This is a genomic window from Microbacterium binotii (genome assembly GCF_021398715.1).
In the GTDB taxonomy this organism is placed as follows: Bacteria; Actinomycetota; Actinomycetes; order Actinomycetales; family Microbacteriaceae; genus Microbacterium; species Microbacterium binotii_A.
On the sequence record NZ_CP090347.1, the window covers coordinates 1512137 to 1968943 of the forward strand.

The following is a 456807-nucleotide window of genomic DNA, read 5'->3' on the forward strand; positions in this document are numbered from 1 at the left end:
ATCGTGCCTCGTGGCAGATCGCCGCGGCGCCCACACTCTTCTGAGACCGCGCCGACCCGGACCGCAGCCGTAGAATGGACGCACCATGGATGACGATGTCTTCGAAGACTACGACCGCGAACTCGAGCTCGCTCTCTACCGGGAGTACCGCGACGTCGTCTCGCAGTTCCAGTACGTGATCGAGACCGAACGCCGCTTCTACCTCGCCAACGACGTCAATGTCGTGCGTCGCGACACCGAGCACGATTTCTACTTCGAGATCTCGATGACCGACGTGTGGGTGTGGGACATCTACCGCGCCGACCGCTTCGTGAAGGCCGTTCGCGTGCTGACGTTCAAGGACGTGAACGTCGAGGAGCTCTCGCGTCGCGACTTCCAGCTTCCCGAGGAGCTCTCGCTCGACAACTGAGCGGCTCTCCTCACCCCGCGGGATGCGGCGGGTTCTCCCCGATGCGAGACTCGGCATGAACGCTGGTCGCGCCCGGTCGACACGCTGGGGCGATGGCAGCGAAAGACGACCTGGGGCGAGACGGTGAGGACCGTGCCGCATCCTTCCTGACCGACCGCGGATACCGGATCCTCGACCGGAACTGGCGGTGTCCTCTGGGCGAAGTCGACATCGTCGCGCTGGAAGCGGGCGAGATCGTCGTCGTCGAGGTGAAGACGCGCACGAGTGAGCGCTTCGGGCACCCGCTCGAGGCCATCGACGCACGAAAGCGGGCCAGACTGTGGCGCCTCGCCGTGGCCTGGTGCATCGCGCATCCCGACGAGGCTCGAGGTCGTGCCGTGCGCATCGACGCCGTGTCGGTGCTGGGGATGGATGCCGGCACCGGACACGTCGAGCATCTGCGAGACGTGCGATGACCGTCGCGCGTACGTGGTCGATCGCGCTCAACGGGCTCGAGGGCGCCCTCGTCGAGGTCGAGGCCGATGTCAGCCAGCAGACCCCCGAGTTCCGCATCATCGGACTCGGCGACCGCGCGCTCGGCGAGGCTGTGCAGCGTGTGCACAACGCGTGTGCGAACTCAGGCCTCCCGTTGCCACGTCGCCGCCTCACGGTCAACCTCTCGCCGGCGAGCCTGCCCAAACATGGATCCGGCTTCGACGTCGCGATCGCGATCGCCGCGCTCTCCGCGGACGGCGGAATGGATGCGGCGTCGGTCGCCGCCACGGTGCATATCGGTGAGCTGGGGCTGGACGGACGGTTACGACCCGTTGCGGGAGTGCTCCCCGCCGTGGTCGCCGCGGCGCGTGCCGGACGCCGCAGGGTCATCGTGCCCGCGGCGAACGGCGAGGAGGCACAGCTCGTGACGGGCATCGAGGTGCTCCCGGCCGCGACGCTGGCGGAAGTCGCCGCGCGGCACGGCGCAGACGTGGTCGTTCCCGACGTAGCCCCGCCGATGCGCGCCGCGACGGCGGAGGAGGAGCATGAACGACTGGACCTGTCGGACGTCATCGGTCAGCGCGAGGCAGTCGAGGCACTCGTCGTGGCCGCGGCGGGTGGGCATCACCTGCTGATGAGCGGGCCGCCCGGAGCCGGCAAGACGATGCTCGCGCGGCGCCTGCCGGGCATCCTGCCTCCGCTCGACCGCGATGCGGCGCTCGCTGTGGCATCGATCCGGTCGTTGTCCGGCGAGGCCGTGACCGCGCTCACCCGCATCCCGCCACTGGAGGCGCCGCACCATACAGCCAGCGTCGCGGCGCTCGTCGGGGGAGGGTCCCGCGTCATCCGGCCCGGTGCGATCGCCCGTGCCAGCGAAGGCGTGCTGTTCCTCGATGAGGCGGGAGAGTTTCCCGCGAGCGTCCTCGACGCACTGCGACAGCCGCTCGAGCGGGGCGACATCCATATTCACCGTTCGGGGGTGAGCGTGCGTTATCCCGCGCGATTCCAGCTCGTTCTCGCCACCAACCCCTGTCCTTGCGGCAACTACGGGGTGCGGGGAGCGACGTGCGAGTGCCCGCCGGCCGCGATCCGCCGCTACCTCGGGCGGCTGTCGGGTCCGCTGCTGGATCGTGTGGACATCGATCTTCCGATGCGCCGCGTCGTGGCGGTGGGCGCCGACGCCGCGGTCGGGCGCGTCTCGACAGCGGATGCGGCGAGACGGGTGGCGGATGCGCGTGCGCGCACCGTGGAGCGATTGGCGCGGACGCCCTGGCGGCGCAACGTCGACGTGCCGGGCCGTTGGCTCCGCGAAGGGCCCTCTGCGCCACCCACCGCGGTGCGGGCGCCGCTCGACGCGGCGCTCGAACGCGGCCAGCTGACCCTGCGCGGCTACGACCGCGTCCTACGGCTCGCGTGGACATTGGCTGATCTCGGGCAGCGTTCCGTTCCGACGCAGGAGGACATCGGCCGAGCCCTCTTCATGAAGCGCGGCATCGCCGCATGAACGTCCACGCCGTGGTGGAGAGCATGCTCCCGATGCTGGGGGAGCGGGCCACGCCGGAGCTGGCCGCCCGCGTCTTCTGGAGCGGCGTGGCAGAACCCGGCGACGCGCTGGCGGGAGCGCTGCTGGCGCGGGTGCCGGCGGAGACCGCGCTGCGCGTCGCCTCGCACGCCGCGGAGATCCAGCGCATCACCGGTGCCGGGGCGCGTGCGGCCGCGGATGCGGCGGCACGCTGGCGTCCTCGGCTGCGGGACGACCTCCTGACCGACCCCCTCGAGCGGGCCGAACGCTCGCGGGTGACGATCCTCGTCCCGACGGACCCGGAGTGGCCCGAGGCGCTCGACGATCTGGGCGATCACGCTCCGATCGCCTTGTGGGTCCGCGGCGCCCCTGATGCGCTCCGTGCGCCGTCCATCGCCCTCGTCGGCGCGCGGGCGGCGACCGCCTACGGCGAGCACGTGGCGGCCGAACTCGCTGCGGGAGTCGTCGCGGCAGGCGTCTCGGTCGTCTCTGGCGCCGCCTACGGCATCGACGGCGCGGCCCATCGCAGCGCTCTGGCCACCCGTTCCGGCTCGACCGTCGCGGTCCTCGCCGGCGGCTGTGATCGCTCCTATCCTGCCGGGCATGAACGGATGTTGGAGCGGATCGCCGCCACAGCGGCGGTGGTCGCCGAGGTGCCCTGTGGTGCGGCGCCGACCAAGTGGCGGTTCCTCGCGCGGAATCGCCTCATCGCGGCCCTGTCGCTCGCGACGATCGTCGTCGAGGCGGGCGCGCGAAGCGGTTCGTTGAACACGGCTGGGCACGCGGCGTCGCTAGGTCGCCCCCTGGGCGCCGTGCCCGGGCCGGTCACGAGCGCGGCCTCGATCGGATGCCACCGGCTCCTCCGCGAGTTCGACGCGGTCTGCGTCACGGATGCGGCCGAGGCTCGGGAGCTCGCCGGCCTCGGGATGGCGCGGCCGCTCGTGGTGCCCGGTGCGCGAACGGACGAGCGGACGCGCATTCGAGACGCGCTGAGCCCGCGAGTGGGGCGCGATGCGGCCGAGCTCGCGGCGCGGTCGGGGCTCGCGACCGCGGAGGTCGAGGCGATCCTGGGCGTCATGCTTCTGGAAGGGTCCGTCGTGGGCGTCGACGGCGGGTGGCGACGCCGCGCCGGACGTTGACTGGCAAGCTGGCGGCATGATGTTGGCCGCTGCGATCGAGGCATGGTGCGATCACCTCGCGGACGTACGTCGCCTTTCGCCGGCGACCGTACGGGCGTACGGGGCGGACCTGCGTGACTTCGCCGCGCTGTCCGGGGTCGAACAGGTCGAGAGTGCGGATCTGGAGGAGCTGCGAGAGTGGCTCTGGAAGGCGACGAACCGCGGTGACAGCCGCGCCACGATCGCCCGGCGCACCGCATCCGCCCGGGGCTTCTTCGGCTGGGCGCGCGAGCAGGGGATCATCACCGTGGACCCGAGCCTGCGTCTCATCGCGCCCAAGCGCGGCCGCACACTTCCCGCAGTCGCGAGCGCGCCCGCGCTGGGCGAGATGCTCGGCGCGATGGCGCGCGACAGCGCTGATGGCGACCCTGTCGTGTTGCGGGACCGGGCCGTGCTCGAACTGCTCTACGGCGCCGCTCTGCGCGTGTCGGAGCTGTGCGCACTGCGGAGCCGGGATCTCGACCGCGAGCGTCGCACCGTGCGCGTGACCGGCAAAGGAAACAAGGAACGCGTCGTCCCCTACGGGGCGCCGGCGGACGAGGCGGTCGCCGCCTATCTCGTCCGTGCGCGACCCGTCCTCTCGGCCCGTGCCGGTGATGATCGGTCGGATGCTCTTTTCCTCGGTGTGAGAGGGCGCGCTCTGGGCCCACGCAGTGTGTACGACCTCGTCGCGCGTACCGTCGGTCCCGTCATCGGAAGGGCCGCGGGCCCCCACGCCCTGCGGCACTCTGCCGCGACGCATCTGCTGGACGGCGGAGCCGATCTGCGCGCCGTCCAGGAGATGCTCGGGCATGCGAACCTCGGCACCACGCAGATCTACACGCACGTCTCGCATGAGCGACTCGCGGCGACCTACCGACAAGCCCATCCACGGGCATGACGCAGAACCCGCACGGCGCGTACCGTGAAGGCATGACACCGCGCCGACTGGGCCAGATCGCGATCCTCGTCGCCGCCGCGGCGGTACTGACCGGATGCGGTGTCGTCGCCGGCCCCCGACAGACGGTTCTTCCGGAGCCGCCGAACACAGCGCCGTCGGCTTCGTCCGCACCCGCTGGCTCGCCGACGTCCTCGCCGTCGGCGCCGTCACCGGGAGCGGACGGGCAGCAGGTGCTCTGCGGCAGTGGGACGACGGAGATCTCCGGAGCCGACCGGGACGTCGCGCTGACCGGCGAGTGCGTGAGTGTGATGATCGGGGGAACCGGGCTGCGCGTGGACGCGACTCAGGCGGCACTCGGCGTCGTCCAGCTCTCCGGTGATCGCAACGACCTGCGCGCATCGGACATCTCAGACCTCTCCGTGGGAGGGCAGGACAACGTCGTCGATGCGGGAACGCTGTCGACGGTGTCGCTCAACGGAGACCGCAACGCGCTCACGGCAGCGGGCTTCGGCGCGCTGGTCGTGTCCGGGAACGACAACACGGTGCACGCTGACAGTCAGGGGGCGGTGACCGACAACGGTCAGCGCAACACGGTCACCGGTCGCTGAGCTCAGCAGCACGGCAGCAGCACCGCGCGCGGCACTCCGCCCAGCAGGAGCAGCGGGTTGACGTACACGCCGTCTCGGCGCGCGCCGAGATGGAGAGCACCGTGTGCGGCGTGCCCGCCGTCGGCGAGCGTACCCACGACGTCGCCGGCGCTCAGCCTCGTTCCCGGCGCCAGAGAAGTGGCGACGGGCTCGAGCGTGCTCACCAGGCCGTCGCCGTGGTCGATCGTGACGATGGGGCGATCGACCACGACTCCGGCGAACAGGATCACACCGTCGCCGGGGGCGACGACGGTGTCGGTGCCGGCCTCGATGTCGATCCCACGATGGCCGGCCGCGTAGTCGTGGGCGGGTTGCCGGTAGGGCTCGACCACGCGCCCCAGGACGGGCCAGGTCCACGAGTGCGCCGTGTCCGCAGCGCCCGCGCCGGCTGAGGTGCCAGGAGACCACGTCGCCACGGCAGACGGTGTCGCCAGCGCGGCGACGGCGATGGCGACGGCGGCGGAGCGGCGGATGCGGGTGAGGACGGACATGCCTTCACCGTGCCCGGGAACGGGACGCGCGTGGGTCGCGGAGCCGCTGGTGGGGACGGCTCACCCGGGTGCGAGATCGGGGGAGGAGACATCGGTCGGCCGCATCATGTGGTGGGCCGGCGGCTGATACACTTGAGGCGCACCTCGCATGTCGAGGTGACTCCGCGTGCCCAGAGCGGCTTCATCCGCGGCACATCCACCCGACGGTCCCGTCTTCGGACGGGCGGGTGCGTGCCGGGCACCAGGCTCGTCGACCGATCGGTTCGACGCGAACAACCGCAACAGAAGGAGAACGGCCATGGCCGTCGTCACCATTCGCCAGCTGCTCGACAGCGGCGTCCACTTCGGACACCAGACCCGCCGGTGGAACCCGAAGGTCAAGCGCTTCATCCTCACGGAGCGCTCCGGCATCCACATCATCGACCTCCAGCAGTCCCTGTCGTACATCGACAAGGCGTACGAGTTCGTCAAGGAGACCGTCGCCCACGGTGGTACGGTCCTGTTCGTCGGCACCAAGAAGCAGGCGCAGGAAGTCATCGCCGAGCAGGCGACGCGCGTGGGTCAGCCCTACGTGAACCAGCGCTGGCTCGGTGGTCTGCTGACCAACTTCTCGACCGTCAGCAAGCGTCTTGCCCGCATGAAGGAGCTCGAGGAGCTCGACTTCGAGGACCCGGCGGCCAGCGGCTTCACCAAGAAGGAGCTGCTGCTCAAGAAGCGCGAGCTCGACAAGCTGCACAAGTCGCTCGGTGGTATCCGCAACCTCACCAAGACGCCGTCGGCCATCTGGATCGTCGACGCCAAGCGCGAGCACCTCGCCGTCGATGAGGCCACCAAGCTGGGCATCCCTGTCATCGGCATCCTCGACACGAACGCCGACCCGGACGAGTTCCAGTTCCCGATCCCCGGCAACGACGACGCGATCCGCTCCGTCTCGCTGCTGACCCGCATCATCGCGGACGCGGCCGCCGAGGGCCTGCAGCAGAAGCACAACCCCGAGTCCGGCGCCGAAGAGCCCCTGGCCGAGTGGGAGCGCGAGCTGCTCGAGCAGGGTGCCCCCGTCGCCGAGGGTGCGGACGCGGTCGTCGCATCGACCGAGTCCGCCGCGGACGCGGCAGGCGCCGAGGAGCAGGTCGAGGCCGTCGCCGCCGCTTCGGGCGAGAGCGTCGAGGCCGTCGCCGAGGCCGAGGCCACCGACAAGTAATCAGCGCGTCCCCTGGACCCGCTACGATCGGCGCGGCCGCGAACCGGCCGCGCCGATCGGCATCCGCGAGAACTCTCCCTACAGAAGGAGCCGCCACTCATGGCAAACTTCACCATCGCCGACATCAAGGCTCTGCGCGAGCAGCTCGGCACGGGCATGGTCGACACCAAGAAGGCGCTCGAGGAAGCCGACGGCGACCTCGAGAAGGCCGTCGAGATCCTCCGCCTCAAGGGCGCGAAGGGCAACGCGAAGCGTGCGGACCGTTCGACCAGCGAGGGCCTCGTGGCCGCGCGCGAGGTCGACGGCAAGGTCACGCTCATCGAGCTGAACACCGAGACCGACTTCGTCGCCAAGAACGAGCGCTTCATCGCTCTGGCCGACAAGGTCGTCGAGGCCGCCGCCGCCGTCTCCGCCGACTCCGTCGAGGCTGCGCTGGCCGCACCGGTGGACGGCAAGACCGTCGAGCAGCTCATCTCCGATGAGGCCGCGATCATCGGCGAGAAGGTCGAACTGCGTCGTGTGCGCACCCTCTCGGGCGACCACGCCGAGGTCTACCTGCACAAGACCAGCAAGGACCTGCCGCCGCAGGTCGGCGTCGTCCTGATCTACTCGGGTGACGACGCGGAGACCGCTCGCAGCATTGCGCAGCACATCTCGTTCGCCAACCCCTCCTACCTGTCCCGCGACGACGTGCCCGAGGCCGACGTCGAGAAGGAGCGCGAGATCGTCACCGAGATCTCCCGCAACGAGGGCAAGCCCGAGGCCGCGCTGCCGAAGATCGTCGAGGGCCGCGTGAACGCGTTCTTCAAGCAGGTCGCCCTGCTCGACCAGGACTACGCGCGCGACAACAAGCTGTCCGTCGCGAAGGTCGCCTCCGACGCGGGGCTGACCCTCACGGACTTCGCCCGCTTCAAGGTCGGCGCGTAAGTCGCTCGAAAGGCCCGCATCGTCGTCGGTGCGGGCCTTTCGCATGCCGTAGTTTTGACCAGACGAGAAGAGGACGCACACATGGACGAATCGACCGGGCGCCGTCGCGTCCTTCTGAAGCTCTCCGGGGAGGCCTTCGGGGCCGGCTCTCTGGGGGTCAACCCCGACATCGTGAGCCAGATCGCTCGGGAGATCGCCGCGGCGGTCGACGAGGTCGAGATCGCGATCGTCGTCGGTGGCGGCAACTTCTTCCGAGGCGCCGAGCTCAGCCAGCGCGGCATGGACCGCGGTCGAGCGGACTACATGGGCATGCTCGGCACCGTCATGAACGCGCTCGCCCTGCAGGATTTCCTGGAGCAGGCGGGCGCCGCGACCCGCGTCCAATCCGCGATCGAGATGACGCAGGTCGCGGAGCCGTACATCCCGCGTCGCGCCCAGCGTCACATGGCCAAGGGAAGGGTCGTGATCTTCGGTGCGGGAGCCGGGCTCCCATACTTCTCCACCGACACCGTCGCGGCCCAGCGTGCCCTCGAAATCGGTGCCGACGAGGTTCTCGTCGCGAAGAACGGTGTGGACGGGGTCTACACCGCCGACCCCAACAAGGACTCGTCGGCGGTCAAGCTCGACCGGATCACCTACAACGACGCGCTGGTGCAGGGACTCAAGGTGGTCGACTCCACGGCCTTCAGCCTCTGCATGGACAACCGCATCGACATGCGTGTGTTCGGGATGGAGCCGGCGGGCAACGTCACCCGCGCGCTGCGCGGCGACGAGATCGGCACGCTCGTCACGGCGTGACCTCCGCGTGCGGGGCCCACCCCGCCACTAGACTCGAAAACTGCTGGATATGAGGGAGTTACCGTGATCGCCGATGTGCTGACCGAAACCGCCGGACGTATGGAACGGGCCGTGGAAGCGGCCAAGGAAGACTTCTCGACCGTCCGAACCGGGCGCGCCAACCCGCAGCTGTTCCAGAAGCTGAGCGTGGAGTACTACGGCACCCCGACGCCGCTCGCGCAGCTGGCATCGCTCAACAACCCGGAGGCGCGCACGATCATCGTGACGCCCTACGACAAGTCGGCGCTGAAGGCGATCGAGCAGGCGATCCGCGACATGCCCAACCTCGGAGCCAACCCGACGAACGACGGCAACATCATCCGCGTCACGATGCCCGAGCTCACGCAGGATCGCCGCAAGGAGTACGTCAAGCTCGTGCGCAGCAAGGGCGAGGACGCGAAGGTGCATGTGCGCGGCATCCGTCGCAAGGCGAAGGACGAGCTCGACGCGCTCAAGTCCGAGGTCGGCGAGGACGAACTCGTGCGCGCGGAAAAGGACCTCGACGCCCTGACGCGTTCGCACGTCGACGCGATCGACGAGGCGCTCAAGCGTAAAGAAGCCGAGCTCCTCGAGGTCTGACAAGGCATGTCCGACGCATCCGATGCCGCCGGGGTCGCACCAGAGAGTGCGACACCGGGGCAAGGAGTGCCGCCGGGGCGTGATCGCGCCGGGGCGCAACGCCAGACGTCGCCCATCCGGGCGCGACGGAACGACTTCGAGCTGCAGGTCGCGCACGCGCGAGCGGAATTCGAAGAGGCGAACGAGCGCATCAAACAGCGCACCGGCCGAGACCTGATCCTTGCCATCGTGATCGGCGTCGCGATCGGCGCCGTGGTGTTGGTGGCGCTCGTCTTCGTGAAGTGGCCGTTCCTGATCTTCGGCGCGGGCGTCGCTCTGCTGGGCACGTTCGAGTTCGCCCGAGCGCTGCAGGCCTCGGGGCGCAAGATCGACGTCGTTCCGCAGCTGGCGGGCGGGTTGATGATCCTGCTGTCGGCGTATTTCCTCGATCTCTGGCTCCACTGGGTGTCGCTGTTCGTCGCGGTGGTCCTCATCGTGGTGTGGCGTCTGCTCGGACAGATGATCGCGCGGGACGGGCGACGCTACGCGGCCGTCGTCGACGACGTGCTGGCCGGCGCGCTCCTCCCCGTCTACGTGTCGTTCCTCGCGAGCCTCGCGCTGGTGCTGCTGCGCCAGGAACACGGCGAGTGGTGGGTCATGGCCTTCCTCATCGTGGCGATCGCGTCCGACACAGGCGCCTACGTGACCGGCCTCACACTCGGGCGGCATCCCATGGCACCGCGCATCAGTCCCAAGAAGACCTGGGAGGGATTCGCCGGCGCCGCCCTCGCCGCGGTGATCGCGGGCGTGCTGCTCTCGTGGTTGATGCTCGCGCTGCCCTGGTGGACCGGCATCATCTTCGGCCTCGTGATCCTGGGCACGGCGACCGCGGGCGACCTCGGAGAGTCCATGCTCAAGCGTGACCTGGGCATCAAAGACATGAGTTCCTGGCTTCCTGGGCACGGCGGCGTGCTCGACCGGCTCGACTCGATCCTTCCGTCCGCTCCCGCAGCTCTCGCGCTGTTCTACCTGCTGACACCTCTGGCGGTCTCATGACAGTTCACGAAGAATCCGCGCTCGAGCAGCGCAGCGAAGCCACGGCGATCTCCACCGCATCCCGTCACAACGCTTTCCCGCGTGTGCAAGGGCGGGCGAAGGGCTACGATCCTGCCGCTGTGGACGCCTTCCTCGCGCGTGCGCGCGAGGCCTTCGAATCCGACGCCCCAGGAGACGCCTCGGTCGGCGCTTCCGACGTGCGGGACGTGTCGTTCGCGCTGGTGCGCGGCGGGTACGCGATCGCACCGGTGGATGCCGCACTCGGTCGTGTGGAGGACGCGTTCGCCGCGCAGGAGCGTCAGCAGACGATCGCCCGCATGGGCGCACGTGCCTGGGTTCAGCAGCAGCGTGAAGACGCGCAGGTGGTGCTCGACCGATTGGGGCGCGATCGTCGACACCGTTTCGACCGCGTCTCGTTCGTCCACTACGGATACCGGGTGGAGGAAGTCGATCTCGTGGCCGATCGGATCGCCGGTTATCTGACGGACGGCACGGGCCTGACCGTCGAACAGGTGCGGTCTGTCGCCTTCCGGATGCAGCGCGGGGGATACCGCGAGACTCAGGTGGATGCGGTGCTCGACGCCGTCGTCGAGATCATGCTGGCGGTCGGCTGAGAGACGCGGCGCGATGCTCGCATGGCGTTCTCAGGACCGAATCGTTACAATCGGGACATCGTGACTTCCGGAGATGACACCCGAAACCCGGCGCCGTTGACCCGACGGTCGGCTCGTGCGTTGGTTGCTCCGGCCTCGGCACCCGCTTCGAAGGCCGCGACGAGCGCGCGCTGGTCGCGGCGTCGTGGGGTCGTCGGGGTGTTCGCCGGCGTCGCCGCATTGGCTTTCGCTGCCGCATCCGTCGGTCCCGCAGCATTCGCGCTCACGGATGCGGCGCCCACGCAGTCCGAGACCGAAACGGTCTACTCGAGCACGATCGACGACGCGCAGAGCCTCGTCGTGGCCTCCGGGGCCGTCGTGTCGCTCGATCGGGATTCATACAGTGCCTTCGAGAAGCCCAAGCCGCCGCCGGAGCCGGAGCCGAAGGTCGCAGCGGCGTCTCCGGCGACTCCCTTCTACTCCGGTGGCGGAGCGCCTTCGGAGTGGATGGCCGCCGCGGGCCTCGCCGAGAGCGACTGGGGCTACGTCGACTACATCGTCTCCAAGGAGAGTGGCTGGAACCCCAACGCCACGAACCGCAGCTCAGGCGCGTGCGGCCTCGTGCAGGCGCTGCCGTGCAGCAAGGTTCCCGGCAATGGCTACGACCCCGTCGACAACCTGCGTTGGGCCAACGGCTACGCTGTGGGGCGCTACGGCAGTTGGGCGGGCGCCTACAACTTCTGGATCAACAACAACTGGTGGTGACCGTGGCGCGATCGCGTCGACGCCGCCCCGAGCACTCCGGCTCCGAAGAGTCGTTCCAGCGCCTCCTGGCGGGCTTCAAACGCACGGAGATGCGCGGCGGCCGCGAGTGGACGGTGCAGCCGATCTCGGCCATGCAGGCCGTGAAGGATTACACCTGTCCCGGCTGTCACCACGTCGTCCCGGCCGGAACGGCCCACCTCGTGGTGTGGCGTGCCGACGGCGTCATGGGCGACGCCGCCGATCTCGCGGCTCGTCGGCACTGGCATTCTCACTGTTGGAAGGTGGCGTGATGACCGAGATCCGTGGGGCGAGTGTGCTTCCAGCGCGGCGCGAAGACATCGTTCTGCGCACGGCGGATGGGCTCGAACTGGTGGGGGAGTTGGCGCTTCCGCTCGAGAAGGACCCGGTCGCCACTCTCGTGACGCTTCATCCGCTGCCCACCCACGGCGGGTTCATGGATTCGCACATCCTCCGCAAGGCGGCCGCCCGCCTTCCGGCTCTCGCGGACCTCGCCGTGCTCCGGTTCAACACCAGAGGCACCTCGTCGCCGCGCGGACGGAGCGACGGTCACTTCGAGGAAGGCATCGGCGAGCAAGCCGACGTCGCGGCCGCCATGGACCTCGTCGCGGAGCGCGCGCTGCCGCATCCGTGGATCGTCGGCTGGTCCTTCGGCACCGAGCTCGCACTCAAATACGGCCGGGAACACCCCGTCGACGGGGCCATCCTCCTCTCGCCTCCGCTTCACCGCGCCAGTGAGACCGAGATCGCCGCCTGGCGGGGCGATCATCGGCGATTGATCGCTCTCATTCCGGAGTTCGACGACTACCTGCGCCCCGAAGAGGCGCGTCAGCGGTTCGCAGCGGTCCCCGAGATGACACTGATCCCCGTGGAGGGCGGCAAGCATTTGTGGGTGGGGGAGGCGCAGACCCGCCGCGTGCTGGACGAGATCGTCGAGGTCGTCAACCCCGCGGCCGCGCCCCTGCCGACGGAATGGGACGGGCCGCAGAGCTGATCAGCGCTCGTTCATGCGCGGGACGATCACCTGACGGTAGATGATGAGGATGCTCGCGGCGACCGGGATCGCCACGAGTGCGCCGAGAAGTCCGAGCAGTGATCCGCCGGCGAGAGCGGCGATCACGACCACTGCTCCGGGGACTGCGACGGCGCGACTCATGATGCGCGGCGAAACCAGGTAGGCCTCGAGCTGCATGTAGATGACGTACCAGATGGCGGCGGTGAGCGCGGTCGTCGGAGACCCCAGGCCAGGGATGAGGCAGGTCAACACGATGATGACCGAGCCCGTCAGGGTGCCGACCAGCGGGATGAGTGAGAAGAAGAACGCGATCACGGCCAGGACGGCGGGGAACGGCGCCTGAATGATGGTCAGGAAGATCGCGCTCAACACGCCGTTGATCACGCCGAGGCTGACCTGCCCCATGACGTAGTAGCCGACCGAGTCGGTGATCTGCTCGGACAACTCGATGAATCGCGGACGGCGCGAAGCGGGGACGAGACTGTAGACGGCGGCCTTGAGGTTCGGCGTCGACGCGGTGAAGTAGATCGTGAGGATCAGGACGATGAAGGCGCCCGTCAGCCCGCCCAGGAAGGCGAGGCTCGCGTTGATGACGCCGCCGGTGATGTTCCCCCAGTTCGAGATCGCCCAATCCTGGACGTTCGACACGGTGTCGTCGATGGTGCTGTCCTGGATTCCCGGGAACACCGAATGGATCCAGTTCTTGACGTCCTGCCACGACGTGCTCTGCAGGAAGCGCGTGACCTCCTCGACGAGCTGGCTGACCTGACTCACGATGATCGGCACGACCATCCAGACGATCCCCGCGAAGATGGCGAGGACGCCGAGGACGGTGACGAGGACCGCGGACCAGCGAGGCAACCGCCTTCTCGTCAACCAGGCCACCACGGGTTCGAGACCGAGCGAGAGGAAGAGAGCCGTGCCGATGTAGAGGAGGATCGTCGACAGCGTCTGCACGCTGCCGATGAGCAGAAGCCCCAGGCCGACACCGAGCGTGCCGATGAAGGCGATGCGGAACGGGTTGTGAAGCTTCACAGTGCCTCCTCGGCGAGTGGAACGTGCTGCACACACGATACGGGTGACGCGTCCGTGGAGGCGGGAGCGACCCCCTCTCGCGCAACACACAGGCGTCTCGGCTAGTCTCGAATGTCGGATCGTTCCGCTCCGCGGGCATGGGAGGAAGATTTCGTGCGTTTCGTCTGGGCCGTCGCGGCCTTCGTACTGGCCGCTCTGCTCATCGGGGCAGGCATCGCTCAACGGACCGTTTTCTACGGTCCGTCCACCCAGAGCGCCGAGATCCCCGCTGCCGACGGAGCGGCGTACACGATGGTCGACGGTGCCGTCCTCACCTCTCTCCCCGGCACGCAGACCCTTCGCGTCTCCTCCTCCGACGGCGTCTTCGTCGCCTACGGCCGCACCGCTGACATGCGCGCATGGCTCTCCGACCAGACGTACAACGACGTCACCGTGGGGCAGGACGGCGTTCTCAACGCGGCGGTCATCGAGCCCGAGGTCTCCCAGGCGAGTGCACCCGCCGATGCAGCCGCGGAAGGCGACGAGTCTGCGACCGCGCCTGCGACGACGGAGAGCCGCGATCCCGCGCAGTCCGACCTCTGGCTCGCCCAGTACAGCGACGACCGTGCCGTCAGCGTCCCCCTGCAATTGCCCGACTCGATGAGCGTGCTGATCGCCTCGGACGGGACGAAGCCCGCTCCCGCCGAGGCCAGCATCACCTGGAACATCGCGCAGACGACGCCCTGGGCGGGACCCCTGATGCTTCTGGGCGGCGTGGCCCTCGTTGCGGGGATCGTGCTGTACGTCCTGGCCATCCGACACGACCGGCGCTCGCGCGGACCGCGCCGCAAGGCGCCGCCGCCCCTGCCGGAGACCCAGCCGATCGATCTCGCCGTGGAGCCAGGGGCGAAGGGCGTGATCAGCGCCAGCCCGTCGAGACGCTCCTCGCGTCGTCCCTTCCTCGCCATCCCGTTGGTCGTGGCGGGTGCGCTCGTCTTCACCGGCTGCTCGCCCGATGCGTGGCCTGATCTGGCACCGACGCCGACGCCTTCAGGGACGGCGTCGATCGTCGACTCCGCCGACCAGCAGGCGCCTGCGGTGACCGAGGCGCAGGCGCAGGCGATCCTGCAGCGCATCTCGACGACGGTCGCCTCCGCCGACGAGGCACGCGACGCGAACCTCGCGGCCACCCGACTCGATGGAGCCGCGCTGGCCGAGCGCAACACCAATTACGTGCTGCGCGGCGCTCTCGCGGACGAGGCGGCGTTGCCCCCGATTCCGGCCGAGCCGACGCAGATCATCCTGCCGCAGGCGTTCGACGAGTGGCCGCGCACCGTGATGGCCGTCGTGCAGAAAGAAGGTGCTCAGGGGCCTGTCTCCACGATCATGTTCCTGACGCAGGCCGACCAGTGGGCCGACTACAAGCTGTCCTACATCGGGGATCTGCTCGGGTCGGTCGAGATGCCCGACCTCGCCCCCGCCTACATCGGCGCTTCCCAGGTGCCGCCGGATTCGTCGTTCCTGACGGTCGCGCCGGACAAGCTGGCCGAGGCCTACGCGGACGTGCTCAACAACGGCAAGGACAGCACGTCCATCGGGCTGTTCGACGAGCAGACCGACCTGTTCAGCCAGAACGTCGCCGCGAACCGCCAGGAGCGGCGCGACAAGTTCAATGAGACGGGAGCCTCGACCGGCACGATCGAGTTCGCGGCCCAGGCGGGCAGCCAGACGCCGCTCGCCCTCGCGACGCTCGAGAGCGGCGCGATCGTCGCCGTCTCGGTCAACGAGGTCGACACGGTCACGCCGAACAGCGGCGACGTCGTCATCAAGCTGACCGACAATCCGACCGTGCAAGCACTGACCGGTGTGTCGGAGTCCGCGACAGGAGTGAGTTCGACCTTCGCCGACCAGCTGTTCTTCTACGTGCCGGCGCAGGGCTCCTCAGAGAAGATCCGACTCCTCGGTTACACCTCCAACATCCTGGAAGCGAAGGTTCTGTGATGTCCGATCAGGCCCCTGGCGCCGTTCTGCGTGGCGCCGTCGATCTCTCCGCTCTGCGCAACCGGCCCGCGCCGGGCGCGAATGCTGCAGCGTCCGCTCCGGCGTCCGGCTCTCTCGTGCGAGACGTGACCGACGCGACGTTCGGCCAGATCCTCGAACTCTCTCGCACGGTCCCGGTCGTCGTGGATCTCTGGGCCGAGTGGTGCGGGCCCTGTAAGCAGCTCAGCCCCATCCTCGAGAAGGTCGTCGAGGAGCTGGCGGGTCGTCTCGTCCTGGCCAAGGTGGATGTGGACGCGAACCCGCAGATCGCGCAGGGCTTCCGCGCGCAGTCCATCCCGTTGGTCGTCGCTCTGGTCGGCGGCCAGCCGGTGCCGCTGTTCACCGGCGCTGTGCCGGAGGAGCAGGTCCGCGAGGTCTTCTCACAGCTCCTGCAGCTCGCCGCGCAGAACGGGGTCACGGGGACGGTCGACGCCGGCGCCGAGAGCACCGCGGACGCTCCCGAGGAGCCCCCGTTGCCGCCCCTGCACGCGGAGGCCTTCGCCGCGATCGAAGAGGGCGACTACGCGCGAGCGGCGTCCGCCTACGAGCGTGCGCTCGCAGAGAACCCGCGCGACGCCGATGCCCACGCCGGGCTCGGACAGGTGCGTCTGCTTCAGCGGGTGCAGGGCGCGGATCTGCAGCAGGCCCGCGCGGCGGCCGCTGCCGCGCCCACCGATGTCGACGCGCAACTCCTCGTGGCCGACCTCGACATCTCGGGCGGGCACGTGGACGACGCCTTCGGGCGTCTGCTCGATCTGTTCGCCGCGCTCCCGGCAGACGACCGGGCTCCGGTCCGGGCACGTCTGCTCGAGCTGTTCGGCCTCGTCGGCGACGCGGATCCCCGCGTCATCCGCGCGCGCGGACGACTCGCCTCGCTTCTGTTCTGAGGCCGAGCCGTCCGCAACCCGTTCTGTCAGTCCGTGGGGGAGAGCCAGAGCGCTCCGAGCGGCGGCAGCGTCATCCGTGCGCGCCCGGATGCGTCGGCGGTCACTGCTCCGAGGTTGCCGACCCCGGAACCTCCGAAGGCGGATGCGTCCGAGTTGAGCAGCTCCCGCCAGACGCCTGCGAGGGGCAGATCCAGCTCGTAGTCGTGCAGCGGTGCGCCCGAGAAGTTGAAGATCGCCACGAGAGGCCGACCGTCGGCATCCCATCGCACGAACGCCGAGACGTTGGGGTTCCACGTCGGTCCGCCGATGCGGGAGAACGCAGAGCCGTCAGCGTCCCGCTGCCACAGCGCCGGGGTGTCACGGTAAGTGGCGTTGAGGGCGGCGACGAAGTCGCCGAGCTCCCGGTGGGCGGGCTGGTCGAGCAGCCACCACTCGAGCGAGCGCGACTCGGACCACTCGGCGATCTGCCCGAACTCCTGACCCATGAACAGCAGCTGCTTGCCGGGGTGGGCCCACATGTAGGAGAGGAAGAGGCGCATTCCGGCGAGCTTCTGCCAGTGGTCGCCGGGCATCCGCGCGAACAGGGAGCCCTTGCCGTGCACCACCTCATCGTGGCTGATCGGAAGGACGTAGTTCTCGCTGAACGCGTACACGAACGAGAAGGACAGCTCGCCTTCGTGGTGTGCGCGATAGAGCGGATCGCGCGAGATGTAGACGAGCGAGTCGTTCATCCATCCCATGTTCCACTTGAAGCCGAATCCGAGACCGCCGGCGCTCGTCGGGGCGGTGACGCCCGGATAGCTTGTCGACTCCTCGGCGATCATGGCGATGCCGGGGAACTTCTTGTAGACGGTCGCGTTGGTCTCCTGGAGGAATTGGATCGCCTCCAGGTTCTCGCGGCCGCCGTAGATGTTGGGCTCCCACTCGCCGGCCTCACGGGAGTAATCGAGGTACAGCATGGAGGCGACCGCATCCACACGCAGACCGTCGACGTGGAACTCCTCGAACCAGTACAGCGCGTTGGCGACGAGGAAGTTGCGCACCTCGGCCCGGCCGTAGTCGAAGATCAGGGTTCCCCAGTCCTTGTGCTCGCCGCGTCGGGGATCCGGGTGCTCATAGAGGGCCTCGCCGTCGAAACGAGCGAGCGCGAACTCGTCACGGGGGAAATGGCCCGGAACCCAGTCCATGATCACGCCGATACCGGCGCCGTGCAGCCGGTCGATGAGGTAGCGGAGGTCGTCGGGCGAGCCGAATCGGCTCGTCGGCGCGTAATAACCGCTCACCTGGTATCCCCATGAACCGCCGAAGGGATGCTCCGCGAGCGGGAGGAACTCGACGTGCGTGAACCCCTGTGCGCTCACGTACTCGATGAGCGGGTCTGCGGCGTCGCGATAGCCCAGACCCGGCCGCCAGGAGCCGAGATGCAGCTCGTAGACCGACATCGGGCGCTCGAGTGGCTGGGCGGCAGCCCGCCCGGCGATCCACGCGTCGTCGCTCCATTCATAGCTCGAGGCGGTCACGACGGAGGCCGTCGCCGGCGGCAGCTCGGCCCGCCGCGCCATCGGATCCGCCTTGAGGATCCACCGGCCGTCGCGCGTGAGCAGCTCGTACTTGTAGGTGCTGTCCGCGCCGATGCCCGGGACGAAGAGCTCCCAGACGCCGCTCGCGCCCATGGATCTCATGCTGTGCGCCTGGCCGTCCCAGCCGTTGAAGTCCGCGGCGACGCGGACCGCCTGCGCGTGCGGCGCCCAGACGGCGAAGGACGTCCCCGTCGCTCCCTCGTGGTTGCGCACGTGGGAGCCCAGGACTTGCCACAGCTGCTCGTGGCGTCCCTCGCGGATCAGATGAAGGTCGAGCTCGCCGATCGTCGGTGAGAACCGGTAGGGGTCGTCAGCGGTGTACGGGGCCGAACCCTCGTACGTCGCCGTGAGCCGGTACGGACCCGCCTCACCGCGGTACGCACCCTCCCAGATGCCCGCGCGGACGTGTTCGAGCGCCACCTCACGACCGTCGGCGAAGACGGCTGTGACGGATGTGGCCAGTGGCCGCCGGGCACGGATCACTCCGCCAGCGGGGCCGTCGGGGTGCAGACCCAGCACGTCGTGCGGGGCGTAGTAGGAGCCGGTGGCGACGGTGTCGAGCACCCGGGATTCGATGACGCTCATGCAAGGCCCTTCACGTGCAGGATGTGTGCGGGCTCGCGGAACGCGTCCAGGCGCACATAATTGTGGTCGGTCCAGGTCCAGGTGCTACCCGTCACGAGGTCTTCGACGACGTACGGCGTTCCCGCCGGGATGCCCCACGCCTCGGTGTCCAGATGCACGGTCGTCTCGCGGGCCGAGTGCGGGTCGACGTTCACGACCACGATGATCGTGTCGTTCTCACCGCTCTCGCTGAGAGCGCCCGCGAGGTGCTTGGAGTACACCAGGATCGCGTCGTCGTCGCTGTGCTGGATCTGGAGATTGCGCAGCTGGCGCAGTGCGGGATGCGCGCGGCGGATGCGGTTGAGGAAGGTGAGGTACGGCGCGAGGGAGTCGCCGTCGGCTTCGGCCCGGTTCCAGTCGCGGAGCTTGTACTCGTACTTCTCGTTGTCGATGTTCTCCTCGCTGCCCGGGCGCGCGACGTTCTCGAACAGTTCGTACCCGGCGTAGACGCCGTAGGTCGGGGCCGCCGTCGCCGCGATCGTCGCTCGGATGCGATAGGCCGCGCGTCCTCCGTACTGGAGGTACTCGGTCAGGATGTCGGGGGTGTTGACGAAGAGGTTCGGGCGCAGGTAGTCGTCGGTCTCGTGGGCGAGAGAGTCGAGGAACTCTTCGAGCTCAGCCTTCGAATTGCGCCACGTGAAGTACGTGTAGCTCTGCTGGAATCCCGCCTGCGCGAGCCCGCGCAGGGGCGTCGGCCTGGTGAAGGCCTCCGCGAGGAAGACGACGTCGGGCGCCTCGTCGCGGACGGTGCGGATGAGCCACTCCCAGAACTGCAGGGGCTTGGTGTGGGGATTGTCGACGCGGAAGATCCTCACTCCCTGGGCGATCCAGTGGCGTACGATCCGCAGCACCTCGGCGCGGATGCCCGCGGGGTCGTTGTCGAAGTTGACGGGATAGATGTCCTGATACTTCTTCGGTGGGTTCTCCGCATAGGCGATCGTTCCGTCGGGCAGGGTCGTGAACCACTCCGGGTGCTCCTTCACCCACGGGTGGTCGGGTGAGGCCTGCAACGCAAGATCGAGCGCGATCTCGATGCCGGCGGATGCGGCGGCGGCCACGAAGGCGCGGAAGTCGGACAGTGAGCCGAGCTCGGGGTGGACGGCATCATGGCCGCCCTCCGGCGCACCGATCGCCCACGGCGAACCGGGGTCGGCGGGGCCCGCGTTCAGCGTGTTGTTGGGGCCCTTGCGGTGCGTGCGGCCGATCGGATGGATCGGCGGCAGGTAGAGCACATCGAACCCCATCGCCGCGACGCCGGTGAGCCGCTCCACGGCCGTGCGGAAGGTGCCCGGCTCGATGGTTCCGTCCGCTCGCCGCGTCGCTCCCTCGGATCGAGGGAAGAACTCGTACCACGCGCCGACTCCGGCCCGTTCGCGCTCCACGAGGAGATCATGCGTCGCGCCGACGGTCCAGAGCTCACCGAGCGGCCGAGTGGTGAAGGCGTCGGCGATGCGATCGTCGTGGACGACTGCGAGGGAAGCCTCCTCGTCCGTATCGCTCGCGCGCAATCTCGCCGCCTGGTCGGTCAACAGACGCCGTTCCGCGGCGGGGCGGTCCTTCTCCGCGGCGGCGTCGTCGAACAGGCGCGCTCCGATCTCGCGCATCAGCGCCACGTCCACGCCAGCGGGAATCTTCAGCTCGGCCGCGTGCCGCCAGGTGGCGTAGCGGTCGGCGAACGCCTCGAAGCGGAAGGACCACGTCCCCTGGGCGAGCAGCGTGACCAGGACGCCCCACGTATCCAAGCCGTCCTCGTGCGCAGCGAGCCGGTGCAGAGACTCACTGCCGTCGGGGGCGGTCAGCCGCAGCTGCACGCCGATCAGGTCGTGTCCCTCTCGGAACGCGCGCACGCGGAAAGGGACGACCTCGCCGGAGAAGGCGGAAGGGTCGAAGCGCGGGTCGGGCGTCGACGGTCGTTCCGCACTGAGCGGGATGCGGCCGGTCAGCGTGTCGGCGGGCGCGGGCGCTGCGACCGTGCGCAGCGGGATCTCGGCGCCGCTTCGTTGGGTGCGGGCGGGGAGGGATCGTGTCGGAGTGGCCACACAGCGAACCTATCGCGGGCGGGTGCGGCACGACAGGCGTGACGCGGGCGGTGGGAACGTGCTATTCGGCGCGGAACAGATGCATCGAGGTCGGGGGAGTGGGAACGACGTCGCCGGGCGCGAGGACGGGCATCTCCAGCGAAGGCGACTCCTCCGCACTGGACCAGAGCGACACGTAGCGGCTGACGCCGTCGATGACGGGTAGCCGCACATCCACCGGGGTCTCGTTGCCGTGCACGATGAGCAGGATGCGGTTGAACTCCTCGAACTCGGGGGTCGATGCCGCGACGTACTGGAGCGTGCGGTGAGCGGGATCGTTCCATCGCTCGCCCGACATGGTCTCGCCGCGCTCGTCGTACCACTCCATGACCGACGCAGACGGCGTCTCCTCGTCGAGGCGTGCGAAGCGGATGGGCCGCAGCGCCGGGTTCTCGGCGCGCAGTTCGATCAGACGCCGCACGTGCGCGAAGAGCTCCTGCTGCCAGGGGCGGTGCTCCCAGGACAGCCAGGTGAGAGCGGAGTCGTGGCAGTACGCGTTGTTGTTCCCTCGCTGGGTCCTGCCGAACTCGTCGCCGGCCGTGATCATCGGGATCCCCGCCGACAGCAGGAGCGTGCCCATGAGGTTGCGCATCGCCTTGCGGCGGGTGGCGAGGATCCGCTCGTCGTCGGTCGCTCCTTCGGCCCCGTGGTTGAAGGAGCGGTTCGTGTCGGCGCCGTCGCGGTTGTGCTCGCCGTTGCCGAGGTTGTGCTTCACGTCGTACGAGACGAGGTCGTTGAGTGTGAAGCCGTCGTGGGCGGTCACGAAATTGATGGACGCCAGCGGACCCCGCTCGGCGCTGAACGTGTTGGAGGAGCCCGCGAGCCGCGTGGCGAACCCGCCGATCCCCACGGGCGCCGTGGAGGCGCGGCGGGCGTAGTCGACGTCGGAGAGCCAGAAGTTGCGCACGCGGTCCCGGTACCGGTCGTTCCACTCGTGCCAGCCGTCGCCGAAGTTGCCCGTCTGCCATCCGCCCATGCCCACGTCCCACGGCTCGGCGATCCTCTTCGTGTCCGCGAGCTCCGGGTCCTCGGCGATGGCTCGCAGGAGGGGATGGTCCGGCGTGAATCGGTGCTGATCGTCGCGACCGAGAGTCGTGGCGAGATCGAACCGGAATCCGTCGATCTGCACGTCGCGCGCCCAGTAGCGCAGGGAATCCAGCACGAGACGTGCCCCCGCATCCGTCGCGGTGTTGACGGAGTTGCCGCATCCGGTCACGTCGACGTACGTGCCGTCCTCCTGTTGCCGGTAGTAGGCGCGGTTGTCGAGTCCGCGCAGGCTCGAGCGCGGCCCGCCGATGCCTTCCTCCGCGGTGTGGTTGTAGACGACGTCCAGGACCACCTCGAGGCCGGCCTGGTGCAGGAGCTTCACCATGCCCTTGACCTCGCGGAGTACCGCATCCGGCCCCTCCCGGCGTGCCTGATCGGTCGCGTAGGCGGCGTGCGGTGCGAAGAATCCGAGGGTGTTGTAGCCCCAGTAGTTGTCGAGTCCCAGCTGCAGCAGGCGCGGTTCGGAGGCGAACGCGTGGATGGGGAGCAGCTCGATCGTCGTGACGCCGAGCTCGAGGAAATACTCGATCATGGCGGGATGCGCGAGTCCTGCGTACGTGCCGTGCAGCGCTGCGGGGACACCGGGATGCCGCTTGGTCATGCCCTTGACGTGCGCCTCGTAGATGACCGTGCGATCCAGGGGGACGGCCGGTTTGCGGACCTCGCCCCAGTCGAAGCCGCGGTCGACGACGACCGAACGCCAGTCGCCGAAGCCGCCGCTCACGATGCCGCGGGCGTAGGGATCGAGCAGCAGAGTCTGCGGATTGAAGATGTTGCCGGCCCCGAAGGGACCCGCGGCGCGCAGTGCGTAGCGTGCGCCGGCGACCAGGAGCTCGGATGTGATTTCCCAGACGCCGCGTTCGCGGCGCTGCATCGGCAGGATCGCCGTCGCCCAGTCGAGATCGTCGGCGTCGAAGATCACCACGTCGAGGGAGTCGGCCGCCTGCGAGAAGACGCGCAGAGTGCCGCCGTTCTCGTGCAGGCGCACACCGAGGTCCTCGAGAGCGGGGTCGAGGACCTGCGAGAGCGCGGGAACGGAGGTCGTTGTCGGGCTGACCATGCCCACAACCCTAGCCATCGGCGCATGACGAACTGATGACGCCCGGTGACGCCGCGCGTGCGACAGTGGACGGGTGCACATCTATCTGGACCATGCGGCGTCGAGTCCGCTGCGTCCCGAGGCGCGCGAAGCCTGGCTCGAGGCGGCGGCCACGACGGGGAACGCCTCCTCCGTGCACGGCGGCGGCCAGGCGGCACGGCGCGTCCTGGAAGACGCGCGAGAACGACTCGCGGCGGTCATCGATGCCGATCCCATCGAGGTGGTGTTCACCTCCGGCGGCACGGAGGCCGTGAACCTCGCGGTCAAGGGCATGTGGGCGACCCGCGCCGCGGGCGCGGAGGCGATCGTGCTCCCGGACGGGGAGCACCACGCGACGATCGATTCGGTCGCAACCCTCGTCGACGCCCAGCATGCCGAGGTGCGGCCTGTGCGACTGAGCTCGCGCGGCGCGATCGACCTTGATGCCTTCGCATCGGCGGTGGACGGCGCCGCGTTCGCCACCGCGCTGGTCGCCAACAACGAGGTCGGCACCCTCTCGGATGCGGCGGCGATGGCCGCGAGCGCCGCGTCGGCCGAGGTGCCGCTGCATCTGGACGCCGTCGCCGCGTTCGGCCAGGTGCCCGTGGACTTCCGCCGGTGGCGAGGCGATGCTCCGGCGGGTGCGGGCCTGGTCGCGATGAGTCTGTCGGCGCACAAGGTCGGCGGCCCGGTGGGCACGGGTGCTCTGATCACTGCTCGTTCCGCGCGGATCGGCGCTCAGATGCACGGGGGTGCGCAGCAGCGAGGGCTGCGGGCCGGGACGCAGGACATCGCGGGCGCTGCCGCTTTCGCCGTGGCGGCGGAACTCGCCGCGGCCGAGCGGGATGCGGAGGCCGCGCGTCTCGGCGCGTTGCGAGATCGCCTGGTGAGCCAGGCGTGCGCGACCGTTCCGGGACTCGAACTGCTCGGCGACCCCGAGAACCGCATCCCCGGCAACGCGCACCTGCTGGTGCCGGGCGCGCTGGGGGAGACGCTCCTGTTCCTCCTCGACACCCGCGGCATCGCTGTCTCGACGGGGTCCGCCTGTCAAGCGGGGATCCCCGAGCCCTCGCACGTCGTGCGCGCGCTCGGCCGCGACGAGGATGCCGCGCGCTCGGTGCTGCGGATCACTCTCGGCCGCACGACGACCCCGGACGACGTCGACGCGTTCCTCGACGCCCTGCCCTGGGCCGTGGAGCGTGCGCGCGCTGCCGGAGCCCGTACAGCGTCGCCCTCGTAGACTGGGACGATGCGAATTCTGGCGGCGATGAGCGGTGGCGTCGATTCGGCTGTCGCCGCGGCACGCGCCGTCGACGCCGGGCACGAGGTCGTCGGCGTCCACCTCGCCCTGTCGCGGGCGGGGGGGACACTGCGTACCGGCAGCCGCGGCTGCTGCACGATCGAGGATGCGATGGACGCCCGTCGCGCCGCGGACAAGCTGGGCATCCCCTTCTACGTCTGGGACTTCTCGGAGCGCTTCCGCGATGACGTGATCGAGGACTTCGTCTCGGAGTACCGCGCAGGGCGCACACCGAACCCGTGCATGCGCTGCAACGAGCGGATCAAGTTCGCGGCATTGCTGGAGCGCGCTCTCGAGCTCGGCTTCGACGCCGTCTGCACCGGGCACTACGCGCTGCTCGTCGACGGCCCGGAGGGGCGGGAGCTGCACCGGGCGAGCGACCAGGCCAAGGACCAGTCGTACGTACTCGGCGTCCTGACCGCCGAGCAGCTCGCGCACACCTACTTCCCGCTGGGCGACACCCCCTCGAAGGCCCTCGTGCGTGCTGAGGCCGCCCAGCGCGGGCTGACGGTCGCCCAGAAGCCGGACAGCCACGACATCTGCTTCATCCCGGATGGCGACACCCGGGGCTGGCTCGCCGAGCGCGTGGGCGCCGAGCGGGGCGACATCCTCGATCGCGAGGGCGCGGTCGTCGGGCGTCACGACGGGGCCCATGCATTCACCGTGGGACAGCGTCGCGGACTGCAGCTGGGCGTCCCCGCATCCGACGGCAAGCCGCGTTTCGTGCTCGAGGTGCGTCCGGTGAGCAACACCGTCGTGGTGGGGCCGAAGGAGGCGCTGGCGACGGCGGAGATCGCCGGCGCACGTGTCAGCTGGGCGGGCGCCGCTCCGAGCGAGGCCGCGTTCTCCTGCGAGGTGCAGATCCGTGCCCACGCCGATCCGGTGGCGGCCCATGCGGACGTCTCCGACGACGGCGTCGTGGTGCGTCCGGCAGAGCCGTTCGACGGCGTGGCGCCCGGACAGACGGCCGTGCTCTATCTCGGCACGCGCGTGCTCGGCCAGTTCACGGTCGACCGCACGGTCTCGGCCGTACCTGTCGGCTCCGTCACCGCATCCTAGGCGCGGCGCCGGTGCTGCGCACCGCCCTGGCGGTGTCTGAGGGCGGACCTAGACTCGATGCGTGACGCAAGCCGGTGACTCGATCGACGATGACACGACCCTCGCGGAGGCTCGTGCGGAAGCGGCGGAGCTGACGGAGCGCATCCTCCGCGCCCGTGACGCCTACTACGGCGAAGACGCCGAGCTCGTCGACGACGCCACCTACGACGGCTGGATCCGCCGGCTGGAAGAGCTGGAGCGGCTGCATCCGGAGGTGCAGACCCAGGATTCGCCCACGCTCAGCGTCGGCGCGGCATCCACCACGATGTTCGCGCCCGTCGAGCACGCCGAGCGGATGCTCAGCCTCGACAACGTGTTCAGCCCGGACGAGCTGCGGGACTGGTGCGTCAAGACCCAGGCCTCCGCGGGGCGTCCGGTGCGGTGGCTGACCGAGCTGAAGATCGACGGGCTCGCGATCAGTCTCCGCTACGAGAACGGTGTGCTCACCTCCGCTGCCACGCGCGGCGACGGGCGCATCGGTGAGGACGTCACCGTCAACGCGCTGCGCGTTCACGGCATCCCCGAACGCCTGGGCGGCACGGGCCACCCCGCTCTCGTCGAGGTGCGCGGTGAGGTCTTCATCCCGGTCGCGGCCTTCGAGGAGCTCAACGCCCTCCAGGCCCGGATGCGGGAACGCGTCATCGAGCAGGCGCGTGAGCGCGGCAACCTCACCGAGGAGCGTGCGCGGCTCAGCGCCGACCGTCGATTCCCGGCGTTCGCGAATCCGCGCAACGCCGCCAGCGGCGGACTGCGTCAGCAACTCGACAAGAAGGACGGTCTCGAGCTCGAGGCCGGGCGGGCTCGTCTCGCGTCTCTGCGGCTGTTCGTGCACGGCATCGGCGCCTGGACGGCGCCGCCCGTGGCCTCCCAGAGCGAGGTCTACGACCTCCTCGCGGAGTGGGGGCTGCCGACGAGCCCCTACTACAAGACCTTCGACGACATCGACGGCGTCCTCGATTTCGTGGCGCACTACGGCGAGCATCGTCACGATGTGGAGCATGAACTCGACGGAATCGTCGTCAAGGTGGACGAGCTCGCGCTGCACGACGAGCTGGGCGCGACGAGCCGGGCGCCGCGTTGGGCGATCGCCTACAAGTACCCTCCCGAGCAGGTGAACACCCGCCTTCTCGACATCGTCGTCTCGGTCGGGCGTACGGGCCGTGCGACCCCGTTCGCGGTCATGGCACCGGCGCGCGTCGCGGGCTCGGTCGTGCGGCAGGCGACGCTGCACAACCAGGACGTCGTCAAGGTCAAGGGCGTGCTCATCGGAGACATGGTCGTGCTCCGCAAAGCGGGCGATGTGATCCCCGAGGTCCTCGGTCCCGTGGTGGAGCTCCGCGACGGCTCCGAGCGCGCGTTCGTGATGCCGAGAGACTGTCCCGTCTGCGGCACTCCGCTCGCACCCGCGAAGGAGGGCGACGTCGATCTGCGCTGCCCGAACGCCCGCTCGTGCCCCGCGCAGGTGCGGGGTCGGGTCGAGCACATCGGTTCGCGTGGCGCACTCGACATCGAGGCGCTCGGCGAGGTGACCGCGGCGGCGCTGACACAGGCGGACGGGGGCGCACGTGCGCCGCTGGACACGGAGGCAGGGCTGTTCGATCTGACTCTCGACGAACTGGTCCCGATCGAGGTCGTCGTCCGGGATGCGGAGACCGGTGAACCGAAGCTCGACGACGCCACCGGCGAGCCGGTGCGTCGCGCCCCGTTCCGTCGCAACCCGACGCCCGCCGAGCGCAAGTCCGGACTGCTGACGCCGCAGCCGTCCGCGCAGGCACTCACGCTGCTCGACGAGCTCGAGAAGGCGAAGACGAAGGAGCTGTGGCGTTTCCTCGTCGCCCTCAACGTCCGCCATGTCGGACCCGTTGCGGCCCGGGCGCTGGCGCAGTGGTTCGGATCCGTCTCGGCGATCCGCTCGGCGAGCCGCGAGGAGCTCGCGGCGGTCGAGGGAGTGGGCGGGATCATCGCGGATGCGGTCATCGCGTGGTTCGAGATCGACTGGCACCGCGAGATCGTCGAGCGCTGGGAGGCGGCGGGAGCGCAGCTGTCCACGCCCGGACACCCCGGTCCCGGCGCCGCCGTCGTCGAGGGCGGCGTGCTCGAGGGACTCACGGTCGTGGCGACCGGCACCCTCGAGGGCTACACGCGAGAGGGCGCGCAGGAGGCGATCCTCGCGGCCGGCGGGAAGGCAGGCTCCAGCGTCTCGAAGAAGACCGACTTCGTGGCGGCGGGGCCGGGCGCCGGATCCAAGCTGGCGAAGGCAGAACAGCTCGGGGTGCGCATCATCGACGCCGCGCAGTTCCGCATCCTCGTGGAGCAGGGACCGGCGGCACTCGACGCCTTGGCGCCGGATGCGGGCTGAGTCCGCTCAGCGCGCCGTCTCGGCGAGCAGGTGTTCGCGCACCTGCTTTCGCAGCACCTTCCCGATGAGCGACTTCGGCAGTTCCTCGACGATGAACAAGCGCCGCGGCACCTTGTACGGCGTCAGGATCCCGCGGGCGTAGCTGCGGATCGCCTCGGTGTCGACCTCGGCGCCGGGAGCGACCACGATGGCCGCGACGACCTCCTCGCCGGCATGCTCGTCGGGGAGGCCGACGACGGCCACATCCTCCACCTGGGGGTGTTGACGCAGAACGTTCTCCACCTCGGTCGGGGCGACGTTGAAGCCGCCCGTGATGATGAGCTCCTTGATCCGGTCCACGATGCGGACGAACCCCGCCTCGTCGATCGTGACGATGTCGCCCGTGCGGAACCACCCGTCGACGAAGACCTCCTCCGTGGCCTCCGGCTTGCCGTAGTAGCCCGAGAAGACCTGCGGTCCGCGCACGAGCAGCTCGCCCGCGGAGCCGGGGGCGACGTCGACACGGGGGTTCTCCGGGTCGACGACCCGGCACTCGGTGCCGGGCAGCGGAAGCCCCACGGTGCCGGGCACCCGATTCTCGGCGACGGGATTCGCCATGAGCACCGGCGAGCACTCGCTGAGCCCGTACCCCTCGACCAGGTAGCCTCCCGTCGCCTCCTCGAAGGGCACGACGAGCTCATGCGGGAGTGCCATGGCGCCGGAGATCGCGATCCGCGTTCCCGCGAGCGAGATGCCCTTCGCCTGAGCCGCCTGCAGCAGGCGGTCGGCGATGGGCGGCACGAGCGGCAGGAAGGTCGCGGGGTGCTTCTTGGTCACGGCGAGGACCATGTCGGGGTCGAAGCGCGGGAACAGCACGAGCCGCGCGCCCATCGACATGGCGAAGGTGAGACAGAGGGTGAGGCCGTAGGCGTGGAACATCGGCAGCACGGCGTAGACGACGCATCCCTCACCACGGTGGATCGAGGGCACCCATGCCCGCGACTGCGCCGCGTTGGCGAGCAGATTCCGGTGCGTCAGTTTGGCCCCCTTGGGAGTGCCGGTGGTGCCGCTCGTGTACTGGATGATGGCGAGGTCGTCCGCGGTCGGAGCGGGATGCGACGCCGGGAGCGGCTCGCTGCGCAGCAGCTGATCCCAGTCGATGCCGCCGCGGACCTTCGCGTGCAGCGCGGCGCGGGACTCGCGCGCCTTGGCGATCGGCAGGCGCAATGCGGCGCGGGTCGTGAAGGGCATCGCGCGCGTCAGATCCACCGTCACGAGCGTCGAGACGCGCACATCCTTGGGGAAGGTCTGCACGGTTGCCGCGACTTTGCTCCAGACGATGGCGTGCTTGGCCCCGTGGTCCTCGAACTGCTTGCGCAGCTCGCGCGCCGTGTAGAGCGGGTTGTGCTCGACGACGACGGCGCCGAGGCGCAGGACGGCATAGAAGGCGACAATGTGCTGCGGGCAGTTGGGCAGGACGATGGCCACGGGGTCGCCTCGGCGCACGCCCTGCGCGTGAAGCCCGGCCGCTGCGCGCGCGATGGTGCGGTCGAGCTCGCGATACGTCGTCTCACGCCCGAAGAACTGCAGCGCGACGGCATCCGGATACTCGCGTGCCGAGGCCTGCACGATATCCAGGAGAGAACCCGACACCGGTTCGAGGTCGTCGGGCACTCCGGCGGCGTAGCTGCGGACCCAGGGACGGGGAGGATCGAAGGTCGTCACCCGGCACAGCCTACGGGCGCCCGGCGGTCGGGCGGGGCCGAACTAGACTGTCGGGGTGTCGGAAATCACCCCAGATCTCGTGCGCCATCTCGGCGTCCTCGCCCGGATCCAATTGAGCGACGAGGAGGTCGGGCGCCTCACCGGTCAGCTCGACGCGATCGTCGACAACATCGCGAAGGTGTCGGAGGTCGCGACCCCGGATGTCGTCGCGACGAGCCACCCGATCCCGCTGCAGAACGTCTTCCGCGATGACGAGCACAGCGAGGCACTGTCTCTCGCCGAGGTTCTGCAGAACGCGCCGGATGCGGCGGAGGACCGCTTCCGCGTGACGGCGATCCTGGGGGAGGAGCAGTGAGCGACATCATCCGTCTCAGTGCGGCGGATCTCGCCGCCAAGCTCGCCGCGGGCGAGGTGTCCAGCGTCGAGGCGACGCAGGCGCATCTGGACCGCATCGCCGCGGTGGATCGTGACGTCCACGCGTTCCTGCACGTCAACGCGGGCGCGCTGGCCGCCGCCGAGGACGTCGACCGCCGCCGTGCGAGCGGCGAGGTGCTGGGCGAGCTGGCGGGTGTGCCGCTGGCCATCAAGGACGTCCTCGTCACCACCGACATGCCCTCTACGAGCGGATCCAAGATCCTCGAGGGCTACATGTCGCCCTACGACGCAACGGTCGTGGCGCGGGCTCGTGCCGCCGGCCTCGTGCCCCTGGGCAAGACCAACATGGACGAGTTCGCGATGGGCTCCTCCACCGAGCACTCCGCATACGGTCCCACCCGTAACCCGTGGGACCTCGACCGGATCCCGGGAGGATCGGGCGGCGGCTCGGCGGCCGCTGTCGCCGCCTTCGAAGCCCCTCTCGCGCTGGGCTCGGACACGGGTGGTTCCATCCGTCAGCCCGCGCACGTGACGGGCACGGTCGGCGTGAAGCCGACCTACGGGGGTGTCAGCCGCTACGGGGCCATCGCGCTCGCCTCGAGCCTCGACCAGGTCGGGCCGGTCACGCGCACGGTTCTCGACTCGGCGCTGCTGCACGACGTGATCGCCGGTCACGACCCTCACGACTCGACCTCGCTCACCGACGTCTGGCCGTCGTTCGCTGCCGCGGCGCGCGAAGGCGCCACGGGCGAGAGCCTCAAAGGCCTCAAGGTCGGCGTCATCCGTGAGCTCGACGACCGCGGCTTCCAGCAGGGGGTCTCGGACTCGTTCCGTGCGGCGCTCGCGGCCATGCAGGCGCAGGGAGCGGAGATCGTGGAGGTCAGTGCCCCGCACTTCGAGTACGGTGTGGCGGCCTACTACCTGATCCTGCCCGCCGAGGCATCGAGCAACCTCGCCAAGTTCGACTCCGTCCGGTTCGGGATGCGGGTGAGCCCGCACGCCGCAGCCACGGTCGAGGACGTGATGGCCGCGACCCGGGAGGCCGGCTTCGGCGACGAAGTGAAGCGTCGCATCATCCTGGGCACGTACGCGCTCTCCGCGGGCTACTACGACGCCTACTACGGCAGTGCCCAGAAGGTGCGCACCCTCATCCAGCGCGACTTCGACGAGGCCTTCGCGAAGGTGGATGTCATCGCGACGCCCTCCGCGCCCACGACGGCGTTCCGCCTGGGCGAGAAGATCGACGACCCGCTGCAGATGTATCTCAACGACGTGACCACCATCCCGGCGAACCTGGCGGGTGTCCCGGGGATCTCCGTACCGTCGGGCGTCGCGGCCGAGGACGGACTGCCGGTCGGCATCCAGTTCCTCGCGCCCGCGCGTGAGGACGCGCGTCTGTACCGCGTGGGGGCGGCGCTCGAGGCGCTGCTCGTCGATTCGTGGGGCGGGCCGCTGCTCGATCGCGCCCCGGTGCTGGGAGGGACCCGCTGATGGCCAAAGACAAGCTGATGGACTTCGACAAGGCTCTCGAGCTGTTCGAGCCCGTGCTCGGCTTCGAGGTCCACGTGGAGCTCAACACGCGCACGAAGATGTTCTCGGCCGCGCCGAACCCCGCCCACCCGGACAACCACGACGCCGCGCCGAACACGCTGGTCGCGCCCGTGGACATGGGGCTGCCCGGCGCGCTGCCGGTCGTCAACGCCACGGCGATCCGCTCCTCGATCAGTTTGGGGCTCGCCCTCGGCTGCTCGATCGCGCCGTCGAGCCGGTTCGCGCGCAAGAACTACTTCTATCCGGATCTCGGCAAGAACTACCAGATCTCGCAGTACGACGAACCGATCGCGTTCGACGGTCAGGTCGAGATCGAGCTCGCCGACGGGACGCTCGTCACGGTTCCGATCGAGCGCGCCCACATGGAGGAGGACGCCGGCAAGCTCACCCACGTCGGCGGCGCCACCGGCCGTATCCAGGGCGCCGAGTACTCGCTCGTCGACTACAACCGCGCCGGTGTCCCTCTCGTGGAGATCGTCACGCGCCCCATCTTCGGTGCCGAGCACCGCGCTCCGGAGATCGCGAAGGCGTATGTTGCGGCCATCCGTGACATCGTCCTCTCTCTGGGCATCTCGGAGGCCCGCCTCGAGCGCGGCAACCTGCGCTGCGACGCGAACGTGTCGCTGCGTCCGCGCGGGGCGGAGAAGCTCGGCACACGCACCGAAACGAAGAACGTCAACTCGATGCGCTCCGTCGAGCGTGCCGTGCGCTACGAGATCCAGCGTCAGGCGGCGATCCTCGCCGCGGGCGGCACGATCACGCAGGAGACGCGGCACTGGCACGAGGACACGGGGACGACGTCGCCGGGTCGTCCGAAGTCGGATGCCGACGACTACCGGTACTTCCCGGAGCCCGATCTGCTGCCCGTGGTCCCCGCCCCTGAGCTGATCGAGGAGCTGCGTGCCGCGCTTCCCGAACCGCCGGCGGCTCGTCGCCGTCGGTTGAAGGCCGAGTGGGGTTTCACCGACCTCGAGTTCCAGGACGTCGCCAACGGGGGACTCCTGGTCGAGGTCGAGGCGACGATCGCCGCCGGTGCAAGCCCTGCCGCCGCGCGCAAATGGTGGACCGGTGAGATCACCCGCGTCGCGAACGCTCAGGAGCGGGAAGCGGCAGACCTCGTCACCCCGGCCGACGTCGCCGCCCTGCAGGCGCTCGTGGATGCCGGCACACTGACCGACAAGCTCGCCCGCCAGGTGCTCGAGGGCGTCATCGCCGGCGAGGGCTCGCCGCAGGAGGTCGTCGACGCCCGTGGGCTCGCGGTGGTCTCCGACGACGGTGCGCTGATCGCGGCGATCGACGACGCCCTTGCCGCGCAGCCCGACGTGCTGGCGAAGATCCGCGACGGCAAGGTCCAGGCGGCGGGTGCCGTCATCGGTGCGGTCATGAAGGCGATGAAGGGGCAGGCCGACGCCGCCCGCGTCCGCGAGCTGGTGCTGGAGCGCGCCGCACAGTGACCGCGCCCTCCCGCGGGCCGCGATGTCGGCGGTCCGCGGGAGAATGATCGTATGGGACGCGGCGACGGATCAGGGCGCATCGTGTCGCCGGCCGATGCCGACGACACCGGCGCCGGCATCCTGCACGTCGACATGGATGCGTTCTACGCCGCGGTGGCCGTGCTCGACGATCCGTCGTTGGCGGGAAAGCCGCTCATCATCGGATCGCCCGAGGCGCGAAGCGTGGTCTCCAGCGCGTCGTACGAGGCGCGTCGCTACGGCGTGCGATCCGCGATGCCGGTGTCGCAGGCCATGCGTCTGTGCCCGACGGCCGTGATCGTGCCCCCGCGCTTCGACCGTTACACAGCGCTCTCGGCCCAGGTCATGGACATCTTCCGCGAGTTCACCCCGCTGGTCGAACCCCTGTCGATCGACGAGGCCTTCCTCGATGTGCGCGGTTCGCGCCGTCTCTGGGGGAGCCCAGGCACGATCGCGCGACTCCTGCGCGCCCGGGTGCGCGAGCGCACCGGTCTCGTGTGCAGCGTGGGCGCGGCGGCGACGAAGCACGTCGCGAAGATGGCGTCGACGCTCAGCAAGCCCGACGGGCTGCTCATCATCGCAGCGGCCGATACCTCGGCGTTTCTCGCGCCCCGACCGGTTCGTGCGATGTGGGGCGTGGGGCCGCGGTCCGCAGAGGTCCTCGAAGCCCGCGGCATCCGCACGATCGGCGACGTCCTGCAGACGCCTCGGCCGGTGCTCGAGAAAGTGCTCGGTCCTGCCATGGGGGAGCGCGTCTGGCGTCTGGCGCGCGGGGAGGACGCGCGTGAGGTGTCCGTCGAGAGGGTCGACAAGAGCATCGGGCACGAGGAGACCTTCCACGAGGACGTCGACGACGACGCGGTGCTCCGCGCCGAGGTGCGGCGTCTCGCCGACCGGGTGGGCGCGCGACTTCGGGCGCACGATGTCGAGGCAGCGACGGTGGCGATCAAGGTCCGTTTCGCGGACTTCCGCACCCTGTCCCGGTCGGTGACGCTGCCCGAGCCCACCGCCGTGGGGCAGCGGATCGGCGACGCCGCGCTGCGCCTGCTTGCGGGAATCGACCGGTCGCTCCCTGTGCGGCTCATCGGGGTGCGGGGCGAGAACCTGCGCTCGTCGGGCACGATGGCGACCCTCTGGGATGACGACGCCGAGTGGCGACGCGTCGAAGAAGCCCTCGATGACGCGTCGAGCCGCTTCGGTCGCGGAGCGGTCACCCGCGCGGCGCTGCTCGGTGCGCCGCGCGCAGGCGGATCGCTGCCCTCGCATCCCCGTCCACCCCGTTCCGACTGAGTCAAGGCGTAGGTGTCATGCGTTTCTGCCGTTAGCGTGGGGGCATGGCCAACTTCGTTCTCGATCTCGGTAAGCAGTCCGCATCCCTCGGCGTCACCTCCGTGTACGGCGAACAGCAGGACGTCGACGGCGTGCGCTTCATCCCGGTCGCGCTGTCGTGGCACGGCTTCGGGGGCGGCTCCGACGACAGCGGCAACGAAGGCGGTGGCGGCGGTGGCTACACGGTTCCGCTGGGCGCCTACATCCGCAAGGGCGACGACCTGCGCTTCGAGCCGAACCTGGTGTCGCTGCTCGCGGTGGCGATTCCGTTCGTCTTCGTCGCCGGTCGCGCGCTGAGCCGCGTGATCCGCGCCCTCAAGAAGTAGCGTGCCGCAGGGCGGCGCCTCGCTCGTCGACATCGCGTCATCCCTCGACGTGTGCGGGCCGACGCGTCTCGTGGTCATCGACGGCCGCTCCGGGGCGGGCAAGACGACACTCGCGCGCGAGCTCCAGGCGGCGCGGCCCGCGTACACCGTCCTCTCGCTCGACCAGCTCTATCCCGGATGGGATGGATTGCGCCGGGGCGCGGATGCCGCGATCACCGGCGTGCTGGAGCCGCTGACGCAGGGACGGGTCGGCCGCTGGCAGGGCTGGGACTGGGAGTCCGACCGCCCGGCAGCTTGGCACGAGGTCGCGTCGGGAACGCCCCTGATCGTCGAGGGCGCGGGCGTCCTGACGCCGGTGGCGGCTGCGCTGGCGCCGGTGCGCGTCTGGGTGGAGGCGGACGACGCTGTGAGACGGGAGCGGGCACTGCGACGTGACGGTGCGACGTACGAGCCGCATTGGGATCGCTGGGCTGCTCAGGAGCGAGATCATCTGAGCGAGAACGACCCGCGCTCCCTGGCGACGCACGTCGTCAACGTCTGACTCACGGGTCTTCGGTGGCACCGATCAACAGCTCGAGCCGATAGCCGAGCCACTCGTACACGCCGAAGCGGGGATCGTCCGCCGGGTGATCGTCCTCGTCGTCTATGCCCAGCCGTGCGGCCAGGACGAGCCGGACGGCATTGAGTGTCCGCATCCATGCCGCCACCTGGCGCGGCTCGAGCGTGATATCCATCTGTGCGAGCGCCTCGTCGAAGGCGTCGTCGTCGGACGGGTCCAGTTCTCCCGCGCTTGCGAGATCCGCGAGGACGGTGCCCGCCTCGGCACTCCGACGGCGCAGGAGGTCAGCGCGGGTCGCGGCGTGGAACTGATCCGCCGACGCCGCGTCCTCGGGATAGGCCGAGGGAGTCAGGCGCGCCACAGCCGGGTCGGATGCGGCATCCGCGTCCGCGAGCAGATCGACGAACTGTCCGACGAGACCCCGGAGGTGGACGGCCTCGACGCGCGTGAAGGAGAGAGTGACCGTGTCGCTCATGCGCCGGGCGCCCGTCGGACGGTGGCCCAGAGTCCGTAGTCGTGCATCGCCTGCGCGTGCAGTTCCATCTGCTCCCGCATCCCCTCCGCCACGACCGCGTGCCCGTCGTTGTGTACCGCCATCATGCGCCGGGTGGCCTCCTCCCGGGAGAAGCCGAAGTACTCGCGGAAGACGCGGACGACGTAGCTCATCAGGTTGACGGGGTCGTTCCACACGACGGTCTGCCAGTGCGGGTCGAGGGCGTCGACCGTGCCGAGATCGACCCGTTCGTCGATGTCGGGACTCGCGAGCGCGGCCATCATGCCCATCCCAGCTCGTGCAGGCGCGCGTCATCGATGCCGTAGAAGTGCGCGATCTCATGGACGAGCGTCGTGTGCACCTCGTCGCGGAGTTCCTGTTCGTCGGCGCAGGCGTTCAGGTGGGGTTCGCGGTACACCACGATCCGATCCGGAAGCTCGCCGACGCCATAGCGATCGCGCTCAGTGAGTGCCCACCCGTCATACAGACCGAACAGCTCGCCCTGATCGTCGTCCGAGCGGTCTTCGACCACGAACACGACATTGTCGAGACCGTCGACCATGTCGTCGGGGAGGCGATCGAGTTCGTCGACGACGAGGCGTTCGAAGCTCTCGTGATCCATCTCAAGCATCAGGCGACCCTGCCTCGCAACGGAGGGAAGAAGTGGGGTGGCTAACGGGGCTTGAACCCGCGACCCCCGCGACCACAACGCGGTGCTCTACCAACTGAGCTATAGCCACCATGTCTCCCGCTCGCGCGGGCAACCAAACGATTCTCTCACACCTCGGGGGCAAATGATGACACGACGTTCGCTGCGACGGACTTCGCGTCGTCGCTGGACGGACCGGGCTGCGACACGAACACGGCTTCGCGGTAATAGGCCAGCTCGCGGATGGATTCGCGGATGTCGGCGAGGGCCCGGTGGCCGCCGTTCTTGGCGGGTGCGTTGAAGTAGACCCGCGGATACCAGCGGCGCGAGAGCTCCTTGATGCTCGAGACGTCGACGTTGCGGTAGTGCAGCCACCGGTCGAGTCGGGGCATGTAGCGGGCGAGGAAGGCGCGGTCCGTGCCGATCGTGTTGCCCGCCAGCGGCGCCTTGCCCTCGATCGGCGCGAAGCGCTGCACGTACTCGAGCGCCTGGAACTCGGCCTCGGCGACGCTCACACCGGAGGGGATCTCCTCGAGAAGTCCGGACGAGCGGTGCATCTCGGTGACGAAATCGTTCATGTTCGCCAGTGCGGAGGCATCCGGACGGATGACGATCTGGAAACCCTCGTCGAGGACGTTCAGCTCGAAGTCCGTCACGACGATCGCGATCTCGACGAGCTCGTCGATCTGCGGATCGAGACCCGTCATCTCGCAGTCGATCCACACCAGCCGGTCGCCATCGGTCGTACTCACGTGCACATCCTCCTCGTGTGTTCCGACGCGGACGAGTCGGAGACGGTGGTCCCCCCGGCAGGAATCGAACCTGCGACCAAGAGATTAGAAGGCTCCTGCTCTATCCGCTGAGCTACGGGGGGCCGCACCGTCCAGCGTAGCGCGATGGGCCTGGTGCCCGACCGTCGGACGGCGTAGCGTCGGCCGCACACGGACGAGGAGGTTCGGCATGAGCACGACCGAAGCGCTATGGGTGGCCTACGGGAGCACCGGTGTGGTGGGCAGCATTCGCAAGGACGCCGGGGAGTATGTCGTCACGATGAGCGGTGCGGACGACCATCTCGGAAGCTATCCGAGCATGGAGATCGCGAAGGGCGCGCTGCGCGCGCAACTCAAGCCCGGCTCGGCGTGGCCGGAGTTCCGTCAGCACTGATCGGCGAGTGCGTCACGCGGGGTCGTCGCGCCAGCAGCGGCAGGGCGCGGTGCACGAGCGGTCCGATGAGGAGCGCGAACGCGACGGTTCCGACGCCCACGGAGCCGCCGAGCAGCCAGCCGCCAGCGAGGACCGTCAGCTCGATGCTGCCGCGCGCGATCCAGATGGGGATGCCGAAGCGGGTGTGGAGCCCTGTCATCAGTCCGTCGCGCGGGCCGGGTCCGAGCCCGGCGCTGATGTAGAGGCCGGTGGCGAAGGCGACCAGGACGATGCCGCCGAGGAGCACCAGGATCTGGGCGGGGATCCCGTCGGCGTCGGGAACGACATCCAGCACCACCTGCATGCTCGTCCCCAGCAGGAGGATGTTGGCCAGAGTTCCGACGCCGGGTCGTTGGCGCAGCGGGATCCAGGCCAGCATCACGGCCACCCCCAGGAGATTCACGATCCAGCCGATGCCCCACCCGGTGTGCAGCGAGATGCCCTGGGCGAGGACGGTCCAGGGATCCACGCCGAGTCCTGCGCGAACGATGAGCGCCTCGCCGGCGCCGTAGATCGCCAAGCCGACGACGAGGCGGATCAGTCGTGTGGTCATGCCAGTCAGCACACCGCAGAATTGGATCGAGGCAAAGAGGCCAATCTGAGTAGACTGGCTTGCATGGACTCCCGAGTGAGCGCGCGTGCGCTGACAGCCCGACTGGGTGGATGGCGCACGAGCGAACCCGCGTATGAAGCCCTCGCGGACGGGATCCGCCTCCTCTGTCTCGACAACAGGCTCCCCGCCGGGACCGCGCTGCCGGCGGAACGGGAACTCGCCGCCGTGCTCGGTGTCAGCCGTACGACGGTTGCCGCCGCCTACCGGAGTCTGCGCGACAGCGGCCACATCCGCAGCCTGCGCGGTTCGGGAAGCGTCACGCAGGGCGCTCCGCAGCGCGCGGCCACCAGAACGGTCTCCGACCCTCGCGCCATCGACCTCCAGCAGGCGAGCCCCGCGGCGTGGCCCGGTCTCGCCGGCGTGTTCGCCGAGGCCGCCACGCAGGCGCCGGCGCTCCTGGCGCGCCCCGGCTACGACGTGGTCGGACGCGAAGAACTGCGCGCCGCCTTGGCCGACCGGTACACGCGACGTGGCATCCCGACCACGTCGGCCCAGATCCTCATCACGAGCGGGGCGCAGAGCGCCCTCCACCTGTTGGCGACCGTGCTCGTGCGCCGCGGTGATCGAGCGCTCATCGAGAGTCCGACGTATCCGCACGCCGCCGAGGCGCTGCGTTCTGCCGGCGCGAGACTGGTGAGCGTTCCGGTCACCCCGGATGAGGGGTGGGATCTGGATCGCGCCGAGCAGGTGTTCGCTCGTGTACGCCCCACACTCGCGTACCTGATGCCGGACTTCCAGAATCCGACCGGGCGCTCGATGACCGGGGGCGAACGCGAGCTGTTCGCGACGATGGCGGAGCGTGTGGGAACGACACTCATCATCGACGAGACGACGGCCGATCTCGACATCGACCGGGCGATCGACCCGCCGCCGTTCGGGGCGGAGCGCCAGGACGATCAGATCGTGCGTGTCGGTTCGTTCGGGAAGACGGTCTGGGGCGGTCTGCGCGTCGGATGGGTTCGGGCCGAGGAACAGCTCATCCGTCGGCTCATCGCTGCCCGCTTTCCGATCGAACTCGGCACCCCCGACTGGGAACAGCACGTCGCGACGCTTCTCCTGCCGCATCTTCCCCAGGTGATCGCGCAGCGGGCGCACCTTCTGCGGACGGGACGTGACGCGGTCGGCGCGGCGCTGGCGGCGCAGTTGCCCGAGTGGAACGTCCCCGCGGTCGACGGCGGAGTGGCGCTCTGGGTGGAGCTCGATCGACCGTTCAGCAGCGCGCTCGTGCTCGCCGCGCGTGCGGAGGGCGTCCTCCTGTCCGCGGGGCCCCGGTTCGGGGTGGATGGGGGATTCGAGAAGAACCTGCGCATCCCCTTCACGGCATCCGCGTCCGATCTCGAGCGCGCCGTCGACGGGATCGCTCGTGCGTGGCGGCGGACCACCGAGGGAGCGACAGCGCTCAGAGAGGGTGCGCTGGACGCGGTCGTGTGACGGCTCAGCCGCGTCGGAGCACCGCGACCGCGTCATCACGTCGCCAGAACTCTCCGACGTCGACAAAGGTCCGTGAGGACCACCGATAACGACGGGCGCGGTAGCACGTCCCCTCCGGGCGCAACAACGCGTCGACGACGCCGATCACGACCCCCGCGCCATCGAGCACGCGCCACCGATCCATTCCGAGGGCGACCAGAGATGGTGCGGTCGCCGCTCTCGTCCGTGCGTTCATCGCTCATCCCTCCCGTCGTTCCGACGCTATCGACGACCACCGACACCGCACCTTCGTTCCTCCCCAGCGAGAGGCGGGCGGCGGTTCCGCCTCATCAAAGCCCGCGAGGGCCTTCCCGCCCGGATCGAACGGGCACAGTGGTCTCCGCTGCGGCGCCCGTCGGGCACCCGGGCGCCGCAGCGTCGTCCCACGTGCCCGGTCGAGAGGAGACACATCATGAAGGAACGCATCACGATCGTCGGGAACGTTGCCGCGACCCCCGAGCTGCGGCGCATGCCCTCCGGCGACGCGGTCGTCAGCTTCCGCGTCGGCGTGACGGAGCGTCGTCAGGACAGGCAGACCTCGCAGTGGGTCGACGGGAAGACGAGCTGGTATCGCGTGAGCGCCTACCGGGGACTGGCGGAGAACGTCCACCGCTCGATCGGATCGGGCGAGAGGGTCTTCGTGAGCGGTCGCTTCTCGTTGCAGGAATGGGAGACCGACACGAAGAAGGGTGTCTCGGCGGAGATCGAGGCGGAGGCGGTGGGCCATGACCTGCGCTGGGGCACGACCGTCTACACGCGTACCGCCGCGCGGTCGGAGGACTCGGCCGGGCACGACGCAAGCCACCCCGCGGGCCCGGTCGACGACGACGGATGGGCCGCGCCCGGTGCAGTCGGCGAAGAGGCGCGCGTCGGAGCGACGCCGTTCTGATGCCTAAACTGGCCACGTGACCCCGCCCCGCGCCGTCCGACTGTCCGCTCTCGTCCTCGTGGCCGCGGCCGGCTCCGTGGTGCTGGCGGCGTGCACGCCGTCACCCGAACCGAGCCCGACCGTCTCGGTGTCGACACCCATCGCCACGACGCCGGCTCCGAGCCCGGCGCCGACACTTGTCCCGGAGGGTTCGGCCGAGGACAACCTGCCGCTGTTCACGAGCGTGGTGGATGCGGTGTGGGCCGGCCCCGATCAGGTCGCGGGGCGCGCCTACATCGATGCGCTCACGGCGGCGGGCTTCGACAAGGCAGCGATGCAGGTCACCCCTGATCAGTCCACGGTGAACAACCCCGCCGAGAGCATCCAGTTCTCGGTGCGATGGGGCGACGAGTGCTTGATCGGGCAGGTGGGACCTGCCACGCGTGAGGCTGTCACCGTTGTGGAGCCGATCCTTTCCGACGGCACGTGTCTGATCGGTCGCACCCGCGCCATCGACTGGTAGTCCGGCGGCGGGGCGGGTGAGCGCCGTCTAGACTGGAGCGGATATGGCCGAATACATCTACTCCATGGTCCGTGCCCGCAAGGCGGTCGGCGAGAAGCTCATCCTCGACGACGTCACGATGGCGTTCCTCCCCGGTGCGAAGATCGGCATGGTGGGTCCGAACGGCGCCGGTAAGTCGACGATCCTCAAGATCATGGCCGGTCTCGACCAGCCCTCCAATGGTGAGGCGAAGCTGAGCCCGGGCTACAGCGTCGGCATTCTGATGCAGGAGCCCGAGCTCGACGAGACGAAGACCGTGTTGGAGAACATCCAGGACGGCGTCGCGATCAAGGCCAAGCTCGACCGCTTCAACGAGATCTCGGGCCTCATGGCCGATCCCGACGCGGACTTCGACGCGCTGCTGGCGGAGATGGGCGTGCTGCAGGAGGAGATCGACGCGGCCGACGGCTGGGACCTCGACTCACAGCTCGAGCAGGCGATGGATGCACTGCGCACCCCGCCCGGTGACGCCGCGATCGGCCCGCTCTCCGGCGGTGAGCGTCGCCGGGTCGCGCTGGCGAAGCTTCTTCTCCAGAAGCCCGACCTGCTCCTGCTCGACGAGCCCACCAACCACCTGGACGCGGAAAGCGTGCTCTGGCTCGAGCAGCACCTGCAGTCGTACAAGGGCGCCGTCATCGCGATCACCCACGATCGCTACTTCCTCGACAACGTCGCGGAGTGGATCGCCGAGGTCGATCGTGGTCGCCTGATCGGCTACGAGGGCAACTACTCGACGTATCTCGAGAAGAAGGCCGAGCGTCTCGACGTCCAAGGCAAGAAGGACGCCAAGCTCGCCAAGCGTCTCAAGGACGAACTCGAGTGGGTGCGTTCGAGCGCGAAGGGACGCCAGACCAAGTCGAAGGCGCGTCTCGCGCGCTACGAGGAGATGGCGGCGGAGGCGGAGCGCACGCGGAAGCTTGACTTCGAGGAAATCCAGATCCCCGCCGGGCCCCGCCTCGGAAACGTCGTCATCGAAGCGAAGAAGCTATACAAGGGCTTCGGTGATCGCGTCCTCATCGACGGCCTCAGCTTCAGTCTTCCGCCGAACGGCATCGTCGGTGTCATCGGCCCGAACGGTGTCGGCAAGACCACACTCTTCAAGACGATCGTCGGGCTGGAGCCGCTCGACGGCGGCGACCTGAAGGTCGGCGAGACAGTGAAGATCAGCTACGTCGACCAGTCGCGCGCGAACATCGATCCCAACAAGACCCTGTGGGAGGTCGTCTCCGACGGACTCGACATCATCACGGTCGGCAAGACCGAGATCCCCTCGCGCGCCTACGTCTCCAAGTTCGGGTTCAAAGGCCCGGACCAGCAGAAGAAGGCCGGCGTCCTCTCCGGTGGCGAGCGCAACCGCCTGAACCTGGCGCTGACGCTCAAGGAGGGCGGCAACCTGCTGCTGCTCGACGAGCCGACCAACGACCTGGACGTCGAGACCCTGAGCTCGCTCGAGAACGCGTTGCTGGAGTTCCCCGGCTGTGCCGTCGTCATCACGCACGACCGGTGGTTCCTCGACCGCATCGCGACCCACATCCTCGCCTACGAGGGGACGGACGAAAACCCCGCTCAGTGGTACTGGTTCGAGGGCAACTTCGAGGCGTACGAGCAGAACAAGATCGAGCGCCTCGGTCCGGATGCGGCCAACCCGCACCGTTCGACGCACCGCAAGCTGACGCGCGACTGATGCAGGATGCGGATCGCCCCTCACGGGGCGATCCGCATCCTGCATTCGAGCAGTGGGAGAGACCATGACCGAGGGCGAGCTGCGACTTCACGTGCCCATCCACCTGCGATGGGGGGACCTCGACGCGTTCAATCACGTCAACAACACCTCGATGCTCAAGCTCCTGGAGGAGGCGCGCGTGCGCGCCTTCTGGGCGGCGGATGACGGCGAGCCGCAGTATCCGACCGCGGTCGTCCCGGCCGGCGCCACGGCCGGAGTGCTCACGCTCATCGCGCGCCAGGAGATCGAATACCTGCATCCCGTGCCGTACCAGCGTGCACCGCTCGACGTGCAGTTGTGGTTCGGGAGCCTCGGCGGATCCAGCATGGAGGTCTGCTACGAGGTGTTCAGCCCACTGACGGGGGAGGATCCTCAGACCCTCTACGCCCGCTCGTCCGCCGTCGTCGTCACGGTCGACGCCGCCACGGGACGGCCGATGCGGCTGACCGAGCGGATGCGTGAGGCCTGGGAACCGTACCTGGGCGCGCCGATCGCCTACGCACGACGACGTTAGGACGCCTCACCCGACGCGGGAACACGCACCATGATCTCCTGCGCGACGCTGGCGACGAGTTCGCCGGCACGCGTGTAGATGCGGCCGGTCGCGAGCCCGCGCCCGCCACGTGCACTGGGGGAGTCCTGTGTGTACAGCAGCCAGTCGTCGACGGCGGCGGGACGGTGCCACCACATCGCGTGATCGAGGCTGGCCACATTGAGTCGCGGCGTGCGCCACGTGAGGCCGTGCGCGCGCAGGATCGACTCCTGAATGGTCATGTCCGAGAGATACGCCAGCATCGCACGGTGCAGCAGAGGATCTGCCGGCAAGGGGCGGCGTAACCGCATCCACACGCTCTGATGCGGCTCCGGGGTCACCGCTTCGCTTTCGAACAGCGTTCCCGGGACGTGGCGGACCTCGACCGGCAACTCGCTGATGCTGCGCATGGACAGAGGATGCAGCTGGTCCGACTCCTGTGGCACGAGCGCCTCGGGTTGCGGCACGTCCGGCATCGGCTCGGCATGGTCGAGGCCGGCATCGTCTGTCTGGAACGAGGCGATCATCGAGAAGATCGGCACGCCCTCCTGGTACGCCTGCGTGCGGCGCGCCGAGAAGGACCGGCCATCACGCAGGCGGTCCACCGAGAACGTCAGCCCCCGGGACGAGTCGCCGGGGCGCAGGAAGTATCCGTGCATGGAGTGGATCGGACGGTCGTCTGCCACCGTGCGGGAGGCGGCGACCACCGACTGCCCGAGCACCTGCCCGCCGTAGATGCGTCCGAGGGGCATCGCGTGCGAGTCGCCCGTGAAGATGTCCTCGGTCGTGCGCGCCTCGCTCGATGCGATCGAGAGGACCTCGATGAGGGAGCCGACCGGGTCGCTCGGGTTGTCCGTGCGTCCGCCGGTGGGTTCATCGCTGGTCGTCATTGGTTCTCCTCGGCTCGCCGCATGCACGCGTTGCTAGTTTAGGTGGGGTGTCCGCTCGTCTTCTGTTCCCCGATCCCGAGGCCGCCGCGGATGCTCTGACGTTCGCCGGGCGGGCTGGTGCGCTCGATCGTGAAGCGGCCGTCCACCTCCGCGGAGCCGGCGGCGTGCTGACGATGACCACCGCGGTGCTGGCCTCGCGGGGCCTGCTCGACGCGACGCCCACGGTACTGGCGATGCGCGTCCTCCCCGTCGATCCGGAGCTCGAGTGCGATCTCAGCGTGCCCTCGTCGCAATTGATCGCCGCGTCGGACACTGCGATCGAGCTGGGTGAGACGGCCGTCCGGCCCGCGTGGGCGGGCGTGTCCCCGCCGCGATCCGGATGGGAGTCGTCGGGCCGGATCGCATCGGAGCTCCTGGCCGCGCGGGCGCAGTGGGGGATGGCGGCCGTCGCCGATGCGCTGCCGAGCGACCCCGGCGAGGAGATCGTGCGCGCGGCCAGGCTCCGGGTGTGGGGAGAGCCGGACGAGGCCCTGGGCTCCCAGCTGCGCGCCGTCGCTTTCGGCGCGGTCGCGATGGGCTTCGTGCTCGGCGAGGAGTACGGTCGCGTGTTCTCCGCGCCCGGTTGGACGCGCGTCTCGCTCTCGCGGGGGCACATCCTCGTGCGTGTGCCGATGCGATCCGGGATGACCGCGGTGCGGGTGACGGGTAAGTGAAGACTCAGACGGCGCGCGCGGCCGCCCGTCCTGCGGCGCGCCCGGAGAAGAGGCAGCCGCCGAGGAACGTCCCCTCCAGCGCTCGGTAGCCGTGCACGCCGCCGCCCCCGAAGCCGGCGGCCTCACCGGCGGCGTAGAGTCCCGGGATCGCCTCACCTTGCGCATCGAGCGCCGTCGAGTCGAGGTCGGTCAGGATGCCACCGAGAGACTTGCGCGTCAGCACGTGCAGCTTGACCGCGATCAGACCGCCGCCCGCGCGGTCGAGGATGCGGTGCGGCCGGGCTGTGCGCACCAGCCGATCGCCGCGGAACGCCCGCGCGGAGCGCAGCATCGCCACCTGGGCATCCTTCGTGAACGGGTTGTCCATCTCACGATCGCGCGCCTCGATCTCCCGCCGAGCCGTGTCGGTATCGAGAGCATCGCCGCCGGGGAGGTCGCGCATGCCGGCGAGCAGATCCTCGAGTCGGTCCGCGCGCACGAAGTCTGCGCCGTGCTCGAGGAAAGCGCGCACCGGAGCCGATGCGCCCTTTCCGAGCCGCGAGCGCACGAGCAGAGCGACGTCCTTATCGGTCAGATCCGGGTTCTGCTCGCTGCCGGAGAGGGTGAACTCCTTCTCGGCGATGCGTTCGGAGAGGACGAACCAGGAATGGTCGTGTCCGGTGGCGCGGAGATGGGCCAGGGTTCCGAGGGTGTCGAAGCCGGGGAACAAGGGGACGGGCAGTCGCTTGCCGGTCGCATCCAGCCAGACGGAGGAGGGGCCGGGAAGGATGCGGATCCCGTGCTGCGGCCAGATCGGGTCCCAGTTCTGAAGGCCCTCGACGTAGTGCCACATCCGGTCGCCGCCGATGAGCCTGGCTCCTGCCTGCTCCGCGACCGAGAGCATCGCGCCGTCGACATAGGCGGGGACGCCGGCGACCATGGTCGCCGGCGGGGTTCCCAGACGCTCCGGCCAGCGCTCGCGGACCAGCGCATGGTTGCCGCCGATGCCGCCGCTGGTGACGATGGTCGCGCCCGCCTGGACGGAGAAGACGCCGACCACGTCATGCGGAGTCGCCCTTCCGCGGTCGGTATCTGCGGGGATGAGAACGTCGCCACGGGCCCCCGTGACCGCACCGCCGGTCGTCTCGAGCCCGGTCACGCGATGACGCGCGAGAATGCGCACGCGTCCCGCGGCCTCCCCCTCCTCGATCTCCGCCGCGAAAGGAGCGACCAGGCCGGGGCCGGTGCCCCACGTGATGTGGAAGCGCGGAACGGAGTTGCCGGGACCGGTCGCGGTGTAGCCGCCGCGTTCCGCCCAGCCCACGACGGGGAAGAACGACACACCGCGCTGGCGCAGCCACGAGCGCTTCTCCCCGTGCGCGAAATCGAGGTACGCGCGCGCCCATCGCGCGGGCCACTCGTCCTCCTCCCGGTCGAAGCCGGCGGTTGCGAACCAGTCCTGCTCGGCGAGCTCAGGTGAATCCCTGATGCCCATCCGGCGTTGCTCGGGGGAGTCGATCAGGAACAGCCCCCCGAACGACCACCACGCCTGCCCGCCGAGGTCGACGCGCGGCTGCTGGTCGACGATCGTCACCGACCTGCCGGCGCGCAGCGCCTCGCAGGCGGCCACGAGTCCCGCCAGGCCCCATCCCACGACGAGAACATCGGTGCGGTGGGATGCGGTCACGGTCACTCCTTCGTGGTCGCCGCAGGATCGACCGGGAGCGAGGCGCGCGTCCCCGCCGCAGGTCCGATGCCTGACGGCTCGAACGTGTTCACCATGGCATAGGCCGCGCGCTGCAGGTAGTCCCACAGGGTCGCCTCGAGAATCGGGGGCAGCTCGCAGGCATCGACCGCGCGTCGCATGTGCGAGAGCCACCGGTCACGGGCATCCGGATCGACGTGGAACGCTGCGTGACGCATACGCAGTCGCGGATGACCTCGCTGCTCGCTGTAGGCGGTGGGTCCGCCCCAGTACTGCTCGAGGAAGGTCTGCATGCGCACCTTGGCGGGGCCGAGATCGGCCTCCGGGTACATCGGTCGCAGAACCTCGTCGCCGGCGATGCCCTCGTAGAACGCATCCACGAGCTTCGTGAAGAACGCGTGGCCACCGACCTGATCGTAAAAACTGATCGGCTGCTCACTCATGCGGACTCCTCGGGTGGGGTGCGGGGCTTGCGGGGCTTCCGCGGCGCCGCCGAATGCGTGTCATCGCTCGTTGGCCTCCCGTCTCCGGCGGGGGCGAGCGCCTCGCCCTCTCCGGCGGCTTCCGTGGCGGCGCGGGCGCCCCTCCCCGTGCGCTTCGGGCGCCACACCGGGCGTTCGTCTGCAGCGACGGGGATGGGCTTGGTGCGGGGAGGGTTCGCCCCGCGCACGCGACCCGCCGCCTCGAGTCCGCTCAGCATGATCGAGTTCAGCAACGGCAGCTGGATGCCCATGGCGTCCATCGCACGCTTCAGGCGCACCCGGAGCTCTCGCGCGACGTCGTCCTTGGCGTTGGAGCGGGTCTTCATGACGAGCCGGATCACGAGAGCATCCCCGGATATCGACTCCAACCCCCAGATCTCGGGCTGTTCGATGATCCTGGTGCGCCACTTGGGATCCTTCGCGAGCTGCTTCGCCGCGTCGAGCATCGCCTTCTCCACCGCGTCCAGGTCGGCGTCGACGGGGACGGAGAGGTCGATGATGACCCGTGACCACCCCTGCGACATGTTGCCGATGCGGGTGATCTCGCCGTTGCGCACGTACCAAAGCGTCCCGTTGACGTCGCGTACGTGCGTGACGCGCACGCTGACGTACTCGACGACGCCGGTGGCGAGACCGAGGTCGACGACGTCGCCGATCCCCACTTGATCCTCGGCGACGATGAAGATGCCGTTGAGCACGTCCTTCACGATGTTCTGCGCACCGAAGCCGAGTCCCGCGCCGATCGCCGCGGTGAGCAGCGCGAAGGAGCCGAGGATGCCGGAGTCGATCGTGTTGACGATCAGGATGATGCCGATGATCACGATCGTCACGTTGACGATGTTCTGCAGGATCGAACCCAGGGTGCGGGTGCGTTGGACCAGACGGACCGCGGCGAGCGGAGAGCGATCGAGCGCCTGGGTGTCGGTGACCTGAGCTTTGCTCTTCGCGCCAGAGACGATGCGCTCCACGACCCGGTGGATCACTCCGCGGAGGATCCAGGAGACGACGATGGCGCCGATGATGATGGCGAGCACCCCGAGCGCCTTGAACCCGGCGGTGGTGAAGAACGACCCGATGTTCGGCCAGAACGCCGGGTCGTTGGGGTCGAAGACGAAGGTGTGCGTCACGTTGTCGATGCTACTGATCGCCGCTCTCAGCGAGCTGGACGCCGCCGCCGTCGACGAGTCCTGCGCGATGGGCGATCACGACCGCCTGTACGCGGTCTCGCGCGCCGAGTTTGGCGAGGATGCGGCCGACGTGCGTCTTCACGGTCGACTCGCCCAGGAACAGGGCCGCGGCGATCTCGGCGTTCGTGGCGCCTTGCGCCATTGCGAGGAACACCTCGCGCTCCCTCTCGGTGAGGATATCGGTCGGGTCGGGGGCCGCGGAGCGCACCGGCGGTGTGCCGAGGAGCTCGATCATGCGGCGCGTCACGCGCGGTGAGAGGGTGGCGTCGCCCCGGTGCACGGCGTGGATCGCCGAGATGAGTTCGTGGCGTTGCGCGTCCTTCAGCAGGAACCCGCTCGCGCCCGCGCGTAGTGCGGCGAACGCGTACTCGTCGAGATCGAAGGTGGTCAGGACGAGGACGCGGGCGTCGGGGTGGGCGGCGACGATGCGTTCCGTCGCGGCGATGCCGTCGACGCCCGGCATCCGCACGTCCATGAGGACGACGTGGGGCTCGAGAGCCGCCACGGCCGCGACGGCGGATTCCCCGTCCGCGGCTTCGCCGACGACCCGTAGGTCGTCTTCGGCGTCCAGCACCATGCGGAAGCCGAGCCGGATGAGCTCCTGGTCGTCGACGAGCAGGATGCGGATCGGGTCATTCATCGGGTGTTCTCCTCCGTCGGCAGCCAGACGTCGAGGGTCCAGGTGCCGTCGCCGCGTCGGGTGCGCAGAGTGCCCCCGGCGTGGGCGACGCGCTCGGTCAGTCCGCGCAGACCGAAGCCGGCGGTCTCGTCGTCATGTTCTCCGGCGACGCCGTCGTTCATGATCCTGATGCGCACCGCATCCGGATCCTCGCGGATCTCGACGACGGCCTCCGTCGCGCGAGGTGCGTGCCGCATCGCGTTCGTCATCCCCTCCTGCACGACGCGGCCGATCGCCAGCTCCGTGGTCGGCGCATGCGTGCTCGTGCGTCCGGAGGTCCGCAGCACGACCGGGTAGCCCGCGCCCTGCGCGATGGCGACGACCTCCCGCGGCGAGGGGGCACTGAGGGGCGCCAGGGGAGCGGTGCCCGCATCATCCGTTCGCAGCACGCCCAGCATCGCCCGCATCTCGGTCAGGGCGCCACGGGCGGTGTCGGCCGCGGTGCGGGCGGCGGAGCGGGCGCGTTCGGCGTCGGTCGTCGCGGCGGCACCCTCTGACAGCGCCACGATCACCGTCAGCGAGTGCGACACGATGTCGTGCATCTCCCGTGCGATGCGGGTGCGCTCGGCGGCCGTGGCGAGCTGTGCCTGCTGGTCGCGCTCGATCGTCAGTTGACGGGAGCGTTCGATGAGGGCTTCGACGTAGCGCTTGCGGCCGCCGACGTTCGCGCCGATGAGCGCCCCGATCAGGAGCATGACCATGGTCGCGATCGTCGCGCCGATCGCCGTGGACCACCCCTCGCCGAGCCCCACGCGTACAAGGCCGGAGATCACGAGGGCGCCGCTGAGGATTCCGGCGCCCGCCCACGCCGCGCGGCTGGAACGGTACACCGACAGCGAGTAGACGGCGATCGCGAGCGCGATGCCGCTCGGCAGCATGGGGTACGGCGCGAAGGGGTAGGGGAGGGCTGCGACCAAGAAGACCGTGATCGGGAAGCGTCGGCGCCAGAGGAGCGCGATCGCGGTGCTCGCGGGAACGGTGATCGACACGATCACGCCCAAGGGAGCCCAGGCGGGATCCATCGGAGTCGCGGCGATCAGGCCCGGCCCGGAGAGGACGAAGGCGAAGAAGGCGACGAGTGCGTCGGCGAAACGCGGATGCCGCGACCAGTACCGGCGGATGGCCCCCGGAGGTCGCGGCAGCAGCAGGCCGTCGTCGGGGGGAGTGCTCTCCGCCCCGGCGACGGCCCGACCGCGCTTGCTCATCCGCTCGACTCTACGCGTCGCGGCTCTTCAGGACGGCGCTCGCGCCCACGAGGCCGACGACGACCCAGACGGCGAGCGTGAGGCTCGCGGCCCAGGGCTCGAGCTGGTTGCTTCCGCCCGAGGTGCCCATCAGAAGCTGCCCCGCGTTCGAGGGCAGGAACCGGGCGGCATCCTGTACCCAGCCCCATCCGGGCAGCGCGGCGAAGAAAGCGGGGACGATGGGCAGGACGAACACGAGTCCCACACCGAGGGCGATCGCTCCCGGACCGTTGCGGAGGATGTAGCCCGTTGCGACGCCGATGATCGCGATGACGGCCATGGTGAGGGCGCCGGCCAGCAGCGGCAGCACGGAGACCTCCGGATTCGAGAAGTCGAGTCCGAGGTCCTTGCGCGCCATGATCGGTGCGGTCGCCGCGGCGGCGATGGCGAAGATGATGACGCTGGACACGAACACGAATCCGGCGACGACCACCGTCTTGGCCAGAAGCGACCCTAGTCGTCCGGGCGCAGCCGTCAGGGTGGAGCGCATCATCCCGGTCGAGTACTCACCGGTGACCTGGATCGCACCCAGGATCACGGCGAGCAGCATCGTGAAAGTCGTCGGAGCGAGGATCACCATCGTGGCCAACGAACCGTCGTCGCCCTGCGGGCCGCCGTCGAAGCTCGTGATCGCCCACGCCATCAGCAGTGAGAAACCGATCGAAAGGACGGCGACGATCGCGATCGACCACCAGGGGGAGCGCAGCGTCAGGAGCTTGAGCGTCTCGCTGCGCACGAGTCGGGGGAAGGAGAGGCGGTACGAAGCCTCCGTCGCGGTGACGCGACGCGCGGGGGTGGTTGTGGTGGCGCTCATGCGATTTCCTTGCTCTTGTACTCGACGGATTCGCCGGTGAGGGCGAGGTAGGCGTCTTCGAGCGAGCCGCTCTGCGGGCTCAGCTCGTGAAGGGGGATGCCGGCAGCCGCCGCGGCGTCGCCGACGGCTTCGGGCAGCGCGCCGACGACGTCGGCGGTTCCGGGCTCGGTCTGCGTGATCTCGACGCCTGCTCCCGAGATGAGGGGGATCAGCTCCGCGAGCCGAGGACTGCGCAGGCGGATGCGGGTGCTCGTCCACTCCGAGACCAGCTGCGAGACGGGCGCGTCCGCAAGCACCCGACCCTTGCCCAGGACGATGATGTGGTCGGCGGTGATCGCCATCTCGCTCATGAGGTGGCTGGAGAGCAGGACCGTGCGCCCTTCGCTCGCGTAGTGACGCACGAACTGTCGCACCCAGCGCACCCCCTCGGGGTCGAGGCCGTTCACCGGCTCGTCGAGGATCAGCGTCTGCGGGTCGCCCAGCAGTGCTGCGGCGATGCCGAGGCGCTGGCCCATACCGAGCGAGAAACCGCCCGCGCGCTTCTTGGCGACCGACTCGAGGCCCGTCAGCGCAATGACCTCGTCGACCCGGGAGGTGGGGATGCCGTGCGTGGCCGCGAGTGCGCGCAGATGGTTGCGTGCCGAGCGGCCGGTGTGCACGGCCTTGGCGTCGAGGAGTACGCCGACCCGGGTGAGGGGGGAACGCATCTTGCGGTAGTCCTCGCCGTCGACGGTCACGTTGCCGTGGGTCGGTCGGTCGAGTCCCACGATCATGCGCATCGTGGTGGACTTTCCGGCGCCGTTGGGTCCGAGGAAGCCGGTGACCTTGCCGGGCTGGACGGTGAAGCTGACATCGGAGACGGCGTGCTTGTCCCCGAACTGCTTGGTGAGGTTCTCTGCGACGATCATGGCTCCACGCTACGAGCCGGCGCCTCGCCGCCGCGTCCCCCTGTGGTACCGATCTGTTCCGGTACGCCTCGTCCCAGAGGCGGAGACGAACGGAACGCCCCGTCGACCGGTGGTCGACGGGGCGTTCCGGATCGGTCGATCAGGCGTCCGCCTCCTGGACGGAGAGGGCGCGCTCCACTCCGGCGAGATTCTCTGCGACCAGACGGCGCAGTGCCGCCGGCGCGTCGCGGTTCTCGATGAGCCAGGTACGCGTCGCGTCGCGCAGCGCGACATCCGCGAGAGGCGCCGGGTACAGGCCGACGATGAGGTAGTTCGCGATCTGGTAGCTGCGCGATTCCCAGACCGGCAGCAGCATGTCGAAGTAGGTCGACACGAACGGGACCAGCAGGTCGCGACCTGCCGGGTGGGTGAAGCCGGCGGCGGCCGAGCGGACGACGGTGTTGGGAAGGTCGTCGGAACCGACCAGCGCGTCCCACGCGGCCCGCTTGGCCTCTGCCGTGGGCAGTGCCGCCTTCGCCTGGGCGGCGAACTCTCCGCCCTTGGCCGTGTTGTCCGCCGCGAGGGCGGCGTCGATGTCCGTCGTGGTGACGAGTCCGCCCGCTGCGAGCGAGACGAGCAGCGCCCAGGACAGGTCGGCGTCGATCTCCAGACCGTCGAGGACGAGCTCGCGCTCGCGGAGGCTCCGCACGCGCGCGAAGTGCTCCGGGGTCGTCGCGGCGGACGCGAACGCGGTCACGAACTGCAGCTGGCTGTCGCTTCCCGCGGCGGCGCCCTGCGCGAGGTCCCAGAGGCCGTCGGCGACGGCGGCACGCGTGGCATCGCGCTTGGCGGGGTCGACATAGGCGTTCGCGGTCAGCTGCAGCTGCGCGAGCGTCGTGCGCACGGTCGTGGACTCGGTCTCGGCGGCGATGTTGCCGAGGACCAGCTGGACGTACTCCGAGGCGGAGGCCTCCGCATCCCGCGTCTGATCCCAGGCGGCGCCCCATACGAGGGAACGGGCGAGCGGGTCGCTGATCTTCGACAGGTGAGCGACGGCTGTGGCCAACGACCGGTCGTCGAGCCGGATCTTCGCGTACGCGAGGTCGTCGTCGTTCAGGAGGATGAGGTCGGGGCGACGGTGGCCCACGAGCTCGGCGACGTCGGTGCGGTCGCCGTCGACGTCGAGCTCGATGTGGTGCACGCGCACGAGGGCGTCGCCCTGCAGGTCGTAGAAGCCGATGCCGAGACGGTGCGGACGGATGGTGGGGTAGTCCGCCGGAGCCGTCTGGATGATGGAGAACTTGCTGATGGTGCCGTCCACGGACTCGTCCACCGCAGGGGTGAGCGTGTTGACGCCGGCCGTCTCCAGCCACTTCTTCGACCAGCCCGACAGATCGCGGCCGCTCGTGGTCTCGAGCTCCGTCAGCAGATCGGGCAGCTCGGTGTTGCCCCACGCGTGCTTCTGGAAGTACGCGGACACGCCGGCGAAGAAGGCCTCGACGCCGACCCACGCGGCGAGCTGCTTCAGGACGGAGCCGCCCTTGGCGTAGGTGATGCCGTCGAAGTTGACCTGGACATCCTCCAGGTCGTTGATCTCCGCGACGACGGGGTGCGTCGAGGGCAGCTGGTCCTGGCGGTAGGCCCAGGACTTCTCCATCGCGTTGAACGTCGTCCATGCCTCGGTCCACTCGGTGGCCTCGGCGGTGGCGATGGTGGATGCCCACTCGGCGAACGACTCGTTCAGCCAGAGGTCGTTCCACCACTTCATGGTGACGAGATCGCCGAACCACATGTGGGCCAGCTCGTGGAGGATCGTGACGACACGACGCTCCTTCACCGCATCCGTGACCTTGCTGCGGAACACGTACGTCTCCGTGAACGTCACGGCGCCCGCGTTCTCCATCGCACCCGCGTTGAACTCCGGCACGAAGAGCTGGTCGTACTTCGCGAACGGATAGGCGACGCCGAACTTCTCCTCGAAGTACGCGAATCCCTGACGGGTCTTCTCGAAGACGTAGTCGGCGTCGAGGTACTGCCACAGGCTCTTGCGCGCGAACACACCCAGCGGGATGACGCGGCCGGACGAGCTGGTGAGCTCGGAGCGGGTGACCTCATAGGGCCCCGCGATGAGCGCCGTGATGTACGACGAGATGCGCGGAGTGGGCTCGAACGTCCACGTCGCGATGCCGTCGCCCGTGGGCGCGGGCTCGGGCGTGGGGGAGTTGGAGACGACCTGCCAGGAGGCGGGAGCGGTGATCGTGAACTGGAAGGTCGCCTTCAGATCGGGCTGCTCGAACACGGCGAACACGCGCCGCGAATCGGGTACCTCGAACTGCGAGTAGAGGTAGACCTCGCCGTCGACCGGGTCGACGAACCGGTGCAGGCCCTCGCCGCTGTTGGTGTACCGCGCGTCGGCGTCGACGGTCAGCACGTTGTGGGCGGCGAGGTTCTCCAGCTGGATGCGGGAGTCCGCGAAGGCGGAGGGGTCGATGTCGACGCCGTTGAGCGTGATCCGGTGCACACGCTCGGCGATGAGGTCGACGAAGGTCGAAGCGCCCTCGGTGGCGGCGAATCGGATGGTGCTGGTCGAGCGGAACAGCTCCGCTCCCGTGGTCAGATCCAGCGCGATCTCGTACGACTCGGTGTCGACGACCGCGCGGCGCTCCTGCGCCTCGATCCGGGTGAGGTTCTCTCCAGGCACTGCGTTTGCTCCCATGGGGTGAGGGTGTGAAAGGCGCGGCATCGCTGCTGGCGACACGGGCGAGACCTCCAGCCTACGGTTTTGCTGCGCATCGGCGGTATCGCTCCGGCTCGATCCGTGCACGGTGCGAGGATGTTGGCGTGACTTCCCCTGAACAGACCCCTCTTCAGACCGAGACGCCCGGCACCCCTGTGCCCTTCGCATCGGCACACGCCGCGAGCGGTCCGCCCTGGGTCGAGCAGCCCACCGCCTACGACGCCGTCCTGCTCGCCGGGTTCGGGGGGCCCGAGGGGCAGGACGACGTCATCCCGTTCCTGCGCAACGTCACCCGCGGGCGCGGTATCCCGGACGAACGTCTGGAGGAGGTGGCGCACCACTATCGCCACTTCGGCGGCGTGAGCCCCATCAACGCGCAGAACCGCGCGCTGAAGGCCGCGCTCGAGGCCGAGATCGCCCGCCGTGGTCTCGCCCTGCCGGTCTACTGGGGAAACCGCAACTGGGGCCCGTACCTGGAGGATGCCGTGCAGGAGGCGGCGGAGGCCGGTCACACGACCCTGCTGGCGGTCGCGACGAGCGCCTACAGCTCGTTCTCCAGCTGTCGCCAGTACCGCGAGGACTTCGCCCGCGTCCTGGACGCGACGAACCTGGGCGGGCAGGTGACGATCGACAAGGTGCGTCAGTTCTTCGACCACCCGGGATTCGTGTCGACGTTCATCGAGGGCGTCAGCGAGGCCGTTTCGGGCTTCCTCGCCGAGGGCGTGCCGGCCGAGCAGATCCGCGTGCTGTTCTCGACGCACTCCATTCCGACCGCCGACGCGCAGCGCTCCGGTCCGCGCGACCGCGACTTCGGCCCCGGCGGCGCCTACGAGGCCCAGCACCTGGCGGTCGCGGAGGTCGTCATGGCGCAGTCGGCACCGGAGATCGGGTGGAAGCTCGTTTACCAGTCGCGTTCGGGTCCCGCATCCCAGCCCTGGCTCGAGCCCGACATCAACGACGAGATCACGGAACTCGCGGCGGCCGGGGTCACGGCCGTGGCGATCGTGCCCCTCGGCTTCGTGAGCGACCACATGGAGGTTCTGTGGGACCTCGACACGGAGGCCATGGAGACGGCGGAGGAGGTCGGCATCCGTGCCGTCCGCACACCGACGCCCGGCATCGATCCCGCATACGTGTCGGGACTCGTGGATCTGATCGAGGAGCGACTCGCCGGTACTCCGGCCGATCAGCGTCCGCACCGGACGTCGCTCGGTCCATGGTTCGACGTGTGCCGCCCCGGTTGCTGCGAGAACATCAGGGCGGGCTTCAAGCCCGCAGCCGCCGGCATCGCCCCGTGAGTGCGGGGCGGGTCCGCGCGTCCCTAGGATGAGCATCATGCGCATCCACATCGCCACGGATCACGCCGGCCTCGAGTTCTCGACGCGCCTGCAGCACCATCTCGCCGAAGCCGGTCACGACGTCGTCGACCACGGGCCCCTGGAATACGACCCGGTCGACGACTATCCGGCGTTCTGCATCCGTGCCGCTCAGGCGGTCGTTCGCGATCAGGCGGCCGGCATCGACACGCTGGGCATCGTGTTCGGCGGCTCCGGCAACGGCGAGCAGATCGCGGCGAACAAGGTCGCGGGAATCCGGGCGGCGCTGGTGTGGAACATCGCGACGGCCGAGCTCGCGCGCGAGCACAACGACGCGAACGTCATCGCGATCGGCGCGCGTCAGCACACGTTCGAGGAGGCGACGACCTTCATCGACCGCTTCATCGCCACGCCGTTCTCGAACGAGGAGCGCCACGTGCGCCGCATCGCGCAGATCGCGGATTTCGAGCGTGACGGGTCCCTTCTTCCCGACCCGCGTGCGGGTGTCGCGCGCCCCGATGTGCTCGACGACGCGTCCAGCAGCTTCGACCCGGAAGCGGGCTGATGCCCGAAGGCCATTCCGTCCATCGGATCGCCCGGCAGTTCGATCGCAACATCGTCGGACACCGGGTCCTCGCGTCGAGCCCGCAGGGTCGCTTCGCGGAAGGGGCGGCGCTGCTGGACAGTCGCGAGGCGCTGTCGGTGCGAGCCGTCGGCAAGCAGATGTTCCTCGAGTTCGAGGGGGATCTGTGGCTGCGGGTGCATCTCGGGATGTACGGTGCCTGGGACTTCTCGGGTGAGATCCTCGTCGACCCGACGATCGCCTCCGCCAACGGTCGGATGGGACAGACCAACCAGCGGGGGACCGATGCGGAGCGCATCGTGGATGCCGCCGGCGAGAACTCGCTGAGCTCGATCGGTGCGCCTCGAAAGGCGCGCGGACACGTGCGCATGTCGGAGCAGACGTCGGGACTCGACGACACCGACGCGACGTGGCCGCCCCCGATCGTCGGTCAGGTGCGGCTGCGGCTGCTGACCGAGGCCACGTGCGCCGACCTGCGCGGGCCCACCGCATGCGAGGTGCTGACGCCCGATCAGGTGCAGGCGGTCATCGCGAAGCTGGGTCCGGATCCCCTCGTCGACGACCTGGCCGAGGGGGAGGAGCGCTTCACCCGCGTCGTCCGGCGCAAGCCCACCCCGATCGGTCTCCTGCTGATGGACCAGAGTGTCGTCAGCGGGATCGGCAACGTCTACCGAGCCGAGCTCCTGTTCCGCGCCCGCCTCGATCCGCACACCCCCGGGCGCGACGTGCCCGAAGAGGTCGTCCGCGGCCTGTGGCGGGACTGGGTGAAGCTGCTGCGCATCGGGGTCGAGACCGGCCAGATGATGACGATGGACGACCTCACCCCCGACGCGTGGCGCCGGGCGATGGCCCATCGCGACGACCGGCACTGGGTCTACCACCGTGCGGGGCTTCCCTGTCGTATCAGCGGCACGTCGATCGTGCTGGAGGAGATGGGCGCACGGAAGCTGTACTGGTGCCCGGTGTGCCAGAAGTGAGGATGCGGTGAGACAGAATCCGAGCTTCGCGATGACCGACGTCGCGGAGATCCGGCGGCTCATCGAGCACAATCCGTGGGCGACCTTCGTCAGCGCGGGGCCCGACGGTCTCGTCGCGTCGCACTACGCGGTGCTGCTCGATGACACGAGGGACGACCTGAGCATCGTGGCGCATGTCGGCAAGCCCGACGACGCCATCCACGCTCTGGGGGAGCGCGAGCTCCTCGTCGTGGTGCAGGGCCCGCACGGCTACGTGTCGCCCGGCTGGTACGGCGACGTGCCGGCGGTGCCCACGTGGAACTTCGTGGCCGCGCATCTGAGCGGCGTTCCCGAGTTGCTCGGCACCGAGGAGAACTTACGGGTGCTCGACCGTCTCGTCGACCGCTTCGAGTCGCCGATGCCGACCCCGCGCCGGATGTGGGATCGTCCGAACGACGCCGAGTTCGTGCGCCGTCTCGAGCGCGGCACGGTCGGTTTCCGGCTCACCCCGAGCGCGGTCGTCGCCAAGCGGAAGCTGAGCCAGAACCGGCCGGCGGAGGTGGTCGATCACATCGTCGACATGCTGCGCGCCGACGGGCCTCACATGAACCCGGCGCTGGCCGACGAGATGGCCCGCGCCCGGCGCGCGCGGCGCGAGGCATGACCCGGCCACGCATCGATGCGGTCGCGGACGTGCGGATCGCGGGACCGGGTGCCGAGCTCCTGCCGGGCGCGGAGGTGTACGACATCGTCCTGCGTGACGGGCGCATCGCCGACATCGCGCCGGCCGGGGCGCTCCGTCTGGGAGGCGCCGTGCATCGCGCGGACGGCGCCTTCGTCATCCCGGGTCTCTGGGATCATCACGTGCACGTGACGCAGTGGGCCTTGGCCGCATTGCGCGAGCCGCTCGGCGACGCGGTCTCGGCGACGGATGCGGCGACCCGGATGGGACGGGTGGCCCCGGGCGTGGACGGTCGGCGCGTGGGCACCGGATTCCGTGACGCGTTCTGGCTCGACGCACCCTCGCTCGAGGTCCTCGACGCGGCGACGGGAGACATCCCGACCTACCTCATCAACGCCGATGTGCACAGCGTTTGGCTCAATTCCGCAGCACTCGCCCGCGAAGGCGTCGCGGCCGACGACGGGGTCCTGCGCGAGGGTCCGGCTTTCGAGATGTCGCGGCGTCTCAATGAGCTCCCCGACGAGATCTCGGATGCTGCGGTGGCGACCATGGCCGCCGCCGCAGCGGCGCGCGGCGTCGTGGGTGTCGTGGACCTCGACATGGTGTGGAACGAGTCCTCATGGCAGCGACGACGTTCGGCAGGGTTCGACCAGCTGCGCGTGGAGTTCGGCGTCTACCCCGACCTCCTCGATCGCGCCATCGCTGCGGGTCTGCGCAGCGGCGACGCGCTGCGCGGCGACGATGACGGTCTCATCACGGTCGGTCCGCTCAAGGCGATCACGGACGGGTCACTCGGCACCCGCACGGCGGCCTGCTCGGTCGCATACGCCGACGGGCCGCATCCGCACGGGCTGCTCACCATTGCACCGGACGATCTGCGGGAGGTCATGACGCGGGCCACGGCGGCGGGCTTCGACTGCGCGATCCACGCGATCGGCGACGACGCACTGCGTCATGCTCTCGACGCGTACGCGGCGACCGGTGCGCACGGCACCATCGAGCATGCGCAGCTCGTGGCTGCCGCCGACATGCCGCGCATGGCTCGACTCGGCGTGACGGCCAGCGTGCAGCCGGAGCACGCCCTCGACGACCGCGATCTGACCGACAGCATCTGGGCGACCCAGACGGCGCGTGCGTATCCGTTGCGCTCACTGTGGGCCGCGGGAGTCGATCTCCGCTTCGGATCGGACGCCCCGGTCTCGCCGCTCGACCCGTGGCGTCAGATCGCTGCTGCCGCCTCCCGCACGCGTGGCGGGCGCGAGCCGTGGGCGCCCGAGGAGACCGTCTCCGTCGACGTCGCCCTCGCCGCATCCACTCATCGCGGCTCCGCGGATCCCGACATGATCGCCGTCGGTCAGCGCGCGGATCTCGCGCTGCTCGCCGCGGACCCGCGGATGGGGGAGCCGACGGCCCTGCGGGACATGGAGGTCGTGGGCACGATCGTCGACGCCCGCGTGACCCACGTGGTCTGAGCGCGATTACGCTCGGGACATGCTCGTCCTGCTCGCCGTCCTCCTGCTCGTCAACGCGGTCTACAACGTCGTGGTCTGGCCGCGCTTCTACGGCCGCGTGGCGAAGGATGCGCGGGCGCGCGACGCCGCGGGACGCCCGACGCGGTTCCTCATCGTCCATGCGGTGCTGATCGGCACCGCCCTCGTCCTGGCCGTCGTGTCGGCGGGCGCCGCGGTGTGGGCGCTCGTGGCGGGCTGAGCGCCTACGCTGTCTCGGTGGCCATCTCGAAGATCCTGCTGTACTACCGGTTCACCCCGATCGTCGATCCCGAGGCCGTGCGTCTGTGGCAGCGCGATCTTTGTGAGCTGCTCGGGCTGCGCGGCCGCATCCTCATCTCGCGGCACGGCATCAACGGCACGGTCGGCGGAGAGCTCGGCGCGGTCAAGACCTACGCGCGCAAGACGCGACAGTACGAGCCCTTCCGCGGACTCGACCTGAAGTGGTCGGAGGGCACCGGGCTGGACCACGAGGGGCGGAGCCTCGACTTCCCGAAGCTCTCGGTGAAGGTGCGCGACGAGATCGTCACCTTCGGCGCTCCCGACGAACTGCGCGTCGACACGGACGGCGTGGTCGGCACCGGTACGCACCTGACACCCGGCGCCGTGCACAGGCTCGTCGAGGAACGCGGCGAGGATGTCGTCTTCTTCGACGGCCGCAACGGGTTCGAGGCCGAGATCGGACGTTTCCGCGGCGCCGTGGTGCCCGACGTCTCCACGACGCGGGAGTTCATCGCGGAACTCGACTCCGGACGATACGACCACCTGAAGGAGAAGCCGATCGTCACGTACTGCACCGGCGGCATCCGGTGCGAGGTGCTCTCGAGCCTGATGACGGCGCGCGGCTTCCAGGAGGTCTACCAGCTCGACGGCGGCATCGTCCGGTACGGCGAGACCTTCGGCAACACCGGGCTCTGGGAAGGGTCGCTCTACGTCTTCGACGGAAGGCAGGCGATGACCTTCGGCGCCGACGCCGAGCACATCGGCCGTTGCACGGGATGCGGCGCACCCACCTCCCGGATGATCGACTGCGCGGTCGTCGGATGCCCCGATCGCGTGGTGCGCTGCGAAGCGTGCGAGGGCAGCACGGCGTGCAGCCATCATCCGGAGCTCGTGGCGGGCTGAACAGAACGCCTGAGAAGATGGAGGGATGTCCTCCACTGACGCCACGCCCTCCCGTTACACCGTTGCGACAGACGGGGCCTGCAAGGGCAACCCGGGGCCGGCGGGCTGGGCGTGGGTGGGTGAGGACGGCCAGTGGGCCGCGGGCTCGCTTCCGAGCGGCACGAACAACATCGGCGAGCTGCTGGGCCTGCTCTACGCGATCCGGGATCACTTCGAGGTGCCCGAGCTCATCGTGCAGGCGGATTCGATGTACGCGATCGACACCTACACGAAGTGGATGGACGGTCATGCGCGTCGCGGTTGGGTGACCTCGGCGAAGAAGCCCACGGCCAACCGCGACATCCTCGAACAACTCATCGAGGTGCGCGACGCGCGGCGCGCGGCCGGACTCCCCGACGTCGTCCTCGAACACGTCCGTGGACACCGAGGACATCGCCTCAACAGCTGGGCGGACGAGCGCGCCGTCCGCGCGTCTCACCACGCTGCGAAGGGCGAGGAGCTCGTGTGGACGTCGCTGCGTGGGCTGGAGCCGCTGGACGTCAGTGTGGACCCGCCACGCAGCGCGGGCGACCGCGCCCGCTGAGCACCCCTCTCGCAGATCCGGCCGACCCGCGCCAGGATGGGACGGTGCACACCGTCGACAACCCGCTGATCGTCGTGGACGCCGTGGCATGGCGCGCGTGGCTCGACGAGCACGAGTACGACGACGAGGGAGTGTGGCTCGTGCTCGCCAAGAAGGGCACGACAGAGCCGACGACCCTCGGCTACGACGGTGCTCTCGACGAGGCGCTGTGCAGCGGGTGGATCGACGGTCAGAAGCGCGGGCGCGATGACGCCACGTTCCTGCAGCGTTACACCCCTCGGCGTCGCGCATCGCTCTGGTCGCAGCGCAACATCACTCTGGTGGCCGCCTTGATCGAGTCCGGACGGATGCGGCCGCGCGGGCAGGCGGAGATCGACCGCGCCAAACACGACGGGCGATGGGAACGCGCGTACGCGGGCTCGGCCACGATCGAGGTGCCCGATGACCTCCTGGCCGCTCTCGCCGCCCAGCCCGCGGCGGCGGAGCTGTTCGCGCGCCTGGACGCGACGAACCGCTACGCGATCCTGCACCGGGTGGTGACGGCGACGCCGTCGGCGCGGGCGGGGCGGGTCGCGCGGCTCGTGGGGATGCTCGCCGAGGGGAAGACGCCGCATCCGCTCGGGGAGCCGCGTGGCTCCCGGCTCACGTAGGCTCGGATCATGCTCGCAACCGTCATCCACGCCGCCCGTGACATCCGCGTCGAAGAGGTCCCGCGACCGCAGCTGTCCACGGGGCGCGATGCGATCGTCCGCGTCGTCGCCGCATGCGTGTGCGGTTCGGATCTGTGGCCCTACCGAGGCGTGACGCCCACGGAGCGTCCCCACCGCATCGGTCATGAGTTCGTCGGTGTCGTCGAGGAGGTCGGTGACGCCGTCGAGAACGTCCGCGCCGGCGACTTCGTCATCGCGCCCTTCTACGTGTGCGACGGTACCTGCGTCAACTGCCGCAACGGCGTCAGTACCTCCTGCCTCAACGGCGGATGGTGGGGCAGCGATGTGCGCGAGGACGGCTTCGCCGATGGCGGTCAGGGCGAGTTCGTGCGCGTGCCCCTCGCCGACGGCACCCTCGCCGTGGTTCCGGGTCCGGTGGAGCCCGACGAGATCCCGGGGCTGTTGACGCTGAGCGATGTCATGGGCACGGGCCACCACGCCGCGGTGTCGGCAGGAGTCGGCGCCGGCGACAGCGTGGCCGTCGTCGGCGACGGAGCCGTCGGCCTGTGTGCGGTCATCGCCGCGAAGCGACTGGGCGCCACGACGATCATCGCGATGTCGCGCCACCCCGAACGGCAGGCGCTGGCCCGCGAGTTCGGCGCGACGCACATCGTGGCCGAGCGCGGCGAGGAGGGCATCGAGAAGGTGCGCGAACTGACCGGCGGCATCGGCGCCGATCGCGTCCTCGAGTGCGTCGGCACGAAGGAGTCGATGGACCAGGCCCTGCGCTCGACACGCCCGGGCGGGATGGTCGGCTACGTGGGTGTCCCGAACGGCGGACCCGAGCTGCCCGTACGCACCATGTTCGGGTCGAACGTGGGTGTCAACGGCGGTGTGGCACCGGTGCGCGGTTACATCGAGGAGCTACTGCCCGACGTCCGGTCGGGCGCGATCCGACCCGGCCTCGTGTTCGATCTCGAACTCCCGCTTCGTGAGGCGGCCGATGCCTATGCCGCCATGGACGAGCGCCGGGCGACGAAGGTGCTGCTGCGTCCGTGAGCCGACGCGTGGTGCGCCCGGTGGGCGGGGGAGTGAGCGAGTCGGTGGCGACAGGAGACGAGACGATGGCTCAAGCAGAGGCGACGACCTGGCTTCTCATCGACGGCGAGAACATCGATGCCACCCTGGGCGGCTCGATCCTGGGTCGCCGCCCGCAGCCCGACGAGCGTCCGCGCTGGGACCGCCTCCTGGCCTTCGTCGAGCGCACCTGGGGAGGGCACGCGCGCGGGCTCTTCTTCCTGAACGCGTCGACGAACCTGCCGATGACCTTCGTCCAGGCTCTGACGGCGCTCGGCTTCGAGCCGATCCCGCTGTCGGGCCCTGCGGACGCGAAGGTCGTCGACATCGCGATCCAGCGCACGCTGCGGGCGCTGCGTGGGCGCGACGACGACGTGGTGCTCGTCAGCCACGATGGCGACTTCGTGGAGGATCTCGCACCTCTCGCCGACGGAGGGCGGCGAGTGGGAGTGCTCGCATTCAACGAGTTCCGCAACACCGGTTACGCGGCGATCGGCGGAATCACCTTCTTCGACATCGAGTACGACGCGCAGGCGTTCGACGCGCCCCTGCCCCGCATCCGCGTGATTCCGATCGACGAGTTCGACCCCACGCAGTTCCTGCGCTAGTGAAGATCGCGTCGGGTCAGAGCGACAGCTGGTAGTGGATGAACCCGCTGCGCGTCGCGACCTGGTCGTACAGTGCCCGCGCGCGGACGTTGGTCTCCGCCGTCAGCCAGTAGACCTTGGTGCAGCCCGCATCCTTCGCCCAGTTCCGAACGTGGCCGATGAGCGATCGGCCCGCGCCGGAGCCGCGTGCGTCAGGGGAGACGAAGAGGTCCTCGAGGTAGCAGTAATCGTCCCTGGACCAGGTCGCCTGATGCGTCAGCCAATGCACGAGTCCGACCGCGCGACCGTCCTGCCAGGCGATCGCGCCGTCGAGCCCGGATGAGGGATCGATGATGCGATCGAAGGCGTATTGGGTGACGTCGTCGGTGAGTTCGGTCTCGTAGAACGACAGGTATCCCTGCCAGAGCTCGAGCCAGGCGGCGAGGTCTTCGGTGCGGACGGCGCGGATCTCCAGCATCCGACCAGCCTAGAGCCGGCCCGGCGGAACGACGCGTTCATCGGACCGCGCGCGTCCGCCTGGCCGACATATGTCAGAGAGCATCTTGCCCGTCAACGAATGTTCTCGCTAACATGCAGGCGTCGCCCACCGGACAAACGTCGTTCGGTCCCGCGGCCCCCGCGGCGGGGCCTGGGTACGGCGGCTGATCACGGCGCCCGGACGGCGACGCGATGCGGCGCGATGATGCGCGGAAGGGGAGACATCCAGTGACGATCATGAACCCGAGAAAGCATGCAGGACGCCTCCTGACCCGAGCGGCAGCACTGACCGCCGCTGTCGCGACCACCGTGTCCGGCGCGGTCGTGAGCACGGCGGCGAGAGCCGCGGATGACGACCCCTGGTCGGGCCAGGGGAAGAGCTTCACGTCGACTCAGACCACGGAGAGCACGTTCACGAACGCCATCATCGGATCCGATGTCCCCGACGTCGCAACGATCCGTGTGCCCGCCGGCACCGCAGGCGCCAGCCGGGACACGTACTACATGATCTCGACGACCATGGAGCTCACCCCCGGCGCCCCCATTCTGCGTTCCTACGATCTCGTGAACTGGGAGATCGTCAACTACGTCTACGACGTGATGGAGATCACCGACACCAACGCGTTGCGCAACGGCTACAGCGCGTACGGCCAGGGTCAATGGGCCAGCACTCTGCGCTATCACGACGGGACGTTCTATGCGCTGATGAACAGCAACAACAACGGTCATGCGTACCTCTTCACGACCACCGACATCGAGAAGGGGCAGTGGGAGAAGCACAGCTACAACCGCAGCTTCCACGATCCGAACATCTTCTTCGACGGCGACACCCCGTACATCGTCTATGGGAGCTCGTCGATGCAGATCGCCCAGATGAGTCCGGATCTGCACAGCGTCATCAGCGACAGCGTCGCGGCGACCACGACCACCGCCATCAACAACACTGGTCTGAGCACCTCGGAGGCCATGGGCGGCGGTTGGGAGGGGAACCAGGTCGAGTACATCAACGGGTACTACTACGTCCTCGGCATCGCCTGGGGAAAGTACGGACGCCAGGCCATCGTGCTGCGTTCGAAGAGCCTGCTCGGCGCGGCGGCCTCCGATCCGTACGAGGTGCGTGTCGCCGTCGGCTCCAACCTCGTCGCGCAGGGCGGGTTCATCGGCACGGGCGACTCCGCCACGCCACAGTGGGCGTTGCTCTTCGGCGATGACTACCCGACCGGCCGCGTTCCTGTCCTCGTGCCTGTCGCGTGGGATACCGCCGACAAGGATGCGTGGCCTGTGTTCGGAACCGGCGTCTACGGAAGCTCCCAGGTGCCGCTGCCCGGCACGCAGCCGATGCCGGTCACCCTGAGCGCCCCAGAGCGGCGCAAGGCCGAGTCTGCGAGCGTCGTGACCTCCGATCGCTTCGAGAACGACGCCCCGTCTCGAGACTTCGGCAACCCCAACGTCCCGGCGCCCGAGGTCGTTGTGCCGGAGTCCCGTGGCGAGCACATCTCGAACGGGACGATCGAGGGTGGTACGACGGCGTGGCAGTCGCTGGGCGGGACGACGCTCGGGCTCGGCTACTCGACGCGCCATCAGGGGGCGATGTCGCTGAAGGTGAACGGTCGCGCGACGGATGCTGCCGGCGCGTCGCAGACGGTGACGACTCTCCAGCGCGGGGCCACATACGCGGTCTCCGCGTGGGTGCACTATCGCGACGCCGGTGTGGATCCGGCGAACTTCGCGCTCACTCTCAGCGACACGAACGGCCACTCCTATGTGATGGCGCAGGCCAGTGTGCCGAAAGGCTCGGCCTCGGCCGCGACGACCTTCGTGCAGGTCTCCGGTGAGTTCACCATTCCCGCGGAGCTGGACGTCGCCGACGCGAAGGTCTCGATCGTGACCGTCGACTCGGCCACCGTGCCCGATATCTTCTTCGTCGACGATGTCTCGATGGTCGGAGCGCGAGCGGTCCCTGATCACTACACGGCCGAAGAGGGCGCCGACAACGGCTCCCACCTGGCACTCCCCTGGCAGTGGGGGCACAACGCAGACAACAGGTACTGGTCGCTGACCGATCGCGACGGCTGGTTGCGTCTCACGAACGGACGCGTCCTGACCGGCAAGGCGAACAAGCAGTATCAACTGACGTACTTCGAGGAGGCGCGCAACACCCTCTCGCAGCGCACGTTCGCCCCGGCCTCGTCCGCGCAGACCCGGCTCGATTTCGGTGCGCTCAACGATGGAGACGTCTCGGGGCTCGCCGTCTACAACCGGCAGGTGAGCTACATCGGGGTGACCAAGGAGAACGGGCAGTTCACGCTCGGCGTCGTCAACCGACCGGTGCGCGACTACACCGACCAGGAGTCGATCGCGACAGCGGAGGACTTCGTCGCCAGTGTGGCCGTTCCGGCCGGAACGAGCACGGTGCTGTTGAAGGCCGACCTGAACATGCGGAAGTCCGGTGCGGATCGCAACACCGTCCGGTTCCTCTACAGCTGGGACGGCGTCACCTGGAACACCCTCGGGGGAGCTCAACCGAAGCGCGCGTCGTGGGAGTCCAAGCACTTCAAGGGTCAGCGCTTCGGCCTGTTCAGCTACGCGAAGCAGACGACCGGCGGGCATGCCGACTTCGACTACTTCTACCTCTCCGACGTGTTGAGCGCCGACGGAGTCGCCGTGGACACGAGCGACCTCGACTGGCTCATCCGGGAGGCGTCCGGTTTGGACCGCCGCGACTACACCGATGCATCGTGGGCGAGCATGGCGGCGGCGCTCACGTGGGCCACGTCCGTCGCGAGCCCGACGACGCAGAACGAGGTCGATGCTCCGGCTCAGGCCCTGAATCGCGCGATCGCCGATCTCGAGGAGTTGCCCGCGGTGGTCCCGGTCGTCTCGGCGGACGTGACATCGGACGCCGCTCAGGTCTCGGGCTGGTATCCCGCGGCGGTGTCGGTCGCCCTGGCGCTCAACGAGCGGGCGAAGGCCGACATCCAGTACCGGATCGACGGCGGCAGCTGGTCGGACTACCAGGACGAGGTGGTGGTCTCCGAGTCCGGAGCCCACACCGTCGACTACCGCGCCAGCGTTGCGGGCGAGCCGGTCGCGGAGTCGGGAGGCGCCGCATCCTTCTCCATCGACGTCGACGCTCCTGTCACGACGGCCTCCGTGGACACCGAGGCGCGCACTGTGCGTCTGACCGCCGTCGACGCGCACGCGGGAATCGACCGGATCGAGTATCGGATCGGTGACGCGGGGGCGTGGTCGCGTCTGGACGGCGTGGTCACGGTCGGCGACGGCGAGAGCGACGTCGGATATCGAGCGGTGGACATCGTCGGAAACATCGAGACCGCACGGACGGCGAGAGTGCCCGCCGTGCAGGAACCGTCCCCGAGCCCGTCGCCGACCTCGACGCGACCCACCGCCCAGACGGGTGTCGTCGCTCCGTCTGCCGACGACCTGACCGCGGAGCGACGGGGCGCGGTCACCGGCCCGGCGACAGTGCGACGGGGCGAGACGCTGACGTTGACGCTCGGGGATGTTCAGCCTGGCACCGAGGTTCATGTCTGGCTGTTCTCGACACCGACCTACCTCGGGAAGGCGACGGTGGGCGCGGCGAGGACAGTCACGGTCAGCGTGCCCGGAGCGGTGAGCCTAGGAGCGCATCGCGCGGCTGTCGCCGGCGCCGACGGTTCCGTCATCGGCTGGACGCCCGTCACCGTGACGGCATCGGACGGCTCCCTCGCCGTGACCGGGCGAGATGCGGCCGGAGCTGCGGCGATCCTGCTCACCGCCGTCGTCCTGTTCGCGATCGGCGCTGTTCTCGTGTGGCGTCGTCGGCGGACCGGGCGCACGACCCCGTCGTCGTAGCGGCCGACCTTCCCCCTGTCGCGAAGAAGGGGGCCCCGCTATGCAGCAGGGGATGCCGTCCACAGGGCGGCGTCCCCTGCGCGTTCGGTGCCGGGGCCGCGTACGGGCCGCCTGGGGTGACGTCTCCTCGGCTCAGGGGCGCGAAATGCGTCGGAAGGTCAGGTGCGTGACACCGTCCGGCGCCGATTCGCTCGTCGCCTCGTAGTCCGCCTCCCAGCCGCGAAGGTCGTCCCAGAGGCGGATGCCGTCGCCGAGGATGATGGGGGAGATGCCCACGTGGAGGTCATCGACGAGCCCCGCGCGCAGGAATTGCCGTGCTGTCCTGGCACCCCCGCCGATCCGCACGTCCGCACCGCCCGCGGCCTCGATCGCCCGGGCGAGGACCGCTGCCGGCGAATCGCGGACGAAGTGGAAGACCGTGCCGTTCGCCATCTCGATCGTCGGGCGCTCGCGATGCGTGAGCACGAAGACGGGAACCTCGAAGGGCGGTTCGTCCTCCCACCAACCGCGCCACTCCGGGTCGTCGCCATGTAGATGAAGGCCGAACATCCCCGCGCCCATGATCTCGGCGCCGATGCCCTCGAAGTAGCGCGCGGCGTACGCGTCGTCGACACCCGAGGTCCCCGCTCCGCTCTCATCGTGCAGCACGCGGCGTCGGAACGTCCGCGTCGCGACGTAGGCGGCGGTGAGTCGTCCCCAGTCCTCGCCGAAGGGGTTCTCCTCCGTCTGGTCGGTCGTGGTGGCGAATCCGTCGAGGGAGATGTTGAGGTCGAGGCGTACGCGGGTCACACTCGAGGATCCGGCCCACCGGGGGCGAGTGTCAACATCCGGCGCGGCGACGGGTGTCGGCCCGAGCGGGTGCGCGTGCTTGCCGGTCGAGCGGATGCGGGGCACGATGATTCCGGCGGCGCGCGTACGCCGGAGGGGGTGCAGCATGGTGCGTCGGGTGCGCGGAGCGTTCCGACGCGCCTTCAGCACGTGCGCGGATGCGGTCTCCGGTGGTGCTTTCCTGACGCGGTGGAGCGCGCTTCTGTCCTTCATCGTGGCCAGCACGGTCAGCGTTCCGACGATCGCCGATGCGACGTTGAAGGGCTACATCGCCGCCGTGCTGGTCGGTGCTCTGGGCTGGGTCGTGCTCTCGATCATCGTGTTGCCTGCGGCTGCCGCCGAGCGTCGGCTGACTTCTCCTCGCGCGCGGGCGTTGGTGGTTCTGACGGCATTGATCGTCGCCGCGATCGTGCGCACACCCGTCAACAACACCGTGAGTGTGTTGCTGTGGAACACGTCTACAGCGGGGGCATGGGGTCCGCGAACTCTCACCAACGTCGTCACGACCCTCGTGGTCTTCGGCATCGTGGGAGTCGCGACGACGCAGTTCGCGCGACGCCGTCTTGTCGCACAGCGGTTGGCGGCCGTGCTGGAGCTGATGCGTCGCCGCCTGGAGCGTGCTCAGGAACGCGCGACCCAGAGCCACGATCTCCTCGTCGAGACGGTGAGCGAGCTTCGCGCCCGGCGGAACGCGATGCTGGCGGGTGGCGTCGATTTCGACACCGTGCGGGCTTACGCGATGCAGGTGCGGGACGCGAGCCATCGATTGGCCCAGCTGGCTGAGGACGAGGGGCCCGCCCCGGACCCGCTCGCCACCGACAGCAACGCCGTCCCCGCGGGCCGGTCGCCGTTGGCGCTGATTCCCACACCGTGGCTCATCGTCGCGCTCGTCTACAACATCGCGTCCCTCCCGTTTGCGTTCACGGCTGGACCGCCTACGGTGGTCGGCATCGGCTACCTCGGCGTGTGCCTGCTCGACATCGTCGCGGGAGCGGTGACCCGTGTCCCGCGTCTGCGCGGGACGACACCCGGATCCGTGCGGCCTGGCGTGTTCATCGTGACGTGGCTGCTGGCCGGGATCGGCGTCGCGCTCCTGACGTTCACTCTCTTTCCCGACGTCAGAATGCTCAGCGTGGTCGGCGTCGTGGCCATTCCCGCCGCAGCGCTGACGTTGTCGCTGTGCGTGGACGCGATGCGTCGGGTGCGCTCCGCCGAATACCGCTCGGCCCGGGTGCTGGCGCGCGTGGCGCAGCGCGTGGCGGCGAGCGACGCCCGGACGAGCGAGCGGCTCTCCCGCGCGTCGAACCTGCTCCATGGCCGTGTGCAGGGCAGGTGCGTGATCCTCGCGGCCCAGGCCGACGACGGGTCGCCGCTCACGGAGGAGACGAGGGTGTTCCGTGACCAGACCGACGAGGCCTTCGACGCGATCCTCGACCCCCGGCCGAACCCTGACGGTGCGCCGACGCCGGGGATCGCCGGATCCGTCGAGGGCCTCCTGTCCGCCTGGAGCGGTGTCGTCACGACCGTGCTCGAGGTCGATGCCGCGGGGAGGCTCGCCCTGACCGATCGCGCGACGGCGGAGCGAGCGATCGACGCGGTCAACGAGGCCCTTGTGAACGCCGTGAAGCACTCGTCGGCACGCGTCGCCGCCGTCGCGATCTCCGGGATGGCCGACGGCCGGGTGCATGTCCGGGTCTCGTCGCGTGGTGCTCTCGCCGCATCCGCTCGACGTTCCGCCGGGCTCGGGACGAGAGCGGCGGGGATCGCCATCAGCCAGCAGGGCGAGGACGTCGTGCTGGAGTCGATCCTGCCCGCCGCAGGCTGACCGCGCCGCCTGTTCTCCCACGTCCTCCCGTCGAGGGAGTAGTCCTTCACCGAGAGAGCACCCGATGGCATGCTCGCTCGGTGAAAGGATGCTCGTTCGACGGTCGCCGGCGCGCAGGAGCGGGTGCTCAGGCCGGAATCGAGGACTTCCAGCCCAGCGCGGGCGCGACGTACTTCGCGAACGATTCGACGACGCGCAGGTTGAACTCCACGCCGAGTTGGCTCGGGATGGTGAGCATCAACGTGTCGGCGGACTGGATCGCCGCGTCCTGAAGCAGCTGCTCCACGAGCACGTCGGGCTCAGCGGCGTACGTCTTGCCGAACGTCGAGCGCATGCCGTCGATGATGCCGATCTGATCGCCGCCCTGCGAACCGCCGAAGTACATGGCGTCCTCGGCCGTGGTGATCGGGAAGATGCTGCGGCTGACCGAGACCCGCGGCGTGCCCGCATGACCCGCCTCGCGCCACGCGGCCCGGAACGCGTCGATCTGCTGTGCCTGCAGAAGATCGAAGGGCGTGCCGTCGGCCTCGGTGAGCAGCGTCGAGGACATGAGGTTGACACCGACGCGTCCCGCCCACTCGGCGGTGTCGCGGTTGCCGGCCCCCCACCACACCCGGGAGCGGAGCCCGGGGGAGTGCGGTTCGATCGCCTGCATCCCGGTCCCGCCGCCGAAGGGACTGTTCGCGTCGCGCTCGGCGAGTGGCTCGCCGTCGATCGCACGCAGGAACAGCTCGAAGTGACGGCGCGCGATGTCGGCGCCCCGGGGATCTTCGGATCCCGTGTAGCCGAACGTCTCGTAGCCGCGCACCACCGACTCGGGTGAGCCGCGGCTGACGCCGAGCGCGAGTCGGCCGTCGCTCATCAGGTCGACAGCCGCGGCCTCCTCGGCCAGGTAGAGAGGGTTCTCGTAGCGCATGTCGATCACGCCGGTCCCCATCTCGATGCGGGAGGTGCGTGCGGCGATCGCGGCGAGAAGCGGCATGGGCGAGGCCTGCTGACGCGCGAAGTGGTGCACCCGGAAGTAGACGCCGTCGACGCCGAGCTCATCCATGCCCACCGCGAGATCGATCGCCTGCAGCATCGAGTCGCGTGCGGTGAGGATGCGTCCGCCGCCGAGAGGGCCGTAGTGCCCGAAGGACAGTGTTCCGAAGCGTTCCATATCGTCCACAACCATACGGAACGAGAAAGCATTCCGATGAATCGATCTCGTTCCTCTCAGCGGTCATCACCCGGCTGTCTCGTGCGGGGACACGGCCCCGCATCGACGTAGGCAGGTTCTGCGCCGCGGTCGTACGCCAGCCGACTGAGCACGTTCCGCGGGCGGTGCCCGGTGGCTACGCTGGCGCCATGACAACCCTCGTGCTCACCGTCGTCGGCGTCGATCGCGCGGGCATCGTGTCCGCCGTCGCCGAGGTGATCAGCGCGCACGGCGGCAACTGGGAGAACAGCGAGCTCGCGGAACTGGCAGGTACCTTCGCCGGCGTCGTCCAGGTCGACGTCGCTCCATCCCGTGCCGACGCGTTGCGAAACGCGCTGGGCGCACTGGACGGGTTGGCGAGCATCGTGGTCGTCACGCCCGGCAGCCCTCTCACAGCGCGCAGCCAACTCGCCATCCGCGTCATCGGCAACGACCGTGTCGGAATCGTGCGCGAGGTGAGCAGCGCGCTGGGCGAGCGTGGCGTCAACGTCGTCCGGATGACGACGCACACGCAGGACGCCGCGATGTCCGGCGGTCGACTGTTCCAGGCGGAGATCCTGGCTGCAGCCCCGGTCGATACGCCCGCCGCAGAGATCGTGGCGGCTCTCGAGTCGATCGCCGCGGACATCCAGGTGGAGGCGACGGTCATCCAGGCCGGATGACGGCGGCTCAGTCGCCCTGAATCGCCTCGGACGACTGATCGGGAGCGAGGACACCGGATGTCGGCTGCTCCGACTCCTCCGTGGGCGGTGTCGGGGTCGGTGTCGGCGTCGTCGTCGGTTCGGGCGACGGTGTGGGGTCGGTCGTCGGCGACGGCGAAGGCTCCGGAGTCGGCGCGGGGGCTGCCGGCGGCACCGGAGCAGGAGCCGGGACGGGAGCGGGCTGCGGAACACGCCCGACAACGGGTGGGGTGCCGCGCTCGCGCCGGGGCTGTGTCGGGGCCGCGTCGTCCTGTGCGGGAGGCTCTGAGACCGTGGTCGGCTCCGTGCCGATCGCGGCCTCCAGGGACGCGGGAGCGTTCAATGCGACCGGGGGCAGCCCACGGTCGGTGCTGGCCGCGCGCGGCGAGGTCGCGGCGTCGGCGCCGGTGAGAGCGAACGCGCTCAGGCATGAGAGCACGAGCGCACCTGCCGACGCGACCATCGCGGTCACGAGCGGTCGGGGCGCGGGCATAGAAGAGGTCCTTCGGTGGATCTACCGGTGTTCGGGGTCCTTCCATCATTCTCCGGACGTGAGGAGACGTCAACGCGTGGCGACGTGACGGTGGGAGCCGCGACAGCCGGATGGCCCGGTCACCCGTCGAAAACATCGATGCGGTATATCGCTCGATCGTGCAAGCCCGGCCCGCATGTCGCGTTCGCTTCGTACGCTGGACACATGGCAGAACATCACGCAGATCACCGCGCCGAAGCGAAGCGAGAGAACGCGGGTCGTATCCCCTCGATCGCCCTCAACTCGGGACACGACATCCCCCAGCTCGGATACGGCGTCTTCAAAGTCGACCCCGCCCAGACGGAGAGATTCGTCTCCGAAGCCCTCGAGCTCGGGTATCGGCACATCGACACCGCCGCGATCTACGGCAATGAAGAAGGTGTCGGACGAGCTATCGCGGCCAGCGGCATCCCCCGTGACGAGCTGTTCATCACGACGAAGCTCTGGAACGACCGGCAGGCAGGCTCCCAGCCGAAGCAGGCTCTCGAGGAGAGTCTCACCAAGCTCGGACTCGACCATGTCGATCTGTACCTGGTGCACTGGCCTGCGCCGGCGAACGACAACTATGTGCACGCCTGGGAGCAGCTCGTCTCGTTCAACGAAGCCGGCCTCGCCCGTTCCGTCGGCGTCTCCAACCATCTCGTCGAGCACCTCGAACGGCTCGTCGCGGCGACCGGCAAGGTGCCCGCCGTCAATCAGATCGAGCTGCACCCGGCGTACCAGCAGCGCGAGGTCGTCGCCTGGGCGAAGGAGAACGGTGTGCACATCGAGGCATGGGGACCGCTCGGGCAGGGCAAGTACGACCTGTTCGGCACCCCTGCGATCCATGATGCCGCCGCCTCTCATGGCAAGACGCCCGCTCAGGTCGTCCTGCGCTGGCACCTGCAGGTCGGCAACATCGTGTTCCCCAAGACGGTCAATCGTGACCGGATGGCGGAGAACCTCGATCTGTTCGACTTCGAGCTCTCCGCCGACGAGGTCGCCGCGATCACCGATCTCGACCCGGGTGACGGGTCCGGTCGTGTCGGGACGCATCCGAACGACCTGAACTGACGCGGACGAGAGGGATGGGCATGCTCGATGCCTGTCCCTCTCCCGTGCCGGCAGCAAGGGATGCGGCGGGCGTGTGCGCGCCGCATCCGCCCGCATCAGGCCTGCGTCGTGGCGCTCTCGCGACGCGGGAGCACCCAGCCCCGACGAGGGAAGTGACAGGTGTAGCCGTTCGGGATGCGCTGCAGGTAGTCCTGGTGCTCAGGCTCCGCCTCCCAGAACGGGCCCGCCGGCTCGATCGTCGTCACGGCCTTGCCCGGCCACAGCCCCGAAGCGTCCACATCCGCGATGGTGTCGCGGGCCATCTCCTCCTGCTGCTCGCTGAGGGGGAAGATGGCCGAGCGGTAGCTCGTGCCGATGTCGTTGCCCTGACGGTTCAGGGTCGACGGGTCGTGGATCTGGAAGAAGAACGCGAGGATGTCGCGATAGGTGGTCTTGGTGGGGTCGAAGACGATCTCGACGGCCTCGGCGTGACCCGGGTGGTTGCGGTAGGTCGCGTGATCGTTCTGCCCGCCCGTGTAGCCCACGCGCGTGTCGAGAACGCCGGGCTGACGACGGATGAGGTCCTCCATACCCCAGAAGCACCCGCCCGCGAGCACGGCGGTCTCGGTGCCGGGGATCTGCGTGATGGTTCCGTTGTCGGTGGTCATGCTGACTGCTCCTTGTCGGACGGATCGTCGCCGCGTGATGGCTTTCACGAGTGTAGATCCGCCTGTCTGCGATGCGGCCGGTCGGCGGCATCTACGGATACAACAACGCACCCCGCGGTTTTGGTCCCGCACCCGGCATCCGCCTCAGCGGCGGCGTGAGCGCAGCAGTCGCCCCCGCGTGCGCGTGGGAACGATGGGGATCGGACGCGTGACGATCGCGTCGACGACCATGGAGCCGCTGGTCGGGCCGACGACGGGGATGGGCGTGGTCTCGGGGGAGACGTGGTCCACGCGGGAGATCGGATCGTGGGCGAGACGGCGGTGGGCGCGCACATAGGCCGGGATCAGGACGACCACGGCTCCGAGCCATGCGAGCGGGTTGCTGAAGGCGACGCCGGCGAACCCGAATGCCGCCCCCAGCGCGATCGCGGCGCCCACCCGCATCACGAGTTCGATCACCCCTGTGACAGTGGGGATGACGGTGTGGCTCAGGCCCTGGAGTGCACCGCGGAGCACGAACAGGATCCCGAGGAAGGCGTAGCTCGCGCCGTTGATGACGAGGTTGAGCGCGGCGAGATCGACGACCTGCGGCGCGGTGTCTCCGACGAAGAGGCGCACGATGGGGGCGCCGAACGCGATGAGCAGGGCGCCCAGCGCGACGGCCCCGGCGATGGCGAGCCAAGACGCCTGGCGCACGCCGGCGCGGATGCGGTCGGGACGGCCGCCGCCGAAGTTCTGCGCGACGAACATGGACACGGCCAGGCCGAGGGATTGCAGCAGCGCGACGGCGAGGCCGTCGACGCGCGCCGCCGCGGTGTACGCGGCGACCGCATCCGAGCCGAGCTCGTTCAGACGCACCTGAACCGCCAGCGTCCCGATGGCGATGATCGATGCCTGGAATCCCATCGGCAGCCCGAGTCGGAGGTGCAGCGAGATGTCGGCGCGGGTGATCCGCCAGTCGGCCCGGCTCAGGTGCAGGATAGGCACGCGTCGGCGTACGTACGCGAGACACAGCAGCACCGAAACGGCCTGCGAGACGACCGTCGCGACCGCTGCCCCCGCGACGCCCCAGCCGAGGGGGCCCACCATGAGCACGACGAGCCCGGCGTTCAGGAGGCACGCGACCGTCAGAAAGACCAGGGGGGTCCGTGCGTCGCCGATCGCGCGGATGGTGGCCGCGAGGTAGTTGAAGAACATCGTCGCGGCCGCACCGAGGAAGCTCACCTGCGCGAAGACGGTCGCGTTGCCGAGGAGCTCCGGCGGAGTCTGCAGCAGCTGGAGCAGGGGGCGGGATACGAGGGGTGCGCCGATGGTGAGGACGGCGCTGGTCGCGGCGGTCAGGAGCGTGCCGGTGGCGACGGAACGCCGGACCGCGGCTGCATCGCCGGCGCCGAACGCCTGTGCCGTGGGAATGGCGAACCCCGAGGTCAGGCCCCACGCGAATCCGATGAGCAGGAACAGCAGGCTGCCCGTCGCGCCGACGGCCGCGAGCGCCTCCACGCCCAGCTCGCGTCCGACCACGATCGCGTCGACGACCTGGTAGAGCTGCTGCACCACGTTGCCGATGAGCAGGGGGACCGAGAAGAGGAGGATGACGCGCCACGGGCTGCCCGTGGTCAGTGAGGTGGACATGCGAAGAGCTCTCGAGATCGTGCGGGAATGACGGCGGTTCACCGACCGCATCGGCCAGGATATCGAATCGATTCGAGGACACGCCAGTGGCGTGCGCGTCGCGGATGCGCGAGTGCTGGGCCCCCGGTTCGATCGGCCCCGTCGTGAGGAGCGTGCTCTAGCGTGAGGGCATGACCACCGATACTTCGTCGTTGACCACTGCCGAGCGGGCGACGCGGCTGCGCGAGCTGCACGCCGCATCCGAGATCCTGCGTGTCGTGAACGTGTGGGACGTCGTCTCGGCGCGTGCGGTCCTCGCCCTGCCCGAGACGCGCGCGATCGCCACGGCCGGCCATTCGATCGCGGCGAGCTTCGGCTACGACGACGGCACCATCCCGTTGGAGACGACGCTCGACATGGTTTCGCGGATCGTTCGGGTGGCGGGCGAGGTCCCCGTGAGCGCAGACCTCGACGACGGTTACCAGGATCCGGGAGACGCCGTCCGTCGCGCCATCGGCGTGGGTGTCGTGGGGGCCAACGTCGAGGACCGGCTGCGCCCGCTCGACGAGGCCGTCGCGCGGGTCGCTGCGATCACCGCGGCGGCGGATGCGGAAGGGGTGCCGTTCGCTCTGAACGCCCGCACCGATGCGTTCGTCCGGGCGGGTGCGCGTCCCGTCGAGGAGTCCATCGCCGATGCGATCGAGCGCGGCCGCGCCTACCTCGACGCAGGTGCCGATGTTGTCTTCGTTCCCGGCATCCTGGACGCCGCGGTCACCCGCCGACTCGTCGAGGGGATCGGGGAGCGGAAGGTGAGCGTCATTGGACTTCCCGGTGCGCTCACCGCGGCCGAGTACGAGGCGCTCGGCGTCGCGCGGATCTCCTACGGACCCACCACGCAACGCGTCGCGCTCACTGCGCTGCAGGATGTCGCGAAAGACCTGTACGCGGACGGGTCCATCCCCGGCTCTATCCGCGCGCTGAACTGAGGAGCGCGCCGATCAGCGCCATGGGCGGGGCGAACGGGAGAGAAGGCGCGCGAGCCGAACTCGCCGCCCTCGCGCGCGACGCGAGGGGCTTCCGGGTCGCGGAGCTGCCCGCGCCGGCACCGACGGATCGGGCGGCGGCGGTCCTCATGCTGTTCGGCGTGCTCGATGCGCTTCCGGCGGCCCGCGTCGCGGCCGATGACGCCGTGCCGGTCGATCTCGATGTCCTGCTGCTGTCACGGGCGGCGACGCTGCGCGCCCATCCCGGTCAGGTGGCGTTCCCCGGAGGGCGCCTCGATGCCGGCGACGACGGCCCGGTCGCCGCGGCACTGCGCGAGGCGCAGGAGGAGACCGGTCTGGACCCCGCGGGCGTCGAGGTCCTCGGTGTCCTTCCCGCCGTGCCGCTCGCGTTCTCGCAACACGTCGTCACGCCCGTTCTGGCCTGGTGGCAGAGGCCGTCACCGGTCGGCGTCGTGGACGTCGCCGAGTCGGCGGCGGTCTTCCGCGCGCCGGTGGCGGATCTTCTCGACCCCGCTCGCCGCGGCGTCACCGTCGTCCGACGCGACGGGCGAGAGTGGCGCGGACCCGCCTTCGTCGTGGACGACGCCGCGGGGGAGTTCCTCGTCTGGGGTTTCACCGCCCTGCTGCTGGACGCCGTCTTCGATCGCCTCGGATGGACGGAGCCGTGGGATCGGTCGCGCGAGATCGCGCTGCCGACGTGATGCATCAGACTCGAGGCATGTCGCTACCTCTTGACCTGCCCGACGGCGCTCAGCTGCGCGTCGCGCGCCCGGGTGACGAACCCGGGATTCTCGCTCGGATCCACGAGCTCGCGCGGTACGAGAGAGAACCGGATGCGGTGGCGAACACCGAGGAGGCGCTCAGGGAGGCGCTCTTCGGAACCGAGCCGCGCGTCTCGGCGCACGTCGTGGAACGTGACGGCGACATCGTCGGCATCGCGATCTGGTTCCTGACCTACTCGACGTGGACGGGCCGGCACGGGATCTGGCTGGAAGACCTCGTCGTCGCCGGATCGGAGCGCGGGCGCGGGCTCGGACGGGCGTTGATCGGGTCGTTGGCGGCGCTGTGCGTCGACCGCGGGTACACGCGTCTGGAGTGGACGGTGCTGGACTGGAACGAGCCGGCGATCGCGTTCTACCGATCGCCGGATGCGGCGCCGATGGAGGAGTGGACGACGCAGCGCCTCTCGGGGGAAGCGCTGCGCCGTCTGGGCGAGGGGTGATCCGAGTCAGGCGGCGCCGCGCACATCGCGCAGGAAAGCCGTGACGTTCTCGCGGAGAGCGGCGATGCGTCGCTCTCGCGCCGCCTCCCTGTCGAAGCCGAGGTAGGCGGAGGGCGGCAGGCGACGGACGTTGCGCGAGCACTCGAAGCCGGCGCAGACGAGGGTTCCCACCGTGTCGCCTCGGCGACCGGCGTCGCCCGCCCGGCGGGCGACGAACAGCACGACGTCGTTCGGCAGCTCGACGTCGTTGCACCACGCGCATTGCGCCCGCGTGCGAGGTCGACTGTCGGCCTCGCGCAGGATCACGCCGACAGGCCGGCCTTCGACCTCGGCGACGGCGTAGCCCATCTTCGGCTGCTTGGGGTCGCGCCACCCGAGGTAGTCGAGGTCGTCCCACGACACGGGGTCGAGAGCCGGCGGCAGAACGGCTTTGCGTTCACGCAGGGATGCGTTGACGAAACTTGCCCGGATGCGGGCGTCGTCCAAAGGGGTCATGAAGGTGCCTTCGTGTGCGTGCCGCCGAAGCGGCGGGTGGACGTCGACTGCTGGCCGACGCAGATGCAGAGGAGCCCGGGGCTCGACCCTCATCTGTCGCCGGCGCGATGCGCGCCGGGGACCTCCTGACGCCCTGCGGGCTGCATGTCACGAATCACGCGGACCACTGTACGCCGTCGCCGGTGCGCGGGCGCCGTACGCTGAAGACGTGCTCAGCCGTGCTCGTGGACGCATCCTCGTCGCCGTCGTCGCGGACGTCGTGCTCGTGCTCGTGTTCTGTGCCATCGGTCGCGCGAGTCACGATGAGACGCCGCTGCCTGGCCTCCTTGTCACGGCGTGGCCGTTCCTCGCCGCACTCGCCGTCGGCTGGGGGATCTCGCTGGCCTGGCGCCGGCCGTTCGCCGTGCTGCGCACGGGGGTACCGGTCTGGGGTGTGACCGTCGCCGGGGGAATGCTCCTGCGGACGCTGGCAGACCAGGGCACGGCGCCGGCCTTCGTGGTGGTTGCGTCGATCACCCTCGGCGCGTTGCTGGTCGGCTGGCGCGCGGTGGTGGTCACGGTGCTGCGCAGGTCGGGCCGATCCGCGAGGGCCGTCGCGGATGAGAACATGAAGGCATGACCGAGAACATCGCCCGATACGTCGACCACACGTTGCTCAAGCCCGAAGCCACCACGGCGGATGTCGCGGCGACGATCGCGGAGGCTGCGGCGCTCGGCGCCTACAGTGTGTGCCTGTCTCCCTCGGTGCTTCCGGTCGGCATCCCGGAAGGACTGAAGCTGGCGGTGGTGGTCGGTTTCCCGAGCGGTAAGCACCACTCGCAGATCAAGGCGGCGGAAGCGGCGCTGGCGGCGTCCGAGGGTGCGGACGAGATCGACATGGTGATCGATGTGGGGGCGGCGATCGAGGGGCGCTACGACGCTGTGGAGTCCGACATCCGCGCGGTCCGCGAGGCCGCCCCGGCTCCGGTCGTGCTCAAGGTCATCATCGAGTCGGCTGCTCTGAGCGATGAGGCCATCGTGGCCGTCTCGCAAGCCGCGGAACGGGCCGGGGCCGACTTCGTGAAGACGTCGACGGGCTTCCATCCCTCGGGGGGAGCCACCGTGCACGCGGTCGAGCTGATGAAGCAGACCGTGGGGGACCGCTTGGAGGTCAAGGCCTCGGGCGGGATCCGCACGCGCGAGGACGCCGAGGCGATGATCGCCGCCGGTGCCACGCGTCTCGGCCTCTCGAGCACGCGCGCCGTGGTCGAGGGCACGGTCGCATCGGGCTCGTACTGACCGCCGCCGGTCGATGACGCGGCATGACGGCGCTCTTCGGGGCGCTGGATCGCGGTGCCCGGCTCTGATAGCCTTGATTGTCACTCGTGTGGCGCGCCCGATGGTGCGCGCAGGGTGACGAGAAACCAGACAATCCGCTTCGACGGCCGCATACGCGTGCGCTCGAAGCCTGAGACCCCAATCCAACAAGGACTACCCACTACATGACTACCGCAACGACCGCCCCGGCCACCAAGCAGGTCGCGATCAACGACATCGGATCTGCCGAGGACTTCCTGGCCGCGGTCGAGAAGACCCTGAAGTTCTTCAACGACGGCGACCTCATCGAGGGCACCGTGGTGAAGATCGACCGCGACGAGGTCCTCCTCGACGTCGGGTACAAGACCGAGGGCGTCATCCCCTCGCGTGAGCTCTCCATCAAGCACGACGTGGACCCCAACGAGGTCGTCAACGTCGGCGACCACGTCGAGGCGCTGGTTCTCCAGAAGGAGGACAAGGAAGGTCGCCTCATCCTGTCCAAGAAGCGGGCGCAGTACGAGCGCGCGTGGGGCGACGTGGAGAAGATCAAGGAGAACGACGGCGTGGTCACCGGTCAGGTGATCGAGGTCGTCAAGGGTGGCCTCATCGTCGACATCGGCCTGCGTGGCTTCCTGCCCGCATCGCTCATCGAGCTGCGCCGCGTCCGCGACCTCACCCCGTACCTCGGTCAGGAGCTCGAGGCCAAGATCCTCGAACTCGACAAGAACCGCAACAACGTGGTCCTGTCGCGCCGCGCTCTGCTCGAGCAGACGCAGTCGGAGTCGCGCTCCAACTTCCTCAACAACCTCCACAAGGGTCAGGTCCGCAAGGGCACGGTCTCGTCGATCGTCAACTTCGGTGCATTCGTCGACCTGGGCGGCGTGGACGGCCTCGTGCACGTCTCCGAGCTCTCCTGGAAGCACATCGAGCACGCCTCCGAGGTCGTCGAGGTCGGCCAGGAGGTCACCGTCGAGATCCTCGAGGTCGACCTCGACCGCGAGCGCGTCTCGCTGTCGCTGAAGGCGACCCAGGAGGACCCGTGGCAGGTCTTCGCGCGTACCCACGCCATCGGCCAGGTCACGCCCGGTAAGGTCACCAAGCTCGTTCCGTTCGGTGCGTTCGTCCGCGTCGCAGACGGCATCGAGGGCCTCGTGCACATCTCCGAGCTGTCGGGCAAGCACGTCGAGCTGGCCGAGCAGGTCGTGTCGGTGGGCGAAGAGGTCTTCGTCAAGGTCATCGACATCGATCTCGAGCGTCGTCGTATCTCGCTCTCGCTCAAGCAGGCGAACGAGTCGGTCGACCCGTACGGCACCGAGTTCGACCCGGCTCTCTACGGCATGGTCACCGAGTACGACGAGAACGGCGAGTACAAGTACCCCGAGGGCTTCGACCCCGAGACCAACGCCTGGAAGGAAGGCTTCGACGCTCAGCGCGAGGCCTGGGAGCAGGAGTACGCCGCTGCTCAGGGTCGCTGGGAAGCTCACAAGGCCGCCGTCATCAAGGCTCAGGAGGCGGAGGCCAACAACGTCGGCACCGTCGAGGCCAGCGGATCGTCCTCCTACTCGAGCGAGTCGGGCCCCGCGGGCACCCTCGCCGACGACGAGGCGCTCGCTGCTCTGCGCGAGAAGCTGTCGGGTCGTTGATCGACTGACATCCTCATGAGAGAGGGCCGGGATCTTCGGATCCCGGCCTCTTCTCTGTCCAGAGACGCCGATAGGGTGGGCCCATGGCGGCGGAGCGAACGTTGGGCGTCGACGAGAGCAGGGGGGTGCCGCCCCGCCCCGGTCTGGTGCTCGCCGCTCTCGTCCTCGCGGCTCTGGTGTGCAACCTCAATCTCGCTGCCGCGAACATCGCCTTGCCGGAGATCGGCGACGACTTCGCTGCCGGCCAGACCGGTCTGAACCTCGTCGCGCTCGGGTGCTCCCTCGGTCTCGCGATGTCCGTCTTGTACCTCGGTGCACTCGCGGACCGGTACGGTCGCAAGCAGATGCTTCTGCTGGGGCTCGCCCTCACCGTGCTCGCCAGCTTCGCGGCGGCTGCTGCTCCCTCGCTCGATTGGCTCATCGCGGCTCGTGTGTTCACCGGCGTCGCCGCGGGCATGGCCTACCCGACCACGCTGTCGTTGATCACTGCGCTCTGGTCGCGCGGACCGGCCCGCACCGGCGCTATCGCCCTGTGGTCCTCCGTCAGCGCGATGTCGGGAGTGCTCGGCGCGGTTGCAGCCGGTCTCGTGCTCGAGGTCTTCCACTGGCAGGCGGCCTTCCTGTTGGCCGCCCCCATCGCCGCCGTGGGGTTCGTCCTCGTCCTCGCCGTCGTCCCTTCCCACATCCGGGAGTCGACGGAACCCGTCGATCACGTCGGCGGCGTCTTGTCCGTGTTGGGGGTGGCCGCTCTCGTCGTCGGCGTCGGAATCGTCGCCGCACCAGAACAACGCCTCGCGGGCGGCGTCAGTCTTGCATTGGCCATCGTTCTGCTCGTCTGCTTCGTGTGGCGGCAACGCGCGGCCGCGTCCCCTCTGTACGATCTCGCCATCGCCCGCCGTCGGATGTTCTGGGTTCCCGCGGTCGCGGGAATGGTCGTCTTCGGATCGCTGATGGGGGCGATGTTCGTGGGCCAGCAGTTCCTTCAGAACATCCTGGGCTACGACACCCTCGAGGCGGGTCTTGCGGTCGTGCCGGCCGCGGCCGGACTGCTGATCGCGGCGCCGGTATCTGCGCGGATGGTCACGACACGCGGCTCGAGGACGACCATGCTGGTCGGTTACGCCTTCGTGTTCGCAGGCTTCCTCACGACGCTGCTCTGGCGGGAGCACACGCCCTACTGGTTGATCGGCGTCGGCTTCTTCACGATCGGGGTCGGGGCGGGGTTCGCCATGACCCCCGCATCCCGCGCGCTCACCGACGCCACGCCGGTGCGGCGCGTGGGAATGGCATCCGCCACCTCGGACCTCCAACGCGACCTCGGGGGTTCGATCATGCAGGCGCTGCTCGGAGCCATTCTGGCGACCGGATTCGCCGGAGCGTTCGCTCGGGCCATCGCGGCCTCGCCGTCCGCCTCGCAGGCGTCCGGCGAGGTTCAGGCGGCGCTGCAGGCGTCTTTCGCCTCTGCGCTGCACGTCGCGGATCAGTTTCCGCAGTACCGCTCCGAGATCGTCTCAGCCGCCACCCGGAGCTTGGTCGACGGCGCTCTGTGGGCATATGCGGTGGGCGGGGTCGCCATCGTCGCCGGGGCCGTCCTCGTGCGTGTTCTCCTGCCGTCGCACAGCGGCGAGCACATTCTCATCGCGGAGTACGTGGCGGCCGACACGGCCGATGACGCGTCGTCGTCAGCCCCCGCCGATCGGTGACGCTCCGTCGCTCAGATCGTCCAGGGGGCGCGCAGGCGGTGGGAGGTCGGCGTCGGACGCCGGGGCGCGATAACGTCGGACTCATGAGCAACAGCGACGCCGGCGACGCGTACCCCGTTGCCGAGCGTGTCGTCGACTCGCGGCGCATTCTGCGATGGATTCGCGGGTTCGGTCGTCATTTCGCGCTGCCGCCCTTCCTCGACACGGGTCGCGCGCGGACGACGGCGACGCTGCAGCTCAGTCTCGCCGCGGTCGTCCTCGTCTACGTCGTGATCGCGGTGCCCTGGGGTTACGCGGGCGATCTCGGTCTCTTCTGGTTGGGGGCCATCGTCGTGCTCGGCGCGGGCGGCGTCGCCCTGCTCGTTCCATGGGCGAGGGTGTCCGCCTGGTGGATCATGGCCGTTCCGATCATCGATCTCCTGGGGATCGCCCTGCTGCGCCAGTCGCTGCCCTCCGGCGGGTTCGGTGTGCTCTTCTTCATCCCCGCCATCTGGCTCGCCATCTACTTCGGCATCGGCGGATATCTGGTCGGCGTCATCGTCGCGCCCACCGTGCTGGTGACCACCGCGATCGTCGACCCGCGGCAGGAAGTCGGCTACGTCACCTTCAGCCTGCCGCTGATGATCGTCGTCGTGGCGACCATCAGCCTCGCCCTCGGACGGCAGATGACGGCGCAGCGGCTGCTCTTCACCCGTCAGACCCGCACCATGGCCCGTACTCTGCGCCGCGCGCAGAAGCAGGAAGAGCTGTTGGCCGAGGTGCTGGACACGATCGACTTCGGAGTCATCCGGCTCGCCGCCGACGGCTCGACGACGGTCGCGAACGAGGCGCACGCGAGGCTGCAGCGCGCGGCACGTTCCGCGGAGGCCGGCTCGGGCGGCGGTCACGCCGCCTTCGCGGCCGACGGCGTCACGCCCGTGGATCGACACGACACCCCGTTCGCGCGAGCGGCGCGCGGAGAGGTCTTCGACAACCAGATCGTGTGGTTCGGAGGCGACGGCCCGCGTCGGCGAGCCCTCAGCGTGACGGCGCGGCGAACGCGCGCCGTGGACGGCTCGGACAACGGCGCGGTGATCGTCTCGCGCGACGTCACGGCCGAGCTCACGGCGCTGCGCGCGCGGGACTCGCTGGTCTCGTCGGTCTCGCACGAGCTCCGCACCCCGCTCACGTCGATCATCGGATATCTCGAACTGGCCGTCGACGACCCGGAAGTGCCCGAACGTGCGCGCGGCTACCTCGATGTGGCGGAGCGGAACGTCTCGCGCTTGTTGGAGATCGTGTCCGACATCCTCACGGCGTCGAGCACGTCGGAGATGTCCGCGGACCTGACGATCTCACAGCAGGACGTGGACATCGCGGACGTGGTGCGCGCGAGCGGCGAGTCCTGGGCGCCCGCAGCAGCGGAGCGCGCGATCGCGATCGACATGACGGGTGTGCGCCCTGCGCCCGCCTACGCCGATCCACTGCGGATGCGGCAGGTCATCGACAACCTCGTCAGCAACGCGGTCAAGTACAACCGCGACGGCGGGCGCGTGAACCTCAGCACGACCTCGGACGGGATCACGACGATGATCACGGTCACCGATACCGGTGTCGGGGTGTCCGAGAGCGACGTCGGCAGACTTTTCGAGCGCTTCTTCCGGGTCGCCGACACGTCGACGGGAACGGGACTGGGTCTGTCGATCAGCCGCGAGCTCGTGCGTGCGCACGGTGGCGACATCATCGTCAGCAGCACGGCCGGCGTCGGTTCCACGTTCAGCGTGCAGCTTCCCGCCAGCGCCGAGTCCCTTGATGATCCCGACGCGATCGTCACGATCACCGGAACCGGTGCGTCGCGGCGCGAGGGGGACCAGGTCACATGACGCTCGATCCCATCACCGCGGGTATCTTTACCGCGACCGCGGTGGTCACCATCGCGGTGACCTACATCGCCACCACGCTCTCGCGGCGCTACAGCGGCGGGGCGCAGCTGTGGGGAATCGGCTTCCTGCTGCAGATCATCGCCGTCGTGTGCACCGTCGTGATCGGCCTGTTCGATGCCTCGGAATGGACGAGCGTGTGGGCGTTGGCCCTGGGCAACGCCGCCGCGGTCGGCGCAGCGGGCTGCGTCCTGATGGGGTTCCGTTCCTACAACGGCGAGGAGGTCGCCGGTCCCTCGCTCATGGTCGTCTCCCTCGCCTTCCTCGTCGCGGCGGTCACGGTGGTCGAGAGACCCGCTGCGGGCGGGTACACGAGCGTCCTCTGGTACAGCCTCGCGATCGCAGGACTCTGCGTCGGCGCGATCATCCATGCCGTCGGTCCCAGGACGAGACCTCGCGTCGCGACCTGGGTCTTCGTGGGATCGACCACGCTCTTCGGCGCCTATCACGTGATGCGCGCGGTGGTCGTCATCACCGCGGGGGAGGACAGCGCCGTCTTCGCTGCGTGGTTCGGCCCGATCTCGCTCACCCTCGTCGTGCTGGTGCTCGGCACCGTGTCGTCCTTGACGCTCTTCATGCTCCGCGCCGTGCTGGTCAGCGACCAGCCCCCGGGGGGCTTCGCCGCCGTGGACGAGGTGCTCGCGGCATCCGCGTTCCTCGCGATGCTGCGGCGAATCCTCCGCCGAGCCGCGCATCGCACCGAACTCGTCGTGGTCATCGCCGTGATCGTCGAGGACGTGGGGGCGATCACCGCGTCGTTCGGGCAAGAGGTCGCCGAGGCCACCACTCGTGTGCTGCGGTCGGCAGTGCGTGAGTTCGCGTCGCCCGTGGCGGCCGTAGGTGCCACAGACGATCGGACCATCATCCTCGTCGCCACGACGGCGTCCAGCCCTTCCGATGCGCGGCGTCAGGCGGGTCTCATCTACCGCGGCGTGATCGAACGCTTCGTGGATGCGCGCGGCATCGTGGTGCCGGGGGTGGGGGTCGGCGTCGCCCTGAGCCAGACGCTGGGCTACGGACCCGAGGTGCTCGTGGAGGCGGCCACGATCGCCGCCGTCGAGGCATCCGAGAGCGACGAGACCTCCGTGGTCTTCGCGCAGGCTCGGGGCCTGGGCGCTCCTGCGTTCCCCGCGGAGCCGACGGAGCGATAGTGTCCACGATATGCACAGCGATGCTGCTCCCGCCCGAGGGAGAGGCGTACGCGGACTCCTGCACACGAGCCTCGCCGCACCGCGGGGTTCTCGTGTGTCCGCAGTCCGGGGGCGCACTGCCGTCCTGAACCAGCTCGTGCTGTGCGCACTCGTGCTGATCGTGGCCACGATCGGGGTCGTGTCATCGACGCTGCGCAATCAAAGCCTGTTCCTGGTCGGGGTCGTGATCATCTTCGGGGTCGGCATGGCGACCCTGGCCGTACCGTGGACCCGCATCCCGCGTGTGGCGCTCTATCTTCTGCCTGTCGCCGACATCGCGGGCATCGCTGTGATCCGTGTCGCCGAGCCCATGAGCGGGCTCGGACTGATGTGGGTCTTTCCCGCGATGTGGCTCGCCTCTCTGGGCGTCGTCGGCTTCGTCATCCAGTTCGTGATCATCACGGGCGCGTACACGGTGATCGTCGTCTCCGGGGGCACGACCGTCTGGGGATACACGACGTTCCTGCTCCCCGCCGCCGTTCTCGCGGTCGCGACGACCACGTTCATCTCCTCGCGTCGTCAGCGCGCGCAGGCGCACCTGCTCGAGAAGCAGGCAGCGCTGCTCAGCGGTGCGCTGCAGCGCGCACAGCGCCAGGAGGAGCTCGTCATCGATGTTCTCGACGCCGTGGACTTCGGAGTGCTGCGCATCGCCCCCGACGGAACCGTGTCCGTGGTGAACGAGGCGCTGGGTCGGTTTCAGAACACGATCCCCGGATTCGGCTCCCGCAGCAAGGAGATCGAGAACGCGTATCGTGCCGACGGCGCGACCCCCTTACCTCGCGCGGAACGCCCGCTGCTCCGCGCGCTGGCGGGCGAGGTGTTCGATAATCAGGTGGTCTGGTTCGGCCATCCGGACGAACGCCGTCACGCCATGAGCATCACCGTGCGGCGCATGCACGACGCCGACGGCGGGGATGCGGGTGCTGTGCTGATCGCGCGGGACGTCACCCCCGAGATGACGGCGATGCGCGCTCGCGACCGGCTCGTCGCCTCCGTCTCGCACGAGCTGCGAACGCCCCTCACATCCGTGCTCGGTTATCTGGATCTCGCGCTGGACACGCTCGATGATCCGGAACAGGCGCGCCATTCGCTCGAGATCGCGGCGCGAAACGGTGAACGACTTCTGGAGATCGTCGCCGACATCCTCGCCGCGTCCAGCGCGTCGCGCCTGTCCATCGACATGACGATCTCACCCGAACCGATCGACGTCGCAGAGCTGGTGGCGGCGACGGCCGAAGCCTGGCGCCCGCGGGCGGCTGAGCGCGCGGTGACGATCGACACGTCCGGGATCGAGCCTGCCCGCGCGTTCGCCGATCCGCTGCGGCTCAGGCAGGTCATGGACAACCTCGTCAGCAATGCCGTCAAATACAACCGCGACGGCGGCGCCATCTTCCTCGGCTGCACCACCGACGGGGACTCGACGTGGATCCTCGTGCGCGACACCGGAACGGGCATCGCGGAGGCCGATCTCGGTCGACTGTTCGAACGATACTTCCGTGCGCGGACGGACGTCGAGGGAACCGGCCTGGGGCTGTCCATCAGCCGCGACATCGCGCGCGCCCACGGGGGTGACATCACGGTTCAGACGAGTCGCGGCCTGGGATCAACCTTCATGGTGCAGCTTCCCGCGGACGAGCGCCCGACGACTGCGGTCGTGGTGCCCGGCGACGAGACGGGTCATCGAGGATGAACGTCGATCTGTTCACCGCATCGTTGTTCACCGCACTGGTGGGCAACGTCGCCGGGGCCGTGTTCATCATCGACACGATCCTGCGCCGTGACCACGGTCCGGGCCGTATCTGGGCGATCGCCTTCCTGTGCGGGATGATCACGACCATCGCGTACAGCATGTGGGCGGCGGGTATCAGCGAGATGCTCACGATCGCGGTGGGAAACGCGCTCTTCGTGACGACGACGGCGGTGATGTGGCTCGGCTCTCGCAGCTTCAACCAGCGCCGGATCGGCTCGGCGACGGCGGTGACGTTGCTGGGTGCGCTGATCGTGGCAGGTGCCGTCGTGGTGGAAGGCCCCGATGGGGGCGACTGGGCGGGGTGGCTGACGATGGGGATCGGCCTGGTCGTGTTCTCGACCCTCGCCGCCTTCGAGACGCTCCGTGCACCGATGCGACGCTTCGGAACCGCTGCGGTGCTCGCCACCGTCTTCCTGGTGACGGCCGCGTTCTATCTCGCGCGCTGCGTGGTCTTCGTCGTCGCGGGCCCCGGAAGCTCCCTCTTCCTCGAGGTACTCGGTTCGGCTGTGGCCAACTTCTTCACCGTCGGGCTGACCGTCGTCGCGGTCGTCGTCCTTTCGGTGCTGAGGGCGGCGCAGGTCGAGCTTCGCTCCTTCGCGTGGATGAGCAGCAGGGGCGTCAACTCCGACGGCATCCTGCTGGCGGCGACGCTGCGCACAGCGATGGCAGACGTCATCCAGCGCGCCCAATGGCGTGGTGAGCTGGTGTCGACCGTCGCCGTGCGGGTTGCGGATCTCTCGGAGATCCGCACGGCGTTCGGCGCAGACGTCGCGGGCGATGTACTGCAGCACTGGCGCCAGAGCGTGCGTCGGTACGCGCCGTCGTTCGCCCTCGTCGGCGAGGACGGAGCGGACGCGCTGATCGTCGTCACGCGCGCGGCGACCGCGGCGGAGGCGCGGCGACAGGCCGCCGTGATCTATCGCGGTGTCCTGGAGGCGCTCGGCGCCGTGAGCCGGGCGGTCATCCCCTCCGTCGGCGTCGGGGTCGCGCTGACGGAGACCGTCGGCTATCGAACGGAGGTCCTGGTGCAGTCTGCACGCCTGGCGGCTGATCAGTCCGCGACGAGCGTCGAGTCGTCCGTACTGTTCGGCGGTCTGTCGGAGGCGGAGCAGAATCCGGAGTGACGTCGTGGCATGCTCGAGGAATGCCTCTCATCGCACTCACCGGCGGGATCGCGTCCGGAAAATCGACCATCGCGCGTCGTCTCGCCGAGCGCGGCGCGGTCGTCGTCGATGCCGATGCCATCGTGCGTGAGGTGCAGACGGCGGGTTCCCCGGTGCTGGAGCGGATCGCGGCCGAGTTCGGGCCCGCGGTCATCCTGGGCGACGGTTCGCTGGATCGTGCCGCACTGGGCGCCATCGTCTTCTCCGATGAGGCGGCGAGGGAACGTCTGAACGCCATCGTGCATCCTGCGGTGCGACGAGCCTCGTCCGAACGATTCGCGCGCGCCTTCGCGGACGACCCCGATGCGGTGGTCGTCTACGACGTGCCGCTCTTGGTGGAGGCGCGTGTCGACGATCCGTGGGAGTCGATCGTCGTCGCCCACGCGCCGGCCTCGGTGCGTGAGCGCCGGCTCGTGGAGCTGCGCGGCGCGAGCGAGCGTGACGCCCGGGCGCGGATCGACGCCCAGGTCTCGGACGAGGAGCGCCTCGCGGTCGCCGATGTGGTGATCGACACGTCGGGTTCGCTCGCGGACACGCTCGCCCAGACCGACGAGCTGTGGGAGCGGCTGCGAGGCTGACCGCCCCGATGTCGGTGGGCCCGCCTACGCTGGAATGGTGCAGACCACACGATCCGTTCGCCCCTTCGAGGTCGTCAGCGAGTATGTCCCCTCCGGCGACCAGCCCGCAGCGATCGCCGACCTCGCCGCCCGTATCAACGCCGGCGAGACCGACGTGGTGCTGCTGGGCGCCACAGGCACGGGAAAGTCAGCCACGACCGCCTGGCTGATCGAGCAGGTGCAGCGTCCGACTCTCGTTCTCGCCCACAACAAGACGCTCGCCGCCCAGCTCGCCAACGAGTTCCGCGAGCTCATGCCGCACAACGCCGTCGAGTACTTCGTGTCGTACTACGACTACTACCAGCCTGAGGCGTACGTCCCGCAGACCGATACGTTCATCGAGAAGGACTCCTCGATCAACGCCGAGGTGGAGCGTCTGCGTCACTCCACCACGAACTCCCTGCTCAGCAGACGGGACGTCGTGGTGGTCTCCACGGTCTCGTGCATCTACGGTCTCGGTGCACCCGAGGAGTATCTGCGCGCCATGGTGGCACTCCAGGTGGGGGAGCGCTACGACCGCGACGCCCTCATCCGGCAGTTCATCGCGATGCAGTACAACCGCAACGACGTCGACTTCTCACGCGGCAACTTCCGCGTCCGCGGTGACACGATCGAGATCATCCCGGTCTACGAGGAGTACGCCATCCGCATCGAGCTCTTCGGCGACGAGATCGAGGCGCTGTACACCCTGCACCCGCTGACGGGCGAGATCGTCGAGCGGATGGACTCTGTGCCGATCTTCCCCGCGTCGCATTACGTCGCGGGGACGGATGTGGTGCAGCGCGCGATCGGCACGATCGAGACCGAGCTGGCCGAGCGGTTGAAGGAGTTCGAGTCGCAGGGCAAGCTGCTGGAGGCCCAGAGGCTGCGCATGCGCACGACTTTCGACCTCGAGATGCTGCAGCAGCTCGGGTTCTGCTCCGGCATCGAGAACTACTCGCGGCACATGGACGGCCGCGCCCCGGGGGAGCCGCCGCACACGCTGCTCGACTTCTTCCCGGACGACTTCCTCCTCGTGATCGACGAGTCCCACGTGACGGTGCCGCAGATCGGAGCGATGTACGAGGGCGATGCGTCGCGCAAGCGCACACTCGTGGAGCACGGTTTCCGGCTGCCTTCGGCGATGGACAACCGTCCGCTGCGGTGGGACGAGTTCAAGAACCGCGTCGGCCAGACGGTCTACCTGTCGGCGACACCCGGTCGGTACGAGATGGGTATCGCCGACGGCGTGGTGGAGCAGATCATCCGCCCCACCGGCCTCGTCGACCCCGAGATCGTGGTCAAGCCTTCCAAGGGGCAGATCGACGACCTGCTGGAAGAGATCCGGCTCCGGGTGGAGCGTGACGAACGCGTGCTGGTGACGACGCTGACCAAGAAGATGGCGGAGGAGCTCACCGACTTCCTCGGCGAGCACGGCGTCCGCGTGAGGTATCTGCACTCCGACGTCGACACGCTGCGACGTGTGGAGCTGCTCAGCGAGTTGCGGGCTGGCGTGTACGACGTGCTCGTGGGTATCAACCTGCTGCGCGAGGGTCTCGACCTGCCTGAGGTCTCGCTGGTATCGATCCTCGACGCCGACAAGGAGGGGTTCCTGCGCAGCGGAACATCATTGATCCAGACGATCGGCCGCGCCGCGCGCAACGTGTCCGGCCAGGTGCACATGTACGCCGACAAGATCACCGATTCGATGCGGAACGCGATCGATGAGACCGAGCGGCGCCGCGAGAAGCAGATCGCGTACAACACGGCGAATGGCATCGACCCGCAGCCCCTGCGCAAGAAGATCGCCGACATCACCGACGCGCTGATCCGTGAGGGCGCCGATACGAAGGCGATGCTCTCTCGCGATCCCAAGGGCAAGGGCAAGTCGCCCACGCCGAATCTGCGCCGTGAGGGTATCGCGGCCGAAGGCGCTGCGCAGCTAGAAGCGACGATCTCCGACCTGTCCGATCAGATGCTCGCGGCGGCCTCGGAACTGAAGTTCGAACTCGCCGCACGACTGCGTGACGAGGTCCAGGATCTGAAGAAGGAGCTCCGCGCAATGGAGCGCGCCGGTCACGCGTGATCGGGGCGTGCTGCGGGCTGCGTGTATCGACGCGCTGCGGGCCGATCAGGTGGCGCGAGGGGCGCCGGTCGTTCAGGGGCAGTGCATGATCGGCTTCGGCCCGGAGCGGTCGAACGTGTGCGTCGACATCGGCGCGCCGCACAGCGGGCACGGGCGTTCGGTGCGCACCGGCTCGGGGGCCGTCTCGTAGGGACCCACGGATGCCGGACCCGCCGCACGGATCAGGGTGCGATTGATCCAGGCGTACCAGCCGCCTGCCTCGCGCACGCGCTCTCGCAGTGGCGGACGAGGTTTGTTGTGTGCCATAACCATTAGTGTACTAATGAATCTGTAAGATGGAGCGATGACCGACGATCTGCTCCGGCTCGAGAACCAGCTCTGCTTCGCCCTGGTGACCGCGGCGCGCAACGTCGTCGCCATCTACCGGCCCGTGCTGGAACCGCTCGGTCTCACGCACCCGCAGTACCTCGTGCTGCTCGCCCTGTGGGAGCGATCGCCGCGCACTCTGGGGGAGTTGGCCGATGAGCTGGCGATGGAGCCGGCGACGCTCTCGCCGCTGCTGAAGCGCCTCGAGGCGCAGGGGAGGGTCACCCGCGCGCGTCGCGCCGACGACGAGCGCGTACTGGAGATCGGTCTCACCGACGGCGGCCGCGAACTCCGCGACGCCGCGGTCCGGGTGCCGAAGCAGATCATGGCGCGCGTGGGCATGGATGCCGCGCAGCTGGCGGCGCTGCGCGACGCACTCGCCCCCTTCGCCGGCCGACGGCCCGAGCTCTGAGCGCGCGTCCGTACACGATCGTGCGCTCTCGGCGAAGCTCGGAGCCCGTGTCCGTGGCCCTGCCTAGACTTGCGTGGTGCCCATTTCGCCTGTCTCCGAACTCGCCCACGACGCCGGAACTCTCAGTGTCCGTGGCGCCCGGGTCCACAACCTGCGCGGCGTCGACCTCGACATCCCCCGCGACTGCCTCGTCGTCTTCACGGGCCTTTCCGGGTCCGGCAAGTCGAGTCTCGCGTTCGACACGATCTTCGCCGAGGGGCAGCGTCGTTACGTCGAATCGCTGAGTTCGTACGCGCGTCAGTTCCTGGGACAGGTGGATCGCCCCGACGTCGACTTCATCGAGGGGTTGAGTCCCGCGGTGTCGATCGATCAGAAGTCCACCAACCGCAACCCCCGCTCGACGGTCGGCACGATCACCGAGATCCACGACTACATGCGCCTGCTCTGGGCGCGTATCGGTGTCCCGCACTGTCCCGAGTGCGGCGAGGTCATCCAGCGTCAGACGGTCCAGCAGATCGCGGACCAGCTGATGACGCTGCCCGAGCGCACGCGGTACCAGATCGTGGCGCCCGTGGTCACGCAGAAGAAGGGGGAGTTCGTCGACCTCTTCAAGGAGCTGAGTGCGAAGGGGTACGCGCGGGCCGTCGTCGACGGCGAGCTCGTCCAGCTCTCCGAGCCGCCCACGCTGAAGAAGAGCTACAAGCACGACATCGCGGTCGTCGTCGACCGGCTCGTCGCCAGCGCCGACATCCTCTCGCGCGTCACGGACTCGGTCGAGACGGCTCTCGGTCTCGCGGGTGGCGTGATGCAGGTGAACTTCGTCGACGAAGAGGGCGACGACGCATGGCAGAACTTCAGCGAGAAGCTCGCGTGCCCGAACGGTCACCCGCTGCAGCTCACCGAGATCGAGCCGCGGACGTTCTCGTTCAACGCTCCGTTCGGCGCGTGCCCGACCTGCTCGGGTCTCGGCACGCGGATGTCGGTCGACGTCGAGCTCATGCTCGGCGACGAAGACCTCTCCATCCGCGAGGGTGTGCTCGTGCCGTGGACGACCCAGGGCAAGGGGCTGTTCCAGTACTACGAACGCCTGCTCGAAGGGCTCTCGTCCGACCTCGGATTCTCGCTCGACACGCCCTGGCGCAAGCTCCCGCAGGACGTCAAGGATGCGGTGCTGCACGGCGACAACTTCAAGGTGTCCGTCAAGTGGAAGAACCGCTACGGCCGCGAGATGCGCTACACCTCGGGGTTCGAGGGCGTGGTTCCCTATATCGAGCGTCAGTACCAGCAGGCGGAGTCCGACAGCGCGCGTCAGCGGTGGGGCGAGTACCTCCGCGAGGTTCCGTGCCCGGTCTGCGACGGCACGCGCTTGAAGCCCGAGGTGCTCGCGGTCAAGGTGCACGGCCACTCGATCGCCGACGCCTCCAGCCTCAGCCTCATCGATGCGCAGGGCTTCTTCGACGGCCTCGAGCTGACGGATCGAGAGGCGAAGATCGCCGCCGCCGTGCTGCGCGAGATCCGTGCCCGTCTGAACTTCCTCATTCAGGTCGGGCTCACGTACCTGAGTCTGTCCCGCGCGGCGGGCTCCCTCTCCGGCGGTGAGGCACAACGCATCCGGCTCGCGACGCAGATCGGCTCCGGCCTCACGGGCGTGCTCTACGTGCTCGACGAGCCCTCGATCGGCCTTCATCAGCGTGACAACCGTCGACTCATCGAGACGCTGCTGGCGCTCAAGAACCTCGGTAACACGCTCATCGTCGTCGAGCACGACGAGGAGACCATTCAGGCTGCGGACTGGATCGTCGACATCGGCCCGCGCGCGGGCGTCGAGGGCGGACGCGTGGTGCACTCCGGCACGTACCCGCAGCTCCTCGAGGAACCCGAGTCGCTCACCGCTGCCTACCTCTCCGGTCGACGCTCCATCGCCGTGCCGACCAAGCGTCGCAAGATCGACAAGAAGCGCCAGATCTCGGTCGTGGGCGCGCGCGAGAACAACCTCAAGAACGTCACGGCGACATTCCCCCTGGGCGTGCTGACCGCCGTCACCGGCGTCAGCGGCTCCGGCAAGTCGTCGCTTGTCAACGGAATCCTCTACGAGGTGCTCGCGTCGCGGCTCAACGGGGCGCGCCGCGTTCCCGGCAAGCACACGCGGGTGACCGGTCTGGAGAACCTGGACAAGGTCGTGCACGTCGATCAGGCCCCGATCGGTCGTACGCCGCGGTCGAACCCGGCCACCTACACGGGCGTGTTCGACCGCATCCGGACGCTGTTCGCGGAGACCCTCGAAGCCAAGGCGCGCGGCTATCAGGCCGGACGCTTCAGCTTCAACGTCAAGGGAGGGCGCTGTGAGGCGTGCTCCGGTGACGGAACGATCAAGATCGAGATGAACTTCCTTCCCGACGTGTACGTCGACTGCGAGGTGTGCCACGGTCAGCGCTACAACCGCGACACGCTCACGGTGCACTACAAGGGCAAGAACATCGCCGAGGTCCTGCAGATGCCGATCGCCGAGGCGGCGGAGTTCTTCGAGCCGATCCAGGCCATCCATCGCTATCTCAAGACGCTCGTCGATGTGGGACTCGGATACGTCCGTCTCGGGCAGTCCGCCACGACGCTGTCGGGCGGTGAGGCGCAGCGGGTGAAGCTCGCGACCGAGCTTCAGCGCCGCTCGAACGGGCGCAGCATCTACGTGCTCGACGAGCCGACGACGGGACTGCACTTCGAAGATGTGAGTCGACTCCTCGAGGTGCTGAACAGCCTCGTCGACAAGGGCAACACCGTCATCGTGATCGAGCACAACCTCGACGTGATCAAGTCGGCCGACTGGGTGATCGACCTCGGCCCCGAGGGGGGCTCCGGCGGGGGGACGATCGTTGCGACCGGCACGCCGGAGCAGGTCGCCCAGGTGACCGAGAGCCACACCGGCGCGTTCCTCGCGGAGGTGCTGGGCGTCGCCGAGCAGCGCAAGGCCGGCTGAGCGTGCTGCCCTATCGCCCCAAGCAGGGGGAGATCCCCACGAGTCCGGGGGTCTATCGCTTCCGTGACGCCGAGGGCCGCATCCTCTACGTCGGCAAGGCGAAGAACCTGCGCGCGCGGCTGTCGAACTACTTCGCTCCACTGCACACCCTGCACGAGCGCACGCGCCGCATGGTCACGACCGCGACATCGGTCGAGTGGACCGTCGTCGGCAGCGACGTCGAGGCGTTGCAGCTGGAGTACATGTGGATCCAGGAGTTCTCGCCGACGTTCAACGTGCGTTACAAGGACGACAAGTCCTACCCGTACATGGCGATCACCCTGGCGGATGAGGCGCCACGGGTCATCGTCACGCGCAACCGTCGGATCAAGGGCGCCAAGTACTTCGGGCCGTATCCGAAGGTCTGGGCCGTCCACGACGTGATCGACCTGATGATCAAGGTCTTCCCGATCCGGACGTGTTCGGATGCGTCGTACAAGAAGGCGATGGCGACGGGACGCCCCTGCTTCCCCGGGCAGATCGGCCGCTGCGGCGGTCCGTGCTCCATGAAGGTCACGATCGAGGAGCATCGCGCGATCGTCGACGACTTCATCGCCTTCATGGCCGGCGGAGATCAGCGCTTCGCTCGGGCCCTGACCGCCCGGATGCGCGAGGCCGCCGCAGCGATGGACTACGAGGCTGCCGCCGGGTACCGCGACAAACTGCAAGCGATCGAGGCCGTGCTGGGCAAGAGCGCGTTGGTGCTCTCCGACGACACGGATGCCGATCTCTTCGGCATCGCCGAGGACGAGTTGGCCGCCGCGGTGCAGCATTTCGTCGTCCGGGGTGGACGCGTGCGCGGTGTGCGCGCGACCACGATCGAGAAGGAGATCGATATCTCCGGCGCCGAGCTCGTGGACCAGGTTCTCCAGCGGACGTACGGGGATGCGGCCGCCACCGACATCCCGAAGCAGGTGCTCGTGCCGGCCCTTCCGGACGACGTGGCCGAACTCGAGCAGTGGTTGCGGGACAAGCGCGGCAAGAACGTCACGATCCAAGTCGCCCAGCGCGGCGGCAAAGCCGATCTTATGCGCACCGCGACCCTCAACGCGCAGCAGGCGCTCATGCTCCACAAGACCCGGCGCACGAGCGACTACGTCGCCCGGACGCAGGCGTTGACCGACCTCCAGGAGGCGCTGGGGCTCGCGACGGCGCCGTTGCGCATCGAGTGCTTCGACGTCTCGCATCTTGCCGGCACCAACGTGGTGGCGTCCATGGTCGTGTTCGAGGACGGCTTGCCGCGCAAGGACCAGTACCGGTCTTTCTCGGTCGCGGAGACGACGGACGACACGGACTCGCTGTACCAGGTCCTGACCCGCCGCCTCGCCCACCTCGATCGGCCCGAGGACGCCGACGACATCGAGATCGCCGCCGCGGCGATCGATGCCGAACAGGCATCCGCCGACGGCGAAGTCGCGACCGTGCGCAAGCGTCCGAGGTTCGCCTACCCGCCCCAACTGCTGATCGTGGACGGCGGCCAGCCCCAGGTCGCGGCCGCTGCACGGGCGCTCGAGGAGTCCGGTCACACCGAGATCGCGCTGTGCGGCATCGCCAAGCGACTGGAGGAGATCTGGCTGCCCGGGGAGGAGTATCCCGTCATCCTGCCCCGTACCTCCGAGGCGCTCTATCTCGTTCAGCGCCTTCGCGACGAGGCGCACCGGTTCGCGATCACGCACCAGCGCAAACGCCGTCGCCGGGACATCTCCAGTGTGCTGGAGGAGGTGCCCGGTCTCGGTGCCGCGCGCATCCGGGCCCTGCTTCGTCACTTCGGCTCGGTCACGGCACTGCGCGGAGCGACCGTGGAGCAGATCGCCGAACTCCCCGGCATCGGGCCGAAGCTCGCGACGGCCGTGCATGAGCACCTGACGAGTCGATAGTCTGGGCGAGGCGAACAGGGGAGACGGATGACGGACCCGGACACGGCGAACACCGGCGAGGTGCTGATCGTCACCGGCATGTCGGGCGCGGGGCGCTCGACCGTCGCGAACGCTCTTGAAGACCTCGATTGGTACGTGGTCGACAACCTCCCGCCCCAGATGCTGCGTCCGTTGCTCGAGCTGTCAGAGCTGGCCGGGGGCGCGGTTCCACGAGTCGCCGTGGTCGTGGACGTACGCGGGCGGGAGCTGTTCGGGCGCGTGCCCGAGATCGCCGACGCTCTTCGCGCGCATCGACGGCTGCGCATCGTCTTCCTCGACGCCAGCGACGAGGTGCTGGTGCGGAGGTTCGAGGCCGTGCGGCGGCCGCATCCGCTGCAGAGCACGGGGACGATCGTCGATGGGATCCACCGCGAGCGTCAGCGCCTGGCGCCGTTGCGCGAGAGCGCCGATCTGATCATCGACACCTCGTCGTACAACATCCACCAGCTCACCACGCGAGTGGCCGAGCTGTTCTCCGCCGAGGGAAGTCCGTTGCACACCGTTTCGGTCATGAGCTTCGGGTTCAAGTACGGCCTTCCGGTGGATGCGGATCTCGTCGCCGATATGCGCTTCCTGCCCAATCCGTACTGGACCGACGAGCTGCGCTCGCTCACCGGCGAGGACGAGGCTGTGCGCGACTTCGTGCTCTCGCAGCCCGGAGCGCGCGAGTTCCTGGACGCGTACACGGCGGCGTTGGCTCCCGTCATCGCCGGGTATCAGCGGGAGAACAAGCGGCACTCGATCATCGCGATCGGCTGCACGGGCGGCAAGCACCGGTCCGTCGTCATGGCGCGGGAGATCGCTGCACGATTGTCCGAGATGCCGGATGTGGCCGTCGGCGTCACACATCGGGACCTGGGGCGAGAGTAGGCTGGAACGTCGTCCCGTTCCCCATTCCCACAAGGAGTACCGTGCCGCTGACCGCCGATGTGAAGGCCGAACTGATCGCCGGTCGCGATCCGCGTCCGAGTGCCCGAGTGGCCGAGTTGACCGCCATCCTGCGGTTCGCCGGTGGGCTTCACGCGATCGCGGGTCGCGTCGCCGTCGAGGCGGAGGTCGATTCCGAGGCCCTCGCGCGACGTGTGGCCCGCGAATTGGTCGACCTGTACGGTGTGCGGCCCGAGCTCGCACACGTGCAGGGGACTTCCGGACGTCCGGGGACCACGTATGCGGTGCGTGTGATCGACGGCGGTGAGACCCTCGCCCGTCAGACGGGTCTGCTCGACCAGCGCCGCCGCCAGGTGCGCGGGTTGCCGAACCGCCTCACCACGGGTGCTCGCCACGACCTCGCGGCGATCTGGCGGGGTGCGTTCCTCGCGGCGGGGAGCCTCAGCGACCCCGGCCGCTCCGCGGCGCTCGAGATCGCGTGTCCGTCCGGTGAGGCCGCGATGGCCCTGGTGGGCGCCGCCCACCGCATCGGGATCGCCGCCAAAGCGCGCGAGGTGCGCGGCCTCCCGCGCGTGGTCGTTCGCGAAGGCGATGCGATCCGCGCCGTGCTGCACGAGATGGGCGCGCGTCGTGCCGCTCAGGAGTGGGAGCAGTTGCGGCAGCGTCGCGAGGTGCGTGCGGGGGTCAACCGCCTCGTGAACTTCGACGACGCCAACCTGCGCCGCTCCGCTCAGGCCGCCGTAGCCGCGTGCGCGCGCGTCGAGCGCGCGCTCGAGATCCTCGGGGACACCGTGCCCGAGCATCTGCGCGCGGCCGGCGAGCTCCGTCTCGCGCACCGCGATGCGAGCCTGGACGAGCTCGGCCACCACGCCGACCCGCCGTTGACCAAGGATGCCGTCGCCGGCCGCATCCGCCGTCTGCTCGCGATGGCCGACAAGAAGGCCGAGACCGAGGGACTGCCGGACACCGAGTCCGCCGTGCCCGCCGCCGCCAAGGACTGATCAGTCCCACGCGCAGTCGTCATCCAAGGAATCAACCCCTGCCTGGCGCGGTTCTCCCTCAGTAGGATGAAGGCGTCATCCCCGCATCGCCGAGGCGTTCGGCGCTGCGCCCGACAGGAGGAAGAGAACATGGCGAAGTACACGCTGCCCGAGCTCCCTTACGACTATGCCGCGCTTGAGCCGAGCATCAGCGCGACGATCATGGAGCTGCACCACAGCAAGCATCACCAGGCCTACGTCACCGGCGCGAACACCGCGCTGGAGCAGCTGGCGGAGGCCCGCGACAGCGGAAACCTCGCGAACGTGAACAAGCTCGAGAAGGACCTCGCGTTCAACCTCGGCGGTCACACCAACCACTCGATCTTCTGGACGAACCTCTCGCCCAACGGCGGCGACAAGCCGACCGGCGAGCTCGAGGCCGCCATCGACGACCACTTCGGGTCGTTCGACAAGTTCCAGGCCCACTTCACGGCGGCGGCTCTCGGCGTGCAGGGCTCGGGCTGGGCGGGTCTGTTCTGGGATTCGATCGGTGAGAACCTCATCATCCAGCAGTTCTTCGACCAGCAGTCGCAGTTCGCCGCGGGCAGCGTTCCGCTCCTGCTGCTGGACGTCTGGGAGCACGCGTACTACCTCGATTACAAGAACGTCCGCGCCGACTACGTGAAGGCGTTCTGGAACATCGCCGACTGGTCCAACGTCCAGTCCCGCTTTGTTACGGCGCGAGAGAAGACGGCAGGCCTGCTGGTAGGGTCATGATCAGGTGAGGATGCCTCGGAGCCCTCGCCGTGCGGGGGCTCCGGCATCCCCCTCTCCGAGTCGATGCGCACCCACGCATGGCTCACCCCGGGAGGACAACCCGGGATGGAAAAGGCGCTGCGGCGCGACGAGAAAACGGGAGACACCGTGTCTGTCAAGATCGGCATCAACGGCTTCGGCCGCATCGGACGCAACTACCTGCGCGCAGCGCTCGCGCAGGGTGCGGACCTGGACATCGTGGCGGTGAACGACCTCACCGACAACAAGACTCTGGCTCACCTGCTCAAGTACGACTCCATCACGGGTCGTCTGGACGCAGAGGTCACGTACGACGAAGACTCGATCACCGTCGGTGGTCACAAGATCAAGGTGCTCGCTGAGCGCGACCCCGCCAACCTCCCCTGGGGCGAGCTGGGTGTCGACATCGTCATCGAGTCCACCGGCCGCTTCACCAAGGCGGAAGACGCCAAGAAGCACATCGCCGGCGGCGCGAAGAAGGTTCTCATCTCGGCCCCCGCGACCGGTGACGACGTCACCATCGTCATGGGCGTCAACGAGGGCGACTACAACCCCGAGACCGACGTCATCATCTCGAACGCGTCGTGCACCACGAACTGCCTCGCCCCGCTGGCGAAGGTGTTCAACGACAACTTCGGTATCGAGCGCGGTCTCATGACCACGGTCCACGCCTACACGGCCGACCAGAACCTGCAGGACGGCCCCCACAGCGACCTGCGTCGCGCGCGCGCCGCCGCGATCAACATCGTCCCGACCTCCACGGGCGCCGCGAAGGCCATCGGCCTGGTGCTGCCCGAGCTCAAGGGCAAGCTCGACGGGTTCGCGCTGCGCGTGCCCGTGCCCACCGGGTCCATCACCGACCTCACGGTCGAGGCGTCGCGCGAGGTCACGGTCGACGAGATCAAGGCCGCGTACAAGGCCGCGGCCGAGGGTCCCCTCAAGGGCATCCTCAAGTACACCGAGGACGAGATCGTCTCGAGCGACATCGTCACCGACCCGCACTCGTCGATCTTCGACGCCGGCCTGCTGCGCGTCATCGGCAACCAGGTGAAGCTCTCGAGCTGGTACGACAACGAGTGGGGTTACTCCAACCGTCTCGTCGACCTGACCGAGTACGTCGCCGAGCGTCTCTGATCCACACCATGGCACTGCGCACCCTCGATTCGCTGGGGTCGCTCGCAGGCCGCCGCGTCGTCGTCCGTGCTGACCTCAACGTTCCTCTCAAGGACGGGGTCATCACGGACGACGGTCGCGTGCGGGCTACGCTGCCGACCCTCAACGCCCTGATCAATCAGGGCGCCCGTGTCGTCGTCTGCTCCCATCTGGGGCGTCCTGACGGCGAACCCAACCCGAAGTACAGCCTCGAGCCGGTCGCGCAGCGCCTGTCCGAGCTTCTCGGAAAGCCCGTCGCCTTCGCACGCGACACCGTCGGCGTCTCGGCGCAGGAGGCGGTTGCCTCGCTCGCCGACGGCGACGTCGCCATCATCGAGAACCTCCGCTTCAACCCCGGAGAGACCTCGAAGGATGCGGGTGAGCGTCGCGCCTTCGCGCAGGAGCTCGCCGCGCTCGGTGACGCTCTCGTCTCCGACGGGTTCGGTGTCGTGCACCGCAAGCAGGCCAGCGTCTACGAGCTCGCGGAGCTCCTGCCCTCGGCTGCGGGCCTGCTGATCGAGAAGGAGGTCGACGTCCTCGACCGCCTGACCGAGAACCCCGAGCGGCCGTACGCGGTCGTGCTCGGCGGGTCGAAGGTGAGCGACAAGCTCGGCGTCATCGAGCATCTCCTGCCCCGCGTGGATACGCTGCTCGTCGGCGGAGGCATGATGTTCACCTTCCTCGCGGCCCTCGGCCACAAGGTGGGTGCGAGCCTGCTCGAGAAGGACCAGATCGACACGGTCAAGGGCTACCTGGCCGCTGCCGAGGAGCGTGGCGTGAAGATCGTCCTTCCGGTGGATGCTGTCGTGGCGGCATCCTTCTCGGCCGATGCGGATCACGTGGTGGCCGCGGTCGACGCCCTGGAAGACACCCCGTTCGGCGCCTCCGGTCTGGGCCTGGACATCGGACCGGAGACGGCGAAGACGTTTGCGGCGGTGATCGCTGCGAGCAAGACCGTGTTCTGGAACGGGCCGATGGGCGTGTTCGAGATGGCGGCGTTCGCCGACGGCACCCGCGCGGTCGCGAAGGCGCTGACGGAGGTCGACGGACTGTCGGTCGTGGGCGGGGGAGACTCCGCCGCGGCGGTCCGCCAGCTCGGCTTCCGTGACGATCAGTTCGGCCACATCTCCACCGGCGGTGGCGCCAGCCTCGAGTTCCTCGAGGGCAAGAAGCTTCCCGGACTGGAGGTCCTCGGATGGCAGTGACACGTACCCCGCTCATCGCGGGCAACTGGAAGATGAATCTCGACCACCTGCAGGCGGTCGCGCTCGTTCAGAAGCTCTACTGGACTCTGAAGGACGCGAAGCACGAGCAGGACAGCGTCGAGGTCGCCGTCTTCCCGCCGTTCACGGATCTGCGCACGGTGCAGACGCTGATCGACGCCGACAAGATCCCGTTCGCCCTCGGCGCGCAGGACCTGTCGACGCACGACTCGGGCGCCTACACGGGCGAGATCTCCGGTGCCTTCCTGGCCAAGCTCGACGCGAAGTACGTGATCATCGGTCACTCCGAGCGTCGTGAGTACCACAACGAAACGGACGAGGTCGTCGCCGCCAAGGTGCAGGCGGCCCTCCGCCACGGACTGAGCCCGGTCATCTGCGTCGGCGAGACGGCGGAGGACCTGGAGAAGTTCGGCGCGAGCGCCGTGCCGGTCGGGCAGCTGCGGGTCGCTCTCGAGGGCATTTCGGCCGATGCCGACGTGGTCGTCGCGTACGAGCCCGTCTGGGCCATCGGCTCCGGCCAGGCTGCTACGCCCGAGCAGGCGCAGGATGTGTGCGCGACGCTCCGCGGTGTCGTGGCCGAGGTACTGGGCGAGGAGGCCGGTCGGCGCACCCGTGTCCTGTACGGCGGCTCCGTGAAGTCCAGCAACATCGCCACGTTCATGCGTCAGCCCGACGTGGACGGCGCGCTCGTGGGTGGTGCCAGCCTGGTCGCCGAAGAGTTCGCGGCGATCATCCGCTACCAGAAGCACGTCGGGGTCTGATCTCGGCCGTGAGACGGGGCGCGGCCCCGTCTCACGGCTCAGGTCGGCCCGATGGCTATACTTGTACCTTGTGCGATCTCGGGATCGCCAAGAAGGGTGACGAACACAGTGCAGATCCTCGAGTTCGTGCTCCAGGTGCTTCTCGGCATCACGAGCCTGCTGCTGACGCTGCTGATCCTGCTCCACAAGGGGCGCGGTGGCGGACTGTCCGACATGTTCGGAGGCGGTATGAGTTCATCCCTGGGCTCCTCGGGCCTCGCCGAGCGCAATCTGAACCGCTTCACGATCGTTCTCGCGCTCGTCTGGTTCATCTCGATCGTGGCCCTCGGCCTGGTCACCAAGTTCACCGGACTGGTCTGATCATGGCGACCGGGGGAAACGCGATCCGGGGTACCCGCGTGGGCGCGGGACCTATGGGTGAGCAGGACCATGGCTATCACGCCGACCGCGTGGCCGTGTCGTACTGGGATGCCCTCGGAAACGAGACGGTGCGCTACTTCGCCGCCGGCATCGCCGAGGAGGAGATCCCGGACACGATCGACTCGCCGCATTCGGGTCTTCCGGCCGGCCGCGACCAGGCGAACCCGCCCGCCCTGGCCAAGCCCGAGCCCTACAAGACACACCTCGCCTACGTGAAGGAGCGTCGCACGGACGACGAGGCCGAACAGCTCCTCGATGAGGCGCTTCACAAGCTGCGCGAGCGCCGCGGCCAGGACTGATCCACCGCTGACATGAGAGGAGCCCCGGTCATCGACCGAGGCTCCTCTCATGTCGTCAGTAGTCGCTGTCGATCAGCTCGGGCGGCACCTTCGCTGCGGCAGCCTCATCGACGAAGAAGACGGTGCGCTTGCGTCCCTTCGCACCGGCAGCGGGAACGCTCTGATAACTGGCGCCCGCAAGAGCGAGGCCGAGGACGGACGCCTTGTCGGGGCCGACGAGAACCAGCCACACGCGCTTGGCGGAGTTGATCACCGGCCGGGTCACGGTGATCCGCTCTGGAGGAGGCTTCGGCGCATCGCGGACGGCCAGCGCCGCGCGATCGGTCACCTGGATCTCGCCACGATCGGGGAAGAGCGAAGCGATGTGCGCGTCCGGACCGACCCCGAGGAAGCAGACGTCGAACGACGGCCATGCGCCGACGGTCGGATCCGCGAACCGGGCGAGCTCGGCCTCGTAGGCCGCAGCCGCATCCTCGATACTGAGACCGTCGTCGCTCGCGGCCATGGTGTGCACGTTCTCCGCCGGGACCGGGATGCGATCGAGCAGAGCGACGAACGCCTCGGCGTCGTTGCGGTCCTCGGATCCGCGCGGGACGAAACGCTCATCACTCCACCAGAAGTGGACGAGAGACCAGTCGACTTCGTGGCACCGCGGGTTCTCGGCGACAGCCGCGAGAACGCGCCCCCCCATCGACCCGCCGGTCAACGAGATGTGGGCCGGCTTCCCTTCCATGACACGCTTCGCGATCCGACTGAGGAGGCGACGGGCCACAGCGCGCGCGATCCGATCGGGGTCCGAGCGGACGACGACCTGCTTCTCGGTGACCTCGGGCATCATGCTCCTCGTATCAGTGCTCGATGAGGGCACTGCCCTCGGTGACGACGCGACCGTACAACAGGTCGGCATCCAGTCGTCGCAGCTCCTCGGCCAGGCATTCGCGCAGGGACCGCCGTGGGAAGGCCAACTCGTGACTGGGCTGTCCCGGCTGCGTCAGTACTGCCGTCAGCGCATCGGGGCGTTCGAGCACGATGTCTCCACTGGCACGCGTGAGCCGCACGGACTTGATGCCGCTTGCCCATTCGTCGCTGTCCAGATAGCGCCAGGTCACGTCGACCTTCAGCTGAAGACGGAGCCAGGCCGCCAGGAGGGGAGTGGAAGGCGAGTCGCCGCCTCCCAGGACTTCCACGGCGGTGATCGGCTCGTAGGGAGGCTGGTCCAACACCGCCGCGAGCTGCTCACGCCAGCGGGTGAGGCGGGTCCAGGCGAGATCGGTGTCGCCGGGTGCATAGTGTCCGCCGAGGTTCAGCACCCACTCGTGCGGGTCGCTCTGCATCGCCGCGTCGGTGATGCGGCGCTGCGCGATCTTGCCGATATCGGAGCGGGAGGGGACCTCAGGAGTATCCGCGGGCCACCACGCGACGACGGGGGCGTCGGGAAGGAGGAGACCGGTCACCAGGCTCTCGGCGTTCGAGCCCGCGGGCCCGTGCGCGTGCAGGAGGATGACCTCGCTCGCACCGGCGTCGCCGCCGACACGGATCTCCGCATCCAAGCGCGGCTCCGCCTTCGGGTTGTCGAGCATCAGCACGATGACCCGCATGGGGTGCTCGCGGGACGCGTCGTTCGCCGCTTCGATCGCCTCCTCCTCGATGCCGCGGCGCGTCGCGATGATGAGCGTCAGGACGCGGCCGAGTGCGACCGCCCCGCCCTCTTCGCGGACGTTGACCAGGGCGCGGGAGATCTTGCTGACGGTGGTGTCGGGCAGATCGATGATCACGGGCGCCTCCAGGTGCGACCATCGCGGGCGAGCAGATCGTCCGCGGACTGCGGTCCCCATGAACCGGGGGAGTACTGTTCGAGCGGGCCGGACTGCTCCGACCAGAATTTCTCGATCGGGTCGAGGATCTTCCAGCTGAGCTCCACCTCTTCATGGCGGGGGAACAACGGCGGATCGCCCAGGAGCACGTCGAGGATGAGACGCTCATAGGCTTCGGGGCTCGCTTCGGTGAAAGCGTGGCCGTAGCCGAAGTCCATCGTCACGTCGCGCACCTGCATGTCGGCACCCGGAACCTTGGATCCGAAACGGATGGTGACGCCCTCATCGGGCTGCACCCGGATCACCAGCGCGTTCTGGCCGAGGCCATCGGTCTGGCTGCGACCGAACAGATGCTCGGGGGCACGCTTGAAGACGACGGCGATCTCGGTCACCCGGCGACCGAGGCGCTTCCCGGCACGCAGATAGAACGGGACACCTGCCCACCGGCGCGTGTTGATGTCGAGCTTGATGGCGGCATAGGTCTCGGTCGTCGAGTCGGCGGCCATGCCGTCTTCCTCGAGGAAGCCGAGCACCTTCTCGCCGCCCTGCCAGCCACCGGCGTACTGTCCGCGCGCGGTGGCCGTGGACAGATCATCGGGCAGCGTCACCGCTGCGAGCACCTTCTCCTTCTCGGCGCGCAGCTGCGCAGCGTCGAAGGTGATGGGCTCTTCCATGGCCGTGAGCGCGAGGAGCTGGAGCAGGTGGTTCTGAATGACGTCGCGCGCGGCGCCGATCCCGTCGTAGTAGCCGGCTCGCCCGCCCACTCCGATGTCTTCAGCCATCGTGATCTGAACGTGATCGACGTAGTTGCGGTTCCAGATGGGCTCGTAGAGCTCGTTCGCGAAGCGCAGCGCCAGGATGTTCTGGACCGTCTCCTTACCCAGGTAGTGGTCGATGCGGAAGATCGAATCGGCGGGGAAGGCGGAGCGCACGACGTCGTTCAGTTCACGAGCCGACTCGAGGTCGTGGCCGAAGGGCTTCTCGATCACCACTCGGCGCCAGCGGTCCGCGCCGTCGGCGGTGTCGTCGACGAGGCCGGACGCCTTGAGCTGTTCCGCGACGATCGGGAAGTCGCGCGGCGGGATCGACAGGTAGTACGCGTGGTTGCCCATCGTGCCGCGTTCCACATCGAGCTTCTCGACGGTCTCGCGAAGGCGACGGAACGCATCCAGGTCGTCGAACTGACCCTGCACGAAGCGGATGCCCTGTAGCAGCTGCTCCCATGTCTCGTCCCGGAACTCGGTGCGCGCGTACTGCTTCACCGCGTCGCGGACGACCTCGGCGAAGTCCTCGTCCTCCCAGTCGCGGCGAGCGAATCCGACCAGTCCGAACCCGGGCGGCAGCAGACCGCGGTTGGCGAGGTCGTATACGGCCGGCATGAGCTTCTTGCGGGACAGGTCGCCTGTCACGCCGAAGATCACGAGGGCGCTGGGGCCAGCGATCCGACTGAGGCGTCGGTCATCCGGGTCGCGGAGGGGGTTGTGCCCCCGCGAGATCTCGGCAGTCATCGAGAATGTTCTCCTACTGGGCGGCATCGAACAGCGCGAGCACATCGGCTTGCGCGTCGACGAGGGTGAGCGTGACGACCGGGCGCGCGTGCTCGTCGGACAGCACGGATGCATCGCCGGCGGCCTGCGCGGCGATCAGTTCGCCGAAGGTGAAGGGACGGCCGGGGATGGCCAGATCGGTGCGGGGATGCTGCAAGATCTGCAGGAACACACCGTTGGCGGGACCGCCCTTGTGGTACTGACCGGTGGAGTGCAAGAACCGTGGACCCCACCCGAAGGTCGTGGGGCGCGCGGAGTCGGCAGCGACGAGCTCACGAAGCCCCTCGATCGGCGCGAGGTCTCGCCGGTCGACGTATGCCTGCAGCGCCACGTATCCGTTCTCGGGAATACGGGCCCAGAGGGCATCGAGGACTCCGCTCAACGTGCCGCTGGCCGCGAGCGACGGGTCGGACACTCGGACCTCGATGCCGTCCTGCTCGAAGACGGCGGGGGTGGGCTCGGGGCGGTTGTCCAAGAGGGCGCGAGCGGCCACCTTCGCGGCTTCCACATCCGGCTGATCGAAGGGATTGATGCTCAGCATCCGCCCGGCGATCGCCGTCGCGTACTCCCACACGACGAACTGCGCGCCGAGGGACCCGGCGACGAGGATCTCACCGCGGTGGTGCTCGAACAGGTGATCATGGCGCACGTCGTCGACGAGGCGCAGCAGCCGCAGGTCGGCGGGGGTGTCCTCGACCTCGGGGGAGACCGGGAGCAGGACGACGGGCAGGATGCCGGTGCCGTTCTTACCGGTCGATTCCGCGACGAGCTGCTCGATCCACCCCGGCAGGCCCACGATATGGGTGCCGTCGGTGATCAGGCCCAGCTTGTCCTTGCGCGCAGCACCGCCACCGGCGATGGCCGCCGCGAGGACGAGCGCGGGATTGCGAGGATCGTCGATGGCGACCTCGAGAAGCGTCGCCTCGGCCTCGTTGAGCAGCTCGTCGATGTCCACACCGGCGAGACCCGCAGGTACGAGCCCGAATGCGGTCAGCGCCGAATAGCGCCCGCCGACGGTGGGGTCTGCGGTGAAAAGACGGTAGCCGTCGGCATCAGCGGACTCGGCGAGCGGCGAACCGGGGTCCGTGACGACGACGATGCGGCTCGCCGGGTCGATTCCCGCTGCGCGGTAGGCCGCCTCGAACGCGCGCTTGGCGGAGTCCGTCTCGATCGTGGAGCCGGACTTCGACGACACGACGAGAGCGGTCTGCGCGAGACCGCCGGCCTCGGCGTCGCCGCCGATGGCGGCCGCGACCTCACCGGGGGCGGTGGAGTCCAGGACGACAAGGGGGACACCCGCCGTGGCGGCGATCACTTCTGGAGCGAGGGACGAGCCGCCCATTCCGGCCAGCACGATACGGGTGACACCGTCGGCGCGCAGAACCTCGCGAAGCGTCACGATCTCCTCGACCAGCGGCCGGGACACGGTGACGGCCTGCACCCAGCCGAGTCGCCCGGCGGCATCCGCGGCGGCGCCCGGACCCCAGAGGTCCGGGTCGCCGGCCGTGATGCCGGAGGCGATCAGAGAGTCGACGAGCGCGGGGAGCTCCGCCTCGACCACGTCGCGGACGTCGCCGCTGACGTGGATGTCGAAGCTCATCGCGCGGCCTTGAGCGCCGTCTCCACCGTCTCCTGCAGCTCGTGCCAGGACACGATGAACTTCTCGACGCCCTCGTCCTCGAGCGTCTGGGTGACGTCGGCGAAGTCGACGCCCACCGCGGCGAGCTGGTCGAAGAAGGTGTGAGCCGCGTCGATGTTGCCCGTGATGGTGTCGCCCTCGATGACGCCGTGGTCGAACGTGGCCTCGAGCGTCTTCTCGGGCATGGTGTTGACCGTGCCGGCTGCGACGAGTTCGGTCACATACAGCGTGTCGGGCAGGGCGGGATCCTTGACTCCCGTCGAGGCCCAGAGCGGGCGCTGCAGATTCGCGCCGGCCTCGAGCAGGGCCTGCGCACGGGGAGATCCGAACTCTCGCTCGAACAGCTCGTACGCGAGGCGCGCGTTGGCGAGACCCGCTTGCGACAGAAGCGCGGTCGCCTCGTCGGTGCCGATGGCCTTCAGGCGCTTGTCCACCTCGGTGTCCACACGCGAGACGAAGAACGACGCCACCGACTGCAGGCCGGAGATGTCGATGCCCGCGTCACGCGCCTTCTCGAGCCCGGACAGGTACGCGTCGATGACAGCGGCGTAGCGCTCCAGGCTGAAGATGAGCGTGACGTTGACCGAGATGCCTGCGCCGATGACCTCGGTGATCGCCGGCAGCCCCGCCTTGGTCGCGGGGATCTTGATCAGCGCGTTGGGGCGGTCGACCTTGGCCCACAGTTCCTTGGCCTGGGCCACGGTCGCAGCGGTGTCGTGGGCGAGGTCGGGGGAGACCTCGATCGACACGCGCCCATCGACACCATTCGTGGCGTCGTACACGGGGCGGAAGATGTCCGACGCTGCCTGCACGTCGTCCGTCGTGATCTCGAAGATCGCCGTGTCGACGTCCGCACCGGCAGCGGCGAGGGTGGCGACCTGCTCGGCGTACGCCTCGCCCTTCGAGAGAGCGCCGGCGAAGATCGTCGGGTTGGTGGTCACACCGGAGACCGTGCGGTCAGAGATCAGCGCGCTGAGGTTGCCCGTGGTGATGCGCTCACGCGAGAGGTCGTCGAGCCAGATGCTGACGCCCGCCGCAGCGAGCTGTTCGGTAGGGGTGCTCATTTTGTTGCTTCTCCTCGTACTTACTCGGCTGCCGCGGCGATGGACTCGCGGGCGGCGGTGACGACGGCTTCGGTGGTGATCCCGAACTTCTGGAACAGCGTCTTGTAGTCAGCGGAGGCACCGAAGTGCTCGATGGCCACCGAGCGACCGGCGTCGCCCACGATTCCCTGCCAGGTGAGTGCGGAGCCGGCCTCGACCGACACGCGCGCCTTCACAGAAGACGGCAGGACGGATTCACGGTACTCGGCGTCCTGCTCGGCGAACCACTCGAGCGAAGGCACCGAGACGACACGCGCCGAGACGCCCTCCTGGGCGAGAGTCGCGCGGGCCTCGACGGCCAGCTGCACTTCCGAACCGGTGGCGATCAGCAGCACGTCGGGGGTGCCGCCGGGAGCCTCGGCCAGAACGTAGGCGCCCTTGACGGCGTTGTCCGCCGAGGCGAAGACATCGCCGGATGCGGCACCGTCACCGCGCTCGAACACCGGGATGTTCTGGCGGGTCAGCGCGATACCCGAGGGGCCCGCCGTGCGGCGCAGCATCTCGAGCCAGACGACGGCGGTCTCGTTAGCGTCGGCGGGGCGGACCATCGAGAAGTTCGGGATGGCGCGCAGCGTCGCCAGCTGCTCGATCGGCTGGTGGGTGGGTCCGTCCTCGCCGAGGGCGACCGAGTCGTGCGTCCAGACGAAGACCGTCGGGATGTTCATCAGCGCGGCCAGCCGCACGGGCGGGCGCATGTAGTCACTGAAGATCAAGAACGTACCGCCGAACGGACGCGTCGGTCCGTGCAGCACGATGCCGTTGAGGATCGCACCCATGGCGTGCTCGCGGATGCCGAAGTGCAGGACGCGGCCGTAGGGCGAGCCGGTCCACTCGTGCGTCGACCACTCCTTCGGGATGAACGAGCGCGCATCCTTGATCGTGGTGAGGTTCGACTCGGCCAGGTCGGCCGAACCGCCCCAGAGTTCGGGCAGCTTCGCGGCGAGGGCGTTGATGACCTGGCCGCTGGCGGCGCGGGTGGAGACGTCCTTGCCCGCTTCGAAGATCGGGAGGGCGTCGGCGATGTCGGCGGGGAGCTCCCGTGCCTCGAGGCGGTCGAGAAGCGCCTTGCGCTCAGGGTTGGCGGCGGCCCAGGCGTCGAACGCCTGCTGCCACTCGGCCTTCGCCTCCTCACCGCGCTTCACGAGCTCGCGCGTGTGGGCGATGACGTCGTCGGCCACGGCGAAGTTCTCCTCCGGATCGAACCCGAGGACCTTCTTGGTGGCGGCCAGCTCATCGGCACCCAGCGCTGCGCCGTGGATCTTGCCGCTGTTCTGCTTGCCGGGCGAGGGCCAGCCGATGATCGTCTTGAGGATGATCAGCGACGGCTTGTCGGTCTCGCCCTTCGCGCGCTCGATGGCGGCGTAGAGCTCGGCGACGTCCTCGACGTACTGGCCCGTCTTCTTCCAGTCCACGGTCTGGACCTGCCACCCGTAGGCCTCGTAGCGCGCGGCGACGTCCTCTGTGAAGGCGACGTTGGTGTCGTCCTCGATGGAGATCTGGTTGGAGTCGTAGATCACGACGAGGTTGCCGAGCTGCTGGTGTCCGGCGAGTGAGGAAGCCTCGCTCGTCACGCCTTCCTGCAGGTCTCCGTCTCCGGCGATCACATAGACGAAGTGGTCGAAGGGAGAGGTGCCTGCCGGTGCCTCGGGGTCGAACAGGCCGCGCTCGTAACGGGCGGCGTAGGCGAAGCCGACGGAGGACGCGAGACCCTGACCCAGCGGGCCCGTCGTGATCTCGACGCCCTTGGTGTGGCCGTACTCCGGGTGCCCCGGAGTCAACGATCCCCACGTGCGCAGCGACTCGAGGTCGTTCAGCTCGAGACCGAATCCGCCGAGGTACAGCTGCACGTACTGCGTGAGCGAGGAGTGCCCCACGGAGAGGATGAAACGGTCGCGGCCGATCCAGTGCGGGTCGGCGGGATCGTGGCGCAGCACCCGCTGGTAGAGCAGGTAGGCGGCGGGGGCGAGGCTCATCGCGGTGCCGGGATGACCGTTGCCCACCTTCTCCACTGCATCCGCCGCGAGGATGCGGGCCGTGTCCACGGCGCGTGCATCAATCTCATCCCAACGCAAATCGGCCACGGGACCGCCTTTCACAAAGAGGAGTGCGCCGCAGAGGGCCGATGAGTCCGGCCCGGGAGGGCCACGACCACGGCAGGCGCGCGTGTGGTTTCAGCATAGACTGGTCTGGAGCTTGACGAGGGGCGACAACGCAGCAGATGGACATCATGACGACGAGCCAGGGCGAGCCCGCATCCGCCGTCCGTCCTTCGATGGGTCGGACGGTGCGCGCCTACATCACCTTGACGAAGCCGCGCGTGCTCGAGCTCCTGCTCGTGACGACCGTGCCGGTGATGATCCTGGCGCAGGATGGACTGCCGAATCTCTGGCTGGTCCTGGCGACGGTCATCGGCGGATCGCTGAGCGCGGGTTCCGCGGCAGCGTTCAACATGTACCTCGATCGGGACATCGACGCGCACATGCAGCGTACGGTCAATCGGCCTCTCGTGACCGGCGAGGTCTCGCCGCGCGGCGCGCTGATCTTCGCCTGGACCCTGGCGGTCGTGTCGACCGTCTGGCTGCTTCTGACCACGAACTGGCTCGCCGCCGCGTTGTCGGCGGGCGCCATCTTCTTCTACGTCGTCATCTACACGATCCTGCTCAAGCGGCGAACGGAGCAGAACATCGTGTGGGGAGGCATCGCGGGCTGCTTCCCGGTCGTCATCGGCTGGTCCGCCGTCACGGGTTCCCTGTCGTGGACCCCGCTCATCCTCTTCGTCCTGATCTTCCTGTGGACCCCGCCGCACTACTGGCCGCTGTCGATGAAGTACAAGGACCAGTACGAGAACGTCGACGTGCCGATGCTCGGGGCCACCCGGTCCGGCTCCCAGGTCGGGCTGCAGGTGATCCTCTATGCCTGGGCGACCGTGGCCTGTTCGCTGCTGCTGATCCCGGTCGCGTCGATGGGCATGGTCTACTCGGTGTCCGCGCTCGTCTTCGGTGGCTGGTTCCTCTACGAATCGCACCGTCTCTATGCGCGCGCGGTGCGCGGCACCGAACCGCGCCCGATGCGGGTGTTCCACGCATCCATCTCCTATCTGACGCTGCTCTTCGTCGCCATCGCGGTCGATCCCTTGCTGCCGTTCTGATCGCGTCCTGACACGCGAGAACCCCTCGGCCCGCAAGAAGGGGCCGGGGGGTTCTCGTTGCGCGTGAGCGTCGCCGGATCAGCGAGTGATCGGCTGCTCCGCGGATGCCGGGACGTCGCTCTGCGGCTCGGATGACGCAGCGGGGTCTGCGGGGACGTCGGATGCCGTCTCGGCATCCGACGGCTCTGCCTCGTCCTGCCACGTGATGGTCTCGACGACGTCGACCTTCGGGGCGACGAGACTGCGTGCCGCGCCGAGCGCCAGAGCGGCGACGAGGCCGACGAGGCCCGCGCCGGCGATGACGGCACCGAACAGGGCCCACGCCTGGCCGGCGTACACCTCGACGCCGGTCGCACTGCCGTCGGTGAGGGTGGAGGTCATGATCGAGATCTTGTCGATCGTGAGCCAGGCACCGAAGCCGACGGCGGCGGCGGAGCCTGCGATGAGCCCCCAGAACGGGATGCTGCGGGACAGGCGGGGACGGGTCGTCATGTGGATCACTCCTCGAACGCGCGGCAACGGTTGCCGCGACCTGGCCACCCTCGCGGGTGAATCGAGGTGCGCCCGATGACGCGCCTATGCGTCTGCTGAGGAATCCTCCTGTGCGACCGGCCTCTTCAGGTGAAGGACGACGACCGTGTAGGCAGCCGCGGAGAGTGAGGCGAGGACCATGTGGATGCCTACGAGGAGCTCGGGGAGTCCCTCGCGCGCCTGCCACACTCCGACGGTCACCTGCACGGCGATGGCGATGACGAGCACGAGGAGCCAGCGCCGCGGGGGGAGCCGCAGCACCCAGGCGCTGATCGTGAGCGCGAGTACGAGCGCCGCGAGAACGTAGCCGGGCCAGGCGTGGATGTGGGCGAGGATCGTCGCGTCGAATCCGTCGCGGATCACGTTGGCGTCGCCCGAGTGGGGTCCCGAGCCCGTGGTGAGCACGCCGAAGAGGATCGTCACGGCCAGCACCAACCCGGTTGCGTGCGTTCCCATCTGGAACCACCGGGGCACGACGCGCTCGCGCGGGCCCGCGGTCGCGTCGAGTCGCACCAGGTACGCCGCAGCGACGCACACCAACAGCAAGGAGCACGTGTAGTGGAACCCCACGAGGAAGGGGTTCAGATCGGTGAGCACCGCGAACCCGCCCACGACGGCCTGCGCCATCACTCCCGCCAGAACGATCCATGCGAGCGTCGAGAGGTCTCGACGTCGAGGAAGTCGTCGCCCGGCGTCGATCGCCGCGGCGATGACGGCGACCAGGAGCGCACCCGAGGCGAAACCGAAGGCCGGCAGGTCAAGTGCTGCCGCCAGCGCGTAGGCGGGGACCGCGAGGAGGATCCCTCCGCCGGCGAACGCGAGTGCGCGCATCACGGCGGGGCGACCCGCGATCGCGAAGAGCGTCAGCAGGACCACGGCCACCGCGACGATTCCCACGACACCCGTCATGGTCCGGTTGCCGAACTCGATGACGCCATGGATGCCCTGCTCGGGCAGGGGGACGAGGGAGTCCGGTGTGCACAGCGGCCACTCCGAGCACCCCAGCCCCGACCCGGTCAGCCGCACCGCTCCGCCGGTCCCGATGATGATGACCTCAGTCAGGAACGAGAGCCACGCAAGGGCGCGCAGTGGTCGTCGCACCACGATCCCGGACCCCCCCGAGACGCGATCGGATGTGGGCAGAACGGTGCGAGCGGGCATGTGTCCTCCGGCCCGTTCCGGACCCCGGACGCGGCCCGGAAGTCAGGGGGAACCTGTAGAATCGTGGTTGTTGCGATGCCGCGCTTCGCGCAGGGTGCATCGACAACAGTTTAGGCGCCACGTGAGCGCCCATGATGAGGGCCCGAGAGCGGCGTTCGTCCCCGCAGACTCGACGGGGCGGCGGATGCCGGGGCGGATGACACCGTTGCGGTCCAATAAGGAGAGTGTGATGTCGGATGTGCTGATCGACCGCCCGGAGCTCGAAGGTCTGGGGGTGTACGAGTTCGGATGGCATGACCCCGACGCCGCGGGCGCGAGCGCGAAGCGCGGCCTCACCGAAGCCGTGGTGCGCGACATCTCGGCGCTCAAGGCCGAGCCCGAATGGATGCTGAAGACCCGTCTGAAGGGCTTCCAGCTGTTCGGCCGCAAGCCGATGCCGACCTGGGGCGCGGACCTCAGCGACATCGACTTCGAGAACATCAAGTACTTCGTGCGTTCCACGGAGAAGCAGGCGCAGTCCTGGGAGGACCTCCCGGAGGACATCCGCAACACCTACGAGAAGCTCGGCATCCCCGAGGCGGAGCGCTCGCGGCTCGTCGCAGGGGTTGCGGCGCAGTACGAGTCCGAGGTCGTCTACCACCAGATCCAGGAGGATCTGGAAGCCCAGGGTGTGATCTTCATGGACACCGACACGGCGTTGAAGGAGCACCCGGAGTTCTTCGAGGAGTACTTCGGCACCGTCATCCCCGCCGGCGACAACAAGTTCGCGGCGCTCAACACGGCCGTGTGGTCGGGTGGATCGTTCGTCTACGTTCCCAAGGGCGTGCACGTGGAGATCCCGCTGCAGGCGTACTTCCGTATCAACACGGAGAACATGGGCCAGTTCGAGCGGACGCTGATCATCGCCGATGAGGGGTCGTACGTCCACTACATCGAGGGTTGCACGGCGCCCATCTACAAGAGCGATTCGCTGCATTCGGCCGTCGTCGAGATCATCGTGAAGAAGAACGCCCGTGTGCGCTACACCACGATCCAGAACTGGTCGAACAACGTCTACAACCTGGTGACCAAGCGCGCCGTCGCCCATGAGGGCGCCACCATGGAATGGGTCGACGGCAACATCGGCTCGAAGGTCACGATGAAGTACCCCTCGATCTACCTCATGGGGGAGCACGCGAAGGGCGAGACCCTCTCGGTGGCGTTCGCCGGGCCCGGCCAGCACCAGGACGCCGGCGCCAAGATGATCCACATGGCGCCGTACACGCAGTCCTCGATCGTCTCGAAGTCGATCGCGCGCGGCGGCGGGCGTGCCGGCTACCGCGGCGAGGTACGCGTGGACGCGAACGCCCACCACTCGGCCAACACGGTGCGTTGCGACGCGCTCCTAGTCGACACGATCTCGCGCTCTGACACCTACCCGGCCATCGACATCCGCGTCGACGATGTCCAGCTGGGGCACGAGGCGACGGTCTCGAAGGTCAGTGAGGAGCAGCTCTTCTACCTGATGAGCCGGGGGCTCGCGGAAGACGAGGCCATGGCCATGATCGTGCGCGGGTTCATCGAGCCCATCGCGCGAGAGCTGCCGATGGAGTACGCACTGGAGTTGAACAAGCTCATCGAGATGGGCATGGAAGGCAGCGTCGGATGAGCCCCCAGGCCGAAGCCCCCGTGGTCGAGACCGCGAAGGGGCACATCGACCCTGCCGCTGCGTTCGTGCCGGTGCAGACCCGCTCGGAGCGCCCCCGAGCGAACGAGGTGTCGTTCTTCGAGGCTCCGACCGGCCGTGAGGTGAACTGGAAGCACACCCCGATCGACCGCATCCGTGGTCTTCTCGAAGATGTCGCGGGCGACGCCGGTGCGGTGGCGGTCTCCGTGACCGGGCCGCTGGCTGCGGCGGGTCTGTCCGCAGGCCAGGCGCCGCGCGGCGAGGTGTTCACCGCGGAGGATCTCAGTGCGGCGATCGCCTGGGAGCGTTCCGCCGAGGCGCTGTATCTCAGCATCCCCGCGGGCACGGAACTGAGTGAGCCCGTTGTCGTGGACCTCCGCGGTGCCGGCGGCCGCGCGCACACGCATCTCGTGATCGAGGCGCAGCCCAACGCGCGCGGCACGGTTCTCCTGCGCCATGCGGGTGTCGCACAGCTCGCCGAGAACGTGGAGATCATCGTTCGAGACGGAGCCGGCCTCACGCTCGTGACGCTTCAGGAGTGGGACGACGAAGCGGTGCACGTGGCGGCGCATCAGGCACGTGTCGATCGGGACGCGAGCCTGCGTCATGTCGTGGTCTCGTTCGGCGGCGGCGTGGTCCGCGTCAACCCGAACGTGGAGCTCGCCGGCACAGGCGCGCGCGGCGAGCTGTACGGTCTTTCCTTCGCGGACGCCGGCCAGCATCTCGAGAGCCAGGTGTACCTGCACCACAAGGGTGCGCAGACCGTCGGCGACGTGCTCTACAAGGGCGCACTGCAGGGCGATACCGCCCACTCCGTCTGGATCGGCGATGTGCTGATCGGGCCGGATGCGGTCGGCACCGACTCCTACGAGGCCAATCGCAACCTGGTGCTCACCGATGGAGCCAGGGCCGATTCCATCCCGAACCTCGAGATCGAGACGGGCGACATCCGCGGGGCGGGACACGCGAGCGCGACCGGTCGTTTCGACGACGAGCAGTTGTTCTACCTGCAGGCGCGCGGCATCGACGCGGAGCAGGCGCGGCGGCTGGTCGTGCTCGGCTTCCTCATGGAGATCGTGCAGAAGATCGGTATCGCGGAGCTCGAGGAACGTCTCGTCGGTGCGATCGAGTCCGAGCTCGCGGGGGAGAAGCGGTGAGCGCGACACGCGTGTGCGCTCTGAGCGAGCTGCAGCAGGACGAAGCCCGTCGCGTCGAGATCGACGGTGTACCCATGGCGGTCGTGCTCGACGGCAACGGCGAGGTGCACGCGATCGGCGACACCTGCACGCACGGTGACATCTCGCTCTCGGACGGATTCGTGGAGGGGGACACGCTGGAGTGCTGGGCGCACGGATCCGCGTTCTCGCTGCGTACCGGAAAGCCCCTGAACCTGCCGGCCTACGAGCCGGTGCCCGTATACGAAGTCACGATCGAGGGAGACGATGTTCTGATCGATCCCGCCGTGACCAAGAACGTCGACTGACGAAGGAACTGACATGTCTGTGCTCGAGATCCGCGACCTCCACGTGACGGTCGAGACCGATGAGGGGACCACCCCCATCCTGAACGGCGTCACCCTGACGATCCGCACCGGTGAGACCCACGCCATCATGGGGCCGAACGGGTCGGGCAAGTCGACGCTCGCCTACACGATCGCCGGACACCCGAAGTACACCGTGACCGGTGGCTCGATCACCCTCGACGGCGAGGACGTCCTCGAGATGAGCGTCGACGAGCGCGCACGCGCGGGCCTGTTCCTCGCGATGCAGTATCCCGTCGAGGTCCCGGGGATCACCGTGACCAACTTCCTGCGGACGGCCAAGACCGCGATCGACGGCGAGGCTCCCGCCATCCGCACGTGGACCAAGGACGTCAAGGCGGCCATGAGCAACCTGCGCATGGACGCGAAGTTCGCCCAGCGCAACGTCAACGAGGGCTTCTCGGGCGGCGAGAAGAAGCGTCACGAGATCCTCCAGCTCGAGCTGCTCAAGCCGAAGGTCGCGATCCTCGACGAGACCGACTCCGGCCTCGACGTCGACGCGCTGAAGATCGTCTCCGAGGGTGTGAACCGCGCGAAGGCGGAGACCGACCTCGGTGTTCTGCTCATCACGCACTACACCCGCATCCTCAACTACATCCGCCCCGACTTCGTGCACGTGCTCGTCAACGGCCGCGTCGCGGAAGAGGGCGGTCCCGAGCTCGCCGAGCGCCTCGAGAACGAGGGTTACGACCGGTTCCTCGAGCCCGGTGTGCAGGCCGGCGCGTAGGATTCGACTATGACCGCGACGATCACCCCGGAGAAGTACGACGAGGTCACCGAGGCTCTGAAGGACGTCATGGACCCCGAACTGGGTGTCAACGTCGTCGATCTGGGTCTCATCTACGACCTCGCGTGGGATGACGAGAACGATGCTCTCGTCATCCACATGACACTGACCTCTGCGGGGTGCCCGCTGACGGACGTGCTCGAGGAGCAGACAGCGCAGGCGCTGGACTCGGTCGTCGAGCGGTTCCGGATCAACTGGGTCTGGATGCCGCCGTGGGGTCCGGAGCGGATCACCGACGATGGCCGCGACATGATGCGGGCTCTCGGCTTCGCGATCTGACGACCGTCGATAGGCTCGTGCTGTGACGATCGAGCCCCTTCGCGCACTGCCTCTCGACGAGCTTCGCACGCGCCGGAGTGCGAAGTGGCGGTCGTACCCGGACGATGTGATCCCGCTGTTCGTCGCAGAGACGGACTATCCGCTGGCGCCCGCGATCAGCGGGGCGCTGCACGACGCCGTCTCGCGCGGAGACACCGGCTACACGCCTGCGGATCCGGGTGTGACCGCCGTGTACGCCGCCTTCGCCGCGCGGCGGCTCGGATGGGTTCCGGATCCCGAGCGGATGCGGATCACGGGCGACGTCATCATGGGCGTCGTCGAGATCCTCCGCCGAGTCATCGCGCCGGGCGATCGTGTCGTGATCACCCCGCCCGTGTATCCGCCCTTCTTCGAGGCCGTGCCCGAAGCCGGCGGGGTCGCGCAGTCCGTGCCGTTGCGAGACACGGGACAGGGCTGGGAGCTGGACCTCGAGGGGATCGAGGCCGCGTTCCGCGACGGCGCGCGTGGCATCCTCCTGTGCAACCCGCAGAACCCCACCGGGACGATTCATCCTCCGGGGACATTGGCCGCGCTGGCGGAGCTCGCAGTGCGCTATGGGGCCGTCGTCGTCAGCGACGAGATCCACGCGCCCCTGCCGCGCGCCGGGAACGTCGTCACGCCGTTCCTCTCCGTCTCGGATGCGGCGGCGCAATGCGGGTACGCCGTCGTCTCCGCGAGCAAGGCTTTCAACCTGGCCGGTCTGAAGTGCGCGATCATGGTCGCCGCGGACGACCGGACCCATTCCGTCCTTCGCTCCCTCCCGGACGAGGTCTCGTGGCGCACCGGGCTCTTCGGCGCCGTCGCTACGGTGGCCGCTCTGTCGGTCGAGTCCGACGCCTGGTTGGATGCGCAAGCGCTCGCGATCGATGGGAACGTCGATCTGCTGCGTGGGTTGCTCGAGGCGCATCTGCCGGATGCGGGCTTTCGTCCGCCCGATGCCGGTTACCTCGGGTGGGTCGATCTCTCTCGCCGCGGGTGGGGGGATGCACCGGCACGGCGGATCCTCCGCGAGGCGCGTGTGGCCGTCCACTCGGGCCCCGCATTCGGCATGGGAGGAGCGGGGCACATCCGTCTGACGCTCGGCTGCGCGCCGGAGGTGCTCACGGAGGCGATCGAGCGGATCGCCCTTCTTCGCTGAATCCGCTTGGGCATCTGCGAAGGTAAGGATAGCCTTATCAGGTGACAGCCCTCGTGACTCGACCGTCCTACCGCCCGTACATCGCGCACGTCTCGCGGGTCGTGCGGCTGTCGCCGCACTTCGTCCGCCTCACGTTCTCCTGCCCGGACTTCGAGAACTTCGGCACCGCCGGGCGGGACCAGCGGCTGAAGGTCCTGTTCCCCGGCCCGGACGGCCGCGTGTGCGACGTGGGTCAGCACGACGAGGAGGCGATCGCAAGGGGCGACTGGTACACCCGCTGGCGCGGACTGTCGCCCTCGGAGCGCACGCCCTTCCGCACATATACGGTGCGCCGCGTCGACCCCGAGAACTGCGAGGTCGACATCGACTTCGTGCTCCACCATGATCCCGGTCCGGCGGGCGCGTGGGCTGAGGCCGCCGTCGCCGGCGACGAGCTCGTGATCGTCGGACCGGATCAGCGCAGTCCGGACTCTCATCTGGGCATCGATTGGCATCCCGGCAGCGCACGCAGGCTTCTGCTCGCCGGTGACGAGACCGCCGCACCCGCCATCGCCGGCATCCTCGAGTCGCTGCCCGCCGACACCGACGTCGACGCGTTCATCGAGGTGCCCTCGCGGCAGGATGCCCTCCCGATCGCGACGCATGCGCGTGTGACGTGGCTCGCTCGCGACGACCGCGCCCACGGCGAGGCACTCATCGCGGCGGTGACCTCCTGGACGCACGCCGCCGACGACGTACTCGCGCGTGCCGCCGCGCCCCGTCCGCAGCAGCTCGAGGACGTGGACGTCGACCGTGAGCTCCTCTGGGACAGCCCGGAAGACTCGGAGGGCGAGTTCTACGCCTGGATGGCCGGTGAGTCACAGACGGTGAAGACCCTGCGACGACTGCTCGTCCAGGGCAACGGTGTCGACCGCAAGCGCGTGGCCTTCATGGGCTACTGGCGACGAGGTGTCTCGGAACGCATCGAGTAGACCGCAGGCGCGTCAGGCGGGTGCGTCCGCGTCCGTGATCGTGTGGTGACGACCGAGCGGAATGACCATGGGGCGGCCCGTCAGAGGGTCCGGCATGATCCTGCTCTCCAGGCCGAAGACCGTGCGCACCACATCCGTCGTCAGAACGTTTTCCGGCTCTCCCGCGGCGAGGATGCGGCCGTCGACCATGGCGACGAGATGGTCGGCGTAGCGCGCCGCCAGGTTGAGGTCGTGCAGCACCATCACGATGGTCGTGCCACGGTCCCGGTTGAGATCGGTCAGCAGGTCCAGCACGTCGATCTGATGGCTGATGTCGAGGAACGTCGTCGGCTCGTCGAGCAGGAGCAGATCCGTCTGCTGCGCCAGGGCCATCGCGATCCAGACGCGCTGGCGCTGACCACCGCTGAGCTCGTCGACGGACCGGTCGGACAGATGCGCGGTGCCGGTCGCTTCGAGTGCGCCCGCGATCGCCGCGTCATCGGCGGCGCTCCACCGTGCCAGCGGGCCCTGGTGCGGATGCCGGCCCCGGCTGACGAGATCGGACACCGCGATGCCGTCGGGAGCGATGGGGGATTGCGGAAGCAGCCCGAGCACGCGCGCGACCTGGCGCGTGGGCAGCCGATGGATGCTCTTCCCGTCGAGCAGCACACTCCCGGCCTCTGGCGACAGCAGGCGCGCCATCGACTTCAGTAGCGTGGACTTCCCGCACGCGTTGGCGCCCACGATCGTCGTGATCCTGCCCGCGGGGACGGAGAGATCCAGTGCGTCGACGATCACCCTGTCCCCGTAGGCGAGGGTGAGGGCGTCGGCGACGAGGGTGTGTTCGGCGGTCATATCGAGGTTCCTCCGGCCCGACTGCTGCGGATGAGCAGATAGACGAGATAGGGCGCGCCCAGCACGCCGGTCACGACGCCGACGGGCAGGCGCGTGCCGAGCGCGTACTGTGCGATGAAGTCGGACACCAGCACGAGGACGGCGCCCACGAGCCCGGCGGGTATGACGGGGGAGCCGACGGGCCCGAGGATCCGCACGGCGATGGGCCCGGCGAGGAAGGCCACGAACGAGATGGGTCCGGCGGCCGCTGTCGCGAACGCCAGCAGGCACACGGCGGCCACGATGAGAAGCAGGCGGCTGCGTTCCACGCGCACTCCGAGAGCGGATGCGGCCTCGTCGCCGACCCGCAGCAGCTCGAGATCGCGGGACAGGAAGAGCAGCGCGGGCACGACCAGAATCATCACCGCGGCGAGGGGGAGGACCTTCGCCCAACTGGCGTCATTGAGATTCCCCGTGATCCAGCGCATGGCGGTCTGGAGATCCCACTCCGCGGCGCGCGAGATGACGTACGAGATCACGCTGTTGCAGATGGCCGCCACGCCGATGCCGATCAGGATCAGCCGGGCGCCGGAGCCGCCGCGCTTGTAGGCGAGGAGATAGATGAGCAGGGCAGCGGTCAACGCAGCGCCGGTCGCCAGGAACGAGACGGACGTCTCGCCGAGGCCGAGGACGACGATCCCTGTGACAGCGGCGGCGCTCGCGCCTGAGCTGATGCCGATGACATCCGGACTCGCGAGGGGATTGCGCAGCATCGTCTGGAAGACGACGCCGCCCATCCCGAAGCAGAGGCCGGTCAGCAGCGCCGTCGTGGCGCGGGGAAGTCGCAGCTCTCCCACGGTGAAGGACGCACCCGGAACGCGTTGCCCGGTCAGCACGCCCCAGACCTCCGACGGGGAGTAGAGAGTCTGCCCCAGCATGAGGGAGAGGGCGTAGACGATGATCGCGATCGCGGCGAGCGCGGACGTGACGACGATCCACCGTCGACGACGTCGGCGACGCCCCGCGCGTACAAGGGAGAGCGCGTCCACGGCTTCGGCGGCGACGGTCACAGCGCCTTCACCTTCTGCCGCCGCACGATGGCGATGAAGAACGGCGCGCCGACGAGCGCGGTGATGATCCCCACTTCGATCTCCTCCGGGCGGGCGATGACTCTTCCGATGACGTCCGCGCCCGTGAGGAGCACGGCTCCTGCGACCGCGCTGAAGGGCAGGAGCCACCGATGATCCACGCCGATCAACAACCGGCAGATGTGCGGGACGACCAAGCCCACGAATCCGATGGGTCCGGCGACCGCCGTGGCGGCACCGCACAAGAGCACCGCACCGAGGGTGGACACCAGGCGTGCGGTGCGCACGCGCTCCCCGAGCCCGGCGGCGAGCTCGTCTCCCAGCGCCAGCGTGTTCAGTGCGGGGCTGCACGCCACGCACACGAGGAGACCGACCACGAGGAACGGCGCGACCTGCAGGATGGTGGCGATCGTCGCACCCCCGACACCGCCGACCTGCCAGAAGCGGAACTGGCTCATCACGTCGACCCGGGGCAGCAGGATCGCGCTCGTCAACGACGAGAAGGCGACGGCCGTCACCGCACCTGCAAGAGCGAGCTTGAGCGGTGTCGCGCCTCCTCGGCCCAGTGCGCCGATCCCGTACACGAACACGGCGGCGACGGCAGCTCCCACCAACGCCGTCCAGATGTACGCGGTCGGCGTCGCGAGACCCAGGAACGCGATGCCGCAGACCACGGCCAGGGCGGCCCCGCCGTTGATCCCCAGGATCTGCGGGTCGGCGAGCGGATTACGGGTCGCGCCCTGGAGGACCGCGCCCGCGACGCCGAGCGCCGCGCCGACCATGATCGCCAGGACGGTGCGAGGAATGCGTTTGTTCACTGCGGCGGCCCCCGCCGTGTCGACCGCCCCGCCGAGCCCGGCCCAGATGTCGTGCCATCCGACCGCGCGTGCACCGAAGGTCACCGACAGGAACGAGATCGCCAGCAACGCGGCGAGCAGTACGACGAGCCACAACGCCCGACGCCGCCCCCAGCGCCGTCGCGTTGACGGCGTGGAGGCGGCAGTGTCGGGGGTGCGGGCGACGCTCATCGCCGCCCGCACCCGCGGACGATCGGTCGGATCATGATGCCTTGGCGGCGGCCTCTCCGACGAGCTTGATGTAGTCGTCGCCGTAGCTGGTGCCGATCGACAGGGGCGAAGGCGTGATGGCGGAGGAGAGCGTCGAGTCCGAGGTGATGACCGCGACGGCGCCGTTGGCGACCGCGGGGATGCGAGAGAGGAGCGGGTCGGCCTGCCACTGGGAGAGGGTCTCATCCGTGCCGTACGTGACGATCACCTGGACGTCCTCGAAGCTCTCGATCTGTTCGGTGCTGGTGACGATCCAGAATTGGTCGGATGCGGCGGACTGCTCCTTGACGTAGGCGGAGGGGGCGAATCCCATCTCCTCGAGGTAGCCCACACGCGGGTCCGACCGACTGTAGAAACCGAGGTTGCTCAGGTCGGTGGGGTCGAAGTAGGAGAGAAGCGTCGTCTTCCCGGCGATGGCGGGATACTCCGCGGCCGTGTCGGCCACGTGCTTCTCGAGCGAAGAGACGAGCTCCTGCGCCTCATCCGCCATGCCCAGGGCCGTCCCGTCGAGGATGGTCATGTCCTGCCATGAGGTTCCCCACGCCATGTCCTGGTAGGTGACGACAGGCGCGATCTTGCTCAGGGTGTCGTATTGCTCCTGGGTCATCCCGGAGTACGCGGCAAGGATGACGTCGGGCGCGGCATCGGCGATGGCCTCGTAGTCGTACCCATCCGTCTCGTCCATCAGTACGGGGGTCTCCGCACCCAGCTCGTCGAGCTTGTCCTTCACCCAGGGCAGGAGCCCGTCGCCGTCCTCGTCGCCGTAGGTCACCTTCGGCATGGCCACCGGAACGATTCCCAATGCCAGTGCGACATCCTGGTTGCCCCAGTCGACGGTGACGACGCGCTGCGGTTTGGCGTCGATCGTCGTGGTCCCGAAGGCGTTCTCGATCGAGAGCGGGAATGCGCCGTCCTGCTCCGCGCCGCCGTCGGTGGCCGCGGGGGTCGCCGCGCCCGAGCTGCAGGCGGTGAGAGCGGCGAGAGAGACGGTGGCGACCGCGAGAGCGGTCCAACGCTTGAGCTGCATGACGAGGAGGGCCTTTCTGGAGGGGTGCTAGGCGAGGCTACCCTAACTCGTGGATGATTCTCGACCCGAATCCACACGGGTGTTCGGCCGGACGACGGTCGCGGTGCGCGCCGGTAGACTGAACGGTGGCCTACTTCGGCCGCCTTCCCACCCGAACAGAACGGACGTACGCCGTGCTCGCCGTGCATGACCTCGAGATCCGCGTCGGCGCGCGCGTTCTCATGTCCGAGGTCGCCTTCCGCGTTTCCCGAGGCGACAAGATCGGCCTGGTCGGTCGTAACGGTGCGGGCAAGACGACGCTCACGAAGGTCCTCGCCGGCGATCTGCTGCCTTCGGCGGGAGAGGTGCAGCGTGGAGGGGAGCTCGGCTACCTGCCGCAGGACCCTCGTTCCGGCGACCCCGAGATGCTGGCACGCACGCGCATCCTCGACGCGCGCGGGCTGGGAACGCTCGCGCTCGGCATGCAGGAGGCCTCGCTCGCGATGGCGGACGACGACCCCGATGTCGCGGCCAAGGCGATGCGACGGTACGGCAGCCTCACGGAGCGCTTCGAGTCGCTCGGCGGCTATGCGGCTGAGGCGGAGGCGGCGTCGATCGCCCACAACCTGTCGTTGCCCGATCGCATCCTCGATCAGCCGCTGAAGACGCTCTCCGGTGGTCAGCGCCGACGCATCGAGCTCGCCCGCATCCTGTTCTCGGATGCGGACACGATGATCCTCGACGAGCCGACCAACCACCTCGATGCCGACAGCGTGGTCTGGCTCCGCGAGTTCCTCAAGAACTACAAGGGCGGACTCATCGTCATCAGCCACGATGTGGAGCTGGTCGGCGAGACCGTCAACCGCGTGTTCTACCTCGACGCCAACCGCCAGGTCATCGACATCTACAACATGAACTGGAAGAACTACCAGCGTCAGCGGGTGGCGGACGAGGAACGCCGTAAGAAGGAGCGCGTCAACGTCGAGAAGAAGGCGACCGCACTGCAGCTGCAGGCGGCGCGCTTCGGTGCCAAGGCATCGAAGGCCGCGGCCGCGCACCAGATGGTGGCGCGCGCGGAGAAGATGCTGTCCGGTCTCGATGAGGTGCGCCAGGAGGATCGCGTCGCGAAGCTCCGGTTCCCGAAGCCCGCCCCCTGTGGCAAGACGCCGCTGATGGCGCGCGGCCTGTCGAAGTCGTATGGCTCGCTGGAGATCTTCGCCGACGTGGATCTCGCGATCGATCGCGGATCCAAGGTCGTCGTACTCGGCCTCAACGGCGCGGGAAAGACGACTCTGCTGCGGATGCTCGCGGGTGTGGACGCCCCCGACACCGGAACCATCGAGCCCGGGCACGGACTGAAGGTCGGCTACTACGCCCAGGAGCACGAGAACCTCGACGTGTCGCGGTCGGTTCTGGAGAACATGATGTCGGCGGCGCCGGACATCACGGCGACGGAGGCCCGCAAGGTGCTGGGGTCGTTCCTGTTCACGGGCGACGACGTGCTCAAGCCCGCCGGGGTGCTCTCAGGTGGCGAGAAGACGCGGCTGTCGTTGGCGACCCTGGTCGTCTCGAGCGCCAACATGCTGCTCCTCGACGAGCCGACGAACAACCTCGACCCCGCCTCTCGCGAGGAGATCCTCGGTGCGCTCGCGCACTACGAGGGTGCTGTGGTGCTCGTCTCGCACGATGCGGGAGCCGTCGAGGCCCTCAATCCGGAGCGCGTCCTCATCCTGCCCGACGGGGTCGAGGACATCTGGGGTCGCGACTACGTCGACCTGATCACCCTGGCCTGATCCTTCACGCGTCCGCGCGGTCGAGGATCGCGTCCTCCTGCTCGGCGTCGCGATCCACACGCTTGCGGGCTCGGGTGACACGAGACACGGCCGGGCGATCATCGTCTTCCTGATCCTCGGTGCGCTTCCGACGTTCGGTGCGGATGATGTATCCGATGAAGACGAACCCCATCACGGCGAACAGGATCCACTGGATGGCGTATGACAGATGCGGCCCGGGATCCTCCGACGGAGCTGCCAGCGCGTACGGCATATCGGAGACCGGGGGATCCTCGCTCACGAGCACCCCGTAGGCGGAAGTCAGGGTCGCCGAACCGGTGGTTTCCGCGACGAGCGGCAGATTGATCGTCGGTACCTGCCCCGCAGGCGCGGTTCGGCCCGAGTTCGGGAGTGGCTCGGGGGCGCGGAGGCGTACGACGACGCTCACCGTGCCCGACGGTGGTGCGGGGATGAGTGCGGGCCCGTCGCCGCTTTCCGCCGGCGGGATCCATCCGCGGTCGACGATGAGCACGCGCCCGTCGGACGTGCGCAGGGGCGTCAGGACCTCGAAGGCGCTCGTGCCGCCGTGCGGGCGATTGCGGACCACCAGCTGCTGCTCCGAAACGTACTCGCCGGTGACGACGACGGGATGCCATTCCGACTCCGGATCGAGCTGGTCGTCGGGGAGGAGATCATCCAGCGGGACCGCGGCCGCGTCGTAGTTCCGGTCGACGAGGGCCAGCTGCGCGGCGCGCTCGTCGTTGCGCGCGAACTGCCAATTCGAGAGGAAGACACAGGCGATGGCGAACGCGACGGCGACCCCCACGTAGGCCGTCCATCGCAGCGCCGTGTCCCGTCGGATGCTCACGATGCGTCCTCTCTCGCAAAAGGCTCCACCGCGACCGGGAACGAACGAGTGGCGAGGAAGTCTCGGAGATATGCGACGTGAGCGTCGCAGGCCAGCCAGACCTTCCGCCGGTCCGTGTCATGTATCCGCGGATTACGCCACAGCACCCGCCAGAGGGCGCCGTCGCGACATCCCGCTCGCGAACAGATCGCCTCTTCACTCATGCGTCGTGCGGGTTCGGGGGTGTCTCGGAGATGGTGATCACCTGGCTGTGCGGAGTCGGGGACGGCTCGTCTTGTCGCGGCTCGAGAGCGGGCAGCGTCACGGTCTCGGCGGGCGCGGCACGCGACTCCTGGCCTACGTTCGCCACGACGACGGCGATGTAGGGGAGGAAGACCGCTCCCGCCGCGAACAGCCACGTGTACCAGCCGTAGGGGGTGACGAGGATCATCGCGACGAAGCAGGCCACCCGTACGCCCATCATGATGACGTACTTGAGCATGCGAGCACTCGACTCGTCACGCGGCGCGTGGGGGAGCGAGGTCGCCGACTGTGGTGGGGAGGGCTGCTTCACGGTGCTTCCAGAGTACGCCGGAGGCACCGCTCGCGGGGTCGGTCAGGAGGAGTAGCTGTAGTCGTAGTACGCGCCGTTCGAAAGGTTCACGATCCAGACGATCCAGAGGACGATGAGCACCGTGATGATCGCATAGAGCACCAAGCCCGCGTAACCGGTGATCGTGCCGGCCAGCCCCAGCCCGCGACCGCCCTCCTCGCGCTCGCGGATCTGCTTGAGCGAGATGTGGCCGGTGATGATGCCGACGATGGAGCCGATGAACGGGATGAGGACGATCCCGACGATCGAGGACACCAAGGACACGACGGCGAGGCTGTTCGTCTTCGGACCCGCCGGGTACGGCGTATACACCGGCGGGGCACCGTAGGCCGGTGCGCCCTGGTAGGACGGAGGGTACCCGGGCGACGCGGGCGGGACGTTGTACGCCGGATAGGGCGCCGGGCTCGCCGGAGGCGCGCTGTACCCCGGATATCCGGCAGGCGGCGCGGGGGAGGGGGCCGGCGACGACGGGGCGGGGTAAGACGGCGGGGCGTACGCCGGCGCCTGGTGGTCGGGTGAGGCCGGGGCCGCCGCGGTGGGTTCCGCGGGGACGGGCTGAGCGTCGGGGGCGATGCCCTCTCCCGCTGATTCGGGGGCGGGGAAGTCGTTGTTCTGATCGCTCATCTGGAAGCCTTTCCGTCTGTGAGGGAAGCCTTCCAGTCACCGCCGGGCGGTGTCAAACGAGCCTGTCGATAGGCTGGAGGCTCTGCCCGATCTGACGAGGAGAACCATGTCGAGCGACCGTGTCGTGCTCATCACCGGAGGCAACCGCGGCATCGGCCGCGCGATCGCCGAACGCTTCGTGTCCGACGGCTACCGCGTCGCGGTGACCGCTCGTTCGGGCGAGGGGCCGGAAGGTACGCTCACGGTGCGGGCCGACGTCACGGACGCGGCCGCGCTGGACGCCGCCTACACCGAGGTCGAGGAGAAGCTCGGTCCGGTGACCATCCTCGTCGCCAACGCGGGAATCACCCGCGACATGCTGCTTCTGCGCATGAGCGAGGACGACTTCGACGATGTCATCGACACGAACCTGGGCGGCACATTCCGTGTGGTCAAGCGCGCTGCCAAGGGACTCGTCCGGGCACGATGGGGTCGCGTCATCCTCATCTCCAGTGTCGTGGGCCTCTACGGGTCGGCGGGCCAGATCAACTACGCCAGTTCGAAGAGCGCTCTCGTCGGATTCGCCCGCTCGCTGACCCGCGAGCTCGGGGCACGCGGCATCACGACGAATGTCGTCGCGCCGGGATTCATCGAGACCGACATGACGGCGGAGTTGCCCGCCGAAACGCAGGCGGAGTACAAGAAGGCGATTCCCGCCGGTCGCTACGGCACCGCTTCGGAGGTCGCCGCGGTCGTGGCGTGGCTCGCCTCCGACGACGCCGCCTACATCTCCGGCGCGGTCATCCCGGTGGATGGCGGCCTGGGCATGGGGCACTGACCGTCAGCGTTCGACCGCTCGGACGATGAGCGCTCCCAGCCGCTGGGGCTGGGAGAACTGCGGCCAGTGGCCCGAACCGATCGGTACGACCTCACGGTCGACGATGGCGTGCCACTCGTCGCGATAGGTCGGCCACTGCGTCAACTGGGCGTCGAGCTCCTCGGCGTCGGCGCCGCCGGAGAGGACGGTGACGGGGATGCCGTATCGGCGCCGGTCGTGCAGATGCAGTGGGTCGGTCGGAACGGCTGCGGGGACGGGAACCGCCGCCGCCGCGACCCGGTCGCGCGTTGCGTCATCGAGGTCAGCGATGTCCGGTGCGTCGAATGTCGACCAACCGGGGAAGGGGACGACGCCGTCCACCACCGGAAAGGCGGCGATGTCGGCGCCGTCGGGCACCGGCACGGTGTCGACGAGGACCACACGCGCGACCGCCTCCGGGCGTGCGTCGGCGGCGCCCCAGGCCACGTTGCCGCCGCCGCTGTGCCCCACGAGCACCACGGGTCCTGCTGCCGCGTCGATCCGGGTGACGACGGCGGCGACCCAATCCGCGAGGTGCGCGTCTGCCGACGACGGGAGCGTGAGGGGCACGGCGTCGAAGCCTGCGTCGTCGATCGTGGGCACCACGTCGTGCCACGAACCGGCATCCAGCCACAGGCCGGGAATGAGGATGAGCTGCATCCTCGGACTCTACGCCCGGCTCCGGACGCCGTCAGGGCAGAAGCGGGATGACCTCGCGCAGATCCACGGGGCCGATGACGAGGTCTGCAGCTGCGCGCACGGCGGGCTTGGCGTTGAAGGCGAGGCCGAGAGCCGCCGCACGCATCATCGGCAGGTCGTTCGCACCGTCGCCGATGGCGACGGTGCGGCGCGGATCGACCTCGTACCGAGCGGCCCACTCGCGTAGCTGCGACGCCTTGGCCTCGCCGTCGACGATCTCTCCCGACACGGCGCCCGTCAGTGCGCCGGAGTCGACCTGGAGACGGTTCGCGCGCCAGAGATCGACTCCGAGTGCGGGCGCGACCTCGTCGAGGATCTCGTGGAACCCGCCGGAGACCACACCGACGATGCCGTTGCGGGCATGCACCGCATCGATCAGTTCGCGCACGCCCGGCGTCGGTTCGATGCGCGATCTCACGCGTGCGAAGGATGCGGTGGGCACACCGCGCAGTTGCGCGACGCGGGAGCGCAGACTCGTGGCGAAATCGACGTCTCCCCGCATTGCGGCCTCCGTCGCCGTCGCCACCTCGGCACCCCGTCCGGCCTCGTCCGCGATCAACTCGATGACCTCGTTGCGGATGAGAGTGGAGTCGGCGTCGAGGACGACGAGGAGACGACGAGGGCGGTTCTCACGCATCCGTCCACGCTAGCGCGCGCGGCCCCGGGCGGCTGACAGGGGCCGCGGCTGTCACGGCTCGACGCGGACGTTCTTGCCGACGACGGTGATCCCGGAGTCGGTGACCGTGAATCCCCGTGCCAGGTCGCGTTCGCGATCGACGCCCACCGTCGCGCCGTCGGCCAGGACGACGTTCTTGTCGAGGATCGCTCGATGGATGCGTGCGCCGGCCCCCACACGAACGCGGTCGAAGAGCACCGAGTCGGTGATGGTCGATCCGCCCCCGGCCAAGGTCCAGGGGCCCACGACGCTGCGCTCCAGGTGCGTCCCCGACAGCACGGAGCCGAGTGAGACGACGGAGTCGATGGCGTTGCCGATACGCCCCACCGCATCCCGCACGAACTTCGCGGGCGGCGAGTTCACCAGCTGGGAGTGGATGGGCCACTGCGTGTTGTACAGGTTGAAGATCGGAAGCGTGGAGATCAGATCGAGGTGCGCGTCGTAGAAGGAGTCGATCGTGCCGACATCGCGCCAGTAGGCGCGGTCTCGGTCGGTCGAGCCGGGCACCTCGTTGCGGATGAAGTCGTAGACACCGGCCTCCCCGCGGTCGACGAAGTACGGCACGATGTCGCCACCCATGTCGTGATTCGACGTGGGAAGCTCGCCATCCGCCTCGACGGCTTCGATGAGCGCGTCGGTGTTGAAGATGTAGTTGCCCATCGAGGCCAGCACCTCGTGCGGGCTGTCGACGAGCCCTGCCGGATTTTGCGGCTTCTCGAGGAATTCGCGGATGCGGGTCGGGTCGTCCGGCTCGACGTCGATCACGCCGAACTGGTTGGCCAGGCCGATCGGCTGGCGGATGCCGGCGACCGTCGCGCGCGCTCCGGACGAGATGTGCGCGTCCAGCATCTGCTGGAAGTCCATTCGGTACACGTGATCCGCGCCGACCACGACGACGATGTCGGGCTGCTCGTCATTGATGAGGTTCAGACTCTGCAGGATCGCGTCGGCGGAACCAGAGAACCACCGCTTGCCGAGGCGCTGCTGGGCCGGCACCGACGTCACGTAGGAGTCGAGAAGCGCCGACATGCGCCAGGTCTGGGAGACGTGGCGATCGAGGCTGTGCGACTTGTACTGCGTCAGCACGACGATCTGTCGCAGCCCGGAGTTGATGAGGTTCGAGATGGCGAAGTCGATGAGTCGGTACTGGCCGCCGAACGGCACCGCCGGCTTAGCCCGGTCGGCCGTCAACGGCATGAGTCGCTTACCTTCGCCACCCGCGAGGATGATTCCGAAGACCTTGGGTGCCGGCATGGCACCAGACTATGCCGCACGCACCCCCTGTACTAGCGTCCATGACATGCGCGTCGACATCGTTTCCAAGGAATACCCGCCCGAGATCTATGGCGGGGCCGGAGTCCATGTCGCCGAGCTCGTCCGCGCCCTGCGCGAGCGCATCGAGGTCCAGGTTCGCGCGTTCGGAGAAGCGCGCGACGAAGCGGATACGACGTCGTATGCCACGCCTGCGGAACTCGCGCACGCGAACCCCGCGGTGAAGACGCTCGGCACCGATCTCGAGATCGTCGGCGACGTCGCCGGGGCCGACATCGTGCACAGCCACACCTGGTACGCGAACTTCGCGAGCCACCTCGCATCCCTCCTGCACGGCATCCCGCACGTCGTCACCGCGCACTCGCTCGAACCGCTGCGGCCCTGGAAGGCCGAACAGCTCGGGGGCGGTTATGCGGTGTCGAGCTGGGTCGAACGCACGGCCTACGAGTCCGCGGCGGCGATCGTCGCGGTCAGCGAGGGCATGCGGGCCGACATCCTGCGCGCGTACCCGCAGGTGGATCCGGCTCGTGTGCGCGTCATCTACAACGGCATCGACGCCGAAGCGTGGCAGCCGACCCGCGACGAGGATCTCCTCCGCGCTCTCGGCATCGACGCGACGAGGCCATCCGTGGTCTTCGTCGGGCGCATCACACGGCAGAAGGGCCTGCCGTACCTGCTCCGTGCAGCGCGGCTGCTGCCCGCCGATGTTCAGCTGGTGCTCTGCGCGGGCGCTCCGGACACGCCCGAGATCATGGCGGAGGTCGAAGCGCTGGTGCGCGAGCTGCAGGAGACGCGCGACGGGGTGGTCTGGATCGACCGGCACCTGCCGCGCCCCGAGCTGTCCGCCATCCTGACCGCCGCGACCACGTTCGTCTGTCCCTCGATCTACGAGCCGCTCGGGATCGTGAACCTGGAGGCGATGGCGTGCGGTGCGGCCGTCGTCGGAACCGCCACCGGCGGCATCCCCGAGGTCGTGGTCGACGGTGAGACGGGGCGCCTCGTGCCGATCGCGCAGGTCCAGGACGGCACGGGGACGCCGCTCGACCCCGACCGCTTCGTCGAAGATCTCGCCCGCGTGCTCACCGAGGTCGTCTCGGATCCCGAGCAGGCCGCACGCTACGGTGCCGCCGGCCGCCGTCGCGCGGTCGAGGACTTCAGCTGGACGCGCATCGCCGCCGAGACCGAGCAGCTCTATCGCGAAGTCCTCGAGACCCGTTGATCCGGCTCGGCCGCAACCGCCGGCCCGGTAGGCTGGACGGCATGCCGCAGGTGCTGGATTTCTCCGACGTCGTCGTCCGCCGCAACGCCAAGGACATCGTCTCCCATCTGGACTGGCAGGTGGACGGCGACCAGCGTTGGGTGGTCCTCGGCGCCAATGGCGCAGGCAAGACCACGATCCTTCAGCTCGCCGCGACCCTCGATCACCCGACCTCCGGCGCGGTGACCATCCTGGGCGAGCGTCTCGGACGCACCGATGTGTTCGAGCTGCGTCCCCGCATCGGGTTCGCCTCCAGCGCGATGGCCAAGCGCATCCCCGCTGAAGAGACGGTTCTGAACGTCGTGCTGACCGCGGCGTTCTCCGTGCTCGGACGCTGGAACGAGCAGTACGACCGCATCGACGAGCGCCGCGCACTGCGTGTGCTGGCCGAGTGGAAGCTCGACCACCTCGCCGATCGCACCTTCGGAACGTTGTCGGACGGGGAGCAGAAGCGTGTCCAGATCGCCCGCGCCGTCATGACCGATCCCGAGCTGCTGCTTCTCGATGAGCCGACCGCGAGCCTCGACCTGGGCGCGCGAGAGGAGCTCCTCGAACTGCTGAGCGGCTACGCCCAAGCGCCCACGACGCCGGCGATGGTCATGGTCACGCACCATGTCGAAGAGATTCCGGTCGGATTCACCCACGTGCTGCTGCTGCGTGCGGGCGCCGTCGTCGCCTCGGGGCCGATCGCCGAGACGCTCACCGCGCAGAACCTCTCCGAGACGTTCGGGATGCCGATCGTTGTCACCGAAGCCGACGGCCGCTACGCCGCACGCGCGGCGCGCTGAGCGCCGGATGCGGCGAAGCGCCGCTCCTCCTGTTAGACTCGTCTTTTGGTGCTTCCGGCACCGCAGACTTTCCTCCGAAGCACTCCCGCAAGGAACATCCATGAAGACTGACATCCACCCCGACTACCGCGACGTCGTTTTCCGCGACCTCGGCTCGGGCGAGACCTTCCTCACCCGCTCGACGGTCTCGAGCGACAAGACGATCGAGCTCGACGGCGTCGAGTACCCCGTCGTCGACGTCGAGATCTCGTCCGCCTCGCACCCGTTCTACACGGGCAAGCAGCGCATCATGGACTCGGCCGGCCGCGTCGAGAAGTTCAACCAGCGCTTCAAGAACTTCGGCGCCAAGTAAGACGCCACCACGCACGAAGGGCCCCGCGTCATCGCGGGGCCCTTCGTGCGTCACCGGATCGGCCAGCGTCCGTCCACGGGATCGAGCGGATCGATGCGACCGATGCGGACGAAGTACTCGGTCAGGCTCTCAGCCTGCGACCTCGCCCAGGCGACCTGGTTGGTGTGCAGCTGGGCCACGGCCGCCGGCAGCAGATCGCCGTAGCGTTCGCAGAGGGCGAGCGCGACCCGTCCCGCGGCGACCGCATCCGCCGCGGCTTCGTGCGCGCCGTCGAGGATGACGCGATAGTGCTCGGCGACGACGCTCAGCGTGCGCTTGCCGCGACGATAGGCGTCGAACGCCTTGTCGAGCACGAGCGGATCGATCACGGGGGACGGGTTCTCGATCGGCGACACGCGGTGACGCGCGGCTTCGTATCGAAGAAGTGAGAAGTCGTACGGAGCGTTGTACGCGACGACCGGCGTGCCCGCAGCGAAGATATCCGAGAGCGCTCCGACGACCTCCTCGACGACCTCGCGCGCGGGACGCCCGTACGCGCGAGCGTGGGCCGTGGAGATGCCGTGCACCGCTGTCGCACCTTCGGGGATCGCGATGCCCGGGTCCGCGAGCCACGAGCGCGCTTCGACCACGGAGCCGGTCTCGTCCAGCACGCCGACATGCGCGGTGACGATGCGGTCGCGGGTCACATCGACGCCGGTCGTCTCGAGATCGAAGACGCCGATGCGTCTGGCCCACGCCGGAGGGCCGAGGGGCGGGAACGTCTCGAGGTCGAACAGCGCTTCGGGCGCGCCAGCGGCGCCGGGGTCCTCGGGCATGCGATCACGCTACGCGAGACCACCCCCACGCCCGGATGACCACGCCGGGCGCGACGTAGACTCGAACGGTGACAGCGCCGCATCCCTACGCCGACAAGCTCGCGCCCATTCCGGTCCTGCGGCGAAGTGTCGAGGTGATGGGGAGCGAGACCGTCTATTGGGAGTACGGCGAGGAAGACGCCCACACGACCCTCCTGCTCGTGCACGGCTTCCGCGGCGACCACCACGGGCTCGAGCCGGTCGTTGCGAACCTTCCGGGCTTCCGCGTCATCGCCCCCGATCTGCCGGGCTTCGGCGAGACGGCGCCGATCCCGCACCGTGTCCACGATCTGGAGCTGTACGCGCAGTGGCTGGACGGCTTCGCGGCGGCGGTGGCGCCGGGAGCGCCGGTCCTCGGTCACTCTTTCGGATCGATCGTGGCCTCCGCGGCCGTGGCCGGGGGGCTCCCGACGGATCGCCTCGTGCTCGTGAACCCCATCGGTGCGCCCGCACTGGAGGGGCCACGCGGGTTCCTCACTCGACTCGCGGTCCTCTACTACCGTGCTGCGGCGCGCCTGCCCGCGCCCGTGGGCGACGCGCTGCTGCGCAACCGCCTGATCGTGCGGGGGATGAGCGTCGCCATGGTCAAGACGCGTCAGCCGCTGCTGCGACGGTTCGTGCACGATCAGCACGATCGCTATTTCTCGCGGTTCGCGGACCGCGACGTCCTCCTGCAAGCATTCGTGGCGTCCGTTTCGCACGACGTGCGGGAGTTCGCGCCGCGCATCTCGCAGCCCACGCTGCTCGTTGCGGCTCAACTCGATGACATCACGCCGATCGAAGCGGAACGCGCCCTGCGCGGGCTGTTCCGCGACGCGGAGCTCGTCGAGATCGCCGGTGTCGGTCATCTGATCCACTACGAGACGCCCGAGCCGGCGGCGGCGGCGATCAGTCGCTTTCTTGCGCCTTCCGCTGACGGTACGCGTTGACGTTCATCCGGTTGCCGCAGTTGCCGGTGTCGCAATAGCGCTTCGAGCCGTTACGGGAGAAGTCGACGTACACCGCACCGCAATCGTCGGCCGAGCACACCCGGATCCGCTCGTACGCATCGGCGCGGATCACGTCCACGAACGCCATCGCGGCTTCGATGAGGATCCGGTCGGCCAGCGGTCCGTCATCGGGTGTGGCGTGGATGTGCCAGTCATACGCATCGTGGCGGACGAGACGCGGCACGGCGTTGCTATCGTGGAGCATCGCGTTGACGACGGGCACCGCGGAATCGCGATCGAGCGCCCAGAGCTCTCGCAGCCGGGGCCTGATGCGGCGGATCGCGTCGAGTTCATCGGCATCGAGACGGATCGATCCCGAATAAGGGTGAACCCGCAGGTAGGCGGCCAGATCGTCGAGATCGACGAGACCGTCCGCGTCCGGTGACGCCGTTCCCGGCAGCGTGTTGACCATGTCCGCGGTCATGACGAGAGACGAACGCGTGTCAGGGGTGAAAATCAAGTTGACTCCTGACTCCAGGGGGGATAACGTCACCAGCGTTCCTCCAGTTTACTCCTGACAGTCGGAGATGCCGATGGTCGCCCAGACCTCCTCCCTCGCCGTGGTCGAGCCTCTGCCCGTGCCGAGTCGCCGCGTCGCCGGGCTTGCCGTCGGGCTCGCGTCCGCGCTGGCTTTCTCCTCCAGCGGTCCGGTCGTGAAGCCGCTCATCGAGGCGGGGTGGACGCTCGGAGCCGCGCTCCTGGTGAGGATGTCGCTCGCGGCGCTCATCCTGTCGCCGGCTCTGATCCGCGCGGTGCGCCGCCGGCCGGGGCTCCTAGGCCGGCAATGGCCGCTGATCGTCGGATTCGGGCTGACGGGCGTCGCGGGTTGTCAGATCTTCTACTTCGCCGCGATGCAGCGGATGCCAGTGGCCGTTGCGCTCCTCGTGCAGTATCTCGCGCCGGTGCTGCTCGTCCTGCTCGCGTGGGTGCGCACACGTCGCGCTCCGTCCCGACTGGTGCTCACCGGCTCCGCGGTCGCGATCCTGGGTCTCGTGCTGGTCGTGGACATCGCGGGGGCGCGCTTCGACCTCCTCGGCACGATCTTCGCGCTCGGCGCCGCGGTCTGCGTGGGTGCGTACTTCCTGCTGTCCGAACGCACCGGCGAAGAACTGCCGCCCCTGGCGCTCGCGGCCGGGGGACTGATCGTGGGCGCCGCCCTCATGGCCGCCCTCTGCTCGACGGGTCTGTTGCCGTTCTCCGCCCCCGATGTGTCCGTCGTGCTGGCGGGATTCGAGCTCCCGGCGTGGGTCGCCATCGGTTGGGTCGGCGCCGTGGCCACGACGCTCGGCTACTCCCTCGGGGTGATCGCCGTGCCGATGCTCGGCTCGCGGGTGGCATCCTTCATCGGGCTTTCGGAGGTTCTCTTCGCGCTGTTGTTCGCGTGGCTCCTCCTGGGCGAAGCCCCCGGCCCGGTGCAGATCGTGGGCGGTGCGGTCCTGATCGTCGGCGTCGTGCTGGTGCGGATGGACGCCTCGGCGCCTTCGGCGCAGGCCACCGGGACTAGCGCTGCGGCTGCGCCATCGCCATGAGAGGCGTCACCCGGTAGGGGATCACTTCGTCCATGACGAGGGAGGTCTCGGTGCGCTCCACCCCGCTGATCGCGAGGATGCGGGCATCCGTGTCGAACAGGTGCTGCGCGTCTCGGCAGGCGACACGGACGAGCAGATCGACCGAGCCCGCGAGGCCGTGCGCCTGCAGCACCTCCGGAACCTCCGCCAGCTGTTCCCGGATCCGTGGGAGTTCGTGCTGTCGTACGGTGACGCTGACGTAGGCCTCGATGGGGAACCCGAGGGCACTCGTCGAGAGAGCGCGCTGGTAGCTGAGGAACGCTCCCGTGCGGTCCAGACGCGCGAGCCGTGCCTGGACCGTGTTCCGGGACAGCTGAAGGCGCTCGGCGAGTGCGACGACCGTTGCGCGATGGTCGTCAGCGAGGGCGCGGAGCAGCTCGATGTCGATACGGTCCAAGGCGGGCATGATGCGCAACGCTAGCAGCAGTCGACAGTGTCGTTTGCGCATATTGCGCGGCGGGGGTCACGAAGCGGTGGGGCTCGGAGAGGCACCTTGCGTCGTGAACAGACCCAGTCCGTGCTCCTTCAGGATGTTGTACGCGTCGGCGTAGGTCTCCGGTTCCGGAGCATCGCTCGGGCCGTAGCGCTCCAGGAGGAGGCCGAGCAGCCCCTTCGCGGGCGATGTCAGCGGCTTGTCGGAGTTGCGGATCTCTTCCAGCTCGTCCTCCTGCAGCAGAGGCGGCACATAGGCGGGGTTCACGGTCGGCCAGGTGGACGGGTCGCGCGGCTCGGTCAGATTCGTCGCGCCGAACAGGGTGGGAGCGCCGCGGTCGCGATCGGTCAGCGGTTCGAGACCGTGCAGCTGGCAGAGGGTCGCGATGACGGCCGCGTGATGGATCTCCTCATTGATGACCGTTCCGGCTCGTGTGTACGCCGAGACGGCGATCGCGGGCACCCGCAGTCCGAGTCGATCGAAACGGAAGCCCATCTCGCCCTCCGCCGCCTCGGGGTCGGGAGGAGTGGCCCTGGGCGGTACGACGTGGTCGTACGTGCCGCCGTGCTCGTCGAACGTGATGAGCAGGAGGGTGTTCAGCGCGTGGGAGCCTTCGCTGCTGTCGGAGGTGCGGATCGCGTCGTAGACGCTCGCCACGAGGGCTTCGCCGGCGCGGACGTCCGACACCGCCGAGTCGAACACGGGGGAGCCGTCGACCTCGCTTCCGCGCACGACGCCGAAGGGTGGGTGGAAGTCGTTGTGGTTGTAGACCATCCGCGGCTCGATGAACGCGTAGTCGGGAAGCGTTCCGGCCTTCGCGTCCGCGAAGAACCGGTCCATGTACGCGAAATGGTCGGTACGCCAGTACTTCTCGAGCACGGGCGCGTGCATGACACCCGTGAGGGAGACGAGCTGCTGTTCGTCGAAGTAGATGCGCCAGCTGCGACCCGCCTCCTCCAGGCGGTTGAAGATCGTCGGCGCCGGAGCCGCATCGAGCCACTTGCTGTAGCCGCCGCCACCGCGATTGGTGACGAAACCGTGTGACGTCGACGCATGGAAGAAGGAACGGTTGCAGTACGTCTGGCTGGGCACGGCGCAGTGCCAATGGTCGTACACCGCGAACCCTTGAGCGAGCGTGGAGAGCACCGGCAGCATCGCGGGGGAGAATCCGCCCATGATGACGTCGGTGTCCGCCGGGGATGGTTCTCTGCCCTTGCTCGTGCGTCGATAGTTCGCCACGTAGTCGCGCACGAAGCCCTGCATCGTCGGAGTGCTGTCTGCGGAGGGGGCGTTCCACGGAGCGCGAAGCGGCCGGTGCCAGGAGGTCTCGTTGGATGCGGGGTCGACGGTGCCGAAGATCTGGGTGTTCACGTGAGGGTACGTCTCGCCCGGATCCGGGTCGGGCGAGCACATGATGTCATCGGTGCTGCCCGTGTACACGTGCGCAGGCACCGTCCGCCCGTCGGGCGCGGGGTTCGAATAGTCGCCGAACGTGAGACCGTCGAACCGCGCACCGGTGGGCAGCGTCTCGGGTGTGTAGAGGTGGCCGAGAAGGTTGTCGAACGACCGGTTCTCGCCCATGAGGACCACGACGTGGGCGAACGCGGGCTCGTTCGCGGCGCGTGACGGACGCGTCGAGGCCTGCACGGTCGCCGCCCCCGCTCCGGCGGCTCCTCCCAGGGCCAGTCCGCCGAGGGCCAGCCCACCCACCCGAAGGAAGTCGCGCCGGGAGGCTGCTCCGGCATCCGGGTGCGGATCGTTCCTCGGTCGGCGGCTCATCGTGGAGACAGGCTACGGCATCGCACTCGAGGTATCGCGGCGGCTCAGACGGAGGAGTAGGAGAGCAGCCGCAGCACACCGTGCTCCCACGAGAATTCCTGCGCCGATCCGTTGCCGAGCCGATCGCCGTCGGCGGGAAGCTGCTCGTCGGTCGCGAAGGCGAGCACTTCGCGGATCAGGGCGCCGTGAGCGACGGCGACCACGGCGGGCGGCTCGCCCTCCGTCGATGCGTCGTCGATGACCCGCGCCACGGCACGCAGGGCGCGCTCTCGCAGCTGCTCACGCGTCTCGGCGCCCGGCACCTGCGCATCCGGCCCGCGTCCCCAGCGCGCGGCGAGCTCATCGATGGACACTCCCTCGGCCTCGCCGTACGAGCGCTCGCGCAGCTCCGGATAACGGGCGGTCACGGGCCGCTCCAGGATCGCCCCGATGATGTCCGCCGTCTCGGCTGCGCGCTGCAGGTCGCTCGAGACGAGCACGAGCGACATGGCCGTGTCGAGGCGGTCGCGCAGCGCGAGGCCGGCCTCGCGCGCCTGCGCGCGTCCGGTGTCGTTGAGGGGGATGTCTGTCGCGCCCTGGATGAGGCGCGCGCGGTTCCAGTCGGTTTCGCCGTGGCGGATCAGGATGAGGTGGGTCACAGGCCTGTCAGAGTGTCGAAGCGGAGTCAGCGTCGGCGGGGAAGAGCCTCGGCCAGAGCGGTGAGCACCTCACTCGTCCCGGCGTCGACCTTGACCGTCGCCCGAGCATCGGCCCGGGTCTGTCCGCGGTTGACGATGACCACCGGAAGCCTACGTCGCCGAGCGCGCTCGACCAATCTGATGCCCGAGTTCACGACGAGGGAGGAGCCCGCCACCAGAAGCGCATCGGCGGTGCGCACCAGCTGTTCGGCTTCGCGGAACCGCTCAGCAGGGATGAACTCGCCGAAGAAGACGACGTCCGGCTTGAGCACGCCTCCGCACACACTGCATTCGGGGATGCGGAAACCTTCCACCTCGGCCCCCGCGACGTCGCCGTCCGGACCGAGCGGCAGCTCTTCCGTCGCGCTCAGCCAGGGATTGTCCGCTTCGACCCGTGCGGCGAGATCCCGCCGATCGAAAACCTGCCCGCACTGGAGGCAGCCCACGCGTCGCATCGTGCCGTGCAGCTCGACTACGCGACGAGAGCCGGCACGCACGTGAAGCCCGTCGACGTTCTGCGTGATGACACCGCTCGTGATGTCCTCGCCCTCGAGCTGGGCGAGGGCTCGGTGGCCCTCGTTGGGCTGGGCCGCGGCGAAGCGCCGCCAGCCGAGGTGGCTGCCCACCCAGTAGCGCCGTCTGGCGCTCTCCTCAGCGAGGAACTGCTCGACGCTCATGGGCTTGCGCACCGGTGCGCCCTGTCCGCGATAATCCGGGATGCCGGAGTCCGTCGACACACCGGCGCCGGTGAGGACGGCGACCCGGCGGCCGGCCAGCGCGTCGATCGCGCGCTCCAGCTGAGCGAGGGCGGTCGGATCGGGTTCCGTCACGAGTGGCACAGTACCTCCTGCTGCCGAGCCTACGCCTGCCGGTTTGCGGGCATGTTTCGTCGCCCGTGTCCGGGCTGGTTAGCTGGCGGGGGAGGACCCATGCACCTGGAACAGATCACCGACGCCGACGATGCGCGCCTGCACGACTACCGCAGCCTCACCGACGTCGCACTGCGGCGCGTGTCGGAGCCGGTGGAGGGGCTGTACATCGCGGAATCCGCCAAGGTGATCGCGCGGGCGCTCGCGGCGGGCCATCGACCGCGGTCGGTGCTCGTGCAGCAGAAGTGGGTCGACGAGGTGTCAGGGCTCCTGGCGCACACGGACACGCCGGTATACGTCGTCCCGGCCGAGGTCGCCGAGTCGGTCACCGGGTACAGCGTGCACCGCGGCGCCCTCGCGGCGATGCACCGGCCGACGCTGCCGGATGTGGCCGACCTCCTGCGGGGTGCCCGCACGGTGCTCGTCCTCGAGGACATCGTCGATCACACGAACGTCGGCGCGGCCCTCCGCGCGGCCGCGGGGATGGGAGCGGATGCGGTCCTCGTGACCGAGCGATGCGCGGACCCGCTCTACCGCCGCAGTGTGCGGGTCAGCATGGGCACCGTCTTCCAGGTGCCGTGGACCCGCCTCCCGGCGTGGCCCGAGGCGCGGGGGCTCTTCGACGAGGCGGGGTTCCACCTGGCCGCTCTCGCGCTGGCGGACGACGCCGTCGCGCTCGAGTCGTTCGCGGCGTCGAGACCCGAGCGGGTGGCGCTGCTGCTCGGGGCGGAGGGCGACGGCCTGAGCCGCGGTGCGCTGCGGGCAGCCGACACGGTCGTGACGATCCCTATGGCGGGCGGGGTCGACTCCCTGAATGTGGCGTCTGCGGGCGCCGTGGCGCTCTGGGCGCTCGCTCACCCGCCCGCGGCGGGGTCCTGATCCTCGATACGCGCCACGCGCGACGCCTCAGGACGCTTCGCCGTCACGTGGTCGCCGGACGATTGGTGCCGCAGGCGCCGAAGCACCCAGGGCACGAGGTAGGTCCGCGCCCAGACCAGATCGTCGGCCCGGGCCGCACGCCAGTTCCGCACCGCGATCGGCGCAGGCTGCATCGGGGTCAGGTCGTTGGGGACGTTGAGGGCCCTCAGCACCATCCGCGCGACCTCGTGATGCCCGAGGGTGTTCAGATGCAGGCGGTCGTCCGCGAAGAAGCGGGTGTCCTGGATCTCCTTCAGGCCCCACTGGTCCGCGACGATGCAGTCGTACCGGTCGGCGATCGCGCGCAGATTCTCGTTGTAGATCGCGACCTTCCCGCGGAAGCCGCGGAACACGGGCGAGAAGTTCGTGTCGATGCCCGTGAACACGACGACGGTGGCGCCGGTCGATGAGAGCCGGATGACCGCATCCTCGAACTGCTGCGAGATCTCATCCGGATCGGTGCCGGGGCGGATGACGTCGTTGCCGCCCGCGCAGAAGCTGATGAGGTCGGGGGAGAGAGCGAGGGCGGGCTCGATCTGCTCGGCGACGATCTGGCCGATCAGACGACCGCGCACCGCGAGATTCGCGTACGCGAAGTCATCGACACCGGCGCCCAGCACCTCGGCGACGCGGTCGGCCCAACCGCGGTTGCCGCCCGGCGAGTCGGGCGAGGGATCACCGAGGCCTTCGGTGAAGGAGTCGCCGATGGCGACGAAACGCCGCCACGGATGTACCTGATCGTTGGCAACGTAGGGCGTGCGGTGCGGCAGAGCCGATTCGGTCGTCATCGTTCCTCCTGACCTCTCAGCGTAGCCCCGCGTCCTGAGCGCAGGTCGAGGCCGGGTGTCCGCGATCTCGCCTATCGTGGATTCTCGCGTTCGAGAAGGGAGGTGCGATGGACGACGAGCGGGAGGCCACCATCGACGCCGATCGGATCGACGAGCACGGAGCCGAACACATCGGCAGTTTCGCCGCCGAGCACCTCTCCCCGACGTATCCGCAACGAGCGCCGTGGGGAACCGCGCAGCGGCTGCGTGCCTGGCAGGCGGAGGCTCTCGACCAGTACTTCTCGCTGGACGGTCCCGACGGCGTAGGAAAGGGGCCTCGTGACTTCCTGGCCGCGGCCACGCCCGGGGCCGGCAAGACGACGTTCGCGCTGCGTCTCGCGAGTGAGCTGCTGCGCCGTGGGGTCGTCGACCGCATCATCGTGGTCGCACCGACGGAGCACCTCAAGACGCAGTGGGCCGATGCGGCGGCGCGGGTGGGCATCCGACTCGATCCCCACTTCAGCAATCGGCACACCGTTCCCGCCCGGCAGTATCACGGCGTCGCCGTGACGTACGCGCAGGTCGCCGTGAAGGCGTCCGTCCACCAGTACCTGACGATCGAGAAGCGCAGTCTCGTGGTCCTCGACGAGGTGCACCACGGCGGCGACGCCCTCAGCTGGGGCGATGCACTGCGTGAGGCGTACGGCCGCGCCACTCGCCGGCTGCTGCTGTCCGGCACGCCCTTCCGCTCGGATACCGCCCCCATCCCGTTCGTCGAGTACCACCCCGACGCCAAGGGCAACCGCATCTCCCGCACCGACTACGCGTACGGCTATCGTCGCGCGCTCGAGGACGGCGTCGTGCGACCCGTGCTGTTCATGGTCTATGCCGGGCACATGCGCTGGCGCACCAAGACGGGCGACGAGATGGAGGCGCAGCTCGGGCAGGACAACACGAAGGACATCACCTCCCAGGCGTGGCGCACCGCGCTCGCGCCGGAGGGGGAGTGGATCTCCGCTGTCCTTCGCTCCGCCGATCGGCGCCTCTCCGAGGTGCGGGAGCAGGTCCCCGACGCGGGCGGCCTCGTGATCGCGACCGACCAGACGGCGGCGCGCGCGTACGCGGACATCCTGCAGCAGATCTCCGGGGAACCCGTCACCGTCGTCCTCTCCGACGAGGCCGAAGCGTCCTCTCGCATCGAAACGTTCTCCGCCTCGGATTCGCGCTGGATGGTGGCGGTGCGGATGGTGTCCGAAGGCGTGGACGTGCCGCGCCTCGCGGTCGGCGTGTACGCGACCTCTGCGTCGACCCCGCTGTTCTTCGCGCAGGCGATCGGTCGCTTCGTGCGTGCGCGGCGTCGCGGTGAGACCGCGAGCGTGTTCCTCCCCAACGTCCCGCAGCTCCTGACACTCGCCAACGAGATGGAGCGCCAGCGCGACCACGCGCTCGACCGCGAGAGCGATGCGGAGGACATGTGGGACGCCGAAGAGGACATGATGAATGCGGCGGAGCGTGAAGACTCCGCATCCGACGCCCTCACCGAAGAGTTCGCGTACCAGGCTCTCGGTGCGAACGCCCACTTCGACCGTGTTCTCTTCGACGGCAAGGAGTTCGGTCAGCTCGCCGTGCCCGGCACGCCGGAGGAAGAGGAGTTCCTGGGTATCCCCGGGCTCCTCGAGCCGGAGCACGTGCACGAACTCCTGATGCAGCGCCAAGCCCGTCAGGGACGCCATCGCTCCGCACGGGAAGCGCGCGAGGCGGCAGGGGACCAGGAGCCGCCGAGCGACATCCCCGCGCCCCTTCACCGCACGCTCAAGGAACAGCGTCAGCTGCTCAACAGCCTCGTGGGACTGTACGCGCGGCAGAGCGGCGAGCCGCACGGCGCGGTACACACCGAACTGCGTCGACTGTGCGGGGGGCCCGCGGTGTCCCACGCGACCGTCGCTCAGTTGCAGGCCCGGATCGAACTGCTGCGCAAGCGCGTCCACAGCTGAGGGGCTGTGGGCAACGGTCCGCCTCGCACACAAAGAAGAAGAGGGCCCCTTCCGGGACCCTCTTCTGTCACTGTGCGCGAGGGGGGACTTGAACCCCCACGCCCTATACGGGCACTAGCACCTCAAGCTAGCGCGTCTACCTATTCCGCCACCCGCGCAGTGTTTTCGTCGCTTTCGCAACGAGGAGCAACGTTACCACGTCCCGTGTCCGGTCGTTAATCCGGCGCGGCCCGCGTGTGTCGCGCGTCATGGGATGGACACACGGAGCCGGTAGCCTGAACACCATGACGGACGCGACTGCCGGGGGCGCGCCCGATCTGCCCGAGGTCGCGCGGATCGCGCGGGACCTCATCCGGATCGACACGACGAACTACGGCGGTGGCCGGGCCGTCGGCGAACGCGAGGCCGCCGAGTACGTCGGCGCCTACCTGGAGCATCTCGGTCTCCAGGCGCAGTACTACGAGCCGGTCGCGCGCCGCACGAACGTCTTCGCCCGCGTGCCCGGGCGAGACCGCAGCCGCCCGGCCCTGGTCGTCCACGGCCACCTCGACGTCGTCCCCGCGGTGGCGGAGGATTGGAGCGTCGATCCGTTCGCGGGCGTCGTGCGTGACGGGATGCTGTGGGGACGCGGCGCAGTGGACATGAAGAACATGGACGCCATGATCCTCACGTCGGTCGCGGAGCTCGTGCGCGCAGGCGAACAGCCCGAACGCGATCTCGTGCTGGCTTTCTTCGCCGATGAGGAGAACGGCGGTGTCGAAGGCTCCTCGCTGGTCGTCGAACATCGACCCGAGATCTTCGCCGGCGCGACGGAGGCCGTCAGCGAGGTCGGTGGCTTCTCCGTCGACGTCGGTTCTCGACGGGCCTATCTCCTGCAGGTGGGGGAGAAGGCGCTTCTCTGGTTGCGGCTGGTCGCGCGCGGCGCAGCCGGCCACGGCAGCAGGTTCCATCCGGACAACGCGGTGGTCCGCCTGGCCGAGGCCGTCGCGGCCCTCGGGCGCACCGAGTGGCCCCTGCGTCTCACCGACACGACCGAACGTTTCCTCGCGGAGATGTCCCGCCTCACGGGGATCGACACCTCCGACCCCGATGCGTTGGCCGACGCGGCCGGACCCGCATCCGCGTTCCTCCGGGCGAGTCTGCGCACGACGGCGAACGCGACAGGACTCGCCGCCGGCTACAAGCACAATGTGATCCCCGATCGCGCAGAGGCGCTGATCGATGTCCGTGTGCTGCCGGGAACCGAGGATGCGGCACTCGCCGACATCCGACGCATCGTCGGCGAGGGGATCGAGATCGAGACCGTCGTGCGCGACGTGGGCCTGGAGACGGCGTTCGAGGGCGATCTCGTCGACCGCATGGTCGACGCCCTCGCGCACCACGATCCCGATGCGCCCGTCATCCCGTATCTGCTCGGTGCCGGCACCGACAACAAGGCCCTGTCCCGTCTGGGCATCGCCGGCTACGGGTTCGCGCCGTTGCGCCTTCCGCCGGGCATGGATTTCACCGGTATGTTCCACGGTGTCGATGAGCGCGTCCCGATCGATTCGCTCGTGTTCGGGCAGCGCGTGCTGACCGACTTCCTCGGCACCTGCTGACCCGTCATCCGATCAGGCGAAAGGCCGTCGATGCAGAATTTCCTCGAAGCGCTCCTCCTGGGCCTCGTTCAAGGCCTCACCGAGTTCCTCCCGGTCTCCTCGAGCGCACATCTCGCGATCCTGGGCGCGTTCCTGCCCTCCGCTCAGGATCCGGGCGCGGCGTTCACGGCGATCACCCAGATCGGCACCGAAGCAGCGGTGGTGATCTTCTTCTGGAAGGACATCGTCCGCATCATCTCGCACTGGTTCGGCTCCTTCACCGGCCGCGTGCCGCGGAACGATCCCGATGCGCGGATGGGCTGGTTGATCATCATCGGGTCGGTGCCGATCGTCGCACTGGGGCTCTTCTTCCAGGACCAGATCGAGGGCGTGTTCCGCTCGCTCTGGCTGGTGGCGGGCATGCTCATCTTCTTCGGCGTGCTCCTCGGCATCGCCGATGCGGTCGGGGCGCACCGCCGCAAGCTCAAGGACCTCACGATCGGCCACGGCGTCGTCTTCGGCCTGGCGCAGTCGCTCGCCCTCGTGCCGGGCGTGTCGCGTTCCGGTGGCACCATCACCGCAGGTCTCTTCCTCGGCTACGAGCGTGCGGCGGCCGCGCGGTACGCGTTCCTGCTCGCCATCCCGGCGGTGTTCGGCAGCGGCTTCTACCAGTTGTTCAAGGTGCTCCGCGAACCCGAGGTCGACCCCGCCTTCAACCTGTGGGAGACGGGGGCCGCGACCGTCGTCGCGTTCTTCGTCGCACTCGTGGTCATCAAGTACTTCATGGCGTGGATCTCGAAGCGCAGCTTCCTGCCGTTCGTGATCTACCGTGTCGCGTTGGGCGCCTTCGTGATGGTGATGCTCGCCACCGGTGTCATCGCGGCCTGACGGCGACCCCGCGTCAGCGACGCGGCTCGTCGCGTTCGGGTTTGCCCGGTCCGTCGCCGCGGCGGCGCAGATACTGCTCGAACTCGCGGGCGATGGCGTCACCGGACGCATCCGGGGAGTCCCACGTGTCGCGCGTGCGTTCGAGTCCGCGGATGTACTCGGTCATCTCCTCGTCGTCGGCCGCTGCCGCGTCGATGGACGCCTCCCACGCGGCAGCCTGCGTCGACAGTTCGCCGCGGGGCACCTTGGCTCCGGTGAGGTCTTCGAGACGGTCGAGCAGCGCCAGCGTGGCTTTCGGAGACGGCGTGTGACCCGCGACGTAGTGCGGGACGCTGGCCCAGAGCGACGCAGCAGGGATGCCGGCTTGTTCCGCGACATGGGCGAGGACGCTCAGAATGCCGACGGGTCCTTCGTAGGAGCTTCTCTCGAGGCCCAGACCGGTGCGCAGCGCATCGCTGTCACTGCCCGCGAAGATCGAGATCGGACGGGTGTGCGGCACGTCCGCCATCATCGAGCCGAGCGCGACGAAGCCCGTGATGTCCTCGGCGAGTGCGAAGTCGACGAGCTCGGAGGCGAACGCCTTCCAGGCCCGTGCCGGTTCGACCCCCGTCAGCAGCCAGAGCTGCGTCCCGCGGGTCTGCTGCGACGGGCGCAGCAGCGTGGTCTCCGGCCAGGAGAGCGCGCGATTGCCCTCCGCATCCAGGCTCACCGTGGGGCGGGTGTACTGGTAGTCGAAGTACAGTTCGGGATCGACCGAGTACACGGGCTCGTAGTCGCCCTCGGCGCGCAGCAGAGCCAGCGCCGCGGATGCCGCCTCACCCGCATCGTTCCAGCCGTCGAAGGCGGCGACCAGAACGCGCCGACCGAGTCCCTCCACCGTCACTCCCTCTCTTCCGCAGCAGCCGTGTGCCGCGGGGATCGTTCCAGGATAGGCGCAGCGGCGCCGCGTGGCGCGGGGCCGGTCGGGGCGCCTCGTAGCATGGGACGGTGAACCCCCAGCTTCCCGACGCCGTCCTGTGGGACATGGACGGCACACTCGTCGACACCGAGCCCTACTGGATGGCGGCCGAGGGCCCCCTCGTCGCTGCGTACGGCGGTGTCTGGACCCATGAACAGGCGCTGGGGATGGTCGGGCTCGGGCTCGACGACGCGGCACGTCTCCTTCAGGACGCGGGCGTGCGTCTTCCCGAGCATCAGATCATCGATACCCTGACCGGTCGTGTCATGCAGTCGCTGCGGGAGGACGGCGTGCCCTTCCGGCCCGGGGCCCGGGAGCTGTTGGCCAGTCTCCGTGCGGCGGGCGTACGCACGGCTCTGGTGACCATGTCCCTGCGTCGGATGGCGGATGCGGTGGTCGAGCTCATCGACTTCGACGCCTTCGATCTCGTGATCGCCGGAGACGAGACCACCCGTCCGAAGCCGTTCCCGGACCCGTACCTCCAGGCCTGTGCGTCGCTCGGCGTGGATCCGGCTCGCACCGTGGCGATCGAGGACTCGCCCAACGGACTGCGCTCCGCGATCGCGGCCGGAACCGTCGCCCTCGGCGTTCCCCATATGGTCTCGCTCGAGGGCGTCGGTGCTGCCGCGCTGTGGCCGACACTCGCCGACACCGGCGCCGACGACATCGCACGTCTGTTCACCGCACATCACGAATTCGAGGACGTCGCACGATGACCATTCCCGCCTCCGCACCCCGCGGCCCTTTCCGTTTCGGCGACCGCATCCAGTTGACCGGACCCAAGGGCCGGCTGCACACGATCACGCTGAAGGACGGCGGCGAGCTGCACACGCATCACGGCGTGCTGCGTCATCGCGATCTCGAAGGGCTGCCGGACGGCTCCGTCGTCGCCAACAGCGGCGGTCACGAGTATCTCGCCCTGCGCCCGCTGCTGCGCGACTTCGTCATGTCCATGCCGCGCGGCGCGGCGATCGTGTACCCGAAGGATGCGGCGCAGATCGTCGCGCAGGCCGACATCTTCCCCGGCGCGGTCGTCGTCGAAGCGGGTGTCGGATCGGGTGCGCTCGCGCTCTGGCTCCTGCGCGGAGTCGGAGCGACGGGGCGGCTCACGTCGTTCGAGCGGCGGGAGGACTTCGCCGAGGTGGCGCGCGCGAATGTCGAGACCTTCCTCGGGTCCGTGCCCGAGAACTGGACTCTCGAGGTGGGGGATCTCGTCGAGCGCCTGCCCGACGCGGTCGAACCGGCATCCGTCGACCGCGTCGTTCTCGACATGCTGGCGCCGTGGGAATGCATCGATGTGGTCGCCGACGCCCTCGCGCCCGGCGGTGTGGTGATCTGCTACGTCGCCACCGCCACGCAGCTCAGCCGGGTCGCGGAGTACATCCGTCACACCGAGCTCTTCACGGACCCGGAGGCGAGCGAGACGCTCGTGCGCGGTTGGCATGTCGAGGGACTCGCGGTGCGCCCGGATCACCGCATGGTCGCGCACACCGGGTTCCTGCTGACGGCGCGCCGTCTCGCTCCCGGCGCTGTGCTTCCCGAGCAGAAGCGGCGCGCCTCCAAGTCGAGCTACAGCGACGAGGATGTGGAGCTGTGGACGCCGGGCGCTGTGGGGGAGCGGCAGATCACCGACAAGAACCTCCGCAAGCGGGTGCGTGAGGCTCAGCGCGCGGCCGCAGGCGCCCGCCAGGCGGCGGCGGAGGACGACACCGACGAGCACGTAGACTGATCCGGTGCGCAGACTTCCCGCCGCGGCCGCCGCAGTCGGCCTGATGACCCTGGCCCTCGTCGGATGCTCGTCATCGACGGCCTCGGGCTGTGATCGCCCCGGCTCTCTCGGCGCGATCGGCTCGCTCGTCACCGTGTCCGGTGACGACAGCAGCGTCGCACCCACCGTGCAGGTGTCCTCGCCGATCAAGATCGACGGCGTGCAGTACGACGATCTCGTCACCGGCGATGGCAGCGCCATCGTCTCCGACAATCAGGTCGTGGACGTGGGCTTCACCCTCGCCGATGCGACGAGCGGCGAGGTCCTCGCCGCGGAGGGATACGACCAGCCGCTGTATCTGCCGCTGACAGGTCTCACGCAGGCCATGCCGGGCATCAAGAGCGCGCTGGAGTGCGCGACCGGCGGTTCGCGGATCGTCGTGGGTCTCGCCGGCGATCAGGTCGATGCCGGCTTCCTCGAGCAGCTGCGGCTCGCCGAGGGCACCCCTCTCGTCGCGGTCCTGGACCTCCGGTCCGTCATGCTCTCGGCAGCCGACGGTGCTCCGCAGTACAACGACGCACACGGCATGCCCTCCGTCGTGCTCACCGACGACGGCCACCCCGGACTCGTGGTCCCCGACGGTTCCGCTCCGACCGAGCGGACGGTGGAGGTTCTGAAGAAGGGCGATCACGACGTGCCCGCCGACGGGTCCACCGTCGTCGTCAACGTGCTGCAGGTCGACTGGAAGAGCAAGCGCGTCACGAAGACCACCTGGGACGACAAGCCCGACGCCGTCGCCCTCGGCGGCGACTCCGTCGTCTCGCAGACGATCGCGGGACTCCCGGTCGGTTCGCAGGTGCTGGTCGTCGAGCCGCCCGCGGACGCCTCCGGCAGCGCGTCGATCTACGTGATCGACATCCTCGGCACGCTGGGCTGAGCCCCGTCCGCACCGCGCCGGCGGGCAGTGGCGCGCCTAGGATATGGGAGTGCCCATGAACGAAACGAGCTCCGTGGCGCCCGAGGAGCGCCTGGTGAACCTCGCCGTCGCTCTCATGGCCACGGAGCAGGGGCTCACCAAGGACACCATCCTCCGCTCGGTGTCGGGCTACCGGGAACAGGCGGAGTCGGGAGCATCGAAGACCGCTCTCGAGAAGATGTTCGAGCGCGACAAGGAGAACCTGCGCGCGCTCGGCGTTCCCATCGAGACGATCGGCGACCACGCCGACCCCGACGACCTTCGTGAGGCCCGCTATCGAGTGCCGACGGCGGAGTACGCGCTGCCCGAGGACATCACGTTCACGCCGGCGGAGATCGCCCTGCTGAATCTCGCGGGCTCGGTCTGGAGCGAGAACAGCATGTCGCTGCCGGCGCGGAGCGGGCTGCGCAAGATCCGTGCGCTGGGCAACGAGGTCGACGCGGAGATCGTCGGCTATGCGCCGCGCATCAGCGTGCGCGACACGGCGTTCGCCCCGCTGCAGCGCGCCATCGAGCAGGCGCGCGTCGTCTCGTTCACCTATGTGCGCCCGGGGGAGTCGACGGCTCGGCGTCGCCGGGTGCGACCGCTCGCCCTCGTCGAGTACGAAGCCCGTTGGCATGTCTACGGCACGGACGTCACGCTCGGTGCGGAGCGCACGTTCCTCCTCTCCCGCATCACCGACGCGGTGCAGGTTACGAAGGAGGGCTTCGATCCCTCCCTGCGCGCGGGTGCGGGCGAGCGTGCCGTGCGCGAACTCCAGGAGCTGGCGGCACGACAGGAGGCCCTGATCGAAGTGCACCCCGGGACCGAGGCCGCGCTCCGGCTCTCGCGCCGGGGGCGCTCCGCCGCTCAAGGTATCCTGGTGCCCTACGTCGACGCGCACATCCTCGCCGACGAGCTCGCCTCTTACGGCCCGGAAGCGCGCGTGGTGCACCCGCCGCAGCTTCGCGAGCTCGTGATCGAGCGACTGCGCGCCGTGATCGCGCTGCATGGAGAACGCTCATGAGCGCCTCGCGTCCGCTGGTCGCCACCGAGCGCGCCGCGTTGATCATGCAGCTCGTGCCCTACCTCCTCGAGCGCGGCGATGTGTCGCTGGACGAGGCGGCGCGGGACTTCGAGGTGAGTCCCGCCCAGATGCGGGGGATGGTCGAGAAGCTGACGGTCATCGGCCGTCCCGGGGAGGGCGGCTTCTGGTCGCTGCCGGGTGACCTGTTCGACATCGACTGGGATCTGCTCGACACGCAGGACCGGATCGCCCTCACCCACACGGTCGGCCTCGAGCGCACGCCTCGTCTGACGGCCCGTGAGGCCGCGGCGCTGCTCGCCGGACTCCAGCTCACCGGCTCGCTGCCCGGGGTGAGCGAGTCCGCCCTTCTCGAAGGCCTTCTCGCGAAGCTCGCGCGCGGGTCGGCGACGGCTCCGGCCGATGTCATCGTCGCCCCCGCCCCCGTCGACCAGGTGCGTGAGCGCGTCGACGAGGCACTCCGTCGAGGGCGTGCCGTCTCTTTCTCCTACAAGACCCCGGATGCGGCCGCGACGACCCGCACGGTCGACCCGGTGAAGGTCCACATCGCCGACGGGCAGTGGTATCTGCAGGGCTGGTGCCATCTGCGGCAGGCGACGCGCACGTTCCACCTCGACCGCGTCGCCGACGTCGAGGTGACGGACATCCCGGTGACCCACGGCGCCGATCCGTTGCCCGCGCTGTTCGACACGCTGCAGGGAGAGATCGTTGCGCGTCTGCGTTTTCCCGAAGCCGTCGCACCGCTGCTGGGGGAGTTCCTGACGCACGCCGAGATCGAGATCTCGGGCGGTATGGCGACCGCCACCGTGCGATTGGCGGATGAGGGCGTGCTGCGGCGGCTCGCCGCCCGTCGCGCCGGCGATGTCGAGATCCTGGCGCCGGAGGCGGCCCGCCGCGCCGCCGCATCCTGGGCGCACGCGGGCCTGGCCCAGTACGAACACTCCGACTGAGCCCCGCCCCGGTCGCAGATGCGCGGGTTACACTGGGGAGACCTCGAACTTTTGGAGATCTCCATGGGCGCTTTCGGTTGGCCGCACCTGCTGGTCATCCTCGCGGTGATTCTGCTCCTCTTCGGCGCTGCCAAGCTGCCGGCTCTGGCGAAGAGCGTGGGACAGTCCGCCCGGGTGTTCCGCGGCGAGATGAAGGCCATGAAGGAAGACGACGCCGCGGCGCCGTCCACCGCGACGACCGTGGCACCGGCTCCGACGCCGGCGGAGTCCGCGCCGAAGGCCCCCGACACGGGGACTTCGCCCGATACTCGCGCCTGACCCGTCGTGACGGCCCCGGCCTCGCCCATCACGGGAGCTGAAGAACCGCGCCGCGAGAAGCGCATGTCCTTGGGACAGCACCTCATCGAGTTGCGGCGCCGACTGATGATCGCGGCCATCGCGCTCGTCGCGGCGATGATCGTGGCCTTCTTCGTGACGGACCCGATCCTCGATTGGCTGACGGGACCGATTCGCATCGTCGCGGAGCAGCGCGGTGACAACTTCGCGGCTTTGAACTTTCCCACGGTGACCTCGGCTTTCGAGATGCGGATGCGGATCGCGGTGACGATCGGCATCTTCCTGTCCGCACCCGTCTGGCTGTGGCAGATCTGGGCGTTCGTCATGCCCGGGCTCACCCGCAAGGAGATCCGGTACACGATCGGTTTCGTCGCTGCGGCGATTCCACTTTTCTTCGCCGGCTGCTATGTCGCGGTGCTCGTCATGCCGCACGTCATCGAGGTCATGTGGAGCTTCACGCCGGAGGGCGCCGTGAACTTCTACTCCGCGTCCGAGTACTACGACTTCATCTTCAAGCTGATGATCGTCATCGGAATCTCCTTCGTCCTGCCGGTCTTCCTCGTCGCGCTGAATCTCGCCGGCATCATGTCGGGCATGGCGATTCTGAAGGGCTGGCGCGTCGCGGTGCTTCTGGCGACGGTCTTCGCCGCGATCGCCACGCCCGCGGCGGATGTGGTCAGCATGTTGCTGCTCGGCGCCATCCTGATCGTGTTGTTCTTCGCGGCCGCCGGCCTATCCATGATCTTCGACCGCCGGCGCAGGAAGCGTGAGGCGGCGTTGCTGGATACGACGCTGTGACGGAGCTCTCCGCCGCCGAGAGGTTCGCCGCGGCCCAGTCGCGTGCGTCGCACCCTCTCACCGCAGCGTTCGCTGCGTCGCAGCGCTTCGAACTGGACCCCTTCCAGATCGAGGGGTGCGCGTCCCTAGAGGAAGGTCGAAGCGTCCTGGTGGCCGCGCCCACGGGTGCCGGGAAGACGATCGTCGGCGAGTTCGCGATTCATCTCGCCATGCTCACTTCGCGCGACAAGGCGTTCTACACGACGCCGATGAAGGCGCTGTCGAACCAGAAGTTCCGCGAACTGACCGAGGTCTACGGGCCGGAGAACGTCGGGCTCCTGACGGGCGATACCAACATCAACGGCAACGCGCGCATCGTCGTGATGACGACCGAGGTGCTGCGCAACATGCTCTACGCGGGCTCGTCCGCCCTACGCGATCTCCGCTTCGTCGTGATGGACGAGGTCCACTACCTGGCCGATCGATTCCGCGGCGCCGTCTGGGAAGAGGTCATCATCCACCTCCCGGAGAGCGTGCGGCTGGTCTCCCTCTCGGCGACCGTGTCGAACGCCGAAGAGTTCGGCGACTGGCTGGACACGGTGCGCGGCGAGACGGACATCATCGTCTCCGAGACCCGTCCGGTGCCTCTCGAACAGCATGTGCTCGTGCGGGGCGACCTGCTTCCGCTGTTCGACGATCGCGCCGGGGTCGCCGCGGCACAGGTGAATCAGGAGCTGCTCCGCATCCGCTCGGGCGGGGGACCGGGGCACGACCGCAAGCGCTACGGTCAGCAGGCACGACGGGATGCGGACGCGCACCGCCGTCCGCATCGGCACGGGACCAAGCAGCTGCGCTCCGGCAACACCCGGCGACTCGAGCGCATCGACCGGCCCGAGGTCGTCGATCTGCTGGGGCGTGCGAACCTCCTCCCCGCGATCTTCTTCATCTTCTCGCGCGCGGGTTGCGATGGGGCCGTTCAGCAGGTGCGACGTTCGGGACTTCGTCTCACGGACGCCGACGAACGGCGTGCGATCAGAGAGATCGTCGAGGAGCGCACGCGCAATCTGCCGGATGAGGATCTCGCCGTTCTCGGCTTCTGGGAGTGGCGCGAGAATCTCGAACGGGGCGTCGCAGCCCACCACGCCGGGCTTCTGCCCGCGTTCAAGGAGATCGTCGAGGAGCTCTTTCGCCGCAAGCTCGTGAAGGTCGTCTTCGCCACGGAGACGTTGGCACTGGGCATCAACATGCCCGCCCGCACGGTCGTGCTCGAGAAGCTCGAGAAGTTCAACGGCGAGGCGCGCGTCGCCATCACCTCGGGGGAGTACACCCAGCTGACCGGCCGGGCCGGGCGTCGTGGCATCGACGTCGAGGGGCACGCGGTGGTGCAGTGGAGCGAGTCGATGGACCCCCAGGCGGTCGCGGCGCTCGCGTCGCGACGCACCTACCCGCTGAACTCGAGCTTCCGGCCCACATACAACATGGCGGTCAACCTCATCGACCAGTTCGGCCGCGCCAGGGCCCGGGAGATCCTCGAATCCTCGTTCGCGCAGTTCCAGGCCGACCGCTCCGTCGTGGGGCTTGCCCGGGAGGTGCGGGCGGCAGAGGAGTCCCTCGCGGGCTACCGCGAAGCGATGACCTGCGATCGTGGCGACTACGCGGAGTACGCGCAGTTGCGCGAGGAGGTCTCAGAGCTGGAGAAGCTCGGGCGCAAGGACGCCAACGCCTCGCGCGCGACCCGTGACGAGCGCACGCGCCGCATCCAATCGCTTCGCCGCCGGCTCCAGCATCACCCGTGTCACTCCTGTCCGGAGCGCGAGTCCCACGCGCGGTGGGCGGAGCGGTACCTCAAGCTGAACAAGCGCGTCGAACGCATGCGCGGCCAGATCTCCTCACGCACCGGAACCGTCGCGCGCGTCTTCGACCGCGTCGTGGACGTCCTGAGCGAGCTCGACTATGTCGCTCGCGACGACGACGAGCGCACCATCCTCACCGCATCGGGTCGACGGATGCGGCGCATCTACGGAGAGCGCGACCTTCTGGTCGCGGAATCCCTGCGCACCGGCATCTGGGACCGACTGGACGCGCCGTCGCTGGCCGCGCTGGTGTGCGCTCTCGTCTACGAGCCCCGCCGGGACGAGGCGGGAGTGGGGGAGCGGGGCCTGCCCCGCGGCGCCTTCCGCACCGCCCTCACCGCCACGGAGGATCTGTGGCAGCGGCTCGACGACCTCGAGCGCGACCACCACCTTCCCGGATCCACACCGCCGGCGGCAGGGCTGTCGCAGGCCATGTACTCGTGGGCGCGAGGCTCGATCCTCGATCGCGTGCTCACGGAGGCCGATATGGCGGCCGGCGACTTCGTGCGGTGGTCGAAGCAGACGATCGACCTGCTCGATCAGCTGTCGCTCGTGGCCGATGCGCCACTGGCCACGACCGCGCGCACCGCGCTCGACGCGGTCCGGCGCGGTATCGTCGCGTACGCTGGCGTCTGACGGCAGACGCCCGTTCGACTCGGCTTAGGCTGGATCTCGTGCCGAGACCGCGTGCCCCCCTTCCCCTGTGGGCCGCCGTGCTCGCATCCGTCCTGGGCGGACTCGTCCTGACGACGGCGTTCCCGTCGCTGAGCTGGTGGCCGATGGTGTTCGTCGCGGTCCCGCTCGCACTCGTCTCGCTCATCGGCCGCAGCGCGGGCGGAGCGTTCCTCGCCGGAACGGCATACGGAGCGGCGTTCTTCCTCGTCAACGTCTCTTTCACCGCTCGCTATCTGGGACCGGTACCGTGGCTCGCGCTGTCGGTGCTCGAGGCGGTCCTGACCGGTGCTGCTGCCATCCTCATCACATGGGCGTATCGGTGGGTTCCGCGGGCGCTGCGGGGGGTCTGGCCTCGCCTCATCGTGCTCCCTCTCATCGTCGCGGGCCTGTGGGTACTGCGCGAACAATGGGTCGGCACATTCCCGTACGGCGGCTTCCCGTGGGGGAGGGTGGGGGTGACGCAGGTGAACGGCCCGTTCGCCCCACTCCTGTCGTGGATCGGGATGTCGGGTGTCGGCTTCGTCGTCGTCCTGCTGTGCGCCGCGGCGATCGAGTACGTGCGGGCACACAGCTTCAAGGATGTCCGCACGGCCCTTCCGATTGTGGTCGTCGCCGTGATCGCCTTCGCCCTGCCGGCGTACGGGACCGCCGCCGCCGGTACGCTGCGTATTGGGTCGGTGCAGGGTAACGGTCCGGCGGGTTACTTCGACCAGCGCTCGCGGGGCGCGCTCCTCGACGCCCAGCTGAAGGCCACCGAGGCGATCGCGGATGATCGTATGGACCTGCTCGTCTGGCCCGAAGGCGGCATCGATTCCGATCCGACGGCCAACCGCACCACGGCCGCCACGCTGGACACGCTGTCGAATCGCATCGGCGCGCCGCTCCTCGTGAACGCTGCCACGGCTCGCGGCGATCGGTACTTCAACACGTCGATGCTGTGGGAGTCGGGGAAGGGTGTGGTCGCGTCCTACGACAAGATCCATCCTGTGCCGTTCGGCGAGTACGTCCCGGACCGGCCCTTCTTCGCCGCGTTGGCGCCGGATCTCATCAACCTCATCCAGCGGGAGTACACCCCCGGCACGGCCGAGCCGGTCGTCGAGCTCGGAGACACCCCGATCGGCCTCGCCATCTGCTTCGACGTGATCTACGACGACGTCGTCTGGGCGGCCTCCGACGGCGGCGCCCAGGTGTACGTCTACCAGACGAACAATGCGGACTTCCGCGGGACCGATGAGAATCTTCAGCAGCTGGCGTTCGCGCGCGCTCGGGCGATCGAGACGGGACGGGCTGTCGTGAACATCTCCACCGTGGGGACGAGCCAGGTGATCGCGCCCTCCGGCGAAGTCATCGATGGGATCGCCGCCGACACCGCCGGCGCGATGGTGACCGAGGTTCCGCTGCGCACCGGCACGACCGCCGCGATGGTGCTCGGCCCGGCTCTGCACGCCGTGTTCGCGTGGGGCAGCCTGGTCGGGCTCTTCGGAGCGGGGCTCGCGGCGCGGCTGCGCGCACCACGCCGGAAGCGCGCATAACGAAGAAGGCGCCGCACCCCGAGGGTGCGGCGCCTTCCGAAAAGAATGCGGTCAGGCCGTCTTCTTGGTGACGTCGTCACCGGCGCCGCGGCGGGCACGCACGAAGGCGAGACGCTCTTCGAGCAGCTCCTCGAGTTCCGGGATCGTGCGGCGCTCGAGCAGCATGTCCCAGTGGGTGCGGGCGGCCTTGTCGTCGCTGTGGTCGACGGAGACGGTCTGCTCGCCCACGCGCAGCAGCGCTTCTCCGCCGCACGCGCGGCATTCCCAGGTCTGCGGCGGCTCAGCGTCTGCCGCGAAAGTCAGTGTGGTCTCTTTCGAACACACGCTGCAGATGTACGTCTGCTGTGCGCGCTCATGAAAAACGACGCCCTCTTCGCTCTGTAGGCTCTGGGCGCCGAGTCGGATGCCGCGAAGACTGCGGTCTGCCATTGTGTGGTCCTCTCGTCGCGTGGTGCTTACCCGGTATAACGCGTCGAGTTGGGAGGATCATCCGAGGCGGCTATGACGGAGCACAACTCACAGTCTATCTTCAGCGATCAGGGCCGAAAATCCGCAGCGCGAGATCGGCACGGTCGGTCACGATGCCGTCGACCCCCATCCCGATCAGCCGACGCATGTCCGCCTCGTCGTTGACGGTCCACACGTGGACTTCCACGCCCGCACGGTGTACCGCATCGAGGAAGCGCGGGGTCACGACACGGATGCGGTTCTGATACTCCGGAACCTGGAGGGCGTCGATACCCGCCAGCGTGCGGCGCACGAGCCGGTGGGAGCCGGTGACGGCTGCCGCGGCGACACGCGCAACCAAGGTCGCTCCGGCGGACGTGGCGGGCAGGAGGGTCGGCCGAGCGCGTGCCGCCGCCGCGAGGGCCGTTCGGCGGCGGCGCTCCGAGAAGCTCGTCAGCAGGACGCGCTCCGCCGCGCCCGCGGCGAGTCGCCCGGCGGGTTCGGCGGCCGCATCCGCCTTGACGTCGATATTGAAGCGCACGTCGGGAAAGCTCTGCAGGGCCTGTTCGAAGCTCGCGAGTCCGCCGCGATCGGCCATGAGATCTTCCAGCTCGCGCAGCGTCACATCGCGGACCAGGCGGGGATCGCCGGCTACCCTCGACAGGTCGTCGTCGTGGAAGAGGACGACCGCGCCGTCGCGTGTGAGATGACAGTCCGACTCCACGTAGGCAGCGCCGGCCGCATGAGCGGCGGCGATCGCTGCGAAGGAGTTCTCGACCATCTCAGGACTTCCCAGGGGCACGAGTCCTCGATGAGCGAGGACCCGGGGCAGAGGTGTGCCACTCAGGTACGGATGCGTCACGGCGCCCACGTTATCGCGCGCGACGCGGAGCGGGGATTGGTAGGGTCGGGTGTCGCCTCGATGCGCCGTTTCGGCGCACGGTGATGCCCCTTCGCGCAAGATTCAGGAGTGCCCGTGACCGATTCGCTCACCCCCCTCGCCGCCGGTTCCCTCGCCGGCAAGACCGCCCTTGTGACCGGATCGTCGCGCGGTATCGGAGCCGACACCGTGCGGTACTTCGCGCAGGCCGGCGCGAACGTGGTCATCAACTTCCGCAACAAGGCGCCACGTGCCGAGAAACTCGCCGCACAGCTGCGTGAGCTCGGCGTGCAGGTGCTCGTCGTCGGAGCCGATCTGACGGACGCGGAGTCCGTCCAGGCGATGTTCTCCGAGGTGGAGCGCACGTTCGGCTCGCTCGACATCCTCGTGCTCAACGCTTCGGGCGGCATGGAGGGCGGCATGGCCGCGGACTACGCCCTGCAGCTGAACCGGGACGCCCAGGTGCGCGTGCTCGAGACGGCACTGCCTCTGCTGGGTTCGGGTTCGCGCGTCGTCTTCGTCACGAGCCACCAGGCGCACTTCATCCACACGACGCCCACCATGCCCGAGTACGAGCCGGTCGCGCTCTCCAAGCGCGCCGGTGAGGATGCGCTCCGTGAGCGGATCCCGGCGCTCTCCGAGCGCGGCATCGAGTTCGTCGTCGTCTCGGGCGACATGATCGAGGGCACCATCACGGCGACGCTCCTGGAGCGCGCGAACCCCGGCGCCATCGCCTTGCGCCGAGAGGATGCCGGCAAACTCTACAACGTGTCCGAGTTCGCGGCAGAAGTCGCCCTCGCGGCGGTGGACCCGGTGCCCGCGGACAACACGCGCCTCGTGGGGGAGACCAGCTCCTTCGTCGCCGAGTGAGCATGCAGAACGCCCCCGGATCCTTCGATCCGGGGGCGTTCTCGCGTTGTCAGGCGCGGCCGAAGGAGAAGGCGCGCACGATCTGGATGATGCCCAGAATCACGAGCGAGGCGCCGACGAACAGCCACAGCAGCGCCACATAGAGCGGCGAGAACACGAGGATGACGCCCGCGATCAGGCTCATCACCGCGAAGAAGATGGTCCAGCCCCGCGACGCGCTGTTTCCCAGCGTCGTCAAGGCGACGATGCCCTCCACGATCCAGGTGATGCCGATGAACACCCCGACGAAGATCGCCAGGAACACCGTGGTGTCGCCGAGGTTCGCGAGCGCGATGATTCCCGCTGCGACGAACAGCAGACCGAGAACGATGTGACCCACGCGGGACCATCCGCCGAGGGTCTTCGAGAAGATGCCGAGACCGGCGTACACCAGGCCGGATGCGATGGCGTAGACGGCAATGATCGCGGTTCCCACCGCGGCCGTCTTCAGCGGCCACACGAGGATGAGGATGCCGACGATCAGGGCGATCGCGCCGCCGATGCCGAAGGCGGTGCGGATGCCGTTGACGAAGGTCTTGTCGGCGCTGGGAGTGACGGTCTCGGACATGTCCTACTCTTTCTGAGAAGAAGCTGAGTGTATGTGTCCACCGTAGCGCGGCGCGGCGGCGCAGGGGAGTGGTGTGCGACTCAGTCCGTCACAGCAGGAGCACGATCCCCAACAGGACGGGCACGCTGCCGACGGTCGTCAGGAAGATCGTGTCGCGCGCGACGGTCTCGCCCACGGCATAGCGCTGGGCGTAGTTGAACACGTTCTGCGCCGTCGGCAGAGCCGCGAGCACTGTGACGATGACGACCTCGTGCGCAGAGAGCCCGAAGAGCGTCGCCAGGGTCCACGCGGCCGCCGGCATCGCGAACAGTTTGAGCGCGCTCGCGATCAGCACCTCACCGCGGCGGCCGGCATCCGACAGGACGCGTTGACCGTGGAGCGAGATGCCGTAGCTGATCAGCAGAATGGGGACGCACGCGTTCGCAATCAGCAGTGCAGGCTCCAGCACGATGGGCGGAAGCGCGATGCCCGAGACCGACACGAGCGTACCGAGCGCCGAACCGATCACGATGGGATTGCGAGCCGTCCGGCGCAGCATGCGCCAGAAGGATCGCGTGCCGGTCGTGGCGGCATCCAGGATCGCGAGCGCGATGGGCGTCAACAGGAGCAGTTGCATCAGGATGACCGGCGCCGGATAGGCGGCACTGCCCAGCAGATACAACGACAGGGGTATCCCGATGTTGTTGGAATTGACCTGACCGGCTGACAGCGCTGAGATCGTCGCATCCGCGACGCTTCGTCGCCACACGAAGCGCGAGAGGAGCCATTGCAGCCCGATGATCACCACAGCGGCGATGGTCGACACCGGAAGCAGTGCGGAGAACAACGTCGTGATGTCCGCCTGGCTGAGCACGGTGAACAAGAGGAACGGTGAGAGCACGTAGAACGTGAGCCGACTCAGCACATGCCGTGCGTGCGGGCCAAGCAGATCGACGCGCCCGATGACGTAGCCGACGATGATGGCGGTGCCGACGACGGCGAATCCGGTCAACGTCTCCAGCACGCCTTCAGCCTATGGTGCGCCTGCACGCGATCCGGTGCGCTCCCGCGCGCCGACTGCGTTCCCGCGAACTCGGTGTACTTACCGATAATGCACATTATGTCATTACACGAATCGGATGCTCCCACGCGATCCGCTCTCCGAAAGCCCGGCTGCGTGAGCTGAGCCGCTGTTCAGTGGGATCCGCTGAGGTCCACGCCCATCTGCACGCGGGGCCCGAAGCGGTCGAGCCCGAGCCGTTCCTCCGTCTCGACGAGCATGCGGTGGAAGTCGTCGTCCGGCTCCTCGATCGCGAATCCCGCGGATGCGTAGAACGGCGCGTTCCATGGCACGTCGGCGAACGTCCGCAGCGTCAGCCTGTCGTATCCGGCGTCGCGCGCCGCGACCTTCGCCGCTTCGACGAGCGCGCGTCCGATGCCGCGACCGCCAAACGCCGGGAGAACGGACACCTGCTCCAGATGCGCGCCGCCGTCGAACTCGAGAACGTGCACGAAGCCGACGACAGAGCCGTCCTCCTCCACGGCCACCAGGATCATGCCTCCGTCGGCGAGCCGCTCGGCATCCGTCGGGGCCGGGTGCCACTGATCTGGTTCGAGAAGCTCCACGAGGAGCGCGTCGGCCTCGTTCTCGACCCGCTCGAGGTGCGGAAGGTCGGCCGCGACGGCGGGGCGGATCTGCACGGGCATCCCCTCATCGTACGACGGTGACGCAGCCGACTACGCTCGAGCACATGCCCTCCGACCCCACGCCCGACACCCGACGGGTCGAGTTCGACCTGCGCAAGCCGCGCTTCGCCTTCTACGCCGTGCGACCGACCGTCGTGATCGGCGGCCGCGGGCAGCCGGCGCAGTGGGGCCGCGGCACCTGGCAGGTGTCTTCGACGCAGTCCGAGCGCATCGGCGTGTTCCTGTTCAACCGGGTCTGGCGCTTCGGCTCGGCCGTCATCGATCTCGAACCCGCCTCGCGGGCGTTGCTTGTCTACCGCGCGCCAGTCCTGCCGTTCGGTCGGGGACGGCTCTCCACGACGGCCACTCCCCCGCGCTGACGACGTCCCGCGCCGAGGGGGTATCAGAAGCACGAACGGATGTCGGATGCCGCGCATACGGTGGCGCCATGGTCCGCTACGTCTACTGCACCGCATCCACTCTCGACGGCTTCCTCGCCGATGACGCGGACAGCCTCGACTGGCTGCTCACCGTGCCCGGCGCCGACGGAGCCACCGCCTTCGCCGCATTCCTCGATGGCGTGGGCGCGCTCGTGATGGGATCGACGACCTTCGACTGGGTGCACCGCCATGAGCGCCTCGACGAGAACCCCGAGCGCTGGCGCGACGCCTATGCAGAGCGCCCCGCGTTCGTCTTCAGCTCGCGCGAGGTCGCACCGGTTGCCGGTGCCGATATACGCCACGTCCGCGGAACCGTCTCGTCGCATCTCGTCGAGATCGACGCGGCGGCCTCGGGGCGGGACGTCTGGATCGTCGGCGGTGGCGACCTCGCAGGTCAGTTCGCTGACATCGGCCGTCTGGACCGCATCATCGTGACGTACGCTCCGGCGACCCTCGGATCGGGACGCCCCCTGCTGCCGCGACGGCTGGACTCCGCGCGATTGCGCGTCGAGGAAACCGCCATGGACGGACCTTTCGCGCAGATCACGCTGTCGGTGTCACCGTGACCCAGTCCCCGAACTTCGGCACGCGGCCGTCACCTGACGAGCGGCCCGTGAGGCGGCGCTGAACCCAGGGCCCCACATGTGTGCGGTAGTACGCCACGCCGGAGCTCGCGCGTGCGGCGGACTCGGCGGGAAGCGACCACCACGTGGGATCCGGCGTCTCTCCGAGAGCGTCCAGCACGCGTGCAGCGACGCGGTGGTGGCCGCGTGCGCTCATGTGCAGGCGATCGTCCGACCAGTAGCCCCGTGACGACAGCTCGGTGTCTGGCCAGTTCAGCGCCTGGACAACGTCCGGCCGGTTCTCGATGCGCGAGACGACCGCGGCCGACAGCTCGTCACCGCGGCGCTGGATGAGGCGACCCATCGGCAGATGCGGCGCGGGATTCGCGCCGCTCAGCACGATGAGGGTCACTCCCTCCTCATCGCACCGGCGCAGCACCTGATCGAAGGCATCCGCCAGGTGCGAGATCGCGGTACGCGGTCGCAGCATGTCGTTACCGCCGCCGTTGAAGGAGAGATGCGTCGGCCCCAGCGCGAGCGCGGCCTCCAGCTGCTCCGCGACGATCGGCCAGATCAGCTTTCCGCGGATCGCGAGGTTCGCATAGGAGATGTCGTGACCGAGCGAGTTCGCCCAGCCCTGGGCGGTGAGGTCCGCCCAGCCGCGCACACGACCGTCCGGAAGTTCGTCCCCCACTCCCTCGGTGAAGGAATCGCCGATCGCGACGTACCGGATCTCGGGCACGCTTCCCCCTGTTCCGTCGGCTCCCTGCGCCGCACCTGTCGAGCCTACTCGCCGGTCTCGGCCAGCAACTCACGTACCCGCGGGGCCACCTTGGTGCCGTAGAGCTCGATCGAGTGCAGCATCTTCTCGTGTGCGAGGGTGCCGTTCGAGAACTTCAGGTCGAACCGGTCGATTCCGAGGGTCCGCACGGTCGCGGCGAGCTTGCGAGCCACTGTCTCGGGCGAGCCGGCGTAGACGGCGCCGTCGGGTCCGACATCGTTCTGGAACTGCGCGCGGCTGTACGGGGGCCAACCGCGTTCGCGGCCGATGGCGTTGCGGTTGGCTTCCATCGCGGGGTACATCTCGTCCCACGCCTGCTCGTCCGTGTCGGCGATGTGGCCCGGCGAGTGCACGCCGATGGGCAGACGTGGGGAACCCATCGCGTCACGCGTGCGGTGGAACAGGTCGACGTACGGACGGAATCGTGCTGCCGCTCCCCCGATGATCGCGAGCATCAGCGCGTACCCCCGGTGCGCGGCGCGTACGACGGACTCCGGCGAGCCGCCCACGCCCACCCACGCACGGAAGCCGTTCTCCGTCTTGGGGAACACGTCGGCGTTGTTCAGAGCGGCGCGGGTCCTTCCCTGCCACGTGACGGGCGTCTCTTCGCGCAGCCTGCTGAACAGATCGAGACGCTCGTCGAAGAGCACCTCGTAGTCGGCGAGGTCGAATCCGAAGAGCGGGAACGACTCGATGAACGACCCACGCCCGAGGATGACCTCGGCGCGTCCGTTCGAGACCGCATCCAGTGTCGCGAAGCGCTCGTACACGCGCACCGGGTCGTCTGAGGAGAGAACCGTCACTGCGGTGCCGAGATGGATGTCGCGCGTCCGGGCCGCCGCGGCAGCCAGAACGATCTCCGGGCTCGAGACGGCGAACTCCTTGCGATGGTGCTCCCCCACGCCGAAGAACGCCAGCCCGACCTCGTCGGCCCGCACCGCCTGCTCGACCACATTGCGGATCGTCTGAGCGTCCGTCAGGGGCACACCCTGCTCGTCCGCGGTGACGTCACCGAACGTGTCCAGTCCGAACTCCACGGTCATCGCGACCACCTTTCATTCAGACGGATACAACTCGCGGGTGGGTCTCACCATTCCCTCAGTGCGCACGCAGCGCATCGCGCAGCGTGTCGAGACCGACCCCGCCGATGTCGAGCGCCCGCTTGTGGAACTGCTTGATGGAGAACGCCTCACCCTGCGTCTCACGCGCATCGTCGCGGATCTGCTCCCAGATCCGCTGACCGACCTTGTACGAGGGCGCCTGGCCCGGCCAGCCGAGGTAGCGGTTGACCTCGAACTGGATGAACGCGTCCGGCATGTTCACGTTCTGCCGCATGAAGGCGAGCGCGAAGTCGTGATCCCAGACGCCGTCGCCGTCCGGGCGCTGCTTGCCGAGGTGCACACCGATGTCGAGAACCACCCGGGCTGCCCGCATCCGCTGACCGTCGAGCATGCCCAGTCGGTCGGCGGGATCGTCGAGGTACCCCAGCTGCTCCATGAGCCGCTCCGCATACAGCGCCCAGCCTTCGGCGTGGCCGGACGTTCCGGCCAGCAGACGCCGCCACGAGTTGAGCTGCGCACGGTTGTAGACGGCCTGCGCGATCTGCAGATGATGGCCCGGTACGCCCTCGTGGTAGACCGTGGTGAGCTCGCGCCACGTGTCGAACTCGGTGACGCCTTCGGGCACCGACCACCACATGCGGCCCGGTCGGGAGAAGTCGTCGGTCGGGCCGGTGTAGTAGATCCCGCCCTCCTGCGTCGGCGCGATCATGCACTCGAGCCGGCGGATCGGCTCCGCGATGTCGAAGTGGGTGCGGCCGAGCTCGGCCACGGCGCGGTCGCTCGTCGCCTGCATCCACTCCTGCAGCGCCTGGGTGCCGTGCAGCTTGCGCGACGGGTCCGCCTCGAGATGGGCGACGGCCTCGGCGACGCCGGCGCCGGGCAGGATCTCGTTCGCGATGGCCTCCTGCTCGGCGACCATCCGGGCCAGTTCCTCGATACCCCACTCATACGTCTCGTCGAGGTCGATCTCGGCGCCCAGGAAACGACGCGAATGCAGCGCGTACAGCTCGCGCCCCACCGCATCCTGCTCGCCGGCGGCGGGGGCGAGCTCCGTGGACAGGAAACGTGCAAGATCGTCGTACGCGACGCGAGCGGCGCCGGACTGGTCGGCCAGCTCGCGAGCGAGGGATGCGGGCAGCTGCCCCTCGGCGGGGGCGGCATCGCCGGCGTACGTCGCGAAGAACCCGGTCTCCGCGGTGTACCGCTCGATCTGGGTGACGACCTCCAGAACCTGACGACGTGCGGGGACCGTGCCCGCCGCGATGCCCGCACGGAGAGTGGCGATGTAACCGTCGACGGCCTCGGGGAGAGCCTGAAGACGACGGGCGACGACCTCCCAGTCCTCCACCGTGTCGGTGGGCATGAGATCGAAGACGGAGCGGATGTCCTGGGCGGGCGACGCGATGACGTTGAGGTCTCGCAAACCGGCCTGTGCATCGTGCAGCTCGAGGTCCAGCCGGAGCTCACGCGACAGGTCGGCCTTCGTCACGCCGTCGATGTCGTCGACGGGAGCGGTCGCTTCGAGCTCGGTGAGCGTGCGGCGAGCGGCGTCGGCGTAGCGCTCGGCGCCTTCGGGCGAGTAGTCACCGAATCGGTCGTTGTACTCGAACCGGCCGATGTACGTGGCGGTCGTGGGCGACAACTCGGCCACCGTGTCGACCCACGCGTCGGCGATGGCGTCGATGGGAGTGGAGGGACGGGACGTTTCACTCATGGATTCGAGCCTACGCCGACGGCCGTCACGCTTCAGTGCCCGGCCGCGTTCCAATCAGCGCCTCGCCCGATCTGCACATCGAGCGGGACGGTGAGCTGCGCCGCATCCCCCATGCGCGCGCGCACGATCTCCTCGACCTGGTCCCACTCCCCCGCCGCGACCTCGACGACCAACTCATCGTGGATCTGCAGCAGCACGCGCGACGCCAGCCGGCGCTCCTGGAACTCCGTGTGGATGCGGAACAGGGCGATCTTCATGATGTCGGCAGCGCTCCCCTGGATCGGGGCGTTGAGCGCCGCACGCTCCGCGTTCTCGCGCAGCACCCGGTTGGGGCTGGCGAGGTCGGGGAACGGGCGGCGCCGCTTGAAGATCGTCTCGGTATAGCCGTCTTCACGGGCCTTCTCGACGGATGCGCGCAGGTAGTCGCGCACGGCACCGAACCGTGCGAAGTACTCGCCCATCAGCTGCTTGGCCTCGGACTGCTCGATGCGTAGCTGCTTCGAGAGGCCGAACGCAGACAGTCCGTAGACGAGTCCGTACGACATCGCCTTGACCTTCGTGCGCATCTGCGACGTGACTTCCTCAGGAGTCACGCCGAACACGCGCGCACCGACGAAACGGTGCAGATCTTCGCCGGTGTTGAACGCCTCGATCAGACCGGGGTCCTCCGAGAGGTGCGCCATGATGCGCATCTCGATCTGCGAGTAGTCGGCGGTGAGGAGGGTTTCGTAGCCCGCGCCCACCTGGAAGGCGGAGCGGATGCGGCGGCTCTCCTCGGTGCGGATCGGAATGTTCTGCAGATTGGGGTCGGTGCTCGACAGACGGCCCGTCTGCGACCCCGTCTGCAGATAGGTCGTGTGAATCCGCCCGTCGGATGCGATCGCCGCATCCAGCGTCTCGATGATCTGACGCAGCTTCGTCGCTTCACGGTGCTGCAGCAGCAGGTCGAGGAACGGATGCGGGTGCGACTCCTGCAGATCGGCCAGGACGGCCGCATCCGTCGAGTATCCCGTTTTCGTCTTGCGGGTCTTGGGCAGCTGGAGCTGCTCGAAGAGGACCTCCTGCAGCTGCTTCGGAGAGCCGAGGTTCACCTCGCGGTCGATCGCCGCGTAGGCGCGCTGCGCCAAGCCGTCAGCACGCTCGGCGAGTTCGGCCGAGAATCCGGAGAGCACGTCGTGCGACACCGCCACGCCCGCGAGTTCCATGTCGGCGAGGGCGAGCAGCGTCGGCAGCTCGATGTCTCTGAGCACCGAGGACGGGCCCTCGCCCAGGGCTGCGCGCAGAGGTTCGGCCACCCGGATCGTGTACCAGGCGAGCTGACCGGGGGTCGCTCCCTCGGTTTCGGGGACGAGCTGCGATGGATCGGCCTCGGGGAGCTTCTCTCCGAGATAGCGGTCGACGAGGTCGCCGAGCGACTTGTCGGGAAGGCTCGGACGGATCAGCCAGCCGGCGAGGAGCGTGTCGAACGCCACGCCGGCGACCGTGAGTCCCGCGCGCCGCAGCGCCTTCACCTGGCCCTTGGCGTCGGTGAACGTCTTGGGCCGGTCGGAGGCGAGCCATGGAGCGAGGGCCTCTGCGACGCCGTCGCTCCAGCCCGCCTCGATCACTCCGGAGGCGCGGGCGAGCCCGATGCGCACGGGCACCGTGACACCCAGCACGACGGTCACTCCGATCTCCGCGTCCCCGGCCTCGTCGAGCCAGGCGCTGAGCATGGCGGGGTCGGTCGCCTCCACGGGGGCCGGGGCGGCGACGACGGGTGCCTCGTCGTCGGCGGCGCCTGCCGCATCCGCTCCGGTGGCCTCGAACACGCGCGGCAGGAGCGTGCGGAACTCGAGCCGCGCGAAGATGTCACGCACACCCTGCGCGTCGATCGGACGCACGGCGAGGTCTTCCGGCGTCACGGGCAGCTCCACGTCTGTGAGCAGACGGTTCAGAGCGCGGTTTCGCCGGACGTCGTCGATGTGCTCGCGCAGGTTGTTGCCCACGACGCCGGTGACCTTGTCGGCGTTGGCCAGCAGCTCGTCGAGAGACCCCCACTGCGTGAGCCACTTCACGGCCGTCTTCTCGCCGACCTTCGGCACGCCCGGCAGGTTGTCGCTCGTCTCCCCCACCAGCGCCGCGATCTCGGGGTACTGCGCGGGCGCCACCCCGTAGCGCTCCCGTACCGTCTCGGGCGTGTAACGCTTCAGCTGGGAGACGCCCTGCACGCTGGGGTAGAGCAGCGTCACCTCGTCGGTCACGAGCTGGATCGTGTCACGGTCGCCGGAGCAGACGAGGACGTCGTAGCCGGCAGCGACCCCTTCCGTGGCCAGGGTCGCGAGGATGTCATCGGCCTCGATGTCCTCTTTCGTCAACACCGTCACGTTCATGGCGCGCAGGCACTCCTGCAGCAGCGGAATCTGCCCGGAGAACTCCGGCGGGGTCTCGCTGCGAGTCGCCTTGTACTCGGGGTACTCCCGCGTACGGAACGAGACGCGCGAGGTGTCGAAGGCGACCGCGAGGTGCGTGGGCTTCTCGGCCTTCAACAGGTTCACGAACATCGAAAGGAAGCCGTAGACCCCGTTGGTGTGCTGCCCGTCCTTCGTCGTGAAGTTGTCGACGGGAAGGGCGTAGAAGGCCCGGAAGGCGAGCGAATGGCCGTCGACGACCAGCAGAGTAGGCTTTTCGGAGTCCGTCACCCTGACAGCCTAGTAAGGCCTGCGGACACGACACCCCGGAGCCCAGGAGCAGCATGACCGCGCCCGAGTACACGATCGATCCGCTGGAATGGGTGACGCGCCGCGGCACGGGCGCTCTCGCCGACAAGATGGGGCTCGAGTGGCTCGAGTTCACCGCCGAGCGCGCGATCGCCCGGATGCCCGTCGAAGGCAACACCCAGCCGGTGGGCCTCTTCCACGGGGGGGCCTACGTCGTGCTCGGCGAATCGCTGGGGTCGATGCACGCGAACTATCTCGCGGGCCCGGGGCGCCTCGCCGTCGGTGTCGACATCAATGCGACGCACACGCGCTCCGCCACATCCGGATACGTCACGGGAGTATGCACTCCCCTCCACATCGGACGCACCCTTATGGTGCACGAGATCGTCCTCTCGGACGACGCGGGACGCCGCTGCTCGACCGTGCGCATCACCAACCTCGTGAAGGACACCGCAGGCATCGCCTGATCGAGCGGATCAGGCGGGGCGCGTCACTTCTTGGGGGCGAGCTGCTCGATGATCGCCTTCGCGACGTCCTGCATCGTCAGGCGGCGGTCCATCGACGCCTTCTGGATCCAGCGGAACGCCTCGGGCTCGCTCAGGCCCATCTTCTCGTTCAGCAGGCCCTTGGCCCGGTCGACGAGCTTGCGGGTCTCGAAGCGCTCGACCATGTCGGCGACCTCTGCCTCGAGCGTGATGATCTGCTCGTAGCGGGCCAGTGCGATCTCGATCGCGGGCAGCAGATCGTTCGGCGTGAACGGCTTCACCACGTAGGCGAGCGCTCCGGCCTCGCTCGCGCGCTCCACGAGCTCCTTCTGGCTGAAGGCCGTGAGGAGGACGACCGGCGCGATGTGGTTCTTGTTCAGCTTCTCCGCCGCGCTGATGCCGTCGAGCTGCGGCATCTTGACGTCCATGATCACGAGGTCGGGACGCAGATCGGTGGCGAGCTGCACGGCGGTCTCACCGTCTCCGGCCTCACCGACGACGTCGAAGCCGTTGTCGCGGAGGATCTCGACGATGTCGAGGCGGATCAGCGACTCGTCCTCTGCCACCACCACGCGGCGGGGTGCGGTCGGGTTGGTCGCGGCGGTTTCCTGCTCAGTCACCTTTGAATCCTACGGCACGCGACCACTCCGCATCCGGATGCGACACCGCCCTCCCCCAGGATGGTGCGGTCCCCGGGCGTCGAGGCGATCTTCCGCCCCCGAGGAAATCGCTCGAGCAGACCGGGCAGCCCGGCGGCGGGAAGCGACCGACCGGTGCGATAAAGTCGAAGCCGGCCATGTGAGTGGCCGATGCCGGCGTGGCGGAATGGCAGACGCGACCGACTCAAACTCGGTTACTCGAAAGGGTGTGTGGGTTCGACTCCCACCGCCGGCACCAAGTGGGAGACCGCACCCGCCGCAACGCGGTCTCCCCCGCATCCGTGTCTCACTTGTGCACGCGCACGCGCCGGGGATCGTGAACCGCTGAGACACGACCGCTGGGCGCGGTGGCGGTTCCGTGTCTCACTTGTGCACGCCCACGCGCCGGGGATCGTGAACCGCTGGGACACGCAAGCGGCAGTGACACGACGCGTACGCAAGCCGGCAGCGGGGCCACGCGTGCGCAGTCGGCAGCCGAGCGGGGCGACAGCGCTCGCGGCGCCACACGGAAGAAGGGACCTCCCCCCGACGGGGAAGGTCCCTTCTGTGCACCTCGCGGGTTACTCGCCCGACCAGATCGGCGCGCGGCCGTTGACGGCGTCGCCGATCTTGTGGATGCGGATGTCGTTCGTCGAGCCGGCGATTCCGGGAGGCGAACCGGAGATCACGACGACCTTGTCACCCTCCTTCGCCAGGCCCTTGGAGAGGAAGAACTCATCGACCTGCATGAACATGTGGTCGGTGTGCGGCACGTGCTCCACCAGCGCCGACTGGATGCCCCACGTGACGGCCATGCGGCGACGGATCGCCGGGTCGGGCGTGAAGGCCATCATCGGGATGCTGGGACGCAGGCGCGACATGCGGCGCGCGGTGTCGCCGGACTCGGTGAAGATGCAGAGCCAGGTCGCCTCGACGAACTGAGCGACCTCCATCGCGGCGAGGGTGATCGCACCACCCTGCGTGCGCGGCTTGGTGTTCAGCGGGGCGATGCGGTCGAGACCGTGCTCCTCCGTGGAGGCCACGATGCGCGCCATCGTCTCGACGACGCCGACCGGGTACTTGCCGACGCTCGTCTCACCGGACAGCATGACCGCATCCGCACCGTCGAGGACGGCGTTGGCGACGTCGCTCGTCTCGGCCCGAGTCGGAACCGGGTTCTCGATCATGGACTCGAGCATCTGCGTGGCCACGATGACCGGCTTCGCCATCCGACGGCACAGCTCGACCGCGCGCTTCTGCACGATCGGGACCGCCTCCAGCGGAAGCTCCACACCGAGGTCGCCGCGAGCGACCATGATGCCGTCGAAGGCGTCGATGATCTCCTCGAGGTTGTCGACCGCCTGCGGCTTCTCGATCTTGGCGATGACCGGCACGCGCCGACCCTCTTCCGCCATGATCTCGTGCACGCGGTTGACGTCTTCGGCGTTGCGGACGAACGACAGCGCGATGATGTCCGCGCCCGCGTTCAGGCCCCAGCGAAGATCGGCCTCGTCCTTCTCCGATAGTGCGGGGACGTTGACGGCCACGCCGGGCAGGTTGATGCCCTTGTTGTTGGAGACGGGGCCGGCGACGATGACCTTCGTGGTGACGACGGTGCCGTCGGTCTCGATGACCTCGACACGCACCTTGCCGTCGTCGATCAGGAGGAAGTCACCGGGCTTGACGTCCTGCGGCAGGCCCTTGAAGGTCGTCGAGACGATCTCCTTGGTGCCGAGGATGTCCTCGACCGTGATCTTGAAGATGTCACCCACGGCGAGCTCGTGAGGGCCATCGGCGAACTTGCCGAGGCGGATCTTGGGCCCCTGCAGGTCGACGAGGATCGCGACGGCGGAGCCGGCGTCCTCTGCGGCGCGGCGCACGTTCGCGAAGTTCGCGTCGTGGACCGAGTAGTCACCGTGACTGAGGTTGAGGCGGGCGACGTTCACACCTGCGTCGATGATCGCGCGGACCATCTCGTAGGAGGAAGTTGCCGGGCCTAGGGTTGCGACGATTTTCGCGCGTCTCATCCGAGTTCGAACTCCGGGTCTTTTAGCGATGAAGGGGATGCAGGTTCAGCCTACGCGGGCTGCAACCCGATCGCGATATCGGTGGGCCGTACCGGAGCGGGCAATGCCGTCGAACCCATCAGGTAGCGGTCCACGGATGCGGCCGCTGCACGCCCTTCGGCGATCGCCCACACGATGAGCGACTGGCCGCGCCCCGCGTCACCGGCCACGAACACGCCGGGCGTGGTCGTCTGGTATGCGTCGTCGCGCTCGAGGTTGCCGCGCGAGGTGAACTGCGTCTGCAACTGGCCCTCGAGCTCCGTGCGCTCCGGGCCGGTGAAGCCCATTGCGATGAGCACCAGGTCGGCCGGGATCTCCCGCTCGGTGCCGCTCTTGGGCACGCGGCGTCCGTCGACGAACTCGGTCTCGGCCACGCGCAGCGCGCGCACCTCCCCGACCTCGTTCGAGAGGAACTCGACGGTGGAGGCGAGGAAGACCCGCTCGCCACCCTCCTCGTGCGCGGACTGCACCTCGAAGATCGTGGGCGTGGTCGGCCAGGGCTGCGCATCCGGGCGGGATGCGGGAGGCTGCTTGCCGATGGCGAGGTTCGTCACGCTCAGCGCGCCCTGACGGTGTGCGGTGCCGATGCAGTCGGCGCCGGTGTCGCCACCGCCGATGACGACGACGTGCTTGCCCTCGGCGCTGATCTGGGTGTGGAGCTTCTCCCCCGCGACCGCGCGGTTCGACTCGACCAGGTACTCCATCGCGAAGTGCACACCCGCCAGGTCGCGACCCGGGATGGAGAGATCGCGCGGCACCGTGGAGCCGGTCGCGACGACGACCGCGTCGTACCGGCTGCGCAGGTCGTCCCACGTGATGTCGCGTCCGATCTCGACGCCGGCGCGGAACCTCGTTCCCTCGTCCTGCATCTGACGAAGACGGAGCTCCAGGTGGCGCTTCTCCATCTTGAAGTCGGGGATGCCGTAGCGCAGCAGACCGCCGATGCGGTCGTCACGCTCGAACACCGCGACCGTGTGACCCGCGCGGGTCAGCTGCTGAGCCGCGGCGAGACCCGCGGGTCCGGAGCCGACGACGGCGACCGTCTTGCCGGTGAGCCGCTCCGGCGGCTCCGGCTCGACCCAGCCGTGCGAGAAGGCCTCGTCGATGATCGACACCTCGACCTGCTTGATGGTCACGGCCGGCTGGTTGATACCCAGCACGCACGCGCTCTCGCAGGGTGCGGGGCACAGCCGTCCCGTGAACTCCGGGAAGTTGTTGGTCGCGTGCAGTCGCTCGATCGCGCTGCGTCCCTCACCGCGCCAGGTCAGGTCGTTCCACTCGGGGATGAGGTTTCCCAGCGGGCATCCCTTGTGACAGAACGGGATGCCGCAGTCCATGCAGCGGCCGGCCTGTCGGCGCAGCACGGCCGAGTCCCCGGGCTCATAGACCTCTTTCCAGTCCATGATGCGCACGGGAACGGGACGCCGCGCGGGCAGCTCCCGCTCGGTCACCTTCAAAAAGCCCTTGGGGTCAGCCACCGGTCACCTCCATGATGCGGCTCCACACGATGTCGCCGTCGGGGTCGAGCCCCTCCGCCAACGCCTCCTCGCGGGTCTGCAGCACCGCTGCGTAATCGCGCGGCATGACCCGCACGAAGTTCTTCACTTCCTCCTCGAAGTCCTCGAGGAGCGATGCCGCCAGAGACGAATCCGTCTCCGCGGCGTGGCGCTCGAGCAGGTCGCGCAGGATCGCGGCGTCACCGGATCCCAGCTCTCCCAGCTCGAGCTCGCCCGAGGCGAGCGACTCCCGGTTCACCAGGTTCTCGTCCAGGCGGTACACGTAGGCCGTGCCGCCCGACATCCCCGCGCCGAGGTTGCGGCCGGTCGTTCCGAGGATGACGGCGAGACCGCCGGTCATGTACTCGAGCGCGTGGTCCCCCACGCCCTCCACGACAGCGGTCGCACCCGAGTTGCGCACCAGGAAGCGCTCGCCCACGACGCCGCGCAGGAACATGGTGCCCTGCGTCGCTCCATAGCCGATGACGTTGCCCGCGATGACGTTCTGCGAGGCATCGAAGCTCGACCCGCGAGGCGGACGAACCACGATCTGACCGCCCGACAGCCCCTTCCCGACGTAGTCGTTCGAGTCTCCCTCGAGGCGCAGCGTGATCCCCGACGGCATGAAGGCGCCGAAGGACTGCCCGGCGGATCCGGTGAGGTTCACGACGATCGAACCACTGGGCAGCCCGTTCGCACCGCGCGCCTTCGTGACGTGGTGACCCAGCATCGTGCCCACGGCACGCTCGGTGTTGCGCACGGGCAGGGTGATCTCGACCGTTCCGCCGTGCGCGATGACGTCCTGCGCACGCTCGATGAGCGCGACGTCGAAGTGCTTCTCCAGCTCGTGCAGCTGCTCGCGGGCGTTCCGTCGCGGCTCGTCGTCGGCGAACGCGGGGCCCTCCAGGACGGGAGCCAGATCGAGACCGCTCGCCTTCCAGTGCTCGATCGCGCCGTTGACGTCCAGCAGTTCGTTGTGACCGATCGCCTCGTCGAGCGAACGGAAGCCGAGCTCGGCGAGGTACTCGCGCACCTCCTGAGCGATGAACTCCATGAAGTTCACGACGAACTCGGGCTTGCCGGTGAAACGCTCACGCAGAACCGGGTTCTGCGTCGCGACACCCACCGGACAGGTGTCGAGGTGGCACACGCGCATCATGATGCAGCCGGAGACCACGAGCGGTGCGGTCGCGAATCCGAACTCCTCGGCGCCCAGCAGCGCACCGATGATCACGTCGCGGCCGGTCTTGAGCTGTCCGTCGACCTGCACGACCACGCGATCGCGCATGCCGTTGAGCATGAGCGTCTGCTGCGTCTCCGCGAGACCCAGCTCCCACGGCGTGCCGGCGTGCTTGAGGGAGTTGAGCGGGCTGGCGCCCGTCCCACCGTCGAAGCCGGAGACCAGGATGACGTCGGCCAGGGCCTTCGCCGTGCCTGCGGCGACCGCGCCGATGCCCGACTGGCTCACGAGCTTCGCATGCACCCGAGCCGACGGGTTCGCCCGCTTGAGGTCGAAGATGAGCTGCTTGAGGTCTTCGATCGAATAGATGTCGTGATGCGGCGGCGGCGAGATGAGCCCGACACCGGGCGTCCCGCCGCGGGTGCGAGCGACCCAGGGGTACACCTTCTGCGGGGGCAGCTGTCCACCCTCGCCGGGCTTCGCGCCCTGAGCGAGCTTGATCTGGATGTCGTCGGCCTCGGTGAGGTAGAGGCTCGTGACACCGAACCGGCCCGACGCCACCTGCTTGATCGCGCTGCGCCGCTCCGGGTCGAGCAGACGCTCGACGTCTTCGCCGCCCTCGCCGGTGTTCGACTTGCCGCCGATGCGGTTCATCGCGATCGCAAGGGTCTCGTGCGCTTCCTTCGAGATCGAGCCGTAGCTCATCGCTCCGGTGGAGAAGCGCTTCACGATCGACGAGATCGGCTCGACCTCATCGATCGGCACAGGAGGCCGTACGCCCGTGCGCAGGCCGAACATACCGCGCAGCGTCTTGAGCTCGCTCGCCTGGTCGTCCACGAGCTTCGTGTACTCCCGGAAGATGTCGTAACGGCGCTCACGGGTCGCATGCTGCAGACGGAACACCGTGTCCGGGTTGAACAGGTGCGGCGAACCGTCGCGACGCCACTGGTACTCACCGCCGGTCCACAACCGCTCGTGCGCGCGGGCTGCCGCATCCTCCGGATACGCGAACGCATGGCGTGCCGCGTTCTCGGCGGCGATGACGTCCAGGCCGACGCCGCCGAGCTTCGACTCGGTACCGGTGAAGTACGACGCGATGAACTCCTCGGACAGTCCGACCGCCTCGAAGACCTGAGCCCCCGCATAGGACGAAACCGTGGAGATGCCCATCTTCGACATGATCTTCAGCACGCCCTTGCCGAGCGCCTTGATCAGGTTCTTGACCGCCTTCTCGGGCGAGATGCCCGTGATGAACCCGGCGCGGACGAGGTACTCGACGCTCTCCATGGCGAGGTAGGGGTTCACCGCGGAGGCGCCGTAGCCGATGAGGGTCGCCACGTGGTGCACCTCGCGCACGTCGCCCGCCTCGACCACGAGGCCGACCTTCATGCGGGTCTGGTTGCGGATGAGGTGGTGGTGCACCGCGGCGAGCATGAGCAGCGACGGGATGGGGGCCAGATCCGCGTTGGAATCGCGGTCGCTCAGCACGATGAACTCGGCACCGTCCTCGATGGCACGGTCGACCTCGGCGCACATCTGCGTCAGGCGCTTCTCCATCCCCTTCGCGCCGGCCTGCACGCGGTACAGGCCGCGGATGGTGGCGGAGGTGCGACCCGGCAGTGCCGTGTCGATGTGCTGGATCTTCGCGAGCTCGTCGTTGTCGATCACCGGGAAGTCGAGAGTGACGGTGCGCGCATGCTCCGCACCCCAGCTCAGCAGGTTCGGCTCGGGGCCGAGGCCCAGCGAGAGCGAGGTCACGACCTCTTCACGGATCGAGTCCAGCGGCGGGTTGGTCACCTGCGCGAACTGCTGGGTGAAGTAGTCGAACAGGAGCCGGGGACGCTCGCTCAGGACCGCGACGGGCGTGTCGCTGCCCATCGCACCCAGCGGCTCCGCGCCCGTCTGCCCCATGGGCGTCAGCAGGATGCGGACCTCCTCCTCCGTGTAGCCGAAGGTGCGCTGACGCCGCGTGATGGAGGCGATGGGATGCACGATGTGCTCGCGCTCGGGAAGCTCGGAGAGGCGCACGCGCCCCGCATCCAGCCACTCCTGCCAGGGCTGGAGCGTCGCGAGCTCGTTCTTGATCTCGTCGTCCTCGATGATACGGCGCTGCGCGGTGTCGACGAGGAACATGCGACCCGGCCGCAGCCGGCCGCGGCGCTTGATGCGCTCGGGCTCGAAGTCGAGCACGCCGGTCTCGCTGCCGATGACGACGAGTCCGTCCGTCGTCTCCGTCCAGCGTCCCGGACGAAGACCGTTGCGGTCGAGGGTGGCGCCCACCACGGTGCCGTCCGTGAAGATCAGCGCGGCCGGACCGTCCCAGGGCTCCATCTGCATGGAGTGGTACTCGTAGAAAGAGCGCAGCTTCGGGTCCATGTCGGGCTGCTTCTCGTACGCCTCCGGGACCATCATCATGATGGCGTGCGGCAGGCTCCGGCCGGTCAGCGTGAGAAGCTCCAGCACCTCATCGAACGACGCGGAGTCACTCGCTCCGTCGGTGCAGATCGGCAGAAGCGGACGGATGTCGCCGAGCATCTCGGACTCGAGCTGCGACTGGCGCGCCCGCATCCAGTTGCGGTTGCCGTTGACCGTGTTGATCTCGCCGTTGTGCGCGACCATCCGCAGCGGCTGCGCGAGCGGCCACGACGGGAACGTGTTGGTCGAGTAGCGGGAGTGGACGACGGCGAGCTCGGACGCGAAGCGCTCGTCCTGCAGGTCGGGATAGAACGGCTCGAGCTGCAGGGTCGTGACCATGCCCTTGTATCCGAGCGTGCGACTGGACAGCGAGACGAAGTACGCGTCGAGCTCATTGCGGGCGCGCTTGCGCAGACGGAATACCCGACGATCCAGGTCGATGCCACTGAGCGCGGGCGCGTCTCCCACGGCCGGGCGGGAAAGGAACAGCTGCTCGAACGCCGGGCGCGCCTCGAGCGCCAGCTTGCCGAGGTGCTCCTCCTCCGTGGGCACCTCGCGCCAGCCGAGCACCACGAGGTTCTCGCTCGCGGCGATGCGCTCGATGCCGGCCTTCTGCGCGGCGCGCTCCTCACCGTCGCGCGGCAGGAACGCGAGACCGGCCGCGTACTCCCCCACCGGCGGCAGGTCGAAGTCCACGACGGCACGCAGGAACGCGTCCGGCATCTGCGTGAGGATGCCCGCGCCGTCGCCCGTGCCTGCGTCGGAGCCGATCGCGCCGCGGTGCTCCAGATTGCGAAGCGCCGTCAGGGCGAGATCGATGATGTCGTGGCCCGCCTCGCCGCGAAGGGTCGCGACCATGGCCAGACCACACGCGTCCTTCTCGAACGCGGGGTTGTACATGCCCTGCTTGGCAGGGAAGGCGCCGAAGCCCGCAGATCCGGGGGCGCTGTGACGGGGGCTCGAAGCCATACCAACCGTCCTCGATTGTTGCTGTTGCTGGGACGACGTCGGCCCGGAGAGTTACTTGGCGGCGGTGCTTGTGGCGCTGCCAGTGGTGATGGTTTCGTCGGCGGGGGGTGCGCTCACATCGACGAAGTCCTCGGTGTTCTGCGATTGTACAGCCGACTTGTCCACCCACTCGCGACCGGGCCGGTACGGCGAGGCCTCGAGGCCCGTGTGACGCACCTTCTGGACGACCAGGATGACGAGACCCAGGATGACGCCGAGGATGGCTGCCCATACGTTCGAGCGCAGTCCGAGGAACACCTCGCTCGGGTCGATACGGATGTTCTCCCAGACGATTCGGCCCGCCGAGTACCAGACGAGGTAGAGACCGAACTGACGACCCCACTGGAGCGTGAAACGCCTTCCGGCCCACAGGATGACGGCCGCGCCCAGGAGATTCCAGATCACCTCGTAGAGGAAGGTCGGCTGGAAAAGCGTGCCCTCTGGCAGTCCCACGGGGATCGCGTCGTTCGGTCGGGCGATCTCCAGCCCCCACCATCCGTCTGTCGGCTGACCGAACAGCTCCTGGTTGAAGTAGTTGCCGAAACGGCCCATCGCCTGGGCGATGATGAGCCCGGGGGCCAGGGCGTCGGCGAAGCTCCAGAACCGGATCCCCGTCCAGCGACAGCCGATGAGCGCGCCGATCGCGCCGCCGATGAGGGCGCCGTAGATCGCGATGCCGCCCTCCCAGATGGCCCACACGGAACCCTGTTCGAAGGGGTTCCAGGTGTTCTTGCCCTCACCGAAGTAGAACCCCGGGTGCGTGAGCACGTGGAAGGCTCTGGCGCCGATGAGCGCGAGCGGAATCGCGAACAGCGCGATGTCCACGACGACCCAGGGCTCGCCGCCGCGCTTGGTCAGGCGCCGGTTCGTGAGGATGGTGGCCACGACGATGCCGGCGATGATGCACAGCGCGTAGAAGCGGATCTCCGGGCCGCCCGGCCACAGGTCGAAGTGGTTGATCGGAGGGCTCGGGATGCTGGCGAGCACGCCTGCGGGCGCGCTCGTGAGGGCGAACGTCATGACGACGAGTCTAAAGGCGTCGATGGTGCGCTCGTGCGCGCTCAGGGATACCTGTCGAAGCGCGCGCCCTCGGGTCGGGAACGCTCGATCGTGAACACCAGGAGGACGATCGCGCCGATCAGCGGGATCAGCAGGATGAAGAACCAGAGCCCGCTGCGATCCGTGTCGTGCAGACGGCGCCAGGTGAGCGCGAGACCGGGCAGCAGCGTGACCAGGGAGTAGAGCACGGCGATGGCCCCGATGACCGTCGTCACGCCGGCGTCCGATTGCGCGCCGTCCCACACCACGTAGGGCGCGGGCCACGCGGAGAAGGTCAACGGGTCGCCGGCGGCGGTCGAGACGATCTGGAATCCGATCCCGACGAGGGCGTTCGTCAGCACCCACCACCAGAACTCGCTGCGGCTCGCCCGGCCCGCGAACGTCGCGTACTTGAGGAAGTAGCGCGCGATCGCCTGCGGCCAAGATGCTCCGTACAGCGGGAGCGACAAGGGGGTCGTGGAGGAGCTCACCTGCGCGACGCTACGCGAACAGCGCCCATCCCGCGAACCTGGCTCAGCGACGCGTGCCGTCGGCGAGGGCCCGGGCGGTGCGCCCCAGCTCCTCGAGTCCGCCGTCACGGAGGGCCCGCACCAGGGCGGTTCCCACGATCGCGCCGTCGGCGTACTCCAGGACGCCGGAGACCTGGTCCGCGTTCGAGATCCCGATGCCGACCGCGGCGTGCTCGACACCCTTTTCGCGCAGTCGCGCCACGAGTGTGCGAGCGGCCGCATCCAGTTCGGCGCGCTCCCCGGTGATCCCCATCGTCGAGACCGTGTAGACGAACCCGGTCGAGTTCTGCACGACGAGTTCGAGCCGCTCGTCGCTCGAGGTGGGTGCGGCGAGGAAGATGCGGTCGAGTCCCGTCCGCTCGCTCGCTGCGATCCACTCGGCAGCCGCCTCGGGAGTGATGTCGGGGGTGATGAGTCCCGCTCCCCCGGCCGCGAGCAGGTCATCGGCGTATCGGTCGACGCCGTATTGGAAAACGGGGTTCCAGTACGTCATCACGACGACGGGAACGTCGACGCGGCTCGTGATCTCCTTGATCGCCGGGAACAGGTCGCGCAGGCGGAAGCCTGCGGCCAGCGCGGCCTGTGTCGCCTCCTGGATCACCAGGCCGTCCATCACCGGGTCGGAGTAGGGCGGACCGAGCTCGATGATGTCGGCGCCGTTCTCGGCGAGCACGACCGCCGCCTCGATGCTCGTGGCGATGTCGGGGAAACCGAGCGGGAGGTATCCGACGAACGCGCCCCGTCCTTCGGCGTGGGCGGCCTCGATGGCCGCTGCGACGCGTGAGCTCACAGCTCGGTCCCCTCTCCCTTTGCCTCGTCGGACGACGGCGGCACGTCGACCGGCGACCCCTCATCGCCCGCGGCGTCGTAGAGGTCGAAGTAGCGGGCGGCGGTGTCCATGTCCTTGTCACCGCGACCGGACAGGTTGATGGCGATGACCGCGTCGGGGCCCAGCTCCTTGCCGATGCGCAACGCGCCCGCCAGCGCGTGCGCGGACTCGATGGCGGGGATGATGCCCTCGGTGCGCGAGAGCAGACGTAGCGCCTGCATGGCTTCGTCGTCGGTGGCAGGGATGTAGGAGGCACGACCGATGTCGGCCAGCCACGCGTGCTCGGGACCGACACCCGGGTAGTCCAGACCCGCCGAGATCGAGTGGGACTCGACGGTCTGGCCGTCCTCGTCCTGGAGCACATAGGTCTTGGCACCGTGCAGGATGCCCGCACGACCGCGTTCGATGGAGGCTGCGTGCTTCGGGGTGTCGACCCCGTCGCCCGCCGCTTCGACGCCGTAGAGCGCGACCGACTCGTCGTCGAGGAACGCGTCGAACATGCCGATCGCGTTCGAGCCGCCACCGACGCACGCGAACACGGCGTCGGGAAGCCGGCCCACCTGCTCGAGGAGCTGTGCGCGCGCCTCCTCGCCGATGATCTTCTGGAAGTCGCGCACGAGGGCGGGGAACGGATGCGGCCCCGCCGCGGTGCCGAAGATGTAGTTCGTCGTCTCGACGCTCGCCACCCAGTCGCGGTACGCCTCGTTGATGGCGTCCTTGAGGGTGCGCGAGCCCGTCGTGACAGGGATGACCTCGGCGCCCAGCAGCCGCATCCGCGCAACGTTCAGGGCCTGCCGCTCCGTGTCGACCTCGCCCATGTAGATCGTGCACTCGAAGCCGAACAGCGCAGCCGCGGTCGCGGTCGCGACGCCGTGCTGGCCGGCGCCCGTCTCCGCGATGACGCGGGTCTTGCCCAGGCGCTTGGTGAGCAGCGCCTGACCGAGGACGTTGTTGATCTTGTGCGAGCCGGTGTGGTTGAGGTCCTCGCGCTTGAGGAACACGCGTCCGCCACCCGCGTGGGCGGCGAACCGCGGCACCTCGGTGAGCACGGAGGGACGTCCGGCGTAGGAGTGCAGCAGCTCCGCGAACTCCGCCTGGAAGGCGGGATCGACGATCGCGGACTCGTAGACCGCGGTCAGCTCGTCGATGGCGGCGATGAGCGACTCGGGCATGTAGCGCCCGCCGTACTGACCGAAGAAGGGTCCTTTGACATCGCGCAGACTCATGATCCAGCCTCCAGGAAAGCGTGCAGGGTCGCGACCGGCTCCGATGTCACGAGAGCCTCGCCGATGAGGACGACGTCCGCGCCGCCGGAGCGGTAGTGGCGCACGTCATCAGGAGTGAGGACCGCCGACTCGGCGATCTTGATCGCATCGCTCGGGAACGAATCGGCGAGACGGCCGAACAGATCGCGATCGAGTTCGAAGGTGCTGAGGTTGCGCGCGTTGACCCCGATGAGACGTGCTCCGAGATCGGATGCGCGAGACAGTTCTTCCGCGGAGTGCGTCTCCACGAGCGGCGTCATGCCGAGCTGGAGAACGAGCTCGTGAAGCTCCACGAGGAGCGGTTGCTCGAGGGCGGCGACGATCAACAGCACCAGATCCGCCCCGGACGCCCGGGCCTCGAGCACCTGGTACGGCGTGGCGATGAAGTCCTTGCGCAGAACCGGGACCGAGACGCGCTCGCGCACGGCTTCGAGGTCGGCGAGGCTGCCCTTGAACTTGCGCCCCTCGGTGAGCACCGAGATCGCGCTGGCGCCGCCCTCTTCGTAACGCGACGCCTGGAAGGCGGGATCGGGGATCGCCGCCAGATCGCCGCGGGACGGGCTCGCCCGCTTCACCTCGGCGATGATCTTCACGCGGTCCGCCGGGGCGAGTGCCGCGAGCGCGTCGAGCGCAGCGGGACGTTCCAGCGCAGCGCGCTCCACGACCGCGAGAGGCGTGCGCGACTCTCGCTCGCGGGCATCCTCCACTGCGCCGGCCGTGAGGTCGGCGAGCACCATCAGTGCTCTTTCGCGACGTACTTGGGGCCGTTGACGCCCCAACCGGCGCGGGCCAGAGCCCACCCGGTGATCAAACCCACGACGAGCAGACCGACCGACGCCCACACCAGCACAGGCATGTCGAGCACGAAGAACACCGTGCCCAGCGCGACGGCGACGAGCATGATCACCACGGCCGTCCAGGCTGCCGGGGAGTGTCCGTGGCCGGGGTCGTCGATGGAATTGCTCATGTCTCTCCTTCGGGTGCGGCCACGTGACGGCCGGATCCAGTCTAGCGGGGCGGGTCGGGGAAGGTCGGATCATCGCCGCGGGAGAGGTCGTCCCACGAGTCGATCGCATCCAGCGGTGCGTCGTCAGCGGTGCCTGCCCGTCGGCGCGGTGCGTCGTATCTGCGCCCTCCGCCCGGCCAGCGCCACCCCGTGACGAGGACGAACGAACCTGCCGCCAGCAGCACGATGGCGGCGAGGAGAGCGGCGATGGGCCAGCCTGTGACGCTCGTGCTCGCGACGAGTGCCGCGACCGACGAGTCGCCGGTGATGCCGGTGGTCTCCGTCACGCTCGGGGCGTAGGCGTCGACGGGCGCGTCGAAGGCGACGGGAGCCGTGAGCAGCGCGATTCCGATCGCGGCAGCCACCGTCAGAGCGCCGAAGACGATCCGGAGCACCCGACCGACGATCGACAGCGCAGCGCCCAGCGCGAGCACAGCGAGACTCAGCGGCGTGAGCACGGGGATGGCCGCCGTCCCCGCGACCGCGACATCGGCGGCCGCGCCGTCTGTCAACGCGACGTGGATCCAGGTCTGAGTGGCGGCCAGGGTGCTCACAGCCCCCGCCGCCAGGATCGACAGAACCGCGCTCGAGCGCGCGCGACGGATCACTCGCCGCCTCGAACGGGGTCCAGATCGTCCACGTCGAAGCAGGTCCGCGTGCCGGTGTGGCACGCGGGGCCGGTCTGTTCCACGGACAGCAGCACGGCGTCGCCGTCGCAGTCCAGACGGGCGCCGTGCACGACCTGGATGTGCCCCGAGGTGTCGCCCTTGCGCCAGTACTCCTGCCGCGACCGCGACCAGTAGGTGGCACGCCCGGAGGTGAGCGTGCGCCGCAGTGCCTCCGCATCCATCCAGCCCATCATGAGCACCTCGCGGGTGTCCCACTGCTGCACGATCGCCGCGACCAAGCCCTGGTCGTTGAAACGGACCCGGGAGATGCGCTCTTCGACGCTCTCGCTCACCGCCGCACCTCGATCCCGTCGTCGACCAGTGCATCCTTGACGTCGCCGACCGTGAGCTGACCCGAGTGGAAGACGGATGCGGCGAGCACGGCGTCGGCGCCGGCGCGGATCGCGGGCGCGAAGTCGCCCACGTGCCCGGCGCCGCCGGAGGCGATGACCGGCACGCGGGAGATCTCCCGCATCAGGGCGACGAGCTCGAGGTCGAAGCCGTTCTTCGTCCCGTCGGCGTCGATCGAGTTGACCAGCAGCTCGCCCGCACCGCGTTCGATCGCCTCGCGCGCCCACGCGAGCGCGTCGAGCTTGGTCAGAGTGCGACCGCCGTGGGTCGTGACGGCGAACCCGGAGGGCATCCCCTCGGCGCGCTTGACGTCCAGCGAGAGCACGAGCACCTGAGCGCCGAAGCGGTCGGCGATCTCGTCGATCAGGGCAGGGCGCGCGATCGCTGCCGAGTTGACGCCGATCTTGTCCGCGCCCACCGCGAGCAGCCTCGCGACGTCCTCGTCGGAGCGAACGCCGCCACCGACCGTCAACGGGATGAAGACCTCTTCCGCCGTGCGACGCACGACGTCATAGGTCGTCGCCCGCTCGTCGACGGTGGCCGTCACGTCGAGGAACGTGAGCTCGTCGGCGCCCTGTTCGAAGTACAGCCGTGCGAGCTCGACGGGATCTCCCATGTCGCGGAGGTTCTCGAAGTTCACGCCCTTCACCACGCGCCCCGCCGCCACGTCCAGGCACGGGATGACTCGGCAGACCAGACTCATCAGAGCCTCGCCGCGTGGATCTCGGTCACGAGGATCGCCCTCGCACCGATCGCGTAGAGCGCATCCATGACCTGGTTCACGCCCTTGCGCGGGCTCATGACGCGCACCGCGACCCACGACGGGTCCCGCAGCGGCGAGATCGTCGGCGATTCGATGCCGGGGGCGACGGCGATCGCGTCGTCGACGAGGTCGGCGGGCAGGTCGTAGTCGATGAGCACGTACTCGCGCGCGACGATGACGCCGCGCAGGCGGCGCAGCAACGTCTCGAGACCTGCGGGCTCCTGCGCGCCGGTGATCAGGACCGCGTCCGACTCCAGAAGGACAGGTCCAAAGATCTCGAGCCCGGCCTGACGGAGCGTGGTGCCGGTGGAGACGACATCGGCCACCGCATCGGCGACACCGAGCTCGACGGCCGACTCCACCGCACCGTCGAGCGGCACGAGGTCGACTGCGATGCCGTGCTCGTCGAGGTAGGCGTCGACGAGACCGGGGTAGGCGGTGGCGACCCGCATCCCCTCGAGGTCGGCGAGCTCGGTGAAGCGGCCGGGAGGGCCCGCGAAGCGGAACGTGGAGCCGCCGAAGCCGAGCGCCTCGATCTCACGGGCGCCCGGCATACGGGCGTCCAGCAGCAGGTCGCGACCGGTGATGCCGACATCGAGCGCACCCGAACCGACGTAGGTGGCGATGTCCTTGGGGCGCAGATAGAAGAACTCGACGTCGTTGAGCGGGTCGATGGCGTGCAGATCCTTGGGATCGCGACGGCCCTTGTAGCCCGCCTCGGCGAGCATGGCCGCCGCGGTCTCGGAAAGGGAGCCCTTGTTGGGCACGGCGATTCTCAGCATGGGAAAACTCTCGGGAAGGTGACGGATGCGGCGGGTGCGGGCATCAGAGATGTCGGTACACGTCCGCCGGCGTCAGGCCCTTGGCCAGCATGAGCACCTGCAGGTGGTAGAGCAGCTGGGAGATCTCCTCCGCCGCTTCCGTGTCGCTCTGGTACTCGGCGGCCATCCAGACCTCTGCCGCCTCTTCGACGATCTTCTTGCCGATCGCATGCACACCGGCATCCAGCTCCGCGACGGTGCCGGATCCGGCCGGTCGCGTCCGGGCCTTGAGCTCCAGCTCCGCGAACAGGTCGTCGAACGTCTTCACCGTCCTAGGGTACCGTCCGCCGACCGGCGCGGATGTCGCCGTCAGTGGCGGTGGGCCCTCGCGTCGGCGGCCTGCGCCCGGAGGCCCGCGATCGCCGCATCCGGATCCGCCGCGCCGAACACGGCGGATCCTGCGACGAATGTGTCTGCACCGGCGGACGCCGCCTGCTCGATGGTGGTCGGAGCGATGCCGCCGTCGACCTGGAGCCAGACCGCCGAGTCGACCCGGCGCGCGGCATCGGCGAGTCGGGCGAGCTTGGGCATCGTCTCCGGCATGAACGACTGCCCGCCGAAACCCGGCTCCACCGTCATCACGAGGATCTGATCGAACTCGTGCAGCAGCTCCAGAAGCGGCTCCTCCGAGGTCCCCGGCTTGATGGCCACCCCGGCACGTGCGCCGATCTGACGCAGCCGTCGTGCGAGCGCGACCGGGTCGGCGGCCGCCTCCAGATGGAAGGTCACCGATGCTGCGCCCAACTCCGCGTATCCGGGTGCCCAGCGGTCGGGGTCGTCGATCATGAGGTGCACGTCCAGCGGCACGGGACTCGTCGCCTGCACCCGCTCGACCATCTGCGGACCGAAGGTGAGGTTCGGCACGAAGTGGTTGTCCATCACGTCCACGTGCACGAAGTCGGCACCGGAGATGCGACCGAGCTCGGTCTGCATGTTGACGAAGTCTGCGGCGAGGATCGAAGGGTTGATGCGGGGAGCGCTCACCCTGCCATTATCGGCGACGCTCACGCGCGTCGCCGGAGGAGCGAGATCGACATCGCGTCCGTCCCATGACGGTGAGGCCACAGCTGGGCGCGTCCCGCGCCGTCGGCGGGCGTCGGCAGATCGAGGGGGTGGCTCGCCAGGCCCTGCAGCACGGCGCGGGCATCGAGCTCCTCGATGTCGTCGCCTCGGCGCTCACGCACCTCGGCCACGACCGCGCTCGTCTCCGCCAGGTGGGGCGAGCACGTGACGTAGGCCACGATGCCCCCGGACGTCAACGCATCGAGCGCGCTCTCCAGCAGCTCCCGCTGCAGGATCGCCAGTGCCGCCACGTCTCCCGGCGACTTCCGCCAGCGCGCCTCCGGTCGCCGACGCAGCGCACCCAGGCCCGTGCACGGCGCATCGACCAGGATGCGGTCGTAACGGGCCCGCCCGGCACGCGACCGCCCGTCCTCCTCGCTCACCGCGACCTCGGCGGGGACACCCGCGAGAGCCTGACGCACGAGGCCCGCACGGGCCGGCGCGATCTCGTTCGCCTCCAGCAGCGCACCGCCGGCCAGCGCCTCCGCGGCGAGCAGGGCGGTCTTGCCGCCCGGTCCGGCGCACAGATCGAGCCATCGCTCTCCCGCGATCACAGGCACGGCGCGGCTGAGAGCGAGCGCCGCCAACTGCGAGCCCTCGTCCTGCACGCGGATGCGGCCGCCGGCCGCCCGGATGAGCGGCTCCGGATCGCCGCCGGCGGACAGCGCGCCCACGGGCGAGTATCGCGTCGGGGCGAGCTCGGCCGGCCGATCGGCGAGACCGGGAAGCACCGCCAGCGAGACCCGCGGCGAGGCGTTGTCCGCGCGCAGAAGGTTTTCAAGTTCGTCGGCGCGCCCCTCGGCGGACAGCGCGCGGCGGAAGGCGCGGATCACCCAGACCGGGTGTGCGTACGCGAGTCCCAGCCGTTCGTCGTCCGAACGCGCCGCCGCCTCGATGCGGGCGAGCCACTCCCCCGGCGTGTCGCGTGAGATCCTCCGGAGCACGGCGTTGACGAAGCCCGTCGGTGCCGCGCCGATCGTCTCGCGCACGAGTCCCACCGTCTCGTGCACGGCCGCGTGGGAGGCGATGCGGGTCGAGAGCAGCTGATGCGCGCCCAGTCGCAGGGCGTCGAGCACGTCCTCGTCGATCTCGTCGATGGGACGACCTGCCGCCGACGCGATGATCGCGTCGTAGGTGCCCAGACGTCGAAGGGTTCCGTAGGTCAGCTCGGTCGCCAGGGCCGCATCCTTCGCGTCGAGCCCGGCTCGCGCGATCTCTACCGGCAGAAGCAGGTTCGCGTACGCGTCGGATGCGGCGACGGCGCGCAGCGTGTCGAAGGCCACCCGCCGCGGATCCGAGCGGCTCACGACGCCACCAGCCCGTCCGCCGCCCGAAGACCGCGCAGCCAGTCGCCCGCCGCCATCGCCGCCTTGCCCGCCGGTTGCACGCGCACGAGCGCCACGGGGTCGGTGGCGGTGCCGACGAGCACCTCGGACTGGGCGGCGCGGATCGCGCCGGGCGCCAAGGTCGCGGCGTGCTCCGCCCGATGCATGTCGTGGATCTTCACGCGCACGCCCTCGACCGTCGTGAAGGCGCCCGGTTCGGGCGTCGTGCCCCGGAAGCGCGACAGGACCGCATCCGCCGCCTGCGTCCAGTCCAAACGGCCGTCTTCCGCGGTCAGCTTGCCCGCGTACGTGCTCTCCCCGGCCTGTGGGACTCCGCGAGCGGTCCCCGCCGCCAGCTGGTCGACGACGTCGACGAGCGCCGCGGCACCGTCGCGCGCGAGATCCTCCAGAACGCGTCCGGCGGTGGCTGTCGCTGGGATGCGGTAGCGGGTTCCCCCGTATACGTCGCCCTCGTCGAGACCCGCGGTCAGCTGGAACACGTTCGTTCCAGTCTCGCCGTCTCCGGCGATGAGCGCCCGCTGCACGGGTGCGGCTCCGCGCCAGCGCGGCAGCAGCGAGAAGTGAAGGTTGATCCACCCCAGACGCGGTGCGCTCAGCAGCGGCTCCCGTACGAGGCCGCCGTACGCCACGATGACGCCCAGATCCGGCTCGAGTGCCGCGATGCGCTCGGTCGCCTCCGCATCCAGCCGGTCGGTCTTGAGCACCTCGAGGCCCAGCTCGGCGGCGGCGTCGGCGACGGGCGACGGGGTGAGCACGCGCTTGCGTCCGACCGGCGCGTCGCGGCGGGTGACGACGCACGCGAGCTCGTGATCGGTAGCGGCCAGAGCGCGCAGCGAAGCGACGGCGGGTTCGGGCGTTCCCGCGAAGACAAGACGCATCGGGTTCCTCACAGCTCGGGATCGGGCACGTCCACCCGAACTCTGAGTGTATTCCGGCTGCGCGCGGGGGTCCGTCCGCGCGCACGACGCGCGCGGACGGCGTCGGCGACGACCGCGGCCCGCAGAGACCCCGTCACGGCCCTGCCGTGGCCGTAGTCGAAACGCACCAGGGCGCGCGAGCGGGGCGGGTCCTCTCCGAGGATCTCGGACGGTCCGAGGACGGCGTCCGGATCGAGCGCGGGAACCTCGGCGCGCAGCTGCGCGAGGGCCTCGTGCACGGTTCGGGGCTCCCCCTCCACGACGGCGACCCGCACCGCCGGCGGCAGATGCAGCACCGCACGGTCGGCGAGCTCCGCGCGGGCGTAGGCGGCCTGCGTCCAGGTGGCCAGCGCGCGGGCGACCGGCCCGGCGACCCCGGTGAGCAGCACGGGCGCGCCGGGCGCGGTCAGCGCGGCCGCGTTCGACCACCACCGCAGACACGACTCACCGATGCGCAGGTCCTCGGCCAGCAGCATCCGGTCACCATCCAGGAGCAGCACCGCACGATAACCGCCCTCTGCGATCGGTTCCGCGCCCCGGGTCGCGATCACCAGCGCAGGGCGGTGCTCGACGCGCGCGACAGGATGGTCGCCGTCCGCCACGATCACCCGAGTCCCGGGGAAGGCTCGACCGAGCTCGTCCGCGGTGCGCTCGCTTCCCGACGACGCGAGACGCAGATGCTGACCCTCGCATACGGCGCACTGCCAGGCGGCGATCCCGCGTCCGCACCAGGAGCATTCCGGGGGCCTGCCCTGCCTGCGCACGCGGAGGGGGCCGGAGCAGTGCAGACAGCGCGCGGGCGTGCGGCAGGAGGAGCAGACCACCACCGGCGCGTACCCGGGACGCGCCACCTGCACCAGGACGGGGCCCTCCGTCAGCGCGTCGCGCACGGCCTGGAACGCCGAGGACGGGATGCGCGCCTGCGCCACTGCGTCGGATGTCGCCGTCAGGACGACGCGCGGCGTGACCCGACGTGCCGCCGCGATTTGACGGAACCAACCGATCTGAACGAGCCGCTCGACATCCGTGGTTCGCGTGTGACCGAGCACCAGCAGGGCGCTCTGCTCGCTCTCCTGGCGCAGCAGCGCGACATCGCGCGCGTGCACACCGGGGCTGAGCGGTTCTGCGAGCAGCGGATCGCCGTCGTCCCAGATGACGACGAGTCCCGTGTTGCTGGTGGGCGAATAGACGGCGGATCGGTTTCCGACGACGATGCAGGGAGCCTCCGCGAGGGTGCGCAGGTACGCGCCGTAGCGCGCGGGACCGGTCTGCCGCGCATCGGACTGCACCAGCGCGTTCGGGGGCACACGCCCCGCGAGGGCGGTCATCACCTGCTCCTGATCACGGTGGTCGGGAACGACGATGATCACGCTCCGCCCCGCTGCGAGGGTGATGGTCGCTGCCGCCGCGACGAGGACCGCCCATGATCCGACCGTGCCGCCCTCGGCGAGCTCCACGACGCGCGGCGTCGCATCCACGGCGAGGCGTTCGCCGGCGCGGATCCCCTCCGCCAGGTGCGGGAACGCCGCGAGGACCTCTTCAGCGGTCTTCACCGCGTCGGCATGGGGCACCTCGACGACGGGCACAGGCGAATGCAGCCATGCCTTCTCCGCCCGCACCATCCGTTTCGGCACCGCGAGGCGGAGGACATCGGATGCGGATCCTGCCGCGCGATCGGCGACGCGTCGGGCAAGGCCGTAGAGACTCGGAGGCAGGACGGGCATCGGCGAGACCACACTGTCGAGCTCGGAGAGCGGACGCTCGTGGTCCGTCTCCTCGCCACGCTCGATGAGGAACCCGTCGACGACGCGGCCGGCACTGCGCAGCGGAACGCGGACACGTACTCCGGGCACCGCGTCCTCATCGAACTCGGTCGGGATCGCGTAGTCGAAGAGGCGGTCGAGCTGCGGAAGCGGCGAATCGAGCAGCACGCGCGCGACGGGCCGAGCGGGGCCGGCTGCCCCGGTCATCTCAGAGCCCGGCTGCGGCGCGCAACTCGTCGACGCGATCCAGACGCTCCCAGGTGAACCCGGGCAGCTCGCGGCCGAAGTGACCGTAGGCGGCCGTCGCCGAGTAGATGGGACGCAGCAGATCCAGCTGGTCGATGATGGCCTTGGGCCGCAGGTCGAAGACGTCGAGGATGGCCGCGGTGATCGTCTCGTCGCTCACATGCCCCGTGCCGAAGCTCTCGACATACAGGCCGACGGGACTCGCCTTGCCGATCGCGTACGCGACCTGCACCTCGAGCCGCTCGGCGAGACCCGCCGCGACCGCATTCTTGGCGACCCAGCGCATGGCGTACGCGGCGGAACGATCGACCTTGGAGGGGTCTTTGCCACTGAAGGCGCCCCCGCCGTGGCGCGCCGCGCCGCCGTAGGTGTCGATGATGATCTTGCGTCCGGTCAACCCGGCGTCACCCTTGGGGCCGCCGGTCACGAAGGGCCCGGCGGGGTTGATGTAGTACTGCACGTCGGGCGTGTCGAGTCCGGTGTCGGCGAGCACGGGATCGATGACCTCGCGACGCACCAGCTCGCGCAGCTCGTCCTGACCGATGTCGGGATGATGCTGCGTGGAGAGCACGACCGACTCCACCGTCTTCGGAGTGTGGCCGTCGTAGCCGAGGGTGACCTGCGTCTTGCCGTCGGGACGGAGGAAATCGAGAGTGCCGGATCTGCGCACCGCGGCCAGGCGCTCGGCCATCCGATGCGCGGTCCACGCCGCCATCGGCATGAGCTGCGCGGTCTCGGTCGTCGCGAAACCGAACATGATGCCTTGGTCGCCGGCACCCTGTTCGTCGCGGGGGTCCACCGAGCGTCCCTCGCGCTGCTCGAACGCCTGGTTGACGCCGGCCGCGATGTCCGAGGACTGCGCGCCGATCGACACGGAGACGCCGCAGGAGTCGCCGTCGAAGCCGGTGTCGCTGGAGGTGTAACCGATGCGGTTCACGACGTCGCGCACGATCGCGGGGATCTCGACGTAGGCACGCGTCGACACCTCGCCGGCGACGTGCACGAGACCCGTCGTCACGAGCGTCTCGACCGCGACGCGACCAGTCGGATCCTCCGCGATGATCGCATCGAGGATGCTGTCGGAGATCTGGTCGCAGATCTTGTCCGGATGCCCTTCGGTGACGGATTCGGACGTGAACAGACGCAGCTCGGTCATCGCAACTCCACTCAAGACGTGAGGGACACCCCCCACTGTGACGCTCCCCCCGGACACCAGGGTGCCGGGGGGAGCGTCGACGTGATCAGATCACTCGGCGTGACGCAGCCGCAGCTTGTCTTCGTTGATCTCGTGCAGCGCGATCGTCAGCGGCTTGTCTTCGATCGTGGAGTCCACCAGCGGGCCCACGTTGTCGAAGAGGTTGCCCTCGTGCAGATCCGAGTAGTAGTCGTTGATCTGGCGCGCCCGCTTGGATGCGTAGATGACGAGCTGGTACTTCGAGTCGACCTTGTCGAGAAGGCTGTCGATGGGGGGCTCGATGATGCCCTGGTTGGTCCCAGCCATGGCGGTACCTCCTGGTTCGGGGATGTCGGCGGAGAGTCGTTCGACGACGACGCATCACGACGGACGCGCGGAAGCCTTCGTCAATTCTACGACCTCACGCGCGGCCTCGGCGACTTCTGCGTTCACGACCCGGTAGTCGAACTCCCCCTGGGCGGCCAGTTCCACCCGCGCGGTGCGCAGACGCCGGGCGCGTTCTTCCGCATCCTCCGTGCCTCGTCCGACCAGGCGCTGCACGAGTTCGTCCCAACTGGGCGGGAGCAGGAACACGAGCGCGGCGTCCGGCGCGGCCGCCCGCACCTGCCTGGCTCCCTGCAGATCGATCTCCAGCAGCACCGTGCGACCGTCGGCCAAGGCGCGCTCGATCGGACCACGGGGCGTGCCGTAACGGTACTTGTTGTGCACGGTCGCCCACTCGAGCAGTTCGCCGCGCGCGATGAGATCGTCGAAGGCGGCGTCGTCCACGAAGAAGTAGTGCGTGCCGTCGACCTCGCCGGGGCGGGGCGGGCGCGTGGTCGCGGAGACGGAGAGGAGGATCTCCGGATAGTGCTCCTGGATGTGGGCGGCCACGGTCCCCTTGCCGACCGCGGTCGGGCCGGCGAGGACGAGCAGACGGCTGCGGGCGGCGCGCGGCTGGGGTTCCGGCAGACGACCGTCGAGCCATTCCTGGAGCGCGGCGCGCTGGCGCACCCCGAGGCCGCCGAGACGCTTCACGGGCGAGATGCCGAGCTCGGCGAGGATGCGATCCCGCTTGCCCTCTCCGATGGCCGGGAGCGAGGTGAGGAACTCGGGGACGCGCAGGGTTCCGGCGGCGGATGCGGGGGCGGCGACCGCACGTCGCAGCACCTCCTGGCCGCTGATCACGCGCGTGGCGAGGTCGCGCTTGAGCGACGCGCGGGCGCGACGGGCCTCGACGGCTCGGCGCGACGCCGCGGCACGATCGACCTCGGGCGGCGTTCGACTGTCAACCACGGCGGACCTCCGAATAGAGTGCGCGCCTCTCATCGATGCGGGCGACCAAGCCGGCCGGACCAGCAGACAGGATGCTCCTGCTCTCACTGGCCACGACCTGCGCCGCCACGTAGCCGAAGAGCGTGTCGAGATCCGACGGCTGTGCACCCTGCGCGCCGAAACCCGGAGCAAGGATGGGGGTCCCGGCGAGCACCGTGTCGGTGAGCCCGAACGATGTGCGCTGCAGCGTCGCTCCCACCACCACGCCGACGGGGCCGAGGGCTCCCGCGCTCCCGACGTTGTAGGAGCCGACCTCACGAGCGACGCGGGCCGCGATCGGCTCGTCGTCACCTGCCGAGGCATCGACCGTGATGGCGGTCTGCACGGCGGCTGCCTCGCGATTGCTCGTCGCGGCGAGGACGAACACGCCCTTGTCCGCCCGGATCGCGCGGGTGATGGTCTCGTGCAGGGACTCCGGTCCGAGATAGGGGCTGAGGGTGAGCGCATCCGCTTCCAGGGGCGCACCGGGCTCGAGCCACGCGGCGGCGTAGCCGTCCATCGTCGTACCGATGTCGCCCCGCTTCGCGTCGGCGATCACCAGCAGGCCCGCATCCCTCGCCGCAGCGAGCACGTCCTCGAGGGCGGCGTAACCCGCCGACCCGAACCGTTCGTAGAACGCGACCTGCGGCTTCACGACGCCCACGCGCCCCGCGGCCGCATCCACGACGCGCAGACCGAACTCGCGCACCCCGGCCGCATCCTCGCCGAGGCCCCAGGCGCGCAGCAGCTGTGCGTGGGGGTCGATCCCCACGCACAGCTGGCCGTACTCGTCGAGCGCGGCCTGCAGCCGCGTTCCGAAACCGGCTGCGCTCACGCGCGCGCCGCCCGCTCCACCGCGTACTCCTGCAGGCTCTTCACGTCGAACCCCTCGCGCAGCACGGGCAACGCGCTGACGGCGGCGCCGAGCACGGCCATCGTCGTGAACAGTGCCTTGTCCGCGGCCACCGCGGCCGCGCGGATCTCGTACCCGTCCGCGCGCGCCAGGCCGCCGCTGGGCGTGTTGACGATCATGTCGATCTCACCCGCGTTGATGAGATCGACGATGTTCGTCTCCCCCGTCTCCTGCGTCGCCGAGTACTTGTTGACGGTGCGCACCGCGATGCCGTTCCGAGCGAGGATCTCCGCCGTTCCCTCCGTCGCCACGAGCTCGTAGCCGAGTTCCTGGAGGCGGTGGGCCGGCAGGATCACGGCGCGCTTGTCGGCGTCGGCGACCGAGATGAACACCGTGCCCGACAGGGGCATCCCGCCGTAGGCGGCCTGCTGGCTCTTCGCGAACGCCGTCGGGAAATCGCGGTCGAATCCCATGACCTCGCCGGTCGAGCGCATCTCCGGCCCGAGCACGGAGTCGACGGTCTGGCCGTCCTTCGTGCGGAACCGCTTGAAGGGCAGCACGGCCTCCTTGACGGCGACGGGTGCGTCCAGCGGAACACGCGAGCCGTCCTGCTCGGGAAGCATCCCCTCGGCCTTGAGCTCGGCGATGGAGCTGCCCGCCATGATGCGGCTGGCGGCCTTCGCGAGCGGGATGCCGAGCGCCTTGGAGACGAAGGGCACCGTGCGGCTCGCGCGCGGGTTCGCCTCGATCACGTAGAGCACGCCGGCACTGATCGCGAACTGCACGTTCAGCAGCCCCCGCACGCCCACGCCCTGGGCGATGGCCAGCGTCGCCTCACGGACACGGTCGACGTCGGTGCGGCCCAGCGACACGGGAGGGAGCGTGCAGGAGGAGTCGCCGGAGTGGATGCCCGCCTCCTCCAGGTGCTCCATCACGCCGCCGATGTACAGCTCCTGGCCGTCGAACAGGGCGTCCACGTCGAGCTCGATGGCGTCGTCCAGGAAGCGGTCGACGAGCAGGGGCAGCCCCGGGCCGATGATGGCCGCATCGGCGATGCGGACGAAGTAGTCGCGCAGCGCCTCCGTCGAGTAGACGATCTCCATGCCGCGGCCGCCGAGCACGAAGCTCGGGCGCACCAGCACCGGGTAGCCGATCTCCTCGGCGACGCTCACCGCGCCGTCGACGTCGATCGCCGTGCCGCTGCGCGGCGCGACCAGGCCCGCGTCGTCCAGCAGGCGCGAGAACAGCTCGCGCTCCTCCGCCAGGTCGATCGCGGCGGGGCTCGTGCCCAGGATGCGGTAGCCCGCCGCCTCGATGCCCTTCGCAAGCCCCAGGGGGGTCTGGCCTCCGAGCTGACAGATGACACCGAGGATCTCGCCCGACGCGCTCTCCGCATGCAGCACCTCGAGCACGTCTTCGAGCGTGAGCGGTTCGAAGTACAGACGGTCGCTCGTGTCGTAGTCGGTCGAGACCGTCTCCGGGTTGCAGTTGATCATGACCGTCTCGTAGCCCGCATCCGAGAGCGCGAAGCTCGCGTGCACGCACGAATAGTCGAACTCGACGCCCTGACCGATGCGGTTGGGGCCGGAGCCGATGATGACGACCTTGGTGCGCTCCGACGGCGACACCTCCGTCTCGGCGTCGTAGCTCGAGTAGTGGTACGGCGTGAGAGCGGGGAACTCTCCGGCGCACGTGTCGACCGTCTTGTAGACGGGCCGCAGTCCCAGGGCGTGGCGGATGCCGCGCACCTCGGCCTCGCCGATGCCGCGCAGCTCGGCGATCTGCGCGTCGCTGAAGCCGTGCTCCTTCGCGACCCGCAGCACCTCGGTATCGAGCTCGCCGGCCGCGCGCACGAACTCGGCCACCTCGTTGATCAGCGCGATCTGATCGAGGAACCAGGGATCGATCGCCGTCGCCTCGAACGCCTGCTCGATCGTGGCTCCCTTGCGCATGGCCTGCTGCAGGACGACGATGCGCCCGTCCGTCGGGGTGGCCGCGATCTCCAGCAGCTCCTCGACCGAGCGCTGCTCGTCACCCCAGTGGAAGCTGGAGCCGCGCTTCTCCAGCGATCGCAGCGCCTTCTGCAAGGCCGTCGCGTAGTTGCGACCGATCGCCATCGCCTCGCCGACCGACTTCATGGTCGTCGTGAGTGTCGTGTCGGCCGCGGGGAACTTCTCGAAGTTGAAGCGCGGCACCTTGACGACGACGTAGTCCAGCGTCGGCTCGAAGCTCGCCGGGGTCACCTTCGTGATGTCGTTCGGGATCTCGTCGAGGCGGTAGCCGATCGCGAGCTTGGCGGCGATCTTGGCGATCGGGAAGCCCGTGGCCTTCGACGCCAGCGCCGAGGAGCGCGACACGCGCGGGTTCATCTCGATCACGATGATGCGCCCGGTCACGGGGTCGACGGCGAACTGGATGTTGCAGCCGCCGGTGTCGACACCCACGCGACGGATGATCTCGATGCCGATGTCGCGCAGCTTCTGATACTCGCGGTCTGTCAGCGTGAGCGCGGGGGCGACCGTGATCGAGTCCCCCGTGTGCACGCCGACGGGGTCGACGTTCTCGATCGAGCAGACGACCACCGTGTTGTCGGCGGTGTCGCGCATGAGCTCGAGCTCGTACTCCTTCCACCCGAGGATGGACTCCTCGAGGAGCACCTCGTTCGTGGGCGAGTCGTGCAGACCGGCGCCGCCGATGCGGCGCAGATCGGCCTCGTCGTACGCGAAGCCCGAGCCCAGTCCGCCCATCGTGAAGGAGGGGCGAACCACGAGCGGGTACCCGAGCTTCTCGGCACCGGCGAGGAGCTCGTCCATGGAGTGGCAGATGACGGAGGCGGCCACATCCGCTCCGGCCTCGATCACCAGCTCCTTGAAGATCTGGCGGTCCTCGCCCTTGTTGATGGCCTCGAAGTTGGCGCCGATGAGCTCGATGCCGTACTTCTCCAGCACACCGTTCTTGTGCAGGTCGATCGCCGCGTTCAGCGCCGTCTGGCCGCCGAGGGTCGGCAGGATCGCGTCGGGGCGCTCCTTGGCGATGATGGTCTCGATGACCCGCCAGTTGATGGGCTCGATGTAGGTCGCATCGGCGAAGTCGGGGTCGGTCATGATCGTGGCCGGGTTCGAGTTGACCAGGATCACGCGAACGCCCTCGGCACGCAGCACACGGCACGCCTGGGTACCGGAGTAGTCGAACTCACAGGCCTGACCGATGACGATCGGGCCGGAGCCGATGACGAGGACGGAGCGGATGTCGTCGCGCTTGGGCATTACTTGGTGTCCTTCTTGCTCTGCTCGGCGATGACCATGTCCCGGAACCGGTCGAAGAGGTAGTTCGCGTCGTGCGGGCCGGCGGCGGCCTCCGGGTGGTACTGCACACTGAACGCGGGGATGTCGAGGGCGCGTAGCCCCTCGACGACCTGATCGTTGAGGCCGACGTGGCTGACCTCGACGCGGCCGTAGCCGTTCGGGCTGTCGCTCACGCCGTCGAGCGGCGCATCCACTGCGAAGCCGTGGTTGTGCGCGGTGATCTCCACGCGCCCGGTCGTGCGGTCCATGACGGGCTGGTTGATGCCGCGGTGACCGAAGGGCAGCTTGTACGTGCCGTAGCCCAGCGCCCGCCCCAGCAGCTGGTTGCCGAAGCAGATGCCGAAGAACGGCAGGCGGTCATCGAGCACCGCGCGCAGCAGCTCGACGTGATCGGCGGATGCCGCCGGGTCGCCGGGGCCGTTGGAGTAGAACACCGCGACGGGGTCGATCGCGCGGATCTCCTCGATCGTGGCGGTCTGCGGCAGCACGTGCACGTCGAATCCGCGAGCGGCGAGGTTGTCGATCGTGGCCTGCTTGACCCCGAGGTCGAGCACGGCCAGGTTCCCGACGCGCTCCGCGGTGGCGGGGGTGATCTCGGTCTCGACGACGGAGACGGATGCGGAGAGGTTCTGTCCCGCCATCGCGGGCGCCTCGCGCACGATGCGCAGCTGCTCCTCCGGGTCGATCGCCGCGGCGTCGCCCGAGAAGATTCCGCCGCGCATGCTGCCCGCCGAGCGGATGTGGCGCGTCACGGCACGGGTGTCGATGCCACTGATGCCGACGATGCCGTCGTTCGTGAGTGCGTCGTCGAGCGACTCCTCGGCACGCCAGTTGGACACGACGCGCGAGGGGTCGCGCACGATGTAGCCGGCGACCCAGATGCGCCGCGACTCGGTGTCCTCGTCGTTGACACCGGTGTTGCCGATGTGGGGCGCGGTCTGCAGGACGATCTGTCCCGCGTAGGAGGGGTCGGTGAGGGTCTCCTGGTAGCCGGTCATACCGGTGGCGAAGACGACCTCGCCGAGGGTGGTGCCGGTGGCGCCGTAGGCGCGGCCGGAGTGGCGGGTGCCGTCTTCGAGGACGAGGACGGCCGGTCCGGTGCGGAAGAGAGTCATACGTCGGTTCCCGTCGAGGTGGGGTGGGGCAGGATCGCGTCGAGGGCGGCGGCGACCGCGCGAGCCGAGGCGTCCTGCGGGCGGAAGTAGGAGTCGACGAGCGTGTCGTCGTCGATGCGCCAGCTGAGACGGGCCAGCCCGTCCCGCTCGACCACGCGGTCGATCGTGACGGTGGCCTGCTGAGCGGACACGAGGCGCGTTCTGTCGATGAACACCGGCTCGCCGCCGTGGGCGAGCAGCGCCACGCCGGCGTCGGTGATCAGGAGGTCGGCCTTGGCGCGGAACCCGAGCCCTCGAACGGCGAGACGTTCCAGGGCGGTGTCGTGCGCGGTCGTCGCCACGTACAGGCCGGCGAAGCGTGCGAGCACGTCTGCGTCGGCGGGCGGCGAACCGAGCGGCGCGGCAAGGCCGCTGTCTCGTCGCACTCGTCGCAGCCAGCCCCAGAGCATGAGGCCGATCAGCAGCAGTGCGACGGCGAGCATGACCAGCAGTGCGCCCTCTCGGCTCATGCGTGCACCTCCGCCGCATCCACGACGACGCCGTCGCGCACGGTCGCGATGCCGGCGCGGAACGTCCACCGCGTCGAACCCGGCAGCTCGCGCCCGAGGTAGGGCGAGTTGGTGCTGCGTCCGTGCAGGTCGTCGACGGCGAACCTCGCGCGAACGCTGTCGTCGTACAACGCTAGATGGGCCGGCTCGCCCACGGCGAGCGGACGGCCGTGCGCCTGCAGGCGCCCGATCGCGGCAGGCGCGCTGCTCATGACGCGCGCGACGTCCGCCCAGTCGAGCAGTCCGGTCTCAACCATGGCGTGGTGCACGACGCGCAGGGCGCTCTCGAGTCCCACCATGCCGTTGGCCGCGGCCTGCCACTCGCAGGCCTTCGCCTCGGCGGGATGCGGTGCGTGGTCGGTCGCGACGATGTCGATCGTGCCGTCCGCGAGGCCCTCCCGGACCGCCTGCACGTCCTCGTCCCGCCGCAACGGCGGGTTCACCTTGAACCGCGCGTCGTATCCGCGAACGAGTTCTTCGGTCAACAGCAGGTGGTGCGGGGTGACCTCGGCGGTCACTGCGATGCCCCGCTTCTTCGCCCAGCGGATGATGTCGACGCTGCCGGCCGTGGAGAGGTGGCAGACGTGCAGGCGCGACCCGACATGCTCGGCGAGCAGGACGTCGCGGGCGATGATCGACTCCTCCGCGACGGCGGGCCACCCGGTGAGCCCCAGCTCGGCCGAGACGGCGCCCTCGTTCATCTGAGCGCCCTCGGTCAGACGCGGGTCCTGCGCGTGCTGTGCGATCACGCCGTCGAACGCCTTCACGTACTCGAGGGCGCGACGCATGATGAGCGGATCGAAGACGCAGAAGCCGTCATCGCTGAACACACGCACGCGCGCGCGGGAGTGAGCCATCGCTCCCAGCTCCGCCAGCCGCTCGCCCTTCTGTCCGACCGTCACGGCCCCGATGGGCTGGACGTCGACGAAGCCGGCGGCTTCGCCGAGCGCGAGCTCCTGCTCGACGACTCCGGCGGTGTCCGCGACGGGCGACGTGTTCGGCATGGCGAACAGGGCCGTGTACCCGCCCGCGGCGCCCGCACGAGAGCCGGTCAGGATGGTCTCGGATGCCTCGTAGCCGGGCTCTCGCAGATGCGTGTGCAGATCGACCAGGCCGGGAAGGGCGACGAGGCCCTCGGCATCGATGACCTGGGCCCCGGCTCGGCTGAGGCCACTCCCCATCTCCTGGATGAGGCCGTCCGCGACGACGAGATCGACCGCGGCGGCGCCGACCGGCCGCACGCCGCGGATCACGTACGTTCCGCTCATGACGCACCTTCTTTCTCGGAGGCGGGGCGTTCGCCCGCAAGCAGCAGGTACAGCACAGCCATCCGCACGGATACGCCGTTGGTGACCTGCTCGAGCACCGTGGATCGCGGCGAATCCGCCGCCGCAGCGGAGATCTCCAGCCCGCGGTTCATCGGCCCAGGGTGCATGACAATGCTATCGGCCGGCAGGGCGTCGAGACGCTCGCCGTCCAGTCCCCACGCTCGCGCGTACTCGCGCTCGGTCGGGAAATACGCCGCATTCATCCGCTCGAGCTGGATGCGCAGCATCATGAGCGCATCGGGACCGTCGGCGATGGCACGGTCGAGGTCGTATTCGATCGCTGCCGGCCACGCCGACACATCCTGCGGGATGAGGGTCGGCGGCCCGACGAGAGTGATCCGCGCGCCGAGCGTGTGCAGCAACCACACGTTGGAGCGTGCGACGCGCGAGTGGAGGATGTCACCGACGATCGCGACGGACACCCCGGACAGGTCGCGGCCCCGACTGTCAGCACCGAACAGACGCTTGCGCAGTGTGAACGCGTCCAGCAGTGCCTGCGTCGGATGCTCGTGGGTCCCGTCGCCGGCGTTCACCACGCCGGCGGTGATCCAGCCGCTCGTGGCGAGGGTGCGAGGAGCCCCGGATGCGCCGTGACGGATGACGACGGCGTCCGCTCCCATGGCCTGCAGCGTCTGGGCGGTGTCCTGCAGGGACTCCCCCTTGGAGACGCTCGAGCCCTTGGCCGAGAAGTTGATGACGTCAGCGGACAGGCGCTTCGCCGCCGCTTCGAAGGAAATCCGGGTGCGCGTCGAGTCCTCGAAGAAGAGGTTCACCACCGTCTTGCCGCGCAGCGTCGGCAGCTTCTTGATCTCGCGCTGCTGCGTATCCGCCATGTCTTCTGCGACGTCGAGGATGCGGAGGGCCTGCTCGCGGCCGAGCGTGCGGGTGTCGAGGAGGTTCCTCATGACTCGATCGTCACCTCTTCGACGCCGTCGGTCTCGGCGAGGCGGACGTTGACGCGCTCGTCGCGTGCGCTCGGCAGGTTCTTGCCGACGAAGTCGGGGCGGATCGGAAGCTCCCGATGACCCCGGTCGATCAGGGCGGCCAACCGCACCGCGGCGGGGCGTCCGATGTCCTGCAGCGCGTCGAGAGCGGCCCGGATGCTCCGGCCCGAGAAGAGCACGTCGTCGACGAGGACGATCGTGCGGTGGTCGATGCCGCCCGCGGGGATGTCGGTTCGGTGCGGCGCCCGGGTGGGGTTGCTGGCGAGGTCGTCGCGGTACATCGTGACATCGAGGGCGCCCACGGGCACCGGTACGCCGCCGAAGTCGGACACGAGGGCGCCGATGCGACGGGCCAGCGGCACCCCTCGCGTCGGGATACCGAGGATCACCAGCCCCTCCGGACCGCGGTTGGACTCCAGGATCTCGTGGGAGATCCGAGTCAGGGCCCTGGCGATGTCGGCCTCATGCAGCACGGTTCGCGTGCTCATCCGCCGCTCCCTTCTCCGCCTCACAGGACGGGGTTAAAGGTTGCTGTGGTTTGCATACAGCCTATCCCAGACAGCCGGCTCCGCGCCCGGCGGCGCGGACGCTGTTAGGCTCGCGTGCGTTCCTATGACCAGTTCTTCCGCCCGTCCCGCGCGCCCATCCGATGCGCCGGCGACGCCGACCCCCACTGCTGCAGCGAGCGGGCGGGCATCCGGCAAGGCGATCCTCCTCGGCGAGCACGCCGTCGTCTACCGACGGCCGGCACTTGCCATCCCGCTCTCCGCGCTTCAGGTACGGGCCGAGGTCCGCCGGTCGAGCGGTCCGAGCCATCTGCACAGCGATCTGTACGACGGACCTCTGACCGCAGCCCCCGCACGCCTGGGCCCCACCGCCATGGCTGCCGCGGCAGCGCTCGAAGCGGTCGGTGCCGCCGGTGAGTCGATCGATCTCCGCATCGCGAGCGACCTGCCGGCCGAGCGCGGTGTCGGATCCTCCGCCGCCGTCGCCGCTGCCGTCGTGCGCGCCGTGGCCGCCGCGTTCGGTACCGACCTGGATGCCGCGGCCGAGCACGACGTGATCCAGCGGGCCGAGCGTGTCGCTCACGTGTCACCGAGCGGTCTCGACGCACACGCCGTGCGCGCCGACGCACCGATCTGGTTCGAGGACGGTGCCGTGTCACCCGTCGCCGTGGCCGCCCCCCTCACCTTCGTGATCGCCGACACCGGCGTCGCCGGCCGCACGAGGGAAGCCGTCGCCTATGTCCGCAGGCGTCACGATGAAGACCCGCAGGGCACGACGGTTCTGCTCGACGAACTGGGCGAGCTGACCCGCGAGGCGCGCACGCACCTCGCGACCGGCGATGCCCGGAGTCTGGGTGCCGTCATGGACCGGGGTCACGCGACGCTGGATCTCCTGGGTGTGGGCGACCCGTCACTCGATGAACTCGCGGCCACGGCGCGCGCGCACGGCGCCTGGGGAGCGAAACTGACCGGCGGAGGGCGGGGCGGATGCGTCCTCGTGCTGATCCGCGACGACAAGAGCGCCGCCGAGGTCGCCGGCGCCCTGCGCGGCGCGGGAGCGGCCGCGACCTGGACCACCACGGTGGAGGCGACGACATGACAGAGGCCCGCGCGACCGCGCATCCGAACATCGCTCTGGTGAAGTACTGGGGCAAAGCCCACGCGGCGCTCAACCTGCCGGCCACCGGCAGCCTGTCGATGACGCTCGGCGTGTTCCCCACGACCACCACCGTCGTGGTGGACGACACGTTGGACGCCGACGTCTTCGTGCTGAACGGCCGCGAGCAGACGGGGATCCCCGCCGAGCGCACCGCACGCTTCCTCGATCTCGTAAGAGAGCTGTCCGGCTCTGCTCTACGTGCCCGTGTGGAGTCCCACAACACCGTGCCGTCCGCTGCGGGGCTCGCGTCCTCCGCCGCCGGCTTCGCCGCACTCGCCGGCGCCGCCGCATCCGCCTTCGGACTGCAGCTGAGCGCGAGGGAGCTCAGCCGCCTCGCCCGTCGCGGTTCGGGTTCCGCCGCGCGTTCCGTCTTCGGCGGCTTCGCCCTCTGGCACGCGGGCGACGACGAGCAGTCGTACGCGGAACCGCTACCGGCGCCCGCGGATCTCGCGATGGTCGTCGCGATCGTGGACAGCGGCGAGAAGCAGGTCTCCAGCCGGGAGGCGATGCGCCGCACGGCGGATACCTCGCCCTTCTACCCCGCGTGGGTCTCCTCGACCGCGGCGACGCTCGAGGAAGCGCGTCGCGCATGCGTCGAGGGCGACGTCGCGCAGCTCGGACGCCTCACCGAGAACAACGCGCTTCGGATGCACGCCGTGATCCAGGCCTCGGCCCCGTCCATCCGCTACCTCTCGCCGACGAGCATCGCGCTCTTCGACCGCGTGGCGGCGCTGCGCGACGCGGGCCTGGAGTCGTACGCGACGGCGGACGCGGGCCCGAACGTCGTCGCCCTGTGCCGCGCCGCGGATGCCGAGGCCGTCGCGGGCGAGCTCGGCGCGTTGGCCGAGACCGTCATCGCACTGCCCGGGCCCGGGCTGGTGGTCGGCGGAAGGTCCGTCGGATGACCGCCTCGATCATCGTCCGATCGCCGGGCAAGCTGTTCATCGCGGGTGAGTACGCGGTCGTGACTCCCGGAGAGCCCGCCGTGCTCGTCGCCGTCGATCGCTACCTGACGGTCCGTCTCACCCCCAGCGCGGACTCCGGAAGCGTTCACTCGCCCGAGTTCGGCCGCACTCCGCTGGTTTGGGGTCGTGCGGGCGATGGACTGACGATCGATGCCGAGCACCATCCGTACGAGTACGTGCTCGCAGCCATCACACTCGCCGAACGTCTGCGTTCGGAGCGCGGGCTGTCGGCGCGCTACTACGATCTGCGCATCGACAGTGGACTCGACGACGCCTCCGGCCGGAAATTCGGTCTCGGATCGTCCGCGGCGGTCACGATCGCGACGATCCGGGCGATCGACGAGTTCTACGGGTTCGGCCTGTCCCGGCGCGACGCGTACCGCCTCGCCCTGTTGGCCACCATCCAGGTCGCGCCGCAGGCATCGGGTGGCGACCTCGCCGCCAGCGCATTCGGCGGTTGGATCTCCTACCGCTCGCCCGACCGAGAGGTGCTTCGGGCGGCCCTCCAGACGGAGGCCTCCGTCGCCGATCTGCTGGCATCGCGCGGGTGGGAGCCACTGGACATCACCCGCCTCGCGCCGCCCTCATCCCTCCGCTTCCTCGTCGGATGGACCGGTCGCCCCGCATCCACCGCGCGGCTCGTCGACGCGGTGCGGGACGGATCGGGCGCCATGGACTACCCGGCGTTCCTGCTCGACTCCCGCGCGTGCGTGACGGAGCTGGCACGCGCGCTCGCCCACGGCGACGACGTCGCCACGCTCGGCGCCGTCCGGCGGGCTCGGCGGCTGCTGCGACGCCTCGGACGAAGCGCCGGCGTCGCCATCGAGACGGACGCGCTCGCCGCGCTCTGCGACACCGCCGAGGCGGCGGGGGCCGCGGCGAAATCGTCGGGCGCCGGCGGGGGCGACTGCGGAATCGTCCTGGCTCCCGAAGACGCCGACATCGCCGGCATGCTCCGCGACTGGGAGGAGCGCGACATCCGTCACCTGACGCTGTCGGTGTCGCCCGCCGAGGGAGGTGCACCGTGAGCGCCGCGGATCGCAAGGACGACCACGTCCGGCTCGCCGCCGCTCAGCATCCGCTCGTGGCCGGGAACGGCTTCGACGATGTCCGCTTCCTGCATCACGCGCTCTCCGGCATCGACGCATCCGATGTCACGCTGGACACCGAGGTGGCCGGGCTGCAGTGGTCCACGCCGTTCTACATCAACGCGATGACCGGCGGCAGCGCGCGCACGGGCGAGATCAATCGTGCGCTCGCGACCGCGGCCGCAGCAGCGCGTGTGCCGATCGCCTCCGGCTCGATGAGTGTCGCACTCGACGACCCGGATGCCGCCGCGACGTTCCGCGTGCTGCGTGAGGAGAATCCGGACGGACTGCTGTTCGCCAACATCGGTATCGAACGATCGGCTGACGACGCCCGCCGGGCGATCGACCTCATCGATGCCGACGCGCTGCAGATCCACGTCAATGCCGTGCAGGAGATCGTGATGCCGGAGGGCGGGCGCTCCTTCGGCCACTGGGTCACGTCGCTGGAGCGCATCGTCGCGGCGGTGGACGTCCCCGTCGTCGTCAAAGAGGTCGGGTTCGGTTTCAGCCGACGCACGCTCTCCGTCCTCGGGGACATCGGGGTCTCCGCCGCGGACGTCGCCGGTCGCGGCGGCACGGACTTCGTGCAGATCGAGAACGCACGCCGAGCCGACGCGGATTTCGGCTATCTGGCCGGATGGGGGCAGAGCGCCGTCGAGTGTCTGCTCGACGCGCCGTCCGACGCGCCCCCGTTGCTCGCGTCCGGAGGAGTACGCACACCCCTCGACGTCGTCCGGGGCCTCGCCCTCGGCGCAGGAGCCGTCGGCGTCTCCGGCACTTTCCTGCGGATCGTGCTCGACGGGGGCACGGATGCCCTGTCCGCCGCGCTCGATGCGTGGAAGACACAGCTCCGAGCCCTCCTGACCGTTCTCGGTGCGCGCTCCAGTGCGGACCTGGTCATGACGGATCTGATCATCGGCGGCCAGACCGCCGACTTCGCGCGGTCACGCGCGATCGACATCACCTCGCTGGCGCATCGCTCCGATGCGCTCGGCGCACCTGGAAGGAGCCGGAATGACCGGTGAGTTCACTCCCCTGCCCACCCGCTGGGTCGGTCCGCTGCGTCTGAGCGGCGACGTCGTCGGCGAGCAGGAGGTCCCCCTCGCCACGTACGAGAGCCCCCTCTGGCCCTCTGTCGGGCGCGGCGCGCGCATCTCCCGCCTCATAGACGACGGCATCCGGGTGACGGTGGTGGACGAGCGGATGACGCGCTCCTCACTGTTCACGGCCGTCGACGCCGCGACCGCCGTCCGCGCCGGACGCGACATCCGCGGTCGCTTCGCCGAACTCGCGGCGACCGTGGCCGCGCAGAGCCGGCACGCTCGGCTCCTCGACGTCGACACCGAAGTCGTCGGCAACCTGCTCTTCGTGCGCTTCGCCCTGTCGACGGGCGATGCATCCGGACACAACATGGTGACGCTGGCCGCCGAGTCGCTCATGACCCAGATCCTGCAGTGGCATCCCGAACTGGAGTACGGATCCATATCCGGCAACTACTGCTCCGACAAGAAGGCGACCGCCGTCAACGGCATCCTGGGCCGCGGTCGCAACGTCGTCGCCGACATCCTCATCCCCGCTGAGATCGTGGAGGCCCAGTTGCGCTCCACCGCGGCACGGATCGTCGAACTGAACACGCGCAAGAACCTCGTCGGCTCGACGATCGCGGGAGCCTTGCGCTCGGCCAACGCCCACTACGCCAACATGCTGCTCGCGATCTTCCTCGCCACCGGTCAGGACGCCGCCAACATCGTCGAGGGATCTCAGGGAATCACCTGGGCCGAGGTCCGCGGCGACGGCGACCTGTACTTCTCGTGCACACTGCCCACCCTGATCGTCGGCACGGTCGGCAACGGCAAAGACCTCCCGCAGGTCGAGGAGGCCCTCACGCGCCTCGGGTGCCGTGAGGAACGGGAGTCGGGCGAGAACGCCCGCCGACTGGCCGCCCTCGTCGCGGCGACCGTGCTCTGCGGCGAGCTCTCCCTCCTGGCCGCCCAGACGAACCCCGGAGAACTCATGACCTCCCACCTCCAGCTGGAGCGCAACGGAAAGGCCACGCGATGACCGCGCCCCTGATCGGTATCCACGACCTGGCGGTCGCCACCGCCGGCCACGTGCTGGAGCTCGACGACCTGGCGGCGGCGACGGGTGTCGACCCGGGCAAGTTCCACGTCGGGCTCGGCCAGGATCAGATGAGCGTTCCCGGCCCCGACGAGGACATCGTCACGATGGGTGCGACAGCGGCCCGGCGCATCATCGACCGCCACGGTGCCGAGGGTATCCGCACCGTCTTCTTCGCGACCGAGTCGGGGGTCGACCAGTCCAAGTCCGCCGGTGTCTGGGTGCACGATCTGCTGGGCCTGCCCTCGACCAGCCGCGTCATCGAGCTCAAGCAGGCCTGCTACTCCGCGACCGCCGCGCTGCAGGCGGCCGCGGGCCTCGTCGCGCGCGAGCCGGGATCGAAGGTGCTCGTCATCGCGAGCGACATCGCCCGCTACGAGCTGGACTCCGCTGCCGAGCCCACACAGGGTGCCGGTGCGGTCGCGATGCTCGTCACCGCGGACCCGGCCCTCATGAGCATCGAACCGGCGACCGGATTGCACACCGCCCACGTCGACGACTTCTGGCGACCCAACGACAGCGTGACCGCCGTCGTCGACGGCAAGCTGTCCATCGATGCGTATCTCGACGGCTTCGTCGGCGCATGGGATGACTACCGCTCCCACGGCGGAGCGGATGTCGACGAGATCGACGTCTTCACGCACCACCAGCCGTTCACGCGGATGGCCGCCAAGGCGCATCGCCGTCTCGCCGAGCACCTGGGAACGGAACTCGCGGAGGACCGCTACCTGCGCTCCACCCTGTACAACCGGCGCATCGGCAACTCGTACACGGCGTCGCTGTACTTCGGTCTCGCCGCTCTGCTCGACGGCGACGATGATCTGACCGGCAAGCGCGTGGGCATGTTCAGCTACGGCTCCGGCAGTGTGAGCGAGTTCTTCGCCGGCGTCGTACAGCCCGGCTACCGCGCACACACCCGCGCCGATGAGACCGCGGAGATGCTCGCCGCCCGCACTCGAGTGGACGTGCCTGCATACCGTGCCCTGCACGCGGCGGCGCACCTGGGGAGCCGCCAGGACGTGGCCGTGCCGGCACAGTCTCCGTGGCCGTACCACTTCGCGGGCGTGCGAGGGCGCGCGCGTCAGTACACCGCCGATCAGGCCTGACCCGCCGCACCACGACAGCCTCGCTCGACCGCCGTGCAATCAGCTCCGGCGGACGAGCGAGGCGAGGCGCAACGCGCTCCGGCTCAGACGCCGGAGGTGACCCCGGCGGCAGCGTGCGACGCGCGGATGGGGTGCCCCTGCGTCGTCAGGCAGCGCCCGCTCGCGAGGTCCCACTTCCAGTCGTGGAGGCTGCACGTCAGCACGCCGTCCTCGATCTTGCCGGTCTTCGTCAGGTCCGCCCGCAGGTGAGGGCATCGGCGCTGCACGACCCAGTCACCCACCTGGGCGTCCTCGGTCTGATCGGACTGCTCGGCGTACCAGTTCTCGACGTACTCGATGCGGTCGCGCGACAGGCACTTCAGGAACGTGGTGAGGAACTCGTTGAACTTGCCGCTTCGCCCGACCTCGAACTGCATCGACAGGAAGATGGAGTTCGACCAGTCGATCTCGTGGTCGGCGATGTTCGTGGACACGAGGTCGGCCGGGATCGTGTACCAGTAGATGCACTCCTCCCCCGCGTACTCGCGGACCTTCGCCTTCGGGAAGTCCACGACCATGTCCAGGTCGCCGATGCGGAACCGGACGTTGCCGCCGACGCCGTTGCGGATGGTGCGCGCTCGGCGCAGCAACGGTTCCCACCACTCCTTGATGGCTGCCAGCATCTCGGCGGGCGGCAGGACCTCGGCGCGGGTCGCCTCCTCGTCGCGGATCTCCTGCTGACGACTGTCACGCTGTTCAGCGAGGTAGGCCCACTTGTCGGCGAACATCCGCTCGATCTCGGCCTCGGTGTACAGCGTCTGGGTGATCTCCACCGCCCCGTGGTTGAGATCGACCTGCGTGCCGGGCACGAACAGGTATCCCTTCTGGTCCGGGCGGATCTCCGACATGTGCGCCAGGAACTCGCTCTGGTCGGTGAAGATCGAGTCGTTCTCGAGGCCGAGGCCGTTGTAGCGGAACAGCTCCTCGCGCAGGAACATCGGAGGGCCGGCCATCGGGAACACGTGCTCGGCGTCGACCTTCTCGATGTAGTACATCGCGCGCTTGTTCTGCGCGTCGCGCTTGAGCTGCGCGAAGTTCTGCTTCGCGTCCTGCGGCAGGTCGTAGACCATCGGCCACCAGATGGCGCCGGAGACCTGTGTGAAGTACGCGTCGGGCTTGCCGAACGACATCAGCTTGTCGAGGTCGAGCGGGTGCGAGTCGTTCTGGTTCAGGACCGAGGCCGTGCCGTCGTCGACGGAGAGGGACGAGTCGCCGATGGGGCCGTCGCTGGGCGCACGCAGCGGAGTGACCATCACGGACAGCTCCCCGTACTGCAGCGGAACGCCGGACTGCGTGTAGACGATGTTCTCGTAGCCGAGAGAGCGCAGATCCTGCTCCAGATCATCCGTCGGGTAATCGGGCAGGAGAACGGGGATGTCCGAGCGCACATACCGCTGCAGCAGCCGGGGGTCGAAGTGATCGCGGTGACGGTGTGAGATGTAGAGGAAGTCCGCCTGACCGAAACGCTCCCAGTCGAGCCCGCGGTTGTCGGGGAACGGGAACCACGATCCGAAGAACGAGGGGCCGATGACGGGATCGCAGAGGATGCTGCCGCCCGCCGTCTCGATGAACATGCCCGCGTGGCCGAGACCCGTGATGCGCATAGATGAGTCCTTTCCGCACTCGAGTCTAGGCAGCGCCCGCTGTGTGTCCCGTGCGCACCGCCGACTCACCGCTCGTCGATCACGAGGGCGCGAGCCCCAGTCGCGGGTACAGCCGAGCGAAGCCCTCCGCCAACCCGCCTTCCAGAGCGTCGACCACGTGGCCGGCACCAGGGACGATGTAGCTCTGGGCATCCCACCCGGCCGCCGCGGCCGCGGTTGCTCCGGTCTGGGCCTGAGCGACGTACTCCGGGTCGTTCTCCCCCGCGGTGAACAGCGCCCATTCGTTCGGGTAGGCCACCGTGCCGGAGGCGAGGATGCTCATCGGTTGCGCCGCCTTGTAGGCCGCCGCAGAGCCCCCGTAGACGTCGGCGATCGTCTCGTCGGGGTGTTCGGAGCCCGGCACGATCTCGCCGCTGATGGAGAGGAGGTTGCCCCAGATGTCCGGATGCTTGGCCGCGTACGTGAAGGCGCACCCCCCGCCGTTGGAGTAACCCGCGATGATCCAGTCCTGCGCCCGCGGGATCACGGGCAGCGTCCGGGCGAAGTCGACGACGTCCTGCGTGACATAGGTCTCGACGTTCCCGTACATCGGCGAGTCCGCACACGCGGGGTCGCGCGTGGGATCGCCGAGCTGGTCCACCACGAGCACGTAGGGCGCGAGCCCCTTGTTCTTCGCAGCCGCCGCGTCGAGCGTCGCGGCGATGTACTGGGGATCGGGATCCCCCGGCTGCCCCATCATCAGGATGACCAGCGGCAGAAGCGGAGGATTGGCGGTGAGACCGGCGGGAGGAATGTACAGTCCCGCCTGCCGCGCAGCGAACCCCGACTTCGTCGCCGGGATCGATACGGTCCCCTGCTTCCCTGACGCCGGCATATCCGAGGGGGGCTGCCAGCTCTGGGAGAGGGGCACGTCCGGATCCCACGTCCCCGGCGACGCCGTGGGGATGACGATCGGCTTGTCGATCTGGATATGCAGGAAGTTGGCCAGAGTGGCGTTGAGCCCGAAATGGGCATTGACTCCGAGGGTCGTCGTGAGGAGGAACAGCACCGCGGCGATCAGAGCGATCACGCGCCGCCGCCAACGAGAGCCCCACAGGTTGGCGACCGCGACGGCGGTCGCCCCGAGACCCGCAGAGGCCCACGCCTTCACCTGCCACGGCAGTGTGATACCGAACATCCCCGTCGCATCGGCGAAGACCGAGACCACGAGGGCCAGCACCGCTCCGAGACCGAACGCGACAGCCGCGTGAAGCAACCACCGTCTGCGTCCGGGGCGCCACAGGAGGTAGCCGAGCGCCACGAGGCTCGCTGCGCAGAACACCCCGATCAAAACGGGGCTGACGATCCTGATCTCCAGCAGTGCCGTCATGCCCAGCCCCCTCCGCGCTCGGGTCGATTCTCAGCGTTCGCCCGTGGCCCGCGCGTCAGGCAGAGCGGGCGATACGCGCGAGCACGCCGTGGACGAAGGCGCCGGCCTCATCGGTCGAGTACTCCTTCGCCAGCTCCACGGCCTCATCGATGGCCACCGCGACGGGGACCTCGTCGTTGAAGACGGCTTCCCAGACACCGATGCGCAGGACGGCCCGATCGACAGCCGGCATCCGTTCGATCTTCCAATCGCGGGCGTGCGTGATGATCTGCTCGTCGATCTCGTCACGGTGGTCGATGACACCGTCGACGATGTCGCGGGCATACAGCCAGGACGTTTGGCGGTCGGGCTCCCCCGCTGCGCGGGAGGCTTCAGCGGCGAGGATGGCCGCGGGGTCCTCGCCGCGGACGTCTGCCTGGAAAAGGATGTCGAGGGCGCGCTTGCGCGCCTTGCTACGAGCGCTCACCCGTCAGCTGACGCGGCCGAGGTAGTCGCCCGTGCGCGTGTCGACCTTGACCTTCGTGCCCGTCTCGACGAACAGCGGCACCTGGATCTCGTGACCCGTCTCGACCGTCGCAGGCTTCGTTCCCGCCGACGAGCGGTCGCCCTGCAGACCGGGCTCGGTGTAGGTGATCTCGAGGACGACGGAGGCGGGCAGCTCGATGTAGAGCGGGTTGCCGTCGTGCAGCGCGATCTGCACCTGCTGGTTCTCGAGCAGGTAGTTGGCCGCGTCGCCGACCGTCGCCGCCCCCACCGTGATCTGGTCGTAGTCGGCGACGTCCATGAAGACGAAGCCCTCACCGTCGTTGTAGAGGTAGGTGAAGTCGCGGCGGTCGACGTTCTGGATGTCGACCTTCGCGCCGGCGTTGAACGTCTTGTCGACGACCTTGCCGGTCATGACGCTCTTCAACTTCGTACGCACGAACGCGCCGCCCTTGCCGGGCTTGACGTGCTGGAACTCCACGACGTTCCACAGCTGTCCGTCGATGCTGAGGACGACGCCGTTCTTGATGTCTGCGGTAGATGCCATGGGGGTGGAGGTTCCGTTCGTCGTGAGATCTGCGGGCGCGTCGTATCAGCCGATGGCCCAGCGCCCTATCCTACGGGATCGTCGCCGGCCCCGCCGGGCACACGATGGCGCGGCGGCGGGGTCGGCTGGCAGCATCAGGCGTACCGGTAGAAGCCCTCTCCGGTGGCGACACCCAGCTTGCCCTGGTCGATGTAGTTCTCCTTCAGCCAGGTAGCCAGCGCCTGATCGCCGGTACTCGAGTGCGTGAGGATGTTGTACGGCGTGTTCAGACCGATGACGTCGAGCATCTGAAGCGGGCCCATCGGAGCGCCGGTGGCGATGCGCCACGTCTTGTCGATGTCGGCGACGGATGCGTATCCGCCCGCTGCGAGCCCCATACCGGCGTTGAGCAGCGGGACGAGGAGCGAGTTGAGCACGTACCCCGCCTTCTCTTTGCGGATAGCGATCGGCACCATGCCGATCGCCTCGGCGAAGGTCATCACCGCGTCGAACACCTCCGGGGCGGTGCGCTCCGTTCCCATCACCTCGCCGGTGTTGAACTTCCACACGCGGTTCGCGAAATGGAGCGCGAGGAAGCGGTCGGGCCGCCCGGTGAACTCGACGATGTCGGACGGCAGGAGTGTCGATGAGTTGGTCGCGAAGATCGTGTTCTCGTTCGCGAGTGCGGCGAGCTGCGAGTACACCTCGCGCTTGAGCTCGAGGACCTCGGGCACGGCCTCGATGACGAGGTCGACCTTCGCCGCGTCGCCAAGGCTGGTGGTGAGCGTCAGGCGTTCCAGAGCATCTTCGACGCGCGTGCCCTCCGTAGCACCGGGCACCTCGGCGCGGTAGGTGGCAGCGAGGCGCGCGAATCTCTCGCGCGCGGCGACCAGCGCCTCGTCGTTGATGTCGTACGCCACGACGGCGAATCCGCTGTAGGCGCTCTGAAAGGCGATCTGCGATCCCAGAACACCTGTTCCGAGAACGGCGACGGTCGTGATGTCGGTCATGATCTCTTCTTCCTGACGGGGATCCCCCGTCGCTCAGTTCGCGGTCGGGTGGGCCGCGGTATCAGCCGCGCCGGCACGGTAGCCGGCAACGATCTGTGCGATCTGCCTGGGCAGGTCGGTGGTGTCGAAGCGTTCTCCCCCGCTGGGGCGGACGAGCACGATGTGCGCGCAGGCGAAGATCGCGCGGGCCGCACTGCGGGCTGCCGCGCTCTGCCTTCCACCGGTGAGAATTCGGGCGATGCCGTCCTCCAGCTCCGCGACCACCGCCAAGCCGTCCGCGCGATACGGATCGTCCGCATCGCCGAACATGAGCTCGCGCTGGTAGACGGCCGCATCCGCAGCGCGCTGCGCCGCCGTGTCGAACAGCGGAATCAGCGCGGTCTGGACCGCCTCGGTCGCGTCGGCCACCGCCCCGGCTTCGTCGAGTCCACGGCGAACGGCATCGCGCACATCCTCGTTGCGCACCATGAGCAGCAACTCGGCCTTCGTCGCGGCGTAACGGAACACCGTCCCCACCGCGACGTCCGCGCGATCGGCCACCTGCTGAGTGGTCACCCCCGCGTAACCGAACTCGTCGAACAACTCACGCGCAGCAGCAAAGATGCGCTCCCGCTTCAGCTGCTTTCCGCGCTCCCGGCGTCCTGTGTCATCGGCCACAAATGAGTGAACTCAAAACTGAGTCGACTCATTCCCTTCGGAGGAGAAATCACTCAGCCATCCGACTGTCCGGTGATCACACGGACGAGGCGATCCACCGCCGTCGCGTAACCCTGTACGCCCTCGCCGACGACATGCACGATCGCGACGTCCCGGACGTACGAGTGGTGCCGGAACTCCTCTCGCGCCGTGACATCCGAGATGTGGACCTCCGCGACGGGGAGCGAGACACCGCTCAGAGCATCGCGTAGCACGACCGAGGTGTGGGTGAGACCGCCCGGATTGATCACGATCCCTGCACAGTCCTCGCGCGCTTCATGGATAGCGTCGAGCAGGATGCCCTCGTGGTTGCTCTGCACGGCACGCATCTCGAAACCGTGCGCAGCAGCGGCCTCCGACGCGACTCGCTCGACATCCGCGAGGGTCGCCGTCCCGTAGATGTCGGGCTCACGCGTGCCGAGCAGATTGAGGTTCGGGCCGTTGACGAGCAGGAGACGACGTGGCGAAGTCATTGGAGCACGCTATCAGCAGGTGCCGGCGCACTTTGGGCCGCCAGGCGTACCGGAGCACTCCCGGCTCCGTAACCGTCGTACTCGTCGATGCGCTGCACGAACTCGAAGAACATCTGCCCGATCGTCCTCGTGTAGAAGTGCACGTACTCACCGTCCGCGTCTCGGTCGTAGGCGAGGCGCAGGCGACGAAGTTCGGCCACGCGATCCTCGCTCAGGTCGAATCGAGCAGCGAGATCGTCGTAGTAGTTGCGGGGCATGGCAAGGAGCTCCACGCCCGCCTCGCGCATCTGCGCGGCCAGCGCGGCGGCGTCCCGGCACGCGAAGGCGACATGCTGTCCCGGCGTCGCGGCCGTGCCGCGCTCGACGCTCGCGGGCGGCGCGACGTTCAGTGGCAGCCGGACCGTCCGATGCCGCGTGCTGAGCACGCGGCTGCGCACGAGCCCTTCCGGTCCCGGCACATCCGTCGCCGCGGTCACCCGCATTCCCACGAGGGCGCGGTGGAACAGGACCGCATCCTCCACCACCTGCCAGTCGACCGTGAGGCTGAGATGATCCACCGACTCGATCTCGCCGGCCGTGCCGACTCTGCCGTGCTCGAACTCACCCACCCACGCCGGCTCGCCCGCCGTGACCTCGGCCCAGTAGATCTCCGTCCCGTCCGGCGCCACGGCCGCATCCAGGTGCTGCTCGGACGCGTAAGTGCGGCGATACGGGCGCACGACGCGCAGCTCGGTCGCCCGTAACGAGAGCGCCGCCGGGTCATCAACCAGCAGTCCCATGGCGCTCACGTGCGGCGCCTGACCGCGCGCGTGCTGTTCGTTCAGGACCACGCGGGCATCGCCCGCCGTCCACAGCGTGACGGGCTTCGTGCGATGGCGACCCCGCGAGACGAAACCTGCCCGATCGAGCAGCGCCTCCACCTGCGAGGTGTCCTCCGCCTTGATCTCGATGAAGTCGACGCCGTGGACGGTGCCGGGATGCGGCAGCGCGCAGACGAGTCGATCCGGGACGTCCGCGCCGGCACGCGCGAGCGCATCTTCCAGATACCGCAGTGAGCGCCGCGCATGCCGTGCGGTGACATCGACCGGCGTCTGACGGAACGTGTCGTTGAACACCTCCAGAGACAGCGGACCCCGGTACCCGGCCCGCAGGACGCGGCGCACGAAGTCGACCAGGTCGAAGCTGCCCTCGCCGGGGAAGAGCCGATGATGGCGGCTCCACGAGAGGACGTCCATCGACAGCGACGGCGCGTCCGCGAGCTGGAGGAAGAAGATCCGATCGCCCGGTATGGTCTCGATCGCCTGCGTCTCATGTCCCCGCGAGAGGATGTGGAACGAGTCGAGACAGACGCCGACACTCGGGTGCGCGGCGAGCTCGACCACCCGCCAGGCCCGGCGGTAGTCATCGATGTAGCGCCCCCAGGCGAGCGCCTCGAACGCGATCCGAACGCCGTGGCGCGCAGCCGCCTCACCCAGGCGACGCAGTTGGGAGGCACTCACCTCGTCATCGTCGATCGTCGCCGTGGCGACGTTGCTGCAACACAGCACCGTGCGGATCCCCAGTCGAGCCATGACCGAGAACTTGGCCTCCGCCCGGCGGAGCACGTCGACGAAGAGGTCCTCCGCGACGCCTTCGACGTCGCGCATGGGCTGGTAGAGATCCAACGTCAGTCCGAGCCGCTCCGCCAGCGCACGGATCTCCTCGGGCGACTCCGCTGCGGCGATCAGATCGGGCTCGAAGATCTCCACGCCGTCGAATCCGGCCGCGGCCGCCGCCCGAAGCTTGTCGACCAGCGTCCCGCTGAGGCACACGGTGGCTATGGATGTTCTCATCGCTCCCCCACCACGGCCACATCGATCGCCGTGCCGCCGAGACGGGGATGGCGCGTGAGCACGGCGGGGTCGTGCCCTGGAAGCACGACCGGCACCTCCCCTGCGAGCTCGGCGATGCGGTCGAAGGCCGCGTACATCCCGGGCACATCGTGGAGGATCGCGAAGGGTCGATCCTCCTCGATGTTCTCGTAGTAGTGGCTCGCGTCGGACGCGATGACCACCACACCGGCGGGCGTCACCACGCGGACCACCTGCATGCCGGGGGTATGTCCGCCCACCAGATGCACGCTCACGCCCGGGGCGATCTCGCGGTCGCCGTCCTCGAGCACGACCCGCCCGCTCGACGCGCCGGCACGGAGGCGCACACGGTCTTCGGGATCCGAGAGCCAGCTCTCCCGGTGGTTGCGCCGGGCCGTGTCACTCTCCCAGTACTCGAGCTCGGCGCGCTGCAGATGTAGTGACGCGGCCTCGAAGTCTCCCGCCGTCCCCACGTGGTCGTAGTGAAGATGCGTGAGCACCACCGCCTCGACCTCGGACGCTGCGACGCCCAGGTCGCGCATCAGCTCCGCGGGAGATCCCACGTAGTCGATCCCGTCGGCGGCCGCTGCACGTGCGGGACTGATTCCGGCATCGACGAGGAGCGTGCGGGTCGCCGAACGCAGGACCCACACGTAATATGCCGTCGCGTGTTCCTCGTCGTATCGCGGCGTCCAGTGATGGAAGTGCTGCGCCCGGACGCCGTCGCGCGACGCGTAGCGCACGGCGTAGACCACGTATTCGTCCTCGGACGCGCTCGGGCGCAGCACCGCACTCATCCCGCGTGCACCGCCTCGCGACGAGCGTCGGCCGCATCCGCATCTCCGAGTTCCGACAGCGGGGTGCGATATGTCTCCTTCGCGGTGGCGATCGCGATGACATTGATGACCACGAAACCGGCCGTGATCGCAGCGACGATGAGCCACGCCTGTTCTGACTGACCCGCCACGGCCGTCGCGATGGTCGGGGCGAAGCCCGCGATGGCGAAGCCGATCTGCGTGCCCAGAGCGATTCCGGAAAGGCGGACCTTCGTGGGGAACCACTCGGCGTAGTAGGCGGGCCACACGCCCGCTGTGGCGCTGTGGATCACGCCGAACATCAGGATGCCGACGACGAAGATCCAGAGATAGGAACCGGCCGCGATCGCTCCGAGATAGCCGAAGATCAACACCCCGCAGCCGATCGATCCGAACAGGAACACGGGCTTGCGTCCGATCCGGTCGGCGAGGCGACCCCACAGAGGGATCGTGACGAGCGCGACGACGTTCGCCAGGACACCCACCCAGAGCATCGCGGCACGGTCGAGCCCGACGTCGTTGGTCGCGTACGAGAGGGCGTAGACCGTGAAGATGGTGCTGACCGAGGCGATGACGGCCGCGCAGATCACCCGCAGCAGGGGGCGCCAGTGCCGGCGCAGGAGCACACCCAGTGGAGCCTGCGCGACGGCGCCCTCCGCTCGTTCGGCCAGGAACGCCGGCGTCTCCTCCAGGGTGCGTCGGATGATGAGCGCCGCAATCACGACGACCGCGCTGAGCCAGAAGGGCAGTCGCCAGCCCCACGTGAGAAGTTGATCGGTCGGCAGCAGGGCGACGGGGATGAACACACCGGTGGCGAGGATCTGCCCCGCCTGCGTTCCGCTCATGGTGAAGCTCGTGAAGTATGCCCGTCGGTCATCCGGCGCATGCTCGAGAGTCATCGAGTTCGCGCCCGACTGCTCGCCGCCCGCGGAGAACCCCTGCAGCAGACGCAGGATCACGAGGAAGACCGGCGCGGCAGCCCCGATCTGCTCGTACGTCGGGAGACATCCCACGACGAAGGTGGCGACCCCCATGAGCAGGACGGTGAGCACGAGGACGCGCTTTCGACCGAACCGGTCACCCATGTGCCCGAGCACCAGGGCACCCAACGGTCGCGCGAGATACCCCACTCCGAACGTGCCGATCGCCAGCACCGTCGCGAGGATCGGATCGGAACCGCCGAAGAACACCTTTCCGAACACCAGGGCTGCGGCGGTGCCGTAGATGAAGAAGTCGTAGTACTCGAGAGCACTGCCGATCCAGGCAGCCGTTGCCGCCTTTCGGGGATTGCCTGCCGCACGGGCGGGCGCGTTCGGGTGGGTCGTCATCGACTGCTCCTTGTTCTCCACTTTGAGGACATTTGCGAACGTACTAGTTAGTCCACTGGCATGGTGCACGTTTCACTCCTCCCTGTCAATCCCGCCCGCGACGGTCCGGGAAGGCGAGCGAATGCCTGGACTACGCTGACGTCGTGACCACAAAGCCCACCCGCGATGCCGAGCGCACGCGCATGGAGTTGTTGGCCGTGGCGACGGAGGTGTTCGCAGCCGAGGGCTTCTCGGGCGCTCGAGTCGACGTCATCGCCGAACGCACCCGCACGACGAAGCGGATGATCTACTACTACTTCGGCGGCAAGGAGGGGCTCTACCGCGCGGTTCTCGAGGAGGCGTACCGCGGCATCCGAGACGCCGAGCAGACGCTCGACGTCGACGAAGAGGACCCGCTGCATGCGATACGCCGACTCGCCGAGCTGACGTTCGATCATCACGTGGGTCACCAGGACTTCATCCGCCTCGTGGCCGTCGAGAACATCCACCGGGGAGAGCACATCACGCAGTTGCCCGCGCTTCGGGAGCTCTCCCAGCCGGCGGTCGGCGTTCTCGAGCGCGTTCTCGAGCGCGGACGCACGTCCGGGGTCTTTCGCGACGACGTAGATGCCCTGCAGGTACACCTCATGATCAGTTCCTACTGCGTCTTCCAGATCGCGAACCGCCACACGTTCGGATACCTCTTCGACCTCGATTTCGAGGATCCACGACAGAGGGCGCGCATGCGCGCCACTTTGGGGGACATCGTCGTCGGTTGGCTCACCGACCGCCCGGAACGGCTGCCACGCGGTTGACATGAACCGCTCATCCTGCTTCACTTCCGTACGTACCAGTTCGTACATTGGATGCGAGGACATGGATGTCAACGCCGCGAGCATTTCTCGTCGGGCTGATCGGCTCGGGCATCGGTCCGTCGCTCACACCGAGTCTGCACATGACGGAGGCCGCGCGTCACGCGCTCTCCTACGTCTACCGTCGGATCGATCTCGGTGACCTGGGCCTCCAGCCCGACGAGATCGGCGAGATCCTCACCTGGGCAGAGCGGCTCGGTTACGACGCGTTGAACGTGACGCACCCCTGCAAACAGGCCGTCATCCCCCACCTCGACGAGCTTTCGCCGCAGGCCGCGGGGTTGGGAGCCGTCAACACGGTGCTCCTTCGTGACGGGCGTCGCATCGGGCACAACACGGACACCTCGGGATTCGAGTCCGCATTCCGCGACGAGATGGGAGACGAAGAGCCGGGCGCGGTCGCGCTGCTCGGCGCCGGCGGCGCCGGTTCTGCGGTCGCCGATGCGCTCCTGCGGCTCGGGGCCCGACGCCTCGACGTCATCGACGTCGATCATTCCCGCGCCGAGCGCCTCGCCGGCGAACTGGCCCGGCGACACAGCACTCCGGTGCGCGCGCGCAGCGCAGACGGGATCGCCGACGTGCTCGCCGAAGCCGACGGCCTCGCGCACTGCACACCCACCGGGATGCGAGAGCATCCGGGCCTCCCGGTGGCGGCCGACGTTCTGCGTCCGGACCTCTGGGTCGCTGACATCGTCTATCGGCCGCTGGAGACCCAACTGCTCCGTGTCGCGCGGGAGCGTGGCTGCCGTACGGTCCCGGGCGGCGGCATGGCCGTCCACCAGGCCGCCGACGCCTTCGAACTGATCACCGGCATCCGCCCGGACCCCGCTCGTATGCGCAGGGACTTCACCCGATTGATCGAGGCGACCGGCGAGGCGCCGAGTCGCCCGCCTCAGCCCGCGACTTCCTGGTAGGCCGCGAACAGCAGCGATTCGTCGGGTGCCTGCAACACCGTCGGACGGGCGATGTCGTCGAGCACGATGAACCGCAGCATCCCGCCGCGCGACTTCTTGTCGCGCTGCATGGTGGCCAGCAGCTGCGGCCAGGCGCCGGCGCGATAGGTCGTCGGGAGCCCGAGCGACTCGAGGATCTCCCGATGGCGGGCCGCAGCCCCGTCCGAGAGTCGACCGGCGAGGCGCGAGAGCTCGGCGGCGTACACCATGCCGATGGAGATCGCGGCGCCGTGACGCCACCGGTAGCGCTCGGCGTGCTCGATCGCATGACCGAGCGTGTGACCGTAATTGAGGATCTCCCGCAGGCCCGCCTCACGGAAGTCCTCGCCCACGACGCGCGCTTTCATGTCGATTGCGAGCTCGAGACAGCGTCGGAAGGATGCGGACGACGGATCCACAATGGCCTGCGGTTCCGCTTCGATGCGGTCGAGGATCTCGGGTGCCCAGATGAAGCCCGCCTTGACGACCTCGGCGAAGCCCGCCGTGGCCTCGTTCTGCGACAATCCGTCCAACATCGAGAGATCGCAGACGACCGCCTGTGGCGCCCAGAAGGCGCCGACGAGGTTCTTGCCTTCCGCGGTGTTGATGCCCGTTTTGCCGCCGACCGCCGCGTCGACCATGCCGAGGACGGTCGTCGGCACCTGCACCACCTGGATGCCGCGCAGCCAGGTAGCGGCGACGAAGCCGGCCAGATCTGTCACGGCTCCCCCGCCGAACCCGACGACCGCATCCGTCCGCGTGAAGTCCGCTTGGCCCATGACCTGCCAGCAGAACGCGGCCACCTCGACGCGCTTGCCCTGCTCGGCATCGGGGATCTCTGCCAGGAGCACCTCACGCCCCCCGTCGGCCATGAGGCGTTCGCGCAGGGAGGCTGCGGCCGCAGCCAGTGTCGGCGGGTGGACGACGAGAACCTTGCGGACCGACGCCGCGAGGGCCTCCCCCACCCGATCCAGGATGTCGCGCCCGAGATGGATCGTGTACCCGTTGTCACCGGCGACGGTGATCTCGGTCGTCTCGGTCATGAGTGTCCCTTCGGTGCGGCCGTCCGCGCCCACGCCACGATCTGGTCGACGACGTCGGAGAGCGGTCCGTGCGAGGTGTCGAACGTCACGTCGGCGACGTCGGTGTACAGCGGCATCCGCTCATCCAGGATGCGGCGCCAGCGCGCGACGGGATCCTCGCCCTCGGCGGCGAGGAGCGGACGGTGGCCACCCCCGATCCGGCCGGCCACGATCGCCGGCGAGACCGTCAGGAGGGCGACGCGGTGGGCTCGCAGGTCTGACCGCGTGTCGGGGTCGAGGACGGAACCGCCGCCGAGCGAGACGACGCCGCCTTGAGCCAAGGACTGCGTGACAGCCTCTCGTTCGAGCTCGCGGAAGTGCGCTTCGCCATGCGTGATGAAGATGTCGGCGATCGGACCGTGCGAGCGGACGACGATCGCGTCGGTATCGACGAAACCGAGTTCCAGAATCTTGGCCACCCGCTTACCGATGCTGGTCTTTCCTGCACCCATGGGTCCGACGAGCACGATCGCCGAGGCGGCGGGCGCTGTCATCGATCGAGGTCGGGATCGCTGGCGTCCGCCGTGCGCAGGGTGTCAGGGATCGCCGCGAGGTACGACTGCAGGTTACGGCGGGTCTCGTCGATGTTGTCACCGCCGAACTTCTCGAGCACGACATCGGCGAGGACGATGGCGACCATGGCCTCGGCCACGACGCCGGCGGCCGGGACGGCGCAGACGTCCGAGCGCTGGTGATGCGCGGAGGCGGTCCCGCCCGTGGCGACGTCGATGGTCCGCAGCGCGTGCGGAACGGTCGCGATCGGCTTCATGCCCGCTCGCACCCGCAGCACGGTCCCGGTGGACATGCCGCCCTCGGTGCCGCCGGCGCGGTCGGTGCCGCGCGTGATTCCGCCATCGGTCGCGAACAGCTCGTCGTGCGCCGCGGAGCCGCGCCGACGGGTGGTCTCGAAGCCGTCGCCGACCTCCACGCCCTTGATGGCCTGGATGCTCATGAGCGCCTGCGCGAGCTTGGCGTCGAGACGGCGGTCCCACTGGACGTGCGATCCCAGCCCCGGCGGCATGCCGTAGGCGAGCACCTCGACGATGCCGCCCAGGGTGTCGCCGTCCTTCTTCGCGGCGTCGACCTCGGCCACCATCGCCGCGGACGTCGTCGCATCGAAACAGCGCAGCGGATCCGCATCCAGTGTGTCGACGTCGTCCGGCGTCGGAAGCGCCGCCCCCTCGGGCACGCGCACCGGGCCGATGGAGAGCGTGTGGCTCACCAGGCGGATCCCGAGCTCGCCGAGGAAGGAACGCGCGATCGCCCCCAGGGCGACGCGCGCGGCGGTCTCGCGGGCGCTTGCGCGCTCGAGGATGGGACGCGCCTCGTCGAACCCGTACTTCTGCATGCCGACGAGGTCAGCGTGACCGGGACGAGGACGCGTGAGGGCGGCGCCACGGCCGCGCGAGCGCTCCGTGAGCTCCACCGGCTCGGGGCTCATGACCTCGACCCACTTCGGCCACTCCGTGTTGCCCACGCGCAGCGCGATCGGGCTGCCGATCGAGTATCCGTGCACCACGCCCGAGGAGATCGAGAGTTCGTCCTCCTCGAACTTCATCCGCGAGCCGCGGCCGTAGCCCAGCTTGCGTCGGGCGAGGTCGGCTTGGATCGCGTCACGGGCGACGGGCACGCCGGCAGGCAGGCCTTCCATGATGGCGACGAGTTCGGGGCCGTGCGATTCGCCGGCCGTGAGCACGCGGAGCATTCGTCTATTCTCCCACGAGCGCCCGGCGCATTGCGGCCAGCACCCGTGCTTCGTCATCGAGCGGCTGGTCCTGCTCGCCGCCCACGAAGACGCGCACCTGTCGGAGCGCCTGGTGGAGCAGCATCGGCAGCCCCGACACCGCGCTGAGGCCGCGTTCGGTCCACGCCCGCGACAGGGATGTCGGCCACGTGCCGTAGACGACATCCATGAGGGCGCCACCCGCATCCGCCAGCGAGGACACGACCTCGGGAGGCAGCGCAGCGTCTCCGGGAAGGGTCGCCACGGTGAGGTCGACGGCGTGATGACGGGCGTCCAGATCTCGAGCAGTGCTGCGGATCCCCAGCGCGGCGCCCCGGGCCACGAGGTGCTTCGCCGCCTCCGGACGCCGAGCCAGGATCTCGACGGAACCGACGCCCATTTCCGACAGCGCGACCAAGGCCGATGTGGCAGTGGCCCCGGCTCCCAGGATTCGTGCCGACGACACCTCTCCCACGCCCAGCTCGCGCAGCGCGGCCACGATGCCGCCGACATCCGTGTTGTATCCGCGCGGACCACGCGAATCGAGCAGCAGCGTGTTGACGGCGCCGGTGGCGCCCGCCCTCGCATCGAGCTCCACCGCCGCACGGAAGCCCGCCGACTTGAGGGGCATGGTCAGCGAGAGTCCTCGCCACGATGCATCGAGCGCTGAGAGCTCCGCCTCGAAGCCCGCCTCGTCGACGCGTCGCCGGTCATACGTCCACGCCGCACCGAGCGCGTCGTAGGCGGCCGCATGCAGGAGCGGCGAACGGCTGTGGGCGATCGGATCGCCCCACACGGCGAGGCGCGTGCCGGTCAGCATCCCGAATCCGGGTGCTCGCTGCACCACTGCTGGAACTGCTTCACGTACTTCTGGTGCTCCGCATAGGTCGTCGTGAACACCGTCTCCCCGGTGTCCAGGTTCACCGTGACGAAGTAGAGCCATGGGCCGTCGGCGGGGTGCATCGCCGCATCGATCGCCACATCCCCCGGGTTCGAGATGGGGCCGACCGGCAATCCCGGATGAACATACGTGTTCCACGGGTTGTCGTCGTGCTGCGCCTGTTCGGAGGTGCTCACCGAGCCGGCATGGAGCTCGCCGTAGCCGTACTGGGCGGTGGAGTCCATCTGCAGCAGGCCGAAAGTCTCCTGATTGGACGGATCGAGTCGGTTGAGGATGACGCGCGACACCTTCTGCATGTCGGCCTCGTACCGCGCCTCGCGCTGGATGATCGACGCGATCGTGAGGATGCGCTCCCGCTGATCCGCGGGGACCCCGGCCGCATCCAGCGACTGCACCGTCCGGTCGACCATCATCTGGATGATGGACGTCGCGCTGGTGCCGGGCTCGATCGTGTACGTCGCGGGGAAGAGCCACCCCTCGAGGCTCGAGGCCGAGACGCCGTAGGCCGAGGGGTCCGCCACGGCGGCGGTCAGATCGTCGAGCGAGACGCTCGCGCCGTCGGCGATCCGCTGCAGCGACACATCCACCGTCAGCCCTTCGGGGAGCACGACGCGTCCCTCGAGCCGGTTGGCGGGATCGCCGAGCGCCTCCAGCGCGGCCGCCGAGGTCATCTCCTGCTGGAGCTTGTACGTTCCCGGTTGGAACGTGAAAGCGATGTTGTTGTCGATCATGTAGCTGTACAGCGAGGTCGCGGTGCGCGTCACACCGGCGTCGAACATCTTCTGGGAGACCTGGGGACCGGCGTCGCCGCTGACGACGGTGATCGTCGTCTCGCCGTGCGCCTGTCCGGCCTCGAACTCGGTCGGCTCCTCCCACCCGAGCACCGCGCGGATCTTGTCCTCGTAGGTGTTCCACACCCAGAGACCTCCGGCGGCGACGCCACCGAGGAGCACGACCACGATCGCCAGAGCGATCCACCCGCCTTTGCGACGGCGACGCTTGTTGGGCGGAGGCGGCGGAGCGCCCAGCACATCGGTCGTCGCCTCACCCGTGAACAGGTCGTCCAGCGAGGGACGGGCGGGGGTGGCCGGCGCTGGGTCCGCGGGCGTGCGGAGGATCGGCTCGGACACCGCGGGGGTCGGTGCGGGCGCCGATTCGGGCTGCGGCGCGCTCGCGCGCTGGGCGGCCTCGCGCGCCTCGCGGCGGGAGGAGGGAGTGTCGGACATCAGTCGGTCTCCTGGTCCGGGTCGACGGGAGTGCCGGGCGCCCGACCCGTCTGCTTCTCGACATCGAGGGCGTTCTGCAACAGGATCACGGCGGCGACCTGGTCCACTATTCCACGCGAAGAGCGCTGGGAACGCCCTGAACTCCGCAGCGCCGCATGCGCCGACACCGTGCTCAACCGCTCGTCCACCAGCCGCACGGGGAGAGGACCGGCGACGGCGAGGGCGCGCGCGAACTCGCGGGCATCCTGCGTCGAAGCCGTCTCATTGCCGCTCAGACTGATCGGCAGCCCGACGTAGAGCGCGGTCGCGTTCTCTTCGCGGGCGATGGCGAGGACGCGTTGCGGTGAGTCCTCCGCGCGCGCGACCGTCTCCACCGGCGTCGCCAGCATCCCATCGGGATCGCACCGGGCGACGCCGACCCTCGCCTTGCCCACGTCGATGCCGAGCCGGACGCCCCTGCGGAAGTCGCTCACGCCGACGTGGTCTCCAGCGATCGGACGATGCCCTCGAGCGCGTCGGTCAGCGCCGCCGCATCCGAACCGCCGCCCTGTGCGACGTCATCGCGTCCGCCGCCGCCGCCGCCGAGGACCCCTGCGGCGCCCTTGGCGAGAACCCCTGCCTTGACGCCCGTCCGCCGTGCCGCCTCGTTCGTTGCGACGATGACGATCGGACGTCCTCCTGCTGTCGCGCCGAGAGCGACGACGCTCGCGTCCTCGCCGAGCCGGTCGCGAACCGCCAGTGCCACCGTGCGCAGATCGTCGGCCGATCCCACGGCGCCGATCGAGGCGACGACGGCGCCGACCTGCCCGACTCGGCGCACCTGCGTCGCAAGCTCGGGGGCGCGCTGGGCGAGAGCCTGCGCTTCGAAGGCCGCGATCTTCTTCTCGGCCGCCTTCAGGCTTGCCGCAAGATCGGCGATCCGTGCGGGAATCTGCTCGCGGGGGACCTTCAGGTCCGACGTCAGCTGAGACACGATCGCACGCTCTGCCGCGAGATCGCGGAACGCGTCCAGTCCGACGAGGGCCTCGACCCGGCGCGCGGTCGCGCCCACCGAGGACTCCCCCACGAGGTTGATGAGTCCCACCTCCGCGCTGGAGGCGACATGCGTTCCGGCACACAGCTCGCGCGACCACGGGCCGCCGATGTCGACCATGCGCACAGTCGTCCCGTACTTCTCGCCGAACAGCGCCATCGCGCCCAGTTCCTTTGCCTCGTCGAGGGGCAGCACACGGGTGGTCACCTCGAGGTTGTCGCGCACGGCGTTGTTGGCGATCTCCTCGATCTCGCTCCGCGTCGCGGGCGAGAGCGCCTGGCTCCAGTTGAAGTCGAAGCGCATGTACCCGGCACGGTTCAAAGAGCCCGCCTGGGTCGCGGAGCTTCCCAGGGTGTCTCGCAGAGCCGCGTGCACGAGGTGGGTCGCGGAGTGCGCCTGACGCGCGGCGCGGCGGTTGGCTGCATCCACCACCGTCGTCGCCGCATCGCCGACACCGACCTCGCCCGTGAGCACCTCGACGGTGTGGCTGATGAGTCCCGGCACGGGCTTCTGCACGTCCAGCACGTCCAGCTCGAAGCCCGACCCGACGATGGTGCCCTTGTCGGCGACCTGTCCGCCGGATTCCGCGTACAGCGCGGTGGCGGGCAGGATCACCTCGACGACCTGGCCCTGCCGCGCGCGGTCGACCGAGACCCCTTCGTGCAGGATGCCCAGCACGCGCGATTCGGTCGCGAGGTCCGTGTACCCGGTGAAGACGGTCTCACCCTGAGCGCGGAAGTCGCGGTACACGCTGTGATCGGCGAGCTGGCGACGACGGCTCTTGGCGTCCGCCTTCGCCCGGGTGCGCTGCTCCTGCATCAGGGTGTCGAATGCGTCGCGGTCGACGCTGAGCCCGGCCTCCTCGGCGACTTCGAGCGTCAGATCGATGGGGAAGCCGTAGGTATCGTGCAGGAGGAACGCCTGGTCACCGGAGATCGAGGCGCCGCCCGTCTTCTTCGTCTCGGCGATCGAGAGGTCGAGGATCGACGATCCTGAGGCCAGCGTGCGAAGGAAGGTCTCCTCCTCCGCGAAGGCATACTGCGAGATGCGTCCCCAGTCCTCGGCCACGACGGGGTACGACGCTGCCATCGCATCACGAGACGCCGAGAAGAGCTCCGGGAAGGTGGCGCCGTCGACTCCGAGCAATCGCATCGCGCGGATGGAGCGGCGCATGAGGCGGCGCAGGATGTAGCCGCGGCCCTCGTTGGACGGCGTCACACCGTCGGAGAGCAGCATGAGAGACGAACGGACATGGTCGGCGATGACGCGGTAGCGCACATCGTCCTCATGCTCTTTGCCGTACGGCCGGCCGGAGAGCTCGACCGCGCGATCGAGGACGGGGCGCACCTGATCCGTCTCGTACATGTTGTCGACGCCCTGCTTGATGAAGGCGACGCGCTCGAGCCCCATGCCGGTGTCGATGTTCTTGTTCGGCAGCTCACCGACGATGTCGAAGTCGATCTTCGAGCGCACGTTGGTGATCGCGTACTGCATGAACACGAGGTTCCAGATCTCCGTGAACCGCGAATCGTCGACGGCGGGGCCGCCGTCGCGGCCGTAGGCCGGCCCACGGTCGAAGTAGATCTCGGAACAGGGGCCGGCCGGGCCGGGCTGACCCGTCGACCAGTAGTTGTCCTCGCGCCCGAGTCGCTGGATGCGGTGTTCCGGCAGTCCAGCGATGCGTCGCCAGAGATCGGCGGCCTCGTCGTCGGTCTCGTAGACCGTGACCCACAGGTCCTTCTCCTGGAAACCGAGACCACCATCGGCCTCGGAGCGCGTCAGAAGGTCCCAGGCGTAGGTGATGGCGCCTTCTTTGAAGTAGTCGCCGAAAGACCAGTTCCCGAGCATCTGGAAGAACGTGCCGTGGCGGGCGGTGTGACCGACCTCCTCGATGTCGTTGGTCCGGATGCACTTCTGCACGTCGGCGGCCCGCGGGAACGGGGGCGGCACCGTCCCATTGAGGAACGGGACGAACGGCACCATCCCGGCGACGGTGAACAGGAGAGTCGGGTCATCGCTGACCAGAGAGGCGGAGGGAACGATGGTGTGATCGTTCTTCTCGAAAAAGTCGAGGTAACGCTGGGCGATCTCGGCGGTCTTCATGCGGTGTCTTCCTCGGGCAGGACAGGAAGGCCGCCGTAGCGGCCGTTCGGAGTTCGCGGGTGGTCAGCGATCGGCGGCAGCGGAGCCTTCGGCATCGGGCCCGGTCTCGAACCGGGCCTGCTGCTCGTGGTAGGCGTCTTGGATGCGGTCGGTGAACTCTGTGATGCGGGCGTCGATCTCAGCGAGCATCTCGTGTCCGCGCGGATCCTTGTTGACGAGGTGCGCGAGCACGAACCCGGCCGTCGTTCCGACCGCGAACCAGAGAAGACTTCTCACCGTGACCTCTTCCTCATCGTGTCCGCGTCTGTCGCGAGCATCCTCCATCGTAGGCGAGAACGGATGCCGGCGACGGGTCGACGACGAAGGGCGCCGGGATGACCCCGACGCCCTTCGTGCGCGAACGACTCAGCGCGCGGCGTAGTACTCGACGACCAGCTGCACGTCACAGGTCACGGGGACCTCGGCGCGCTTCGGACGACGCACCAGGCGAGCCTGGAGCTTGTCGAGCTCGACCTCGAGGTAACCGGGGACGTTCGGCAGGACCTCGGCGTGACCGCCGGCGGCTGCGACCTGGAACGGCTCGGTGCCCTCGCTGCGGGTCTTGACGTGGATCAGCTGACCGGGCTTGACGCGGAACGACGGGCGGTCCACGATCTGGCCGTCGACCATGATGTGGCGGTGCACGACGAACTGACGCGCCTGCGCCGTGGTGCGGGCGAAACCGGAACGCAGCACGAGGGCGTCGAGACGCATCTCGAGCAGCTCGACGAGGTTCTCACCCGTCAGGCCGTCGGTGCGACGGGCTTCGTTGAACGCGATACGCAGCTGCTTCTCGCGGATGCCGTACTGCTCACGCAGACGCTGCTTCTCACGCAGGCGGACGGCGTAGTCGCTGTCGGCCTTGCGCTTGGTGCGGCCGTGCTCGCCGGGAGCGTAGGGACGCTTCTCGAGGTAGCGGGCGGCCTTGGGGGTCAGCGCGACGCCGAGCGCGCGCGACAGGCGGACCTTGCGGCGGTCCTGGGACTTCGTGGTCACGAAGGTGTCCTTCCGATGACGTGGCCGCGCCTTTCGCGGCTCACGGGCGTATCACCCGACTTCTCCCGATGACGCGCACGCCGGGGCGCGTCGGACGGTGGAGCAGAAGGAGGGGGATGCCCGAAAACTCGGTTTCGAGCCGATTCATCCTATCAGACCGTCTTACGGCTCTCACGGGCGTGCCGCCCCGTCGTCAGCCACAGCGAACTCTGCAACGCGATGATGGCCTCGCCCGGCAGCGCGTCCGCGATGGCAGGGGTGTGGATGCTGTTACGGTCGGCGATGATCGAGCCGGTGTCGGTCCGCGCGGCGAAGGCACGCGCGACCCGTTCGCGAAGGAGTGCTCGTTCGTGCTCGAAGGACGGCAGCTGCTGCGCCACTGCCCATGACCACGCCGCATCGACCTCCGCAGCGGCAGCCGGCCTGCGGCGTCGATGGGCGGCGAACCACACCGCGACACCCGCAGACAACACGGCCACGACGACGACGGCGACGACCGTGGCGGGTGCGGTGAGCCCGTTCGCGTACGCGACGATCACGGCGCCGGCGCCCAGGGCATACAACAGGGCGGCACGCGCGGCCACGGTGGACACGGAACGGTCGACCACCCTCTGCCCCACCGCCGCCAGCATCGCCACCAGCTCGAGCACCACGACGCCGGCGACGGTGAGCGAGGCAGCATCGGTCTGCAGCCTCTCCAGTCGGTGCTCGCGGTCGAACTGCACGCTGAGCATGTTGACGCTGATCAGGACGGTCGCACCCACGAGCACCAGCAGGAACTGCAGACCCGCCAGCGGTGCGCCGAACGACGTCGCCGCGCCGAATCGGCGGCGCGCAGACCGCTTGGCCTCGCGCTCCATCCGCCTGCTCAGCGCAGCGGCGTCGTCGGAGAGTCCGTCAGCGAGTTCGCGCATCCCGTAGAACACGAGCAGCCCGTACTCGAGGTTTCGATCGGCGACGGATGCGGCCGCCTCGGCATCACCGCCGTGCCGAGCCGTCACGAAGCCACCGCCACCGGGCGCTCATCCCTCGAGGATCCGGCGGATCTTCTCGACACGCGCCGCGATGTCGCGCTCGAGACCGCGCTGAGTGGGTTGGTAGTACCGTCGCCCTCTCAGTTCGTCGGGGAGGTACTGCTGCGTCGCGACGCCCACGTCGAGGTCGTGCGGGTAGACATAGCCTTTGCCGTGCCCCAGACGCTTGGCGCCCGGATAGTGCGCGTCGCGCAGGTGTGCCGGGACCCGGCCGAAGCCGCCCGCCTTCACATCCGCGATCGCGGCGTTGATGGCGTTGTACGCAGCGTTCGACTTCGCGGTGGTCGCGAGATACACCGTCGCCTCGGCGAGAGGGATACGCCCTTCGGGCATACCGATGAACGCCACCGCGTCCGCAGCGGCGACGGCGATCGGCAGGGCCTGCGGATCGGCGAGCCCGATGTCCTCCGCCGCGGAGATGACCAGACGTCGTGCGATGAACCGGGGGTCCTCCCCCGCCTCGATCATGCGCGCCAGGTAGTGGATCGCGGCGTCCGCATCCGACCCGCGGATCGACTTGATGAACGCGCTGATGACGTCGTAGTGCTCGTCACCTTGGCGGTCGTAGCGCAGCAGCGCCCGATCGACCGCCTGCGCGATGAGGGCCGCCGTGATCCGCGGTTCCCCGTCGCCGTCGGTCATGGCCGCCGCCGCCTCCAGCGCCGTCAGCGCGCGCCGGGCGTCTCCGGAGGCCAGGCGGACGAGCGCCTCCCTCGCCTCGTCGTCGAGCGCGATCCGCCCGGCGAGTCCTCGTGGATCGCTCACGGCCCGATCCACGAGCTCTCCGAGATCGTCGTCACCGAGCGGCTTCAGTGTGAGCAGCAGTGAGCGGGACAGAAGCGGAGAGATCACCGAGAACGAGGGGTTCTCGGTGGTCGCGGCGATCAGCACGACCCATCCGTTCTCGACCCCGGGCAACAGCGCGTCCTGCTGGGCCTTGGTGAAGCGATGGATCTCGTCCAGGAAGAGGATGGTGGACTGCCCGTACAGATCGCGCTGATTGAGCGCTTCCTGCATCACCTCACGAACGTCCTTCACACCGGCGGTAATGGCCGACAGCTCGACGAAACGACGCCCGGAAGAACGCGCGATCGCTTGCGCGAGCGTGGTCTTCCCGGTGCCGGGCGGCCCCCACAGGATCACGGACACCGCTCCGGACGTCTGCCGCTCGGGGTCGGCCAGCGCGACGAGCGGCGAACCGGGCTTCAAGAGGTGTCCCTGCCCTGCGACCTCGGCCAGCGACGCCGGACGCATGCGCACGGCAAGAGGCGTCTGACCCTGGAAGAGGGCACCGGAGGAGGTCACTCCCCCAGGCTAACGGCGGCCGACGACGCCCGGCTTTGATGGCGGCCGCCGGCGCCGCATAGGATCGGCTGGTCCGGCAGGCGAGGAGGAACCGTGGCAGCGGGAAACAAGCAGCAGCGTGCCGAGCGCGAGCGCGCTCGTCTGTATCAGGCGCGCCGCGCCCACCACGACGCACAGATCACGCGGCGCCGCCGCGACAACATCCTCGCGGGGCTCGGTGGCGGCGTGCTCGTCCTCGCTGTCCTCGGCGGTCAGATCGCGTACTACACGGTCGGACCCGGCGTGAGCTCCCCCGTCGTCGAGACACCGAGCCCGGCGCCCTCCGACCCCGCGCCCACCTCGACACCGCTGCCGACTCCGGAGCCCACGTCCTGACCTGCACGGCGCCGGACCGACCGGCGTACTAGGCTGAATCCGATTTCCCCCGCCGACGCGAGACGCTCGAGGTGCCCCGTGACTGCCGCGACAGACCACACCCCTGACCAGCCCGACACCACCGGGGCCGTTGAAGAGCCCTGGGGTCGGGTGGATGCCGATGGCACCGTCGCCGTGCGCGAGGGCGAGAACTGGCGCGTCGTCGGGCAGTACCCCGACGGCACTCCGGATGAGGCGCTGGCGTACTTCGTTCGCAAGTACACCGATCTCGCGAGCGAGGTGACGCTCCTGGAGGTCCGTCATCGTCGCGGAGGCGCGTCGGCATCCGACCTGCGTCACACGGCGAACGCGCTGCGCGAGAAGGTCACTGACGCCGCCGCCGTCGGCGACCTCGAGGCACTGCGCGCTCGGCTCGACGCACTCGTCGCCTCGCTGGCCGAAGCGAGCGCGCATGAGGCGGAGGCTGCGAAGGCCGCTGTCGACGAAGCGCTCGCCCAGCGCACAGTCCTCGTCGAGCGGGCGGAGGCCCTCGCTCAACGCGACCCGAAGTCGCTGCAGTGGAAGCAGGTCACCGCGGAGCTGACCGAACTCTTCGACCAGTGGCAGAGCCAGCAGCAGAACGGCCCGCGTCTGCCGAAGTCCGCGTCGCAGCAGCTGTGGACGCGCTTCCGCGACGCGCGCAGTGCGCTCGAGCGCCATCGCCGCGCGTTCTATGCGGAGCTCGACGAGGTGCACAAGGCCGCCAAGGACCGCAAGACGCGCCTGGTGGAGCGCGCCGAGGCTCTCGCACCGCGCGGGGAGGACGGTATCCCCGCGTACCGCGACCTCCTCGACGACTGGAAAGCCGCGGGACGCGCCGGCAAGCGCGTCGACGATGCGCTCTGGGCCCGTTTCAAGGCCGCGGGCGACGCGCTCTACGGCGCGCGCCAGGGCCGCGAGGCCGCCGAGGCCGAGGAGTCCAAGGAGCGGATCGTCGCCAAGCAGGCGCTGCTCGAGACGGCGAAGCCCATCGTCGACGAGAAGAACCTGTCGACGGCCCGTCAGCGTCTCACCGAGATCCAGCGCCAGTGGGACGAAATCGGCCGGATCTTCCCGCGCGATCGCGAGCGGGCACTCGACGACGAACTGCGCAAGATCGAGCAGCATGTGCGCGGCCGTGAGGACGCCGAGTGGAAGCGCAACGAGCCGGAGACGACGGCTCGTGCCAACGACATGACCCGTCAACTGACGGACGCCATCGAGAAGCTCGAGAGCGAACTGGCCGACGCGGAGGCCCGCAAGGACACGAAGGCCGCGAAGACGGCACGCGAGTCGCTCGAGGCGCGCAAGGCGTGGCTGCGCGCCATCGGCGGCTGACCTTCCCTCCTCCTGACCGCGACGCGCGGGGCCTGTCCACAGATCGGACAGGCCCCGCGCGTCTCTGCGTTCGATCCCGGCACACTGAGGCGATGGGATCGCGTTTCCTCTACTTCCCGAGCCAACTGCTCAGCCGCGCTGAGCTCACGGCTGCGTGTCTCGACGGCGATCTCGTGGGACTCGGCGAGGGCTTCGTCCCGGCGGACACGATCGAGACGGCGGCGCTACGAGCCGCATCCCTGCACCCTCTCGTCGGCGAACGAATGGCCGCGACCCACCGCAGCGCCGCCTGGGTGCACGGCTTCATCGACGAGGTGCCCGTCCGTCACGACCTGCAGCGCATCAGCGAGCATCGCCTGCACGAGCCCGTGGACCGGCGCTTCGTCTACCGCGATCCGCGCATCCCCGATGACGACCTGCTCCGTCTCGGCGGCGTTCCCGTCACGACGCCGGCTCGCACCGTCGCCGATCTCGCTCGGGGTACCGATGAGGCGGCTCGCGGCCTGCTGGGACAGTGCGCCGAGCGAGCACCCGAAGCCATCCACGGCGCCATCGCGTGGCTCGATTCCAGACGACGCGTACCGCGTCGCCTGGCGGCGCTCGCGCTTCTGCAGGAGCTCGTCAGGAAGATGTGACGCGGTAGACGTCGTACACGGCGTCGATACGGCGCACCGCGTTCAGCACGCGGTCGAGGTGCACGGTGTCGCCCATCTCGAAAACGAAACGGCTGAGCGCGAGACGGTCGTTCGACGTGGAGACCGTCGCGGAGAGGATGTTGACGTGGTGTTCGCTCAGCACCCGCGTCACGTCGCTGAGCAGCCCCGAGCGATCGAGCGCCTCCACCTGGATCTGTACGAGGAAGACGCTCTTCGTGGTCGGCGCCCACTCGACATCGATCATGCGCTCGGGATCGGCCTCGAGCGCCTTGACGTTGGTGCAGTCGGCGCGGTGCACCGAGACACCGCTGCCGCGGGTCACGAAGCCGACGATCTCATCCCCCGGGACCGGTGTGCAGCATTTCGCGAGCTTGACGAGGATGTCGGGCGCACCGCGCACGAGCACTCCGGAATCGCCGTCGCGCGGCGCTCGGCCCCGACCGATGTGCGGGATGTCGATCGGGCCGGTGGACGTGTCGTTGTCCGCCGCGACGAGCGCCGTGACCTTCTCGATCACCGACTGGGTGGAGACGTGTCCCTCGCCGACAGCCGCGTAGAGCGCCGACACGTCCTCGTAGCGCAGCTGCTGCGCGACCTGCGTGAACGAGTCCTGACTCATCAGGCGCTGCAGCGGCAGGTTCTGGCGCCGCATCGCGCGCGCGATGGACTCGCGCCCCTGCTCTATCGCCTCTTCACGGCGTTCCTTGGTGAACCAGCCGCGGATCTTGTTGCGGGCGCGAGTGCTCTTGACGAACCCGAGCCAGTCCTGGCTGGGTCCCGCATCCGGGTTCTTGGAGGTGAAGACCTCGACGACGTCGCCGGAATGGAGCTCGGACTCGAGCGGAACGAGCCGGCCGTTGACCTTCGAGCCCATCGTGCGGTGCCCGATCTCGGTGTGCACCGCGTACGCGAAGTCCACCGGGGTCGCGCCCGCAGGCAGGCCGATGACGCGTCCCTTGGGCGTGAAGACGTAGACCTCCTTCGCGCCGATCTCGAACCTGAGCGAGTCGAGGAACTCGCCCGGGTCGGCGGTCTCCGCCTGCCAGTCGGAGATATGGGCGAGCCACGCCATGTCGGCGTCGACGGCCTTCGTGTCGGTCTTGGCGCCCGACATCCGCTCCTTGTACTTCCAGTGCGCCGCGACACCGAACTCGGCCTGCTGATGCATCTCGTTCGTTCGGATCTGGATCTCGACCGTGCGCCCGTTCGGGCCGATGACGGTCGTGTGCAGCGACTGGTACAGATTGAACTTGGGCGTCGCGATGTAGTCCTTGAACCGCCCGGGTAGCGGCGTCCATCGCGCGTGGAGCGCACCGAGCACGGCATAGCAGTCGCGGACGGTCGCCACGATCACGCGGATGCCGATCAGGTCGTAGATGTCGTCGAACTCGCGACCTCGCACGACCATCTTTTGATAGACGGAGTAGAGCTGCTTCGGGCGACCCGCCACCCTGCCGCGGATCCGCAGCTCGCGCAGATCCTCTTCCACCGCATTGATGACGTTCTGCAGGTACTGTTCCCGCTGGGGCGTGCGCTGCTTGACGAGGCTGTCGATCTCGACGTAGAGCTTCGGGTGCAGCACCGCGAACGAGAGGTCTTCGAGCTCGGACTTGATCGCCTGGATGCCGAGCCTGTGCGCCAGCGGTGCGTAGATCTCGAGCGTCTCGGTCGCCTTCTTGGATGCCTTCTCGGGCGGCACGAAGCCCCACGTGCGGGCGTTGTGCAGGCGGTCCGCGAGCTTGATGACGAGCACGCGGATGTCGCGAGACATCGCCACGATCATCTTGCGGACGGTCTCCGCCTGTGCGCTCTCGCCGTATTTGACCTTGTCGAGCTTCGTGACGCCGTCCACCAGCATCGCGACCTCATCGCCGAACTCGGCGCTCAGCTCATCGAGCCGGTATCCCGTGTCCTCGACGGTGTCGTGCAACAGCGCGGCTGCGACCGCCTTCGGCCCGAGGCCGAGATCCGCCAGGATCTGAGCCACCGCGAGCGGATGCGTGATGTACGGCTCGCCGCTCTGCCGCTTCTGCCCCTCGTGCGCCCGGGCCGCCACCACGTAGGCCCGTTCGACGATCGCGAGATCGCCTTTCGGGTGGTGGGTCCGGACCGTGCGAACGAGCTTGTCGACGTCGTCACGGCGGGCGGCGCGCGAGAAGATGCGCGGGATCAGGCGACGCAGAGACGAACTCTGGGCGCCCGCGGGAAGCGTCTCGGCCATGCCTCGATCACCGCCCTTCGCCCGGTCGGACCATTTTACGCGTGTTGGATCCGATCAGGCTTCGACGACCGCGCGCTCGCGCGCCGAGAGCACTCGCGCGTCGCTCGCTTTGACCTTCGCCTCGCCCTCGCGGAAGAGGCTGTACAGCGGTGCAGCGAGGAAGAGCGTCGAGTACGCGGCCACGATGGTACCCACGAAGATCGACAGCGAGATGTCCGTGAGGGTCTGCGCGCCGAGCCAGAACGCGCCGATGAACAGGATCGCTCCGGTCGGCAGGATCGCGACCACGGTCGTGTTGATCGATCGGATGAGAGTCTGGTTCACCGCGAGGTTCACCGACTCGCCGAACGTGCGGGCAGAGATCTCCCCGTCATCCCTCGTGTTCTCCCGGATCTTGTCGAAGACGACGGTGATGTCATACAGCGAGTACGCGAGGATCGTGAGGAATCCGATGACGGCGGCGGGCGAGATCGCGAAGCCGAACACCGCGTAGATCCCGATCGTGACGATCAGCACGTCGACGACGCCGATGATGGCGGCCGCGGACATCTTCCAGGTACGGAAGTACAGCGCGAGGATCACGAAGGTCAGCGTGAGGAAGATCGCCAGACCCCACAGGGACTGACGTGTCACGCCCTCGCCCCAGCTCGGGCCGATGAATGACGACGTCACGTCGGCGGCCGGCACGTTGTAGGCCTCCGCGAGCGCCTCCGAGACACGCTGTGTCTCGTCGTTGGACATCTGGTCGGTCTGCACCCGGACGGAGTCCGAACCGACCGTCGTGACTCGCGTCTCGGCGTTCGGGACGACGGACTGGACGGCGGTGGTCGCAATGGCCTGGTCGGGATTGGACAGCTCGTTGATCGTGAACTGGGATCCCCCGGTGAACTCGATCGAGAACTCGATCGGGCGGAAGAGCGGCACCAACGCGGAGGCGATGACGAGCAGCGCACCGATCAGAAACCAGAGCCGGCGACGTCCGACGAACGGGAAGGAGGTCTTGCCGGTGTAGAGGTCGTTACCGACCTGGGACATCGAGCGCATCAGTTGCGACCGCCCTTCGACGGGGACACGGTATCGTCCGCGGGTGTGGAGCCTGCATCCCCCTGCTGCGCAGCGCGTTTACGCTCGGCGATGGTCTGACGACGCTCCGCCTCGCCGCGCGAGCGCGCGACGCGACCGGTCGGGGCCACCGGAGCGCGGAACTGCGCGCGACCGCGGTACACCGCGCCGAGCGCTGTCGGGTCGAGACCGGACAGCGGGTGGCCGGAGCCGAAGAATCGGGTGCGGGCCAGCAGCTGCATCACGGGATGGGTGAACAGGATGAAGATGAGCACGTCGATGACGGTCGTGAGGCCCAGCGTGAACGCGAAGCCCTTCACGGTCGCATCGGCGAGGATGTAGAGCACCACGGCGGCGAGCACGTTGATGGACTTCGAGATGTAGATCGTGCGCTTGGCACGGCTCCACCCGTCCTCGACCGCTGCGGTGATCGACTTGCCGTCGCGCAACTCGTCGCGGATGCGCTCGAAGTAGATGATGAACGAGTCGGCCGTGAATCCGATCGACACGATCACACCCGCGACACCTGCCAGCGACAGGCGGTAGCCCATGCGCCAGGCGAGGATGCAGAGGGTGATGTAGGTGAGCACACCCATGACCACGAGCGACGCCATGATCACCGTGCCGAGCGCTCGGTAGACGGTCAGCGAGTACACCGCCACGAGAGCCAGACCGATGAGGCCGGCGATCAGACCGATCATCAGCTGCTGAGAACCGAGGGTGGCCGAGATCGTGTCGGAGCTCTGCACAGTGAAGCTCAAGGGCAGGGCGCCGTACTTGAGCTGGTCAGCCAGCGTCTTCGCGCTCTCCTGCGAGAAGGAGCCCGTGATCTGCGGCTTCCCGTCGGTGATGATGCCGTTCATCGACGGAGCGGAGAGCACCGTTCCATCGAGCACGAACGCGAACTGGTTGAGCGGTCGCTGGAGCGGGTACAGCCGCTGGCTGATCTCGGTGAACTTCTCGGTGCCTTCCGCGTTGAAGACGAGGTTGACCGCCCACTGGCCGTTGGTCTGCACGACCCCCGAGCTCGCGTCGGCGACGTCGTCACCCTTGATCTCGACCGGACCGAGGATGTACTTCGCGGTGCCATCGGTCGAACAGGTGATCAGCGGGTCGGCGTCGGGAGCATTCGCGGGATCGTTCGTGGGGTTGGCGCAGTCGTAGGCCTGGAACTCCGCCTGCAGCTTCGGGGTGATCCAACTGACGTCGCTGCCGTTCGTCGGCGACGCGGTCGGCGTGGCCGCGAGCGAGGGATCGGGCGTCGGATACGGCGTCGCCGTGCCGTCCTGACCGATGAAGCTGCCGCTGACCTCGCCCGACTCGACGAGCACGGGACGCAGCTGCAGCTGGGCCGAGTCCTGGATGCGCTGACGCGTCTCCTCATCGGCCTCGCCCGGGATCTGGACGACGACGTTGCGTCCGCCCTCGGTCGTGACGTCCGCCTCGCCGACACCGGAGGCGTCGACGCGCTGGCGGATGATCGTGACGGCCTGCGTCATCTGGTCGCCGCTCGGAGCAGCGCCATCGGCGGTCTGCGCCGCGAGGATGATCTGCGTCCCGCCCTGAAGGTCCAGGGCGAGTTCAGGAGACCAGGAGCTCGCGGGAGCTCCGGCGGAGGTCTTGAAGACGTAGACGCCCAGGGCGTTCACGCCGAAGAGCACAGCGGTCACCGCGAGGAGCCCGATGAGGGCGCGCCAGGCGTGACGGACGGGAGTGGATGTCGCCACGGACGATCAGCTTTCTCGTGCAGGAAGGGATGGAGGCGTCAGGCCTCGGGCTTGTCCTTCTTGTCGTTCTCGACCTCATCGCTGTGCGACGAGTACTTGTGGTCGTCGCTGATCGAGGTGATGTCACCGTCGGCGACGCCGGCGATGTACTCGGCCTCACTCGCCTCGGCCTCGATGAACTCGTCCTCGGTCACGACGCCCTCAGCAGGGTCGACGACACGCAGGATGGCCTGGCTGTGCACCTTGATCTCGACGCCAGGAGCGATCTCGATGAGGGCCGGCTGGTCGAGGTTGTCGGCATCGAACTCGACGATCGTTCCGTACAGACCGCCCTGCAACAGCACCTCGGCGCCGGGAACCGTCTGGCGGGCCTTCTGCTCCTGCTCGGCCTTCGCCTTCTGCATGCGGCGACGCGAGCTCCAGAACATGAAGATCAGGAGGATCACCAGCAGGATGATCAGACCGTAGTTGGCGAAGAAGGTCGCGAAGTCCATGAAGTGGAGGGGCCCTTTCCGGGGCAGCGCGAACCGGGTCCAGCGCTGGTCGAGTCAGTTGCGGCGAAAGCCTTCAGCGATTATAGGTCATCCAGGCGCAGCGCTCCGGTCGGATGCGGCACGCCCAGGTGCCCGTAGGCCTCCGGAGTCGCCACGCGGCCTCGGGGCGTGCGCCCCATGAAGCCGATTCGCACCAGGTAGGGCTCGACGACCGATTCGATCGTGTCCGCCTCCTCGCCGACCGCGACAGCCAAGGTGTTCAGACCGACGGGACCACCGCGGAAGCGACGGATGAGCGCGTCCAGCACGGCCCGGTCGAGCCGGTCGAGACCGATCGGGTCGACGTCGTACAGCTCGAGCGCAGCATCCACGCTGGCGAGGCTGCCCGACCCGCCGTCGGCGTAGACGATGAGATAGTCGCGCACCCGCCGCAGAAGTCGGTTCGCGATGCGCGGAGTTCCGCGCGAGCGGCGGGCGATCTCGGAGCGAGCCGTGGTCGGCAGCTCCACGCCGAGCATCGAGCTGGACCGGGCGATGACCCGTTCGAGCTCGTCGGGCTCGTAGTACTCGAGGTGCGCGGTGAAGCCGAAGCGGTCGCGCAGCGGATTGGGCAGCAGCCCCGACCTCGTGGTGGCGCCCACCAGGGTGAAGGGGGCGAGATCGAGGGGGATGCTCGTGGCACCGGCGCCCTTGCCGACCATGATGTCGATCCGGAAGTCCTCCATCGCGAGATACAGCATCTCTTCGGCCGAGCGCGCCATGCGGTGGATCTCGTCGATGAACAGCACCTCACCGGGCGTCAGCGACGACAGCAGTGCCGCCAGATCGCCGGCATGCTGGATGGCCGGCCCGCTCGACATGCGCAGCGCGCGTCCGCTTTCATGCGCGACGATCATGGCGAGCGTCGTCTTGCCGAGCCCCGGCGGGCCCGAGAGCAGGATGTGGTCGGGCGGGCGCTGCTGGATCCGCGCCGCGTCGAGCAGCAGCTGCAGCTGCCCCCGCACCTTCTGCTGCCCGACGAAGTCCGCGAGCGAGTCGGGACGCAACGCCCCCTCGATGGCGAGTTCACTTTCGTCCGCGGGGGTGCCCGCATCCCTCATCTCATCCACGCACAGCCTCCCCGCGAGCCGGGCCCAGCGCCGCGAGGGCTCTGCGCAGGAGCGCCGCGACCGTCCGTTCCTCGGGCGCGTCGGCGACCACGACCGCGGCCGTCTCTGCGGCGACGCGTTCGGACCAGCCCAGGCCGACGAGCGCCTGTGCGAGCTGAACGACGAGATCGGTGGACGCCGTCGAGGAGCCGGCGGTGGATGCGGTGGGCGGCGCCAGCTTGCCGGCGAGCTGCACCACGATCAGCTTGGCCGTCTTGGGTCCGATTCCGGAGACCTTGCGGAAGGGACCATCGGCCTCGTCTGCCACCGCCTGCGCGATCTGGTCGATGCTGAGCTCGGCCAGCACACCGAGCGCGGACTTCGGACCTACTCCCGACACGGCGATCAGCGCCGCGAAGACCGCCAGCTCCTCTCGCGTGCGAAAGCCCACGAGCGAGAGGGCGTCCTCGCGGACGATCATGTGCGTGTGCAGCAGGATCTCGTCGCCCAGGCGCGCCGTGCGCGAGACGTCCGGGGTGACGGCGACGCTGTAGCCGACGCCGGCGACCTCGAGGACGAGTCCATCGGAGGATGCGTGCACGACGGAGCCGCGGAGCGAGGCGATCATGCCTGCGAGCCTATCCCGCTTCGCACCTTTGTTCGATTCGACACGCTCAGCGTCGTGCCTTCTCCGCCGCTCGCCACGCACGCTGCGCCGGGGTGAGCGCCGCATCCGCGACGGCCGCTCCCCCGACGCCGCCACCGCGCCACGCATGGCACAGGGCGAGCGCGAGCGCGTCCGCGGCATCCGCGGGCTGAGGGAGCGCGTCCAGTCGGAGAACCCTGGCCACCATCGTCTGAACCTGCAGCTTCTCGGCGGAGCCGTAGCCGGTGATCGCGGCCTTGACCTCGCTGGGCGTGTGGGTCGCGGTGCGCAGTCCGTGCTCGGCCGCGACGAGCAGCGCGATGCCGCTGGCTTGAGCCGTGCCCATCACGGTGCTTCGGTTCTGCTGCGCGAACACCCGTTCCACAGCGACGACATCGGGCCGGTGCTCCCGTACGGCGTCACGAAGCCCCTGCGCGATGAGGTGGAGCCGCTCCGCGATCGGCAGGTCGGGCGACGATCGGATGACCCCGACGTGCACGAGGCTCGCGCGACGGTCGGCCGCGACGTCCACGACGCCCACGCCGCAGCGCGTCAGGCCCGGGTCGACGCCGAGCACGCGCAGAGAGGAAGCCACCCCGCCACGCTACGTGCCACACGGCGAGCCGGACCCGCGACGCGCCCGCAACGACGGACGCCTACTCGTCGGCTTCGAGCTCCGCCTGCACCTCGGGCGTCAGATCGAAGTTGCTGAAGACGTTCTGCACGTCGTCGCTGTCTTCGAGCGCGTCGATCAGGCGGAACACCTTCCGCGCCGTCTCGGCGTCGACCTCGACCTTGAGGTTCGGCACGAACTCGACGTCGGCCGACTCGTACTCGATGCCCGCATCGGTGAGCGCGGTACGGACGGACACGAGGTCGGAGGCCTCGGTGATCACCTCGAAGCCCTGCGCGTGCGGCTCGATCTCCTCCGCGCCCGCCTCGAGCGCGGCCATCATGACGTCGTCCTCGCTCGTGCCCTCCTCGGACACGACGATGACGCCCTTGCGGGTGAAGTTGTACGCGACCGACCCGGGATCGGCCAGGGTGCCGCCGTTGCGGGACAGTGCGGTGCGGACCTCCGCAGCGGCGCGGTTCTTGTTGTCGGTCAGACACTCGATCATGAGGGCGACGCCGTTGGGCCCGTAACCCTCGTACATGATCGAGGAGTACTCCACCGACTCGCCGCCGATGCCGGCTCCGCGCTTGATGGCGCGATCGATGTTGTCCTTCGGCACCGACGTCTTCTTGGCCTTGAGGACCGCATCGAAGAGCGTCGGGTTGCCCGCCAGATCGGCGCCGCCCAGCTTCGCGGCGACCTCGATGTTCTTGATGAGCTTCGCCCACGACTTCGCACGGCGCGCGTCGACGACGGCCTTCTTGTGCTTCGTGGTGGCCCATTTGGAGTGACCGGACATGAGTCTCCCGTGTTCAGCGGCTGGAAAGTCCAGCGTCGATCTTAGTTCAGCCGCGCGCGGACCCGCTCGAGGAGGCGTTCATGGAACCGTGTCTCGTTCGAGACCTCGGGGTGGAACGAGGTTCCCAGGAGGTTGCCCTGCTCGACCGCGACCACACGCCCGTCGTCGAGGGTCGCGAGGATCTCGACGCCCGCACCAACCCGTTCGACGACGGGCGCACGGATGAAGACGGCCTTGACCGGCGGACCGCCGAAAGCGTCGACCCGCAAATCGCTCTCGAACGAGTCGAGCTGCGAGCCGAACGCGTTGCGCCGCACGGCCACATCGAGACCGCCGAAGCTCTGCTGCTCGGCGAGGCCGTCGAGCACCTCGTCGGCGAGGAGGATCAGTCCGGCGCACGTGCCGTAGACCGGGAGCCCCGTGGCGATCTCCCGACGCAAGGGGTCGCGCATCCCGAACGCCCGGCTCAGCTTGTCGATGACACTCGACTCGCCGCCCGGGATCACCAGGCCGTCGACCTCGGCGAGTTCCGCGGGCCGACGAACCGGTCGCGCCGCCGCGCCGAGGCGTCGGAGGATGCGCATGTGCTCGCGCACATCGCCCTGGAGGGCGAGGACCCCGATGCGGGGAGCGTCACCAACCACGGTCGGCGAGGCGGTGGGGGGCGGGGAGATCGGCCACGTTGATGCCGACCATCGCCTCTCCGAGTCCGCGCGAGGCCTCGGCGATGACGGCGGGGTCGTCGAAGAACGTGGTCGCCTTCACGATGGCGGCAGCACGCTGGGCGGGGTTGCCGGACTTGAAGATGCCGGAGCCTACGAAGACGCCGTCGGCTCCCAGCTGCATCATGAACGCGGCATCCGCGGGAGTCGCGACGCCGCCGGCGGTGAAGAGCACGACCGGGAGCGTGCCGGTGCGGGCGACCTCCGCCACGAGTTCATACGGCGCCTGGAGTTCCTTCGCCGCGACGTAGAGCTCATCGGCGCTCTTGGCGCCGAGGGCCGCGATCTCACCGCGGATCGTGCGGATGTGCTTCGTGGCCTCCGAGACGTCGCCCGTGCCCGCCTCCCCCTTGGAGCGGATCATCGCCGCGCCCTCGGTGATGCGCCGCAGAGCCTCACCGAGGTTCGTCGCACCGCATACGAACGGAACGGTGAAGCCCCACTTGTCGATGTGGTTCACGTAGTCCGCCGGCGAGAGCACCTCGGATTCGTCGACGTAGTCCACTCCGAGCGCCTGCAGAACCTGAGCTTCCACGACGTGACCGATTCGCGCCTTCGCCATGACCGGAATCGAAACCGCGGCGATGATCTCGTCGATCAGGTCGGGATCGCTCATGCGCGCAACACCGCCCTGGGCGCGGATGTCGGCGGGGACACGCTCGAGGGCCATGACGGCGACGGCCCCCGCGTCCTCTGCGATTCGCGCCTGCTCGGCCGTGACCACGTCCATGATCACGCCACCCTTGAGCATCTCGGCGAGTCCGCGCTTGACGCGCGTGGAACCGGTGAGGGAATCGGTCATCGGGTGCTCCTTCGTCCACGCCGCCCGGTGCGACGTTTTGTCCTAGGTCAGAAATTAGCATGTCCTACGGCGTAAGCTGGTGCGGATGTCTCTGTCTGACACGCGTCCCGAGATCCGCGGCTCCTCCGCCGCGGAGATCGCCGACAGCGTCCGCGCACTCGTCGAGCGCGGCGACCTCGCTCCCGGCCAATCGCTTCCACCCGTCCGGGCGCTCGCCGAATCGTTGGACGTCAACCGCAACACGGTCGCTGCGGCATATCGGCTCCTCACCCAGGCCGGCACGGTCGTCACCCGCGGGCGCGGCGGCACCCTCGTCGCCGAGGCCGCACCGGTCGCGCAAGAGGGCTTCGCCGCCGGAACCGTGCTCCGGGATGTGGGCACCGGCAATCCCGATCCCGACCGCATCCCGGACACCCTTCCCGCCCTGACACGCATCGCCCGCCGCCCCGTCCTCTACGGCGAGCCCGTCATCGACCCCGAACTCGAGGCGTGGGCCCGAGAGTGGGTGAGCGCCGACCTCGCGCCGTCGACGGTGCGGTTGACGATCACGAGCGGTGCGGTCGACGCCGTCGAGCGGTTGCTCGCGCAGGCCCTGACCAGAGACGACGCCGTCGCTCTCGAAGACCCCTGCTTCCTCGCCAGCATCCACACCGTGCGCCTGGGCGGCTATCGCGCCGTTCCGGTACCCGTGGACGCCGAGGGGATGACGGTCGACGGGCTTCGTGCTGCGCTCGCCGCCGGCGTCCGCGCCATCGTCTGCACGCCTCGCGCTCAGAACCCGACCGGCGCGAGTCTGAGTGCGCGCCGCGCCGCCGAGCTGCGCGCGGTGCTCGAGAACCATCCGTACGTGCTCATCATCGAAGACGACCATTTCTCGCTGCTGTCGCCGCAGCCGTACCACTCGATCATCGGAGCGCACCACCGACGGTGGGCACTCGTACGGTCGGTCTCGAAGTTCCTCGGACCCGACATGTGCCTGGCCGTCGCGGCATCGGATCCCGAGACCGCGGACCGTCTCGCGCTGCGCCTCAGCCCCGGAACCACCTGGGTCAGCCACCTCCTGCAGCGGCTCGCGATCGCTCTGCTCGCCGATGACGGCGTGCAGAGCGCGATTCGGGCAACAGGACGGCACTACGCGGACCGCAACGGCGCCTTCGCCGAACGGGCTCGGGACCACGGCCTCGCCGTCGAGTCGGGCGACGGACTGAACCTGTGGGTCCCCCTCGGCGTCCCCGCTCGCGCCGTCGCCGCGCAACTCATGCGCCGCGGCTGGCTCGCACGCACCGGCGACGAGTTCGTGCTCGCCGACGCGCGCGCGACGCACCACCTGCGCCTGACGGTGCATGATCTCTCCGACGATGATGCCGATCGGCTCATCGTCGACCTCGTCGCGGCCGTGGATGCGGTCGCCGCCACCTCGAAGATGGGATGACTCCACTGTGAAGGTACTTTCGATCCAGTCCGCCGTCGCCTACGGTCACGTCGGCAACTCCGCTGCGGTCTTCCCCCTGCAGCGCATCGGAGTCGAGGTTCTGCCTGTGTACACCGTGAACTTCTCGAACCACACCGGGTACGGCTCCTGGCGAGGACCGCTCATCGCACCGGACGACGTGCGCGACGTGATCACGGGCATCGAGGAGCGCGGCGTCTTCGACAAGATCGACGTGATCCTGTCCGGGTACCAGGGCTCCGAGGGCATCGCCGACGTGATCGTCGACGCAGTGGCGCGCGTGAAGGCCGCCAACCCGAACGCGGTCTACGCGTGCGATCCGGTGATGGGCAACGCCAAGTCCGGCTGTTTCGTCGCTCCCGCCATCCCCGAGCTCCTGCGCGAGAAGGTCGTCCCGGTGGCGGACATCATCACGCCCAATCAGTTCGAACTGGGCTTTCTCACCGGCACCGATCCGCACACCATCGAGGAGACTCTCGCTTCAGCGGATGCGGCCCGCGCGATGGGGCCGGACACGGTTCTCATCACGAGCGTCGAGCGCCCCGACCGCGAGGAGGGAACGATCGAGATGATGGCCGTGACGCCCCGAGGCGCCTGGATCGTGACGACCCCCCTGCTGCCCATGAAGGCGAACGGATCCGGCGATGTGACCGCCGCTCTCTTCACGGCGCACTACACGCGCACCGGCGATGCTGCGGACGCCCTGGCCCGCACCGCTTCCAGCGTGTTCGACCTGCTGGAGGCGACGCACCGCTCGGGCGAACGCGAACTTCAGCTCGTCGAGTCGCAGGAGGCCTACGCGCACCCCCGCCTGCAATTCACCGTGCGTCAGGTGCGCTGAGTCGACTCAGCCGCCGGTGGCGGCACGGAAGGCGCTCTCCCACTGGGGAGCGTCGCCCGGGCACAGGAACCCCGTTCCGAAGACCATGATGCTGGTGACGTTGCGCTCCGTCGTCGGATCGCCGTTCGTGAGTGCCGAGATCAGCGGCGAGGTCGCCACGTGCGTGGCATACAGGTCTTGGTCGACATCGTGACCGTTGAGGATCGAGGTCTCGCAGGCGTCCAGCGCGAGAGCGAGGGTGATGCTCTCGATCTCCGGTGACCACGTGCCACCCTGCGACTCGGTGTAGGCCCGCTGCTGCGAGATGAACTCCTGCTGCTCGGGGGTCTTCGGCGTCAGCATCGGGTCGCCGGGGATCTGCTGCTGAGCCTCGAAGAAGGCATCGCGCTCGGCGAAGACGTCGCCGTCGATCAGATCGTCGGATCCCGGTTCGCCGGCGCTCCCCGTGGATTCGTCCGAGGGAGCAAGCGCTTCGCCCGGTTCGCTGGATGCGGGCAGCGGGGTGAACTGGCACCCCGCCAACGGCACCAGCGCAAGCAGCAGCATCGGCGCGATGAGTCGGACGGAACGTGTGCGCATGAGAGACCCCCGGGCTCGTGGAACGATGCCCGCCACGCTATCGGCAGGCTGCTGCTCGTACCGGGGGCTTGTGGAGAACGCTCAGAGCGGCCATGCGTCCGCGAGCGAGCGGCGCACGTCGCCGAGCAGCTGCGGCAGCGCCTTGGTGCGCGCGATGATCGGGAAGAAGTTCGCGTCGGTCGCCCACCGCGGGACGACATGCTGGTGGAGATGGCCCGCAACCCCCGCGCCTGCGACGGCGCCCTGGTTCATGCCGATGTTGAACCCGTCGCAGCGGGACGTCTCGCGGAGCACGCGCATCGCGGTCTGTGTGAGCGCACCGATCTCCGCGACTTCTTCCGCATCCGCCAGATCGTACGTCGGGATGTGGCGGTACGGGCACACCAGCAGATGGCCCGAGTTGTACGGGAACAGGTTCAGCAGGACGTATGCGCGAACCCCGCGATGCACGATGAGTCCGTCCTCGTCGCTCTTGTGCGGCGCGGCGCAGAACGGGCACTGCTCGGAGTGCGGCTCGGGGCCGGCCTGGATGTAGGCCATGCGGTGCGGAGTCCACAGCCGCTGGAACTCATCCGGCACGCCGGCCAGATCGGATGCGGCGATCAGCGCCGCATCCGTCTGATCCGGCTCCGTCGTCACGCGAGATCCTCCGCGGTGTTGACGAGGGTCTTCTCCGCGATCACGCGCTGAATCATCGCGATCGCGTCATCGGCGGGAATCCCGTTCGTCTGCGTCCCGTCGCGGAAACGGAAGGACACCGTGCCGGCACTGCGGTCCTGCTCCCCCGCGATCAGCTGGATCGGGACCTTCTGGGTCGTGTGCGTGCGGATCTTCTTCTGCATCCGGTCGTCGGAGTGATCGACCTCCGCGCGGACACCCGACACCTTGAGGCGGTCGACGATGCCGTCCAGGTAGTCCGCGAACTGCTCGGCGACCGGGATGCCGACGACCTGCACGGGTGAGAGCCACACGGGGAAAGCCCCCGCATAGTGCTCGAGCAGGATGGCGAAGAAACGCTCGATCGAGCCGAACAGCGCCCGGTGGATCATGATCGGGCGGTGCTTCTCGCCGTCGGGACCGGTGTACTCGAGTCCGAAGCGCTCGGGAAGGTTCGGGTCGACCTGCACGGTCGACAGCTGCCAGGTGCGGCCGATGGCGTCCCGGGTCTTGAGGTCGATCTTCGGCCCGTAGAACGCGGCCTCACCCGGCACTTCGGTGAGCTTGAGGCCACTCGCCATGGCGACGTTGCGCAGCGCGTTCGTCGAGTACTCCCAGAACTCGTCGGAACCGATCCACTTCGACTTCTCGTCGTCGCGCATCGAGAGCTCCAGCTCGAAGTCCTCGAGCCCGAAGTCGCGGAGCATCGAGATCACGAACTCCAGCACGCGCGTCGCCTCGGCTTCGAGCTGCTCGGGGGTGACGAACAGGTGCGAGTCGTCCTGGGTGAAACCGCGCACGCGCGTGAGGCCGTGCAGGGCACCCGAGAGCTCGTTGCGGTAGACGGTGCCGTTCTCCGCGAGTCGCATCGGCAGGTCGCGGTAACTGCGGCCGCGCTCCTTGTAGATGAGGATGTGCATCGGACAGTTCATCGGCTTGAGGTAGTACTCCTGGCCGACCTTGGTGACGTTGCCCTCCGCGTCACGCTCTTCGTCCATGGTGATGGGCGGGAACATGCCCTCCCGGTAGGTCACCAGATGGTTGGAGGTGATGAACAGGTCTTCCTTGGAGATGTGCGGCGTGTAGACGTACGTGTACCCGCCTTCCACATGCCGACGCCTCGCGTGCTGCTCCATCTCGCCGCGCACGATGCCACCCTTGGGGTGCCAGACGCTGAGGCCGGAGCCGATCTCGTCGGGGAACGAGAACAGGTCGAGTTCCTTGCCGAGCTTGCGGTGGTCGCGCTTCGCCGCCTCCTCCAGCCGGTGCTGGTAGGCACGCAGGTCGTCCTTGGTCGCCCACGCGGTGCCGTAGATGCGCTGCAGCTGCGGGTTCTTCTCACTGCCGCGCCAGTACGCGCCGGCGATGCGCTGCAGATCCCAGCCGTTGCCGATGACGCGGGTGCTCGGCACGTGGGGTCCGCGGCAGAGATCCTTCCAGACCGTCTCGCCGTCGCGGTTCACGTTGTCGTAGATCGTGAGCTCACCCGCGCCGACCTCGACAGACGCCCCCTCGGCTGCTTCCTTCTTGCCGCCCTTCAGGCCGATGAGCTCGAGCTTGAAGGGTTCGTCGGCAAGCTCCGCGTGCGCCTCGTCGTCGGTCACGACCCGACGCACGAACCGCTGGTTCTCACGGACGATCCGCTCCATCTCCTTCTTGATGGCTTTGACGTCCTCCGGCGTGAACGGGGTGTCGGTGCCGAAGTCGTAGTAGAAGCCATCGGTGACGGGCGGGCCGATGCCGAGGTTCGTCTGCGGCTTGATACGCTGCACCGCCTGTGCGAGCACGTGCGCGGTGGAGTGACGGAGGATGGCCAGGCCGTCCTCCGACGAGATCGTGACCGGTTCGACGACGTCGGTCTCGGCGATCGTCGTCGCGAGGTCCTTCAGTTCGCCGTTCACGCGCAACGCGATGACGGAGCGGTCGGGGAAGAGGGCGAATCCGTCTGCGGGGTAGGCGACGGCTGCCGGGGTCAGATCAGTCAAAGGACGCTCCTGAAGTGGGTCTCAATCGATCCTATCGAGCTTGCGAGGCGGCAAGATGGTGTCGTGAAGCTGGCCCTCATCGGCGGCGCGCTGCTGCTGGTCGGCGTCGTCGCGGTCCTTTTCGGCGTCCTGCCCCCGGACGCGGCCGTCGCGGTGGCCGAACGCATCCTGCCGGTTCTCGGCTTCGTGACCGCCATCACGGTGGTCGCCGAGCTCGCGACCCGCGTGGGCCTGTTCGACGTGCTCGGAGCTTTTCTCGCACGCCTCTCCCGCGGCCGCACGATCGTGCTCTGGCTCCTCGTGGTGGCGCTCGCGCTGGTGTCCACCGCGTTCCTCTCTCTCGACACCACCGCAGTACTGCTGACGCCCGTCGTCGTCGCTGTCGCCAGAGCGAACGGACTTCCCCCCTTGCCGTTCGCGTTCGCGACGGTGTGGCTGGCGAACACAGCGTCCCTGTTCCTTCCCGTGTCCAATCTCACGAACCTGCTCGCAGCGCACAATCTCGCGGGAGGCACGGGAGCGTTCGTGGGACTTCTCGGGCCGTCGGCGCTGATCGCCGTGGTCGTGACCGTGGCCGTCCTGTGGCTCCGCGACCGCAGGCGGCTGCGGGGACGCTTCTCCCCCGCAGCGTCACCGCAGATCGCCGACAGGCCGCTCCTGATCACGGCCGGAGTGATCGTGGCGGTCATGCTCCCGCTACTGGTCTCGGGCCTCGAGCCGTGGATGCCCGCGGCGGCAGCGGCTGTCGTGCTCGTCGGTTTCGTCTCGTGGCGCTCGCCGCGACTGCTCTCGCTGCGTCTCATCCCCTGGCAGCTGCTCGTCTTCGCGAGCGGTCTGCTCCTGGTCGCCTCGGCAGCGGACGCGGCGGGTCTGCTCGACCCGGTCTCGGCTGTGCTCAACTCATCGGACCAGCCCTGGACGGTGTTCGCGGTCGCCGGTGCGGGCACCGTCGGCGCGAACGTCATCAACAACCTGCCCGCCTACCTGGCCCTCGAACCGGCGGTCGCGGCATCTCCGATCCATCTTGCGGCCCTTCTCATCGGCGTCAACGCCGGTCCGCTCATCACGCCGTGGGCGTCGCTGGCGACGCTGTTGTGGCACGAGCGGCTGCAGTCGGAGGGCATCGACGTGTCGTGGGGACGATTCATCCTGTGGGGTGCGCTCGCCGCTCCGCTGATCGTCGGACTCGCCGCACTCCCGCTGCTGTGGATGCGGTGAGCTCAGGCTTCGGAGATGTCGTAGTCGGGGTCGTAGCCGTCATCCGGCCCGTCGAAGCCCTCGACCGCCCTCAGATGACGCTCGGGTGCCGGGCGGACCCGCTGCAGGTGGGCCTCGAGCTCGGAGCTGTCGAAGTCCGGGTCGTCGCCGTCCCGCGCGACCGGCACCGAGAGCACATCGTTGCCCAGCCCGACGACGAGTTCGGCGGTGCCGTCCGGGTCGATGGGGATCCGCACTGCCGCCGCTTCGCCACGCTTGGCGAGTTCCGCCGTCAGCTCGACGAGAAGGCTCGCCACATCGTCGGTGGTCAGTACATTCTCGCCGGCGTAGGTGATGCGTCTCATGCATCCACCATGCGCGCCTGTGCACCGCGTCCCGGGGCGGTTGCGACGACCCCTGCGGTGGTCTAGGCACGCGCAGAACCGATCATCGCGGGGCATCGTTCTGAGCGATCTGCTGACCGACGACGCACAGCGGAAGGCGTTTCGGGTGCGTTAAAAGATCGCCATCTTCCTGTGTGTTCGCTCAAGACCAGGTGAGAATGACCTCCATGCGCCCGGCGAAGTGCGCCCGGCGACCATTCACAGCAGGGATACCACTATGTCTCTTGTTCACATCAGGCGAGGCCGTGCCGGTCTCGTAGTCGCCGCTCTGGCCGGCACGGCAGTCATGCTGGCCGCGTGTTCGGGCGGAGGAGGCGGCGGCGAGTCGACGGGCGGCGGCGCAGGCGGCGACCTCATCGTCGGCACCACCGACAAGATCACCTTCATCGACCCGGCTGGCTCCTACGACAACGGCTCGTTCGCGGTCATGAACCAGGTCTACCCGTTCCTCTTCAACAGCCAGTACGGCACTGCAGATGTGACCCCCGACATCGCCGAGTCCGGCGAGTTCACCTCGCCGACGGAGTTCACCGTCACGCTCAAGGACGGACTCACCTTCGCGAACGGACACGAGTTGACGTCGTCGGATGTCAAGTTCAGCTTCGACCGGCAGCTGAAGATCGCCGATCCGAACGGGCCGTCCTCGCTGCTCGGCAACCTCGCATCCGTCGAGGCGCCCGACGACACCACCGTCGTGTTCACCCTGAAGAACGGCAACGACCAGACCTGGGAGCAGATCCTCTCCAGCCCCGCAGGTCCGATCGTCGACGAGGAGGTCTTCTCGGCCGACGCGCTCACCAGCGACGATGACATCGTCGCCGGCAACGCCTTCGGCGGTCAGTACGTGATCGACTCGTACAAGATCAACGAGCTCATCTCCTACAAGCCCAACCCCGACTACAAGGGTGCTCTCGGCGCAGCGGAGAACAGCAGCGTCACGGTCAAGTACTACGCCGACTCCTCCAACCTGAAGCTCGATGTCGCCGGCGGCGACATCGACGTCGCCTTCCGCAGCCTCTCCGCCACGGACGTGGACGACCTGTCGAAGAACGACGCGGTCAAGGTCGTGGACGGTCCCGGCGGCGAGATCCGCTACATCGTCTTCAACTTCGACACGATGCCCTTCGGCGCCGCGACGCCCGAGGCCGACCCGGCCAAGTCGCTCGCGGTACGGCAGGCGATGGCCGACCTCGTCGACCGCGAGGCACTGAGCGAGGACGTGTACAAGGGCACTTACACGCCGCTCTACTCCTACGTGCCCCAGGGTCTCACGGGCGCCACCGAGCCGCTGAAGGAGCTCTACGGCGACGGTGCGGGGGCGCCCGACCTCGACAAGGCGAAGGCCGCGCTCGAGGCCGCCGGTGTATCCACCCCGGTCACACTGAACCTCCAGTACAACGGCGACCACTACGGCCCCTCGTCGGGTGACGAGTACGCCGCGGTCAAGTCGCAGCTGGAAGAGGGCGGCCTGTTCACCGTCAACCTCGCGCAGACCGAGTGGGTGCAGTACTCCAAGGACCGCACCGCCGACGTCTACCCGATGTATCAGCTCGGATGGTTCCCCGACTACTCCGACGCCGACAACTACCTCACGCCGTTCTTCGCCGCGGACAACTTCCTCGCGAACCACTACGACAACAGCGAGGTGCAGGAGCTCATCACGGCTCAGGCGTCCGAGACGGATGCGGCCGCGCGCCAGTCGGACATCGAGAAGATCCAGGAACTCGTCGCGACGGACCTGTCGACGCTGCCGCTGCTGCAGGGCACGCAGGTCGCCGTCGTCGGCAAGGACGTGGACGGCGCCGTGCTCGACGGCTCGTTTAAGTTCCGCTACGCCCCGCTCCACAAGTAAGTCCCCCTCGCTCCGGACGACGCCGCCTTCCGACGGCGTCGTCCGGACGCGGGTGGAGGACTCCGACCGTTCAAAGGTTTCCGCATGGTCACAGCGGTAGACGCCGCCGCCGTCGTCAAGCCCGTCGCTCCCCAGCGGGGTGGGCTCTGGCGCTACATCCTGATCAGACTCGTCCTGATCATCCCCACCGTCTTCATCCTCGTCACCGTGGTCTTCCTCCTGATGCGGGTCACCGGAGACCCCATCACCGCCGCCCTCGGCGGCAAGCTCCCACCCGATCAACTCGCCGAACGCATCCACGAGGCCGGATACGACCGCCCGCTGATCGTCCAGTACGCGGAGTACATCGGCGGGGTCTTCCGCGGCGACTTCGGCAACACGATCACCGACGGGCGTCCGGTGGTCACGATCCTGCTGCAGTACGGATCCGCGACGCTCGAGCTCGCCCTGTACGCGCTCATCGTGGCCTTCGTCCTCGGCATCCCGCTCGGTCTGCTCGCGGCCTACCGCCGCGACCGCTGGCAGGATGCGGCCCTGAGGATCGCCGCGATCCTGGGTTACGCAACGCCGATCTTCTTCCTCGGGATGGTCCTCAAACTCATCTTCTCCGTCGCGCTCGGCGTCCTTCCCGCATCCGGACGCGCGGGTACGCGCACCGAGCTGGCCTTACAGAGCCTCGACGGCCAGACCGGTATCTACCTCATCGACGCCATCCGACTCGGCAGACCGGATGCGGTGGGCGACGTCCTGTGGCACGCGGTCCTGCCGGCGCTCGCTCTCGGCATCCTCACGGCCGGCATCTTCCTGCGCCTCGTGCGCACCAACGTGATCGGCACGCTCGGCTCGCAGTACGTCACGAGCGCACGCGCCCGGGGCGTCGGCGAGTACCGGCTCGTCACGAAGCACGCCTACCGTCCGGCGCTCATCCCGATCGTCACCGTCATCGGCCTGCAGATCGCCGTGCTCCTCTCGGGCGCCGTCCTGACCGAGACGACCTTCGAATGGAAGGGCATCGGCTTCATGCTCTCCGAGTATCTGAAGGCGCGGGACTTCGTGGCCGTTCAGGGCATCGTGGTCATGATCGCCGTGGTCGTCGCGGTCACGAACTTCATCGTCGACGTCGTCGCCGCCCTCATCGACCCGCGAGTGAGGTACTGATGTCCACCGCCCCCTCCCCGGCAGCCGTCACCGACCGCCGCCGTCCGCTTGCCGACCGGCTGCCGGTCCTCTCACAGCTCCGCCGCAGCGTGGGGCTGCAGCGCGGGATGCTCGTGGCCGGGCTCGTCATCACGGCCCTGTTCATCCTGACCGCCGCCCTCGCACCATGGATCGCGCCCTACGGCTTCGCGCAGCGCTCGGTGGACGGCCAGGACTTCGGCACCCTCCAGGCACCGAATGCGGTCAACCTCCTCGGAACGACCGTCAGCGGCTTCGACGTCCTGTCGCGGACGATCTGGGGGGCGCAGACGGCGCTGCTCGCCATCGTGTGCGCGATCGCCTTCTCGATCTTCCTCGGGGTGCTCGTCGGCCTGCTCGGCGGATACTTCGGCGGCTGGCTGGACCGCATCCTCGTCGTCCTCGCCGATGCCATCTACGCCTTCCCCTCGCTGCTGCTGGCGATCGTGATGTCGATCGTCATCAGCCAGGGACAATCGACGCTCTGGGGCGGCATCCTCGCGTCGGCCATCGCCATCACTGTCGTGTTCGTCCCGCAGTACTTCCGTGTCGTGCGCAGCGAGGTGGTGCGGGTCAAAGCGGAACCGTTCGTGGAGTCCGCGCAGGTCATCGGGGTGCCGACCTCGCGCATCCTCCTGCGACACGTGCTGCGCAACTCCACCCGGTCTCTGCCGGTCGTCGTCACCCTCAACGCCTCGGAGGCGCTGTTGACGCTCGCCGGCCTGGGCTTCCTCGGATTCGGCATCGAAGCGACGGCTGCCGCGGAGTGGGGCTACGACCTCAATCGCGCCGTCTCGGACGTCACGAGCGGCATCTGGTGGACCGCCATCCCGCCGGGCATCGCCATCGTCCTCGTCGTCCTCGGCATCACGCTCGTCGGTGAGAGCCTCAACGACCTGAGCGACCCGCGGCTGCGCACCCGACGCCGCGCGCCCCGCTCGCGCACGAAGGAGGCGTCCGCATGAGCGATATCGCACGCATCGACGACCTGAGGGTCACCTTCGCGACCGACGGTGATCCCGTCGTCGCCGTCGACGGTATCTCGCTCGCCGCGCACGCGGGCGAGGTCCTCGCCATCGTCGGCGAATCCGGGTCCGGGAAGACCGTCACGGCCAACACCCTGCTCGGGCTGCTCCCGGAGACCGCCACCACGTCCGGCGCTGTGGTGATCCAGGGCCGGGACAGCGGCGAGACCGACATCGTCCATGCATCCGCGTCCCAGCTGCGCGCCGTGCGCGGTCGTGACGCCGCGATGGTGTTCCAGGAGCCGTCGACGGCGCTGAATCCGGTGTTCACCGTGGGATGGCAGATCGCCGAGGGCATCCGGGCGCATGAGCGGGTGACGCGGGCGGAGGCGCGGCGCCGCTCGGTCGAGATCCTCCGGAAGGTGGGGATCCCCGAGCCGGAGAAGCGCGTCGACGATTACCCCCACCAGTTCTCCGGGGGACAGAAGCAGCGCGTCGTCATCGCGATGGCGCTCGTGCTCAATGCGGGTCTGATCATCGCCGACGAGCCGACGACGGCGCTGGATGTGACCGTGCAGGCGGAGATCCTCGAGCTGCTGCGCGCGTGCCGCGACGAGTTCGGCGCGACGATCGTGCTCATCACGCACAACATGGGCGTGGTCGCCGATCTCGCGGATCGTGTCGTGGTCATGTATCGCGGCGAGATCGTCGAGCAGGCACCGGTGCGCGAGCTCTTCGCCGCACCGCAGCAGTCCTACACGCGCGAGCTGCTCGCGGCTGTTCCTCATGTCGGCGCCGGGAAGAGCGCGGCACAGGACCCGGCAACGCCTGCACCGACCGAGCCGCCGGCGGGGAGCCTCGTGGTCGCTCGCGATCTCCACATCGCCTACCCGGGCCGCTTCGGTCGCACGGGCGTCGTGGCCGTGCGCGGCGTCGATTTCTGGATCGGCCCGGGTGAGGTCCTCGGCCTCGTCGGAGAGTCCGGCTCGGGCAAGACCACGATCAGCCGCGCGATCGTGGGTCTGACCTCCGTCGCGGACGGGTCCCTGCAGGTCCTCGGCACCGAGATGCGCGATGTGAGGCCCCGTGCGCTCACGGCGCTACGCCCGCAGGTGGGATTCGTCTTCCAGGACCCCGCCACGAGTTTCAATCCTCTGCTGACGATCGCGGAGTGCATCGCCGAGCCGCTCGTCGTGCACAAGCGGGTGCGCAGCGCCGCTCAGGCGCGCAAGCGCGTCGACGAGCTCCTGGATGCGGTGCGCCTCCCTGCCGCCTATGGGGACCGCTTCCCGCATGAACTGTCGGGAGGACAGCGCCAGCGCGCGTCCCTCGCCCGCGCCCTCGCCCTCGACCCGAAGCTGCTGATCGCGGACGAGCCGACCAGTGCGCTCGATGTGTCGGTGCAGGCCACGGTGCTGGAGCTGTTCGCGGCACTCCAGCGGGAGCTCGGCTTCGCGTCGCTGTTCATCAGCCATGACCTGGCTGTCATCGACGCCGTGGCGGGCCGCGTCGTCGTCCTGCGGCAGGGTGAGGTGCGCGAGCAGGGAACGACCGCGCAGGTGCTCCTGCACCCGCAGGACGCCTACACCGAACGCCTCCTGACATCGCTGCCGGTGCCCGACCCGGTGGCGCAGGCGGAGCGCCGCGCCGCGTGGCTGGCGCTGCCGCCCGAAGCGGGGCGATGAACGGCGCGTGCGCCGGGACCTCACCCTCGCCGGGCCGGTCGCGGCGCACGCATCCGCTCATCCGCGAAGGGGCGTGATGCCCTGCGCCGTCCGGGGGAAGGTCGCGAGGACGGCGGGGTCGATGTTGAGGTGGGCGGAGACGAGCTGTGGCGGCACGTGCGCGAGCCAGTTGGCGAGGCTGATCTCCTCGTACCTGTCGGTGCGGAACACCTCGAGGAATTGCAGGAGGTCGTCGCCGGTGTTCTCGATGTAGTGGCCGTAGTTCTTCTTGACGACCCCGACATCACCCGGCCGAAAGTCGGTCGTGTTGGCGTGCGGGCCGGTGTTGAACACCGTCATGCGGGCTGAGCCGCGCAGGTAGTACTGCCATTCGTCCGCGTTCGGGTGCCAGTGCAGCTCGCGCATGGAACCTGGTTCGACCGTCACGAGCGCGGCAGCGACGGTGTTCGAGTAGGCGTAGTTGGTGGAGTCGGCTACCTGCACGCTGCCGCCCGAGTTCTGGTATCGAGGCTGGGAGCGGGACAGCCGGAAGATGACCGGCTCCATCCCCCACTCGACGCCCGCGGCGGCCTGATCGACCTCCAGGGCGGGCGGCTCGTCGCCGGGGAAGATCCAGAGGTTGTGCAGCGGGATGTCGGAGAACACCTCCTGGGCGACCCCGAAGTTCTTCGCGAGCACCTCCGGCGGCGTGTGTGCGAACCAGTCCGTGAGCAGCAAGGTGTTCGATTCCGACTGCTGTCCGTCATCGAAGGCGAGCACGAACTCCGCGCCGTCCGGCCCGAGCCCCTGCAGCGAGTGCGGGGTCCCCGCCGGGAAGAACCAGAGATCACCTTCCTCCACATCCTCCACCGCCGGCAGGCCCGAGCGGCTGAGTGTCGTCACACGCGCCTTGCCGCGCGTCATGACCGCCCACTCGGCTGTCTGATGCCAGTGGAGCTCGCGGATGCCACCCGGCTCCAGATACATGTTGACCCCCGCGATCTCATCCGAGATGTGGAAGTCGCTGCTGGTCAGCTCGCGCGCCCATCCGCCACGCTGCACGCGACGAGGAGAGATGTTGAACGACGACCAGAAGAACGGCTGCGTCGAGATGTCGGTGGCCGGAGCATCGATCTGGTTCGGGAACTGCGACGTGATGACGGGGTTCCGCGGACCCGTCATGACGGTGCTCTGCGGCCGGTCAGCCGTGTTGATCTCGCCCTCCGCGGGAAGGTCGGGATTGCCGAACGTCGCTGCCTCGTGGTGCGGCGCTGTGCTGTCCGGGGTGTCCATGCTTGTGCTCCTTTGTCCCGTCGAGTGGATGCCGGCGAGTCTCGCCGAACGGTGCCTCGGCTCGGCACCGCGCGATGACGCAATTCGCTTCGACGCGCGTCGAGGCTCGTCAGGGAGCGGGACGGATTCCGACTCAGAGCGGATGCGGGTGCCTTACGCCGCATATAGCGTCTGCGCGTACCCGCCGCGCCGCCGGGCGCCTCGCAAGCGAGCAGAGGAACCTGAGGAGAACCACCCATGTCCGACACCACCGTCGTCCTCGTCCACGGCGCGTTCGCCGAGTCCTCGAGCTGGAACGGCGTTCTGACGCTGCTGCAGGATGCGGGCATCGACGCGATCGCGACCCCGAACGCCCTGCGCAGCGTGACCACGGACGCGGAGAACGTTCGTCGTCTCGTCGATTCGCTGCCCGGCGACGTGCTGTTGGTGGGCCATTCGTACGGCGGTGCGGTCATCACGGAAGCCGGCGCCGAGAACAAGAAGGTCAAGGGCCTCGTCTACGTGGCGGCCTTCGCGCCCGACCATGGCGAGAACGCTCTCGACCTGACCGGTCAGTTCCCCGGCAGCACCCTCGGTGAGCGCGTGCGACCGTACCCTCTCGGCGACGGCACGAATGACCTCGTCGTCGACCGCGCACTCTTCCCGGACCAGTTCGCCGCCGATGTGCCGCTCGAGGTCGCGAAGCTGTCGGCCCTCACGCAGCGTCCGATCCGGGACTACGCCCTCGGCGAGGGCCTGCCCGCCGAGACGCCGGCGTGGAAGACGCTCCCGTCGTGGTTCATCTACGGGACGGGCGACAAGAACATTCCCGAGGCGGGGCTCGCGTTCATGGCGGAGCGTGCCGGCTCGCGCGGCACTCGCGTGATCGACGGCGCGTCGCACTCGGTCATGGTCTCGAACCCCGGGGCGGTGGCAGAGCTGATCAAGGCCGCGCTCGCAGAACTCGCCTGACCCCTCGAGCCGGCGCGGCGCGGGGATCGAACCGGTGACGTATGCTCTCCTCGTCCTCTCCAAGGGCGGGGATCAGGCGGGACGCGTCGTCAGGCGCGGGTGCCGCTGGCCGGTCGGCGAGGGGAACGCGGACAATGATCGAGTCGAGACGACGCGTGTGGCCCTGGACGATACCCGCCGGGCTCGGCGGATGGCTGATGACGGCCACGCTGCTCCCCTCGACGATCACCGTGTGCGGCTGGGACGTGATCGACTCCGGCATGGTGAGCGCTGAGGTCTGGGTCAACAGCTCGATCGTCCTCGCAGGCTGCACAGCGCTGGCAGCCGGCTGGGTGGTGGCGTACTCGATATGGGCGCGCCGGCGCGCGCACCTCGTGTGGGCACATGTGCTGCTCTGCATCGGCTTCGGCGCGACCGCGTGGGGAGTCCCGTACTTCGGGCTCGCTTACACGATCAGCGACCATTGGTCCGAGGGGAAACCGCTGGAAGGAATCGACCCGCTGGGCGCCAGATACTGCGGCCTCGATCTCAATCCTGCGGGAGCTGCCCTGGTGACCGGGGGCTTCGCAGCCATCGCGATATGGCTCGTCTGGTTGTGCGCGACGCGGCTGAGCGAGCGCCGCCGGGCTCGCTCAGAGACCATTCGCGACATGGGGCGCCCGCGCAACGCGTGACGAGATGCGCGTGCGTTCGAAGCGTCCGCGCACGACACACCCCGGAAACGAGAAAACCCCCGGATGACCGGGGGTTCTTCGGTGCGCGATACTGGGATCGAACCAGTGACCTCTTCCGTGTCAGGGAAGCGCGCTACCGCTGCGCCAATCGCGCCTGTACAGGCTGTTCAGTTATGGGCGAGGTGGCGACGGGATTCGAACCCGTGTAAACGGCTTTGCAGGCCGGTGCCTAGCCGCTCGGCCACGCCACCGTGTGTGGTTCGACCCACGTGACGTGATCTCCCCGGAGGGAGATCCCCGCACTCGAGCGGATGACGAGACTCGAACTCGCGACCCTCACCTTGGCAAGGTGATGCGCTACCAACTGCGCTACATCCGCATTTCGTTCCCGATCTCTCGGGCACTTGGAAAACATTATCCCAACTCCGACGCTTCGCAAAACCGAGACGGGCCCGCGCGTGTCTCGCCGTCTGGTCAACGAGGCCCGCCTGCATCCGGTATGCTCGGTTCTCGGCCCCACGGGTCACGGGCGATTGGCGCAGTTGGTAGCGCGCTTCCTTCACACGGAAGAGGTCATCAGTTCGAGTCTGGTATCGCCCACCCCGAAACCCCCGGTTCAGCCGGGGGTTTGGCGTTTCCGGGCTATCCTCTCCTCCATCGCGGAGCCCTTCGCCGAAGAATCTGGTAGCCGCTCAACGCGGCGAGGACCGCCCAGAGTGTCCAGAGGATCCACACACCCGCAACGCCCACAACCGGTGCGCTCGTGCAGTAGCTCGCGTCGGGGTCCGTACCCGAGTCGTAGCAGGCCCCCTGGCTGGAGGTCGTGAGGAGCAGAACGACCGCGGCGCCCAGAAGGACGAGCGCTCCCCACACCAGTCCGCGGACGACCGAGCTCCGTCTTCGCGGGTTGCTCTCGCTCATGACCCGAGGCTACTGGTGAACGCGTCCGGATCGAGAGCGAGCCCCCGAGACGGCCCGCGACGCGCCAGGATGGACACATGCCGTCTGCGCCGAAGCCCCCGCAGCTGAACACGCTCCACCTCGACGACCTCGCCGACGGAAGGCCCGAGGAGGTGGGTCCCGGGGCGACGCTGACCGGCAGGAGTCTGGCGATCGACCACCGTTCCCCTGTCGATCTCACCGACGCGAGACTCGACGGCGTCCGCTTCGACCGTTTCGTCGCCCCCGAGCTGCGCCTGCGCGGGGCGGGCCTGCTCGAGGTCGCGCTCGACGCCGTCGACGTCCCCGTCGTGGACGCTGCGCGCACAGACTGGTCTGATGCCCGTCTCAGCGGCCGTGTCGGGGCTCTCACCGCGTACGACAGCTCGCTGCGCAGCGTCCACTTCACCGGATGCCGCCTGGGCTTCGTGAACCTGCGCGGCGCGGAGCTGCTGGATGTCCAGTTCACGGACTGCTCGATCGACGAGCTCGATCTGAGTGAGACGCGGTGCCGTCGAGTGCAGTTCACGGACACACGGATCGCGTCTCTCGAGCTGCCTCGTGCATCGCTGACGGATATGGACCTTCGAGGCGCGGCGCTCTCGGCTGTCTCGGGCATCGGCCACCTGTCCGGCGCCACGATCTCCCACGAGCAGGCACTCCAGTTGACGCCGCTCCTTGCCGCGCACGTCGGGATCTCGATCAGCGACGAGTGATGATCATCGCCACCCGTAGCGCGCGCGGAGAGCCTCCGCGACCCGGGCGAAGCGCGCCGCGTCCAACGCGGCGCCCTCACGCCGTAGCCCCGCGTGGGACACGCTGTAGAGCTGATCGGTGTCAGCCCACGAGGGGCGGCGCTTCGGATCCCACCCACCCGCGCCCAGAGCGACGTAGGCATCGGACCCCGGATGCGCGCGGCTGGTGAGCTTGACCGCATAGACGCGGTCGCGGCTCTGACGCGCGACGACGAGCACGGGACGGTCCTTGCCGCGCCCGTCACGTTCGGCGTACGGCACCCACGTCCACACGATCTCCCCCGCATCCGGAATCCCATCGGGACGCGGCGCGTACGCGAGCCTCAGACGCCCGACAGAACGCGGATCAACTTCGCACGTCTGAGGGGACGCCGCGGGACGCACCAGGCGCAGGACGCCGCGGCCGAGGCGGGAGAGCAGACCCATCGCGCCAGCCTATCCAGACCGACGGAGGCCGCAGACGCCGAAAGGAGGGGGCGCCGCGGCGAACCGCGACGCCCCCTCCTTTCGGGAGACGATGTGTCAGGACTGCTCGGCGAGCGAGTAGCCCTCCTCACCGTGGACCGTGGAGTCCACACCGGCGAGCTCATCTTCGTTCTTGATGCGGAAGCCGATCGTCTTCTCGATCGCGAAGCCGATGATCCATGCGACGACGAAGGAGTAGATCAGCACACCCAGCGCGGCGATGACCTGCAGCACGAGCTGCTCGTAGTTGCCGCCGACGAACAGGCCCGTCTCGGTGGCGAAGAAGCCGAGGTAGACCGTTCCGATCAGACCACCGACGAGGTGGATGCCGACCACGTCGAGCGAGTCGTCGTAACCGAGCTTCCACTTCAGCTCGATCGCCAGGGCGCAGACGGCGCCGGTGAGGACACCGAGCAGCAGAGCCCAACCGGGCGTGAGGTTGGCGCACGAGGGGGTGATGGCGACGAGACCGGCGACGGCACCCGAGGCAGCACCCACCGAGGTGGCCTTGCCGTCCTTGAGCTTCTCGACGACGAGCCAACCGATGATGGCGGCAGCGGTCGCACCCAGGGTGTTGATGATGATCAGACCGACCGAGGAGTCCTCGGTGCCGAGCAGACCGAACGTGCCCTCAGCGCCGGCGTTGAAGCCGAACCACCCGAACCACAGGATCGCCGCACCGAGCATGACGAGCGGCACGTTGTGGGGCTTCGTGATGCCCTTCTGGAATCCGATGCGCTTGCCGAGGACGAGCGCGAGGGCGAGCGCCGCGGCACCCGCGTTGATGTGCACCGCGGTGCCACCTGCGTAGTCGATGACCGAGGTCGAGAAGCCGAAGGTCGTGCCCAGCTCCATGATCCAGCCGCCGCCCCACACCCAGGCTGCGACGGGGAAGTAGACGACCGTGGCCCAGACGCCGGCGAAGATCATCCAGGCGCCGAACTTGGCGCGGTCGGCGATCGCACCGGAGATCAGGGCGACCGTGATGATCGCGAACGTCGCGCCGAAGGTCGCGCCGACCAGACCGTTGTCGTCGAGCCCGCCCAGGCCGAAGTCGGAGAAGGGGTTGCCGGCGAACGACAACGGGCTTTCGACGGCGCTCATGTTGAACCCGTAGAGGATCCACAGGACGCTGACCAGGCCGAGCGCGCCGAAGCTCATCATCATCATGCTGACGACGCTCTTGGCCTTGACGAGTCCTCCGTAGAAGAACGCGACGCCCGGCGTCATGAAGAGCACAAGTGCCGTCGCAGCGACGGACCAGGCGAGATTTCCGCTATCCATGAAATTCCTCATCCATGTCGTGTTACTCGAGGTAATCCCAGGGCCGCAGATCGGGTCGCAGCTCCTCAGGACGTCCACAGTTTGTCGAGAAGGAGTTCCAGCGGTGCGCGAATGGTGTTTCCGCTTTGTTACAGCCGGCCCACCACGGTAAACAACAGGTTTCCCCGCACCGGGAACCCGCCAGGGATCGCGGCTCAGGAGTGGGTGAGCGCGATCAGCCGTGAGATGGCGCGAAGGTACTTCTTGCGATAGCCGCCCGCGAGCATCTCGTCGCCGAACACCTGGTCCAAGGCGACGCCGGTGGCTCGTATCGGGATCTGCGCGTCGTAGGCGCGATCGACGAAGGCGACGAGCCGGAGGGCCGCGGACTGGTCGGTCAACTGCTGCACGTCGCGCAGCCCGATGGTCGTCAGCCCGTCGATGAGGCGGATGTACCGCGACGGGTGCACTTTCGCCAGATGGGCGATGAGGGCCGAGAACTCGTCATCGGAGACGACACCGGATGCGGCAGCCTCGGCGAGAGCGCCCTCGTACGCCCCCGCATCCAGAACGACCGCATGCCCGTCCACCGCACGCTGGCGGTAGTCGACACCGTCGATCCGCAGCGTTTCGAACGAGGCCGACATCGCCTGGATCTCGCGTAGGAAGTCCTGCGCGGCGAAACGCCCCTCCCCCAGTGCGTTCGGCGGGGTGTTCGAGGTGGCGGCCAGTTTTGTGCCGGATGCGACGAGCTCGCCGAGCAGGCGTGTCATCACCATCGTGTCGCCCGGGTCGTCCAGCTCGAACTCGTCGATGCACAGGAGATCGGAGCCGCGGAACAACTCGACGGTCTGCTGGTAGCCGAGGGCGCCGACGAGCGCCGTGTACTCGATGAACGAACCGAAGTACTTCCGGCGCGCGGGCATCGCGTGATAGATGGATGCCAGCAGGTGCGTCTTGCCGACACCGAAGCCGCCGTCGAGGTAGACGCCCGGTTTGCGCTCGGGGGCGCGGGGAGCGCGGCGGAACAGACCGCGCTTGGGCGCCTCGACCACGGCGCCGGCGAACTCACGAAGTGTCTGCTTGGCCTCGGCCTGCGACGGAAAGGCATCATCCGCCCGGTACGTGTCGAAGCTCGCGTCGGCGAACTGCGGCGGAGGCACGAGGGCGGCGACCATGTCCGCACCGGTCACCTGCGGAGACCGCTCGGCGAGATGCACGAATGCGTTCTGATGAGCGGGCGAAGTCATGCGGAATCCTGTGTCACACGGTTACGGAGTGGATGCGGGTGAGGCGACGCGAACCTAGGCTCGGTCGGGCGACGTGCTCACTTTACGTGCTCGGTCGCACCCCGACCGAACAGGAGATCCCCGTGCCCGTCGACCTCGATGCCTCGTCCGAGAAGTTCACCGCTTACGCGCACCCCGAGCGCCTCGTCACCACTCAGTGGCTTCAGGACCGCCTGGGGGCTCCCGGACTCGTCGTCGTCGAGTCGGATGAGGACGTTCTCCTGTATGAGACGGGACACATCCCCGGTGCGGTGAAGGTGGACTGGCACACAGAGCTGAACGATCCCGTCGTGCGCGACTACGTCGACGGCCACGGGTTCGCCGAGCTCCTGAGCCGCAAGGGCATCTCGCGCGACGACACCGTCGTGATCTACGGCGACAAGAACAACTGGTGGGCGGCCTACGCGCTCTGGGTGTTCTCACTGTTCGGTCATGAGGACGTCCGACTGCTCGACGGTGGCCGCGACCGCTGGATCGCCGAGGGGCGGGAGATCACCACCGAGCCCGCGAACCGCGCGCGCACCGATTACCCCGTCGTCGAGCGCGACGACAGCGCGCTGCGCGCCTACAAGGAGGACGTCCTCGCGCACCTCGGGCATCCGCTGATCGATGTGCGCTCCCCCGAGGAGTATTCGGGCGAGCGCACCAGCGCTCCCGCGTATCCCGAGGAGGGCGCTCTGCGAGCCGGCCACATCCCGTCCGCGCAGAGTGTGCCGTGGGCACGCGCAGTCGCCGATGACGGCACGTTCAAGACCCGCCAGGACCTGGATGCGATCTACCGCGATGAAGCCGGCCTGACCGACGGCGAGCCGGTCGTCGCGTACTGCCGGATCGGTGAGCGCTCCAGTCACACCTGGTTCGTCCTGAAGCACTTGCTCGGCTTCGAGGACGTCCGCAACTACGACGGTTCCTGGACCGAGTGGGGCAGCGCGGTGCGCGTTCCCATCGTCACCGGCGCCGAGCCGGGCGAGGTGCCCGGCCGCTAGACGCTGCGTGCGAGAATGTCGCGGATGACCGACAGCGCCCTCCCCGAGAAGCTCGCCGAGATCCGCGAGGACTTCCTCGCCCTCGCCGAACCCGAACGCCTGCAGCTGCTTCTGGAGTTCTCGCAGGAGCTCCCGCCGATCCCGGCGGAATACGAGGGCCACCCCGAGCTGTGCGAGCGGGTGGCCGAGTGCCAGTCCCCCGTGTACATCGTCGTCGATGTGGATGGCGAGGGCATCGTGGCGATGCACGCCACCGCTCCGGCGGAGGCCCCCACGACCCGCGGCTTCGCGAGCATCCTCGCCCAGGGGTTGACCGGCCTCACCGTCGCGGACGCCCTCGCCGTGCCGGACGACTATCCGCAGAGCCTGGGGCTGACCCGCGCGGTCTCTCCCCTGCGCATCGCAGGGATGACGGGAATGCTCCTGCGGGCGAAGCGACAGATCCAGCGCAAGAGCGGCACCTGACGATGCACCTCACGCGGGTGATCCCCTGCCCCACGGAACGCATCGACGCCGGTGACGACGCCGGGCTCGCGTGGCTGCGCGCCGAGTACGAGCCCAGCGCCGAGAGATCGGTGCGGCTCAACATGATCACGTCGTTGACGGGGTCTGCGACGGGCACGGACGGCACGAGCGACACGCTCTCGAGTCCCGTGGACCGCCGCATCCTCGGGGTCATCCGCGGATGGAGCGATGTCGTGGTGGTCGGCGCGCAGAGCGTGCGCGCCGAGCGATACGTCGTCCCCAAGCGCACCCGCCTGGCGATCGTCACACGAACGGGACGACTCGACGGCCACCAGCTCGCGCCCGACGATGACACCGCACGCGTCTTCCTGGTGTGCGCCGAGCGCGACGCCGCCACTGTGAGACGCAACAGCGAGAGTCTGGGGCTCGACGTCATCGTGGTTCCGGGTGACGACATCGATCCCTCGCGCGTCATCTCGGCGTTCGCCGATCGCGGGTGGCTGCGTGTCGTCTGCGAGGGCGGTCCCACGCTCGCCTCGCAGTTCGCGCAGGCAGGCGTGATCGACGAGTTCTGCGTTTCCGTCGCGCCGCAGCTCGTACCGGCCACCGCGCCGTTCATCCGCGTTCCCGACGGTCACACGCTGGCGGCTCCGCACGGTCTGCTCGTCGACGACTCCGGCTTCAGCTACCTGCGGGCTCGACCGTCGGTGTGAGGCCCTGCGCACGCACCCAGTCGCGGATGCGGGCACTCCACCGCTGCTCGTCGTAGTTCCACAGCTTCGTGTGGCGGGCGACCTCGAAGACCTCGAGCTCGACGAGGTCGGGACGCGCCTGACGAAGATCGTGCGATGCATCGGAGGGCACGAAGCCGTCGTCGTCGCTGTGCAGGATGAGGATCGGGTCGCGGAGTTCGTCCGCCCGCGCGACGACGTCCAGACGATCGAACGGGATAGGAGCGCCGGTGCGGGTGAAAGCCGTGCCCCAGTCCGACTCCAGTGCCGAGATGGCGAGCTTGGTGACCGTGGCCGGAAGCTTCATGAGCTCTGCCTGGTAGTCGAGCACGACACGCCAATCGATGACGGGCGAGTCCAGCACGACACCGGCGATCATGTCGCGGTGCGCCGAGCTGAGCGCCAGCTGCAGGGCGATCGCACCACCCATCGACCATCCCATGAGCAGGATGCGGCGGGCGCCGTTGCGGCGGGCGAAGCCGATCGCCGCATCCACGTCGCGCCACTCCGTGGCCCCGAGCCCGTACGTGCCCGTGCGGCTGCGCGGCGCCTCACCGTCGTTGCGGTAGGAGACGACGAGCGTCGTGATGCCGAGGTTGTGCATGAGAGGGACGGCACGAAGGCACTCCGCGCGGGTCGTTCCGCGGCCGTGGATCTGGATGCACCACACATCCGTGTCCTGCTCGGCCGGGAAGAGCCAGGCCGGGCATGGTCCGACCGCCGAACCGATGAGCTGCGAGCTGAAGGGCAGCTGCAGTTGTTCCGGGCGGTCGAAGTACCAGCCGCTGAAGGCAGCCTCGGCGGAGAGCCGCGCATCCTGTCCGACATGCGTCAGCAGCTTGCGTTTGACGCCGGCCTCGTTCTCGGCCAGCACGCTGCCGAGCTTCACGTAGTCCTCGGTGCCGCGGGTGAACAGGCCGTAGCGCCCCGGCAGCCCGGTGTCGTCGTTGCGCTCGAGGGTGATCGTCTGCGAGGCGGGATCGAGCGCGAGGATGCGGGTGTCGGCGCGACGCCCGGCGGGCGTCACGACCTGACGCGCGACCCGGATGGCGACGGCTCCGATCAGAGCGGAGCAGAGTGCCGTCGCGGTCGCGAGAGCGACGGCTGCGCCGCGGAAGAGGGCGAAGGCGGTGGGTGAGGCGCCATGGCGGGCGGCGCGCCTGGAGTCCAACATCGTGGCTTCACTCTAGTCTGTCGCCGTGCCCTCCGACCCAGCCGCACCCGCGTCTGCACTCGACGACGCCGTCGCGCGGATCCTCGAGGTGTCGTTCCGCGAGGACCTCGTCGTGCGGCAGATTCCCGCTCCGTCCGGTATCGCCCCCGCGTCGTTCGCGCTGGCGGGCGACGTGCGACCCGAGCCCGGTGAGCACGAGTCCGCCTTCGGCACGGGTCGCTTCCTGCTCCTTCATGACGCGTCCGAGCCGGAACCCTGGGACTCGCCGTGGCGCATCGTCTGCTTCGCGCAGGCTCCTCTCGACACCGAGATCGGCACGGATCCGTTGGTCGCCGATGTGGCCTGGTCCTGGCTCGTCGACGCACTGCAGACCCGCGATGCGGGCTATCACGCCGCATCGGGTACGGCCACGAAGACCCTGTCCAAGGGGTTCGGGTCGCTCGCCGCAGAGGGGGACGGCGCCCAGATCGAACTGCGTGCATCGTGGTCTCCGGAGGGCGAGATCGAACGACACGTCGAAGCGTGGGCAGAATTGGTATGCATGCTCGCCGGGCTCCCGCCCGGCTCGGAAGGGATCGCACAGATCCGGGGAAGGGGTTCATCCCGTGCCTGAGTACTCCGTCATCGCCGACGAAGCAGAGTTCACGTCGGCGATCGAGAGACTCGCCGAGGGTGAAGGTCCGTTCGCTGTCGACGTGGAACGTGCATCCGGTTTCCGCTACTCACAGCGCGCGTACCTGGTGCAGATCTATCGGCGCGGGTCGGGCGTGTTCCTCATCGATCCGCCGGCCTTCTCCGACTTCTCCGCACTTCAGGCCGTCCTCGGCACGGCGGACTGGGTTCTCCACGCTGCGAGCCAGGACCTGCCCTCGCTGCGGGAACTGGGGCTGGAGCCGCCGCGCATCTTCGACACAGAGCTCGCCTCGCGGCTTCTCGGACACGCCCGCGTCGGGCTCGGGGCCGTCGTCGAGGACACGCTCGGCATCACCCTCGCCAAGGCGCACTCCGCGGCCGACTGGTCGACCCGGCCACTCCCCCAGTCCTGGCTCGAGTACGCCGCGCTGGATGTGGTGCATCTGATCGACGTGCGTGACGCACTCGTGTCGGAGCTTGCCGAGCAGGGTAAGACCGAGCTGGCCGAGGAGGAGTTCCAGGCAGTGCTCGACCGCCCCGTCAAGCCCCCGCGCGCGGATCCGTGGCGGCGGTTGAGCGGCCTGCACACGCTCCGAGGGCGCCGAAACCTGGCCGTCGCCCGCGCGCTCTGGCAGGCGCGCGAAGAGCTCGCCGTCGCGCAGGACGTGTCTCCGGGCCGTCTGGTACCCGACCGCGCGCTCGTGGCGGCCGTGGCGGCGGCTCCCGACAGCAAGCGCGCTCTCGCGGCGGTGAAGGAGTTCACCGGTCGCGCGAGCCGTTCTGAGCTCGACCGGTGGTGGGCGGCCATCGAGGAGGGTCGTGCGGCGACGGACCTCCCCCTCGAGCGCGTCGGCAGCGACGCATTGCCTCCGCCGCGGGCGTGGATCGACCGCAACCCCGAGGCCGACGCGCGCCTGAAGGCCGCGCGCCCTCTCGTCGAAGCCCGCGCCGAAGAACTGACGATGCCGACCGAGAACCTGCTCACCCCGGAACTGCTGCGACGCGTCGCGTGGGAGCCGCCGACGCCCGTCGACGCTGACACGGTGGGCGCAGCTCTTCTCGCACTCGGCGCCCGCCCGTGGCAGGTGCGAGAAACCGCACAGACGATCGCCGATGCTTTTGTGGCTTCCGTGCAATCGGTCGAGAACGCGGCGGAGAACGCTTCGTAGGTTCGATCCAATCGGTTTTTTCCGGCCCCGAGCCCCTCCTACGTTGGAGGAAACCCCGATCATTGGAGGCAGAGTGGCCGAGATTTCGGACGTCTTCTTCGTCGACGGCATGCGTACGCCCTTCGGGCGCGCCGGCGAGAAGGGCATGTACTGGAACACCCGCGCGGACGATCTGGTGGTCAAGACGATCATCGGCGTCATGGAGCGCAATCCGCAGGTCCCCGCGGACCGCATCGACGACGTCGCCATCGCCGCGACCAGCCAGACCGGCGACCAGGGACTCACCCTCGGTCGGTCGGCTGCGATCCTGGCGGGCTTGCCGATGACGGTCCCCGGCTTCGCGATCGACCGCATGTGCGCCGGCGCCATGACCAGCGTCACCACGATGGCCGGCTCGATCGGCGTCGGCATGTACGACGTCGCGCTTGCCGGCGGTGTGGAGCACATGGGGCGCCACCCCATCGGCGCCAACGCCGATCCGAATCCGCGCTTCGTCGCCGAGCGGATGGTGGACCCGGGAGCGCTCAACATGGGCGTGACCGCCGAGCGCATCTTCGACCGCTTCCCGCACCTGACGCGCGAACGCAGCGACATGTTCGGCATGCTCAGCCAGCACAAGGCGCAGGCGGCGTACGAGAACGGCAAGTTCCAGCCCGACCTCGTTCCGGTCGCCATCAAGGACGCCGACGGCGCGTGGGGGCTGGCGACCGAGGATGAGGGGCGCCGCCCCGAGACGACGCTCGAGCAGCTCGCGACGCTGAAGACCCCGTTCCGCCCGCACGGCCGCGTGACGGCCGGTACCTCCTCGCCGCTCACCGACGGCGCGACCATGGGCCTGCTGGCCGGCGGCGGCGCGGTCAAGGAACTGGGCCTGCAGCCGAAGATGCGTCTCGTCTCCTTCGCTTTCGCCGGCGTTCAGCCGGAGATCATGGGCATCGGGCCGATCCCCGCCACTGAGAAGGCCCTGCGCAAGGCGGGACTCACGATCGACGACATCGGCCTGTTCGAGCTGAACGAGGCGTTCGCGATCCAGGTCATCTCGCTCCTGGATCACTTCGGCATCGCCGACGACGACCCGCGGGTGAACGCGTGGGGCGGTGCCATCGCCCTCGGACACCCCCTGGCCGCATCCGGTGTGCGTCTGATGATCCAGCTCGGCGCGCAGTTCCGCGAGCGGCCGGACGTCCGCTACGGACTCACAGCGATGTGTGTGGGGCTGGGCCAGGGCGGCTCGGTCATCTGGGAGAACCCGTACTTCGACGGCAAGAAGCGGAAGTGACTGCGACCATGACCGACTACGACGCGATCGACTTCTCCCCCCTCGACCAGTTCTCCGGCGACGAGGTCGTCACCCACTCCCCCGTGCGCGACATCCGTCTGCCCTCGGGCAAGGTGCTGGCGCTCATCACGCTCGACAACGGCCGCGACCACACACGACCGAACACTCTCGGCCCCGCGACGCTCAAGGAGCTCGGCGAGACGCTCTCCACGCTCGCCGCGCGCGCAGCCGCGGGCGACATCCACGCGGTCGGCATCACGGGAAAGCAGTACATCCTCGCCGCGGGCGCAGACCTGTCCGATGTCTCGAAGGTCCCCTCACGGGATGCCGCCAAGCTCATCGCGCAGCGCGGTCATCAGGTGCTGGGGCGCCTCGCAGAGCTCGGCGTGCCGTCCTTCGCCTTCGTGAACGGTCTGGCACTCGGCGGCGGCGTCGAGATCGCACTCAACTCCACCTATCGCACGGTGGACGCGTCCGCTGCCGCGATCGCCTTGCCCGAGGTCTTCCTGGGAATCATCCCGGGCTGGGGCGGGTCGTACCTGCTCCCGAACCTCATCGGCATCGAGAAGGCGCTCGAGGTGGTCATCTCGAACCCGCTGAAGCAGAACCGCACGCTCAAGCCCCGCCAGGCTTTCGAGCTCGGCATGTTCGACGCCATCTTCTCCCCGGCGAACTTCCTCGAGGAGTCGCTCGTCTGGGCCGACGGTGTCATCGGCGGCACGATCAAGGTCGAGCGCAAGAACGAGCCCGGCAAGATCGAGCGCCTCACGAAGTGGCCGATCGCCATCAAGATGGCGCGGGGCATGCTGGAGAGCCGTATCGGCACGGTTCCGCGCTCTCCCTATGTCGCGCTCGAACTCCTCGACAAGGCCAAGGGCGGCACCAGGGCCGAGGGCTTCGCGCGGGAGGACGAGGCGCTGGCGGATCTCGTCGTCGGCGATCAGTTCGCGGCCTCGATGTACGCGTTCGATCTCGTGCAGAAGCGCGCCAAGCGCCCCGTCGGCGCACCGGACAAGGCGCTGGCGAAGAAGGTCACCAAGGTGGGCGTGATCGGCGCGGGCCTCATGGCCAGTCAGTTCGCGCTGCTGTTCGTGCGCAAGCTCCGCGTGCCCGTGCTCATCACCGATATCGACCAGGCACGGGTCGACAAGGGGGTGGCGCACATCCACGACGAGATCGGCAAGCTCGAGGCGAAAGGTCGTCTGGATGCGGATGCCGCCAACCAGTTGCGCGGACTCGTGACCGGCACGACCGACAAGTCGCAGTACGCGGACTGCGACTTCGTCATCGAGGCGGTCTTCGAGGAGGTCGGCGTCAAGCAGCAGGTGTTCGCGGAGATCGAGTCGATCGTGGCGGAGGATGCGATCCTGGCGACGAACACCTCGTCGCTCTCGGTCACCGAGATCGGGTCCACGCTCGCGCACCCCGAGCGCCTGGTCGGCTTCCACTTCTTCAACCCGGTGGCCGTCATGCCGCTCATCGAGGTGGTCAAGACGGAGGCGACTTCGGATGCGGCCCTGTCCACGGCGTTCGTCGTGGCCAAGGGTCTCGGCAAGAACGCCGTGCTGACCGCCGACGCTCCCGGCTTCGTCGTCAACCGGCTGCTGGCCAAGGTCATGGGCGAGGCCGCACGCGCCGTCTACGAGGGCACGCCGTTGCTCACCGTCGAGAAGGCATTCGCTCCCCTCGGGCTGCCGATGACTCCGTTCCAGCTCATCGATCTGGTGGGGTGGAAGGTCGCGGCACACGTGCAGGACACGATGGCTCATGCGTTCCCCGACCGGTTCTTCGCGTCGGAGAACTTCCACAGCCTGGCCGAGCTGCCGGAAGTCGTCGAGAAGGACAAGAACGGACGGGTCACCGGCTGGACGAAGGCGGCCGAGAAGGTGTTGAAGCCCGCGGTGGGCACGACACCCGTCGCAGAGGCGGAGATCCTCCGGCGGGTGCAGGACGGCCTGGCGCAGGAGATCCGCATCATGCTGGACGACGATGTCGTGCCGGAGGTGCAGGACATCGACCTGTGCCTCATCCTCGGCGCGGGCTGGCCGTTCATCGACGGTGGAGCGTCGCCCTACCTCGATCGCGAGGGAGCATCCGAGCGCGTGTTCGGAGCGACCTTCCACACGCCGCCGATCCTCGGCGTCGGCGCCTGACACAACGCGGAAGGGGCGGGCCACTTCACGGTGGACCGCCCCTTCGGCTTCATATCAGGAGTTGCGCGTGCCGACGCCCTCATCGTCCGGAACGCGGAGTTCTGCCGCGTCCTTCGACCCCCGTGCGACGGGGATCCGCGTACCGAGGACCTGCGCCACCACGTCCTGTGCGATCTTCGCAGAGGTGAGGCCGGCATCCGCCAGGATCTGATCGCGGGAGGCGTGGTCGATGAACTCGTCCGGGACTCCGAGCTCGTCGACCGCCGTGTCGACGCCGTTCTCACGGAGAACCTGACGGATGCGGGTGCCGATCCCGCCCACTCGGATGCCGTCCTCGATCGTGATCACGAGACGGTGCGCGGCCGCCAGGTCGACGAGTGAGCCTGGTACGGGCACGACCCACCGGGGATCGACGACGGTGGCGCCGATGCCCTGCGCGGAAAGGCGCTCGGCGACCTCCATCGCGGTGTGGGCCATGGGCCCGATGCCGATGACGAGCACGTCGGCCGCCTGGGGCCTCACGAGCACATCGACGCCGTCGTGCAGACGCTCGACGGCGGGAAGCTCCTTGCCCACCGCTCCCTTCGGGTAGCGCAGCACCGTGGGCCCGTCCGAGACCTCCACCGCCTCCGCCAGCTCCTCGCGCAGGCGTGCGGCGTCACGCGGCGCCGCGATCCGGATGCGCGGCACCAGCTGCAGCATCGCGAGGTCCCAGATCCCGTGGTGGCTCGGGCCGTCGGGGCCCGTGACACCGGCGCGATCGAGGACGAACGTGACTCCCGCGCGGTGCAGGGCCACATCCATCAGCACCTGGTCGAAAGCACGGTTCATGAACGTCGCGTAGATCGCGACGACCGGGTGCAGACCGCCGTACGCGAGACCCGCGGCCGACGCGGCGGCGTGCTGCTCGGCGATCCCGACGTCGTAGACCCGGTCGGGGAACTGCTGCGCGAACGGCAGCAGGCCGGTCGGACGCAGCATGGCGGCTGTGACGGCGATCACGTCCGACCGCTCCGCTCCGATGCGCGTGAGCTCCTCCGCGAACACGTCGGTCCAGGCGGTGCCCGCGTCCGCACCGAGCGTCGCGCCCGTCACCGGGTCGATGCGGCCGACCGCGTGGAATTGATCGGCCTCGTCATCGACCGCCGGCTGGTAGCCGCGCCCCTTCTCCGTGATCGTGTGCACGATCACGGGAGCGCCGTAGTTCTTCGCCAGCTCGAGCGTCTCGAGCAGCGCACGGATGTCGTGGCCGTCGATCGGTCCCAGGTACTTGATGTCGAGGTTCGAGTACAGAGCCTCGTTGTTGGTGAACCGCGAGAGGAAGCCGCGCGTGCCACCGCGCACGCCGCGATAGAACGCCCGCGCGGCCGGCCCGAGACGGGTGATGAGATTGCGGGATCCGCGATGCAGACTCTGGTAGGCGTCTGCGGTGCGCACGCGGTTGAGGTAGCGCGCCATGCCGCCGATCGTCGGTGCGTACGAGCGGCCGTTGTCGTTGACGACGATGACCAGGTTCCGATCGTTGTCATCGGAGATGTTGTTGAGCGCTTCCCAGGTCATTCCACCCGTGAGGGCGCCGTCGCCCACGACGGCGACGACGTGACGGTCACGACGACCCGTCTGGGCGAACGCGCGAGAGATACCGTCGGCCCAGCTGAGCGAACTGGAGGCGTGGGAGGACTCGACGATGTCGTGCTCGCTCTCCGAACGCTGCGGATATCCGGCGAGACCGCCGCGTGAGCGCAGCGCCGAGAAGTCCTGACGACCGGTGAGCAGCTTGTGCACGTACGACTGGTGGCCCGTGTCGAAGACGATGGGGTCGTTCGGCGAGTCGAAGACGCGGTGCAACGCGATGGTGAGTTCCACGACCCCGAGGTTCGGTCCGAGGTGTCCACCGGTGCGGGCCACGTTCTCGATGAGGAACTCACGGATCTCCCCGGCGAGCTCCTCGAGCTGCGGGGTCGTCAGGGTGCGCAGATCGCCTGGCTGTGTCACGCGGGACAACAACGACATATCGGTTCCCTCCTCCTCGGGCGAGGCCGTCATCATCGGTTACCTCGGGCATCGACGGGTTCCTGCCGCAAAACCTTCGCCATCGGGCGCCCCTTCGCGAGTTCGTCGACGAGCTTGTCGAGATATCGGATCCGCTGCATGAGGGGATCGTCGATCTCCTCGACCCGGATGCCGCAGATCACGCCGGTGATCCGATCGACCCGTGGGTTGAGCCGTGCCAGAGCGAAGAACTGCTCGAGGCTCGTGCGCTCGGCGAGGTGGCGGGAGATCTCTTCATCATCGAACCCCGTGAGCCACCGGATGACCTCTTCGAGCTCGGCGCTCGCGCGACCCTTCCGCTCGATCTTCGCCACATAGAGCGGATAGATGTCGGCGAACGGCGTCGCGAAGATCCGGCTCATCTCCACAGGTTAGCCGCTGCAGCAGGAGACGGGCCGGTCCCTTGCGAGGACCGACCCGTCTCGGGTGCGAACGCTCAGACGAGCGAGCGCAACACGTACTGCAGGATGCCGCCGTTGCGGTAGTAGTCCGCCTCACCGGGGGTGTCGATGCGCACCTTCGCCTCGAAGGTGATCGTCTGCTTACCCTCCGGCGAGAACTCGCTCGGCTCGGCCGTGACGGTCACGGTCTTGGGCGTGACGCCTTCGTTGAGCTTCTCCAGGCCCGTGATCGAGACGATCTCGGTGCCGTCGAGGCCGAGCGAGGACCAGCTCTCGCCTTCCGGGAACTGCAGCGGGACCACGCCCATGCCGATCAGGTTCGAGCGGTGGATGCGCTCGAAGCTCTCGGTGATGACCGCCTTGACGCCGAGGAGGCTCGTACCCTTGGCCGCCCAGTCGCGCGACGAGCCGGAGCCGTACTCCTTGCCGCCGAACACGACGAGGGGTGTGCCCTGCGCGGCGTAGTTCTGGCAGGCGTCGTAGATGAACGACTGCGGACCGCCGGGCTGCGTGAAGTCGCGGGTGTAACCGCCCTCGACGACAGCACCGTCGTTGACCGCGCTGACGATCGCGTTCTTCAGGCGGATGTTCGCGAACGTGCCGCGGATCATGACCTCGTGGTTTCCCCGGCGCGAGCCGTAGGAGTTGAAGTCCTTCTGCGCGACACCGTGCTCAGTCAGGTACTGCGCGGCGGGGGTGCCCGCCTTGATGTTGCCGGCCGGGCTGATGTGGTCGGTCGTGACCGAGTCGCCCAGAGTCGCCATCACGCGCGCACCGGTGATGTCGGTGACGGGGGTCAGCTCCATCGACATGCCGTCGAAGTAGGGCGCCTTGCGCACGTAGGTGGAGTCCGCATCCCACTCGAAGACCGGACCGGTGGGCGTGGGCAGGTTCCGCCAGCGGTCATCGCCGTCGAAGACGGTTGCGTACTGCTTGATGAACTGCTCACGCGAGATCGAGGTGTCGATGACGGCCTGGACCTCCTCGGTGGAGGGCCAGATGTCCTTGAGGAACACGTCCTCACCGTTCTGGTCCTTGCCGAGCGGGTCGTTGTCGAAGTCGAAGTTCATCGAACCGGCCAGCGCGTAGGCGACCACGAGCGGCGGCGACGCGAGGTAGTTCATCTTCACGTCCGGGCTGATGCGACCCTCGAAGTTGCGGTTGCCCGAGAGGACGGCCGTCACGGCGAGGTCGTTCTCGTTGATGGCCTCGGAGACCTCTTCGATGAGCGGACCCGAGTTGCCGATGCAGATCGTGCAGCCGTAGCCGACGGTGTAGAAGCCGAGACCCTCGAGCGACTTGTCGAGGCCCGACTTCTCGTAGTAGTCGGTCACGACCTTCGAGCCGGGGCCGAGCGTCGTCTTGACCCAGGGCTTGCGCGTCAGGCCCTTCTCCACGGCCTTCTTGGCGAGCAGGCCCGCCGCCATCATGACCGACGGGTTGGACGTGTTCGTGCAGGAGGTGATCGCCGCGAGGGTGACCGCGCCGTTGTCCAGGATGTAGGGCGCACCTTCGGGAGGCGTGACCTTGACGGGCTTGGAAGCGGCCGCCGGTCCCCCGCTGGAGATCAGGATCTCGCCCGTGTGCACGTGCTCGTCGCCCGGAACGGGGCCCGGGTCCGAGGCGGGGAACGACTGGTCACCCTCGAGGTCGACGATCGAGTCCGAGGTGGACGCCGCCGCATAGTTCAGGATGTCCTTCTCGAACTGCGCCTTGGCCTCGGACAGCAGGATGCGGTCCTGCGGACGCTTCGGTCCGGCGATCGAGGGGACGACGGTCCCGAGGTCGAGCTCCATGTACTCGCTGAAGGCCAGCTCGCGGGAGGGGTCGTGCCAGAGCGACTGCGCCTTGGCGTACGCCTCGACGAGCGCGATCGCCTCGTCGCTGCGGCCGGTGAGGCGCAGGTAGTCGAGGGTCACGTCGTCGATGGGGAACATCGCGGCCGTGGAGCCGAACTCCGGGCTCATGTTGCCGATCGTGGCACGGTTGGCCAGGGGGACGGAGGCGACGCCCTCGCCGTAGAACTCGACGAACTTGCCCACGACACCGTGCTTGCGCAGCATGTCGGTGATCGTCAGCACCACGTCGGTCGCGGTGACACCGGCGGGAATCTCGCCGGTGAGCTTGAAGCCGACGACGCGCGGGATCAGCATGGAAACGGGCTGACCGAGCATCGCGGCCTCCGCCTCGATGCCGCCGACGCCCCAACCGAGCACGCCGAGACCGTTGACCATGGTGGTGTGCGAGTCGGTGCCGACACAGGTGTCGGGGTACGCGCGCAGCACGCCGTCGACCGAGCGGTCGTAGATGACCTTGGCGAGGTGCTCGATGTTCACCTGGTGAACGATGCCGGTGCCCGGCGGGACGACCTTGAAGTCGTCGAAGGCCGTCTGGCCCCAGCGCAGGAACTGGTAACGCTCGCCGTTGCGCTCGTACTCGATCTCGACGTTGCGCTCGAGCGCGTTCTCGGAGCCGAAGAGGTCCGCGATGACCGAGTGGTCGATGACCATCTCGGCGGGCGAGAGCGGGTTGATGCGGTTCGGGTCGCCGCCGAGGGCGGTGACGGCCTCACGCATCGTGGCGAGGTCCACGATGCAGGGCACACCCGTGAAGTCCTGCATCACGACGCGTGCGGGCGTGAACTGGATCTCGGTGTCGGGCTCCGCATCCGGGTTCCACGAGCCGAGGGCCTGGATCTGCTCCTTCGTCACGTTGGCGCCGTCCTCGGTGCGCAACAGGTTCTCCAGGAGGACCTTGAGACTGAAGGGGAGCTTCTCGTAACCGGCGACCGTGTCGATACGGAAGATCTCGTAGTCGGTGCTGCCGACCGTCAGGGTGCTTTTCGCACCGAAGCTGTCAACCGTGGACACGTCTGTCTCCTTCGTCGGCGTTCACGGGCGTCGTCGCGGGGCCCGATCTGCCCATCTTCCCCGCGTCCGGAAGGGGTTGCTAGGAAGGTAAGCCTTACCCCGTCGCCCGGAAATTTATCTCGATGTCGAGATAAATAGTATCACCGGGCGTCGGACTCCTCGACGGACGCGCCGCCCTGCGAGACCCGTGCGTGCACGGCGCGGACGGTGAGCCAGGTGACCGCTACGAGAGGCGCGAACAGCGGCAGGCCCATCGCGATCGTGAGGGTTCCGAGCAGCGCCACCGCGCTCTCCCGGTTCGCTGGGTCGAGCGACGAGAAGTAGATCGGGAGCTGCACGCCCAACCGGACGACGAAGAGTGCCGCCCAGGCGATGGTGAGCCAGAAGTAGGCGCGACGCTTCGCCTTCACCTGCCGCCACGACGTGCCCTCACCCATCAGATAGCCGGCGGCCAGGCCGATGAGCGGCCAGCCGATGAGGGCGGACACGAGCATGGCCAGACCGTAGCCGGCGTTCGTCAGAAGGCCCGGCACGAAGTTGTCGGAGGGATTGCCCGTGATCAGGGCGAGGACGGCGGCGGCCCCGGCCGCCACCAGTCCCCCGAGGGCCGCGGACGCCGGCGACTTTTGCAACAGGCGTACCACGGTGAACACCACAGCGATACCGACGGAGGTGGCAAGGGAGAGGACGAGGTTCGTCGTCGCCGTGTAGACGATGACGAAGAGAAGACTCGGGAGCACCGATTCGACGACACCACGCCAGCCGCCCATGGCGTGCCACACCACATGACCGGTGCTCGCCTCCTGCGCCGGATCCAGTCCCGCGCGTCGCGCGGCCGCGCCCAGAGCGGAACCGATGAGCTCGGACGCGCGGGGCTCAGCGGGCGCCGGCGGATCGAGCGACGGGCGCTCGTCGTGCGTCTCGTCGGGGCTCACGCCGCGCCCGGGGTCGCCGGCATCTTCAACGGGATGAGATCGCGCGGCGGCATCGGCGTGCCGCCGCGGACCACCACGAGCGATCGGAAGAGATCCTCGATCTGGGCTGCGGCCTCGACGTTGGACGTCGCCGCTCCCCCGATCACGCCGCGCAGGAACCAACGGGGGCCGTCGACGCCCACGAAGCGCGCGAGTCGCTTGGCGCCACTGCTGGCATCGCCGGCCACGACGACCGGGACCTCGGCGAGCAGCTCCGGGCCGAGCGGACCCTCGCGCTCCTCGACGCGTCCGCCCTGCTGACGCACCTGCTGGCGGATCTGCTCACGGGTCTCCTCCCAGAGGCCGCTCGATCGAGGCGCGGCGAACGGCTGCACCTGGAGCGTCGAGTCGGCGTAGTCGAGCCCGACGGCGACGATGCGCTTGGTCTGCTCCTCGACCTCGAGCCGCAGGTTCAGCCCCTCGCGCGGCAGCACCTTGATCGCACCCAGATCGATGTAGGGACGAACCGGGTTCACCTCCGACTCGTCGAAGGGCCCCGCGGTTTCGCGGTCGATCGGCGCGCTCTTGCCGGTCGGTTCCAGAGATGCGTCGGTCATCGGGTCGTCCTCGCAGAAGTGTCGTATCCGGTGGAGCCGAAGCCCCCTTCGCCGCGCACACTGGCGGGCAGCTCGTCGACCGGGAGGAAGCGCACCGGCGGGATCGGAAGGACCACCAGTTGCGCGATCCGGTCACCCGCCGAAACCTCGTAGGCCTCCGTGCGGTCGGTGTTCAGCAGCGCGACCTTGATCTCGCCGCGATAGCCGGCATCGACCGTCCCGGGAGCGTTGACGACGGTCACCCCGTGCTTGGCCGCGAGCCCCGAACGGGGCATCACGAACGCCGCATACCCCTCGGGCAGCGCAATGCGGACACCGGTGCCCACGAGAGCACGCTCTCCGGGGCCGAGTCGCACCCCCTCTGCGGCGATCAGGTCGGCACCCGCGTCGCCCGGATGAGCGAACGCCGGGACGACGGGCGCGATAATGGGGACGTCCACGCTTTCGGCCACCTCACGAGGGTAATGCAGAACATGACTTCCGACGTCGTCTATCGCGAACGCCTGAGCCCCTCGCTGTGGACGCTCGTCGCCGCGGCGGTCTGCGCCCCCATGGTGGCGCTCGCCCTGTCCCCCGTCGACACCACTCTCGCGCTCGTGGCGGGCGTTGCGGTCGCGGCCCTGATCGTCTGGGCCCTGATGGCGACCGCGCCTCGTGTCGAGGTCAGCGACGGGGAGCTTCGTGCGGGGCGGGCCCACATCCCGGTCGATCTTCTGGGAGAGCCGGTCGCCTACACGGGCGAGGACGCGCGTTTCGCGCGCGGGCGGGATGCCGACCCCCGGTCATGGATGCTGGTGCGCGGCGGAATCGGTGGGGCGGTCGTCGTTCCTGTCGAGGATGCGGACGATCCGACATCGGCGTGGGTGGTGTCCTCTCGGACCCCCGACCGACTCGCCGCGGCGGTGCGCAGAGCGCAGGTCAGGCAGCGCACTCCACGCAGATAGCGCCGAGCGACTCCTCGTGGTCGATCTGTGAGCGGTGCTTCACCAGGAAGCAGCTGACGCAGGTGAACTCGTCCTCCTGCGCGGGGAGCACGACGACGTCGAGCTCCAGGTCCGAAAGGTCGGCGCCGGGCAGCTCGAAGCCCGACGGGTTGTCGGCGTCCTCGACGTCGACGGCCCCGGACATCTTGTCCGGAACGCGCTCCTTGAGCGCTTCGATGGACTCGCTGTCGTCTTCGGTCTTGCGGGGGGCGTCGTAGTCCGTAGCCATTCTTCTCGTGTCTCTTGTCGCGTTGTGGATCTCCCGCCGTCGGGCAGGCGGCGATAGTTTGCATGACCGGGTGGCATTTAGCAAATGCGGATGCGTGGTGCTCTCATCGCGGTCGGCACGCATCGAAACTCGCGCCACGCCCCGGATATTCCCGCCCGCGGCGGTGCCCTGTGTCAGCATGGGCCCACACGGCAGATGGGAGGCGTGTGTCGCATGGAACAACTCAGAGTGATCGGCACCGAAGACGGTGTGCTGGTGGTCTCCACCGAGTCCGGGCAGCGCTACTCCCTGGCCATCGATGAGGTGCTGCGCGCAGAGCTTCGTCGGGCACGCAAGGAGCGCGAGGAACCTGCCAAGGTGAACCGACCCAGCCCCCGCGAGATCCAGGCGCAGATCCGCGCCGGCCTGTCGGCGCGCGAAGTCGCCGAGGTGCTCGGCACGACGCTCGAGGACGTGGTCCGCTTCGAGCCCCCCGTGCTCGCCGAACGCGAGTTCATCGTCGGTCAGGCGCTTTCGGTGCCGGTCCTGCTCGGATCCGACTTCGACGGCGACAACCAGACGAGCTTCGGTGACGCGGTGCGCGCGAAGCTGGCGGAAGCAGGTGCGACGGGCGAGCGCTGGTCCAGCTGGAAGGAGCCCACGGGATGGGTGGTCAAGCTGGGCTTCGTCGCCGGTGACGTCGAGCGCGATGCACGATGGAGCTTCGAGCCCCGGCGCAGTTCGCTGTCTCCGCTGAATGCGGACGCCACTCAGCTCTCCCGTCAGGGATCGCTCCCCGAAGGGCTCATCCCGCGCCTGCGCGCGCTCGACACCCCCGGCATCAAGGACGACACGCGCTTCGACAGCGGTGCGTTCGGCCCCCGCCACGACGCGACCGAGCGCCCGACGCTTCCGACGCCGGCCAGTCCGGCTGTGCAGGATGCGGCCATCAAGCGTGCACCTGAAGCCGTACAGACCTCCGCTGAGACGGCCGACCTGCTGGAGGCTCTGCGTCGTCGGCGCGGTCAGCGCACGGCCGCTCCCACCGCGGAGGCACCGGAGGAGCCCGCCCGCTCGCCCTCGCCGGTCGCCCTCTTCGATGCCCTGGAGCCCGGCTACACCGAGACGAGCGAACCTGCGCCGGCAGAGACCTCCCGAAGCGAGCCCGCGTCCGACGCGGGACGTCGCAAGGGTCGCACCTCGATGCCCTCCTGGGACGAGATCGTCTTCGGAGCCCGTTCCGACGAGAGCTGAGAGCTCTCAGTCGGCGAAGCCCCCCAGTCCGATGAGGGGGACGACGCGCTCTTCCGTCGTGAGCGAGCCGTGCTGGCCGACCATGTGCTGCGCTGAGGTGTCGGTGAGGCGGCCGTCGTAGTAGGCGACACGACCGCGCGCCGCCACCATCACGTCGCCGATGCGTGCGGCGACCTCAGCGGAGACGGCGTCGCCGAACAGACCGGCGGCGATGGCCTCCTCCCTCGTGAACACCCAGGCGCTCGGTTCGTCCCGCCAGGCGCGGATCAGCGACTCGTCCGCACCAGGGTGCGCGTAGAGGTGCAGCATCCGAGGTTCCCCGGCGATGACCGCAGCCGCTTCGAGGCGCGGGTCGCCGTCCACCATGACGATCTGACGGTGCCGCGGCACGTCGACCATGCCGTGGTCTGCGGTCACGATGACCCCGACGCCCGCGCCTGCGCCCGTGTGCAGGCGACGCGCCGCCGCATCCACCGCTTCGAGCGCAGCGGTCCAGCGATCGGATGCGACACCGTGCCGGTGGCCTGCCGCATCGAGCTCGGGAGCGTAGAGGTACACGATCGTTCCCGGCGTGCTGCGGGCCTCGGTGATCGCACGCTCGACGCGGTCGTCGAGCCGTTTCTCGCCGAAGTTCTCAGCCCCTCGGAGAGTCGCCTCGGTGAAGCCTGTGCCGGCGTACTCGGGCTTGGACGCGACGACCCAGCGGTGTGCGGTGTCGCTCGCGCTGAGCGGCGCGACCTGCGGCCATGCCAGCGGGTCGAGAGCACGGGGTCCCCAGTCGGTGAGCTGGTTGTGGACGAGCCCGGTCAGCGGATCGCGCGCGCGGTAGCCGACGAGCCCGTGCTCGCCGACATCGGATGCGGTGAGCAGGCTCGTCAGGGCGGCCGCCGTCGTACTCGGGAACACCGAGGTCGCGACACGCTTCTTGCCGCGATGCTCGGCGAGGAAGCGGGCGTAGGCGAGGTTCTCGGCGAGGTTGGCGGCGCCCAGTCCGTCGACGACGAACACGATGAGGCTCTGCACGGTCGGCCAGCGCGCGGAGCCGCCATCCAGGGCCGCGATCGCGTCGGGCAGTACACCGGTGAGCCTCGGGGCGCCGGAGGGGTCCGCCGGTAGGCTGAGGGTCATCGGGCCCAGTCTCGCATACCCGCGCCAGGCCCTTTTCGACCCGAGGTGTTCTGCATGTCCCGAGCCACGTCCGATTCCGCGCCCGCCGAGGAAGGCCGCATCGAAGACATCGACCTGTCTGCTGAGATGCAGGGGTCCTTCCTCGAGTACGCGTACTCGGTCATCTACTCGCGCGCCCTCCCGGATGCGCGCGATGGACTCAAGCCGGTGCAGCGGCGCATCCTGTTCCAGATGGCCGACATGGGCCTGCGCCCGGATCGTGGCCACGTCAAGAGCGCCCGCGTCGTCGGCGAGGTCATGGGTAAGCTGCATCCCCACGGCGACTCCCCCATCTACGACGCACTCGTGCGCCTCGCCCAGGACTTCGCGCTGCGGGTGCCGCTCGTCGACGGGCACGGCAACTTCGGTTCCCTCGACGACGGCCCGGCTGCCGCCCGCTACACGGAGGCGCGTCTGGCGCCGGCCGCGCTCGCGCTCACCGAGAATCTCGACGAGGACGTCGTCGACTTCATCCCCAACTACGACGGCCAGTTCCAGCAGCCCGAAGTCCTCCCCGCCGCCTTCCCCAACCTGCTCGTCAACGGCACGACCGGCATCGCGGTGGGCATGGCGACCAACATGGCGCCGCACAACCTCAACGAGGTCGTCGCCGCCGCCATCCACTTGCTCGACAACCCCGACGCCACCCTCGAAGAGCTCATGGAGTTCGTCCCGGGTCCTGACCTGCCCGGCGGGGGCGTCATCGTCGGTCTCGACGGCATCAAGGACGCCTACGCCCAGGGCCGCGGAAGCTTCCGCACCCGGGCCAAGGTGTCGGTCGAGTCGCTCGGCCCCCGTCGCACCGGATTGGTCGTGACCGAGCTGCCGTACATGGTGGGCCCGGAGCGCGTGATCGAGAAGATCAAGGACGCCGTCAACGCGAAGAAGCTCACCGGCATCGCGGATGTGGCCGACTTCACCGACCGCAACCATGGCCTCCGCCTGGTCATCACGATCAAGACGGGATTCGATCCCAAGGCCGTCCTCGACCAGCTCTACCGGCTGACGCCGCTGGAGGACTCGTTCGGCATCAACAACGTCGCCCTCGTCGACGGTCAGCCCCAGACGCTGGGTCTGAAGCCGTTGCTGCGCGTCTATCTCGACCACCGCATCTCCGTCGTCACTCGCCGCAGCCGCTATCGTCTCGCACGCAAGCAGGAACGACTGCACCTCGTCGAGGGCCTGCTCATCGCGATCCTCGACATCGACGAGGTCATCCAGGTCATCCGGTCCTCGGACGACAGCGAGCAGGCACGGACGCGCCTCATCGAAGTGTTCGACCTCTCTCAGCTGCAGGCGGAGTACATCCTCGAGCTGCGCCTGCGACGCCTCACCCGCTTCTCCCGCATCGAGCTCGAGACCGAGCGCGACCAGCTGCGCGCCGACATCGCGGCACTCGAGGAGCTGCTCGGCAGCGATGTGCTCTTGCGCGCCCAGGTCGCGCGCGAGCTGGAGGCCGCATCCGACACGTACGGCACGCCGCGTCGCACGCTGCTGCTGAACGGCGGCCCAGTCACGCCCCGCGGTGCGAAGGCGGCGGCCGCCGCCGATCTGCAGATCGCCGACGCGCCGTGCCGCGTGTTCCTGACGGCGACCGGGCGGATGCTGCGCGCCGAGCTGACACAGGATGCGCTCGACGGCGGCATTGTGCCGCCCGCTCGACGCAGCAAGCACGACGCCATCCGCAGCGCGGTGGACGCGACCGTCCGCGGTGACGTGGGAGCGGTCACCAGCGCCGGGCGCCTCGTGCGTTTCTCCCCCGTCGACCTCCCCTCGGTCCCCGGGAACAGTGTGCAGCCCGCAGCCGGCGCGAAGGCCGATCAGTACCTCGGTCTCAGCGCGAACGAGCACGTCCTCGCTCTCGTCCCGCTCGACGCAACCGCCCCGATCGCGCTGGGTACGGCCCAGGGCGTCGTCAAGCGTGTCGCCGTCACAGAGCTGGCGCCGGGCAAGCCGGATGCGGAGATCATCGCCCTGAAGCCGGGCGACCGCGTCGTCGGCGCGGCTCTGGCACCCGATGAGGTCGAGCTCGTCTTCGTGAGCTCGGACGCGCAGCTGCTGCGTTTCGACGCGTCCGCGGTGCGCCCCCAGGGCAAGAGCGCGGGCGGCATGGCCGGCATCCGGCTCGCCGACGGGGCCAAGGTGATCTTGTTCACCGCCGTCGCGGCGTCCGAGGAGTCCGTCGTCGTGACGATCGCGGACTCGTCGCAGGCGCTTGCGGGCACGGCCGGGGGCAGCGGCAAGGTCTCCGTGCTGTCGGAGTTCCCCGCCAAGGGACGCGCGACCGGCGGTGTGCGTGCGCAGCGCTTCCTGAAGGGCGAGGACACCCTCATGCTCGCGTGGGTCGGCGACCGGCCGCGCGCCGTCGGCCCCGACGGCGCCGTGCGCGCGCTCCCCGAGGCGGGAGCGAAGCGCGACGCATCCGGTCAGCCGTTCGACGACGTCATCGGCGCCGTCGGCACCCCGATCGCCTGACACCGCTCTTTCACTCCGCGAGACTGCATCTCCCGCACGAGATCACGGGTATCACCCGTGATCTCGTGGCGCGGATGCAGTCTCGCGGGAGAGGGACGAGAGAGCGGACGGATGCGGCGCGTCAGGCGTCGATGGACTCGCGCGAGAGCCGGTCGCTCGAGGTCACGATGAAGTCGCGGCGCGGGGCCACTTCGTTACCCATGAGGAGCTCGAAGGACTCGTTCGCCCGGGTGGCCGCATTCGCGTCCTCCACGGTCACGCGTCGGAGCATGCGACCGGCGCGGTCCATCGTCGTGGTGGCGAGCTGATCGGCGTCCATCTCGCCCAGACCCTTGTAACGCTGCACGGGCTCCTGCCAGCGCTTACCGGCCTTCTGCAGCTTCGCCAGCAGGGCGTGCAGCTCCTTCTCGCTGTACGTGTAGATCGTCTCGTTCGGCTTCGTGCCCGGGTTCATCACGACCACGCGGTGCAGGGGCGGCACGGCAGCGTAGACGCGTCCGGCCTCGACCAGCGGACGCATGTAACGGAAGAAGAGCGTGAGCAGAAGGGTGCGGATGTGGGCTCCGTCGACATCGGCGTCGCTCATCAGGATGACCTTGCCGTAGCGTGCGGCGTCGATGTCGAAGGAGCGGCCGGAGCCGGCGCCGATCACCTGGATGATCGCCGCGCATTCGGCGTTGGACAGCATGTCGCTGATCGATGCCTTCTGCACGTTGAGGATCTTGCCTCGGATCGGCAGCAGAGCCTGGTACTCGCTGTTGCGGGCCAACTTCGCGGTACCGAGGGCGGAGTCGCCCTCGACGATGAACAGCTCGGAGTCGGCGACCTCGTTCGTCCGGCAGTCCGCCAGCTTCGCGGGCAGGGACGAGGACTCGAGCGCGGACTTCCGGCGCTGCGTCTCCTTGTGGGTGCGCGCGGAGATACGCGCCTTCATCTCCGAGACGACCTTCTCCAGTAGCTGCGCGGTCTGATTCTTGTCGTCGCGCTTCGTGGAGGTGAACTTCGCCGTCAGCTCGCGCGAGACCACGTTGGCGACGATCTGGCGCACCGCCGGCGTACCGAGGATCTCCTTCGTCTGGCCCTCGAACTGCGGCTCCGGCAGGCGCACCGTGAGAACGACCGTGAGCCCCGCGAGGATGTCGTCCTTCTCGAGCTTGTCGTTGCCGACCTTGAGCCGACGGGCGTTCTGCTCCACCTGGCTCCGGACGACTTTCATCAGCCCGGCTTCGAAGCCTGCCTGGTGCGTTCCACCCTTCGGGGTGGCGATGATGTTCACGAACGAGCGCATGGTCGTGTCGTAACCGGTTCCCCAGCGCAGCGCGACATCGACCTCGCAGGAGCGCTCGAGCTCGGTCGGCACCATCGCGCCCGACGGCTGCAGCACGGGAACCGTCTCGGTGAACGTGCCCTCACCGGTCAGCCGCCAGGTGTCGGTGATCGGCGCATCGGGCGCCAGGAAGTCGGCGAATTCGGAGATGCCGCCGTCGAAGCGGTAGCTCGTCTCCACCCGCTCCTCGCCGCGCTGGTCGTCGACCACGATCTCCAGCCCGGGCACGAGGAACGCCGTCTGGCGTACGCGCTGCACGAGCTCGTCGAGTCCGAACGTCGCGTCTTTCGTGAAGATCTGCCGGTCCGCCCAGTAGCGGATGCGGGTTCCCGTCACGCCGCGCGGCGCCTTGCCCACGACGCGCAGCTCGGATGAGCGCCGGTAGGGCGTGAACGGCGCGTCGGGCGAATCGCCGGCGAACGTGCCGGGCTCCCCGCGGTGGAACGACATGGCGTAGGTCTTGCCGCCGCGGTCGACCTCGACGTCCAGACGCTCCGAAAGCGCGTTCACGACCGAGGCGCCGACACCGTGCAGACCACCGGATGCGGCATAGGAGCCGCCGCCGAACTTACCGCCGGCGTGGAGCTTCGTGAAGACGACCTCGACGCCGGTGAGTCCGGTGCGCGGCTCGACGTCGACGGGGATGCCGCGCGCGCGGTCCCGCACCTCGACGCTGCCGTCGGCGTGGAGCAGGATGTCGATGCGCGAACCGTGCCCGGCGAGGGCCTCGTCGACGGAGTTGTCGATGATCTCCCACAGACAGTGCATGAGTCCGCGGGAGTCGGTGGAGCCGATGTACATGCCCGGGCGCTTGCGGACGGCCTCGAGTCCTTCGAGGACCTGCAGGTGGTGGGCGGAGTACTCGGCGGTCACAATCCTCAAGGGTATCCGGGGCCACCCCCGCGGCTCTGCACAGACACGACGGCACGGGGGCCGCCGTACGCGGTCAGCGAAACGCGCGCCCGAGCGGGCATGAGTCACGGGCACGCATGGTTACATGTCATATCCGTACCCGCCCGACGCACCGAGGAGGTCTCCGATGAGCACGACGTCGACACCCACCGAGCAGTCCGCCGTTCTGGAACACCGGTTGACTGCCGCCGACCGCTGCGACTCGTGCGGAGCGCAGGCCTACATCGCCGCCGAGGTGAACGGCAGCGAGCTGCTGTTCTGCGCACACCACGGCCGCAAGTACGAAGAGAAGCTCCGCGCCGTGGCCACCAGCTGGCACGACGAGACCGCTCGCCTGGTCGACGCGGTCTGATCCGTCTCAGCGGTATCGCCGCTCCACCAGCGGCGATACCCGCAGCGCGATCTCCTCGCCGATCGTGCCGATCGTCTCGGCCAGATCGGTGGGGCTCGCCGCATCCGTGCCATAGATGCGAACCCTGTCGCCCGCTCGCGCGCCGTCCCATCCGCTGACCGTCGCGCTGACCTCATCCACCGCCACCAGGCGCCGGGGGCCCGCCGGCGTCATGACGTCAACACGTCCCGCCAGCGCCGAGACCAGCCCGTCGAGCGCTCCCACATCGATGCGCACCCGGTCGCCGTCGACGGAGAGCACCTCGGCGTCCCATGAGCCGATGGGCGCGATTCCCAGCTCGGCGTCGGCCGGACCGCCCGCGGGGCGGATTCCGTAGCAGAACGCCCCCACCCGGACGAGGTCGTACCGGAACTCCGCGCGGGCCGACGACGCCGCGCTCGCGGCGAGATGACGGAGCGGGCGCTCGAGTCCCGCAGCCGTCGCAGCAGCGACCGCCTGTTCGAAAGCCGCCCGCGAGAGATCGTCCTCGTCGTCGGACGCCTCGGCGATGTGGCTCCATATTCCGGAGAGTTCCACGACGCCTTCCCCCGCCAGAGCGACGACGCGGTTCACCGCATCCGTCCACTCCTCCGGCCGGATGCCGTTGCGGTGCAGACCCGTGTCGACCTTCAGGTGGATGCGGGCGCGAACACCGCGCGCTCGGGCCGCATCCGCAACGTCCTCGAGGAGATCCGCGTCGCCGACACCGAGGTCGAGATCCGCATCGAGCGCCGAGAGGATCGCACTCTCGCCCGCGATCATCCAGACGAAGATGCGCGGCTCCCGTCCGACAGCGCCTCGTACCTCGAGCGCGGTCGCGACATCGAACGCGCCGATCCAGCCGACGCCCTCGGCCACGGCGCGGCGCACCACCTGCGACACCCCGTGCCCGTACGCGTCGTCCTTGACCACGAGCATGAGTGCGGCGGGTGCCACGCGATCGCGCACGACGGCGATGTTGCGAGCAAGCCGGTCGAGGTCAACGTGCAGCACGGAACTCACGCCGTCTCCTCCCGCCGGGCCCGCAGTCCCACCGCGGTCGCGATCTCGTCCGCGCGCCATCCCGTCGCGCGCGCCCAGTCGGCGACACGCGGTGCGTCGTCGCCGAAGAACACCGCCCGATCCCCGCGTGCGACCGGTGCGTCACCGATGTCGACGACGCACACATCCATTGCGACGCGGCCCACGATCGGATGCGAGGCGCCGCCGATCACGACGTGCGCTCGATTGCCGAGCTCACGAACCACGCCCTGCGCGTAGCCACCCGTGACGAGCGCCACGCGTGTATCCACGGGCGCGCGGTGGCTGTAGCCGTAGGAGACACCCTCGCCGGCGCGCAGCGCCTTGGTGGAGAGCACGGTGCCGATCAGTGTCATCGCGGGAAGCGTCCGATCCCACCCGAAGACGACGTCCGGAGCGAGGGTCGCAGATCCCACCGTCACCGTGCGATCGCGCTCCGCGAGTCCTGCGACGTCGTCGATGAGCAGCACCGCGTCCGTCTGGGCGCGCAGAGCGGCGGCGGTCGCCAGCAGACCGTGGCCGTAGGCGTCGCGGCGAAGATCGACGACCGGCGCGACGACGCCGGCCGATCGCACGTTGACCACGATGGCCGACGTGCGGATGCGCGCTACGGGTGCGCCGTCGTCGCTCATGCGTCTCAGAGCTGGATCGCGGTGAAGCGCTTGTCGACAGCCAGGCGCTCGATCTCCGCACGTGCCGCGCGCGCGTGCGCATCGATCTCGGCGTGCGCGGGACCGGGCGAGTACTGCGCGTCGCGACGGGAGAACGCCTGCGTGAGCAGCGCATCGGCCAGGTCGGGGTTGAGTGGCAGCACCGGGCCCTGCACGTTCGTCGCGTAGACCGAGCCCATGCGCACGGTTTCGAACCCGCCCTCGATCCCGCCGTTGCCGGCGGTCACGGTGCCGTAGGCGATGGCGGGGTCACCCAAGCGCCACAGCGACGCGTGGTCTTCGAATCCGATGAGCTTTCCGTCGCTGGTGTCCGCGACGACATAACCCACCCGGCGCTGCTTCGTACGTCCCACGCGGGCCGGGATGAGTCCGAGGCCGTCGAGGTGCGTGCCGTCGACGAGGTCGATGCCCTCGGAGAGCAGCTCTGACCCTCCGCCCACGGCCAGCACGACCGCACCCGCTCCGATGAGCGCCGTGAGCCACTCTCGACGGCTCGCGAGGTCGTCGCGCACCACACGCAGCGCCGAGAGCGGACCGTTGCCGATCACGATGATGTCGGCGTCCGCCGGTGCGTCCTCGCCGGGGTCGACGAGAGTCACCTCCGACCCATGGCCGGCCAACGACGCACGTGCGGCGAGGACCTCCACGTTCCCGCGATCGCCCGTCACGCCGAGCAGATCAGGGTAGAGCTGAACGATTCGCAGCGTCGTCATCGTCGCGCCACCTCCTGGTCGCCGTAGCCGAGGATGCGGCGACCGATCATCATGAGCTCGTAGTTCACGAACCAGATCTGCCGGCCGGCCGCGGTGGGAGCGAAGGCTCGCATGAGCTCGACGGCCTTCTCCATATCGGGTTCGACGACCCCGATCGGGATGCCCGCGTAGGCGAGTCGCGTCGCGATCTGGTGTGCCTTCTCCCCCGTGACGACATCCACGTGGTCGAACGCACTGAGATCGACGTCGTAGAGCCAGGACACGTCCGGGGTGCCTTCGTCGATGGCCATGAGGACGCGCTCGGGAGCACCGTCGAGCGCGTCGACGTTGAGCTGGAGACTCGGGCCGTTCTTGAACATCACGAACTCGACCTGCTCACCCGAACGGTCGCGGCGCAGCGGCACGAGCTCACCTCGGCCGTAGGCCGGCGTCATCTGGGAGAAGCCCGCTGCAGCAGCGTCTGCCCGAAAGGCCTCACCAAGGACGTGACGAGCAGTGCTGATCGCGGCCGCCGCATCCACCGCATAGTGGAGCCCGCGAGCCGGCAGCGTCACGGCGATCGGCCGGCCGTCGAGCGTGATCTCGACATTGCGACCGGTCACCGCGGTGACCTCGCTCTCGGCCGGATGGTCGAGAGCGCCGACCGTACCGCTGCGCGTGTCGGCGGCGTTGTTCAGTCCGTGTGCCGACGCGGCGACGACCTCGCGGGAAGCGCCGAAGAACGAGACCGGAGACCGCAGCGCGGCGGCGTCGATCTTGCTGAGGTACGGGTCGTCGCGGTTGACCACCACGCGCACGGATGCACGGGTCGCTGCGTCGAGCATCATGTCGGCGACCCGCTCGGTCTCGTAGAAGCGATAGAGCTGGTCGACCTGCACGTTGAGCGCGACGATGACGCGGGGTGACAGGATGTCGGCGAGATCCGCCGCGTACCCTTCGTCCACCTCGAGCACGGCCACGTCGGCCCGGACCTTGCCGGTGGGGGTCGCTTCGGCCAGGAGCGCGCTGGTGACTCCCTGGGGCAGATTCGCGCCGGTCGGGTTGGTGAACACGCGAAGTCCGTGGGCGCGCAGCACCTCGCTGACCATGTGCGTGGTCGTCGTCTTCCCGTTGGAGCCGAGGACGAAGACCACGCCGTACGGGAACTGCGCCGCGAGGCTGCTCAGCAGGGTCGGCGCAAGACGGTTGGCGAGGTAGCCCGGGAAGGCCGACCCGCCACCACGCAGACGCGTGGCGAAGCGGGCGGCCTTGCCTGCGAGCACCGCGGGGACATAACGGATGCTGCCGCTCACGCCCCGATCACTCCAGGTAGTCGCGCAGCGACTGCGAGCGGCTGGGGTGCCGCAGCTTCGCCATGGTCTTCGATTCGATCTGACGGATCCGCTCGCGCGTCACACCGAACGTGTCGCCGATCTGGTCGAGGGTCTTGGGCTGGCCGTCGCCGAGACCGAAGCGCATGCGGATGACGCCCGCCTCGCGCTCGCTCAGGGAGTCCAGCAGGGACTCGAGCTGACGCTGCAGCATCGTGAAGCCCACCGCGTCGGCGGGGACCACGGCCTCGGTGTCCTCGATGAGGTCACCGAACTCGCTGTCGCCGTCTTCACCCAGCGGCGTGTGCAGGGAGATCGGCTCACGGCCGTACTTCTGCACCTCGATGACCTTCTCGGGGGTCATGTCGAGCTCGCGGCTGAGCTCCTCGGGCGTGGGCTCGCGGCCGAGGTCCTGGAGCATCTGACGCTGCACGCGAGCCAGCTTGTTGATGACCTCGACCATGTGCACCGGGATGCGGATGGTGCGCGCCTGGTCGGCCATGGCGCGGGTGATGGCCTGACGGATCCACCACGTCGCGTAGGTCGAGAACTTGAAGCCCTTGGTGTAGTCGAACTTCTCCACGGCGCGGATGAGGCCGAGGTTGCCCTCCTGGATGAGGTCCAGGAACTGCATGCCGCGTCCGGTGTAGCGCTTCGCGAGCGACACGACCAGACGCAGGTTGGCACCCAGCAGGTGGCTCTTGGCGCGCTGCCCGTCGCGGGCGACCCACTGCAGGTCGAGGCCGAGCTGCGTCGACTTCTCGGCCGCCGACATCTTCGACAGCTTCTCTTCGGCGAACAGACCCGCCTCGATCCGCATGGCGAGCTCGACCTCTTCGGCCGCGTTCAACAGCGGGACCTTACCGATCTGCTTCAGGTAGTCCTTGACCGGGTCCGCGGTGGCGCCGGTGATCTGCGTCGAGTAGACCGGAACGTCGTCCTCGTCGCTCGAGGAGATGACGATGGCGCCGGTGGGAAGCGGCTCGCTGAAGGCGGGCTTGGTGTTCTCACCGTCTTCGTCGTCGGCATCGTCGTCGGACGCCTTGGCGCTCTTCTTCTCGCCCGCCGGCTGCTGCTCGTCGCCCTCTTCGGCGTCGTCGCTGTCATCGACCTCGACGTCCACGTCGACGTCGTCCTCGAACTCTTCCTCGTCGTCGGCGGCTGCCTTCTTCTTGGCGGGCGCCTTCTTCGCCGGGGCCTTCTTGGCCGGAGCCTTCTTCGCGGGCGCCTTCTTGGCCGGCGCCGCGGTCTCGGTCGCCGTGTCGACGACCTCCTCGTCACCCGGCGTCGCGGTCTTCCGCGAGCGGGATTCGGTCTTCGTGCCAGGAGTCACGGTTCACCTTTCACCGACGCGATCACGCCGGTCGTTCTCGAACACGAGTAAGACCCTTGTCAAGTCCGGAGCGGGAAACTCCTTGATCGACAACGGGCCGGTGCTCTATTGTCTCATACCCCCGACCGCGGCTTTGCACGCGCGGCCTGCTCCCCTTGACAACACCCCCGCATCCCCCTGCATTCCCCCGACGCCTGGCGTCAGCCGAAACTCGGTCCTCGTTGATCGTCGTCATGGGAGCCGTTGGCGAGGAAGCGTTCCAGCTCCGCCGCGATCTCGTCCGCGCTGGGCAGATCCGCCTCGTGCAGGAGAGGCGTGGCCATCGTCGCACCCGCCATGTAGGCGTCGTAACGCTCCTCAAGGCCCGTGAGCATCGTGGTGAGTTCGTCGCTCGCACCCACCTGCTCGCCGACCTTCGACAGGAAGTCCTCGTTCTGCTCGCGCAGGTCGTCGACAGCGAAGACCAGACCGGTGGCGGCCGTGATGCTGTCGAGCGCGGTGATGGCGGATGCGGGGTACTCGGTGTCGCTGAGGTAGTGCGGGACCAACAGGACGAATCCGGCGACGGAGTGACCGGAGGCGACGAAACGGTACTCGAGCAGATGCCCGACCGTCGCGGGCACGGTCGTGCGCGGCTTCCAGACCGAGTGCGCCTCGGTGAGGGCCGCCCGGTTTCCCGACACCGTCGTGCCCAAGGGGCGCGTGTGCGGCACCGGCATACCGATCGCGTGCACCCACGTGACCGACGAGACGGCGAAAGCCGTCGCCGCACCCACGACCGCGTCGACGAACCCCTCCCACGCGAAGTCGGGCTCATAACCGGCCAGCAGGAGGAACGGACGCGAGAGCGCGTCGTAGGCCAGCGAGAGTTCGAGACGTGCCGGACGGTAGTCCGTGAGGTGGTCGGCGTCGAAGGTGATCTGTGGTCTGCGCGCGCGGTAGTCGAGCAGGACGTCGTTCTCGAAGCGCAGCAGGACGGCGGGGCTCGCCTCATCGCGCAGATACCCGATCGACTGGGACACGGCGGAACCCGCATCCGTGAAACCCGTCAGCAGGATCACGAGCGGCAACCCGGCGGGCACCGCGGGCGCGTCATCGACGCTCACGTACAGCGGCGGGTTCCAGGACATTCCTCCATGGTACGAGGCCGCGAACGCGCAACGGCCGGTGTGGGCCGTCTCTACTCGCTTCGGCGTCCTTAGGATGGAGTCATGCCGTTCCCGGATCTGCACTTCACCTCGGCCCCTCTCACCGACAGCACCGCGGACGCGCTGCTGTTGGCGCTGCCTCCGCTCGACGACGCGTTCTACGACGACGGGCTCGGCCAGGCGATGCGCGACACATTGGATGCGGTGGGCTTCACCGGTGCCCCCGGGTCCGTGCAGCGCGTGGTGCTGCCCGGAGCGGCGGAGCTTCCCTCCATCCCCGTCGCCGTCGTCGGCACCGGCGCCGCCCCCGATGGCGGGGCGTTGCGCTTCGCCGCGGGCGCGGGCGTCCGCACACTCGTCGGCTTCGCCTCGCTCTCGCTCGCCGCACCGTCCGTCACCGGCGGGGCACGCGAGCTCGCGGAGGGCGCGGGCCTCGGCGGCTATCGTTTCGCGGGCTACAAGAGCTCCACGGGCAAGACCCGCGCCGCGACGGTGACCGTGCACGCCGACGGATCCGAGGCCGACCTCGCCGCCGCGCGGGCGACCGCATCCGCCGCCGCCGTCGTGAAAGACCTCGTGTCCACGCCCGCCGAGTGGCTGGGCCCGGCCGATCTGGCGAACCAGGCCGCCGAGCTGGTCGCTGGTCTCCCCATCACGGTCGAGGTCTACGACGAGGTGCGGCTTCGCGAAGAGGGCTTCGGCGGGATCCTCGGCGTCGGCCAGGGCTCCGACCGTCCGCCGCGACTCGTCCGCCTCGATTACTCCCCCACCGACGCGAAGCGGCACATCGCGCTCGTCGGCAAGGGCATCACGTTCGACACCGGCGGCCTCTCACTCAAGCCCGCCGCGTCCATGGTCGGGATGAAGTACGACATGTGCGGCGCCGCGACCGTCCTCGCCGTCGTCCGGGCGGCGGCCCAGCTCGCCGCGGATGCCCGCGTGACGGCCTGGCTCTGCGTCGCCGACAACATGCCTTCCGGCCGTGCGACCCGCCCGGGCGACGTCCTGCGGATGGCCGACGGAACGACGGTCGAAGTACTCAACACGGATGCGGAGGGCCGCCTCGTCCTGGGCGACGGCCTCGTCGCGGCCAGCCGTGAGAACCCCGATCTGATCATCGATGTCGCCACTCTGACGGGCGCCATCACCGTCGCGCTCGGAAACCGACTCACCGGCGTCATGGGTTCCGATGACGCCGTCGCCGAGTACCTCGAGTCAGCGGAGCGGGTCTCCGAGCTCTCCTGGCGTCTGCCGCTGCCCGCGCACATGGAAGAAGAGCTCGACTCCCCGATCGCCGACATGGTCAACGCCAAGATCGGCGACCCCGCGGCGGGCTCGTTGTTCGCCGGCCTCTTCCTGCAGCGGTTCGTCGGCCGCACCGACGGCCCCGAATCACCGCGCATCCCCTGGGTGCACCTGGACATCGCGGGCGTCGGAATGAACAAGGGCGCGGGCTACGGCTTCACCGACAAGGGGCCCACCGCCGCCACCGTTCGCAGCCTCATCGACCTCGTCGCCGGATCCTCCCGGTGACCGTCCGCAGCGTCGACGTCGCCATCATCGGCGGCGGCAGCGGAGGATATGCGGCTGCTCTGCGCGCCGCGGAACTGGGCAAGAAGGTCGTCGTCATCGAAGCCGACAAGGTCGGCGGCACGTGCCTGCACCGAGGATGCGTGCCCACCAAGGCGCTCCTGCACGTCGGTGAGACGGCGGATGCGGTCCGCGAGGGGCCCTCGCTGGGCGTGAAGGCGACGCTCGACGCGATCGACGTGCCCGCGATGCACGCGTTCCGCACCGATCTGGTCGCGAAGAAGTACAAGGGCCTTCAGGGCCTCCTGTCCGCGCGCGACGTGGAGATCGTGTCCGGCCACGGCCGGATCGCCTCACCTGGCGTCGTCGAGGTGGAGGGCGAGACGATCGCGGCCACCGACATCATCGTCGCCACGGGCGCTCGCACCCGCACCCTGGGGATCGAGCTCGGTGGCCGCATCCTCTCCAGCGAGACGGCACTCGAGCTCGATGAGGTCCCGTCCCACGCGATCGTGCTGGGCGGCGGCGTCATCGGCGTGGAGTTCGCCAGTCTATGGCGCTCCCTCGGAGCCGAGGTCACGGTCGTCGAGGCCGCCGACAGCCTCGTTCCTGCGGAGGACGAGGTCCTGCGCCAGCAGCTCTCCCGCGCATTCCGCCGTCGCGGCATCCAGACCCGGCTCGGTTCCCCCTTCGTCGCCGTCACGCAGGATGCACAGCAGGTTCGCGCCGAGCTGGCGGACGGGACCGTGCTCACCGGCGACTATCTGCTGGTGGCCGTCGGGCGTGAACCCGCGGCCGACGGCATCGGGCTCGAGGAGGCCGGAGTCGTCCTCGATCGCGGCTTCGTGGTCGTCGACGAGCTGCTCCGCACGACGGTTCCCGGAATCTGGGCCGTCGGCGACATCGTGGCGGGCCCGCAGCTCGCGCACCGCGGGTTCCAGCACGGCATCGCCGTAGCCGAGCGGATCGCGGGCCAGCACCCGACGGTCGTCTCGGACGAGCTCGTGCCGCGCGTGGTGTACAGCTCGCCCGAACTCGCGTCGGTCGGCATCACACGCCGGGCGGCCGAGGAGCGTTACGGCGCCGACGGCATCCGCGTCGTCGATTACAACCTCGCGGGCAACGCACGCACCGAAATCCTGGGCGGCGGCGGTGTCGCGCGGGTGATCCGGCGCGTCGACGGCCCGGTGGTGGGCGTCCATCTCGCGGGCCCGAGAGTGGGCGAGCTGATCACCGAGGCGCAGCTGGTGATCGGCTGGGACGCACACCCCGAGGATGTCGTCCCCTTCATCCACGCGCACCCCACTCAGAGCGAGGCGCTGTCCGAAGCGTTCCTGGCTCTGGCAGGCAAGCCCCTGCACACGCTATGAGGCTTCGGCTTCACTAAGCTAGACACCGATATCGCAGTTCGAAGGAGCAAATCCCATGAGCACTTCCGTTGTCCTCCCCGCTCTCGGCGAGAGCGTCACCGAGGGAACGGTCACCCGCTGGCTCAAGAATGTGGGTGACACGGTGGAGGCGGACGAGGGTCTGCTCGAGATCTCCACCGACAAGGTCGACACCGAGATCCCCTCGCCGGTCAGCGGCGTCATCGAAGAGATCTTCTTCCAGGAGGACGACACCGTCGAGGTGGGCGCCGTCCTCGCCAAGATCGGCGACGGCTCCGCCGCTGCGGCACCGGCCGCAGAGCCCGAGGTGGCCGCCGCTCCCGAGCCCGCCGCAGAGGAAGCCGCTCCCTCGCCCGCGCCCGCCGCATCCGGTGGCCGTGACGTCGTTCTGCCGGAGCTCGGCGAGAGCGTCACCGAGGGCACCGTCACGCGCTGGCTCAAGGCCGTGGGCGACGAGGTCGCCGTGGACGAGCCGCTGCTCGAGATCTCCACCGACAAGGTCGACACCGAGATCCCCGCGCCGTTCGCCGGCACGCTGCAGGCCATTCTCGTCCAGGAGGACGAGACGGTCGCCGTCGGAAGCCCGCTCGCCCGCATCGGCGACGGCGCTGCTCCGGCCGCCGAGGCCGCTCCCGAGGCTCCGTCCACGGAGAAGCCCGTCGAGGTCGAAGAGACGGAGGCCGCGGCCCCCGCCACGCCCGCCCCCGCTGCTGCGCCGGCCCCGGCCGCTGCTCCGGCACCCGCACCGGCCCCCGCCGCTGCTCCGGCACCGGCCCCCGCGGCCGAGACCTCGGGGGCCGAGGGCTCGGGCTACGTGACGCCGCTCGTGCGCCGCCTCGCCGCCCAGCAGGGCGTCGACCTCTCGACCGTCACCGGGTCGGGCGTCGGCGGACGCATCCGCAAGGAGGACGTGCTCAAGGCGGCCGAGGCTGCGGCCGCTCCCGCTGCGGCATCCGCACCCGCGGCACCGGCCGCGACCAAGGCTCCCGTCGAGGTGTCCGAGCTCCGCGGTACGACGCAGCCCATGTCGCGTCTGCGCAAGGTGCTCGCCAAGCGCGCCGTCGAGTCGATGCAGGCCACCGCGCAACTCACGACCGTGGTCGAGGTCGACGTGACGAAGGTCGCGCTCTTCCGCGACGGCGTCAAGAACGAGTTCCAGCAGAAGACGGGCGACAAGCTCTCCTTCCTGCCGTTCTTCGTCCTGGCCGCCGCCGAGGCGTTGAAGACGTACCCCGTCATCAACGCGACCGTCGACGGCGAGCAGATCGTCTACCCGTCGAGCGAGAACATCTCGATCGCGGTCGACACGGAGCGCGGCCTGCTGACGCCGGTCGTGCGCGAGGCGGGCGACAAGAACCTCGCCCAGATCGCTCACGACATCGCTGACCTCGCGGCCCGCACGCGCGACAACAAGCTGAAGCCCGACGAGCTCGCCGGTGGCACCTTCACGGTCACGAACACGGGCTCCCGCGGCGCGCTGTTCGACACCCCGGTCGTGTTCCTGCCGCAGTCCGCGATCCTCGGCACGGGCACCGTCGTCAAGCGCCCCGGCGTCGTGACGGTCGACGGCAAGGACGCGTTCTCGGTCCGCTCGTACGTGTACCTGGCTCTGTCGTACGACCACCGGATCATCGACGGCGCCGACGCGGCACGCTTCCTGTCCGCGATGAAGACGCGCCTCGAGACGGCCGACTTCGCCGGAGATCTCGGGATCTGACCTTTCCCGCACCTATGGGTGCTGCGCGACATCGTGGATGCCGCGCAGCACCCATTCGTCGTTCTGGCGCACGATCGCCACGATCTGCGACGCCGCTCGCTCGCTCGGATCGTCGGCACGCAAGAGGGTGAGATCCCCGAGATCGTCGATGACCGTCAGCGTTGCGTCGGCGACCGCGGCCGCGCCCGCCGGGTCGGCGTCGATCCGCGCCTCCTGCAGCTTCTGTCGACACGCGTCGTCGCCGCACGCGTTCCATACCGCGAGCAGCGCGCGTGCGGCAGCAACGGGGTCATCCGACGTCTGCGCTGCGGCAGGAGTTTCCGCGGGAAGCACCGTCGCCCCGGTGTCGTCGGCGGCGAGGGAGTCCTCGGACGATACCGGCACGGGTGCGCTGTCATCGGGTTCCGGCCACAGGAGCCCCACCGCGAGCACGAGACCCACGACCCCGATCCCGACGAGGAACACGGGTAGACGGGATCGGGGCGTCTTCGCCGAGGCGGGACGACGCCATCGCTGACGGAGGGCGTCCACGCGCTCTGCGACCAGGTCGCTGAGCGACCCGTCCATCGCCACGGTCAGACGACGCCACGCCGGGGTGGGTCGATTCGCCTCCGCGCGCGCCTGAGCGCGGGTGATCGACGCATCGACGGAAGACCCGTCGATGCGCACGGCCTGCGGCCGCGCCGCGGCGAACAGGTCGTCCTCCAGAGCGGGCAGCCCCCGCACGATACGCGCGGTGTCGGTCACGGCGCCCGCCGCCGCGCTGATCGCGCGTGCCGCTGCTTCATGATCACCGGGATCGAGCTTCGCCATCAGCTGGGCGGCTCCCTCCGCAGCCGTGGGGCCCTCGTGAGCGTGGACGAACAGAGGTGTCCCGGCATTGTCCAGCCACCAGGTGCCGACGCAGGTGCCCCGTGGATGCGCGGACGTCTCCGCCGCGACACCGCGCAGCAGACTCACGGCGATGGTGACGGCCTCGCCCGGCTCCACCGTTCCCCGCCGACGTAACAGTGACTCGAGGGTGCAGCGAACCGCCGGGAGGAGGACCAGTGGTCCCCGCGTCGTCGTGACGACGTCCAGAGGAGCCATGACGTGTTCGCCCGACGCGGCCCAGATTCCAGTGCCCTCGACGGCGGCCACCGGCACCGCGAGTGCCGGCTCGCCCTCGTGGACGACGACGTCTCCACCGAAGGGGGCCGCATCGGCGACGACGGTACGCAGGACCACGGGCTCCAGGAGCGGACGCAACGGGGGCGGTGCGGGCAGGAGCGACGACGACATGCTCCGATCGTGTCTGCCGGAACGGCGCGCCGTGCTCCGAGCGCGGAACGGGATGAGACCAGGTGCGCTGCTCGCGGATGGGGAGAAGAGATCGGACGGCACCGGTAGGCTGAAGGGTATGGCAGCCCGCGATTCCGCACCCGAGAAGCGCCCCGGATTCTTCTCGCAGTTGAAGACCCTCTACCGCTACACCAAGGATGCGTACTCCTGGCTGCCGTACGCTCTGATCGGCATCGTGCTGCTCGGCATCGCCCTCGGCGCGGGCGTCGGCTTCCTCATCCCGCCGTTCGCCATCTGGAGCGTGATCCTCTGGGGCATCACGGGCCTGTTCGCCGGTATCCTCGGCTCGCTCATTCTGACGACCCGCCTGTCGACCACCGCGATGTACAAGCAGATCGACGGCATGCCGGGAGCGGCAGGACGCGTGATGTCCGTGTCGCTCGGTCGCCGCTGGCAGGCCAGCGAGATGCCTGTCGGGATCAACCCCCGCACGCAGGAGGCCGTCTACCGCGCCGTCGGCCGCGGCGGCATCGTCCTCGTCGGCGAGGGCGCGCGCGGTCGCCTGACGCGGCTCATCGCGGACGAACGCTCCAAGGCGCAGCGTGTGGCCTCCGGTGTTCCCGTGACCGTCTTCTACGTGGGTCACGGCGACGACGAGGTTCCGATCGCGAAGCTCGCGAGCACGATCAAGGCCCTGCCGAAGAAGATCGACCGCACCACCATGGCAGCCGTCATCAAGCGGATCGACTCGGTGTCGCAGTCGCTGACGTCGCTGCCGATCCCGAAGGGCGTCGACCCCAACCGCGTGCGGGCTCAGCGCCCCCGTTGATCCTCAGGCGCGGATGAGGATGCTGCCCGCAGCCTGATCGTGCAGGCCGCGCTGGTCGGCATCCCAGACCACCGCGGGGATGACGAGCAGCAGCAGCACCGTCCGGACGATCGGCCGCCACAGACCGATCCATCCGCCGCGGACGAGAACCAGCCGCATCCCGAGGATGCGGTGGCCGGGACTTCCCCCGATCAGCGGGATGAAGAGGATCTGCACGAGCGCGAACACCAGCATCGGCGCGAAGGTCGACAACCCCGCCTCCCCCGGCAGCGCCCACGGGTCGTACCGGAGGAACGCCACGGCGAGGATGGTGGCGCACGTCCAGTCGATCAGCAGGGCGAGAAGGCGCCGTCCGACACGGGCGACGGAGGTCGATCCGGTACGGGGCAACCCGAGGCGCTCACCGGGATAGCTGGACTCGACGGGGGTCTCGGGCATGCATCAACCCTAATCGGGCACCCGTAACATCCCGGAAACATATGGGACACTGGCGAGCAACGCCCGATCGATAGCGTCGGATCAGCCCGCCGTGGCGGGCGGAACTTCCCGAAATGCCCTACCTCTGGAGTCTCCATGTTCAGTGATTCATCCGAGGTGCTGAAGTTCATCAAGGACGAGGACGTCAAGTTCCTCGACATCCGCTTCACGGATCTCCCTGGTGTGCAGCAGCACTTCAACATCCCCGCCTCCACCGTCGACGAGGAGTTCTTCACCGTCGGTCAGCTGTTCGACGGCTCGTCGATCCGCGGGTTCGCGAACATCCACGAATCGGACATGCAGCTCATCCCGGACGTGTCGACCGCGTACCTCGACCCGTTCCGCGAGGCGAAGACGCTCGTCATGGTCTTCGACATCTACAACCCGCGTAACGGCGAGATCTACTCGAAGGACCCCCGTCAGGTCGCCAAGAAGGCCGAGAAGTACCTCGCCTCGACCGGCATCGCCGACACCGCGTTCTTCGCCCCCGAGGCCGAGTTCTACATCTTCGACGACGTCCGTTACGAGGTGAAGCAGAACTCGAGCTTCTACTCTGTCGACTCCGAAGAGGGCGCCTGGAACACGGGCCGCGCCGAAGAGGGCGGCAACCTGGCCAACAAGACCCCCTACAAGGGCGGCTACTTCCCCGTCTCCCCCGTCGACAAGACGGCGGACCTGCGCGACGACATCAGCCTGCGCCTCATCGAGGCGGGCCTCATCCTCGAGCGCGCGCACCACGAGGTGGGCACCGGCGGCCAGCAGGAGATCAACTACCGCTTCGACACCATGGTGCACGCGGCCGACGACATCCTGAAGTTCAAGTACATCGTCAAGAACGTCGCCGAGCAGTGGGGCAAGGTCGCGACCTTCATGCCCAAGCCGCTCTTCGGCGACAACGGCTCCGGCATGCACACGCACCAGTCGCTGTGGAACGACGGGAAGCCGCTGTTCTACGACGAGAAGGGCTACGGCGGCCTGTCCGACATCGCCCGCTGGTACATCGGCGGCATCCTGGCGCACGCGCCCGCCGTCCTGGCCTTCACGAACCCCACGCTGAACAGCTACCACCGCCTGGTGAAGGGCTTCGAGGCCCCGGTCAACCTGGTCTACTCGGCCGGAAACCGCTCGGCGGCCATCCGCATCCCGATCACGGGCACCAACCCCAAGGCCAAGCGCATCGAGTTCCGCGCGCCCGACGCCTCGGGCAACCCGTACCTCGCGTTCGCCGCTCAGCTCATGGCCGGCCTCGACGGCATCAAGAACCGCATCGAGCCGCACGAGCCGGTCGACAAGGACCTCTACGAGCTTCCCCCCGAGGAGGCCAAGGGCATCCCGCAGGTGCCGAACTCGCTGCTCGACTCGCTCGAGGCGCTGCGCGCCGACCACGAGTTCCTGCTGCAGGGCGGCGTCTTCACCGAGGAGCTCATCGAGACCTGGATCGAGTACAAGATCGAGAACGAGATCCAGCCGATCGCTCAGCGCCCGCACCCCTTCGAGTACGAGCTCTACTTCGGCGTCTGACTCCGAGAGCTTCGCGCTCCCACACGAAGAACCGCCCCGGCATGCGCCGGGGCGGTTCTTCGTCGTAGCGGTCAGCCGAAGGAGCCGCTACTCATAGCCGCGATGAGCGCCACGAGCAGGAAGAGGCCGACCGCGATCGCGAGCAGGAGCGTGATGTGGCCGAGGATCATGCCGATGATCGCATTCGTGCGACCGACGCCTCCCGCGCGCTTCGCCTTCGAGAGGCCCGCGTAGCCGAGCGCCACGGAACAGATGCTGAGCGGGAACGTCATGATCACGATGAAGAACCCGAGGAAGGGGATCAGCAGGCTGAGCAGGGATGCGGCGGAGATCGCACCGAGGATCATCGACCACAGTGCGGGGTTGTTTGACGGCGGACCGTCCACCGCCGGCACGGCCTGCTGCGGAGCCGGGTAGCGGGGCTGAGGCGCATGACCGATCGGTGGCTGACCATAACCCTGCACCGGCGGATAGCCCGGTGTCTGCGGGGGCGGCCCGTAGCCCGGTGCGGGTGGATAGCCCGGTGCAGGCGGCGCGTATCCCGGGTACGTCTGCTGCGGTGGCGCCCCGTGGGGCTGGGGTGGCACGCCGGCGGCCGGCTGTCCGGCCTGATATCCGCCGGAGCCGGGAGCCGGCGGCGCCGGACAGTCCGGCTGCGAGGCCGGCGGCCGTTCGCCGACCATCGGTTCGTGGTGGATTGAGCCGTCGGATGCCGCGGAGTGCTGCTCGGACGGCTGCTGCGGATCGGACATCGTTCCCCCGGTCGTCGTCGTGTCGCTGTGCATCGCGCCGGGCGGCGCGAACACGCTCAGCGGTTGCCGTCCAGCATACGGATGCGGATGCCACGGCGGCCGGACCTTGCGCTCCGCACGGGATGACCGTCGCGCACTCTCCGGTGACCGCGGCGAACGAGGCCGCGATCACCGGAGAGTCGGCGGGTTCAGACCGCACGCATCCGCGTACGGAGACCCAGCAGCACGTCGATGACGACGAACGCGATCAGCGGATATCCGACGAGCGGCAGCCACCAGCCGATCAGACCCGCGACCGCGATGACGGAGAGCACACCCCACCAGGGCGCCGCGCGCATCGCACCCCGTGCCGGCGCAGACCCCATCCGCTTCCCCCCACGTGTCGGCCTGCGTCGCCACCACATCGCGTAACCGAGCACGACGAGCGTCCCGATGCCGACGGCGATGATCAGCAGCGCGAGCTGGTTCACCCACCCGAACAGCACTCCCATGTGCAGGTCGATGCCCCAGCGGGCGAGTTTGGCCAGCAACGGGAACTCGGCGAAGTCCACCCGCGAGACCACCTGCATCGTCGCACCGTCGATCGCGACCGCATCCGCCCCCGTGGGGAAGGAGCGCTTGATCTCGGTGACCGTCCACGCGCCCCCGGACGCCGCGGGAGGTTTGATCTCCACCTCGCCCGTGTCGACGTTGATCCGACGTGCGATCGCGAGGACCGCGTCGAACGTCGCGGGGTTCGCCTCCCCCGTCGGCATCGGCGCCGCACCGCCGTGATGGGCCGCGTGCTCGTCCGGGGACTCCTCGGCACCGGAGAGATCCGTCTGGAGCGCCGGCGTCGCTCCCCCGATCGCCGCGCGCGCCGCCGAGACGTTCGCGCCGGCGTAGGTCGACCAGGTGATGCCCGTCGCCGAGAGCATGAGAGCGCCGAGAAGCACCCAGATACCCACGGATGCGTGCCAGCTGAACAGACGCCGGTACCCGCTGCGTCGCACGGCGGGCATCACAAGCTCCCGCTTGACGCGCGCCTTCCGGATGCGCATCACCCACAGCGCACCACCTGCGACCACGATGATCGCCAGCCAGGATGCGGCCAGCTCGCTGTACAGGCGTCCGGGTTCACCGAGGTGAAGATTGCGGTGGAGGTTGGAGATCCACGTGCGCACGGGAAGCGAGCCGCTCGTGCCGTACGCCGTGAGATCGCCGCGGATCTCCCCCGTCCCGGGGTCGACGAAGACGGCCCGCGATTCACTGGCCGCGAGGTCGTCCTCGGCGAACATGACCCGCGTCGTGTCACCCGGTTCCGGCGCCGGACGCACGGCGGTCAGCACCGCGCCCTCGCCGACGTACGTCTCCGCCGCGGTGATCTGCTCCGCGAGCGGCAGCGATGTGGCGGTCGCCGGCGCATGAAGCTCGTGCCCGTACACGAGCTCATCGAGTGTGGGGGCGATCGCGTACAGAGCCCCGCTCGTCGCCGCGACGAGGATGAAGGGACCGACGAGCAGCCCCGCGTAGAAATGGAGCCGCAGAAGCAGCGATCCGAACCATCCGCCGCGGGGACGGGGCGGGCGCGGACGGCCCCGGGGCGGAGAGACGAGGGTGTCGGTCATCGTTTCGCTCCTCACGACAGCAGGGTCTCGCCGATGAATCCGCCCGGCGCGCAGCCGGGCGGTGCCGCGAACACCGCAGAGCCGATGGGCGTCGTCCACTCGTTCAGCAGGTCGAGCTCGTCGAGGCGCCGCTGCAGCGGCACGAACTGACTCGCCACATCGGCCTGGAAAGCGACGAACACCAGACCCGCACGTGAGATCTCGCCGCCCGCGGGAGCGTCGTCGTAGTTGTAGCCGCGCCGGAAGATGCGCTCCCGGCGGTCATCGCTGCGCGCACGGCGCATGTGCGAGAACTCCGGGATGACGGGGAACCCGATGGGTGTCTTCGCCTCGAAGTCCGGCTCGTCGTGCTCGTTCGTCCCCGTCAGCGGCGCACCGTTCGACTGGTAGCGGCCGACGGACTCGTCGCGGCCGGGACGGTCCAGCCTGTCCCACTTGTCCAGATCCATCGCGATGCGGCGCACGACCACTCCGGTGCCGCCGGCGAGCCATCCGCGCTGGTGCCACACGAGCTCGTCGAAGTCGGCGGTTCCGGGTTCGGGATTGGCCGTACCGTCGACCTGTCCGAAGAGATTGCGCATCGTGGTGCCGGGCTTCACCGTGCCGTGCGCACGGCGAAACCCGTTCTGCGTCCATCGGACTGTCGCGAAGCTGCGCGCATCCTTCAGCAGCATCCTCGACGCGTGCGCGAGTGTCACCGGATCGTCCGATGCCACTTGGATCAGCAGGTCCCCGTCGCAGTACTCCGGCTGCAGGCGGTCGATGCCGAAAGCAGGCAGAGGCGCCAGCCACGCGGGAGCGGACCCGCCCGCCACAGCGACGAAGCGCGGTCCGAACGCGAACGTCACGGTGAGGCGGGCGGGTGCGAGCGCGAGCTCGGGCTCGGAGTCGGCGAGGGCCGGCTCGCCCTGCGTCATCCGCGCGGCGTCGTCGCTCAGCGTGCGCATGAGCCGCCGCAGGCCGTCGCGATCGACCTCGGGCTTCAGATCCAGGGCCACGAAGACCGCGTGCGACTGCGCGTCCGTATCGATTCCGGCCTGATGCACGCCGTAGAAGGGCACCGTGGTGTCCCCGTTGAGGGGCGGGACGGCGGACGCCGCGGGGGGCGCCGTCTGGAATGCGGCATCCATCGCGATCGCGGCCGCCGCGCCGACACCGGCGACAGCTCCCCCGAGGAGGAACTGTCGCCGGGTGGCGCGATGCCGAACCGTGGTGTCGTCGGGATCGCGCCGTGACATCAGTGGCTCATCCCGCTGTCGCCGCTCATGTCCATGTCGCCACCCTCGTAGTTCTCGTTCGCCCCGGCGTAGTCCTTGACCGGAGCGGTGATCTGGGAGCTCGTGCCGTCCGCGTACGTGAGGGTGAGGGTGACGTCGTCGCCCGCGACGAGCGGCGCGGTGAGATCCATGAGCATGATGTGGTTGCCGCCGGGGGCGAGGGTGAGACTGCCGTGCGCGGGAATCACGAAGCCGCCCTCGATCTGACGCATGACCATCTGCCCCGACTCGTTCTCGACGGTCTCGTGGAGTTCGACCGCAGACGATGCGGGTGTCGTCGCGGATGTCACCGTGACGTCGGTGTCGCCGCCGTTGTTCAGCTCGCCGAACGCGGCCGACATCCCGGAGTCGGCGGACTTGACCCAGGCGTCGGAGACGGAGATCGCCTCAGCAGCGGTGACGGAGCTCGAGGTCGGCTGGCTCTGGGCGGCGCAGCCCGCGAGGGCGAGTGCGGTGAGAGCGAGCGCTGCGGTGAAGCGGATGCGGGTGGTGGGAATGTTCACAGGGGTGTGCCTTTCAAATGCGGGACGGGCGAGCTCAGTGCTCGGCGTCGTCCGTGCCGCGCGCGTCGGAGCGGCGGCGGAGGAAGAGGATGAGTGCGAAGAGCGCGACGGCGATGCCGGCGCCGGCGGCGCCGATGAACGCGATGCGCAGCGCTCCGGCGTTCTCCTGACCGGCCTCATCGGCCGTCGGCTCGTCTGACTGCGCTGCCTGGCCGTCGGCACTCGGTGCCGTCGGCTGCGCCGTGTGCTCGAGAGGGGTCCCATCGCCGATCGTGAACGGGACGGTGCCCGCGATCGGATGCCCGTCCGACGACACGACGCGCCACCGCACCTCGTACCCTGCCGCCGGCATGTCCGGCTGCAGCTCGACGGTGACGGTCGCGCCGTCCAGCACCGGCTCGGTGGCCACCCAGTCGTGCCCTCCGGCATCGGCGACGATCACCGCCGCACCGGTGTCGAGCACGTCGGCGGAGAAGGTCAACGTGACCTGCGTCGGAGCCTCGGTGAGTCGTTGCCCGGTCTCGGGCGTGGAGGAGAGAAGTTCATCGTGAGCGGACGCGGGGGCGGCCACCGCCAAGACAGCGGCGAACGCCACCACGACCCCCGCGACGATACGTCGCGAGAGGGACATGGGACACCTTTCGACAGCGGCGCGCGCAGGCGCCGCACCACACGGAACGCCTGTCTCGGCGACAGGCGGAAGCGCAGCACACGACGCAAGCGCGTCGCGACAGCGTGATCAGACGGTGTGCAGTCGAGGTGGGCCGCGGCGGGCGATGTCTCGGAGGAAGAGTCTCTGACGGGGCGGACGCTGCCGTGCGCAGGCGACAGAGGGGAAGCGCGGAGCGTCGACGTCGACGTCCGCGACGACGAGCGCCAGGCGGATGCGGAGGCGCACGACCAGGGTGCGCGCCAGCTCGATCAGGGCACGCACGCATCGTTCGCCGCGATGCAGCGCGAGGATCGTCACCACGGCGGCGGCGGCGTGACCGAGCCACATCGCCGGATCGCCGTGCAGGGCGTCGGTCATCCCGACGCTCGAGGTCTGCTGAACGCTGCCCATGCCGTGCATCGCGTGATGCTCCTGGCCCATCCCGGGCACTGCGAAGGATCCGAGGACGAAGAGCGTGTGAAAAAGAGCCTGGCTGAGCGCGACGGCGACCGACAGGCGCCACACCGAGAGGCGACGCCCCGTGAGGACCGTGCAGACGGCGAGCGACAGCACGAACGGGATCAGGATCCCGAGCCACCCCGGCACCGCTCCGCCGGCGCTCACGTGGGAGAGGAGGGCGATGAAGGTCGCCACGGCCGCAGACGTCGTCCCGCGCAAGAGGCGGGGCAGACGGGAACGGCGCACGACCCTATTGTTGCAGCCGGTGAGAGAGACCTCGTCCCACGCGGACCATCAACCGTAGAACTGCTTCTCGAACACGCGTCGAGACAGGCGGGCCGCCCGCATCCAGTCCTCTTCGACCCGCGAGGCCGAACGCGGCGGATACTCCAGCAACCGTCCGATGCCGTCGAGGCGGCGCCGGTCGGCAGGCAGCACGTCGCTCGTCTGCGCCGACAGCAGGGTGTTGGCCGAGCGCAGACGACTGGCGAGTCGCCACGCCTCGTGCAGGCGCGGAACGGCGCTGTCCGGAAGCAGCCCCGCCTCCCCGGCGGTGCGCAGGGCGTCCGTGGTCGATGTCGTGCGCAGCGCCGGCACGGCGTGGGCGTGCTGCAACTGCAGCAGCTGCACGAGCCACTCCACGTCGCTGAGCCCGCCGGGACCGAGCTTGAGGTGGCGTGACGGATCGACGCCCTGCGGAAGCCGCTCGCTCTCCACACGCGCCTTGATGCGTTTGATCTCACGCACGCCCTGCGGGTCGGCGCGCGCGGGGTAGCGAACGCTGTCGGCCAGCGCCGTGAACGCGTCGATGAGTTTCACGCTGCCCGCGACGCCACGGGCACGCAGGAGGGCCTGGGCTTCCCACGACAGCGACCACCGACCGTAGTACTCCGCGTAGGACTCCAGCGACCGCACGAGTGGACCGTTGCGCCCCTCCGGGCGCAGATCCGCATCGAGGTCGAGCGGGACGCGGTGGTCTTCGGAATGGGTGCGCAGCCCCTGGACGAGCTTCAACGACAGTGCATGCGCGCGTTCCGGGTCGACGCCGTTCGCCCGATAGACGTACAGCACGTCCGCATCCGAGCCGAACCCGAGCTCACGCCCGCCGAAGCGTCCCATTGCGATGACCGAGAAGTCGAGTGCATCGTCTTCGGGCGGCACCACCTCACGACGCACGGCCCGCAGGGTGGCCTGGATCGTGACCTCGGTGATCGTGCTGAGCGAATCGGCGAGCTCTTCGATCGTGAGCACGCCGAGGACAGCGGCCATCGCGGTGCGCAGCAGCTCACGTCGTCGCAGCGCGCGCACGAACGGCATCGCGTCGTCGAGGCTGTCGTGCCGCGTCTGGATCGCGCGAGCCTCCGTCTGCAGGGCGACGCCGCTGCGCGGACGCAGGAGTTCGGGGTCGTCGAGCCAGGCCGCCGCTTCGGGGATCCACTCCATGAGCTCGCCGATGTAGCGGGAGCCCGACAGCACCCGGGTGAGGCTCTCGGCCGCCGCCGACGAGTCGCGCAGCAATCGCAGGAACCACGGGGTGTCCCCCAGCCGCTCGCTGATGCGGCGGAAGGCGAGCAGCCCGTAGTCCGGGTCGACCCCGTCTGCGAACCACCGGATCATGATCGGCATGAGGTGGCGCTGGATCGTGGCCTTGCGGCTGATCCCACTCGTCAGCGCCGCAATGTGCCGGAGCGCGCCCGCCGGATCCTGGAAGCCGATGGCCGCCAGACGGTCGTGCGCCTGCGCGGCGGACAAGGTGCGCTCGCCCTCCGGGAGGGCTGCGACGGCGGAGAGGAGCGGTCGGTAGAACAGGCGCACGTGGATGTCGCGCACCTCGCGTTTGACCCGCTCCCACTCTGCCGTGACTCCGGCGGCGCTGTCGGCGACGCCGCTCGCGCGCGCGAGCACACGGCGATCGTCGTCCTTCTCCGGCATGAGGTGGGTGCGACGAAGACCACGCAGCTGCAGTCGGTGCTCGAGCACGCGCAGGAACCGATAGTCGCGGGCGAAGGCCGCGGCCTCGGCGCGCCCGATGTAGCCCTCCGCGACGAGCGCATCCAGCGCGTCCAGCGTGCCCCGCTGACGGATGCGGTCGTCGGTGAGCCCGTGCACGAGCTGCAGAAGCTGCACGGTGAATTCGATGTCGCGGATGCCGCCGGGGCCGAGCTTGATCTGCAGCGGCACCTCCTGCGCGGGGATGTGGTCGGTGACGCGCTCCCGCATGCGTTGCACGCTGTCGACGAAGTTCTCGCGGGCGGCGCTCGTCCAGACCTTCGGCTGCACAGCGGCGACGTACTCGCGACCGAGCTCCAGGTCGCCGGCGAGCGGCCGCGCCTTCAGGAGCGCCTGGAACTCCCAGCTGCCCGCCCAGCGGTCGTAGTAGGAGAGGTGGGACTCGAGGGTGCGTACGAGTGCGCCCTGCTTGCCCTCGGGTCGCAGGTTGGCGTCGACCTCCCACAGCGGAGGTTCGATCTCGATCCCCGAGATGCCCTGCATCGTCTGCACGGCGAGGCGCGTGGCGATGTCGATGAGGCGACTCGCGCCCCACTCCTCCTCGGCGCCGTCTGCGGCACCGCAGACGAAGATGACGTCGACGTCGCTCACGTAGTTCAGCTCGCGGGCGCCGGTCTTGCCCATTCCGATGATCGAGAGCCGCGTCGCTGCGACCTGTTCCCGAGGAAACAGGCCTCCGGGCCTTCCCTGCGAGATGCGGGTGCGGGCCACGCTCAGCGACGCCTCGAGCGCGGCGCCCGCCGCATCCGCGAGGGCCGCGGCGACCTCGGGCAGCACCTCGATCGCGTCCGGCGCTCGCAGGTCGAAGGCCGCGATGCGTGCCAGCAGCCTGCGGTAGCGCACACGCAGTGCGACCCAGGCGGACTCGTCCCCGGATGCGGCGAAGCCGTCCTGCGCCCCGACGGACTCCTGCAGCTCTCGCTGCATCTCATCCGCGCGCGGCAGGATCTCCCCCGCCGTCGCGAGGTCTGCGAGTTCTTCGGGGTGACGCAGGTAGAACTCGCCGAAGCCTTCCGAGGCGCCGAGCAGCAGCCAGAACACCCGGCGCGCGTGCGGATCGCGCAGGGTCGCCGTCACCGCATCCGGGTTGCGGCGTGCGATCCTGCTCGCGCTGCGCAGCGCGCCGTCGGGATCGGCGGCCCGCCCGAGATCGCTGATGACGTCGGAGCGACCGAGCGCCAGCAGCTCGACGAGCTCGTCGAACGCCTGCTCCGCCGCCTCGAGGTCGCCGAGTCCGAGCCGGACGAGGTCCGTTCGGCTCGAGGAGCGCTCCGTGCCGGCCATGGCCGGCTCAGAGCATCTCGAGGTTGCTCTGCAGCTCGAAGGGCGTCACCTGCGAACGGTAGCCCGCCCACTCACGCCGCTTGTTGGCGAGCACGTAGGTGAAGACGGTCTCGCCCAGCGTCTCGGCGACGAGCTCCGACTCCTCCATGTACTGCAGCGCCTGATCGAGGCTCGCCGGAAGCGGTGCGTATCCGAGCGCGCGGCGCTCGGAATCGGTCAGCGACCACACGTTGTCCTCGGCCTCGGGGGGCAGCTCGTAGCCCTCCTCGATGCCCTTGAGACCCGCGGCCAGCATGAGCGCGTACGCGAGGTAGGGGTTGGCGGCCGAGTCGAGGGCACGGTACTCCACTCGCGAAGACCCGCCCTTGTTGGGCTTGTAGAGCGGCACGCGCACGAGCGCCGAGCGGTTGTTGTGACCCCAGCTGATGAAGCTGGGTGCCTCGTCGCCGCCCCACAGGCGCTTGTACGAGTTGACGAACTGGTTCGTCACCGCCGAGATCTCGTTGGCGTGACGCAACAGGCCGGCGATGAACTGGCGGCCGACCTTGGAGAGCTGGTACTGCGCACCCTCTTCGTAGAAGGCGTTGTGGTCCCCCTCGAAGAGCGACATGTGCGTGTGCATGCCGCTGCCGGGCTGCCCGCTGAGCGGCTTCGGCATGAACGTCGCGTAGACGCCCTGCTCGATCGCCACCTCCTTGATGACCGTGCGGAACGTCATGATGTTGTCGGCCGTGGCCAGCGCGTCGGCGTAGCGCAGGTCGATCTCGTTCTGTCCCGGGCCGCCCTCGTGGTGGCTGAACTCGACCGAGATGCCGAGGTCCTCCAGCATCCGCACCGAGCGGCGGCGGAAGTCGTGGGCCGTTCCGCCCGGCACATTGTCGAAGTAGCCTGCGGAGTCGACCGGCTCGGGGCCGGCCGGACCGTAGGTCGAGGACTTCAGCAGGTAGAACTCGATCTCGGGATGCGTGTAGAACGTGAATCCGGCATCCGAGGCCTTCGCGAGCGTGCGCTTGAGGACGTGACGAGGATCGGCGACCGCGGGCTGGCCGTCGGGGGTCGTGATGTCGCAGAACATGCGCGCGGTCGGGTCGATCTCACCGCGCCACGGCAGGATCTGGAAGGTCGTGGGATCCGGATGGGCGAGCAGGTCGGACTCGAAGGTGCGCGTGAGGCCCTCGATCGCGGAACCATCGAAACCGAGGCCCTCGGTGAAGGCTCCCTCGACCTCGGCGGGGGCGATCGCCACCGACTTCAGCGTTCCGATCACATCGGTGAACCAGAGTCGGATGAACTTGACGCCGCGCTCTTCGATCGTGCGCAGTACGAAATCGCGCTGCTTGTCCATGCTTTTCCTCCCGGCCCCGCGGGGCCCGATCACGTGGTGGGGGTGCGCTCGAAGCGGCGCGTCAGTCGTTCTCGAGGGCGTCGTCTGCCGCCCACTGCGCCGAGCGCTGCTTGATCAGTTCGGGGGCGTTCGCCGCTTCTTCGGCGGTGTCGAACGGGCCGGCGCGGTCGATCGCCGGGGACTCGAAACCTCGCTCCACCTCGCCGGTGGTGAGGTTGTACCAGTACTTCTCGCTGTCTTCGCTCACGGCTGACTCCTCATCGCTCTCGTGACGATCCTACTGATCGCGACCCGTGTGCTGGATAGGCTGAACCCATGGCAGCACAGAAGTCTCGCGCGGTGGGTATCGACATCGGCGGAACCGGTATCAAGGGTGGAATCGTCGACCTCGAGAAGGGCGAGCTGATCAGCGACCGGATCAAGGTGTCCACACCTTCGGGCGCAGAGCCGAAGGACGTTCTTGATGCGGTGCGCAGCGTGCTCGACACGCTCGAGGTCGCGGACTCCGACTACCCGCTCGGCGTCGCCTTTCCGGCGATCGTGAAGAACGGTCGGACGCTGTCGGCCGCGAACGTCTCCGACAAGTGGATCGACTTCCCCGCCGAGGAGTTCTTCGAGGAAGGTCTCGGCCGCGACATCCACTTCGCCAACGACGCGGATGTGGCCGGTGTCGCGGAGATGCGTTTCGGCGCCGCGAAGGGCGTCGACGGACTCACGATCCTCACAACGCTCGGCACGGGTATCGGCTCGGCCGTCATCTACAACAACGTCCTCATCCCCAACAGCGAGCTCGGCCACCTGCAGCGTGCGAAGCACGGCAAGGACGCCGAGGCGTACGCCGCGTACTCCGCGATGGAGCGCGACGAGCTGAGTTGGGAGGCGTGGGCCGAACGCCTGCAGTGGTACTACTCGCACGTCGAGTTCCTGTTCAGCCCCGACCTGTTCATCGTCGGCGGCGGCGTCTCGAAGCACGCGGACAAGTTCCTGCACCTGCTCGATCTGCGCACCCCGATCGTGCCCGCGGTGCACCGCAACAATGCGGGGATCATCGGCGCGGCAGCGCTCTCGCTGGGCGTCGAGCCGGATCTCGAGGAGACCGTCACAGGTCAGTGATTCACGCTCCGGCAAGCCGGGCAGCGGCGCGCTCGACGGTCTCCAGCCGAGTCGTTCTCGCCCATGCCGTCATCATGTCGACGTGAGCGGGATCGGCATCCGTCCCGTCGGGCGAACCGGCGTCGAACGGCGGTTGCGGGTCGTACTCCATCGCCAGTTGCACGGCCTGGGCGGTCGCGGCGTCGAAGACCTCCGCGGCGACCGTCAGAGCGAAATCGATCCCGCTGGTCACGCCGCCGCCGGTGATGACGTCGCCGTCGCGAACGACGCGCGCATGTTCCGGGATCACGCCGAGCACCTCCAGCATCGGGTGCGATGCCCAGTGCGTCGTTGCCCGTCGGCCCTGCAGCAGCCCTGCCGCACCCAAGACGAAGGAGCCCGTGCACACGCTCGTGACGTATCGCGCGTGACGGGCCTGCTCGCGGACGAAGTCGAGGGCCTCGCCGTCGTCCAAGAGGTCGAAGGCGCCCTGCCCGCCCGGAACCATGAGGACGTCCGCCTGGGGTGCGTCCGCGAACGACACCGTCGGCAGAATGGAGAACCCCGCGTCGGTCGCCACCGGCTCGATCCGATGCCACGCGAGATGACTCACCGCGCCGGGCAGGCGCGAGAAGACCTCCGCGGGTCCGGTCAGATCGAGCTGTGTGACCGACGGGAACAGCAAGGACACGAAGTGCACGGTGTCTGGCATGGCTTCGATGCTGGCCGAAACCCCGTCGCCTCGCGAGTCCTCGTCGTGTGATCAGCCCGTTGACATGCAAGACTCACCTGGTGGACGCCGCAACATCGCTGGAGCAGTCCCTCCGCGAGCTCAACACGCTGCTCGCCTCGGTCGGCGAGACGTTCTGGGCGCAGTGGGCGGCGCGCGCCGCCGATCGCATCGCCGCGGGCGGTGATCCCGGCGATGTGCGCGGTGTCTTCGGCGGGATGGGCAGCTTCAGCGATCTGATCATCCATCCGGCCAACGGGCACGCCATCACGGACGATCAGGTCGCCGCGGTGAACCGACGGCTCGACGAACTCCGCCAGAGGATCTACGCCCAGTCGCAGGCGGTCTAGGTCTGCGACGGGCGGGGCGAATGGGCCGGCCTGTACGCCGGGTTCTGTCCGGGGGCTTTCGCCCCGTGGACGGTCATCTCTCTCGGCGACACGTTGCCGTGCCGCTCCAGCGGCCTACCCGGGGACTCGGCGAGCCGCGTCATCATCCCCTGTCTGGCCTTGCTCCGGACGAGGTTTACCTTGCGGGTCGTGTCACCACGACCCCGGTGGTCTCTTACACCACCCTTTCACCCTTACCCGGGCCGAAACCCGGGCGGTCTGCTCTCTGTGGCACTGTCTCGCGGATTGCTCCGGGTGGGTGTTACCCACCGCCCTGCCCTACGGAGCCCGGACGTTCCTCGGCGCGGTTTCCCGCGACGCGACCGTCCAGCCGACCCATTCGCGTGTCGAGTCTACCGGGGCTGAGCCGCATCGTCCGGCGCCTGTCGGATGACCTCGACATCGAGCGGGAAGTCGATCGGGAACGTGCCGAACAGCAGGCGCCCTGCCGCTTCGGCGGCCTCGGCCACCGCCTGCGCGGCCGCGTCCGCCAGTTCCTCCGGCGCGTGCACCATGACCTCGTCGTGGAGGAAGAACACCAGATGCGCGCGATCTGCGAACGCCGGCCCGGATGCGGATGCGGGCGGTCCTGATGCCGCCGGCAGTGCGTCCAGGCGCCGCCGGATCTCGGCGAGCCAGCACAGCGCCCACTCCGCCGCGGTGCCCTGCACGACGAAGTTCCTCGTGAAGCGGCCACGTTCGCGCGCAGCGCGCAGCGCACCCTCGCGAACGCCCGGCTCCGCATCCGCCTCGCTCGCGCGCGCCTGCAGCGCGAGCCACGGCGCCTCCGCGTCGGGTGTGCCGCGTCCGAGCCAGGTGGCCACCCCGCGGCCGTCCTCCCCGGCGACCGCCGCGTCGTCGACGAGGGCCATCGCCCTCGGGAACGTCTTCCGCAGACGCGGTACGAGGCGTCCACTGTCGCCGGTGGTCGCGCCGTACATCGCCCCGAGGACCGCATACTTCGCCTCCTCACGGGTCGCGACCGCGCCGGTGGCGACGATTCCCTCGTAGAGGTCCCGTCCGCGCGCCGCCTCCGCCATTCGCGTGTCGCGCGACATCGCAGCGAGCACACGCGGTTCGAGCTGGGCCACATCCGCATCCACGATGACCCACCCGGAATCGGGGCGCACGGCCGGACGCAGCTGCCTCGGGATCTGCAGTGCTCCCCCGCCACTCGATGCCCAGCGACCCGTCACGACGCCCGCCGGCACGTACACGGGTCGAAACCGGTCAGCGCGCACCCACTCGTCGAGCCACGCCCAGCCGTTCGCCGTGTACAGCCGCGCGAGCCTCTTGTACTCCAGAAGGGGCTCGACCACCGGATGCTCGATGCGGGCGAGCTCCCACTTGCTCGTCGAGCCCACCGTCAGCCCGGCCCGATGCAGCGCGCGGAGCACTCGCGGCGGGGAGTCCAGCGACAACGAGGCGTCGCCGAGCGCCGCGCGCACCCGCTCGCCCACGTCACGCATGCGGTCGGGCGCTCCGCCGCCCACAGGGCGACGGCCGAGCGTGTCGACCAGGATCCGCTCGTGCGTCGCGCGATGCCAGGGCAAGCCCGCGGCGTGCATCTCGGCGGCGATCAGCGCGCCCGCGGACTCCGCCGTGATGAGCAGCGTCAATCGCCCCGGATCATGGGATGCGGCGATGACGCCCTGCTGGGCGCGCCACTCGGCCTCGACCTCATCGAGATCGAAGGCGGGCACCTGGTCGAACGCGAACAGCGTCTCCCCGCCGTCGTTCGCGGTCGGGGCGAGATCCCACCGGTCACTCGCGCTCCACGGCACGCTCACGGGGCTCAGCGGGCTGTGGCGCAGGATGCGGCGGGCCAGCCGCACATCCCACGCGCGCGCCACGCGATCCCCCGCCTGGAGGATCACCGGGTAGCTCGCGGAGGTGTCGGCCCACACCCAGCGGGTGGGCGTCGGCGCGTCGCCGGAGACATCACGGACGCCGTCGGCCGCGACGATCCGCCAGGACGACGACGGCGTGCCCCGGCGGCCGGTCATCTCATCCGACCGCGGCGGATCACAACCCCGACTCGGCGGTGCGCACGAGGATGCAGCCGCACTCCGGGCACGTCGCCACGACGTCGTCGGCCAGCTGCCGCAAAGCCGCCAAGTCGGTGCCGGAGAGCATCATGTGGCAACCGCCGCAGGTGCGTGCCTGGAACAGTGCCGCCCCCGCCGAGCGGGTCGCCAGCTTCTCGTACAGCGCGAGGAGCTGCTCGGGAACGGCCCCTGCGACAGCTGCGCGGTCACGGCCCAGCTGCTGTTCGAGAGCCGACGCGGCCTCCACGGTCTCCTTCGCCTCCGCCGAGAGGCGCGAACCCTCGTCGTGGTTCGCGCTCACGAGCTGCTGCTGCTCGGCGACGGCGGCTTCCGCGGCTTCCAGCCGCTCCATGAGCTCCAGCTGCGTCTCTTCGAGCTCGTCCTGTCGACGAGTCAGCGACGCCAGCTCCCGCTCGAGGCCGACCGCATCCTTCGCGCTCGCGGTCTTCTGCAGCAGTTCCTCATCACGCTGACGACGCGCGACGACCAGCGCCACGTCGCCTTCCACACGTCGCAGCTCCACCGCGACATCGTCGACGACGTTCTGGCGCGCGGCGAGCTCCTGCGCGAGCTGCTGCTTGGCCTTCACGAGTTCGCCGATGCGTGCGGCCTGAGGAGGATTGCGCCGGGCGTGATCGGCCTGCGCGCGGCGGGCGTCGATGTCGGCGAGGTCCAACAGGCGCAACTGGTCAGCGTGGGCGGCGTTCACCCCTCCAACCTACGCCAGCGCACAGGGCGCCGCGGCGGCGGTGCGGTGACGGCTTGTTACCTCCCGTGTCGGCCGGTGTGCTCGAACCGACGAGGCTCGTTAGTTTCGGGACTCGACCCCCGTCCGCCCTGAGGAGCCCGCCATGAGCACCGCCGTCGCCACGGACCACGTCCATCCGGATGCGGGAGCGCCTGCATCCCTTGTGCAATTCAACGGCCTGGGGCGCACCTTCGGCACGCACGTCGTGCTCGACGGGATCAATCTGACGGTAGAGCCGGGCGAGCTCGTGGCGATCCTGGGAGCCTCCGGCTCGGGCAAGTCGACGCTGTTGCGCATCGCCGGCGGCCTCGACCGTGCCAGCGAGGGATCGGTGTCGATCGACGGCGAGCCCGTCGCCGCACACGATGCCCGCGTCGCCATCGGCTTCCAGGAACCGCGACTGCTGCCCTGGCGGTCCGTGTCGGAGAACATCGCCCTCGGACTTCCCGCGGGCCTCTCGCGCGACGAGCGCTCGCAGCGGATCGCATCGCTGCTGGAGCTCATCGGACTCACCGCCTTCGCCCACCATCGCCCTCGCGAGATCTCGGGTGGAATGGCGCAGCGCACCTCGCTCGCTCGCGCGCTCGCCCGGCGCCCCGGCGTGCTCCTGCTCGACGAGCCGTTCGGCGCCCTCGACGCACTCACACGACTCAAGATGCAGGATCTCCTGCTCTCGATCCTGGATGAGGCGCCCACGACCACGCTTCTGGTCACGCACGACGTCGACGAGGCCCTGCAGGTCGCCGACCGCGTCATCGTTCTCGGAGTCGAATCAGGGTCGGCGGGCGCCCGCGTCCAGCGCCTGATGACGGTCCCCGGCACCCGGCCGCGCGACCGCGGCTCAGCCGAGCTCGCTGAGCTCCGCGCCGACCTGCTCGGCGCGCTCGGCATCGACCGCCACGCGCACTGACCTCCCGTCCCGCCCCCTCCCTTTCCACAGCAATCGAAAGGCTCGCCATGTCCCGCTCTCGCCGTCTCCTCGGTGCCTTCGCCGGCTTCGCCGTCGCCGCCGTCGCCCTCTCGGGCTGTGTCGCCGGGGAGGATGCTCCCGCTCCCGCAGGCAGCGGAGCCGCCGCATCCGACGTCACCATCAAGCTCGACTGGGCCACCTACAACCCGCTCAGCCTCATCATCAAGGACCAGGGCTGGCTCGAAGCCGACGGGTACGACGTCGAGTGGGTGCAGTCGCTGGGTTCGTCGAAGGCCAACGAGGCGCTGCGCGCCGGCGCCATCGATTTCGGGTCCACGGCCGGCTCCGCCGCGCTCCTCGCCCGCGCCAACGGCGTTCCGCAGCAGATCGTGGATGTCGTCGCGCAGCCCGAGTGGTCCGCGCTCGTCGTGCCCGCGGACTCCGACATCACCTCCGTCGCCGACCTGAAGGGCACCTCGGTCGCAGCCGCGCTCGGCACCGACCCGTACTTCTTCCTCGTGCAGGCGCTGGAGGCGGAGGGCCTGTCGATCAACGACGTCACCGTGCAGAACCTCATCCACGCCGACGGCTGGGCGGCGCTCCAGGGCGGTTCCGTGCAGGCGTGGGCGGGCCTCGACCCGATCATGGCATCGGCGGAGGCCAGCGGGGCGAAGCTGCTCTACCGCAACCTCGACTTCAACTCGTACAGCGTGCTCAACGCCACCGAATCGATCATCAAGGATCACCCCGAGGTCGTGCAGGTGGTCGTGGACGCGTATGAGCGTGCGCGCGCCTGGGCGCTGGAGAACCCCGACAAGACCGCGCAGATCCTCGCCGACGCCGCCTCGATCGATCTGGCCGTCGCTCAGAAGGTCATCGACGAACGTGAGGGCCTCGATGTCGATCCTGTGCCCGGATCCGCGCTGGCGACCGTGCTCGCCCCGATCGGCGCGATCCAGGTCTCGCTGGGCGATGTGACCTCGCAGGACAAGGTCGACAAGGCGCTCGACAGCTTGTTCGCGCCGGAGTTCGCCGAGAAGGCCAAGGGCTGACACCCGCCGCCGAGAGGACCACACGACGATGAGCACGACCGGCACCGCCCCCCGCACGGCGCAGACCGCATCCGCACGCGGACCGCTGTCACGACGCGGCGTACGCACCCTTCTGGGCTGGGTGGTGCCGGTCGCGCTGGTCGCGCTGTGGTTCCTGCTGACGAACCCCGAGGCGCCCATCGTCCCGGCCTACAAGTTCCCGGGCCCGGAGGCCGTCGTCACCGCCGGTGTCGACCTCGCCCAGCGCGGTGAGCTGTGGCAGTTCACCGCCATCTCGCTGCAGCGGGTCGTCATCGGGTTCACCGTCGGCGCGCTGCTCGGCATCTCGCTCGGTGGTCTCATCGGGCTGTCGCGGTTCTGGGATGCACTGCTCTCCCCCACGCTCGGCGTCATCCGTGCTGTGCCCAGTCTCGCGTGGGTGCCGCTGCTGATCGTGTGGTTTCAGGTCGGCGAGCAGTCGAAGATCATCCTGATCGCGATCGGCGCGTTCTTCCCCGTGTTCACGACGGTCTCGCTCGCGCTGCGTCACGTCGACGCGCAGCTGGTCGAGATGGGCCGCTCGTTCGGCTACACCGGCCTGCGCCTGTTCTTCACGGTGCAGCTGCCCGCGGTTCTTCCTGCGCTCTTCTCCGGGCTGCGTCTGGCGCTCGTGCAGGCGTGGCTCTTCCTCGTGGCAGCCGAGCTTCTCGGCGCATCGATGGGCCTCGGGTTCCTGCTCCTGCGCGGCCAGAACAACGGGCGCGTCGATCAGATCGTGCTCGCCATCATCCTGCTCGCGGTCATCGGGAAGCTCACCGACTCCCTGCTCGCGGTCCTGCAGCGCTGGGCCGTGCGCCGCTGGGGCTGACCTCTCCTCCACCGCTCCAGGCTCCGCCGGGACGCCTACCGGTCGCGTGCCCGCACGCATCCGGCGCGCGCAGATCGGAGATTCGGCGTCGCGTCGGAGGTTTCCACCCGAATCCTCCGACATCGGCGCAAATCTCCGACGGGCGAGAAACAGGAGGCACGCGCGACGAGCGGATGTGGCCGCCCGCCGGCTGTGGATAAGCCCAGCCGACGTGGCCTGCCCGCCGATACCGTGTCGGCATGTCCCGGTGTCACGTCTCGATTGCGGCCATGATCGGCCTGTTCGTCGCGCTGGGCGTGTCCGGCTGTGCGACGCCGGCGCCCGACCCGACGCCCACCCCGACGGGGTTCGCCACCGAGGCCGAGGCCTTCGCCGCCGCCGAGGCGACGTACCGCGCCTACATCGACGCGTCCAATGCAGTCGACACGACTGACCCTTCTACCTTTGCCGCCGTGTTCGGAGCAACCGGAGGTGAGCTCAATGCATCGGCGAGGGAAAGCCTGACCGAGATGCACGCAGAAGGCACGGTCGTAATGGGCGATAGCACCTACTCCAACCCAGTGCTCGTCGGATGGAACCCGCCAATAGCCACGATCGCCGTGTGCCTGGATGTATCTAGGGTGAGCGTCAGCAATTCGGATGGCCAGTCGCTCGTCTCACCTGACCGGCCACCCATCCAATCAATCGCCGTAGACGTAGACCTCGACATTCAGAAGGTCATAGAGATTCGCCCAAGCGGAATGGCAGGGCGATGCTGACGACATCAGCTGCGCTGTTGATCTGGACAGGCCTCCATGCGCTCATACCGGCGGTCTCGGGAGGCTGCGACTACGACGCGGGCTGGACCGGCGGATGCGCGAGCACCGACGGGACGTCCGTCATCGTGGAGGGCACGCAGACGCAGCCGGGAACGAACGGCGGCGGGTCGGAGTGGATCCCGACGAGCGGGCCCGGAGGCGGTGCGACGGCGCCCGCGGAGCCGAAGAATCCGTTCGGAATGGATCTTCTCTACGAACAGATTCCGCAGGACGAGGCGACGGAGGAGATTCCCGCTGTCACGGTGGCCGATCTCGCGGCGTTCACTCCGCAGAGGCCGTCCTTCGCCGCCGAGCCGGCGGGGCTCGGCGTGGCGGGGCTTCCCACCAACGTCATCGCGGGCGCTTCCGAGCACACGATCGCGGGCACGCTCTTCGGACGCCCGGTCACTGTTCGCTTCACCCCTGTCGGGTTCCGGTTCGACTATGGCGACGGCGCGATCAGTACGACGTCGACGGGCGGCGCGCCCTGGGCCGCACTCGGACAAGCGCAGTTCACGCCGACCCCCACGAGCCATACCTTCGTCTCGCCCGGCGACTACACCGTCACTGTGAGCGTCGCCTACGCAGCCGTCGTCGATTTCGGAGTCACGACGCGAGCGGTCAACGGCACCGTGGTCGCGGATGCGGCGCCGCAGGCGCTGCGGGTCCTCGAAGCTCGCACGGCCCTCGTCGACCAGACCTGCGCGCAGAATCCGCGCGGTCCCGGCTGCTGAGCGCCCGCAGGTTGGCACGCATCCGTGCGCTCACATGAGCTCAGCGAACGAGCGAGGCACCCGCTGCGCCTCAGCCACCGAGCGAGGCAGCGAATCCAGACAACTCGCCGTCGGCGCTCATGGTGCCGAACAGCGTGTCGACATCGATGGCGATCGTCTCGATCGTCGGCGTCGCGCCGGGAACGGAGATCTCCAGTGGGTAGGTTCCCGCGAACGCCATGACACGCGACGACGAGCCGGACAGATTCTCGAACGCCGACGTGACATCCACGCCGTTGACGCTGTAGCGAGTACCGGAGGGGAGGTCCGCGGCGCCCGCGGCGTCGAAGCCGGCCGACGCCGGGTCGACGACGAAGACCCAGTGGGCGGGAATGTCGCCCTCTTCATCGACATGCGCGAGCTGGAGGGTCTCCGACCGCTCGTCCGCCCCGATGGCGTACGTGACGTGGATGTCGGCCAGGGTGCCGTCATCCGAGACCTTGGGCTCCCCGACGTTCTTGAGCGACGGCCGATCCGTCAGGGACTCATAGGCCTCGTCGCCGATGAACGGAGCGTCCGAAGCGGTCTCATCGATCGCGACATCGGTCATTCGCAAGGCCGCGGCCGCCTGCCCACCGGCGAGATAGCCGAAGAAGGTCTCCACCTGACCCGGGAGGCCGGCTGTGTCCGCGTCGAACTCCGGAGGCCCGTCGAGCGGTGCCACGGATGGAGCACACGCGGAGACGCCGAGAGCCACAGCCAGCAGTACGCCGGGCAACGCCAGTCGTTGGCGCCGTGACGACGGTGCGCGCATCGCGATCAGCCGAGCGTCGCAGCGGGCCAGCTGCCGTTGGGGAAGCCGTAGAGGTTCGCCATCTCCTGCTTCAACTGATCCGCCTTGGACTTGGAATCCGTGAAGTTGGTGCCGAACGAGGCGACGGCATCCACGCCGAGCTGCGCGAGATTCGTACATACCGTCACGATCTTCGGCACGGCGTCCAGCCACTCCAGCGGGTCAGCGGTGATGAAGGAGGCACCCGCGTTGATCTGGTCGAGCACGTAGGTGGCGATGCGTTTTCCGAAGTCGATCCACGTGTTCAGGATCTTCTGCGCATAGTCGCTCAGGAAGTCGATCATCCCGTCGACGTAGCCGACGACGGTCTCCATCGCGGTGCTCTGACGGCCCGCGAGCGCGCCGTATCCATCACCGGGGTCACCCTTCCAGCTCGTGTCTGCTTTGAGATAGTCCGCTGTGATGGTCGTGCGAGAACCACTGATCTTCTGCTTGACGACGATCCACTTGTCCTGCTTCGCGTACATCGCGAACGGGTTGCCCGGGCTGAGGTAGTCGGCGATGGTCGCCAAGAACTCGCCGAACTTCTCGACGGCGATCTGCAGCTTGTCGCGTACCTCCCCCATCCGGTCCATGAACCACTCCATGAACTTCTCCCACAACGAGATGTCGTCCTTCTTGCGGTTGAAGGTCTCGACGCACTCGTTGAGGCTGTCGCGCATGTCATCGATGCCGTCGGTGACACCCTTGACCAACGAGTCGAAGGTGCCCTGATCGCTAGGAATGACGGTTGTCACGGTGTCTCCTCGTTCCCCGTACTCAGACTCAGCCCTGATCGAGTAGCCACTGCGAGTAGCCGTCGGCGGCCTCGTAGTTCCGCTTGGTCTCGAGCAGCTTGTCGGAGACGCTCTGCAACTCGGCGACGGCGCTGTCGATGAGGGTGTAGATCGTCTGTTGCGCGGTGTTGTAGTTGGACTCGGCGCCGGACATGTGTCCGAATCCGTCCATCTCATAGCGTCCGAGTTCGCAGGCGTCCGCGATCGTGCGCACCTCTGCGAACGTCCCGGACAGCGTGCTCCACGCGGTGGCATCCTGCTTGAGGTCGTCGAGCGCGGCCTCGTAGTCCTGATGACTCATTGTTCCTCCTCTGTATCGAGAGCTTCAGTGAGCACGCGCGCTCACGCGCGTCCTTCGGCCGCGTGGACCTCTCTCACCACAGCGCTCAGCTCGGGAAGGTCGTCGAGCGCGTCCTGTTGCCGCTCGCCTAGCTGCTCACGAGCCCGAGCGAACAGATCCACGATCTCCCGTTCGAGTTGCGCCTCGGGCGTGAACTGCGCGTTCCGCGCATCGATGGTGAGACGCCGGACTCCGCTGCCCACGACTTCCAGCGTCACCTCGCCCGACGGACTGCGGAGCTGTACCGTCTCGCGCGCCGCCTCCATCACCGACTGCCGATAGGTATCGAGTTGCGCGAACGCCGTCAGCAGCGTCTCGAGTCGGCCCATCAGCTCATCGCGGTCGCTCGAGGGCTGCTGGAGCGGTGCGAAGCTCGGCGTCGCGTCGCTCGCGCGCTGCCACACCGCATCATCGGCACCGAGCTCGGTGGCGGTCTCGCCCCGTGCCGCACGGCTCGCCTGAACGAGCGTCAGCACGAGCGCGCCGGCATCGTCGGGCCGCACGCGCTGCCACCAGTTCTGCGCGAACCGCACGGCGTCGACCTTGCCGTCGCCATCGACCGACACTCGGATCGATCCGGACTCGTCGGTCTGCGTCCACACGTCCGGGTCGTCGCGGTAGATCTCACTGAGTCGCTGCTGGATGTCTGCCATCTCCGCCATCACTGGCTCCACAGCCGCTGTGTGGCGCGCTGCGCGTCGCTGAAGACCTCGTTCGACTCCTCGGTGCGCCGGCGGACGCGCTCGAGTTCGTCATGGAGCTGGGCCATGCTGGCGATCCAGCGCTCCTGGGCGACCTTGTAGGCCTGGTGGGCGTCTCCGCTCCACTCGCCGCTGAGACGGTCGAGTTCCGCCTTCAACCCATCAAGGATGCGAGCGATCTCCGCACGCGCGCGCTCCATCTCCGCAACGAGCAGCTCGATACGCGAGCCGCCGACTCTGAGCTCACCTGTCATGGCGCTCCCCCTTCGCACTCAGCCCGATGATGTCATGATCGGCGCGTGCGAATCCGGCTGTTGTCAGGATGTGGAGAAATGCGGTATCACCCTGGCGACGCGCGGAGGCCGCTCGCTCCGTGGGCCTCCCCCTTGCTACCCCACACGTCGCATCCGCGACGCGCGGGGCCCCTCGCTCGGTGGGCCCTGCCGGGATCGAACCGACGACATCCACGGTGTAAACGTGGCGCTCTACCAGCTGAGCTAAAGGCCCTTCGTTGACAGTCTAGGCGGGGAAAGCCGCAGGCCCGATCCGCCATGTCACCCGGGGCCGTCTACACACTCGCTAAGCTGGACGATGGTGCATTTGTCCACTGCCGACAAGGCTCGCACCAACCCGATGGTTCCTTCCGGCAAGACCTGCCGTGTGATGAAAGGCGTCTCGTGACTGTCAACCAACAGGATCCGTACTCGCAGGGCCCCCTCGACAGCGATCCGGAAGAGACCGCGGAATGGCGCGAGTCGCTGGAGCAGCTCGTCCAGGCGAAGGGCCGCGGACGCGGTCGCGAGATCATGCTGAGCCTGCTTCAGGATTCGCGTGAGCTTCACCTCGGTGTGCCGATGGTTCCCACCACCGACTACATCAACACGATCGCCCCCGAGAACGAGCCGGACTTCCCCGGCGACGAGGAGATCGAGCGCCGCTACCGCGCATGGATCCGGTGGAACGCGGCCATGACCGTCCACCGTGCGCAGCGCCCGGGCATCGGCGTCGGCGGTCACATCTCGACCTACGCATCCTCTGCCGCGCTCTACGAGGTCGGCTTCAACCACTTCTTCCGCGGTCTCGACGACCCCAACGGCGGCGACCAGGTCTTCTTCCAGGGCCACGCCTCGCCCGGCATGTACGCGCGGTCCTTCCTCGAGGGTCGCCTGAGCGAGCAGCAGCTCGACGGCTTCCGTCAGGAGAAGTCGGCGGCGCCGCTCGGACTTCCTTCGTACCCGCACCCGCGTCTGCTGCCCGAGTACTGGCAGTTCCCCACCGTCTCGATGGGTCTCGGACCCGTCAACGCCATCTACCAGGCGATGACGAACAAGTACCTCACCAACCGCGGCATGAAGGACCTGTCCGACTCGCACGTCTGGGCGTTCCTCGGCGACGGGGAGATGGATGAGGTCGAGAGCCGCGGTCAGCTCCAAGTCGCTGCGAACGAGGGTCTGGACAACCTGACCTTCGTCGTCAACTGCAACCTGCAGCGCCTCGACGGCCCCGTCCGCGGCAACGGCAAGATCATCCAGGAGCTGGAGAGCTTCTTCCGCGGCGCGGGCTGGAACGTCATCAAGGTCATCTGGGGCCGCGAGTGGGACTCGCTGCTCGCGAACGACGACCAGGGCGCTCTGCTCAACCTGATGAACGTCACGCCCGACGGCGACTTCCAGACGTACAAGGCCGAGAACGGCGCGTACATCCGCGAGAATTTCTTCGGTCGCGACGAGCGCGCCGCCGCTCTCGTCAAGGACTACACCGATGACCAGATCTGGAACCTGAAGCGCGGCGGCCACGACTACCGCAAGGTCTACGCGGCGTTCAAGGCGGCCGTCGAGCACAAGGGCCAGCCGACCGTCATCCTCGCGCACACCATCAAGGGCTACGGCCTGGGTCCGCACTTCGAGGGCCGCAACGCGACCCACCAGATGAAGAAGATGACCCTCGACGACCTCAAGCACTTCCGCGACGCGATGCACATCCCGGTCTCGGACGCGCAGCTCGAGGAGAACCCGTACCAGCCTCCCTACTACAACCCCGGAGCACAGGACGAGACGATCCAGTACATGGTGGAGCGTCGCCGCAAGCTCGGCGGCTTCCTGCCCGAGCGCCGCACGACGCACGTCGGCCTCGAGCTACCGGACGACAAGGCCTACGCGCTGCCGAAGAAGGGCTCGGGAACGCAGGAGATCGCCACGACCATGGCGTTCGTCCGGCTCCTGAAGGACCTGCTGCGCGTCAAGGGCTTCGGTGAGCGGATCGTTCCGATCATCCCGGATGAGGCGCGCACGTTCGGTATGGACGCATACTTCCCGACCGCGAAGATCTACAACCCGAACGGCCAGAACTACACCTCTGTCGACCGCGAGCTGCTTCTGGCGTACAAGGAGAGCCCGCAGGGTCAGATCATGCACGTCGGCATCAACGAGGCCGGCGCGGTGGCGGCGTTCACCGCGACGAGCACCTCGTATGCGACGCACGGTCAGCCGCTCATCCCGGTCTACATCTTCTATTCGATGTTCGGCTTCCAGCGCACCGGTGACGCCCAGTGGGCCGTCGGCGACCAGATGGGCCGCGGCTTCATCATCGGCGCCACCGCCGGTCGCACGACGCTGACGGGTGAGGGCCTGCAGCACGCCGACGGGCACTCGCACCTGCTCGCCTCGACCAACCCGGCGACCGTCGCGTACGACCCGGCATACGGGTACGAGATCGCCCACATCGTGCGCTCGGGCATCGACCGCATGTACGGCGGCAACCACCCCGACCCGAACGTCATGTACTACATCACGGTCTACAACGAGCCGATCGTGCAGCCGGCTGAGCCCGAGGGTGTCGACGTCGACGGCATCGTTCGCGGCATCCACCGCATCTCGGAGGGCTCCGGCGACGGACACCGCGCGCAGATCCTCGCCTCCGGCGTGGGTGTGCCGTGGGCGCTCGAGGCGCAGAAGCTGCTGAGCGAGGACTGGGGCGTGAGCGCCGACGTGTGGTCGGTGACCTCCTGGTCCGAGCTTCGCAACGACGGGCTCGCCGCCGAGGAGCACAACTTCCTCCACCCGGAGGCGGAGCCGCGCACCGCGTACCTGACCGAGAAGCTGCGCGACGCGCAGGGCCCGGTGGTGGGTGTCAGCGACTTCATGCACGCGGTGCAGGACCAGATCCGTCAGTGGGTGCCCGGGCGCTACCTGACCCTGGGCGCCGACGGCTTCGGCTTCTCGGACACCCGCGCCGCTGCACGTCGCTTCTTCAAGATCGATGGCCCCTCGATCGTCGTGCGCACCCTGCAGGGCCTGGTGGATGAGGGTCGCCTCGACCGTTCCGTCATCGGTCAGGCGATCGAGAAGTACCGTCTGCACGACGTGAACGCCGGAACCTCCGGCAACGCCGGCGGCGAGAGCTGAGAATGAGCCGATCCCCGGAGTCGTCGTCGGACAAGACGGAGACACTCGCCTGGTTGCGACGCATCTCCGGGGATCTGGCCACGGTCACTCTCAAGCGCCTCGAGGACACGCTCCCCTGGTACGCCGACATGCCGCCGGCCAGGCGCTCCTCGGTGGGTCTCGTGGCCCAGGCGGGCATCACTTCCTTCATCCAGTGGTACGACGATCCGACGGCGACGCCGTGGATCGCGGCGGACATCTTCGCTGCGGCTCCCCGCGAGCTGCTGCGCTCCGTGAGCCTGCAGCAGACGCTGCAGCTCATCCGCGTCACCGTCGAGGTCACCGAGGAGCGCGTCGCGGGCCGCGGTGAGGATCTGCGCGAGGCGATCCTGCTCTACTCCCGCGAGCTCGCCTTCACCGCGGCCGACGTCTACGCGCGCGCCGCCGAGGCCCGCGGACTCTGGGATGCACGGCTCGAGGCTCTGGTGGTCGATTCGATCCTCACGGGCGAAGCAGACGAAGAGCTCCCGAGCCGCATCGCCGCTCTGGGATGGCACGGTCACGGCGAGGTCTCCGTCCTCGTCGGCACGACCCCGCCGCAGTTCGATGTCGACCAGCTGCGGCGCATGGCCCGCAAGCTCGGCGTCGATGTCCTCGTGGGCGTGCAGGGATCCCGTCTCGTGCTCGTGATCGGACGCACCGACGCAGACCACCGCGCCGGCGGAGACGAGCAGTCCGAACTGCCCTTCCCCGAGATCGCGCGGCGCCTCGAACCCGGCTTCGGAACCGGCCACCTCGTTCTCGGCCCCACCGTTCCCGCCCTCGTCGACGCGGGTCAGAGCGCCCGCGCCGCCCTCGCCGGCTTCGCGGTGGCTCGTGCCTGGCGCAACGCGCCCCGCCCCGTCGAAGCCGACGACCTGCTTCCCGAGCGCGCGCTCGCGGGCGATCCGCTCGCCAAGCACACCCTTGTCGAGCGCATCTACCGACCCCTCAAAGCGCACAGCTCCGACCTCGTCACGACGCTGTGGAGCTACCTCGACAACGGTCGCTCGCTCGAAGCCACGGCGCGCGAGCTCTTCGTGCATCCCAACACCGTCCGGTACCGGCTGAAGCGCGTGTCCGACGTGATCGGCTGGGATGCGACGGGGCCGCGGGAAGCGCTGATCCTCCAGACCGCGCTCGTTCTGGGCGCCATCGGAACGGACAACACGCGTCGCCGCGCGGCCGGGACACGCCGACCGCGCTGATAATTGGCGGGTATCTGCAAAGGAACCCGCGTTTCTTGTCGCATGACATCCATACCCCGGTCGGGGAGATTGGCAGGATAGAACGGTGATCATCGGTCTTTTCCCCGGGCAGGGTTCCCAAACGCCCGGGTTCCTCTCGCCGTGGCTGGAGCTGGACGGCGTTGCCGCCCGGCTCGACGAGCTTTCCGAGGCGGCACAGGTCGACCTCGCCGCAGCGGGCACGGAGTGGGATGCCGATGCGATCCGCGACACGAAGGTGGCGCAGCCGCTCATCGTCGCCGCGAGCCTCATCTCGTGGCACGCACTCGTCGCGCGCGCGGCCGGTGTTCCCACCGGCGTCGCCGGACACTCGGTCGGCGAGGTGGCGGCCCTGGCCGCGTCCGGCGTGATCGACGACGTGTCCGCGCTTCGTCTGGTCGGTGTGCGCGGGCGCGCCATGGCGGATGCGGCCGCGCAGGCCGAAACGGGCATGAGTGCCGTCCTCGGCGGCGACGAGGAAGCCGTCCTCGCCCGCCTGGCCGAGCTGGACCTCACCCCCGCCAACTACAACGGCGGGGGCCAGATCGTCGCCGCCGGCGCCAGCGGAGCCCTCGCCGAGCTCGCCGCGGAAGCCCCGCGCGGCACGCGCGTCATTCCGCTGCAGGTCGCCGGAGCGTTCCACACGCGCTACATGCAGCCCGCCGTCGAGGCGCTCGCGGCCGCGGCTGCGGAGCTCACCGCATCCGACCCGACGCTCACCCTCTGGACGAACAAGGACGGCTCCCAGGTCGCCGAGGGCGCGCGCGCGCTGGACCTGCTCGTGGGCCAGGTCGCCTCGCCCGTGCGCTGGGACCTGGACATGGCGGCCTTCGCCGAGGCGGGTGTCACCGGCCTCATCGAGTTCGCGCCCGCGGGCACCCTCACGGGCCTCGCCAAGCGCGGGCTGCGCGGCGTTCCCGCCGTCGCCGTCAAGACCCCGGACGACCTGGATGCGGCCGTCGCACTGCTCTCGGAGGAGAACGCATGACCGCCCCCACTCTGCGCCAGACCACGGGTCCGCAGTACACGCGAATCCTCTCCTACGGTGCCGCACGCGGCGAGAACGCCGTTCCCAACGACGACCTCATCGAGCCGATCAACTCGAGCGACGAGTGGATCCGCCAGCGCACCGGCATCGTCACGCGCGTGCGCGCCGACGCGACCACCAGTGCCACCGACCTCGCGACGATCGCCGCGAAGGAGGCGGTCGAGCGCTCCGGTGTCTCACCCGAGCTGATCGATCTCGTCATCGTCGCAACGATCAGCAACGTCCGCCAGACACCCTCGATGTCTGCCGTCGTCGCCGACCGGATCGGGGCGAACCCCGCCGCGGCCTACGACTCGAACGCCGCGTGCGCGGGCTTCACCTACGGTGTCGCCCAGGCCGATGCGCTCATCCGCGCCGGCGTCGCGCACTACGCCGTCGTGATCGGCGCGGAGAAGCTCTCCGACGTCGTCGATCCCACCGACCGGACGATCTCGTTCCTGCTCGGTGACGGCGCCGGCGCCGTCGTGATCGGCCCGAGCGAGACCCCGGCCATCGGCCCGACCATCTGGGGGTCCGACGGGTCCAAGGCGGATGCGGTGGGCATGGATGCCACGCTCGTCGAGTTCCGCGACGGCACCTCCCCCTGGCCCACTCTCCGCCAGGAGGGCCCGACCGTGTTCCGGTGGGCCGTGTGGGAGATGGTGAAGGTCGCTCGTCAGGCCCTTGAGGAAGCCGGCGTCACCGCGTCCGACCTCGCCGCCTTCGTACCCCACCAGGCCAACATGCGGATCATCGACGAGTTCGCCAAGCAGCTGGGCCTGCCCGACACGGTCCTCATCGGTCGCGACATCGAGACCACGGGCAACACCTCCGCAGCCTCCGTTCCCCTCGCCACCCACCGCCTGCTCGAAGAGCACCCCGAACTCAGCGGCGGCCTCGCGCTCCAGATCGGCTTCGGTGCCGGTCTCGTGTTCGGCGCACAGGTCGTCGTGCTCCCGTGAGCCGAGACTCCGCGCCTCTAGACTGATTCGCGGTCAACGCCCCCAGCCATATCGAACAAGGAGACATCATGGCTTTCACCACTGACGAGGTCCTCGCCGGACTCGCCGAGCTCATCACCGACGAGACCGGGATCTCGGCCGACGAGGTCGCGCTCGAGAAGTCCTTCACCGACGACCTCGACATCGACTCGATCTCGATGATGACGATCGTCGTCAACGCCGAGGAGAAGTTCGGCGTCACCATCCCCGACGACGAGGTCAAGAACCTCAAGACCGTCGGCGACGCCGTCACCTACATCACCTCGAACCAGGCGTGACCCCCTGCGGTGGGGGCGCTGAGCCCCCACCGCCACCCCGACTCGGAGACCGAACATGAGCACCGCCCGCATCGTCGTCACCGGCATCGGAGCCTCCTCCCCCCTCGGAGGAACGGCACCCGAGAGCTGGTCCGCCCTGCTGAACGGAGAGTCCGGCACCCGCACTCTCGAGCACGACTGGGTGGAGCAGTACTCCCTCCCGGTGACGTTCGCCGCCGAGGCGAAGGTCCGCCCGGAGGAGGTGCTGGAGCGACCGATCGCCAAGCGTCTCGACCCGTCCTCTCAGTTCGCCCTCATCGCGGCCAAGGAAGCCTGGGCGGACGCCGGTGCGCCGGATGTCGCCCCTGAACGTCTGGGCGTCGACTTCGCCACCGGAATCGGCGGCGTGTGGACCCTCTTGGACGCGTGGGACACCCTGCGGGAGAAGGGCCCCCGGCGCGTCATGCCCATGACCGTTCCGATGCTCATGCCCAACGCGGCGGCCGGTAACCTGTCGCTGCACTTCGGTGCCCGTGCGTTCGCACGCACCGTCGCGAGTGCGTGCGCCTCCAGCACGGAATCGATCGTCAACGCGATCGAGCACCTGCGCGACGGCCTCGCCGACGTCATCATCGCGGGGGGAACGGAATCGGCCATCCACCCGATCACGATCGCGTCGTTCGCCTCCATGCAGGCGCTCTCCAAGCGCAACGACGACCCGGCCACCGCATCGCGCCCGACCAGCATCGACCGCGACGGGTTCGTCATGGGCGAAGGCGCCGCGGCGCTCATCCTCGAGACCGAGGAGCACGCTCGCGCGCGCGGCGCGAAGATCTACGCGTACGTCGCCGGCGGCGGTGTCACGGCCGACTCGTATCACATCACCGCCAATGACCCCGAGGGCGCGGGCGCCGCGCGAGCGGTGGGGCTCGCGCTCGCCATGGCCGATGCCTCCGTGGACGACGTGACGCACATCAACGCGCACGCCACCTCGACGCCCGTCGGTGACCCCAATGAGTACACCGCTCTCAAGGCCGTCTTCGGCGATCGCATCGACGACATCCCCGTGTCGGCGACGAAGGCTTCGACGGGCCATCTTCTCGGCGGCACCGGCGCTCTCGAGGCGATCTTCACGATCCTCGCGATCAGCGAGCGACAGGCGCCGCCGACGATCAACATCACCGAGCAGGACCCGGCCGTGCCGTTCCGCGTGTCCGGCTCGGTGCAATCGCTGGGCGCCGGCGACCAGCTCGCGATCAGCAACTCGTTCGGCTTCGGGGGACACAACGCCGTGGTCGCGTTCTCGAACGTCTGAGCCGTCACGCCGAAAGGCCCGGAGAGCGATCGCTCTCCGGGCCTTCGTCGTATCGGGCGGCAGTGCGCCTTCCCAGCGCCGGGACGAGGTCGACCGGCATCCGGTAGCAGCGCTCCCGCCGCCCGAGGTCTTGGTCAGCCCACCTTGTGCAGCCACACCACCGGAGCGTCGTCGCCGGCCTGACGGAACGGTTCCAGCTCTTCGTCCCACGCCCCGCCGAGGGCGACGGTGAGCTCACGCTGCAGCTCCGCCGCATTCCCCGCCGCGATCTCCATCGCGTAACGGATGCGGTCCTCCCCGATCACCACGTTGCCGGCGGTGTCCGTCTGCGCGAAGTGCACGCCGAGATCCGGCGTGTGCATCCACCGACCGCCGTCGCTGCGCGCGCTCGGGTCCTCGGAGACCTCGAAGCGCAGGTGTTCCCAACCGTGCATGGCACTCGCGAGCGCCGCTCCGGTCCCGTTGGGTGCTTCCCAGTAGAACTCGGCACGGCGACTGCCCGGCAATACCGGCTGATCGGACCACTCGAAGTTCACCGCGCGCCCGAGCACACGCCCGACAGCCCACTCGAGGTGGGGACACAACGCCCGTGGCGCCGAGTGAATGAACACCACTCCGCGCGCCATGTGTGCAGCCATTCTCTCTCCGATCATCAGGTGCGTCTTCCCCTACGACCTGACTCGGCGAACGAGCTGCGGATATGCGGTTGTCCCGGCCATTATCTCCGGCCCACCTGAGAATCACAAGTCTGTAACTCTCTGGATGTCGACGCGCCGCCGAGCGTGTCGAGCGGACTTCCGTCACCTGTCCTGCCCACGCGGCGCCAGGACGCGCTTTGCTGGGAGAGCGCGTCTGTCGTGGCGCGCAGGAAGGGCGAGACATGATCGAGGCACCCGACCCGGCGACCGTCCCCGTCGCGCCCACGCGCGTGGGCGCGCTCGCCCCGCTCACCGTGCCCGCGTTCCGCGCCCTGTGGATCGCGGCCCTGATCAGCAACATCGGCAGCTGGATGCAGACGGTCGGGGCGCAGTGGTTCCTCGTCGAACAGCACAGTTCCCCTCTGCTCATCGCTCTCGTGCAGACCGCGAGCGCCGCGCCCGTCCTTCTGCTGGGGATACCAGCGGGCGTGATCGGTGAACTTCTGAACCGACGAACCCTGCTGATCTGGGTGCAGGCCACGCAGGTCATCATCGGGGGCGTGCTGGTCGTCCTCACGATGACCGGTGAGATGTCGCCCTATCTGCTGCTCGCGCTGACCCTCGTGCTCGGGGCGGCCTCAGCTGTGCAGTTGCCCGCGTACGGCGCGATCTCCGCCGAGATCGTACCGACGCCCTTCATCCCCAACGCGGCGTCGCTCAGCTCGATATCGGTCAACGTCGCACGGGCGATCGGTCCCGCTATCGCGGGAGCCTTGGTGTCGCTGCTGGGTGTCGCCTTCGTCTTCGCACTGAACGCCGCATCCTTCGCCGTCTTCCTCGTGGTTCTGCTGGCGTGGCGAGGTTATCGCCCGTCACCGCATGGGTTCGAGCCCTTTCTGGATGCCACCCGAGCGGGGGTGCGTTACGTCCGCAACGCGGGCATCATCCGTGCTCTCTACCTGCGCCTGGGGCTCTTCATCGTCCCCGCGTCGGCGCTGTACGCGCTTCTCCCGCTGCTCGCGACCGAGCGCCTCGGTCTCGACGCCACGGGGTACGGAGTACTTCTCGCAGGGGTCGGGGCAGGTTCCATCGTGGGTGCCTTCACGATGCCGCGCGTGCGAGACGCGATCGGCGTGAACCGTACCGTGCTGCTGTGCGCCCTCGCTTTCGGAGCGAGCATGGTCGGCACCGCCGTCTCTCCCTGGGCCGCGCTCAGCGTCGTGATCCTGGCCGCGGGCGGTGCCGGCTGGATCGGTGTGATCGCGACCCTCAACGGCGCCGTGCAGTCATTCCTCCCCACGTGGGTGCGCACGCGCGGGCTCTCGATCTATCAGATGGTGCTGTTCGGCTCGACGGCAGCGGGATCCGCGCTCGCGGGTGCCGTGGCCGGCTGGATCGGATCGGTCACGGCTTGTCTGGCGGCGGGGGTTCTCGTCGTCCTGGTGGCGCTGACTCAGCTCGTGATCCCGCTCGCGGCGACGGGAGACATCGCCCGTGGCCGTGGCGAACTCCCCCTGCCCCAGCGCGATTCGGATGCGGACATCGATGAGAACGCGCAGACGCTGGTCCTCGTGCGCTATCGGGTCGACGACGGAAGCCGGGCGGAGTTCCTGAGTCGGATGGAGCTCGTGGAGCACAGCCGACGCCGAACCGGGGCACGGAGCTGGACGCTGTACGCCGACCGGGAAGAGCCTGGCGTGCTCGTGGAGGCCTTCGACGTCGGCAGCTGGCGCGAGCATCTGAGCCAGCATGCCGAGAGGCTCACGGGCTATGACCAGAAGGTGATCCACGACGCGCAGATGCTCGCACTGTCCGTCGACACCGAACATCTGATCGCAACCGGTCCTGCGCCGCGCTCCGCGTGAGCGTGAGTCATGACATACGTCTCGCGCGCGGGCGCGCCCGGTGGGGTGCTCACCGTGCGACGGCTGCGTTGAGCAGCTGGTCGATCAAGGTCACGTAGCCGAGCCCGACGGCGGCGTACATGCGGGGCACCTGCGAGTGCTCGGTCATCCCGGGCGTGGTGTTCACCTCGTTGAGCACGACGCCGCGACCGGTGACGAAGAAGTCGAAGCGTGCGACACCCGCGCATCCGAGTGCATCGTAGAGACGCACCGCATCCCGCTCCAAGATCTCCAACTCGTCCGACGTCACGCGCGCGGGGATGATGAACGGCGCGCTGCCGTCGTATTTCGCGGCGTGGTCGAACAGAGCCCGGTCGGCGACGGCGATCTCCAGCGGCTCGCCGACCCGCAGTGCGCCCGAGGTGCCACGGAACACGGCGATGTCCACCTCTCGCCCGGTGATGAAGGGCTCCACCAGCACGCTGCTCCCCGCGCGGCGCGCCCGTTCGATCGCAACCGCCAGATCAGCCGCGTCCGAGACCAGCGACACACCGTTGCTCGAGCCTCCCGACGTCGGCTTCACCACGAACGGCGTAGCGAGGGGAACGCTCGGGACCGCGTCACCCGCCTCGATCAGGATGCCCGGCGCCGTCGCCACTCCGAGGGCACCCGCGACGAGCTTCATCGCCCACTTGTCCATCGCCAAGGCACCGGCCCGCACCGGAGAACCCACGAAGGGGACACCCAGCATCGTGAGAAGGCCCGCGATCGCACCATCCTCGCCGTTCACCCCGTGCAGCACCGGGAAGACCACGTCGCAGCCGTCCAGCAGGCGGACGGCGTCGGCGGGCGTGAGCGACCCGTCGACCGAGCGCCACTGCCCACCGCGCTCGATGGTCAGCTCGCAGACATCGTCACCGAGCTCACGCGCCGCTCGCGCCACCGAGGCCGCCGACGCGAGCGAGACATCGTGCTCGTCGTTCGCTCCGCCGCCGATGACCACGATCCTTCGCTGCCGGAGTGTCGTCATTCAGGTTCCTTCCGTTGTGTTCTGCGCTGCACACGCGAAACGCGGGCACCGATCCGGGTGACGATCTCGTGCTCGATGGTCTCCGACCATCTCGCCCAGTCGGCGACGGTGGGCTCTCCCTGGTCGCCGGGTCCGAAGACCGTCACGGTCTCCCCCGGGGTCAGAAAGTCGTCGCCGGTGTCGATGACCGCCATGTCCATGGAGATCAGGCCGACGATCGGCCGACGGCGACCCCGCACGAGGACCTCGGCGCGGTGGGAGGCCGCTCGCGGCAACCCGTCCGCGTAACCCAGCGGAAGCAGGGCGAGGTGGGTGGGACGGTCAGTGATGAAGCGGGCGCCGTAGCCGACGCTCACATGTGCACCTACCCGACGCGCGCTGATGACCGGTGCGCGCAGGGAGAGGGCGAAGCGCAGCTCGCTCGAGGTCCGCGAGGGGTCGATCCCGTACAGGCCCGCTCCGACGCGATGAAGGTCGTGGTCGCCGCCGATCCCGGTGATCGTCGCCGCCGTCGCCGCCAGATGCGTGACGGCGGGCGCAAGCCCTCGGCGGCGAGCGCTTCGAACGGCCGCATCGAAGCGCAGCCGTTCGCGGAGGTTCTGCGGGTCGTTCGGGCGGTCCGCGCACGACATGTGCCCCATGATCCCGACGACCTGCGCATACCCCTGCCGCTCCGCCATCCGGGCGAGTTCGCACAGGCTCCGCCACTCGGATGCGGGCGCGCCGTCACGGCTCATGCCCAGATCGGCATGGAGGTGCAGACGTGCCCGGTGACCGAGGCGGTGCGCGACGCGCACGACGGCCTGCAGCGCGTCTGCACTCGACACGCCGAGGTCTATGCGCTGCGACACGGCCGACGCGAAGTCAGCACCGACCGGATTCAGCCAGCTGAGGATCGGGACATCGAGACCGCAGCGTCGAAGGGTGAGTGCCTCGTCGAGCGACGCGACCCCGAGCGCGGTGGCACCTTCCTCGATCGCTGCTGACGCCACGGGACCGTGACCGAATGCGTCCGCCTTCATCACCGCCATCAGGCGGCCCCGCGTGAGACGGGAGAAGTACCGCACGTTGGCTCGGATCGCTTCCTCGTCCACGCGCAGCTCCGGAGCCGACAGGACCGCATCAGCGCGGGGTTGTGAGGCGTTCGGCACGATCAGAGTCAATCCATGCGCCCGTCACAGCGTCGTATGCAGTTCTCGATACGTTCGCGATACACACGTCCGTGGAACTCGCGGACGCTCCGTCCTCTATGGTGAGGACAATCTCGAACCCGACCGCGCCGGTCGGTCACGGAGCGAAGGGAACCTCATGGGCATCACATTCCCGTCGGGATCGATCACGGTGAGGACCGCAGCGGACGAGGTCGTGATCCTGCACATCTGCGATCTGTGCGGTGCCGTCGTCGCAGAAGCCGACGACACCGACCTGGCTTTCCACAAGCGCTGGCACAGGATGACCGGCTCCGGCAACTGGATCGACCCGGAGACCGGTCGGCTCCACGGTTCCGGCGGCACCGTCCGACCGGACACATCGCGGAGCTGAATCCTCGATGAGCTGCGTAGGGCGGGTGGGACTTGAACCCACGATCGTCGGGTTATGAGCCCGCTGCCTTGACCAGCTTGGCCACCGCCCCCTGTGGCGAAAAGCCTACCGCGGCGGCGCGGTGTCTCCGCGGCTGCCTCGCTGCAGCGGCAATTCCTGGCTGTCGCTGATGACCTGTGGGTGGTTCCGGGTCAACGAGAACACACCGTAGACCGCGATGAGGCCGGCCACGACGAAGCCGGCAATGGCCCAGGCGCCCGCGGTGGCCGCCTCCTGGAGGATGACGAGGCCGATCACGACTGCGACGATGGGGTCGATGACCGTGAGCCCCGCGATGACCAGGTCGGGCGGCCCCACCGAGTACGCGGTCTGCACGAAGTACGCACCGAGGGTGACCGCAACGAGCAGACCCACGATGCACAGGATCGAGAGCCAGCCGAAGTCGCCTTCCTGGATGTTCTTGATGACGACCTTCGCGAGCGTGGCGACGAATGCGTACAGCACCCCCGCCGCGACGATGTAGAAGAGCGGACGCGCGTGCTTGCGCATCCACAGCCACCAGGAGAGGGCGGTCAGCACCACCACGACCGCGAGCAGTCCGAGGATCGTCAGGAGCTCCGACTGCGAAATCGGCTGCTCCGTCGCGACGAAAGCGGCGATGGTGACGAAGATGAGGATGCCGCCCACACACGCGATGATCGAACGCACCGACGCCTTCGTCGGCTTGTGTCCGGAGATCCTCGCATTCAGCAGCGTCGTGATCACGAGGGACACCGCCCCGAGAGGCTGAACCAGGATCAGCGGCGCGAAGGCGAGAGCCGTCAGCTGACAGGTGATCCCCAAGCCGAGCATCACGGTTCCCGCGACCCAGGACGGCCGCCTGAGCAGCTGAAGGAGCTGCCCGCCGCTGAGCCCGCTCGCACCAGACGCGTTCGCGAGGCGCTCGACCTTGACGACACCGCGATGCTGATACTGCGCGCCGAGCGACATGAACACCGCACCCAGAAGGGCGATCGGGATACCGATCAGGATGCCCGGGTCGCGGAACACGCCGACGAGGTCGTTGGCGACATCGTTCAGGATCACTTCCGCTGGGAGCACCCTATGACCCTAACCTCAGGCGTGCGCTCGGTAGGCTCAGACACGTGGCTGTCCTTCCGATTCGCATCATGGGCGATCCCGTCCTCCACTCCCCCGCTGCCCCCGTCGAGGAGGTGACCGACGAGATCCGCACCCTGGTCGCCGACATGTACGAGACCATGGATGCGGCGCCCGGTGTCGGTCTCGCCGCCCCCCAGGTCGGCGTGGGCCTGCGCATCTTCACCTACACGTATCAGGACGACGAAGGTGCCGATTGGCGCGGCGAGATCATCAATCCGGAGCTTTGGATGACGCCGCTCATCCCCGGGGAACCCGACGAGGACGAGGAGTCCGAGGGCTGTCTCTCGTTCCCGGGTGAGCGCTTCCCGCTGCGCCGTTCGGAGCGGGTGCGTGTGACGGGAACCGACCTCGAGGGCCGTCCGGTCTCGATCGAGGTCGACGGCTGGCGCGCCCGCATCCTGCAGCACGAGTTCGACCACCTCGACGGCGTCCTCTACGTCGATCGCCTGAGCGACTCCGACTGGAAGACGACGCAGAAGATCGCCCGCAAGCGGGGATGGGGACGCCCGGGAGCGTCCTGGCTCCCGGGCGTCGACGACCTCGAAGGCTGAGACTCAGACCCCTTCGGCCGGCTGCCCGGCTGCCGGCGGCGCGGGCGGGGTGTGCTGCTGCGCCTGCGGTGCCGCCGCCTGCAGCTGCTCGCCCATGGCCTGGCCCACCACACGGCCCTGGATGATCTCAGCGAGGTCGAGGCCCGTCGCGACTTTCACCGCATCGAAGGTGGCACGCAGCCCCTGTGCGGACTCGGCCGCGAGGTGGCTGCTGGCGCCTTCTCCGCCGAGGACCGTCACGGAGCCGACCTTGTCGTATCCCTTCGCGAACTCGGCCATCATCGGCACGAGTGCCTCGAGAGCGCGCTGCGCGAGCAGTGCCTGCTGGTTGCGACTGAGAGCCTCGGCCTCCGCCTGGATCGCCGCAGCGCGCGCCTCACCCTCGGCACGGACGGCGTCGGCCTCGGCGTTCGCACGCAGCCGCGTGGCGGCCGCATCCTGCTCGGCGATCTGCGCCTGCGCCTGCGCGGCCTTCACCTTGGCGTACGCGTCGGCATCGGCCGCGCGTTCGCGCTCGTAGAGGTTGGCGTCGGCGACCTTCTTGATGTCGGCATCCAGTCGGGCCTGCTTGTTCTCGGCCTCCTGGAGCAGAACGGCCTGCTGACGCTCCGCCCGGGCGAGGGCCTCGGCCTGCTCGGCCTCGGCGTTGGCCCGCCCGACCTCCGCCTGCGCTGCTGCCGTGTTCTTGTCGAGCGCCGTCTGCTCGATCAGGTTCGCCTCCTGGGTGGCGATCTGACGCGCCCGGATCTCGCGCTCCGCGTTGATCTTGGCGACCTCCGCCTCGCGCTTCACGCGCTCGACCTCGGTCGCGCCGAGAGCGGAGATGTAGCCGTTCTGGTCGGTGATGCCCTGGATCTGGAACGAGTCGAGGATCAGACCCTGCGACGACAGATCACTCTTGATGCCTTCGGCGATCTGATCCGACAGACGCTGGCGATCGCGCATGAGCTCTTCGACCGTCAACGTGGCGACGACACCGCGAAGCGCACCCTCGAGCTGTTCGGTCGTGAACTGCTCGATGGCCTTGTCCTGCGAGGCGAAGCGCTCGGCCGCACGGCGGACGGATTCGGGGTCGGAACCGATCTTGACGAGCGCCACACCGCTCACGTTGACCGTGACGCCGTTGGAGGACTGCGCCGTCGGCTCCATCTTGATCTGACGCGCGCGGAGGGAGATCATCTCGCCGCGCTGGGTGAGCGGGTTCACGATCGCACCGCCTCCGGTGATCACGGTGATCCGCGAGTCCCCGCTGGTGCTGCGCTGCTTCTTACCCACGATCACCAGAGCCTCGTCGGCCTTCGCCACCCGGTACCAGGCGCGGATCAGGATCAGCACGATCACCAGAACGACGACGAGCACGATTCCGCCGACGATGGCCAGCAGCCCCATTGCTCCGAGTGCGGCGATATCCATGTGCATCCTTCCGGTCGCGGCGAGGGACGCCTCACCCCGAAGCGTCTCCCCCTCACCCTATCCACCGGCTATGTCGGTGCCGAGCCGGTTGTGGACGAACACCGGGACCGGGTACGCAGGCGCTCGCCATGTTCTCCGGGGCACCGAAGAGCGCATGAAAAAAGACCCGGGGTGGAAGCCCGGGTCTCAGGTGAGAGCTGCGGTAGATGACGCAGTACTCTCGCTCCCCGGCTTGGACTCGAACCAAGAACCTATCGGTTAACAGCCGATTGCTCTGCCAATTGAGCTACCGAGGAATGCTGTCCTTCTCGCGAAGGCAACCCGACTATCGTAGCAAACTCCGCGGGCTCACGACGACACGAGACGACGATCGGCCGACGACGAAGGCGTCCACTGCATCTGCTTCACGCCGTGTCCGAATCCCACCGCATGGCCACCTTGCATCACCAACACGTCGGCGTCGAAGCTCGCGAGAGTCTCCGCTTCGTTGGCCACGAGGAGCAGCGAGGTACCCCGTTCCCGGCGCCGCGTCTCGAAGGCGGTCCGCACCAGCTCCCGTCCCTCGACGTCGAGATTCGCCATGGGCTCGTCGGCGACCACCAGCTGCGGATCGAGCACGAGTGCTCGGGCGATCGCGACACGTTGACGCATCCCCGAGCTCAGCTCGTACGGGAACTTGGATGCCGCCCCGATGCTGAGTCCGAGTTCGTCGAGGAGCGTCACCACCCGCAGCTCGAGGGCGCGCGCGTTCACCCGCCGCGCACGGCTCGTCACCGGTTCCGCCACGATCTCGGCCACCGTCAGCCGGGGCGGGAGCTGGGCACCGTCCTGCTGGCCGAGGTAGCCCGCGAAGACCGGAAGGGCGCGACGACGGCGACCGCCGTGCCGCACCGACACCCCTTCGACCACGGCATCGCCGCCGATGACGTGGACGCCCTCATCCGCTTGCCCGGCCAGGACGGCCGCGAGCGTCGACTTCCCGGAGCCGGTCGAACCGACCAGGATGAGGGCTGCTCCGCGCTCCAGGCGGAAGGAGATGCCGTCGATCACCCGCTCGTCGCTGCCGGCATGAGCGAGTGAGATGTCGCTGCAATCGATGCTGTGCGCGGCCTGATCCATGCAGTCATCCTGCACGCTGAGCGTCCGAATCGCTACTGATCGAGGGTCAGGCGCAGTCGCGCCGCATCCAGTTCGCGCAGGCGCAGCCGGACGTCGCGCCCCTCCGGCGAGTCGGGGGCGAGCCGCTGGATGTCTCCCACCAGCTCCTGCTTCTGCCGGTCGATGGCACGCAATCGGATGCGCAACGCCAGGTCACGGGCCGAGATCACGGCGTGCTCTTCGTCGCGCGCCGGAAACTCCCCCGTGAGCAGTTCGGCAGCCAACGACCGGTACGGCTCCCTCACGGCGTCGACCGCCGCGGCGGCCCACCCCGGACGAGAGTGATCCGGAACCGCCGCGATGCTCGAGCGCACCGCCTCGAGCGCAGGATGCTGGAAGGTCTCGTCGAGCGCTGCCCGCAGCTCTGCCGGGTCGAGGCGGTGCCCGTACTGCAGGAATCCCATCACCGCGTCGCGCTCCAGATCGGCCGAACGGGGCAGCGAGGCGAGTGTGACGCGCATGGCCGGCGGTTGCGGGGCGTCGGGCGCGGCCACCGGGGCAGCGACCGGCTCGGGCGCACCGGCGGCGCGGGCCCGCTGGCGGGCCACCTCGCGATGGACGTCCTTCAGGTCTTCGCCGAGTCGGCGCGCGAGGACGTGCTCGTAACGCCGACGCAGTGGCTCATCACGGATCTCGGCCAGCAGGGGCGCAGCGAGGTTCAGACCCGCGAGCCGGCCCTCGACCGTGCGCAGGTCGAGGCCCGCGAGACGCTGATCGATGACGAACTCGAACATCGGCACCTTCGTGTCCATCAGCGCGCGCACCGCTCCGTCACCGCGCGCCAACCGGAGATCGCACGGATCGAGGTCCGCAGGCCCCACGGCGACGAAGCTCTGCACGTTGGCTGTGCGCGTCTCGGCGAACGCGCGCACAGCGGCCTTCTGGCCCGCCGCATCCGGGTCGAAGGTGAAGACGATCTCGGCTGCGGCGTCGTCTCCCATGATGCGACGCAGCACCTTCATGTGCTCGGCACCGAACGCCGTGCCACAGGTGGCGACCGCGGTGGTCAGCCCGGCCAGATGGCACGCCATGACATCGGTGTACCCCTCGACGACGATGACGCGGCGCTTCTCTCCGCGGGCGATGTCGCGCTTGGCGAGGTCGATGCCGTACAGGACCTGTGACTTGCGGTAGATCGGCGTCTCGGGCGTGTTGAGGTACTTCGGCCCCTTGTCGTCCTCGAGCAGACGCCGCGCACCGAAGCCGAGCACCTGACCGGTGACGTCGCGGATGGGCCAGACCACCCGACCGCGGAAGCGGTCGTAGACGCCGCGCTGCCCCTGGGACACGAGTCCCGCGGTCAGCAGCTCCTCCTTCGTGAAGCCTTTCGCCGTCATCGCGTCGAGCATCCCCGACCATCCCGGCGGCGCGAAGCCCACACCGAAGTGCGCGGCCGCACCGGCGTCGAAGCCCCGCTCGCCCAGGAAGCGGCGCCCCACCTCTGCCTCGGGAGTCAGCAGCTGCGCCCGGAAGAACTCGGCAGCCGCTGCATTCGCCGCGTAGAGTCGGGCGCGTCCGGACGTCTCCGGCGCCGCCCCGCCCTCCTCATAGTGGAGCGTGTAGCCGATGCGTCCGGCGAGGCGCTCGACCGCCTCGGTGAACGTCAGATGATCCATCCGCCGCAGGAACGTGTAGACGTCGCCGGACTCGCCGCATCCGAAGCAGTGGTAGAAACCCACCTGCGGTCGGACGTGGAAGCTGGGACTCTTCTCGTCGTGGAACGGGCACAGGCCTTTGAGGGATCCCACGCCCGCGGACTTGAGAGCGACGCGCTCCCCCACGATGTCGGCGATGTTCGTGCGGGCCTTCACCTCTTCGACGTCGGCCTGCGCGATGCGCCCCGGCATCAGAGCCCCTCGAGAGGCTCGGGAAGGGCGTACAGGGAGCGGGCGATGGTTCGCCCTCCCGGCATCCAGACGTCGAGGGTCTCGGTGTCGATCTCGCCGACCAGACGGTGGTGCCAGCCGAGGGCGAAACGGTCGGTCAGACTCGCCACCTGGTCGACGATCACGCGTCGGCGTGCGCTGTCGTTCTCTGCGCGGACGAAATCCTCTGCGTGCAGGGCATCGAGGTGCTCCGGCGCTTCCCACAGGGCGGTCGCGAGCCGCTTCAGCAGACGTCGCTGCTCACGATAGAGGCCCTTTCGCCCCTCGATCGTGACCACGAACGCCCCGATCGTGCCTTTGAGCACCGCCATCTCGGCTTCGACGACGCGCGGGACGACCACGTGCCCGTTGTACCGCGTCAGAGCCGGCGCGTCGTACGCCTCGCGCGTCGCAGCGGTCGCGGCGCGCGCGAAGCGACCGATCAGGTCGGAGGTGAGGTTCTTCAACCTCGCGTGCGCCGCGCGGGTGCCGTCGAAAGAAGCGATCCACTCCGGCAGGCTGGTCAGGCGGTAGAGGGCGTCCTCGAGCTCGTCGCGCGTGAAGTCGTAGCCGACCCATGTCTGGATGGCGCTCAGCAGTGCCGTGTGCTGACGCGGGTCCGAGAGGCGCCCGGGATCGAGGTATCCGTTGATGACGGCGTCCTCGAAGTCGTGCACCGAGTAGGCGATGTCGTCGGAGAGGTCCATGACCTCGGCCTCGATGCAGCGCACCCGTCCCGGCGCCCCCTGGCGCATCCAGCGGAAGACGGGTTCGTCGTCCGGGTAGACGCCGAACTTCAACCGCCCTCCCGGATCGGGCACCGGGCTGTCGATGGTCCACGGGTACTTGCAGGTCGCGTCGAGGCTCGCGCGCGTCAGGTTGAGCCCGTAGCTGCGCCCGTCGTCCGAGATCACCTTCGACTCGAGACGGGTCAGGATGCGGAGCGTCTGGGCATTGCCCTCGAAACCGCCGATGTCCTCGGCCCAATCGTTGAGCGCACGCTCGCCGTTGTGCCCGAACGGCGGATGACCGAGGTCATGGCTCAGACACGCGGTGTCCACGACGTCCGGCGCCAGCTGCAGGGCGGTGGCGAGCTCGCGCCCCACCTGCGCGACCTCGAGCGAGTGGGTCAATCGGTTGCGCGCGAAATCGGCCGGGCTCGCGGGAGAGAGCACCTGCGTCTTCGCCGCCAGCCGGCGCAGCGAGGCGGAGTGGAGCACCCGAGCGCGATCGCGGGCGAAGTCGTCGCGCTGCGAGCGGTGCTGTTCGGCGAAGAAGCGGTCGGCATCGCTCGCGTCGTATCCGTCGGGCCGCGTCCCCGTCACGGAGCGTTCAGCCGCCACTGTGGTCGAGCTCCGCATCCGCCAGCGCGCCGGCGGCGTCGGTCGCCAGCTCTCGGCTGTCGAGCCAGCCCTCGGGGAGCGCCGGGCGCTTCGGGGTTCCCGCGCGACCGCGCTGGCCCTCGGCCGCCTCGCCCGGGTACGGCGCGTCGAGCTCCAGCGTGCCGAGGAGATCGTCGATCTCCTGCAAGGAGGAGGCCGTCGCCAGGCGCGCTCGGATGTCGCCGCCCACGGGATAGCCCTTGAAGTACCAGGCCACGTGCTTGCGGATATCCCGGCACCCGCGGTCCTCGTCCTCGAAGAACTCCACGAGCAGCTCCGCGTGACGCCGGAAGGCGCCCGCCACGAAACCGAGTGTCGCATCGACGGGCTGCGTACCGGCACCACCGCCGAACGCGCGGGCCAGGTCGCCGAAGAGCCACGGACGCCCGAGGCAGCCGCGGCCCACCACGACACCGTCGCAACCCGTCTGCTCGACCATCCGCACGGCATCCTCCGCCGACCAGATGTCGCCGTTGCCGAGGACGGGCACGCTCGTGATGGTCTGCTTCAGCGTCCCGATCGCGTCCCAGTCGGCGTTGCCCGAGTAGAACTGCGACGCGGTGCGCGCGTGCAGCGCGATCGCCGCGACTCCCGCATCCTCCGCGATGCGGGCGGCGTCGAGATACGTGAGGTGGTCGTCGTCGATGCCTTTGCGCATCTTCACGGTCACCGGGATGTCACCCGCACCCCGCACGGCCGCGCGGACGATGTCACCGAACAGTCCGCTCTTCCACGGCAGCGCTGCTCCCCCGCCCTTGCGGGTCACCTTCGGGACTGGGCAACCGAAGTTCAGATCGATGTGGTCGGCGCGGTCCTCGTCGGCGAGCAGTCGGGCGGCCGCTCCGACCGTCGCCGGATCCACGCCGTACAGCTGCACCGAGCGCGGCGTCTCGGACTCGTGATGGCGGATGAGGCGCATGGTCGTGTCGTTGCGCTCCACGAGGGCGCGCGAGGTGATCATCTCGCTCACGTAGAGGCCCGCACCGTACTCGCGACACAACCGGCGGAACGCCGTGTTCGTGATGCCCGCCATGGGAGCGAGAACCACCGGCACCTCGACCTCGATGGGGCCGAGCCGCAGAGGGCGCGCGGGGGCGATTGTCGTGGTCACCAAATCATTCTCCCAGACCGAGGGACCGCGCGGCGGCGTACTGTAAGGCTCATGAGCGCGACCACCGCCGAAGACCTCCGCAGCATCCCCTTCGCCGCCGCAGACGGCACCCAGAAGACCCTCGCCGAATACGGCCAGAACGTCCTCATGATCGTCAACGTCGCCTCCCGCTGCGGCCTCGCCCCGCAGTACGAACAGCTCGAGGAGCTGCAGCGCACCTACGGCGAGCGAGGTTTCACCGTGCTCGGATTCCCCTGCAACCAGTTCATGGGCCAGGAACCGGGATCCGTCGAGGAGATCCTCGAATACTGCTCGACGACGTGGGGCGTCACGTTCCCTGTGAACGACAAGGTTAAGGTCAACGGCCCCGGAGCCGCGCCCCTCTACAAGGCACTCAAGCGTGCGAAGGACGAAGAGGGCAAGCACGGCCCCATCCTCTGGAACTTCGAGAAGTTCGTGCTCACCCCCGCGGGTGACGTGCACCGGTTCCGCCCGACGACGAAGCCCGACGACCCGGCGATCGTCGAGGTCATCGAGCGGAACCTGCCCGCCTGATTCAGGCCGACTCCGCGCCCTGCCGCTCCGCCCAAACCTGGCGCGCGATCTGCGCGAACGCCTCGGGCGGCTGCGCCCCGCTCACGCCGTAGCGCTCGTCGATGACGAAGAACGGGACGGCGTTGATCCCGTAGGCCGTCGCCTGCGCCTTGTCGGCCTCGACGGCGTCGAGGTACCGGTTGCTCTGGAGCGCCTCGCGCGCGGCATCCGCATCCAGTCCGACCTCCGCTGCCAGTGCGACGAGATCGTCCACCCGACCCACATGGTGCCCTTCGACGAAGTAGGCGGCCATCAGACGCTCGGTCATCTCCCGCTGCAGACCCTGCTCCTTCGCGAAGTGCAGCAGCTGGTGCGCGAGCACCGTGTTGGTGTGCTGCAGCTTCTCGAAGTGATAGTCGAGACCGGCCTCGGCCGCCACACCGGTGACACGGTCCAGCATCTGCCGAACCTGGTCGTGCGGCATCCCCTTGTACTCCGCGAGGAAGTCGACCTCGTTCCCGTGGAAGTCGACGGGAGTGTCAGGTGAGAGCTCGTAGGAGTGGAACGTCACTTCCACCCGCGGGGCGTCCTCGTCATCCGCGGTGGCCTTCAATCCGGCCTCGAGATTGCGCTTTCCGATGTAACACCACGGGCACGCGATGTCACTCCACACGTCGATACGAATCGGGTCTGTCATGACGGGAGCAACGGCGGCTCGACCTCCACTATTCCGACGGTCCGCGACGAGAGCGGCGAACGCTGAGAAGGTGCGAAGAATGACCACGCAAGCGGGACGCGCTGTGCGAGACTTCTGGGGGCTGCCGTGGGGGTATGCCGGCACCTGAGCAACATGGGGAAAGCACGTGGGGACCCGAACCCCGGCGCGCGACGCGCGCCACGCACGACGGCGTCGACGCCGCACAGTCATCTGGGTGAGTTCGCTCATCGCCGTCCTGGCGGTGGGCGCCACCACGGCGGCAGCCGTGGTCCTGCCGCAGCTGCCGCCGTCCTTCCCGTTCGCCGCGGAACCGCCACCCAGTTCGTCGCCATCGGCGATCCACTCACCGGATCCCGCGCCGCTGCCCACACCGGTGCAGACGCCCGACATCCCTCCGCCGCCCCCACCGCCACCGGCGCCGGTCTCCCCGCTCGCGCTCGGGTGCGACACGACATCCGTGATGTCCGTGTGGGCGCACCAGGACGACGATCTGATCTTCGCGAACCCGTCGCTGCAGGAGGCGGTGAGCAACGGCGAATGCGTCCGCACGCTCTACCTGACCGCAGGAGACGCCGGCAAGGGCACGAACTACTCCCGGTCGCGCGAACTCGGCATCCTGCGTGCCTACAACACGATGCGCGGCGCACAGGCGTTCTGGGACGAGACCAGCATCACGACGCTGTCCGGCGCACACGTCACGTTGTTCTCCCGCCAGGGCGACCCCAAGTTGAGTGTGGCGTTCCTTCGTCTTCCCGACGGCGGTCTCGATGCGGGCGGGTTCACCGCCACCGGCCACGCCAGCATTCCGCAGCTGGAATCCGGCGCGATCCCGGCGCTCGCCCCCATCGACGGCGCACCGCCCCTCAGCGCCGCGGTGCTGCAGCAGACCGTCGCCGAGGCGATCACGGCGTGGGCACCCACCCGGTTGTTCACCCACGTTCCCGCCAACTCGCCCCTGACACAGGGCGATCACCCCGACCACGGCGCGACGGGCGCGATCGTGCGGGCGGCGGCACAGAGCGTCGGGTATCCGACGGACGCCATCCGCTACTTCGTGGGATACCCCTCGCAGAATCTGCCCGTCAACCTCGGCGGCGATGTCCTCAATCGCAAGGTCGACACCTACCGCATCTACGCCAAGGAGGATCCGGTGATCGCCTGCGCAGACAACACCGCGTGCCTCGCCCGGAAGGGATTCGGCGCGTGGCTGCAGCGTTCGTATCCGAAGACGGACGCGGAGCTCGGCATCGGCTGAGACCGCGTCACGCGCGGGGTGCGTCGACGGCGCCGCCGAACCGGCGATCGCGGCCCAGGTACATGTCGATCGCCCGCCACAGATCACGGCGGCCGAAGTCGGGCCAGAGGGTGTCGAGGAACACGAACTCGGCGTACGCGGACTCCCAGAGGAGGAAGTTGGAGGTGCGCTGTTCACCGCTGGATCGGACGAACAGGTCCACATCCGGCATATCAGGCTGGTAGAGCCGACGCTGAACGAGCTTCTCCGTGACGGCGGACGGCCGCAGGCGCCCGGCGGCGACATCATCCGCGATCGACCGCATGGCGTCGACGAGCTCGACCCGGCCTCCGTAGTTCACGCACATCGTCAGCGTCAGCACCGTGTTGTCGCGCGTGAGCTCTTCGGCGTACTGGAGCTCTTTGATGACCGAGCCCCACAGCCGTGGTTTGCGGCCGGCCCACCGGACCCGCACGCCCCATTCGTTGAGCTGGTCGCGACGGCGGTGGAGCACGTCGCGGTTGAAGCCCATCAGGAAGCGCACCTCGTCGGGCGAACGGCTCCAGTTCTCCGTCGAGAACGCGTAGACGGAGAGGTGGGTGACGCCGGCCTGGATCGCACCGGCGACCACGTCCAACAGGGCCGCCTCCCCCGCCTTGTGCCCCTCGACACGCGTGAGGCCGCGGCCGTTCGCCCATCGCCCGTTGCCGTCCATCACGATCGCCACGTGACGTGGCACCGTGCCGCGCTGGTAGGCGGGCGGATACTCCCCCGTCCAATCGACAGGTCGATAGGGCACCGCATCCCGGTGCGTGTAGGGCTTCGGGCTCATCGGGCTCTTTCCACGTGGGACAGGGATCGGATGCCGCGCTCGAGATGCCACTGCGCATAAGCGGCGACGAGTCCGGAGGCGGAGGCGTGCGTGCGCTCGGCAGCGGCATCCACGCTCTCCCAGTCGCCGGTCAGCAGCGCGCGGAGGTGGCCCGTGGTCTGGACATCGACGCGCGCGGACCCCGCGGGCGCGCAGGAGGGGCACACCATGCCGCCCGCCTGCGCGACGAACGCGCTGTGCGGGCCGGGCGTGCCGCATCGCGCGCAGTCGTCGAGGCCCGGAGCCCAGCCCGAGAGGGCGAGGGCGCGCAGGAGGTAGGAGTCGAGGATGCTGCGCGGCGCATGATCGGCACGAGCGAGCGCCCGCAAGCCTCCCACCAGCAGGAGATAGTGCGACGAGGACGCTTCCGCGTCGCCGAGCCGGTCGGCTGTCTCAGCCATCGCGCTCGCGGCGGTGTAGCTGTCGTAGTCGCCGGCGATGTCGGCGCCGTAGGTGCCCAGCGATTCGGCCTGCTGAACGATGTCGAGCGAGCGGCCCGCGTACAGCTGGACGTCGGCGACCATGAAGGGTTCCAACCTCGCGCCCAGCCGGGACGACGTGCGGCGCACGCCCTTCGCGACGGCGCGGATCTTGCCGGTGCGGCGCCCGAGCATGGTGACGATCCGATCCGCCTCACCCAGCTTGTGGGTGCGCAGGACCACGACCTCGTCGCGATAGGTGGGCACACTCGATTATCCCGCGGAGCAGAGACAATGGATGCGTGACCGAGCCGCTCTTCGTGATCCCCCTCTGGGCCGATCTCACCGCCGTCGCCCTCGGAGGCGTGCAGGGCGCGCTCTTCGCGTCCGGCTTTCGCGGCCAGCGTCGCCTCGATCTGCTCGGGGTGGCGATCATCGGCATCCTGTTCGGCATGGGAGGCGGTCTGATCCGCGATCTGCTGCTCGGCGTCGCTCCCGCCACCCTGCAGAGCGACTGGTACCTGCTCACCGCGATGGCCGCATCCCTCATCGGGATGCTGCTGGCGGGCCTCTTCCAGCGTCTGAACCGGGTCATCGTCTCACTCGACGCGTTCGTCATCGGACTCTTCGGAGCCTTCGGCACGAGCAAGGCCCTCGCCCTGGGGCTTCCGGTCGTTCCCGCCGTTTTCGTCGGCGTCTGCGCGGCCGTGGGCGGCGGGGTGCTCCGTGACGTGATCATGGGTCTGCCGGTCGCCATCATGCACGTCGGGTCGCTCTACGCCGTGGCCGCAGCGGCCGGATGCGTCGTGCTCGCGACACTGGACGCGTTCGGAGTGAACCTCGTCGCCGCCGCGATCGTGGGGATCGCCGTGACGACCACGATCCGCATCCTCGCGGTGATCTTCGACCTGTCACTCCCGGAGCAGCGCATGCTGTACCGGCGCAAGGTCGCCGTGGAGACCGCCGCGATCCCGATCGTGCGCCCCGCCGCCGAGCCCGAGTAGACGCCCGCGAGACTGCACTCTCGTCGCGAGATCACGGGTATCACCCGTGATCTCGTGCGGAAGATGCAGTCTCGCGGCCGTGGGGATGCGGGATCAGGCGCTGGCGACCAGCTCGCGCTCGCGGGTGCGGATCGCGCGGTTGACGCTCGAGACGACCGCCTTGAGGCTCGCCGTCGAGATGTCGCCGTCGATGCCGACGCCCCACAGACGCTCGCCGTCGACCTGCAACTCGACATAGGCCGCCGCCTGCGCGTCGCCGCCGGCGCTCATGGTGTGCTCGACGTAGTCGTACAGCGAGATGTCGAAGCCACGGGAACGCAGCACCTCGAGGAAGGCCGCGATGGGGCCGTTGCCGTTCCCGACCGCGTCTTCGACCGTGTCGCCGTCGCGCAGACGCACGTTCAGCTCGACGTCGCCGGTCATCTCGCTCGAGGTCCGAGTACCGAGGAGTTCGAAACGGCCCCAGCGGGCGTCTTCCGACTCCGAAGGCAGGTACTCGTCGGAGAAGACCGACCAGATCTGGTCGCTCGTGACCTCGCCGCCTTCGGCGTCGGTCTTGGCCTGAACGACCCCGGAGAACTCGATCTGGAGCTTGCGGGGCAGATCCAGCGCGTGGTCGGTCTTGAGCAGGTATGCCACCCCGCCCTTGCCCGACTGCGAGTTGACCCGGATGACCGCCTCGTAGGACCGGCCCAGATCCTTGGGGTCGATCGGCAGGTACGGTACGGCCCACTCGATCTCATCGACCGAGACACCGCGCGACGCCGCTTCGGCGGCCATCGCCTCGAAGCCCTTCTTGATGGCGTCCTGGTGCGAACCGCTGAAGGCCGTGAAGACGAGGTCGCCGGCCCACGGGCTGCGCTCGGGAACGGGCAGCTGGTTGCAGTACTCGGCCGTGCGCTTGATCTGGTCGATGTCGCTGAAGTCGATCTGGGGGTCGATGCCCTGCGTGAACAGGTTGATCCCCAGGGCGACCAGGTCGACGTTGCCCGTGCGCTCACCGTTGCCGAACAAGCAGCCCTCGATGCGATCGGCGCCGGCCATGTAGCCCAGCTCCGCCGCGGCGACGGCCGTGCCGCGGTCGTTGTGCGGATGCAGCGAGATGATGACGTTCTCGCGATGGTTGAGGTTGCGCCCCATCCACTCGATCGAATCGGCGTAGACGTTCGGGGTCGCCATCTCGACCGTGGCGGGCAGGTTGATGATCACCTTGCGCTCGGGCGTCGGTTCCAGGATCTCGAGCACGGCGTTGCAGATCTCGGCCGCGAACTCGAGCTCGGTGCCCGTGTAGCTCTCGGGCGAGTACTCGTAGTAGACCGCGGTTTCGGGGACGCGCTTCTCGTATTCGCGGCAGAGCCGCGCACCCTCGAGTGCGATGTCGATGATGCCCTGCTTGTCCGTCCGGAAGACGACGTCGCGCTGCAGCACGCTCGTGGAGTTGTACAGGTGGACGATCGCCTGCTTGGCACCGGCGATGGCCTCGTAGGTGCGCTCGATCAGGTGCTGGCGCGCCTGCGTCAGCACCTGGATGGTGACGTCGTCGGGGATGAGGTCTTTCTCGATCAGCTCCCGCACGAAGTCGAAGTCCGTCTGGCTCGCGCTCGGGAAGCCGACCTCGATCTCCTTGTAGCCCATGCGCACGAGCAGGTCGAACATGACGCGCTTGCGCTCGGGACTCATCGGGTCGATCAGTGCCTGGTTGCCGTCGCGCAGATCGACCGCACACCAGCGCGGCGCCTCGGTGATGCGCTTTGCGGGCCAGGTGCGATCGGGCAGTTCCACACGGATCTGCTCGTGGAACGGGCGGTACTTGCGCGTCGGCATGCCGGACGGCTTCTGAGTGTTCTCCATGGCTGCTTTCCTCGTCGGATGATGCGGGCCGTCGACGAGCTCCGCGACGAGAAGGGCCCTAGATCGAGGTCTCGTCGCGGCGACTAAGGAGAAGCACGGCCGCGCGCATGCCAACAGCTTACACCCGGCGAGTCAGAAGCCGAGGCGACCCAGCTGCTTCGGGTCGCGCTGCCACTCCTTCGCGACGCGCACGTGCAGCGACAGGTACACCCGGCGCCCGAGCAGCTGCTCGATCCCGGCGCGCGAGGCCGCACCCACATCGCGCAGGCGCTGACCCTTGCGTCCGATGATGATCGCCTTCTGACTGTCGCGTTCGACGACGATGTCGGCGAACACATCCGTCAGATCCGAATCCTCACGCTCGGAGATGTCCTGGACGACGACCGCGATGGAGTGCGGGAGCTCCTCGCGCGCATCGCCCAGGGCCGCTTCACGGATGATCTCGGCGATGCGGTCCTGGGTGGTCTCGTCCGTCACCACATCCGCGTCGTACAGCGCGGGGCCGGCGGGCATGAGCGCGAGCAGCTCGTCAGAGAGCACGCCCAGCTGCTCCCCCGTCAGCGCGGAGAGCGGGATGACCGCATCCCAGTCCTCGCGGAGGGAGTCCACCTCGATCAGTCGCTCGGTGATCTGCTCACGGGATGCGGCATCCGTCTTCGTGACCACGGCGACCTTCCGCGCGCGGGGGTAGCCGTTCAACGACTCCGCGATGCGGCGGTCACCGGGACCGACCTTCTCGGTCGCCGGCGCGCAGAAGGCGATGACGTCGACGTCGCCGAGCACATCCTCGACCAGGTCGTTCAGGCGCTGCCCGAGCAGGGTGCGGGGCCGGTGCAGTCCCGGCGTGTCGACGACGACGAGCTGACCGGCCGGCCGATTCACGATGCCGCGGATCGCGCGACGCGTCGTCTGCGGTTTCTCGCTCGTGATGGCGATCTTCTCGCCCACGAGCGCGTTGGTGAGCGTCGACTTGCCGACGTTCGGGCGGCCCACGAATGTCACGAAGCCGCTGCGGTGCTCGTCGGTCATCGTTCTCCCTTCACCGGCACGGGGATCGAACCCGTCCGGGTATCCGTCTGCGGTTCCGGGGCACGCTCGACCAAGACGGTCGCGAGTCCGCGCCCCCGCCCGCGCGACGCCCCTCCCGTCAGGTTGAGGCCCTCGTACGTGACGCTGGCACCGGGCTGCGGAACCCGGCCCAGCACCTTGCCCAAGAGCCCGCCGATGGAGTCGACCTCGTCGTCGTCGAGCTCGAGGCCGAACAGCTCACCGACCGCGTCCAGGCCGAGACGAGCGCTCACCCGATAGCGATCGGGGCCGAGCTCGACGACCTCCGTCGCGGGGGCGTCGTACTCGTCGGCGATCTCCCCCACGAGCTCCTCGATGACGTCCTCGAGGGTCACGAGGCCCGCGATGCCGCCGTACTCGTCGACGACCATGCACACGTGCACAGCGTCGCGCTGCATCTGCTGCAGCAACGGCTCGACGCGCATCGACTCGGGCACGAAAACGGGGACGCGTGCCAGCTGCGCCACCGACTGCGCACCCCAGTCCTGCTCGTCACGGAACGCGCGACGGACGAGGTCCTTGAGATAGAGGATGCCGCTGACGTCTTCGCCGTCGGCGGTGAGGACGGGGATGCGTGAGACCCCCGTGTCGAGGAAGATCCGCAGCGCCTCTCGCGCCGTGTCGTCCTCCGCGAGCGTGACGAGGTCGGTGCGCGGCACCATGACGGCGCGCACGTAGGTGCCGGTGAACTCGAAGACCGAGTGGATCAGCTCGCGATCGTCCTCTTCGATGAGGTCGTGCATGGCGGCTTCATCGACCATGCTGAGCAGCTGTTCCTCGGTGTCGAAGGATGCCCCGCGCGCGCCACCCGGTGTCACCCGACTGCTCAGCGCGACGAGGCCGTGTGCAAGCGGACCGAGGAGGATGCGGACGCCCCGGATCACCGGCGCGGCTCCGCGCAGCAGACCCTCGGCGTGGCGACGGCCCACAGAGCGGGGGCTGACACCGACAGCGACGAACGAGAGGCCCGTCATGAGCACGACGGCCGCCAGGATCGCCCACCAGACGTTGTCGAAGAGCTGGTCGAACGCGGCGGTCACGAGCACCGCGGCACCGGTCTCGGCCAGGACCCGGATGAAGGCCACCGCGTTGGCGTGCGCCTCCGGGTCGGCGCTGATGCGACCGAGCGGCACGGCGTTGCGGCCGGACCCCGAGAGATCGATCAAATCCTGTCGGGATGTGACGCCGAACGCCGCGTCGATCGCGGCCATGAGAGCGCCGAACGCGATGAGCAGGACGGCCGCGGTCAGCAGCAGCGCAGCGGTCATCCCCGCGCCCTGCGCCGCTCGGCGAGGGTGAAGGCGACGATGAGATCGCGTTGCAGGCCGAACATCTCGGCCGCATCATCGGGCTCGGCGTGATCGAAGCCGAGCAGGTGCAGCAGCCCGTGCGTGGTGAGCATGATCAGCTCGTCCTGCATCGGATGCGGCGGCTTCGCCTCACGCGCCTGGGTCTCGGCGACCTGCGGGCACAGCACGATGTCGCCCAGGAGGCCGGGAGGCGTCGGGGCCTCTTCGGAGCCGGGCCGCAGCTCGTCCATCGGGAAGCTCAGCACGTCGGTCGGTCCCGGCTCGTCCATCCACTGCACGTGCAGCGCCTCCATGGCGCCCTCGTCGACCAGCAGGATCGCGACATCGGCGTCCGGGCTGATGTGGAGCTCGGAGAAGTTGCTCTCCATGAGTCGCAGCAGCACGGTCTCGTCGACGTCGATTCCGGACTCGTTGGTGATCTCGATCGTCATGAGCGTCCTCGCTTCGGAAGGTGGTCGCGCGCGCCCCCGCGCCTCTGGGCACGATTGGCGAGCTCGCTGGCCTCATCCCGCTCACGCCGGGAGGCGAGGCGTCGCTCATCGAACTCGGTGTAGGCGTCGACGATCTTCCCGACGAGCGTGTGGCGCACCACGTCGTCGCTGGTGAGGTACGAGAAGTGGATGTCGTCGATGTCTTTGAGCACCCGCGTCACCAGGCGCAGGCCGGATGCTCCCTGCGGCAGGTCGATCTGAGTGATGTCGCCGGTGACGACCATGCGTGTGCCGAACCCCAGGCGGGTGAGGAACATCTTCATCTGCTCGGGCGTCGTGTTCTGCGCTTCGTCGAGCACCACGAAGGAGTCGTTGAGCGTCCGCCCGCGCATGTAGGCGAGCGGCGCCACTTCGATGGTTCCACTCGCCATGAGCTTGGGAACGAGCTCCGGGTCGAGCATCTCGTTGAGCGCGTCGTAGAGAGGCCGCAGGTACGGATCGATCTTGTCGGTCAGCGAGCCGGGGAGGAACCCGAGGCGCTCCCCCGCTTCGATCGCCGGCCGGCTGAGGATGATGCGACTGACCTCCTTGCGCTGGAGCGCCTGGACGGCCTTCGCCATCGCCAGGTAGGTCTTGCCTGTGCCGGCGGGGCCGATGCCGAACACGATCGTGTTCTCTTCGATCGCATCGACATAGGCCTTCTGCCCGAGCGTCTTCGGGCGGATGACCTTGCCGCGCGACGACAGGATCGCCTCGCCCATGACCTCCGACGGACGCATCCCGCCGTCGGTGTCGAGGATGCGGCGCGACGATGCGACGTCGGCGGGGCCGAGGTCCTGCCCTCGGCGGGTCATGACCAGCAGCTCCTCCACAAGCCTCCTCGCTGCGGCGACCTCGGCGGCCGAACCAGAGAGGGTGATCTCGTTGCCGCGCACGTGGACGTCGACATCCGGATGCTCGCGCTCGACCACGCGCAGGAGGCGGTCCTGCGGTCCGAGAAGCTGCACCATGGCGATGCCGTCGGCCATCAGCTTCTCGACGGCTTCGGGCTGGGGCTGCTCAGGCACCGACACTCCCCTCCGAAAGATCGCCGGCGAGGACGTGCGCGTGCACGTGGAAGACGGTCTGACCGGCGCCGGCACCGGAGTTGAAGACGAGGCGGAAGTCGCCGTCCGCGTGCTCGGCGGCGACCTTGCCTGCGACCTCGACCATCTCGGCGAGCAGATCGGGCGCCTGCGCCGCGAGCGACACGACGTCGCGGTACTCCGGAGTCTTCGGGATCACCAGGAGGTGGACGGGAGCCTGGGGCGCGATGTCACGGATGACGAAGACGCGCTCGGTCTCGACGAGGATCTCCGCGGGGATCTCGCCCTGCAGGATGCGGGTGAACACGGACGGCTCGCTCATTCCTCCAGTCTATGCGCGCGCGTTCACCACCGACCCAGGAGGGCCTCGATGGCGGCGAGGGCGGCGGGTCCCGCGGTCGAGGTGCGGAGGACGCCGCTTCCGAGCCGGACCGGGCGCGCGCCCGCGGCGGCGAACGTGTCGAGCTCGCCCGCGTCGATCCCTCCTTCGGGCCCCACGACCAGCAGGATCTCGGGGGCATCGTGCAGCTCCCGCATCCTGGTGCTGAGCGACTCGGATGCGCCGGGCTCCAGCACGAGCGTCGGGACGGTGGCCGCGCGCTGCGCGATCTGCGCGCTCGTGCGGACCTCGCTCACTTCCGGCACCCACGCGCGATGCGCCTGCTTGGCGGCCTCGCGGACGATCTGCGCCCAGCGGGCGCGGCCTTTGACCGCCTTGGCGGAGTCCCAGCGCGAGACGCTGCGCGCGGCCTGCCAGGGCACGACCTCGGCGACGCCGAGCTCCGTCGCGGCCTGCACCGCCATCTCGTCGCGATCGCCTTTCGCCAGCGCTTGAACGAGGACGAGGCGCGGCGCGGGGGCCGGAACGTCCTCGCGCCGCCCGATCTCGACCGCCACTTCGCGCGGCGCGACGCTGACGCACGACCCGGTCGCCCAGACGCCTCGTCCGTCACCGATCGTGACCTCCTCGCCGACGCGCACACGCCGCACGGTGGCGGCGTGGTGCGCCTCGGCTCCCGTCAGCACGACTGTGCGGCCGGGATGCGCATCGGAGGCGTCGTCGAGCAGGAAGTGCAGCGCCATCGGATCAGCCGTTGCGGAAGCGGTCGCGCAGCTTGGCGAACAGGCCCTGCTGGAACTCCGACAGGCGGGGAGCCGGCGCCTTCGTCTTCTTCGCGAACTCCTCGATGAGCGCCCGCTCCTTGTGGTCGAGGCGGGTCGGGGTGACCACGTGCACGCCGATCTTCAGGTCGCCGCGCTGATTGCCGCGAAGCGGCGTGATGCCGCGCCCCTTGATCGTCAGCACGTCGCCGGCCTGGACTCCGGCGCGCAGTTCGAGGTCGACGGGACCGTCCAGCGCCTCGATCCGGGTGGTGGTGCCGAGGATGGCGTCGGGCATCGAGACGTCGAGCGTCGCGAGGAGGTCGTCGCCGTCGCGACTGAAGACCTCGTCGGCGGCCACGGTGATCTCCAGATACAGGTCGCCGTGGGGGCCTCCCGCAGGGCCCACCTCGCCCGAGCCGGGAAGCTGCAGCCGCAGGCCCGTCTCGACGCCCGCGGGGATGTCGACCGAGACCGTGCGACGCGCACGCACCCGGCCCTGGCCCTGGCACGTGGCGCACGGGTACGGGATGGTGGTGCCGTATCCCTGGCACGTCGCGCAGGGCTGGTTGGTGACGACGTTGCCGAGCAGGCTGCGGACCGTGCGCTGCACGTGGCCGCTGCCATGGCAGATGTCGCACGTGACCGGCGATGTGCCGGGCTGGCAGCACCCGCCCTCGCACGTCTCGCACAGCACAGCGGTGTCCACCTCGATGTCGCGGTGGGCGCCGAAGATCACCTCTCGCAGCTCGAGCGTCACGCGCACGAGGGCATCCTGGCCGCGTTCGGTGCGCGAGCGCGGGCGCACCCGTCCTGCGCCGCCGCCGCCGAAGAACGTGTCGAAGATGTCGCTGAACCCGCCGAAGCCCTGCGCACCACCGAATCCGCCGCCGTCGCCGCCCATGTCGTACCGGCGACGCTGCTCGCTGTCGCTCAGCACGTCGTAGGCGTGCGTGACGAGCTTGAAGCGCTCCGCCGCATCCTCACCGGGGTTCACATCGGGATGCAGCTGGCGCGCGAGCTTGCGGTACGCCTTCTTGATGTCGTCCTGCGATGCGTCGCGAGGCACCCCGAGTACTTCGTAGTGGTCTGCCACTTCAGCCTTCCCGTCCGCGTGCCGCGGAATCGTCTCGCACGCGCTCAGCGCGCGCGTTCGTCGTCTTCCAGCAGACGGCTCAGGTAGTGAGCCACGGCGCGGACGGCCGCGAGGTTGCTGGAGTAGTCCATCCGGGTGGGTCCGAGCACGCCCACGCGCGCCTGACCTCCGGTCGTGTCGTAATCGCTGGCCACCACCGACGCCTCGACGAGTCCGAACGCCTCGTTCTCGCGTCCGATGGATGCGGCGAGCCCCTGCTCGTCGGCCACCATCTCGCCCATCAGACGCAGCAGCGTCACCTGCTCCTCGATCGCTTCCAGCAGCGGGTAGATGCTGCCGCGGAAGTCGCCCTCCGCCCGGGCGAGGTTGGCGGTTCCCGCCATGACCAGCCGGTCCTGCCGGAACTCGTCGAGCTCCTCGCCGACGGTGCGCAGGAGCGCGCCAAGGGCGCGGTCGGCCCGGCTGTCCGTCAACGTCTCGGCCAGAGCCTGCGCCACGCGTTGCGTGCCCTCGCGCACGGGCCGCCCGGTCACGAGTACCGACACCTGCGCACGGAGCGTCGCCACATCGGTCTCCTCGAGCGGCTCGGGCCCTGCCATCAGACGCTGCGACACCCGGCCCGTGTCGGTGACGAGCACGACGACCAGACGCGACCCGCCGAGGTGGACGAGTTCGACGTGCGTGATGCTCGCGCGCTCGAACGACGGATACTGCACGAGGGCGACCTGACCGGTGAGCTGGGTCAGCGCGCGGACCGTGCGCCCGAGCATGTCGTCCAGATCGGCCGGAGCCCCGAGGAAGGCGGTGATCGCCGAGCGCTGGGCACTCGTGAGGGGTCGCAGTTCGGCGAGGTGGTTCACGAAGACGCGGTAGCCCTTGTCGGTCGGCACCCGACCGGACGAGGTGTGCGGTGCGGTGATGAGCTCCTCGTCCTCGAGCAGCGCCATGTCGTTGCGGATCGTCGCGGCGGACACGCCGAACGAATGACGTTCGACGATCGACTTGCTGCCAACGGGTTCGCGCGTCTCCACGTAGTCCTGGACGATCGCCCGAAGCACATCGAGCCCCCGATCGCTGACCATGCGCACTCCCTCCTGGCACTCGAGGTCTGGGAGTGCCAATTCTAGCGCGCTCGCGAGGCGAGTCGCCGGTAGGCCGCCCGTAGACTCTCGAGAGGAGGTCGCATGTCGCATCCCGTCATCCACACCGAGACCGGAGTCGTATCCGGAACCCTCTCCGAGGGGATCGAGCGCTACCTCGGCATCCCCTACGCGAAACCGCCGGTCGGAGAGCGCCGATTCGCTCTTCCCGAGCCGGTCGCGGCCTGGGACGGCGTGCGCGAGACCACGGCGTTCGGACCCACATCGCCGCAGTCGCCCTATCCCGGGTTCGTCGGCGAGCTCCTCGCGTCGACGATCATCCCCGGCGACGACATCCTGACCGTCAACGTGTGGCGACCCGCAGATGCGGACGGCGCCGCGGTGATGCTGTGGTTCCACGGCGGAGCGCTCGAACGCGGCACGAGTGCCATCAGCACCTATGACGGCACACCGTTCGCGCGTGACGGCGTCGTCTTCGTGTCGGCGAACTATCGTCTCGGCGCCGAGGGCTTCTCGGTCCTGCCGGACGCGCCCCGCAATGTCGGGCTCGCTGATGCTGCCGAGGCCCTGCGATGGACCCACCGCAACATCGCCCGTTTCGGCGGCGATCCGTCGAGGATCACCATCTTCGGGGAATCGGCCGGCGGCGCCGTCGTCGCCGCGCTTCTCGCCCGTGAGGATCTGCGCCCGCTCCTCGCCGGGGCCATCATCCAGTCGGGACCGCTGGACGCCGAGACCGCCGAGCGCGCCGCCCGGCCGACCCAGGACATCGCACGCAAGCTCGACTCGCCCGCCACCGCCGAGGCCCTTCGAACGATCTCGCCGGAGCGACTCGTCGCGGCGAGGGACGAGCTGACGGCATCGTCCACGTTGCTGAAGGCCGCACCGGGCTTCAACGCGACCATCGATCCGGCGACGTTGCCGGAGACCCCGCGCCGCGCCCTCCTCGACGCCGACCTTCCGGTCATCATCGGCACCAACACCGACGAGTACCGCCTCTGGTACCCCGTGGCTGCGCTCGCGAAGCTCTCGCGCCGCACGTATGCACTTCTGGCGCTCGCGAAGCGTCTCCCACGAGGCGTATGGCGCGCGTACCGGCGGGCTTTCCCCGAAGCCTCTCCGGGAGAGATCATCGGACAGGTCCTGACGGATCTGGCCGTGCGACAGCCGGCGATCGAGGTCGCGCGCGCACGCAGGGCACCCACCTTCGTCTACGAGTTCGCCTGGCCGAGCCCGGTGCGTGATCTTCGCGCCGCGCACGCACTGGACATCGGCTTCGTCTTCGACGCGCTGGGCGACTCGGGCGCGATCACGATGGCCGGGACCGGCGCACCGCAGGAGTTGGCCACGCGCATGCACGCCGACTGGATCCGTTTCGCCGAGACCGGCGATCCCGGCTGGCCCGGGTTCCGGGACAGCCAGATCGTGCGCCGCTACGACACCTCGACGGAGGATGTGCCGCTGCCACGCGCGGAGGTGCTCGCGGCGCTCACCCGCTGAGTCAGTCGGTCAGCGCGCGGACGACCGCGTCGGCGAGCAGCCGGCCGCGACGCGTGAGCACGATGCGACCGCGCAGAGCGGTCGCGCCGTCGACGAGCCCGTCGGCGATGAGGCCGGCCACGGCGCTGCGCCGATCGCTCGGAACGACCTCGATCGGCAGACCCTCGCGGATGCGGGACTCCAGCAGGATCCGCTCGAGCGTGCGCGCCTCTTGGCCGGGTACCTCCCGGGCCGCCGCCGGCGACGAGCCCAGCGAGAGCCGTTGCGCGTACGCGGCCGGATGCTTGACGTTCCACCATCGCACGCCGGCGACGTGGCTGTGCGCGCCCGGACCGAACCCCCACCAGTCGGTTCCGCGCCAATACGCGAGGTTGTGGCGCGAGCGGTGGTCTGCGCCGCGCGCCCAGTTCGACACCTCGTACCAGTCGTAGCCCGCATCCGCCATCGCGTCGTCGACGAGCTCGTACATCTCCGCCTGCAGGTCGTCATCCGGCGCGGGCACGTCACCGGAGCGGATGCGGCGGGCGAGCTTCGTGCCGTCCTCGATGATGAGCGCGTAGGCGGAGAGATGATCCGGCTCCAGCGCGAGGGCGGCATCGACCGATGCGCGCCAATCGGAGAGGGACTCCCCCGGTGCGCCGTAGATCAGATCGACGCTCACGTCGAGCCCGGCCGCCCGCGCCCCCGCGACGGCCGCGGCGACGTTGAGGGGGTCATGCGTGCGATCGAGCGCGGCGAGCACGTGCGGGACGCTCGACTGCATGCCGATCGAGACGCGGGTCACTCCCGCCTCGGCGAGCTCGGCGAGGGACGCGGGAGTGACCGAGTCGGGATTGGCCTCGACCGTGATCTCGGCGTCCGGAGCGATGCCGAAGCCTTCGCGGACGGCGTGCAGCATTCCGCCCAGCGCGGCCGACGAGAGCAGGGTCGGCGTGCCCCCGCCGAAGAAGACGGTCTGCGCCGGCCGCGGGGCGTCTGCCAGCACCCGGGTCGCCAGCGCGATCTCACGGCTCAGGTCGTCGGGGTAGTCGTCGCGTCGGTGGCCGCGCAGCTCATCGGCCGTGTAGGTGTTGAAGTCGCAGTATCCGCAGCGCACACGGCAGTACGGGACGTGGATGTAGACCCCGAAATCGGTGCCCGGATCCACCACGGTGCCCTCGGGGAGAGCCCCGTCGGCGGGCGCGATGTCGCCGTCGGGAAGTACGGATGGGGCCATCAGGCGGGGGTCGTGTACATGGGTGAGATCGCGCGCAGATACCGGCCGAACAGCTCGCGGCGGCGGCGGCGCACGAGTGCGGGGAGAAGGCGGTAGAGCGGGGCCACCGGGCGATCGAATGCGCGAACGGTGAACCAGACCTCGTCGTCGCCGCGCCACTCGATCATGAACGATTCCTCGCCGCTCACCACCGAGTCGCGCACCGTGCCGAGCGCGAACCCGATACGGCGCTTCTCCTCGACCACGAAGATCACGCGCAGCTCGGCGTCGACGCGATAGCCGCCGACACGGCCGCGCACGTGCACCGACGAACCGGCGGCCACATACGGCGTTCCGTCCGCATCGAAGCGCTGGTCGGCGTCGAGGCGGCTCGGCGCGATGGGCTGGCCTTCGTCATCGAACGAGACGCCCGAGTAGCTCGGATCGGATGCGGGGCGCACCTCGGCGATCGAGATGCCGCCGTCACGGAGGGCACTCCAGGAGAGCAGCGCATCTCCCGCCGAGCGGAAGCGCTCCTCGCCGCTGCCGAGCTTCCACGACTCCTCGGCGGGGATGCTCTTCTCCGGCGGGTACTGGAGGAGGTCGGGAGCCTGCGTCGCCCCGACGGCGGCGTAGTCGACGGTCTCGTCCCGGAAGGTCCCACGGCGCATGGTCTCCAGCGTACCGAGCCGGCCTGGATGCACGATCCGAATGTGAATCCCCTACTTCTTCGTCTCGACGTCACCCGACAGCGCGGCGATGAACGCCTCCTGGGGCACCTCGACGCGTCCGACCATCTTCATGCGCTTCTTGCCCTCCTTCTGCTTCTCGAGCAGCTTGCGCTTACGCGTGATGTCACCGCCGTAGCACTTGGCGAGCACGTCCTTGCGGATCGCGCGGATGTTCTCGCGGGCGATGATCCGCGCCCCGATGGCGGCCTGGATCGGAACCTCGAACTGCTGACGAGGGATGAGCTTGCGCAGCCGCTCGGTCATCATCGTGCCGTAGGCGTACGCCTTCTCACGGTGCACGATCGAGCTGAAGGCGTCGACCTTCTCGCCCTGCAGGAGGATGTCGACCTTCACGAGGTCGGCGGTCTGGGACCCGGCCGGTTCGTAGTCCAGGCTGGCGTAGCCCTGCGTGCGGCTCTTGAGGTGGTCGAAGAAGTCGAAGACGATCTCACCCAGCGGCATGTTGTAGCGCAGCTCGACGCGGTCCTCGCTGAGGTAGTCCATGCCCAGCAGCGTCCCGCGGCGCGACTGGCACAGCTCCATCACGGTGCCCACGTAGTCCTTCGGCAGCAGGATGCCGACCTTGACGACCGGCTCGGAGACCTCGGCCACGCGGCCGTCCGGGTACTCGCTCGGGTTGGTGACGGTGACCGTCTCTCCCGTGTCCGTCATGACCTCGTACGTCACGGAGGGCGCGGTGGTGATCAGGTCGAGACCGAACTCGCGCGAGAGGCGCTCGGTGATGATCTCGAGGTGCAGGAGCCCGAGGAACCCGCAGCGGAAGCCGAAGCCGAGGGCGACGGAGGTCTCCGGCTCGTACTGCAGCGACGCGTCGGACAGCTTGAGCTTGTCGAGCGCCTCGCGCAGCTCCGCGTAGTCACTGCCGTCGATCGGGTAGATGCCCGAGAAGACCATCGGCTTGGGGTCGGTGTAACCGGGCAGCGCGTCGGTAGCGGGCTTGCGGTGGTTCGTGATCGTGTCGCCGACCTTCGACTGGCGCACGTCCTTCACGCCCGTGATCAGGTATCCGACCTCCCCGACGCCGAGGCCCTTGGTGGGAACCGGCTCGGGGCTGGATACGCCGATCTCGAGCAGTTCGTGGGTGGCCTTGGTCGACATCATCTGGATCCGCTCACGCGGCTCGAGCTTGCCGTCGACCATGCGGACGTAGGTCACGACGCCGCGATACGCGTCGTAGACGGAGTCGAAGATCATCGCGCGCGCCGGAGCCGCGGGGTCTCCGACGGGTGCGGGGATGCGCTCGACGATCCGATCCAGCAGCGCTTCGACACCCATGCCGGTCTTGCCGCTGACGCGGAGCACGTCCGCGGGGTCGCCGCCGATGAGTCCCGCGAGTTCGGCGGCGTACTTCTCGGGATCGGCCGCGGGCAGGTCGATCTTGTTGAGCACCGGGATGATCGTCAGGTCGTTCTCGAGCGCGAGGTACAGGTTCGCGAGCGTCTGCGCCTCGATGCCCTGCGCCGCATCCACCAGGAGGATCGCGCCCTCGCACGCGGCGAGCGATCGGCTCACCTCGTAGGTGAAGTCGACGTGCCCGGGGGTGTCGATCATGTTGAGCGCGTACGTGCCGTTCGCGTCCGACCAGGGCATCCGCACGGCCTGGCTCTTGATCGTGATGCCGCGCTCGCGCTCGATGTCCATGCGGTCGAGGTACTGCGCCCGCATGTCGCGGTCGGCGACGACACCGGTGATCTGCAGCATCCGATCGGCCAACGTCGACTTGCCGTGGTCGATGTGGGCGATGATGCAGAAGTTGCGGATCAGCTCGGGCGGAGTCGCGGACGGCTGCAGGGGCTTGAGGGCGCGCGGTGACATGTTCCGTCGATTCTACGGGGAGCAGCCGCCCGCCCGAGCCTAGGCTGGGGCGATGACGGTGCAGGTGGTCCTGGTGCACGGGATCCGGACGTCCGCTTCCATGTGGCGCGCCCAGCGGGAGAGCCTGACGGCCGCGGGCATGGGCGTGACCGCCGTGGACCTTCCCGGTCACGGCACGCGCATGGCCGAGCCGTTCACCCTCGACGAGGCGTTCGCGACGATCGACCGTGCCGTGCGCGTCGCGGCCGAGCGCGGGCCCGTTCTGTTGGTCGGTCACTCCATGGGCGGCCTGCTGTGCATCGAGTACGCGGGACGCGTCGATCCCCCGCCGATCGCCGGGTTCATCGCCGCATCCTGCACCGCGGTGCCGCGCGGGCTGGGACTGCGCATCTACCGGACGCTGGCCCGCGGCTTCGACGCGCTCCCCGATCGCGGGATGCGGCTGACCCGGTACGTGCTCTCCCGAACGCTTCCCGAGCACACTCGAGACGACTTCGGCGCGGGCGGATACGCCCTCGACGCCCAGGACGGCGCGCTCGCGCAGCTCGCTCGGCTCGACGTGTTGACGGCTCTCGCCCGCATCCGCGTCCCGCTGTGGTTCGTCAATGGCCAGTACGACCAACTGCGCGTCAGCGAGCGTCTCTTCCAGCGCATCGCGCCCCACGCGGAACTCATCGTCATCCCCCGCACGAGCCATCTCGTGTCGGCGATGCGCCCCGAGGCCTTCGACGCCGTGATCGCCCTCGCCGTCGCCACGATCGAGGCGGGCGCGAAGGACCCGGTCTGGTAGACTCCTTGTTTGGCTTGCGCGTGAAGGGTTTTCCCGCTCTTCACGACCGCCGCGAAGCGCCCCTCTACCGCTGACCGGCAACTTCCGAGCAGACTCCGAAACGAAAGTTCACGACACGTGGCAAACATCAAGTCGCAGATCAAGCGCAACAAGACCAACGAGAAGGCGCACGAGCGCAACAAGGCCGTCAAGAGCGAGCTGAAGACCGCGGTGCGTCGCACCCGCGAGGCCGTCGCCGGTGGCGACAAGGCTGCCGCCGAGAAGGCGCTCGTCACGGCTACCAAGAAGCTCGACAAGGCCGTCAGCAAGGGCGTCATCCACAAGAACCAGGCCGCGAACCGCAAGTCCGCGATCGCGAAGCAGGTCTCCGCTCTCTGAGCCGTTTCCTCCTCGAAGGCCCGTCGCTGTTGCGGCGGGCCTTCGTCGTTGTCGCGGAGGGGGTTCAGGCCGCGTAGGGAGCGCGCGTGGCGATGACCGTGACGAGGCGTTCGAGTGCGAAGACGGCGTCGCGGGAGCCGCCCTTGACCTCGGCGTCGGCGCGCGCGGTCGCCTGGATCGCAAGACCGAGCGAATCCTGGGTCCACCCCGACAGATCGCGGCGCGCCCGGTCGACCTGCCAGTCCTTCATGCCCAGCCGTGTCGCGAGCTGCCGGGACGGCTCGCGCGTACCGGCCACCCTGGCCATCGTGCGCAGCTTCATCGCGATCGCCGCGACCATCGGAACCGGGTCGGCACCGGAGTCGAGTGCCTGCCGCAGTGCGAGGAGCGCCTCCCCGTAACGACCGGCGATCGCCGTGTCGGCGACCGTGAAGGCGGAGGTCTCCACGCGTCCGCCGTAGTACCGCTCGACGATCTGCTCGGTGATGTCGCCCTCGACATCGTTCACCAGCTGCTGGCAGGCGGCGGCGAGCTCCGTCAGATCGTCGGAGAACGCACCGACCAGTGCGCGCAGGGCGGCGGGCACGATGCGTCGGCCCGCCTCGCGGAACTCGCTCGCCGCGAAGTCGTACCGGTCGGAATCGCGCTTGATGGCGGGGCACGCCACCTCGACGCCTCCGCCGGATCCGGACCTGATGGCTTCCAGCAACTTCTTGCCCCGCACACTCGCGCCGGTGTGCCGCAGGACGACCGTGGCACCCTCCTGCGGGTTCTCCAGGTAGGCCAGGGCCTCCGAGAGGAACGCGTCGGAGCACTTCTCGACACTGCGGATGCGGACGAGTCGCGGCTCGCCGAACAGCGACGGCGCGCTCACGGACAGAAGCGTTCCGGCCGAGTAGTCGGAGGCGTCGATGTCGGAGATCTCGAGGCTCGGGTCTTCGGCGCGCAGGTAGTCGCGGAGTCTTGCCGTGGCACGCTCCGCGCAGACCTCCTCCGGGCCGGAGATCAGCACGATCGGCGCCGGCTCCGGGGTCCGCCACGACTGCTGCGGGATCGCACTGCGTGTCGGGGTGGACTTTCGGATCGCCATCCTCCCAGCCTACCGAGGGCGGCCGACGCCGCCTCCGTCCGCTCCCGCCAGACCGTCGTGCGCCCGTCGTCCATCCCCACGAGGATGAGACCGTCGAGGTCGGTGCGCGCCACCGTCGTGCCCTGGGCCGAGAGGATGTCGAGGATCGCCGCCCGCGGATGCCCGTAGTCGTTGCCCGCACCCACGCCGATCAATGCGAGCGCCGGAGCGACCTGACGCTGCAGCCCCGCATCCTGATCCGCCGATCCGTGATGCGCGACCTTGAGGACCTCGTACGGCCCTCTCAGCTCTCCGCTCGCGCGCAGCGCCCGCTGCGCGTCGCCGCCGAGGTCCCCCAGCATGAGCGTGCGCGGCACCCCGCCGCCCCCGATCTCCACGACGATGCTCGCATCGTTGCCCGGCACCACGGCGTCTGCCGACGGCCACAGGATCCGCCAGCGGGCGGCTCCCAGCACTCCCCCCATCCCCGCGGCAGCGGCGACGACATCCCGCGCCCCGACCGCGAGCGCCCGCGCGGCGTCGCGCTCGTCCGCGGGACCGTGCATCAGGAGACCCACGGGTGCCGGAACGCCGTCGAGCCCGCCCACGTGGTCGATGTCGAAGTGGGTGAGCACCAGAAGGTCGATCCGCGTGATCCCCAACCTCGCGAGACAGGAGTCGAGAGCCTCGGGTTCGGGGCCGGTGTCCACGAGCATGACCGCGCCGGCGGAGCGGACCACGACGGCGTCGCCCTGCCCGACGTCGCACATGGCGACGCTCCACTCCTGTGGCGTCGTGAGCGGTACCACGACGGAGTCGACCACCAGGATCCCCACCATCGCCGCCGCAACGGATGCGGTCATCACGGCCGAGAGTGCGCGGGTGAGGCGAGCGATGCGTGTTCGTCCCGGCGGCAGCAGGAGGACCGTGCCGGCCGCTGTCACCACGACGAGGCCGACGAGCCCGGGGAGGCCTTCCGCCCACGCGAGCGTCCGCGCGGGCAGCGTGTCCACAGCACCCGCGATCCCCGCGATCCACGCCGCGGGCACCCAGGTGAGGGCACTCAGTCCCGCCTGCAGCACGGGCACGGGACCCGCGAGGCACGCTGCCAGCCCGAGTACGGTGGCGACCGGGGCGGCAGGGGCCGCGAGGAGGTTCGCCGGCACGCCGTACACGGCGACACCGGTGCTGACGAGCACGATGAGCGGAGCGCAGACGAGCTGCGCCGACAGCGGTACGGCCAGCGCCAGGGCGAGAGACGCCGGCAAGAACCTGCCGAGCCCCCGCGCGAGAGGCGGGGCGAGCACCAGCAGCGCGCCCGTGGCCGCCGCCGACAGCGCGAACCCCAATGACAGCGCCAGCCACGGATCGGCGGCCAGCAGCACGCACACCGCCAGGGCGAGGAGGGCGAGTCCGCTTCCCCGCCGTCCGAGCAGCAGCGCGAGCATCGCGATCGCGGACATCGTCGCCGCACGGATGACGCTGGGCTCGGGCGTGACTAGGCCGACGAAGCCCGCGAGCGCCGACAGCCCGGCGATGACACGCCCCGTGCGACCGATTCCGCACCGCGCCGCGAGGAGGAAGGCGAGCCCGACGACGATGGCGCAGTTCGCCCCCGAGACGGCGGTGAGATGGGTGAGGGATGCGGCGCGCATCTGCTGCTCCAGCTCGGCGTCGACGGCGCCGGTGTCTCCGACGGCGAGGCCCGGGATGAGGCCGGCGCCCGGTGCGGGCAGCCCTTCCGTCGACGCAGCGAGACGTTCGCGCAGCCAGGCGGATGCGGCCGACACCCCCTCCGGCGCCCGTACCAGCTCGACCCGCTCCGCCCGCACGACGAGCGCGGCACGGTCGCCCGGCTCCGCCGCGAAGGCGCCGCCGTCGATGCGCACGACAGCGCCGATCTCGGCCCCGTCGGGACGCTCCGACATCAACACCGTGACCGGCACCCCGGCGGCGACCGGCTCGCGACCGGCCGACGCCGACACCGTGAGCGCATCCGTCCGATAGCCGAGCGCGGTCGTCTCGATCTTGCCGACGACCGAGAACTCACCGCCCACCTGGTGGCCGTCGCCCACCTCGATCGCGGCGGCGCGGGGCGGATCCTGCACGGCCACCGACATCGCCGGCATCGCCCCCATCAGCAGGGCGAGCGTCACGAGAGCCCACATGCGCGCCCACCCCGGTCGCCCGATCAGCGCCGCGGTCAGCGCGGTCGCCACGGCACCGCCGCCGCAGAGCAGAGCCAGCACCGGCGCCGCCGCCGAGTGCGTGATCGCGACAGCGGCGACCATCCACGAGAGAACCCCAGCGGGCACGAGCCGCCACGCGCGCCGGTCCATCACACGGTCACGAGATCGCGGAGCCCGGCGAGCATCTTCTCGCCGATCCCCGGCACGCCGAGCAGATCGTCCACACTCGTGAACCGGCCGTTCTGCTCCCGCCAGTCCACGATCCGCTGCGCGATGGCAGGGCCGACGCGCGGCAACTCGTCGAGCTGCTCCACGCCCGCGGTGTTGAGGTTGATCGGACCGCCACCGGCGCTCTCGCCCCCGGCCGCTCCTGCGGGAGGCGCCTGCCCCAGCTCGAGCACGACGAGTTGCTCGCCGTCGCTGAGCGGTCGGGCAAGGTTCACCGCCGCAGCGTCGGCGTTGTCACCGAACCCACCCGCCGCCGAGATCGCGTCGGCGACCCGCGAACCCGACGCGAGGACGTAGAGTCCGGGCGCGGCCACCGCACCCGAGACGTGCACGTAGACCTCCGCGGTCTCGTCCGCTGCAGTCGGTGTCGGCACCGGCGCCGGCGGCGGCACCGCCGCACTCCGAAGCACCCCCACCACCACCGTCACGGCCAACACGAGCAATGCCAGCACGACGACGGCGCCGACACCCAGACGCACACGTCCTGCGGCATCGGGTGCGGGCTTCACACACCCACGCTAGGAACGTGCGTCCTGGTCCGAACGCGAGAACCCCCGCGGTGTGCATGCACCGCGGGGGTTCCTCCGATGGGGAGAGCAGCTCGCTCAGCGCGTGCTGAAGCTCACGACCTTCGGCGGACGAACGATCGCCCGGACGATCTCGCGCTCGCCGAGCGCGCGCTGCACGCGCACGTCCTCGCGCGCCAGCCGCTCGAGCTCCTCGCCGCCGACCTTGGCCGACACCTCCAGCGTCGCGCGCACCTTGCCGTCGATCTGGACGACAGCGGTGACGGTGTCCTCCACCAGCAGCGTGCCGTCGGGCTGACGCCACGATGCGAGACCGACGGACGGCTCGTAGCCGAGCTGTGACCACATCTCCTCAGCCGTGTGCGGCGCGAACAGGTCGAGGATCATCGCGGTGGCTTCGGCGGCCTCGCGGACGGCGGGGTCCGCCGCGCCCGCGCCCGAGTCGATCGTCTTGCGCGTGGCGTTGACGAGCTCCATGAGACGCGCGACGACGACGTTGAACTTCGTCTGCTCGATGAGGGAGGGCGCATCCGCCCACAGGCGGTGCGTGACGCGGCGCAGCGCCGTGTCGCCCTCGGCCCACACCGCATCCGTGGGGCTGGAGACCTCGCCCGCGATGCGCAGCGCACGCGCGAGGAACTTCGTCGCGCCGGTCGTCGAGACGTCCTTCCAGTCCTTGTCGTCCTCGACGGGGCCCGCGAAGGCCAGTCCGACGCGCAGCGCGTCGGCGCCGTGGGCGTCGAGCTCGTCCTGGAACAGCACGAGGTTGCCCTTGCTCTTGGACATCTTCGCGCCGTCGAGGATGACCATGCCCTGGTTGATCAGGCTGGAGAAGGGCTCGGTGAAGTCGACGTAGCCCATGTCGTAGAGCGCCTTGACGATGAACCGCGCGTACAGCAGGTGCAGGATCGCGTGCTCGACGCCACCGATGTAGAAGTCCACCGGCGCCCACTTCGAGGCCTCGCGACCCGAGAATGCGGCGTCGGGATCCCCCGGCGACAGGAAGCGCAGGTAGTACCAGGAGCTGTCGACGAAGGTGTCCATCGTGTCCGGGTCACGACGCATGGGCTCGCCGGTCTCCGGGTCGCTCGCCTGCACCCACTCGGTCGCGCCCCCCAGCGGCGAGGTGCCCTGCGGCAGCAGGTTGAGCCCCTCGGGGTCGGGCAGGCGCACGGGCAGCTGGTCGTCGGGCACCGGAACGATGCGGCCGTCGTCGCCGTGCAACATCGGGATGGGGGTGCCCCAGAACCGCTGGCGCGAGATCAGCCAGTCCCGCAGGCGATAGGTCTTCGCCGCGCGACCCGTCCCGGCCACCGTGAGCTCCTCGATCGCGCGCGCGATCGCGTTGCGCTTGCTGAGACCGTTCAGGCTGCCCGAGTTGATGAGGCGGCCGTCTCCGCTGAGCGCGACACCGGTGCGCACCGGGTCGATGTCGTCAAGGGTGTCGGTGCCCTCGAGCGGGTCGATCGGGTTGCCGTCGGCGTCGAGCTCGATGACCGGCACGGCACCGGTGATGGGTGCCGTCGTGTCGACGACGATCTTCACCGGCAGATCGAACGCACGCGCGAAGTCGAGGTCGCGCTGGTCGTGCGCCGGCACGGCCATGACCGCGCCGTGACCGTAGTCGGCCAGGACGTAGTCGGCCGCCCAGATCGGCAGTCGTTCCCCGTTGATGGGGTTGATCGCGTAACGGTCGAGGAACACGCCCGTCTTCGGCCGGTCGGCGTTCTGACGCTCCACATCCGTCGTCTGCTGCACCTGGGAGAGGTAGGCCTGGAAGCGCTCGCGCGCCTCGGGACCGGCTCCCGCCGCCAGCTCCGCCGCGAGGTCGGAGTCGGGGGCGACGACCATGAAGGTGGCGCCGTGCAGCGTGTCGGGGCGCGTGGAGAAGACCGTGACCTTCTCGGCGCGCCCCTCGATCTCGAAGTCGATGTCGGCACCGATCGAGCGGCCGATCCAGTTGCGCTGCATCTGGATGACCTTGTGCGGCCAGAAGCCCTCGAGCTGGTTGAGGTCGTCGAGCAGCCGGTCGGCGTAGTCCGTGATCCGGAAGTACCACTGCGTCAGCTTCTTCTTGACGACCACCGCGCCGCAGCGCTCGCAGTGCCCGTCGATGACCTGCTCGTTGGCGAGCACCGTTTGATCGTGCGTGCACCAGTTGACCGGGCTCTCCTTGCGATACGCCAGGCCACGCTCGTAGAGCTTCTGGAACAGCCACTGGTTCCAGCGGTAGTACTCCGGGTCGCTCGTGTGCAGGACACGGCTCCAGTCGAAGGAGACGCCGTAGGCCTTGAGGCTCTCCTTCTGCTGCGCGATGTTGTCGTACGTCCAGGTGACGGGGTTCGCGCCGCGCTTGATGGCCGCGTTCTCGGCCGGGAGACCGAAGGAGTCCCATCCGATCGGGTGCAGCACGTTGTAGCCGCGGTGACGCCAGAACCGCGCGACGATGTCCGAGTAGAGGTAGTTCTCGGCGTGCCCCATGTGCAGGTCGCCGGAAGGGTACGGGAACATCGCGAGCACGTACTTGCGCGGGCGGGTGTCGTTCTCGCCGCCGGCGCGGAACGGGTCGCTTTCCGCCCAGCGCTGCTGCCACTTGTCCTGGATGGCGTGGGCGTCGAAGCCGCCGTCGGCGGACGCGCCTGCGGTGTCGGTCGAGGTCGTAGACACAGAGGGACCAATCGTGGAGTGTCGGGAAGGTGCGCAAGGCGCAAATTTCAGGATACCCGACCCCTAACCACCCCAGTCGGCCGGGAGCCTCGCCCCTGCGGCCCGCAGCGGCGCCGTGGCCTTGAGCGCCACCTCCGCGACCTCGGCGGCGACGTCGGAGGACCAGGTGATCCCGCCGCCCGCGCCCACATAGGCGCCCCCTGGGTGCACGACGAGGGTGCGGATCGTCATGGCCAGATCGAACGCCCCGTCCTCTCCCACCCAGCCGGCACAGCCGGAGAAGGCGCCCCGGGGCGCCCCTTCGATGCCGTTCAGCAGTGTCATCGCCGACAGTTTGGGAGCTCCCGTCATGCTGCCCGCGGGGAAGACCGCCGCCAGCATCTCCCCCAGCGTGATTCCCGGATGCGGCACCCCGCTGACCGAGCTCACGAGCTGATGCACGCGCGGATACGTCTCCACCTCCAGAAGACGGTCGACACTCACCGTCGCCGGGTCGCACACGCGCGCCAGGTCGTTGCGCATGAGGTCGACGATCATGACGTTCTCGGCGCGCTCCTTCGGGTCGGCCGCGAGCTCGGCGGCGAGGGCGGCGTCGGCCTCGGGAGTCGCACCGCGCGGACGCGTGCCCTTGATCGGATGCGTGCTGACGCGTCCGTCGCGCGCGAGCAGGAAGCGCTCCGGACTCGCACCCGCCAGCGCGATCCCGCCGCTTCGGAGCAGGAGCCCGTGATGCGAGGGGGTGTCCGATCGCAGCGCCGCGTAGGCGTCGAGCGCGTCGACCTCGCCGGCCACATCGAATCGCGTCGTGAGACACAGCAGGTACGCATCCCCTCGGCCGATGGCCTCGATGGCGGTGCGGATGTCGTCGGCATAGCGGAGCGCGTCGACCCGCGCGGTCGCCGCGCCCCGATCCGGAACCGCGACCGGAGCGACCGGAGACGCCGACGCGATGCGCTCCGCCCAGGCTTCGGCGTCGTCGCCGCTGACCCAGGTCGCGCCGGCGGCGTGGTCGAACGTCACGAGGGTGCGCACCCTCATCCAGCTCTCGCGAGGCATGTCGTCGGCGGCGACCGGCGCGCCTGCTGCATCCGCACCGCTCTCGTACGAGAGCCACCCCACCCAGCCGTTCCGGAACGGTCCGGCTGGATGCGGCGCAGCACCGCCCGTCGCGAGCCTCACCGATCGGATCTCGGCGCCCTCGACCGGGATGCCGCATCCGATCCAGCTGTAACCGGCGCCGGCACCGGGCCCCGCGTCGAGCCAGAACGTGTGGTCGCGCTCGGCGAACAGTGCGTGGACGGCTGCGGGATCGTTCGCGCCGTGCACGCGGATGGGAGCAGCGGGCACGCTCCCAGGCTAGCGACACCGCGAGCCTCTAGGCTCGACGGCGTGAACGATCTGCTCACCGCGATCCTCGATGCCGTGCGCGAGGTGGATCCGGTGCTGCGCGTCATTCTCGCCGGCGTCGCCATCATGCTGGAGACGAGCGTCCTCGTCGGACTCATCGTTCCGGGCGACACGATCGTCATCGTGGCGGGCACCGCGGTCGCCACGCCCCTGGAAGGCGTTCTCCTCGGCGCTGCCGTCGTGCTCGGGTCGCTGATGGGCGAGACGCTCGGATATATCCTGGGCCGCTATCTGGGCCCGTGGTTGCGCCGGTCACGCCTCGGGCGACGCATCGGCGAGGAGAACTGGGCGAGGTCGGAGCGCTACCTGGAACGCCGCGGCGGGCCCGCCATCTTCATCTCCCGTTTCCTGCCGGTGCTCCACTCGCTCGTGCCGTTGACGGTCGGCATGGCGCGCTTCCCGTATCGCCGGTTCCTCGCGTGGACGGCGCCCGCATGCATCATCTGGGCGAGCCTCTACATCGGTGTCGCGGCGGCCGCTGCGGGCACGTACCGCGAGCTTTCCGCGCGCATCCACTACGCGGGCTACATCTTCGTCGCCATCATCGTGGTGTTCGTCGTGCTGGTGTTCATCGGAAAGAAGATCATCGAGCGGGTCGAGCGTCGGCACATGGCCGAGCCCGCGTCCACCCCGGAGCCCCGCGCGACGGACGTGGAAGACTGAGGGCGTGGCCGAATCTTCTCGTCCGACCCGTTCCGACAAGATCCTCTGGATCGCCCGACTCGAGCGCCGATTTCACGCGTGGCGTGAACGGGGCGCCCGTCGTCGTGGGCGCACACCATCGGTGGCGGCCTTTCCCGGCTACGGTTCCGAGCGCTGGGTGCGGGTGCTCGCACGCGTCGTGATCCCCCCGGTCGGCCGGGACAAGGGCGAGTACGCAGGCATCCGCGGATGGCGGAGCTTCGCCGCAATCCCTGTCGCGTACGGTCAGGTCCGAGTCACCGTGGGTAGCGAGACGCACGACGTCGTCGCCGACCGCGGCGGCGTCGTGGACGTGGTGCTCCCGGCGACCCTGGAGCCGGGCTGGCAGACGCTCACGGCGCAGGTGGAGGGCGGGCAGACCACCACGCTGCGCGTGTTCATCGTCTCCGACGGCGCCAGGTTCGGTGTCGTGAGCGACATCGACGACACGGTCATGGTCACCGCCATCCCCCGTCCGATGCTTGCGGCGTGGAACTCCTTCGTCGTCAACGAACACGCGCGGCAGCCCGTCCCCGGGATGTCGGTGCTGCTCGAGCGTGTGACGCGCGAGCATCCCGGCGCCCCCCTGGTCTATCTGTCGACGGGCTCGTGGAACGTCGCCCCGACACTCACCCGTTTCCTGCGCAGACACCTCTTCCCCTCCGGTGCGATGCTGCTGACCGACTGGGGGCCGACACACGATCGATGGTTCCGCAGCGGGCGCGCGCACAAGTCGACCAATCTCAGCCGACTTGCGCAGGAGTTCCCCGACATCCGCTGGCTGCTCATCGGGGACGACGGGCAGGCCGACGATGCGATCTACACCGAGTTCGCGGGCGCGCATCCCGCTAACGTCGCCGCCGTCGCCATCCGCCGTCTGACGCCCGCAGAAGCCGTGCTCGCCGGTGGCCGGACGGCCGTGAACGACCACTCCGCCGCGAGCGTGCCGTGGGTCAGCGGCGACGACGGAGCCGAACTGCTCGATCGGCTGGAAGAGGCCGGTGTCGTACGCCCCGGCGTAGGCTGACCGGCATGTGTGGTCGGTTCGTCGTCGCCAATGTCGCGTCGGAGCTCGTCGGAGTGCTGCGCGTCGACACGATCAACCCCTCGCTCCCTGCGCCGTCCTTCAACGTCGCACCGATGAGCACGGCGGCCATCGTGCTGGACTCCGCCAAGACCGAGCCGCCCACGCGGCGACTGGAGCCCGCGAGGTGGGGCCTGGTGCCCGCGTGGGCGAAGGATCCGAAGATCGGGGCCCGCGCCTTCAACGCCCGCGCGGAGGAGCTCGAGGAGAAGCCCATGTTCCGCGGTGCTCTCATCAAGCGCCGCGCCGTCGTCCCGACGACCGGCTACTACGAGTGGAAGCAGCTCGCCGACGGCAAGGAGCCGCACTTCATCCACCCGGCCGACGATTCGCCCCTGTTCCTGGCGGGGCTGTACGAATGGTGGAAGGACCCGAGCAAGGGCGATGACGACCCCGACCGCTGGCTGCTGAGCTTCACCATCCTGACCCGCGACGCGATCGGCGCCCTGGGTTCGATCCACGACCGGATGCCCCTCTTCCTCGACGCCGACTTCGCCGATGCGTGGCTCGACACCGACACGGAGAACGTCGGCGACATCCTCGATGCCGCCATCGACGCGGCTCCGGATCTCGCCGAGACCCTCGAGACACGGGTCGTCTCCCCCGCCGTCGGCAACGTGCGCAACGACTCGCCCGCGCTGATCGAACCCGCGTGAGCGCCGCGACGTCCCTCCTCACGCCGGAGACCGTCCTCAGCAGCGATGACTGGCGCTCCCGTGAGCGCCGTCACGTCGAACGGGCCGATGCGCTCACCGCCGGACGTCGTGCCCGCGTCGCGCGGGGCCAGACGCATCCCGTCGAGGACTTCCTCTTCACGTACTACGGCTACAAGCCGGCGCTGCTGCGCCGCTGGCATCCGGGTACGTCGTACGCGCTGGCGGATGCGGCGCACGAGGCCCGTGCCGATTGGCGCTGGTACGTCAGCGACGAGAACCACGCCCTGCGCGTCGATGCGCGCGCGTTCGCCGCCGAGAAGAGGCTCCTCCTCACCGGCGTCGCCGCGATCCTGGAAGGCGCGCGCGGGCGGAGCGCGCAGTACGGCTGCTTCGGTATGCACGAGTGGGCGATGCTCTACCGCTCTCCAGCTCCCCGCCATGCGGTGCCGTTGCGGCTGGGATCGGCGGGCACGGACGCGGTGGTCGAATCGCATGAGCTGCGGTGCACCCACTTCGACGCCTTCCGCTTCTTCACCGACGATGCGGCGCCCCGCAACCGTGTGCTGCTCGCGCGCGACACCCAGTCCGCCCACGAGCAGCCGGGCTGCCTGCACGCGGGCATGGACCTCTACAAATGGGCGGTTAAGCTCGGTCCGCTCGTGCCCGGGCACACGCTGCTCGACGCGTTCGAGCTCGCCCGCGATATCCGGGCGCTCGACATGCGCGCCTCGCCGTATGACCTGCGCGACTGGGGTTACGAACCCGTCGCCGTGGAGACGGCGGAAGGCAAGGCCGCGTACGTCGCCGAGCAGCGGGCGTTCACTCTCCGGGCTGAGCCGTTGCGCGAGCAGCTGCTCGCCCACATCCGCTCGGCGTCGGCAGCCTGAACACGCGCTTCAGCGCGCGGCGGTGGCGGCCACGTCCCTCGGAAGCAGCACCCGGAGCGAGAACCACTCGGCACCGCCGTCGACCGACACCGACCCGCCGTAGGTCTCCGCGGCCGCCTCGATGTTGCGCAGCCCGTACCCGTGCCCGTCGCCGACCTTGCGCGTGAGGATGCGGCCGTCTCGCCGACGCAGGTGCCCGTCGAAGGTGTTCTCCACCCGCAGCATCACGAAATCGTCGTGTGCGAAGAGGGAGAACTTCACCATCCGCTGCGACTCGGGAAGCCGCGCCGTGGCCTCGAAGGCGTTGTCGAGGGCGTTGCCCGCGATCGCGGTGATGTCCAGTGGACGCAGCCCCGACAGCAACCGTCCGTCGGCGACGGTGGCGACGTGGATGCTCTGCTCCCTGGCGTACATGAGCTTCGCCGTGAGCACTGCGTCGAGCACGTCGTTGCCCGTGCGCACCTGCGTCGCATAGTCGCGGATCGACGTCTCGAGATCGTCGAGGATGCGCAGTCGCGACTGCGGATCCTGCTCGGCGCGGATCGCATCGAGGTGGTGCTTCATGTCGTGATACTTGCGGTTGACCTCGTCGATCGTGCGCCGCGACATCTCGTACTGCTGGTGCTGGCTGGTCAGCAGCCGCGCCATCGCGTCGGCTTCGCGGCGCGCCTGGAAGCCACGGCGCACCTCGTGCTGCACGTAGAGCGCGATGTAGCCGCAGAGGTCGACGAGGGTGCGGATGTAGAGGATCTCGTGACCGATGCGGCCGCTGAAGGGCGTAGCGGTGGTCACGAAGCTGAGGTTCGAGATGATGAACGTGGCGGTCGCGATCGAGAGCGCGGCGACGAGATCGGCGTAGCCCACCTCGAAGACCTCACCCCGTACCAGATGACGCCGCTCCGCGAGCCAGGCGAGACCCAGCATCCCGCCGTAGATCACGACCATCATCGTGGCTTTCACCTCGGCGGGCGCGTCCAGGTAGAACCGATCGAGCTGCCAGTGGATGGATGCGGTGAGCTCCGCCAGCACGAACGCCCGCGCGGTGAGGTAGCCCGCGGTCACCGGGGAGACCCGCAGCGTCGTGTACAGCATGGCGAACATCACCAGCACGGCAGCCAGCATCCCCGGGATCCACAACGCGAGCGAGAGGCGCCCGGCTGCTTCCTGCACCGCGAGCAGCGCGAGCAGCCCCACGGCGGACGCCGCGGCCGTCACCCACCAACGGGCCCGCCGGGCGACGATCAGCACGAAGACGAAACAGGCTCCCCACTCCGCGATGGCGGTGAAGCTGCGAGGGATGTCGGCGAGGTACAGCTCGTTCATGCCGTGATCCCGCGCGTACCGATGTACGCGGCCAGCGCGGCGAGGAAGTCCTTCTTACGCGGCCGACTGATCTGCAGCCGCACCCCACCTCGGACGCGGCAATCGTTGCCCTCCACCCCGGTCACGTGCCGGAGGTTCACGAGGTAGCCGCTGTTGCAGCGGAAAAAGTCCTCGCCCTCCAGCTCCCCCTCCATCGCCTTCAGCGACGTCGCGACGGTGTAGTCGCTGTCCAGCGTGTGGATCAGGACGTTGTGCTTGGCGCTCTCCAGGTACAGGACGTCGGCGATGTCGAGGCGGTGCCGGTCGCCATCGGCGGCGGTGAAGAGCATGTGCCGTCGTTCGCGTCGCCGCAGGCGCACGAGGCAGCGCCCGAGCTCCTGCGCGAAGACCGGGTAGGAGACGGGCTTGAGGAGGTAGCTCAGGGCATCAACCTCGTAGCCGCTCACCGCGTACTGCGGGGATGCGGTCACGAAGACGATGAGCACTTCGCTGTCGACCTCGCGGATGCGGCGTGCGGCCGTCATGCCGTCCACACGCGCCATCTGGATGTCCAGCAGCAGGATGTCCCAGTCGGGACGGTAGTCCTCGATGATGTCGCGTCCGTCGCGGAACGCCCCGATGTGGAAGCGTTCGCCGTGCTCACGCTGGAACCGGTCCAGGTGCGACAGCAGACGGTCGATGCTGGCCGGATCGTCTTCGACGACGCCGATGCGGATCATGCTCTGTCTCCTTCCAGGCCTGTTCTCAACTGAAGCCGACGTAGCGTCGGGCGAGGTGGTACGCGGCCCGTGTCACGTGCCGCCCCGCGTACCCCGGCAGGTTGCTCCCTGCGCAGACGAGGCTGCGCCGCAGATGACCGTGGATGCGGGGACGATCGCGCTTCACCTCCCGCCAGAAGGCTCGGCGCACCGCGAGGTGCTGTGCGGTGCCGCCCAGCGCGAGCGTGGCGCTCACGGTGGCGCAGAGCGCGCGGACGTAATGCAGCTGCGCGGCGTAGAGCTGCGCCGGAACCCGTCCGGACCGCACGTCCTCGACACTCGGCAGGGTCTCGAGAGCGAGCCGGTTCACTCGCAGCTGCTGATCGACGCGGGCCAGCATGACCTCCGGCGCGACCGACTGGCCGGCGCGACCGATGTAGTAGTGGTACAGCGGGACGGGCAGGTAGTACATGCGGCGCACGCGCGCGAGCGGACGCAGCACGTACAGGCTGTCGACGTAGAACGTGTGACGCGGCAGGTCCAGATCCAGCTCGCGCAGCAGTGCCGTGCGGTAGATGACCGCGTGCATCATGAGGTACTGCCGACGCGCGAAGCGCTGCGTGTCCTCCCAGCCGAAGACGCGATCGGCCGGGAAGACCGTGTCGAAACGCGTCGGGCGCGGTGCCTTGCCCACGCGATCGTGCACGAAGTCGGTGAACAACGCGTCGACTCCCCCGGCAGCCTCCACCTGCTCGAGGACCTCGAGCACTCGTGCGAGAGCGGCCGACGACAGCCAGTCGTCGGCGTCGAGCACCTTGAGGTAGCGGCCCCGCGCATGGGCGACACCGGTGTCGATCGCCGCCCCGTGCCCGCCGTTGAGCTGGTGCACCACACGGATCCGGTCGGGGTACGTGTGCGCATAGGATGCGGCGAGCAGCCCGGTGGCGTCCGACGAGCCGTCGTTCACGATGACGACCTCGACGCGCGCGTCGCTCGTGCAGAGCGCAGCGAGGGCTCGACCGAGGAACTCTGCGCAGTTGTAGGCGGGCACGGCCACCGTCAGCAGGGGCGATGACACCGAGGCACCCTCCGTCCGGCGCCGCGCGCGGCGACGGACGGCTGCGCGCAGGGCGATGATGACGAGCCGGGCGCGGGGTCGACCGGTCTCACCCTCGATCGTAGACGGGACGCCGTTCACGTGCGGAAACCGCGGCTCGCCTCAGCTGAATCCGACGACGCGTCGAGCCCAGTCGTACGCGAGGCTCGTCGCGCGGCGCCCCGCCTGGCCGGGGAGATTGCTCACCGCTCCGAGGAGACTGCGACGCATCCGCGTGTACAGCCAGGGATTCTCCGCGCGCACTTCTCGCCAGAAGCGGTCGCGCTCGACGAGGTGGCCCGCCGTACCGGCACGGGCCAGCGTGGCGCTCGTGACCGCGCAGACCCCCTCCACGTGGTGCAGAAGAGCCCGGTACAGCTGCGCCGGCACCTCGCCGCGAGCCACCGCGTGCGGAGAGGGGAGCGCGGCGAGAGCCAACCTGTTCACCCGCAGCTGCTGCTCCACCCGCCGCACCATGACCTCCGGCGCCACGGACTGTCCGGGCCTTCCCACGTGGTAGCGGTAGAGCGGGATCGGGAGGTACCGCATCCGACGCACCCGTGCCAACGGCGTCACGACGTAGAGGTTGTCGACGTAGAAGGTGTGCTCGGGCAGGTGCAGCCCGCTCGCTCGCACGAGTTCCGTCCGGTACACGATCGCGTGCATCATCAGCACCTGACGGCGCCCGAACCGTTCCGTGTCCGCCCACTCGAACACGCCGTCGGAGGGGAACACCGAGTCGAAACGTGCCGGGCGCGCCGACTTGCCGACGCGTTCGTGCACGAAGTCCGTGAAGACCGCGTCCACGTCCGCATCCTCGAGGGCGACGAGCTCGCGCACCAGGAGGGCGAGCGAGGCGATGTCGAGCCAGTCATCCGCATCCAGGATCTTCACGAACGTGCCGCGCGCATCGGACAGCCCGGTGGTGATGGCGCCGCCGTGCCCTCGGTTGGGCTGGTGGATCACCCGCCGGGAGCCGGGGCGCCGCGCGGCCCAGTCGTCCGCGAGCGCCCCGGTGGCGTCCGTCGAGCCGTCGTCGACGACGATCACCTCGACGCCGGCGACCGCGTCGAGCTCCGACAGCGCGCGCCCCAGATAGTCCTCGGCGTTGAACGCCGGGACCACGATGGACAGCGCCGGCACGACGGACGGGCGATTCGTCATCGCTCGACCTTGTCCCCGGGCTCCGCCACCACCTCGACCTCGGTCGGCACCTGGCGGAAGATCACCTTGAAGATCGGGTAGAACACCCAGAACGAGATCGCGGCGTTGATGATCATCGTCAGCACGTCCGCCACGACGGATCCGCTCGAGCCCCATCCGAGGGTCACCATGAAGAAGTCGTAGATCGGCGCCTTGTAGAAGCCCTGCGCCGCCGCGGCGATGAAGGTGATCGCCACATAGGCCACCGTGTACCAGCCGGCCGCGACCCACACCGAGGTGTTGGACTTGAACGTGATGTTGCGCTGCAGGAAGAAGTTGATGACCTGCGCGATCAGCAGCGTGATCTGCACCGCGAGGAAGTACGCCAGCCCGCCGCCGCCGGCGGGAAGCGCGCCCGCCGCGTAGTCGAACATGTAGTACTGGCTGCCGTCGACGTTCGACCCGACGGGAAGCACCTGGAAGCCGACATCCGTGAGACCCGTGAAGCTCGCGAACGCCCAGCGGAAGATCGGCATGAGTGCCAGCTGCAGGACGGTCACGCCGTTGGACAGCAGCAGGAACATGATGAACTTCGACAGTTCCGGACGTGAGGTCTGGAATCGACCCCACCATTTCGTGATGGCGGTGATCATCGTGCACTCCTGTTCCCTGCGGCGGCGTCGAACGCCTTCTTCGTCGCCTTCTCATCGCGTCGGCCCCCGAAGTAGGCGGCGATCACCCGCCCGAGGCCGCGCAGCGTCTGCCCGTTCACGAGCGTCAGCACGGCTCCCGTGAGCCGGCGGGTGGCGAGCCCGCCGCTCATCTTGGAGATGACCCGGAACGGGCCGTTCAGCAGGAACAGCACGTTCAGGTCGGGGGTACCGGCCGCGTCGGCTTTGCGACGGCGGCCGTCGAGGATGCGGAATCCGAGCCGGCCGAGGGGGCTGCGCGACTCGGCGAGACGATCCATCGGGTCGTTCTCCCCGAGCGGACCGTCGGGCCATTGCGGGTCGGGGATCTCACGCCCGAGGAGCGCAGCGAACTCCGCATCCGTCGGAGCGACACCGGCATGCGTCGAGGGCGCGAGCGCCACCCCGTCGCGCTCGACGGTCGCTGTGAGATCCAGTGCGCCCACGTGCGCGCCGACCGCGATCTCGTACGTGCCGCGCTCGACGACCCACGTGTCGGTCGCGGCGTCGAAGACGCGGAACGTGCGGTCGCCGAACGGGAGCGCGACACGGCGCGACTCCCCCGGCTCCAGCCGCACCTTCGCGTATCCCTTCAGCTCGCGACGAGGACGCGTCAGCGCGCTGTCTCCGACGCGTCCGACATACATCTGGACCACATCGCTGCCGGCACGGGAGCCGGTGTTCGTGACCGTGACCTCGGCGCCGTCGGCACCCACGACGAGATCGGAGTAAGCGAATCTCGTGTAGCTCAAGCCGTAGCCGAACGGGAAGGAGACCGGGATGCCGGCCGTGTCATAGTGCCGGTATCCGACGAACGGTCCTTCGCGGTACTCGGCGGTGCGAGCGGCGCTCGGGAAGGACGCGGCCGTGGGGGTGTCCGCGAGGGCGCGCGGCATCGTCTCCGCCAGTCGACCACCCGGGTCGACCGTACCGGTGAGCACATCCGCGATGGCCTCGGCTCCGGCCTGGCCGCCGAGGTAGGTGTGCAGCAGCGCGGCCGCATCCGTCGCCCACGGCGTCGAGACCACGCCTCCGGCACTGATCAGCACGACCGTTCGGGAGTTCACCCGGTGCACGTCTCGCAGCAGACGAACCTGCTCGTCCGGCAGATCGAGGCTCGTGCGGTCCATTCCCTCCGACTCGGCGATCTCGGGAAGCCCGAGGCTGAGCACCACGACATCGGCGCGCGCGGCGAGCGTCAGAGCCTCCGCGCGTAGCGCCTCGTCGACGCTGCCATCGCGGCGGAATCCTTCCGCGACGCCCACGACCTCGAGGGTCGAGTCCGGCAGCACCTCGGCGAGGGTCGGAAGCATGGTGGGGTTCACGAGCGAAGAGCCGGCGCCCTGGTAGCGGGGCGCGGTGGCGAACGCACCGACGAGAGCCACCCTGGTGCCTGCCGCGAGCGGCAGCAGGTCGTCCTCATTGCGCAGCAGCACCGCGGACTCCGCAGCGGCCCGTCGGGCGAGCGCGTGATGCGCGGGCAGATCGACGATCGCGGCCGCGCGTTCACTCACGCGGCGCACCATGTCGATGAGCTCCGCGACGCGGGCGTCGAGGTCGGTCACCGCGAGCCGTCCGGACTCCACCGCAGCCACGATCTCGCGCGCGGAGTCGAACCCCGGCGAGGGCATCTCGAGGGCGGCCCCGGCGGCGACGGCGGCGACGGCGTCGTTGGACCCGCCCCAGTCGGAGATGACCGCGCCGTCGAAGCCCCACTCGTCGCGCAGGATCTCGGTCAGCAGGTGGGCGTTCTCGTGGGCGTAGACGCCGTTGACGAGGTTGTACGAGGACATGATCGCCCAGGGGGCGGCCTCGCGGACGACGATCTCGAAAGCGGTCAGGTAGATCTCGCGCAGCGTGCGCTCGTCGACGACGGAGTCGCTCACCATGCGACGCAGTTCCTGGCTGTTGACCGCAAAGTGCTTGGGAGTGGCGGCGACGCCCTCGGACTGGATGCCGCGGACATAGGCGGCGGCCAGGCGGCCCGCGAGCTCGGGATCCTCGGAGAAGTACTCGAAGCTGCGGCCTCCGAGGGGGCTGCGCTTGATGTTGAGGCCCGGCCCGAGCAGGACGCCGACGCCCTGCGAGGATGCCTCACGGCCCAGAGCCGCACCGATCTGCTCGGCCAGCTCGTCGTCCCAGCTTCCGGCGATCGTGGCGGCGGTCGGGAAGCAGGTGGCGGGTTCCGAGCCGTTGATGCCGAGGTGGTCGGCGGAGCCGACCTGCTTGCGCACACCGTGAGGGCCGTCCGCCATCCACACCGGGGGCAGGGAGATGCGCTCGATGGCGCGCGTCTGCCAGGTGTTGGCGCCGCTCAGCAGCGCGGCTTTCTCGAGCAGCGAGAGACTCGCCACGAGCGAGGGGGTGTCTTTCACAATGGGTCTTTCTTGATCGTTCATCGCGCGTCGAGCGCGGGAGTGGTGAGTGGCCGCCGGGCCGGCGAGCAGATTCTCCGACCCGGCGACCACGGCTCATCCGGCCGTCACGGTGCTGCGACGGTGACGACGCACGCGCAGCACGACCATGACGACGGCTCCCAGGATCAGCAGTCCCATCACCGACGTGATGACGATCTGCCACACGACCCACGCCGGCGGCGTGTAGGCGACGGTCGCGCCAGGAGCGAGTCCGTTCATCGCGTTCGAGTTGGCGACCGTGAACAGGATGTTGTGGGTCGCCTGACGGATGTCCGTCACGGCCTTGGCCGAGCTCGAGTCGTTGAACGACTTGGAGGGCTGGAAGGTCAGCATCAGGTCGGTGCCGCCCGCGATGCCCTCGTTGGGGTTCATGTAGGGGTAGAGGTTGAAGTCCGAGATGGCGAAGCCTTCGAAGCCCCACTCCCCCCGCAGGACCGTGTCCATGAGCGCCTCGGAGCCACCCGCCCAATGCGAGCCGATGCGGTTGAACGAGCTCATGATGCCCGCTGCGCCGATCGTCGTGGTGTCCAGGGTGCCCTGATCGTCGGCGAGGTAGGTGACATCCATGGAGATGTTCTTGACGCCGATCTCGAACGGCTTCAGGTAGATCTCACGGATGGCCTGCTCGTTCGCCCAGGTGGCGAGACCGTTGTTGACGCGGTTCGTCTCCTGCTCGTTCATCGCATAGTGCTTGATGAGCGTGTAGACGCCCTTCGTGCCGACACCGTTCGCGACGGCCGTGAGCATCTCGCCCGAGAGCACGGGGTCCTCGGAGTAGTACTCGAAGTTGCGCCCGCCGAACGGAGAGCGATGCAGGTTCACCGCCGGTGCGTACCAACCGTTGATGTTCTTGAAGATCGCCTCGTTGCCGAGCATCACACCCATCGCGCGTCCCAGTTCCACATCCCACGTCTGTGCGATGAGCACTTCGGACGGGTAGGCGGTGCCGTTGATCGCGGAGTTGATGAACGACGAGAAGCCTGCGGGGCCGTCCGGCTCGAGCGTCTGGGGCTTGCCGATGGAACCGATGGCGGCCGTCTGGTAGGCACCGTTCAGGAGCATCGCGGACATGTCTCCGACGCTCAGCGAGTCCAGCAGCTCGTCCCACTTCGGGTCGTCCTTCGCGAGACCGCGCATGTCGATGAGCGACAGGTCGGATGCGGCGCCGGTGGCGGGCATCTCACCCTCGAAGGCGTCGGCCTCGGCCTCGGCGTCCCATGCGTCGAACCCTGCGGCGACCGCCTCGTCCGCCACGAGCATGTCGCCCGTCGGAGCGGTCGGGAAGGTGCCCGCGAAATCGGCGCGAGAGAACACGGGGATCTTCCCGGCCTCGCCGTCGGTGGTGAACTGGGCCGACACGTCGTCGAACTGGTTCGTGACCTCGGTGAGGTCCGAGGCGCGGTGGTCGTCACCGGAGTAGACGACGTCCTCGGCGACCGTGTAGCGAACCGGCTCGGTTCCCGCCGCCACGGTGTGAGAGTCGGTCCGGACGGTGAGCTCGTACTCCCCCGCCTCGAGCACGTAGGCACGCTCGTTCAGGTAGTCGTAGGACGCCATGTCCTCGACCGCGACCTCGATCGTCACCTGCTCGCTCGAGCCGGGCTCGATGACGCCCGTCTTGGCGAAGCCGCCGAGCACCACGGCGGGCTTCTCGATGCCGCCCGGCGTGTACGGGGCCGAGTAGTACAGCTGCACCACATCACGACCGGCGACCGAGCCGGTGTTGGTCACGTTCACGGTGACCGCGATGTTGCCGTCGACGCCGCCCGCTTCCGTGCCGGTGATGGCCCACGCGAAGTCGGTGTAGCTCAGTCCGTAGCCGAACGGGTAGACGACGGCCTGGTCGTAGTCGATGAAGCCCTCGACCGCGGCGGTCTCGTAGTAGCGGTAGCCGAAGTAGATGCCCTCTGCGTAGTTGACGAAGGGCGCCTCATCGGTGACCGTCGCGTTCGACGTCGCGCTCTCCGTCACGGGGACCGGATACGACGGGGCGACGTTGTCGTAGATGAAGTTGCCGAAGTTGGCGAACGTCGGGTCGGCCGTGAAGTCGTCGGCCCAGAGATCGACGGTACGACCGGAGGGGTTCACTTCGCCCGAAAGGATGCGTCCGAGCGCGTTGAAGGCCGTTGCACCGGGCGAGCCCGCCAGCAGCACGGCGTCGATGCCCGCGTCGCGCTGCAGGTCGCCGAGCTCGAGGGTGGTCGAGGCGTTCACGACGACGACGACCTTCTCGAAGTTGGCTTGGGCGAGTGCGATCATGTCGCGCTCGTCCTTGTTGAGCTCGAGCTGGTGCTGACCCGGCTCGGCGTTGTCATCCCACGCCGACATGTCCTGGGTCAGGTCGCCGCCCTCGCCACCGGGACGGCCGATGAACACGATGGCCGCGTCGTTGAACTGCCCGAACGTGCCCGCCTGCGCCTCGTACTGTGCCACCGGCATCTCACCGATGTTGTACGTGGAGATGTCAGGGCGGTCCATCTCGATGTGACCGCGCGGGTTCTCCGCGGCGAAGCTCTCGATGGCGCTGTACACGGCGTCATTCACACCGAAGCCGGCGTTCTCGATGCCCTGGCGGGCGGTGATCGCCGAGTTGGTGTCGACCGAGCCCGAACCGGAGCCGCCGTAGACGGGGTCGGCGGCCGCGCGACCGAACATGGTGACCTGGGCGCCACCCGCGAGAGGCAGGGCCGCCGCGTCGTTCTTGGCGAGCACGATGCCGCCGGCGCCGATCTGCTCGACGAGGTCCAGCGCTGCCGCATCCACCTCGTCGAGCGAGGCGTAGTCGGCCGAGTAGTACTCGGTGTCCCACCCCTCGGACTCCTCCGAGTTCGTGAACGTGTAGGTGCCGGAGCCGAGCTGCGAGGCCACCCATCCGGTCGCGACGTTGAGTGCGACGTTGACGACGACCGTCAGGATCGTCACGAGGGCGATGATCGGGATCCAGATCGCCAGGTACTTCTTGTTGGACATTCGGGCCTTCACGGCCGCGGCGCCCGAGGATGGGCGTGCGTTCACGACGGTTCTCCTTCGGTGGTGTGACGCGTTATCGGACAGCCCACCCGGCGGCTGAGCCGCCGGGTGGAGCCGGATATCAGTTGGAGGCCTCGGAGATGGTGCCGTCCTGGTCGATCTGGTAGGTCGTGCCCGACTCGGCCGAGACGGCCTCGATGACGTACTTGCCGTCCTTCACGTTGACCGTGCCGGTCACGCGCTCGGCGGCGTCGGACTTGACGAAGGGCATGACGAGCAGACCGTACTTCTCGGTCGGCTGCTTGACGTCGCCGGCGAGCATGATCTGCGTGAGGTTCGCGTTCTCGGCAAGCGCGTCCTCGACGGCCTGACGGGCCGTGGTCAGGTCGTCGGCGACATCCACGTCGGCGGCCTGGTTCTGGGACGTGGCGGGGGCGGTGTCGCCCGACGAGCACGCGGCGAGCCCGAAGGTGCCGGTGGCTGCGATGAGGGTTGCGAGGACCGCTGCGCGCATCTTGGTGGTGTTCATGTCTGCTCCTTTTGTGTTCTCCCGGACGCTTCCACCGCCCGGGTCCTGCTGTGCTGCTCACCGGGGCGCGACGCATCGGCTCCGGTGTGCGTGGTGTCGGATGCGGTCGGCGACCTCGGCCGCCGACCGCATCCGAGGTCTCACTCCGAGATCACTCCGGAGTAGTTGAGGCCGAAGCCGTAGTCGTACGTGTTGCCGTCGGCGTCGGTGTAGGGGGTCATGTCCTTCGCGACGTCCTCGAGCTGCGCCTCCACCGTGTCCATGTTCGCGGGGAACTGGATCGGCAGACGCCCCTTCGGCTCGTGCAGGCCCAGCGCCACGTCCAGCAGCGCCGCGTCGCTCGTTCCGAACCCGACGATGAGTGCGTCGGAGTCGGCCTCGAACTCGGCCGGGATGGTCGCGTTGCTCGCCTTCAGCACGGTGATGAGCGGGATGTCCTTACCGGAGGCCGCAATGGCATCGCGGGCGCGCTCGAAAGCGTCGAGGTCGGACTCGTTCAGCACCTTGGAGGTCTTGCCGTAGTACGACCGGTTCTCCTTGCTGCCATCGGCCAGCAGGTCACCGCTGATCGAGGTCTGGCGCACGTTCTCGCCGTCCGCCGTGTACGGGCGGTACTGCAGCGAGAGCGGGTAGAACTCCTTCGTCTCCGGGTCACGACCCGCGTTGGTGAAGGTGCCGCCGTTGTCGGGGCTGTTCAGGCCCACGAGCACCAGATCGACATCGCTCAGGTCCGGAGCCGTGTAGCTGACGACCTGCTCGTTCTCATCGAGCACGACCTCGTCGGTCAGGACGGTCCCGAAGTACTCCTCGGCGACCTCGAGGTCGATCCCGGCGTACTCCTTGTACTCCGCCGGACCGAAGGCGCCGGCGATGCCGACGTTGTAGGAACGCGGGATGTAGACCGTCTTGTCGGACCAGTCCTCGGCGTCTGCCGCGGTGACGGTCTCACCGTTGTTCTTGAGCATGACGACGGAGTCGAGTTGCGCGTCGTAGCCCGCCTTCACCTTGTCGTCGCTCGCGAGGATCTTCTTGGACTCCTCGATGTCGACGAACGGGTTCTCGTAGAGGCCCGGGTTCAGCATGAGCGTGAGGATGCGGGCACCGGACTCGCGGAAGCGGGTCTCCGCGTCGATCTCCTGCTCGCCGGCCTCGAACTCCTGCTGCCACAGGTCGGCCGCCTCGAGGATGTGGGTCGCGTCGTTGACGCCGCCGAACATGTCGTGACCGGTCTCCAGGACCTTGACGTAGCGCTCGGCCGGAGTCAGGTCTTCGGCGCCCCAGGCCATCGCGATGAAGGCGTCCGGGTCGTTGACGCCGGTCATGACACCCCAGTCGGTGACAACGACGCCGTCGTAGCCGTTCTCCTCGCGGAGGATGGCCATGCGGCCGGCGTCGTACGCCGTTCCCGTGCGATCGTCGAACAGCGGCTCGCCGTTCTCATCGAGCGCGATCGAGTACGCGGTCATCACAGCCGCGGAGTCGAGCGATCCGAGGAAGCCTTCGGTGTGCTCGGACAGGTTGCCGCCCGGGTACACGCCGTACTTGCCGGCCTCGGTGTGCGACTCGCGGCCACCCTCGCCGGGACCGTCGCCGGCCCAGTGCTTGATCATGGCGTTGACCGACTCGGAGCCCCACGTGTCCTCGCCGGCGGTGCCCTGGAAGCCGCGGACATACGCCGCTGCGAGCTCCTCGTTCTGAGCGACATCCTCACCGAACGTGCCCGCGACGCGCAGCCAGCGGGGCTCGGTGGCGAGGTCGATCTGCGGACTCAGGGCGGTTGCGATACCCAGGGCGCGGTACTCGGCGGACGCCATCTCACCGAACTCCTCGGTGTGCGACGCGTCGAAGGTCGCCGCGAGTCCGAGGCTGGACGGCCAGCGGGAGATGTCCGCGCCGTCCGCGTTGTATCCGCCGGAACCGGCCGTCGAGCGCGGGTCGGAGCTGAAGTTGACCGGCACGTACGGAGTGCCGTCGGTCGCCAGCGTCTCGACGTAGGCCTGCATCTGGTTGACCCACGGCACCGTCTCGTCGACGTTGCTTCCGGCGGCGTTGAGGACGTTGCGCAGGTTCGACTCGGAGAGGTAGGTCTCCTGCGCCTCGGTGAGTCCGTCACCCGGGCTTCGCTCGTGGGAGCTCACCAGCATGAGACCGGCGATCTGCTCGATCGACATCTCGTCGGCGAGGGCAGCAGCGCGCTCCTTGGAGTCGAGGCGCCAGTCCTCCCACGTGTCGAGTTCGCCGTTGCCGTTCATGTCCTTGAACGCGTACGTCGCGCCGTCGTCCTTGACCTCGAGGAGCTCGATGGGACCCTCGGCGGAGTACGACAGTGTCTTCCCGCCCCGGGGGTTCTCGACGACCACGAAATCCGTGGTGCCGTCCGAGACCTCACGGGTCTTGTACGTGGACGAGTCAGCGTCACCGAATGTGCAACCGGTCAGGGCGATGGCGAGCCCGAATCCGGTGATCACGGCGATCTGCTTGCGTGGCAGAGCCTTCATTGGCATTTCCCTTTCGTCATCGACGACACCCGCACGCGCCATGCGCGCGAATGCTGGCCCCGCCTCTGGGGCCGCACCGTCGATCTCCGCGACTGCGGGACTCTCGGACGGGTACCGAGAGACCATTCAGGGGCGGTCTGGTGCTTCTTCGAGGCTGTCATCGCGGGATCGGCCGATCCGGGTTTGCGCATGATCGGTCGATTCCGCTGCACAACCTGTCATCCCCGCGGCCACGCCGTGATCGGTTCGTTATCCGAAGGGGCCATCTCGGTCATCGAAGAAGCGAGAGGAACGGCCGGGAAACGAGGGACGGCCCCGCTGCGCGGGGCCGTCCCTCCTTTCAATCTGCTCGGTCTATGCGTCGCGCAGAGCCGTGTCCGGATCGAGCCGCACCGCCCTGACAAGCGGCACCGCGGCTCCGACGAGCAGGCCCACGGTCGGGGCGAGTGCTGTCAGGAACAGCCAGGACGCGGCGGGGATCTCCACTGCCGACGAGAACGACAGCCCCCCGAACGTCGCATCGCGCAGAAGAACGGACACGACCAGGCTGAGGACCACGCCCACGAGCGTTCCCCCGATCCCTGCGAGGAGGCCGAGCAGTCCGAGCTGTGCGCTGTACTGGAGAGACAGTCTGCGACGCGACCATCCCAGGGCGCGATAGAGCCCGATCTCCCGCTGTCTGTACCGTGTCAGCGACGCCCCGATCGAAAGTCCGCAGCCGAGGCTGAATATCAGCAGCAGCGCGCTGATCCCGGCGGAGACGATGGTGAGGAACTGGACAACTCCCGGCAGGCTGTCGCTGCGGCTCAGCGTCCCCACGGCGAACCCGTCGGCTGTCAGATCACGTCGAACGGCATCAACGTCCGCGAGGTCGGACACGGTGACGAAGACCTTCGGGTAGGAGTACGTGGTCTCGAAGTCGGCGATGTTCCCGCCCTCCCTCAGCGCGGAGAGTTCGACGACCAATGCGGAGGGCGCGTAGATCGCGGACGGCCCATCCAGGCCCTGCAGAGACTCGTCGTAGACGCCCGCCACATGAACAGTGCGTGTTCTGCTCTCTCCCGCATCCGGCGCGGTCTTCACTGTGTAGCTGATGTCCAGGTCGGAACCGACGAGCCCTTCGAGCGACTCGCCCTCCCACGTCGACGGCAGCAGCACGTCGTCGGCCGCGAGCGCGGAGTCGGAGCCGGTGGACGAGTCCGCCCCGATCTCCGGGGGCTGCACCGAGCTGATCCTCGGTGTCATCCAGAGGACGGGCCCAGGGGCAAGCGGGAACCGATCGTCAGAGACTTGAACGCCGACCTGCAACCACGCCTGCACGTCCTGAACCCGGGGATCCGCGGCGATCTTCTTCTGCTGCGCTGCGGTGAGCGGGGTGGGCACCCCGTTCGGCAGCGATGAATCGAGCTCGATGGTCCGCAACGCGACGTCGCCGGTGAGGAGATCGCTCGTCTTCGTGGCGCTCTGGGCGAGGACAGCCTGCAGGAGGAGCAGGATCGCGGCGCCGGCGGCGATCAGAATGAGCAGGGCTCGCGCCTGTGAGGCCAGCGAGGGAAGCGTCCTGCGGATCACGGCCCACATTCTCATCGTGCTCCACCCGCGGTGATGTCGACGCGTCGCTGAGCGATCCGGTCGACCGCCGCGTCGTGGGAGGCGATGACGATCGCGACTCCCCGGGATGCGGCGCGCGCCAGATCGTCCAGCACATCCCTGCCCGCCTCGGAGTCCAGGCTGGATGTCGGCTCATCGGCGAGGAGGACACGCGGCTGTTTCGCGAGCGCCCTCACGATCGCCACTCGCTGTTGCTCTCCACCGGAGAGGGTGGCGGCTTTCGCCGACTCCCGGCCCTTGAGGCCCAGGTGGGCGAGAAGTTCGCGGGCGGCGTCTCTCGGCGCAGCGCGGCGAGACGGGGAGCCGAGGCGCACATTGTCCTCCGCGGAAAGGTACGGGAAGAGGTTGCGCTCCTGGAAGACGAAGCCGATCTCGGTCGATCGGATGCGAGAAGCATCCGTGTCGGAGATCGCCGTCACGTCGCGGCCCTCGAACGCCACTCGTCCTGAGCTGACTGTCGTCAGGAGCCCGAGGATGTTGAGTGCCGTGGACTTGCCTGATCCAGACCGGCCCGCGAGCCAGACGATCTCACCCGGCCCCACCGTCAAGGTGAAATCCGTCAAGGCATCGACGATCCCGTCTCGGGAACGGTACTGCTTGGAGACGTCCCGGAGCTCGATCATGAGGTCGGTTTCCCTTCTTGCTCGCCCGTGACAGGCTGAGCATCGATGAGTTCAAGCGCGTCGGCGGTGAACGGCAGCACGCAGGTGCTCTCTGACGGCTCCGCACGGAACAACTCGGCGTGTCCGTCACAGCCTCGGAGTGCCGCAAGATGGCCGAGCGCAAGATCGGCGTTCGACATGGCATCCGGTCCCGCGAAGGGGGCCGCCCTGAGTGCGCTGACCAGCAACTGCACCGGATGATCGTCAGGGTTCTCGAGGATCGTCGGGATCCGGGCGAGGTCTTGCCGATGGTCTTCCAACAGCTCTTGCCCGTCCGAGACGCTGTCTGCGTACGGGACGAGCGAGTACAGCAGGTGCAGGGTCTCGTCATCCGTGGTCTCGAACGACTGAATGCCGATCTCCAGCCGGTCCTGTCCCAGCAGGTCGAACATGCGATCGGCTGACAGGAGCAGCCCGATCTGGGTGACAGGGACGGGGCCCTCGCCCAAGCGGTCCTCGAGCGTCCGTCTGCCTGCGGTCGAGGCGGCGGTGGAGTCCGGCTTCTGGCCCAACTGCTGGAGGATGTAGGCCGCCTTGAGCAGACCGAGGGAGTCCTTGCTCTCGATCATGGGGGCGACGAGCGCGTCGACAGCCTCTGCGGTCCCGCCACGGGCAATCCAGGCGAACTGCTCCGCGGGAATCAGGCGCGCGACTTCGTACGTGCTGTCCAATGTGCCGCTGAGAACGACTGCGGTCTCGATGAGACCCGTGGTCGGGTCGATGCGGTCTTCGATCGCCGCGAAGAGGCCTTCGAGGGCAGCCGGATCCCCTTCGGCGAGCCCCCACGCAGGAACCGCATACGCGAGGTCGAACTCTCGACCCTCCGTTGCGACCTGCTCAACGAGCGGTGCGAGGAAGTCACGAGCACGCTCATGTCCGTCGTCACGGCCCGTCGAGAGCACCGCCCACAGGTCCATCACGTCCTCGGTGCGTTCGAGCACCTCCGGCATCGGGAGCCGAGGCATCGGCGGCGGTTCCGCGGCTCCGAGAGCGCGCAGTCCCTGTCGCGCCCGGACCTGCAGATACGGGGGCGCGTCTTCCGCGAGGGCGTCGCTGATCCGGGAGGTCATGCCGGTACGAACGAGGTCGAGCTTCGCGGGATCGAGGACGACCAGCGCCTCAGCGATCGCCGCCAGCTGCGAGATGTCTGTCTCTGCGCCCTGCCCCGGCGTGGTCGCTTGGGCGAGCACCCGGTCGGTGCAGACGGGATCGATCGCGACCTGTTCCCGGAGAGGCGACGGCAGCCGACTGACGGCCCAGGTCGCCCACAGGGCATCGTGCTCGCATGCCGCGTGATAGGCGGAGTCGAGCGCATCCGGGTCTTCCGCGGGACGGACCTCGCCGGCGATCAGCGGAAGGAGGTAGCCGCTGTCGAAGAGCGATGGCAGGCGATCCTCGGCCGCCGGCGGGCGGGCGAAGAGACTGTTGTCAGCTCGAAGCTCGGCGAGTTCGACCGCGAGGGGTGACAACTCCGGGCTCGGACTCCGGTGTTCCTCAGACGGTGAGCACGCCACGAGGGATGCGGACACGACGAGAAGGCAGCCGACGCCCAGCTGCTGCCGCACCGGGCGGTGCGGCGCAGTCCGCTGCCGGCTGCCTCCCGTCACGACTCAGACTCCGGCACTCGCGATACGCGTGTTGCCGTAGTGGAATCCGCTCGCCGTGGTGGTCGCCGAGAGATACCACGTGAGCCAGTTCACGCAGACGTTGCCGGAGATGTAGGCGCCCGTGGCGTTGTAGTTCGTCCAGCTGGCGGAGGCATCGGCGCCGGAACCGCTGACACTGCCTCCACTGATCGACGCCCCGACACCGTTGGCATGGAACGACGCGACGTCCTTCACCCAGTCGGCGGTGACGCTGGTCACCGCCGAACTCTGGAAGTCCCCGCATCCCCCTCCGTCGGCGAATGTGGAGATCCACATGTTCGCCGTGATCGAGGCGCCATCGTCGAAGTACGCGGTGGACGAATTCGAGTTCAACGGCTCGACGACCACGTCATCGGCCGCGTAGGCCGGTGCGGCGATACCTCCCACCAGCATGAGTGCGGCGCCGGCGGCAGCCGCCACACGCCCGAGTAGCTTGCTCATCCTCACTGTCCTTCCTCTCCTTGTGGGTGCCGAACGACGGGATAGACTGTATCCATCGATTGACACACTCGGACTGTAACAGGAGATTGATACTGTTTGTCCAGGGTATTCAGAAAGCACGGGAGTACATGGCGGCCGGACTGATCTTCATAGGCGTCGTCTTCGTGGCGCTGTCCAGCGTCAGGCTGCGACAGCGCACGCCCGTTCTCGTGAACGAGCCCCCGATGGCGGCCACCGCCGGAGTCGCCGTATCCATCCGCAGGCGCCTGGGGCTGATGTTCGGGATCGCCGTGATCGCCGCGATCGTGCTCGTGCTGTACGGCGCTGCCGACCCGGCATCGTTCGGCCTCCTCCTCGCGCTCGCCCCGGGCACCGCGACCGCGATCGCGTTACTCGGTTTCGTCGCCTACCCTTCGCCGCGCCATGCCGCCCGGAGCGTGAGATCCGCGAGTCTGGAACCGCGTACCCCCGGGCGCTACCTGTCCCGTCGGGCGATCACGGGACCCGCTGTGGCTGCGGCAGGGCTGGTGCTGTTCCTGATCTATGCCGGAGTGACCTCCTCCACCGACGACGCCGGCCTGTTCCGCTCGATTGCGCGGGAGGACGATCTCGGCCTACAGGTCGCGGGCCCGTTTCCGGGGTGGTACTACGCACTCCCCCTGATATCGCTCACCGTGATCTTGGCGGGATTGACCGCGGCAGCGGTCTGGCGCATCGCAGCGGCTCCCGCGGAGCCGGATGCACGAATGAGAACCTTCGACGTCTATTGGCGTCGGCGCACCTCACAGCTGGTCGTGCTGCTGAGCACCGTGACCCTCCTGGCTTACACCGTCGGGGTGCTCCTCTTCGCCGGAAGCGCCACCCAACGCGTCGCGACGGCGGTCGATCAGTCCGGCGAGCCTGTCGTGCACGCGGGGAGCATGATCCTCGGTTGGGTCGAGATCGTCTGCGGTCTCGCCTTGCTGGCTGTCACCGGCTGGCTCATCCTCGGCATCGCGGAGCGCCTCCGCAGCTTCGCTCTCGCCACCAAGAGCCACACGTGATCACCATCGACGAGCGCAGCCCGCAGCCCGTCTTCGCTCAGATCCACGATCAGATCGGTGGACTGATTCGCGCCGGCACGCTCCCTGCCGGGCAGAAGCTGCCGTCGGTGCGTCAGCTCGCGAAGGATCTGCAGGTGGCTGCCGGAACAGTGATGCGCGCGTATACAGAGTTGGAGGCGGACGGACTCATCGAGACGCGGGCGGGAAGCGCGGCTCGCGTTCGCGCCGGCCACCGCCTGCCGGAAGGCGTGCGAAGCGCCGCCTCCGCGCTGATCTCGGCCGCGCGCCAGCACGACATGAGCATGTGGGACACGGTTCAGGTGGTTCAAGCGCTGTGGACGACCGAGAGCGAGAATCGCCCCATCCATGACGACGTGATCACCTGAGTGTGAAGATACCCCCCATCTCATGACGAGATGGGGGGTATCGGAGGGTGGACCTGAGGGGACTCGAACCCCTGACCCCCTGCATGCCATGCAGGTGCGCTACCAGCTGCGCCACAGGCCCTCTGTCACCCGTTCGGGCAACTCATTCAGCTTACAACACGGATGAGCCGTGAGCGAAATCAGCCCGGTCACTCCGGGCGCGTCGACACCGGCAGGTCGATGGGAACCGTCGGGCAGTCCTTCCACAGGCGCTCGAGGCCGTAGAAGACGCGCTCCTGCTCGTGGAAGACGTGCACGACGAGGTCGCCGAAGTCCAGCAGGATCCAGCGCGACTCCTCGCGACCCTCCCGGCGCAGACGCTTGACGCCGTGCTCGAGCAGCTGCTCCTCGATCTCGTCGGCGATGGCTGCCACGTTGCGCTCGTTGCGCCCCGTGACCAGAAGGAAGATGTCGACGAGCGGCAGCGGCTCCGAGACGTCGAGGGCCACGAGGTCCTCGCCGCCCTTCGCGTCGGCCGCGCGTGCGGCGATCTGCAGCACCTCGACGGATGCGTCGGTGAGGGTCATGAGAAAAGTCCTGTCGATACGGCGAACACCAGCACGCCGACCAGCGCGAGTGCGAGCGCACCGGCGGTGATGGCGAGCACGAGCATGAGGCGGCTGCCCTTCTCGGGCGCCGGCGGGCGGATGATCTCGTCCGCGCTCTTGATGGTGCTGATCGCGGCACTGGCCGCGATCGGGGTGGGAGAGGATGCGGGCGGCAGCTCGCCGTCCACGAGAACGGCGTCGGCTTCCTTACCGTCGGTGGTCCCGGGCGCGTGGCCGCGCGAGCCGAGCCCCTCGGGCAACGCGAAGGTGCCGGTGATGAGCACCTCACCGGTCGCAGCGATGGGCGACGTGAAAGCATCCGCCGACGGCGTCTGCGAAAGGATCAGGGCGTTCGGCGTCGCGATGCTGCCCGTGGAGCCCTCTCGCGTCAGAAGGTGGTCGAAGGACGGCGGGAGCGCGACCTCGGGGACGCCGTCCTTGAGCAGCGCGGAGCCGAGCTGCGGCGAAACCACGGGTGCGGGCTCGTCGGCGAGAGCCGCCTCGGCTGCGGCCAGCGGCGTCTCGTCGGCCGGTCGTTCATCCGCACCGGGGGTGAACAGCGCCGTCATCCCACCGGTCTCCGGGGCCGAGGAATCCTCCTCGGCGGGCTTCACGGTCGGCGTCTGCTCGGCGGTGTCGGGCGTGATCACGGGCACCGACGCGGTGCGGATACGCTCCTGCTCGCGTGCCTGGCGGCGGGTGAGCGGTGAGACGCCCAAGTCGACACTGGCGTCCGCGCGGGGGGCGGGCGGGACGACGGCCGGCGCGGCGGCGCGTGGAAGCGGCGCGACCGGCTCGGGCTTCGGCTCGGGCTCGCTCGCGGGGGCGTCCTGCGGGTTCTGGATCGGGGTCGATCCGGTGTTGCGCAGGTCGCGCATCTGGCGCCGGGTCAGCGGCGGAGTGCTGGGCTGGTCAGGGTTGCTCATGCCTTACTCCGGTAGAGGTGATGCTTCGCAATGTACTGGACGACTCCATCCGGAACGAGGTACCACACCGGTTGACCGTTGTGCACGCGGTTCCGACAGTCCGTCGAAGAGATGGCCAGGGCCGGGATCTCGAGCAGACTCACGTTCTTGCTCGGCAGACCAGCCGCCGATAGCGGGTGCCCGGGCCGGGAGACCGCCACGAAATGGGCGAGGTCCCACAGTTCATCATGGTCCCTCCAGCTGAGAATCTGCGCCACGGCATCGGCTCCCGTGATGAAGAAGAGCTCGGCATCGGGTCGCTGGGCCTGGAGGTCTCGGAGGGTGTCGATCGTGTACGTCGGCCCGGATCGGTCGATGTCGACCCTGCTGACGCTGAAGTCGGGGTTCGAGGCCGTCGCGATCACCGTCATCAGGTAACGGTGCTCGCTCTCGGTCACCTGCGACTTCTGCCACGGCTCGCCCGTGGGGACGAAGATGACCTCATCGAGGTCGAAGGATGCGGCGACTTCGCTCGCCGCGACGAGGTGACCGTGATGAACCGGGTCGAAGGTGCCGCCCATCACCCCGATGCGCGGCGCTCGACCTGCGCTCATCTGCCCGAGAGTCAGTGGCCGTGTCCGTGCGGTTCGAGATCGGCAGCGTGCTTCTTGGCGTACGCCTCGGCCTTGTGCGCGTGACGGTTGGCGACGTTGCGATACGAGAGGGTCACGAGCGCGAGGGCGGTGAAGACGAGGAGCGCGAGGATCCCGTATCCGACGGTCTCCGCGGCGACGTTACCGTGGTGCTCGGCCTCCTCGGCGACAAGGGTGAGGAAGGGGGCGAGGCTCATCGGTTCTCCGATCGATCGGTGGGGCGCACGGGCGCTCCCAGCTTAGTCTGTCAGCCGCGGACCTGCCCGGAGCCGCGGACGACCCACTTGGAGCTCGTGAGCTCTCGCAGGCCCATGGGTCCTCGGGCGTGGAGCTTCTGGGTGGAGATGCCCACTTCCGCGCCGAAGCCGAACTCGCCACCGTCGGTGAAGCGTGTGGATGCGTTCGCCATCACGACCGCGGAGTCCACCTCGGCGAGGAACCGCTCGGCGTTGGCCTCGTCGTCCGTGATGATCGACTCGGTGTGGTGCGTCGAGTAGCGCCGGATGTGCTCGAGCGCCGCATCCAGATCGTCGACCACGCGCATCGCGATGTCGAGACTCAGATACTCCGCCTGCCAGTCCTGCTCGTCGGCGGGGACGACGTCGGGCGCCAGCTGCGAGACCCTCTCGTCGCCGTGGACCGTCACACCGGCCCCCTGCAGTGCGGCCACCACGGGCCCGACGACACGCTCGGCGGCGGCGCGGTGCACCAGCACCGTCTCGGCCGCGTTGCAGACGCTGGGACGCTGCGCCTTGGCGTTCACCACGATCGCTTCGGCCCGCTCCAGCGGCGCACTCTCGTCGAGGTAGACGTGCACCACTCCGGCGCCGGTCTCGATGACAGGCACGGTGGATTCGGTGACGACGGTCTCGATCAACTGCGCGCTGCCCCGCGGGACGAGCACGTCCACGACGCCGCGCGCGTGCATGAGCTCGGTGGCGCCCGCACGGCCGAAGGCGTCGAGCGTCTGGATCGCCTCCGGATCGATGCCCTCCTCCGCCAGCGCGCCGCGCATCGCGTCCACGAGCGCCGCGTTGCTGAGCTCGGCGGCGGTCCCCCCGCGCAGCACGACGGCGTTGCCGGAGCGCAGCGCGAGCGCAGCGATGTCGACGGTCACGTTCGGCCGCGCTTCGTAGATGGAGCCGACCACGCCGAAGGGGACGGAGATCTTCTGGAGGTTCAGCCCGTTCGCGAGCGTCTTCTCCTCCAGCAGTCGACCCACCGGGTCCGGCAGCTGCGCGACCTCGCGCACGGCCTGGGCGAGAGCGCTCACGCGAGCGACGTCGAGGCTCAGCCGGTCCAGCAGCGCATCGGAGAGGCCCTGCTCGCGCCCCCGCTCGAGGTCCTCGCCGTTGGCGGCGACGATCTCATCCGTCGCGGCCTCCAACGCTTCCGCGATGCGGTCGAGGAGGCGGCTCTTCCGTGCGTCCGAGAGCCGTGCGATCTCGCGCGAGGCGGTCTTCGCGAGCAGCATCCGCTCGCCTGCGGTGACGGTCGTCAGACTCATCCGCTCAGTTTAGCGACGCGTCAGCACCGGTCCGGTCAGCGGGTGCTCCACCGGATGCGGATTCGGCGCGAACCATGTGCCGACCTCGTCGCCGCCGAGCGCGGACTCGACGAGGTCGATGCTCGTCACCAGCACGGCCACACCGGCGGCGGCGGCGAGCCGAGCGGCCGAGACCTTCGTGGCCGCTCCCCCGGTCCCGACACTGTTCACGACGACGGAACCGAACTCATAGCCCGAAAGATCGTCACCATACGGCACCTCGGCGATCGGCCGCGCCCCGGGCTCGTCCGGCGGCCGCGTGTACAGGCAGGCGATGTCGCTGAGCAGGACGAGAGCGTCTGCGCTGATGAGCTGGGCCACCAGGGCGGCGAGACGGTCGTTGTCGCCGAAGCGGATCTCGTGGGTGGCGACGGTGTCGTTCTCGTTGACGATCGGCAGGATGCGCAGGCCGAGAAGACGCTCCATCGCCCGGCGGGCATTGGAGCGATGGGTCGGATTCTCCAGGTCACCCGCCGTCAGCAGCACCTGCCCCGCCACCACGGCGAAGGGACGCAGTGCCTCTTGGTAGCGGTAGACGAGGATGTTCTGGCCCACCGCAGCGGCAGCCTGCTGCGTGGCCAGGTCGGAGGGCCTGGCATCGAGCGCGAGGAAGGGCATCCCGGTCGCGATCGCCCCCGACGAGACCAGGACGACCTCGGTGCCACGACCGTGCGCGGCGGCAAGAGCCTTCACGAGCGGCTGGATGTTCACCGCGTTGTCGCCGCTGATCGACGACGAGCCCACCTTGACGACGAGGCGCCTGGCCGCGGGCAGGTCGGCGCGCGAGCTCACGCTCACTCGTCGCCCTCGCGGATGCGCTCTGCCTCCAGCTCGGCGCGGGCGGCGGCCTTGGCGTCCATCCGCTCGTGGTAGCGCTCACGGCGCTGGTTGGTCGTGCGGCGCCCGTCGAGGTTGAAGCGCGGATCGGTGCCGCGCGGAGCCGTCATGAGCTCCGCGGCCGACGACAACGACGGATGCCAGTCGAACACCACGCTGTCGCCCTCGCCGATGACGACGGTCGCGCCCGGCGTCGCCCCGGCACGGAACAGTTCGTCTTCGACGCCCAGCTTGTCGAGCCGGTCGGCGAGGAAGCCGACGGCCTCTTCGTTCTGGAAGTCCGTCTGCTGCACCCACCGCACCGGCTTCTCGCCGAGAACGCGGTACACCGGGCCGTACGTGCCGCCCTCGACGCGCACCGAGAACTCCTTCTCGGACCCCTTGGGCCGGATGATGATGCGCTCGGGCGCCGGCTCAGCGGCGACCTCGGCACGGTGCTTCTCGACGATCTCGCCGAGCGCGAAGGTGAGCTCTCGCAGACCCGCGCGGCTCACCGTGGAGATCTCGAACACGCGGTAGCCGCGCTCCTCGAGATCGGGGCGCACCAGGTCGGCGAGATCACGCGCCTCGGGCACGTCGACCTTGTTCAGCGCGACGACCTGCGGGCGCTCCAGGAGCGGAACCTGGCCCTCGGGGACCTCGTAGGCGGCGAGCTCGGCGAGGATGACGTCGAGATCCGACAACGGGTCGCGGCCGGGCTCCAGGGTGGCGCAGTCGAGTACGTGGACCAGCGCGGTGCACCGCTCGACGTGACGCAGGAACTCGAGCCCGAGTCCACGACCGTCACTCGCGCCCTCGATGAGTCCGGGCACGTCGGCGACGGTGAAGCGGACGTCCCCGGCCTGCACGACACCGAGGTTCGGATGCAGCGTGGTGAACGGGTAGTCGGCGATCTTCGGTCGAGCTGCGGACACCGCGGCGATGAGGCTGGACTTGCCCGCCGAGGGGTAGCCCACCAGGGCGACGTCGGCGACGGTCTTCAGCTCGAGACGGACGTCCCCCTCCCATCCGGGGGTGCCCAGCAGAGCGAAGCCGGGGGCTTTGCGCTTGGTGGTCGCCAGCGCCGCGTTCCCCAGTCCGCCGCGTCCACCGGGCGCGACGACGAAACGGATGCCGGGCTCGACCATGTCGGCCAGGACGGTGCCGTCCTCGTCCTTCACGACGGTGCCGACCGGCACAGGCAGCTCGATGGGCTCGCCCATCGCGCCGGAACGGTTGTCACCCATCCCGAATCCGCCGTTCTCGGCCGTGCGGTGCGGCGAGTGGTGATACGACAGGAGCGTGGTCACCTGCGGGTCGGCGACGAGGACGATGTCTCCGCCGTTGCCGCCGTTGCCGCCGTCGGGGCCGGCGAGCGGCTTGAACTTCTCACGGCGCACCGACACGCAGCCGTTGCCGCCCTTGCCCGCGCGCAGGTGAAGCGTCACTCGATCGACGAACGTGACCATGGGTGCGCCCTCCTGGATATGAAGCGAGGGGCGGGCCGAAGCCCGCCCCTCGCCGACGTCTGCGTGTGACGGCGGATTACTCCGCGGCGCCCACGATGTTGACGACCTTGCGGCCGCCCTTGGTGCCGAACTGCACGGCGCCGGCCGACAGTGCGAACAGCGTGTCGTCGCCACCGCGGCCGACATTGGCGCCCGGGTGGAAGTGCGTGCCGCGCTGACGGACGATGATCTCGCCCGCGTTGACGACCTGGCCGCCGAAGCGCTTCACGCCGAGGCGCTGTGCGTTCGAGTCACGACCGTTACGAGTCGAGCTCGCGCCCTTTTTGTGTGCCATTTCTTCGCCTCTTCCTGGACTTACTTGATGCCGGTGACCTTGACGCGCGTGAGGTCCTGACGGTGACCCTGGCGCTTCTTGTAACCGGTCTTGTTCTTGAACTTCTGGATCACGATCTTCGGGCCGCGCTCCTCACCGAGGACCTCGGCGGTGACCGTCACCTTGGCGAGCTTCGCCGCGTCGGTCGTGACCGCGTCGCCGTCGACGAGCAGGACGGCCGGCAGCTCGAGGGTCTCGCCGATCTTCGCCTGCTGGCGGTCGAGAACGACGATCGTGCCGACCTCGACCTTTTCCTGCCGGCCGCCGGCGCGCACAACTGCGTAAACCACTTCACACCTGTTTCGTCTTGGGAGCGCTCGGCTCCGATTGTCTGGAGGGACTCCGCCAGGGGCGGAGAAGTCCGGTGATGCATCGACTCGCACATCGTCAAGCCGGGTGCCCAGCGATAGGGCGACGCACCAAAGGAAGAGTTTACCCGATCGAGGGCCGAGGTGGCAAAAGGAGCCGGAGCGCGTGTCGCGCATGCCCGCGCGTCTTCTGCCGCACCCTACGATCATCGGATGGCGATCCTCATCGACGACCCTCGCTGGCCCGCTCACGGACGCCTGTGGTCGCACCTGATCAGTGACAGCGACCTCGATGAGCTCCACGCCTTCGCCGCGGCCAACGGCATCCCCCGACGGGGTTTCGATGTCGATCATTACGACGTCCCCGACGACGCGCACGAGCGCCTCGTGTCCGCGGGGGCGCGCGCCGTCGACGGCCACACTCTCGTTCGCGCGTTGATCGCCTCAGGACTGCGTGTCACCGCCCGCGAACGTCGCGGACGGTGACACGGGGCTCATTCGCCGTCGGGAACGTGGACGACCGGCGTGCCGGTGAGCGCCGCGGTCGTCACGCGGCGACGTCCGCGACCCTGCCCCGGCGCCTTCGGCTCGGGTAGCGCGTCCAGGACGGAGTCGAGCAGCAGCTCCTTCTCCGACTTCGGCTTCGCCTCGTGGCGCGGCTTCTTGCGCTTGGCGCGAGGACGCTCCTCGACCTGCTCGACGACCTCGACCGTTGCGACCGACACCTCGACGTCGGACACGATCGCCTCCTCGGAACCCGGGTGGATCGTGGATGCGGCGATCTGAGCCAGAGCTGACTTCACGCCTGCGGTGATGACATGCGCCTGGCCAGCCGGAGCCTGGGGCTGGGTGTTCTGCCGCGAGCGGCGCCCGTTGCCGTTGGTGCCGCCACCGTTTCCGTTGCCGTTGCCGTTGGCGTTGCCGTTGCCCGCGCCTCCGCGGTGCTTGACGACAGGGTCGTGGTGGACGATGACGCCCCGCCCGGCGCACACCTCGCAGGCCTCACTAAAGGTCTCGAGAAGGCCGAGACCCAGCTTCTTACGGGTCATCTGCACGAGCCCCAGGGAGGTCACCTCGGCGACCTGGTGCTTCGTGCGGTCGCGACTCAGGCACTCGATCAGACGGCGCAGCACGAGGTCGCGGTTGGACTCCAGGACCATGTCGATGAAGTCGACGACGATGATGCCGCCGATGTCGCGCAGGCGCAGCTGGCGGACGATCTCCTCCGCGGCCTCGAGGTTGTTCTTGGTGACGGTCTCCTCGAGGTTTCCACCGGAGCCGACGAACTTCCCGGTGTTGACGTCGACGACCGTCATGGCCTCGGTGCGGTCGATCACGAGCGAGCCGCCCGAGGGCAGCCAGACCTTGCGGTCGAGTGCCTTCTCGATCTGTTCTGTGACACGGAAGTCGTCGAACGGGTCTCCCCCGCCCTCGTACCGCTCGACGCGCTCCAAGAGGTCGGGGGCGACGGCCTCGAGGTAGCCCTCGATGGTGTGCTGCGCCTCCTCACCCTGGATGAGCATCTTCGTGAAGTCCTCGTTGAACACGTCGCGCACGATCTTCACGAGAAGGTCGGGCTCGGAGTGCAGCAGCGCAGGCGCCTGAACGGACTCGTTCTGACGGCTGATGTGCTCCCACTGCGCGGTGAGGCGCTGCACGTCGCGGGTCAGCTGCTCCTCGGTCGCACCTTCGGCCGCGGTGCGGACGATCACGCCGGCGGACTCCGGCAGCACTTCCTTGAGGATGCGCTTGAGGCGCGCGCGCTCGGTGTCGGGCAGTTTGCGGGAGATGCCGTTCATCGCGCCCCCGGGTACGTACACGAGGTACCGGCCGGGAAGCGAGATCTGGCTGGTGAGTCGAGCACCCTTGTGCCCGACGGGATCCTTCGTGACCTGCACGAGCACCTTGTCGCCGCTCTTGAGCGCCAGTTCGATGCGTCGCGGCTGGTTGCCGGTCTCGACCGCATCCCAGTCGACCTCGCCCGAGTAGAGGACGGCGTTGCGCCCGCGACCGATGTCGACGAAGGCGGCCTCCATGCTCGGGAGGACGTTCTGCACACGACCGAGGTAGACGTTGCCGATGAGCGACGCGTCCTGGTTGCGTGCCACGTAGTGCTCCACGAGGACGTTGTCCTCGAGCACGGCGATCTGGATGCGGCCGTTCTTCGAACGGACGACCATCACACGATCGACCGCTTCACGGCGTGCGAGGAACTCCGCCTCCGTGACCACGGGGCGGCGGCGTCCGGCATCGCGGCCGTCCCGGCGGCGCTGCTTCTTGGCCTCGAGGCGGGTCGAGCCCTTGATGCGCTGCGGCTCGGTGATGACCTCGACGGCCCGCTGACGCGGCGCGCGGGCGGGTTCTCCGCTGTCGGCTCCGTCGCGCTCGGAGCCCCGTCGGCGGCCGCGACGACGGCTCGATGACGAGGGCGCGTCCTCGTCCTCCGGCTCGGGCAGGGCGGGCAGCGCCACGACCTCGGGAGCGTAGAAGTGCAGCTGGGTGGAGACCGCCGACACGAAGACCTCGGGAAGCAGCCCCAGCGAGACGGCCGTGACCGGACCGGGCTTCTCCGCGGGCTCCTCGGGCTCCTGCTCGACGACCGCGGCCGGTTCCTCGGGAGCAGCGACCGGCTTCTCGACGGCGGGGGCGGACTCGTCGGATGCGGATTCCGCCGCAACCGCGGCGGGATCGTCCGGCGTGGAGTCAGCGGATGCATCGTCAGCGGACGGGGCGGCGGCGGCGGAGGTCTCAGGTGCTTCAGCGGGCTGCTCGACCGCCGCATCCGCATCGGCGTCGCTCACCGGCGCAGCCTCTTCGGGTGCGTCGGCTGCGTCCGCAGTCTGCAAGACGTCGCCGGGCGACTCTTCCACCGCAGCGGGAGCGGCCTCGTCCACGGGGAACGTCAGCTGTTCGTCGCTCCGCTCATTGCGATCATCGGACTGGTTTGCGTCATCGGCCTTCACCGGCGTACTCCTCACCGGGGCGACACCGCGCGTCGCCCGGCAAAATCTCGTGCGGCGCCGCACCAGCGGTGCCGTCGGCTCATTCGGTCTGCAGCCGGCACACGGCACGGGCTGCGCGGGCGATCATTGCCCGAAGTCTGCGTCGATGTCCCGCACAGCGCGGCTGCGCAGGACATCGTCAGCCATTATCGCACTTCCGGCGCCGATCCGCGTCAGGCGCGGTACCCGGCCCGTCGTCACCCTCAGCGGGTGCATGAGAACGCGGTGCCATAATCCGAACATGTCCGACACCCAGGCACCCGCACGCCCGATCGCTCTGGCCGTCTGGCTCATCATCGCCGGAGTAGTCGGCTGGATCGCCGCGTTCTCGCTCACGATCGAGCGCTTCCACCTCCTCGCCGACCCGAATGCCACCGCATCCTGCGATTTCAGCGTCCTCGTCCAATGCACGGCCAACCTGCAGTCCTGGCAGGGCAGCGTGTTCGGATTCCCCAATCCGATCCTCGGCCTGAGCGGATGGGTCGCGCCCGTGGTGGTCGGCGCCGCTCTCCTCGCGGGCGCCCGCTTCAACCGCTGGTTCTGGCTGGCGTTCTGGGCCGGCATGGCCGTCGCCTTCGCCTTCGTGTGCTGGCTGATCGCGCAGAGCATCTTCTCGCTCGGAACCCTCTGCCCCTGGTGCATGGTCACGTGGTCGGTGACGATCCCCTCGTTCTTCGCCGTGACCCTGCACGTGTTGCGCAACGGTGCCGTGCCCGTCGGCGATCGGGGGCGTCGGATCGCGAGCTCCCTCGCCGCTTGGGTGCCCCTGATGGCGGTCGTCGCGTTCGCGATCATCGCGGTGCTGGCGGAGATGCGGTTGCACGTGCTCGCCACGCTCTTCTGATTCCGGGCGCTGTCCACAGGCGTCTCCGACGAAGTTCTCCGGCTCGCTAAGGTGATGGCGAGTCAGGGGAGGCAGCTCGATGTCGCTGGAAACAGACAGCCTGGCCGCGCTCGAAGCGGCACGCATGCGAGTGATCGCGCAGACCGAACGGGCGCGCACCGCCGCCCATGACGCGGCCCGCATGGCCGACGACGTGCGTGACGCGCGGGCGAGCATCAGCTCGGTCGGCCGCGAGGTGACCGTCACCGCGCGCGCGGGTGGGGCGATCGAACAGGTCGACATCGCGAGCGAAGCGTTCGATCTGGATGCCAGGACGCTGTCGCGCCTGGTGACCGACACCGTGCGCGAGGCGCAGCGCGCCGCGGCGGAGGTCGCGGTGAACCGCATGGCCGAGTCGCTCGGCGCAGACTCCCCCGTCGTCGCGCAGACGCGCGAACAGGTGCGGGCGCAGTTCGGCGCCGGCACGGAACTGCGGTGAGACGATGCTGGAACAGCTGACCGTCACCCCGATCCGCCTCGCTGACGCCGCCACCAACATCCGCGACGCCGCGCAGGCCATCGACGACATCCTGGAGCGGCTCGATGACGAGGCGAAGACGCTTCGCGCCGAATGGTCCGGTGAGGCGCAGATCGCCTTCGACGCGTCGCGCCTGCGTTTCTCGGACGCGCTCGAGAGCCGCACGGAAGCCGTGCGCAAGATCTGCGCCGCGCTGTCTGCACTCGCGGACGGATATTCACAGATCGACCTCGAGAGCGCGCGCGCCCTGGGAGCAGCATCATGACCGGGGCAGCGAACCAGCGGATCGTTCTCGACGGCGACATCCTCACATCCCAGGTGAGCACCCTGCGCGAGGCGTCGAGCACATTCTCGTCGGTGGCCGGCAAGGTCGACTCCCCGCTGTCGGGTGATGCATTCGGTCTGCTGAGCCAGGGGATCCTCGTGCCCGCAGTCCAGGCGCTCGCCGGTCGCTCGCGTGAGCTGGTGACCGCCGCACGCGAACTGACCGAGAAGATGGCCGACGGCACCGCCACCGCTCTGAAGGCCTTCTCGTCGCTCGAGGAGGATGCGGTCGACGCATTCAACAAGGGAGACGATTCATGAGCGGCGCAGCAGCCGTCGCGGGCGAGATCCGCAGCGGGAGCTGGGCGGGCGGACTTCCCGCATCCGGGCCGGGCGGCGACGCTTGCGCACAGATTCCGGGTTTCGCGGGGCTGCTGCTGCAGTACGTCCAGCCGCTGCGAGAGCTGTTCGACCAGCTCCTGGGCAACTCGGCTGAGGTGGCAGGGTTCGCGGCCAACTGGGAGGACTCCGCCAACGAGCTCGCACAGCTCGCCCCGCAGTTCACCAGCGCTCGCAACGCGCTCGCCGAACTGGACGGACGTACCGTGCGTGCCCTGCGCGAGCGGTACGAGGATCTGTCGGTGATCGCGACGGATGCAGCGGAGTGGACATCGGCGACCGCCGGCGCCCTCCGGCTCGCGGCGCGCATCGTCGATGCGACGCGGTCGTTCGTGTGCGACCTGCTGGTGCGTCTGTCGCGCTTCGCCGACGAGCTGTTCTCCTTCACGCTCAACCCGTTCGAGGTGGCCGACCGGATCAAGAACTTCGCCGAGGCCGCATACGAGCTCGTCCAGGCCGGGGGGCGCCTGGTCTCAGATCTGCTCGAAGCACTCTTCGCGCTCGCATCCCTCATCCAGCGCCTCATGCCCCTCGTGGCCGAGGCCCTCGCCGAGCTGAAAGAGATCATCGCGCAGATGCTACCCGCCATCGGCGGCACCATCGGGTCCGTCCTGGGGACGGCCTTCGGCCCGCTGGGCCCCCTCGGGGGCGGTCTCGTGGGTTCCATCCTGGGAGGCGCCGGCGAGAACTTCCTCCAGAAGGACGCCGACGTCGAAGAGCTGGACCCGGCGAACATGACCGAGGAGCAGCGCAAGGCGTGGGAGGAAGCCCAGGACGTCAGGACGCTGGACTCGCTCTCTGATCTCGTGTCGGTCAACGGAACCACCGACCGCATGGGCGGCGAGGACGCATCCGTCATCGACATCAAGCGTGTCGTCGGCCCTGACGGCAAGGAGCACTGGGTCGTCTCACTGCCCTCCACGCAGGACTGGCAGCTGATGGGAGATACGGGCGCGCTCAACGATCGCGACTCGAATGTCGCACTGATGATGGACAATCCTGCGTTCAAGACCGTCTACGAGCGGGCGGTGCTGGAAGCGATGAACGACGCGGGCATCTCCCCCGGAGACGACGTCGTGCTCACCGGATTCAGCCAGGGCGGGATCATGGCGGCCAACCTCGCCTCGGACCCGACCTTCCCGTACAACACGGTCGGGGTCGTGACCAACGGTTCCCCGATCGACACGTTCGACATTCCGCCGAACATCCCGGTCTACGCGTTCCAGCACGCCAATGACGCGGTGCCGATGCTCGACGGCAACGTGTCCGGGGCGACGGGCACGAATGTGAACCGCGTGATCCTGCCCCCGATGAGCAACCCGATCGAGGCGCACAACAACGAGAACTACGCCAACTCCGTGGCCGCGTGGGAGGCTCAGTACCGGGAGATCTACGGCACGGCGCCTCCGGGACTGGACCTGCTCACGGGAGAGGTGGTCGAGCACAGCATGTTCACCGCGTCCGAGGGTCGATGACCCTGTTCACCATCGTCGGCCGATCGGACGGCATTGAGAGGGGGGCGCCATGCGCTCGAGGTTCCTTCGCCGCGTGACGGCGGCCATGGCCGCCGTCGTCGCTGTTCCCGCTGCTCTCGCTGGGTGCTTCGCGGCACCGCCGCTCGATTCGTCGTACGAGGAGAAGATTTCGGCGGCGTTGGAGTCCGCAGACCTCGGGCTCTCCGACGTGTGGGCGAGTCGGAGCACCGACGGCTTCGCCGTCGTGCTCAATGTCGGCGGGACGTCCGCGCGCGACGACGTGTCGCCCGACGACCTGCGGGCGATGCTCCAGATCATCCGAGCCAACAACACGCTCGGCGGAGACAAGCTCGACTTCTCCTTGCGCAACGCGGACGACAGTGCGTTCGTGGACCTCGACGGCCCCGCGCAGTCCCTCGGAGCACCGGCACGTGTGAGCGCGAGCGACGGCCCCTTGGGGATCGTGCTGGACTGGGACAAGGTGAACAGCATCATCGGCTGAGCACTTCCACGACGAAGCCCGCCCCTCGAGCGAAGGGCGGGCTTCGTCGTGAGCGGGAAGGTCAGCCGAACCAGATGCCGAGCTCGCGCGCAGCGGACTCGGGGCTGTCGCTACCGTGCACCAGGTTCTGCTGAACCTTGAGACCCCAATCGCGGCCGAAGTCGCCGCGGATCGTGCCGGGAGCGGCGGTGGTCGGGTCGGTGGTGCCGGCGAGGGAACGGAAGCCCTCGATGACGCGGTCCCCGGCGAGGCGGATCGCGACCGACGGCCCCGACATCATGAACTCGACGAGGGGCTCGTAGAACGGCTTGCCCTCATGTTCGGCGTAGTGCTGCTCGAGACGCTCCCGGTCGGGCTCGACCAGGCGCAGGTCGACGAGCGCGTAGCCCTTCGCCTCGATACGGGCGAGGATGGCGCCGGTGAGGCCGCGGGCCACACCGTCCGGCTTGACGAGGACGAGGGTTTCTTCGATGGCCATGGTGGGTCAATCTCCGTTCGCAGTCGCGGATGCGGCGGCCAGACGCGCGTTGCGGCGGTCCAGCGAGGCTCCCTTGATCGTCGCATACGCCCACATGCCACCGAAAATGAACGCGACGAGCAGGATGGCGGGTTCGAGGAACGCCGACGCGGCGAGGAGCACCTGCAGCGCCCATCCGAGAGCGATCCCCCATCGCCAGCGCACGACGCCGCTCGCGGCGATCATCACGACGGCGAAGACGGACCCCACGACGATCGCCCACCACGGCTCGACACCGTCGGGCGTGGACTTCAGCCCGTAGATCACGAGCCACGCGAGAAAGACGACGATCGTCTCGAAACCGAGCACGACCTGCGCGAGCGACTCCTGCGCGCCGCGCTGACGCCGCACCCGCGGCGGTCGCTTGCCGCTCATGCCGACCACCCGTCCTTCCACGTCTCAGCCTCTGCGAGGGCGAGCGCCTCTCCGGCCAGCACGACGGAGCCGGCGATGACCACGGCGCGTCGATCGGATGCGGCCGCCCACTCCCGGGCGGCCTCGGCCGCGTCCGCGAGGTCGGTGTGGACGGTCACGCGCAGGCCTCGTGCCTCGACGAGGTCCGCGATCGTGTCGGCGTCGTTCGCCCGCTCGGAGTCGGGAGCGGTGGCGAACACGTGGGCGGCGACGGGGGCGAGCATCGCGACGATCCCCTCCGCATCCTTGTCGCCGAGGACGCCGAGCACGACCCCCCACTCGTCGAAGTCGAAGGATCCGCGCAGCGCCTCGACGAGAGCCGCGGCGCCGTGCGGGTTGTGCGCCGCGTCGACGACGACCGTGGGATGCGCACCGACCAGTTGAAGGCGTCCGGGCGAGGACGCCTGGCCGAGGCCGTCCGTCACCACGTCAGGGGCGAGTGCCTGGGAGCCCGCGCCGATGAGGGATTCGACGGCGGCGATCGCCAGGGCGGCGTTGCGACCCTGATGCTCTCCATAGAGCGGCAGATACAGCTCTGCGTACTCGCCGGCGAGCCCCTGCACATCGAGAAGCTGTCCCCCGACGGCGAGGCGATAGGAGCGCAGCGCGAAGTCGGTGCCTTCGACCGCGATCGTCGCTCCCCGAGCGGCGGCGGCCTCGCGCAGCACGCGATCGACCTCCGGCTCTTGGGCGGCGGAGACGACCGCAGCGTCCTGCTTGATGATCCCGGCCTTCACGCGGGCGATCTTCTCGATCGTGTCGCCGAGACGGTCGGCGTGATCCATGCCGACGGGAGCGATGACCGCGACGTCGCCGTCGGCGGTGTTCGTCGAGTCCCACTCGCCGCCCATACCGACCTCGATCACGGCCACGTCGACGGGGGCGTCGGAGAAGGCCACGAACGCGAGGACCGTCAGCACCTCGAAGAAGGTGAGTCGGGCGCCGCCCTCGGCGAGCAGTTCCGCGTCCACCAGCTCGATGAACGGGAGGATCTCCTCCCACGCCTCCACGACCGCGGCATCCGCGATGGGTTCGCCGTCGACCATGATGCGCTCGGTGAAACGCTCCAGGTGCGGGCTCGTGAACAGCCCCGTGCGCAGCCCCATGGTGCGCAGCAGGCTCTCGATCAGCCGGCTCGTGGAGGTCTTCCCGTTCGTGCCCGTCACATGGACGACGCGATAGGTGCGCTGTGGGTCGTCGAGCAGCTCCAGCACCCGCCGCGTGCGCTCGATGCGCGGCTGCACCCACTGCTCGCCCTGCCGCTCCAGCAGCGCCGCGTAGACGGCGTCCGCGCGATTGCGCTCGTTCTCGGTTCCGCTCATCGTGCGACCTCCACTCGTGCGACGCCCACCGTGAACGCACCCGCGTTCGCGTACGCACCGGCTGCGAACTCCCCGGTGTGCTCGACGTCGTCGCTGTCGACCGCTCGGCGCACGCGCTCGGCGCCGTCGGCGCCGGTCACCAGCACCTGAAGCGCGAGGGTCTCCCCCGCGACGTCCGCCGCATCGAACGCCGACGCCACGGCGTCCGCGTCGGCCGCATCTGCGAAGGTCAGAACGAGCCGGATGCGGTCGCTGACCTCGAAGCCCGCGGCCTTGCGCGTGTCCTGTACGGCCCGGACGATGTCGCGCGCCAGGCCTTCCGCCTCGAGGGCGGGCGTCGTCGCGGTCGCGAGCAGCACGAAGCCACCGCCGCCGAGCACGGCGAGCGCCTCGCCCTCCGGCCGGCCGCTCGTCTCGAAGACGAGGTCGTACTCCGCGGGCTCGAGAGCGATGCCGCCCGCCGTCACGACGCCGTCGCGCTCGGACCAGTCCCCGTCCTTCGCGGCGCGGATGACCTGCTGCACGAGCTTTCCGAGGCGCGGGCCTGCCGCGCGCGCGTTCACCGTGAGGCGGTGCGTGATGCCGTACTCCGCCGCGGTGTGCTCGCCGAGATCGACCAGTTCGATCGCCTTCACGTTGAGCTCGTCGCGCAGGATGTCGTCGAACTGGCCGAGCGCACCGGCGTGCGGCACGACGACGGTCAGCAACGGCAGCGGCAGGCGCACGCGCTTGCCCTCGCGCTTGCGCAGGGCGTTGGCGACCGAGGAGACCTCGCGCACCGCATCCATCGCCTCACGGATGTCGGCGGCGTCGGCGAACGCGGCTGCGTCGGGCCAGTCGGTCAGGTGCACGCTGCGACCTCCCGTGAGCCCCTGCCAGACGCGCTCGGCCACGAGCGGGATGAGCGGCGCCGCCACGCGCGTGAGCGTCTCGAGCACGGTGTAGAGCGTGTCGAAGGCCTCCGTCGAGCGGGCATCGTCGCCGACCCCCACCCAGAACCGGTCGCGTGAGCGACGGATGTACCAGTTCGTCAGCACCTCGGCGAAGTCCCGCAGGCGTGCGGCGGCTGTCGTCGAGTCGAGCACCTCGAGGTCGGCGGCGACATCGCGCACGAGGTCGCCGGTGAGGGCGAGGATGTAGCGATCGAGGACGTCGGTCGAATCCGTGCGCCACGTCGCCTCGTACCCGGAGCCGTCGGGCCCGCCGGCGGCGTTGGCGTAGGTGGAGAAGAAGTACCACGTGTTCCACAGCGGCAGCAGGAACTCGCGGACGCCCGCACGGATGCCTTCCTCGGTCACCACGAGGTTGCCGCCGCGCAGCACCGAACTCGACATCAGGAACCACCGCATGGCGTCGGAGCCGTCGCGGTCGAAGACCTCGCTGACGTCGGGATAGTTGCGCAGCGACTTCGACATCTTCTGCCCGTCGCTGCCGAGGACGATGCCGTGGCAGGAGACACCCGTGAACGCCGGACGGTCGAAGAGCGCGCCCGAGAGCACGTGCATGACGTAGAACCAGCCGCGCGTCTGCCCGATGTACTCGACGATGAAGTCGGCGGGTGCGTGGGTGTCGAACCACTCGCGGTTCTCGAACGGGTAGTGCACCTGGGCGTAGGGCATGGAGCCCGAGTCGAACCACACGTCGAAGACGTCCTCGATCCGCCGCATGGTCGATGCGCCCGTGGGGTCGTCCGGGTTCGGCCGCGTCAGCTCGTCGATATAGGGACGGTGCAGGTCGACGTTGCCCTCGGGGTCGCGGGGTAGGCGGCCGAAGTCGCGCTCGATCTCCTCGAACGAGCCGTACACGTCGATGCGCGGGTAGGCGGGGTCGTCGCTCTTCCACACCGGGATGGGTGAACCCCAGTAGCGGTTGCGGCTGATCGACCAGTCGCGCGCTCCCTCGACCCACTTGCCGAACTGGCCGTGCTTGACGTTCTCGGGTGCCCACGTGATCTGCTCGTTCAGCTCGACCAGGCGCTCCTTGATGTCGGTGACGCGCACGAACCAGCTGGAGACGGCCTTGTAGATCAGAGGGTTACGGCAGCGCCAGCAGTGCGGGTAGGAGTGCTCGTAGCTGGCTTCGCGCAGCAGGCGCCCTTCCTGGCGCAGCAGACGGATGAGGGGGCGATTCGCGTCGAGCCACAGCTCACCCGCGACATCGGCGACCTGCGGCAGGAAGCGACCCCCGTCGTCGAGGCTGACGATGGTCGGCAGGCCCGCCGCATCCGCGAGGCGCTTGTCGTCCTCACCGTAAGCCGGTGCCTGGTGGACGATGCCGGTGCCGTCGGTGGTCGTGACGTAGTCGTCGACGAGGATGCGCCAGGCGTCCTGGGTGCCCCACGTCTCGGCGTCCGCGTAGTAGTCGAACAGGCGGTCGTACGCCACACCCGACAGCTCGGCGCCGACGATCCGGCGCTCCACGGCGTCGCGCGCCGCATCTGCGGAGTCGTACCCGAGATCCTTCGCGTGCGCGCCGACCAGGTCTGCGGCGAGCAGATAGCGGTGCGCGCTGGCCTCGAGGGCGTCGTCGGGCGTTCCGTCGGGCGCCCGGTGGACGTCGGCGGCGCCCGCGGGGCCGGCGGGCAGCACGGCGTACTCGATGGCGGGACCGACCGCGAGCGCGAGGTTGGTGGGAAGCGTCCACGGCGTCGTCGTCCACGCGAGGGCGCGCACCCCGGTGAGCCCCAGGGCTTCGGCCTTCGCACCGACGAGCGGGAACGTGACCGTGACGGAGGGGTCCTGGCGCATCTTGTAGACGTCGTCGTCCATGCGCAGCTCATGGCTCGACAGCGGCGTCTCGTCGCGCCAGCAGTACGGCAGCACCCGGTACCCCTCGTAGGCGAGCCCCTTGTCCCACAGGCTCTTGAACGCCCAGAGGACCGACTCCATGTAGCCGGTGTCGAGCGTCTTGTACCCGCGCTCGAAGTCCACCCACCGTGCCTGGCGGGTGACGTAGTCCTCCCACTCGTGCGTGTACGCCAGCACCGATTCGCGGGCCTTCGCGTTGAAGGTCGCGACTCCCATCCGCTCGATCTCGTCCTTCTCGGTGATGCCGAGCTGCTTCATCGCCTCCAGCTCGGCCGGGAGCCCGTGGGTGTCCCAGCCGAAGACGCGGTCGACCTTCTTGCCCCGCATGGTCTGGAAGCGCGGGAAGAGGTCCTTGGCATAACCGGTGAGCAGGTGGCCGTAGTGCGGAAGCCCGTTGGCGAACGGAGGGCCGTCGTAGAAGACCCACTCGTCGGCGCCCTCGCGCTGGGCGATGGATGCACGGAAGGTGTCGTCCGCGGACCAGAAGTCGAGCACCTCACGCTCGATCTCGGGGAAGCGCGGGCTCGGCGTGACGTCGGCAGCGGGCCCGAAGGCCGAGGAACGGGGGTAGGTCATCGTCATCTCGCAGGGGTCGAAGAACTCTTCCTGCCGGGACGACCGAGGCCGCGGTACCACCCTGCTTGCCGGAGAAGGAACCCCGACCACTTTCACTGCGGCGATGACGGGCCTGCCCCGCTCGGTTCTACTGGGCGCGAACGCTGTTCTTCCGAGAGCTCCCCGGTGATGGCCGGATCTGTGCGTGTACCTGCGATTCTAGCGCGCCGGGAGGTGGATCCAGGCCGACGAAGATGGATGCATGCACATCGCCACCGATCGCCTGACGCTGCGCCCGATGACGGAGGACGATCTTCCCGCACTGCGGGCGATCCTCGGCGATGAGTTCACGATGACCGCATATGAGGGCGCCTTCGACGAGGACGAGATCCGCGCGTGGCTCGCCGGGCAGTTGCGGCGCTACGCCGAGGACGGTTTCGGCCTCTGGGCGGTCGTGCACGCGGGCGACATGATCGGCCAGGCGGGCATCACCCTGCAACGGATCGAGGACGACGAGGTGCACGAGGTGGGCTACCTCTTCCGACGCGACCAGTGGCATCGGGGCTTCGCTGTCGAGGCCGCATCCGCCTGCCGCGACTGGGCGTTCGACGAGCTCGGCGTCGACGCCGTCTGGGCGAAGGTGCGCAGCACGAACATCGCGTCCATGAACGTCGCCATCCGGCTGGGGATGCGGGTGCGCCGCGCCTTCACGACGCACTATCGCGGTGTGGACATGCCACACCTGGGCTTTGCGATCGATCGCGCCGAGGCGCGAGGCACGTCCTAGGCGGATGTGTCGGACGCAGCCTGCAGAGAGCGCACCATGCTCGACAGGGCGGCGAACGCGGCGGACTGCTCGGTGTCGGTCAGATCGGACAGCATCCGGGCCTCGACCGAACGCACCGCCGCGCTGGCCGCGTCGAGGCGTCGCCGCCCCAACGGGGTCAGCCGCGTCGGAAGGGCCTTGCCGACGGCGGCATCGGCGGGGCGGACGACCTCGCCGTCGCGCTCGAGCGCCTGCAGGAGAACGTTCATCGACTGGCGCGTCACGAACGTGCCTCGGGCGAGGTCCGAGTTGGTCGAGCCGGGCCGCTGCGCGAGCAGTTCCAAGCATGAGTAGTGCGTGATCGTCATGCCGAGCGGCCGGAGCACATCCTCCATCGCGACGCGCAGCGCGCTCGCCGCCTGCTTGACGAGGTAGCCGAGCGACGTGTCGAGATGGATCTGCGCACCGGTTTGACTCATGTCAGTATTCTGACATAGAGTGCGTGTCAGTTATCTGACATAGAGCGAGGAGCTCCCATGCCCGTCACCGGTCCCGACTTCATCTCCCTCCAGGTTCGCGATCTCGATGCGTCGCAGGCCTTCTACGAGACCCACCTCGGGCTCGTGCGCTCGCCCTCCGGTCCCCCGCACGCGGTGGTGTTCACGACGACACCCATCGCGTTCGCGCTGCGAGACCTCCTTCCCGACACCGACCTCTCCGGCGTCGATCAGCCGGGCATCGGGACGGCCGTCTGGCTGCATGCGACCGGGGTCCAGGACATCCACGACGGGCTGGTCGCCGCGGGGCACACCATCGTGTCGGCGCCCGCCGAAGGCCCGTTCGGACTCACCTTCACCTTCGCCGACCCGGACGGCTACCGGATCACGCTGCACGATCGCGCCTGATCCCTGAACCGCCGATGTGCCGCATCCCGGTCTCGGATGCGGCGCCTCGGCGCCCCGGTAGACTTGCCGCACCGCACACTCAGGCACGCTCACACGGTGCCGCACATATCGAGGAGACACCCATGGCCATTCCCGACAAGCCCGCACTCGAGGGCCTCGAAGCCAAGTGGGACCAGACCTGGTCCGCCGAGGGCACGTACCTCTTCGATAGGGAGGCCGCGAAGGCCTCCGGCCGCGGCGGCGTCTTCTCCGTCGACACTCCTCCGCCGACCGCATCCGGCTCTCTGCACATCGGTCACGTGTTCAGCTACACGCACACCGACGTGAAGGTGCGCTTCGAGCGGATGCGCGGCAAGACCGTCTTCTACCCCATGGGGTGGGACGACAACGGGCTGCCGACCGAGCGGCGCGTGCAGAACTACTACGGCGTGCGCTGCGACACCTCGCTGGCGTACGACCCCGACTTCACTCCCCCGTTCCGCGGCGACGCGAAGAGCCTGAAGCCGGCCGACCAGGTGCCGATCAGCCGCCGCAACTTCATCGACCTGTGCGAAGAGCTGACCCTCGAGGACGAGAAGGCGTTCGAGGCCGTCTTCCGCCAGCTCGGCCTCTCGGTCGACTGGACCCAGACGTACCGCACCATCTCGAACGACACGATCCGCACGAGCCAGCTGGCGTTCCTGCGCAACCTGGAACGCGGCGAGGCGTACCAGGCGCTGGCACCCACGCTGTGGGACATCGATTTCCGCTCCGCCATCGCCCAGGCCGAGCTGGAGGACCGCGAACAGCAGGCGTCGTACCATCGGCTCGCCTTCCACAAGACCGACGGCTCGGGCGACATCCACATCGAGACCACGCGCCCCGAGCTGCTCGCGGCGTGCGTGGCTCTCGTGGCCAACCCCAACGACGAGCGGTACCAGCCGTACTTCGGGCAGACCGTGCGCACGCCCGTGTTCGGCGTCGAGGTTCCCGTGCTCGCCCACCCTCTCGCGCAGCAGGACAAGGGCTCGGGGATCGCGATGGTCTGCACCTTCGGCGACGTCACCGACATCATCTGGTGGCGGGAGCTGGATCTGCCGAACCGCACGATCCTCGGCAAGGACGGCCGCATCCTCCCCGATGCACCGGCAGCCCTCGAGACGGATGCGGCGAAGGCCGCGTACGCAGAGCTGGCAGGGCTCACGGTCTTCAGCGCCAAGAAGAAGATGGTCGAGCTTCTGGAGGCCTCCAGCGAACTCCTCGAGGTCTCGAAGCCCTTCAACCACCCGGTGAAGTTCTACGAGAAGGGCGACCGGGCCCTGGAGATCGTCTCGACGCGTCAGTGGTACCTGCGCAACGGTGCCCGCGATGAGGCCTTCCGCGAGAAGCTTCTCGCGCTCGGAGCGGGCATGCGGTGGCATCCCGACTTCATGCGCGTGCGCTACGAGAACTGGACCAACGGGCTCACGGGCGACTGGCTCATCAGCCGCCAGCGCTTCTTCGGCGTCCCGATCCCGGTGTGGTATCCGCTGGACGAGAACGGCGAGCGGGTCGAGGGCGGCGTCATCACGGCCGACATAGCCGCACTTCCCGTCGACCCGACGACCGACACCGCACCCGGTTACGACGAGTCGCAGCGCGGCGTCCCGGGCGGCTTCGAGGGCGAGAAGGACATCTTCGACACGTGGGCGACTTCCTCGCTCACCCCGCAGCTGGCCGGTGGGTGGCAGCGCGACGAAGAGCTGTGGGACCTCGTCGCACCGTTCGACCTGCGCCCCCAGGGGCAGGACATCATCCGCACCTGGCTGTTCTCCACGATGGTGCGCTCCGCCCTCGAGGACGACCGCGCGCCGTGGACGGATGCGGCCATCAGCGGCTTCATCGTCGACCCCGACCGCAAGAAGATGTCGAAGTCGAAGGGCAACGTCGTCACGCCTGCCGACATCCTGGATCAGCACGGCACCGACGCGGTGCGCTACTGGGCGGCATCGAGCCGGCTCGGCGCGGACGCCGCGTTCGACCCGCAGAACCCCACCCAGGTGAAGATCGGCCGGCGCCTGGCGATCAAGGTGCTCAACGCGGCGAAGTTCGTGCTGTCGTTCCCCGTTCCCGAGGGCGCCCGGGTCACCCATGCGCTGGATGCGGCGATGCTCGCCACGCTCGATCGTGTCGTGCGCGACGCGACGACGGCTTTCGAGGCGTACGACCACGCGCGGGCTCTGGAGATCACCGAGTCCTTCTTCTGGACCTTCTGCGACGACTACCTCGAACTCGTCAAGGAGCGCGCCTACGACCAGGGCGACGTGGGTCAGGCCTCGGCGGCGCTGGCGCTGCGCACGGCCCTGTCGACGCTGCTGCGCCTGCTCGCCCCGGTGCTCTCCTTCGCGACGGAGGAAGCCTGGTCGTGGTTCGAGGAGGGCTCCGTGCACACCGCTCCGTGGCCCGAGCCGCTCACCGCGAACCACGGGGACGCCGATGCCGGCGACCCCGCCGTCCTCACCGCGGCGAGCTCCGCGCTCATCGCCATCCGACGGGCCAAGACCGAGGCGAAGGCTTCGCAGAAGACGCCGATCGCGCGTCTGACCCTGGGAGCACCGTCGGCGATCGCCGCGGCCCTAGCAAGTGCCGAGGGTGATCTCAAGGCCGTGGGCCGCATCGCGGATCTCGCTATCGTCGACGCCGAGACGGTCCAGGTCGTCGACATCGAGTTCGCCCCGCAGGAGGTCTGACATGCAGCTCGGCACACGGTGGAGCGCCAGGACGGAGCCACCGGCCTCGGTTCCCGCGGCGCTCCGGGAGCAGATCGCCGCCGTCGAGTCGGCCATCACCGAGTCGCAGTGGTCCTCGCAGCCGACGCCGCGGTGGACGCTGACCTGGCTCGAGGGCCGACCGGTCGCGGAGCTCGACACGGGCGTCATCGTGTCACTCGATTCCGACGGTACCGCGGTCGTGCACCACGACGTCGACGACGAATTCGCCTGAGCGCGCCCTCGGCCTCATCACGAGCGCCGATAGTCTGAGCGGATGGCGTCCGTCAATCCGCTGCTCTCCGGGTCCACTCTTCCCTACGCGCTTCCCGACTACGCCGCGATCGAGCCCGAGCACTATCTGCCCGCGTTCGACGAGGCGTTTCGTCAGCACCGTGCGGAGGTCGAGCGGATCGCGTCCGAGACGGCGCCTCCGACGTTCGAGAACACGCTCGTCGCCCTCGAGCGCGCCGGCGAGACGCTCGATCGTGTGAGCAGGACCTTCTTCACCGTGTCGTCGGCGGATGCCACTCCTGCCATTCAGGCGATCGAGGAGGAGCTCGCACCGCTCCTCTCCGCTCACGGCGACGCGATCCGACTCGATGAACGGCTCTACGCGCGGGTGAGCGCGCTGCACGATGTGCGAGACACCCTGGATCTGGATGCGGAGTCGCTCCGGCTGCTGACGCGGACCTTCCGCGAACTCACCCTCGCAGGCGCCGGGCTCTCCCCCGACGACAAACGGCGTCTCGTCGAGATCAACACCCGACTCTCGTCGCTGACCACGACGTTCGAGAAGCACCTGCTCTCCGACACGAACGAGCTCGCCGTGCTTGTGAGCGACGAGCGGGAGCTCGAGGGGCTCGCGGCCGGCGAACGGTCGGCCGCAGCCAGAGCGGCGGAGCAGCGCGGGCTGGACGGCTGGCTGATCACGCTCCCGCTGTTCACGGGGCATCCGTGGCTGGCATCTCTCGCCGACCGGTCCGTGCGCGAGCGCATCATGAACGCCTCGCGCGTCCGCGGCGGACACGGCGGCGACAACGACAACAGTGCGACCGTGCGCGAGATCGTGCGTCTGCGGGCGGAGCGGGCGGCGCTTCTCGGCTTCCCGACGCACGCGGCCGCCGTCACCGCCGATCAGACCGCCGGTTCTCCCGAGGCCGTCGCCGGATTGTTGCGCCGTCTGGCGGAGCCCGCATCCCGCAACGCCGCCGCGGAGAAAGCGGAACGCGCCGAGGTCTCCGGTATCGGGGACCTCGCGGCGCACGACTGGGCGTACGCCACCGAGCAGGTGCGTGCGACGCAGCTGGACATCGACACGGCGGGGCTCCGCCCCTGGTTCGAGGCCGAGCGGGTCCTGCGCGACGGCGTCTTCGCGGCCGCCACCGCGCTCTACGGCATCACCTTCACGGAACGACACGACCTCGTGGCGTACCATCCCGGTGCCCGCGTCTTCGAGGTGTTCGAAGAGGACGGCACAGGTCTCGGGCTCTACATCCTCGATCTCTACACGCGCGACACGAAGCGCGGCGGAGCATGGATGAACTCCATCGTGACGCCTTCCGAGCTGCGCCGATCCGCGCCCGTGGTGGTGAACAACCTCAACGTGTCCGACCCGGGCGAAGGCCAGCCGACGCTGCTGACCCTCGACGAGGTGACCACTCTCTTCCACGAGTTCGGTCACGCGCTCCACGGCCTCTTCGCCCGCACGCGGTACCCCCACTTCGCAGGGACGGCGGTTTTCCGCGACTTCGTCGAGTTCCCGAGCCAGGTCAATGAGATGTGGATGCTCGCCGCCGGCGTCGTCGAGAACTACGCCCGCCACATCGAGACCGACGAACCGCTGCCTGCCGACGTGATCGAGCGGCTGACCGCATCCGGAACGTTCGACCAGGGCTTCGCGACCAGCGAGTACCTCGCGGCCGCCTGGCTCGACCTCGCCTGGCACTCGTTGAGCGTCGACGACGTCATGGCCGAGATCGACGTCGCCGACTTCGAACGGCGCGCCCTGGAGGACATCGGCCTCACCGAGCCCGCCGTGCCCCCGCGGTACTCCACGACCTACTTCGCCCACATCTTCTCGGGCGGCTACAGCGCGGGCTACTACTCCTACATCTGGAGCGAGGTCCTCGACGCGGACACCGTCGAGTGGTTCGCCGAGAACGGTGGCCTGGATCGGGCCGCAGGCGAGAGGTTCCGCCGCCGACTGCTCGGCGTCGGCGGCGCGAAGGACCCGCTCGAGGCGTACCGCGACTTCCGCGGCCGGGATGCGGCCATCGAGCCGCTGTTGCGGAGGCGCGGCCTCGACGCCTGAGGCCTCAGCGCCACCCGAGCAGGTCGCGCACGACCCTCAGGGATGCGGGCGAGCCGTCGTTCTCGATCCGCCAGAGCTTGTCGCGCGAGAGGAAGACGCCGTCCGCACGGAAGCGTTCCTCGAGCATGTCCCACACGGAGTGAAGCAGGGGCGCAGCGTCGTTGCTCACGGACGCACCCCGCACGGATACGTGCGAAGCGATGACGAGCTCCGCACCCCCTTCCATCGGCCGGGCGCACGCCACGATCAGCGTCGGCGTCGCGGGCCGTCGGAAGGGAACGAGCAACTCGAGTCCCGTGTCCTCCAGGAGCCAGGTGAGCACACCTCGCTTGCGCGAGATTCCCACATCCCCGAGGTAGAGGTCGTGCGCGATCCACTCGGAGTCGGACAGCGCCACACGCTCCCCGAATCCGCCGTCTCCGGCGGCGAATCCTTGCGCCACGAGGTCGCACCGCGCCACCTCGAGCGCAGAGGCGGCATCCGTCTCGATCAGGAACCGCACGGCGCGTCCGGGCAGACCGTTCCACCGCAGCGGACGGACCCGGGCATCCCGGCCGCGACCGGAGACGCCGTTCACGGCCGGCCCAAACCGCGCACGCGGGTCAGGCGGTCTTGCGCTTCTGGCGCAGCACCAACGTGGGCGCGGCGCCTTCTTCGACGGCGGCGCGGGTGACGACGACCTTCGCGACGTCCTCGCTGGACGGGATCTCGAACATGATCGGACCCAGCACGTCTTCGAGGATCGCACGGAGTCCGCGCGCACCGGTCTTGCGCGAGACGGCCAGCTCCGCGATCGCTTCGAGCGCATCGCGTTCGAAGTCGAGCTCCACGTCGTCCAGCTCGAACATGCGCTGGTACTGCTTCACGAGGGCGTTCTTCGGCTCCGTGAGGATCTCCATGAGCGCCTCGCGGTCGAGCGGTGACACCGCAGCGACCACAGGAAGGCGGCCGATGAACTCGGGGATGAGACCGAACTTGTGCAGGTCTTCGGGCAGCACCTCGCTGAAGAGGTCGGGGGCGTCGTCCTTGCGCTGCAGCGGAGCGCCGAAGCCGACGCCGTGCTTGCCCACGCGCGCGGAGATGATCTCTTCGAGACCTGCGAACGCACCCGCCACGATGAACAGCACGTTCGTCGTGTCGATCTGGATGAACTCCTGGTGCGGGTGCTTGCGGCCGCCCTGCGGCGGCACCGAGGCGACCGTGCCCTCCAGGATCTTCAGGAGTGCCTGCTGCACGCCTTCGCCCGACACGTCGCGCGTGATCGAGGGGTTCTCGGCCTTGCGGGCGATCTTGTCGACCTCGTCGATGTAGATGATGCCGGTCTCGGCGCGCTTCGTGTCGAAGTCGGCGGCCTGCAGAAGCTTGAGCAGGATGTTCTCGACGTCTTCGCCGACGTAGCCCGCCTCCGTCAGCGCGGTGGCATCGGCGACGGCGAAGGGCACGTTGAGACGCTTGGCGAGCGTCTGGGCGAGATAGGTCTTGCCGCAGCCGGTCGGGCCGAGCATGAGGATGTTGCTCTTGGCGATGTCGACCTCGTCGGCACGCTGGTCGGCGGAGATGATGGTGCTCTGCGCGCGCACGCGCTTGTAGTGGTTGTAGACCGCGACGGACAGCGCGCGCTTGGCCTGCTCCTGTCCGACGACGTAGTCCTCCAGGAAGGAGAAGATCTCGCGCGGCTTGGGCAGATCGAACTCGGCGACCTCGCCGGAGGTCTGCTCGGCCATGCGCTCTTCGATGATCTCGTTGCACAGCTCGACGCATTCGTCGCAGATGTACACACCAGGCCCCGCGATGAGCTGCTGCACCTGCTTCTGGCTCTTGCCGCAGAAGGAGCACTTGAACAGGTCGGCGCTCTCACCGATTCGTGCCATGATGCCTCTCTTCCCCCCGGATAGCTGCGCGGTACATCGAGCCTAACCGGAGTCGGGGACAACGGTCGTATTGCGGCGTCAGGATGTGTGCAGACAGGACGACGCCCCGGTCCTCGCTCGGACCGGGGCGTCGTCTGCCGCACGGTGTCAGCTCGTGAGAGCGGCGGGCGTGCGCTTGCGCGTGGTCAGCACCTGGTCGACGAGGCCGTACTCGACGGCGGTCTCGGCGGAGAGGATCTTGTCGCGGTCGATGTCGCGGTTGACCTCCTCTTTGGTGCGGTGCGAGTGCTTCGCGAGGGTCTCCTCGAGCCAGGTGCGCATGCGGAGGATCTCCGCCGCCTGGATCTCGATGTCGGAGGCCTGGCCGTGACCGGCCTCTCCCATCGCGGGCTGATGGATGAGGATGCGTGCGTTGGGCAGTGCCAGACGCTTGCCGGGTGCGCCGGCGGCGAGCAGCACGGCCGCGGCCGACGCGGCCTGACCGAGCACGACCGTCTGGATCTGCGGCGACACGTACTGCATGGTGTCGTAGATCGCGGTCATGGCCGTGAACGAGCCGCCGGGCGAGTTGATGTACATGATGATGTCGCGGTCGGGGTCCTGGGACTCGAGCACGAGCAGCTGTGCCATCACGTCATCCGCGGATGCGTCGTCGACCTGGACGCCCAGGAAGATGACGCGGTCCTCGAACAGCTTGTTGTACGGGTCCTGGCGCTTGTAGCCGTAGGCGGTGCGCTCCTCGAACTGAGGCAGCACGTAGCGGCTCGACGGCATCTGCAGTCCCTGCGGCGTGTGGGCCGCGGCGCCGAAAGTGGGAATGTTCATTCGGGTTCTCTCTTCTCGCCGTCGCTCGTCAGTTCGCCGTGCCGCCGCCGCCGACGACGTCGGTCGCGGACTCGCGGATGTGGTCGACGAAACCGTACTCGAGCGCTTCGTCGGCCGTGAACCAACGGTCACGGTCGCCGTCCTCGTTGATCTGCTCGACGGACTTGCCGGTCTGCGCCGCGGTGATCTCCGCCAGGCGGTTCTTCATCGAGACGATGAGCTGAGCCTGGGTCTGGATGTCGCTGGCGGTACCACCGAATCCGCCGTGCGGCTGGTGGAGCAGCACGCGGGCGTTCGGCGTGATGTAGCGCTTGCCCTTGGTGCCTGCGGTCAGCAGGAGCTGGCCCATCGAGGCCGCCATGCCGATGCCGACGGTGACGATGTCGTTGGGCACGAACTGCATGGTGTCGTAGATGGCCATGCCGGCCGTGATCGAGCCACCGGGCGAGTTGATGTAGAGGTAGATGTCCTTCTGCGAGTCCTCGGCGGCGAGCAGCAGGATCTTCGCGCAGATCTCGTTGGCGTTCTCATCCCGCACCTCGGATCCGAGCCAGATGATGCGGTCCTTCAGCAGCCTGTCGAAGACGCTTGTCGCGACAAGGGGGTCGGCCATGTTCACTCCTGTTCGGTGATCGTGAGATCGAATCTACCGGCGCGGTTCGGGCCCCTCGCCCGTGTTCGCCGTCGGCATACGCTCCGGCGCATGAACGAGATCGGCGGCGTATCCGCGCACCGATCGCTGGTAGCGCGGGAGGTGGGGTGCCAGCACCTCGAGGACGATCGCGAGGCCCTCGCGTTCCCGTTGCGACGATGCCAGCGCGAGCGCGTAGAAGGCTGCCGCCGCATCCTTCATCCCGCCCGGGCGTGCCGTGCGGTACTCCGTCTCGAGCAGCGAGAGGCTCTCGTCGAGCTTGCCCAGGTTGCGGATGGTGCTCGCGAGTTGGATGACGGCCTGAGCGCGCCGCTCGGGGTCGAGTCCCGCCTCGAGCGCCGCCCGATACAGGGGTTCGGCCTCCTGCTCGCGGCCCGCGGAGTCGTAGGCTCCGGCCCGCTCGAACAGGGCGATGGCGTCTCCGGCACCGCGCTCTGTCGCCAGACGCTCGATCTCGTCGATCCGGGCCTCGTCGCTGAGCGACTCGTCGTCCCATACGGCGTCGACGCGACTCTGCCAGTCGGTCATTGTTGTTCTCCTCCGAGACGACGAAGGGCGGATGCTTCCGCATCCGCCCTTCGTACTGGCGCGTCTTACTCGGCGTCGGCCTTCTTGGCCGGGGCCTTCTTCGCGGCGGGCTTCTTGGCCGCAGCCTTCTTCGCGGGCTTGGCCTCCTCGGCGGCGGCCTCGTCCTCGGCGTCCGCGGCGGCGTCGGCGATCTCCTCGGCCTCCTCGACGACGTCGGCCTCGGCAGCCGGCTCGTCCTCGACGGCGATGAAGCCGGTGAGGTCGACGGGCTTGCCGTCGGTGTCGACGACGCTCACGCGGCCGAGTGCAATCGCGAGGGCCTTGTTGCGGGCGACCTCACCGATCAGGGCCGGCAGCTGGTTGCCCTGCTGCAGCGCGTTCACGAAGTCCTGCGGGGCCATGCCGTACTGCGCGGCCGACTGGATCAGGTACTGGGTCAACTCGTCCTGCGAGACCTGCACGTTCGCCTCTTCGGCGATCTTGTCGAGCAGCACCTGCGTGCGGAACTGCTTCTCGCTCGCCTCGGTGACCTCGGCACGGTGCTCGTCGTCCTCGAGGCGCCCCTCGCCCTCGAGGTGGGCGTGGACCTCGTCCTCGACGAGCTTCGGCGGAACGGGGATGTCGACCTTCTCGAGCAGCACCTCGACGAGCTTGTCGCGCGCCGCGGCCCCTTGAGTGAAGTTGGACTGCTGGGCGACGCGCTCGGACAAGCTCGCGCGCAGCTCGTCGATGGTGTCGAACTCGCTCGCCATCTGGGCGAAGTCGTCGTCGGCGTCGGGCAGCTCGCGCTCCTTGACGGCCTTCACGCTCACGGAGACCTCGGCCTCTTCGCCGGCGTGGTCGCCGCCGACCAGCTTCGAACGGAAGGTGGTGTCCTCACCGGCGGTGAGGGACTCGATGGCCTCGTCGATGCCCTCGAGCAGCTCGCCGGAGCCGACCTCGTAGGAGACGCCCTCGGCGCGGTCGATCTCGTTGCCGTCGATGGTGGCGACGAGGTCGAGCTCGACGAAGTCGCCCTTCGCGGCGGGACGCTCGACGGTCACGAGCGTGCCGAAACGGGCCCGGAGGTTGTCGAGCTCCGCGTCGATGGCCGCCTCGTCCGTGGCCACGGCGTCGACGGTGATCTCGAGGCCCTCGTAAGCGGGCAGGTCGAAGTCGGGGCGCACGTCGACCTCGACGGTGACCTTCAGGTCGCCGGAGAAGTCGCTGACCTCGGGAAGGGCGACAATGTCGGCCTCGGGACGGCCGACGACCCGCAGCCCCTGCTCGGCGACAGCCGCGCGGTAGAACCCGTCGAGGCCCTCGTTGACGGCGTGCTCGAGCACGGCGCCGCGCCCGATGCGCTGGTCGATGATCGGAGCCGGGACCTTGCCCTTACGGAAGCCGGGGATCTGGACGTCCTGAGCGATGTGCTCGTACGCGTGAGCGATCGAGGGCTTGAGCTCCTCGGGCGAGACCGAGATCTCGAGCTTCACCCGGGTGGGGGTCAGCTTCTCGACGGTGCTAGTGACCATGCCTGTTGTTCTCCTCTGTTCCGCGCCAACGCACGGTGGCTGAAGGTCTGGGGTCTTGGGGGCCGTGTCGGGGCGACAGGATTTGAACCTGCGGCCTCCCGCTCCCAAAGCGGGCGCTCTACCAAGCTGAGCTACGCCCCGGGCGGGCGGGCACGCGAACGTGCACCGGATTCGGCCCCGAGAAGTCTAGCCGACGCTGCCCGCGCGTCGAATCGACGTTGAGAACTCAGCTATGCTTGCTGAGGTTGCGGCCGTTGCCGCTCCGGGGATGTAGCTCAATGGTAGAGCCTCAGTCTTCCAAACTGATTACGCGGGTTCGATTCCCGTCATCCCCTCCGATAAGCGTGAAGGCCCGGCTCGCCCGGGCCTTCACGCTTATGTCGTGTGCTGCCGGGAATCGAACAGCAGGCGAAGCCTGCGTCGTTCGATTGGGCCCACGCCGCAGAGGCTCCGCGCGCGGCGCAGCCGCGTGTGGAGAGGCGGTGGGGACCGTCATCCCCTCCGACACGAACGAGGCGGCCCGGTTTATCCGGGTCGCCTCGTTCGTTTTCTCGGTGCTGCCGGGAATCGAAAGCAGGCGAAGGGATTGTCAGCCCTCGCATGGCATGCACGTCTTGACTCGCCACCGACACGCGCAACGACCGAGAGCCCACCCCGTTCGTCGAGCGACGAACGCAGCGAGGAGACGAAACACCTCTGGCGATGTCCGAGGTCCGTGCCACACTGATGTCAGGTCGAAATCACCTGGTTCCGCCCTGATTCAACCGCCGAGTGCCCCGGCGAAACAGGTCGCGCGAGAGCGCGCCTCGACGAGATGCGGGCACATGCGAGACGACGGAATCATCGGCTTCAGCGACGCGGATGCCGCGACGCTCGCCGAGGCCGTCGAGACGGTGCGCAGGGCCGACGCCGACATCGCCGCGGCGCAGGCTCGCCGGATGAAGGCTCTGGCCGACGCCGAGCACCTCGCGCGGCGGCTCGCCTCCCACTCCCGCGCGAACGTCCGCGTGCACGACATGGCACAGCGCGCGGTCGCCTCCGAGATCGCCGCAGCGACCCGCCTCGTCGACCGGACCGTGCAGCGTCAGATGAGCGCAGCCGCGGAAGTCGTCGACGACTACCCGCAGACGCACGCCGCGCTTGCTGCAGGCTGCATCCAGCTGAGCCATGCGCGCGTCATCGTCGACGCCGGCGCGAATCTCCCCCGGGACCGGCGAGGAGAGTTCGAGCGCGCGGCTCTCGTCATCTGTGAGACCGAAACCGCTGGTCGCGCTCGCCCGCGTGTCGAGACCCTCGCCGAGCGGCAGCATCCGACCACGCTCACCGAGCGCCACGCCACTGCGCGCGAAGGGCGACGCGTGTTCACGACGCCACTCCCCCACGGCATGAGCGAGATCGTGTCCGTTCAGCCGGCGATCATCGCCGATGCGATTGACGACCGCCTCACGCGACAGGCGCGGGCGCTGATCGACCTCCGTCAGCAGGCCATAGGCCGCGCGAACGCTGCTCGGCGCGCCGGAGACGAGCCTGATGCGGGCGACCTCCTGCTCGCGGGCGATACGCGCACCACCGACCAGATCCGCGCCGACCTCCTCGCCGACATGCTGCTCACGACGCAGCCCGGCGCCGATCCGACACGCGATGACGACGGCCCGGGCACCCTCGGCGCGATTCGCGCCCACGTGCAGGTCGTGGTCCCCGTCGGCGCCCTCACCGGCGGTGACGCCGAGGTGAGCGAGGTCGTCGGCAGCGGCCCGCTCGATGCCCAGACCGCTCGGGTCCTCGCCGGCGGCTCCTGCACGGGCTGGGACCGCATCCTCACCGACCCCGTTTCCGGCCAGGTCGTCGCGGTCGACAGGCGCAGCGTCCCGCCTGCGCTACGTCGCACCGTCCACGCACGCGATCGGCACTGCCGATTCCCGGGATGCCGCGTGCCCGCCATCCGGTGCGAGATCGATCACGTGCGCGAATGGGCGCGCGGCGGGCCGACCCGCCTCGACAACCTGCAGTGCCTGTGCCAGCGACATCACTCGATGAAGCAGTTCACGGCATGGCGCGTCAGACAGCTGCCCGGCGGCGTCGTCGCGTGGACATCCCCGCTCGGCGCCACCTACATCGATGACCCGCCGCCACCCGTGCAGTTCATCGAGTCCCCCGATGACGGGTCCGATCCGCCACCCTTCTGAGCCCTGATCACTGCGGAGTGGTCGCGTACGAGCTGATGAGCGAATCCACCATCCAGCTCGCCTCCTCGGAGCGCGCCGCGCTGCCCTGGAAGCCCGAGTCGGGGATGAGGAGGAAACGGTTGGCGTCCGGCGAGTCGTTCCACGTGGAGTCGACGGCCAGCCACGCTCCATCGATGTTCACCTTGTTCCAGGCGTGCCGACCGGCCGAGTACACGGTGCCGGTGACGACGACGGAATCCACATCCGCCGCCTGCATGAGCAGGTGATACGCGTCGGCGTAGCTTGCGCACACACCGGTCTGCTTGAGCAGCACGCCCGCCGCAGTCCACGCGTCCTCGTACCCGTCCGGGATGACCTCGGCTCCCGTCGCGTTCTTCGCCTCGAGCGCCACATAGTCGTACTCCGCGTGAGCGGTGAGCCAGTCGTTGAGCGCGACTGCTTTGTCCCGCGCGGACATCTCCGGCGTCGTGGCCGCGGCGACGGCCGCGTCCACAGCCGTCTTTATCTCGGCCTGCTGCGCTTCGATCGCGGAGTGGTCCTTGTCGTAGGTGACATAGAGCGTTTTGTTGTCGTAGACGCCCGCCCCCTTCACGCCGAGCGCATAGGGGTTCTGCGCGAGGGCCTCGTCGAGCGCGTCGTCACCCTGCGGGGCTCCCGGCGCGGAGGTCAACGCGGAGATGTCCACCGCCTTCGACCCGGCGATCAGGTGCGCCGCGATGAACCGCGTCAACTCCGTGCTGCCGAACACCGGATACGCCACATCGGGGTAGGTGTCGACCGTCTCGATGTTGGGATCGACCGGTGCCGAGACCAGCTGGAAGCCCGCCGCCCCCGTCGGCGGAGCTGCCGCCAGCGCGGCAGCGTTGAAGGCATCCGCCTCCGCCTGCAAGTCCGTCACCGCCGCCTGCGGCACATACGTCCACGTGCCCAGCTGCGTCCCCCGCGCGAACATCGGCACCATGTACCACTCGCGGTAGGGGCGCGCCTGGGACGCATCCACATACGTGATGGCGGCGCGCGTCGCGCCGTCGAGCGACGTGAACGGGATGGTCTTGGGAAGAGCCGCCACGCTCGGCACAGACGTGCCGATCGTGCCCCGCAGCGTGGCGGTCGCGATCTGGTACGGCAGGGCGCCGACGCCCTGACCGATCGTGTCGAAGCTCTGGTACGGCGAGAAGCGCTTCCCGTCCGTCGCGATGACGCCGAAGTCCCACCCCGACGTGCCGTAGTTCGGTCCGGGCAGGTATCCGGCACCCTCTTCGTCCGCGCTCGATCCTTCGTACGCCTTCAGTGCGTCGTTCTGACGCTCGGGCCAGGGCTCGTTCTGGAGGCCGCTCTCCTTCACGACCGACGCGCTGGTCCACGTCGTGTCCGACGTCGACCCGAGCAGCGTGTAGCTGCGCGGTCCGGTCACCTGCGCCTCGGAGGCGACGATCAGGTACTCGGTCGCGCCGTCGACGGCCTGCCAGTCGAGGGCGAGGCTGCCGTCGCCCGTCGGTGTACCGAGCGTCGCGACCGGGGTCGCCAGTTCGCGCTTCACCGTGAACATCGTCACGATCGGCTTCGTGAGAGGGTTGCCCTCCTTGTCGGCGCGCTGGACGAGGTAGTACTCGTCGTGCAGAGACCACTCCGACAACGCCGTGTCGGAGATGTCCCGCTGTCCGTCCCCTGCGCGGGCGTAGGTCGAGTCGTTGGGAACGACGCGGATGCGGCGATCGTCGGACGGGTACGACGTCGAGCTCGCCGGCTGGACGACCGTCGCGCCCGCCTCATGCGTCAGCGCCGCGTCGTAGTACACCTGGAACGCCCAGTCCGGCGCCGCACGACCCTCCGCGTACCCCGATTGTTCGGTCTTCGGGCTGTTCGCCGCGTTGACGTCCCTGAGGAGGTAGTCCACGTCGAAGTGGAACTCGTGATCGCGGTCGAGATCCAGCATGGGGTCGGTGTAGTCGTACTGCTCCGACAGATCGGTGTGCAGCGCCGCAGGCACGCCCTCGATGGGACGAAGGAACGTGAACATCCCGACAACGAGCGTCACCACCGCGAGGAGCGCCACGCCGCCGGTCACGCTGAGGCCGACGATGAGCCCCTTGCGGCGCTTTCGCGGCGGACGAGCGGCGGGCGCGGATGAGGGCGCGGCCGACTCAGGGCCGGCGGCCGCGGGCTGCACCGGGGCGTCGGGGCTCACGTGCGACGTCCAGGACGTCCCGTCCCAGTAACGTCGCCCACCGCCGCCCGCGGGATCGGGGTACCAACCGGCCGGTGTCGCTTCTGCCATGACGCCTTGATTCTCGAGATGCTGCGGGGACCTGGCACACGCTAACCGAGCAGAAGAAACTCCGCCGGAACCCTTGCGCACACCCGGGGGTTCCACGCTAAGGGAGTCACAGGACGCCGCCGCGCCTGCGCGGCTCGGCTGTGGACAGGTCGTCAGTCGGCGGCGGCGTGACGCTCTTTGTGGCCGAGGTACGCCGCAGCGTTGCGCACCAGACCCGCGCGCTCCTCATCCGTCAGCGCGCGCCGCACCTTGCCGGGCACGCCGGCGACCAGGGACCCGTCGGGGATCTCCGCCCCCTCGAGCACCACCGCTCCCCCGGCCACGAGGCAACCGGCGCCGATCCGTGCACCGTTGAGCACGACGGCGCCCATGCCGATCAGACTCCCGTCGCCGATCGTGCAGCCGTGCACGACCGCGTTGTGGCCGATCGACACGTCCTCACCGATGGTCACCGGATGCCCGCCGTCGACATGCACGCTCACCGAGTCCTGCACGTTGCTGCGGGCCCCGACCGTGATCGTGTCGCCGTCGGCGCGCAGCACGGCGTTGTACCAGACGCTCGCGTGCTCCCCCAGACGCACCCCGCCGATCAGGCGCGCACCGGCGGCCACGAAAGCGGATGCCGGCACCTCCGGCGCGATGGCGCCGAGGGCGATCACGGATGCGGATCCCGAGACGGTCATGCCCCGACCCTAACCGGCGGCCCGGTCCAGCGCGGAGCGGATCGCCTCGGTGTACTGCGGCATGAGCGAGTCGACGAAGGTCACTGTCAGGTGGTCCTGGTCCCGATAGACGTCGGCACCGCCCACGACCGGGAAGCACGTCGAGCCGTCGCAGTAGACGTCCGTGAAGTCGAGCAACGTGACCCCCGGCGCACCCTCCGCAGCCTCGCGCAGCGGATCCTTGGCGACGAGCACTTCCGACCTGGCGCCGTCGCACGCAGCAGCGTCGCGGGTGCGGAGGCACTTGTTCGGGTCGGTCTCCCACACCGGGTTGTCGACGACCGTGATCACCGGCACGCCCGCATCCGTCAGCTTCGACCACGCCGAGCGGTAGCCGGCCACGGCAGCGTCGTACGAGGAGTCGTGACCGGCCGACGCGTACGGCGTCGTCGCGAGGGCGGAGGTGAACACCACGTCCGGCTTCGCATCCACGAGCGCCTGATCCACCGCGGTGCGCCACGCCGAGCACGCCGCACCGAATGCTCCCGGCGTCGACAACGGGGTGTCGTTCCACGGGCACGCCCCCTTGAAGAAGGTCACGAGGCGCCATCCGTTCTCGTCCGCCATCCGCTCGAACGTCGACAGCAGTTGGAACGCGTGGCTGTCGCCGATGAGCGCCACCGTGGGCGCATCGGGAGCGTCGGAGCCGAAGGTGCAGCTCACGGGCCGCGCGTCGTTCAGCTGGACGAAGCACTGTTCGTCGGCGGGCTTGTCGACCCCGGCGAATCCCGGCGCCGGGAGGATGACGTCGGATGCGGGCGTGTCCCGGCAGTCCGGGTCGAGGACGGACTGCGCACCGAAGCAGGAAGGCGGGTCACTGCGCAGCTGCTCGAGCTGCGCCACGCCGTCTCGGTATGCGGGTGCGTTGAACGCCCATGCGCCGCCCGCGGTGCCGGCGACCAGCACCATCGCTGCGAGCGAGGCCCAGAGGGTCACGCGAGGACGCCGGGAGGTGAGTACGCGCCAGGAGCGCGCCGGATCCTCGACGAACCTCTTGGTGAGCCAGGCGAGCACGAAGCAGATGGCCAGCAGCGCGACGCGGTGGTAGATGCTCAATCCCCAGAAGGGCACGGAGGGCGCGATGATGATCAGCGGCCAGTGCCACAGATAGAGCGAGTACGAGATGTCACCGGTGAAGCGCATCGGCGCGATCGACAGGATGCGGGTCGGATACCACCATCGGGCGGAGTTGGAGGCGGCGATCACGGCGGCGGCGCCGAGCGCCGGCAGCAGGGCCGCGTAGCCGGGGAACGGCGTGGAGGAGTCGAAACGGAAAGCCGTGTAGACGAGGGCGATGATGCCGGCCCAGCCGAGCACGAAGCTCGCCGCAGCGTTGCGCACGCGCAGCGCCGGCACGAGCGCGATCATGGCACCGAGGCCGAACTCCCACATCCGAGCGAAGGTGACGAAGTACGCCGGCGCCGGATCGTTGAGGGTCAGCACGATGCAGAACACGAGCGATGCGGCGCTCACCGCTCCCAGTGCGATCAGGATGGCGCGGCGGCGACGTCCGGCGAAGAATCGCACCCCGATCCATGCCGCGAGAAGCATGATGAGCGGCCAGAGCACATAGAACTGCTCCTCGAGCGACAGCGACCAGTAGTGCTGCACCATCGCCGCCTCCCCCGAGTTGCCGAGGTAGTCGACGGACGCGATCGCGAGGTACCAGTTCTCGACGTAGAAGGTCGACGCGATGATCTCGCTGACCTCCCGTTGCAGCCCCGAGATGGGCATGAGGTACGGGGATGCGGCCACGATCGCGCAGAAGAGCAGCACCAGGAGGGATGCCGGCAGCAGGCGGCGCGCCCGCCGGGCCCAGAACTGCGCCAGGCGCACGGTCCCGGTCGCCGTCAGCTCGCGCATCAGATGCCCCGTGATCAGGAACCCCGAGATCACGAAGAAGACGTCGACCCCGACGTAGCCCCCGGGGATGCGCCCCGGCCAGAAGTGGTAGAGCACGACCAGCAGCACCGCGATCGCGCGCAGGCCCTGCACGTGCGGGATGAAGCGCGAGGGTTCCGCGTGCTCGGGCGATGCGCCGGTCGGCTGGCGACGGCGCAGGCGCGCCGGCTCGTCCAGATTCTGCGGAGTCCGGGCGGGATCTGAGGCTGGCACCCTCCGACGTTAGCCGCAGGTTCCCCGGAATCCCGTCTACGGCACGATCTGCGATCGTGTGAGCCCAGCCTCATCTTGCTTGCGGAATTTCTCCGGCTCGTTAGCGTTTCATTCAGCAGATGCGACTGCCCGAAACGGAAGGCTTTGTCATGACGAAGAACCAGACCATCCCCGCCAGCGCTGCCGACCCGACCGTCGCCGCCGGAGCCGCGCAGTTCCTCACGCCCGTCACCCTCGGCCTGCAGGCCCTCGCCGTCACCGGCAAGCAGGCGCACTGGAACGTGCGCGGCGCGAACTTCATCGCCATCCACGAACTTCTCGACTCCGTCGTGGAGCACGCACAGGGCTGGGCTGACGAGACCGCCGAGCGCATCGTCGCCCTGGGCCTTCCGGTGGACGCCCGCCTGCCGACGATCGCGGCCAAGGTCGCCCCGTCGTCCGTTCCCGCCGGCTTCACGCAGTGGGACGACATGATCCGCCACGTCGTCGCCGACATCGACACGATCATCGTCGACGTGCAGACGGCGATCGACGGGCTCGACGAGATCGACCTCACGAGCCAGGACATCGTCATCGGCATCCGTGCCGGTCTCGAGAAGGACCGCTGGTTCCTCTCGGCCCACCTCGCCGAGTAAGCAGACCACACCGAAAAGACCCCCGCACTCCGAGGAGGCGGGGGTCTTTTCGGTGTGAGGTCAATCGATCCGCGAGTGATCGCCGAGCCGGTGCCACGAGCGATTGTGGTAGACCAGCGCATCGCCGTGCTCGCCGGGCTCCACGTCCCGGTTGATACCCGACTGCAGGGCGTGGGCGGCGATGACGGTGGATCCTCCCGCATTCATGCGCTCGATGATCGCGCAGCGCACCCAGGCCCGGACGCCGTTGTAGACGGGCTCCCCGGTGACGAGGCGGCTCCAGCTCTCCGGATCTGCGAAGCGGTCGATACCACTGGTCGATGCGAGCTTGGCGACACCGAGGTCCTCGCTGTCGAGGAGGTGGACGACGACGGTGTCGGCGGCGAGGATCGCGGGGGTCGCCGACGACAGGGCGGAGACGGAGAAGATCAGCAACGGCGGCTGTGCGCTCACCGACGACACCGAGGTGGCGGTCAGCGCGACCGGACCATCCGGTCCCTCGGCGGTGATGACCGCGACGCCACCGGGATGACCGCGGAACAGCGCCTTGAACTCGTCCGGCGACAGCGAGGCGCCGGCGAAACGGTCGCGTTCGGCGCCGTTCTCGTCGAGCGGGTTCGACAGGGGTGCGGGAGTGGTCATACGTCGACGCTACGACTTTCATGTTTCGGGCAGGGCACGGGGCGACACACAGCGCAACGGATCATCCGGCGACCGCCACCTCCGGCGCCGGAAGCACACCATCCGCCACGAGCTGACGTACGGCAGATCGACCGGCACGGTTGGCGCCGACCGTCGACTGCGAGGGCCCGTAGCCGATGAGGAACAGCCGCGGCTCATCGAGGGCGCGTGAGTCTTCGACCCGGATGCCGCCGGCGGGCGTTCGCAGTCGGAGGGGCGCGAGGTGATCGAGGGCCGGGCGGAAGCCCGTCGCCCAGAGGATCACATCGGCGCGCTCGAAGGTGCCGTCCGGCATCCGTACGCCGTCTGGTTCGATGGCACGGAACATCGGATGCCGCACGAGCACACCGCGTCGTTGCGCTTCGCGCGCCCACGGGGTCCAGTGCATCCCGGTGACCGAGATGACGCTCCCGGCCGGCAGTCCCTGCCGCACGCGCTCCTCGACCCCGGCGATCGCGGCGACGCGTGCCGGGATGTCGAACTCGTCGTCACGCCACTCCGGCTCTCGCCGGGTGACCCAGAACGTGTCGGTCACCCGCGAGATCTCCTCGAGAAGCTGCACTCCCGACACGCCGGCCCCGACGATCACCACGCGCTTGCCGGCGAACTGTTCGGCCGAGACATAGTCGTGGACGTGCAGCTGCGTGCCGCGAAAGCTCTCGCGCCCGGGCACGGCCGGCCAGTGCGGCCTCGTCCACGTCCCCGTCGCGTTGATCACGTATCCCGCCGCGAACGTGCCCGCATCCGTCTCGACCCGCAGTCGGTCGTCGTCACGCGAGACCGCCCGGACCCGCACGGGACGGCGCACCCGAAGATCGAAGCGCTGCTCGTAGGCGGCGAAGTACGGCGGAAGGGCATCTCGGCTGGACGCCGCGGGGTCGGCCGGCGGGACGGGGAAGCCGGGAAGCTCGTGGATGCCGTTGACCGTCGCCATGCGCAGCGACTCCCATCGGTGCTGCCAGGCTCCGCCCGGCGCGGACTCGGCGTCGAGCACCACGAACGTCCGCGCATCGGACGTCTGCGCATCGAGCGGTCGGAATCCGCGACGGTACAGGTGGTAGGCGGCCGAGAGACCCGCCTGCCCGGCTCCGATCACGACGACGTCCACGGGCACGCCGACAGCGGGATCGGATGCGGTCATGCCGTCCTCAACGCCCGCGCGGTGCGGCACATTCCGCCTCAGGCGCTCAGTGCCTCGCTGATCGGCGTCGGGCCCGCGCCGAAGCGGATCGTGCGACGGATCGTGGCGGCATCCCCGAGCGTTGCAGCGATCACCTGGGCGACGTCGGCCCGGGAGATCTCTCCTCGACCCGTCGGCTCGGTGGTGATGCGGCCGGTCGCATCGTCGGAGGTGAGGGTTCCGGGGCCGAGCACCGTCCACTCGAGGGAGCTGCGCCGCAGGTGCTCGTCGGCCGCGAGCTTCGCGTCGGCGTAGGGGAAGAAGGAGTCGGAGGGATCGATGCCGTGATCGGGCGACGAGCCGATCCACGACACCATCACGAAGCGCGAGACCCCGGCCACCTCCGCCGCATCCATGGCGCGGATGGCGGCATCGCGATCGACGGCGTAGGTGCGAGCGGCGTCGCCTCCGCCGGCGCCCGCCGACCACACGACGGCGTCGAAACCGGCGAGCGCGTCGGACAGCGTCTTGGTATCCGCGGCGGCGACGTCCAGCACCAGCGCGGTCGCTCCCGCGGCGTGGACGTCGTCGACGTGATCGGGGTTGCGCACGACCGACGTGACCTCGTCGCCCCGTGCCGCGAGCAGGGGCGCCAGCAGGAGAGCGATCTTGCCGTGTCCACCGATGATGAGGATGCGAGACATGGTCCGTCCTTTCGCGTCGTGAGCGTGTCCCCAGCCTACGTACCGCTCTGCGAGGAGGGGCCGGGGGGATCGAGCACGCCGTCGAGGTACCACCACCTGGCGCTCTGCTTCACGAACCGGCTGCGCTCGTGCAGCACCCCCGAGGATGCGCCCTCGCGCCATGCGGCGCGGAACTCCACGGTGCCCTTTCGATCGTCCGGCGAGCCGCCGACCGTGTCGAGGATCGTCAGCCCGCGCCAGCGCACGTGACGGTCGAGGGCCAGCTCCGTCGGTCGCGTGCCGGGATGCCAGGTGGCGACGAGATAGTCCGTGTCCTCACGGACGAACGCCGTGTAGCGCGAGCGCATGAGCGCCTCCGCGGTCAGCGGGGGCGTGCCCGCCAGGGCGGGAGCGCAGCATTCACCGAAGGCGCGCCCACTGCCGCACGGGCACGGCTGGTTCTCCATCCGACGATCCTCGCCCGGCAGGCCGATCCGACGCAATATTCGCCGCCGAGCCGGCGTTGCACTCGGTGAGCATCCGAGGAACGAGCACCATGAACAGCACCCGAAACCCTGCCACCGGCGAGCTTCTGCCCGATGAGACCGCCATGGACGCAGTGACCCTGCGCGTCGGCGACCTGGAGAAGATGACGAGCTTCTACGGGTCCGCGATCGCGCTGGAGCCCATCGAGGAACGCGCGCGCGGTCGCGAGGTCCACCGCGTGCTCGGGCGCGGCGGCGTTCCCATGGTGCGCCTCGTGCACACGCCGGATCTCCCCCTCGCGGCCCCCGGCTCAGCGGGACTCTTCCACACGGCGTTCCTCTTCGACGATGCCGCGACCCTCGCTGCCACCGTCTACCGGACGGCGCAGGACGGCCGCGCCCGGTTCACCGGGTCGAGCGACCATCTCGTCAGCGAGGCGTTCTACTTCACGGACCCCGAGGGCAACGGCATCGAGCTCTACACCGACCGGTCGCGTGATCTTTGGCGTCACGTCGACGGAGAGGTGCAGATGGACACCGTCTACCTGGACCCGAACGACTACCTTCGCGCCCACCTCACGCAGGACGGGTTCGATCGTGTCTTCACCGAACCCGGCCGGGTCGGACACGTCCACCTCCAGGTGGGTGACATCGCCCCCGCGCGTCGCTTCTACGTCGACGCCCTCGGATTCGCCCCCTCCTTCACCGGCATTCCGACCGCGCTGTTCGCGTCGGCCGGTGGATACCACCATCACGTCGCCATGAACACCTGGAACAGCGCGGGAGCGGGTCCCCGGGCCGCGAGCCTCGGCCTGGGCGAGCTGGCGCTCGCCGTGCCCGGCCGCGCCGCGCTGGACGCGCTGACCGACAGGCTGCGCCGCGCGAGCGTCTCCTTCGACGACGACGGCCGCACGGTGACGGCGAACGATCCGTGGGGCACGCGGGTCACGGTCACCATCGGGGGCACCGGTGTGGACGAGCTGCTGACGCGATGATGCGGCGCGGCGCCCCGTACCCTGAACGGGTGGCCTCCGACACAGAAACCCTCCGCTTCGTCACACCGCGCGGTCGCCTGCTCGTGCTCGCAGCCCTGTGTGCCGTGATCACCGCCATGGGCGTGGTCATCATCGCGCTCAACATCGACAACACACCCAGCCTGCTGCTCGGCGTGGCGGTCGTGGGCATCTTCGGCCTGGGCGGCGGATTCTCCCTGATCGGCCAGTTCCGCAACGGCACCGTGCTGCGGGCGGATGCCGACGGCATCCGCGTCGCGCGCATGGGAGCTGCACCGTGGGATGACGTCGATCGGATCGCCACCACGGCCAAGGGGGAGCTCGGCATCCGGATGCGCCGGACCGAGGCTCTTCTCACCGGCGCGCACAACAGCCACACACGCGAAAGCCTGCGGGCGCAGCGGGAGCGCAGCGGCGGCTACGACCTGACCTTCACCGCCCACGATCTCGGGTGTCCGCCGGCGGAAGCCGCCCGGTCGCTGCGCGCGCTCCAGCCCTGATGGCCCGGCTGTCGCTCCCGGTCACGGTGCGCGCGACACAGCGCGCACCTCTTCTGCTGGTCGTCAAGTCGGCCGTCGCGACCGTGGCGGCATGGCTGCTCGCCCAGTGGCTCATTCCGGGCCCGCCGCCGGTGTTCGCGGCGATCGCCGCCGTGCTGGTGGTCCAACCGAGCCTGAACCAGTCGTTCACTCGCGCGATCGAACGATCCGTCGGCGTCATCGCCGGTGTCCTGCTCGCCTCCGCCCTCGGCCTCGCCTTCGGGAACGGCACATGGGTCGTGCTCCTCGCCGCGTGCGCGGGGCTCCTGGTCGCCTGGGCGTTGCGTCTGTCCCCCACCGCATCCACGCAGATCGCGATCAGCGCGATCCTCGTGCTCTCGCTGGGTCCGGCCACCCCTGATTACGCACTCGATCGGATCCTGGAGACCCTGCTGGGCGCGGCCATCGGCTTCGTCGTGAACATCGCGATCGTCCCGCCGGTCGCGATCGCCCCGGCCCGCGACGCGACCGACCGGTTGTCGGCAGAGCTCGCCGCATCCTTGGACCGTCTCGCCGACGCGCTCGAGACGCAACGCTCCCCCGGTGAGCTGGAGGCCCTGATGGTCGAGGCGCGGCTCTTGCGCCCTATGCGGGATGCGGCCGAGCGCGCGATCGGCGGCGGAGCGGAGTCTCTCGCACTCAATCCCCGCAGCCGGCGTCACCGCACCGAGCTGGCAGAGCTCCAGGACCGTCTGGATCTCTACACGCCGATCGTCACGCAGGTCACGGGAATGACGCGCGCGGTGTACGACCACTACGCACCCGAGATCGTCACGGACCCGCAGGTGCGGGCCCTCGCGGAGCAGATGCGCCGCGCCGCGCATGATCTGGAGCGCACTCGCGGATCGGAGTCTGCGCCGACGGACGAGCCGCCCGCGCTCACCACACCGCTGCAGATCCCGCGGCCGCCCTCCGCGCACTGGGTGCTCATCGGCTCGCTGCTGGAGGATCTGCACCGCATCCATCACAGCCTCGTCGAACGCGAGGACGCCTAGGAACGCTCAGCGGCCCCGCTCAGCGCAGGGCACGCACAGCGTCGCGGTCGGACGCACGAGAAGACGCCCCACCGGGATGTCGCGGCCGCACGACGCGCACACTCCGAAGACGCCGTCCTCCAGCCGGCGCAGCGCGTCGTCGATCTCACCGATCTCGGCGTCCGCGGCACGGCGCAGTCCTTCCAGCCGCGACCACTCGTCGCTGAGCGTCGCACCCTCGGGGTCGTGTTCGTCATCGGCGCCGGCGGGATCGTTGCGGGCTTCCTGCACACCTCGGATCGCCTCGCCCCGCGCGATCAGGCGCGCCGACGCGTCGCGGCGCGCCGTCGTCAGCAGCTCCGTGAAGACGGCGGGATCGATCTCCTCGTTCACAGCCTCATCGTGCCGTGACGACCACCGTGAACTCGAGGGGCTGGATTCCGCCGTCCTTGTTCGTCATGGTGACGCTCGTCGTGCCCGCCGCCAACGCCAGGACCCCGGGGTTGAAGGTGGCGCTGCCGTCGTCCTTGCCCGCGACGAACTCGGCGACGGCAGCGTCCGCGACGGCGCCCGTGTAGCTGTCGACCGCGAGGTCGCCGGTGTTGATGTTGAGCGTCTGGCCCACCACAAGATCGACGCTCGCCCCCTGGAGGTCGCCCGCCGACATGGTCACGGGCGCGACGATGTCGCCGCCGATCGATGTCGAGTCCCCGGTCGGCGATGACGACGCTGCGGCGGCGCATCCCGCCATCAGAAGGGACGCGGTCACGACGGCCGCACCGAGCACGAGTCTGCGGAACTTCATGTGGTCAGTATCGTGGCGGGGCGACCTGTCGCCGGTCACGATCGCGCAACGGTCAGTCGACGGCGCCGCGAGCGTTGTACACGACGGAGTCGCTCGCCCCGTACGCCCGGTAGACCTCGACAGCCTCGTCATGACGGATGCCGATGGTCACGCGGATGCCGCGGCGCTCGAACTGGGCGGCCCAGTCGTCCACGACCGGTCCCTCGTCGAAGCCCGTGAGCTCCTCCAGGAGAGGGCCTTCGCCGGCGACCACGAGGGAACGCACCCCGCTCCACATGGTGGCGCCGTAGCACATGACGCACGGGCGCCAGTTGACCACGAGCTCGAGCTCCGCGCCGTCCGCGCCCAGGTCCCAGCGCCCGAGTGCGGTCTGCGCGAGGCTCAGCGTCGTCACCTCGGCATGCATCGAGGTCAGGCCCGAGGCCAGCACCACGTTGACGCCCGCGGAGACGAGACGCCCGCTCGCGGACTCGACGACGATCGCCGCGAAGGGACCACCGCTCCCCTCGCGCCAGTTGCGGTCGGCGAGGGCGTTGACGAGGTCCATCCGCTCCTCGGCGGTGGGAAGAACCTCCGGCAGCGAATCGAGCTCGTCGAGGAGCCAGGCGGGCAGGGAGGCGGAGATCGAGGAAGCGAGAGGCATGAGGACATCCTGTCGGGAGCACATGTCGGCTCTGTTACACGACGCTCAGCGCTCGCGCGCCAGCCATGACCGGAGCCGGTCGAGAGGCCACGTCGTGACGATCCTCTCCGCGGGCACGCCCGCGCGCTCGGCGCGTACCGCGCCGTGGTCGAGGAGGGACAGCTGCCCCGGCGCGTGGGCGTCGCTGTCGATCGCGAACAGGCATCCCGCATCCAGCGCGATCGCGATCAGCTCGTCCGGCGGGTCCTGGCGTTCGGGTCGGGAATTGATCTCCACCGCGACGCCGTTCTCGGCGCAGGCCGCGAACACGCGCTCCGCGTCGAAGTCGGACGGCGGCCGCGTCCCGCGGGAGCCTTCTACGAGGCGTCCCGTGCAATGCCCGAGGACGTCCGTGTGCTCGTCGCGCACCGCGCGCAGCATCCGCGCGGTCATCTCGGCACCCGCCATCCTCAGCTTGGAGTGCACGCTCGCGACGACGACGTCCAGCCGAGCCAGCATCTGCGGGGTCTGATCGAGGGCGCCGTTCTCGAGGATGTCGACCTCGATTCCGCTCAGCAGCGTGAATCCGTCGCCGGAGTACCGAGGGAGCTCCTCGAGCTGCTGCGCAAGCCGTTCGACCGTGAGCCCGTTCGCCACGCGGAGCCGCGGAGAGTGATCCGTGAGGGCGACGTACTCGCGACCCATGGCACGCGCCGCGTCCGCCATCGCCGCGATGGGCGCCTGCCCGTCGGACCAGTTCGAGTGCGCGTGGAGATCGCCGCGCAGCCGAGCGAACAGCGTGCTCGACTCCTCCGGGGCGACACGCTCTCTCAGCTCCGCCAGATAGTCGGGGACGGCGCCCGACACCGCCTGCAGGATCACCTCGAGCGAGCTCTTGCCGATCCCCTTCGTGCGCCGCAGGGTCTCCGGGTCCGACCGCGCGGGCTTCGGCAGTGCGGCCACCGCCTCGGCCGCCGTACGGAAAGCCTGGGACCGATAGCGCGACGCCCGCTCACGCTCGAGCAGCGTCGCGATCTCGCGGAGCGCGTCGATGGGATCCATCGCACCAGTCTGCCCCGGCGGCCGATCCGCGTCGGCGGCACTCGCAACAGGCGCCTCGCGTGGCAGGATGAGCGCGTGTCCCGCCTCATGCTCCTCGACACCGCATCGCTGTACTTCCGCGCCTTCTACGGCGTCCCCGATTCGGTGAAGGCTCCCGGCGGGCAGCCGGTCAACGCCGCGCGGGGACTGCTCGACATCGTCGCCAAGCTCGTCAGCACCTACGAGCCGACGCACGTCGTGGCGTGCTGGGACGACGACTGGCGCCCCGAGTGGCGCGTGCAGCTCATCCCGAGCTACAAGACCCATCGCGTGGTCGTCGAGGTGGAGACCGGCCCGGATGTGGAGGAGATGCCCGATCCGTTGGAGGCGCAGATCCCGCTGATCCGCGAGTCCCTCGACCTGCTCGGCATCCCGATCGTCGGCGCCGCCGAGCACGAGGCCGACGACGTCATCGGCACTCTGGCGACGGATGCGGGCATGCCCGTCGACATCGTCACCGGCGACCGGGACCTCTTCCAGCTCGTCGACGACGCGGCCGCGGTCCGCGTGGTCTACACGGCGCGTGGCATGAGCAACCTCGAGATCGTCACGGACGACGTCGTGCGTGCGAAATACGGCGTCGCACCACGCCAGTACGCCGACTTCGCCGTGCTGCGCGGCGATGCCTCCGATGGTCTTCCGGGAGTCGCGGGCATCGGGGAGAAGACGGCGGCCACGCTCCTCACCGCTCACGGTGACCTCGCGGGCATCGTCGCGGCGGCGACGGCGGGAGAAGGGATGAGCGCGGGGGTGCGCGCGAAGATCGCCGCCGGCACCGACTACCTGGCCGTCGCCCCCACCGTCGTGCGCGTGGTGCGGGACCTCGATCTGCCGACGTTCGACGCGACCCTTCGTCAGGTCTCCCCGGATGCCGCAGCCTTCGCCGATCAGTGGGGTCTGGGAACGGCGTTCGCCCGCGCAACGAAAGCCATCGCCGCGAGGATCGCCACCGCATAACCGACGGCCACGACCAGCATGAGCACCAGCGGCGCCTGCCACCCGCCGGTCGCCTCGTGCAGGCCACCCGCGATCGGGGCGCCGAAGGCACCGATGCCGTAGCCGCCGCCCTGGACCAGCGCGGAGATCGTGGTGGCCTCCGCATCCGTTCGGGCCACGGAGACGACGGCCGAGAAGATCGCGACGAATCCGCCCGCGTGCGCCAGCGCGCCGAAGGACAGCCACACCCACATGAGCTCGGGCGCCCACAGCATGCCCACCGTCAGCGTCAGCCAGCACGCGCTGATGGTCAGCGGAACCACGATGCGCGGGGTGTAGCGCGCCAGAACGGGAACGAGGAAGGAGCCGGCGATGGCCACGCCCTGGAAGATCGAGGCGAGCGCGCCCGCACCGGATCGGTCGAGCCCCAGCTCGTCGGCACCGATCGAGGGCAGCCAGGTCGAGAGCGCGTAGTAGATGGTCACCTGGAGCGAGAAGGCGCCCAGCAGCAACCAGACCACCGGCCGTCGGAAGACGCCACCCCTCGTGGAGACGACCGGCAGCGGGCCTGTCAGAGCGGCGACGTCGTCGACGGGCGTCACGCCGACGGATGCGGTCGACGGCGCGCCGGAGAAGCGTTCGCCCCACCGGGCGCCACGCCGGCGCTCCCGCGCGAGGTGCACGCTCCACACGGCCACCCCGGCGAACGTCAGCACGGACCAGCCCACCAGCGCCAGATTCCAGCCGACGACCTCGGCGATCGGAGCGGTCAGGAGGGAGGTCACCAGCGAGCCCGCGTTGAGGGTCGCGGTGTATGACGCGGTCACGAACGCAACCCGGTCGGGCGGCACATCGCGGCGGATCACGACGGGGATCACGACGTTTCCGATCGTGATCGCCGCACCGATGACGATCATCCCCGTCAGCACCGCGGGATAGCCGGGAAGCGCGCGGATGGCGGTGCCCAGGAGAACGCCGCTCAGCGTCACCAGCAACGCCAGTTCGGCACCCGCCCGGCGGATCACGAGCGCGGCGATCGGGGTGAGCAGCGCGAACATGAGCACCGGCGCGGTGGTCAGCAGCCCCGCGGATGCCGCCCCGATGCCCAGATCGTCCTCGATCTGACGGATCACCGGTGTCGGAGCCACGATCGGGCCGCGCAGGCTCAGCGCCGCGACGAGCAGGCCGATGACGACGAGGAACGGAAACGCCCGCCCCGCACCCCCAGCATGGGGCGGGGCGGGCGGGCTCATCCGTCCAGTCTATGAACGCGGGTCGGATCGGGCGTTGCGCCGACCCGCGACCGGATCAGGCTCCGGAGACGTTCGAGCGACGAACGACGACCGGAACCGCGGCGAGCCGGTAGATCGCCGAGCCGAACAGAATCGACAGCACGCCGATTCCCATCGCGAACGCGGCGACGCCGAAGGAGACGACCGAGGTGAACAGCGAAGCGCGCAGGAACGAAGCGTTCATCATCGTGGCGCGCACCGGGTCGTCGCGGTCGAGTTCGGCATAGGTGGCGCCGTTCGACGCTTCGAGCGCGTGGTGCTGGATGATGTCGGCCTGCACGTAGGCGGTGAAGGGGCCGTCGACGACCTGCCCCTGGAAGGCCATCGCATCGTCGGGGACGACGATGTTCTCGGCCCGCAGCTGCGACGAGACCATGACCCAGACGGCGATGCCCACGACGATGAGGGCAACGCCGCCCAGGATTCCCAGGACTGCGGCGATCTTGACGAAGCCGACCTTCTTGGCGGGCGCCTCGATGGTGTCGGCGGTGGTGGCGGTGGACATCTTTGCTCCTCGGTGGGTTCGAACGGTGGTGCTTCGAACCTAGGGGTGAGCTGTGAGCCGCCGGAAGGCAGGGCGCCGTGAATATCGGCCTCCCTGCACTCAGCCCGCCGCGAGCTCCTGCGTCGTCGCCGCCCACGTGGCGAGCGTGCGCTCGGCAGCACCGCTGTCGATCGCCGCTGCCGCCTCGTCCTTCGCCTCGGCGAGGCGCTCGAGGATCGGACGCTGCACCTCGGCCGCGTCCTGCGACAGACGGTACGACACGAGCCCGGCCGCCGTGTTGAGCAGCACGATGTCGCGCACCGGGCCGCGTTCGCCCGAGAGCACCCGTCGTACGACGTCGGCGTTGTGGGCGGGCGAGCCTCCGATGAGTTCCGAGATGTCGGCGAGCGGGATGTCGAGATCCCGCGGATCCAGGTCGTGCTCGTGCACGTCGCCGCGGGAGACCTCCCAGATCCGGCTGTGTCCGGTCGTGGTCAGCTCGTCCAGCCCGTCGTCGCCGCGGAACACCAGCGCCGTCGCACCGCGGGTGCGGAACACCCCCGTGATGAGAGGCACACGGTCCAGATGCGCGACACCCACCGCGTTGGCCTCGGCGCGTGCCGGGTTGCACAACGGCCCCAGGAAGTTGAAGACCGTCGGAACACCGAGTTCGGCCCGCGTGGGACCGGCGTGACGGAACCCCGGATGGAACGCTGCGGCGAAGGCGAACGTGATGCCTGCGCGCTCGAGGGTCGCCGCGACCGCATCCGGACTGAGGGTGAGGTCGATGCCGAGCTCGCGGAGCACGTCGGAGGACCCCGACGAGGAGCTCGCCGCCTTGTTGCCGTGCTTGACGACCGGGACGCCGGTCGATGCGGCGACGATCGCGGCGGTCGACGAGATGTTCACGGTGCCGAAGCGGTCGCCGCCGGTCCCGACGATGTCGAGCACATCGGCGGGCACGGGAAGCGGGAGGGCGGCCGCGAGGATCGCGTCGCGGAAGCCCACGATCTCGTCCACGGTCTCACCCTTGGCGCGCAGCGCGATGAGGAATCCGGCGAGTTGGGAGGGGGTCGCCTCGCCGGCCATGATCTGCTGCATCGCCCATGTCGCATCCGACACGCTGAGGTCGGCACCCCCGAGCAATTCCGTGAGGATGTCGGACCAGGTGCGCGCGGGGAACATGGTTCCCGATCCTACCGAGCGTGTTCGACGGGGACCGAAACGACCCGGGCTGCGCGGATCACCAGATCCCGAGCGTCTTCACGGCGGGCTCGCCCCAATCTCTTAGGTCGCCCTAAGCTGCGACAAGGCGCGTTCGAGGGCGCGAGGTGCAAGAGTCGGCCGTGAATATCGGTCATAATGGTGAGCGTGACGACGCCAGCGACATATAACCAGGCCCTCCGTTCGGTCAAACGGCCAGATCCGGTCGCCGTGGGGACAATCGTCTGGCTCGGCAGCGAGGTCATGTTCTTCGCGGGCCTGTTCGCGATCTACTTCACCCTCCGCAGCACCTCCCCCGACCTCTGGGCCCAGGAGACCGAGCTGCTGAACGTTCCGTTCGCGGCCGTCAACACCATGATCCTGGTGCTGTCCAGCTTCGCCTGCCAGTTCGGTGTCTTCGCGGCCGAGCGCTTCCAGCCCTACCGCACCGGTTCGATCTGGAACCTGCGTCGCTGGGGCATGGTCGAGTGGTTCTTCCTCACCTTCTTCATGGGCGCGGTCTTCGTGTCCGGCCAGGTGTGGGAGTACGCCCAGCTCGTCACCGAGGGGATGCCGATCTCGGCGAACGCCTACGCCTCCGCCTTCTACCTGACGACCGGCTTCCACGCCCTGCACGTCACCGGCGGTCTCGTCGCGTTCCTCCTCGTCATCGGCCGCGCCTACGCGGTCAAGAACTTCGGGCGCAAGGAGATGACCACCTCGATCGTCGTGTCCTACTACTGGCACTTCGTCGACGTGGTCTGGATCGCCCTGTTCCTCGTCATCTACTTCCTGAAATAAGAAGCCGGAGTCCTGCACCATGGCACGTGAGAAGAAGCGGCGCACCTCCGGTCGTCGAAGCCCCCTGGCCGCCGCCGCCCTGATCGGTATCGGCCTCCTGATGACCGGCGGCATCTACGCCGGCGCGTCGGCCGCGATGGCGGCGACCACCGAGACGCAGACCGCCGCATCCCAGCTCACTGTGGAAGACGGCAAGAAGCTGTTCCAGGCGAACTGCGCCACCTGTCACGGTATGGATCTCCAGGGCACCGAGAACGGCCCGTCGCTCTACGGCGTCGGCGAGCTTTCGGTGCACTTCCAGGTCTCGACCGGTCGCATGCCCCTGCAGGCGCAGGCACCGCAGGCGCCGCAGAAGCCCGTTCAGTTCACGGACGAGCAGACCGAGGCGATCGCCAAGTTCGTGCAGTCGATCGCTCCCGGTCCGACCTACCCGGCGTCGGAGGTCCTCGACGGCGAGGGAGACGTCTCCGCCGGGGCCGAGCTCTTCCGCATCAACTGCGCCATGTGCCACAACGTGGCCGGAGCCGGTGGTGCACTCACCGAGGGCAAGTACGCCCCCGACCTGCACACGACCAGCGCGCTGAACATGTACGCCGCCATGGTCACCGGACCGCAGAACATGCCGGTCTTCAGCGACATGAACCTCACTCCCGAGGACAAGCGCGACATCATCTCGGCGCTGCTGTACATGCAGAAGACCGAATCCCCCGGTGGCTTCTCGCTCGGCTCTCTCGGCCCCGTCTCGGAGGGCCTGTTCATCTGGATCTTCGGCATCGGCACGCTGATCGCCATCACGGTGTGGATCACCGCGAAGTCCAACTGATCTTTTTGACGAACTGACGGAACGTACGAGGAGCACCATGGCACACGAGGACGACGCGCTCGAGCACGAGAGGGCTTCCTGGAAGCCCTCCAGCGGGCTCGCCGTGACGGTGTCCGACCCGGTGAACAACCCCGGTCTGCCGCCCCACCGCGAGCGCGTGACCGATAAGGACCCTGCCGCGATGAAGCGCGCCGTCCGCACCGTGTACACGCTGTTCTACCTGTCGGTGGCGGCCTCCGTGTGGGCCGTGGTCGCCTACATGGTGTTCCCCATCGAGAGCGGCTCCATCGCGGCCATCCGCGACAACAACCTCTTCATCGGACTCGGCATCGCCTTCGCGCTGCTGGCCATCGGCGTGGGCGCGATCCACTGGTCGAAGGCGATCATGTCCGACAAGGAGTTCATCGAGCCGCGCCACGCGACGCGCGGCCGTGACACCACCCGCGAGGCGGTCGTCGAGGCGCTCACCGTGGCCAACGAGGAGTCCGGATTCGGGCGTCGGGCGATGATCCGCAACTCGCTGTTCGCCGCCCTCGTCGCATCGGTCGTGCCCGGCGTGGTCCTCTTCCGCGGCCTTGCTCCCGAGTCGAGCCCGGAGAACCCCTACGCCGGCGACCCGGTGCACCTGCTCAGCCACACCATGTGGAAGCAGGGCATGCGTCTCGCGCACGACCCGAGCGGTCGCCCGATCAAGGCGTCGGACGTCACCCTCGGCTCGGCGTTCCACGTGATCCCGGAGGAGCTCGCCTCCCTCAGCCACCACGACGGCTATCTCGAGGAGAAGGCGAAGGCGATCGTGCTGCTCATGCGCATGCCGCAGGACGTGCTGATCGAGGCGGAGGATCGCAAGGACTGGTCGTACGACGGGATCGTCGCCTACTCCAAGGTCTGCACCCACGTCGGATGCCCTGTCGCCCTGTACGAGCAGCAGACGCACCACCTCCTCTGCCCCTGCCACCAGTCGCAGTTCGACGTCTCCGACGGCGCGAAGGTCATCTTCGGCCCGGCCGCACGTCCGCTGCCGCAGTTGCCCATCGCGGTCGACGACGAGGGTTACCTCGTCGCCCGCAGTGACTTCACCGAGCCCGTCGGTCCGAGCTTCTGGGAGCGCCATTGAGCACCGCAACCCACCCCACGGAGAACGTCACGACGGAACCCGCGATGCCTGCAGGCTCCTCGGAGCGCAGCAAGCCTCTCGGCGGCCGCTTCGTCGGCGCCGCGGCGAACTACCTGGATGAGCGCACCAGCCTGTCGGGTCTGGTCAAGGAGCTCGGCCGCAAGATCTTCCCCGACCACTGGTCGTTCATGCTCGGCGAGATCGCGCTGTGGAGCTTCGTCGTCGTGCTGCTGTCGGGCACGTTCCTGACGTTCTTCTTCCAGGCCTCCATGGTCGAGACGCACTACTACGGCGCGTACGAACCGATGCGCGGCATCGCGATGTCCGCGGCCCTCGAGTCCGCGCTGCACATCTCGTTCGACGTGCGCGGCGGTCTGCTGGTGCGTCAGATCCACCACTGGGCGGCCCTCGTGTTCGTCGCCGGCATCGGCGTCCACATGCTGCGCGTCTTCTTCACAGGCGCGTTCCGCAAGCCCCGCGAGCTGAACTGGGTGATCGGCTTCATCCTCTTCATCCTCGCGATGGCGGAAGGCTTCACCGGCTACTCCCTCCCCGACGACCTGCTCTCCGGCAACGGCCTGCGCATCATCGACGGCATGGTCAAGGGCATCCCGGTCGTCGGCACCTGGATCTCGTTCCTGCTCTTCGGCGGCGAGTTCCCCGGCACCGACATCGTCGGGCGCCTCTACACGCTGCACATCCTGCTGCTGCCGGCGATCCTGATCGCGCTGCTGGCACTGCACCTCGTGCTCATGATCATCAACAAGCACACCCAGTTCGCCGGGCCCGCCCGTACGAACAGCAATGTGGTGGGCTACCCGATGGTTCCGGTGTACGCATCCAAGATGGGCGGGTTCTTCTTCCTGACCTTCGGCGTGATCGTCCTGATCGCCTCGCTGTTCACGATCAACCCGATCTGGAACTACGGTCCGTATGACCCGTCCCCCGTGTCGGCCGGTACGCAGCCCGACTGGTACATCGGCTTCGCCGACGGCGCGCTCCGCCTCGTCCCGCCGCACCTGGAGTTCGTCTTCCTCGACCGCACGTGGTCGTGGAACATCCTCCTGCCGCTGGGGATCCTTGGTCTGTTCATCGTCCTCGTACTGATCTACCCGTTCATCGAGGCATGGATCACGGGCGACAAGCGCGAGCACCACATCGCGCAGCGTCCGCGCAACGCGCCGACCCGCACGGCCATCGGCGCCGCGGGCGTGACGTTCTACGCCGTGCTGTGGGCCGCCGCTTCGTCGGACATCATCGCGACGCACTTCCATCTGACGATGGAGGGCGTGATCCACACGCTTCAGGCCCTGCTCATCGTGGGCCCGATCATCGCGTACTTCGTGACCAAGCGTCTGTGCATCGCGCTGCAGAAGAAGGATCGCGAGATCGCGCTGCACGGCTACGAGTCCGGGCGCATCGTGCGCCTGCCCGGCGGTGAGTACATCGAGGTGCACCAGCCCGTCGACGAGTACGAGCGCTGGAAGCTGGTGGACTTCGAGGTCAACGAGCCGCTGGTCGTGCGCCCGAACGCCCAGGGTCGCATCCCATGGCACCAGAACATGCGCGCGTCGCTCTCGCGCTGGTTCTTCGAGGACCGCCTCACTCCTGTCACGCAGGCCGAGGTGGATGCCGCGCTCGCGCACCAGCACCACGAGATCGACCACATCGACACCGAGGAAGCGGCCGAGCTCGAAGGTGCCGCCGAGCGCGCTGCCGCCGAGGGTCGCCCGACCGTCGCCCTGCACGACAAGGCTGAGGTGGAGATCCCCGCTCCGAAGTTCCTGGAGGGCGCTGAGAAGCCCGAGACGGACGACGACAAGAAGTGACCTCGTCCCGTTGAAGAGAGGGCCCCGATCTGCGGATCGGGGCCCTCTCTTCATCTG

Annotated in this window: 436 protein-coding genes, 14 tRNA genes and 1 other RNA gene (1 of these 451 running past the window's edge); 195 read left to right on the plus strand and 256 right to left on the minus strand. The window is 68.9% G+C overall.

All coding sequences use genetic code 11. The annotated features are described in order from the left end of the window. The 7 genes from LXM64_RS07620 to LXM64_RS07650 all read left to right on the plus strand — a co-directional run. On the plus strand, positions 1 to 44 hold the end of the coding sequence (locus tag LXM64_RS07620) for a ribonuclease HII (RefSeq protein WP_234075307.1). It extends 616 nt beyond the left edge of the window; 44 of the gene's 660 nt are visible here — the last part of the coding sequence; its start codon lies off the left edge, out of view; the stop codon is at positions 42 to 44. Positions 45 to 85: 41 nt separating this feature from the next. Continuing rightward, the gene (locus LXM64_RS07625) at positions 86 to 409 is read left to right on the plus strand and encodes a DUF2469 family protein (RefSeq protein ID WP_137417143.1); all 324 of its coding nucleotides are present in this window, start codon (positions 86 to 88) and stop codon (positions 407 to 409) included. Positions 410 to 501: 92 nt separating this feature from the next. Further along, on the plus strand, positions 502 to 864 hold the full coding sequence (locus tag LXM64_RS07630) for a YraN family protein (RefSeq protein ID WP_137417142.1): 363 nt from the start codon (positions 502 to 504) through the stop codon (positions 862 to 864). Beyond that, positions 861 to 2387 carry a YifB family Mg chelatase-like AAA ATPase gene (locus LXM64_RS07635; protein ID WP_234075308.1) on the plus strand — a complete coding sequence of 509 codons (1527 nt, stop codon included), beginning with the start codon at positions 861 to 863 and terminating at the stop codon, positions 2385 to 2387. The genes LXM64_RS07630 and LXM64_RS07635 overlap by 4 nt, the downstream gene beginning before the upstream one ends. Then, positions 2384 to 3544 carry a DNA-processing protein DprA gene (gene dprA, locus LXM64_RS07640; RefSeq protein ID WP_234075309.1) on the plus strand — a complete coding sequence of 387 codons (1161 nt, stop codon included), beginning with the start codon at positions 2384 to 2386 and terminating at the stop codon, positions 3542 to 3544. Before LXM64_RS07635 ends, dprA begins: the two co-directional genes overlap by 4 nt. A gap of 16 nt (positions 3545 to 3560) precedes the next feature. Next, positions 3561 to 4463 carry a tyrosine recombinase XerC gene (locus LXM64_RS07645; RefSeq protein WP_234075310.1) on the plus strand — a complete coding sequence of 301 codons (903 nt, stop codon included), beginning with the start codon at positions 3561 to 3563 and terminating at the stop codon, positions 4461 to 4463. Between the two features lie 32 nt (positions 4464 to 4495). Next, entirely contained in the window at positions 4496 to 5071 is a 576-nt protein-coding gene (locus LXM64_RS07650) for a DUF3060 domain-containing protein (protein WP_234075311.1), read from the plus strand. Positions 5072 to 5073: 2 nt separating this feature from the next. Here the strand turns inward: LXM64_RS07650 and LXM64_RS07655 are convergent, their stop codons facing one another. Next, the gene (locus tag LXM64_RS07655) at positions 5074 to 5601 is read right to left on the minus strand and encodes a murein hydrolase activator EnvC family protein (protein ID WP_234075312.1); all 528 of its coding nucleotides are present in this window, start codon (positions 5599 to 5601) and stop codon (positions 5074 to 5076) included. Positions 5602 to 5899: 298 nt separating this feature from the next. Here LXM64_RS07655 and rpsB point away from each other — a divergent pair, with 298 nt between their 5' ends. The 9 genes from rpsB (at position 5900) to LXM64_RS07700 (ending at position 12550) form a co-directional block, all read left to right on the plus strand. Then, entirely contained in the window at positions 5900 to 6802 is a 903-nt protein-coding gene (gene rpsB / locus LXM64_RS07660; RefSeq protein WP_234075313.1) for a 30S ribosomal protein S2, read from the plus strand. 99 nt (positions 6803 to 6901) lie between these two features. Continuing rightward, positions 6902 to 7729: a translation elongation factor Ts gene (gene tsf / locus LXM64_RS07665; RefSeq protein WP_137417135.1), complete on the plus strand. Its 828-nt coding sequence runs from the start codon at positions 6902 to 6904 to the stop codon at positions 7727 to 7729. Between the two features lie 81 nt (positions 7730 to 7810). Next, positions 7811 to 8527 carry a UMP kinase gene (pyrH, locus tag LXM64_RS07670; protein WP_137417134.1) on the plus strand — a complete coding sequence of 239 codons (717 nt, stop codon included), beginning with the start codon at positions 7811 to 7813 and terminating at the stop codon, positions 8525 to 8527. A 63-nt stretch (positions 8528 to 8590) separates the two neighbouring features. Then, a complete protein-coding gene (gene frr / locus LXM64_RS07675) occupies positions 8591 to 9145 on the plus strand; it encodes a ribosome recycling factor (RefSeq protein WP_234075314.1) in 555 nt (184 codons plus the stop codon). Between the two features lie 6 nt (positions 9146 to 9151). Beyond that, a complete protein-coding gene (locus tag LXM64_RS07680; protein WP_137417132.1) occupies positions 9152 to 10180 on the plus strand; it encodes a phosphatidate cytidylyltransferase in 1029 nt (342 codons plus the stop codon). After that, the gene (locus LXM64_RS07685; protein WP_234075315.1) at positions 10177 to 10794 is read left to right on the plus strand and encodes a DivIVA domain-containing protein; all 618 of its coding nucleotides are present in this window, start codon (positions 10177 to 10179) and stop codon (positions 10792 to 10794) included. Before LXM64_RS07680 ends, LXM64_RS07685 begins: the two co-directional genes overlap by 4 nt. A gap of 120 nt (positions 10795 to 10914) precedes the next feature. Further along, complete coding sequence (locus LXM64_RS07690) at positions 10915 to 11538, plus strand: transglycosylase SLT domain-containing protein (protein WP_234075316.1); 624 nt, start codon at positions 10915 to 10917, stop codon at positions 11536 to 11538. Between the two features lie 2 nt (positions 11539 to 11540). Beyond that, positions 11541 to 11828 (plus strand): hypothetical protein, encoded by a 288-nt coding sequence (locus LXM64_RS07695; protein WP_234075423.1) that lies wholly within the window; start codon positions 11541 to 11543, stop codon positions 11826 to 11828. After that, a complete protein-coding gene (locus LXM64_RS07700) occupies positions 11828 to 12550 on the plus strand; it encodes an alpha/beta hydrolase (RefSeq protein ID WP_234075317.1) in 723 nt (240 codons plus the stop codon). The genes LXM64_RS07695 and LXM64_RS07700 overlap by 1 nt, the downstream gene beginning before the upstream one ends. On the opposite strand, the gene LXM64_RS07705 is transcribed toward LXM64_RS07700, so the two are convergent. Then, positions 12551 to 13606, minus strand: coding sequence for an AI-2E family transporter (locus tag LXM64_RS07705; protein ID WP_137417129.1), 1056 nt, complete (start codon positions 13604 to 13606; stop codon positions 12551 to 12553). It abuts the gene before it with no gap. 153 nt (positions 13607 to 13759) lie between these two features. On the opposite strand from LXM64_RS07705, the gene LXM64_RS07710 reads away from it, so the two are divergent. Beyond that, positions 13760 to 15586, plus strand: coding sequence for a glycosyl transferase (locus LXM64_RS07710; RefSeq protein ID WP_234075318.1), 1827 nt, complete (start codon positions 13760 to 13762; stop codon positions 15584 to 15586). Further along, positions 15586 to 16512 carry a tetratricopeptide repeat protein gene (locus LXM64_RS07715; protein WP_234075319.1) on the plus strand — a complete coding sequence of 309 codons (927 nt, stop codon included), beginning with the start codon at positions 15586 to 15588 and terminating at the stop codon, positions 16510 to 16512. The genes LXM64_RS07710 and LXM64_RS07715 overlap by 1 nt, the downstream gene beginning before the upstream one ends. 26 nt (positions 16513 to 16538) lie before the next feature. Here the strand turns inward: LXM64_RS07715 and glgB are convergent, their stop codons facing one another. The 3 genes from glgB to glgX form a co-directional block, all read right to left on the minus strand. Continuing rightward, the gene (gene glgB, locus LXM64_RS07720) at positions 16539 to 18677 is read right to left on the minus strand and encodes a 1,4-alpha-glucan branching protein GlgB (RefSeq protein ID WP_234075320.1); all 2139 of its coding nucleotides are present in this window, start codon (positions 18675 to 18677) and stop codon (positions 16539 to 16541) included. Further along, positions 18674 to 20755 carry a maltotransferase domain-containing protein gene (locus tag LXM64_RS07725; RefSeq protein WP_419144858.1) on the minus strand — a complete coding sequence of 694 codons (2082 nt, stop codon included), beginning with the start codon at positions 20753 to 20755 and terminating at the stop codon, positions 18674 to 18676. Before LXM64_RS07725 ends, glgB begins: the two co-directional genes overlap by 4 nt. A 61-nt stretch (positions 20756 to 20816) precedes the next feature. Then, positions 20817 to 22901 carry a glycogen debranching protein GlgX gene (gene glgX, locus LXM64_RS07730; protein ID WP_234075321.1) on the minus strand — a complete coding sequence of 695 codons (2085 nt, stop codon included), beginning with the start codon at positions 22899 to 22901 and terminating at the stop codon, positions 20817 to 20819. A gap of 73 nt (positions 22902 to 22974) precedes the next feature. Between glgX and LXM64_RS07735 the strand changes: the two genes are divergently transcribed. The 3 genes from LXM64_RS07735 to ligA all read left to right on the plus strand — a co-directional run bounded on the left by LXM64_RS07735 (position 22975) and on the right by ligA (position 27676). Further along, entirely contained in the window at positions 22975 to 24159 is a 1185-nt protein-coding gene (locus LXM64_RS07735) for a cysteine desulfurase family protein (RefSeq protein ID WP_234075322.1), read from the plus strand. A 9-nt stretch (positions 24160 to 24168) separates the two neighbouring features. Further along, positions 24169 to 25278, plus strand: coding sequence for a tRNA 2-thiouridine(34) synthase MnmA (gene mnmA, locus LXM64_RS07740; RefSeq protein WP_234075323.1), 1110 nt, complete (start codon positions 24169 to 24171; stop codon positions 25276 to 25278). Positions 25279 to 25339: 61 nt separating this feature from the next. After that, positions 25340 to 27676 carry an NAD-dependent DNA ligase LigA gene (gene ligA / locus LXM64_RS07745; protein WP_419144859.1) on the plus strand — a complete coding sequence of 779 codons (2337 nt, stop codon included), beginning with the start codon at positions 25340 to 25342 and terminating at the stop codon, positions 27674 to 27676. A 6-nt stretch (positions 27677 to 27682) separates the two neighbouring features. On the opposite strand, the gene LXM64_RS07750 is transcribed toward ligA, so the two are convergent. Then, positions 27683 to 29380, minus strand: a complete 1698-nt coding sequence (locus LXM64_RS07750) for a long-chain-fatty-acid--CoA ligase (protein ID WP_234075324.1) — start codon at positions 29378 to 29380, stop codon at positions 27683 to 27685. Positions 29381 to 29435: 55 nt separating this feature from the next. On the opposite strand from LXM64_RS07750, the gene gatC reads away from it, so the two are divergent. From gatC to LXM64_RS07780, 6 genes are read left to right on the plus strand one after another with little or no spacing between them, the layout of a single operon-like run. Beyond that, complete coding sequence (gene gatC, locus LXM64_RS07755; RefSeq protein WP_137417120.1) at positions 29436 to 29735, plus strand: Asp-tRNA(Asn)/Glu-tRNA(Gln) amidotransferase subunit GatC; 300 nt, start codon at positions 29436 to 29438, stop codon at positions 29733 to 29735. Further along, entirely contained in the window at positions 29732 to 31246 is a 1515-nt protein-coding gene (gene gatA / locus LXM64_RS07760; protein ID WP_234075325.1) for an Asp-tRNA(Asn)/Glu-tRNA(Gln) amidotransferase subunit GatA, read from the plus strand. Before gatC ends, gatA begins: the two co-directional genes overlap by 4 nt. Further along, positions 31246 to 32760, plus strand: coding sequence for an Asp-tRNA(Asn)/Glu-tRNA(Gln) amidotransferase subunit GatB (gatB, locus tag LXM64_RS07765; protein ID WP_234075326.1), 1515 nt, complete (start codon positions 31246 to 31248; stop codon positions 32758 to 32760). The genes gatA and gatB overlap by 1 nt, the downstream gene beginning before the upstream one ends. A 51-nt stretch (positions 32761 to 32811) precedes the next feature. After that, on the plus strand, positions 32812 to 34068 hold the full coding sequence (gene dinB / locus LXM64_RS07770; RefSeq protein WP_234075327.1) for a DNA polymerase IV: 1257 nt from the start codon (positions 32812 to 32814) through the stop codon (positions 34066 to 34068). Positions 34069 to 34112: 44 nt separating this feature from the next. Further along, on the plus strand, positions 34113 to 34433 hold the full coding sequence (locus tag LXM64_RS07775; RefSeq protein ID WP_137417116.1) for a hypothetical protein: 321 nt from the start codon (positions 34113 to 34115) through the stop codon (positions 34431 to 34433). 1 nt (position 34434) lies between these two features. Beyond that, entirely contained in the window at positions 34435 to 34974 is a 540-nt protein-coding gene (locus LXM64_RS07780; protein ID WP_234075328.1) for a hypothetical protein, read from the plus strand. Between the two features lies 1 nt (position 34975). Here the strand turns inward: LXM64_RS07780 and LXM64_RS07785 are convergent, their stop codons facing one another. From LXM64_RS07785 to LXM64_RS07810, 6 genes are all read right to left on the minus strand, one after another. Beyond that, positions 34976 to 35467 (minus strand): DUF2017 family protein, encoded by a 492-nt coding sequence (locus LXM64_RS07785; protein ID WP_234075329.1) that lies wholly within the window; start codon positions 35465 to 35467, stop codon positions 34976 to 34978. After that, on the minus strand, positions 35464 to 35775 hold the full coding sequence (gene clpS / locus LXM64_RS07790) for an ATP-dependent Clp protease adapter ClpS (RefSeq protein ID WP_234075330.1): 312 nt from the start codon (positions 35773 to 35775) through the stop codon (positions 35464 to 35466). The genes LXM64_RS07785 and clpS overlap by 4 nt, the downstream gene beginning before the upstream one ends. After that, entirely contained in the window at positions 35766 to 36116 is a 351-nt protein-coding gene (locus LXM64_RS07795; RefSeq protein WP_137417113.1) for a metallopeptidase family protein, read from the minus strand. Before LXM64_RS07795 ends, clpS begins: the two co-directional genes overlap by 10 nt. A gap of 33 nt (positions 36117 to 36149) precedes the next feature. Further along, positions 36150 to 36225: transfer RNA gene (locus LXM64_RS07800), tRNA-His, on the minus strand. Positions 36226 to 36262: 37 nt separating this feature from the next. Then, positions 36263 to 36886, minus strand: a complete 624-nt coding sequence (gene orn / locus LXM64_RS07805) for an oligoribonuclease (protein ID WP_267955140.1) — start codon at positions 36884 to 36886, stop codon at positions 36263 to 36265. A gap of 46 nt (positions 36887 to 36932) precedes the next feature. Beyond that, positions 36933 to 37008: transfer RNA gene (locus tag LXM64_RS07810), tRNA-Arg, on the minus strand. 86 nt (positions 37009 to 37094) lie between these two features. Here LXM64_RS07810 and LXM64_RS07815 point away from each other — a divergent pair. Next, complete coding sequence (locus LXM64_RS07815) at positions 37095 to 37298, plus strand: methyltransferase (protein ID WP_234075331.1); 204 nt, start codon at positions 37095 to 37097, stop codon at positions 37296 to 37298. Here the strand turns inward: LXM64_RS07815 and LXM64_RS07820 are convergent. Then, positions 37258 to 37890 carry a YczE/YyaS/YitT family protein gene (locus LXM64_RS07820; RefSeq protein WP_234075332.1) on the minus strand — a complete coding sequence of 211 codons (633 nt, stop codon included), beginning with the start codon at positions 37888 to 37890 and terminating at the stop codon, positions 37258 to 37260. The genes LXM64_RS07815 and LXM64_RS07820 overlap by 41 nt on opposite strands. A gap of 63 nt (positions 37891 to 37953) precedes the next feature. Between LXM64_RS07820 and LXM64_RS07825 the strand changes: the two genes are divergently transcribed. From LXM64_RS07825 to LXM64_RS07845, 5 genes are all read left to right on the plus strand, one after another. Continuing rightward, the gene (locus LXM64_RS07825; protein ID WP_234075333.1) at positions 37954 to 39381 is read left to right on the plus strand and encodes a PLP-dependent aminotransferase family protein; all 1428 of its coding nucleotides are present in this window, start codon (positions 37954 to 37956) and stop codon (positions 39379 to 39381) included. Between the two features lie 451 nt (positions 39382 to 39832). Further along, positions 39833 to 40309, plus strand: coding sequence for a single-stranded DNA-binding protein (gene ssb / locus LXM64_RS07830; protein WP_234075334.1), 477 nt, complete (start codon positions 39833 to 39835; stop codon positions 40307 to 40309). Positions 40310 to 40325: 16 nt separating this feature from the next. Continuing rightward, positions 40326 to 40811 carry a DUF6993 domain-containing protein gene (locus LXM64_RS07835; RefSeq protein ID WP_234075335.1) on the plus strand — a complete coding sequence of 162 codons (486 nt, stop codon included), beginning with the start codon at positions 40326 to 40328 and terminating at the stop codon, positions 40809 to 40811. Between the two features lie 43 nt (positions 40812 to 40854). Then, entirely contained in the window at positions 40855 to 42534 is a 1680-nt protein-coding gene (gene ettA, locus LXM64_RS07840) for an energy-dependent translational throttle protein EttA (RefSeq protein WP_234075336.1), read from the plus strand. A 64-nt stretch (positions 42535 to 42598) separates the two neighbouring features. Then, a complete protein-coding gene (locus LXM64_RS07845; RefSeq protein ID WP_234075337.1) occupies positions 42599 to 43087 on the plus strand; it encodes an acyl-CoA thioesterase in 489 nt (162 codons plus the stop codon). On the opposite strand, the gene LXM64_RS07850 is transcribed toward LXM64_RS07845, so the two are convergent. Next, positions 43084 to 43995, minus strand: a complete 912-nt coding sequence (locus LXM64_RS07850; protein ID WP_234075338.1) for an acyl-CoA thioesterase — start codon at positions 43993 to 43995, stop codon at positions 43084 to 43086. The genes LXM64_RS07845 and LXM64_RS07850 overlap by 4 nt on opposite strands. A gap of 47 nt (positions 43996 to 44042) precedes the next feature. Here LXM64_RS07850 and LXM64_RS07855 point away from each other — a divergent pair, with 47 nt between their 5' ends. Next, on the plus strand, positions 44043 to 44708 hold the full coding sequence (locus LXM64_RS07855; RefSeq protein WP_234075339.1) for a hypothetical protein: 666 nt from the start codon (positions 44043 to 44045) through the stop codon (positions 44706 to 44708). A gap of 4 nt (positions 44709 to 44712) precedes the next feature. Here LXM64_RS07855 and LXM64_RS07860 read toward each other — a convergent pair whose 3' ends face one another. The 8 genes from LXM64_RS07860 to pepN form a co-directional block, all read right to left on the minus strand. Continuing rightward, positions 44713 to 46374: an FAD-binding dehydrogenase gene (locus tag LXM64_RS07860; RefSeq protein ID WP_234075340.1), complete on the minus strand. Its 1662-nt coding sequence runs from the start codon at positions 46372 to 46374 to the stop codon at positions 44713 to 44715. Positions 46375 to 46376: 2 nt separating this feature from the next. Next, positions 46377 to 46835, minus strand: a complete 459-nt coding sequence (locus LXM64_RS07865; protein ID WP_234075341.1) for a globin — start codon at positions 46833 to 46835, stop codon at positions 46377 to 46379. Then, positions 46832 to 48001 (minus strand): mechanosensitive ion channel family protein, encoded by a 1170-nt coding sequence (locus LXM64_RS07870; RefSeq protein WP_419144860.1) that lies wholly within the window; start codon positions 47999 to 48001, stop codon positions 46832 to 46834. Before LXM64_RS07870 ends, LXM64_RS07865 begins: the two co-directional genes overlap by 4 nt. A 10-nt stretch (positions 48002 to 48011) precedes the next feature. Further along, positions 48012 to 48701 (minus strand): response regulator, encoded by a 690-nt coding sequence (locus LXM64_RS07875; protein ID WP_234075342.1) that lies wholly within the window; start codon positions 48699 to 48701, stop codon positions 48012 to 48014. Continuing rightward, complete coding sequence (locus LXM64_RS07880) at positions 48698 to 49945, minus strand: sensor histidine kinase (protein WP_234075343.1); 1248 nt, start codon at positions 49943 to 49945, stop codon at positions 48698 to 48700. The genes LXM64_RS07875 and LXM64_RS07880 overlap by 4 nt, the downstream gene beginning before the upstream one ends. Positions 49946 to 49955: 10 nt before the next feature. Continuing rightward, a complete protein-coding gene (locus tag LXM64_RS07885) occupies positions 49956 to 50798 on the minus strand; it encodes an ABC transporter permease (protein WP_234075344.1) in 843 nt (280 codons plus the stop codon). Further along, positions 50795 to 51706, minus strand: coding sequence for an ABC transporter ATP-binding protein (locus LXM64_RS07890; RefSeq protein WP_137417097.1), 912 nt, complete (start codon positions 51704 to 51706; stop codon positions 50795 to 50797). Before LXM64_RS07890 ends, LXM64_RS07885 begins: the two co-directional genes overlap by 4 nt. 139 nt (positions 51707 to 51845) lie before the next feature. Then, positions 51846 to 54386, minus strand: a complete 2541-nt coding sequence (pepN, locus tag LXM64_RS07895) for an aminopeptidase N (RefSeq protein WP_234075428.1) — start codon at positions 54384 to 54386, stop codon at positions 51846 to 51848. 140 nt (positions 54387 to 54526) lie between these two features. Here pepN and LXM64_RS07900 point away from each other — a divergent pair, with 140 nt between their 5' ends. The 11 genes from LXM64_RS07900 to LXM64_RS07950 all read left to right on the plus strand — a co-directional run bounded on the left by LXM64_RS07900 (position 54527) and on the right by LXM64_RS07950 (position 63510). After that, on the plus strand, positions 54527 to 55720 hold the full coding sequence (locus tag LXM64_RS07900) for a ferrochelatase (protein WP_419144861.1): 1194 nt from the start codon (positions 54527 to 54529) through the stop codon (positions 55718 to 55720). A 37-nt stretch (positions 55721 to 55757) separates the two neighbouring features. Next, positions 55758 to 56303 (plus strand): ribose-5-phosphate isomerase, encoded by a 546-nt coding sequence (locus tag LXM64_RS07905; protein WP_234075345.1) that lies wholly within the window; start codon positions 55758 to 55760, stop codon positions 56301 to 56303. After that, positions 56303 to 57298: an Fpg/Nei family DNA glycosylase gene (locus tag LXM64_RS07910; protein WP_234075346.1), complete on the plus strand. Its 996-nt coding sequence runs from the start codon at positions 56303 to 56305 to the stop codon at positions 57296 to 57298. Before LXM64_RS07905 ends, LXM64_RS07910 begins: the two co-directional genes overlap by 1 nt. A 7-nt stretch (positions 57299 to 57305) precedes the next feature. Then, the gene (locus LXM64_RS07915) at positions 57306 to 57941 is read left to right on the plus strand and encodes an FMN-binding negative transcriptional regulator (RefSeq protein ID WP_234075347.1); all 636 of its coding nucleotides are present in this window, start codon (positions 57306 to 57308) and stop codon (positions 57939 to 57941) included. Further along, the gene (locus LXM64_RS07920) at positions 57938 to 59431 is read left to right on the plus strand and encodes an amidohydrolase (RefSeq protein WP_234075348.1); all 1494 of its coding nucleotides are present in this window, start codon (positions 57938 to 57940) and stop codon (positions 59429 to 59431) included. The genes LXM64_RS07915 and LXM64_RS07920 overlap by 4 nt, the downstream gene beginning before the upstream one ends. Before the next feature lie 19 nt (positions 59432 to 59450). Continuing rightward, positions 59451 to 59669, plus strand: coding sequence for an SCO4848 family membrane protein (locus tag LXM64_RS07925; protein ID WP_234075349.1), 219 nt, complete (start codon positions 59451 to 59453; stop codon positions 59667 to 59669). Positions 59670 to 59686: 17 nt separating this feature from the next. Further along, complete coding sequence (locus LXM64_RS07930; protein WP_234075350.1) at positions 59687 to 60592, plus strand: rhodanese-related sulfurtransferase; 906 nt, start codon at positions 59687 to 59689, stop codon at positions 60590 to 60592. Positions 60593 to 60617: 25 nt separating this feature from the next. Further along, positions 60618 to 61175, plus strand: a complete 558-nt coding sequence (locus LXM64_RS07935; RefSeq protein WP_234075351.1) for a ribonuclease H family protein — start codon at positions 60618 to 60620, stop codon at positions 61173 to 61175. Positions 61176 to 61219: 44 nt separating this feature from the next. Beyond that, a complete protein-coding gene (locus tag LXM64_RS07940; RefSeq protein WP_234075352.1) occupies positions 61220 to 61825 on the plus strand; it encodes a YdeI/OmpD-associated family protein in 606 nt (201 codons plus the stop codon). A gap of 9 nt (positions 61826 to 61834) precedes the next feature. Then, complete coding sequence (locus tag LXM64_RS07945) at positions 61835 to 62884, plus strand: zinc-dependent alcohol dehydrogenase family protein (protein WP_234075353.1); 1050 nt, start codon at positions 61835 to 61837, stop codon at positions 62882 to 62884. Positions 62885 to 62949: 65 nt separating this feature from the next. Beyond that, positions 62950 to 63510: an NYN domain-containing protein gene (locus LXM64_RS07950; RefSeq protein ID WP_234075430.1), complete on the plus strand. Its 561-nt coding sequence runs from the start codon at positions 62950 to 62952 to the stop codon at positions 63508 to 63510. A 16-nt stretch (positions 63511 to 63526) separates the two neighbouring features. Here LXM64_RS07950 and LXM64_RS07955 read toward each other — a convergent pair whose 3' ends face one another. Continuing rightward, complete coding sequence (locus tag LXM64_RS07955; RefSeq protein WP_234075354.1) at positions 63527 to 63967, minus strand: GNAT family N-acetyltransferase; 441 nt, start codon at positions 63965 to 63967, stop codon at positions 63527 to 63529. Positions 63968 to 64224: 257 nt separating this feature from the next. On the opposite strand from LXM64_RS07955, the gene LXM64_RS07960 reads away from it, so the two are divergent. Then, the gene (locus tag LXM64_RS07960; RefSeq protein ID WP_234075355.1) at positions 64225 to 67842 is read left to right on the plus strand and encodes a family 43 glycosylhydrolase; all 3618 of its coding nucleotides are present in this window, start codon (positions 64225 to 64227) and stop codon (positions 67840 to 67842) included. 132 nt (positions 67843 to 67974) lie between these two features. Here LXM64_RS07960 and LXM64_RS07965 read toward each other — a convergent pair whose 3' ends face one another. Next, positions 67975 to 68631, minus strand: coding sequence for a dihydrofolate reductase family protein (locus LXM64_RS07965; RefSeq protein ID WP_234075431.1), 657 nt, complete (start codon positions 68629 to 68631; stop codon positions 67975 to 67977). 145 nt (positions 68632 to 68776) lie between these two features. On the opposite strand from LXM64_RS07965, the gene LXM64_RS07970 reads away from it, so the two are divergent. Next, positions 68777 to 70495, plus strand: coding sequence for a hypothetical protein (locus tag LXM64_RS07970; RefSeq protein ID WP_234075356.1), 1719 nt, complete (start codon positions 68777 to 68779; stop codon positions 70493 to 70495). Positions 70496 to 70622: 127 nt separating this feature from the next. Here the strand turns inward: LXM64_RS07970 and LXM64_RS07975 are convergent, their stop codons facing one another. Then, positions 70623 to 71654, minus strand: a complete 1032-nt coding sequence (locus tag LXM64_RS07975) for an LLM class flavin-dependent oxidoreductase (RefSeq protein ID WP_234075432.1) — start codon at positions 71652 to 71654, stop codon at positions 70623 to 70625. Between the two features lie 188 nt (positions 71655 to 71842). Here LXM64_RS07975 and LXM64_RS07980 point away from each other — a divergent pair, with 188 nt between their 5' ends. Beyond that, the gene (locus LXM64_RS07980) at positions 71843 to 72355 is read left to right on the plus strand and encodes a glycine cleavage system protein R (RefSeq protein WP_234075357.1); all 513 of its coding nucleotides are present in this window, start codon (positions 71843 to 71845) and stop codon (positions 72353 to 72355) included. A 7-nt stretch (positions 72356 to 72362) separates the two neighbouring features. Here the strand turns inward: LXM64_RS07980 and LXM64_RS07985 are convergent, their stop codons facing one another. Further along, positions 72363 to 72866: a hypothetical protein gene (locus LXM64_RS07985; protein ID WP_234075358.1), complete on the minus strand. Its 504-nt coding sequence runs from the start codon at positions 72864 to 72866 to the stop codon at positions 72363 to 72365. A 204-nt stretch (positions 72867 to 73070) separates the two neighbouring features. Here LXM64_RS07985 and LXM64_RS07990 point away from each other — a divergent pair, with 204 nt between their 5' ends. Continuing rightward, positions 73071 to 73958 (plus strand): aldo/keto reductase, encoded by an 888-nt coding sequence (locus tag LXM64_RS07990; RefSeq protein ID WP_234075359.1) that lies wholly within the window; start codon positions 73071 to 73073, stop codon positions 73956 to 73958. Positions 73959 to 74053: 95 nt separating this feature from the next. On the opposite strand, the gene msrA is transcribed toward LXM64_RS07990, so the two are convergent. Then, positions 74054 to 74605 carry a peptide-methionine (S)-S-oxide reductase MsrA gene (gene msrA, locus LXM64_RS07995; RefSeq protein ID WP_234075360.1) on the minus strand — a complete coding sequence of 184 codons (552 nt, stop codon included), beginning with the start codon at positions 74603 to 74605 and terminating at the stop codon, positions 74054 to 74056. A gap of 144 nt (positions 74606 to 74749) precedes the next feature. Next, complete coding sequence (locus LXM64_RS08000; protein WP_234075361.1) at positions 74750 to 76237, minus strand: MATE family efflux transporter; 1488 nt, start codon at positions 76235 to 76237, stop codon at positions 74750 to 74752. 170 nt (positions 76238 to 76407) lie between these two features. Between LXM64_RS08000 and LXM64_RS08005 the strand changes: the two genes are divergently transcribed. Genes LXM64_RS08005 through LXM64_RS08015 form a run of 3 tightly spaced genes read left to right on the plus strand, consistent with a single transcriptional unit; the run spans position 76408 to position 78442 of the window. After that, a complete protein-coding gene (locus tag LXM64_RS08005; protein ID WP_234075362.1) occupies positions 76408 to 77202 on the plus strand; it encodes an isocitrate lyase/PEP mutase family protein in 795 nt (264 codons plus the stop codon). Positions 77203 to 77222: 20 nt separating this feature from the next. After that, positions 77223 to 77921, plus strand: a complete 699-nt coding sequence (locus LXM64_RS08010) for an NUDIX hydrolase (protein ID WP_234075363.1) — start codon at positions 77223 to 77225, stop codon at positions 77919 to 77921. A gap of 17 nt (positions 77922 to 77938) precedes the next feature. Further along, entirely contained in the window at positions 77939 to 78442 is a 504-nt protein-coding gene (locus tag LXM64_RS08015; protein ID WP_234075364.1) for a GNAT family N-acetyltransferase, read from the plus strand. 6 nt (positions 78443 to 78448) lie between these two features. Here LXM64_RS08015 and LXM64_RS08020 read toward each other — a convergent pair whose 3' ends face one another. Next, positions 78449 to 78937, minus strand: a complete 489-nt coding sequence (locus LXM64_RS08020; protein ID WP_234075365.1) for an FBP domain-containing protein — start codon at positions 78935 to 78937, stop codon at positions 78449 to 78451. A 208-nt stretch (positions 78938 to 79145) separates the two neighbouring features. Between LXM64_RS08020 and LXM64_RS08025 the strand changes: the two genes are divergently transcribed. The 10 genes from LXM64_RS08025 to uvrB all read left to right on the plus strand — a co-directional run bounded on the left by LXM64_RS08025 (position 79146) and on the right by uvrB (position 92283). Further along, positions 79146 to 79556, plus strand: a complete 411-nt coding sequence (locus tag LXM64_RS08025; protein WP_234075366.1) for a DUF3054 domain-containing protein — start codon at positions 79146 to 79148, stop codon at positions 79554 to 79556. Next, a complete protein-coding gene (gene deoC / locus LXM64_RS08030) occupies positions 79553 to 80215 on the plus strand; it encodes a deoxyribose-phosphate aldolase (RefSeq protein WP_234075367.1) in 663 nt (220 codons plus the stop codon). The genes LXM64_RS08025 and deoC overlap by 4 nt, the downstream gene beginning before the upstream one ends. Positions 80216 to 80418: 203 nt before the next feature. Then, on the plus strand, positions 80419 to 81876 hold the full coding sequence (gene rpsA, locus LXM64_RS08035; protein ID WP_234075368.1) for a 30S ribosomal protein S1: 1458 nt from the start codon (positions 80419 to 80421) through the stop codon (positions 81874 to 81876). An 83-nt stretch (positions 81877 to 81959) separates the two neighbouring features. After that, entirely contained in the window at positions 81960 to 83579 is a 1620-nt protein-coding gene (locus LXM64_RS08040; protein ID WP_234075369.1) for an MFS transporter, read from the plus strand. Positions 83580 to 83662: 83 nt separating this feature from the next. Beyond that, positions 83663 to 85441 carry a sensor histidine kinase gene (locus LXM64_RS08045; protein WP_234075370.1) on the plus strand — a complete coding sequence of 593 codons (1779 nt, stop codon included), beginning with the start codon at positions 83663 to 83665 and terminating at the stop codon, positions 85439 to 85441. Continuing rightward, positions 85438 to 86649, plus strand: coding sequence for a hypothetical protein (locus LXM64_RS08050; protein WP_234075371.1), 1212 nt, complete (start codon positions 85438 to 85440; stop codon positions 86647 to 86649). The genes LXM64_RS08045 and LXM64_RS08050 overlap by 4 nt, the downstream gene beginning before the upstream one ends. A gap of 94 nt (positions 86650 to 86743) precedes the next feature. Continuing rightward, positions 86744 to 88378: a sensor histidine kinase gene (locus tag LXM64_RS08055; protein ID WP_234075372.1), complete on the plus strand. Its 1635-nt coding sequence runs from the start codon at positions 86744 to 86746 to the stop codon at positions 88376 to 88378. Further along, positions 88375 to 89562: a diguanylate cyclase gene (locus LXM64_RS08060; RefSeq protein ID WP_234075373.1), complete on the plus strand. Its 1188-nt coding sequence runs from the start codon at positions 88375 to 88377 to the stop codon at positions 89560 to 89562. The genes LXM64_RS08055 and LXM64_RS08060 overlap by 4 nt, the downstream gene beginning before the upstream one ends. Before the next feature lie 20 nt (positions 89563 to 89582). Beyond that, complete coding sequence (coaE, locus tag LXM64_RS08065) at positions 89583 to 90179, plus strand: dephospho-CoA kinase (protein WP_234075374.1); 597 nt, start codon at positions 89583 to 89585, stop codon at positions 90177 to 90179. Between the two features lie 37 nt (positions 90180 to 90216). Beyond that, positions 90217 to 92283 carry an excinuclease ABC subunit UvrB gene (gene uvrB, locus LXM64_RS08070; RefSeq protein ID WP_137417068.1) on the plus strand — a complete coding sequence of 689 codons (2067 nt, stop codon included), beginning with the start codon at positions 90217 to 90219 and terminating at the stop codon, positions 92281 to 92283. Between the two features lie 72 nt (positions 92284 to 92355). Here uvrB and LXM64_RS08075 read toward each other — a convergent pair whose 3' ends face one another. Then, positions 92356 to 92595 (minus strand): hypothetical protein, encoded by a 240-nt coding sequence (locus LXM64_RS08075; protein ID WP_137417067.1) that lies wholly within the window; start codon positions 92593 to 92595, stop codon positions 92356 to 92358. A gap of 31 nt (positions 92596 to 92626) precedes the next feature. Here LXM64_RS08075 and LXM64_RS08080 point away from each other — a divergent pair, with 31 nt between their 5' ends. From LXM64_RS08080 to LXM64_RS08130, 11 genes are all read left to right on the plus strand, one after another. Continuing rightward, on the plus strand, positions 92627 to 93061 hold the full coding sequence (locus tag LXM64_RS08080) for a MarR family winged helix-turn-helix transcriptional regulator (RefSeq protein WP_234075376.1): 435 nt from the start codon (positions 92627 to 92629) through the stop codon (positions 93059 to 93061). A gap of 76 nt (positions 93062 to 93137) precedes the next feature. Beyond that, positions 93138 to 96035, plus strand: a complete 2898-nt coding sequence (gene uvrA / locus LXM64_RS08085; protein WP_419144862.1) for an excinuclease ABC subunit UvrA — start codon at positions 93138 to 93140, stop codon at positions 96033 to 96035. A gap of 2 nt (positions 96036 to 96037) precedes the next feature. Continuing rightward, complete coding sequence (gene uvrC, locus LXM64_RS08090; protein WP_234075378.1) at positions 96038 to 97951, plus strand: excinuclease ABC subunit UvrC; 1914 nt, start codon at positions 96038 to 96040, stop codon at positions 97949 to 97951. Between the two features lie 27 nt (positions 97952 to 97978). Further along, positions 97979 to 98860, plus strand: a complete 882-nt coding sequence (gene rapZ, locus LXM64_RS08095; protein ID WP_137417064.1) for an RNase adapter RapZ — start codon at positions 97979 to 97981, stop codon at positions 98858 to 98860. A gap of 41 nt (positions 98861 to 98901) precedes the next feature. Then, positions 98902 to 99879 carry a DNA-binding protein WhiA gene (whiA, locus tag LXM64_RS08100; protein WP_234075379.1) on the plus strand — a complete coding sequence of 326 codons (978 nt, stop codon included), beginning with the start codon at positions 98902 to 98904 and terminating at the stop codon, positions 99877 to 99879. 129 nt (positions 99880 to 100008) lie between these two features. Continuing rightward, positions 100009 to 100635, plus strand: a complete 627-nt coding sequence (locus LXM64_RS08105; protein WP_137417062.1) for a superoxide dismutase — start codon at positions 100009 to 100011, stop codon at positions 100633 to 100635. A gap of 147 nt (positions 100636 to 100782) precedes the next feature. Beyond that, positions 100783 to 101787 carry a type I glyceraldehyde-3-phosphate dehydrogenase gene (gap, locus tag LXM64_RS08110; RefSeq protein ID WP_137417061.1) on the plus strand — a complete coding sequence of 335 codons (1005 nt, stop codon included), beginning with the start codon at positions 100783 to 100785 and terminating at the stop codon, positions 101785 to 101787. 8 nt (positions 101788 to 101795) lie between these two features. Beyond that, the gene (locus tag LXM64_RS08115) at positions 101796 to 103010 is read left to right on the plus strand and encodes a phosphoglycerate kinase (RefSeq protein ID WP_234075380.1); all 1215 of its coding nucleotides are present in this window, start codon (positions 101796 to 101798) and stop codon (positions 103008 to 103010) included. Next, positions 103001 to 103789, plus strand: a complete 789-nt coding sequence (gene tpiA / locus LXM64_RS08120) for a triose-phosphate isomerase (RefSeq protein WP_137417059.1) — start codon at positions 103001 to 103003, stop codon at positions 103787 to 103789. Before LXM64_RS08115 ends, tpiA begins: the two co-directional genes overlap by 10 nt. Before the next feature lie 108 nt (positions 103790 to 103897). Continuing rightward, on the plus strand, positions 103898 to 104149 hold the full coding sequence (gene secG, locus LXM64_RS08125) for a preprotein translocase subunit SecG (protein WP_137419120.1): 252 nt from the start codon (positions 103898 to 103900) through the stop codon (positions 104147 to 104149). A 2-nt stretch (positions 104150 to 104151) separates the two neighbouring features. Then, positions 104152 to 104508, plus strand: coding sequence for an RNA polymerase-binding protein RbpA (locus LXM64_RS08130; protein WP_137417058.1), 357 nt, complete (start codon positions 104152 to 104154; stop codon positions 104506 to 104508). Positions 104509 to 104563: 55 nt separating this feature from the next. Here LXM64_RS08130 and pgl read toward each other — a convergent pair whose 3' ends face one another. From pgl to tkt, 6 genes are read right to left on the minus strand one after another with little or no spacing between them, the layout of a single operon-like run. Beyond that, complete coding sequence (gene pgl, locus LXM64_RS08135) at positions 104564 to 105343, minus strand: 6-phosphogluconolactonase (RefSeq protein WP_234075381.1); 780 nt, start codon at positions 105341 to 105343, stop codon at positions 104564 to 104566. A 13-nt stretch (positions 105344 to 105356) separates the two neighbouring features. Next, complete coding sequence (locus tag LXM64_RS08140) at positions 105357 to 106283, minus strand: glucose-6-phosphate dehydrogenase assembly protein OpcA (RefSeq protein ID WP_137417056.1); 927 nt, start codon at positions 106281 to 106283, stop codon at positions 105357 to 105359. After that, entirely contained in the window at positions 106280 to 107830 is a 1551-nt protein-coding gene (gene zwf, locus LXM64_RS08145) for a glucose-6-phosphate dehydrogenase (RefSeq protein WP_234075382.1), read from the minus strand. The genes LXM64_RS08140 and zwf overlap by 4 nt, the downstream gene beginning before the upstream one ends. Before the next feature lie 13 nt (positions 107831 to 107843). Beyond that, positions 107844 to 109469: a glucose-6-phosphate isomerase gene (locus tag LXM64_RS08150; protein ID WP_234075383.1), complete on the minus strand. Its 1626-nt coding sequence runs from the start codon at positions 109467 to 109469 to the stop codon at positions 107844 to 107846. Next, positions 109466 to 110572, minus strand: a complete 1107-nt coding sequence (tal, locus tag LXM64_RS08155; protein WP_234075384.1) for a transaldolase — start codon at positions 110570 to 110572, stop codon at positions 109466 to 109468. Before tal ends, LXM64_RS08150 begins: the two co-directional genes overlap by 4 nt. Before the next feature lie 20 nt (positions 110573 to 110592). Next, positions 110593 to 112692 (minus strand): transketolase, encoded by a 2100-nt coding sequence (gene tkt / locus LXM64_RS08160; RefSeq protein WP_234075385.1) that lies wholly within the window; start codon positions 112690 to 112692, stop codon positions 110593 to 110595. A 146-nt stretch (positions 112693 to 112838) separates the two neighbouring features. Here tkt and LXM64_RS08165 point away from each other — a divergent pair, with 146 nt between their 5' ends. Further along, positions 112839 to 113759, plus strand: coding sequence for a heme o synthase (locus LXM64_RS08165; protein WP_234075386.1), 921 nt, complete (start codon positions 112839 to 112841; stop codon positions 113757 to 113759). Between the two features lie 78 nt (positions 113760 to 113837). On the opposite strand, the gene LXM64_RS08170 is transcribed toward LXM64_RS08165, so the two are convergent. Both LXM64_RS08170 and LXM64_RS08175 read right to left on the minus strand, forming a co-directional pair. Beyond that, a complete protein-coding gene (locus LXM64_RS08170; RefSeq protein ID WP_234075387.1) occupies positions 113838 to 114251 on the minus strand; it encodes a dinucleotide-utilizing enzyme in 414 nt (137 codons plus the stop codon). 84 nt (positions 114252 to 114335) lie between these two features. Then, complete coding sequence (locus tag LXM64_RS08175; protein ID WP_234075388.1) at positions 114336 to 115451, minus strand: COX15/CtaA family protein; 1116 nt, start codon at positions 115449 to 115451, stop codon at positions 114336 to 114338. 229 nt (positions 115452 to 115680) lie between these two features. Between LXM64_RS08175 and sufB the strand changes: the two genes are divergently transcribed. The 7 genes from sufB to LXM64_RS08210 are packed head-to-tail and all read left to right on the plus strand — an operon-like array spanning position 115681 to position 121871. Then, entirely contained in the window at positions 115681 to 117099 is a 1419-nt protein-coding gene (gene sufB, locus LXM64_RS08180) for a Fe-S cluster assembly protein SufB (protein WP_137417048.1), read from the plus strand. Beyond that, positions 117096 to 118274 (plus strand): Fe-S cluster assembly protein SufD, encoded by a 1179-nt coding sequence (gene sufD / locus LXM64_RS08185; RefSeq protein ID WP_234075389.1) that lies wholly within the window; start codon positions 117096 to 117098, stop codon positions 118272 to 118274. The genes sufB and sufD overlap by 4 nt, the downstream gene beginning before the upstream one ends. After that, positions 118271 to 118600: a non-heme iron oxygenase ferredoxin subunit gene (locus LXM64_RS08190; protein WP_137417046.1), complete on the plus strand. Its 330-nt coding sequence runs from the start codon at positions 118271 to 118273 to the stop codon at positions 118598 to 118600. The genes sufD and LXM64_RS08190 overlap by 4 nt, the downstream gene beginning before the upstream one ends. Positions 118601 to 118613: 13 nt before the next feature. Then, complete coding sequence (gene sufC, locus LXM64_RS08195; RefSeq protein ID WP_137417045.1) at positions 118614 to 119384, plus strand: Fe-S cluster assembly ATPase SufC; 771 nt, start codon at positions 118614 to 118616, stop codon at positions 119382 to 119384. A gap of 9 nt (positions 119385 to 119393) precedes the next feature. Next, positions 119394 to 119723 (plus strand): metal-sulfur cluster assembly factor, encoded by a 330-nt coding sequence (locus LXM64_RS08200; protein WP_137417044.1) that lies wholly within the window; start codon positions 119394 to 119396, stop codon positions 119721 to 119723. A 22-nt stretch (positions 119724 to 119745) separates the two neighbouring features. Beyond that, positions 119746 to 120900: a MalY/PatB family protein gene (locus tag LXM64_RS08205; RefSeq protein WP_234075390.1), complete on the plus strand. Its 1155-nt coding sequence runs from the start codon at positions 119746 to 119748 to the stop codon at positions 120898 to 120900. Between the two features lie 41 nt (positions 120901 to 120941). Continuing rightward, positions 120942 to 121871 carry a siderophore-interacting protein gene (locus LXM64_RS08210; protein ID WP_234075391.1) on the plus strand — a complete coding sequence of 310 codons (930 nt, stop codon included), beginning with the start codon at positions 120942 to 120944 and terminating at the stop codon, positions 121869 to 121871. Positions 121872 to 121883: 12 nt separating this feature from the next. Here the strand turns inward: LXM64_RS08210 and LXM64_RS08215 are convergent, their stop codons facing one another. Genes LXM64_RS08215 through LXM64_RS08230 form a run of 4 tightly spaced genes read right to left on the minus strand, consistent with a single transcriptional unit; the run spans position 121884 to position 125866 of the window. Beyond that, positions 121884 to 122705: an ABC transporter ATP-binding protein gene (locus LXM64_RS08215; protein WP_234075392.1), complete on the minus strand. Its 822-nt coding sequence runs from the start codon at positions 122703 to 122705 to the stop codon at positions 121884 to 121886. Then, a complete protein-coding gene (locus tag LXM64_RS08220; RefSeq protein WP_234075393.1) occupies positions 122702 to 123754 on the minus strand; it encodes a FecCD family ABC transporter permease in 1053 nt (350 codons plus the stop codon). Before LXM64_RS08220 ends, LXM64_RS08215 begins: the two co-directional genes overlap by 4 nt. Next, positions 123751 to 124800, minus strand: a complete 1050-nt coding sequence (locus tag LXM64_RS08225; RefSeq protein WP_234075394.1) for a FecCD family ABC transporter permease — start codon at positions 124798 to 124800, stop codon at positions 123751 to 123753. The genes LXM64_RS08220 and LXM64_RS08225 overlap by 4 nt, the downstream gene beginning before the upstream one ends. A 31-nt stretch (positions 124801 to 124831) precedes the next feature. Continuing rightward, positions 124832 to 125866, minus strand: a complete 1035-nt coding sequence (locus LXM64_RS08230; protein ID WP_267955141.1) for an iron-siderophore ABC transporter substrate-binding protein — start codon at positions 125864 to 125866, stop codon at positions 124832 to 124834. A 173-nt stretch (positions 125867 to 126039) separates the two neighbouring features. On the opposite strand from LXM64_RS08230, the gene LXM64_RS08235 reads away from it, so the two are divergent. Further along, positions 126040 to 127638 carry an ABC-F family ATP-binding cassette domain-containing protein gene (locus tag LXM64_RS08235; RefSeq protein ID WP_234075433.1) on the plus strand — a complete coding sequence of 533 codons (1599 nt, stop codon included), beginning with the start codon at positions 126040 to 126042 and terminating at the stop codon, positions 127636 to 127638. Between the two features lie 4 nt (positions 127639 to 127642). Here LXM64_RS08235 and LXM64_RS08240 read toward each other — a convergent pair whose 3' ends face one another. From LXM64_RS08240 to LXM64_RS08255, 3 genes are all read right to left on the minus strand, one after another. Then, complete coding sequence (locus LXM64_RS08240; RefSeq protein WP_234075434.1) at positions 127643 to 128479, minus strand: SURF1 family protein; 837 nt, start codon at positions 128477 to 128479, stop codon at positions 127643 to 127645. A 205-nt stretch (positions 128480 to 128684) separates the two neighbouring features. Beyond that, entirely contained in the window at positions 128685 to 129065 is a 381-nt protein-coding gene (locus tag LXM64_RS08250; RefSeq protein ID WP_326490547.1) for a DUF3099 domain-containing protein, read from the minus strand. 15 nt (positions 129066 to 129080) lie between these two features. Further along, on the minus strand, positions 129081 to 129701 hold the full coding sequence (locus LXM64_RS08255; protein WP_234075397.1) for a DUF4190 domain-containing protein: 621 nt from the start codon (positions 129699 to 129701) through the stop codon (positions 129081 to 129083). A gap of 106 nt (positions 129702 to 129807) precedes the next feature. Between LXM64_RS08255 and LXM64_RS08260 the strand changes: the two genes are divergently transcribed. Further along, positions 129808 to 130518, plus strand: a complete 711-nt coding sequence (locus LXM64_RS08260) for a beta-ketoacyl-ACP reductase (protein ID WP_137417037.1) — start codon at positions 129808 to 129810, stop codon at positions 130516 to 130518. Positions 130519 to 130521: 3 nt separating this feature from the next. Here LXM64_RS08260 and LXM64_RS08265 read toward each other — a convergent pair whose 3' ends face one another. From LXM64_RS08265 to glgC, 3 genes are read right to left on the minus strand one after another with little or no spacing between them, the layout of a single operon-like run. Then, positions 130522 to 131196 (minus strand): alpha/beta fold hydrolase, encoded by a 675-nt coding sequence (locus tag LXM64_RS08265; RefSeq protein ID WP_234075398.1) that lies wholly within the window; start codon positions 131194 to 131196, stop codon positions 130522 to 130524. A gap of 31 nt (positions 131197 to 131227) precedes the next feature. Then, complete coding sequence (serB, locus tag LXM64_RS08270) at positions 131228 to 131872, minus strand: phosphoserine phosphatase SerB (RefSeq protein ID WP_234075399.1); 645 nt, start codon at positions 131870 to 131872, stop codon at positions 131228 to 131230. 51 nt (positions 131873 to 131923) lie between these two features. Next, the gene (gene glgC, locus LXM64_RS08275; protein WP_137417034.1) at positions 131924 to 133165 is read right to left on the minus strand and encodes a glucose-1-phosphate adenylyltransferase; all 1242 of its coding nucleotides are present in this window, start codon (positions 133163 to 133165) and stop codon (positions 131924 to 131926) included. Positions 133166 to 133211: 46 nt separating this feature from the next. On the opposite strand from glgC, the gene glgA reads away from it, so the two are divergent. The 3 genes from glgA to LXM64_RS08290 all read left to right on the plus strand — a co-directional run bounded on the left by glgA (position 133212) and on the right by LXM64_RS08290 (position 135581). Further along, the gene (gene glgA / locus LXM64_RS08280) at positions 133212 to 134402 is read left to right on the plus strand and encodes a glycogen synthase (RefSeq protein ID WP_234072826.1); all 1191 of its coding nucleotides are present in this window, start codon (positions 133212 to 133214) and stop codon (positions 134400 to 134402) included. A 41-nt stretch (positions 134403 to 134443) separates the two neighbouring features. Next, positions 134444 to 135229, plus strand: coding sequence for an ABC transporter ATP-binding protein (locus tag LXM64_RS08285; protein ID WP_137417032.1), 786 nt, complete (start codon positions 134444 to 134446; stop codon positions 135227 to 135229). A gap of 100 nt (positions 135230 to 135329) precedes the next feature. Then, positions 135330 to 135581, plus strand: a complete 252-nt coding sequence (locus tag LXM64_RS08290; protein WP_137417031.1) for a type B 50S ribosomal protein L31 — start codon at positions 135330 to 135332, stop codon at positions 135579 to 135581. A 50-nt stretch (positions 135582 to 135631) separates the two neighbouring features. Here the strand turns inward: LXM64_RS08290 and LXM64_RS08295 are convergent, their stop codons facing one another. Continuing rightward, positions 135632 to 136396, minus strand: a complete 765-nt coding sequence (locus LXM64_RS08295; protein ID WP_234072827.1) for an exonuclease domain-containing protein — start codon at positions 136394 to 136396, stop codon at positions 135632 to 135634. Between the two features lie 68 nt (positions 136397 to 136464). On the opposite strand from LXM64_RS08295, the gene LXM64_RS08300 reads away from it, so the two are divergent. Next, the gene (locus LXM64_RS08300; protein WP_234072828.1) at positions 136465 to 137364 is read left to right on the plus strand and encodes an alpha/beta fold hydrolase; all 900 of its coding nucleotides are present in this window, start codon (positions 136465 to 136467) and stop codon (positions 137362 to 137364) included. On the opposite strand, the gene LXM64_RS08305 is transcribed toward LXM64_RS08300, so the two are convergent. After that, the gene (locus LXM64_RS08305; RefSeq protein WP_419144830.1) at positions 137324 to 137884 is read right to left on the minus strand and encodes a CGNR zinc finger domain-containing protein; all 561 of its coding nucleotides are present in this window, start codon (positions 137882 to 137884) and stop codon (positions 137324 to 137326) included. The two genes, LXM64_RS08300 and LXM64_RS08305, sit on opposite strands and share 41 nt — an antisense overlap. A gap of 73 nt (positions 137885 to 137957) precedes the next feature. Here LXM64_RS08305 and LXM64_RS08310 point away from each other — a divergent pair, with 73 nt between their 5' ends. Beyond that, positions 137958 to 138953 carry an EamA family transporter gene (locus LXM64_RS08310; RefSeq protein WP_234072830.1) on the plus strand — a complete coding sequence of 332 codons (996 nt, stop codon included), beginning with the start codon at positions 137958 to 137960 and terminating at the stop codon, positions 138951 to 138953. Here LXM64_RS08310 and LXM64_RS08315 read toward each other — a convergent pair. From LXM64_RS08315 to LXM64_RS08330, 4 genes are read right to left on the minus strand one after another with little or no spacing between them, the layout of a single operon-like run. Beyond that, positions 138925 to 139398, minus strand: coding sequence for an Lrp/AsnC family transcriptional regulator (locus tag LXM64_RS08315; protein ID WP_234072831.1), 474 nt, complete (start codon positions 139396 to 139398; stop codon positions 138925 to 138927). The two genes, LXM64_RS08310 and LXM64_RS08315, sit on opposite strands and share 29 nt — an antisense overlap. A 57-nt stretch (positions 139399 to 139455) precedes the next feature. Beyond that, complete coding sequence (locus tag LXM64_RS08320) at positions 139456 to 141204, minus strand: alkaline phosphatase family protein (RefSeq protein ID WP_234072832.1); 1749 nt, start codon at positions 141202 to 141204, stop codon at positions 139456 to 139458. 44 nt (positions 141205 to 141248) lie between these two features. Next, entirely contained in the window at positions 141249 to 141842 is a 594-nt protein-coding gene (locus tag LXM64_RS08325) for a histidine phosphatase family protein (RefSeq protein ID WP_234072833.1), read from the minus strand. A 26-nt stretch (positions 141843 to 141868) separates the two neighbouring features. After that, complete coding sequence (locus LXM64_RS08330; RefSeq protein ID WP_234072834.1) at positions 141869 to 142711, minus strand: Sir2 family NAD-dependent protein deacetylase; 843 nt, start codon at positions 142709 to 142711, stop codon at positions 141869 to 141871. 99 nt (positions 142712 to 142810) lie between these two features. On the opposite strand from LXM64_RS08330, the gene LXM64_RS08335 reads away from it, so the two are divergent. After that, on the plus strand, positions 142811 to 143629 hold the full coding sequence (locus LXM64_RS08335; protein WP_234072835.1) for a TrmH family RNA methyltransferase: 819 nt from the start codon (positions 142811 to 142813) through the stop codon (positions 143627 to 143629). Here the strand turns inward: LXM64_RS08335 and LXM64_RS08340 are convergent. Continuing rightward, positions 143605 to 144456 carry an SGNH/GDSL hydrolase family protein gene (locus LXM64_RS08340; RefSeq protein WP_234072836.1) on the minus strand — a complete coding sequence of 284 codons (852 nt, stop codon included), beginning with the start codon at positions 144454 to 144456 and terminating at the stop codon, positions 143605 to 143607. The two genes, LXM64_RS08335 and LXM64_RS08340, sit on opposite strands and share 25 nt — an antisense overlap. A 107-nt stretch (positions 144457 to 144563) precedes the next feature. On the opposite strand from LXM64_RS08340, the gene LXM64_RS08345 reads away from it, so the two are divergent. Beyond that, complete coding sequence (locus LXM64_RS08345) at positions 144564 to 146429, plus strand: DEAD/DEAH box helicase (RefSeq protein ID WP_234072837.1); 1866 nt, start codon at positions 144564 to 144566, stop codon at positions 146427 to 146429. Between the two features lie 73 nt (positions 146430 to 146502). Here LXM64_RS08345 and LXM64_RS08350 read toward each other — a convergent pair. After that, positions 146503 to 146587, minus strand: a tRNA-Leu gene (locus LXM64_RS08350). Positions 146588 to 146713: 126 nt separating this feature from the next. On the opposite strand from LXM64_RS08350, the gene LXM64_RS08355 reads away from it, so the two are divergent. After that, positions 146714 to 148027: a M20/M25/M40 family metallo-hydrolase gene (locus tag LXM64_RS08355; protein ID WP_234072838.1), complete on the plus strand. Its 1314-nt coding sequence runs from the start codon at positions 146714 to 146716 to the stop codon at positions 148025 to 148027. A 30-nt stretch (positions 148028 to 148057) separates the two neighbouring features. Continuing rightward, positions 148058 to 148894, plus strand: a complete 837-nt coding sequence (locus tag LXM64_RS08360) for an undecaprenyl-diphosphate phosphatase (protein WP_137417018.1) — start codon at positions 148058 to 148060, stop codon at positions 148892 to 148894. Between the two features lie 13 nt (positions 148895 to 148907). Here LXM64_RS08360 and LXM64_RS08365 read toward each other — a convergent pair whose 3' ends face one another. Continuing rightward, positions 148908 to 149771 (minus strand): PAC2 family protein, encoded by an 864-nt coding sequence (locus tag LXM64_RS08365; protein WP_234075435.1) that lies wholly within the window; start codon positions 149769 to 149771, stop codon positions 148908 to 148910. 110 nt (positions 149772 to 149881) lie between these two features. Between LXM64_RS08365 and LXM64_RS08370 the strand changes: the two genes are divergently transcribed. From LXM64_RS08370 to lnt, 9 genes are all read left to right on the plus strand, one after another. Then, positions 149882 to 150568, plus strand: coding sequence for an HAD family hydrolase (locus LXM64_RS08370; protein ID WP_267955094.1), 687 nt, complete (start codon positions 149882 to 149884; stop codon positions 150566 to 150568). After that, positions 150565 to 151581: a tRNA (adenine-N1)-methyltransferase gene (locus LXM64_RS08375; RefSeq protein ID WP_234072839.1), complete on the plus strand. Its 1017-nt coding sequence runs from the start codon at positions 150565 to 150567 to the stop codon at positions 151579 to 151581. The genes LXM64_RS08370 and LXM64_RS08375 overlap by 4 nt, the downstream gene beginning before the upstream one ends. A 4-nt stretch (positions 151582 to 151585) precedes the next feature. Continuing rightward, a complete protein-coding gene (locus LXM64_RS08380) occupies positions 151586 to 152497 on the plus strand; it encodes a hypothetical protein (protein WP_234072840.1) in 912 nt (303 codons plus the stop codon). A gap of 55 nt (positions 152498 to 152552) precedes the next feature. Further along, positions 152553 to 153542, plus strand: a complete 990-nt coding sequence (locus LXM64_RS08385) for a helix-turn-helix transcriptional regulator (RefSeq protein ID WP_234075437.1) — start codon at positions 152553 to 152555, stop codon at positions 153540 to 153542. Beyond that, positions 153539 to 154510 carry a helix-turn-helix transcriptional regulator gene (locus LXM64_RS08390; RefSeq protein WP_234072841.1) on the plus strand — a complete coding sequence of 324 codons (972 nt, stop codon included), beginning with the start codon at positions 153539 to 153541 and terminating at the stop codon, positions 154508 to 154510. Before LXM64_RS08385 ends, LXM64_RS08390 begins: the two co-directional genes overlap by 4 nt. Before the next feature lie 63 nt (positions 154511 to 154573). Continuing rightward, positions 154574 to 154828 carry a twin-arginine translocase TatA/TatE family subunit gene (gene tatA / locus LXM64_RS08395; protein WP_137417013.1) on the plus strand — a complete coding sequence of 85 codons (255 nt, stop codon included), beginning with the start codon at positions 154574 to 154576 and terminating at the stop codon, positions 154826 to 154828. Between the two features lie 63 nt (positions 154829 to 154891). Next, a complete protein-coding gene (tatC, locus tag LXM64_RS08400) occupies positions 154892 to 155644 on the plus strand; it encodes a twin-arginine translocase subunit TatC (RefSeq protein ID WP_234072842.1) in 753 nt (250 codons plus the stop codon). Further along, positions 155641 to 158112 (plus strand): DEAD/DEAH box helicase, encoded by a 2472-nt coding sequence (locus LXM64_RS08405; protein ID WP_234072843.1) that lies wholly within the window; start codon positions 155641 to 155643, stop codon positions 158110 to 158112. The genes tatC and LXM64_RS08405 overlap by 4 nt, the downstream gene beginning before the upstream one ends. Positions 158113 to 158150: 38 nt before the next feature. Then, positions 158151 to 159683 carry an apolipoprotein N-acyltransferase gene (lnt, locus tag LXM64_RS08410; protein ID WP_234072844.1) on the plus strand — a complete coding sequence of 511 codons (1533 nt, stop codon included), beginning with the start codon at positions 158151 to 158153 and terminating at the stop codon, positions 159681 to 159683. A gap of 51 nt (positions 159684 to 159734) precedes the next feature. On the opposite strand, the gene LXM64_RS08415 is transcribed toward lnt, so the two are convergent. Together LXM64_RS08415 and LXM64_RS08420 are read right to left on the minus strand one after the other, a co-directional pair. Next, positions 159735 to 160112, minus strand: coding sequence for an RNA polymerase-binding protein RbpA (locus tag LXM64_RS08415; protein ID WP_234072845.1), 378 nt, complete (start codon positions 160110 to 160112; stop codon positions 159735 to 159737). 100 nt (positions 160113 to 160212) lie between these two features. Beyond that, the gene (locus LXM64_RS08420) at positions 160213 to 160992 is read right to left on the minus strand and encodes a glycerophosphodiester phosphodiesterase family protein (RefSeq protein ID WP_234072846.1); all 780 of its coding nucleotides are present in this window, start codon (positions 160990 to 160992) and stop codon (positions 160213 to 160215) included. Between the two features lie 114 nt (positions 160993 to 161106). Here LXM64_RS08420 and LXM64_RS08425 point away from each other — a divergent pair, with 114 nt between their 5' ends. After that, entirely contained in the window at positions 161107 to 161880 is a 774-nt protein-coding gene (locus LXM64_RS08425) for an SDR family oxidoreductase (protein WP_234072847.1), read from the plus strand. A gap of 49 nt (positions 161881 to 161929) precedes the next feature. Here LXM64_RS08425 and LXM64_RS08430 read toward each other — a convergent pair whose 3' ends face one another. The 3 genes from LXM64_RS08430 to LXM64_RS08440 all read right to left on the minus strand — a co-directional run bounded on the left by LXM64_RS08430 (position 161930) and on the right by LXM64_RS08440 (position 164173). Beyond that, a complete protein-coding gene (locus tag LXM64_RS08430; RefSeq protein ID WP_234072848.1) occupies positions 161930 to 162487 on the minus strand; it encodes an HdeD family acid-resistance protein in 558 nt (185 codons plus the stop codon). A gap of 88 nt (positions 162488 to 162575) precedes the next feature. Then, complete coding sequence (locus LXM64_RS08435; RefSeq protein WP_234072849.1) at positions 162576 to 163490, minus strand: AEC family transporter; 915 nt, start codon at positions 163488 to 163490, stop codon at positions 162576 to 162578. 170 nt (positions 163491 to 163660) lie between these two features. Further along, a complete protein-coding gene (locus LXM64_RS08440) occupies positions 163661 to 164173 on the minus strand; it encodes a GNAT family N-acetyltransferase (RefSeq protein WP_234072850.1) in 513 nt (170 codons plus the stop codon). Positions 164174 to 164217: 44 nt separating this feature from the next. Between LXM64_RS08440 and LXM64_RS08445 the strand changes: the two genes are divergently transcribed. Both LXM64_RS08445 and LXM64_RS08450 read left to right on the plus strand, forming a co-directional pair. Further along, positions 164218 to 164532 (plus strand): hypothetical protein, encoded by a 315-nt coding sequence (locus LXM64_RS08445; RefSeq protein ID WP_234072851.1) that lies wholly within the window; start codon positions 164218 to 164220, stop codon positions 164530 to 164532. Between the two features lie 68 nt (positions 164533 to 164600). After that, positions 164601 to 165158 carry a dihydrofolate reductase family protein gene (locus tag LXM64_RS08450; RefSeq protein ID WP_234072852.1) on the plus strand — a complete coding sequence of 186 codons (558 nt, stop codon included), beginning with the start codon at positions 164601 to 164603 and terminating at the stop codon, positions 165156 to 165158. On the opposite strand, the gene LXM64_RS08455 is transcribed toward LXM64_RS08450, so the two are convergent. The 4 genes from LXM64_RS08455 to polA are packed head-to-tail and all read right to left on the minus strand — an operon-like array spanning position 165136 to position 171389. Continuing rightward, positions 165136 to 165897: an SGNH/GDSL hydrolase family protein gene (locus LXM64_RS08455; protein ID WP_234072853.1), complete on the minus strand. Its 762-nt coding sequence runs from the start codon at positions 165895 to 165897 to the stop codon at positions 165136 to 165138. The genes LXM64_RS08450 and LXM64_RS08455 overlap by 23 nt on opposite strands. Positions 165898 to 165941: 44 nt before the next feature. After that, complete coding sequence (locus LXM64_RS08460) at positions 165942 to 166979, minus strand: LLM class flavin-dependent oxidoreductase (RefSeq protein ID WP_234072854.1); 1038 nt, start codon at positions 166977 to 166979, stop codon at positions 165942 to 165944. Between the two features lie 55 nt (positions 166980 to 167034). Then, positions 167035 to 168711, minus strand: a complete 1677-nt coding sequence (locus LXM64_RS08465) for a DUF885 domain-containing protein (RefSeq protein WP_234072855.1) — start codon at positions 168709 to 168711, stop codon at positions 167035 to 167037. Between the two features lie 32 nt (positions 168712 to 168743). After that, positions 168744 to 171389 carry a DNA polymerase I gene (polA, locus tag LXM64_RS08470; protein WP_234072856.1) on the minus strand — a complete coding sequence of 882 codons (2646 nt, stop codon included), beginning with the start codon at positions 171387 to 171389 and terminating at the stop codon, positions 168744 to 168746. Positions 171390 to 171442: 53 nt separating this feature from the next. On the opposite strand from polA, the gene LXM64_RS08475 reads away from it, so the two are divergent. Continuing rightward, positions 171443 to 171874, plus strand: coding sequence for a hotdog fold thioesterase (locus LXM64_RS08475; protein WP_234072857.1), 432 nt, complete (start codon positions 171443 to 171445; stop codon positions 171872 to 171874). Between the two features lie 23 nt (positions 171875 to 171897). Here the strand turns inward: LXM64_RS08475 and LXM64_RS08480 are convergent, their stop codons facing one another. Further along, the gene (locus LXM64_RS08480) at positions 171898 to 172512 is read right to left on the minus strand and encodes an ANTAR domain-containing response regulator (protein WP_137416998.1); all 615 of its coding nucleotides are present in this window, start codon (positions 172510 to 172512) and stop codon (positions 171898 to 171900) included. 191 nt (positions 172513 to 172703) lie between these two features. Between LXM64_RS08480 and LXM64_RS08485 the strand changes: the two genes are divergently transcribed. Further along, a tRNA-Leu gene (locus LXM64_RS08485) sits at positions 172704 to 172789 on the plus strand. Between the two features lie 322 nt (positions 172790 to 173111). On the opposite strand, the gene pyk is transcribed toward LXM64_RS08485, so the two are convergent. The 28 genes from pyk to pyrR form a co-directional block, all read right to left on the minus strand. Continuing rightward, the gene (gene pyk / locus LXM64_RS08490) at positions 173112 to 174557 is read right to left on the minus strand and encodes a pyruvate kinase (protein ID WP_234072858.1); all 1446 of its coding nucleotides are present in this window, start codon (positions 174555 to 174557) and stop codon (positions 173112 to 173114) included. Between the two features lie 50 nt (positions 174558 to 174607). Next, on the minus strand, positions 174608 to 176074 hold the full coding sequence (locus LXM64_RS08495) for a glutamate synthase subunit beta (RefSeq protein ID WP_234072859.1): 1467 nt from the start codon (positions 176072 to 176074) through the stop codon (positions 174608 to 174610). Continuing rightward, complete coding sequence (gene gltB, locus LXM64_RS08500) at positions 176067 to 180656, minus strand: glutamate synthase large subunit (RefSeq protein ID WP_234072860.1); 4590 nt, start codon at positions 180654 to 180656, stop codon at positions 176067 to 176069. The genes LXM64_RS08495 and gltB overlap by 8 nt, the downstream gene beginning before the upstream one ends. A 51-nt stretch (positions 180657 to 180707) precedes the next feature. Continuing rightward, positions 180708 to 181715, minus strand: a complete 1008-nt coding sequence (gene lgt / locus LXM64_RS08505; protein ID WP_234072861.1) for a prolipoprotein diacylglyceryl transferase — start codon at positions 181713 to 181715, stop codon at positions 180708 to 180710. 41 nt (positions 181716 to 181756) lie between these two features. After that, a complete protein-coding gene (locus LXM64_RS08510) occupies positions 181757 to 182224 on the minus strand; it encodes a DUF805 domain-containing protein (protein ID WP_234072862.1) in 468 nt (155 codons plus the stop codon). 43 nt (positions 182225 to 182267) lie between these two features. Further along, complete coding sequence (gene trpA / locus LXM64_RS08515) at positions 182268 to 183053, minus strand: tryptophan synthase subunit alpha (protein WP_137416992.1); 786 nt, start codon at positions 183051 to 183053, stop codon at positions 182268 to 182270. After that, on the minus strand, positions 183050 to 184318 hold the full coding sequence (trpB, locus tag LXM64_RS08520) for a tryptophan synthase subunit beta (protein ID WP_137416991.1): 1269 nt from the start codon (positions 184316 to 184318) through the stop codon (positions 183050 to 183052). Before trpB ends, trpA begins: the two co-directional genes overlap by 4 nt. Beyond that, positions 184315 to 185091: an indole-3-glycerol phosphate synthase TrpC gene (gene trpC / locus LXM64_RS08525; RefSeq protein WP_234075438.1), complete on the minus strand. Its 777-nt coding sequence runs from the start codon at positions 185089 to 185091 to the stop codon at positions 184315 to 184317. Before trpC ends, trpB begins: the two co-directional genes overlap by 4 nt. Before the next feature lie 2 nt (positions 185092 to 185093). Beyond that, the gene (locus LXM64_RS08530) at positions 185094 to 185324 is read right to left on the minus strand and encodes a DUF6704 family protein (RefSeq protein ID WP_137416990.1); all 231 of its coding nucleotides are present in this window, start codon (positions 185322 to 185324) and stop codon (positions 185094 to 185096) included. Positions 185325 to 185365: 41 nt separating this feature from the next. Continuing rightward, positions 185366 to 185971 carry a Trp biosynthesis-associated membrane protein gene (locus LXM64_RS08535; RefSeq protein WP_267955095.1) on the minus strand — a complete coding sequence of 202 codons (606 nt, stop codon included), beginning with the start codon at positions 185969 to 185971 and terminating at the stop codon, positions 185366 to 185368. Next, entirely contained in the window at positions 185968 to 186324 is a 357-nt protein-coding gene (gene hisI, locus LXM64_RS08540) for a phosphoribosyl-AMP cyclohydrolase (RefSeq protein WP_234072864.1), read from the minus strand. The genes LXM64_RS08535 and hisI overlap by 4 nt, the downstream gene beginning before the upstream one ends. After that, on the minus strand, positions 186321 to 187085 hold the full coding sequence (gene hisF / locus LXM64_RS08545; protein WP_137416987.1) for an imidazole glycerol phosphate synthase subunit HisF: 765 nt from the start codon (positions 187083 to 187085) through the stop codon (positions 186321 to 186323). Before hisF ends, hisI begins: the two co-directional genes overlap by 4 nt. Continuing rightward, the gene (gene hisG / locus LXM64_RS08550; protein ID WP_234072865.1) at positions 187085 to 187927 is read right to left on the minus strand and encodes an ATP phosphoribosyltransferase; all 843 of its coding nucleotides are present in this window, start codon (positions 187925 to 187927) and stop codon (positions 187085 to 187087) included. Before hisG ends, hisF begins: the two co-directional genes overlap by 1 nt. Before the next feature lie 43 nt (positions 187928 to 187970). Next, complete coding sequence (locus LXM64_RS08555) at positions 187971 to 188234, minus strand: phosphoribosyl-ATP diphosphatase (RefSeq protein ID WP_137416985.1); 264 nt, start codon at positions 188232 to 188234, stop codon at positions 187971 to 187973. Positions 188235 to 188275: 41 nt separating this feature from the next. Next, positions 188276 to 188950: a ribulose-phosphate 3-epimerase gene (rpe, locus tag LXM64_RS08560; protein WP_267955096.1), complete on the minus strand. Its 675-nt coding sequence runs from the start codon at positions 188948 to 188950 to the stop codon at positions 188276 to 188278. A gap of 20 nt (positions 188951 to 188970) precedes the next feature. Further along, positions 188971 to 190335, minus strand: a complete 1365-nt coding sequence (locus tag LXM64_RS08565) for an RsmB/NOP family class I SAM-dependent RNA methyltransferase (protein ID WP_234072866.1) — start codon at positions 190333 to 190335, stop codon at positions 188971 to 188973. Beyond that, entirely contained in the window at positions 190332 to 191252 is a 921-nt protein-coding gene (gene fmt / locus LXM64_RS08570) for a methionyl-tRNA formyltransferase (protein ID WP_234072867.1), read from the minus strand. The genes LXM64_RS08565 and fmt overlap by 4 nt, the downstream gene beginning before the upstream one ends. An 8-nt stretch (positions 191253 to 191260) precedes the next feature. Next, complete coding sequence (locus LXM64_RS08575; protein ID WP_234072868.1) at positions 191261 to 193261, minus strand: primosomal protein N'; 2001 nt, start codon at positions 193259 to 193261, stop codon at positions 191261 to 191263. Between the two features lies 1 nt (position 193262). Then, entirely contained in the window at positions 193263 to 194456 is a 1194-nt protein-coding gene (gene metK, locus LXM64_RS08580) for a methionine adenosyltransferase (RefSeq protein WP_137416981.1), read from the minus strand. Between the two features lie 90 nt (positions 194457 to 194546). Next, positions 194547 to 194801, minus strand: a complete 255-nt coding sequence (gene rpoZ, locus LXM64_RS08585) for a DNA-directed RNA polymerase subunit omega (protein ID WP_137416980.1) — start codon at positions 194799 to 194801, stop codon at positions 194547 to 194549. Positions 194802 to 194855: 54 nt separating this feature from the next. After that, on the minus strand, positions 194856 to 195770 hold the full coding sequence (gmk, locus tag LXM64_RS08590; protein WP_137416979.1) for a guanylate kinase: 915 nt from the start codon (positions 195768 to 195770) through the stop codon (positions 194856 to 194858). Continuing rightward, a complete protein-coding gene (pyrF, locus tag LXM64_RS08595; RefSeq protein WP_234072869.1) occupies positions 195763 to 196623 on the minus strand; it encodes an orotidine-5'-phosphate decarboxylase in 861 nt (286 codons plus the stop codon). The genes gmk and pyrF overlap by 8 nt, the downstream gene beginning before the upstream one ends. Next, on the minus strand, positions 196620 to 199907 hold the full coding sequence (gene carB / locus LXM64_RS08600; RefSeq protein WP_234072870.1) for a carbamoyl-phosphate synthase large subunit: 3288 nt from the start codon (positions 199905 to 199907) through the stop codon (positions 196620 to 196622). The genes pyrF and carB overlap by 4 nt, the downstream gene beginning before the upstream one ends. After that, entirely contained in the window at positions 199907 to 201061 is a 1155-nt protein-coding gene (carA, locus tag LXM64_RS08605; RefSeq protein WP_234072871.1) for a glutamine-hydrolyzing carbamoyl-phosphate synthase small subunit, read from the minus strand. The genes carB and carA overlap by 1 nt, the downstream gene beginning before the upstream one ends. Further along, entirely contained in the window at positions 201058 to 201570 is a 513-nt protein-coding gene (locus LXM64_RS08610) for a hypothetical protein (RefSeq protein ID WP_234072872.1), read from the minus strand. The genes carA and LXM64_RS08610 overlap by 4 nt, the downstream gene beginning before the upstream one ends. Further along, positions 201567 to 202877 (minus strand): dihydroorotase, encoded by a 1311-nt coding sequence (locus LXM64_RS08615; protein WP_234072873.1) that lies wholly within the window; start codon positions 202875 to 202877, stop codon positions 201567 to 201569. The genes LXM64_RS08610 and LXM64_RS08615 overlap by 4 nt, the downstream gene beginning before the upstream one ends. Further along, on the minus strand, positions 202874 to 203842 hold the full coding sequence (locus LXM64_RS08620) for an aspartate carbamoyltransferase catalytic subunit (RefSeq protein ID WP_234072874.1): 969 nt from the start codon (positions 203840 to 203842) through the stop codon (positions 202874 to 202876). Before LXM64_RS08620 ends, LXM64_RS08615 begins: the two co-directional genes overlap by 4 nt. Further along, entirely contained in the window at positions 203839 to 204369 is a 531-nt protein-coding gene (pyrR, locus tag LXM64_RS08625) for a bifunctional pyr operon transcriptional regulator/uracil phosphoribosyltransferase PyrR (protein WP_234072875.1), read from the minus strand. The genes LXM64_RS08620 and pyrR overlap by 4 nt, the downstream gene beginning before the upstream one ends. A 124-nt stretch (positions 204370 to 204493) precedes the next feature. Here pyrR and mvk point away from each other — a divergent pair, with 124 nt between their 5' ends. From mvk to LXM64_RS08655, 6 genes are read left to right on the plus strand one after another with little or no spacing between them, the layout of a single operon-like run. Then, on the plus strand, positions 204494 to 205486 hold the full coding sequence (gene mvk, locus LXM64_RS08630) for a mevalonate kinase (protein ID WP_234072876.1): 993 nt from the start codon (positions 204494 to 204496) through the stop codon (positions 205484 to 205486). After that, positions 205483 to 206451 (plus strand): diphosphomevalonate decarboxylase, encoded by a 969-nt coding sequence (gene mvaD, locus LXM64_RS08635; protein ID WP_234072877.1) that lies wholly within the window; start codon positions 205483 to 205485, stop codon positions 206449 to 206451. Before mvk ends, mvaD begins: the two co-directional genes overlap by 4 nt. Then, the gene (locus tag LXM64_RS08640; protein WP_234072878.1) at positions 206448 to 207539 is read left to right on the plus strand and encodes a phosphomevalonate kinase; all 1092 of its coding nucleotides are present in this window, start codon (positions 206448 to 206450) and stop codon (positions 207537 to 207539) included. The genes mvaD and LXM64_RS08640 overlap by 4 nt, the downstream gene beginning before the upstream one ends. Next, a complete protein-coding gene (fni, locus tag LXM64_RS08645; RefSeq protein ID WP_234072879.1) occupies positions 207536 to 208624 on the plus strand; it encodes a type 2 isopentenyl-diphosphate Delta-isomerase in 1089 nt (362 codons plus the stop codon). The genes LXM64_RS08640 and fni overlap by 4 nt, the downstream gene beginning before the upstream one ends. After that, positions 208614 to 209660 carry a hydroxymethylglutaryl-CoA reductase gene (locus LXM64_RS08650; RefSeq protein ID WP_234072880.1) on the plus strand — a complete coding sequence of 349 codons (1047 nt, stop codon included), beginning with the start codon at positions 208614 to 208616 and terminating at the stop codon, positions 209658 to 209660. The genes fni and LXM64_RS08650 overlap by 11 nt, the downstream gene beginning before the upstream one ends. Then, positions 209657 to 210823: a hydroxymethylglutaryl-CoA synthase gene (locus LXM64_RS08655; protein WP_234072881.1), complete on the plus strand. Its 1167-nt coding sequence runs from the start codon at positions 209657 to 209659 to the stop codon at positions 210821 to 210823. Before LXM64_RS08650 ends, LXM64_RS08655 begins: the two co-directional genes overlap by 4 nt. A gap of 83 nt (positions 210824 to 210906) precedes the next feature. Here LXM64_RS08655 and LXM64_RS08660 read toward each other — a convergent pair whose 3' ends face one another. The 10 genes from LXM64_RS08660 to LXM64_RS08705 form a co-directional block, all read right to left on the minus strand. Beyond that, the gene (locus tag LXM64_RS08660) at positions 210907 to 212466 is read right to left on the minus strand and encodes a Rieske 2Fe-2S domain-containing protein (protein ID WP_234072882.1); all 1560 of its coding nucleotides are present in this window, start codon (positions 212464 to 212466) and stop codon (positions 210907 to 210909) included. A gap of 79 nt (positions 212467 to 212545) precedes the next feature. Beyond that, the gene (locus LXM64_RS08665) at positions 212546 to 213835 is read right to left on the minus strand and encodes an alpha/beta hydrolase-fold protein (RefSeq protein WP_234072883.1); all 1290 of its coding nucleotides are present in this window, start codon (positions 213833 to 213835) and stop codon (positions 212546 to 212548) included. Positions 213836 to 213890: 55 nt separating this feature from the next. Further along, on the minus strand, positions 213891 to 214301 hold the full coding sequence (gene nusB / locus LXM64_RS08670) for a transcription antitermination factor NusB (protein WP_137416963.1): 411 nt from the start codon (positions 214299 to 214301) through the stop codon (positions 213891 to 213893). A gap of 3 nt (positions 214302 to 214304) precedes the next feature. Then, complete coding sequence (gene efp / locus LXM64_RS08675) at positions 214305 to 214865, minus strand: elongation factor P (RefSeq protein ID WP_137416962.1); 561 nt, start codon at positions 214863 to 214865, stop codon at positions 214305 to 214307. Positions 214866 to 214999: 134 nt separating this feature from the next. After that, positions 215000 to 215854 (minus strand): 3-hydroxyacyl-CoA dehydrogenase, encoded by an 855-nt coding sequence (locus tag LXM64_RS08680; RefSeq protein WP_234072884.1) that lies wholly within the window; start codon positions 215852 to 215854, stop codon positions 215000 to 215002. Positions 215855 to 215887: 33 nt separating this feature from the next. Beyond that, positions 215888 to 216511: a TetR/AcrR family transcriptional regulator gene (locus LXM64_RS08685; RefSeq protein WP_234072885.1), complete on the minus strand. Its 624-nt coding sequence runs from the start codon at positions 216509 to 216511 to the stop codon at positions 215888 to 215890. Positions 216512 to 216564: 53 nt separating this feature from the next. Next, on the minus strand, positions 216565 to 217023 hold the full coding sequence (gene aroQ / locus LXM64_RS08690) for a type II 3-dehydroquinate dehydratase (RefSeq protein ID WP_234072886.1): 459 nt from the start codon (positions 217021 to 217023) through the stop codon (positions 216565 to 216567). Beyond that, positions 217020 to 218855: a bifunctional sugar phosphate isomerase/epimerase/4-hydroxyphenylpyruvate dioxygenase family protein gene (locus LXM64_RS08695; protein WP_234072887.1), complete on the minus strand. Its 1836-nt coding sequence runs from the start codon at positions 218853 to 218855 to the stop codon at positions 217020 to 217022. Before LXM64_RS08695 ends, aroQ begins: the two co-directional genes overlap by 4 nt. Continuing rightward, positions 218852 to 219670 carry an N-acyl homoserine lactonase family protein gene (locus LXM64_RS08700; protein ID WP_234072888.1) on the minus strand — a complete coding sequence of 273 codons (819 nt, stop codon included), beginning with the start codon at positions 219668 to 219670 and terminating at the stop codon, positions 218852 to 218854. Before LXM64_RS08700 ends, LXM64_RS08695 begins: the two co-directional genes overlap by 4 nt. Further along, on the minus strand, positions 219667 to 221016 hold the full coding sequence (locus tag LXM64_RS08705) for an MFS transporter (RefSeq protein ID WP_234072889.1): 1350 nt from the start codon (positions 221014 to 221016) through the stop codon (positions 219667 to 219669). The genes LXM64_RS08700 and LXM64_RS08705 overlap by 4 nt, the downstream gene beginning before the upstream one ends. Before the next feature lie 143 nt (positions 221017 to 221159). Here LXM64_RS08705 and LXM64_RS08710 point away from each other — a divergent pair, with 143 nt between their 5' ends. Continuing rightward, entirely contained in the window at positions 221160 to 221810 is a 651-nt protein-coding gene (locus tag LXM64_RS08710; RefSeq protein WP_234072890.1) for a TetR/AcrR family transcriptional regulator, read from the plus strand. Between the two features lie 65 nt (positions 221811 to 221875). Next, positions 221876 to 222781, plus strand: a complete 906-nt coding sequence (locus LXM64_RS08715; RefSeq protein WP_234072891.1) for a shikimate dehydrogenase — start codon at positions 221876 to 221878, stop codon at positions 222779 to 222781. On the opposite strand, the gene aroB is transcribed toward LXM64_RS08715, so the two are convergent. The 11 genes from aroB to LXM64_RS08770 all read right to left on the minus strand — a co-directional run bounded on the left by aroB (position 222760) and on the right by LXM64_RS08770 (position 234241). Beyond that, positions 222760 to 223842: a 3-dehydroquinate synthase gene (gene aroB, locus LXM64_RS08720; protein WP_234072892.1), complete on the minus strand. Its 1083-nt coding sequence runs from the start codon at positions 223840 to 223842 to the stop codon at positions 222760 to 222762. The two genes, LXM64_RS08715 and aroB, sit on opposite strands and share 22 nt — an antisense overlap. Beyond that, positions 223839 to 224375: a shikimate kinase gene (locus tag LXM64_RS08725; protein ID WP_234072893.1), complete on the minus strand. Its 537-nt coding sequence runs from the start codon at positions 224373 to 224375 to the stop codon at positions 223839 to 223841. The genes aroB and LXM64_RS08725 overlap by 4 nt, the downstream gene beginning before the upstream one ends. Further along, a complete protein-coding gene (aroC, locus tag LXM64_RS08730; protein WP_234072894.1) occupies positions 224372 to 225586 on the minus strand; it encodes a chorismate synthase in 1215 nt (404 codons plus the stop codon). The genes LXM64_RS08725 and aroC overlap by 4 nt, the downstream gene beginning before the upstream one ends. 4 nt (positions 225587 to 225590) lie before the next feature. Continuing rightward, positions 225591 to 226451 carry a shikimate dehydrogenase gene (locus tag LXM64_RS08735; protein WP_326490521.1) on the minus strand — a complete coding sequence of 287 codons (861 nt, stop codon included), beginning with the start codon at positions 226449 to 226451 and terminating at the stop codon, positions 225591 to 225593. Then, on the minus strand, positions 226418 to 227731 hold the full coding sequence (mltG, locus tag LXM64_RS08740) for an endolytic transglycosylase MltG (RefSeq protein WP_234072895.1): 1314 nt from the start codon (positions 227729 to 227731) through the stop codon (positions 226418 to 226420). Before mltG ends, LXM64_RS08735 begins: the two co-directional genes overlap by 34 nt. Beyond that, a complete protein-coding gene (ruvX, locus tag LXM64_RS08745) occupies positions 227731 to 228204 on the minus strand; it encodes a Holliday junction resolvase RuvX (protein ID WP_234072896.1) in 474 nt (157 codons plus the stop codon). Before ruvX ends, mltG begins: the two co-directional genes overlap by 1 nt. Beyond that, on the minus strand, positions 228201 to 230867 hold the full coding sequence (gene alaS / locus LXM64_RS08750; RefSeq protein WP_234072897.1) for an alanine--tRNA ligase: 2667 nt from the start codon (positions 230865 to 230867) through the stop codon (positions 228201 to 228203). Before alaS ends, ruvX begins: the two co-directional genes overlap by 4 nt. Positions 230868 to 230930: 63 nt before the next feature. Then, on the minus strand, positions 230931 to 231143 hold the full coding sequence (locus LXM64_RS08755; RefSeq protein ID WP_234072898.1) for a hypothetical protein: 213 nt from the start codon (positions 231141 to 231143) through the stop codon (positions 230931 to 230933). A gap of 129 nt (positions 231144 to 231272) precedes the next feature. Beyond that, entirely contained in the window at positions 231273 to 231902 is a 630-nt protein-coding gene (rpsD, locus tag LXM64_RS08760; protein WP_137416951.1) for a 30S ribosomal protein S4, read from the minus strand. Between the two features lie 152 nt (positions 231903 to 232054). Continuing rightward, a complete protein-coding gene (locus LXM64_RS08765) occupies positions 232055 to 232903 on the minus strand; it encodes a hypothetical protein (protein WP_234072899.1) in 849 nt (282 codons plus the stop codon). A gap of 21 nt (positions 232904 to 232924) precedes the next feature. After that, the gene (locus LXM64_RS08770) at positions 232925 to 234241 is read right to left on the minus strand and encodes a replication-associated recombination protein A (protein ID WP_419144831.1); all 1317 of its coding nucleotides are present in this window, start codon (positions 234239 to 234241) and stop codon (positions 232925 to 232927) included. Between the two features lie 93 nt (positions 234242 to 234334). On the opposite strand from LXM64_RS08770, the gene LXM64_RS08775 reads away from it, so the two are divergent. The 3 genes from LXM64_RS08775 to LXM64_RS08785 all read left to right on the plus strand — a co-directional run bounded on the left by LXM64_RS08775 (position 234335) and on the right by LXM64_RS08785 (position 236607). Beyond that, on the plus strand, positions 234335 to 234616 hold the full coding sequence (locus LXM64_RS08775; RefSeq protein WP_234072900.1) for a dioxygenase: 282 nt from the start codon (positions 234335 to 234337) through the stop codon (positions 234614 to 234616). A gap of 78 nt (positions 234617 to 234694) precedes the next feature. Then, the gene (locus tag LXM64_RS08780; protein WP_234072901.1) at positions 234695 to 235972 is read left to right on the plus strand and encodes a DUF349 domain-containing protein; all 1278 of its coding nucleotides are present in this window, start codon (positions 234695 to 234697) and stop codon (positions 235970 to 235972) included. A 92-nt stretch (positions 235973 to 236064) separates the two neighbouring features. Further along, positions 236065 to 236607, plus strand: a complete 543-nt coding sequence (locus LXM64_RS08785) for a type IV toxin-antitoxin system AbiEi family antitoxin (RefSeq protein ID WP_137416947.1) — start codon at positions 236065 to 236067, stop codon at positions 236605 to 236607. Here the strand turns inward: LXM64_RS08785 and LXM64_RS08790 are convergent. From LXM64_RS08790 to pdxS, 10 genes are all read right to left on the minus strand, one after another. Beyond that, the gene (locus LXM64_RS08790) at positions 236594 to 238849 is read right to left on the minus strand and encodes a RelA/SpoT family protein (protein ID WP_234072902.1); all 2256 of its coding nucleotides are present in this window, start codon (positions 238847 to 238849) and stop codon (positions 236594 to 236596) included. The two genes, LXM64_RS08785 and LXM64_RS08790, sit on opposite strands and share 14 nt — an antisense overlap. A 54-nt stretch (positions 238850 to 238903) precedes the next feature. After that, positions 238904 to 239893: a protein translocase subunit SecF gene (gene secF / locus LXM64_RS08795; protein WP_234072903.1), complete on the minus strand. Its 990-nt coding sequence runs from the start codon at positions 239891 to 239893 to the stop codon at positions 238904 to 238906. Then, on the minus strand, positions 239893 to 241638 hold the full coding sequence (secD, locus tag LXM64_RS08800) for a protein translocase subunit SecD (RefSeq protein WP_234072904.1): 1746 nt from the start codon (positions 241636 to 241638) through the stop codon (positions 239893 to 239895). Before secD ends, secF begins: the two co-directional genes overlap by 1 nt. A gap of 38 nt (positions 241639 to 241676) precedes the next feature. Further along, the gene (locus tag LXM64_RS08805; protein WP_234072905.1) at positions 241677 to 242132 is read right to left on the minus strand and encodes a preprotein translocase subunit YajC; all 456 of its coding nucleotides are present in this window, start codon (positions 242130 to 242132) and stop codon (positions 241677 to 241679) included. A gap of 80 nt (positions 242133 to 242212) precedes the next feature. Beyond that, entirely contained in the window at positions 242213 to 243232 is a 1020-nt protein-coding gene (ruvB, locus tag LXM64_RS08810; protein ID WP_234075441.1) for a Holliday junction branch migration DNA helicase RuvB, read from the minus strand. 1 nt (position 243233) lies between these two features. Next, the gene (ruvA, locus tag LXM64_RS08815; protein ID WP_234072906.1) at positions 243234 to 243848 is read right to left on the minus strand and encodes a Holliday junction branch migration protein RuvA; all 615 of its coding nucleotides are present in this window, start codon (positions 243846 to 243848) and stop codon (positions 243234 to 243236) included. Between the two features lie 46 nt (positions 243849 to 243894). Next, on the minus strand, positions 243895 to 244461 hold the full coding sequence (gene ruvC / locus LXM64_RS08820) for a crossover junction endodeoxyribonuclease RuvC (protein ID WP_234072907.1): 567 nt from the start codon (positions 244459 to 244461) through the stop codon (positions 243895 to 243897). 61 nt (positions 244462 to 244522) lie between these two features. Further along, positions 244523 to 245281 (minus strand): YebC/PmpR family DNA-binding transcriptional regulator, encoded by a 759-nt coding sequence (locus tag LXM64_RS08825; protein ID WP_234072908.1) that lies wholly within the window; start codon positions 245279 to 245281, stop codon positions 244523 to 244525. A gap of 41 nt (positions 245282 to 245322) precedes the next feature. Next, positions 245323 to 245925: a pyridoxal 5'-phosphate synthase glutaminase subunit PdxT gene (gene pdxT / locus LXM64_RS08830; RefSeq protein WP_267955097.1), complete on the minus strand. Its 603-nt coding sequence runs from the start codon at positions 245923 to 245925 to the stop codon at positions 245323 to 245325. After that, entirely contained in the window at positions 245915 to 246805 is an 891-nt protein-coding gene (pdxS, locus tag LXM64_RS08835) for a pyridoxal 5'-phosphate synthase lyase subunit PdxS (RefSeq protein ID WP_137416937.1), read from the minus strand. Before pdxS ends, pdxT begins: the two co-directional genes overlap by 11 nt. 85 nt (positions 246806 to 246890) lie before the next feature. Between pdxS and LXM64_RS08840 the strand changes: the two genes are divergently transcribed. Next, positions 246891 to 248237 (plus strand): aminotransferase class I/II-fold pyridoxal phosphate-dependent enzyme, encoded by a 1347-nt coding sequence (locus tag LXM64_RS08840; protein ID WP_234072909.1) that lies wholly within the window; start codon positions 246891 to 246893, stop codon positions 248235 to 248237. Positions 248238 to 248244: 7 nt separating this feature from the next. Then, positions 248245 to 249096, plus strand: coding sequence for a pyridoxal kinase PdxY (pdxY, locus tag LXM64_RS08845; RefSeq protein WP_234072910.1), 852 nt, complete (start codon positions 248245 to 248247; stop codon positions 249094 to 249096). Positions 249097 to 249102: 6 nt separating this feature from the next. Here the strand turns inward: pdxY and LXM64_RS08850 are convergent, their stop codons facing one another. The 3 genes from LXM64_RS08850 to thrS form a co-directional block, all read right to left on the minus strand. Further along, complete coding sequence (locus LXM64_RS08850) at positions 249103 to 249675, minus strand: hypothetical protein (RefSeq protein WP_234072911.1); 573 nt, start codon at positions 249673 to 249675, stop codon at positions 249103 to 249105. Between the two features lie 81 nt (positions 249676 to 249756). Continuing rightward, positions 249757 to 250314, minus strand: coding sequence for an HIT family protein (locus tag LXM64_RS08855; RefSeq protein WP_234072912.1), 558 nt, complete (start codon positions 250312 to 250314; stop codon positions 249757 to 249759). Next, positions 250311 to 252317: a threonine--tRNA ligase gene (gene thrS / locus LXM64_RS08860; protein ID WP_234072913.1), complete on the minus strand. Its 2007-nt coding sequence runs from the start codon at positions 252315 to 252317 to the stop codon at positions 250311 to 250313. The genes LXM64_RS08855 and thrS overlap by 4 nt, the downstream gene beginning before the upstream one ends. 63 nt (positions 252318 to 252380) lie before the next feature. Between thrS and LXM64_RS08865 the strand changes: the two genes are divergently transcribed. Further along, a complete protein-coding gene (locus LXM64_RS08865; protein WP_234072914.1) occupies positions 252381 to 253535 on the plus strand; it encodes an SLC13 family permease in 1155 nt (384 codons plus the stop codon). Positions 253536 to 253537: 2 nt separating this feature from the next. On the opposite strand, the gene LXM64_RS08870 is transcribed toward LXM64_RS08865, so the two are convergent. After that, positions 253538 to 253879 (minus strand): hypothetical protein, encoded by a 342-nt coding sequence (locus tag LXM64_RS08870; RefSeq protein WP_234072915.1) that lies wholly within the window; start codon positions 253877 to 253879, stop codon positions 253538 to 253540. Positions 253880 to 254135: 256 nt separating this feature from the next. Here LXM64_RS08870 and LXM64_RS08875 point away from each other — a divergent pair, with 256 nt between their 5' ends. The 4 genes from LXM64_RS08875 (at position 254136) to LXM64_RS08890 (ending at position 259596) form a co-directional block, all read left to right on the plus strand. After that, positions 254136 to 255770 (plus strand): ABC transporter substrate-binding protein, encoded by a 1635-nt coding sequence (locus LXM64_RS08875; protein ID WP_234072916.1) that lies wholly within the window; start codon positions 254136 to 254138, stop codon positions 255768 to 255770. Between the two features lie 84 nt (positions 255771 to 255854). Then, complete coding sequence (locus LXM64_RS08880; protein WP_234072917.1) at positions 255855 to 256928, plus strand: ABC transporter permease; 1074 nt, start codon at positions 255855 to 255857, stop codon at positions 256926 to 256928. After that, positions 256928 to 257911 carry an ABC transporter permease gene (locus tag LXM64_RS08885; protein WP_137416928.1) on the plus strand — a complete coding sequence of 328 codons (984 nt, stop codon included), beginning with the start codon at positions 256928 to 256930 and terminating at the stop codon, positions 257909 to 257911. The genes LXM64_RS08880 and LXM64_RS08885 overlap by 1 nt, the downstream gene beginning before the upstream one ends. Then, positions 257908 to 259596 (plus strand): dipeptide ABC transporter ATP-binding protein, encoded by a 1689-nt coding sequence (locus LXM64_RS08890; protein WP_234072918.1) that lies wholly within the window; start codon positions 257908 to 257910, stop codon positions 259594 to 259596. The genes LXM64_RS08885 and LXM64_RS08890 overlap by 4 nt, the downstream gene beginning before the upstream one ends. Positions 259597 to 259653: 57 nt before the next feature. On the opposite strand, the gene LXM64_RS08895 is transcribed toward LXM64_RS08890, so the two are convergent. After that, positions 259654 to 260868 (minus strand): cupin domain-containing protein, encoded by a 1215-nt coding sequence (locus LXM64_RS08895; protein ID WP_234072919.1) that lies wholly within the window; start codon positions 260866 to 260868, stop codon positions 259654 to 259656. A 237-nt stretch (positions 260869 to 261105) separates the two neighbouring features. On the opposite strand from LXM64_RS08895, the gene LXM64_RS08900 reads away from it, so the two are divergent. Together LXM64_RS08900 and LXM64_RS08905 are read left to right on the plus strand one after the other, a co-directional pair. Continuing rightward, positions 261106 to 261819: an alpha/beta fold hydrolase gene (locus LXM64_RS08900; protein ID WP_234072920.1), complete on the plus strand. Its 714-nt coding sequence runs from the start codon at positions 261106 to 261108 to the stop codon at positions 261817 to 261819. 197 nt (positions 261820 to 262016) lie between these two features. Then, positions 262017 to 262493 (plus strand): hypothetical protein, encoded by a 477-nt coding sequence (locus LXM64_RS08905; RefSeq protein WP_234072921.1) that lies wholly within the window; start codon positions 262017 to 262019, stop codon positions 262491 to 262493. 82 nt (positions 262494 to 262575) lie between these two features. On the opposite strand, the gene LXM64_RS08910 is transcribed toward LXM64_RS08905, so the two are convergent. The 3 genes from LXM64_RS08910 to LXM64_RS08920 form a co-directional block, all read right to left on the minus strand. Beyond that, positions 262576 to 262647, minus strand: a tRNA-Val gene (locus LXM64_RS08910). A gap of 26 nt (positions 262648 to 262673) precedes the next feature. Then, positions 262674 to 262744, minus strand: a tRNA-Cys gene (locus LXM64_RS08915). A 55-nt stretch (positions 262745 to 262799) separates the two neighbouring features. Beyond that, positions 262800 to 262872 (minus strand) — tRNA-Gly (locus tag LXM64_RS08920). Between the two features lie 148 nt (positions 262873 to 263020). On the opposite strand from LXM64_RS08920, the gene LXM64_RS08925 reads away from it, so the two are divergent. Continuing rightward, a tRNA-Val gene (locus LXM64_RS08925) sits at positions 263021 to 263093 on the plus strand. A gap of 42 nt (positions 263094 to 263135) precedes the next feature. Here LXM64_RS08925 and LXM64_RS08930 read toward each other — a convergent pair. Beyond that, positions 263136 to 263414 (minus strand): hypothetical protein, encoded by a 279-nt coding sequence (locus LXM64_RS08930; RefSeq protein ID WP_234072922.1) that lies wholly within the window; start codon positions 263412 to 263414, stop codon positions 263136 to 263138. Between the two features lie 77 nt (positions 263415 to 263491). On the opposite strand from LXM64_RS08930, the gene LXM64_RS08935 reads away from it, so the two are divergent. Further along, complete coding sequence (locus LXM64_RS08935; RefSeq protein WP_234072923.1) at positions 263492 to 264148, plus strand: pentapeptide repeat-containing protein; 657 nt, start codon at positions 263492 to 263494, stop codon at positions 264146 to 264148. Between the two features lie 3 nt (positions 264149 to 264151). Here the strand turns inward: LXM64_RS08935 and LXM64_RS08940 are convergent, their stop codons facing one another. The 3 genes from LXM64_RS08940 to zapE all read right to left on the minus strand — a co-directional run bounded on the left by LXM64_RS08940 (position 264152) and on the right by zapE (position 267165). Further along, positions 264152 to 264613, minus strand: a complete 462-nt coding sequence (locus LXM64_RS08940) for a type II toxin-antitoxin system PemK/MazF family toxin (protein ID WP_326490522.1) — start codon at positions 264611 to 264613, stop codon at positions 264152 to 264154. A gap of 96 nt (positions 264614 to 264709) precedes the next feature. Continuing rightward, a complete protein-coding gene (locus LXM64_RS08945; RefSeq protein ID WP_234072924.1) occupies positions 264710 to 265936 on the minus strand; it encodes an ammonium transporter in 1227 nt (408 codons plus the stop codon). Positions 265937 to 266130: 194 nt separating this feature from the next. Next, complete coding sequence (gene zapE / locus LXM64_RS08950; protein ID WP_234072925.1) at positions 266131 to 267165, minus strand: cell division protein ZapE; 1035 nt, start codon at positions 267163 to 267165, stop codon at positions 266131 to 266133. A 116-nt stretch (positions 267166 to 267281) separates the two neighbouring features. Between zapE and LXM64_RS08955 the strand changes: the two genes are divergently transcribed. The 3 genes from LXM64_RS08955 to LXM64_RS08965 are packed head-to-tail and all read left to right on the plus strand — an operon-like array spanning position 267282 to position 269368. Beyond that, positions 267282 to 268190, plus strand: coding sequence for a sulfurtransferase (locus LXM64_RS08955; RefSeq protein ID WP_419144866.1), 909 nt, complete (start codon positions 267282 to 267284; stop codon positions 268188 to 268190). A 24-nt stretch (positions 268191 to 268214) separates the two neighbouring features. Next, on the plus strand, positions 268215 to 268655 hold the full coding sequence (locus tag LXM64_RS08960) for a SufE family protein (RefSeq protein WP_234072927.1): 441 nt from the start codon (positions 268215 to 268217) through the stop codon (positions 268653 to 268655). Positions 268656 to 268657: 2 nt separating this feature from the next. Further along, the gene (locus tag LXM64_RS08965; RefSeq protein ID WP_234072928.1) at positions 268658 to 269368 is read left to right on the plus strand and encodes a dihydrofolate reductase family protein; all 711 of its coding nucleotides are present in this window, start codon (positions 268658 to 268660) and stop codon (positions 269366 to 269368) included. Here the strand turns inward: LXM64_RS08965 and LXM64_RS08970 are convergent. Continuing rightward, complete coding sequence (locus LXM64_RS08970; protein ID WP_234072929.1) at positions 269337 to 270560, minus strand: alpha/beta hydrolase family protein; 1224 nt, start codon at positions 270558 to 270560, stop codon at positions 269337 to 269339. The two genes, LXM64_RS08965 and LXM64_RS08970, sit on opposite strands and share 32 nt — an antisense overlap. A 25-nt stretch (positions 270561 to 270585) precedes the next feature. Between LXM64_RS08970 and LXM64_RS08975 the strand changes: the two genes are divergently transcribed. From LXM64_RS08975 to LXM64_RS08990, 4 genes are all read left to right on the plus strand, one after another. Then, positions 270586 to 271173 carry a DUF3000 domain-containing protein gene (locus tag LXM64_RS08975; protein WP_137416915.1) on the plus strand — a complete coding sequence of 196 codons (588 nt, stop codon included), beginning with the start codon at positions 270586 to 270588 and terminating at the stop codon, positions 271171 to 271173. Further along, a complete protein-coding gene (locus LXM64_RS08980; protein ID WP_234072930.1) occupies positions 271166 to 272362 on the plus strand; it encodes a ribonuclease D in 1197 nt (398 codons plus the stop codon). Before LXM64_RS08975 ends, LXM64_RS08980 begins: the two co-directional genes overlap by 8 nt. A gap of 73 nt (positions 272363 to 272435) precedes the next feature. Further along, complete coding sequence (locus LXM64_RS08985) at positions 272436 to 273641, plus strand: thiolase family protein (RefSeq protein WP_234072931.1); 1206 nt, start codon at positions 272436 to 272438, stop codon at positions 273639 to 273641. 8 nt (positions 273642 to 273649) lie between these two features. Next, positions 273650 to 275794, plus strand: coding sequence for a 3-hydroxyacyl-CoA dehydrogenase NAD-binding domain-containing protein (locus LXM64_RS08990; protein WP_234075445.1), 2145 nt, complete (start codon positions 273650 to 273652; stop codon positions 275792 to 275794). Positions 275795 to 275848: 54 nt separating this feature from the next. Here the strand turns inward: LXM64_RS08990 and dxs are convergent, their stop codons facing one another. The 6 genes from dxs to dut all read right to left on the minus strand — a co-directional run bounded on the left by dxs (position 275849) and on the right by dut (position 283100). Then, entirely contained in the window at positions 275849 to 277807 is a 1959-nt protein-coding gene (gene dxs / locus LXM64_RS08995; protein WP_234072932.1) for a 1-deoxy-D-xylulose-5-phosphate synthase, read from the minus strand. Positions 277808 to 277839: 32 nt separating this feature from the next. Then, positions 277840 to 278208: a DUF2200 domain-containing protein gene (locus LXM64_RS09000; RefSeq protein ID WP_234072933.1), complete on the minus strand. Its 369-nt coding sequence runs from the start codon at positions 278206 to 278208 to the stop codon at positions 277840 to 277842. Positions 278209 to 278282: 74 nt separating this feature from the next. Beyond that, positions 278283 to 281117: an aconitate hydratase gene (locus LXM64_RS09005; protein ID WP_234072934.1), complete on the minus strand. Its 2835-nt coding sequence runs from the start codon at positions 281115 to 281117 to the stop codon at positions 278283 to 278285. Positions 281118 to 281257: 140 nt separating this feature from the next. After that, entirely contained in the window at positions 281258 to 282052 is a 795-nt protein-coding gene (locus LXM64_RS09010) for a DUF3159 domain-containing protein (protein ID WP_234072935.1), read from the minus strand. Beyond that, positions 282049 to 282648, minus strand: a complete 600-nt coding sequence (locus tag LXM64_RS09015; RefSeq protein ID WP_137416908.1) for a DUF3710 domain-containing protein — start codon at positions 282646 to 282648, stop codon at positions 282049 to 282051. Before LXM64_RS09015 ends, LXM64_RS09010 begins: the two co-directional genes overlap by 4 nt. Next, the gene (gene dut, locus LXM64_RS09020; protein WP_234072936.1) at positions 282645 to 283100 is read right to left on the minus strand and encodes a dUTP diphosphatase; all 456 of its coding nucleotides are present in this window, start codon (positions 283098 to 283100) and stop codon (positions 282645 to 282647) included. The genes LXM64_RS09015 and dut overlap by 4 nt, the downstream gene beginning before the upstream one ends. A 21-nt stretch (positions 283101 to 283121) precedes the next feature. Between dut and LXM64_RS09025 the strand changes: the two genes are divergently transcribed. Next, entirely contained in the window at positions 283122 to 283592 is a 471-nt protein-coding gene (locus tag LXM64_RS09025; RefSeq protein WP_326490523.1) for a DUF3093 domain-containing protein, read from the plus strand. Here the strand turns inward: LXM64_RS09025 and LXM64_RS09030 are convergent. Continuing rightward, positions 283567 to 283860, minus strand: coding sequence for a DUF4193 domain-containing protein (locus LXM64_RS09030; RefSeq protein WP_137416906.1), 294 nt, complete (start codon positions 283858 to 283860; stop codon positions 283567 to 283569). The two genes, LXM64_RS09025 and LXM64_RS09030, sit on opposite strands and share 26 nt — an antisense overlap. A 213-nt stretch (positions 283861 to 284073) precedes the next feature. On the opposite strand from LXM64_RS09030, the gene sepH reads away from it, so the two are divergent. Continuing rightward, positions 284074 to 285093, plus strand: a complete 1020-nt coding sequence (sepH, locus tag LXM64_RS09035) for a septation protein SepH (protein WP_234072938.1) — start codon at positions 284074 to 284076, stop codon at positions 285091 to 285093. 6 nt (positions 285094 to 285099) lie between these two features. On the opposite strand, the gene LXM64_RS09040 is transcribed toward sepH, so the two are convergent. Then, positions 285100 to 286221 (minus strand): alkaline phosphatase family protein, encoded by a 1122-nt coding sequence (locus LXM64_RS09040; RefSeq protein WP_234072939.1) that lies wholly within the window; start codon positions 286219 to 286221, stop codon positions 285100 to 285102. Positions 286222 to 286275: 54 nt separating this feature from the next. Here LXM64_RS09040 and LXM64_RS09045 point away from each other — a divergent pair, with 54 nt between their 5' ends. Next, positions 286276 to 288735, plus strand: a complete 2460-nt coding sequence (locus LXM64_RS09045) for a DNA gyrase/topoisomerase IV subunit A (RefSeq protein WP_234072940.1) — start codon at positions 286276 to 286278, stop codon at positions 288733 to 288735. A 121-nt stretch (positions 288736 to 288856) separates the two neighbouring features. On the opposite strand, the gene LXM64_RS09050 is transcribed toward LXM64_RS09045, so the two are convergent. After that, on the minus strand, positions 288857 to 290935 hold the full coding sequence (locus LXM64_RS09050) for a DNA gyrase/topoisomerase IV subunit B (RefSeq protein ID WP_419144832.1): 2079 nt from the start codon (positions 290933 to 290935) through the stop codon (positions 288857 to 288859). Between the two features lie 166 nt (positions 290936 to 291101). On the opposite strand from LXM64_RS09050, the gene LXM64_RS09055 reads away from it, so the two are divergent. After that, positions 291102 to 291326, plus strand: coding sequence for a DUF7455 domain-containing protein (locus LXM64_RS09055; protein WP_137416902.1), 225 nt, complete (start codon positions 291102 to 291104; stop codon positions 291324 to 291326). Between the two features lie 6 nt (positions 291327 to 291332). On the opposite strand, the gene LXM64_RS09060 is transcribed toward LXM64_RS09055, so the two are convergent. From LXM64_RS09060 to LXM64_RS09085, 6 genes are all read right to left on the minus strand, one after another. After that, positions 291333 to 292367 carry an alanine racemase gene (locus tag LXM64_RS09060; RefSeq protein ID WP_234072941.1) on the minus strand — a complete coding sequence of 345 codons (1035 nt, stop codon included), beginning with the start codon at positions 292365 to 292367 and terminating at the stop codon, positions 291333 to 291335. Further along, positions 292364 to 293017: an alanine racemase gene (locus LXM64_RS09065; protein WP_234072942.1), complete on the minus strand. Its 654-nt coding sequence runs from the start codon at positions 293015 to 293017 to the stop codon at positions 292364 to 292366. Before LXM64_RS09065 ends, LXM64_RS09060 begins: the two co-directional genes overlap by 4 nt. 5 nt (positions 293018 to 293022) lie before the next feature. Next, positions 293023 to 293769, minus strand: a complete 747-nt coding sequence (locus LXM64_RS09070) for a type 1 glutamine amidotransferase (protein WP_234072943.1) — start codon at positions 293767 to 293769, stop codon at positions 293023 to 293025. Continuing rightward, positions 293766 to 295061 (minus strand): MurT ligase domain-containing protein, encoded by a 1296-nt coding sequence (locus LXM64_RS09075; RefSeq protein WP_234072944.1) that lies wholly within the window; start codon positions 295059 to 295061, stop codon positions 293766 to 293768. The genes LXM64_RS09070 and LXM64_RS09075 overlap by 4 nt, the downstream gene beginning before the upstream one ends. A gap of 7 nt (positions 295062 to 295068) precedes the next feature. Next, positions 295069 to 296412, minus strand: coding sequence for an RNA polymerase sigma factor (locus LXM64_RS09080; protein WP_137416898.1), 1344 nt, complete (start codon positions 296410 to 296412; stop codon positions 295069 to 295071). 200 nt (positions 296413 to 296612) lie between these two features. Then, positions 296613 to 297542: a proteasome assembly chaperone family protein gene (locus LXM64_RS09085; protein ID WP_234072945.1), complete on the minus strand. Its 930-nt coding sequence runs from the start codon at positions 297540 to 297542 to the stop codon at positions 296613 to 296615. Positions 297543 to 297623: 81 nt separating this feature from the next. Here LXM64_RS09085 and LXM64_RS09090 point away from each other — a divergent pair, with 81 nt between their 5' ends. The 3 genes from LXM64_RS09090 to sucB are packed head-to-tail and all read left to right on the plus strand — an operon-like array spanning position 297624 to position 302195. After that, positions 297624 to 299093, plus strand: a complete 1470-nt coding sequence (locus LXM64_RS09090; protein ID WP_234072946.1) for a leucyl aminopeptidase — start codon at positions 297624 to 297626, stop codon at positions 299091 to 299093. Then, positions 299090 to 300460: a dihydrolipoyl dehydrogenase gene (gene lpdA, locus LXM64_RS09095; RefSeq protein ID WP_234072947.1), complete on the plus strand. Its 1371-nt coding sequence runs from the start codon at positions 299090 to 299092 to the stop codon at positions 300458 to 300460. The genes LXM64_RS09090 and lpdA overlap by 4 nt, the downstream gene beginning before the upstream one ends. A gap of 55 nt (positions 300461 to 300515) precedes the next feature. Beyond that, positions 300516 to 302195 carry a 2-oxoglutarate dehydrogenase, E2 component, dihydrolipoamide succinyltransferase gene (gene sucB, locus LXM64_RS09100; protein WP_234072948.1) on the plus strand — a complete coding sequence of 560 codons (1680 nt, stop codon included), beginning with the start codon at positions 300516 to 300518 and terminating at the stop codon, positions 302193 to 302195. Positions 302196 to 302207: 12 nt separating this feature from the next. Here the strand turns inward: sucB and LXM64_RS09105 are convergent, their stop codons facing one another. Beyond that, positions 302208 to 303476 carry a hypothetical protein gene (locus tag LXM64_RS09105; protein WP_234072949.1) on the minus strand — a complete coding sequence of 423 codons (1269 nt, stop codon included), beginning with the start codon at positions 303474 to 303476 and terminating at the stop codon, positions 302208 to 302210. Between the two features lie 118 nt (positions 303477 to 303594). On the opposite strand from LXM64_RS09105, the gene LXM64_RS09110 reads away from it, so the two are divergent. Next, positions 303595 to 304305: a DUF4191 domain-containing protein gene (locus tag LXM64_RS09110; RefSeq protein ID WP_234072950.1), complete on the plus strand. Its 711-nt coding sequence runs from the start codon at positions 303595 to 303597 to the stop codon at positions 304303 to 304305. A 3-nt stretch (positions 304306 to 304308) separates the two neighbouring features. On the opposite strand, the gene LXM64_RS09115 is transcribed toward LXM64_RS09110, so the two are convergent. Beyond that, a complete protein-coding gene (locus LXM64_RS09115; RefSeq protein WP_137416891.1) occupies positions 304309 to 304743 on the minus strand; it encodes an RDD family protein in 435 nt (144 codons plus the stop codon). A gap of 135 nt (positions 304744 to 304878) precedes the next feature. On the opposite strand from LXM64_RS09115, the gene glnA reads away from it, so the two are divergent. Then, on the plus strand, positions 304879 to 306303 hold the full coding sequence (gene glnA, locus LXM64_RS09120) for a type I glutamate--ammonia ligase (RefSeq protein WP_137416890.1): 1425 nt from the start codon (positions 304879 to 304881) through the stop codon (positions 306301 to 306303). Positions 306304 to 306374: 71 nt separating this feature from the next. On the opposite strand, the gene LXM64_RS09125 is transcribed toward glnA, so the two are convergent. From LXM64_RS09125 to LXM64_RS09165, 9 genes are all read right to left on the minus strand, one after another. After that, complete coding sequence (locus LXM64_RS09125; protein WP_234072951.1) at positions 306375 to 307109, minus strand: DUF4190 domain-containing protein; 735 nt, start codon at positions 307107 to 307109, stop codon at positions 306375 to 306377. A 134-nt stretch (positions 307110 to 307243) separates the two neighbouring features. After that, positions 307244 to 308662, minus strand: a complete 1419-nt coding sequence (locus LXM64_RS09130; protein WP_234072952.1) for a PepSY-associated TM helix domain-containing protein — start codon at positions 308660 to 308662, stop codon at positions 307244 to 307246. Between the two features lie 11 nt (positions 308663 to 308673). Continuing rightward, the gene (locus LXM64_RS09135) at positions 308674 to 309900 is read right to left on the minus strand and encodes a Dyp-type peroxidase (RefSeq protein ID WP_234072953.1); all 1227 of its coding nucleotides are present in this window, start codon (positions 309898 to 309900) and stop codon (positions 308674 to 308676) included. Then, a complete protein-coding gene (locus LXM64_RS09140; protein ID WP_234072954.1) occupies positions 309900 to 310442 on the minus strand; it encodes a copper chaperone PCu(A)C in 543 nt (180 codons plus the stop codon). Before LXM64_RS09140 ends, LXM64_RS09135 begins: the two co-directional genes overlap by 1 nt. A gap of 34 nt (positions 310443 to 310476) precedes the next feature. Then, complete coding sequence (locus LXM64_RS09145) at positions 310477 to 311073, minus strand: copper resistance CopC family protein (protein ID WP_234072955.1); 597 nt, start codon at positions 311071 to 311073, stop codon at positions 310477 to 310479. A 108-nt stretch (positions 311074 to 311181) separates the two neighbouring features. After that, positions 311182 to 311799 (minus strand): hypothetical protein, encoded by a 618-nt coding sequence (locus LXM64_RS09150; protein ID WP_234072956.1) that lies wholly within the window; start codon positions 311797 to 311799, stop codon positions 311182 to 311184. Between the two features lie 48 nt (positions 311800 to 311847). Then, positions 311848 to 314847 carry a bifunctional [glutamine synthetase] adenylyltransferase/[glutamine synthetase]-adenylyl-L-tyrosine phosphorylase gene (locus tag LXM64_RS09155; RefSeq protein ID WP_234072957.1) on the minus strand — a complete coding sequence of 1000 codons (3000 nt, stop codon included), beginning with the start codon at positions 314845 to 314847 and terminating at the stop codon, positions 311848 to 311850. Positions 314848 to 314854: 7 nt separating this feature from the next. Further along, a complete protein-coding gene (locus LXM64_RS09160; RefSeq protein ID WP_137416883.1) occupies positions 314855 to 316192 on the minus strand; it encodes a glutamine synthetase family protein in 1338 nt (445 codons plus the stop codon). Positions 316193 to 316253: 61 nt separating this feature from the next. Next, entirely contained in the window at positions 316254 to 316439 is a 186-nt protein-coding gene (locus LXM64_RS09165; RefSeq protein ID WP_137416882.1) for an SPOR domain-containing protein, read from the minus strand. Between the two features lie 68 nt (positions 316440 to 316507). On the opposite strand from LXM64_RS09165, the gene ppgK reads away from it, so the two are divergent. Further along, positions 316508 to 317305, plus strand: a complete 798-nt coding sequence (gene ppgK / locus LXM64_RS09170) for a polyphosphate--glucose phosphotransferase (protein ID WP_234072958.1) — start codon at positions 316508 to 316510, stop codon at positions 317303 to 317305. Between the two features lies 1 nt (position 317306). Here ppgK and LXM64_RS09175 read toward each other — a convergent pair whose 3' ends face one another. Next, complete coding sequence (locus LXM64_RS09175) at positions 317307 to 317996, minus strand: DJ-1/PfpI family protein (RefSeq protein WP_234072959.1); 690 nt, start codon at positions 317994 to 317996, stop codon at positions 317307 to 317309. Between the two features lie 80 nt (positions 317997 to 318076). Here LXM64_RS09175 and LXM64_RS09180 point away from each other — a divergent pair, with 80 nt between their 5' ends. Then, positions 318077 to 318364: a DUF6966 domain-containing protein gene (locus tag LXM64_RS09180; RefSeq protein WP_234072960.1), complete on the plus strand. Its 288-nt coding sequence runs from the start codon at positions 318077 to 318079 to the stop codon at positions 318362 to 318364. A 17-nt stretch (positions 318365 to 318381) separates the two neighbouring features. Here LXM64_RS09180 and rnpB read toward each other — a convergent pair. The 3 genes from rnpB to LXM64_RS09195 form a co-directional block, all read right to left on the minus strand. Beyond that, positions 318382 to 318742, minus strand: an RNA gene (gene rnpB, locus LXM64_RS09185) — RNase P RNA component class A. Between the two features lie 14 nt (positions 318743 to 318756). Beyond that, positions 318757 to 320409, minus strand: a complete 1653-nt coding sequence (locus LXM64_RS09190) for a bifunctional 3'-5' exonuclease/DNA polymerase (RefSeq protein WP_234072961.1) — start codon at positions 320407 to 320409, stop codon at positions 318757 to 318759. 19 nt (positions 320410 to 320428) lie between these two features. Further along, positions 320429 to 321160, minus strand: coding sequence for a zinc ribbon domain-containing protein (locus LXM64_RS09195; protein WP_234072962.1), 732 nt, complete (start codon positions 321158 to 321160; stop codon positions 320429 to 320431). Positions 321161 to 321302: 142 nt separating this feature from the next. Here LXM64_RS09195 and LXM64_RS09200 point away from each other — a divergent pair, with 142 nt between their 5' ends. The 5 genes from LXM64_RS09200 to LXM64_RS09220 all read left to right on the plus strand — a co-directional run bounded on the left by LXM64_RS09200 (position 321303) and on the right by LXM64_RS09220 (position 325539). Further along, positions 321303 to 322109 (plus strand): ABC transporter ATP-binding protein, encoded by an 807-nt coding sequence (locus tag LXM64_RS09200; protein ID WP_234072963.1) that lies wholly within the window; start codon positions 321303 to 321305, stop codon positions 322107 to 322109. A 47-nt stretch (positions 322110 to 322156) separates the two neighbouring features. After that, positions 322157 to 323161, plus strand: coding sequence for an aliphatic sulfonate ABC transporter substrate-binding protein (locus LXM64_RS09205; protein ID WP_137416875.1), 1005 nt, complete (start codon positions 322157 to 322159; stop codon positions 323159 to 323161). A 28-nt stretch (positions 323162 to 323189) separates the two neighbouring features. Then, entirely contained in the window at positions 323190 to 324008 is an 819-nt protein-coding gene (locus LXM64_RS09210) for an ABC transporter permease (protein ID WP_234072964.1), read from the plus strand. A 269-nt stretch (positions 324009 to 324277) separates the two neighbouring features. Further along, positions 324278 to 324766: a hypothetical protein gene (locus LXM64_RS09215; RefSeq protein WP_234072965.1), complete on the plus strand. Its 489-nt coding sequence runs from the start codon at positions 324278 to 324280 to the stop codon at positions 324764 to 324766. Continuing rightward, entirely contained in the window at positions 324760 to 325539 is a 780-nt protein-coding gene (locus LXM64_RS09220; protein ID WP_234072966.1) for a hypothetical protein, read from the plus strand. The genes LXM64_RS09215 and LXM64_RS09220 overlap by 7 nt, the downstream gene beginning before the upstream one ends. Before the next feature lie 70 nt (positions 325540 to 325609). Here LXM64_RS09220 and LXM64_RS09225 read toward each other — a convergent pair whose 3' ends face one another. The 6 genes from LXM64_RS09225 to LXM64_RS09250 all read right to left on the minus strand — a co-directional run bounded on the left by LXM64_RS09225 (position 325610) and on the right by LXM64_RS09250 (position 328695). Beyond that, the gene (locus LXM64_RS09225) at positions 325610 to 326242 is read right to left on the minus strand and encodes a hypothetical protein (RefSeq protein ID WP_234072967.1); all 633 of its coding nucleotides are present in this window, start codon (positions 326240 to 326242) and stop codon (positions 325610 to 325612) included. A 95-nt stretch (positions 326243 to 326337) separates the two neighbouring features. Then, positions 326338 to 327108 (minus strand): hypothetical protein, encoded by a 771-nt coding sequence (locus tag LXM64_RS09230; RefSeq protein ID WP_234072968.1) that lies wholly within the window; start codon positions 327106 to 327108, stop codon positions 326338 to 326340. A 28-nt stretch (positions 327109 to 327136) separates the two neighbouring features. Continuing rightward, positions 327137 to 327448 (minus strand): hypothetical protein, encoded by a 312-nt coding sequence (locus LXM64_RS09235; protein ID WP_234072969.1) that lies wholly within the window; start codon positions 327446 to 327448, stop codon positions 327137 to 327139. A gap of 41 nt (positions 327449 to 327489) precedes the next feature. Then, positions 327490 to 328149 (minus strand): hypothetical protein, encoded by a 660-nt coding sequence (locus LXM64_RS09240; protein WP_234072970.1) that lies wholly within the window; start codon positions 328147 to 328149, stop codon positions 327490 to 327492. Continuing rightward, positions 328149 to 328442, minus strand: a complete 294-nt coding sequence (locus LXM64_RS09245; RefSeq protein WP_234072971.1) for a WXG100 family type VII secretion target — start codon at positions 328440 to 328442, stop codon at positions 328149 to 328151. Before LXM64_RS09245 ends, LXM64_RS09240 begins: the two co-directional genes overlap by 1 nt. Positions 328443 to 328622: 180 nt before the next feature. Beyond that, positions 328623 to 328695, minus strand: a tRNA-Val gene (locus LXM64_RS09250). A 170-nt stretch (positions 328696 to 328865) separates the two neighbouring features. On the opposite strand from LXM64_RS09250, the gene aceE reads away from it, so the two are divergent. The 6 genes from aceE to LXM64_RS09280 all read left to right on the plus strand — a co-directional run bounded on the left by aceE (position 328866) and on the right by LXM64_RS09280 (position 336436). Then, the gene (aceE, locus tag LXM64_RS09255) at positions 328866 to 331592 is read left to right on the plus strand and encodes a pyruvate dehydrogenase (acetyl-transferring), homodimeric type (RefSeq protein ID WP_234072972.1); all 2727 of its coding nucleotides are present in this window, start codon (positions 328866 to 328868) and stop codon (positions 331590 to 331592) included. A gap of 2 nt (positions 331593 to 331594) precedes the next feature. Continuing rightward, positions 331595 to 332818, plus strand: coding sequence for a PucR family transcriptional regulator (locus LXM64_RS09260; protein ID WP_137416865.1), 1224 nt, complete (start codon positions 331595 to 331597; stop codon positions 332816 to 332818). 85 nt (positions 332819 to 332903) lie between these two features. After that, on the plus strand, positions 332904 to 333824 hold the full coding sequence (locus LXM64_RS09265) for an ACP S-malonyltransferase (protein WP_234072973.1): 921 nt from the start codon (positions 332904 to 332906) through the stop codon (positions 333822 to 333824). Beyond that, positions 333821 to 334825, plus strand: coding sequence for a beta-ketoacyl-ACP synthase III (locus LXM64_RS09270; protein WP_234072974.1), 1005 nt, complete (start codon positions 333821 to 333823; stop codon positions 334823 to 334825). Before LXM64_RS09265 ends, LXM64_RS09270 begins: the two co-directional genes overlap by 4 nt. Before the next feature lie 68 nt (positions 334826 to 334893). After that, positions 334894 to 335142, plus strand: a complete 249-nt coding sequence (locus LXM64_RS09275; protein ID WP_019182110.1) for an acyl carrier protein — start codon at positions 334894 to 334896, stop codon at positions 335140 to 335142. Positions 335143 to 335197: 55 nt separating this feature from the next. Beyond that, entirely contained in the window at positions 335198 to 336436 is a 1239-nt protein-coding gene (locus LXM64_RS09280) for a beta-ketoacyl-[acyl-carrier-protein] synthase family protein (RefSeq protein ID WP_234072975.1), read from the plus strand. A gap of 134 nt (positions 336437 to 336570) precedes the next feature. Here LXM64_RS09280 and LXM64_RS09285 read toward each other — a convergent pair whose 3' ends face one another. Continuing rightward, positions 336571 to 337074 (minus strand): DUF3145 domain-containing protein, encoded by a 504-nt coding sequence (locus LXM64_RS09285; protein ID WP_234072976.1) that lies wholly within the window; start codon positions 337072 to 337074, stop codon positions 336571 to 336573. A gap of 242 nt (positions 337075 to 337316) precedes the next feature. Between LXM64_RS09285 and LXM64_RS09290 the strand changes: the two genes are divergently transcribed. Next, positions 337317 to 338939 (plus strand): MFS transporter, encoded by a 1623-nt coding sequence (locus tag LXM64_RS09290; protein WP_234072977.1) that lies wholly within the window; start codon positions 337317 to 337319, stop codon positions 338937 to 338939. Between the two features lie 49 nt (positions 338940 to 338988). On the opposite strand, the gene LXM64_RS09295 is transcribed toward LXM64_RS09290, so the two are convergent. Further along, on the minus strand, positions 338989 to 339948 hold the full coding sequence (locus LXM64_RS09295; RefSeq protein ID WP_234072978.1) for a D-alanine--D-alanine ligase family protein: 960 nt from the start codon (positions 339946 to 339948) through the stop codon (positions 338989 to 338991). Beyond that, positions 339945 to 341099 (minus strand): alanine racemase, encoded by a 1155-nt coding sequence (gene alr, locus LXM64_RS09300; RefSeq protein WP_234072979.1) that lies wholly within the window; start codon positions 341097 to 341099, stop codon positions 339945 to 339947. Before alr ends, LXM64_RS09295 begins: the two co-directional genes overlap by 4 nt. Before the next feature lie 157 nt (positions 341100 to 341256). Here alr and LXM64_RS09305 point away from each other — a divergent pair, with 157 nt between their 5' ends. Then, positions 341257 to 341490: a histidine ammonia-lyase gene (locus LXM64_RS09305; protein ID WP_234072980.1), complete on the plus strand. Its 234-nt coding sequence runs from the start codon at positions 341257 to 341259 to the stop codon at positions 341488 to 341490. A 17-nt stretch (positions 341491 to 341507) separates the two neighbouring features. Here LXM64_RS09305 and LXM64_RS09310 read toward each other — a convergent pair. Next, positions 341508 to 341581: transfer RNA gene (locus LXM64_RS09310), tRNA-Ile, on the minus strand. A 14-nt stretch (positions 341582 to 341595) separates the two neighbouring features. Continuing rightward, a complete protein-coding gene (locus LXM64_RS09315) occupies positions 341596 to 342591 on the minus strand; it encodes a DMT family transporter (protein ID WP_234072981.1) in 996 nt (331 codons plus the stop codon). A gap of 44 nt (positions 342592 to 342635) precedes the next feature. On the opposite strand from LXM64_RS09315, the gene def reads away from it, so the two are divergent. Next, positions 342636 to 343202 carry a peptide deformylase gene (gene def, locus LXM64_RS09320; RefSeq protein ID WP_234072982.1) on the plus strand — a complete coding sequence of 189 codons (567 nt, stop codon included), beginning with the start codon at positions 342636 to 342638 and terminating at the stop codon, positions 343200 to 343202. Between the two features lie 3 nt (positions 343203 to 343205). On the opposite strand, the gene LXM64_RS09325 is transcribed toward def, so the two are convergent. The 6 genes from LXM64_RS09325 to dusB all read right to left on the minus strand — a co-directional run bounded on the left by LXM64_RS09325 (position 343206) and on the right by dusB (position 350131). Continuing rightward, positions 343206 to 344615 (minus strand): SPFH domain-containing protein, encoded by a 1410-nt coding sequence (locus LXM64_RS09325; RefSeq protein ID WP_234072983.1) that lies wholly within the window; start codon positions 344613 to 344615, stop codon positions 343206 to 343208. Between the two features lie 223 nt (positions 344616 to 344838). Next, positions 344839 to 344911 (minus strand) — tRNA-Asn (locus LXM64_RS09330). A gap of 52 nt (positions 344912 to 344963) precedes the next feature. Then, a complete protein-coding gene (locus LXM64_RS09335) occupies positions 344964 to 345734 on the minus strand; it encodes an ATP-binding cassette domain-containing protein (RefSeq protein WP_234072984.1) in 771 nt (256 codons plus the stop codon). Between the two features lie 32 nt (positions 345735 to 345766). Further along, positions 345767 to 347620 carry a DNA primase gene (gene dnaG / locus LXM64_RS09340; RefSeq protein ID WP_234072985.1) on the minus strand — a complete coding sequence of 618 codons (1854 nt, stop codon included), beginning with the start codon at positions 347618 to 347620 and terminating at the stop codon, positions 345767 to 345769. After that, positions 347620 to 348999, minus strand: coding sequence for a deoxyguanosinetriphosphate triphosphohydrolase (locus LXM64_RS09345; RefSeq protein WP_234072986.1), 1380 nt, complete (start codon positions 348997 to 348999; stop codon positions 347620 to 347622). Before LXM64_RS09345 ends, dnaG begins: the two co-directional genes overlap by 1 nt. Then, positions 348971 to 350131 carry a tRNA dihydrouridine synthase DusB gene (gene dusB / locus LXM64_RS09350; RefSeq protein WP_137416852.1) on the minus strand — a complete coding sequence of 387 codons (1161 nt, stop codon included), beginning with the start codon at positions 350129 to 350131 and terminating at the stop codon, positions 348971 to 348973. The genes LXM64_RS09345 and dusB overlap by 29 nt, the downstream gene beginning before the upstream one ends. 51 nt (positions 350132 to 350182) lie before the next feature. Here dusB and LXM64_RS09355 point away from each other — a divergent pair, with 51 nt between their 5' ends. Beyond that, positions 350183 to 350686, plus strand: a complete 504-nt coding sequence (locus LXM64_RS09355; protein WP_267955098.1) for a glutathione peroxidase — start codon at positions 350183 to 350185, stop codon at positions 350684 to 350686. A 1-nt stretch (position 350687) separates the two neighbouring features. On the opposite strand, the gene LXM64_RS09360 is transcribed toward LXM64_RS09355, so the two are convergent. Further along, positions 350688 to 351362 (minus strand): DsbA family oxidoreductase, encoded by a 675-nt coding sequence (locus tag LXM64_RS09360; protein WP_234072987.1) that lies wholly within the window; start codon positions 351360 to 351362, stop codon positions 350688 to 350690. Between the two features lie 235 nt (positions 351363 to 351597). Here LXM64_RS09360 and LXM64_RS09365 point away from each other — a divergent pair, with 235 nt between their 5' ends. Beyond that, a complete protein-coding gene (locus LXM64_RS09365) occupies positions 351598 to 352638 on the plus strand; it encodes a PIG-L family deacetylase (protein ID WP_234072988.1) in 1041 nt (346 codons plus the stop codon). Between the two features lie 7 nt (positions 352639 to 352645). Here LXM64_RS09365 and LXM64_RS09370 read toward each other — a convergent pair whose 3' ends face one another. Both LXM64_RS09370 and recO read right to left on the minus strand, forming a co-directional pair. After that, positions 352646 to 353449, minus strand: coding sequence for an isoprenyl transferase (locus LXM64_RS09370; RefSeq protein WP_137416848.1), 804 nt, complete (start codon positions 353447 to 353449; stop codon positions 352646 to 352648). Continuing rightward, positions 353446 to 354174 (minus strand): DNA repair protein RecO, encoded by a 729-nt coding sequence (gene recO / locus LXM64_RS09375; protein ID WP_234072989.1) that lies wholly within the window; start codon positions 354172 to 354174, stop codon positions 353446 to 353448. Before recO ends, LXM64_RS09370 begins: the two co-directional genes overlap by 4 nt. Positions 354175 to 354209: 35 nt before the next feature. On the opposite strand from recO, the gene LXM64_RS09380 reads away from it, so the two are divergent. Beyond that, entirely contained in the window at positions 354210 to 354911 is a 702-nt protein-coding gene (locus LXM64_RS09380) for a trimeric intracellular cation channel family protein (RefSeq protein ID WP_137416846.1), read from the plus strand. A gap of 93 nt (positions 354912 to 355004) precedes the next feature. Here LXM64_RS09380 and leuA read toward each other — a convergent pair whose 3' ends face one another. The 9 genes from leuA to hrcA form a co-directional block, all read right to left on the minus strand. Beyond that, positions 355005 to 356762, minus strand: a complete 1758-nt coding sequence (gene leuA / locus LXM64_RS09385; protein WP_234072990.1) for a 2-isopropylmalate synthase — start codon at positions 356760 to 356762, stop codon at positions 355005 to 355007. A gap of 132 nt (positions 356763 to 356894) precedes the next feature. Further along, on the minus strand, positions 356895 to 357791 hold the full coding sequence (gene era, locus LXM64_RS09390) for a GTPase Era (RefSeq protein ID WP_234072991.1): 897 nt from the start codon (positions 357789 to 357791) through the stop codon (positions 356895 to 356897). Beyond that, positions 357788 to 359098 carry a hemolysin family protein gene (locus tag LXM64_RS09395; protein ID WP_234072992.1) on the minus strand — a complete coding sequence of 437 codons (1311 nt, stop codon included), beginning with the start codon at positions 359096 to 359098 and terminating at the stop codon, positions 357788 to 357790. The genes era and LXM64_RS09395 overlap by 4 nt, the downstream gene beginning before the upstream one ends. Continuing rightward, the gene (ybeY, locus tag LXM64_RS09400) at positions 359095 to 359571 is read right to left on the minus strand and encodes an rRNA maturation RNase YbeY (RefSeq protein ID WP_234072993.1); all 477 of its coding nucleotides are present in this window, start codon (positions 359569 to 359571) and stop codon (positions 359095 to 359097) included. Before ybeY ends, LXM64_RS09395 begins: the two co-directional genes overlap by 4 nt. Then, a complete protein-coding gene (locus LXM64_RS09405; RefSeq protein WP_234075448.1) occupies positions 359568 to 360599 on the minus strand; it encodes a PhoH family protein in 1032 nt (343 codons plus the stop codon). Before LXM64_RS09405 ends, ybeY begins: the two co-directional genes overlap by 4 nt. A 31-nt stretch (positions 360600 to 360630) precedes the next feature. After that, the gene (locus tag LXM64_RS09410; RefSeq protein WP_234072994.1) at positions 360631 to 360978 is read right to left on the minus strand and encodes an HIT domain-containing protein; all 348 of its coding nucleotides are present in this window, start codon (positions 360976 to 360978) and stop codon (positions 360631 to 360633) included. A gap of 23 nt (positions 360979 to 361001) precedes the next feature. After that, positions 361002 to 361739: a 16S rRNA (uracil(1498)-N(3))-methyltransferase gene (locus LXM64_RS09415; protein WP_234072995.1), complete on the minus strand. Its 738-nt coding sequence runs from the start codon at positions 361737 to 361739 to the stop codon at positions 361002 to 361004. A gap of 4 nt (positions 361740 to 361743) precedes the next feature. Further along, a complete protein-coding gene (dnaJ, locus tag LXM64_RS09420) occupies positions 361744 to 362853 on the minus strand; it encodes a molecular chaperone DnaJ (protein ID WP_234072996.1) in 1110 nt (369 codons plus the stop codon). 44 nt (positions 362854 to 362897) lie between these two features. Continuing rightward, complete coding sequence (gene hrcA / locus LXM64_RS09425; RefSeq protein WP_137416838.1) at positions 362898 to 363935, minus strand: heat-inducible transcriptional repressor HrcA; 1038 nt, start codon at positions 363933 to 363935, stop codon at positions 362898 to 362900. Positions 363936 to 364037: 102 nt separating this feature from the next. On the opposite strand from hrcA, the gene LXM64_RS09430 reads away from it, so the two are divergent. Then, on the plus strand, positions 364038 to 365453 hold the full coding sequence (locus tag LXM64_RS09430; RefSeq protein WP_234072997.1) for a carboxylesterase/lipase family protein: 1416 nt from the start codon (positions 364038 to 364040) through the stop codon (positions 365451 to 365453). 1 nt (position 365454) lies between these two features. On the opposite strand, the gene hemW is transcribed toward LXM64_RS09430, so the two are convergent. From hemW to lepA, 3 genes are read right to left on the minus strand one after another with little or no spacing between them, the layout of a single operon-like run. Continuing rightward, positions 365455 to 366669, minus strand: coding sequence for a radical SAM family heme chaperone HemW (hemW, locus tag LXM64_RS09435; protein ID WP_234072998.1), 1215 nt, complete (start codon positions 366667 to 366669; stop codon positions 365455 to 365457). Continuing rightward, positions 366669 to 367319, minus strand: coding sequence for a DUF1990 family protein (locus LXM64_RS09440; protein WP_234072999.1), 651 nt, complete (start codon positions 367317 to 367319; stop codon positions 366669 to 366671). Before LXM64_RS09440 ends, hemW begins: the two co-directional genes overlap by 1 nt. A 51-nt stretch (positions 367320 to 367370) precedes the next feature. Continuing rightward, positions 367371 to 369215 carry a translation elongation factor 4 gene (gene lepA, locus LXM64_RS09445; RefSeq protein WP_234073000.1) on the minus strand — a complete coding sequence of 615 codons (1845 nt, stop codon included), beginning with the start codon at positions 369213 to 369215 and terminating at the stop codon, positions 367371 to 367373. A gap of 52 nt (positions 369216 to 369267) precedes the next feature. Between lepA and LXM64_RS09450 the strand changes: the two genes are divergently transcribed. After that, positions 369268 to 370005: an alpha/beta fold hydrolase gene (locus LXM64_RS09450; RefSeq protein ID WP_234073001.1), complete on the plus strand. Its 738-nt coding sequence runs from the start codon at positions 369268 to 369270 to the stop codon at positions 370003 to 370005. Between the two features lie 117 nt (positions 370006 to 370122). Next, positions 370123 to 370383 carry a 30S ribosomal protein S20 gene (rpsT, locus tag LXM64_RS09455; RefSeq protein WP_137416832.1) on the plus strand — a complete coding sequence of 87 codons (261 nt, stop codon included), beginning with the start codon at positions 370123 to 370125 and terminating at the stop codon, positions 370381 to 370383. Between the two features lie 64 nt (positions 370384 to 370447). Here rpsT and holA read toward each other — a convergent pair whose 3' ends face one another. From holA to LXM64_RS09480, 5 genes are all read right to left on the minus strand, one after another. Continuing rightward, positions 370448 to 371473 carry a DNA polymerase III subunit delta gene (gene holA / locus LXM64_RS09460; RefSeq protein WP_234073002.1) on the minus strand — a complete coding sequence of 342 codons (1026 nt, stop codon included), beginning with the start codon at positions 371471 to 371473 and terminating at the stop codon, positions 370448 to 370450. Then, positions 371389 to 373743, minus strand: a complete 2355-nt coding sequence (locus LXM64_RS09465) for a ComEC/Rec2 family competence protein (protein ID WP_234073003.1) — start codon at positions 373741 to 373743, stop codon at positions 371389 to 371391. Before LXM64_RS09465 ends, holA begins: the two co-directional genes overlap by 85 nt. Positions 373744 to 373790: 47 nt before the next feature. Beyond that, positions 373791 to 374378, minus strand: a complete 588-nt coding sequence (locus tag LXM64_RS09470; protein WP_234073004.1) for a ComEA family DNA-binding protein — start codon at positions 374376 to 374378, stop codon at positions 373791 to 373793. Positions 374379 to 374474: 96 nt separating this feature from the next. Continuing rightward, positions 374475 to 377063, minus strand: coding sequence for a leucine--tRNA ligase (gene leuS / locus LXM64_RS09475; RefSeq protein ID WP_234073005.1), 2589 nt, complete (start codon positions 377061 to 377063; stop codon positions 374475 to 374477). 63 nt (positions 377064 to 377126) lie between these two features. Then, the gene (locus tag LXM64_RS09480) at positions 377127 to 378410 is read right to left on the minus strand and encodes an anthranilate synthase component I family protein (protein ID WP_234073006.1); all 1284 of its coding nucleotides are present in this window, start codon (positions 378408 to 378410) and stop codon (positions 377127 to 377129) included. Between the two features lie 42 nt (positions 378411 to 378452). On the opposite strand from LXM64_RS09480, the gene LXM64_RS09485 reads away from it, so the two are divergent. The 4 genes from LXM64_RS09485 to LXM64_RS09500 are packed head-to-tail and all read left to right on the plus strand — an operon-like array spanning position 378453 to position 381778. Beyond that, complete coding sequence (locus LXM64_RS09485) at positions 378453 to 379133, plus strand: DedA family protein (RefSeq protein WP_234073007.1); 681 nt, start codon at positions 378453 to 378455, stop codon at positions 379131 to 379133. Between the two features lie 4 nt (positions 379134 to 379137). Next, a complete protein-coding gene (locus tag LXM64_RS09490) occupies positions 379138 to 380178 on the plus strand; it encodes an App1 family protein (RefSeq protein WP_234073008.1) in 1041 nt (346 codons plus the stop codon). A 5-nt stretch (positions 380179 to 380183) separates the two neighbouring features. After that, entirely contained in the window at positions 380184 to 380891 is a 708-nt protein-coding gene (locus LXM64_RS09495; protein WP_234073009.1) for an SOS response-associated peptidase, read from the plus strand. Beyond that, positions 380888 to 381778 carry a 3-methyladenine DNA glycosylase gene (locus LXM64_RS09500; RefSeq protein WP_234073010.1) on the plus strand — a complete coding sequence of 297 codons (891 nt, stop codon included), beginning with the start codon at positions 380888 to 380890 and terminating at the stop codon, positions 381776 to 381778. Before LXM64_RS09495 ends, LXM64_RS09500 begins: the two co-directional genes overlap by 4 nt. Before the next feature lie 9 nt (positions 381779 to 381787). Here the strand turns inward: LXM64_RS09500 and LXM64_RS09505 are convergent, their stop codons facing one another. The 13 genes from LXM64_RS09505 to LXM64_RS09565 form a co-directional block, all read right to left on the minus strand. Further along, positions 381788 to 383101 (minus strand): ATP-binding protein, encoded by a 1314-nt coding sequence (locus tag LXM64_RS09505; RefSeq protein ID WP_234073011.1) that lies wholly within the window; start codon positions 383099 to 383101, stop codon positions 381788 to 381790. Next, positions 383098 to 383820, minus strand: coding sequence for a LytR/AlgR family response regulator transcription factor (locus tag LXM64_RS09510; protein ID WP_234073012.1), 723 nt, complete (start codon positions 383818 to 383820; stop codon positions 383098 to 383100). Before LXM64_RS09510 ends, LXM64_RS09505 begins: the two co-directional genes overlap by 4 nt. A 25-nt stretch (positions 383821 to 383845) precedes the next feature. After that, the gene (locus LXM64_RS09515) at positions 383846 to 384877 is read right to left on the minus strand and encodes a glycosyltransferase family 2 protein (RefSeq protein WP_234073013.1); all 1032 of its coding nucleotides are present in this window, start codon (positions 384875 to 384877) and stop codon (positions 383846 to 383848) included. A gap of 141 nt (positions 384878 to 385018) precedes the next feature. Next, positions 385019 to 386059, minus strand: a complete 1041-nt coding sequence (locus LXM64_RS09520) for a glycosyltransferase family 2 protein (protein ID WP_234073014.1) — start codon at positions 386057 to 386059, stop codon at positions 385019 to 385021. Then, positions 386056 to 386691, minus strand: coding sequence for a hypothetical protein (locus LXM64_RS09525; RefSeq protein WP_137416819.1), 636 nt, complete (start codon positions 386689 to 386691; stop codon positions 386056 to 386058). The genes LXM64_RS09520 and LXM64_RS09525 overlap by 4 nt, the downstream gene beginning before the upstream one ends. After that, complete coding sequence (locus LXM64_RS09530) at positions 386688 to 389102, minus strand: glycoside hydrolase family 3 C-terminal domain-containing protein (protein WP_234073015.1); 2415 nt, start codon at positions 389100 to 389102, stop codon at positions 386688 to 386690. The genes LXM64_RS09525 and LXM64_RS09530 overlap by 4 nt, the downstream gene beginning before the upstream one ends. Before the next feature lie 96 nt (positions 389103 to 389198). Further along, positions 389199 to 392159, minus strand: a complete 2961-nt coding sequence (locus LXM64_RS09535) for a glycoside hydrolase family 3 C-terminal domain-containing protein (protein WP_234073016.1) — start codon at positions 392157 to 392159, stop codon at positions 389199 to 389201. Between the two features lie 76 nt (positions 392160 to 392235). Continuing rightward, complete coding sequence (locus tag LXM64_RS09540) at positions 392236 to 392643, minus strand: hypothetical protein (RefSeq protein WP_234073017.1); 408 nt, start codon at positions 392641 to 392643, stop codon at positions 392236 to 392238. Positions 392644 to 392783: 140 nt separating this feature from the next. Continuing rightward, complete coding sequence (locus LXM64_RS09545; RefSeq protein ID WP_234073018.1) at positions 392784 to 395141, minus strand: glycoside hydrolase family 3 N-terminal domain-containing protein; 2358 nt, start codon at positions 395139 to 395141, stop codon at positions 392784 to 392786. Positions 395142 to 395495: 354 nt separating this feature from the next. Beyond that, the gene (locus LXM64_RS09550; protein WP_234073019.1) at positions 395496 to 396713 is read right to left on the minus strand and encodes an ABC transporter permease; all 1218 of its coding nucleotides are present in this window, start codon (positions 396711 to 396713) and stop codon (positions 395496 to 395498) included. A gap of 11 nt (positions 396714 to 396724) precedes the next feature. Next, positions 396725 to 397375, minus strand: coding sequence for an ABC transporter ATP-binding protein (locus LXM64_RS09555; RefSeq protein WP_234073020.1), 651 nt, complete (start codon positions 397373 to 397375; stop codon positions 396725 to 396727). After that, positions 397372 to 399021 carry a hypothetical protein gene (locus LXM64_RS09560; protein WP_234073021.1) on the minus strand — a complete coding sequence of 550 codons (1650 nt, stop codon included), beginning with the start codon at positions 399019 to 399021 and terminating at the stop codon, positions 397372 to 397374. The genes LXM64_RS09555 and LXM64_RS09560 overlap by 4 nt, the downstream gene beginning before the upstream one ends. Before the next feature lie 3 nt (positions 399022 to 399024). Continuing rightward, positions 399025 to 399501: a hypothetical protein gene (locus LXM64_RS09565; protein WP_234073022.1), complete on the minus strand. Its 477-nt coding sequence runs from the start codon at positions 399499 to 399501 to the stop codon at positions 399025 to 399027. 128 nt (positions 399502 to 399629) lie between these two features. Here LXM64_RS09565 and LXM64_RS09570 point away from each other — a divergent pair, with 128 nt between their 5' ends. After that, entirely contained in the window at positions 399630 to 400544 is a 915-nt protein-coding gene (locus LXM64_RS09570; RefSeq protein WP_234073023.1) for a hypothetical protein, read from the plus strand. Next, a complete protein-coding gene (locus tag LXM64_RS09575) occupies positions 400541 to 400930 on the plus strand; it encodes a GntR family transcriptional regulator (protein WP_234073024.1) in 390 nt (129 codons plus the stop codon). The genes LXM64_RS09570 and LXM64_RS09575 overlap by 4 nt, the downstream gene beginning before the upstream one ends. Before the next feature lie 48 nt (positions 400931 to 400978). On the opposite strand, the gene LXM64_RS09580 is transcribed toward LXM64_RS09575, so the two are convergent. The 10 genes from LXM64_RS09580 to rplU all read right to left on the minus strand — a co-directional run bounded on the left by LXM64_RS09580 (position 400979) and on the right by rplU (position 407569). Next, positions 400979 to 401051: transfer RNA gene (locus tag LXM64_RS09580), tRNA-Ala, on the minus strand. A 67-nt stretch (positions 401052 to 401118) separates the two neighbouring features. Further along, positions 401119 to 401496: a ribosome silencing factor gene (gene rsfS, locus LXM64_RS09585; RefSeq protein WP_234073025.1), complete on the minus strand. Its 378-nt coding sequence runs from the start codon at positions 401494 to 401496 to the stop codon at positions 401119 to 401121. After that, on the minus strand, positions 401493 to 402443 hold the full coding sequence (locus tag LXM64_RS09590; protein WP_234073026.1) for a hypothetical protein: 951 nt from the start codon (positions 402441 to 402443) through the stop codon (positions 401493 to 401495). Before LXM64_RS09590 ends, rsfS begins: the two co-directional genes overlap by 4 nt. Then, a complete protein-coding gene (gene nadD / locus LXM64_RS09595) occupies positions 402440 to 403036 on the minus strand; it encodes a nicotinate-nucleotide adenylyltransferase (RefSeq protein ID WP_234073027.1) in 597 nt (198 codons plus the stop codon). The genes LXM64_RS09590 and nadD overlap by 4 nt, the downstream gene beginning before the upstream one ends. Positions 403037 to 403047: 11 nt before the next feature. Next, entirely contained in the window at positions 403048 to 403272 is a 225-nt protein-coding gene (locus LXM64_RS09600) for a hypothetical protein (RefSeq protein ID WP_234073028.1), read from the minus strand. Between the two features lie 50 nt (positions 403273 to 403322). Beyond that, complete coding sequence (locus tag LXM64_RS09605; RefSeq protein WP_234073029.1) at positions 403323 to 404582, minus strand: glutamate-5-semialdehyde dehydrogenase; 1260 nt, start codon at positions 404580 to 404582, stop codon at positions 403323 to 403325. Between the two features lie 9 nt (positions 404583 to 404591). Further along, positions 404592 to 405419: a glutamate 5-kinase gene (gene proB / locus LXM64_RS09610; protein ID WP_234073030.1), complete on the minus strand. Its 828-nt coding sequence runs from the start codon at positions 405417 to 405419 to the stop codon at positions 404592 to 404594. Continuing rightward, positions 405416 to 406906 carry a GTPase ObgE gene (gene obgE / locus LXM64_RS09615; RefSeq protein WP_137416801.1) on the minus strand — a complete coding sequence of 497 codons (1491 nt, stop codon included), beginning with the start codon at positions 406904 to 406906 and terminating at the stop codon, positions 405416 to 405418. The genes proB and obgE overlap by 4 nt, the downstream gene beginning before the upstream one ends. Before the next feature lie 76 nt (positions 406907 to 406982). Continuing rightward, the gene (gene rpmA, locus LXM64_RS09620; protein ID WP_137416800.1) at positions 406983 to 407240 is read right to left on the minus strand and encodes a 50S ribosomal protein L27; all 258 of its coding nucleotides are present in this window, start codon (positions 407238 to 407240) and stop codon (positions 406983 to 406985) included. A gap of 20 nt (positions 407241 to 407260) precedes the next feature. After that, positions 407261 to 407569 carry a 50S ribosomal protein L21 gene (rplU, locus tag LXM64_RS09625; protein ID WP_137416799.1) on the minus strand — a complete coding sequence of 103 codons (309 nt, stop codon included), beginning with the start codon at positions 407567 to 407569 and terminating at the stop codon, positions 407261 to 407263. Between the two features lie 231 nt (positions 407570 to 407800). On the opposite strand from rplU, the gene LXM64_RS09630 reads away from it, so the two are divergent. Further along, a complete protein-coding gene (locus LXM64_RS09630; protein WP_234073031.1) occupies positions 407801 to 408073 on the plus strand; it encodes a DUF4031 domain-containing protein in 273 nt (90 codons plus the stop codon). Positions 408074 to 408081: 8 nt separating this feature from the next. Here the strand turns inward: LXM64_RS09630 and LXM64_RS09635 are convergent, their stop codons facing one another. Next, the gene (locus tag LXM64_RS09635) at positions 408082 to 410433 is read right to left on the minus strand and encodes an Rne/Rng family ribonuclease (RefSeq protein WP_419144867.1); all 2352 of its coding nucleotides are present in this window, start codon (positions 410431 to 410433) and stop codon (positions 408082 to 408084) included. A 397-nt stretch (positions 410434 to 410830) separates the two neighbouring features. Between LXM64_RS09635 and LXM64_RS09640 the strand changes: the two genes are divergently transcribed. The 6 genes from LXM64_RS09640 to LXM64_RS09665 all read left to right on the plus strand — a co-directional run bounded on the left by LXM64_RS09640 (position 410831) and on the right by LXM64_RS09665 (position 414590). After that, a complete protein-coding gene (locus LXM64_RS09640) occupies positions 410831 to 411433 on the plus strand; it encodes a vitamin K epoxide reductase family protein (RefSeq protein ID WP_234073032.1) in 603 nt (200 codons plus the stop codon). A 79-nt stretch (positions 411434 to 411512) separates the two neighbouring features. Next, entirely contained in the window at positions 411513 to 411911 is a 399-nt protein-coding gene (locus LXM64_RS09645; RefSeq protein ID WP_234073033.1) for a YbaB/EbfC family nucleoid-associated protein, read from the plus strand. Between the two features lie 4 nt (positions 411912 to 411915). Continuing rightward, a complete protein-coding gene (locus LXM64_RS09650; protein ID WP_137416795.1) occupies positions 411916 to 412215 on the plus strand; it encodes a WXG100 family type VII secretion target in 300 nt (99 codons plus the stop codon). Then, the gene (locus LXM64_RS09655; protein ID WP_234073034.1) at positions 412212 to 412535 is read left to right on the plus strand and encodes a hypothetical protein; all 324 of its coding nucleotides are present in this window, start codon (positions 412212 to 412214) and stop codon (positions 412533 to 412535) included. Before LXM64_RS09650 ends, LXM64_RS09655 begins: the two co-directional genes overlap by 4 nt. Continuing rightward, on the plus strand, positions 412532 to 414088 hold the full coding sequence (locus LXM64_RS09660) for a hypothetical protein (RefSeq protein ID WP_234073035.1): 1557 nt from the start codon (positions 412532 to 412534) through the stop codon (positions 414086 to 414088). Before LXM64_RS09655 ends, LXM64_RS09660 begins: the two co-directional genes overlap by 4 nt. 49 nt (positions 414089 to 414137) lie before the next feature. Next, positions 414138 to 414590 carry a hypothetical protein gene (locus LXM64_RS09665; RefSeq protein ID WP_234073036.1) on the plus strand — a complete coding sequence of 151 codons (453 nt, stop codon included), beginning with the start codon at positions 414138 to 414140 and terminating at the stop codon, positions 414588 to 414590. A 61-nt stretch (positions 414591 to 414651) separates the two neighbouring features. On the opposite strand, the gene ndk is transcribed toward LXM64_RS09665, so the two are convergent. From ndk to ileS, 4 genes are read right to left on the minus strand one after another with little or no spacing between them, the layout of a single operon-like run. After that, positions 414652 to 415068 carry a nucleoside-diphosphate kinase gene (gene ndk, locus LXM64_RS09670; RefSeq protein WP_137416791.1) on the minus strand — a complete coding sequence of 139 codons (417 nt, stop codon included), beginning with the start codon at positions 415066 to 415068 and terminating at the stop codon, positions 414652 to 414654. A 6-nt stretch (positions 415069 to 415074) separates the two neighbouring features. Further along, the gene (locus tag LXM64_RS09675; protein WP_234073037.1) at positions 415075 to 415482 is read right to left on the minus strand and encodes a DUF4233 domain-containing protein; all 408 of its coding nucleotides are present in this window, start codon (positions 415480 to 415482) and stop codon (positions 415075 to 415077) included. Then, entirely contained in the window at positions 415479 to 416843 is a 1365-nt protein-coding gene (locus tag LXM64_RS09680; protein ID WP_234073038.1) for a bifunctional folylpolyglutamate synthase/dihydrofolate synthase, read from the minus strand. Before LXM64_RS09680 ends, LXM64_RS09675 begins: the two co-directional genes overlap by 4 nt. After that, entirely contained in the window at positions 416840 to 420226 is a 3387-nt protein-coding gene (ileS, locus tag LXM64_RS09685) for an isoleucine--tRNA ligase (RefSeq protein WP_234073039.1), read from the minus strand. The genes LXM64_RS09680 and ileS overlap by 4 nt, the downstream gene beginning before the upstream one ends. Before the next feature lie 241 nt (positions 420227 to 420467). Between ileS and LXM64_RS09690 the strand changes: the two genes are divergently transcribed. Next, positions 420468 to 420992 carry a GNAT family N-acetyltransferase gene (locus LXM64_RS09690; RefSeq protein ID WP_234073040.1) on the plus strand — a complete coding sequence of 175 codons (525 nt, stop codon included), beginning with the start codon at positions 420468 to 420470 and terminating at the stop codon, positions 420990 to 420992. Here the strand turns inward: LXM64_RS09690 and LXM64_RS09695 are convergent. Further along, on the minus strand, positions 420989 to 421450 hold the full coding sequence (locus tag LXM64_RS09695) for a MarR family winged helix-turn-helix transcriptional regulator (protein ID WP_234073041.1): 462 nt from the start codon (positions 421448 to 421450) through the stop codon (positions 420989 to 420991). The two genes, LXM64_RS09690 and LXM64_RS09695, sit on opposite strands and share 4 nt — an antisense overlap. 57 nt (positions 421451 to 421507) lie before the next feature. On the opposite strand from LXM64_RS09695, the gene LXM64_RS09700 reads away from it, so the two are divergent. The 4 genes from LXM64_RS09700 to LXM64_RS09715 all read left to right on the plus strand — a co-directional run bounded on the left by LXM64_RS09700 (position 421508) and on the right by LXM64_RS09715 (position 426916). Further along, positions 421508 to 421876 (plus strand): VOC family protein, encoded by a 369-nt coding sequence (locus LXM64_RS09700; protein WP_234073042.1) that lies wholly within the window; start codon positions 421508 to 421510, stop codon positions 421874 to 421876. Positions 421877 to 421998: 122 nt separating this feature from the next. Further along, a complete protein-coding gene (gene valS, locus LXM64_RS09705; RefSeq protein WP_234073043.1) occupies positions 421999 to 424584 on the plus strand; it encodes a valine--tRNA ligase in 2586 nt (861 codons plus the stop codon). A gap of 1 nt (position 424585) precedes the next feature. Further along, a complete protein-coding gene (locus tag LXM64_RS09710; protein WP_234073044.1) occupies positions 424586 to 424837 on the plus strand; it encodes a hypothetical protein in 252 nt (83 codons plus the stop codon). A 42-nt stretch (positions 424838 to 424879) separates the two neighbouring features. Next, entirely contained in the window at positions 424880 to 426916 is a 2037-nt protein-coding gene (locus LXM64_RS09715) for a M3 family metallopeptidase (RefSeq protein WP_234073045.1), read from the plus strand. A 4-nt stretch (positions 426917 to 426920) separates the two neighbouring features. Here LXM64_RS09715 and LXM64_RS09720 read toward each other — a convergent pair whose 3' ends face one another. The 7 genes from LXM64_RS09720 to LXM64_RS09750 all read right to left on the minus strand — a co-directional run bounded on the left by LXM64_RS09720 (position 426921) and on the right by LXM64_RS09750 (position 432447). Further along, positions 426921 to 427493: a hypothetical protein gene (locus LXM64_RS09720; protein WP_234073046.1), complete on the minus strand. Its 573-nt coding sequence runs from the start codon at positions 427491 to 427493 to the stop codon at positions 426921 to 426923. Between the two features lie 25 nt (positions 427494 to 427518). Continuing rightward, the gene (clpX, locus tag LXM64_RS09725; protein ID WP_137416781.1) at positions 427519 to 428787 is read right to left on the minus strand and encodes an ATP-dependent Clp protease ATP-binding subunit ClpX; all 1269 of its coding nucleotides are present in this window, start codon (positions 428785 to 428787) and stop codon (positions 427519 to 427521) included. Between the two features lie 147 nt (positions 428788 to 428934). Next, on the minus strand, positions 428935 to 429612 hold the full coding sequence (locus tag LXM64_RS09730; RefSeq protein ID WP_137416780.1) for an ATP-dependent Clp protease proteolytic subunit: 678 nt from the start codon (positions 429610 to 429612) through the stop codon (positions 428935 to 428937). Between the two features lie 28 nt (positions 429613 to 429640). Continuing rightward, complete coding sequence (locus tag LXM64_RS09735; RefSeq protein WP_137416779.1) at positions 429641 to 430225, minus strand: ATP-dependent Clp protease proteolytic subunit; 585 nt, start codon at positions 430223 to 430225, stop codon at positions 429641 to 429643. A gap of 33 nt (positions 430226 to 430258) precedes the next feature. After that, positions 430259 to 430792 carry a tetratricopeptide repeat protein gene (locus LXM64_RS09740; protein WP_234073047.1) on the minus strand — a complete coding sequence of 178 codons (534 nt, stop codon included), beginning with the start codon at positions 430790 to 430792 and terminating at the stop codon, positions 430259 to 430261. Positions 430793 to 430857: 65 nt separating this feature from the next. Next, complete coding sequence (gene tig, locus LXM64_RS09745; protein WP_234073048.1) at positions 430858 to 432306, minus strand: trigger factor; 1449 nt, start codon at positions 432304 to 432306, stop codon at positions 430858 to 430860. Positions 432307 to 432373: 67 nt separating this feature from the next. Continuing rightward, positions 432374 to 432447 (minus strand) — tRNA-Pro (locus tag LXM64_RS09750). A gap of 123 nt (positions 432448 to 432570) precedes the next feature. On the opposite strand from LXM64_RS09750, the gene LXM64_RS09755 reads away from it, so the two are divergent. Together LXM64_RS09755 and LXM64_RS09760 are read left to right on the plus strand one after the other, a co-directional pair. Next, positions 432571 to 432641, plus strand: a tRNA-Gly gene (locus LXM64_RS09755). 489 nt (positions 432642 to 433130) lie between these two features. Beyond that, on the plus strand, positions 433131 to 434492 hold the full coding sequence (locus LXM64_RS09760; protein ID WP_234073049.1) for an HNH endonuclease signature motif containing protein: 1362 nt from the start codon (positions 433131 to 433133) through the stop codon (positions 434490 to 434492). Positions 434493 to 434499: 7 nt separating this feature from the next. On the opposite strand, the gene LXM64_RS09765 is transcribed toward LXM64_RS09760, so the two are convergent. From LXM64_RS09765 to LXM64_RS09775, 3 genes are all read right to left on the minus strand, one after another. Further along, positions 434500 to 436770 (minus strand): DUF2510 domain-containing protein, encoded by a 2271-nt coding sequence (locus tag LXM64_RS09765; protein WP_234073050.1) that lies wholly within the window; start codon positions 436768 to 436770, stop codon positions 434500 to 434502. A gap of 152 nt (positions 436771 to 436922) precedes the next feature. After that, positions 436923 to 437453 carry a gamma carbonic anhydrase family protein gene (locus LXM64_RS09770; RefSeq protein WP_234073051.1) on the minus strand — a complete coding sequence of 177 codons (531 nt, stop codon included), beginning with the start codon at positions 437451 to 437453 and terminating at the stop codon, positions 436923 to 436925. A 9-nt stretch (positions 437454 to 437462) separates the two neighbouring features. Then, on the minus strand, positions 437463 to 439607 hold the full coding sequence (locus LXM64_RS09775) for an acyltransferase family protein (protein WP_234073052.1): 2145 nt from the start codon (positions 439605 to 439607) through the stop codon (positions 437463 to 437465). Positions 439608 to 439756: 149 nt separating this feature from the next. On the opposite strand from LXM64_RS09775, the gene LXM64_RS09780 reads away from it, so the two are divergent. Next, the gene (locus LXM64_RS09780; RefSeq protein ID WP_234073053.1) at positions 439757 to 440242 is read left to right on the plus strand and encodes a Dps family protein; all 486 of its coding nucleotides are present in this window, start codon (positions 439757 to 439759) and stop codon (positions 440240 to 440242) included. A 60-nt stretch (positions 440243 to 440302) separates the two neighbouring features. Here the strand turns inward: LXM64_RS09780 and LXM64_RS09785 are convergent, their stop codons facing one another. From LXM64_RS09785 to LXM64_RS09800, 4 genes are all read right to left on the minus strand, one after another. Further along, positions 440303 to 440884: a flavin reductase family protein gene (locus LXM64_RS09785; protein ID WP_137416772.1), complete on the minus strand. Its 582-nt coding sequence runs from the start codon at positions 440882 to 440884 to the stop codon at positions 440303 to 440305. A 61-nt stretch (positions 440885 to 440945) separates the two neighbouring features. Beyond that, on the minus strand, positions 440946 to 442064 hold the full coding sequence (locus LXM64_RS09790; protein ID WP_234073054.1) for an NAD(P)-binding domain-containing protein: 1119 nt from the start codon (positions 442062 to 442064) through the stop codon (positions 440946 to 440948). 38 nt (positions 442065 to 442102) lie between these two features. Beyond that, the gene (locus LXM64_RS09795) at positions 442103 to 442747 is read right to left on the minus strand and encodes an SDR family oxidoreductase (protein ID WP_234073055.1); all 645 of its coding nucleotides are present in this window, start codon (positions 442745 to 442747) and stop codon (positions 442103 to 442105) included. 35 nt (positions 442748 to 442782) lie between these two features. Further along, positions 442783 to 443193, minus strand: a complete 411-nt coding sequence (locus tag LXM64_RS09800; RefSeq protein ID WP_234073056.1) for a YchJ family protein — start codon at positions 443191 to 443193, stop codon at positions 442783 to 442785. Positions 443194 to 443282: 89 nt separating this feature from the next. Between LXM64_RS09800 and LXM64_RS09805 the strand changes: the two genes are divergently transcribed. The 3 genes from LXM64_RS09805 to LXM64_RS09815 are packed head-to-tail and all read left to right on the plus strand — an operon-like array spanning position 443283 to position 445758. Next, on the plus strand, positions 443283 to 444206 hold the full coding sequence (locus LXM64_RS09805) for a VOC family protein (RefSeq protein ID WP_234073057.1): 924 nt from the start codon (positions 443283 to 443285) through the stop codon (positions 444204 to 444206). Positions 444207 to 444235: 29 nt separating this feature from the next. Next, on the plus strand, positions 444236 to 444724 hold the full coding sequence (locus tag LXM64_RS09810) for a hypothetical protein (protein ID WP_234073058.1): 489 nt from the start codon (positions 444236 to 444238) through the stop codon (positions 444722 to 444724). After that, positions 444724 to 445758, plus strand: coding sequence for an FUSC family protein (locus tag LXM64_RS09815; RefSeq protein ID WP_326490524.1), 1035 nt, complete (start codon positions 444724 to 444726; stop codon positions 445756 to 445758). The genes LXM64_RS09810 and LXM64_RS09815 overlap by 1 nt, the downstream gene beginning before the upstream one ends. Positions 445759 to 445764: 6 nt before the next feature. On the opposite strand, the gene LXM64_RS09820 is transcribed toward LXM64_RS09815, so the two are convergent. The 4 genes from LXM64_RS09820 to LXM64_RS09835 are packed head-to-tail and all read right to left on the minus strand — an operon-like array spanning position 445765 to position 448226. Continuing rightward, positions 445765 to 446130 (minus strand): TraR/DksA family transcriptional regulator, encoded by a 366-nt coding sequence (locus LXM64_RS09820; RefSeq protein WP_137416766.1) that lies wholly within the window; start codon positions 446128 to 446130, stop codon positions 445765 to 445767. A gap of 4 nt (positions 446131 to 446134) precedes the next feature. Beyond that, entirely contained in the window at positions 446135 to 446542 is a 408-nt protein-coding gene (locus tag LXM64_RS09825) for a hypothetical protein (RefSeq protein ID WP_234073059.1), read from the minus strand. Between the two features lie 52 nt (positions 446543 to 446594). Then, positions 446595 to 447185: a nucleoside deaminase gene (locus LXM64_RS09830; RefSeq protein ID WP_137416764.1), complete on the minus strand. Its 591-nt coding sequence runs from the start codon at positions 447183 to 447185 to the stop codon at positions 446595 to 446597. Between the two features lie 45 nt (positions 447186 to 447230). Further along, positions 447231 to 448226, minus strand: a complete 996-nt coding sequence (locus LXM64_RS09835; RefSeq protein WP_234073060.1) for a PHP domain-containing protein — start codon at positions 448224 to 448226, stop codon at positions 447231 to 447233. An 87-nt stretch (positions 448227 to 448313) separates the two neighbouring features. Between LXM64_RS09835 and LXM64_RS09840 the strand changes: the two genes are divergently transcribed. Further along, a complete protein-coding gene (locus tag LXM64_RS09840; RefSeq protein WP_234075451.1) occupies positions 448314 to 449222 on the plus strand; it encodes a 5'-3' exonuclease in 909 nt (302 codons plus the stop codon). Here the strand turns inward: LXM64_RS09840 and LXM64_RS09845 are convergent. From LXM64_RS09845 to trpD, 3 genes are all read right to left on the minus strand, one after another. Beyond that, the gene (locus tag LXM64_RS09845; protein ID WP_234073061.1) at positions 449153 to 450454 is read right to left on the minus strand and encodes a CynX/NimT family MFS transporter; all 1302 of its coding nucleotides are present in this window, start codon (positions 450452 to 450454) and stop codon (positions 449153 to 449155) included. The genes LXM64_RS09840 and LXM64_RS09845 overlap by 70 nt on opposite strands. Positions 450455 to 450509: 55 nt before the next feature. Next, positions 450510 to 450998, minus strand: a complete 489-nt coding sequence (locus LXM64_RS09850) for an aromatic ring-opening dioxygenase LigA (RefSeq protein WP_137416761.1) — start codon at positions 450996 to 450998, stop codon at positions 450510 to 450512. A 99-nt stretch (positions 450999 to 451097) separates the two neighbouring features. Further along, on the minus strand, positions 451098 to 452162 hold the full coding sequence (gene trpD / locus LXM64_RS09855; protein WP_234073062.1) for an anthranilate phosphoribosyltransferase: 1065 nt from the start codon (positions 452160 to 452162) through the stop codon (positions 451098 to 451100). Positions 452163 to 452339: 177 nt separating this feature from the next. Between trpD and LXM64_RS09860 the strand changes: the two genes are divergently transcribed. The 4 genes from LXM64_RS09860 to LXM64_RS09875 are packed head-to-tail and all read left to right on the plus strand — an operon-like array spanning position 452340 to position 456750. Beyond that, on the plus strand, positions 452340 to 452981 hold the full coding sequence (locus tag LXM64_RS09860) for a cytochrome c oxidase subunit 3 (RefSeq protein ID WP_137416759.1): 642 nt from the start codon (positions 452340 to 452342) through the stop codon (positions 452979 to 452981). Between the two features lie 19 nt (positions 452982 to 453000). Next, positions 453001 to 453804 (plus strand): c-type cytochrome, encoded by an 804-nt coding sequence (locus tag LXM64_RS09865; protein ID WP_137416758.1) that lies wholly within the window; start codon positions 453001 to 453003, stop codon positions 453802 to 453804. Between the two features lie 37 nt (positions 453805 to 453841). Beyond that, entirely contained in the window at positions 453842 to 454921 is a 1080-nt protein-coding gene (locus LXM64_RS09870) for a ubiquinol-cytochrome c reductase iron-sulfur subunit (protein WP_234073063.1), read from the plus strand. Positions 454922 to 454965: 44 nt separating this feature from the next. Next, positions 454966 to 456750 carry a cytochrome b gene (locus tag LXM64_RS09875; RefSeq protein WP_234075452.1) on the plus strand — a complete coding sequence of 595 codons (1785 nt, stop codon included), beginning with the start codon at positions 454966 to 454968 and terminating at the stop codon, positions 456748 to 456750. The last annotated feature ends 57 nt before the right edge of the window (positions 456751 to 456807 follow it).

Coding starts and splice junctions, on each gene's coding strand:
- LXM64_RS07625 (WP_137417143.1), top strand. CDS start 86: ATGGATGACGATGTCTTCGAAGACTACGACCGCGAACTCGAGCTCGCT.
- LXM64_RS07630 (WP_137417142.1), top strand. CDS start 502: ATGGCAGCGAAAGACGACCTGGGGCGAGACGGTGAGGACCGTGCCGCA.
- LXM64_RS07635 (WP_234075308.1), top strand. CDS start 861: ATGACCGTCGCGCGTACGTGGTCGATCGCGCTCAACGGGCTCGAGGGC.
- dprA (WP_234075309.1), top strand. CDS start 2,384: ATGAACGTCCACGCCGTGGTGGAGAGCATGCTCCCGATGCTGGGGGAG.
- LXM64_RS07645 (WP_234075310.1), top strand. CDS start 3,561: ATGATGTTGGCCGCTGCGATCGAGGCATGGTGCGATCACCTCGCGGAC.
- LXM64_RS07650 (WP_234075311.1), top strand. CDS start 4,496: ATGACACCGCGCCGACTGGGCCAGATCGCGATCCTCGTCGCCGCCGCG.
- LXM64_RS07655 (WP_234075312.1), bottom strand. CDS start 5,601: ATGTCCGTCCTCACCCGCATCCGCCGCTCCGCCGCCGTCGCCATCGCC.
- rpsB (WP_234075313.1), top strand. CDS start 5,900: ATGGCCGTCGTCACCATTCGCCAGCTGCTCGACAGCGGCGTCCACTTC.
- tsf (WP_137417135.1), top strand. CDS start 6,902: ATGGCAAACTTCACCATCGCCGACATCAAGGCTCTGCGCGAGCAGCTC.
- pyrH (WP_137417134.1), top strand. CDS start 7,811: ATGGACGAATCGACCGGGCGCCGTCGCGTCCTTCTGAAGCTCTCCGGG.
- LXM64_RS07680 (WP_137417132.1), top strand. CDS start 9,152: ATGTCCGACGCATCCGATGCCGCCGGGGTCGCACCAGAGAGTGCGACA.
- LXM64_RS07685 (WP_234075315.1), top strand. CDS start 10,177: ATGACAGTTCACGAAGAATCCGCGCTCGAGCAGCGCAGCGAAGCCACG.
- LXM64_RS07700 (WP_234075317.1), top strand. CDS start 11,828: ATGACCGAGATCCGTGGGGCGAGTGTGCTTCCAGCGCGGCGCGAAGAC.
- LXM64_RS07715 (WP_234075319.1), top strand. CDS start 15,586: ATGTCCGATCAGGCCCCTGGCGCCGTTCTGCGTGGCGCCGTCGATCTC.
- glgB (WP_234075320.1), bottom strand. CDS start 18,677: ATGAGCGTCATCGAATCCCGGGTGCTCGACACCGTCGCCACCGGCTCC.
- glgX (WP_234075321.1), bottom strand. CDS start 22,901: ATGGTCAGCCCGACAACGACCTCCGTTCCCGCGCTCTCGCAGGTCCTC.
- mnmA (WP_234075323.1), top strand. CDS start 24,169: ATGCGAATTCTGGCGGCGATGAGCGGTGGCGTCGATTCGGCTGTCGCC.
- gatB (WP_234075326.1), top strand. CDS start 31,246: ATGGCCAAAGACAAGCTGATGGACTTCGACAAGGCTCTCGAGCTGTTC.
- dinB (WP_234075327.1), top strand. CDS start 32,812: ATGGGACGCGGCGACGGATCAGGGCGCATCGTGTCGCCGGCCGATGCC.
- LXM64_RS07775 (WP_137417116.1), top strand. CDS start 34,113: ATGGCCAACTTCGTTCTCGATCTCGGTAAGCAGTCCGCATCCCTCGGC.
- LXM64_RS07785 (WP_234075329.1), bottom strand. CDS start 35,467: ATGAGCGACACGGTCACTCTCTCCTTCACGCGCGTCGAGGCCGTCCAC.
- clpS (WP_234075330.1), bottom strand. CDS start 35,775: ATGGGCATGATGGCCGCGCTCGCGAGTCCCGACATCGACGAACGGGTC.
- LXM64_RS07795 (WP_137417113.1), bottom strand. CDS start 36,116: ATGCTTGAGATGGATCACGAGAGCTTCGAACGCCTCGTCGTCGACGAA.
- LXM64_RS07815 (WP_234075331.1), top strand. CDS start 37,095: ATGAGCACGACCGAAGCGCTATGGGTGGCCTACGGGAGCACCGGTGTG.
- LXM64_RS07820 (WP_234075332.1), bottom strand. CDS start 37,890: ATGACCACACGACTGATCCGCCTCGTCGTCGGCTTGGCGATCTACGGC.
- LXM64_RS07825 (WP_234075333.1), top strand. CDS start 37,954: ATGGACTCCCGAGTGAGCGCGCGTGCGCTGACAGCCCGACTGGGTGGA.
- ssb (WP_234075334.1), top strand. CDS start 39,833: ATGAAGGAACGCATCACGATCGTCGGGAACGTTGCCGCGACCCCCGAG.
- ettA (WP_234075336.1), top strand. CDS start 40,855: ATGGCCGAATACATCTACTCCATGGTCCGTGCCCGCAAGGCGGTCGGC.
- LXM64_RS07845 (WP_234075337.1), top strand. CDS start 42,599: ATGACCGAGGGCGAGCTGCGACTTCACGTGCCCATCCACCTGCGATGG.
- LXM64_RS07850 (WP_234075338.1), bottom strand. CDS start 43,995: ATGACGACCAGCGATGAACCCACCGGCGGACGCACGGACAACCCGAGC.
- LXM64_RS07865 (WP_234075341.1), bottom strand. CDS start 46,835: ATGAGTGAGCAGCCGATCAGTTTTTACGATCAGGTCGGTGGCCACGCG.
- LXM64_RS07875 (WP_234075342.1), bottom strand. CDS start 48,701: ATGAATGACCCGATCCGCATCCTGCTCGTCGACGACCAGGAGCTCATC.
- LXM64_RS07880 (WP_234075343.1), bottom strand. CDS start 49,945: ATGAGCAAGCGCGGTCGGGCCGTCGCCGGGGCGGAGAGCACTCCCCCC.
- LXM64_RS07885 (WP_234075344.1), bottom strand. CDS start 50,798: ATGAGCGCCACCACAACCACCCCCGCGCGTCGCGTCACCGCGACGGAG.
- LXM64_RS07890 (WP_137417097.1), bottom strand. CDS start 51,706: ATGATCGTCGCAGAGAACCTCACCAAGCAGTTCGGGGACAAGCACGCC.
- LXM64_RS07905 (WP_234075345.1), top strand. CDS start 55,758: ATGCGCATCCACATCGCCACGGATCACGCCGGCCTCGAGTTCTCGACG.
- LXM64_RS07910 (WP_234075346.1), top strand. CDS start 56,303: ATGCCCGAAGGCCATTCCGTCCATCGGATCGCCCGGCAGTTCGATCGC.
- LXM64_RS07920 (WP_234075348.1), top strand. CDS start 57,938: ATGACCCGGCCACGCATCGATGCGGTCGCGGACGTGCGGATCGCGGGA.
- LXM64_RS07925 (WP_234075349.1), top strand. CDS start 59,451: ATGCTCGTCCTGCTCGCCGTCCTCCTGCTCGTCAACGCGGTCTACAAC.
- LXM64_RS07935 (WP_234075351.1), top strand. CDS start 60,618: ATGTCCTCCACTGACGCCACGCCCTCCCGTTACACCGTTGCGACAGAC.
- LXM64_RS07945 (WP_234075353.1), top strand. CDS start 61,835: ATGCTCGCAACCGTCATCCACGCCGCCCGTGACATCCGCGTCGAAGAG.
- LXM64_RS07950 (WP_234075430.1), top strand. CDS start 62,950: ATGGCTCAAGCAGAGGCGACGACCTGGCTTCTCATCGACGGCGAGAAC.
- LXM64_RS07955 (WP_234075354.1), bottom strand. CDS start 63,967: ATGCTGGAGATCCGCGCCGTCCGCACCGAAGACCTCGCCGCCTGGCTC.
- LXM64_RS07960 (WP_234075355.1), top strand. CDS start 64,225: ATGAACCCGAGAAAGCATGCAGGACGCCTCCTGACCCGAGCGGCAGCA.
- LXM64_RS07970 (WP_234075356.1), top strand. CDS start 68,777: ATGGTGCGTCGGGTGCGCGGAGCGTTCCGACGCGCCTTCAGCACGTGC.
- LXM64_RS07975 (WP_234075432.1), bottom strand. CDS start 71,654: ATGGAACGCTTCGGAACACTGTCCTTCGGGCACTACGGCCCTCTCGGC.
- LXM64_RS07980 (WP_234075357.1), top strand. CDS start 71,843: ATGACAACCCTCGTGCTCACCGTCGTCGGCGTCGATCGCGCGGGCATC.
- LXM64_RS07985 (WP_234075358.1), bottom strand. CDS start 72,866: ATGCCCGCGCCCCGACCGCTCGTGACCGCGATGGTCGCGTCGGCAGGT.
- LXM64_RS07990 (WP_234075359.1), top strand. CDS start 73,071: ATGGCAGAACATCACGCAGATCACCGCGCCGAAGCGAAGCGAGAGAAC.
- msrA (WP_234075360.1), bottom strand. CDS start 74,605: ATGACCACCGACAACGGAACCATCACGCAGATCCCCGGCACCGAGACC.
- LXM64_RS08000 (WP_234075361.1), bottom strand. CDS start 76,237: ATGTCCACCTCACTGACCACGGGCAGCCCGTGGCGCGTCATCCTCCTC.
- LXM64_RS08005 (WP_234075362.1), top strand. CDS start 76,408: ATGACCACCGATACTTCGTCGTTGACCACTGCCGAGCGGGCGACGCGG.
- LXM64_RS08010 (WP_234075363.1), top strand. CDS start 77,223: ATGGGCGGGGCGAACGGGAGAGAAGGCGCGCGAGCCGAACTCGCCGCC.
- LXM64_RS08015 (WP_234075364.1), top strand. CDS start 77,939: ATGTCGCTACCTCTTGACCTGCCCGACGGCGCTCAGCTGCGCGTCGCG.
- LXM64_RS08020 (WP_234075365.1), bottom strand. CDS start 78,937: ATGACCCCTTTGGACGACGCCCGCATCCGGGCAAGTTTCGTCAACGCA.
- deoC (WP_234075367.1), top strand. CDS start 79,553: ATGACCGAGAACATCGCCCGATACGTCGACCACACGTTGCTCAAGCCC.
- rpsA (WP_234075368.1), top strand. CDS start 80,419: ATGACTACCGCAACGACCGCCCCGGCCACCAAGCAGGTCGCGATCAAC.
- LXM64_RS08040 (WP_234075369.1), top strand. CDS start 81,960: ATGGCGGCGGAGCGAACGTTGGGCGTCGACGAGAGCAGGGGGGTGCCG.
- LXM64_RS08045 (WP_234075370.1), top strand. CDS start 83,663: ATGAGCAACAGCGACGCCGGCGACGCGTACCCCGTTGCCGAGCGTGTC.
- LXM64_RS08050 (WP_234075371.1), top strand. CDS start 85,438: ATGACGCTCGATCCCATCACCGCGGGTATCTTTACCGCGACCGCGGTG.
- LXM64_RS08060 (WP_234075373.1), top strand. CDS start 88,375: ATGAACGTCGATCTGTTCACCGCATCGTTGTTCACCGCACTGGTGGGC.
- coaE (WP_234075374.1), top strand. CDS start 89,583: ATGCCTCTCATCGCACTCACCGGCGGGATCGCGTCCGGAAAATCGACC.
- LXM64_RS08075 (WP_137417067.1), bottom strand. CDS start 92,595: ATGGTTATGGCACACAACAAACCTCGTCCGCCACTGCGAGAGCGCGTG.
- LXM64_RS08080 (WP_234075376.1), top strand. CDS start 92,627: ATGACCGACGATCTGCTCCGGCTCGAGAACCAGCTCTGCTTCGCCCTG.
- rapZ (WP_137417064.1), top strand. CDS start 97,979: ATGACGGACCCGGACACGGCGAACACCGGCGAGGTGCTGATCGTCACC.
- LXM64_RS08105 (WP_137417062.1), top strand. CDS start 100,009: ATGGCGAAGTACACGCTGCCCGAGCTCCCTTACGACTATGCCGCGCTT.
- LXM64_RS08115 (WP_234075380.1), top strand. CDS start 101,796: ATGGCACTGCGCACCCTCGATTCGCTGGGGTCGCTCGCAGGCCGCCGC.
- tpiA (WP_137417059.1), top strand. CDS start 103,001: ATGGCAGTGACACGTACCCCGCTCATCGCGGGCAACTGGAAGATGAAT.
- LXM64_RS08130 (WP_137417058.1), top strand. CDS start 104,152: ATGGCGACCGGGGGAAACGCGATCCGGGGTACCCGCGTGGGCGCGGGA.
- pgl (WP_234075381.1), bottom strand. CDS start 105,343: ATGCCCGAGGTCACCGAGAAGCAGGTCGTCGTCCGCTCGGACCCCGAT.
- zwf (WP_234075382.1), bottom strand. CDS start 107,830: ATGACTGCCGAGATCTCGCGGGGGCACAACCCCCTCCGCGACCCGGAT.
- LXM64_RS08150 (WP_234075383.1), bottom strand. CDS start 109,469: ATGAGCTTCGACATCCACGTCAGCGGCGACGTCCGCGACGTGGTCGAG.
- tal (WP_234075384.1), bottom strand. CDS start 110,572: ATGAGCACCCCTACCGAACAGCTCGCTGCGGCGGGCGTCAGCATCTGG.
- LXM64_RS08165 (WP_234075386.1), top strand. CDS start 112,839: ATGACGACGAGCCAGGGCGAGCCCGCATCCGCCGTCCGTCCTTCGATG.
- LXM64_RS08170 (WP_234075387.1), bottom strand. CDS start 114,251: ATGACGACCCGTCCCCGCCTGTCCCGCAGCATCCCGTTCTGGGGGCTC.
- LXM64_RS08175 (WP_234075388.1), bottom strand. CDS start 115,451: ATGCCCGCTCGCACCGTTCTGCCCACATCCGATCGCGTCTCGGGGGGG.
- sufB (WP_137417048.1), top strand. CDS start 115,681: ATGTCGGATGTGCTGATCGACCGCCCGGAGCTCGAAGGTCTGGGGGTG.
- sufD (WP_234075389.1), top strand. CDS start 117,096: ATGAGCCCCCAGGCCGAAGCCCCCGTGGTCGAGACCGCGAAGGGGCAC.
- sufC (WP_137417045.1), top strand. CDS start 118,614: ATGTCTGTGCTCGAGATCCGCGACCTCCACGTGACGGTCGAGACCGAT.
- LXM64_RS08200 (WP_137417044.1), top strand. CDS start 119,394: ATGACCGCGACGATCACCCCGGAGAAGTACGACGAGGTCACCGAGGCT.
- LXM64_RS08215 (WP_234075392.1), bottom strand. CDS start 122,705: ATGACCGCCGAACACACCCTCGTCGCCGACGCCCTCACCCTCGCCTAC.
- LXM64_RS08225 (WP_234075394.1), bottom strand. CDS start 124,800: ATGAGCGTCGCCCGCACCCCCGACACTGCCGCCTCCACGCCGTCAACG.
- LXM64_RS08230 (WP_267955141.1), bottom strand. CDS start 125,866: ATGCAGCTCAAGCGTTGGACCGCTCTCGCGGTCGCCACCGTCTCTCTC.
- LXM64_RS08255 (WP_234075397.1), bottom strand. CDS start 129,701: ATGAGCGATCAGAACAACGACTTCCCCGCCCCCGAATCAGCGGGAGAG.
- LXM64_RS08260 (WP_137417037.1), top strand. CDS start 129,808: ATGTCGAGCGACCGTGTCGTGCTCATCACCGGAGGCAACCGCGGCATC.
- LXM64_RS08265 (WP_234075398.1), bottom strand. CDS start 131,196: ATGCAGCTCATCCTCATTCCCGGCCTGTGGCTGGATGCCGGTTCGTGG.
- serB (WP_234075399.1), bottom strand. CDS start 131,872: ATGCGTGAGAACCGCCCTCGTCGTCTCCTCGTCGTCCTCGACGCCGAC.
- glgC (WP_137417034.1), bottom strand. CDS start 133,165: ATGCCGGCACCCAAGGTCTTCGGAATCATCCTCGCGGGTGGCGAAGGT.
- glgA (WP_234072826.1), top strand. CDS start 133,212: ATGCGCGTCGACATCGTTTCCAAGGAATACCCGCCCGAGATCTATGGC.
- LXM64_RS08285 (WP_137417032.1), top strand. CDS start 134,444: ATGCCGCAGGTGCTGGATTTCTCCGACGTCGTCGTCCGCCGCAACGCC.
- LXM64_RS08290 (WP_137417031.1), top strand. CDS start 135,330: ATGAAGACTGACATCCACCCCGACTACCGCGACGTCGTTTTCCGCGAC.
- LXM64_RS08295 (WP_234072827.1), bottom strand. CDS start 136,396: ATGCCCGAGGACCCCGGCGCCGCTGGCGCGCCCGAAGCGCTGTTCGAC.
- LXM64_RS08310 (WP_234072830.1), top strand. CDS start 137,958: ATGGTCGCCCAGACCTCCTCCCTCGCCGTGGTCGAGCCTCTGCCCGTG.
- LXM64_RS08315 (WP_234072831.1), bottom strand. CDS start 139,398: ATGCCCGCCTTGGACCGTATCGACATCGAGCTGCTCCGCGCCCTCGCT.
- LXM64_RS08320 (WP_234072832.1), bottom strand. CDS start 141,204: ATGAGCCGCCGACCGAGGAACGATCCGCACCCGGATGCCGGAGCAGCC.
- LXM64_RS08335 (WP_234072835.1), top strand. CDS start 142,811: ATGCACCTGGAACAGATCACCGACGCCGACGATGCGCGCCTGCACGAC.
- LXM64_RS08340 (WP_234072836.1), bottom strand. CDS start 144,456: ATGACGACCGAATCGGCTCTGCCGCACCGCACGCCCTACGTTGCCAAC.
- LXM64_RS08345 (WP_234072837.1), top strand. CDS start 144,564: ATGGACGACGAGCGGGAGGCCACCATCGACGCCGATCGGATCGACGAG.
- LXM64_RS08355 (WP_234072838.1), top strand. CDS start 146,714: ATGACGGACGCGACTGCCGGGGGCGCGCCCGATCTGCCCGAGGTCGCG.
- LXM64_RS08360 (WP_137417018.1), top strand. CDS start 148,058: ATGCAGAATTTCCTCGAAGCGCTCCTCCTGGGCCTCGTTCAAGGCCTC.
- LXM64_RS08375 (WP_234072839.1), top strand. CDS start 150,565: ATGACCATTCCCGCCTCCGCACCCCGCGGCCCTTTCCGTTTCGGCGAC.
- LXM64_RS08385 (WP_234075437.1), top strand. CDS start 152,553: ATGAACGAAACGAGCTCCGTGGCGCCCGAGGAGCGCCTGGTGAACCTC.
- LXM64_RS08390 (WP_234072841.1), top strand. CDS start 153,539: ATGAGCGCCTCGCGTCCGCTGGTCGCCACCGAGCGCGCCGCGTTGATC.
- tatA (WP_137417013.1), top strand. CDS start 154,574: ATGGGCGCTTTCGGTTGGCCGCACCTGCTGGTCATCCTCGCGGTGATT.
- tatC (WP_234072842.1), top strand. CDS start 154,892: ATGTCCTTGGGACAGCACCTCATCGAGTTGCGGCGCCGACTGATGATC.
- LXM64_RS08415 (WP_234072845.1), bottom strand. CDS start 160,112: ATGGCAGACCGCAGTCTTCGCGGCATCCGACTCGGCGCCCAGAGCCTA.
- LXM64_RS08430 (WP_234072848.1), bottom strand. CDS start 162,487: ATGTCCGAGACCGTCACTCCCAGCGCCGACAAGACCTTCGTCAACGGC.
- LXM64_RS08440 (WP_234072850.1), bottom strand. CDS start 164,173: ATGCCCGTGCAGATCCGCCCCGCCGTCGCGGCCGACCTTCCGCACCTC.
- LXM64_RS08445 (WP_234072851.1), top strand. CDS start 164,218: ATGCCCTCCGACCCCACGCCCGACACCCGACGGGTCGAGTTCGACCTG.
- LXM64_RS08450 (WP_234072852.1), top strand. CDS start 164,601: ATGGTCCGCTACGTCTACTGCACCGCATCCACTCTCGACGGCTTCCTC.
- LXM64_RS08460 (WP_234072854.1), bottom strand. CDS start 166,979: ATGACCGTGGAGTTCGGACTGGACACGTTCGGTGACGTCACCGCGGAC.
- LXM64_RS08465 (WP_234072855.1), bottom strand. CDS start 168,711: ATGAGTGAAACGTCCCGTCCCTCCACTCCCATCGACGCCATCGCCGAC.
- LXM64_RS08475 (WP_234072857.1), top strand. CDS start 171,443: ATGACCGCGCCCGAGTACACGATCGATCCGCTGGAATGGGTGACGCGC.
- pyk (WP_234072858.1), bottom strand. CDS start 174,557: ATGAGACGCGCGAAAATCGTCGCAACCCTAGGCCCGGCAACTTCCTCC.
- gltB (WP_234072860.1), bottom strand. CDS start 180,656: ATGGCTTCGAGCCCCCGTCACAGCGCCCCCGGATCTGCGGGCTTCGGC.
- lgt (WP_234072861.1), bottom strand. CDS start 181,715: ATGACGTTCGCCCTCACGAGCGCGCCCGCAGGCGTGCTCGCCAGCATC.
- trpB (WP_137416991.1), bottom strand. CDS start 184,318: ATGAGTCTGCGCGATGTCAAAGGACCCTTCTTCGGTCAGTACGGCGGG.
- LXM64_RS08530 (WP_137416990.1), bottom strand. CDS start 185,324: ATGAGCAATTCCATCGACGACCCCGGCCACGGACACTCCCCGGCAGCC.
- hisF (WP_137416987.1), bottom strand. CDS start 187,085: ATGAGTCTGGTCTGCCGAGTCATCCCGTGCCTGGACGTGGCGGCGGGG.
- hisG (WP_234072865.1), bottom strand. CDS start 187,927: ATGCTGAGAATCGCCGTGCCCAACAAGGGCTCCCTTTCCGAGACCGCG.
- fmt (WP_234072867.1), bottom strand. CDS start 191,252: ATGCGTCTTGTCTTCGCGGGAACGCCCGAACCCGCCGTCGCTTCGCTG.
- LXM64_RS08575 (WP_234072868.1), bottom strand. CDS start 193,261: ATGACCGGGGCAGCCGGCCCCGCTCGGCCCGTCGCGCGCGTGCTGCTC.
- metK (WP_137416981.1), bottom strand. CDS start 194,456: ATGACCGAGCTGCGTCTGTTCACGTCCGAATCCGTCACCGAAGGGCAT.
- rpoZ (WP_137416980.1), bottom strand. CDS start 194,801: ATGGCTGGGACCAACCAGGGCATCATCGAGCCCCCCATCGACAGCCTT.
- carB (WP_234072870.1), bottom strand. CDS start 199,907: ATGCCCAAGCGCGACGACATCCGCTCCGTCCTCGTCATCGGCTCCGGC.
- carA (WP_234072871.1), bottom strand. CDS start 201,061: ATGACTCTCTTCCGCACCGGACCGGCCGTCCTCGTCCTCGAAGACGGC.
- LXM64_RS08610 (WP_234072872.1), bottom strand. CDS start 201,570: ATGAGCCGAGAGGGCGCACTGCTGGTCATGCTCGCCGTCGCACTGCTG.
- LXM64_RS08615 (WP_234072873.1), bottom strand. CDS start 202,877: ATGAGCGGAACGTACGTGATCCGCGGCGTGCGGCCGGTCGGCGCCGCC.
- LXM64_RS08620 (WP_234072874.1), bottom strand. CDS start 203,842: ATGAGGAACCTCCTCGACACCCGCACGCTCGGCCGCGAGCAGGCCCTC.
- pyrR (WP_234072875.1), bottom strand. CDS start 204,369: ATGAGCACGCGAACCGTGCTGCATGAGGCCGACATCGCCAGGGCCCTG.
- mvk (WP_234072876.1), top strand. CDS start 204,494: ATGACCAGTTCTTCCGCCCGTCCCGCGCGCCCATCCGATGCGCCGGCG.
- mvaD (WP_234072877.1), top strand. CDS start 205,483: ATGACAGAGGCCCGCGCGACCGCGCATCCGAACATCGCTCTGGTGAAG.
- LXM64_RS08640 (WP_234072878.1), top strand. CDS start 206,448: ATGACCGCCTCGATCATCGTCCGATCGCCGGGCAAGCTGTTCATCGCG.
- LXM64_RS08650 (WP_234072880.1), top strand. CDS start 208,614: ATGACCGGTGAGTTCACTCCCCTGCCCACCCGCTGGGTCGGTCCGCTG.
- LXM64_RS08655 (WP_234072881.1), top strand. CDS start 209,657: ATGACCGCGCCCCTGATCGGTATCCACGACCTGGCGGTCGCCACCGCC.
- LXM64_RS08660 (WP_234072882.1), bottom strand. CDS start 212,466: ATGCGCATCACGGGTCTCGGCCACGCGGGCATGTTCATCGAGACGGCG.
- LXM64_RS08665 (WP_234072883.1), bottom strand. CDS start 213,835: ATGACGGCACTGCTGGAGATCAGGATCGTCAGCCCCGTTTTGATCGGG.
- efp (WP_137416962.1), bottom strand. CDS start 214,865: ATGGCATCTACCGCAGACATCAAGAACGGCGTCGTCCTCAGCATCGAC.
- LXM64_RS08680 (WP_234072884.1), bottom strand. CDS start 215,854: ATGACCGACATCACGACCGTCGCCGTTCTCGGAACAGGTGTTCTGGGA.
- aroQ (WP_234072886.1), bottom strand. CDS start 217,023: ATGACTTCGCCACGTCGTCTCCTGCTCGTCAACGGCCCGAACCTCAAT.
- LXM64_RS08695 (WP_234072887.1), bottom strand. CDS start 218,855: ATGAGAACATCCATAGCCACCGTGTGCCTCAGCGGGACGCTGGTCGAC.
- LXM64_RS08700 (WP_234072888.1), bottom strand. CDS start 219,670: ATGAGTGCGGTGCTGCGCCCGAGCGCGTCCGAGGACGAATACGTGGTC.
- LXM64_RS08705 (WP_234072889.1), bottom strand. CDS start 221,016: ATGACGACCCACCCGAACGCGCCCGCCCGTGCGGCAGGCAATCCCCGA.
- LXM64_RS08715 (WP_234072891.1), top strand. CDS start 221,876: ATGTCAACGCCGCGAGCATTTCTCGTCGGGCTGATCGGCTCGGGCATC.
- aroB (WP_234072892.1), bottom strand. CDS start 223,842: ATGACCGAGACGACCGAGATCACCGTCGCCGGTGACAACGGGTACACG.
- LXM64_RS08725 (WP_234072893.1), bottom strand. CDS start 224,375: ATGACAGCGCCCGCCGCCTCGGCGATCGTGCTCGTCGGACCCATGGGT.
- aroC (WP_234072894.1), bottom strand. CDS start 225,586: ATGCTCCGCGTGCTCACGGCCGGCGAATCGCACGGCCCCGAACTCGTC.
- mltG (WP_234072895.1), bottom strand. CDS start 227,731: ATGTCCGACACTCCCTCCTCCCGCCGCGAGGCGCGCGAGGCCGCCCAG.
- alaS (WP_234072897.1), bottom strand. CDS start 230,867: ATGAAGACCGCCGAGATCGCCCAGCGTTACCTCGACTTTTTCGAGAAG.
- LXM64_RS08785 (WP_137416947.1), top strand. CDS start 236,065: ATGGGATCGCGTTTCCTCTACTTCCCGAGCCAACTGCTCAGCCGCGCT.
- LXM64_RS08790 (WP_234072902.1), bottom strand. CDS start 238,849: ATGGCCGAGACGCTTCCCGCGGGCGCCCAGAGTTCGTCTCTGCGTCGC.
- secF (WP_234072903.1), bottom strand. CDS start 239,893: ATGCGCTCGATGTCCCAGGTCGGTAACGACCTCTACACCGGCAAGACC.
- LXM64_RS08805 (WP_234072905.1), bottom strand. CDS start 242,132: ATGGACTTCGCGACCTTCTTCGCCAACTACGGTCTGATCATCCTGCTG.
- ruvB (WP_234075441.1), bottom strand. CDS start 243,232: ATGAGGGATGCGGGCACCCCCGCGGACGAAAGTGAACTCGCCATCGAG.
- ruvA (WP_234072906.1), bottom strand. CDS start 243,848: ATGATCGCCTCGCTCCGCGGCTCCGTCGTGCACGCATCCTCCGATGGA.
- LXM64_RS08825 (WP_234072908.1), bottom strand. CDS start 245,281: ATGTCCGGTCACTCCAAATGGGCCACCACGAAGCACAAGAAGGCCGTC.
- pdxS (WP_137416937.1), bottom strand. CDS start 246,805: ATGACCGATTCCCTCACCGGTTCCACGCGCGTCAAGCGCGGACTCGCC.
- LXM64_RS08840 (WP_234072909.1), top strand. CDS start 246,891: ATGTCTCTGTCTGACACGCGTCCCGAGATCCGCGGCTCCTCCGCCGCG.
- LXM64_RS08850 (WP_234072911.1), bottom strand. CDS start 249,675: ATGCGCACACGTTCCGTCCGACTCATCGCGCCGATGCTGCTGCTTGCG.
- LXM64_RS08870 (WP_234072915.1), bottom strand. CDS start 253,879: ATGAGACGCATCACCTACGCCGGCGAGAATGTACTGACCACCGACGAT.
- LXM64_RS08875 (WP_234072916.1), top strand. CDS start 254,136: ATGTCTCTTGTTCACATCAGGCGAGGCCGTGCCGGTCTCGTAGTCGCC.
- LXM64_RS08880 (WP_234072917.1), top strand. CDS start 255,855: ATGGTCACAGCGGTAGACGCCGCCGCCGTCGTCAAGCCCGTCGCTCCC.
- LXM64_RS08885 (WP_137416928.1), top strand. CDS start 256,928: ATGTCCACCGCCCCCTCCCCGGCAGCCGTCACCGACCGCCGCCGTCCG.
- LXM64_RS08890 (WP_234072918.1), top strand. CDS start 257,908: ATGAGCGATATCGCACGCATCGACGACCTGAGGGTCACCTTCGCGACC.
- LXM64_RS08895 (WP_234072919.1), bottom strand. CDS start 260,868: ATGGACACCCCGGACAGCACAGCGCCGCACCACGAGGCAGCGACGTTC.
- LXM64_RS08900 (WP_234072920.1), top strand. CDS start 261,106: ATGTCCGACACCACCGTCGTCCTCGTCCACGGCGCGTTCGCCGAGTCC.
- LXM64_RS08905 (WP_234072921.1), top strand. CDS start 262,017: ATGACGGCCACGCTGCTCCCCTCGACGATCACCGTGTGCGGCTGGGAC.
- LXM64_RS08930 (WP_234072922.1), bottom strand. CDS start 263,414: ATGAGCGAGAGCAACCCGCGAAGACGGAGCTCGGTCGTCCGCGGACTG.
- LXM64_RS08935 (WP_234072923.1), top strand. CDS start 263,492: ATGCCGTCTGCGCCGAAGCCCCCGCAGCTGAACACGCTCCACCTCGAC.
- LXM64_RS08940 (WP_326490522.1), bottom strand. CDS start 264,613: ATGGGTCTGCTCTCCCGCCTCGGCCGCGGCGTCCTGCGCCTGGTGCGT.
- LXM64_RS08945 (WP_234072924.1), bottom strand. CDS start 265,936: ATGGATAGCGGAAATCTCGCCTGGTCCGTCGCTGCGACGGCACTTGTG.
- zapE (WP_234072925.1), bottom strand. CDS start 267,165: ATGACTTCGCCCGCTCATCAGAACGCATTCGTGCATCTCGCCGAGCGG.
- LXM64_RS08960 (WP_234072927.1), top strand. CDS start 268,215: ATGACCGACAGCGCCCTCCCCGAGAAGCTCGCCGAGATCCGCGAGGAC.
- LXM64_RS08965 (WP_234072928.1), top strand. CDS start 268,658: ATGCACCTCACGCGGGTGATCCCCTGCCCCACGGAACGCATCGACGCC.
- LXM64_RS08970 (WP_234072929.1), bottom strand. CDS start 270,560: ATGTTGGACTCCAGGCGCGCCGCCCGCCATGGCGCCTCACCCACCGCC.
- LXM64_RS08990 (WP_234075445.1), top strand. CDS start 273,650: ATGACCGACTACGACGCGATCGACTTCTCCCCCCTCGACCAGTTCTCC.
- dxs (WP_234072932.1), bottom strand. CDS start 277,807: ATGTCGTTGTTGTCCCGCGTGACACAGCCAGGCGATCTGCGCACCCTG.
- LXM64_RS09000 (WP_234072933.1), bottom strand. CDS start 278,208: ATGAGCCGGATCTTCGCGACGCCGTTCGCCGACATCTATCCGCTCTAT.
- LXM64_RS09015 (WP_137416908.1), bottom strand. CDS start 282,648: ATGACCGACGCATCTCTGGAACCGACCGGCAAGAGCGCGCCGATCGAC.
- LXM64_RS09025 (WP_326490523.1), top strand. CDS start 283,122: ATGACTTCCGACGTCGTCTATCGCGAACGCCTGAGCCCCTCGCTGTGG.
- LXM64_RS09030 (WP_137416906.1), bottom strand. CDS start 283,860: ATGGCTACGGACTACGACGCCCCCCGCAAGACCGAAGACGACAGCGAG.
- sepH (WP_234072938.1), top strand. CDS start 284,074: ATGGAACAACTCAGAGTGATCGGCACCGAAGACGGTGTGCTGGTGGTC.
- LXM64_RS09040 (WP_234072939.1), bottom strand. CDS start 286,221: ATGACCCTCAGCCTACCGGCGGACCCCTCCGGCGCCCCGAGGCTCACC.
- LXM64_RS09045 (WP_234072940.1), top strand. CDS start 286,276: ATGTCCCGAGCCACGTCCGATTCCGCGCCCGCCGAGGAAGGCCGCATC.
- LXM64_RS09055 (WP_137416902.1), top strand. CDS start 291,102: ATGAGCACGACGTCGACACCCACCGAGCAGTCCGCCGTTCTGGAACAC.
- LXM64_RS09065 (WP_234072942.1), bottom strand. CDS start 293,017: ATGAGCGACGACGGCGCACCCGTAGCGCGCATCCGCACGTCGGCCATC.
- LXM64_RS09070 (WP_234072943.1), bottom strand. CDS start 293,769: ATGACGACGCTGCGAATCGTTCAGCTCTACCCTGATCTGCTCGGCGTG.
- LXM64_RS09085 (WP_234072945.1), bottom strand. CDS start 297,542: ATGTCCTGGAACCCGCCGCTGTACGTGAGCGTCGATGACGCGCCCGCG.
- LXM64_RS09090 (WP_234072946.1), top strand. CDS start 297,624: ATGCCGTTCCCGGATCTGCACTTCACCTCGGCCCCTCTCACCGACAGC.
- sucB (WP_234072948.1), top strand. CDS start 300,516: ATGAGCACTTCCGTTGTCCTCCCCGCTCTCGGCGAGAGCGTCACCGAG.
- LXM64_RS09105 (WP_234072949.1), bottom strand. CDS start 303,476: ATGTCGTCGTCGCTCCTGCCCGCACCGCCCCCGTTGCGTCCGCTCCTG.
- LXM64_RS09110 (WP_234072950.1), top strand. CDS start 303,595: ATGGCAGCCCGCGATTCCGCACCCGAGAAGCGCCCCGGATTCTTCTCG.
- LXM64_RS09115 (WP_137416891.1), bottom strand. CDS start 304,743: ATGCCCGAGACCCCCGTCGAGTCCAGCTATCCCGGTGAGCGCCTCGGG.
- glnA (WP_137416890.1), top strand. CDS start 304,879: ATGTTCAGTGATTCATCCGAGGTGCTGAAGTTCATCAAGGACGAGGAC.
- LXM64_RS09130 (WP_234072952.1), bottom strand. CDS start 308,662: ATGACCGACACCCTCGTCTCTCCGCCCCGGGGCCGTCCGCGCCCGCCC.
- LXM64_RS09135 (WP_234072953.1), bottom strand. CDS start 309,900: ATGTCACGGCGCGATCCCGACGACACCACGGTTCGGCATCGCGCCACC.
- LXM64_RS09145 (WP_234072955.1), bottom strand. CDS start 311,073: ATGTCCCTCTCGCGACGTATCGTCGCGGGGGTCGTGGTGGCGTTCGCC.
- LXM64_RS09155 (WP_234072957.1), bottom strand. CDS start 314,847: ATGGCCGGCACGGAGCGCTCCTCGAGCCGAACGGACCTCGTCCGGCTC.
- LXM64_RS09160 (WP_137416883.1), bottom strand. CDS start 316,192: ATGGACAAGCAGCGCGATTTCGTACTGCGCACGATCGAAGAGCGCGGC.
- ppgK (WP_234072958.1), top strand. CDS start 316,508: ATGGCAGCACAGAAGTCTCGCGCGGTGGGTATCGACATCGGCGGAACC.
- LXM64_RS09175 (WP_234072959.1), bottom strand. CDS start 317,996: ATGCCAGACACCGTGCACTTCGTGTCCTTGCTGTTCCCGTCGGTCACA.
- LXM64_RS09190 (WP_234072961.1), bottom strand. CDS start 320,409: ATGACCGGCCGCCGGGGCACGCCGTCGTCGTCCTGGCGGATCGTCGCG.
- LXM64_RS09200 (WP_234072963.1), top strand. CDS start 321,303: ATGAGCACCGCCGTCGCCACGGACCACGTCCATCCGGATGCGGGAGCG.
- LXM64_RS09205 (WP_137416875.1), top strand. CDS start 322,157: ATGTCCCGCTCTCGCCGTCTCCTCGGTGCCTTCGCCGGCTTCGCCGTC.
- LXM64_RS09210 (WP_234072964.1), top strand. CDS start 323,190: ATGAGCACGACCGGCACCGCCCCCCGCACGGCGCAGACCGCATCCGCA.
- LXM64_RS09215 (WP_234072965.1), top strand. CDS start 324,278: ATGATCGGCCTGTTCGTCGCGCTGGGCGTGTCCGGCTGTGCGACGCCG.
- LXM64_RS09220 (WP_234072966.1), top strand. CDS start 324,760: ATGCTGACGACATCAGCTGCGCTGTTGATCTGGACAGGCCTCCATGCG.
- LXM64_RS09235 (WP_234072969.1), bottom strand. CDS start 327,448: ATGAGTCATCAGGACTACGAGGCCGCGCTCGACGACCTCAAGCAGGAT.
- LXM64_RS09240 (WP_234072970.1), bottom strand. CDS start 328,149: ATGGCGGAGATGGCAGACATCCAGCAGCGACTCAGTGAGATCTACCGC.
- LXM64_RS09245 (WP_234072971.1), bottom strand. CDS start 328,442: ATGACAGGTGAGCTCAGAGTCGGCGGCTCGCGTATCGAGCTGCTCGTT.
- LXM64_RS09260 (WP_137416865.1), top strand. CDS start 331,595: ATGAGCCGATCCCCGGAGTCGTCGTCGGACAAGACGGAGACACTCGCC.
- LXM64_RS09270 (WP_234072974.1), top strand. CDS start 333,821: ATGACCGCCCCCACTCTGCGCCAGACCACGGGTCCGCAGTACACGCGA.
- LXM64_RS09275 (WP_019182110.1), top strand. CDS start 334,894: ATGGCTTTCACCACTGACGAGGTCCTCGCCGGACTCGCCGAGCTCATC.
- LXM64_RS09280 (WP_234072975.1), top strand. CDS start 335,198: ATGAGCACCGCCCGCATCGTCGTCACCGGCATCGGAGCCTCCTCCCCC.
- LXM64_RS09285 (WP_234072976.1), bottom strand. CDS start 337,074: ATGGCTGCACACATGGCGCGCGGAGTGGTGTTCATTCACTCGGCGCCA.
- LXM64_RS09290 (WP_234072977.1), top strand. CDS start 337,317: ATGATCGAGGCACCCGACCCGGCGACCGTCCCCGTCGCGCCCACGCGC.
- LXM64_RS09295 (WP_234072978.1), bottom strand. CDS start 339,948: ATGACGACACTCCGGCAGCGAAGGATCGTGGTCATCGGCGGCGGAGCG.
- LXM64_RS09305 (WP_234072980.1), top strand. CDS start 341,257: ATGGGCATCACATTCCCGTCGGGATCGATCACGGTGAGGACCGCAGCG.
- LXM64_RS09325 (WP_234072983.1), bottom strand. CDS start 344,615: ATGGATATCGCCGCACTCGGAGCAATGGGGCTGCTGGCCATCGTCGGC.
- LXM64_RS09335 (WP_234072984.1), bottom strand. CDS start 345,734: ATGGATCAGGCCGCGCACAGCATCGATTGCAGCGACATCTCACTCGCT.
- dnaG (WP_234072985.1), bottom strand. CDS start 347,620: ATGCCGGGGCGCATCGCGCAGGCCGACGTCGAAGAGGTGAAGGCCCGC.
- LXM64_RS09345 (WP_234072986.1), bottom strand. CDS start 348,999: ATGCGGAGCTCGACCACAGTGGCGGCTGAACGCTCCGTGACGGGGACG.
- LXM64_RS09355 (WP_267955098.1), top strand. CDS start 350,183: ATGAGCGCGACCACCGCCGAAGACCTCCGCAGCATCCCCTTCGCCGCC.
- LXM64_RS09360 (WP_234072987.1), bottom strand. CDS start 351,362: ATGACAGACCCGATTCGTATCGACGTGTGGAGTGACATCGCGTGCCCG.
- LXM64_RS09370 (WP_137416848.1), bottom strand. CDS start 353,449: ATGAGCCCGAAGCCCTACACGCACCGGGATGCGGTGCCCTATCGACCT.
- leuA (WP_234072990.1), bottom strand. CDS start 356,762: ATGGAGAACACTCAGAAGCCGTCCGGCATGCCGACGCGCAAGTACCGC.
- era (WP_234072991.1), bottom strand. CDS start 357,791: ATGACCGACGAGCACCGCAGCGGCTTCGTGACATTCGTGGGCCGCCCG.
- LXM64_RS09395 (WP_234072992.1), bottom strand. CDS start 359,098: ATGACCGCTGCGCTGCTGCTGACCGCGGCCGTCCTGCTCATCGCGTTC.
- ybeY (WP_234072993.1), bottom strand. CDS start 359,571: ATGACGATCGAGATCACCAACGAGTCCGGAATCGACGTCGACGAGACC.
- LXM64_RS09405 (WP_234075448.1), bottom strand. CDS start 360,599: ATGGCCGACGGCATCGCCATGGTGCAGCTTCTCGGACCGCAGGACCGC.
- LXM64_RS09410 (WP_234072994.1), bottom strand. CDS start 360,978: ATGAGCGAGCCGTCCGTGTTCACCCGCATCCTGCAGGGCGAGATCCCC.
- LXM64_RS09415 (WP_234072995.1), bottom strand. CDS start 361,739: ATGGCGCTGCACTTCCTGCTCGACGACGCCTCCGATGCGCATCCCGGC.
- hrcA (WP_137416838.1), bottom strand. CDS start 363,935: ATGGTCAGCGATCGGGGGCTCGATGTGCTTCGGGCGATCGTCCAGGAC.
- LXM64_RS09430 (WP_234072997.1), top strand. CDS start 364,038: ATGTCGCATCCCGTCATCCACACCGAGACCGGAGTCGTATCCGGAACC.
- hemW (WP_234072998.1), bottom strand. CDS start 366,669: ATGGCCCCATCCGTACTTCCCGACGGCGACATCGCGCCCGCCGACGGG.
- LXM64_RS09440 (WP_234072999.1), bottom strand. CDS start 367,319: ATGCGCCGTGGGACCTTCCGGGACGAGACCGTCGACTACGCCGCCGTC.
- lepA (WP_234073000.1), bottom strand. CDS start 369,215: ATGTCACCGCGCGCCCTCAAGCCCCTGCAGCCGTCCGCGACTCCGCCC.
- LXM64_RS09450 (WP_234073001.1), top strand. CDS start 369,268: ATGACGGTGCAGGTGGTCCTGGTGCACGGGATCCGGACGTCCGCTTCC.
- holA (WP_234073002.1), bottom strand. CDS start 371,473: ATGGCGATCCGAAAGTCCACCCCGACACGCAGTGCGATCCCGCAGCAG.
- LXM64_RS09465 (WP_234073003.1), bottom strand. CDS start 373,743: ATGGTCGCCGCTGTCGCGATCACGCACTCGGCGGCGGCGCCGGTGCTG.
- LXM64_RS09495 (WP_234073009.1), top strand. CDS start 380,184: ATGTGTGGTCGGTTCGTCGTCGCCAATGTCGCGTCGGAGCTCGTCGGA.
- LXM64_RS09505 (WP_234073011.1), bottom strand. CDS start 383,101: ATGAACGAGCTGTACCTCGCCGACATCCCTCGCAGCTTCACCGCCATC.
- LXM64_RS09510 (WP_234073012.1), bottom strand. CDS start 383,820: ATGATCCGCATCGGCGTCGTCGAAGACGATCCGGCCAGCATCGACCGT.
- LXM64_RS09520 (WP_234073014.1), bottom strand. CDS start 386,059: ATGACGAATCGCCCGTCCGTCGTGCCGGCGCTGTCCATCGTGGTCCCG.
- LXM64_RS09525 (WP_137416819.1), bottom strand. CDS start 386,691: ATGATCACCGCCATCACGAAATGGTGGGGTCGATTCCAGACCTCACGT.
- LXM64_RS09540 (WP_234073017.1), bottom strand. CDS start 392,643: ATGAACACCACCAAGATGCGCGCAGCGGTCCTCGCAACCCTCATCGCA.
- LXM64_RS09545 (WP_234073018.1), bottom strand. CDS start 395,141: ATGAAGGCTCTGCCACGCAAGCAGATCGCCGTGATCACCGGATTCGGG.
- LXM64_RS09555 (WP_234073020.1), bottom strand. CDS start 397,375: ATGATCGAGCTCCGGGACGTCTCCAAGCAGTACCGTTCCCGAGACGGG.
- LXM64_RS09565 (WP_234073022.1), bottom strand. CDS start 399,501: ATGAGCAAGCTACTCGGGCGTGTGGCGGCTGCCGCCGGCGCCGCACTC.
- LXM64_RS09570 (WP_234073023.1), top strand. CDS start 399,630: ATGGCGGCCGGACTGATCTTCATAGGCGTCGTCTTCGTGGCGCTGTCC.
- rsfS (WP_234073025.1), bottom strand. CDS start 401,496: ATGACCCTCACCGACGCATCCGTCGAGGTGCTGCAGATCGCCGCACGC.
- LXM64_RS09590 (WP_234073026.1), bottom strand. CDS start 402,443: ATGAGCAACCCTGACCAGCCCAGCACTCCGCCGCTGACCCGGCGCCAG.
- nadD (WP_234073027.1), bottom strand. CDS start 403,036: ATGAGCGCAGGTCGAGCGCCGCGCATCGGGGTGATGGGCGGCACCTTC.
- LXM64_RS09600 (WP_234073028.1), bottom strand. CDS start 403,272: ATGAGCCTCGCCCCCTTCCTCACCCTTGTCGCCGAGGAGGCCGAGCAC.
- LXM64_RS09605 (WP_234073029.1), bottom strand. CDS start 404,582: ATGAGTCTGACGACCGTCACCGCAGGCGAGCGGATGCTGCTCGCGAAG.
- obgE (WP_137416801.1), bottom strand. CDS start 406,906: ATGGTCACGTTCGTCGATCGAGTGACGCTTCACCTGCGCGCGGGCAAG.
- rpmA (WP_137416800.1), bottom strand. CDS start 407,240: ATGGCACACAAAAAGGGCGCGAGCTCGACTCGTAACGGTCGTGACTCG.
- LXM64_RS09630 (WP_234073031.1), top strand. CDS start 407,801: ATGGCGATCCTCATCGACGACCCTCGCTGGCCCGCTCACGGACGCCTG.
- LXM64_RS09640 (WP_234073032.1), top strand. CDS start 410,831: ATGTCCGACACCCAGGCACCCGCACGCCCGATCGCTCTGGCCGTCTGG.
- LXM64_RS09645 (WP_234073033.1), top strand. CDS start 411,513: ATGTCGCTGGAAACAGACAGCCTGGCCGCGCTCGAAGCGGCACGCATG.
- LXM64_RS09650 (WP_137416795.1), top strand. CDS start 411,916: ATGCTGGAACAGCTGACCGTCACCCCGATCCGCCTCGCTGACGCCGCC.
- LXM64_RS09655 (WP_234073034.1), top strand. CDS start 412,212: ATGACCGGGGCAGCGAACCAGCGGATCGTTCTCGACGGCGACATCCTC.
- LXM64_RS09660 (WP_234073035.1), top strand. CDS start 412,532: ATGAGCGGCGCAGCAGCCGTCGCGGGCGAGATCCGCAGCGGGAGCTGG.
- LXM64_RS09665 (WP_234073036.1), top strand. CDS start 414,138: ATGCGCTCGAGGTTCCTTCGCCGCGTGACGGCGGCCATGGCCGCCGTC.
- ndk (WP_137416791.1), bottom strand. CDS start 415,068: ATGGCCATCGAAGAAACCCTCGTCCTCGTCAAGCCGGACGGTGTGGCC.
- LXM64_RS09675 (WP_234073037.1), bottom strand. CDS start 415,482: ATGAGCGGCAAGCGACCGCCGCGGGTGCGGCGTCAGCGCGGCGCGCAG.
- LXM64_RS09680 (WP_234073038.1), bottom strand. CDS start 416,843: ATGAGCGGAACCGAGAACGAGCGCAATCGCGCGGACGCCGTCTACGCG.
- ileS (WP_234073039.1), bottom strand. CDS start 420,226: ATGACCTACCCCCGTTCCTCGGCCTTCGGGCCCGCTGCCGACGTCACG.
- LXM64_RS09690 (WP_234073040.1), top strand. CDS start 420,468: ATGCACATCGCCACCGATCGCCTGACGCTGCGCCCGATGACGGAGGAC.
- LXM64_RS09695 (WP_234073041.1), bottom strand. CDS start 421,450: ATGAGTCAAACCGGTGCGCAGATCCATCTCGACACGTCGCTCGGCTAC.
- LXM64_RS09700 (WP_234073042.1), top strand. CDS start 421,508: ATGCCCGTCACCGGTCCCGACTTCATCTCCCTCCAGGTTCGCGATCTC.
- valS (WP_234073043.1), top strand. CDS start 421,999: ATGGCCATTCCCGACAAGCCCGCACTCGAGGGCCTCGAAGCCAAGTGG.
- LXM64_RS09710 (WP_234073044.1), top strand. CDS start 424,586: ATGCAGCTCGGCACACGGTGGAGCGCCAGGACGGAGCCACCGGCCTCG.
- LXM64_RS09715 (WP_234073045.1), top strand. CDS start 424,880: ATGGCGTCCGTCAATCCGCTGCTCTCCGGGTCCACTCTTCCCTACGCG.
- clpX (WP_137416781.1), bottom strand. CDS start 428,787: ATGGCACGAATCGGTGAGAGCGCCGACCTGTTCAAGTGCTCCTTCTGC.
- LXM64_RS09730 (WP_137416780.1), bottom strand. CDS start 429,612: ATGAACATTCCCACTTTCGGCGCCGCGGCCCACACGCCGCAGGGACTG.
- LXM64_RS09735 (WP_137416779.1), bottom strand. CDS start 430,225: ATGGCCGACCCCCTTGTCGCGACAAGCGTCTTCGACAGGCTGCTGAAG.
- LXM64_RS09740 (WP_234073047.1), bottom strand. CDS start 430,792: ATGACCGACTGGCAGAGTCGCGTCGACGCCGTATGGGACGACGAGTCG.
- tig (WP_234073048.1), bottom strand. CDS start 432,306: ATGGTCACTAGCACCGTCGAGAAGCTGACCCCCACCCGGGTGAAGCTC.
- LXM64_RS09760 (WP_234073049.1), top strand. CDS start 433,131: ATGCGAGACGACGGAATCATCGGCTTCAGCGACGCGGATGCCGCGACG.
- LXM64_RS09765 (WP_234073050.1), bottom strand. CDS start 436,770: ATGGCAGAAGCGACACCGGCCGGTTGGTACCCCGATCCCGCGGGCGGC.
- LXM64_RS09770 (WP_234073051.1), bottom strand. CDS start 437,453: ATGACCGTCTCGGGATCCGCATCCGTGATCGCCCTCGGCGCCATCGCG.
- LXM64_RS09780 (WP_234073053.1), top strand. CDS start 439,757: ATGACGAAGAACCAGACCATCCCCGCCAGCGCTGCCGACCCGACCGTC.
- LXM64_RS09785 (WP_137416772.1), bottom strand. CDS start 440,884: ATGACCACTCCCGCACCCCTGTCGAACCCGCTCGACGAGAACGGCGCC.
- LXM64_RS09790 (WP_234073054.1), bottom strand. CDS start 442,064: ATGACCGCATCCGATCCCGCTGTCGGCGTGCCCGTGGACGTCGTCGTG.
- LXM64_RS09795 (WP_234073055.1), bottom strand. CDS start 442,747: ATGTCTCGCATCCTCATCATCGGTGGACACGGCAAGATCGCTCTCCTG.
- LXM64_RS09800 (WP_234073056.1), bottom strand. CDS start 443,193: ATGGAGAACCAGCCGTGCCCGTGCGGCAGTGGGCGCGCCTTCGGTGAA.
- LXM64_RS09805 (WP_234073057.1), top strand. CDS start 443,283: ATGAACAGCACCCGAAACCCTGCCACCGGCGAGCTTCTGCCCGATGAG.
- LXM64_RS09815 (WP_326490524.1), top strand. CDS start 444,724: ATGGCCCGGCTGTCGCTCCCGGTCACGGTGCGCGCGACACAGCGCGCA.
- LXM64_RS09825 (WP_234073059.1), bottom strand. CDS start 446,542: ATGAAGTTCCGCAGACTCGTGCTCGGTGCGGCCGTCGTGACCGCGTCC.
- LXM64_RS09830 (WP_137416764.1), bottom strand. CDS start 447,185: ATGCCTCTCGCTTCCTCGATCTCCGCCTCCCTGCCCGCCTGGCTCCTC.
- LXM64_RS09835 (WP_234073060.1), bottom strand. CDS start 448,226: ATGGATCCCATCGACGCGCTCCGCGAGATCGCGACGCTGCTCGAGCGT.
- LXM64_RS09840 (WP_234075451.1), top strand. CDS start 448,314: ATGCTCCTCGACACCGCATCGCTGTACTTCCGCGCCTTCTACGGCGTC.
- LXM64_RS09845 (WP_234073061.1), bottom strand. CDS start 450,454: ATGAGCCCGCCCGCCCCGCCCCATGCTGGGGGTGCGGGGCGGGCGTTT.
- LXM64_RS09850 (WP_137416761.1), bottom strand. CDS start 450,998: ATGTCCACCGCCACCACCGCCGACACCATCGAGGCGCCCGCCAAGAAG.
- trpD (WP_234073062.1), bottom strand. CDS start 452,162: ATGTTCCCCGCGCGCACCTGGTCCGACATCCTCACGGAATTGCTCGGG.
- LXM64_RS09860 (WP_137416759.1), top strand. CDS start 452,340: ATGGTGAGCGTGACGACGCCAGCGACATATAACCAGGCCCTCCGTTCG.
- LXM64_RS09865 (WP_137416758.1), top strand. CDS start 453,001: ATGGCACGTGAGAAGAAGCGGCGCACCTCCGGTCGTCGAAGCCCCCTG.
- LXM64_RS09870 (WP_234073063.1), top strand. CDS start 453,842: ATGGCACACGAGGACGACGCGCTCGAGCACGAGAGGGCTTCCTGGAAG.
- LXM64_RS09875 (WP_234075452.1), top strand. CDS start 454,966: ATGCCTGCAGGCTCCTCGGAGCGCAGCAAGCCTCTCGGCGGCCGCTTC.